This is a genomic window from Comamonas sediminis, from assembly GCF_041107495.1.
Lineage (GTDB): Bacteria > Pseudomonadota > Gammaproteobacteria > Burkholderiales > Burkholderiaceae_C > Comamonas > Comamonas sediminis.
Map to the genome: position 1 here is coordinate 113,995 of NZ_JBGBDC010000003.1, position 449,964 is coordinate 563,958.

At 64.4% G+C, this 449,964-nt stretch carries 389 protein-coding genes, 3 tRNA genes and 1 riboswitch; of the genes, 201 read left to right on the plus strand and 191 right to left on the minus strand.

The window, feature by feature from the left end; genetic code table 11:
• Positions 1-30 precede the first annotated feature (30 nt).
• A complete protein-coding gene (locus AB7A72_RS08165) occupies positions 31-1,515 on the minus strand; it encodes an AMP nucleosidase (protein WP_239809670.1) in 1,485 nt (494 codons plus the stop codon).
• 133 nt (positions 1,516-1,648) lie between these two features.
• On the opposite strand from AB7A72_RS08165, the gene dbpA reads away from it, so the two are divergent.
• The 5 genes from dbpA (at position 1,649) to AB7A72_RS08190 (ending at position 7,229) form a co-directional block, all read left to right on the plus strand.
• Positions 1,649-3,058: an ATP-dependent RNA helicase DbpA gene (gene dbpA, locus AB7A72_RS08170; RefSeq protein ID WP_239809669.1), complete on the plus strand. Its 1,410-nt coding sequence runs from the start codon at positions 1,649-1,651 to the stop codon at positions 3,056-3,058.
• Between the two features lie 18 nt (positions 3,059-3,076).
• Positions 3,077-4,030: a cation diffusion facilitator family transporter gene (locus AB7A72_RS08175; RefSeq protein ID WP_369459589.1), complete on the plus strand. Its 954-nt coding sequence runs from the start codon at positions 3,077-3,079 to the stop codon at positions 4,028-4,030.
• 59 nt (positions 4,031-4,089) lie between these two features.
• Positions 4,090-4,554 (plus strand): D-aminoacyl-tRNA deacylase, encoded by a 465-nt coding sequence (gene dtd / locus AB7A72_RS08180; protein ID WP_312411459.1) that lies wholly within the window; start codon positions 4,090-4,092, stop codon positions 4,552-4,554.
• An 85-nt stretch (positions 4,555-4,639) separates the two neighbouring features.
• Entirely contained in the window at positions 4,640-5,221 is a 582-nt protein-coding gene (locus AB7A72_RS08185; RefSeq protein WP_369459590.1) for a sugar O-acetyltransferase, read from the plus strand.
• Between the two features lie 640 nt (positions 5,222-5,861).
• Positions 5,862-7,229: a DUF7933 domain-containing protein gene (locus AB7A72_RS08190; protein ID WP_369459591.1), complete on the plus strand. Its 1,368-nt coding sequence runs from the start codon at positions 5,862-5,864 to the stop codon at positions 7,227-7,229.
• A 22-nt stretch (positions 7,230-7,251) separates the two neighbouring features.
• Here AB7A72_RS08190 and AB7A72_RS08195 read toward each other — a convergent pair whose 3' ends face one another.
• Together AB7A72_RS08195 and AB7A72_RS08200 are read right to left on the minus strand one after the other, a co-directional pair.
• Complete coding sequence (locus AB7A72_RS08195; RefSeq protein ID WP_369459592.1) at positions 7,252-8,022, minus strand: DNA alkylation repair protein; 771 nt, start codon at positions 8,020-8,022, stop codon at positions 7,252-7,254.
• Positions 8,019-8,513, minus strand: coding sequence for a MarR family winged helix-turn-helix transcriptional regulator (locus tag AB7A72_RS08200; protein WP_369459593.1), 495 nt, complete (start codon positions 8,511-8,513; stop codon positions 8,019-8,021). Before AB7A72_RS08200 ends, AB7A72_RS08195 begins: the two co-directional genes overlap by 4 nt.
• 160 nt (positions 8,514-8,673) lie before the next feature.
• Between AB7A72_RS08200 and AB7A72_RS08205 the strand changes: the two genes are divergently transcribed.
• Positions 8,674-8,898, plus strand: coding sequence for a hypothetical protein (locus tag AB7A72_RS08205; protein WP_369459594.1), 225 nt, complete (start codon positions 8,674-8,676; stop codon positions 8,896-8,898).
• 239 nt (positions 8,899-9,137) lie between these two features.
• Positions 9,138-9,677, plus strand: a complete 540-nt coding sequence (locus AB7A72_RS08210) for a hypothetical protein (protein WP_369459595.1) — start codon at positions 9,138-9,140, stop codon at positions 9,675-9,677.
• A 12-nt stretch (positions 9,678-9,689) separates the two neighbouring features.
• Here the strand turns inward: AB7A72_RS08210 and AB7A72_RS08215 are convergent, their stop codons facing one another.
• Both AB7A72_RS08215 and AB7A72_RS08220 read right to left on the minus strand, forming a co-directional pair.
• Positions 9,690-11,051, minus strand: coding sequence for a heavy metal sensor histidine kinase (locus AB7A72_RS08215; RefSeq protein ID WP_369459596.1), 1,362 nt, complete (start codon positions 11,049-11,051; stop codon positions 9,690-9,692).
• Complete coding sequence (locus tag AB7A72_RS08220; RefSeq protein ID WP_239809659.1) at positions 11,048-11,737, minus strand: heavy metal response regulator transcription factor; 690 nt, start codon at positions 11,735-11,737, stop codon at positions 11,048-11,050. Before AB7A72_RS08220 ends, AB7A72_RS08215 begins: the two co-directional genes overlap by 4 nt.
• A gap of 209 nt (positions 11,738-11,946) precedes the next feature.
• On the opposite strand from AB7A72_RS08220, the gene AB7A72_RS08225 reads away from it, so the two are divergent.
• The 4 genes from AB7A72_RS08225 to AB7A72_RS08240 all read left to right on the plus strand — a co-directional run bounded on the left by AB7A72_RS08225 (position 11,947) and on the right by AB7A72_RS08240 (position 18,380).
• Complete coding sequence (locus AB7A72_RS08225) at positions 11,947-13,275, plus strand: TolC family protein (RefSeq protein WP_369459597.1); 1,329 nt, start codon at positions 11,947-11,949, stop codon at positions 13,273-13,275.
• A 4-nt stretch (positions 13,276-13,279) separates the two neighbouring features.
• Positions 13,280-14,662: an efflux RND transporter periplasmic adaptor subunit gene (locus AB7A72_RS08230; RefSeq protein WP_369459598.1), complete on the plus strand. Its 1,383-nt coding sequence runs from the start codon at positions 13,280-13,282 to the stop codon at positions 14,660-14,662.
• A 12-nt stretch (positions 14,663-14,674) separates the two neighbouring features.
• A complete protein-coding gene (locus AB7A72_RS08235; RefSeq protein ID WP_369459599.1) occupies positions 14,675-17,854 on the plus strand; it encodes a CusA/CzcA family heavy metal efflux RND transporter in 3,180 nt (1,059 codons plus the stop codon).
• 181 nt (positions 17,855-18,035) lie between these two features.
• Positions 18,036-18,380 (plus strand): DUF4148 domain-containing protein, encoded by a 345-nt coding sequence (locus AB7A72_RS08240; RefSeq protein WP_369459600.1) that lies wholly within the window; start codon positions 18,036-18,038, stop codon positions 18,378-18,380.
• A 76-nt stretch (positions 18,381-18,456) separates the two neighbouring features.
• Here the strand turns inward: AB7A72_RS08240 and cadR are convergent, their stop codons facing one another.
• Positions 18,457-18,891 (minus strand): Cd(II)/Pb(II)-responsive transcriptional regulator, encoded by a 435-nt coding sequence (gene cadR, locus AB7A72_RS08245; protein WP_312411437.1) that lies wholly within the window; start codon positions 18,889-18,891, stop codon positions 18,457-18,459.
• Positions 18,892-19,010: 119 nt separating this feature from the next.
• Between cadR and AB7A72_RS08250 the strand changes: the two genes are divergently transcribed.
• Positions 19,011-21,398: a heavy metal translocating P-type ATPase gene (locus AB7A72_RS08250; protein WP_407064960.1), complete on the plus strand. Its 2,388-nt coding sequence runs from the start codon at positions 19,011-19,013 to the stop codon at positions 21,396-21,398.
• A gap of 61 nt (positions 21,399-21,459) precedes the next feature.
• Here AB7A72_RS08250 and AB7A72_RS08255 read toward each other — a convergent pair whose 3' ends face one another.
• Complete coding sequence (locus tag AB7A72_RS08255) at positions 21,460-21,750, minus strand: hypothetical protein (RefSeq protein ID WP_369459602.1); 291 nt, start codon at positions 21,748-21,750, stop codon at positions 21,460-21,462.
• A gap of 112 nt (positions 21,751-21,862) precedes the next feature.
• Between AB7A72_RS08255 and AB7A72_RS08260 the strand changes: the two genes are divergently transcribed.
• Positions 21,863-22,501: a DUF2625 domain-containing protein gene (locus AB7A72_RS08260; RefSeq protein WP_312835286.1), complete on the plus strand. Its 639-nt coding sequence runs from the start codon at positions 21,863-21,865 to the stop codon at positions 22,499-22,501.
• A 303-nt stretch (positions 22,502-22,804) separates the two neighbouring features.
• Here the strand turns inward: AB7A72_RS08260 and AB7A72_RS08265 are convergent, their stop codons facing one another.
• Positions 22,805-23,314, minus strand: coding sequence for a DUF1993 domain-containing protein (locus AB7A72_RS08265; protein WP_239809651.1), 510 nt, complete (start codon positions 23,312-23,314; stop codon positions 22,805-22,807).
• Positions 23,315-23,589: 275 nt separating this feature from the next.
• Between AB7A72_RS08265 and AB7A72_RS08270 the strand changes: the two genes are divergently transcribed.
• A complete protein-coding gene (locus AB7A72_RS08270; protein WP_369459604.1) occupies positions 23,590-24,036 on the plus strand; it encodes a hypothetical protein in 447 nt (148 codons plus the stop codon).
• Positions 24,037-24,157: 121 nt separating this feature from the next.
• Complete coding sequence (locus AB7A72_RS08275; protein WP_369459605.1) at positions 24,158-24,952, plus strand: class I SAM-dependent methyltransferase; 795 nt, start codon at positions 24,158-24,160, stop codon at positions 24,950-24,952.
• Between the two features lie 23 nt (positions 24,953-24,975).
• Here the strand turns inward: AB7A72_RS08275 and AB7A72_RS08280 are convergent, their stop codons facing one another.
• Together AB7A72_RS08280 and AB7A72_RS08285 are read right to left on the minus strand one after the other, a co-directional pair.
• Positions 24,976-25,446, minus strand: a complete 471-nt coding sequence (locus AB7A72_RS08280) for a hypothetical protein (protein ID WP_369459606.1) — start codon at positions 25,444-25,446, stop codon at positions 24,976-24,978.
• A gap of 111 nt (positions 25,447-25,557) precedes the next feature.
• A complete protein-coding gene (locus AB7A72_RS08285) occupies positions 25,558-26,949 on the minus strand; it encodes an RtcB family protein (RefSeq protein ID WP_369459608.1) in 1,392 nt (463 codons plus the stop codon).
• Between the two features lie 376 nt (positions 26,950-27,325).
• On the opposite strand from AB7A72_RS08285, the gene AB7A72_RS08290 reads away from it, so the two are divergent.
• Both AB7A72_RS08290 and AB7A72_RS08295 read left to right on the plus strand, forming a co-directional pair.
• Positions 27,326-27,658 carry a hypothetical protein gene (locus tag AB7A72_RS08290; protein WP_369459609.1) on the plus strand — a complete coding sequence of 111 codons (333 nt, stop codon included), beginning with the start codon at positions 27,326-27,328 and terminating at the stop codon, positions 27,656-27,658.
• 37 nt (positions 27,659-27,695) lie between these two features.
• Positions 27,696-28,160 (plus strand): hypothetical protein, encoded by a 465-nt coding sequence (locus AB7A72_RS08295; RefSeq protein ID WP_239809645.1) that lies wholly within the window; start codon positions 27,696-27,698, stop codon positions 28,158-28,160.
• A 123-nt stretch (positions 28,161-28,283) separates the two neighbouring features.
• On the opposite strand, the gene AB7A72_RS08300 is transcribed toward AB7A72_RS08295, so the two are convergent.
• Complete coding sequence (locus AB7A72_RS08300) at positions 28,284-29,555, minus strand: beta-ketoacyl-[acyl-carrier-protein] synthase II (RefSeq protein WP_369459610.1); 1,272 nt, start codon at positions 29,553-29,555, stop codon at positions 28,284-28,286.
• A gap of 106 nt (positions 29,556-29,661) precedes the next feature.
• Between AB7A72_RS08300 and AB7A72_RS08305 the strand changes: the two genes are divergently transcribed.
• Positions 29,662-30,255, plus strand: coding sequence for a TetR/AcrR family transcriptional regulator (locus AB7A72_RS08305; RefSeq protein ID WP_369459611.1), 594 nt, complete (start codon positions 29,662-29,664; stop codon positions 30,253-30,255).
• Between the two features lie 169 nt (positions 30,256-30,424).
• Here AB7A72_RS08305 and AB7A72_RS08310 read toward each other — a convergent pair whose 3' ends face one another.
• Complete coding sequence (locus AB7A72_RS08310; protein ID WP_133855114.1) at positions 30,425-30,667, minus strand: hypothetical protein; 243 nt, start codon at positions 30,665-30,667, stop codon at positions 30,425-30,427.
• Between the two features lie 149 nt (positions 30,668-30,816).
• Here AB7A72_RS08310 and AB7A72_RS08315 point away from each other — a divergent pair, with 149 nt between their 5' ends.
• Positions 30,817-31,791, plus strand: coding sequence for a LysR family transcriptional regulator (locus AB7A72_RS08315; protein ID WP_369459613.1), 975 nt, complete (start codon positions 30,817-30,819; stop codon positions 31,789-31,791).
• A 33-nt stretch (positions 31,792-31,824) separates the two neighbouring features.
• Here AB7A72_RS08315 and AB7A72_RS08320 read toward each other — a convergent pair whose 3' ends face one another.
• Positions 31,825-32,265 (minus strand): acetyltransferase, encoded by a 441-nt coding sequence (locus tag AB7A72_RS08320; RefSeq protein WP_369459615.1) that lies wholly within the window; start codon positions 32,263-32,265, stop codon positions 31,825-31,827.
• A 153-nt stretch (positions 32,266-32,418) separates the two neighbouring features.
• Here AB7A72_RS08320 and AB7A72_RS08325 point away from each other — a divergent pair, with 153 nt between their 5' ends.
• The 3 genes from AB7A72_RS08325 (at position 32,419) to AB7A72_RS08335 (ending at position 36,727) form a co-directional block, all read left to right on the plus strand.
• Positions 32,419-33,816, plus strand: coding sequence for an aminotransferase-like domain-containing protein (locus AB7A72_RS08325; RefSeq protein WP_369459616.1), 1,398 nt, complete (start codon positions 32,419-32,421; stop codon positions 33,814-33,816).
• A gap of 136 nt (positions 33,817-33,952) precedes the next feature.
• Positions 33,953-34,813, plus strand: a complete 861-nt coding sequence (locus AB7A72_RS08330) for a DMT family transporter (RefSeq protein ID WP_369459617.1) — start codon at positions 33,953-33,955, stop codon at positions 34,811-34,813.
• Between the two features lie 171 nt (positions 34,814-34,984).
• Complete coding sequence (locus AB7A72_RS08335; protein WP_369459618.1) at positions 34,985-36,727, plus strand: dipeptidase; 1,743 nt, start codon at positions 34,985-34,987, stop codon at positions 36,725-36,727.
• 203 nt (positions 36,728-36,930) lie between these two features.
• On the opposite strand, the gene AB7A72_RS08340 is transcribed toward AB7A72_RS08335, so the two are convergent.
• The 3 genes from AB7A72_RS08340 to AB7A72_RS08350 all read right to left on the minus strand — a co-directional run bounded on the left by AB7A72_RS08340 (position 36,931) and on the right by AB7A72_RS08350 (position 39,059).
• Complete coding sequence (locus AB7A72_RS08340) at positions 36,931-37,569, minus strand: 2-dehydro-3-deoxy-6-phosphogalactonate aldolase (RefSeq protein ID WP_239809637.1); 639 nt, start codon at positions 37,567-37,569, stop codon at positions 36,931-36,933.
• Positions 37,566-38,564 carry a 2-dehydro-3-deoxygalactonokinase gene (locus AB7A72_RS08345; RefSeq protein ID WP_369459619.1) on the minus strand — a complete coding sequence of 333 codons (999 nt, stop codon included), beginning with the start codon at positions 38,562-38,564 and terminating at the stop codon, positions 37,566-37,568. The genes AB7A72_RS08340 and AB7A72_RS08345 overlap by 4 nt, the downstream gene beginning before the upstream one ends.
• A gap of 108 nt (positions 38,565-38,672) precedes the next feature.
• Entirely contained in the window at positions 38,673-39,059 is a 387-nt protein-coding gene (locus AB7A72_RS08350; RefSeq protein ID WP_133855106.1) for a RidA family protein, read from the minus strand.
• Between the two features lie 131 nt (positions 39,060-39,190).
• Here AB7A72_RS08350 and AB7A72_RS08355 point away from each other — a divergent pair, with 131 nt between their 5' ends.
• From AB7A72_RS08355 to AB7A72_RS08390, 8 genes are all read left to right on the plus strand, one after another.
• Complete coding sequence (locus AB7A72_RS08355) at positions 39,191-40,765, plus strand: ABC transporter substrate-binding protein (RefSeq protein WP_312411406.1); 1,575 nt, start codon at positions 39,191-39,193, stop codon at positions 40,763-40,765.
• Positions 40,766-40,790: 25 nt separating this feature from the next.
• Positions 40,791-41,741, plus strand: a complete 951-nt coding sequence (locus AB7A72_RS08360) for an ABC transporter permease (RefSeq protein ID WP_133855104.1) — start codon at positions 40,791-40,793, stop codon at positions 41,739-41,741.
• Positions 41,741-42,634, plus strand: coding sequence for an ABC transporter permease (locus AB7A72_RS08365; protein ID WP_369459620.1), 894 nt, complete (start codon positions 41,741-41,743; stop codon positions 42,632-42,634). Before AB7A72_RS08360 ends, AB7A72_RS08365 begins: the two co-directional genes overlap by 1 nt.
• Positions 42,634-43,737, plus strand: coding sequence for an ABC transporter ATP-binding protein (locus tag AB7A72_RS08370; RefSeq protein WP_312412175.1), 1,104 nt, complete (start codon positions 42,634-42,636; stop codon positions 43,735-43,737). The genes AB7A72_RS08365 and AB7A72_RS08370 overlap by 1 nt, the downstream gene beginning before the upstream one ends.
• Before the next feature lie 2 nt (positions 43,738-43,739).
• Positions 43,740-44,756 (plus strand): ABC transporter ATP-binding protein, encoded by a 1,017-nt coding sequence (locus AB7A72_RS08375; protein ID WP_369459824.1) that lies wholly within the window; start codon positions 43,740-43,742, stop codon positions 44,754-44,756.
• An 11-nt stretch (positions 44,757-44,767) separates the two neighbouring features.
• Positions 44,768-46,039, plus strand: coding sequence for an amino acid deaminase (locus AB7A72_RS08380; RefSeq protein ID WP_369459621.1), 1,272 nt, complete (start codon positions 44,768-44,770; stop codon positions 46,037-46,039).
• A gap of 179 nt (positions 46,040-46,218) precedes the next feature.
• Complete coding sequence (locus AB7A72_RS08385; RefSeq protein WP_369459622.1) at positions 46,219-47,163, plus strand: MurR/RpiR family transcriptional regulator; 945 nt, start codon at positions 46,219-46,221, stop codon at positions 47,161-47,163.
• A 33-nt stretch (positions 47,164-47,196) separates the two neighbouring features.
• A complete protein-coding gene (locus AB7A72_RS08390) occupies positions 47,197-48,678 on the plus strand; it encodes an N-acyl-D-amino-acid deacylase family protein (RefSeq protein WP_369459623.1) in 1,482 nt (493 codons plus the stop codon).
• Here AB7A72_RS08390 and AB7A72_RS08395 read toward each other — a convergent pair.
• A complete protein-coding gene (locus AB7A72_RS08395) occupies positions 48,675-49,262 on the minus strand; it encodes a dihydrofolate reductase family protein (RefSeq protein WP_369459624.1) in 588 nt (195 codons plus the stop codon). The genes AB7A72_RS08390 and AB7A72_RS08395 overlap by 4 nt on opposite strands.
• 225 nt (positions 49,263-49,487) lie before the next feature.
• On the opposite strand from AB7A72_RS08395, the gene AB7A72_RS08400 reads away from it, so the two are divergent.
• The 4 genes from AB7A72_RS08400 to AB7A72_RS08415 all read left to right on the plus strand — a co-directional run bounded on the left by AB7A72_RS08400 (position 49,488) and on the right by AB7A72_RS08415 (position 53,120).
• Entirely contained in the window at positions 49,488-50,468 is a 981-nt protein-coding gene (locus AB7A72_RS08400; protein ID WP_369459625.1) for a Bug family tripartite tricarboxylate transporter substrate binding protein, read from the plus strand.
• A 55-nt stretch (positions 50,469-50,523) separates the two neighbouring features.
• Entirely contained in the window at positions 50,524-50,907 is a 384-nt protein-coding gene (locus AB7A72_RS08405) for a cupin domain-containing protein (protein WP_312411382.1), read from the plus strand.
• Between the two features lie 66 nt (positions 50,908-50,973).
• A complete protein-coding gene (locus AB7A72_RS08410; RefSeq protein ID WP_312450525.1) occupies positions 50,974-52,137 on the plus strand; it encodes an acyl-CoA dehydrogenase family protein in 1,164 nt (387 codons plus the stop codon).
• 80 nt (positions 52,138-52,217) lie between these two features.
• Positions 52,218-53,120, plus strand: a complete 903-nt coding sequence (locus AB7A72_RS08415) for a LysR family transcriptional regulator (RefSeq protein WP_312835304.1) — start codon at positions 52,218-52,220, stop codon at positions 53,118-53,120.
• Here the strand turns inward: AB7A72_RS08415 and AB7A72_RS08420 are convergent.
• The 3 genes from AB7A72_RS08420 to AB7A72_RS08430 all read right to left on the minus strand — a co-directional run bounded on the left by AB7A72_RS08420 (position 53,117) and on the right by AB7A72_RS08430 (position 55,504).
• On the minus strand, positions 53,117-53,869 hold the full coding sequence (locus AB7A72_RS08420) for a sulfite exporter TauE/SafE family protein (protein ID WP_369459626.1): 753 nt from the start codon (positions 53,867-53,869) through the stop codon (positions 53,117-53,119). The genes AB7A72_RS08415 and AB7A72_RS08420 overlap by 4 nt on opposite strands.
• Positions 53,870-54,050: 181 nt before the next feature.
• Complete coding sequence (ybeY, locus tag AB7A72_RS08425; RefSeq protein WP_021028529.1) at positions 54,051-54,509, minus strand: rRNA maturation RNase YbeY; 459 nt, start codon at positions 54,507-54,509, stop codon at positions 54,051-54,053.
• A 47-nt stretch (positions 54,510-54,556) separates the two neighbouring features.
• Positions 54,557-55,504: a PhoH family protein gene (locus AB7A72_RS08430; protein WP_312411371.1), complete on the minus strand. Its 948-nt coding sequence runs from the start codon at positions 55,502-55,504 to the stop codon at positions 54,557-54,559.
• Positions 55,505-55,597: 93 nt separating this feature from the next.
• Here AB7A72_RS08430 and ruvA point away from each other — a divergent pair, with 93 nt between their 5' ends.
• The 5 genes from ruvA (at position 55,598) to ruvB (ending at position 63,011) form a co-directional block, all read left to right on the plus strand.
• Positions 55,598-56,170: a Holliday junction branch migration protein RuvA gene (gene ruvA, locus AB7A72_RS08435; protein ID WP_239812782.1), complete on the plus strand. Its 573-nt coding sequence runs from the start codon at positions 55,598-55,600 to the stop codon at positions 56,168-56,170.
• A 76-nt stretch (positions 56,171-56,246) separates the two neighbouring features.
• On the plus strand, positions 56,247-57,722 hold the full coding sequence (locus AB7A72_RS08440; RefSeq protein WP_369459627.1) for a trypsin-like serine peptidase: 1,476 nt from the start codon (positions 56,247-56,249) through the stop codon (positions 57,720-57,722).
• A 459-nt stretch (positions 57,723-58,181) separates the two neighbouring features.
• Entirely contained in the window at positions 58,182-59,612 is a 1,431-nt protein-coding gene (locus tag AB7A72_RS08445) for a trypsin-like serine peptidase (protein WP_312530257.1), read from the plus strand.
• 520 nt (positions 59,613-60,132) lie between these two features.
• Entirely contained in the window at positions 60,133-61,902 is a 1,770-nt protein-coding gene (locus tag AB7A72_RS08450; protein WP_369459628.1) for a trypsin-like peptidase domain-containing protein, read from the plus strand.
• 41 nt (positions 61,903-61,943) lie between these two features.
• Positions 61,944-63,011: a Holliday junction branch migration DNA helicase RuvB gene (ruvB, locus tag AB7A72_RS08455; protein ID WP_369459629.1), complete on the plus strand. Its 1,068-nt coding sequence runs from the start codon at positions 61,944-61,946 to the stop codon at positions 63,009-63,011.
• Between the two features lie 134 nt (positions 63,012-63,145).
• Here ruvB and AB7A72_RS08460 read toward each other — a convergent pair whose 3' ends face one another.
• The 6 genes from AB7A72_RS08460 to AB7A72_RS08485 form a co-directional block, all read right to left on the minus strand.
• Positions 63,146-64,102, minus strand: coding sequence for a LysR family transcriptional regulator (locus AB7A72_RS08460; protein WP_239809619.1), 957 nt, complete (start codon positions 64,100-64,102; stop codon positions 63,146-63,148).
• A gap of 325 nt (positions 64,103-64,427) precedes the next feature.
• Positions 64,428-65,069, minus strand: coding sequence for a histidine phosphatase family protein (locus tag AB7A72_RS08465; protein WP_369459630.1), 642 nt, complete (start codon positions 65,067-65,069; stop codon positions 64,428-64,430).
• Between the two features lie 10 nt (positions 65,070-65,079).
• Positions 65,080-65,805: a hypothetical protein gene (locus AB7A72_RS08470; protein ID WP_239809617.1), complete on the minus strand. Its 726-nt coding sequence runs from the start codon at positions 65,803-65,805 to the stop codon at positions 65,080-65,082.
• Between the two features lie 133 nt (positions 65,806-65,938).
• Positions 65,939-66,934: a tRNA 2-thiocytidine(32) synthetase TtcA gene (gene ttcA / locus AB7A72_RS08475; protein WP_239809616.1), complete on the minus strand. Its 996-nt coding sequence runs from the start codon at positions 66,932-66,934 to the stop codon at positions 65,939-65,941.
• Positions 66,935-66,938: 4 nt separating this feature from the next.
• Positions 66,939-67,313, minus strand: a complete 375-nt coding sequence (locus tag AB7A72_RS08480) for a dihydroneopterin aldolase (protein WP_116926667.1) — start codon at positions 67,311-67,313, stop codon at positions 66,939-66,941.
• 26 nt (positions 67,314-67,339) lie between these two features.
• On the minus strand, positions 67,340-68,116 hold the full coding sequence (locus AB7A72_RS08485) for an SDR family oxidoreductase (protein ID WP_369459631.1): 777 nt from the start codon (positions 68,114-68,116) through the stop codon (positions 67,340-67,342).
• Positions 68,117-68,194: 78 nt separating this feature from the next.
• Here AB7A72_RS08485 and AB7A72_RS08490 point away from each other — a divergent pair, with 78 nt between their 5' ends.
• The 12 genes from AB7A72_RS08490 (at position 68,195) to AB7A72_RS08545 (ending at position 83,019) form a co-directional block, all read left to right on the plus strand.
• Positions 68,195-69,268 carry a class I SAM-dependent methyltransferase gene (locus AB7A72_RS08490; protein WP_239809614.1) on the plus strand — a complete coding sequence of 358 codons (1,074 nt, stop codon included), beginning with the start codon at positions 68,195-68,197 and terminating at the stop codon, positions 69,266-69,268.
• 331 nt (positions 69,269-69,599) lie between these two features.
• Positions 69,600-70,568: a TauD/TfdA dioxygenase family protein gene (locus AB7A72_RS08495; protein WP_369459632.1), complete on the plus strand. Its 969-nt coding sequence runs from the start codon at positions 69,600-69,602 to the stop codon at positions 70,566-70,568.
• 236 nt (positions 70,569-70,804) lie between these two features.
• Positions 70,805-71,932, plus strand: a complete 1,128-nt coding sequence (locus AB7A72_RS08500; RefSeq protein WP_312411340.1) for an ABC transporter substrate-binding protein — start codon at positions 70,805-70,807, stop codon at positions 71,930-71,932.
• Between the two features lies 1 nt (position 71,933).
• Positions 71,934-72,953, plus strand: a complete 1,020-nt coding sequence (locus tag AB7A72_RS08505; RefSeq protein ID WP_369459633.1) for an ABC transporter ATP-binding protein — start codon at positions 71,934-71,936, stop codon at positions 72,951-72,953.
• Between the two features lie 28 nt (positions 72,954-72,981).
• Positions 72,982-73,884 (plus strand): ABC transporter permease, encoded by a 903-nt coding sequence (locus AB7A72_RS08510; protein ID WP_230780819.1) that lies wholly within the window; start codon positions 72,982-72,984, stop codon positions 73,882-73,884.
• 355 nt (positions 73,885-74,239) lie between these two features.
• The gene (locus AB7A72_RS08515; RefSeq protein ID WP_369459825.1) at positions 74,240-76,234 is read left to right on the plus strand and encodes a BCCT family transporter; all 1,995 of its coding nucleotides are present in this window, start codon (positions 74,240-74,242) and stop codon (positions 76,232-76,234) included.
• Positions 76,235-76,800: 566 nt separating this feature from the next.
• Positions 76,801-78,414: an amidohydrolase gene (locus tag AB7A72_RS08520; protein WP_369459634.1), complete on the plus strand. Its 1,614-nt coding sequence runs from the start codon at positions 76,801-76,803 to the stop codon at positions 78,412-78,414.
• 37 nt (positions 78,415-78,451) lie between these two features.
• On the plus strand, positions 78,452-78,646 hold the full coding sequence (locus tag AB7A72_RS08525) for a DUF2905 family protein (protein WP_021028510.1): 195 nt from the start codon (positions 78,452-78,454) through the stop codon (positions 78,644-78,646).
• Positions 78,647-78,805: 159 nt separating this feature from the next.
• Entirely contained in the window at positions 78,806-79,831 is a 1,026-nt protein-coding gene (locus AB7A72_RS08530; protein ID WP_312411324.1) for an ABC transporter ATP-binding protein, read from the plus strand.
• Between the two features lie 87 nt (positions 79,832-79,918).
• Positions 79,919-81,205, plus strand: coding sequence for an ABC transporter substrate-binding protein (locus AB7A72_RS08535; RefSeq protein ID WP_407064966.1), 1,287 nt, complete (start codon positions 79,919-79,921; stop codon positions 81,203-81,205).
• Between the two features lie 84 nt (positions 81,206-81,289).
• A complete protein-coding gene (locus AB7A72_RS08540; protein ID WP_239809606.1) occupies positions 81,290-82,189 on the plus strand; it encodes a carbohydrate ABC transporter permease in 900 nt (299 codons plus the stop codon).
• Positions 82,186-83,019 (plus strand): carbohydrate ABC transporter permease, encoded by an 834-nt coding sequence (locus tag AB7A72_RS08545; RefSeq protein ID WP_239809605.1) that lies wholly within the window; start codon positions 82,186-82,188, stop codon positions 83,017-83,019. Before AB7A72_RS08540 ends, AB7A72_RS08545 begins: the two co-directional genes overlap by 4 nt.
• 439 nt (positions 83,020-83,458) lie before the next feature.
• On the opposite strand, the gene AB7A72_RS08550 is transcribed toward AB7A72_RS08545, so the two are convergent.
• Both AB7A72_RS08550 and AB7A72_RS08555 read right to left on the minus strand, forming a co-directional pair.
• On the minus strand, positions 83,459-83,983 hold the full coding sequence (locus AB7A72_RS08550) for an AAA family ATPase (protein ID WP_369459637.1): 525 nt from the start codon (positions 83,981-83,983) through the stop codon (positions 83,459-83,461).
• A gap of 179 nt (positions 83,984-84,162) precedes the next feature.
• The gene (locus AB7A72_RS08555) at positions 84,163-84,615 is read right to left on the minus strand and encodes a GNAT family N-acetyltransferase (RefSeq protein WP_369459638.1); all 453 of its coding nucleotides are present in this window, start codon (positions 84,613-84,615) and stop codon (positions 84,163-84,165) included.
• Positions 84,616-84,735: 120 nt separating this feature from the next.
• On the opposite strand from AB7A72_RS08555, the gene AB7A72_RS08560 reads away from it, so the two are divergent.
• Both AB7A72_RS08560 and trxC read left to right on the plus strand, forming a co-directional pair.
• Entirely contained in the window at positions 84,736-85,596 is an 861-nt protein-coding gene (locus AB7A72_RS08560) for an endonuclease/exonuclease/phosphatase family protein (protein ID WP_369459640.1), read from the plus strand.
• Positions 85,597-85,664: 68 nt separating this feature from the next.
• Positions 85,665-86,102 (plus strand): thioredoxin TrxC, encoded by a 438-nt coding sequence (trxC, locus tag AB7A72_RS08565; RefSeq protein ID WP_021028739.1) that lies wholly within the window; start codon positions 85,665-85,667, stop codon positions 86,100-86,102.
• Between the two features lie 92 nt (positions 86,103-86,194).
• On the opposite strand, the gene AB7A72_RS08570 is transcribed toward trxC, so the two are convergent.
• Positions 86,195-88,132: a PhoX family protein gene (locus AB7A72_RS08570; RefSeq protein WP_369459641.1), complete on the minus strand. Its 1,938-nt coding sequence runs from the start codon at positions 88,130-88,132 to the stop codon at positions 86,195-86,197.
• 503 nt (positions 88,133-88,635) lie between these two features.
• Between AB7A72_RS08570 and AB7A72_RS08575 the strand changes: the two genes are divergently transcribed.
• Genes AB7A72_RS08575 through AB7A72_RS08585 form a run of 3 tightly spaced genes read left to right on the plus strand, consistent with a single transcriptional unit; the run spans position 88,636 to position 93,511 of the window.
• A complete protein-coding gene (locus AB7A72_RS08575; RefSeq protein ID WP_239809599.1) occupies positions 88,636-90,558 on the plus strand; it encodes a PrkA family serine protein kinase in 1,923 nt (640 codons plus the stop codon).
• 56 nt (positions 90,559-90,614) lie between these two features.
• Entirely contained in the window at positions 90,615-91,886 is a 1,272-nt protein-coding gene (locus tag AB7A72_RS08580; RefSeq protein WP_369459642.1) for a YeaH/YhbH family protein, read from the plus strand.
• Entirely contained in the window at positions 91,883-93,511 is a 1,629-nt protein-coding gene (locus tag AB7A72_RS08585; RefSeq protein WP_312450481.1) for a SpoVR family protein, read from the plus strand. Before AB7A72_RS08580 ends, AB7A72_RS08585 begins: the two co-directional genes overlap by 4 nt.
• A 29-nt stretch (positions 93,512-93,540) precedes the next feature.
• On the opposite strand, the gene AB7A72_RS08590 is transcribed toward AB7A72_RS08585, so the two are convergent.
• Both AB7A72_RS08590 and AB7A72_RS08595 read right to left on the minus strand, forming a co-directional pair.
• Positions 93,541-94,812 (minus strand): multifunctional CCA addition/repair protein, encoded by a 1,272-nt coding sequence (locus AB7A72_RS08590; RefSeq protein ID WP_369459643.1) that lies wholly within the window; start codon positions 94,810-94,812, stop codon positions 93,541-93,543.
• A 9-nt stretch (positions 94,813-94,821) separates the two neighbouring features.
• Positions 94,822-95,688, minus strand: coding sequence for a MurR/RpiR family transcriptional regulator (locus AB7A72_RS08595; protein ID WP_239809595.1), 867 nt, complete (start codon positions 95,686-95,688; stop codon positions 94,822-94,824).
• Between the two features lie 164 nt (positions 95,689-95,852).
• Between AB7A72_RS08595 and AB7A72_RS08600 the strand changes: the two genes are divergently transcribed.
• Positions 95,853-96,740, plus strand: a complete 888-nt coding sequence (locus AB7A72_RS08600) for an amino acid ABC transporter substrate-binding protein (protein WP_373449928.1) — start codon at positions 95,853-95,855, stop codon at positions 96,738-96,740.
• A 78-nt stretch (positions 96,741-96,818) separates the two neighbouring features.
• Here the strand turns inward: AB7A72_RS08600 and AB7A72_RS08605 are convergent, their stop codons facing one another.
• Together AB7A72_RS08605 and uraD are read right to left on the minus strand one after the other, a co-directional pair.
• Positions 96,819-97,796, minus strand: a complete 978-nt coding sequence (locus tag AB7A72_RS08605) for a Bug family tripartite tricarboxylate transporter substrate binding protein (RefSeq protein ID WP_313330786.1) — start codon at positions 97,794-97,796, stop codon at positions 96,819-96,821.
• Positions 97,797-97,815: 19 nt separating this feature from the next.
• On the minus strand, positions 97,816-98,361 hold the full coding sequence (gene uraD / locus AB7A72_RS08610) for a 2-oxo-4-hydroxy-4-carboxy-5-ureidoimidazoline decarboxylase (protein WP_312530309.1): 546 nt from the start codon (positions 98,359-98,361) through the stop codon (positions 97,816-97,818).
• A gap of 101 nt (positions 98,362-98,462) precedes the next feature.
• Between uraD and AB7A72_RS08615 the strand changes: the two genes are divergently transcribed.
• Together AB7A72_RS08615 and AB7A72_RS08620 are read left to right on the plus strand one after the other, a co-directional pair.
• Complete coding sequence (locus tag AB7A72_RS08615) at positions 98,463-99,410, plus strand: LysR family transcriptional regulator (protein WP_369459644.1); 948 nt, start codon at positions 98,463-98,465, stop codon at positions 99,408-99,410.
• 231 nt (positions 99,411-99,641) lie between these two features.
• Complete coding sequence (locus tag AB7A72_RS08620) at positions 99,642-100,688, plus strand: hypothetical protein (protein ID WP_369459646.1); 1,047 nt, start codon at positions 99,642-99,644, stop codon at positions 100,686-100,688.
• Positions 100,689-100,711: 23 nt separating this feature from the next.
• On the opposite strand, the gene AB7A72_RS08625 is transcribed toward AB7A72_RS08620, so the two are convergent.
• Both AB7A72_RS08625 and AB7A72_RS08630 read right to left on the minus strand, forming a co-directional pair.
• On the minus strand, positions 100,712-101,395 hold the full coding sequence (locus AB7A72_RS08625; RefSeq protein ID WP_312411260.1) for a glutathione S-transferase family protein: 684 nt from the start codon (positions 101,393-101,395) through the stop codon (positions 100,712-100,714).
• Between the two features lie 167 nt (positions 101,396-101,562).
• Positions 101,563-102,144, minus strand: coding sequence for a 5-formyltetrahydrofolate cyclo-ligase (locus tag AB7A72_RS08630; RefSeq protein WP_239809588.1), 582 nt, complete (start codon positions 102,142-102,144; stop codon positions 101,563-101,565).
• Positions 102,145-102,548: 404 nt separating this feature from the next.
• Between AB7A72_RS08630 and AB7A72_RS08635 the strand changes: the two genes are divergently transcribed.
• A complete protein-coding gene (locus tag AB7A72_RS08635) occupies positions 102,549-104,453 on the plus strand; it encodes a lytic transglycosylase domain-containing protein (protein WP_369459827.1) in 1,905 nt (634 codons plus the stop codon).
• Positions 104,454-104,465: 12 nt separating this feature from the next.
• Here AB7A72_RS08635 and AB7A72_RS08640 read toward each other — a convergent pair whose 3' ends face one another.
• The 4 genes from AB7A72_RS08640 to eat form a co-directional block, all read right to left on the minus strand.
• On the minus strand, positions 104,466-105,389 hold the full coding sequence (locus AB7A72_RS08640; RefSeq protein WP_369459647.1) for an MBL fold metallo-hydrolase: 924 nt from the start codon (positions 105,387-105,389) through the stop codon (positions 104,466-104,468).
• Positions 105,390-105,478: 89 nt separating this feature from the next.
• Entirely contained in the window at positions 105,479-106,345 is an 867-nt protein-coding gene (eutC, locus tag AB7A72_RS08645; protein WP_369459649.1) for an ethanolamine ammonia-lyase subunit EutC, read from the minus strand.
• Between the two features lie 9 nt (positions 106,346-106,354).
• Positions 106,355-107,746 carry an ethanolamine ammonia-lyase subunit EutB gene (locus AB7A72_RS08650; RefSeq protein ID WP_369459650.1) on the minus strand — a complete coding sequence of 464 codons (1,392 nt, stop codon included), beginning with the start codon at positions 107,744-107,746 and terminating at the stop codon, positions 106,355-106,357.
• Between the two features lie 15 nt (positions 107,747-107,761).
• Complete coding sequence (gene eat / locus AB7A72_RS08655; protein ID WP_369459651.1) at positions 107,762-109,168, minus strand: ethanolamine permease; 1,407 nt, start codon at positions 109,166-109,168, stop codon at positions 107,762-107,764.
• Positions 109,169-109,325: 157 nt separating this feature from the next.
• Here eat and AB7A72_RS08660 point away from each other — a divergent pair, with 157 nt between their 5' ends.
• A complete protein-coding gene (locus AB7A72_RS08660; protein ID WP_369459652.1) occupies positions 109,326-110,342 on the plus strand; it encodes a helix-turn-helix domain-containing protein in 1,017 nt (338 codons plus the stop codon).
• A gap of 17 nt (positions 110,343-110,359) precedes the next feature.
• Here AB7A72_RS08660 and phhA read toward each other — a convergent pair whose 3' ends face one another.
• From phhA to hppD, 3 genes are all read right to left on the minus strand, one after another.
• Positions 110,360-111,187 (minus strand): phenylalanine 4-monooxygenase, encoded by an 828-nt coding sequence (phhA, locus tag AB7A72_RS08665; RefSeq protein WP_239809582.1) that lies wholly within the window; start codon positions 111,185-111,187, stop codon positions 110,360-110,362.
• Positions 111,188-111,250: 63 nt separating this feature from the next.
• The gene (locus AB7A72_RS08670) at positions 111,251-112,216 is read right to left on the minus strand and encodes a Bug family tripartite tricarboxylate transporter substrate binding protein (RefSeq protein ID WP_312411237.1); all 966 of its coding nucleotides are present in this window, start codon (positions 112,214-112,216) and stop codon (positions 111,251-111,253) included.
• A gap of 90 nt (positions 112,217-112,306) precedes the next feature.
• Positions 112,307-113,431 carry a 4-hydroxyphenylpyruvate dioxygenase gene (hppD, locus tag AB7A72_RS08675; RefSeq protein ID WP_239809581.1) on the minus strand — a complete coding sequence of 375 codons (1,125 nt, stop codon included), beginning with the start codon at positions 113,429-113,431 and terminating at the stop codon, positions 112,307-112,309.
• A gap of 218 nt (positions 113,432-113,649) precedes the next feature.
• Here hppD and AB7A72_RS08680 point away from each other — a divergent pair, with 218 nt between their 5' ends.
• From AB7A72_RS08680 to AB7A72_RS08695, 4 genes are all read left to right on the plus strand, one after another.
• Positions 113,650-114,147 carry an Lrp/AsnC family transcriptional regulator gene (locus AB7A72_RS08680; protein WP_239809580.1) on the plus strand — a complete coding sequence of 166 codons (498 nt, stop codon included), beginning with the start codon at positions 113,650-113,652 and terminating at the stop codon, positions 114,145-114,147.
• Positions 114,148-114,362: 215 nt separating this feature from the next.
• The gene (locus AB7A72_RS08685; protein ID WP_239809579.1) at positions 114,363-115,115 is read left to right on the plus strand and encodes a GNAT family N-acetyltransferase; all 753 of its coding nucleotides are present in this window, start codon (positions 114,363-114,365) and stop codon (positions 115,113-115,115) included.
• A 124-nt stretch (positions 115,116-115,239) separates the two neighbouring features.
• Positions 115,240-116,124, plus strand: coding sequence for an HlyC/CorC family transporter (locus AB7A72_RS08690; protein ID WP_021028764.1), 885 nt, complete (start codon positions 115,240-115,242; stop codon positions 116,122-116,124).
• Positions 116,125-116,283: 159 nt separating this feature from the next.
• Positions 116,284-118,431: a prolyl oligopeptidase family serine peptidase gene (locus AB7A72_RS08695; RefSeq protein ID WP_369459653.1), complete on the plus strand. Its 2,148-nt coding sequence runs from the start codon at positions 116,284-116,286 to the stop codon at positions 118,429-118,431.
• On the opposite strand, the gene AB7A72_RS08700 is transcribed toward AB7A72_RS08695, so the two are convergent.
• Both AB7A72_RS08700 and AB7A72_RS08705 read right to left on the minus strand, forming a co-directional pair.
• Complete coding sequence (locus AB7A72_RS08700) at positions 118,428-119,738, minus strand: MFS transporter (protein WP_369459654.1); 1,311 nt, start codon at positions 119,736-119,738, stop codon at positions 118,428-118,430. The genes AB7A72_RS08695 and AB7A72_RS08700 overlap by 4 nt on opposite strands.
• Positions 119,739-119,821: 83 nt before the next feature.
• On the minus strand, positions 119,822-121,918 hold the full coding sequence (locus AB7A72_RS08705) for a TonB-dependent siderophore receptor (protein WP_312530331.1): 2,097 nt from the start codon (positions 121,916-121,918) through the stop codon (positions 119,822-119,824).
• A 264-nt stretch (positions 121,919-122,182) separates the two neighbouring features.
• Here AB7A72_RS08705 and lnt point away from each other — a divergent pair, with 264 nt between their 5' ends.
• From lnt to AB7A72_RS08750, 9 genes are all read left to right on the plus strand, one after another.
• Positions 122,183-123,778 (plus strand): apolipoprotein N-acyltransferase, encoded by a 1,596-nt coding sequence (lnt, locus tag AB7A72_RS08710; RefSeq protein ID WP_407064961.1) that lies wholly within the window; start codon positions 122,183-122,185, stop codon positions 123,776-123,778.
• Between the two features lie 299 nt (positions 123,779-124,077).
• On the plus strand, positions 124,078-124,602 hold the full coding sequence (fabA, locus tag AB7A72_RS08715) for a bifunctional 3-hydroxydecanoyl-ACP dehydratase/trans-2-decenoyl-ACP isomerase (protein ID WP_133855041.1): 525 nt from the start codon (positions 124,078-124,080) through the stop codon (positions 124,600-124,602).
• Positions 124,599-125,819 carry a beta-ketoacyl-ACP synthase I gene (gene fabB / locus AB7A72_RS08720; RefSeq protein ID WP_239809575.1) on the plus strand — a complete coding sequence of 407 codons (1,221 nt, stop codon included), beginning with the start codon at positions 124,599-124,601 and terminating at the stop codon, positions 125,817-125,819. Before fabA ends, fabB begins: the two co-directional genes overlap by 4 nt.
• Before the next feature lie 339 nt (positions 125,820-126,158).
• Positions 126,159-127,067, plus strand: coding sequence for a glycine--tRNA ligase subunit alpha (gene glyQ, locus AB7A72_RS08725; protein WP_116926715.1), 909 nt, complete (start codon positions 126,159-126,161; stop codon positions 127,065-127,067).
• A 19-nt stretch (positions 127,068-127,086) separates the two neighbouring features.
• Positions 127,087-127,617, plus strand: a complete 531-nt coding sequence (locus tag AB7A72_RS08730; protein WP_239809574.1) for a metal-dependent hydrolase — start codon at positions 127,087-127,089, stop codon at positions 127,615-127,617.
• Positions 127,617-129,749 (plus strand): glycine--tRNA ligase subunit beta, encoded by a 2,133-nt coding sequence (glyS, locus tag AB7A72_RS08735; RefSeq protein WP_369459655.1) that lies wholly within the window; start codon positions 127,617-127,619, stop codon positions 129,747-129,749. Before AB7A72_RS08730 ends, glyS begins: the two co-directional genes overlap by 1 nt.
• Positions 129,750-129,834: 85 nt before the next feature.
• The gene (locus tag AB7A72_RS08740) at positions 129,835-130,395 is read left to right on the plus strand and encodes a histidinol phosphate phosphatase (protein ID WP_312411192.1); all 561 of its coding nucleotides are present in this window, start codon (positions 129,835-129,837) and stop codon (positions 130,393-130,395) included.
• Between the two features lie 227 nt (positions 130,396-130,622).
• Entirely contained in the window at positions 130,623-131,111 is a 489-nt protein-coding gene (locus tag AB7A72_RS08745) for an antitoxin VbhA family protein (RefSeq protein WP_369459656.1), read from the plus strand.
• Complete coding sequence (locus tag AB7A72_RS08750) at positions 131,101-132,003, plus strand: Fic family protein (RefSeq protein ID WP_369459657.1); 903 nt, start codon at positions 131,101-131,103, stop codon at positions 132,001-132,003. The genes AB7A72_RS08745 and AB7A72_RS08750 overlap by 11 nt, the downstream gene beginning before the upstream one ends.
• Before the next feature lie 138 nt (positions 132,004-132,141).
• Here AB7A72_RS08750 and hemE read toward each other — a convergent pair whose 3' ends face one another.
• Together hemE and AB7A72_RS08760 are read right to left on the minus strand one after the other, a co-directional pair.
• Positions 132,142-133,257, minus strand: coding sequence for a uroporphyrinogen decarboxylase (hemE, locus tag AB7A72_RS08755; protein WP_312530342.1), 1,116 nt, complete (start codon positions 133,255-133,257; stop codon positions 132,142-132,144).
• A gap of 100 nt (positions 133,258-133,357) precedes the next feature.
• The gene (locus AB7A72_RS08760; RefSeq protein WP_239809570.1) at positions 133,358-133,882 is read right to left on the minus strand and encodes a MarR family winged helix-turn-helix transcriptional regulator; all 525 of its coding nucleotides are present in this window, start codon (positions 133,880-133,882) and stop codon (positions 133,358-133,360) included.
• A 190-nt stretch (positions 133,883-134,072) separates the two neighbouring features.
• Between AB7A72_RS08760 and AB7A72_RS08765 the strand changes: the two genes are divergently transcribed.
• Together AB7A72_RS08765 and AB7A72_RS08770 are read left to right on the plus strand one after the other, a co-directional pair.
• On the plus strand, positions 134,073-135,056 hold the full coding sequence (locus tag AB7A72_RS08765; protein ID WP_407064962.1) for a Bug family tripartite tricarboxylate transporter substrate binding protein: 984 nt from the start codon (positions 134,073-134,075) through the stop codon (positions 135,054-135,056).
• 41 nt (positions 135,057-135,097) lie between these two features.
• On the plus strand, positions 135,098-136,435 hold the full coding sequence (locus AB7A72_RS08770; protein ID WP_369459658.1) for a sulfatase family protein: 1,338 nt from the start codon (positions 135,098-135,100) through the stop codon (positions 136,433-136,435).
• 6 nt (positions 136,436-136,441) lie between these two features.
• Here the strand turns inward: AB7A72_RS08770 and AB7A72_RS08775 are convergent, their stop codons facing one another.
• Complete coding sequence (locus tag AB7A72_RS08775) at positions 136,442-136,996, minus strand: hypothetical protein (protein WP_369459659.1); 555 nt, start codon at positions 136,994-136,996, stop codon at positions 136,442-136,444.
• 342 nt (positions 136,997-137,338) lie between these two features.
• Here AB7A72_RS08775 and AB7A72_RS08780 point away from each other — a divergent pair, with 342 nt between their 5' ends.
• From AB7A72_RS08780 to AB7A72_RS08800, 5 genes are all read left to right on the plus strand, one after another.
• On the plus strand, positions 137,339-137,812 hold the full coding sequence (locus AB7A72_RS08780) for a rhodanese-like domain-containing protein (RefSeq protein WP_239809567.1): 474 nt from the start codon (positions 137,339-137,341) through the stop codon (positions 137,810-137,812).
• A 48-nt stretch (positions 137,813-137,860) separates the two neighbouring features.
• Positions 137,861-138,799: a serine O-acetyltransferase EpsC gene (gene epsC, locus AB7A72_RS08785; RefSeq protein ID WP_239809566.1), complete on the plus strand. Its 939-nt coding sequence runs from the start codon at positions 137,861-137,863 to the stop codon at positions 138,797-138,799.
• Entirely contained in the window at positions 138,796-139,074 is a 279-nt protein-coding gene (locus AB7A72_RS08790) for a helix-turn-helix domain-containing protein (protein WP_021028780.1), read from the plus strand. The genes epsC and AB7A72_RS08790 overlap by 4 nt, the downstream gene beginning before the upstream one ends.
• Before the next feature lie 61 nt (positions 139,075-139,135).
• Positions 139,136-140,068, plus strand: a complete 933-nt coding sequence (locus AB7A72_RS08795; protein ID WP_239809565.1) for a family 2A encapsulin nanocompartment shell protein — start codon at positions 139,136-139,138, stop codon at positions 140,066-140,068.
• Between the two features lie 14 nt (positions 140,069-140,082).
• Positions 140,083-142,059 carry a family 2A encapsulin nanocompartment cargo protein cysteine desulfurase gene (locus AB7A72_RS08800; protein WP_369459660.1) on the plus strand — a complete coding sequence of 659 codons (1,977 nt, stop codon included), beginning with the start codon at positions 140,083-140,085 and terminating at the stop codon, positions 142,057-142,059.
• Positions 142,060-142,130: 71 nt separating this feature from the next.
• On the opposite strand, the gene AB7A72_RS08805 is transcribed toward AB7A72_RS08800, so the two are convergent.
• Both AB7A72_RS08805 and AB7A72_RS08810 read right to left on the minus strand, forming a co-directional pair.
• Entirely contained in the window at positions 142,131-144,371 is a 2,241-nt protein-coding gene (locus AB7A72_RS08805; protein WP_407064963.1) for a protein-disulfide reductase DsbD family protein, read from the minus strand.
• 211 nt (positions 144,372-144,582) lie between these two features.
• Positions 144,583-144,882, minus strand: a complete 300-nt coding sequence (locus AB7A72_RS08810) for a hypothetical protein (RefSeq protein ID WP_239809563.1) — start codon at positions 144,880-144,882, stop codon at positions 144,583-144,585.
• A 584-nt stretch (positions 144,883-145,466) separates the two neighbouring features.
• Here AB7A72_RS08810 and AB7A72_RS08815 point away from each other — a divergent pair.
• Positions 145,467-146,447, plus strand: coding sequence for a Bug family tripartite tricarboxylate transporter substrate binding protein (locus tag AB7A72_RS08815; protein ID WP_369459661.1), 981 nt, complete (start codon positions 145,467-145,469; stop codon positions 146,445-146,447).
• Positions 146,448-146,549: 102 nt separating this feature from the next.
• Here AB7A72_RS08815 and AB7A72_RS08820 read toward each other — a convergent pair whose 3' ends face one another.
• The 3 genes from AB7A72_RS08820 to AB7A72_RS08830 all read right to left on the minus strand — a co-directional run bounded on the left by AB7A72_RS08820 (position 146,550) and on the right by AB7A72_RS08830 (position 149,557).
• Positions 146,550-147,587, minus strand: a complete 1,038-nt coding sequence (locus AB7A72_RS08820; protein ID WP_239809561.1) for a DctP family TRAP transporter solute-binding subunit — start codon at positions 147,585-147,587, stop codon at positions 146,550-146,552.
• Between the two features lie 90 nt (positions 147,588-147,677).
• Positions 147,678-148,976: a TRAP transporter large permease gene (locus tag AB7A72_RS08825; protein ID WP_239809560.1), complete on the minus strand. Its 1,299-nt coding sequence runs from the start codon at positions 148,974-148,976 to the stop codon at positions 147,678-147,680.
• Positions 148,973-149,557 carry a TRAP transporter small permease gene (locus AB7A72_RS08830; protein WP_312836545.1) on the minus strand — a complete coding sequence of 195 codons (585 nt, stop codon included), beginning with the start codon at positions 149,555-149,557 and terminating at the stop codon, positions 148,973-148,975. Before AB7A72_RS08830 ends, AB7A72_RS08825 begins: the two co-directional genes overlap by 4 nt.
• A 280-nt stretch (positions 149,558-149,837) precedes the next feature.
• Here AB7A72_RS08830 and AB7A72_RS08835 point away from each other — a divergent pair, with 280 nt between their 5' ends.
• The 5 genes from AB7A72_RS08835 to AB7A72_RS08855 all read left to right on the plus strand — a co-directional run bounded on the left by AB7A72_RS08835 (position 149,838) and on the right by AB7A72_RS08855 (position 154,285).
• Positions 149,838-150,776, plus strand: a complete 939-nt coding sequence (locus AB7A72_RS08835; RefSeq protein ID WP_239809558.1) for a LysR substrate-binding domain-containing protein — start codon at positions 149,838-149,840, stop codon at positions 150,774-150,776.
• 294 nt (positions 150,777-151,070) lie between these two features.
• Entirely contained in the window at positions 151,071-151,970 is a 900-nt protein-coding gene (locus tag AB7A72_RS08840) for an amino acid ABC transporter substrate-binding protein (RefSeq protein WP_312411139.1), read from the plus strand.
• 124 nt (positions 151,971-152,094) lie between these two features.
• Positions 152,095-152,850 carry an amino acid ABC transporter permease gene (locus AB7A72_RS08845; protein WP_312836544.1) on the plus strand — a complete coding sequence of 252 codons (756 nt, stop codon included), beginning with the start codon at positions 152,095-152,097 and terminating at the stop codon, positions 152,848-152,850.
• 1 nt (position 152,851) lies between these two features.
• Positions 152,852-153,523: an amino acid ABC transporter permease gene (locus AB7A72_RS08850; protein ID WP_239809555.1), complete on the plus strand. Its 672-nt coding sequence runs from the start codon at positions 152,852-152,854 to the stop codon at positions 153,521-153,523.
• 24 nt (positions 153,524-153,547) lie between these two features.
• On the plus strand, positions 153,548-154,285 hold the full coding sequence (locus AB7A72_RS08855) for an amino acid ABC transporter ATP-binding protein (protein ID WP_230780669.1): 738 nt from the start codon (positions 153,548-153,550) through the stop codon (positions 154,283-154,285).
• Positions 154,286-154,454: 169 nt separating this feature from the next.
• On the opposite strand, the gene AB7A72_RS08860 is transcribed toward AB7A72_RS08855, so the two are convergent.
• A complete protein-coding gene (locus AB7A72_RS08860) occupies positions 154,455-155,360 on the minus strand; it encodes an amino acid ABC transporter substrate-binding protein (RefSeq protein WP_312411130.1) in 906 nt (301 codons plus the stop codon).
• A 153-nt stretch (positions 155,361-155,513) separates the two neighbouring features.
• Here AB7A72_RS08860 and pyrC point away from each other — a divergent pair, with 153 nt between their 5' ends.
• From pyrC to AB7A72_RS08880, 4 genes are all read left to right on the plus strand, one after another.
• Positions 155,514-156,557: a dihydroorotase gene (gene pyrC, locus AB7A72_RS08865; protein ID WP_312462959.1), complete on the plus strand. Its 1,044-nt coding sequence runs from the start codon at positions 155,514-155,516 to the stop codon at positions 156,555-156,557.
• 20 nt (positions 156,558-156,577) lie between these two features.
• On the plus strand, positions 156,578-157,366 hold the full coding sequence (locus AB7A72_RS08870; RefSeq protein WP_369459663.1) for a DUF3025 domain-containing protein: 789 nt from the start codon (positions 156,578-156,580) through the stop codon (positions 157,364-157,366).
• Between the two features lie 100 nt (positions 157,367-157,466).
• Positions 157,467-158,345, plus strand: a complete 879-nt coding sequence (gene htpX, locus AB7A72_RS08875; RefSeq protein WP_312411123.1) for a protease HtpX — start codon at positions 157,467-157,469, stop codon at positions 158,343-158,345.
• A gap of 334 nt (positions 158,346-158,679) precedes the next feature.
• Entirely contained in the window at positions 158,680-159,039 is a 360-nt protein-coding gene (locus AB7A72_RS08880) for a hypothetical protein (RefSeq protein WP_369459664.1), read from the plus strand.
• A 49-nt stretch (positions 159,040-159,088) separates the two neighbouring features.
• Here the strand turns inward: AB7A72_RS08880 and AB7A72_RS08885 are convergent, their stop codons facing one another.
• From AB7A72_RS08885 to AB7A72_RS08905, 5 genes are all read right to left on the minus strand, one after another.
• Positions 159,089-159,673 carry a hypothetical protein gene (locus tag AB7A72_RS08885; protein ID WP_312530363.1) on the minus strand — a complete coding sequence of 195 codons (585 nt, stop codon included), beginning with the start codon at positions 159,671-159,673 and terminating at the stop codon, positions 159,089-159,091.
• Between the two features lie 256 nt (positions 159,674-159,929).
• On the minus strand, positions 159,930-161,708 hold the full coding sequence (locus tag AB7A72_RS08890; protein WP_369459666.1) for an NAD(P)/FAD-dependent oxidoreductase: 1,779 nt from the start codon (positions 161,706-161,708) through the stop codon (positions 159,930-159,932).
• A 121-nt stretch (positions 161,709-161,829) separates the two neighbouring features.
• Positions 161,830-165,270, minus strand: coding sequence for an AAA family ATPase (locus AB7A72_RS08895; protein WP_369459667.1), 3,441 nt, complete (start codon positions 165,268-165,270; stop codon positions 161,830-161,832).
• Positions 165,267-166,505, minus strand: a complete 1,239-nt coding sequence (gene sbcD, locus AB7A72_RS08900; RefSeq protein ID WP_369459668.1) for an exonuclease subunit SbcD — start codon at positions 166,503-166,505, stop codon at positions 165,267-165,269. Before sbcD ends, AB7A72_RS08895 begins: the two co-directional genes overlap by 4 nt.
• 127 nt (positions 166,506-166,632) lie before the next feature.
• On the minus strand, positions 166,633-168,597 hold the full coding sequence (locus AB7A72_RS08905) for a cytochrome c/FTR1 family iron permease (RefSeq protein ID WP_369459669.1): 1,965 nt from the start codon (positions 168,595-168,597) through the stop codon (positions 166,633-166,635).
• A 260-nt stretch (positions 168,598-168,857) separates the two neighbouring features.
• Here AB7A72_RS08905 and AB7A72_RS08910 point away from each other — a divergent pair, with 260 nt between their 5' ends.
• The 3 genes from AB7A72_RS08910 (at position 168,858) to AB7A72_RS08920 (ending at position 170,311) form a co-directional block, all read left to right on the plus strand.
• On the plus strand, positions 168,858-169,448 hold the full coding sequence (locus tag AB7A72_RS08910; RefSeq protein WP_369459670.1) for a DUF3617 domain-containing protein: 591 nt from the start codon (positions 168,858-168,860) through the stop codon (positions 169,446-169,448).
• 174 nt (positions 169,449-169,622) lie between these two features.
• Positions 169,623-169,985, plus strand: a complete 363-nt coding sequence (locus tag AB7A72_RS08915) for a type II toxin-antitoxin system RelE/ParE family toxin (protein WP_369459671.1) — start codon at positions 169,623-169,625, stop codon at positions 169,983-169,985.
• Positions 169,982-170,311, plus strand: a complete 330-nt coding sequence (locus tag AB7A72_RS08920; RefSeq protein WP_312836536.1) for a helix-turn-helix domain-containing protein — start codon at positions 169,982-169,984, stop codon at positions 170,309-170,311. The genes AB7A72_RS08915 and AB7A72_RS08920 overlap by 4 nt, the downstream gene beginning before the upstream one ends.
• A gap of 39 nt (positions 170,312-170,350) precedes the next feature.
• Here AB7A72_RS08920 and AB7A72_RS08925 read toward each other — a convergent pair whose 3' ends face one another.
• The 8 genes from AB7A72_RS08925 to AB7A72_RS08960 all read right to left on the minus strand — a co-directional run bounded on the left by AB7A72_RS08925 (position 170,351) and on the right by AB7A72_RS08960 (position 177,630).
• The gene (locus tag AB7A72_RS08925) at positions 170,351-170,899 is read right to left on the minus strand and encodes a lipocalin family protein (RefSeq protein WP_369459672.1); all 549 of its coding nucleotides are present in this window, start codon (positions 170,897-170,899) and stop codon (positions 170,351-170,353) included.
• A gap of 134 nt (positions 170,900-171,033) precedes the next feature.
• Positions 171,034-171,825, minus strand: a complete 792-nt coding sequence (locus AB7A72_RS08930; RefSeq protein WP_312836534.1) for an SDR family NAD(P)-dependent oxidoreductase — start codon at positions 171,823-171,825, stop codon at positions 171,034-171,036.
• A complete protein-coding gene (locus AB7A72_RS08935; RefSeq protein WP_369459673.1) occupies positions 171,825-172,400 on the minus strand; it encodes a DUF3833 domain-containing protein in 576 nt (191 codons plus the stop codon). Before AB7A72_RS08935 ends, AB7A72_RS08930 begins: the two co-directional genes overlap by 1 nt.
• Positions 172,401-172,402: 2 nt before the next feature.
• The gene (locus tag AB7A72_RS08940; RefSeq protein ID WP_369459674.1) at positions 172,403-173,692 is read right to left on the minus strand and encodes an MFS transporter; all 1,290 of its coding nucleotides are present in this window, start codon (positions 173,690-173,692) and stop codon (positions 172,403-172,405) included.
• Between the two features lie 12 nt (positions 173,693-173,704).
• Positions 173,705-174,274, minus strand: coding sequence for a chalcone isomerase family protein (locus AB7A72_RS08945; RefSeq protein ID WP_369459675.1), 570 nt, complete (start codon positions 174,272-174,274; stop codon positions 173,705-173,707).
• A complete protein-coding gene (locus AB7A72_RS08950) occupies positions 174,267-175,538 on the minus strand; it encodes a class I SAM-dependent methyltransferase (RefSeq protein ID WP_369459676.1) in 1,272 nt (423 codons plus the stop codon). Before AB7A72_RS08950 ends, AB7A72_RS08945 begins: the two co-directional genes overlap by 8 nt.
• Positions 175,535-176,287 (minus strand): DUF1365 domain-containing protein, encoded by a 753-nt coding sequence (locus AB7A72_RS08955; protein ID WP_369459677.1) that lies wholly within the window; start codon positions 176,285-176,287, stop codon positions 175,535-175,537. Before AB7A72_RS08955 ends, AB7A72_RS08950 begins: the two co-directional genes overlap by 4 nt.
• On the minus strand, positions 176,284-177,630 hold the full coding sequence (locus AB7A72_RS08960; protein ID WP_369459678.1) for an NAD(P)/FAD-dependent oxidoreductase: 1,347 nt from the start codon (positions 177,628-177,630) through the stop codon (positions 176,284-176,286). Before AB7A72_RS08960 ends, AB7A72_RS08955 begins: the two co-directional genes overlap by 4 nt.
• A gap of 144 nt (positions 177,631-177,774) precedes the next feature.
• Here AB7A72_RS08960 and AB7A72_RS08965 point away from each other — a divergent pair, with 144 nt between their 5' ends.
• Positions 177,775-178,431 carry a TetR/AcrR family transcriptional regulator gene (locus tag AB7A72_RS08965; RefSeq protein WP_369459679.1) on the plus strand — a complete coding sequence of 219 codons (657 nt, stop codon included), beginning with the start codon at positions 177,775-177,777 and terminating at the stop codon, positions 178,429-178,431.
• 61 nt (positions 178,432-178,492) lie between these two features.
• Here AB7A72_RS08965 and AB7A72_RS08970 read toward each other — a convergent pair whose 3' ends face one another.
• Positions 178,493-178,984 (minus strand): nuclear transport factor 2 family protein, encoded by a 492-nt coding sequence (locus tag AB7A72_RS08970; protein ID WP_369459680.1) that lies wholly within the window; start codon positions 178,982-178,984, stop codon positions 178,493-178,495.
• A 243-nt stretch (positions 178,985-179,227) separates the two neighbouring features.
• On the opposite strand from AB7A72_RS08970, the gene AB7A72_RS08975 reads away from it, so the two are divergent.
• Genes AB7A72_RS08975 through AB7A72_RS08985 form a run of 3 tightly spaced genes read left to right on the plus strand, consistent with a single transcriptional unit; the run spans position 179,228 to position 181,547 of the window.
• Entirely contained in the window at positions 179,228-179,863 is a 636-nt protein-coding gene (locus tag AB7A72_RS08975; RefSeq protein WP_239809533.1) for a TetR/AcrR family transcriptional regulator, read from the plus strand.
• 17 nt (positions 179,864-179,880) lie between these two features.
• Entirely contained in the window at positions 179,881-180,558 is a 678-nt protein-coding gene (locus tag AB7A72_RS08980; RefSeq protein WP_312463161.1) for a type 1 glutamine amidotransferase domain-containing protein, read from the plus strand.
• Between the two features lie 11 nt (positions 180,559-180,569).
• A complete protein-coding gene (locus tag AB7A72_RS08985; protein ID WP_312463160.1) occupies positions 180,570-181,547 on the plus strand; it encodes a zinc-binding dehydrogenase in 978 nt (325 codons plus the stop codon).
• Positions 181,548-181,626: 79 nt separating this feature from the next.
• Here the strand turns inward: AB7A72_RS08985 and AB7A72_RS08990 are convergent, their stop codons facing one another.
• Positions 181,627-181,905 carry a DUF2164 domain-containing protein gene (locus tag AB7A72_RS08990; RefSeq protein ID WP_239809530.1) on the minus strand — a complete coding sequence of 93 codons (279 nt, stop codon included), beginning with the start codon at positions 181,903-181,905 and terminating at the stop codon, positions 181,627-181,629.
• 8 nt (positions 181,906-181,913) lie between these two features.
• Positions 181,914-183,758: an ABC transporter ATP-binding protein gene (locus AB7A72_RS08995; protein WP_239809529.1), complete on the minus strand. Its 1,845-nt coding sequence runs from the start codon at positions 183,756-183,758 to the stop codon at positions 181,914-181,916.
• A gap of 469 nt (positions 183,759-184,227) precedes the next feature.
• Between AB7A72_RS08995 and AB7A72_RS09000 the strand changes: the two genes are divergently transcribed.
• The 3 genes from AB7A72_RS09000 (at position 184,228) to AB7A72_RS09010 (ending at position 187,950) form a co-directional block, all read left to right on the plus strand.
• Complete coding sequence (locus tag AB7A72_RS09000; RefSeq protein ID WP_239812774.1) at positions 184,228-185,292, plus strand: type II asparaginase; 1,065 nt, start codon at positions 184,228-184,230, stop codon at positions 185,290-185,292.
• Between the two features lie 157 nt (positions 185,293-185,449).
• Complete coding sequence (locus AB7A72_RS09005; RefSeq protein ID WP_369459681.1) at positions 185,450-186,319, plus strand: D-hexose-6-phosphate mutarotase; 870 nt, start codon at positions 185,450-185,452, stop codon at positions 186,317-186,319.
• 134 nt (positions 186,320-186,453) lie between these two features.
• Complete coding sequence (locus AB7A72_RS09010) at positions 186,454-187,950, plus strand: amino acid permease (RefSeq protein ID WP_369459682.1); 1,497 nt, start codon at positions 186,454-186,456, stop codon at positions 187,948-187,950.
• Between the two features lie 87 nt (positions 187,951-188,037).
• Here AB7A72_RS09010 and AB7A72_RS09015 read toward each other — a convergent pair whose 3' ends face one another.
• The 3 genes from AB7A72_RS09015 to AB7A72_RS09025 are packed head-to-tail and all read right to left on the minus strand — an operon-like array spanning position 188,038 to position 191,917.
• Entirely contained in the window at positions 188,038-189,378 is a 1,341-nt protein-coding gene (locus tag AB7A72_RS09015) for a UDP-glucose dehydrogenase family protein (protein ID WP_369459683.1), read from the minus strand.
• On the minus strand, positions 189,375-190,385 hold the full coding sequence (locus AB7A72_RS09020) for an NAD-dependent epimerase (RefSeq protein WP_369459684.1): 1,011 nt from the start codon (positions 190,383-190,385) through the stop codon (positions 189,375-189,377). The genes AB7A72_RS09015 and AB7A72_RS09020 overlap by 4 nt, the downstream gene beginning before the upstream one ends.
• Complete coding sequence (locus AB7A72_RS09025) at positions 190,382-191,917, minus strand: ArnT family glycosyltransferase (protein WP_369459685.1); 1,536 nt, start codon at positions 191,915-191,917, stop codon at positions 190,382-190,384. The genes AB7A72_RS09020 and AB7A72_RS09025 overlap by 4 nt, the downstream gene beginning before the upstream one ends.
• A gap of 220 nt (positions 191,918-192,137) precedes the next feature.
• On the opposite strand from AB7A72_RS09025, the gene AB7A72_RS09030 reads away from it, so the two are divergent.
• A complete protein-coding gene (locus AB7A72_RS09030; protein ID WP_369459686.1) occupies positions 192,138-193,175 on the plus strand; it encodes a glycosyltransferase family 2 protein in 1,038 nt (345 codons plus the stop codon).
• A gap of 12 nt (positions 193,176-193,187) precedes the next feature.
• Positions 193,188-194,141, plus strand: coding sequence for a lysylphosphatidylglycerol synthase transmembrane domain-containing protein (locus AB7A72_RS09035; RefSeq protein WP_369459687.1), 954 nt, complete (start codon positions 193,188-193,190; stop codon positions 194,139-194,141).
• Positions 194,142-194,240: 99 nt separating this feature from the next.
• Here AB7A72_RS09035 and AB7A72_RS09040 read toward each other — a convergent pair whose 3' ends face one another.
• Positions 194,241-195,683 (minus strand): NAD-dependent succinate-semialdehyde dehydrogenase, encoded by a 1,443-nt coding sequence (locus AB7A72_RS09040; protein ID WP_407064964.1) that lies wholly within the window; start codon positions 195,681-195,683, stop codon positions 194,241-194,243.
• A gap of 295 nt (positions 195,684-195,978) precedes the next feature.
• Here AB7A72_RS09040 and AB7A72_RS09045 point away from each other — a divergent pair, with 295 nt between their 5' ends.
• The gene (locus AB7A72_RS09045; protein ID WP_239809517.1) at positions 195,979-196,410 is read left to right on the plus strand and encodes an energy transducer TonB; all 432 of its coding nucleotides are present in this window, start codon (positions 195,979-195,981) and stop codon (positions 196,408-196,410) included.
• Positions 196,411-196,517: 107 nt separating this feature from the next.
• Here the strand turns inward: AB7A72_RS09045 and AB7A72_RS09050 are convergent, their stop codons facing one another.
• The 10 genes from AB7A72_RS09050 to AB7A72_RS09095 form a co-directional block, all read right to left on the minus strand.
• Positions 196,518-197,303, minus strand: a complete 786-nt coding sequence (locus AB7A72_RS09050; protein ID WP_369459688.1) for an HAD-IIB family hydrolase — start codon at positions 197,301-197,303, stop codon at positions 196,518-196,520.
• Between the two features lie 17 nt (positions 197,304-197,320).
• Positions 197,321-199,222, minus strand: coding sequence for an acyltransferase family protein (locus tag AB7A72_RS09055; RefSeq protein ID WP_369459690.1), 1,902 nt, complete (start codon positions 199,220-199,222; stop codon positions 197,321-197,323).
• A 6-nt stretch (positions 199,223-199,228) separates the two neighbouring features.
• Positions 199,229-200,287 carry an acyltransferase family protein gene (locus tag AB7A72_RS09060; RefSeq protein WP_369459691.1) on the minus strand — a complete coding sequence of 353 codons (1,059 nt, stop codon included), beginning with the start codon at positions 200,285-200,287 and terminating at the stop codon, positions 199,229-199,231.
• Between the two features lie 26 nt (positions 200,288-200,313).
• A complete protein-coding gene (locus AB7A72_RS09065) occupies positions 200,314-200,721 on the minus strand; it encodes a GtrA family protein (RefSeq protein WP_369459692.1) in 408 nt (135 codons plus the stop codon).
• Entirely contained in the window at positions 200,721-201,713 is a 993-nt protein-coding gene (locus AB7A72_RS09070) for a glycosyltransferase family 2 protein (protein ID WP_369459693.1), read from the minus strand. The genes AB7A72_RS09065 and AB7A72_RS09070 overlap by 1 nt, the downstream gene beginning before the upstream one ends.
• Positions 201,714-201,716: 3 nt before the next feature.
• Complete coding sequence (locus AB7A72_RS09075; protein WP_369459694.1) at positions 201,717-203,435, minus strand: hypothetical protein; 1,719 nt, start codon at positions 203,433-203,435, stop codon at positions 201,717-201,719.
• Between the two features lie 122 nt (positions 203,436-203,557).
• Complete coding sequence (locus AB7A72_RS09080) at positions 203,558-205,123, minus strand: hypothetical protein (protein WP_369459695.1); 1,566 nt, start codon at positions 205,121-205,123, stop codon at positions 203,558-203,560.
• 454 nt (positions 205,124-205,577) lie between these two features.
• A complete protein-coding gene (locus AB7A72_RS09085; protein WP_369459696.1) occupies positions 205,578-207,410 on the minus strand; it encodes a GBS Bsp-like repeat-containing protein in 1,833 nt (610 codons plus the stop codon).
• 1,202 nt (positions 207,411-208,612) lie between these two features.
• On the minus strand, positions 208,613-210,238 hold the full coding sequence (locus AB7A72_RS09090; protein ID WP_230780523.1) for a peptide chain release factor 3: 1,626 nt from the start codon (positions 210,236-210,238) through the stop codon (positions 208,613-208,615).
• A 216-nt stretch (positions 210,239-210,454) separates the two neighbouring features.
• The gene (locus AB7A72_RS09095) at positions 210,455-211,453 is read right to left on the minus strand and encodes an acyltransferase family protein (RefSeq protein ID WP_369459697.1); all 999 of its coding nucleotides are present in this window, start codon (positions 211,451-211,453) and stop codon (positions 210,455-210,457) included.
• Between the two features lie 245 nt (positions 211,454-211,698).
• Here AB7A72_RS09095 and kdpF point away from each other — a divergent pair, with 245 nt between their 5' ends.
• From kdpF to AB7A72_RS09120, 5 genes are all read left to right on the plus strand, one after another.
• A complete protein-coding gene (gene kdpF, locus AB7A72_RS09100) occupies positions 211,699-211,794 on the plus strand; it encodes a K(+)-transporting ATPase subunit F (RefSeq protein ID WP_027010947.1) in 96 nt (31 codons plus the stop codon).
• A gap of 120 nt (positions 211,795-211,914) precedes the next feature.
• On the plus strand, positions 211,915-213,624 hold the full coding sequence (kdpA, locus tag AB7A72_RS09105) for a potassium-transporting ATPase subunit KdpA (protein ID WP_369459698.1): 1,710 nt from the start codon (positions 211,915-211,917) through the stop codon (positions 213,622-213,624).
• Between the two features lie 79 nt (positions 213,625-213,703).
• On the plus strand, positions 213,704-214,402 hold the full coding sequence (gene kdpC / locus AB7A72_RS09110) for a potassium-transporting ATPase subunit KdpC (protein ID WP_369459699.1): 699 nt from the start codon (positions 213,704-213,706) through the stop codon (positions 214,400-214,402).
• On the plus strand, positions 214,399-216,486 hold the full coding sequence (kdpB, locus tag AB7A72_RS09115) for a potassium-transporting ATPase subunit KdpB (RefSeq protein WP_369459700.1): 2,088 nt from the start codon (positions 214,399-214,401) through the stop codon (positions 216,484-216,486). Before kdpC ends, kdpB begins: the two co-directional genes overlap by 4 nt.
• Before the next feature lie 25 nt (positions 216,487-216,511).
• Entirely contained in the window at positions 216,512-219,202 is a 2,691-nt protein-coding gene (locus tag AB7A72_RS09120) for a DUF4118 domain-containing protein (RefSeq protein WP_369459701.1), read from the plus strand.
• Here the strand turns inward: AB7A72_RS09120 and cobF are convergent.
• The 4 genes from cobF to cbiE are packed head-to-tail and all read right to left on the minus strand — an operon-like array spanning position 219,184 to position 222,534.
• Positions 219,184-220,023, minus strand: a complete 840-nt coding sequence (gene cobF, locus AB7A72_RS09125) for a precorrin-6A synthase (deacetylating) (protein ID WP_369459702.1) — start codon at positions 220,021-220,023, stop codon at positions 219,184-219,186. The genes AB7A72_RS09120 and cobF overlap by 19 nt on opposite strands.
• Positions 220,020-220,868: a precorrin-4 C(11)-methyltransferase gene (gene cobM, locus AB7A72_RS09130; RefSeq protein ID WP_369459703.1), complete on the minus strand. Its 849-nt coding sequence runs from the start codon at positions 220,866-220,868 to the stop codon at positions 220,020-220,022. The genes cobF and cobM overlap by 4 nt, the downstream gene beginning before the upstream one ends.
• Positions 220,865-221,344, minus strand: a complete 480-nt coding sequence (locus AB7A72_RS09135; protein WP_369459704.1) for a cobalamin biosynthesis protein — start codon at positions 221,342-221,344, stop codon at positions 220,865-220,867. Before AB7A72_RS09135 ends, cobM begins: the two co-directional genes overlap by 4 nt.
• Positions 221,341-222,534: a precorrin-6y C5,15-methyltransferase (decarboxylating) subunit CbiE gene (gene cbiE / locus AB7A72_RS09140; protein WP_369459705.1), complete on the minus strand. Its 1,194-nt coding sequence runs from the start codon at positions 222,532-222,534 to the stop codon at positions 221,341-221,343. The genes AB7A72_RS09135 and cbiE overlap by 4 nt, the downstream gene beginning before the upstream one ends.
• Here cbiE and AB7A72_RS09145 point away from each other — a divergent pair.
• Entirely contained in the window at positions 222,533-223,291 is a 759-nt protein-coding gene (locus tag AB7A72_RS09145; protein WP_369459706.1) for a cobalt-precorrin-6A reductase, read from the plus strand. The two genes, cbiE and AB7A72_RS09145, sit on opposite strands and share 2 nt — an antisense overlap.
• Here AB7A72_RS09145 and cobJ read toward each other — a convergent pair.
• From cobJ to cobG, 4 genes are read right to left on the minus strand one after another with little or no spacing between them, the layout of a single operon-like run.
• Entirely contained in the window at positions 223,261-224,064 is an 804-nt protein-coding gene (gene cobJ / locus AB7A72_RS09150; RefSeq protein ID WP_369459707.1) for a precorrin-3B C(17)-methyltransferase, read from the minus strand. The genes AB7A72_RS09145 and cobJ overlap by 31 nt on opposite strands.
• Complete coding sequence (gene cobI, locus AB7A72_RS09155) at positions 224,058-224,819, minus strand: precorrin-2 C(20)-methyltransferase (protein WP_369459708.1); 762 nt, start codon at positions 224,817-224,819, stop codon at positions 224,058-224,060. The genes cobJ and cobI overlap by 7 nt, the downstream gene beginning before the upstream one ends.
• Positions 224,809-225,438 carry a precorrin-8X methylmutase gene (locus tag AB7A72_RS09160; RefSeq protein WP_239809498.1) on the minus strand — a complete coding sequence of 210 codons (630 nt, stop codon included), beginning with the start codon at positions 225,436-225,438 and terminating at the stop codon, positions 224,809-224,811. The genes cobI and AB7A72_RS09160 overlap by 11 nt, the downstream gene beginning before the upstream one ends.
• Entirely contained in the window at positions 225,438-226,700 is a 1,263-nt protein-coding gene (cobG, locus tag AB7A72_RS09165; RefSeq protein ID WP_369459709.1) for a precorrin-3B synthase, read from the minus strand. Before cobG ends, AB7A72_RS09160 begins: the two co-directional genes overlap by 1 nt.
• Before the next feature lie 112 nt (positions 226,701-226,812).
• Here cobG and AB7A72_RS09170 point away from each other — a divergent pair, with 112 nt between their 5' ends.
• The 5 genes from AB7A72_RS09170 (at position 226,813) to AB7A72_RS09190 (ending at position 232,240) form a co-directional block, all read left to right on the plus strand.
• On the plus strand, positions 226,813-227,517 hold the full coding sequence (locus AB7A72_RS09170; protein ID WP_369459710.1) for a response regulator: 705 nt from the start codon (positions 226,813-226,815) through the stop codon (positions 227,515-227,517).
• Positions 227,518-227,535: 18 nt separating this feature from the next.
• Positions 227,536-227,634: riboswitch (S-adenosyl-L-homocysteine riboswitch) on the plus strand.
• Between the two features lie 74 nt (positions 227,635-227,708).
• Complete coding sequence (gene ahcY, locus AB7A72_RS09175) at positions 227,709-229,139, plus strand: adenosylhomocysteinase (RefSeq protein WP_369459711.1); 1,431 nt, start codon at positions 227,709-227,711, stop codon at positions 229,137-229,139.
• 133 nt (positions 229,140-229,272) lie between these two features.
• A complete protein-coding gene (locus tag AB7A72_RS09180) occupies positions 229,273-230,475 on the plus strand; it encodes a TlyA family RNA methyltransferase (RefSeq protein WP_312531054.1) in 1,203 nt (400 codons plus the stop codon).
• 23 nt (positions 230,476-230,498) lie between these two features.
• Positions 230,499-231,326 (plus strand): methylenetetrahydrofolate reductase [NAD(P)H], encoded by an 828-nt coding sequence (gene metF / locus AB7A72_RS09185; RefSeq protein WP_133857436.1) that lies wholly within the window; start codon positions 230,499-230,501, stop codon positions 231,324-231,326.
• Positions 231,327-231,397: 71 nt separating this feature from the next.
• On the plus strand, positions 231,398-232,240 hold the full coding sequence (locus tag AB7A72_RS09190) for a septal ring lytic transglycosylase RlpA family protein (protein WP_369459712.1): 843 nt from the start codon (positions 231,398-231,400) through the stop codon (positions 232,238-232,240).
• Between the two features lie 86 nt (positions 232,241-232,326).
• Here the strand turns inward: AB7A72_RS09190 and AB7A72_RS09195 are convergent, their stop codons facing one another.
• Positions 232,327-233,214 carry a 23S rRNA (adenine(2030)-N(6))-methyltransferase RlmJ gene (locus AB7A72_RS09195; RefSeq protein WP_239809493.1) on the minus strand — a complete coding sequence of 296 codons (888 nt, stop codon included), beginning with the start codon at positions 233,212-233,214 and terminating at the stop codon, positions 232,327-232,329.
• Positions 233,215-233,548: 334 nt separating this feature from the next.
• Between AB7A72_RS09195 and rplM the strand changes: the two genes are divergently transcribed.
• The 4 genes from rplM (at position 233,549) to mdtD (ending at position 236,465) form a co-directional block, all read left to right on the plus strand.
• Positions 233,549-233,977 carry a 50S ribosomal protein L13 gene (rplM, locus tag AB7A72_RS09200; protein WP_230780412.1) on the plus strand — a complete coding sequence of 143 codons (429 nt, stop codon included), beginning with the start codon at positions 233,549-233,551 and terminating at the stop codon, positions 233,975-233,977.
• Positions 233,978-233,988: 11 nt separating this feature from the next.
• Positions 233,989-234,381: a 30S ribosomal protein S9 gene (rpsI, locus tag AB7A72_RS09205; RefSeq protein WP_021026900.1), complete on the plus strand. Its 393-nt coding sequence runs from the start codon at positions 233,989-233,991 to the stop codon at positions 234,379-234,381.
• A 192-nt stretch (positions 234,382-234,573) separates the two neighbouring features.
• On the plus strand, positions 234,574-234,939 hold the full coding sequence (gene erpA, locus AB7A72_RS09210) for an iron-sulfur cluster insertion protein ErpA (RefSeq protein ID WP_021026899.1): 366 nt from the start codon (positions 234,574-234,576) through the stop codon (positions 234,937-234,939).
• Between the two features lie 101 nt (positions 234,940-235,040).
• Positions 235,041-236,465, plus strand: a complete 1,425-nt coding sequence (gene mdtD, locus AB7A72_RS09215; RefSeq protein WP_369459713.1) for a multidrug transporter subunit MdtD — start codon at positions 235,041-235,043, stop codon at positions 236,463-236,465.
• 3 nt (positions 236,466-236,468) lie between these two features.
• Here the strand turns inward: mdtD and AB7A72_RS09220 are convergent, their stop codons facing one another.
• Together AB7A72_RS09220 and AB7A72_RS09225 are read right to left on the minus strand one after the other, a co-directional pair.
• On the minus strand, positions 236,469-237,590 hold the full coding sequence (locus AB7A72_RS09220; RefSeq protein ID WP_239809491.1) for an anhydro-N-acetylmuramic acid kinase: 1,122 nt from the start codon (positions 237,588-237,590) through the stop codon (positions 236,469-236,471).
• A gap of 78 nt (positions 237,591-237,668) precedes the next feature.
• On the minus strand, positions 237,669-239,033 hold the full coding sequence (locus tag AB7A72_RS09225) for a M23 family metallopeptidase (protein ID WP_239809490.1): 1,365 nt from the start codon (positions 239,031-239,033) through the stop codon (positions 237,669-237,671).
• 247 nt (positions 239,034-239,280) lie between these two features.
• Between AB7A72_RS09225 and tyrS the strand changes: the two genes are divergently transcribed.
• Positions 239,281-240,513 (plus strand): tyrosine--tRNA ligase, encoded by a 1,233-nt coding sequence (gene tyrS / locus AB7A72_RS09230; RefSeq protein ID WP_369459714.1) that lies wholly within the window; start codon positions 239,281-239,283, stop codon positions 240,511-240,513.
• A 220-nt stretch (positions 240,514-240,733) separates the two neighbouring features.
• Here the strand turns inward: tyrS and AB7A72_RS09235 are convergent, their stop codons facing one another.
• Positions 240,734-241,717: a Bug family tripartite tricarboxylate transporter substrate binding protein gene (locus AB7A72_RS09235; protein ID WP_312461539.1), complete on the minus strand. Its 984-nt coding sequence runs from the start codon at positions 241,715-241,717 to the stop codon at positions 240,734-240,736.
• 155 nt (positions 241,718-241,872) lie between these two features.
• Positions 241,873-242,847: a LysR substrate-binding domain-containing protein gene (locus tag AB7A72_RS09240; RefSeq protein WP_239809487.1), complete on the minus strand. Its 975-nt coding sequence runs from the start codon at positions 242,845-242,847 to the stop codon at positions 241,873-241,875.
• A gap of 271 nt (positions 242,848-243,118) precedes the next feature.
• On the opposite strand from AB7A72_RS09240, the gene AB7A72_RS09245 reads away from it, so the two are divergent.
• Both AB7A72_RS09245 and glmU read left to right on the plus strand, forming a co-directional pair.
• Complete coding sequence (locus AB7A72_RS09245; RefSeq protein ID WP_312410906.1) at positions 243,119-243,541, plus strand: DUF2917 domain-containing protein; 423 nt, start codon at positions 243,119-243,121, stop codon at positions 243,539-243,541.
• 157 nt (positions 243,542-243,698) lie between these two features.
• Positions 243,699-245,117 (plus strand): bifunctional UDP-N-acetylglucosamine diphosphorylase/glucosamine-1-phosphate N-acetyltransferase GlmU, encoded by a 1,419-nt coding sequence (glmU, locus tag AB7A72_RS09250; protein WP_369459715.1) that lies wholly within the window; start codon positions 243,699-243,701, stop codon positions 245,115-245,117.
• A gap of 90 nt (positions 245,118-245,207) precedes the next feature.
• Here glmU and AB7A72_RS09255 read toward each other — a convergent pair whose 3' ends face one another.
• Both AB7A72_RS09255 and AB7A72_RS09260 read right to left on the minus strand, forming a co-directional pair.
• A complete protein-coding gene (locus tag AB7A72_RS09255) occupies positions 245,208-246,311 on the minus strand; it encodes a sensor domain-containing diguanylate cyclase (protein WP_369459716.1) in 1,104 nt (367 codons plus the stop codon).
• A 287-nt stretch (positions 246,312-246,598) separates the two neighbouring features.
• Positions 246,599-247,120 carry an Lrp/AsnC family transcriptional regulator gene (locus AB7A72_RS09260; RefSeq protein WP_455423819.1) on the minus strand — a complete coding sequence of 174 codons (522 nt, stop codon included), beginning with the start codon at positions 247,118-247,120 and terminating at the stop codon, positions 246,599-246,601.
• Between the two features lie 124 nt (positions 247,121-247,244).
• Here AB7A72_RS09260 and glmS point away from each other — a divergent pair, with 124 nt between their 5' ends.
• Positions 247,245-249,134, plus strand: a complete 1,890-nt coding sequence (gene glmS / locus AB7A72_RS09265) for a glutamine--fructose-6-phosphate transaminase (isomerizing) (protein WP_312461544.1) — start codon at positions 247,245-247,247, stop codon at positions 249,132-249,134.
• A gap of 222 nt (positions 249,135-249,356) precedes the next feature.
• Here the strand turns inward: glmS and AB7A72_RS09270 are convergent, their stop codons facing one another.
• On the minus strand, positions 249,357-250,274 hold the full coding sequence (locus tag AB7A72_RS09270) for a bifunctional helix-turn-helix transcriptional regulator/GNAT family N-acetyltransferase (protein WP_369459717.1): 918 nt from the start codon (positions 250,272-250,274) through the stop codon (positions 249,357-249,359).
• A gap of 272 nt (positions 250,275-250,546) precedes the next feature.
• Here AB7A72_RS09270 and AB7A72_RS09275 point away from each other — a divergent pair, with 272 nt between their 5' ends.
• Positions 250,547-252,985 carry a membrane-bound PQQ-dependent dehydrogenase, glucose/quinate/shikimate family gene (locus AB7A72_RS09275; protein WP_369459718.1) on the plus strand — a complete coding sequence of 813 codons (2,439 nt, stop codon included), beginning with the start codon at positions 250,547-250,549 and terminating at the stop codon, positions 252,983-252,985.
• A gap of 252 nt (positions 252,986-253,237) precedes the next feature.
• Positions 253,238-253,528 (plus strand): putative quinol monooxygenase, encoded by a 291-nt coding sequence (locus AB7A72_RS09280; protein WP_369459719.1) that lies wholly within the window; start codon positions 253,238-253,240, stop codon positions 253,526-253,528.
• 151 nt (positions 253,529-253,679) lie between these two features.
• Here the strand turns inward: AB7A72_RS09280 and AB7A72_RS09285 are convergent, their stop codons facing one another.
• Positions 253,680-254,189, minus strand: a complete 510-nt coding sequence (locus AB7A72_RS09285) for a DUF6314 family protein (RefSeq protein WP_369459720.1) — start codon at positions 254,187-254,189, stop codon at positions 253,680-253,682.
• A 347-nt stretch (positions 254,190-254,536) separates the two neighbouring features.
• Here AB7A72_RS09285 and AB7A72_RS09290 point away from each other — a divergent pair, with 347 nt between their 5' ends.
• Positions 254,537-255,103 carry a hypothetical protein gene (locus AB7A72_RS09290; protein ID WP_312461549.1) on the plus strand — a complete coding sequence of 189 codons (567 nt, stop codon included), beginning with the start codon at positions 254,537-254,539 and terminating at the stop codon, positions 255,101-255,103.
• Positions 255,104-255,304: 201 nt separating this feature from the next.
• The gene (locus AB7A72_RS09295; RefSeq protein ID WP_239809476.1) at positions 255,305-255,712 is read left to right on the plus strand and encodes a BLUF domain-containing protein; all 408 of its coding nucleotides are present in this window, start codon (positions 255,305-255,307) and stop codon (positions 255,710-255,712) included.
• A gap of 87 nt (positions 255,713-255,799) precedes the next feature.
• Here the strand turns inward: AB7A72_RS09295 and AB7A72_RS09300 are convergent, their stop codons facing one another.
• From AB7A72_RS09300 to AB7A72_RS09345, 10 genes are all read right to left on the minus strand, one after another.
• The gene (locus tag AB7A72_RS09300; protein WP_369459721.1) at positions 255,800-256,360 is read right to left on the minus strand and encodes a hypothetical protein; all 561 of its coding nucleotides are present in this window, start codon (positions 256,358-256,360) and stop codon (positions 255,800-255,802) included.
• 118 nt (positions 256,361-256,478) lie between these two features.
• Entirely contained in the window at positions 256,479-256,973 is a 495-nt protein-coding gene (locus tag AB7A72_RS09305; RefSeq protein WP_369459722.1) for a DUF3224 domain-containing protein, read from the minus strand.
• Between the two features lie 67 nt (positions 256,974-257,040).
• Positions 257,041-257,253 carry a hypothetical protein gene (locus AB7A72_RS09310; protein WP_369459723.1) on the minus strand — a complete coding sequence of 71 codons (213 nt, stop codon included), beginning with the start codon at positions 257,251-257,253 and terminating at the stop codon, positions 257,041-257,043.
• The gene (locus AB7A72_RS09315; RefSeq protein WP_239809472.1) at positions 257,250-257,819 is read right to left on the minus strand and encodes a sigma-70 family RNA polymerase sigma factor; all 570 of its coding nucleotides are present in this window, start codon (positions 257,817-257,819) and stop codon (positions 257,250-257,252) included. The genes AB7A72_RS09310 and AB7A72_RS09315 overlap by 4 nt, the downstream gene beginning before the upstream one ends.
• A gap of 12 nt (positions 257,820-257,831) precedes the next feature.
• Positions 257,832-258,296 (minus strand): DoxX family protein, encoded by a 465-nt coding sequence (locus AB7A72_RS09320; RefSeq protein ID WP_369459724.1) that lies wholly within the window; start codon positions 258,294-258,296, stop codon positions 257,832-257,834.
• Positions 258,250-258,531, minus strand: a complete 282-nt coding sequence (locus AB7A72_RS09325; RefSeq protein ID WP_312461553.1) for an HvfC/BufC family peptide modification chaperone — start codon at positions 258,529-258,531, stop codon at positions 258,250-258,252. Before AB7A72_RS09325 ends, AB7A72_RS09320 begins: the two co-directional genes overlap by 47 nt.
• Positions 258,504-259,286 (minus strand): multinuclear nonheme iron-dependent oxidase, encoded by a 783-nt coding sequence (locus AB7A72_RS09330; protein ID WP_239809469.1) that lies wholly within the window; start codon positions 259,284-259,286, stop codon positions 258,504-258,506. Before AB7A72_RS09330 ends, AB7A72_RS09325 begins: the two co-directional genes overlap by 28 nt.
• Before the next feature lie 36 nt (positions 259,287-259,322).
• Positions 259,323-259,646, minus strand: coding sequence for a DUF4148 domain-containing protein (locus tag AB7A72_RS09335; RefSeq protein ID WP_239809468.1), 324 nt, complete (start codon positions 259,644-259,646; stop codon positions 259,323-259,325).
• An 83-nt stretch (positions 259,647-259,729) separates the two neighbouring features.
• On the minus strand, positions 259,730-259,957 hold the full coding sequence (locus AB7A72_RS09340) for a hypothetical protein (protein WP_239809467.1): 228 nt from the start codon (positions 259,955-259,957) through the stop codon (positions 259,730-259,732).
• Positions 259,958-260,180: 223 nt separating this feature from the next.
• Positions 260,181-260,804: a TetR/AcrR family transcriptional regulator gene (locus AB7A72_RS09345; RefSeq protein ID WP_369459725.1), complete on the minus strand. Its 624-nt coding sequence runs from the start codon at positions 260,802-260,804 to the stop codon at positions 260,181-260,183.
• Positions 260,805-261,037: 233 nt separating this feature from the next.
• On the opposite strand from AB7A72_RS09345, the gene AB7A72_RS09350 reads away from it, so the two are divergent.
• From AB7A72_RS09350 to AB7A72_RS09410, 13 genes are all read left to right on the plus strand, one after another.
• Positions 261,038-262,816 (plus strand): ABC transporter ATP-binding protein, encoded by a 1,779-nt coding sequence (locus AB7A72_RS09350; protein WP_369459726.1) that lies wholly within the window; start codon positions 261,038-261,040, stop codon positions 262,814-262,816.
• Positions 262,810-264,579, plus strand: coding sequence for an ABC transporter ATP-binding protein (locus AB7A72_RS09355; RefSeq protein WP_369459727.1), 1,770 nt, complete (start codon positions 262,810-262,812; stop codon positions 264,577-264,579). Before AB7A72_RS09350 ends, AB7A72_RS09355 begins: the two co-directional genes overlap by 7 nt.
• The gene (locus tag AB7A72_RS09360) at positions 264,579-265,529 is read left to right on the plus strand and encodes an ABC transporter permease (protein ID WP_369459728.1); all 951 of its coding nucleotides are present in this window, start codon (positions 264,579-264,581) and stop codon (positions 265,527-265,529) included. The genes AB7A72_RS09355 and AB7A72_RS09360 overlap by 1 nt, the downstream gene beginning before the upstream one ends.
• Positions 265,526-266,494, plus strand: a complete 969-nt coding sequence (locus tag AB7A72_RS09365; RefSeq protein WP_369459729.1) for an iron chelate uptake ABC transporter family permease subunit — start codon at positions 265,526-265,528, stop codon at positions 266,492-266,494. The genes AB7A72_RS09360 and AB7A72_RS09365 overlap by 4 nt, the downstream gene beginning before the upstream one ends.
• Positions 266,491-267,252 carry an iron ABC transporter ATP-binding protein gene (locus AB7A72_RS09370; protein WP_369459730.1) on the plus strand — a complete coding sequence of 254 codons (762 nt, stop codon included), beginning with the start codon at positions 266,491-266,493 and terminating at the stop codon, positions 267,250-267,252. Before AB7A72_RS09365 ends, AB7A72_RS09370 begins: the two co-directional genes overlap by 4 nt.
• A gap of 12 nt (positions 267,253-267,264) precedes the next feature.
• Positions 267,265-268,293, plus strand: coding sequence for a siderophore ABC transporter substrate-binding protein (locus tag AB7A72_RS09375; protein ID WP_369459731.1), 1,029 nt, complete (start codon positions 267,265-267,267; stop codon positions 268,291-268,293).
• Between the two features lie 187 nt (positions 268,294-268,480).
• Positions 268,481-270,751, plus strand: coding sequence for a TonB-dependent receptor (locus AB7A72_RS09380; RefSeq protein WP_369459732.1), 2,271 nt, complete (start codon positions 268,481-268,483; stop codon positions 270,749-270,751).
• A gap of 659 nt (positions 270,752-271,410) precedes the next feature.
• The gene (locus AB7A72_RS09385) at positions 271,411-271,986 is read left to right on the plus strand and encodes a hypothetical protein (protein WP_369459733.1); all 576 of its coding nucleotides are present in this window, start codon (positions 271,411-271,413) and stop codon (positions 271,984-271,986) included.
• Between the two features lie 80 nt (positions 271,987-272,066).
• A complete protein-coding gene (locus AB7A72_RS09390) occupies positions 272,067-272,429 on the plus strand; it encodes an ankyrin repeat domain-containing protein (protein ID WP_369459734.1) in 363 nt (120 codons plus the stop codon).
• 81 nt (positions 272,430-272,510) lie between these two features.
• Positions 272,511-272,834 carry a hypothetical protein gene (locus AB7A72_RS09395; RefSeq protein WP_369459735.1) on the plus strand — a complete coding sequence of 108 codons (324 nt, stop codon included), beginning with the start codon at positions 272,511-272,513 and terminating at the stop codon, positions 272,832-272,834.
• A 292-nt stretch (positions 272,835-273,126) separates the two neighbouring features.
• Positions 273,127-273,504 carry an ankyrin repeat domain-containing protein gene (locus AB7A72_RS09400; protein WP_369459736.1) on the plus strand — a complete coding sequence of 126 codons (378 nt, stop codon included), beginning with the start codon at positions 273,127-273,129 and terminating at the stop codon, positions 273,502-273,504.
• Positions 273,505-273,636: 132 nt separating this feature from the next.
• Positions 273,637-273,945 (plus strand): hypothetical protein, encoded by a 309-nt coding sequence (locus AB7A72_RS09405; protein ID WP_369459737.1) that lies wholly within the window; start codon positions 273,637-273,639, stop codon positions 273,943-273,945.
• Positions 273,946-273,997: 52 nt separating this feature from the next.
• Entirely contained in the window at positions 273,998-274,282 is a 285-nt protein-coding gene (locus AB7A72_RS09410) for a helix-turn-helix domain-containing protein (RefSeq protein WP_369459738.1), read from the plus strand.
• Positions 274,283-274,585: 303 nt separating this feature from the next.
• On the opposite strand, the gene AB7A72_RS09415 is transcribed toward AB7A72_RS09410, so the two are convergent.
• The 6 genes from AB7A72_RS09415 to AB7A72_RS09440 all read right to left on the minus strand — a co-directional run bounded on the left by AB7A72_RS09415 (position 274,586) and on the right by AB7A72_RS09440 (position 279,174).
• The gene (locus tag AB7A72_RS09415; RefSeq protein ID WP_369459739.1) at positions 274,586-275,242 is read right to left on the minus strand and encodes a hypothetical protein; all 657 of its coding nucleotides are present in this window, start codon (positions 275,240-275,242) and stop codon (positions 274,586-274,588) included.
• Between the two features lie 50 nt (positions 275,243-275,292).
• The gene (locus AB7A72_RS09420) at positions 275,293-275,997 is read right to left on the minus strand and encodes a hypothetical protein (protein ID WP_369459740.1); all 705 of its coding nucleotides are present in this window, start codon (positions 275,995-275,997) and stop codon (positions 275,293-275,295) included.
• A gap of 468 nt (positions 275,998-276,465) precedes the next feature.
• Entirely contained in the window at positions 276,466-277,404 is a 939-nt protein-coding gene (locus AB7A72_RS09425; protein WP_239812771.1) for a ZIP family metal transporter, read from the minus strand.
• 60 nt (positions 277,405-277,464) lie between these two features.
• Positions 277,465-278,091 carry a superoxide dismutase gene (locus tag AB7A72_RS09430; protein WP_369459741.1) on the minus strand — a complete coding sequence of 209 codons (627 nt, stop codon included), beginning with the start codon at positions 278,089-278,091 and terminating at the stop codon, positions 277,465-277,467.
• Between the two features lie 55 nt (positions 278,092-278,146).
• Positions 278,147-278,641: a hypothetical protein gene (locus AB7A72_RS09435; RefSeq protein WP_239809452.1), complete on the minus strand. Its 495-nt coding sequence runs from the start codon at positions 278,639-278,641 to the stop codon at positions 278,147-278,149.
• Positions 278,638-279,174 (minus strand): hypothetical protein, encoded by a 537-nt coding sequence (locus tag AB7A72_RS09440; protein WP_369459742.1) that lies wholly within the window; start codon positions 279,172-279,174, stop codon positions 278,638-278,640. The genes AB7A72_RS09435 and AB7A72_RS09440 overlap by 4 nt, the downstream gene beginning before the upstream one ends.
• Before the next feature lie 248 nt (positions 279,175-279,422).
• Here AB7A72_RS09440 and AB7A72_RS09445 point away from each other — a divergent pair, with 248 nt between their 5' ends.
• From AB7A72_RS09445 to AB7A72_RS09465, 5 genes are all read left to right on the plus strand, one after another.
• Positions 279,423-281,231 carry a VRR-NUC domain-containing protein gene (locus AB7A72_RS09445; protein ID WP_369459743.1) on the plus strand — a complete coding sequence of 603 codons (1,809 nt, stop codon included), beginning with the start codon at positions 279,423-279,425 and terminating at the stop codon, positions 281,229-281,231.
• Positions 281,228-283,546: an ATP-dependent DNA helicase gene (locus AB7A72_RS09450; protein WP_369459744.1), complete on the plus strand. Its 2,319-nt coding sequence runs from the start codon at positions 281,228-281,230 to the stop codon at positions 283,544-283,546. Before AB7A72_RS09445 ends, AB7A72_RS09450 begins: the two co-directional genes overlap by 4 nt.
• A gap of 84 nt (positions 283,547-283,630) precedes the next feature.
• A complete protein-coding gene (locus tag AB7A72_RS09455) occupies positions 283,631-285,784 on the plus strand; it encodes a TonB-dependent receptor family protein (protein WP_369459745.1) in 2,154 nt (717 codons plus the stop codon).
• A 239-nt stretch (positions 285,785-286,023) separates the two neighbouring features.
• Positions 286,024-286,698 (plus strand): DUF2760 domain-containing protein, encoded by a 675-nt coding sequence (locus AB7A72_RS09460; protein ID WP_133857494.1) that lies wholly within the window; start codon positions 286,024-286,026, stop codon positions 286,696-286,698.
• A 3-nt stretch (positions 286,699-286,701) separates the two neighbouring features.
• Positions 286,702-288,558 (plus strand): Hsp70 family protein, encoded by a 1,857-nt coding sequence (locus AB7A72_RS09465; protein ID WP_369459746.1) that lies wholly within the window; start codon positions 286,702-286,704, stop codon positions 288,556-288,558.
• 92 nt (positions 288,559-288,650) lie between these two features.
• Here AB7A72_RS09465 and AB7A72_RS09470 read toward each other — a convergent pair whose 3' ends face one another.
• The gene (locus AB7A72_RS09470; RefSeq protein ID WP_369459747.1) at positions 288,651-290,042 is read right to left on the minus strand and encodes an IPTL-CTERM sorting domain-containing protein; all 1,392 of its coding nucleotides are present in this window, start codon (positions 290,040-290,042) and stop codon (positions 288,651-288,653) included.
• A 451-nt stretch (positions 290,043-290,493) separates the two neighbouring features.
• On the opposite strand from AB7A72_RS09470, the gene AB7A72_RS09475 reads away from it, so the two are divergent.
• Complete coding sequence (locus tag AB7A72_RS09475; RefSeq protein ID WP_369459748.1) at positions 290,494-290,733, plus strand: hypothetical protein; 240 nt, start codon at positions 290,494-290,496, stop codon at positions 290,731-290,733.
• Positions 290,734-290,763: 30 nt separating this feature from the next.
• Here AB7A72_RS09475 and AB7A72_RS09480 read toward each other — a convergent pair whose 3' ends face one another.
• Genes AB7A72_RS09480 through AB7A72_RS09505 form a run of 6 tightly spaced genes read right to left on the minus strand, consistent with a single transcriptional unit; the run spans position 290,764 to position 297,079 of the window.
• Complete coding sequence (locus AB7A72_RS09480) at positions 290,764-291,990, minus strand: acyl-CoA dehydrogenase family protein (protein ID WP_369459749.1); 1,227 nt, start codon at positions 291,988-291,990, stop codon at positions 290,764-290,766.
• A 19-nt stretch (positions 291,991-292,009) separates the two neighbouring features.
• Positions 292,010-293,050 carry an aldo/keto reductase gene (locus AB7A72_RS09485; protein WP_239809444.1) on the minus strand — a complete coding sequence of 347 codons (1,041 nt, stop codon included), beginning with the start codon at positions 293,048-293,050 and terminating at the stop codon, positions 292,010-292,012.
• Positions 293,051-293,071: 21 nt separating this feature from the next.
• Complete coding sequence (locus AB7A72_RS09490) at positions 293,072-294,064, minus strand: ABC transporter ATP-binding protein (protein WP_369459750.1); 993 nt, start codon at positions 294,062-294,064, stop codon at positions 293,072-293,074.
• 7 nt (positions 294,065-294,071) lie between these two features.
• Positions 294,072-295,067, minus strand: a complete 996-nt coding sequence (locus AB7A72_RS09495; protein ID WP_230779284.1) for an ABC transporter ATP-binding protein — start codon at positions 295,065-295,067, stop codon at positions 294,072-294,074.
• On the minus strand, positions 295,068-296,093 hold the full coding sequence (locus AB7A72_RS09500) for an ABC transporter permease (RefSeq protein WP_312410768.1): 1,026 nt from the start codon (positions 296,091-296,093) through the stop codon (positions 295,068-295,070).
• Complete coding sequence (locus tag AB7A72_RS09505) at positions 296,093-297,079, minus strand: ABC transporter permease (protein ID WP_239809441.1); 987 nt, start codon at positions 297,077-297,079, stop codon at positions 296,093-296,095. Before AB7A72_RS09505 ends, AB7A72_RS09500 begins: the two co-directional genes overlap by 1 nt.
• Positions 297,080-297,519: 440 nt before the next feature.
• Between AB7A72_RS09505 and AB7A72_RS09510 the strand changes: the two genes are divergently transcribed.
• The 7 genes from AB7A72_RS09510 (at position 297,520) to AB7A72_RS09540 (ending at position 306,859) form a co-directional block, all read left to right on the plus strand.
• Positions 297,520-298,704 carry an LLM class flavin-dependent oxidoreductase gene (locus AB7A72_RS09510; RefSeq protein ID WP_239809440.1) on the plus strand — a complete coding sequence of 395 codons (1,185 nt, stop codon included), beginning with the start codon at positions 297,520-297,522 and terminating at the stop codon, positions 298,702-298,704.
• Positions 298,705-298,830: 126 nt separating this feature from the next.
• The gene (locus AB7A72_RS09515; RefSeq protein ID WP_312410756.1) at positions 298,831-300,420 is read left to right on the plus strand and encodes an ABC transporter substrate-binding protein; all 1,590 of its coding nucleotides are present in this window, start codon (positions 298,831-298,833) and stop codon (positions 300,418-300,420) included.
• Positions 300,417-301,970 (plus strand): amidase, encoded by a 1,554-nt coding sequence (locus AB7A72_RS09520; RefSeq protein WP_369459751.1) that lies wholly within the window; start codon positions 300,417-300,419, stop codon positions 301,968-301,970. The genes AB7A72_RS09515 and AB7A72_RS09520 overlap by 4 nt, the downstream gene beginning before the upstream one ends.
• A complete protein-coding gene (locus AB7A72_RS09525) occupies positions 301,967-303,196 on the plus strand; it encodes an acyl-CoA dehydrogenase family protein (RefSeq protein ID WP_369459752.1) in 1,230 nt (409 codons plus the stop codon). The genes AB7A72_RS09520 and AB7A72_RS09525 overlap by 4 nt, the downstream gene beginning before the upstream one ends.
• Positions 303,197-303,229: 33 nt before the next feature.
• Positions 303,230-304,852: an ABC transporter substrate-binding protein gene (locus AB7A72_RS09530; protein ID WP_369459753.1), complete on the plus strand. Its 1,623-nt coding sequence runs from the start codon at positions 303,230-303,232 to the stop codon at positions 304,850-304,852.
• A 22-nt stretch (positions 304,853-304,874) separates the two neighbouring features.
• Positions 304,875-305,975, plus strand: a complete 1,101-nt coding sequence (locus AB7A72_RS09535; RefSeq protein ID WP_369459754.1) for an ABC transporter substrate-binding protein — start codon at positions 304,875-304,877, stop codon at positions 305,973-305,975.
• Positions 305,972-306,859: an NAD(P)H-binding protein gene (locus AB7A72_RS09540; RefSeq protein ID WP_369459755.1), complete on the plus strand. Its 888-nt coding sequence runs from the start codon at positions 305,972-305,974 to the stop codon at positions 306,857-306,859. The genes AB7A72_RS09535 and AB7A72_RS09540 overlap by 4 nt, the downstream gene beginning before the upstream one ends.
• A 142-nt stretch (positions 306,860-307,001) precedes the next feature.
• On the opposite strand, the gene AB7A72_RS09545 is transcribed toward AB7A72_RS09540, so the two are convergent.
• Positions 307,002-307,334: a four-helix bundle copper-binding protein gene (locus AB7A72_RS09545; RefSeq protein WP_239809433.1), complete on the minus strand. Its 333-nt coding sequence runs from the start codon at positions 307,332-307,334 to the stop codon at positions 307,002-307,004.
• 357 nt (positions 307,335-307,691) lie between these two features.
• Here AB7A72_RS09545 and AB7A72_RS09550 point away from each other — a divergent pair, with 357 nt between their 5' ends.
• The 9 genes from AB7A72_RS09550 (at position 307,692) to AB7A72_RS09590 (ending at position 319,721) form a co-directional block, all read left to right on the plus strand.
• On the plus strand, positions 307,692-308,570 hold the full coding sequence (locus tag AB7A72_RS09550) for an alpha/beta hydrolase (protein ID WP_369459756.1): 879 nt from the start codon (positions 307,692-307,694) through the stop codon (positions 308,568-308,570).
• A gap of 295 nt (positions 308,571-308,865) precedes the next feature.
• Complete coding sequence (locus AB7A72_RS09555) at positions 308,866-309,651, plus strand: YqjF family protein (protein ID WP_369459757.1); 786 nt, start codon at positions 308,866-308,868, stop codon at positions 309,649-309,651.
• 107 nt (positions 309,652-309,758) lie between these two features.
• Positions 309,759-310,343, plus strand: coding sequence for a TetR/AcrR family transcriptional regulator (locus tag AB7A72_RS09560; RefSeq protein WP_369459758.1), 585 nt, complete (start codon positions 309,759-309,761; stop codon positions 310,341-310,343).
• Between the two features lie 88 nt (positions 310,344-310,431).
• Entirely contained in the window at positions 310,432-310,923 is a 492-nt protein-coding gene (locus tag AB7A72_RS09565; RefSeq protein WP_369459759.1) for a hypothetical protein, read from the plus strand.
• Between the two features lie 252 nt (positions 310,924-311,175).
• Positions 311,176-313,578 (plus strand): glucose/quinate/shikimate family membrane-bound PQQ-dependent dehydrogenase, encoded by a 2,403-nt coding sequence (locus AB7A72_RS09570; RefSeq protein ID WP_369459760.1) that lies wholly within the window; start codon positions 311,176-311,178, stop codon positions 313,576-313,578.
• A 140-nt stretch (positions 313,579-313,718) separates the two neighbouring features.
• Positions 313,719-316,592 carry an Hsp70 family protein gene (locus AB7A72_RS09575; RefSeq protein WP_369459761.1) on the plus strand — a complete coding sequence of 958 codons (2,874 nt, stop codon included), beginning with the start codon at positions 313,719-313,721 and terminating at the stop codon, positions 316,590-316,592.
• Positions 316,593-316,788: 196 nt separating this feature from the next.
• Positions 316,789-317,811 (plus strand): tripartite tricarboxylate transporter substrate binding protein, encoded by a 1,023-nt coding sequence (locus AB7A72_RS09580; protein WP_369459762.1) that lies wholly within the window; start codon positions 316,789-316,791, stop codon positions 317,809-317,811.
• Positions 317,804-318,898 (plus strand): P1 family peptidase, encoded by a 1,095-nt coding sequence (locus AB7A72_RS09585; RefSeq protein WP_369459763.1) that lies wholly within the window; start codon positions 317,804-317,806, stop codon positions 318,896-318,898. Before AB7A72_RS09580 ends, AB7A72_RS09585 begins: the two co-directional genes overlap by 8 nt.
• A gap of 4 nt (positions 318,899-318,902) precedes the next feature.
• A complete protein-coding gene (locus AB7A72_RS09590) occupies positions 318,903-319,721 on the plus strand; it encodes a M55 family metallopeptidase (RefSeq protein ID WP_312834021.1) in 819 nt (272 codons plus the stop codon).
• 1,493 nt (positions 319,722-321,214) lie between these two features.
• Here the strand turns inward: AB7A72_RS09590 and AB7A72_RS09595 are convergent.
• From AB7A72_RS09595 to AB7A72_RS09605, 3 genes are all read right to left on the minus strand, one after another.
• A complete protein-coding gene (locus AB7A72_RS09595) occupies positions 321,215-321,703 on the minus strand; it encodes a CreA family protein (protein WP_312412221.1) in 489 nt (162 codons plus the stop codon).
• Positions 321,704-321,768: 65 nt separating this feature from the next.
• On the minus strand, positions 321,769-324,351 hold the full coding sequence (gene cphA, locus AB7A72_RS09600; RefSeq protein WP_369459764.1) for a cyanophycin synthetase: 2,583 nt from the start codon (positions 324,349-324,351) through the stop codon (positions 321,769-321,771).
• Positions 324,352-324,430: 79 nt separating this feature from the next.
• A complete protein-coding gene (locus AB7A72_RS09605; protein ID WP_369459765.1) occupies positions 324,431-326,611 on the minus strand; it encodes a cyanophycin synthetase in 2,181 nt (726 codons plus the stop codon).
• Positions 326,612-326,834: 223 nt separating this feature from the next.
• Between AB7A72_RS09605 and AB7A72_RS09610 the strand changes: the two genes are divergently transcribed.
• The 4 genes from AB7A72_RS09610 (at position 326,835) to AB7A72_RS09625 (ending at position 332,657) form a co-directional block, all read left to right on the plus strand.
• Entirely contained in the window at positions 326,835-329,183 is a 2,349-nt protein-coding gene (locus AB7A72_RS09610) for a cyanophycin metabolism-associated ABC transporter (RefSeq protein ID WP_313333512.1), read from the plus strand.
• A 23-nt stretch (positions 329,184-329,206) separates the two neighbouring features.
• Positions 329,207-329,686 (plus strand): cyanophycin metabolism-associated DUF1854 family protein, encoded by a 480-nt coding sequence (locus AB7A72_RS09615; protein WP_369459766.1) that lies wholly within the window; start codon positions 329,207-329,209, stop codon positions 329,684-329,686.
• A 211-nt stretch (positions 329,687-329,897) separates the two neighbouring features.
• Positions 329,898-330,359 carry a hypothetical protein gene (locus AB7A72_RS09620; RefSeq protein ID WP_369459767.1) on the plus strand — a complete coding sequence of 154 codons (462 nt, stop codon included), beginning with the start codon at positions 329,898-329,900 and terminating at the stop codon, positions 330,357-330,359.
• Positions 330,360-330,524: 165 nt separating this feature from the next.
• Positions 330,525-332,657 carry a TonB-dependent receptor domain-containing protein gene (locus tag AB7A72_RS09625; protein ID WP_369459768.1) on the plus strand — a complete coding sequence of 711 codons (2,133 nt, stop codon included), beginning with the start codon at positions 330,525-330,527 and terminating at the stop codon, positions 332,655-332,657.
• A gap of 87 nt (positions 332,658-332,744) precedes the next feature.
• On the opposite strand, the gene AB7A72_RS09630 is transcribed toward AB7A72_RS09625, so the two are convergent.
• Together AB7A72_RS09630 and AB7A72_RS09635 are read right to left on the minus strand one after the other, a co-directional pair.
• A complete protein-coding gene (locus AB7A72_RS09630) occupies positions 332,745-333,644 on the minus strand; it encodes a 5'-nucleotidase (protein WP_369459769.1) in 900 nt (299 codons plus the stop codon).
• A 203-nt stretch (positions 333,645-333,847) separates the two neighbouring features.
• Positions 333,848-334,582, minus strand: a complete 735-nt coding sequence (locus AB7A72_RS09635) for a FadR/GntR family transcriptional regulator (protein ID WP_239809414.1) — start codon at positions 334,580-334,582, stop codon at positions 333,848-333,850.
• Positions 334,583-334,771: 189 nt separating this feature from the next.
• Here AB7A72_RS09635 and uxuA point away from each other — a divergent pair, with 189 nt between their 5' ends.
• Positions 334,772-335,848 carry a mannonate dehydratase gene (gene uxuA, locus AB7A72_RS09640; RefSeq protein WP_312461639.1) on the plus strand — a complete coding sequence of 359 codons (1,077 nt, stop codon included), beginning with the start codon at positions 334,772-334,774 and terminating at the stop codon, positions 335,846-335,848.
• A gap of 23 nt (positions 335,849-335,871) precedes the next feature.
• Positions 335,872-336,894: a Bug family tripartite tricarboxylate transporter substrate binding protein gene (locus AB7A72_RS09645; protein ID WP_312412246.1), complete on the plus strand. Its 1,023-nt coding sequence runs from the start codon at positions 335,872-335,874 to the stop codon at positions 336,892-336,894.
• Positions 336,895-336,943: 49 nt separating this feature from the next.
• Here AB7A72_RS09645 and gspF read toward each other — a convergent pair whose 3' ends face one another.
• The 6 genes from gspF to gcl all read right to left on the minus strand — a co-directional run bounded on the left by gspF (position 336,944) and on the right by gcl (position 343,362).
• The gene (gspF, locus tag AB7A72_RS09650; protein WP_312461643.1) at positions 336,944-338,161 is read right to left on the minus strand and encodes a type II secretion system inner membrane protein GspF; all 1,218 of its coding nucleotides are present in this window, start codon (positions 338,159-338,161) and stop codon (positions 336,944-336,946) included.
• A gap of 86 nt (positions 338,162-338,247) precedes the next feature.
• Entirely contained in the window at positions 338,248-338,841 is a 594-nt protein-coding gene (locus AB7A72_RS09655) for a glutathione S-transferase family protein (RefSeq protein ID WP_407064967.1), read from the minus strand.
• A 191-nt stretch (positions 338,842-339,032) separates the two neighbouring features.
• Positions 339,033-339,731, minus strand: a complete 699-nt coding sequence (locus tag AB7A72_RS09660; RefSeq protein WP_312461645.1) for a helix-turn-helix transcriptional regulator — start codon at positions 339,729-339,731, stop codon at positions 339,033-339,035.
• Positions 339,732-339,769: 38 nt separating this feature from the next.
• A complete protein-coding gene (locus tag AB7A72_RS09665) occupies positions 339,770-340,684 on the minus strand; it encodes a 2-hydroxy-3-oxopropionate reductase (protein ID WP_312461646.1) in 915 nt (304 codons plus the stop codon).
• A 51-nt stretch (positions 340,685-340,735) separates the two neighbouring features.
• Positions 340,736-341,539: a hydroxypyruvate isomerase gene (gene hyi / locus AB7A72_RS09670; RefSeq protein WP_312461647.1), complete on the minus strand. Its 804-nt coding sequence runs from the start codon at positions 341,537-341,539 to the stop codon at positions 340,736-340,738.
• 32 nt (positions 341,540-341,571) lie between these two features.
• Complete coding sequence (gene gcl, locus AB7A72_RS09675) at positions 341,572-343,362, minus strand: glyoxylate carboligase (RefSeq protein WP_312461648.1); 1,791 nt, start codon at positions 343,360-343,362, stop codon at positions 341,572-341,574.
• 212 nt (positions 343,363-343,574) lie between these two features.
• Here gcl and AB7A72_RS09680 point away from each other — a divergent pair, with 212 nt between their 5' ends.
• Positions 343,575-344,492: a LysR family transcriptional regulator gene (locus AB7A72_RS09680; RefSeq protein WP_312461649.1), complete on the plus strand. Its 918-nt coding sequence runs from the start codon at positions 343,575-343,577 to the stop codon at positions 344,490-344,492.
• Positions 344,493-344,525: 33 nt separating this feature from the next.
• On the opposite strand, the gene AB7A72_RS09685 is transcribed toward AB7A72_RS09680, so the two are convergent.
• From AB7A72_RS09685 to gspG, 14 genes are all read right to left on the minus strand, one after another.
• Positions 344,526-345,860 (minus strand): glycerate kinase type-2 family protein, encoded by a 1,335-nt coding sequence (locus tag AB7A72_RS09685; protein WP_369459771.1) that lies wholly within the window; start codon positions 345,858-345,860, stop codon positions 344,526-344,528.
• Positions 345,861-345,958: 98 nt separating this feature from the next.
• On the minus strand, positions 345,959-346,528 hold the full coding sequence (locus tag AB7A72_RS09690) for a hypothetical protein (RefSeq protein ID WP_369459772.1): 570 nt from the start codon (positions 346,526-346,528) through the stop codon (positions 345,959-345,961).
• A gap of 93 nt (positions 346,529-346,621) precedes the next feature.
• Positions 346,622-347,638 carry an LLM class flavin-dependent oxidoreductase gene (locus tag AB7A72_RS09695; protein ID WP_369459773.1) on the minus strand — a complete coding sequence of 339 codons (1,017 nt, stop codon included), beginning with the start codon at positions 347,636-347,638 and terminating at the stop codon, positions 346,622-346,624.
• Between the two features lie 111 nt (positions 347,639-347,749).
• Positions 347,750-348,031: a hypothetical protein gene (locus tag AB7A72_RS09700; protein ID WP_369459774.1), complete on the minus strand. Its 282-nt coding sequence runs from the start codon at positions 348,029-348,031 to the stop codon at positions 347,750-347,752.
• A gap of 71 nt (positions 348,032-348,102) precedes the next feature.
• Entirely contained in the window at positions 348,103-349,464 is a 1,362-nt protein-coding gene (locus AB7A72_RS09705; protein ID WP_369459775.1) for a GspE/PulE family protein, read from the minus strand.
• Positions 349,465-349,488: 24 nt separating this feature from the next.
• Positions 349,489-351,807 (minus strand): type II secretion system secretin GspD, encoded by a 2,319-nt coding sequence (gene gspD, locus AB7A72_RS09710; protein WP_407064965.1) that lies wholly within the window; start codon positions 351,805-351,807, stop codon positions 349,489-349,491.
• Positions 351,808-351,811: 4 nt separating this feature from the next.
• Positions 351,812-352,621: a type II secretion system protein N gene (gene gspN / locus AB7A72_RS09715; RefSeq protein ID WP_369459777.1), complete on the minus strand. Its 810-nt coding sequence runs from the start codon at positions 352,619-352,621 to the stop codon at positions 351,812-351,814.
• Between the two features lie 14 nt (positions 352,622-352,635).
• Positions 352,636-353,190: a type II secretion system protein GspM gene (gene gspM, locus AB7A72_RS09720; RefSeq protein ID WP_312833992.1), complete on the minus strand. Its 555-nt coding sequence runs from the start codon at positions 353,188-353,190 to the stop codon at positions 352,636-352,638.
• Complete coding sequence (gene gspL / locus AB7A72_RS09725) at positions 353,187-354,440, minus strand: type II secretion system protein GspL (RefSeq protein WP_369459778.1); 1,254 nt, start codon at positions 354,438-354,440, stop codon at positions 353,187-353,189. The genes gspM and gspL overlap by 4 nt, the downstream gene beginning before the upstream one ends.
• A 72-nt stretch (positions 354,441-354,512) precedes the next feature.
• Entirely contained in the window at positions 354,513-355,520 is a 1,008-nt protein-coding gene (gspK, locus tag AB7A72_RS09730) for a type II secretion system minor pseudopilin GspK (RefSeq protein ID WP_312412294.1), read from the minus strand.
• On the minus strand, positions 355,517-356,224 hold the full coding sequence (locus tag AB7A72_RS09735; protein ID WP_369459779.1) for a prepilin-type N-terminal cleavage/methylation domain-containing protein: 708 nt from the start codon (positions 356,222-356,224) through the stop codon (positions 355,517-355,519). The genes gspK and AB7A72_RS09735 overlap by 4 nt, the downstream gene beginning before the upstream one ends.
• Positions 356,224-356,649 (minus strand): type II secretion system minor pseudopilin GspI, encoded by a 426-nt coding sequence (gspI, locus tag AB7A72_RS09740; RefSeq protein ID WP_239809395.1) that lies wholly within the window; start codon positions 356,647-356,649, stop codon positions 356,224-356,226. The genes AB7A72_RS09735 and gspI overlap by 1 nt, the downstream gene beginning before the upstream one ends.
• Positions 356,615-357,064 (minus strand): pilus assembly FimT family protein, encoded by a 450-nt coding sequence (locus tag AB7A72_RS09745; protein WP_369459780.1) that lies wholly within the window; start codon positions 357,062-357,064, stop codon positions 356,615-356,617. The genes gspI and AB7A72_RS09745 overlap by 35 nt, the downstream gene beginning before the upstream one ends.
• A 54-nt stretch (positions 357,065-357,118) precedes the next feature.
• The gene (gene gspG, locus AB7A72_RS09750) at positions 357,119-357,577 is read right to left on the minus strand and encodes a type II secretion system major pseudopilin GspG (protein ID WP_312833986.1); all 459 of its coding nucleotides are present in this window, start codon (positions 357,575-357,577) and stop codon (positions 357,119-357,121) included.
• A gap of 61 nt (positions 357,578-357,638) precedes the next feature.
• Here gspG and AB7A72_RS09755 point away from each other — a divergent pair, with 61 nt between their 5' ends.
• A complete protein-coding gene (locus AB7A72_RS09755; protein WP_369459781.1) occupies positions 357,639-358,232 on the plus strand; it encodes a type II secretion system protein N in 594 nt (197 codons plus the stop codon).
• Positions 358,233-358,278: 46 nt separating this feature from the next.
• Here the strand turns inward: AB7A72_RS09755 and AB7A72_RS09760 are convergent, their stop codons facing one another.
• The 3 genes from AB7A72_RS09760 to ilvA are packed head-to-tail and all read right to left on the minus strand — an operon-like array spanning position 358,279 to position 361,288.
• Positions 358,279-358,863, minus strand: coding sequence for a histidine phosphatase family protein (locus AB7A72_RS09760; protein ID WP_369459782.1), 585 nt, complete (start codon positions 358,861-358,863; stop codon positions 358,279-358,281).
• Positions 358,860-359,696: an adenosylcobinamide-GDP ribazoletransferase gene (gene cobS, locus AB7A72_RS09765; protein ID WP_369459783.1), complete on the minus strand. Its 837-nt coding sequence runs from the start codon at positions 359,694-359,696 to the stop codon at positions 358,860-358,862. Before cobS ends, AB7A72_RS09760 begins: the two co-directional genes overlap by 4 nt.
• 23 nt (positions 359,697-359,719) lie before the next feature.
• Positions 359,720-361,288, minus strand: a complete 1,569-nt coding sequence (ilvA, locus tag AB7A72_RS09770) for a threonine ammonia-lyase, biosynthetic (RefSeq protein WP_239809390.1) — start codon at positions 361,286-361,288, stop codon at positions 359,720-359,722.
• A gap of 468 nt (positions 361,289-361,756) precedes the next feature.
• On the opposite strand from ilvA, the gene AB7A72_RS09775 reads away from it, so the two are divergent.
• The 3 genes from AB7A72_RS09775 (at position 361,757) to AB7A72_RS09785 (ending at position 363,311) form a co-directional block, all read left to right on the plus strand.
• Complete coding sequence (locus AB7A72_RS09775; RefSeq protein WP_369459784.1) at positions 361,757-362,206, plus strand: OsmC family protein; 450 nt, start codon at positions 361,757-361,759, stop codon at positions 362,204-362,206.
• A gap of 99 nt (positions 362,207-362,305) precedes the next feature.
• Positions 362,306-362,905 carry a MarR family transcriptional regulator gene (locus tag AB7A72_RS09780; RefSeq protein ID WP_312412328.1) on the plus strand — a complete coding sequence of 200 codons (600 nt, stop codon included), beginning with the start codon at positions 362,306-362,308 and terminating at the stop codon, positions 362,903-362,905.
• The gene (locus tag AB7A72_RS09785; RefSeq protein ID WP_239809387.1) at positions 362,871-363,311 is read left to right on the plus strand and encodes a DNA-binding protein; all 441 of its coding nucleotides are present in this window, start codon (positions 362,871-362,873) and stop codon (positions 363,309-363,311) included. The genes AB7A72_RS09780 and AB7A72_RS09785 overlap by 35 nt, the downstream gene beginning before the upstream one ends.
• Before the next feature lie 42 nt (positions 363,312-363,353).
• Here AB7A72_RS09785 and coq7 read toward each other — a convergent pair whose 3' ends face one another.
• Complete coding sequence (gene coq7, locus AB7A72_RS09790) at positions 363,354-363,974, minus strand: 2-polyprenyl-3-methyl-6-methoxy-1,4-benzoquinone monooxygenase (protein ID WP_239809386.1); 621 nt, start codon at positions 363,972-363,974, stop codon at positions 363,354-363,356.
• 324 nt (positions 363,975-364,298) lie between these two features.
• On the opposite strand from coq7, the gene AB7A72_RS09795 reads away from it, so the two are divergent.
• The 9 genes from AB7A72_RS09795 (at position 364,299) to AB7A72_RS09835 (ending at position 376,702) form a co-directional block, all read left to right on the plus strand.
• On the plus strand, positions 364,299-365,354 hold the full coding sequence (locus tag AB7A72_RS09795; protein WP_239809385.1) for a porin: 1,056 nt from the start codon (positions 364,299-364,301) through the stop codon (positions 365,352-365,354).
• A 552-nt stretch (positions 365,355-365,906) separates the two neighbouring features.
• A complete protein-coding gene (locus AB7A72_RS09800; protein WP_312527423.1) occupies positions 365,907-367,487 on the plus strand; it encodes an ABC transporter substrate-binding protein in 1,581 nt (526 codons plus the stop codon).
• A gap of 246 nt (positions 367,488-367,733) precedes the next feature.
• Positions 367,734-368,714, plus strand: a complete 981-nt coding sequence (locus AB7A72_RS09805) for an ABC transporter permease (RefSeq protein ID WP_133857713.1) — start codon at positions 367,734-367,736, stop codon at positions 368,712-368,714.
• A 1-nt stretch (position 368,715) separates the two neighbouring features.
• Entirely contained in the window at positions 368,716-369,933 is a 1,218-nt protein-coding gene (locus AB7A72_RS09810; RefSeq protein ID WP_239809383.1) for a M20 aminoacylase family protein, read from the plus strand.
• 51 nt (positions 369,934-369,984) lie between these two features.
• Positions 369,985-371,559: an ABC transporter substrate-binding protein gene (locus AB7A72_RS09815; RefSeq protein WP_369459785.1), complete on the plus strand. Its 1,575-nt coding sequence runs from the start codon at positions 369,985-369,987 to the stop codon at positions 371,557-371,559.
• Between the two features lie 52 nt (positions 371,560-371,611).
• On the plus strand, positions 371,612-372,523 hold the full coding sequence (locus AB7A72_RS09820; RefSeq protein ID WP_239809381.1) for an ABC transporter permease: 912 nt from the start codon (positions 371,612-371,614) through the stop codon (positions 372,521-372,523).
• A gap of 35 nt (positions 372,524-372,558) precedes the next feature.
• Positions 372,559-373,557, plus strand: coding sequence for an ABC transporter ATP-binding protein (locus tag AB7A72_RS09825; protein WP_369459786.1), 999 nt, complete (start codon positions 372,559-372,561; stop codon positions 373,555-373,557).
• A complete protein-coding gene (locus AB7A72_RS09830; protein WP_369459787.1) occupies positions 373,554-374,633 on the plus strand; it encodes an ABC transporter ATP-binding protein in 1,080 nt (359 codons plus the stop codon). Before AB7A72_RS09825 ends, AB7A72_RS09830 begins: the two co-directional genes overlap by 4 nt.
• A 191-nt stretch (positions 374,634-374,824) precedes the next feature.
• Positions 374,825-376,702, plus strand: coding sequence for a bifunctional metallophosphatase/5'-nucleotidase (locus AB7A72_RS09835; RefSeq protein ID WP_369459831.1), 1,878 nt, complete (start codon positions 374,825-374,827; stop codon positions 376,700-376,702).
• 71 nt (positions 376,703-376,773) lie between these two features.
• Here the strand turns inward: AB7A72_RS09835 and AB7A72_RS09840 are convergent, their stop codons facing one another.
• Together AB7A72_RS09840 and zwf are read right to left on the minus strand one after the other, a co-directional pair.
• Entirely contained in the window at positions 376,774-377,619 is an 846-nt protein-coding gene (locus AB7A72_RS09840) for a MurR/RpiR family transcriptional regulator (RefSeq protein WP_133857719.1), read from the minus strand.
• Between the two features lie 43 nt (positions 377,620-377,662).
• Positions 377,663-379,132 (minus strand): glucose-6-phosphate dehydrogenase, encoded by a 1,470-nt coding sequence (zwf, locus tag AB7A72_RS09845; RefSeq protein WP_239809379.1) that lies wholly within the window; start codon positions 379,130-379,132, stop codon positions 377,663-377,665.
• 186 nt (positions 379,133-379,318) lie between these two features.
• Between zwf and tal the strand changes: the two genes are divergently transcribed.
• The 8 genes from tal (at position 379,319) to AB7A72_RS09885 (ending at position 390,284) form a co-directional block, all read left to right on the plus strand.
• Positions 379,319-380,266, plus strand: a complete 948-nt coding sequence (tal, locus tag AB7A72_RS09850; RefSeq protein ID WP_239809378.1) for a transaldolase — start codon at positions 379,319-379,321, stop codon at positions 380,264-380,266.
• Positions 380,267-380,321: 55 nt separating this feature from the next.
• Positions 380,322-381,929 carry a glucose-6-phosphate isomerase gene (gene pgi, locus AB7A72_RS09855; protein WP_313332658.1) on the plus strand — a complete coding sequence of 536 codons (1,608 nt, stop codon included), beginning with the start codon at positions 380,322-380,324 and terminating at the stop codon, positions 381,927-381,929.
• Between the two features lie 276 nt (positions 381,930-382,205).
• Positions 382,206-383,096 (plus strand): transporter substrate-binding domain-containing protein, encoded by an 891-nt coding sequence (locus AB7A72_RS09860; protein ID WP_373450409.1) that lies wholly within the window; start codon positions 382,206-382,208, stop codon positions 383,094-383,096.
• A 289-nt stretch (positions 383,097-383,385) separates the two neighbouring features.
• Positions 383,386-384,759, plus strand: a complete 1,374-nt coding sequence (hglS, locus tag AB7A72_RS09865) for a 2-oxoadipate dioxygenase/decarboxylase HglS (RefSeq protein WP_313332661.1) — start codon at positions 383,386-383,388, stop codon at positions 384,757-384,759.
• A gap of 3 nt (positions 384,760-384,762) precedes the next feature.
• Positions 384,763-386,202: an FAD-binding oxidoreductase gene (locus AB7A72_RS09870; protein ID WP_369459788.1), complete on the plus strand. Its 1,440-nt coding sequence runs from the start codon at positions 384,763-384,765 to the stop codon at positions 386,200-386,202.
• A gap of 72 nt (positions 386,203-386,274) precedes the next feature.
• Positions 386,275-387,483, plus strand: coding sequence for an aminotransferase-like domain-containing protein (locus AB7A72_RS09875; RefSeq protein WP_369459789.1), 1,209 nt, complete (start codon positions 386,275-386,277; stop codon positions 387,481-387,483).
• 293 nt (positions 387,484-387,776) lie between these two features.
• A complete protein-coding gene (locus AB7A72_RS09880) occupies positions 387,777-388,748 on the plus strand; it encodes a Bug family tripartite tricarboxylate transporter substrate binding protein (protein ID WP_369459790.1) in 972 nt (323 codons plus the stop codon).
• A 66-nt stretch (positions 388,749-388,814) separates the two neighbouring features.
• A complete protein-coding gene (locus AB7A72_RS09885; RefSeq protein ID WP_369459791.1) occupies positions 388,815-390,284 on the plus strand; it encodes an N-acyl-D-amino-acid deacylase family protein in 1,470 nt (489 codons plus the stop codon).
• 81 nt (positions 390,285-390,365) lie between these two features.
• Here AB7A72_RS09885 and AB7A72_RS09890 read toward each other — a convergent pair whose 3' ends face one another.
• The 4 genes from AB7A72_RS09890 to AB7A72_RS09905 all read right to left on the minus strand — a co-directional run bounded on the left by AB7A72_RS09890 (position 390,366) and on the right by AB7A72_RS09905 (position 396,128).
• Complete coding sequence (locus AB7A72_RS09890) at positions 390,366-391,778, minus strand: hypothetical protein (RefSeq protein ID WP_369459792.1); 1,413 nt, start codon at positions 391,776-391,778, stop codon at positions 390,366-390,368.
• Positions 391,779-391,902: 124 nt separating this feature from the next.
• A complete protein-coding gene (locus AB7A72_RS09895; RefSeq protein WP_369459793.1) occupies positions 391,903-394,308 on the minus strand; it encodes a TonB-dependent siderophore receptor in 2,406 nt (801 codons plus the stop codon).
• Positions 394,309-394,422: 114 nt separating this feature from the next.
• Positions 394,423-395,529: a FecR family protein gene (locus tag AB7A72_RS09900; RefSeq protein ID WP_369459794.1), complete on the minus strand. Its 1,107-nt coding sequence runs from the start codon at positions 395,527-395,529 to the stop codon at positions 394,423-394,425.
• Positions 395,530-395,570: 41 nt separating this feature from the next.
• Positions 395,571-396,128 carry an RNA polymerase sigma factor gene (locus tag AB7A72_RS09905; protein ID WP_369459795.1) on the minus strand — a complete coding sequence of 186 codons (558 nt, stop codon included), beginning with the start codon at positions 396,126-396,128 and terminating at the stop codon, positions 395,571-395,573.
• A 692-nt stretch (positions 396,129-396,820) separates the two neighbouring features.
• Here AB7A72_RS09905 and AB7A72_RS09910 point away from each other — a divergent pair.
• From AB7A72_RS09910 to AB7A72_RS09930, 5 genes are all read left to right on the plus strand, one after another.
• Positions 396,821-398,182: an NAD(P)-dependent oxidoreductase gene (locus tag AB7A72_RS09910; RefSeq protein ID WP_369459796.1), complete on the plus strand. Its 1,362-nt coding sequence runs from the start codon at positions 396,821-396,823 to the stop codon at positions 398,180-398,182.
• Positions 398,183-398,225: 43 nt separating this feature from the next.
• The gene (preA, locus tag AB7A72_RS09915; RefSeq protein ID WP_239809367.1) at positions 398,226-399,548 is read left to right on the plus strand and encodes an NAD-dependent dihydropyrimidine dehydrogenase subunit PreA; all 1,323 of its coding nucleotides are present in this window, start codon (positions 398,226-398,228) and stop codon (positions 399,546-399,548) included.
• A 127-nt stretch (positions 399,549-399,675) separates the two neighbouring features.
• On the plus strand, positions 399,676-401,181 hold the full coding sequence (locus AB7A72_RS09920) for an NCS1 family nucleobase:cation symporter-1 (RefSeq protein ID WP_312412409.1): 1,506 nt from the start codon (positions 399,676-399,678) through the stop codon (positions 401,179-401,181).
• A gap of 45 nt (positions 401,182-401,226) precedes the next feature.
• Positions 401,227-402,693, plus strand: coding sequence for a dihydropyrimidinase (hydA, locus tag AB7A72_RS09925; protein ID WP_369459797.1), 1,467 nt, complete (start codon positions 401,227-401,229; stop codon positions 402,691-402,693).
• Between the two features lie 16 nt (positions 402,694-402,709).
• Entirely contained in the window at positions 402,710-403,966 is a 1,257-nt protein-coding gene (locus AB7A72_RS09930; protein ID WP_369459798.1) for a Zn-dependent hydrolase, read from the plus strand.
• 181 nt (positions 403,967-404,147) lie between these two features.
• Here the strand turns inward: AB7A72_RS09930 and groL are convergent, their stop codons facing one another.
• The 11 genes from groL to AB7A72_RS09985 form a co-directional block, all read right to left on the minus strand.
• Positions 404,148-405,791 carry a chaperonin GroEL gene (gene groL, locus AB7A72_RS09935; RefSeq protein ID WP_239809363.1) on the minus strand — a complete coding sequence of 548 codons (1,644 nt, stop codon included), beginning with the start codon at positions 405,789-405,791 and terminating at the stop codon, positions 404,148-404,150.
• 136 nt (positions 405,792-405,927) lie between these two features.
• Positions 405,928-406,218, minus strand: a complete 291-nt coding sequence (locus AB7A72_RS09940; RefSeq protein ID WP_021025779.1) for a co-chaperone GroES — start codon at positions 406,216-406,218, stop codon at positions 405,928-405,930.
• A 360-nt stretch (positions 406,219-406,578) separates the two neighbouring features.
• A complete protein-coding gene (locus tag AB7A72_RS09945) occupies positions 406,579-407,259 on the minus strand; it encodes a TetR family transcriptional regulator C-terminal domain-containing protein (protein ID WP_369459799.1) in 681 nt (226 codons plus the stop codon).
• A gap of 148 nt (positions 407,260-407,407) precedes the next feature.
• A complete protein-coding gene (locus AB7A72_RS09950; protein WP_312807528.1) occupies positions 407,408-408,319 on the minus strand; it encodes a hypothetical protein in 912 nt (303 codons plus the stop codon).
• 195 nt (positions 408,320-408,514) lie between these two features.
• Positions 408,515-409,624 carry a ribonucleotide-diphosphate reductase subunit beta gene (locus tag AB7A72_RS09955; protein WP_312452129.1) on the minus strand — a complete coding sequence of 370 codons (1,110 nt, stop codon included), beginning with the start codon at positions 409,622-409,624 and terminating at the stop codon, positions 408,515-408,517.
• A gap of 60 nt (positions 409,625-409,684) precedes the next feature.
• Positions 409,685-412,582: a ribonucleoside-diphosphate reductase subunit alpha gene (locus AB7A72_RS09960; RefSeq protein WP_369459800.1), complete on the minus strand. Its 2,898-nt coding sequence runs from the start codon at positions 412,580-412,582 to the stop codon at positions 409,685-409,687.
• 396 nt (positions 412,583-412,978) lie between these two features.
• A complete protein-coding gene (gene ampD, locus AB7A72_RS09965; protein WP_312453136.1) occupies positions 412,979-413,593 on the minus strand; it encodes a 1,6-anhydro-N-acetylmuramyl-L-alanine amidase AmpD in 615 nt (204 codons plus the stop codon).
• Positions 413,594-413,624: 31 nt separating this feature from the next.
• The gene (locus AB7A72_RS09970) at positions 413,625-415,142 is read right to left on the minus strand and encodes a sigma-54-dependent transcriptional regulator (protein ID WP_369459801.1); all 1,518 of its coding nucleotides are present in this window, start codon (positions 415,140-415,142) and stop codon (positions 413,625-413,627) included.
• On the minus strand, positions 415,139-416,836 hold the full coding sequence (locus AB7A72_RS09975) for an ATP-binding protein (RefSeq protein ID WP_369459802.1): 1,698 nt from the start codon (positions 416,834-416,836) through the stop codon (positions 415,139-415,141). Before AB7A72_RS09975 ends, AB7A72_RS09970 begins: the two co-directional genes overlap by 4 nt.
• 3 nt (positions 416,837-416,839) lie before the next feature.
• Positions 416,840-417,073 carry a PP0621 family protein gene (locus AB7A72_RS09980; protein ID WP_312412438.1) on the minus strand — a complete coding sequence of 78 codons (234 nt, stop codon included), beginning with the start codon at positions 417,071-417,073 and terminating at the stop codon, positions 416,840-416,842.
• 6 nt (positions 417,074-417,079) lie between these two features.
• Entirely contained in the window at positions 417,080-417,886 is an 807-nt protein-coding gene (locus tag AB7A72_RS09985) for a cytochrome C assembly family protein (RefSeq protein WP_239809355.1), read from the minus strand.
• On the opposite strand from AB7A72_RS09985, the gene AB7A72_RS09990 reads away from it, so the two are divergent.
• Positions 417,885-418,019, plus strand: coding sequence for a hypothetical protein (locus AB7A72_RS09990; protein ID WP_369459803.1), 135 nt, complete (start codon positions 417,885-417,887; stop codon positions 418,017-418,019). The genes AB7A72_RS09985 and AB7A72_RS09990 overlap by 2 nt on opposite strands.
• 98 nt (positions 418,020-418,117) lie before the next feature.
• Here the strand turns inward: AB7A72_RS09990 and AB7A72_RS09995 are convergent, their stop codons facing one another.
• Positions 418,118-419,044 carry a diguanylate cyclase gene (locus AB7A72_RS09995; protein WP_239809354.1) on the minus strand — a complete coding sequence of 309 codons (927 nt, stop codon included), beginning with the start codon at positions 419,042-419,044 and terminating at the stop codon, positions 418,118-418,120.
• A 47-nt stretch (positions 419,045-419,091) separates the two neighbouring features.
• Positions 419,092-422,958 carry a response regulator gene (locus AB7A72_RS10000; protein WP_369459804.1) on the minus strand — a complete coding sequence of 1,289 codons (3,867 nt, stop codon included), beginning with the start codon at positions 422,956-422,958 and terminating at the stop codon, positions 419,092-419,094.
• A gap of 388 nt (positions 422,959-423,346) precedes the next feature.
• Between AB7A72_RS10000 and ffh the strand changes: the two genes are divergently transcribed.
• A complete protein-coding gene (ffh, locus tag AB7A72_RS10005) occupies positions 423,347-424,726 on the plus strand; it encodes a signal recognition particle protein (protein WP_239809352.1) in 1,380 nt (459 codons plus the stop codon).
• A 78-nt stretch (positions 424,727-424,804) separates the two neighbouring features.
• Here the strand turns inward: ffh and selD are convergent, their stop codons facing one another.
• Positions 424,805-425,851: a selenide, water dikinase SelD gene (gene selD / locus AB7A72_RS10010; RefSeq protein ID WP_407064969.1), complete on the minus strand. Its 1,047-nt coding sequence runs from the start codon at positions 425,849-425,851 to the stop codon at positions 424,805-424,807.
• Between the two features lie 219 nt (positions 425,852-426,070).
• Here selD and AB7A72_RS10015 point away from each other — a divergent pair, with 219 nt between their 5' ends.
• Positions 426,071-427,111, plus strand: coding sequence for an acyltransferase family protein (locus AB7A72_RS10015; RefSeq protein ID WP_369459806.1), 1,041 nt, complete (start codon positions 426,071-426,073; stop codon positions 427,109-427,111).
• Between the two features lie 57 nt (positions 427,112-427,168).
• Positions 427,169-428,293: an acyltransferase family protein gene (locus AB7A72_RS10020; protein WP_369459807.1), complete on the plus strand. Its 1,125-nt coding sequence runs from the start codon at positions 427,169-427,171 to the stop codon at positions 428,291-428,293.
• A 210-nt stretch (positions 428,294-428,503) separates the two neighbouring features.
• Here the strand turns inward: AB7A72_RS10020 and AB7A72_RS10025 are convergent.
• From AB7A72_RS10025 to fdnG, 7 genes are all read right to left on the minus strand, one after another.
• Positions 428,504-428,599: transfer RNA gene (locus AB7A72_RS10025), tRNA-Sec, on the minus strand.
• Positions 428,600-428,688: 89 nt separating this feature from the next.
• The gene (gene selB / locus AB7A72_RS10030) at positions 428,689-430,614 is read right to left on the minus strand and encodes a selenocysteine-specific translation elongation factor (RefSeq protein ID WP_369459808.1); all 1,926 of its coding nucleotides are present in this window, start codon (positions 430,612-430,614) and stop codon (positions 428,689-428,691) included.
• Positions 430,611-432,038 (minus strand): L-seryl-tRNA(Sec) selenium transferase, encoded by a 1,428-nt coding sequence (gene selA / locus AB7A72_RS10035; RefSeq protein WP_369459809.1) that lies wholly within the window; start codon positions 432,036-432,038, stop codon positions 430,611-430,613. Before selA ends, selB begins: the two co-directional genes overlap by 4 nt.
• A 109-nt stretch (positions 432,039-432,147) precedes the next feature.
• Complete coding sequence (gene fdhE, locus AB7A72_RS10040) at positions 432,148-433,113, minus strand: formate dehydrogenase accessory protein FdhE (protein ID WP_369459810.1); 966 nt, start codon at positions 433,111-433,113, stop codon at positions 432,148-432,150.
• Between the two features lie 116 nt (positions 433,114-433,229).
• Positions 433,230-433,892 carry a formate dehydrogenase subunit gamma gene (locus AB7A72_RS10045; protein ID WP_239809345.1) on the minus strand — a complete coding sequence of 221 codons (663 nt, stop codon included), beginning with the start codon at positions 433,890-433,892 and terminating at the stop codon, positions 433,230-433,232.
• A complete protein-coding gene (gene fdxH, locus AB7A72_RS10050) occupies positions 433,889-434,830 on the minus strand; it encodes a formate dehydrogenase subunit beta (RefSeq protein ID WP_369459811.1) in 942 nt (313 codons plus the stop codon). The genes AB7A72_RS10045 and fdxH overlap by 4 nt, the downstream gene beginning before the upstream one ends.
• Before the next feature lie 9 nt (positions 434,831-434,839).
• Complete coding sequence (fdnG, locus tag AB7A72_RS10055) at positions 434,840-437,902, minus strand: formate dehydrogenase-N subunit alpha (protein ID WP_230778981.1); 3,063 nt, start codon at positions 437,900-437,902, stop codon at positions 434,840-434,842.
• A 238-nt stretch (positions 437,903-438,140) separates the two neighbouring features.
• Between fdnG and AB7A72_RS10060 the strand changes: the two genes are divergently transcribed.
• Positions 438,141-438,716, plus strand: coding sequence for a C40 family peptidase (locus AB7A72_RS10060; protein ID WP_369459812.1), 576 nt, complete (start codon positions 438,141-438,143; stop codon positions 438,714-438,716).
• A gap of 61 nt (positions 438,717-438,777) precedes the next feature.
• Here AB7A72_RS10060 and AB7A72_RS10065 read toward each other — a convergent pair whose 3' ends face one another.
• The 8 genes from AB7A72_RS10065 to AB7A72_RS10100 form a co-directional block, all read right to left on the minus strand.
• Positions 438,778-439,443 (minus strand): DUF1266 domain-containing protein, encoded by a 666-nt coding sequence (locus AB7A72_RS10065; RefSeq protein WP_312412472.1) that lies wholly within the window; start codon positions 439,441-439,443, stop codon positions 438,778-438,780.
• Positions 439,440-440,597, minus strand: coding sequence for a hypothetical protein (locus AB7A72_RS10070; protein WP_369459813.1), 1,158 nt, complete (start codon positions 440,595-440,597; stop codon positions 439,440-439,442). The genes AB7A72_RS10065 and AB7A72_RS10070 overlap by 4 nt, the downstream gene beginning before the upstream one ends.
• Positions 440,598-440,605: 8 nt before the next feature.
• Complete coding sequence (locus AB7A72_RS10075; protein ID WP_369459814.1) at positions 440,606-442,906, minus strand: hypothetical protein; 2,301 nt, start codon at positions 442,904-442,906, stop codon at positions 440,606-440,608.
• 166 nt (positions 442,907-443,072) lie between these two features.
• On the minus strand, positions 443,073-444,401 hold the full coding sequence (miaB, locus tag AB7A72_RS10080) for a tRNA (N6-isopentenyl adenosine(37)-C2)-methylthiotransferase MiaB (RefSeq protein WP_239809339.1): 1,329 nt from the start codon (positions 444,399-444,401) through the stop codon (positions 443,073-443,075).
• 175 nt (positions 444,402-444,576) lie between these two features.
• Positions 444,577-445,005 carry a hypothetical protein gene (locus AB7A72_RS10085; RefSeq protein ID WP_369459815.1) on the minus strand — a complete coding sequence of 143 codons (429 nt, stop codon included), beginning with the start codon at positions 445,003-445,005 and terminating at the stop codon, positions 444,577-444,579.
• An 83-nt stretch (positions 445,006-445,088) separates the two neighbouring features.
• The gene (locus AB7A72_RS10090) at positions 445,089-445,970 is read right to left on the minus strand and encodes a DMT family transporter (RefSeq protein WP_369459816.1); all 882 of its coding nucleotides are present in this window, start codon (positions 445,968-445,970) and stop codon (positions 445,089-445,091) included.
• 7 nt (positions 445,971-445,977) lie between these two features.
• The gene (locus tag AB7A72_RS10095) at positions 445,978-446,955 is read right to left on the minus strand and encodes a bifunctional helix-turn-helix transcriptional regulator/GNAT family N-acetyltransferase (protein WP_369459817.1); all 978 of its coding nucleotides are present in this window, start codon (positions 446,953-446,955) and stop codon (positions 445,978-445,980) included.
• A 96-nt stretch (positions 446,956-447,051) separates the two neighbouring features.
• Positions 447,052-447,906, minus strand: a complete 855-nt coding sequence (locus tag AB7A72_RS10100; protein ID WP_369459818.1) for a DODA-type extradiol aromatic ring-opening family dioxygenase — start codon at positions 447,904-447,906, stop codon at positions 447,052-447,054.
• An 88-nt stretch (positions 447,907-447,994) separates the two neighbouring features.
• On the opposite strand from AB7A72_RS10100, the gene AB7A72_RS10105 reads away from it, so the two are divergent.
• Positions 447,995-448,900: a LysR family transcriptional regulator gene (locus AB7A72_RS10105; RefSeq protein WP_312527478.1), complete on the plus strand. Its 906-nt coding sequence runs from the start codon at positions 447,995-447,997 to the stop codon at positions 448,898-448,900.
• Here the strand turns inward: AB7A72_RS10105 and alkB are convergent.
• From alkB to AB7A72_RS10120, 3 genes are all read right to left on the minus strand, one after another.
• Positions 448,897-449,562 (minus strand): DNA oxidative demethylase AlkB, encoded by a 666-nt coding sequence (gene alkB / locus AB7A72_RS10110; RefSeq protein WP_312452192.1) that lies wholly within the window; start codon positions 449,560-449,562, stop codon positions 448,897-448,899. The genes AB7A72_RS10105 and alkB overlap by 4 nt on opposite strands.
• A 122-nt stretch (positions 449,563-449,684) precedes the next feature.
• Positions 449,685-449,761 (minus strand) — tRNA-Met (locus tag AB7A72_RS10115).
• 126 nt (positions 449,762-449,887) lie between these two features.
• A tRNA-Met gene (locus AB7A72_RS10120) sits at positions 449,888-449,964 on the minus strand.

Sequence of the window (449,964 nt, forward strand, 5' to 3'; positions counted from 1 at the left end):
GCGGTGCAAAGCGCCGCTGGGGAGCGCAACTTACTGGAAGGCCACCTCGGCAAAGCTGCGCAGCTTGCGGCTGTGCAGCCGGTCCACACCGCCTTCGCGCAGGATGTTGACCGCCCGCATGCCGATGCGCAGATGCTGGTCCACCCGCTCGCGGTAGAAGTGGTTGGCCATGCCGGGCAGCTTGATCTCGCCGTGCAGCGGCTTGTCGCTGACGCACAGCAAGGTGCCGTAGGGCACGCGGAAGCGGAAGCCATTGGCGGCAATGGTGGCGCTCTCCATGTCCAGCGCCACGGCCCGGCTCTGGCTGAAGCGGCGCTGGGGGGTGTTGTCGGGCAGCAGCTCCCAGTTGCGGTTGTCGGTGCTGGCCACGGTGCCTGTGCGCATGAAGCGCTTGAGGTCGTCCTCGGGCACCTGGGTCACATCGGCCACCGCCTGCTGCAGCGCGACCTGGATCTCGGCCAGCGCAGGGATGGGCACCCACAGCGGCAGTTCTTCGTCCAGCACATGGTCCTCGCGCACATAGGCATGGGCCAGCACATAGTCGCCCAGCTGCTGGCTGTTGCGCAGGCCGGCGCAGTGGCCCAGCATCATCCAGGCGTGGGGGCGCAGCACGGCGATGTGGTCGGTGATGGTCTTGGCATTGGCCGGGCCCACACCGATGTTGACCATCGTGGTGCCCGACTGGTCGGCGCGCACCAGGTGGTAGGCGGGCATCTGCGGCAGGCGCGGAGGCGGGCTGCCCAGCGCATCCACGGCCTCGGGCGCCAGGCCCTGGCGGCGGGTGACGACATTGCCCGGCTCGATAAAGGCGATGTATTCGCTGTCGGGGTTGGCCATTTCGGCGCGGCCCAGGCGGATGAACTCGTCGATATAGAACTGGTAGTTGGTGAACAGCACAAAGTTCTGGAACCACTCGGGCAGGGTGCCGGTGTAGTGGCGCAGGCGCTGGAGCGAGTAATCCATGCGCGGCGCGGTGAACAGCGACAGCGGCTGCGGCTCGCCCGGCTTGGGCTCCCAGGTGCCGTTGGCGATGCCGTCGTCCATCGCATGCAGGTCGGGCAGGTCGAAGACGTCGCGCATCAGCATGCGGCGCTCGGCACTCAGCTGGCCTTCGATGTGGTCGTTGTCGGCAAACGAGAAATGGATCGGAATCGGCTGGCTGCTGGTGCCCACTTCCAGCTCCACATTGTGGTTCTCGATCAGCAGCCGGAACTGCTCGGCGTAGTAGTTGGCAAACAGGTCGGGGCGGGTCAGCGTGGTTTCGTAGTGGCCAGGGCCCTCGACAAAGCCATAAGCGAGCTTGCTGTCGGCCCGCGCCACGGTACGCGTGTGCAGGCGCACAAAGGGGTAGCAGGCGCGGTACGGGGCCGCCGGGGTCTCGCCCGCCACAAAGCGTTGCATGGCCTGGCGCAGGAATCCGATCTGTTCGGCATAGATGGCCTGCACCTGCGCCAGCGCGGATTGAGCCGTGCGGTGGCTGGTCGGTGCGGTAAAGGCAGGTTTGGTATAGGTCATGCACCATTGTGCCTCTGCTTTGGGGCGGCGGCATGACAAATCGCCTGCCTGCAGCGCTGTGGACGAGGGCGGATTTCAGGGCTTCCCGCCGGGTGGTTGGCGGCCCCTGGCCCGGGCGCGGGATAATCGCGGCATGAACGCAACCAACACCCCCGCCAACGCAGCGGACGCCGCCTCCTTTAGCCAACTGCCGCTGGGCCAGACCATGCAGGCCAATCTGCAGCAGCTGGGCTATACGCAGATGACGGCAATCCAGGCGGCCAGCCTGCCCTTTGCGCTGCAAGGCAAGGATGTCATCGCCCAGGCCAGCACCGGCAGCGGCAAGACGGCCGCCTTTGGCCTGGCCCTGCTCGCCCGCCTGAACCCGCGCTGGTTTGCGGTGCAATCGCTGGTGCTCTGCCCCACCCGTGAGCTGGCCGACCAGGTCGCCACCGAAATCCGCCGCCTGGCGCGCGCCGAAGAGAACATCAAGGTCGTCACCGTCTACGGCGGTGTGCCTTCGCGCAACCAGATTGCCAGCCTGGAGAACGGCGCCCACATCATCGTCGGCACCCCGGGCCGGGTGATGGATCTGATGGAGCGCAACGTGATCGACCTGGCCGCCCTCAACACGCTGGTGCTCGACGAGGCCGATCGCATGCTCGACATGGGCTTTTATGGCGATATCGTCACCGTTGCCAGCCAGTGCCCGGCCGAGCGCCAGACCCTGCTGTTCTCGGCCACCTACCCCGAGGGCATTGCCCAACTGGCCGAGCGTTTCATGCGCGATCCGCAGACCGTCAAGGTCGCCTCGCAGCACAGCGCACACAAGATCGAGCAGCGCTGGTACGAGGTCAAGGAATCCGAGCGCCTGCATGCCGTATCTCAGCTGCTGGCGCATTTCCGGCCCGAGTCGTCCATCGCCTTTTGCAACACCAAGCAGCAGTGCCGTGACCTGGTCGAGGTGCTGCAGGCCCAGGGCGTCAGCGCATTGGCGTTGTTTGGCGAGCTGGAGCAGCGCGAGCGTGACGAAGTGCTGGTGCAGTTTGCCAACCGCAGCTGCAGCGTGCTGGTGGCCACCGATGTGGCCGCGCGCGGGCTGGACATTGCCAACCTGGCTGCCGTCATCAATGTGGACACCACGCCCGATCCGGAAGTCCATATCCACCGCATTGGCCGCACCGGCCGGGGCGATGCCGAAGGTCTGGCGCTGAGCCTGGCCAGCATGGACGAGATGGGCTCGGTCGGCAAGATCGAAGTGCTGCAGGGGCGCGAGTCGCAATGGCATCCGCTGAGCGAGCTGACCCCCGCCTCCAGCCAGCCCATGGTGCCGGCGATGCGCACGATCCAGATCATTGGCGGGCGCAAGGAAAAGATCCGTGCCGGTGACGTGCTGGGCGCCATGACGCGCGACTTTGGCTATGCCAAGGAGCAGATTGGCAAGATCAATGTGAACGACTTCTCGACCTATGTGGCCGTCAGCCGCGACATCGCCCACAAGGCGGTGGACCGCCTCAACAGCGGCCGGGTCAAGGGCAAGACCGTCAAGGCCCGCCTGCTGTAAACCAGGCCACACCCCGCCATGAAGCCCGCTTTATCCGTCGCAGCCCATAGCCGCTGGACCACGCCCGAGAACCTGCTGCGCATCTCGGTGGTGGTGGCCATTGCCACGATTGCCCTCAAGACCAGTGCCTGGGCCGTCAGCGGCTCGGTGGGCTTGTTGTCCGATGCGCTGGAATCGCTGGTCAACCTGGTGGGCGCCCTGTTTGCGCTGGGCATGGTGACCATCGCCAAGCGCCCGGCTGACGAGGGCCACCCCTATGGCCACACCAAGGCGGAGTACTTCTCGGCCGGCTTTGAGGGCCTGCTGATCTTTGGCGCGGCGATGGCCATCGTCTGGGCCTCGGTGGACCGCCTGCTCCACCCCCAGCCGCTGGAGCAGCTGGGCTGGGGCATTGCGCTGTCGATGCTCAGCACGGCGCTCAATGGTGGGCTGGCCTGGGTCATGCTGCGCGCAGCGCGCGAGCACCAGTCCATGGCGCTGGAAGGCGATGGCCGCCACCTGATGACCGATGTCTGGACCTCGGCCGGTGTGGTCGGCGGCTTGCTGCTGGCGATGCTGACCGGCTGGCATTGGCTGGATGCGGTGCTGGGCATTGCGGTGGCCTTGCATATCTTCAAAGAGGGCGGCCGGCTGGTCTGGCGCTCGTCGCAGGGCTTGATGGACGAATCCATCGACGCGGAGACCCTTGCCAAGATCGAGCGCTGCGTGCGCGCCTTCGAGGCGCAAACCGGCGGCGCCGTGCACTGCGACAAGCTCAGCACCCGGCGCGCTGGCGCGCTGCACTTTATCGACATGCACCTGCACATGCCCGGCGGCTGGAGCCTGGCCCACGCCACCCAGCTGCGCATGCAGCTTGAAGCCGCGCTGCTGCAGGAGCTGCCGCAGGCACGCATCAGCATGGAAGTGCTGCCGCTGGGCGTGCAAACCCAGACCGAGGCTGTGCAGCGCTATGGCGATGCACCCAGTCCCTGAACCCTGAACCCCGGCTGCAGCGTTTGCGCCTGCCGCCTTTCCGGAAACAAGAATCTCCCATGATCAGCGTATTGCAACGGGTGCGCGAAGCGCGTGTCGAAGTGGATGGCCAGGTGATCGGCCAGATCGGCCATGGCCTGCTGGCCCTGGTCTGTGCCGAGCGCGGCGACAGCCAGGCAGACGCCGACAAGTGGCTGGCCAAGATGCTCAAGCTGCGCATCTTCCAGGACGAGGCTGGCAAGATGAACAAGAGCGTCGTCGATGTGGCCGGTGGCCTGCTGATCGTGAGCCAGTTCACGTTGGCGGCAGATACCAGCGGCGGCAACCGCCCCAGCTTTACCCAGGCCGCGCCCCCGGCCGATGGCGAGCGCCTGTACGACTACGTGGTGGCACAGGCCCGTGCGCTGCACCCCGAGGTGGCGACCGGCCGTTTTGGCGCGGACATGAAGGTCTACCTGATGAACGACGGCCCGGTGACGATCCCGTTGCGCATCACGCCGGCCGCTGTGGCGGCGGGCGCCTGAAGCCCATCCTCAGCGAGGTCATCTGGCGCCAGCCAAGAGGCAGCTAGACTCAGTCCCTTTGCCACCAAGAGGACGAAAGACACCGATGACCGAGATGGAAAAAGCCGCTGCCGGCCTGCTGTACGACGCCAACTACGACCCCAGCGTGCTGCAGCTGCGCGATGCCGCCAAGGAAAAGCTGTTTGCCTTCCAGCAGATTGGCGCGCACCGGCGTGCCGAGCGCGAAGCGGTCTTGCGCGGCCTGCTGGGCAAGCTGGGCCGCAACCCCGTGTTCGATGGCCCGTTTCTCTGCGACTACGGCTTCAACATCGAGATCGGCGACCACTTCTACACCAATGTGAACCTGGTCATCCTCGATGCCGCCAAGGTCCGCATCGGCAACAACGTCTTCATCGCGCCCAATGTCGGGCTCTACACCTCCGGCCACCCGCTCGATGCCGGACGGCGCAACCAGGGCCTGGAGTTTGCCCTGCCCATCACCATTGGCGACAACGTCTGGATTGGTGCCGGCGTGCAGGTGCTGCCCGGCGTCAGCATCGGCGCGGGCAGCGTGATTGCGGCCGGCGCCATTGTCACCAAGGATGTGCCCGAAGGGGTGGTCAGCGCGGGCAATCCGGCGCGGGTGCTGCGTGCTATTACGGACAAGGACAGCCAAGCTTACAGCTGAGGTTTTGCCGTGGCTTGATGCCTGCTGCAGGCTGCTTTTCTGAAAGGGAAGCAGCCTTTTTGTTGGGCGCTGGCTGTGTCAGCAATACCTGAATGGCCGGCAGCCTGGGCGCTGCAGTGGGCGCCAATGCTGTCAGCCACAGCGGCTTCACGATTATCTGTGGTGGTTACACGGCGGCTTGGTCCCGATGCAGGCTGCCAAATATGCCGCAGACCTTGTCAGTCACCAACGCCGTCTATAAGAGGTTCTTCGGTCACGTCAGCGTTTGAGGGCGGTTGTTGGCTTTTACATTTTTCGTGATTTTTAAAAGGCGGTAGTTGCGGCATGGTTGCTGTCATTTTGTAAGGTGATGACTAAAGCGAGCTTTGTAAAACACGGGGTGCTGTGTTTTTGAAGTGGGTAATGACGCAGCTGGCTTTTATTTATTCAATCGTTTAATGATCTAAGCTGTTTGGAGTATTTTTCATTTGAAATGAATGTCTGCATAGTAGTTGGCAGCCTTGGGAAATGCTGGTGATGGAAGTGGAAAGGGTAATCGAATATCGGCAATCCGGTCTTTTGACTTCGGCCCCAGGTATTTGCCAGGTCTGCATGCGGGCTACCGTGCAAGGTAGCAAATTCATTTTCAAAGGAGTTATCGATGAAAAGTGGCATATTTCTAAGCAGGCTGCTGTTGTCTGCCTTCTTGCTCGGTGGTTCTGTATCACAGGCGGTGGCGCAAAAGATTCTGTTGCTTACCACCAATGCGGCCAGTACATCCGACGAGTTAGCAGAGGTGGACGCTGCTTATGACAACCTGCAAAACGAGTTTGCATCGGTACTGGCGAATCCCGAAGAAATCACGAGGCTGTCAGTGCTAGGCCATCCCGACGCTATTTCAGCAGAGACCTTCAACACGCCAACGGGCCCCTACGATATGGTGATTGTTGCAAACGCCAATAGAATCATCGATCCATCCAACTGGCAGGTGCTGGAGCAAGCCTTGGCCAATCGTTGGGCGGAAGCCATGGTTTTCTTTGTCGATGGATGTTGTGATGAAGCCAGCCTCGAAGGCAATATAGATGTAATGATAGGCGCCTTGAATACCGGAACAATGTCAGAATTTTCGAGAGGAATCTCCGAAGTTGAAAGTGAGGTTTCCTTAAATGCTGACTCGCCCTATGCCCTTGCGTTTGAGAGCGTAGGGATTCAGCAAGGTGGCCGCTTTACCTTAATCGACTCGGTTCCTCAGCTAAATGTACTGTACAGCGGCACAATGAGTATCCCTCAAGTCGCTCAATTAGGGTCGAGCAACATGGTCTATGGCCTCACGATTCCTAAAGCGCAGTCCAATGGTGGCCTAGGTGCCTGTGTGTTTGTGATGATGGATACCTTCTTCTTTTTCGAGAATGTTTGGGCTCAATACCAAGGCAAGATCGCCCCCGCATTCCTCGACGCAGCCACTTCGGCAACCGGTGCTTGCGGTGTGCCCGAAGTCAGGGCCAGTTTTGACAAGTCTGACCTCCACTTGGGGACGGGCGACAACGGCGTGACCTTGACCATCAGCTTGCTCAACGTCACACCCCATGACTTCAACAACCTGACCCTGGCCAACAATCTGCCTGCACCATTGGTTGTCGCAGGGGGCGCCATCAGCAACACCTGTATAAAAGGCAGCCTTGGCGCTGGCGAGGGTGGCAACGTCATCGATTACACCGGCTTTACCGTGCCTCCCGGTGGCTGCGCTATCACCGTACCAGTAACCTGGCCCAATACTGATGCGGGTGTTCAGGCATGCCGCAGCAGCCCTTCGGTCACCAACACCATCACACCAGGCAGCGATTTTCTCTCGCAGACCGGACAGATCAATACGCCCGCTACCGCATCGCTGGTCTGCCACGCTCCGGATGAGCTCATCGTCAAGCAGCCAGAGCGAGTACCTGCGCTGGACAGCAGCAAGCTGGCGTTGATGGGGGCGGCATTGACGCTGCTGGGGATGTGGGCACTGCGCCGCAGGCAGCGCAGTTGATCGGGCTGGGGTTGGTCTTCCTTCAGGCCAAGCTGCGCAGCGCGCGTTGGCAGATGCGTTCGGTGCTGGGCAATGGCGCATCGCCCAGCCACTGGTTGCAGAGTTGGCGCACCCAGTCGGGCTGGTCCTTGGCCGCATCGTTGAGCCAGTTGGCGACGGAATCCTGCACATAGACAGAGGGGTCGGCACGCAGCGCCTGCAGCAGTGGCAGGGCCTGCGCAGGTGCTTTTTTGAGCGCGCTGATGTGCGCGCACCAGACGCCGCGCGGGCGCAGCGCCTCGCAGGCAAAGCGGCGCAGTTTGTCGGACGGCAATGCCGTCCACGGCATCAGCTGCGCGATGGCTTGGTCCAGATCGCTGGCCAGATGCGGGCGCAAGGCCATCCAGGCCCATTCGCGCACGCCAAAATGCCCGTCGTCCGCCAGGCTTTGGATGGCAGCCAGGCGTGCGGGCAGTGCCAGCCCCGGCTGAGCACCGACCATGAAGCAGGCCCAGCCGCGCACCGTGTCTGCCGGGTGGCCGCGGCACTGTGCGATGCCCTCGGCGCCCAGCGCATGCAGCAGCAACTCCGCCATGCGGCCCATGCGTTTGAGAATGCCCAGCGCGCAAGCGGCATCCGCCTGCTGCAAGGTCTGGGCAGAGAGATCGGGAAAGACTGTGCGCAGCAGCTGCGCCTGGTTGAGCGCCGTGCATTCAGCCAGGGTGGCCGTGGCGATCTCGCCGTTGGACAGCGCTTGCAGCACATCGGAGGGGATATCGGCGGCGCGGCTCGCGCCTTTGCGTCGGCTGCTCATGGCGCTGGCGGGCCCAGGTTGCGGGCCACTTTGTCCAGCAGCTGGGCCAGCTGCTGGCGCTCGCTGGCCGACAGACCAGCATACAACCCTGCGATCCAGCGGCTGTGCTGCGCAAACACCTGTTGCGCCACCTGCTGGCCTTTGCCGGTAAGCCGTATGCGCAGCGCGCGGCGGTCGCCGGCCTCGGCATGGCGGGCCGCCAGGCCTTCGCGCTCCAGGCCATCGAGCAGGCCGGTGACGGTGGCCCGGGTCACGCCCGCACGCTCGGCCAGGGTGTTGGGGGCCAGTCCATCGGGCGCAGCGTCGAGCAGGAACAGCAGCACAAAGCGCCCTTCCGACAAGCCGTGGGGCGCCAGCAGGCGGGCGCAGTCGCGGTCAATGCCTGCTGCCAGTGTGAGCGTCTGGAAGCAGAGGCGGATCCCTGTCACATCGGGCATGCCGCACCGCTGGGCTTCGTCCAGCAGGGCGTTGTACTTTTGGGCGAGTTGCATGGTGGTGGCTGATAGTAAGGTGGCTAATTATATGCGCAAGTCTGGATCGTCCATCCGCTGCGCGTGCCTGTACGGGTATGTCTGCCGCCGTCTGTATGCGGCATTGCTGCGGTTGCGCGGATGCCGATGCCAGGCCCATCCACGATAAAGAAATTTTCGATTGTGGGATTTTGCTATTTCTGTTTCTTTGTCACCGGAATGGGCCATGGTGCTGATAGGCTCGGTCAGAAAGTTTGCAGAAACAGGGGCCGAAAATAATGGGGATCCCTGGCGATTATTTTGCCCGGCGGGATTTAGCGTGGCGTTGGTTGCTGCTTATTTATTGGTGTTGTTAATAATAAAATTTGGATTAGATATTTTTCTTTGCGGCTTGGCAGGCGCATAGTGGGCTCTCGCAAGCAAAGCCGAAAATTATCGGCGATTTGGTACCAAGTCAGACATGTCGGTCCGCGCATAGTGACAAATTTGTCCTTGTTTTTCTTTCTCGAAACATATACCGGCCATGCGCATGCCGGTGAATGGTTCCAAACGCGGTTATCCAATATCTGTCCCGAAAATCCTGAGCTGGCATGCGCACGTCAGCATAAGGTCAGGGAATAGGCAGACCTTCTCAAGGAGAAAGCCATGAAAAGCCCACTGTTTTTTGCCAAACTGCCGGCCACGGCCATTTTTCTGTTCACAGGCATGCAGCCGGCAGCTGCGCAGCGGGTGCCGGATGGGGGCGCAGCGCATTTTTTGCCCTATGCACTGCCGTGTTTGGAGCAAGGGCGCGGGAGACCAGCAGTTTCATCCTCGGTGGTGCTGGCCATGGTTGATTGCAAAATACGCCCGGCGCTGCGTTTAAGCAGGTCTCCCATCCCTGCTGGTATGCGCTGGATGCAGGGGCGCGTTGCATATGGACCTGTATCCGGGCTCCCGGATGTGGCGGTGCTTCCCACCGGCATCGTTCCAACCACCCCGTGGAGCCACCGCGCCACCGGTTTTACAGGTACCAGCGACCAGGGCTTGCGTGGCGTATTGCCCGGCTCAAGCGCCAGAGCGGCGCCAGCTGACGGGGACCCGCCCCGCAGGCGGCCACCTTATACCGTCAAACTGGTGCTGATGGGCGCAGCGCTTGCCTTGCTGGTTTTGGGGGTGGGACACACAACAGCGCGGCGCTGGTAGCGCCAGCCGCCATCAATCCAGCGCTGCCACCGGCAGGATCAGCCCAAATGTCGTTTCCCCGCTCTGCGACTGCGCAAAGACCGAGCCGCCATGCATCGTCGCAATGGCTTTGACAATGGCCAGGCCGAGGCCGTGGTTGCGCTCCGGGTTGTGGCGCGAGGCATCGGCGCGGTAGAAGCGGTCGAACAGGTGGCGCAGGTGTTCGGGTGCGATGTCGGGCCCGGTGTTGGAGACGGTGATGACCGCATGGGCATGCTCGTGCTGCCAGCGCGTGCGTATGCCGATGCGGATGGCCGAGCCCGCCAGCGCATAGCGGGTGGCATTGCTCAGCAGGTTGGACAGCGCGCGGCGCACCAGCGGCGCATCGACCTGGGCCTGGGCATCGCCGCTCACCGCCAGCTGCAGGTCGGCATCCAGCGCAACCGCCTCGTAGAACTCGGCCACATCCTGGGCCACGGCGGCCAGGCTGACAACACCGGTCTCGCGCGCGCCCACGCCCTGGTCGGCGCGCGACAGAAACAGCATGTCGCCCACCATCGCGGCCATGCGGCCCAGGTCCTCCAGGTGCGATGCCAGGACCTCCCGCAACTCCTCGACCGAGCGCGGTTTGCGCAAGACCACCTCGGTGCTGGAGATCAACGTGGCCAGCGGGGTGTTGAGCTCATGGGCCACATCGGCGTTGAAGGCTTCGAGCTGGCGGTAGGCGTCGGCCAGGCGATCCAGCAAGGCATTGAACTGCGTGACGATGGGCTGCAACTCCTGGGGCAGACCGCTGCCGTCCAGCCGGCGCTCGAAATCGCGCGCCGACAGCAGGCTGATCTGCGAGACCAGCGACTCGATGGGCTGCAAGCTGCGCTGCACCAGCAGGCCGCCAAACAGCGCCAGCAGCAAGGAGCCCGCGACCATCGCGGCAAACAAGGTCCCGCCCAGGCCATGCAGCAAGGCTTGGTCAGGGCGCAGGTCCATCACCAAGGTGGCGGTGGCCGCGCGCGCCGGGTGGTACTGGGGTGCGGTGATGGTGACCGCAAAATTGCGGCGCAGCGTGTGGTGGCTGCTCCAGTCTGCCGGGATGCTGTCAAACAGCACATGGCCTTGGTTGTCCACGACGCGTATCGCGTAGTCGCCGTGACCGGCGAGAAAATCGGTGAGCAGGTGGTCCAGCGCCTTGTCGCGGTGGGCCGTGCTGTCATCGCGCAGCACATGCATCAGCGATTGCTGTTTTTGGTCGAGCATCTCCTTTTGGCGGGCCGTCAAGGTATTGTCGAACACCAGAAACACCACCAGGCTGACGGCGCCCAGGCCCAGCATGGACAGCAAGGCCATCCAGCGTGAGAGCCGGCGCCCCAGGTGCGGTATGGCGGGCGCTGGGCTCATGGCGGGGCCCGGCTCTCCAGCACATAGCCCATGCCGCGCACCGTGTGGATCAGCGGCGAGGCAAACGGCTGGTCGACCTTCATGCGCAGGCGCCGCACCGCGACTTCGACCACATTGGTCTCGCTGTCAAAGTTCATGTCCCAGACCTGGGAAGCCAGCTCGGTGCGCGAGAGCACCTCGCCCTGGCGGCGCAGCAGCATGGCCAGCAGGTTGAATTCCTTGGCCGTCAGATCGAGCCGCACGCCGGCGCGCACGGCCTTGCGGCGGATCAGGTCCAGCTCCAGATCGGCCTGGCGCAGCACGGTGGGCTCAGGCGACGCGGGGTGGGCCTGCGCGCGGCGCAGCAGCACCTGGATGCGGGCCACCAGCTCGGAGAACGCAAAGGGCTTGATCAGGTAGTCATCGGCCCCGCTTTGCAAGCCGCGTACCCGGTCCTGCACATCGCTGCGGGCCGTCAGCATCAGCACTGGGGTGGATTTGGACTGGCGCAGCGCTGCCAGCACCGCGAAGCCATCGATGCCGGGGAGCATGCCATCGAGCACGATCAGGTCGTAGTTCAGCTCCATGGCCAGATGCAGGCCATCGATGCCGTTGGTGGCGACATCGACGGTGTAGCTCTCCTCGGCCAGACCTTTGCGAAGGTACTCGCCGAGCTTGGCTTCGTCTTCAATCAGCAGCAGTCTCATGGCCGCCATTGTCCCTGATGGCGCACGCGGGCGCGGATTACAAATTTGTCATCTTCCTGTCGGCCTGGTGTTCGTCGCCGCTTTCTACAGTCGCTGGCATCGCATACGGATACCGCCTGCACCGGGGGCCTGCGGTGTCTGCCGCTCCCTTGCGCCGGGCGCCGCCAACGCCTGGCTGTGCGCGGCCCGCCACCATAGGAGAAGCCGCTATGACCACCCCGCAGCCAGCCCCCACCCGGGCCGGCACCCGTCCCCCACGCCCGGCATGGCCCGCCTGGTTGCTGAGCGCAGCGCTGGCCAGCAGCTGGCTGCCGCCCGCCCATGCCCAGGCCGATGCACAAAGCCAGGCAGGCGTGGCGGCGCAGACTACCCCGGCGATCACGCTGGCTGCCGCCTGGGACAAGGCGCTGGCCGCCAACCCGGGCTTGCAGGCGGCCCGCCATGGCGCCGCGGCCGCCGACGGTCTGGTGATGCAAAGCCAGGCGCGACCCAACCCGGAGCTGGCGGTCAACATCGAAGACACCCGGCCCGAGACCCGAACCAATACCGTGCAGATCAACCAGCGGATCGAGCTGGGTGGCAAGCGCGAGGCACGCATGCAGCTGGCAGACAGCGAGAAGGCAGCGGCAGAGGCGGGTGTAACGGCCGCACTGGCGGCCTTGCGCTACCAGCTGCTCATCAACTTCAACGAGCTGCTGCTGGCCCAGCAGCGGGTGGATTTTGCGAACCAGACCCATGCGCTGGCAACGCAGGCGCTGGACGCCGCCAACAAACGGGTGCAGGCGGGCAAGGTGCCACCGCTGGAAGCCAGCCGTGCCCAGGTGGCGCAGGCCAATGCCGCGATGGAGCTGGAGCAGGCCCATGCCTTGACGCGCGTGGCGCAGCACAACCTGGCCGCGCTCTGGGGCGGGCGCGGCGCCGAGCTGGGCCTGGCCAGCGGCGATTTTTTGACCACCACGGCGGCGCCGACCGCCGAGCAGCTGGACCAACGGCTGGACGAGGCACCCGCGATGGTGCTGGCCCAGCGCGCGCTGGCGCAAAGCCAGGCCGCATCGGCGGTGGAGCGCAGCAAGCGCGTGCAGGACCCGACGGTGAGCCTGGGCGTCAAGCGCGCCCGCGATGTCGGGCGCAACCAGGTGTTTGTCGGCGTCAGCATCCCGCTGCCGCTGTTTGACCGCAATGCCGGCAACCAGCTGCAGGCCCTGCGCAAGGTGGACCAGGCCGAGCAGCAGCTGCAGGACCAGCGCCTGCAACTGCAGGCCCAGGTGTTTGCCGCCCGCCAGCAGTGGATCAGCAGCAACCAGCAGGTGGCGCTGCTGCAAAGCCAGGTGATTCCCACCGCGCAGTCGGCCTATGAGCTGGCCGTGCGCGGTTTTTCGCTGGGCAAGTTCAGCTTTCTGGACGTGCTGGACGCCCAGCGCAGCCTGTTTGACAGCCGGCGCCAGCTGCTGGACCAGCTGATGGCATCGCACCGCGCCCGTGCGGAGATTGAACGCATCTTTGGCACGCCAGCGCTGGCGGCCGCTCCAGGAGTCTGAACCCATGTCCGAGAAAAACAGATTCGATAGCTCGCTGACCTCGTCCAAACAGTGGATCGCGGCGGCGGTCATCGCGGCCGCCGGCGTGGCCGGTGGCGCCTATTTGCTGCGCAGCCCCGGCAGCGCAGCCGCAGCACCGGCAGCAGGCCATGCCGATGCGCCATCCCACAAAGATGGCGAGCACCATGGTGAAGCAGCTGCCAAAACCGGTGCAAAAGCCGGCGGGCAAGCCGATGCGCACCAGGAGGCAGGCCAGCATGGCGATGGTGAACACCATGACGACAAGGCCGAGGCTGGCCGCAAGGATGCGCATGGCGCTGCGGAAGGCGGCCATGCAGAAGGCGAGGAAGCGGGCGAGGGCCTGGTCAAGCTGAGTGCCACGCAGGCCAAGGCGGCCGGTGTGGTGGTGGCCCAGGCGGGGCCGGCGTCCATCAAAAAGCAAGTGCTGCTGCCCGGCGAAATCCGCTTTGACGAAGACCGCACGGCCCATGTGGTGCCCAGGGTGGCGGGGGTGGTGGCCTCGGTCCATGCCCAGCTGGGCGAGCAGGTGGCCAAGGGGCAGCTGCTGGCGGTGATCCAGAGCCCGGCGGTGTCTGACCAGCGCAGCGAGCTGCAAACGGCGCAGCGGCGGCTGGCCTTTGCCAAGCGCAACCACGATCGCGAAAAGCAGCTGTGGCAGGAGCGCATCTCTGCCGAGCAGGATTACCAGGCGGCCCAGCAAGCGCTGCAGGAGGCCGAGATTGCGGTGGCCAATGCCGCGCAAAAGCTGTCCGCGATTGGCGCGGGCGCAGGCGCGGGCGGATCGAGCCGCTATGAGCTGCGCGCGCCGCTGGCCGGCATGGTCGTCGAGAAGCACCTGACCGTGGGCGAATCGGTGACCGACAGCACGGCCTCGTTCACCGTCTCGGACCTGCGCTCGGTCTGGGCAGAGATCAGCGTGGCCGCGCCGCAGCTGCCCGATGTGCGCATGGGCGCGCCGGTGGTCGTGCGCGCCACGGCCTTTGACTCCCAGGCAGAAGGCCGGATTGCCTATGTGGGTGCGTTGATTGGCGCGCAAACCCGCACCGCGCCAGCGCGCGTGGCGCTGGCCAACCCGCAGGGGGTGTGGCGGCCGGGCCTGTTTGTCGATGTGCAGGTGCTGGCGGGCGAGTCGCCGGTCGCCGTGGCGGTGGACGCCAAGGCCATCCAGCGGCCGGACGGCAAGGAGAGCGTGGTGTTTGTGCCGGCCGAGGGCGGCTACCAGGCGCAGGTGGTGCAGCTGGGCACGACGGACGGCAAGACCACCGAGGTGACATCGGGCCTGAAGGCGGGGCAGAGCTATGTCAAGGAGGGCTCGTTCATGCTGCGGGCCGAGCTGGGCAAGGCATCTGCCGAGCACGCGCATTGATCGGGGGTCTGCATGTTTGAGCGCATCATCCGTTTTTCCATCGAGCAGCGCTGGCTGCTCATCCTGGCGGTTTTCGCCATGGCTGCACTGGGCGTTTTCAGCTACCAGCGCCTGTCCATCGATGCGGTGCCTGACATCACCAATGTGCAGGTGCAGATCAACACCCAGGCGCCGGGCTATTCGCCGCTGGAGACCGAGCAACGCATCACCTACCCCATCGAGACCGTGATGGCCGGCCTGCCGCACCTGGAGCAGACGCGTTCGCTGTCGCGCTATGGGCTGTCGCAGGTCACGGTGATCTTCAAGGATGGCACCGACATCTACTTTGCGCGACAGCTGGTCAATGAGCGCATTCAGGAGGCGCGTGAGAAATTGCCGCCCGGGATTGCACCGAGCATCGGCCCCATCTCCACCGGCCTGGGCGAAATCTACCTGTGGACGGTGGAGGCCGAGGAGGGCGCCAAAAAGGCTGATGGCAGCCTCTACACGCCGATGGACCTGCGCGAGATCCAGGATTGGGTCATCAAACCGCAGCTGCGCAATGTGCCCGGTGTGACCGAGATCAACTCCATCGGCGGCTTTGCCAAGGAGTACCTGGTGGCACCCCGGCCGGACAAGCTCGCGTCCTATGGCATCTCGATGGACAAGCTGGTGGCGGCGCTGCAGAGCAACAACACCAATGTAGGCGCCGGCTATATCGAGCGCGAAGGCGAGCAGTACCTGATCCGCGCGCCCGGCCAGGTCCAGGGCATTGCCGATATCCAGGAGGTGATCGTGGGCAGTACCCAGGGCCAGCCGGTGCGCGTGCGCGACCTGGCCGAGGTAAGCCTGGGCCGCGAGCTGCGCACCGGCGCGGCCACTGACAACGGCCGCGATGTGGTGCTGGGCACCGTGTTCATGCTGATCGGGGAGAACAGCCGCGTGGTCTCCAAGGCGGTGGATGCGCGCATGGAGTCGATCCGCAAGACCCTGCCCGAGGGGGTGAAGATCGTGACCGTCTACGACCGCACCACCTTGGTGGAAAAAGCCATTGCCACGGTGAAGAAAAACCTGGTCGAGGGCGCGGCGCTGGTGGTGGTGGTGCTGTTTTTATTCCTGGGCAATATCCGCGCTGCGCTGATCACGGCGCTCATCATTCCGCTGTCGATGCTGTTCACCTTCAGCGGGATGGTGAAGTTCGGCATCAGCGCCAACCTGATGAGCCTGGGCGCGCTGGACTTCGGCATCATCATCGACGGGGCGGTGGTGATTGTGGAGAACTGCGTGCGGCGCCTGGCGCATGCGCAGGAGCGCAAGGGCAGCCCGCTGTCGCGCAGCGAGCGCTTCCATGAGGTGTTTGCCGCCGCCAAGGAAGCGCGCCGGCCGCTGCTGTTCGGGCAGCTGATCATCATGGTGGTCTACCTGCCGATCTTTGCGCTGACGGGGGTGGAGGGCAAGATGTTCCACCCGATGGCGCTGACGGTGGTGCTGGCGCTGGCGGGCGCGATGCTGCTGTCCATCACCTTCATCCCGGCGGCGATTGCGCTGTTCATCGGGGCGAAGGTGGGCGAGAAGGAAAACCGCCTGATGACCTGGGCGCGCAAGGCCTACGAGCCCTTGCTGGCGCGGGTGATGCGCATGCCGGTGGTGGTGCTGACGGCAGCCGTCGTCTCGGTGGCCCTGAGCCTGCTGCTGGCATCGCGCCTGGGCAGCGAGTTTGCACCGAATCTGAACGAGGGCGACTTTGCGATCCAGGCGCTGCGCGTGCCGGGCACGAGCCTGACGCAATCGCTGGAGATGCAGATGCAGATCGAGCGCGCGCTCAAGGACCAGGTGCCCGAGATCGAGCGCGTGTTTGCCCGCACCGGCACGGCCGAGATCGCCTCGGACCCGATGCCGCCCAATATCTCGGACGGCTACATCATGCTCAAGCCGCGTGCGCAGTGGCCTGACCCGCAGCGCAGCCGCGAGGACCTGCTCGCCCAGGTGCAGGAGGTGGTCGAAGCGATTCCGGGGAGCAACTACGAGTTCTCGCAGCCGATCCAGCTGCGCTTCAACGAGCTGATATCGGGAGTGCGCAGCGATGTCGCGGTGAAGGTGTTTGGTGACGATATGCAGGTGCTGGAGCGTACTGCCCAATCGATTGCCGCGATGCTGCAGAAGGTGCCCGGCGCCTCCGAGGTGAAGGTGGAGCAGACCACCGGCCTGCCGATGCTGACGGTGCTGGTGGACCGCGAGAAGGCATCGCGCTATGGCCTGAACATGGGCGACGTGCAGCAGACCATTGCCACAGCGGTAGGCGGCCAGGAGGCCGGCACGGTGTTTGAAGGCGACCGCCGCTTTGACATCCAGGTGCGCCTGCCCGAAGCGCTGCGCAGCGACCTGGCCGCGCTGGAGCGCCTGCCCATTGCGCTGCCGCAGCAGGAGGGCAGCCGTCTGGGCTTTGTGCCCTTGTCGGCGGTGGCCAGCTTTGCGCTGTCGCCCGGGCCTAACCAGGTCAGCCGGGAGGATGGCAAGCGCCGCATTGTGGTGAGCGCCAATGTGCGCGGCCGCGATATCGGCTCCTTTGTCGAGCAGGCGCAGCAGGACCTGGGTGCGATGGCCTTGCCCAGTGGCTACTGGACGCGCTGGGGCGGCACCTTTGAGAACATGCAATCCGCCCAGCAGCGGCTGCAGATTGTGGTGCCCGTCGCGCTGCTGCTGGTGTTCACGTTGCTGTTTGCGATGTTCAACAACGTGCGCGATGGCCTGATCGTCTTTACCGGCATTCCGTTTGCGCTGACCGGCGGCATTCTGGCGCTGTGGCTGTGCGGTATTCCGCTGTCGATCTCGGCAGCGATCGGCTTTATTGCGCTGTCTGGCGTGGCGGTGTTGAACGGCCTGGTGATGATCTCGTCGATCCGCGCGCTGCGCGAGGGTGGACTGGCCGTTCCCGATGCCGTGCACACCGGTGCGCTGTCGCGCCTGCGGCCGGTGTTGATGACGGCCCTGGTGGCATCGCTCGGCTTTGTGCCGATGGCCATTGCAACCGGCACGGGTGCTGAGGTGCAGCGGCCGCTGGCCACCGTCGTGATTGGCGGCATCCTGTCGTCAACCGTGCTGACCTTGCTGGTGCTGCCCTTGCTGTACCGCCTGGTGCACCGGCGCGATCCGTCGGAGGACGAGTTGGACAGCAAAGAGGACATTGACAAGCCCGCTGCGCACCTGGCTTGAGCCACTCAGCGCACTAATTTCACAGCCATGGCTTTGTTTTGTCTGCCGTTTACGCAGTCCGCGCATTGCAGCAATGTCATCTGGCTGTGGGGCTTTGGTCAGCGTGTTTTTTCAACAATGGAGCCATCTCGCATGCAGCCGCAGCGAGCGTATTTCCACCCTCATGAAAGGCAATGCAACCATGCAAAAAGCACCTACCTCCACCCTGTTGTCCCTGGCTTTCGCAGCCCTGTCGCTGGGCATGCTGAACAGCGCATCGGCCAGCGCGACCTTGCACTCGGCACCCACGGAAAAGGGCTACGAGCTCTACCCCGAGCATGCCCAGCCGGGCAAGAGCCGCGCGCAGGTGCAGGCGGAGACGGTAGAGGCGCTGCAAAAGCGCGGACCCAACGCCTTGCGCAGCAGCAACTACCCGCCTGCACCTGCTGCTTCCGGTCCCGGCAAGACGCGTCAGCAGGTGATGGACGAGTACAGCAGCGAGACGCCGGCCGAGAGAAAGGCCCGCCTGCAAATGTTCCGTGGCTGAACACCGCGTGGCTCTGGAAGGTGGCGCAGTGCGCCACCTTTTTTTGCGCCCACGGGCCTAAACAGCGAACCCGTGCCTAGCGCACATGCAGATGCTGTTTGACCGCGGGCGCCGCTGGCGTCTCGGCCAGGCCGGCGAGGATGCCGCAGTGCTCCACGTCCTGGGTGCCCCGGCAGCGGTCACGCAGGGCGATCAGCTGGGCCTCCAGTCCGCGCAGCTCCTGGATGCGCAGGGCGACATGGCCGATATGCGCTTCGATCAGCTTGTCGACGGTTTCGGCGCAGTCCTGGGCGGGCTCGTCCTTGTAGCGCAGCAGCTCGCGCACTTCGTCCAGCGACATCTGCAGCCCCCGGCAATTGCGGATGAACTGCAGGCGCTCTAGGTGTTGCGCCTCATAGACGCGGTAGTTGCTGGCGGTGCGCGTGGGCTGCGGCAGCAGGCCTTCGCGCTCGTAGTAGCGGATGGTTTCCACGGGCGTTGCCGAGGCCGTGGCCAGTTCACCGATTTTCATGTCATTGCCCTCATGTCCATACGGAGTCTAGCGATTTAGGCTTGACATTGTAGTTACTACAGGGTTTTTAATCGAAGCAACAGGGAGCACGCTCTATGACCCAAATAAATTCCAAGCCCATGACTGCCCATTCCGACACCGCGCAACGCCATTCCGATGGCCATGCTGCAGCATCCTGCTGCGCTGGCAAAGACCACCAGGCCGCCGCAGTGGCCGCCAACGGGCATGACCACAGTCACGACAACGATCACGATCACGATCACAGCCATGGTCACGACCATGCGCATTCGCATTCCCATGCCCCTGCAGCAACGGCTGCAGCGCATGCGCATACCGATTGCTGCACCCCTGATCTGGGCGCTGCCGCCACCGCCAGCTCGGCGTTGAAGGCCGATGACGGTGCCTTGCTGCTGCGCATTCCCGCGATGGACTGCCCGGTCGAAGAGGGGCAGATTCGCCAGATCCTCGAAGGCGCGGCGGGCGTCAAGCTGCTGCAGTTTGACCTGCCGGCCCGCACCTTGCGGGTGGAGGCCGACCCGCAGCAATGGGCCGCAGTGACGGAGAAGATCCAGTCCGCAGGCTTCAGCACCGAGACGCTGTCGGCACCCCCCGCTGCTGCCGATGTGCAAAAGGCGCAGCGTGTGGAGCTCTACCGCCTGATTGCGGCCTTGGTGGTGGCAGCCACCGCAGAGCTGCTGCACCTGCTGACCCCCGAGACCTCGGTCTGGCGCATGGTCGGCATGGCCGTCGCCGCGCTGGCGATTGCGTTGTCAGGCCTGGGCGTGTTCAAGAAAGGCCTGTCGGCGTTGCTGCGCGGCCAGCTGGGCATCAATGCACTGATGAGCGTGGCGGTGATTGGCGCCTTTGCGATCGGCCAGTGGCCTGAGGCGGCCATGGTGATGGCGCTGTACTCGCTGGCCGAGCTGATCGAGGCACGCTCGGTGGACCGCGCGCGCAATGCGATTGCCCAATTGTTGGCACTGTCGCCTCCGCAGATCGAGGCCCGGCAGGCCGATGGCAGCTGGCAGATCCAGGACGCCAAGACAGTGGCCGTCGGCACCCTGGCGCGGGTCAAGCCCGGTGAGCGTTTTGCGCTCGATGGCGTGGTGACCAGCGGCCAAAGCGCGGTGGACCAGTCCTCCGTCACCGGCGAGAGCATTCCGGTGGACAAGGCGCCGGGCGACCCGGTGTTTGCCGGCACTATCAACCAAAGCGGCTCGCTGGAGTTCGAGGTCAGCAAACGCTCGGCCGACACGGTGCTGGCCCGCATCATCCATGCGGTGGAGCAGGCCCAGGGCCAGCGTGCGCCCACCCAGCGTTTTGTGGACAGCTTTGCCCGCATCTACACCCCCGCCGTCTTTGTGCTGGCGGTCGCAGTCGCGGTGCTGCCCCCGCTGATGCTGGGCTGGCCCTGGCTGACGGCGATCTACAAGGCGCTGGTGCTGCTGGTCATCGCCTGCCCTTGCGCGCTGGTGATCTCCACGCCGGTGACCGTTGTCAGCGGCCTGTCGGCAGCGGCCCGCCGAGGCATTCTGGTCAAGGGCGGCGCCTATCTGGAAGAGGCGCGCAAGCTGCGCGTCGTGGCGCTGGACAAGACCGGCACCATCACCGCCGGCACCCCCCAGCTGGTGCAGACCCGCATGCTGTCGACCAGCACCGATGCCCGGCAGATAGAGCGCATTGCCAAGAGCCTGGCCGCGCGATCGGACCATCCCGTCTCCAAGGCGGTCGCCGCCGGTATCGATGGCGAGGCGCTGGAGGTAGATAACTTTGCCGCCGAGCTGGGCCGGGGCGTCAAGGGCGATATCGCCGGGCAGAGCTATGTGCTGGGCAACCACCGCTGGATCCACGAGCGCGGCCAGTGCTCTGCCGAGGTGGAGGCGCTGATGCTGGCGATGGAAGAGCAGGGGCAGACCGTCTCGGTGCTGGCCAGCGCGCAAGGCGTGCTGGGGCTGTTCGCGGTGGCCGACACCACCAAGGAATCGAGCAAGCAGGCGATTGCCGAGCTGAAGGCCCTGGGCATCCGCACGGTGATGCTGACCGGCGACAACGAAGCCACCGCCCGCGCCATTGCCGCGCAGGTGGGCATCGACGAGGTCAAGGCCAATCTGCTGCCCGAGGACAAGCTCCAGGTCATCAACGGCCTGGTGGCCCAGCAGCCGGCCGGCATGGTGGGCGATGGCGTCAACGATTCCCCCAGCCTGGCCGCCGCGTCGATCGGCTTCTCGATGGGTGGCGCCGGCACCGACATCGCCAAGGAGGCCGCCGACATCCTCATCATGAACGACGACCTGCGCCGCGTGCCGGAAACCGTGCAACTGTCCCAACGCACCTACGCCATCCTGTGGCAGAACATCATCTTCGCGCTGGGCATCAAAGTGGTGTTCTTCGCGCTGGCGGTGTTTGGCAATGCCTCGATGTGGATGGCGGTGTTTGCCGATATGGGGGCGAGCTTGCTGGTGGTGTTCAATGGGCTGCGGTTGTTGCGGGGTGGGGGCAAGACGTAAGCCTGGCCCTTTGAACAGATTCTTGGGCGCTGCTTGCCTTCGGTGGCGTCCAAGCTAGCCCTCACTGCATTGCCGAGCGATCTACTTTTCGGCCCCAGCGCTTATTCAGCAGGGGAAGGTAGACCTCGGCAATGTTCTTGTTGGCGCGGAAGGCTTCGAGCTGGCGCATCTCCAGAAAATACTGTGCCCAGAACGCATTCCACTTTCGCAGCTTTCGAGGTGAGGGAACATGCAGCTTCCAGGGGACGCACACGCACTCTTTCGCACTAATAGGGCAATAAAAGTGCGCTAAATTTTGGTCGCGCCGCTGCAATTTCCTGCAGTCCAGACAGGCGAAAGTCCGGTTGCTCATGCTCTCCTTCCGGGTCAAATAGACGATGCTAGCTACGGAGTGCTAGCCGTGCATAGCTGTGTTTGCTCTTGTTGCAGAATCACGCGAACCCTATTGATCAAGAGGAATTTATATGCGCACACTTCATGAATTGATAGACACCGAGGAGCCCGCGCTATCACTTCTGGAGCAATGGGCTGAGCAGGCAGACCTCCCAGTGGAAATATTGCCGCCAGCCGAAAATAGAGGAGACGTGCTTGTCGAGCTTCAAGTGAGCACCCATTCTGTACTTGGCGCGATGGTGTACGAGACTGGCGGCGTTTTGGTAGACGGCGGATGGCTAAGAATGCTTGGCTCCGGCCATCCAAGATTGCCTCGCAGCATCACTGCCTGGAATGCAGGCAAGACTGACCGATTTTTCTTGGTAGCCGATGACGTTGTGGGGGGATTTTTTGCGCTGAACGGAGGTGCCTTTGGCAGCGACTTAGGAAACGTGTATTACCTCGCGCCGGACACGCTTGAATGGGAAGCTCTTGAGATAGGCTACGCGGCATTCACACAATGGGCGTTTACCAAGAATCTCCATTCGTTTTATGACTCTATGCGTTGGGCTGGGTGGCAGCAAGAGGTGTGTGTTTTGCCGGGCGACCAATGCTTTAATTTTTATCCCTTCCTATATACGGAGCAGGGATCAACGCAGAGCAGCTCACGGCGTGCGATTTCGATTGCTGAGCAGTACGCATTCAACACAGGGGTGGACCGGAGTTCCTAGACAGCTGGTCTCCCGCCGTGGATATGTGATGGGTGGGGGTGAGGAGATCCGCGAACCGGCATCGACCCGTTCCTCGGATGACTCAATACAGCAGAAATTTATGCCATGGTGATGCACGAGCAGCCTGTATGAACTGGCAACGCTGCCTAGATGGCCAGCGATGCCTGTGAGCTGCGGATTCCAAAGGGTCGATGGCGGTCCTAATTCACATGCCGATCCATAAACCACTTGGCTGGAATCGCCAAGTGGAGAATGGGCAGTCATGGAGGCGCTTACCGCCATGAGCGGGTGGATCGCCCCGTGTTAATACGCACCCATATAGTCGCGCTTGCCAATCTCCACGCCGTTGTGGCGCAGGATCGCATAGGCAGTGGTCACATGGAAGAAGAACTGTGGCAGCCCATAGTGCAGGAGATACGCAGTGGCGGTCAGCTTCTTTTCCTTGGGCGTGCCGGGGCGCAATACGATGTCGCGGCTTTCGCTGTGGTCGAATTGCGCGGCTGGGAAGGATTCGAGATGGGCCAGCGCCTTGGCGATCAGGGCTTGCAGGTCGGCGAAGCTGGTCTCCGTGTCGGGCCAGGATGGCACTTCGGCACCTGCGAGGCGGGAGGAAATGCCCTTGGAGAAGTCCGAGGCGATCTGCACCTGGCGGACGAGCGGAAACATGTCGGGAAACAGCCGTGCCTGCAGCAGCGCGTTGGGATCGATGTTGCGTTGCGCCGCATGGTCTTCGGCCTTCTTCAGCACCTCTGACAGGGCACGCAACATCTGCTGCATGACGGGAATGGAGGCGGTGTACAGCGGGCTGGTCATAGAGAGTTCACTTTTCAGAAATGGCACGATGGCCGAGGTGGGGCTGGCAGAGATTCTGCCTGCCCTCGGAGGCTACCAGCAAACGGATATAACAGCGCGCATGGTGCCGTTGCCGGCTTGCTGGTCGCCAGTTGCATCCATGAATATAGGCCGACGACAATCTATGACCAGGTGGAGGGCACCGCGATGAACCAGGCCCAGATGGACCTATCGATGCCGCCGATCTGATGCAGCCCATGCTGCGCAACCCCTGTCCTGCTCCTGAAGGAGAACCGATGAAAAAATGCTTGCTGCTCTGCGCCCTGGTGTCGCCATTCGCACTCACCGGCCAGGCCATCGCCGGTGCCAATACCGCACAACTGAACTGCAGCGGCAGCCATGCCGGGCAGGCGATAAGCCTGGTGGGCGCCATTCCCGCCTCCATCGTGGAAGTCGATCTCAAGCTTACCTACGGTGCGCAAACCCTGGGCTTGGCGTCGCCACAGGCTGAGGCCACTGAGCGCACGGATTTTCGCCGAGGCATCTTCAAGTTGGATGTGGCCCTGCCGGGGGCCAACCGGCTGCAGCTCCAGGCCCAGCCCAAGAGCATCAAGTACAAGGGCAGCATGGGCGGCGGCAAGCTCAACGCCAGCTTTGTGGCCACCATCCAAGAGGCTCCGGAGCCTTTTAAAGCCGTGCTGAAAGGGGCTGAGTTGCGGTGCAGCTATGCCTATGACATTTGAGCGAGAGACCCGGTTGACGGCTGCTTGAAATGGCGGGGGCGCCGATCAACTCCAAACCGCATCAACACCAACTGCCCGTATACCCGGACCGGTTACGGAAGCCGGGCACCACAAGGACTCCATGACAGATCCCATCGATCTACTCACCCACAACCAATCCGCCTGGAACCGCCAAGCCGCGCAAGGCTGCGCCTGGTCGGCTCCAGTCAGCGCTGAAGAGATTGCAACCGCCCGCGCGGGCGACTGGAGCGCCGCACGCCTCACGCCCGGGCCATTGCCCACCGGATGGTTGGATCAGGTGCGCGATCGGCGCATTCTGTGTCTGGCAGCCGGAGGCGGGCAGCAAGCCCCCATCCTGGCGGCAGCGGGCGCGGATGTGACGGTGTTCGATTTCTCCGAAGGGCAGCTGGACCAGGACCGCAAGGTCGCCGCCAGAGAGGGCCTGGACCTGCGCTGTATGCAGGGCGATATGCGTGATCTCTCCGTCTTTGCCGACGCGAGCTTTGACATCATCTTCCACCCCATCTCCAACCTCTATATCCCCGATGTGCGCCCGGTCTGGCGCGAATGCGCGCGCGTGCTGGCGCCGCAAGGCGAGCTGCTATCGAGCTTTTGGAACCCGGTGGTCTTTGTGGCCGACCGCGACCCGGCCTTGACGGCCCAGGGGCTCGTGCGCCCCAACCGCCGGTTGCCTTATTCCGATATCGCGCACTTGTCTGCTGAAGACCTGGCCGCCAAGCGCGAGCGCGGCGAGGCCCTGGTGTTTGGCCATACGCTGGCAGACCAGATTGGCGGCCAGCTGGATGCGGGCTTGGTGCTCACCGGCTTCCATGAGGACTGGCAGCCCCATCCGCGCTTTGTGGTGGAGAACGTGATGCGGACGTTTATGGCGACCCGGGCGTTGAAGCTTGGCTGAACGCCTTGGTGATGTTGGAGTGACTAAGTCCACACCTCATCCGTAAGCCTTTTCATCTCGGTCGCCGCTGCGCGAAAAGAGGACAGAGGAAAAACCGCTTTCTGATGGGGTGTGATCCATTTCACTGAAGTCACTATGCCGTGGCGCACATCGACTGCTTGACCAAACCGCTCCCAGGCAACAGTGTCTGCATTGACCGTCTGCTCAACGACCACGACGGTGCAGTTCATGTCCATATCATCGGCACACACCAAAACCGGCACGACGGTGGCGTTACCCTCGCTCTGAGGGCCGAGCAAATGCCATGCATTGTCATAGTCTGCTTGGTCGATCAGCCATCCTTGGGCGGGAACGAGGTAGTCGGTCATATCGTCCCCGGCAACATCCTTCACGCCCTTGATCCACTGTTCAAGCGGTACACCGTCAATGCGCAGAACAGGGTGCGGACTATTGGCAGTTCGCGATTTGTGCATTCCAGCGTCAATGGTGTTCATGTGTAGACAAAAAAATCTGGGTTGATACATGCAATTGAACGTGCAGGTTAGCGTATTAGCTTGCTGCCAGGAAAGCCGCTGGCCATCAAGACCAACGGCTTTCTGTCGCCATCAAGCCTTGAACGTTAGCCAAGGCTTCAAGCGAACGCTGGCGCGGATCAAGCCTGCCTGCTCCTGGGCCTGCAAAACGGGCCCCACTGGTTTGTAGGCGCTGGGTGCTTCCTCGATGAGCCGCTCCTCACGCAAGGTGATGCATTGCCAGACCGTGTCGACCAGGGGCTGCTTCATGCGGCGGGTATCCTGGCGGCGCACCTGGCGACCAGCGCCATGGCTGCAGGAGCGCAGCCAGTCTTCGTGGCCCAGGCCTTTGACCAGGTAGGAGTGGTCGCCCATCGATCCGGGGATCAAGGCCCACTGGCCGTCATGCGCGGGCGTGGAGCCTTTGCGGTGCACATTGAATTCGCCTTCTTGCAGAACCACGTTGTGCGGCACATCCACAATCACCGCCGATGCATCTGGCGCTGCGATATCGGCCAATTGCTGGCGCACGATTTCGCCCAGGGCCATGCGGTTGAACCAGGCGTAGCGGGCGGCCACGCCCATGGCCTTCATGTACTCGGCAGCCAGATGGCCGCTCAAGCCATAGAGCCCATGGCTGGGGTGTTTGAGGCCTTGGGGCCACGCTTGCTTGGCCAGGTCCATCCAGCGGCGGCCCACATAGAAGCCGACATCGCGCGAGCCGGTATGGATCATCACGGTGATATCGCCTTTTTTAAGGCCTGCTTCGTAAGCCGCATGCCGGTCGAAGATCTCGTCGACAACATTGAACTCCAGAAAATGGTTGCCTCCGCCCAGCTCCGCTGCAGAGGGCGGACGCACGATTTCGCGGCTTTGCATCAAGGCCTCAGGCCCATAGCATGCATCGCCCTGGAAGCTGTCGAGCCCCACGCAGGCTGCCAGCTCGCGCTGAAGTTGATCGCGATCGGCGGCGCGCCACAGGCCCAGCTCGGGCAGTTGCTCCAGAAAGCTGGCCGGGCCATCGTCAAACAGCGCCTTGAAGCCGGCACTGCGCACCGGCACATCGCGGCCATTCTCCAGAATGGCTCGCTTGAGCTTGGCAATGATGTTGGTCTTGTGTGCCTCGGCCTGGGCCAGGTTGAGTCCCGTGCGCATGATCCGGATGCCACAGTTGATGTCGGTGCCTATCGCGGCGGGTATGACAAAGTCCCGCGATGTGGCGACCACGGCGCCAACCGGCGCAATGCTGCCCGGGTGGAAGTCGGGCGTTGCACAGGCCTTGCAGACAGCGCCTTGGCCCTGCGGATCGGCCACGGAGGCAAACTCAAGCAGCTGGGCCACTGCCTTTTGCTCCAGGGGCAAAGTGGCGGGCAGCAGGATCGATGCCGCTGCATGCGCGTTGTGGATGTTGTAGATACCGTCTCGGAACGAGACATGGATGCCCTGGCGAGACAGGGCTTTTTGGAGTCGGGGAAAGTTCGACATGATGCTGAAAACAGGTACGCAAACAAACACCCTCCGTGTGACGGAGGGTCTACGCACCTTCTGGCAGCAGCACCAAGAAGGATGAGGTGGCCGAGTATAGGCCACCTGGGTTTCCATGCGAAGGCCCATTTGTTGGGCGAGGCATTTGCGCAACGCGGTGTGCAGGGTTGCGCGTCATGCGCAGTAACGAAATCGCTCAGGCTGGCCGTGCATCCCATGCTGGTGTGTAAGCTGTCCAGTTCATTAAATGGGCATCACTAGCAGCTCGGTAGCTCGATGGCTTCAACAGATGTCGAACATGGCAAAGGCAGTACAGCACAATGGGCAAATTCGGATTGGCACCGGCTGTTGAAACTATGGTTCGAGAGGAGTTGGTATGCATGGCGTTGATGAGACGCTCCGATTGGAGACCAAGAACGCAGTGGTTAACACTGCCCGCGACCTTGCCCATCGCAGGACCCCATTCATCGAGGGGATTCGTCTGTTGGCTGCGCTGAGGTTCAGTGATTCACGCCTTGAAAACGATCCTGACTTTATGCTTTTCGTTGCGATAGCGAGCGAAACGGATCACCATCCTTCGCCAGAAGTTCGTAAGCATTGCTCCCAAGCTTGGCTTGAGAAGTGCGACAGCGAGGCATTGGCGCTGCACGAGGAGCATGTGAGACTTGTGCGCTTGGCATGTGACCGGCTCATTGAACGGTTTTCATAAGTGCTGCACCGTATTGGCAGAAAGGATCGCGCTACCGATGGCAGTTTGGCAATTCGACCTCCTATTCATACCTCGCGATGGCCACTTGCCGGTCAGGGCGCAAGAATGCTTTGATGCGTCAACATTTTCAAGTCACGAAGCGTCTGTTGCACAGGTTTGGTTATTGGATCGCCTCGGTGAGCCGGATGAAATGATGGACGACTGGTTTGTTTACGGAAGCACAGCAGGAAATAGAGTCGACGTGGTTCTTGATGAGGCGTCGGAAGGGGGGATCAGTGCTCGTATTGATGCGAGGTCCCGAGACTCCGAGTTCGTCAATCGGATTTGCGATCTCTGCAAGTTACTGGAGGCAAAACTTTTCTCCGTTGAACTTTGGAGGTTGGTGGAAGCCAGTCCTTCGGCCATTGAATCGGCATTCAGGTGTTCCCGCGCTGCAGCATATATACAAGATCCCGAGCGCTTTCTTCGGGATGCGGTGCGTCCAGGACTGACGCCACCCTGAGGGCTGAGGGGCATCCAATATGCCTGGCAGCGCGCTCTAGAGTGAGCAAATTTGCGCAGATGCTTGCAATGGTTCTTGAGACTGAATCTCTCAGGTATCAGGTGGCACCTGTCTCACATCACCTCAAACCCCATACCGCTTCAACACCAACGAAGCATTCACCCCCCCAAACCCAAACCCATTGAGCATCGCATGCTCGATCGCATGCGCCCGCGCACTGTCGCGAATCAGATCCAGACCGTCGGCTAAAGGGTCCGGGTTGTCCAGATTGAGCACAGGCGGCGCCATCTGGTCGCGCAACGCCAAGACGGTAAAGATGGCAGCCGCCCCGCCGGCGGCGCCCAGCATATGCCCCAGGGCCGATTTGGTGGCGGTGATGGAGGGGCCCGTGCCGGCGCGAAACACCTGGCGGATGGCAGCGAGCTCGCCGCGATCGCCGACCGGGGTGGAGGTGGCATGGGCATTGAGGTGCTGGATATCGCCCGGCTGCAGCTGCGCCTGGCGCAAGGCGGCGCGCATGGAGCGGGCGGCGCCTGATCCGTCCTCGGGGCCGGAGGTGACATGGTAGGCATCGGCCGAGGTGCCATAGCCCACCACTTCAGCCAGTGGTGTGGCGCCGCGCGCCAGCGCATGGTCCAAGGCCTCCAGCACCAGAAGGCCTGCGCCTTCGGCCATCACAAAACCTTCGCGCGCCATGTCAAAAGGCCGGGACACCTGGCCGGGATGGTCTTCGCCGCCGGTGGCGACGGCCTTGGCGGCGGCAAAGCTGCCCAGTGCCACGCGGTCAATCGTGGCCTCGCTGCCGCCGCACAGTGCCATGTCCGCCTCATGGTTGCGGATCAAGCGTGCTGCATCGCCAATCGCCTGGATGCTGGCGGCACAGGCGGTGACTGGTGCGCCCAGCGGGCCCTTGAGCTGGTGGCGGATGGAGACCTGCCCGGCGGCCAGATTGGCCAGAAAGGCCGGCACGGTGAAGGGCGAGAGGCGCTGCGGCCCTTTGCCATCGGTGGTGCGTACCGCGTCGGTGATGGTGCTGAAGCCGCCCACGCCGGAGCCGATGACAGTGGCTGCACGCTCCAACTGCTCGGCGCCGGCTGGGCCCCACTGCGCATGCGCCAGCGCCTGGTCTGCGGCGCCCAGCGCAAAGGCGATAAAGCGGTCCATGCGGCGCAGCTCTTTGGCGGCGATGATGGCCTCGGCGCTCCAGCCGGCCTGCGGGTCTTCTTGCAAGCTGGGTACGCGGCCTGCGACCGTGACGCCGGTACCTTCGCCGACCTCGGCGGCCAGCGCACGCACGCCCGATTGGCCCGCCAGCAAGCGCTGCCAGGCCAGCTCTACATGGCAACCCAGCGGTGACACCAGGCCCAGCCCGGTGATGACGACACGACGATCCATATGGCAGCTTTCGCGGTTGGGCGCCATCGTGCTAAAACGGGTGCCCAGCCTCATTGATGATGGTCATCATCATAAATGAGTTTTGATGATGGGTATCATCTAACGCATGAAAGTCAGCAAAGCACAAGCCGCCGAAAACCGCGAAGGCATCGTGGATGCCGCTGCGCGCCTCTACCGGGAAAAAGGCCTGGAGGGCGTGGGTGTGGCCGAGATCACGCGCGATGCGGGCCTGACGCACGGCGGGCTCTACCGCCACTTTGCGTCCAAGGATGCCCTCGCCAGAGAGGCCTGCCTGCGCGCCTTTGACTGGACCATCACCCCGCTCGAAGGGCTGGATGCCGCTGCTGCCGATGATGCGCCCGCCGCCCGGCTGCGCGCCTTGGTGCATGGCTACCTGTCGGCCAACCACCGCGACCATCCGGGCGAAGGCTGCCCCGCCGCCGCCTTGGCCACCGATGCGGCCCGCGCGGGGCCGGAGATGTCCGAAGCATTTGCGCAAGGGGTGGAGCGCAATATCCAGCGCTTTATGGAAGTCGTGCCGGGCGATGGGCCTGCCAAGCGCGCCCAGACCATCGTGACGCTCAGCAGCATGGTGGGTGCCCTGATGCTGGCCCGCGCTACGGCGGCGGGCAACCCGGCGTTGTCTGAGGAGATCTTGGCTACTTTGCGGGCGCAGTTGGCGCCGCCGGTTGGCGAATGACAGGTTTCAAGACGGCGTTGGGCTCTGAAAGTAAATGGCTGGCGTCGATGGCCACCACTCCATCCGCGAAAGAGGATTGCAACGGGTTTTAAATCCACGATTTCCATCCTTAAATCGGTAATTTGGAGTTAAGGACGGAGATGGTGGATTTAGTGTTCAATGCGCCACCTCACTCCGGCGCGCCAAAGGCCCCTTCGCGCGACAGCCCATAGCCGGCAATGAAGAACTCGTAGCGCAGCCCCGTAGCCACATCCGTCGCAGTCTCGATGCCGATGGTCTCCAGCGCGCCCTCCAGGATCTGCGCCTGCTTCAAGGGCTTGGCATCAATCTGCTGGGCGACGATATAGCTCCCATCCGCTGCCCGAAAAACCACATCGCCCTTGGGCGTCACTGCCTCAATCACATTCTGCATAGCTGGCTCCAAATCCATCGTGGCCGGGCCCCTTGGCCCGCTGCCTTAGATGTCACTGTACGCATGCGGCAGCCGCTGCGGTAGAGGGCGGCAGCTTGCAGAACTCGTAATCCAAATTTACGAATGGGTTTGGAGATACATTCACATTCATGACGAATCTGCGCGCTATCGACATCTTTGTCAAAGCCCTGGAAGGGGGCTCCATCGCCTCGGCTGCACGCCAGCTGGGTATCTCTCCGGCGGCGGCCAGCCAGAACATTGCGCGGCTGGAGCGCGAGCTGGGCACGCGGCTGATCACCCGCACCACGCGCTCAATGGCGCTGACCGAAGCGGGCGAGCGCTACCTGGCCCGGGTGGCGCCGGTGCTGGATGAACTGGCGCGCGCGCAGGCCGATGTATCGCTGGTGCATGGGGCCGTGCAAGGGCGGCTGCGGGTGGCCTGCATGGCCGCCTTTGGCCGCCATGTGCTGGCGCCCTTGCTGCCGGCCTTCCAGGCGCGCCATCCGCAGCTGGAGCTGGAATTGCTGGTGACCGACCGCGATGTCGATGTGCTCAAGGAGGATGTGGACGTCAGCATCCGCTACCGCGATGTGCTGGAGCCCGGCATGTCGGTGCGGCCGCTCGCCGCCATGCCGCGCTTTTTGTACGCCTCGCCCGCGTATCTGGAAAAGCATGGCCGCCCGCGGGTGGCCGAGGATCTGCCGCAGCATGCCTGTTTGCTGTACCGCCGTGAGCGGGACGGGCGCTTTATGCGCTGGCCCTTTGTGCGCGATGGCCGCCGGGTCGACCCTGGTCTGCGTGTTGCCGCCATTGGCACCGATATCGATGCGCTGGTGGAGCTGGCGGTTGCCGGTGGCGGTATCGTCTGGGCTGGCAGCTTTATCACCCAGCGCCATGTGCAGGAGGGGCGGCTGGTGCCCTTGGTGCTGCAGCCCGCGCGCAAGGGCCGCAAAGCAGTAACGGGCCCGCTGCAGCTGGAAGATGTGACCCTGGACTTTTTTGCCTGCTTCCGCGACCGGCAGTATGTGCCGGCCAAGGTGCGCAGCTTTGTGGACTATTTGCTGGAGGTGCTGCCGGGGCATCCGGCGTTGGCGCAGGCGGCAGTCAGCGAAGCGGGGCGGTAATGATGCGCGCTGGGCTGGGGCTTGCCTGCGTTATCAAGCACTGCCGTACGTCAAATGGATCAATGGATAAGGCCGCCCCTGTCCATCCACCTCCGAACGCCCGGTGCGCCGGAAGCCCATCTTTTCGTAAAAGCCCACCGCCTGCGCATTCTGCTCGTTGACATCGGTGCTCATCTGCGCATGCAGTGACAGCCCATGGCGCACCAGCGCGGCACCCAGGCCTTGGCCCCGGGCGGCGGGGTCTACAAACAGGGCTTCCATGTGCCCGTTGTCGATGAGCATGAAGGCGAGTGGGTGGTCCTGCGCATCAACGGCCAGCCAGAGCGGCGCCTGGGGCAGGAAGCTGCTGACCAGCGCATCGAGGGCTGCGCGGTCTTCTGGCAGCAGAAAGTGGTGGGTGGCGTCGACGGCCTGGCGCCAGATCTCGACGGCGCGTGGGCCATCTTCGGGGCGGGAGGGGCGAATAGTGATCATCGTGGAATTATGCACAGGCCTGCTGTGCTGGGGCCCTGAGGCGCGCATGGCGCGGGTACAAATGGGCATTGCACCGGCCATGGCTGGCATCGGCACCCAATAACAATTAAGCTCCACCGTTATGGCGTTATTAGCAGAACAGTGGAGCGGATGATGGCGCGCAACGGTACTCTTATCCAGCAGGTGATGGCGCATGTGCGTGCCGGTATCGCCTCGCGCAGCTACTTGCCGGGCACACGGCTGCCATCGGTGCGGCAGCAGGCGGGGCTGCTGGGTATGTCGGTGTCGACAGTGGTGGAAGCCTATGAGCGGCTGGCGGCCGAGGGCCTGGTGGTGGCGCGGCCGGGGGCCGGGTTTTATGTCAACGGGCCGGTGGCGCCGCTGGCGCTCCTGGAGCTGGGGCCCAAGCTGGACCGGGTCGTCGATCCGCTCTGGGTGTCGCGCCAATCGCTGGAGAGCGCGCAGACCACCTTGCGCCCGGGCTGCGGCTGGCTGCCGCCAGATTGGATGTTTGAGGAGGGCATTCGGCGGGCGTTGCGCGCACAGGCACGGGGGCCGCTGGCGGAGCTGACCGAATATGCCACGCCGCTGGGCAGCCCGGGGCTGCGCCAGCTGCTGGCCAGGCGCATGGCGGCTACCGGCATTGAGGTGTCGCCCGAGCAGGTGATGCTGACCGAGTCGGGCACGCAGGCCATCGACTTGGTGTGCCGCTTCCTGCTCAAGCCTGGCGACAAGGTGCTGGTTGATGACCCCTGCTATTTCAACTTTCATGCGCTGCTCAAGGCGCACCAGGTGAAGGCAGTGGGCGTGCCCTACACGCCGCAGGGCCCCGATGTGCAGCTGTTCGACAAGGCCCTGCAGGAGCACCAGCCCCGGCTCTACATCACCAATGCCGGCATCCACAACCCCACGGGTGCCGCGCTGTCGCCGCTGGTCGCGCACCGGCTGCTCAAGCTGGTGGAAAGCTCGGACCTGGTGATTGTGGAAGACGATATCTTTGCCGACTTCGAGAACCAGCATGCGCCCCGGCTGGCGGCGTTTGACGGGCTGGCCCGGGTGATCCAGATCGGCAGCTTCTCCAAGACCATTTCGGCATCGGTGCGCTGCGGCTACCTGGCGGCGCGGCCCGAATGGATCGAGGGCCTGGTCGATCTGAAGCTGGCCACCACCTTTGGCGTCGGGCGGCTGGCGCAGGACATCATCCTGAAAACCCTGACCGACAGTGGCTACCGCAAGCACATGGACCTGGTGCGCCAGCGCCTGGCCGAGAACATGGAGAAGGTGGCCCAGCGGCTGCGCAAGCTGCGCGTGGAGCCGGCCTTGGTGCCGCAGGCCGGCATGTTTCTGTGGTGCCGGCTGCCGCAAGGCGCCGATGCAGCGGCAGTGGCGCGCGCTTGCCTGAAGGACGGCGTGGTGCTGGCTCCTGGCAACTCGTTCAGCCAGTCGCAGTCGGCGGGGGATTATCTGCGCTTCAACGTATCGCAGTGCGCAGATGAGCGGGTGTTTGCGGTGCTGGCCCGGGCCTTGAGCCAGGCCACGGCGGGCCGCTGACGGTCGGATTTTGGGTCATCCACCCAAAAACTGTATTGCTTTTTACCGATAACAGTTTCTTTAAACTGTACTGCACTGTGTCTGGTGTGCAGCGCTGGCCCCATGGTGTACTGCTGGCTCGATCAAGGAGTCTTGCATGGAGAAAAGTACGGCAGGCTGGGTCAATGGCCTGGTGGGGGTGGCGATTTTTGCCGGTTCGCTGCCGGCCACGCGGGTGGCGGTGGCGGATTTGAACCCCAGTTTTTTGACCTGTGCCCGCGCCGTGGTGGCGGCGCTGCTGGGTGGTGGGTTTTTGCTGGCCCAGCGTGCGCGCCGGCCTGCGGCAGCCGATGTGCCGTCGCTCGCGATTGCGGCCTTGGGCGTGGTGGTGGGATTTCCGCTGCTGACGGCCTTGGCACTGCAGCACATGACCTCTGCCCATTCGATCGTCTTTGTCGGCTTGCTGCCGCTGTCCACCGCGATTTTTGCGGTGCTGCGCGGGGGGGAGCGGCCCAGGGGCCTGTTCTGGGTGTTCTCGCTCGCGGGGGCGGCGGTGGTGGCGGGCTATGCAGCCCTGGGCAGCGGGCAGGGCTCGCTCATCGGCGATCTGCTGATGCTGGGCGCCGTGCTGGTTTGCGGCATGGGCTATGCCGAGGGCGCGCGCCTGTCGCGCAAGCTGGGCGGCTGGCAGGTCATCAGCTGGGCCTTGATTTTGTCGCTGCCGCTGATGCTGCCGTTGGCGCTGTGGCTGGCCCCTGCCAGCCTGGCGCATGTGCGCAGCGCCACCTGGCTCAGCTTTGTCTATGTGGCCGTGTTCAGCCAGCTGATCGGCTTTGTGTTCTGGTACCGGGGGCTGGCACAAGGCGGCATTGCGGCAGTCGGCCAGCTGCAGCTGCTGCAGCCCTTTATGGGTCTGGCGCTGGCCGCCGTGCTGCTGCAGGAGCAGGTCAGCGGGTCCATGCTGGTCGTGACCCTGGTGGCCGTGGTCTGCGTGGCGGGGGCCAAAAAATACGCCTGATCCAGCCGCCGCACAGCGTTTAACAGCAGGTGGCCCCACGCGTTGTCTGCATCCGATACCAAGCGGGCATGTTCCGGATGCTCGGCTCCGGTTTTGCGAAGTTATCTGGCGTTCGGCAATGCGGAAAGCGGCTATTCTTTCGGCTTTCCAAAATAAGAGACGAGGTTTGCTATGAAGACCGTATTCCGCCACACCGCCATCGCCTTGGGCATTGCCTTGGCAGCCGCCGGCGCCCAGGCCCAGCTGCTGCAAAAGCCGGCGCTGGATGCGATTGCCGCCGAAGCGGTGAAGACGCCTGCGACCTTTGCACAGTTTCTGCAGAACGCCGCCAAGCAGGACACGCGCCTGGCGCCAGCGGTGCAGCGTTACACGCAAGGCGAGCAGCTGCAAGGCGATGACCTGGCCAATGTGGCCCGTCTGCTGGGCCTCTACACCCGCCTGACGCAAGAGCACCAGGTGCTCAGCAGCATCACCCAGATGGTGGCGCTGCCAACGGTGCGCGACCCCAAGGTGCCGCCGCATGAGAGCCCGGCCATCATCGACTTTGGCCGCATGGTGGAAAAGATGGCCCAGGACTTTGGCCTGCAGTACCGCAATGTGGACAACCGCATTTTTGAAGTGACCTTGCCCGGCAAGGGCACCGAAGAGTTCGGCATCCTGACCCATGCCGATGTGGTGCCGGTGGTGCCGGCCGAATGGGTGGTGGATGGCCAGCAGCTCGACCCCTTCAAGGTCACCCGCGTGGGCGACAAGCTCTACGGGCGCGGCACCATCGACGACAAGGGCTCGATCGCCACGGTGCTGTACGCGATGAAGGCCGTCAAGCAATCGCAGCTGCCTTTGCAGCGCAGCATCCGCCTGATGATCGAAACCACCGAAGAGACCGGTGGTGATGCGATGAAGTACTACCGCGACAAGACCAAGCTGCCCGACTACAACATCGTGCTCGACAGCAAGTACCCGGCCGTGGTGGCTGAAAAAGGCACGGGCGCCATCAAGGCCAGCTTTGCCGATGTGAAGACCGACCCGCAGCAACCGGCCATCACCGCGATGGCGGGCGCCGCATCGGCCAATGCGATTGCCCAGACCGCCACGGCAACGATCGAGGCGGGCAATGCCGCTGCGCTGGCCGCCGTGGCCCAGAAGCTGCAGGCTGCCAAGGATGGCTTTGTGGCCAGCAACCAGCAGTTTGGCAAGTTCAGCGTGGACCTGGTGAGCAGCGCCAACAAGATCGATATCAAGGTGACCGGCAGCTCCGCCCACGGCTCGCGCCCCGAAGAAGGCGTGAATCCCGTGCCGCGCCTGGCCTTGCTGCTGCAATCGGCGCTGATGCCCGCCCAGGGCCAGCCTCTGGTGCAGCAGAACCAGTACAGCGAAGCGGTGCGCTACATCAATGGCGTGTTTGGCATGGACTACTTTGGCAAGGGCCTGAATGTCGCCTACGCCGATGACTTCATGGGCCCGCTGACCATCTCGCCCAACCTGATCAAGCCCGGCAATGGCCAGCTGGAAGTGACCGCCAATGCCCGCATGCCGCGCGGCAAATCGCCGGAGCAGCTGAAGGCCGAAGTGGAAAAGGGCATTGCCAATTGGAGCGCTGCCACCCAGGTACCCGTCAAGATCGACTACACCCAGGGCAACTGGATGGCCCGCGACCCCAAGGGCGCCTGGCTCTCGACCCTGCTGAACATCTTTGGCGACACCACCGGCCTGGATGCCAAGCCCGTGCCGACTGCCGGCAGCACCACCGCCAAGCTGATGCCCAATGCCATCAACTTTGGCCCTGCGATGCCCGGCAAAAAGTACACCGCGCACAATGCGCTGGAGTACAAGGAAGTGCCGGATCTGCAGGCCGATATGCAGATGTTTACCGAGATGCTGGTACGCATCGGCAACCTGCAGCAGATGCAATAAGAGTCGCTAACACAACCCTTGATCCGTCGTTACCAAGCCTTGCCGTACGTCTGTACTGTCTGCGGCTTGGCGCCTCGTCTCAACCGCAAACCTTCGGTTTGCTGGGTCGTGTTAGCGACTCTAAGCACGAGGCTGTGGCCCAAGCAAAAGGCCTGCATCCCAGACGGGGTGCAGGCCTTTTTTACGGGCTAGACATCCGCGGATCAGCCGGCCTTTGAAGCGCGAAAGTTTTCTGCAAACGCCAGCGCATCCACACGCACCTGCGCGGCTGTTTTGCCGGGCTTGAACAGCGCCGAGCCAATGCCAAAACCGGCCGCGCCTGCTTGCAGCCAGGGGGCCATGTTGTCCGGCGCAATGCCGCCGACGGGGTAGATATTGCTGCCCTTGGGCAGCACGGCCAGCAGCGCCTTGACGACGGCGGGCGAGGCCAGCTCGGCCGGGAAGATCTTGAGGCCATGCGCGCCATGCTCCAGCGCCATGAAGGCCTCGGTCGGGGTGAAGACGCCCGGCAGGCTGATGAGGCCCAGCTTGACGGCCTCGTCGATCACGGCCGGGTTGCAATTGGGCGAGATGATGAGCTGGCCGCCAGCCGCATGCACATCGCGGACCTGCTGGGGCGTCAGCACCGTGCCAGCGCCCACCAGCACATGGGGGTAGGCCTCGCGCATCGCGGCAATGCTCTCGAGCGGCTCGGGGGAGTTCAGCGGCACTTCCCACAGGCCAAAACCGGCCGATTGCAAGGCGGCACCCACGGGCACAGCCTCGCCGGGGGTGAGGCCGCGCAGGATGGCGATCAGCGGCAGCTTGGCCTGCAGGGCCTGGAATGTTTGAATCAGGTTCATGGCTGGGGTGGCAGTGACTGCGGTGTGGAGAGGGTCGTCTGGGTCAGGTGGTCGTAAATCGCTTGGTGGCCGGCCCAGGTGGCCTCATCACCAAAAGCGACCGCTTCGCAGCCCACATGGCGCAGTGCCAGGCTGTAGCGCTGCACCAGGGTGCTGGAGCCGATGACGGCGACGCGGCTGCCAGCAGCCGTCGGCATGGTGCGCAGCTCCTGGCCAATCAGCAGGCCCGAGAGGTAGCTGGCCGACTGGGCCGGATCGAGCGCGCCAAACAGTGACAGCGCGCGCGTGCCAAACAGCAGGTGGCTCAGGGTATCGGGGCTCTGTGCCCGCTCCAGCCCCTGGATGAATGCGGTCTCGTCCAGCGCAGCGCTGCTGTCCAGGGTCTTGCCCAGGATGGAGTGCTGGGCCAGCAGCGCAAACAGCTCGCCGGTCATGAAGGTCTTGAAGCCGGTGATCGTGCTGTTCTGCGCCTGCACCCATTTGCTGTGCGTGCCTGGCAGCAGCAGCAGGCCGTCGCGGCTGCCCATCAACGCCAGCGCGCCGATAACCTGGATTTCCTCACCACGCATCACATCGGGCACGCCATGCACGGGATCGACCTGGCTCTGCGCCAGGCTGCTCATGCCCGGCACGATGGCCGTCGGCACGCGCTGGGGAACATCGAGCCAGAGCAGCTGCTGGCACAGCGCGGAAAAATCGGCCGGGCAGGGGCAGTAAGGCGCCTCCTGCCAGCCCTGGCGGCTGCCCACCATGCCCGACAGCAGGCACAGCTGCGGGTCCTCGGCCAGCCAGTCGCCAAAGTGCTGTGCAAACGCATCGGCAAAGCCGCCAGGCGCCACTTGCAGAATGCCTTGGGGCAGCGCGCGCCGCTCGCTGATCTGGCCCTGCGCATCGATGCGCGCGCCCCGCAGCGAGGTGGTGCCCCAGTCGATGGCAATCATGCGGGGGCGCGGGTCGCCCGGCGCGCGGGCAGTAAAGGATGGGGGCTTGGGCATGGGCGGTGAAAAGGGGCCAAAAAAAGCGCAGACGTGGTCTGCGCGGGCCATTGTAGAAGCGCCTGCAGCGGGCGGCTGTCGCGCCCGCTGCGCCTGGCGGCTATGGGCTTACAGCGGCTTGTAGGCCGTCACGTCGATCTCGACCTTCGCATCGATCATCAGGCGCGATTCCACGGTCGAGCGTGCCGGGCGGTGGTCGCCAAAGCACTCCATGTAGACGCGGTTGAAGCTGCCGAAATCACGCGGATCGTCGAGCCAGACGTTGACCTTGGCGACATCGGCCAGGGTGCAGCCGCCCAGCGCCAAGGCCTCTTCCAGGCGCTTGAACACGGCGCGGGTCTGCGCCTCGATACCGCCGGGCACGACCTGGCCCTGGTCATCGGTGGGCACGGTGCCCGAGACAAAAACAAAGTCGCCAGCGCGCACGGCGGGCGAGAGCGGACGGGCCAGACGGTCCGATGCGAGAGGGGCTTGGCCTAGGGTAATTACTGTCATGGGGTGGGTCTCCTGTATGTAAAGATATTACATCAACAACCGATAAACCTGTCAATAAATCGATCTGAAGGCGGTTTTTAGCGGTTGTGGTGTAAAAAAATTTCTTCACCCCTTCGATGAAAGCCTGCCCCATGAACGCCCTTGCCTTGCGTGTCCGCACGTCCCGTCGCCAACTGCTTGCCGCAGCCCTGTTGGCTGCCGGCTGCGCAGGCCTGCCAGCGGGCAGCGCCTGGGCCCAGGCAGCCCACAAGGGTGGTGCCGCCAATCTGGCGATGATTGGCGAGCCCCAGAGTCTGGATCCGATGGTCAGCTCCACCGACCTGGTGGGCACCATCATGCAGCATGTCTACGAGCCGCTCTTCACCTTTGATGCGCAGTGGAACCTCCAGCCCATGCTGGCCCAGGCCATGCCCGTGATCTCTGCCGATGGCCTGACCTACACCATCACGTTGCGCAAGGGCGTCAAGTTCCACAACGGCAAGGAGATGGTGGCCGATGACGTGGTCGCCTCGCTGCAGCGCTGGATGGACGTGTCGGCACGCGGCAAGGCCGTGGGCCAGGAGATTGCCAGCATGACCGCCAAGAACCCGCAGACGGTGGAGATCAAGCTCAAGGCGGTGTATGCACCGCTGCTGGCCCACCTGGCGATGCCCAGCGGCATGGCCGGCATCATGCCCAAGGAAGCGGTGGCACCGGTGCTCAAGGATTTCATCGGCACGGGCCCCTACCAACTCAAGGAACGCAAGCCCGACCAGTTCACCGTGCTGGCACGTTTTGACCAGTACGCCGCACGCAGCGAGCCCGCCAGTGGCTACGCCGGCAAGCGCGAGGCCCAGCTCGATGAGCTGCGCTTTGTGCCGGTGCCCAATGCGACGACGCGGGTCGAGGGTGTGCTCTCGGGCCAGTTCCAGTACGCCGATCTGCTGCAGGTCGAATCGGTAGGCCGCCTGGAAAAGGCTGCGCCCAACGTGGTGCCGATCGTCACGCAGAACTTTGGCTTCCCCTATATCGTCTTCAACACCAAGGAAGGTGTGCTGGCCAAGAAGGAGCTGCGCCAGGCGGTGCAGACCGCAATGGGCCCGGCCGAGATGCTGCAGGCCGGTTTTGGCGACAAGCGCTTCTTCGCCGCCGAGCCCAACTTCTTTGCCAAGGGCACGCCGTACTACTCGGATGCCGGTGCCAAGCAGTACAACCAGAAGAACCCGCAGCTGGCCAAGGACCAGGCCGCCAAGGCCGGCTACAAGTCCGAGCCGATCCGCATCATGGCCAGCCGCCAGTATGAGTTCCACTACAACATGGCGCTGGTGATGGCCGAGCACTTGAAGCGCGCCGGCTTCAAGACCGAGCTGCAGGTGGTGGACTGGGCCACCCTGGTGCAGCGCCGCAACGATGCCAAGCTCTGGGATGTCTACATGACCCACTCGGGCCTGTTCCCTGAGCCGATGCTGTCGCCCCCCCAGATGGGCAGCGGCGCGCCGGGCTGGTGGGAGACGGAGACCAAGAAGGCCGCGCTTGCCGCTTTCAATGGCGAGCCCGATGTGGCCAAGCGCGGCCCGCTATGGGGCAAGGTGCAGGCGCTGGTCTATGACGAGGTGCCCTTTGTCGAAGTGGGCAAGTTCAACGCGCTGTCGGCACGTTCATCCAAGCTGCAGGGCTACCAGCCCATGCCCTGGCCTTTCTTCTGGAACACCTCGCTGAGCCAGTAAGCCCCAGCGACTCTCGAGTTCAGCCATGCTGCATTTTTTAGTCAAGCGCCTGGGCGGCGCTGTGGTGGTGCTCGCCCTGGTGGCCGTGCTGGTGTTCCTGCTCACGCGTCTGGCGTCGGGCGATCCGGTCGCGCTGCTGCTGGGTGACCAGGCCACCGCCGCCGATATTGCTGCCGCGCGCGTGCAGTACGGGCTGGACAAGCCCCTCACCACCCAGTTTGTGCTCTGGATTGGCCAGGTGCTGCAAGGCAACCTGGGCCAGTCGTTGTTCCTGCAGATGCCGGTCACGCAGGCACTGCTCGAGCGCGCCGAGCCCACGATGTTTCTGGCGCTGTTCGCCGTGTCGATTGCCGCGTTGATCGGTGTGCCCTGTGGTATGGCCGCAGCCGTGTGGCGTGGCAGCTGGATCGACCAGGTGCTCAGCAGCATTGCGATGCTGGGCGCGAGCATTCCCAGCTTCTGGTTCGGCCTGATCCTGATCCAGGTGTTTGCGGTGCACCTGGGCTGGTTCCCTGCCTCGGGCTATGGCGATCCGGACGCCAGCTTTGGCGACCGCCTGCAGCATCTGCTGCTGCCCGCGCTGGTGCTGGGCGTGCTCAACTCTGCGCTGATCATCCGCTTCACCCGCGCCTCGGTGCTCGACATTCTGGGCGAGGACTATGTGCGCACCGCGCGGGCCAAGGGTCTGGGCGAGTCGGTGGTGCTGGTCAAGCATGTGCTGCGCAATGCGCTGGTGCCGGTCGTCACCGTGCTGGGCCTGACCCTGGCCTTGATGATTGGCGGCACGGTGGTGACCGAGACCGTGTTCAACCTGCCCGGCGTGGGCAATCTGGTGGTGCGGGCCGTGCTGCGGCGCGATTACCCGGTCATCCAGGGCACCTTGCTCGTCATTGCCGCCATCTACGTTTTCATCAACCTCGCGATCGACCTGCTCTACACGGTGGTGGATCCCCGCATTCGTCTGGAGGGCCAATGATGAACGCCTCCCCCACGGCATTGCCGCTGCCCGCACGCGGTGGCTGGGCCCAGTCCCCCTGGTTCAAAACCTTGCGCCGGCTGTTTGCGCGCAAGGTGGTGCTGCTGAGCGCCGTGGTGCTGCTGCTGATTGCAGCCACCGCGTTGCTCTACCCGCTGCTGACCGATTCCGACCCCAATGACATGAACATCAGCATGCGCCTGCATGCGCCTTCGTGGGCGCACTGGGCCGGCAACGATGAGCTGGGCCGCGATGTGATGGCGCGCATCATCTATGGTGCGCGCTACTCGCTGATGATTGGCCTGTTCACCGCGCTGGGTGCGGTGGTGCTAGGCACCTTGCTGGGCATGCTGGCCGGCTACTTCCGCCGCCTCGATGCGCCGCTGATGCGCCTGGTGGACGCGATGATGGCCTTCCCCGACATCCTGCTGGGCATTGCGCTGGTGTCGATCCTGGGTGCCTCGCTGTGGAATGTGATTTTGGCGCTGACCATTGTCTACACGCCGCGTGTAGCCCGCGTGGTGCGCGCCTCTACGCTGGTGCTGCGCGAGCTGCTGTTTGTCGATGCCGCCAAGGCGCTGGGCGTGCGCACGCCGCTGATTCTGTGGCGCCACATCCTCCCCAACCTGCTGTCGCCGGTGCTGGTGCAGGTCACCTTCATCTTTGCCTATGCCATCCTGGCTGAGGCGGGCCTGTCCTTTCTGGGCGTGGGCGTGCCGCCTGACATCCCCACCTGGGGCACGATGATTGCCGGCAGCCTTGAATATGCCGACAAGGCGTTCTGGACCATTCTGACCCCCGGCGTGGCCATTGTGCTGACGGCGCTGTCGCTGCAGCTGCTGGGCGACGGTGTGCGCGATCTGCTCGACCCCAAGCTGAAGAACAAATCATGATGAACACCGCCACCCCTGCAGCGGCAGCCAGCCTGGCCGCGCCCCGCCTGGATGTGCGCTCGCTGTCGACCTCGTTCGCCACCGAAGGCGGGCGCATCCAGAGCGTCTCCGATGTGAGCTTTCAGATTCTGCCGGGCCAGACCCTGGCCCTGGTGGGCGAGTCGGGCTCGGGCAAGTCGGTCACCAGCCTGTCGCTGATGGGCCTGCATGCCAAGACCTCGCAAGCCCAGGTGCAGGGCCAGGCCCGGTTTGTGCAGCGCGATGGCCGCACGGTGGATCTGCTGTCGCTGGATGCCAAGTCCCTGCGTGCGCTGCGCGGCAATGAGCTGGCCATGGTGTTCCAGGAGCCCATGACCAGCCTGAACCCGGTGCTGACCGTGGGCGAGCAGATTGCCGAATCGGTGCGCCTGCACAAGGGCCTGGGCAAGGCGGCAGCCTTGGCCCATGCCCAGCGCATGCTGGAGCTGGTGGAGATACCGGCTGCCGCCCAGCGCGTGCATGAGTACCCGCACCAGCTGTCTGGCGGCATGCGCCAGCGGGTGATGATTGCGCTGGCCATGGCCTGCGACCCGAGCCTGCTGATTGCCGACGAGCCCACCACCGCACTGGATGTGACCATCCAGGCGCAGATCCTGGCCCTGATGGGCCGGCTGCAAAAGGAGACGGGCATGAGCATTCTGTTTGTGACCCACAACCTGGGCGTGGTGGCGCAGTACGCCGATGCGATTGCGGTGATGTATGCCGGCCGCATTGTCGAGACCGCCAGCGTGCATGCGCTGTTTGCCGCGCCCCAGCACCCCTATACCCAGGGCCTGCTGGGCTGCCTGCCCGGCATGGCGCGCCAGCGCGAGCTGGCTGAGGCTGCCGCGCTGCGCGCCGGTGGCAAGCCCGCCTTTGTGGGGCGGCGCCGCCTGGATGCCATCCCCGGCCAAGTCTCCAGCCCCTTGAGCCCGCCGCCCGGCTGCGCCTTTGCGCCGCGCTGCAGCAAGCGCCTGAACGCCTGCGAGCAGGCCATGCCCGGCCTGGAGACATGGCGCACCGGCAACGATGCCCAGCCCAGCGAGCGCCAGGTGCGCTGCATTCGCGCAGGAGAAGCCGCATGAGCATGACCGACACCCTGGACCGCCCGGCCGCGCTGGCCACGGCAGCCACCGCAGCGGCCGAGCCGCTGGTGCGCATCCAGCATTTGAGCAAGCAGTTTGGCAGCGGCGCCCACCCGGTGCGCGCAGTGCAGGACGTCTCCTTTGACATCTACCCCGGCGAGACCCTGGGCCTGGTCGGCGAGTCCGGCTCCGGCAAAAGCACCATCGGCCGGCTGCTGACGAGGCTGATCGAGCCGACCGATGGCCAGCTGCATTTTCGCAAGCAGGGCGGCGAAACCGTGGACCTGGCGCACCTGGGCCCCAGCGCGATGCGGCCACTGCGTTCCGATATCCAGATCATCTTCCAGGACCCCTATGCCAGCCTGAACCCGCGTATGCGCATCCGCGATGTGCTGGGCGAGGCACTGTCCACCCACGGACTGGCGCCCGGTGCGGCGCGCCAGCAGCGCATTGCCGAGCTGCTGGACCAGGTGGGTTTGCGTCCCGAGCACGCCGAGCGCTTTCCGCATGAGTTCTCGGGCGGCCAGCGCCAGCGCATTGGCATTGCCCGGGCACTGGCAGTGCAGCCGCGCTTCATCGTGGCCGATGAGCCGCTGTCCGCGCTGGATGTGTCCATCCAGGCGCAGGTGGTCAATTTGCTGGGCGACCTCAAAGATCGCCTTGGATTGACGCTGCTCTTCATCTCGCACGATTTGGATGTGGTGGAATACCTCTGCGATCGCGTGGTGGTCCTGTATCTGGGCCGTGTGGTGGAGGTGGCACCGACCGAGGCCTTGTATGCCCGGCCGCGCCACCCCTATACCCAGGCCTTGCTGGCAGCCGCTCCGATTCCGGACCCGGCCCAGCGGCGCAGCATCCCGCTGCTGTCGGGTGACTTGCCCAGCCCCAAGAACCCACCGAGTGGTTGCGTCTTTCGTACCCGTTGCCCGCAGGCCGAGGCGCGTTGCGCCCAGGCTGATATGCAGCTGCGCGCCGTGGCCGATGGCCATCTGCAGGCCTGCTGGAAAGTCCAAGATTGAGAGAGTGAACCATGCAACCCGATTTTTTGATTGACGCGCGCAGCAAGAGCTACCCGCTGGCTGCTGCTCCCACCCAGGCCTCTGCATTGGCCGCACGCGGCTGGAATGTGCTGCGCGATGACCTGCCTTATCCGCTGGCCGTCATCCGCCAGTCGGCCCTGGCCCACAACGCCCGCTGGATGCAAGATTACGCGGCGCGCCGCCAGATCCAGTTTGCGCCGCATGGCAAAACCACCATGTCGCCCCAGCTGTTTGATCTGCAGCTCCAAGGTGGCGCCTGGGGGCTGACCTTTGCGACCATCTTCCAGCTGGCCGTGGGGGTGGAGGCCGGTGCGCGCCGCGCCATCATTGCCAACCAGGTGGTGGCGCCTGCCGATCTGGATGGGCTGGATGCCTTGCTGAGCCAGCACGCGGATCTGCGCGTCTGGTTCCTGGTGGACTCGATCAGCCAGCTGCGCTGCATCGAGGACTGGAGCCGCGCACGCAACAGCGCACGCCGCTTTGATGTGCTGATCGAGGTGGGCATTTCCGGCCAGCGCACCGGTGTGCGCAGCCAGGAAGAGGCGCTGGCGCTGGCCCAGGCGATCCATGCCAGCGGCAGCGCCCAACTGGGCGGTATCGAATGCTATGAAGGAGGCCTGACCCAGTGCGACAGCGCCCATGACATCCCCGCCGTTGCCGAGCTGGTGCGCCGCGTGGTCGAGATTGCCAAGGCCTGCGATGCCCAGGGCCTGTTGCCTGAGGAGGCACCGATCCTGAGCGCCGGCGGCTCGGCCATTTTTGACCTGGTGGTGCCGTTGCTGCAGGGCGCGGGCCTGTCGCGTGCCTTTACCGGCGTGCTGCGCTCGGGCTGCTACATCACCCATGACCATGGCAACTACCGCCGCTTGCTCAAGCTGGTCGAGCAGCGCGAAGGCGTGGATGAATCGCTGCAGGCCGCGCTGGAGGTCTGGGCCATGGTGCAGTCTGTCCCTGAGCCCGGTCTGGCCTTGCTGACTTGCGGCCGCCGCGATATCTCCTACGACCTGGAAATGCCATCGGTGCAGCGCCATGCGCCGCGCGGCAGCCAAGCGGCACAGCCCGCGCCTGCCGGCTGGACGATCTCGGCCCTGAACGACCAGCATGCCTATCTGCGCTTTGACCCGGCGCAGGGCGTACCGGCCGTGGGCGACCGCATTGCGCTGGGCATCTCCCACCCTTGCACCACGTTTGACAAGTGGCGCTGGATTCCGGTGGTGGACGATGCCTGGAACCTGGTCGATGCGATCGAGACAAGGTTCTGAATGCTTAGAGCACAACCCCCTGAGGCGCTCTGCGCCTTCCCCCTTCTCTCATGCTTCGCATGGGAAGAGGGACGCAGCCCTCGCTGCGGGGCGGCGCGGCCGGCTGCGGCCCTTGCTCGGCTGCCCGCGCATCGTCTCTGCTCCAACCAGTGGCTAGGCTATCAATGGGGAGCATGGTGATGAATCGCTCGGTTTTGAGCCTGCAGTTGCTGCAACAGCAGCAGGCCGCGCTGCCCCTGGCCCAGCGCCAGGTCATCGATGTGATCCTGCGCGACCCGGGCGCCGCCGTGCTGGCCACCGTCGAGCAGCTGGCGCTGCAGGCGAATGTGTCCATGCCGACGATCGTGCGCATGTGCCGCCGCTTTGGCTATGCATCGGTGCGCGAGTTCATGGTGGCGCTGGCGCAGACCTTGGCGGTGTCGGGATCGCACCTGCACCGCAGCGTGCAGCAGGACGACTCCACCGCCGAGGTGGTCAGCAAGATCGTGCATGCCGCTGCCGGTGCGATTGCCAACCTGGGCCAACGCCTGGATGCGGTGCTGATCGACGAGGTGGCCGGCAAGATGGCCAAGGCCTCGCGCATCGATTGCTATTCGGTCGGGGCGGCCTCGTCCTTCATGGCGCAGGAGCTGCAAAGCCGCTTGTTCCGCCTGGGCCTCACATCCAATGCCATCTTCGATGCGCACCAGCAGCTGGTGTCGGCCTCGACCCTGGGCAAGAACGGCGTGGCCTTTGTGATCTCGCATGTGGGGCGCATGCCCTACACCTTGGAGGCGGCGCAGTTTGCCAAGCAGCAGGGCGCCACCGTGGTGGCCCTGACCCAGCCGGACACGCCGCTGGCCGAGATGGCCGACCACGTACTGGCGGTGAACGTGCCCCAGGACGCGGTGATGCGCGTGGGCACCGAGGCCTACCTGGCCCACCTGGTGGTGATCGAAATCATGATGGTGCGCCTGGCGCAGATTCTGGGGCCGCGTGTGGTCACGGGCATGCAGCAGTACAAGCGGCTGCTGGAGACCCATGGCTTTGACAGCTATGAATACATGGGCTTTCAGCAGCCCGCGCAGCAGCGCAAAGGGGATACACCCGCCCCCACCAAACAACAAGGCCCCACCGCTGGCTGATGGCAGCCGGCAGCAGTGCCTGGAGATACAACAATGGAACGCAGAGTGTGGTTGAGCAATGGCACGGTGGTGGATGGCACCGGCCTGTCGGAGTTTGTCGGGGATGTGTGGCTGCAGGGCGGGCGCATCATTGGCGTGTTTGCCCGCGATGGTGCGGCCGGCGCCGCACAGCAGGCAGCGCTGGCCGGCTGGAAGGCGCAGGACCCGCTGCAGATCGACTGCACCGCCAAGGTGATCGCACCGGGCTTTATCGATGTACACACCCATGACGATGCGGCGGCGCTGAACAGCCCGGCCATGCTGCCCAAGCTCTCGCAAGGGGTGACCACGGTGATCGCGGGCAACTGCGGCATCTCGCTGGCACCAGTGGTGACGGCGCACCCGCCCGCACCGCTGTCGTTGCTGGGCGACCAGCAGTTCCGCTTTGGCAGCATGCAGGATTACGCAGCCGCCGTGGATGCCGCGCAACCCTCCGTCAATATCGCGGCGCTGTTGGGCCACACCTCGCTGCGCATCAAGCACATGGCCGATCTGAGCCGCCCGGCCAATGCCGCCGAGCGCGAGGCCATGGCGCAGGACATGCATGAGGCCATGCAGGCTGGCGCGCTGGGCCTGTCCAGCGGCATCTTCTACCGCGAGGCCTATGCGGCGGACATGCAGGAGCTGGTAGCGGTAGCCACTGTGGCGGCCCGGCATGGCGGCGTCTATGCCACCCATATCCGCGACGAGCTCGAAGGCATTCTGGAGGCCATGCTGGAGGCCGCTGGCACGGCCCGGCAGTCGGGCCTGCCACTGGTGCTGTCGCACCACAAATGCGCGGGCTCGGCCAACTGGGGCCGCACGCTGCAGACCTTGCCGCTGGCCGACAAACTGGCGCAGCAGCAGGAGCTGTCGATGGACGTCTATCCCTACACCGCCGGCTCCACCGTGCTGCGCGAGGACCTGGTCGATGGCGTGATCGATATCCTGATCACCCGCAGCGAACCCCATCCCGAGGTGGGCGGCCGCTACCTGCGCGATATCGCCAAGGACTGGGGCATCAGCGAGTACGACGCCTGCGTGCGCCTCAAGCCTGGCAATGCCTGCTACTTCCAGATGCGCGAAGACGATGTGGAACGCGTCATCCGCCACCCGCTGGCCATGATCGGCTCGGACGGCCTGCCCAACGACGAGCGCCCCCACCCCCGGCTCTGGGGCGCCTTCCCCCGCGTGCTGGCCATGTACTGGCGCGACAAGGGGGTGCTGAGCCTGGCCCAGGCGGTGCACAAGATGACAGGCATGTCGGCCCAGCGCTTTCGCATGGCCGACCGGGGCCTGCTGGCCGCCGGCAAGGCGGCCGATGTGGTCGTGTTCGACCCCGCCCGCATCCAGGACCAGGCCACCTTCGAAAACCCCAAGCAGCGCAGCGTGGGTGTGGAAGCCGTTTGGGTCAATGGCGTGCTTAGCTACACCGAAGAGGCGGGTGCTTTGCCTGCGCATGCTGGGCGTTTTGTGCGGCGGGCGGTGGCGGCTTAGGCGCCAGCCTGGGTCTCATCCTGTGATTGACCGGCTGCCGCATAGCGCAGCCGGTAGTCACTCTGCACAAAGCCAAAGTCATAGCTGCGCGTCTGCAGATGCTGGGCGGTCACCGAATTGGTACCCTCCGCCAAGGGCCCGAACAGTGGCAGGCCGCTGCCCAGCAGCACGGGGATGCGGGTGATGGTGATTTCGTCGAGCAGCTGCGCATTGATGAAGGACTGGATCAGCTGGCCGCCATCCACATAGGCCGCGCGCACGCCGCTGGCGGCCAGATGGCTGCTGAGGGCGGGCAGGCTGTCTTTCCACAACTGGGCAGTGGCGGGGGAGCCAACGGGCAGGGCGCTCCACTGGCGGGAGATGACATAGACCGGCTTGTCATACGGCCAGGCGCCAAAGCCCAGCACGGTCTCAAAGGTCTTGCGCCCCATCAGGATCACATCGACCCCGGCCATGTACTGCGCATAACCGCAGTCTTCCCCCTCCGGCACAGTGGCATTGGCGGCATTGAGCCAGTCCAGGCTGCCATCGGTTTTGGCGATAAAACCGTCGAGGCTGGTGGCGATAAAGCTGCTGCATTGCATGGGGGTGTCCTGGTGAAATTCATGGGCTGAGCGTTGCATTCTAGGCAGGCTGCAGCAGGCCGCTGGGGCGAAATACCTGTTTTTTTAACAGTGGTCATTTCTTCCATTCAACGATTCGATTTGCATATCAAACCATCCACATAAAACATTAGACACGAATCATTGAGAGCGGCACCATGCAAACTCGGACCCGTAGAGGCTCGACTAAAAACAGGAGACAAAAGCATGCAACGACGCCAATGGTGGGCCACGCTGGCCCTGACCGCCATCGCCACTGCAACCACGGCGGCCTCTGCCAGCGCGGCGCAGGGCAACTACCCCAATGCACCGATCACGATGATCGTGCCGTTTGCCGCAGGCAGCGGTACCGATGCGGTGGCCCGGGCCGTGGGCCAGAAGCTGGGCGAGCGCCTGCAGCAGCCGGTGATTGTGGACAACCGCGCGGGCGCCAATGCGCAGATTGCCGCAGGCCTGGTGGCGAAGGCCAAGCCCGATGGCTACACCTTGTTCATGACCACCAACACCTCGCACTCGGCCAACCCCTGGCTGGTCAAAAGCCTGAAGTATGACCCGATCAAGGATTTCACGCCGATTGCCCGCGTAGGTGAGCTGCCGTTTGCGCTGGCGGTGCACCCGTCGGTGCCGGCCGATTCGGTGCAGGCGCTGATCGACTATGCCAAGGCCAACCCGGGCAAGCTCTCGTACGCGACGCCCAACAGCACCTCCTTGGTGGCGTCGGAGACGCTGCGTTTTCTGTCCAAGACCGATATCGTTGGCGTGCCCTACAAGTCCAGCCCGCAGGCGCTGACCGACCTGATGGGCAACCAGGTGCAGGTGTATGTGGTGGACCTGGGCTCGGGCTGGAGCATGCTCAAGACCGACCGGGTGCGCACCCTGGCCGTGACCGCTGCCAAGGGCAGCAAGATCCTTCCCCATGTGCCGCCCATCGGCAAGACCTTGCCGGGCTTTGACATCACCTCCTGGAACGGCATTTTTGCGCCAGCCGGCACGCCCCCGGAGGTGGTCAACAAGATCAATGGCGCCTTGCAGGCGGTGCTGGCCGATGAGGCCGTGCAAAAACAGCTCGAACAGATTGGCTTTGAAGTCTGGCCCACGAAGACCCCGCAGGAGTTTGCCCAGTATGTGAGCGAGCAGCTGGCGTACTGGGGGCGCCTGGTCAAACAGGCCGATATCCCTGCGCAATAAGTCTGGGCTCTGTCTCCGACGCCTTTGTTAACTCTTACAGAATGACTGCCCCACGATGACTTCGCGCTACCTGATCCGTGCCTCCGAGGTGGAGGCCTATAGCCCGGCCAACCATACCGGAACCTTTAACCGCCGCCTGGTGAGCCAGGCCAACGTCGGCGCCCAGCATATGGAAGTGGTGCTGGGCGAGATTGCCAAGGGCGGCGGCGCGCTGCCCCATGCCCATCCCGGCATGGAGCAGGCCTGCTACCTGCTGGAGGGCACGGCCCATGTCGAGGTGGAGGGCGAAAGCTTTGAGATGGTGCCGGGCGATACCTGCTTTTTCCCGGCCGACAAGATGCATATCTTCCAGACCACCAGCGATACGCCAGCCAAGCTGCTGGTGATCTACAGCCCGCCCTATGGCGAGAACCCCGAGCGGGTGCGCCGGCCGGCCTGAGCTGCACTGTGACCGGCGCCGTGCAAGGCACGGCGCCACTGATTGGATATTGAGGACCGCAACACCATGGATTTCGCCCTGACCGAAGAGCAGCAACAGATCATCGATGCCATCGAGAAAGTCTGTGCGCCGTTTGATGCCGACTACTGGCATGCCCGTGACAACGATGGCGCTTTTCCGGAAGACTTTTACCGTGCGCTGGCCGATGCCGGCTGGCTGGGCATTGCGATGCCCGAGGCCTACGGCGGTGCCGGCCTGGGCATCACCGAGGCGGCCTTGATGATGCATACGATCTCGGCCACCGGCGCGGGTCTGTCGGGCGCTTCTGCGGTGCACATGAACATCTTCGGCCTGCACCCGGTAGTCGTCTATGGCACGGAGGAGCAAAAGGCGCGCATGCTGCCGCCGCTGATTGCCGGCAAGGACAAGGCCTGCTTTGGCGTGACCGAGCCCAACACGGGGCTGAACACGCTCAAGCTCAAGACCCGCGCGGTGCGCGACGGTGACCACTATGTGGTGCATGGGCAGAAGGTCTTCATCTCCACCGCGCAGCAGGCCAGCAAGATACTGCTGCTGGCGCGCACCAAGCCGGTGGAGGAATGCAAGGGCACCGAAGGCCTGTCGCTGTTCTATACCGACTTTGACCGCAGCAAGATCGAGGTGCATGAAATCGCCAAGATGGGCCGCAAATGCGTGGACACCAACCAGCTGTTCATCGATGGGTTGCGCATCCCGGTAGAGGACCGCATTGGCGAGGAGAACCGGGGCTTTGAATACATCCTGCATGGCATGAACCCCGAGCGCATTCTGATTGCCTGCGAAGCGATTGGCCTGGGCCGCGCCGCGTTGGCACGCGCCACGCAGTATGCCCGTGAGCGCGAGGTGTTCAACCGCCCGATTGGCCAGAACCAGGGCATCCAGCACCCGCTGGCCGAGCGCTGGATGGAGCTGGAAGCCGCGTTCTTGCTGGCGATGAAGGCGGCCTGGCTGTATGACCGCCACCAGCCTTGCGCGGCCGAGGCCAATGCGGCCAAGTTCCTGGGGGCGGAAGCGGGCTTCAAGGCCTGCGAGAGCGCCATCTTCACGCATGGCGGCATGGGCTACGCCAAGGAGTTCCATGTCGAGCGGCTGATGCGTGAGAGCTGGATTCCGCGCCTGGCGCCGGTGAGCCCGCAGCTGATTCTGTGCTTTATTGCAGAGAAGGTGCTGGGCCTGCCCAAGTCCTACTAGGCGGCGCCATGGGCAGCGCAGTGCCGGGCCATCCCGTGCGGCGTGCGGCCAGCCCGCACTGGCTGGGGCATGATACGCAGATGAAGACCCATTTGCTGCGTTATTTTGTGGTGCTGGCCGAGGAGCTGCATTTTGGCCGGGCCGCCCAGCGCCTGGCCATCACCCAGCCGCCGCTGTCGGTGGCCATCAAATCGCTGGAAGAAGATCTGGGCGTTCGGCTGCTGGAGCGCGATGCCAAGCAGGTGCGGCTGACCGATGCGGGCGCCGCTTTTTTGATCGAGGCGCGCCAGGTGCTCAGCCAGATCCAGCGCGCTGCCGATGTGGCGCGCAATGTGGCCCAGGGGCGCCAGGGCCAGCTGGACATTGGCGTGACCGGCTCGATGATCTACCGCGACCTGCCCCATGTGATGCAGGCCTTTGCCCAGCAGCGGCCCGATATCGACATCACCTTGCATGAGATGTCCACCACCGAGCAGCAGGCGGCCATTCTGCGCGGCCAGCTGCAGGGCGGTTTTGTCAACATCATCACGCCCGCGCCGGGGCTGGAGCTGTGGCCGCTGGCGCCGGATACCCTTGTGTGCTGCCTGCCAGAGAACCATCCCCAGGCCCAGCAGGCCAGCCTGGACCTGCGCAGCCTCGCCCATGAGCGCTTTGTGATGTTTGTGCGCGATGTCAGCCCGGCCAATTACGACAATGTGATCGCCTGCCTGCACAACGCCGGCATTCACCCGCGCACCAGCCATGCGGTGCGGCAGTGGCTGGCCGTTATTTCGCTGGTCGCCATCGGCCAGGGCGTGGCGCTGGTGCCCTCCTGCATGCAGCGGGCCGGCATGGCCGGTGTGCGCTATGTGCCGCTGCACAGCAACCATGGGCAGACGGCGCTGACGGCGGGTGCCTTTGTCTGGCACCCGCAAAGCCGCTCGGCGGCGCTGGATGCGCTGATCGATGTGATCAAGGCGCCCAGGATCGGAACCCCGGATTAAGCTTTCATGAAGAACAGCACCGCCATCACCAAGCCCGTCAGCACAATGCCGGCGCGCAGCCACTGCGGCGCAATCTTGCGCGCCACCCGGGCGCCCAGGTAGCCGCCCAAGGTGGCGGCCACCATCATCAGCAAGGCGGGCTGCCATTGCACAACGCCGCCCGCGGCATAGATGGCGACGGCAATGGCGGTCAGCAGCGCAGAGACGAGGTTCTTGGTGCCATTCATCGCATGCAGGTTGGTCTGGCCCAGCAAGCCCAGCAGCGCGAGCAGCAGGATGCCCAGGCCGCCATTGAAGTAGCCGCCATAGACAGAAACCGCCAGCATGCCCAGCGCGGCCTTGCTGCGCGATGGCGTGGCACCATGTTGCGCACCCATGGTCCATTGGCGCAGCTGCGGGCCAAAGGCAAACATGGCGGTGGCCACCAGCAGCAGCCAGGGCACGATCTTGCGGAAGGCCGCCTCAGGCGTGACCAGCAGCAAGGCAGCGCCTGCAGCGCCGCCCAGCAGCGCCAGGGCGATGACGGCGCGCATCGACAAGCCCGGCGGCGCCTGCATATCGTCTTTGAAGCCCCAGGCCCCTGCCGCGTAGCCGGGCAGCAGTGCGACGGTGCCGGTGGCATTGGCCACCACGGGGGGCACGCCGGTAAAGACCAGCGCAGGCAGGGTCAAAAAGCTGCCGCCGCCGGCGACGGCATTGAGCGCGCCGGCCACAAAGGCGGCTGCGAGCAAGATGGGGGTGTCGAGCATGTCTCCTCCTGTTATGGGCGCTGCAGCAGCGGCGTGCGCTGCCTGCATGGCCTTTGTGAGGAGGATTCTAGGTAGGAATGGCGCCGAAATACCGTTTGATTAGTCGCTCAAAAGTCAGTATTGCGTTGAGGCAGAAGCGCCCAATGCGCGATGTTCATCTTTGGATGCAGCGCTGCGCTGCTTACTTCTGGTACGGATCGGTAAAGCCCAGCTCTTGCATGATGGCCGTCTCGTAGGCTTCCATCTCTTCGGCATCCTGCTCGCTGGTTTCATGGTCCCAGCCCTGGGCGTGCAAGGTGCCATGCACCAGCAGGTGGGCATAGTGCTCCTGCAGCGACTTGTTCTGCTCCTTGGCCTCGCGCGCCACCACGGGCGCGCACAGCACCAGGTCGGCCAGCACGGTGGGCTCCTGCTGGTAGTCAAAGGTCAGCACATTGGTGGCGTAGTCCTTTTGGCGGTACTCGCGGTTCAGCGCCTGGCCTTCTTCGGTATCGACAATGCGCACGGTGATCTCGGCATCATCGGCCAGCGCATGGCGAATCCAGCGCGTGACCTGGCTCCGGGGCAGGGCGGCGCGGTGTTCGGCCACGCCATCAAAGCGGGCAAATTGCAGCGACAGGGTGAGTTGGTTCAATGCCATGTGGTTGTGGATCGGTGGGTGGCACAGGTGGGGCGTGCGGGCTGGGCTCAGTCGCCGCGGGCCGGGCGGCGCTGCTTGTCGTAGGCGTCCACGATGCGCGCGACCAGCGGATGGCGCACCACATCGGCGCTGGTAAAGCGGTTGACGGCAATGCCCTTGACCCGCTTGAGCACACGTTCGGCGTCGATCAGGCCGCTCAGCTGGCCCTTGGGCAGGTCGATCTGGCTCACATCGCCAGTCACCACGGCCTTGGCGCCAAAGCCGATGCGGGTGAGGAACATCTTCATCTGCTCGGGCGTGGTGTTCTGCGCCTCATCCAGAATGACAAAGGCGTTGTTGAGCGTGCGGCCGCGCATGAAGGCCAGCGGCGCGATCTCGATGGCGTTGCGCTCAAAGGCCTTTTGCACCTTGTCGTAGCCCATCAGGTCGTAGAGCGCGTCGTACAGCGGGCGCAGATAGGGATCGACCTTCTGCGACAGATCACCGGGCAGAAAACCCAGGCGCTCACCGGCTTCGACGGCAGGCCGGGTCAGCACAATGCGCTGCACCTGGCTGCGCTCAAGCGCATCGACGGCGCAGGCCACCGCCAGGTAGGTCTTGCCGGTGCCGGCCGGGCCAATGCCGAAGGTGATGTCGTGCGCGGCGATGTTCTCCAGGTAGCCGGCCTGGTTGGGCGTGCGGGCGCGCAGATCGGCGCGGCGCGTATTCAGCACGATCGCGTCTTCGGGCGCGGCCATCAGTTCGCTGTCACCTGCCATCATCAGCTGGATCTGGTCTTCGCTGATGGGGGTATCGGCCATCTCGTACAGCGCCTCTAGCAGCTCCAGCGCCTCGTTGGCCACAGCCTTGGGGCCGTCGATCTTGAACTGCTCATGGCGATGGGCAATCTTGACGCCCAGATGGTTCTCGATCTGGCGCAGATGCGCATCGGCAGGGCCGCAGAGATTGGCAATGCGGTTGTTGTTGTGGGGCGTAAAGGTATGGCGCAGGATCACGCGGCAAATTCCGTTGAAAAATTCAGTATGCTTGCAGGCGGGCACGCGACGCACATCGGGGTGGCCGCAGACAAGCTACAAGGAAAGATACAAATGATAGGCCGATTGAGCGGAACACTGGTGGAAAAGATGCCACCCGAGGTACTGGTGGATTGCCATGGTGTGGGCTATGAGGTGCAGGTGCCGATGAGCACCTTCTACAACCTGCCGTCCGTTGGCGAAACCATCACGCTGCTGACGCAGTTTATCGTGCGCGAGGATGCGCAGCTGCTGTACGGGTTTGGCACGGCCGAGGAGCGCCAGACTTTCCGCGAACTGATCAAGATCACCGGCGTGGGCCCGCGCACGGCGCTGTCCATCCTCAGTGGCATGGGCGTGACCGATCTGGCGCAGGCCGTGTCGCTGCAGGAGGCGGGGCGGCTGGTGAAGGTGCCCGGCATCGGCAAGAAGACCGCCGAGCGCCTGCTGCTGGAGCTCAAAGGCAAACTGGGCGCGGACATGGGGGCCCGTACTGCGGCGGTCAACGATGCACAGGCCGACATTTTGCAAGCGCTGGTCGCGCTGGGTTACAGCGACAAGGATGCGGCCGCCGCTCTGAAGTTGTTACCTGCCGACATCAGCGTAACGGACGGTATCAAGCAGGCTTTGAAAGCGCTGGCAAAATGACTCGCGCAGAGGCGACCGGGCAGCAGCGCGGTCGAGTGTCACTATCAATACCAATCAACACGGAGTGGACGATTCCATGAAATATTCCAAGTATGCAGTGCCCGGTCTGTTGTGGACCACGGGCGTGGCTGCGGCCCTGGCTTTGGCGGGCTGCGGCGGCGGCTCTGGTTCCGACGATGACGACAACGGTGGCGTGACCCAGCCCAAGGCCTATGTGCTGGACTCGGTCGTGCTGCCGGCATCGGCCATCAAATCGGCTGCGGCGGCGCCTGCATCCTTGGGTGCTGCGGTACAGACCCGCTTTGTGGTGCTGCCCGAGCTGGAAGCGGAAAAGACCGTGGCCAGCGACGACGGCCCCGCCCAGCAGATTGGCACGCAGCGTGCTGTGGCGGCCACCAGCACGGTGACCCAGACCCAGTCGGCACTGCAGTGGAGCTCGCTGGCCAATGGCCAGCAAGTCGCGGCCATCAACATCCAGTCGACCGGCGCCTATGGCCTTCGCGCCGGCGTGCTGGTGGACAGCCTGCCCGATGCAGCGCTGCTGCGCGTCTACAGCCAGGAACACCCCCATGCGATCATTGAGCGCAGCGGCGCTGAAGTGAACGCGCTGCTGGCGCAAAACCGCAAGGCAGGCGAGACGGGTGCGGCCGCCAATACCTGGTGGACGCCTGATGTTGGCGCCGGTGACACCACTGTCGAAGTGGTGCTGCCAGCCGGTACCGGCGCCGATGCGCTGCGCATCTCGATCCCCGTGGTCTCGCACATCTACCAGAACCTGTCGTTGCCGACCGAGGCCGAACTGGCAGAAACCGCCAAGGCCGATACCTCGGCCAGCTGCAACCTCGATGCTTCTTGCACCAACAGCTACCAGACCGAGCGCAATTCCGTCGCCCGCATGGTGTTCACCCGCTCTGATGGCAAGTCCTATCTGTGCACCGGTACCTTGCTGAACAACACCAAGGGTGACTTTGCGCCGTACTTCCTGACCGGCAACCACTGCATCTCGACCCAGTCCTCGGCGTCGTCGATGCAGACCAGCTGGTTCTACCGCTCCAGCAGCTGCAACTCCGGTGTGCCCGGCGCCAATGCGGCCCTGCGCAGTGCAGGTGCGACTTTGCTCTATGCAACCAGCACGACCGACTCAGCGCTGCTCAAGCTCAACGAGATGCCTCCTGTGGGCGTGACCTTGGCAGGCTGGGACGCCCGCACTGCCGGCCAGGTGGGCGACGCTGTCTACGGTCTGCACCACCCCGGTGGCAACCTGCTCAAGTACAGCGTGGGTTCTGTCGTGGGCTACATGAACTGTGTTGCAGGCAGTGGCAATGCCATCACCTGCAGTACCGGTGATGCGAACAGCGGCTTCTACAGCGTGCGCTGGAGCCAAGGTACCACCGAAGGCGGCAGCAGCGGCTCTTCGCTGTTCCGCAATGGCCGCGTCGTCGGTAACCTGTACGGTGGCGGCGCCAGCTGCCTGGCGCCCAATGCATCCGACTACTACGGTCGTTTTGACAAGGTATTCAGCGACCGCATCTGGAACTGGCTGGCGAGCTGATCGCTTCCCACCGGACCGCGGCGCTCTCGCCGCGAGTCTCTGACCGCTAAAAACCTGCCCGTGAAACGGCAGGTTTTTTTTATTGGCAATTTCTTGCGTAGATTTTTCTGATTAACAGCACCTCGGAATTGGGGTGTTCTTCATTCTGAGTGCTTTACTGGTTAATGGAGATTTTCGGCTGTGGCTAATGGAAGAACGCTCTCTGAAAGCTGGGCGTGATTTTTCTTTGTATTCAATGGGGATAATGGAAAAATAGGGGCGGTGGAAGAGTTTCTTTTTGTGGGTCGCTATTTGCTCTTGGCTAGAGTGAACGCTTGCTTCTTTGGTGGTTACCTGCCGTTGTTTAAATTACGGAGGGCGCTATTGGTTTTTAAATTCGCCTTTGAAAATAAAGAGGCAAACAGCAATTCGGCAGTTTGCAGGCGTTTTTAATAGCAGTTGATATGGAGTGGATTCACCATGAAATACTCGAAATATGCAATGTGTGGCCTGTTTTGCCTGACAGGCCTGGCGGTGGCGCAGCCTATGGGGTCTGGCGTGGATTCGATCGTGGCCCCTGAAGCGGCTGATGAATCAGCGCAAGCCGCTCCAGTGCCCTTGGGCGCCGCAGTGCGAACACGCTTTGTGGTGCTGCCTGCGTTGGATGAGGAAGAGATGCTAGCGGGCATGCAGGCCGCCGGACCGGCGTTGCAAATTGGTGCCGCGCGTCCAGTGGCCGCTACCAGCTCGGTGGCGCAAACCAGTTCAGCGCTGGACTGGGCTGCCTTGCCCGGCGGCGAGCTGGTGGCGGCCATCAACATCCAGTCGCCGGGCGCCTATGGCCTGCGTGCTGGTGTTCTGGTTGAGAGCCTGCCGGATGGGGCGCTGCTGCGCGTCTACAGCCAGGAGCATCCCGATGCCATCATCGAGCACGATGGTGCCGAGATCAATGCGCTGCTGGCGCTCAACAAGCAGGCCGGTGAGACGGGCGCTGCTGCCAATACCTGGTGGACGCCAGAGGTGGGTGCAGGTGATGCGACGGTAGAAGTGGTGCTGCCAGTGGGCACGGCCCCGGAAGCCTTGCGCATGTCGGTTCCGCTGGTCTCGCACATCTACCAGAACCTGTCGCTCCCGACCGATGCGGAATGGGCAGACATGCCCCAGCCGGGGACCGCCCAGGCCGAGAGCTGCCAACTGGATGCCACTTGCAGCACTGAGCATCCGGTCCTGCGCAACGCGGTGGCCCGTATGCTGTATACCCGACCGGACGGTTTGTCCTACCTGTGTACCGGTACCTTGCTGAACAACACCAGGAATAATTTCGTTCCTTTCTTTCTGACGGCCAACCATTGCATTTCAGAGCAATCAGCGGCCTCGTCGTTGCAGACCCGCTGGTTCTACCGCTCCACCAGTTGCGATTCCGGGGTGGCACGTCCCCATGCCACCCGGCACGGAGGCGCTACCTTGCTGCTTGCCACCGACAAGACCGATTCGACATTGCTCAGACTCAATGAGAGACCGCCTGCCGGTGTGACTTTTGCGGGCTGGGATGAAAATCTCCTTCCCATCGACGCGCCCATCCACAGCCTGCACCATCCTAGAGGCGGCTTGCTGAAGTACCACGTCGGTATGGTGGATAACTACGCCGCATGTGAGAGTGATAGCGAAACCACCTTCCAGTGCCAGGTGGGCGATGCGAACGGCGGTTATTACAGGGTGCGCATGACTGAGGGTGCCGCAGAGGGTGGAAGCAGCGGTTCAGCGCTGTTCCTCGGTGACCGCGTGGTGGGTACGCTGTGGGGCGGCTCCCATAGCTGCACCGCGCTGATTGGCTTCAATTTCTATGGACGCCTGGACCTGTTTTTTGCCGAAGGTGCATCGCGTTGGCTGGCGCCTGAAAACGCGCTGTGAAGCCTGGATGACAGAAGCCCTTCCAGTCGCTGCGGATGCTTGTTGGCGGCGCCGCTCATCAGCAAAACCTGCCTGTGATAGGGCAGGTTATTTCTGATCCATGGCTCCGATGCGGTGAACTCCCCATGCTTGATGGACGGTCGTGGATTCTTGGCGGGGCATCTGTGGGGGTGGGCCCCTCCTGACAGGTCAGTGCCCGGACAGGCCCAACTGGAGCGTCCGCCTGCAAGGCTTTTGCAAATTGCGGTTCATAAGTCAAATTTAACAAATGTTTTGTTTTTGTACTAGCCGATAGGCTTGTTTGATGTGAGTGCTTGCTCTAGATTGGCTTTCTCTGATCAGTCGTTGTGTTGGTCAGGAGCTTTGCTTGTCGCACAGCGGGGAGTCCATCATGTCCTGTCGCATTGTGTCCCGTTGGGAGGCCGCGCTTTCTTGTCATGGGCTGCGGCTCGTGTCGGCCCTGGTCATTGCGGGGGCCTGCGGTTGGGCCCAGGCCAGTTGGCAGGTGGATGCGCGCAGAATGCCAGCCAGCCCAGGCAGTGCCCTGACCAAGCAAGCCACCGCCCTCTCGGCCTCTGCTGTCGTTCCCGTTGTGTTGCCACCCTGGCAAGGCAGCAAGGCGCTGGCGCCCGATGAGGGTGGCGTGCGCCAGACAGGCGTGGCGCGTGCGCTGGACGCGATGGATTCTGATGACAAGGTAACGCATCTGCTGCAGTGGAAAGCCTTGCCGTCGAGGCAGAAAGTGGCCGCCCTTCAATGGGTGGCTGCTGATGCTTATGGCCTGCGTCTGGGACTGGAGTTTTCCGCATTGCCAGCGGTGGCTGTATTCCGGCTTTATGCATCGCCCGAGGCCGCTGTCAGTTATGAAGTGACAGGCGCTGCGCTGCTGGAGCGGCTGGTTGCGGACGCACAAACTGGCAAGCGCACCTGGTGGACCCCTGATGTGGGGCCGGCGCCGGTGCTGGAGATCCTGCTGCCGGCCGCGTTGCCGACCAGCAGCCTGCAATGGGCGATGCCCCAGCTCTCCCAGATCGTCGTGCCGCCCAGCGCCAGCGAGCTGCTGAAACTGTCCGATGCCGCCGTGCCGACGGAAAAGCGCCGTCCCAATGCCTGCCAGGGGGACGTGAATTGCCAGGATGCGCTGCTCGACCAGCGTGACGCCGTCATCCGAATCTTCTATGTGAACCAGGGCCGCACGTTCCAGTGTACCGGCACCCTCGTCAACAACCCCCGCCAGGACCTGACCCCTTATGTGCTGACGGCTGCTCACTGTGTGGGAGACCAGGCGGCCGCATCCACCGTGCAGACCTCCTGGTTTTATTACTCGCAGTCGTGCAACAGCAACCAGCTGTTTGCGGGCCACACCGAGCGCTTCAGTGCAGCGCGCTGGCTGGCATCGAGCAGCGCCAATGATATGACCTTGCTGCAGCTCAATGAGGCGCCGCCCGCCGGGGCGTTGTTTGCGGGCTGGGACGCCACCGCGCTGCCGGCAGGCACTGCTGTGGCGGGCCTGCACCACCCGCACGGGGATCTGATGATGTTGGCTGCCGGCACCTCCGAGGATGACACCGCCTGCACTGTGAACGATGCCAGCAGCCGCTTGGATTGCAGCGCCCAAACGCTGAGCAATGGCGGCTTCTACCATGTGCGCTGGAGCCAGGGTGGTATCGAAGGGGGCTCGAGCGGCTCGGCCCTGTTTGTCGGTGGCCGGCTGACGGCGACCCTGACGGGCGGTGACATCTGGTGCGCCGCCAAGGATGGGCGGGCGGTGTATGGCCGGCTGGACCAGGCGTTCGCGAGCTTTGCCGCCTGGTTGGGTGCCGGCGCGGCAGTGAACAGCGATCTGCAGCTGCCCGTGTACCGCTTCCAGGTGCTGCGCTCGGGCGGAGCGTTCTATACCGTGTCTGTGCAGGAGCGTGACTGGGTGATTGCGGTGCTCTCCGATGACGTCGTTTTCGACGGCATCGCCTTCTATGCTGCGGGCCATGCGCATGACCGTCTGGTGCCCGTCCACCGCTATTTCAATCCCGAGGTGGGCGCCCATTTCTACACGACCAGCGATGCCGAGCGGCAATTTGTGCAGACCTACCACCCCCGCTGGAACTACGACGGCATTGCCTGGTGGTCGCCCGCGCAGCCGGGAGACGGGATCGTGCCTGTCTACCGCGCCTACCAATATGTGCCAGGCGTGCACCACTACAGCATGCGGATCCAGGCCCGCGATGCCTGGCTGGCCAATGCGGGGCTGTTGTATGACGGACTGGCTTATTATGTGTGGGATGCGCCCTAGGGAACCCCTGCACACCGCCCTGGCCATGCCTGCATTGACCCATGACTATCCATACCGATTCCTTCGCCGCCGCGCCCGCTCCCCGTCCTGACAACCGCGTGATTTCCGCAAGCCAGTCCTCTTCGCAGGAGGAGGTGCTCGAGCGCGCTTTGCGCCCCAAGCAGCTCGATGAGTATGTGGGGCAGGCCAAGGCACGTGAGCAGCTGGAAATCTTCATCGGGGCAGCGAAAAAGCGCAGCGAAGCGCTGGACCATGTACTGCTGTTCGGCCCGCCTGGACTGGGCAAGACAACCTTGTCGCACATCATCGCCTCCGAGCTGGGTGTGAACCTGCGCCAGACCAGTGGCCCGGTGCTGGAAAAGCCCAAGGACCTGGCCGCGCTGCTGACCAACCTGGAGCGCAACGATGTGCTCTTTATCGACGAAATCCACCGTCTGTCGCCGGTGGTCGAGGAAATCCTCTACCCGGCACTGGAGGACTACCAGATCGACATCATGATCGGCGAAGGGCCGGCGGCGCGTTCGATCAAGCTCGACCTGCAGCCTTTCACCCTGGTGGGGGCGACCACGCGCGCAGGCATGCTGACCAATCCGCTGCGCGACCGTTTTGGTATCGTCGCACGGCTGGAGTTCTACACCACGGAAGAGCTGACCAAGATTGTGATGCGCAGTGCCGGCCTGCTGAACACGCCAATCGATGACGAGGGCGGCCTGGAGATTGCCCGCCGCTCACGCGGCACGCCACGCATCGCCAACCGCTTGCTGCGCCGGGTGCGCGATTACGCCGATGTCAAGGGCAATGGCCGCATCACCCAGGAGATGGCCAGCCGCGCGCTGGCCATGCTGGATGTGGATCCGCTGGGTTTTGACATCATGGACCGCAAGTTGCTTGAAGCGGTGGTGCACCGCTTTGACGGCGGGCCGGTGGGGCTGGACAACATCGCCGCCAGCATTGGCGAGGAGCCGGGCACGATCGAGGATGTGATCGAGCCGTACCTGATCCAGCAGGGATTTTTGCAGCGCACGCCCCGCGGCCGCATGGCGACGCAGGCGGCGTACCGCCACTTGGGCCTGGTGGGTGGTGGGCCGGGTCAGGCTGCACTGGTGTAATGCATGAAGCCCCATTGCTGGGGCTTCGGGGCGGGAGCGCCTGGCTCAGCGCCCCCGGTGGGGTGGGGCGCCGGCGCTCGGTGCGTTCCACGGATTCCGTACGCTGCGGAGGGCAAGGCCCCCGCAGAACGGGCTCAAGCGGCCTTGGCGCTGCGCTTGCTGGGCGGAGCGTCGTTGCCCATGTTCTCGCGCAGGTAATCCCAGCACTCCTGGACAATGGCGCGGCGGCTGCCGTTGGCGGCGCGCGTCATCAGGCAGATGCGGCGTGACAGCAGCGGGCCCTTGAGCGGTAGGGTCACCCAGTCATCGCCATGGTGCCCCTGTGTGTACAGGCGCGAAAGCAGGCCGATGCGCAGGCCGCTTTGCACCAGCGCGTAGAGCGATTCGGTATAGCTCAGCGTTTCGGTGTGGCTGGTGCCCACGCCCTGCTGCTCGAGTACCGAGACGATCATCTCGTAGGTGCTGCCGCGTGAGAGCACGACCAGCGGCTCGTCACTGAGGTCCGCCCAGCGCAGGTCGGTCTTTTGGGCGAGGCGGTGCTTGGCGGGGATGACCGCCATCACTTCGTCCTCGGTCACGAACTGCGTCTCGACCGAAGGCGGCACAGTGAATTCCAGGCCCAGGCCGATGTCCGAGCTGCCGTTGGCAACGGATGCGAGCAGGTCGTCATTGCGCATATCGTGCAGCTGCAGATCCACCATGGGGTGGGATTGCTGCCAGATCGCCAGCCAGGGGGCCAGCAGGTGGGTGGTGGACGGGATGCAACTGATGCGCACGGTATCGGCCTGGTATTTGAGCAATTGCTGCAGATCTTGCACACCTTGCACAAAGTTGTTGATCATCCACTCCACCTGCGGACGCACGGCTTCGCCGGCCGATGTCAGGCGGACATGGTGCGTGCTGCGGTCAAACAGCGCAGTACCCAGCAGCGTTTCCAGCTCGCGGATCGCAGAAGACAGCGCCGGCTGGCTCATCGACAGCGCCTGCGCGGCACGGCTGAAGCTGCGGTGCGTCGCCACTTCCTTGAAGCAGCTCAGCTGCCGCAGCGAGGGGGTAGGCAGGGGTTTACGGGTCAGCTCGGCGTCTGGCATATAACGGTCAATACCTTTTTAGTAATCTCATAGAAGAGTCATTGAACTCGTCTATAGATGGTCTCACTACTATTAATAATGATCAAGCAATTAGTGAATTCTAAAAGTAATTAAATGTCACTCGATCAGCAGTGTTTAGGAGTGAATGCTGACATACCTTGGTATTTTATCGACTCTATGGGGCATTGCGTTTCATTTGTTTGTGTCATTGCAGAAGGCCCAGCTTGGCAACCACGCGCAGCAGCGCCGGAATGGCGCCATCCGGCGGCTTGCAGTGATGCAAAAAAGTGACAAGAGGTTCGTCGAGGAGGCGCGCAGACAGCGGCTAGTGCGTGGCTTCGTCCAGCCCTTGGGTCTGTAGATGGCTGGTGTCTCCCCAGCCCACCAGCGTCAATCCGGTGTCGGGTGTCCAGAGCAGGCGGTTAACACTGGTATTGGCAAGCTCCCAGGTGCGGGGTGCTTGGATGCCCTGGCGGGTGGCCAGGCGGTAGAGGCTGTCAAGTACGCCGCCGTGGGCGACCAACGCGATCTGCTGCCCCAGGTGGTGGGCAGCGAGTTCGGCCACGACCTGCGCCACGCGGGCCTGCAGTGCCTGCAGCGATTCGCCTTGCGGCGGGGCGAAGACCGGGTCGCGTTTGCGCCAGCGCAGCGCGGACGGCGGGTCGGACGCCTCGATCTCGGTAAAACGTGCGCCCTCGTAGTCGCCAAAGCTGCGCTCGCGCAGGGCGGCATGGGTGCTCAGCGGCGCGCCATTGGCTTGCGCCAGCGCCTGGGCGGTGTGCAGCGCGCGCTGCAGATCACTGCTGTAGATGTGGGCCAGCGGGGTGTCGGCCAGCGCCTGAGCCAGGCGCTGCGCCTGGCGCTCGCCGGTGGCATTCAGCGGTATATCGGTATGGCCCTGGATGCGGGCGGCAAGGTTCCAATCGGTCTCCCCGTGGCGAATGGCAATGATCTGGGTGCTGTGCATGCGTTCCTTGTTATGGGGTTTTGGAGCTGGACGTTGCGGGAGCGGAGCTGGCTGCAGGGGCAGCAGGGGCGGGTGCGGGCTGTTCAGCGGAGGGCGCGCCAACCGTGGTGCTGACGCGGCGCGGCCCTTGCGGCGGCTTGGGAAAGCCATTGAGCGCCGAGTCGAACAGGATCCGGTAGATCACTTGGTCATCGACCCAGACGTCCTCGTACCGGGCCGAGGTCTCGTAGACCACCTGCTGGGTCTGGACATCGCGCAAGGTCAGCTGCACCGCACGGTAGTGCAGCGAGGGGCCGGTGTCGCGCCACATCATGCCGCCGCGCCAGCCCCATCCCCATCCCCAGCCGGGTCCCATGCCCCAACCGCCATAGGGGTTGTAGGGGCTGCCGGGCATCAGCCAGCTGTCGGGAATGTAACGCGCCTGGACATCGATCTGCGCGATCACGCTGCCCTGGCGGTCGTCGCGGCGCAGGCCCACCCCGGCCAACGAGGCTTGGGCCTGTTGCACCACGGTGTCGAATTGGGGGCCGAGGGCGATCTGGGAGGGCAGCAACTGCAGCCGGTAGGTCGGGGGCGAGGGGACTTGCTGCAGTGTCGAGTAGCTCTGCACATCGCTGTCGATGGTGCGCACGCCAGCGCATCCGGCCAGCCAGAAGCTGGCGGAAGCGGCCACCGCGACCCCTGCCAGGCGTCGCAGCGCTCGCCAATTGTCCGCGGTGTGGATGGATGGAAACATCGTGCGATCTCCCGAAAAAAAAGCGCTGCGCCATAAGGACACAGCGCAGACGCTCAACGATAAACGCTTGGAGCGGCAGCGGCTGTCAGTCAGGGGCGACAAGCAGGGCTGCATGGCTCTCAATCAATGGATATCAACCCAATTGCACCACCTGCATGCCTGCGGGCAGCGAGGGGTTGGTGGGCAGGTCGTCGTGGTCGAAGGCCTTGTCGCCGTTTTCATCGGCGATGCCGGTGGGCTTGGCGTTCTGGAAGTCGAACAGCTTGGGGTCGGCCAGGTGGGTGGGCACCACGTGTTGCAGCGCGCGGAACATGTTGTTCACACGGCCGGGGTGCTTGCGGTCCCACTCGCGCAGCATGTCGCCAATCATCTGGCGCTGCAGGTTTTCCTGGCTGCCGCAGAGGTTGCAGGGGATGATGGGGAAGTCGCGGTACTGGGCCCAGCGCTCGGTGTCCTTCTCGGGCACATAGGCCAGCGGGCGGATCACCACATGCTTGCCGTCGTCGCTCACCAGCTTGGGTGGCATGGCCTTCATGATGCCGCCGTGGAACATGTTGAGCATCAGGGTCTGCACGATGTCGTCGCGGTGGTGGCCCAGCGCCACCTTGTTGCAGCCCAGCTGGTCGGCCACCTTGTACAGAATGGCGCGGCGCAGGCGCGAGCACAGGCCGCAGGTGGTCTTGCCCTCGGGCACCACGCGCTTGACGACGCTGTAGGTGTCCTGGTTCTCGATGTGGAAGTCGACGCCCACGCTTTGGAGGTACTCGGGCAGCACGTGTTCGGGAAAGCCGGGCTGCTTCTGGTCCAGGTTCACGGCCACCAGGTCGAACTTGATCGGCGCGCGGGCGCGCAGCTTCATCAGGATGTCGAGCAGGGTGTAGCTGTCCTTGCCGCCGGACATGCAGACCATCACCTTGTCGCCGTCCTCGATCATGTTGTAGTCGCCAATGGCGCGCGCCACTTCACGGCACAGGCGCTTTTCCAGCTTGTGGTTCTCGCGCTGGATCTTCAGGCGCTTCTCGTTGGAGGCCGATGCCTGTGCATCGTCGCCAGCGGCGTCATCGAAGTCCCAAGCGTTCGCGGCGGCAGGCTGGGGCTGGAGGAGTGCGGTATCGGTGGGGGCATTCATAGGTTCACCATTGTCCGGTTTCGGTGCGGATTGCAACTTCGCAATCGTCAAAAATCTCTAGCTTGGCGATCTTCACGCGAACGCCGCGCACATTGGGCAACTGCATCAGCCGCTGGGCGACCTTGCCGATCAGGGTCTCGAGCAGGTTGACGTGCTCTGCCGTGCATTCATCGATGATGATCTGGCGCACCTTGCGGTAGTCCAGCACATGCATGATGTCGTCATCGCTGGGCGCCAGCGGCTGCTGGCCCATGTTGATCTCCGCATCCACCAAGATGGGTTGCGGCGCAGTCTTCTCGTGGGCAAGGATGCCTAAATTGGCATCAAAACGCAGGCCCGTCAAGCTCAGGGTTTGCAACCCGGTGTCAAATGTCGTCATAAAAGCAGCAAGGCAGCGAAGAGCCGCTACATCATCGAAAAATCGCGGTCGAACCGCATCAGGTGCTGGCCACCGTCCACCAGCAGGCTGGTGCCGGTGATCGAGCTGTTGTCCAGCGCAAAGCGCACGGTGGCTGCCACGTCTTCTGCGGTGGAAGAGCGCCCCAGCGGGCTCATGCGGTGCAGGGCCTCGAACTTCTCGGGGCTCAGGTAGTCGCTGGTCAGGGTCAGACCCGGGGCCACGCCCACCACGCGCAGGCGCGGCGCCAGCGCCTGGGCAAGCAAGGTGTTGGCCGCCTCCAGCGCCGCCTTGCTCAAGGTGTAGCTGACGAAGTCGGGGTTCATGTTCCAGAGCTTCTGGTCCAGCAGGTTCACGACCACGCCCTGGGCCTCATCGCCCCGCTGGCAGATATGCTGGTGCAGCAACTGGGCCAGCACGATGGGTGCGGCCGTGTTGCTGCGCAGATGGCGCTCCAGTGCGGCATAGCCAAAATCGGCGGCGCCGTCGTGCTCGAACAGCGAGGCGCTGTTGACCACCGCATCGACCTGGCCCAAATGGGCCACCACCCGGGGCAGCAAGCCGCGTACCGCGGCCTCGTCCTCGAAATCCGCATCAAAATGGCCGCTCAGGCCCGACAGCGCGGCGCAATCGGCGGCAGTCTGCGCGGCCTCGGCGGCCGAGCCCCGGTAGTGCACGGCCACCTGCCAGCCATGGCGTGCCAGCCCGAGCGCAATCACCCGTCCCAGGCGCTTGGCAGCGCCGGTGACCAGTACGGTGCGTGGGGTCGAAGAAGGCATTGGCATGGCAAGCGTGCGGCAAGCGGCGACAATAGGGGGGTGAATACAGAACCCTCTAGTTTAACAATTGTGCTGGCCAGGCGCATGGCTGAGGCTATTGCCCAGGCCGGCGGCTGGATCCCGTTTGATGACTTCATGCGCATGGCGCTGTACGAGCCCGGCCTGGGCTACTACGCCAATGACCGCAGCAAGTTTGGCGTGATGCCCGAGGAGGGCAGCGACTTTGTCACCGCCCCTGAGCTGTCGCCGGTGTTTGGCGAGCTGGTGGCCGCCCAGGTCCAGGATGCCTTTGCCCATACCCAGACCAGCGAGGTCTGGGAGTTTGGCGCCGGCACCGGCGCCTTGGCCGAGCAGCTGCTGTCCACGCTGGGTCCCGCTTGCACGCGCTACACGATTGTCGATGTCTCGGGCAGCCTGCGCCTGCGCCAGCAAGAGCGCCTGGCCCGCTTTGGCGGCCAGGTGCAGTGGGCCGACAGCCTGCCCGCGCAGATGCAGGGCGTGGTTGTGGGCAACGAGGTGCTCGATGCGATGCCGGTCAAGCTCTTGCTGCGCCAGCAGGGCGTATGGCAGGAGCGCGGCGTGGTCGTCGCCAGTGCCGATGGGGACGATATCCGCTTTGGCTGGGCAGAGCGCCCCACCAGCCTGCGCCCGCCGGTGGAGCCGGAGCTGCCGCAGGAGGCCGAGTACCTGACCGAGATCCATCCGCAGGGCGAGGCCTTTGTGGCGACCCTGGCCGACCGCATCAGCCGGGGCGCGGTGCTGCTGATCGACTACGGCTTTGGCGAATCCGAGTACTACCACCCGCAGCGCCACATGGGCACCCTGGTCTGCCACCACCTGCACCAGGTCGACAGTGACCCGCTGGTGCTGGTGGGCCTGAAGGACATCACCGCCCATGTGAACTTCACCGGCATTGCGGTGGCGGCGCAGGATGCCGGCATGGATGTGCTGGGCTATACCAGCCAGGCCCATTTCCTGATCAACTGCGGTCTGGCTGCCAAGCTGGACCAGCTCGAAGTGATTGCCCGCAGCAAGGCGGCCAAGCTGATGATGGAGCACGAGATGGGTGAGTTCTTCAAGGCCATCCTGCTGAGCAAGGGCGTGGCCCCCTGGGACCCGGCCGGTTTTGTGCAAGGCGACCGCATGCACCGGCTGTAACCACTGGCGCCAGCGCAGAGCGGGGCTGGACTGGCCCGGCAGAGGCGGGCCGCAAAAAGATGGCTGCCGGTGCCAAGCCCTGACACATAACCGCTGCCGGGCGCATCCGGTCTGGTCGCGCCCGGCACTGGGCATGCAAGGCTGGCTTGTGCTGCACCGACAGACGTCGATCATCGCTGCGCTGCGTGACAGCCTCATGACGGCGCGTAATGCGGCAGCGCCCTCCCGCCCTTCATCGGTTTTCGCATAAAGATACGCGTTTTCATTCGTTTTCTGTTCGTGGCAGGGCTTCTACATTGGGCTTATCACTGGTTCGCCAAGGAAAGCCGCCATGTCCGCGCTGTTTGATGTTCTGACTGCCCACCCCTTCTTCTTCCGCCGTCCGGTGCCCGACAGCGTCAGCCAGGCGGGGGGCGCCACTGGCAGCACCCAGGCCTTCAGCCTGCGCCCGATCCAGCAGCCCGCTGGGGCCCAGACCCGTCTGGGCGTGGAGGTCGTGGGTCTGGACCTGTCCCGCCCGCTGGGCCCGGAGGATTTTGCCCGGCTGCAGCAGGCGCACCAGGACCACAGCGTGGTGGTCTACCGCAACCAGCGCATCACACCGGCTGAGCAGATTGCCTTCAGCCGCCGCTTCGGCCCGTTGCAGCGCCATGTGCTGCGCAACTACCAGCTGGCCGACCATGACGAGATCCTGATCGTCTCCAACATCATCGAAAACGGCCAGCCGGTGGGCCTGGGCGATGCCGGCGCGTACTGGCATTCCGACCTGTCCTACAAACCCCAACCGGCGATGGGATCGCTGTTGCATGCGCAGGAGTTGCCCGATGTCGGCGGCGATACCTTGTTTGCCGACCAGGTGGCCGCCTACGAGGCACTGCCCTACACCCTCAAGCAACAGCTGGTGGGCCTGCAGGCAGAGCACAGCTATCTGCTGAAATACGAGGCACTGCGCGAGCGCAATGCCTTCCGCCCCGCGCTGAGCGCCGCGCAGATTGCCGAGGTCAAGCCTGCTGTGCACCCGGTGGTGCGTACCGATCCGCAGACCGGGCGCAAGTCGCTGTTTGTCAGCGAGCATTTCACGACCCGCATCCTGGGCCTGCCCGAAGCCCGCTCTGCCGCGCTGCTGGCCGAGCTGTTCGCCCACAGCACCCAGCCGCAGTTTGTCTACCGCCACCACTGGCGTGACCGGGACATGGTGTTCTGGGACAACCGCGCCGTGCTGCATCTGGCAACCGGTGTTCCGGCCGGCCAGCGCCGCAAGCTCTACCGCACCACGATCGAAGGGGATGTGCCGGTATGAGCGCCGCCCACACCCCACAGCGCCGCCAATCGCTGTTCCTGCTGTCGCTGGCCCTGGCTGCCGCCTGTCGCTGACCGCCAGCCCAGGCCATTGCGGCCGCGCGGCCTGCCCCACCGTCAGCGGCGATTGACGCCAGCCTCCCGCAACGGCACCGCAGCCACCTGCCTCCAGGGGTGCTGCGGTGCGGACATGCGGCCCCGATTCGGTCCTCCGATCCCCCTATTTCATTGAGCACCATGACCTTTCATCCACCCTGGGCGCGCAGCCAGCCGCCGGCCAAAGACTCCGTCACCCCCCACGCCGTGGCCAACCCCTGCGTTGCCAGCCAGCGCCGCAGCAGCCTGGGCCAGGCTGGCAAACATGCGGCCGCAGTGCTGGCCGCCACGGCGGCGCTGTGGGGTGTGGGCGCGGGCAGCGCGCAGGCCGCAGAAGGCCAGCTGCGCATTGCCCAGCAGTACGGCATCGTCTACCTGCTGCTCAATGTGGCGCAGGACCAGCAGTTCATCGAAAAGCAGGGCAAGGCCCAGGGCGTCGATATCAAGGTCAGCTACCTGCAGTTCTCCGGCGGGCCGGCGGTCAACGATGCGCTGCTCTCGGGCAATGTCGACATCGCCGGCGCCGGCGTGGCGCCGCTGTTCACGCTCTGGGACCGCACCAGGGGCAAGCAGAACGTCAAGGGGGTGGCCTCGCTGGGCAACTTCCCTTATTACCTGGTGAGCAACAATCCGCAGGTCAAGACGATTGCCGACTTCACCGACAAGGACCGCATTGCCACACCGGCGGTCGGTGTGTCGGTGCAGTCGCGGGTGCTGCAATATGCCTCGGCCAAGCTCTGGGGTGAGCAGCACTACCAGCGGCTCGACAAGCTGCAGGTGGCGCTGCCACACCCCGACGCCGCAGCGGCCATCATCAAGGGTGGCACCGAGATCACTGCCCACTTTGGCAATCCGCCGTTCCAGGAAGTGGAGCTGGCCGGCAACCCCAATGCGCGCATTGTGCTCAACAGCTACGAGGTGCTGGGCGGACCCGCATCGTCCACCGTGCTCTACGCCACCGAGAAGTTCCGCCAGGAGAGCCCCAAGACCTACCGCGCCTTTGTCGATGCCCTCGATGAATCGGCCCGCTTTGTCCAGGCTAATCCCGAGCAGGCGGCTGACATCTTTTTGAAGAGCGGTGGCGGCGGCAAGGTGGACCGCAATCTGATCCTGCAGATCATCAAGAACCCGCAGGTGCAGTTCACGATCCAGCCGCAGAACACCGTGGGCCTGGGCCAGTTCCTGCAGCGGGTGGGCGTGATCAAGACCAAGCCTGAATCGGTGCGTGATTATTTCTTCGATGACGCCCGTATCTCCGGAGGGAGCTGATATGCGCTGGCCCCACGTCTTTGCGCAGGATGGCGATGTCGCCCTCTCACGTGGCAGCTGGCTGCGCAGTGCCGCCGAGCCCTATGCCAGTCTGGCTGAGGCCGAGCTGGCCGACCGCCTGGTCAGCCGTGCACACCCTGTCCCCTCGGCAGCGCCCAGCCAGGCCTTGCCCAGCCACGCCGTACAAGCGGGCGCAGCCTTGCTGGAGGTGGACCAGGTCAGCATCGACTACGTGACGGAAGAGCGCGTGCTGCGCGCCACCCACCAGGTAAGCCTGCAGGTGCATGCCGCCGAGCGCTTTGTGCTGCTGGGGGCCTCGGGCTGCGGCAAGTCGACCTTGCTCAAGGCCATGGCGGGCTTTGTGCCGGTCAGCGAAGGGGAGATCCGCCTGGGCGGCAGTCCTGTGCAAGGCCCGGGTCCGGACCGCGTGATGGTGTTCCAGGAGTTTGACCAGCTGCCACCGTGGAAGACCGTGCGCGAGAACGTGATGTTTCCGCTGCTGGCCTCGCGCCGCACCAGCAAGGCCGAGGCGCGCGAGCGCGCCGATCTCTACCTGGACAAGGTGGGGCTGAGCCGCTTTGCCGATGTGCACCCGCACCAGCTGTCAGGCGGCATGAAGCAGCGCGTAGCCATTGCCCGTGCGCTGGCGATGCACCCGCAGGTGCTGCTGATGGACGAGCCCTTTGCCGCACTGGATGCGTTGACCAGAAGGCGCATGCAGGAGGAGCTGCTGGCGCTGTGGGACGAGTTGCGCTTTACCCTCGTGTTTGTCACCCATTCGATCGAGGAGGCGCTCGTCGTGGGCAGCCGCGTCGCCATTCTGTCGCCACACCCTGGGCGTCTGCGGGCAGAAATCAATGCCCATGCCTTTGGCCTGGCCAGCGGCGGCAGTGCCGAGTTTGAAGCCGCACACCAGCGCATCCACCGGCTGCTGTTCGATGAAGACCGCGCGGGCGGCCCGCTGGTGGAAAGCACCAGCTCCAGCAACCAACCCCCCCAGGCCTTGCGCCGCGTGGCTTGACGCGACAAGCCCCCACCAGGAGTTCCGCATGGCATCCACCCCTGTTACTGCCTGGCCTGGCGATACCAAAGCCCAGGCTCCCGTGCGGCCCGAAGCCGAATACCCGCTGCCCGATGTACCGCAGCAGCTGACGGCGCGCCGTCTGCCGCTGGCCAAGCGCCTGCTGCAGCATCCGGCCTTGCGCAAGGCCATCATCCTGGTGGTGCTGGCCATCATCTGGGAGCTGGCTGCCCGCTGGCAGGACAACGACCTGCTGCTGCCCACCTTCAGCCAGACCGCTGCGACCTTGCTGCGCGACCTGGCCAATGGCGAGTTGCTGGGCAAGGCGGCGGTGTCGCTGGGCATCCTGCTGCAGGGCTACCTGCTGGGCGTGGCCGGGGCCCTGCTGCTGACCGTGCTGGCGGTTTCCAGCCAATGGGGGCGCGATGTGCTGACCACCCTGACCAGCATGTTCAACCCCTTGCCCGCCATTGCGCTGCTGCCGTTGGCACTGCTCTGGCTGGGCCTGGGCCAGGCCAGCCTGCTGGCGGTGCTGGTGCATTCGGTGCTGTGGCCGCTGGCGCTGGCCACCTATGCGGGTTTCCAGGCCGTGCCCGAGACCTTGCGCATGGCTGGCCGCAATTACGGCCTGCGCGGCGCGCGCTATGTGTTGCAGATCCTTGTGCCTGCAGCGCTGCCGTCGATCCTGTCAGGGCTCAAGATTGGCTGGGCCTTTGCGTGGCGCACCCTGATTGCTGCCGAGCTGGTGTTCGGTGCATCCTCGGGCAAGGGCGGACTGGGCTGGTACATCTTCCAAAGCCGCAACGAGCTCTACACCGACCAGGTGTTTGCCGGGCTGGCGCTGGTGATCATCATCGGCTTGCTGGTCGAGACCCTGGGCTTCCACCAACTCGAACGGGTGACCGTCAAGCGCTGGGGTGTACAGCGCTGAGCAGGTAAGGGGGCTGCCTGGTCTGTGGCGTCATCCCAACGCCGCCCCCCGTGCCGGCAGCGCTGCCGCTGTAAGACGGTGGCGATTGTTGAAGATTGGCTGATCTGCGGCATAGTATTTGCACAATCACTTATTGCATACTGATAGGTTTTGCAGTGCCTTGCCGTGCCCATTGGGGGCCGGAAGGCTTCTGCGGCGCGCCTGCGACGGACGGGGCGTGCTCCCAACGGGTATACCTATGACCAACTCTTCTCCCGATCCGGCGGTAGCGCCTGAGGCTGGCACCCCGCCAGGCCCGGGCGCACCTGCCTCAGGGCCTGCTGCGCCGGCGCCGCAAAGCAGCCAGCACTCGACCATGTCGCTGCCGGTGGTGATACCGGCACTGCTGGTGCTTACCGCCTTGCTGCTCGTCTGCGTGCTCGCGCCCGATGCAGCGGACCGCCTGTTCTCCGGCGCGCAGCGCTGGGTGGTGGCCAGTTTTGACTGGTTCTATGTGATGGCGCTGAGCGCCTTCCTGCTGTTTTTGGTCGTGCTGGCCGCCAGCCGCTATGGCGATATCCGCCTGGGGCCCGATGATGCCAAGCCCGAGTTCAGCTTTGTCTCCTGGTCGTCGATGCTGTTTGCCGCCGGCATGGGCATTGGCCTGATGTACTTTGGCGTGGGCGAGCCGCTGCAGCATTTCCTCAATCCAGCCACTCAGGAGCCGGGCACGCCCGCCGCCGCCCGCGAGGCGATGGAGGCCACCTTCTTCCACTGGGGTTTCCATGCCTGGGCCGTCTACGGCACGATGGGCCTGGTGCTGGCCTATTTCGGCTTTCGCTACAACCTGCCGCTGACCATGCGCTCGGGCCTGTACCCGCTGCTGCGCGACCGCATCAACGGGCCCATCGGCCATGGCGTGGACGCGTTTGCCTTGGTCGGCACGATCGCCGGTATTGCGACGACGCTGGGCTATGGCGCACGCCAGATTGCTGCCGGTATCCACACCTTGACCGGCTGGGAAACGGAGAGCTCGGGCTTTCTGGTGACCATCATCGTCGTCGTGGTGACCCTCGCCAGCCTGTCGGCCCTGCTGGGCGTCGACAAAGGTGTGCGGCGCCTGAGCGAGTTCAACATGCTGTTGTCGGTGCTGCTGCTGAGCTTTGTCGTGATCGCCGGCCCCACGGCCCATATCTTCAAGGCCTTGAGTGAGAACATCGGCAACTACCTGCAGGGCCTGTTGGGCATGTCGCTGCGCACCTTTGCCTATGCGCCGTCGCGCGAAGAGGGCTGGTTTGGCGGCTGGACGATTCTGTACTGGGCCTGGTGGGTGAGCTGGTCGCCCTTTGTCGGCATGTTCATCGCCCGCATCTCGCGCGGCCGCACGGTGCGTGAGTTTGTCATCGGCGTGCTGCTGGTGCCCACCGCCTTCAACCTGCTGTGGATGACCGCGTTTGGCAACAGCGCGATCTGGACGGACACCCATGTCGCCGCCGGCGCGCTCGCGCAGACCGCGACCAATGTCGATGCCTTGCTGTTCCGCTTCTTCGAGTACCTGCCCTGGGTCAAACCGGTGTCGTGGCTGGCGGTGTTGCTGATCGGTGTGTTCTTCATCACATCGGCCGACTCGGGCGCGCTGGTGGTCAACTCCATCGCTTCGCGCGGCAACAACGAATCGCCCGTGTGGCAACGCCTGTTCTGGTGTGTGCTGCTGGGCGTTACCTCGATCGTGCTGCTGCTCGCCGGCGGCTTGGGCGCGCTGCAGGCCGTCACGCTGGTGGCCGCCTTGCCGGTGGCAGTGATCATGCTGGTGCTGTGCATCGGCCTGTGGCGCGGCATGGTCGCCGACCTGGCCCATTACTCCCCCGACCTGGCGCCTGCCACCAACTTCTGGAGCGGCCAGCACTGGCGCAAGCGCCTGGAGCAGATCGTGCACCAGCCGCTCAAGGCGGATGTGCAGCGCTTTTTGCGCGCCACCGTCCTGCCTGCGATGCATGAGGTGTCCGCCGAGATGCAAAAGCGCGGACTGCAGGCGCATGTGCATGAAAGCCTGGAGGGCGAGGGCGACAGCGAAGTGCGTCTGGTGGTGCCGGTGGAAAAGCTGCGCGACTTTGTCTACGGCGTGCGTACCGTGCGCCGCGCGATACCCACCTTCACGGTGCGCGAGAGTGCGGGCAGCAAGGAGCGGCGTTATATGTACGAGCCCATTACCTTCTTTGAAGATGGGCGGTCGGGGTATGACGTGCAGTATTTGCGCAGCGAGGAGCTTATCGCCGATATTCTCCGCCAGTACGAGCGCTATCTCTCCCTCAGCGCAGACAAGAGAACCCAACTCCTAAACCGAGCACCAGGACACACAGACCCGGTGTAAATGTTCTTCTCTGGCCACCTTTGGGTGGCCTTTTTCTTGGCTATTTGTTGTGGGGTGACTGCTCTGGCGGCGCCTTCTTTGGCGGGGGCGTAGATAGTTCTCGTTTTGGGGTGGCGATATGGGCGCGCAGGCTTTGTTGCGGGGGCTTGCCATACAGGCGTATTGTCTGCGCCCCCGGCGTCGCGCCTGCGCGCCCATCTCGCCATTGGTGGTGGTGGTTCAGGCGCTGCGCTCGCTGCCTTGTGGGGTGTTTTGAAGTCCAATCCGCTGTTGGGTGGGCTGCCCTGGCGGTGCTGTTGTTGTTTGGGGCTTTGGCAGTTTTCATTTTGGGGTGGCGATATGGGCGCGCAGGCTTTGTTGCGGGGGCTTGCCATACAGGCGTATTGTCTGCGCCTCCGACGCCGCGCCTACGCGCCCATCTCGCCATTGGTGGTGGTGGTTCGGGCGCTGCGCTCGCTGCATGGGTGGCTGTTTTGAACAGCCAACGCGTTAGGTTCTTTGGGTGGTTCCGGCAATCGCGGACAATGGCGGCTTCTTGGCCGTCTTTGCTTTTTGCAGCCCTTGTCATGTCCTCTTGCCTGTTCACCCACGCCCATGTTTTTACCGGCCGCAGCGAGAGCGATTTCGCGACGGCTTTTGTGGTGGCGGATGGGGTGGTGCGCTGGGTGGGGCATGTGGGCGATGCGGCGCAGCCGGCAGCGGATCGGCAGGTGGACTTGCAGGGGAGGACGGTGGTGCCGGGGTTTGTGGATGTGCATACGCATCCCACGTTCTTGTCGCAGATCGTCGATGCGGTGCCTTGCACGGTGCCGCTGGTCGAAGACATTCCGGGGCTGATTGCGGCGCTGAAGCAGCACCCCAAGGCGGGGCTCGGACCCAATGACTGGATTGAGGGCTGGGGCTATGACGAGTCCAAGCTGAAGGAAGGGCGCACGCCAACGCGCCATGACCTGGATCTGGTGTCGGCCACGCAGCCGGTCTACGTGGGCCGCTCCGATTGCCACTCGGGTATTTGCAACAGCCGTGCGCTGGCGCTGGCGGGCATTGGCAGGGACACGCCCGACCCCATCGGTGGCCACTTTGGCCGCGATGCCGATGGCTCGCCCAATGGCGTGCTGACCGAGCTGGCGGCCAACAGTGTGGTGCAGCGCGCCAAGGCGGTGCTGGACTATGCGCAGGCCGTGGGCAGCCTGGCGCGCACCTCGCAGCGCTTCAGCGAGCGCGGCATTGTTGCGGTGACCGACATGATGGCCTTCACCCAGCCCTTCCACCACCTCGATGTCTACCGCGATGCCGCGCAAGCCGGCTTCAAACAGCAGGCAGCGCTGTATTTTTCCTGGGAGCCTTGCAAGGGCGACCTGTTGGCAGGGCTGCAGGCCGCGCAAAAGGATGGCCGCATCAAGATCGCCGGCATCAAGCTGTTTGCCGATGGCTCCATCTCCGGCAAGACGGCCTGGTGCAGCTGTGCCTACAAGCACACGGGCAGCCTGTTTGGCATGTCCTTGCTCAGCAGCGCGGCACTGGCGCAGGCCTATGAATGGTCGGTGGCCAACGGCGCGCAGATGGCCGTGCATGCGATGGGCGATGCGGCCCTGCAGCTGGTGATCGACTTCTTTGCCGATAAAAAGCCCTGGCTGCCCGCCGGCGTGCCTTCCGTGCGGCTGGAGCATGCCACCTTGCTCAAGCCCGCGCAGATCGCGCAGATGAACGCCATGCCGATGCAGTGGGGCGTGGCCACGCAGATCATCTTCATGTTTGCCGAGTACGAGGCCTATACCGAAAACCTGGTGGCATCGGAGTTCGACCAGTCCTATGCGCTCAAGACCTTCTACGAGGAGATCGACCATATCGCGCTGTCGTCCGACGCGCCGGCCACCACCTGGGCCGATCCGGACAATGTCTTTGTCTCCATCCAGGCCGCCGTGCAGCGCCGCGCCTACAACGGCGCCCCCATTGTGGACAGCCAGGCGCTGACCGTGCCGCAGGCCCTGCTGCTCTACACTGCACGCGCGGCCAGCCTGTCGCCGTTCGAGGGCCGGCTCGGCCAGATTGCCCCCGGCTTTGAAGCCAGCTTTGCGGTGCTGGACCGCGATATCTTCACGGTGCCCGCCGCCGACATTGGCAGCCTGCGCGTGCAGGAGACCTGGATTGCCGGCGAGCAGGTGTACCGCGCCGCATGATGAGCGCTCTGGCCCTTATTCCTATGGAGGCCTTGCGATGATCCGCTGGCTGATTGTGATTTTCCTGGCGCTGCTGCTGCTCAACGGCTTTGCGGCCCTGCTGCGCAAGCTGGGGCTGGGGCGCTTGCCGGGGGATTTTGAGATCCGGCTGTTTGGCAGAACCTTGTGGCTGCCGATTGCAACCACGGTGGTGTTGAGTCTGCTGGCGGCCGGGATTGCGCGCTGGCTGTAAATAATTTCCCGTGGAGGTGCAGCGACGGTGCTGCGCCGCCGCATTGTCATGGTTGTAAGCGAATCCAGGGAGTGGATGCTTCGCTTTCGCTGGAAGCGGCTTGTCAGCTAAGGGAAAGCTTGTAAACAAATTGTCATCCCGCTTTCATACACTGGCGCGATGTCAAGCATTGAGTTACGGCAGGTTGCCAAATCCTGGGGCAGCACCACGGCGCTGCATTCGGTCGATCTGCAGATCGCGCCGGGCAGCTTTTGTGTGCTGCTCGGCCCCTCGGGCTGCGGCAAATCGACGACCCTGCGCATCATTGCCGGGCTGGAGACGGCCAGTGCCGGCCAGGTGCTGATTGGAGGGCGCGATGTGACCGAACTGCCCCCTGCGCAGCGCGGCATTGCGATGGTGTTCCAGAACTATGCGCTGTTCCCGCATCTGTCGGTGGCCGAGAACATCGGCTTTGGGTTGGCGGTGCGCAAGGTGCCCAGGGCCGAGGCTGACAAGCGCTTGAAGGATGCGGCCGGGCTGCTGGGCCTGGCGCACCTGCTGGACCGCAAGCCGGGCCAGCTCTCGGGCGGCCAGCAGCAGCGTGTGGCGCTCGGCCGGGCACTGGTGGCGCAGGCCCATGTCTGCCTGATGGATGAGCCGCTGTCGAACCTGGATGCCCAGCTGCGCCAGGAGATGCGTGCCGAGCTGCGCGAGCTGCAGCAGCGCCTGGGGCTGACCGTTGTCTATGTCACCCATGACCAGACCGAAGCGATGAGCATGGCCGACCAGGTGGTGCTGCTGCACCAGGGCCGGGTCGAGCAATGCGCGACCCCGCGCGAGATGTACGCCCGCCCCGCCAGCACCTTTGCGGCACGCTTCATCGGCACACCGGCGATGAATTTGCTGCGGCTCAGCGATGGCGCGATTGCCGGCAGCCAGGTGCAGGTGCCGGCGCCGGCCGGTGCTGCGGCACTGGGCTTGCGGCCCGAGGCGGTGCAGTGCCTGGCAGCCGAAGGCGTAGATGCGCAGGTGATCGGCCTGGAATACCTGGGCGCCGATGTGGTGCTGCGTTGCGCGATTGGCAGCGAGCAGATCACGGTGCGCGCACCCGGCCAGCAGGCAGCGGCCGTGGGGCAGGCGCTGCGCCTGGCCTGGCGTGCGGAAGACATGCATTTCTTCGATGCCGATGGCCTGCGCATGGCCTGAGGTGACCCTTTTTTTCTTTGACTGGTCTGTTTGAGCAGCGCCTGCAGGCAGGCGCTCAACCCGAGGAGTGATTCCGTGCAACGCAATATGTTTTTGAAGACCCTGGCCGCATCGGCCGCCGCCATGCTCGGCCTGGGTGCGGGCCTCGCGCATGCGGCCGATCCGCTGGAAGTGCCTTTCTACTACCCCGTGGCCGTGGGCGGGCCGATCACCAAGGTGATCGATGGCTACGCCAATGACTTCAACAAGGCGCATCCGCAGTACAAGATCACGCCGATCTACGCGGGCACCTACCAGGAAACCATTGTCAAGGCGCTCACCGCCAACAAGTCGGGCAAGGCACCGGCCACCTCGGTGCTGCTGTCGACCGACATGTTTACGCTGATCGACGACGACGCCATCGTGCCGATCGACGACTTCGCGAAGACCGATGCCGACAAGGCCTGGCTCAAGGGCTTCTACCCCGCCTTCATGGCCAACAGCCAGACGGGTGGCAAGACCTGGGGCGTGCCTTTCCAGCGCTCCACCGTGGTGATGTACTACAACAAGGACGCCTTCAAGGAGGCCGGCCTGGACCCGAACAAGGCCCCTGCCACCTGGAAGGAGCTGAGCGAGGCGGCCAGGAAGCTCACCAAGAAAGACGCCAGCGGCAATGTGACCCAGTACGGCATCCAGATCCCATCGACCGGATTTGCCTACTGGATGCTGCAAACCCTGACCACCCCCAATGATGTGTTGCTGGCCAACGAGGCGGGCACCAAGGTGACCTTTGACAACCCCAAGGTGATCGAGGCGCTGGACTACTGGGTCAACCTGACGAAGGAAGGCGTGCACCCCAAGGGCGTGATCGAGTGGGGCACGACGCCGAAGGACTTTTTGGAAAAAAAGGCCGCGATCATCGTCACCACCACCGGCAACCTGACCAATATCAAGGCCAATGCCAAGTTCGATTTCGGGGTTGGCCAGATCGCCGGCCATGTGCGCAAGGGCGGCTCGCCCACCGGTGGCGGCAACTTCTACATCTTCAAGAAGGCACCCAAGGAGCAGCAGCAGGCCGCTTTCGAATTTGCCAAGTGGGTGACCCAGCCCGAGCGCGCTGCGCAGTGGAGCATGGACAGCGGATATGTGGCCGTATCGCCTGCGGCCTATGACACGCCGGCGCTGAAGAAATACGGCCAGGAGTTCCCGCAGGCGCTGGTCGCCCGCGACCAGTTGCCCGTCTCGGTGGCCGAGTTCTCCACGCATGACAACCAGCGTGTGACCAAGGTGCTGAACGACGCGGTGCAGGCTGCGCTGAACGGCACCAAGACCTCGGCGCAGGCGATGAAGGATGCGCAGAAGGAAGCCGACCGCATCCTGCGCAGCTACCAGTAAAGCCGTACCCGGCGTGGCCCGCTTGCAGGCCATGCCGGGGCAGCGTGGGGGAACCATCCCGCCCCATTGAGAGACACCCAACGCATGAGCGCTTCTTCCTCGTCCATGGCCGGCAGCGGCCAGCGCAGCATCCACGCCTGGTTGCTGCTGCTGCCTGCGCTGGTGCTGCTGGTCGCCTTCACCCACTGGCCCGCAGTGGCGACCTTGATCGACAGCTTTTACTCCACCCCCAAGGGCGCGCGTGCCGCAGTGTGGGTGGGGGCCGAGAACTACCAGGCCATGGCCGAGGACCCGGTGTTCTGGCAGGCGGTGCGCAACAACCTCTGGTTTGCGGCGGCCACGATTCCCGCCTCCATCGGCCTGGCGCTACTGATGGCCGTCTGGGTGAACGAGCGCATCGCCGGGCGCACCTTTGTGCGCATGGCGTATTTCACGCCCACGGTGCTGCCGATGATTGCGGTGGCCAATATCTGGCTGTTCTTCTACACGCCGCAGTACGGCCTGCTGGAGCAGGTCACCGGCGCGCTGGGCCTGCCGTCGCACAACTGGCTGGGCAGCCCGTCCACCGCGCTGGGAGCGATCACCCTGGTGGCGGTGTGGAAGGAAGCCGGTTTTTTCATGATCTTCTACCTGGCAGCGCTGCAAACGCTCAACCCCAGCCTGAAGGAAGCAGCCGCGATCGAGGGTGCCTCGCGCTGGTACTTCTTCCGCCGGGTGCAGTGGCCGCTGCTGATGCCGACCACGGTGTTCGTGCTGGTCAATGCGGTGATCAATGCCTTCCGCCTGGTGGACCATGTGTTCATCCTGACGCGGGGCGGCCCGGACAATGCCACCACCTTGCTGCTCTACCACCTGTATGAGGTGGGCTTCAAGTTCTGGGACACGGCCTATGCAGCGGCCATCACCGTGGTGCTGGTGGTCGTACTGTCCAGCGTGGCGCTGTTCCAGTTTTTTGTGCTGGACAAGAAGGTGCACTACCAATGAGCCGCAGCCAAGCCCCTGCCGTTATCTACCGCCATACCTGGCTGGACACCGTTGCCGCCTGGCTGCTGGCGCTGCTGTGGATTCTGCCGCTGGCCTATGCGTTCTGGACCGCCTTCCACCCCAGCGACTACGCGATCCGCTTTGACCTGAGCGCCCCCTGGACCTTGCAGAACTTCCGCAAGGCCTGGGATGCCGCACCGTTTGCGCGCTACTTTCTGAACACGAGCTTGCTGGTGGCTCTCATCCTGGCGGCGCAGTTGCTGCTGTCCACCTTGGCGGCCTTTGCGTTTGCGCGCTACCAGTTCCGGGGCAAGAACATCGCCTTCGCGCTGGTGCTGGTGCAGCTGATGATCATGCCCGACATCCTGCTGGTGGAGAACTACCAGACCATGGCCAGGCTCGGTCTGGTCGATACCTTGTTCGCGATTGGCCTGCCGTACTTTGCCTCGGCCTTTGCAATCTTCCTGCTGCGCCAGACCTTCATGGGCATCCCCAAAGAGCTGGACGAGGCCGCGCGTGTCGAAGGGGCCAGCACCTTGCAGATTCTCTGGCGCGTCTATGTGCCGCTGGCCCGGCCGGTCTACACCGCCTTTGCGCTGGTGTCGGTGAGCTTTCACTGGAACAATTTTCTCTGGCCGCTGATCATCACCAACAGCGTGGAATCGCGCCCGCTCACCGTCGGGCTGCAGGTGTTCTCCAGCGTGGAGCAGGGCGTGGACTGGTCCACCATCACCGCGGCGACCTTGATGACCTCGGCGCCGCTGCTGATCGGCTTTATCCTGTTCCAGCGCCAGTTTGTGCAGAGCTTTATGCGGGCTGGGATCAAGTAAGGCGGCGCTCTTGGGGGAAGTCCGTTCCACAGAGCCGTCAATGTCCGCAAAGGATCGGGCTGGCGTGGTGCTGTAAGTCAGGAATATCGCGCGTGCCGCGCAGTGGGATGCGCAGCTGCCATGCCTGAAGGAGCAGACCCGTTTGCCACGGTTGCGTGGCAGCGTTTGCCGCCTTGCGGCTGGAGTTGGGTGCCATCCCGGCCGCGACCGCCGGCCGCATCCGCGTCACCACGCCGCGTCAGGGGCGCAAGAACGTGGCACTGCGTTCTTTGTCATGTGCCATCGCTGCAGGCTGCCTGCGCCCGCGCCAGCGGTCTGGGTGGAGCGATGTTCCACGTGGCCTGGACCGGCCCCGGCTACAGCGCCTGCAATGCGAATGTATTCCAGCTGCGTGGGGACGCCCGGGCGCTGGTGTAACCCCTTGCGCTGGCAGCGGTTATCAGCCGTGCAGCACCAGCTGAAAGCCCTCCTCCGCAGACGGTGCCACAAAGTGCTGGCTGATCAGGTCAAACTGCGCATCGCTGGTTTCAAACGGATGCTCGCCCGACGCATTGCGCGCCCGCAGGCGGCGCTTGCATTCGTCGTCGGGCAGCTGCAGCCAGTGCAGCGCATGTGGCGCCCCTGCTGCTTCAAAGATGCTGCGCGCCCAGGCGCGGGTGCTGGGGGTGTTGGACGGGAAATCCAGCACCACGGAGGTACCCGCTTGGAGCAGCGACACGACATGGGGCTGCATCGCACCGCGCAGCCTGGCGGACAGCAGCACATAGTCCTGGATCGAGACCAGTGCATCCGGGTAGAGCTGGGCAAGCCAGGCATCTTCGCTGACCAGCACGGTGCGCGGCTGCGCCGCCAGCTGCCGGGCCAAGGTGGATTTGCCGGACGCGATCTTTCCGCAGAGCAGGTGCAGGGTGCCGGCATCGGTGTCGCTATCGGCGAACGTGTCAGGCGCTTGGGTGCTGTTCATTCCATCTCCTTGGAGGAAACCCCAGAGACGGAAAACCCACCTCCAGGGTGGGTTGCATGCTTGCGTGGCCGCGCGCTATCCCACCGTCGGTTCGACGATGCGAATAATTCGGGGGGTGGTGCACAGAGCCATCAGCGCAATGTAGCAGAAGCCCGGCCAGCCTGCAGCGCTGTGCGGCGTCAATCACGCCGCTTGGTCAGGCGGATATCGCCATCGCCGATATCGCTCTCGTTGCCCCAGCCCAGGTGCCGGTAGAGGCGCGCGGCGCGGCTGGTTTTGGCTGTTTCCAGCCAGGCCTCTTCATGCTGCGCAAACAAGGCCTGCTCGCAGACCTGGCACAGGGCGCTGCCCATGCCCCGGCCTTCGTGGTTGCTGCGCACAAACAGCGCAAACAGGCAGGCGCTGTCCAGGTCCACCATCGCAAAGCCGGCGACTTCGCCTTCGGTCGTGGCGACCCAGGCGCAAGGCGCGCTGCGGATGGCCTCGGCAATGGAGTCGGGGGTTACGCCGACGGCGGCCAGCGCGTCACCGTTCAGGCGGTTCTCGGTGACGGCCAGCCGCACCTGGAACATGGCCGCGACATCGTCCACGGTAGCGGGGCGGATCTGAAAGGAATCTTGGTGCTTGGGCATCGTCCGACTATAGAGGCGCTCGGGTCTGGCTTGGGGCGCTGACACGAAAAACGCCTGGCCCCTGCTGCACAATGGCGGGCGATGGCGCCAGCGGGCGCGGCTGTCCACAGAGTTTTCCACATGCAAATACTGACCTGGAATGTGCAATGGTGCTGCGGCCTCGATGGCCTGGTTGATCCGGCACGCATCGTGCGCCATGCGTTGGCGATGGGCACGGGCACGGGCGGCATCGATGTGCTTTGCCTGCAGGAGGTGGCTGTGGGCCATGGCGGGCTGGCGGGCGCACCGGGCGACCAGGTGGCGCAGCTGCAGGCACTGCTGCCGGGCTGGCAGCTGTTCTTTGGCGCCACCACCGATGGGGTGGATGCCAGCGGCCAGCGCCGCCGCTTTGGCAATGTGGTGGCCAGCCGCCTGCCGGTGGCCGAAGTGGCGCAGCACCGCCTGCCCTGGCTGGCCGAGGCCGGTGTGGTCAGCATGCCCCGGGGTTGCCTGGTGGTGACGGTGCGCGACCCGGCCCTGGGCCTGGTGCGGGTGATGTGCACGCATCTGGAGTACCACAGCGCCAGCCAGCGCATGGCCCAGGTGCAGGCGCTGCGGGCAATCCATGCCGAGGCGCTGGCGCAGCTGCAGGCCCTGCCCGGTGCTGCAGCGGCGGCCACGCCTTACACCACGCCAGTGCACACCCCGCATGCGGTGTTGTGTGGCGATTTCAATATGCACGCCGGCGAGCCCGCCTATGCCGCGCTGGTTGCAGCGCAGACCGACGGATCCGCGCTGTGGCATGACAGCTGGCCGCTGCTGCATGGCAGTGCGCCGCAGCCGCCCACCTTCTGCCTGTTTGACCGCACCTGGGGGCCCACGCCGGTGGCCTGCGATTTTGCGCTGGTCAGCGGCAGCCTGTGCAGCCATCTGCAGGGCTGGCACAGCGACAGCGCCACACAGCTGTCCGACCACCAGCCGGTGCTGCTGACCCTGGCTTGAAATATGCGGCCTTGGCCTGCACCTGCGCCTTGTAGGTCTGCCTATGATGGGCAGCAGGAGAGTGCCCCATGACGGAAGACAGCTTGCACATCGTGTGCCCCCATTGCCATACCACCAACCGCGTGCAGCGCGCGCAGCTGGCCCAGCAGCCCGATTGCGGCAGCTGCCACCAGCCCTTGTTCACCGGCGAACCGGTCGCGCTGGATGCCGACAGCTTTGCCAAGCAGCTGGGGCGCAACCACATCCCTGTCGTTGTGGATTTCTGGGCGCCCTGGTGCGGCCCCTGCCTGCAGATGGCCCCCGGCTATGCACTGGCCGCCAAGCAGCTGGAGCCCCGGCTGCGCTTTGCCAAGCTCGATACCGAGGCCTATCCGCATGTGGCCCAGCCTTTCAATATCCGCAGCATTCCGACCATGGTGGTGTTCAAGGGCGGCCAGGAGGCCGCACGCATCTCCGGCGCGCTGCCGCCCGGTGAGATCGTGCGCTGGCTGCAATCGGTCTTGTAGTCGCGCAGGGCCATGAAAAATGCCATCCGTTCGGATGGCATCGTTGTCTGTAAAGCGCGTGCGCGCGTGGCCACGCGCACGCTGTGGGCAGATTACAGCTTCACGGCTTGCGGCTTGCCGGTCAGGTAGCCGACCGAGGCGCCAAACTTGTTCTTGTAGTTGGCGTTGATCAGCGGATCGAGCTGGTCCTTGATCTTGGCGTGCAGCGCGCTCCAGTCGCCCGGGTGCTGGAAGTTGCTCATGATGTAGGTCCAGCCGTTGGCCTCGTCCACGGCGTGCAGGCCGGTGGACTCGGCGCCCGCAGGGGTCGAGAGGATGCGCGACAGCTGCTTGGTGTCGGCGTTATAGGCCCACAGGAAGTTGTTCACGTGGTTGCCGCTGTCTTCGCCGATGAACAAGGTGCGCATCTTTTCGGAGAACTTCAGGTTGTCCGGGCTGGCGATCTTGTCGGGGTTGGAGGTGTTGCCCAGTGCGTCTGCGGCAATGTCCTCACCCATCATCAGCATGTGCGACTGCTGTGGCACCCATTCGCTGTTGATGGTGGCGCCCTGGCGGTCCTTGATGCCGCCGCCCAGGTTGTGGGCCAGCACGCCGCCGGCCTTCACGGTCTTGGGGAAGGTCACGTTGTGCTTGGCATTCCAGGCCTTGTCACCATTGATCATCGAGGTCTGGATGTTGGCCAGTGCCGAGTAGGCGACCTTGTCCTTGATGTTGACGGTGGTGCCTTCCATCTTGGTGAATGCCATCGAGCCGCCGACCAGGTTGGCGTAGCGGTGGGTTTCCAGGAAGGCGGCCGCCTTTTCCATACCCGGCTTGAGCTTGAGCCAGGCGGCCTTGCCGTCCAGGAACACCGCGGTGTAGCTGGGGTCCTTGGGGTCGGCCGTCAGCGACTCCATGATGTCGGTCGGCTTGAGGCTGCCCGCCAGCGCTTCGATCTCGGCGCTGGTGGCATGGCCCAGGTGGATCCACTCCATCTTGGCGGTCGAGGTGTCGGTCAGCACATCGGTGTAATGCGCGACGTACAGGTTGCCGGCGGACAGGTCTTTTTCCTTGTCGGCCACGAACATGAACAGGCCGCCATTGGTGTAGTCATCGCCCATCAGCGCGGTGCGGTTGTCGGGCATCACATGGATCAGCTCGTGCGAGATGCGGCCCAGGCAGTAGTGCTTCTTGACCGTGCCGGTGCCGTCCTTGTTGACGGTGATCTCCGGCAGGTGGCCGTAGTGGTAAGGGTTGGCCGTGGTCTCGTTGCCGTACACATGCTTGCTGAAGGCCTTGAACTGGGCCGAGCTGGCAGCGGTGAACGCATCGGGCTCGTACTCTTCGCTGGACAGGTGGGTGTTCCACGGCGAGAGGCTGGCGCCGCAGGTGATCCACAGGCCGTGGGCCTTGGACATGTCGACGTTGTGGTACTTGACCAGGCTCAGCTTGCCGGTGTCCTGGTCCTGGTCCAGGGTGAGCACGGCGATTGGCGAAGGCAGGGTGCCGTAGGCATCGGCGCCGGACTGGTCCTTGGAGGTGTACTCGAACTGCACGACGGCAAACACGGGCTTGCCCTTGACGCCGTCCACCTTGGCGTCGGCGACCTGGATGATCGACGAGCCATCGGGGCAGTCGGAGAAGAACTGGCGCTCGCTGCCCGCCACCGATTTGTCGATGATCGGCTGGTTGTTGATGTCGTAGTAGCCGCCGGCCAGGATCTTGCCGCCCTTGCCGTCCGCCACCATGTCGCCGGTGACGAAGAACGATTCGTAGGCCAGCGCCACTTCGCGCTTGCTGTCGTCGGCGTACAGGATGGTCATCACGACGCTGGTCGAGGTGGTGGCCATCGCTGCGGGGTTGGTCAGGTTGGGCGCTGCCATGTTGGAGAAGCTCACCGACTTGAACGCCGCAGTCGGGCCATGGTCGTCGCCACCCCCGCCGCAGGCGGTCAGCAGGCCTGCAGCCGACAGGGAGCTGGACAGAGGCAGCAATGGTGCGCTGCCCAGAAATTGCAAAAGACGGCGACGCGAGGTCAGCACTGCGCTCATATCGGTAACTCCGTGGGGTGTTATGTCGTATTGGATGCACCACAGAGGCCCATGAGAGATCCGGGCGAACATGCTCTGTGGTGCGCACGGAGTATCGGCGGCGCCGATGGCAGGGGTGTGACGCGGGTGTGTCGTTTTTATGACGATAGGAGCGGGCCGTCTTGCCGCCTTCAGCCGCCAAGTGCCGCTGTGGCCTGCACGCATGGCGCGAGGCGGAGCGGCGCCGCTCGAGGGGAAGTGTGCCCTTTATGGGCCAGCGCAGGCAGTGGCCCCGTAACCAGAAATATTGCCCGCATTGTGGTCATCCGTGTGTAGGAAAAGTGATCTGGTCAAAGCGCCGCTAAGGTGCTAAAACCAAGTCACGATAACGGTTGCCTAGGGAGGTTCTGCAAAACCCTCGCCAAATGGTATGGATGCATTGCGGCCATGGCAGAGAGTTTTGCAGAGGGGTCCTAACAAGTTTGCGGCACGGTCAGCCCCTTGGGTGCCGCCACGGAGGTCGTATGGATGTCATCAGCAACTCTGCCGCCCGCTACGTTCGTCTGCGGGAGGAGGAAATGTCGCTCGACGAGTTTCTTGCGCTGTGCCAGCGTGACCCGATGGTCTACGAGGGGGCTGCCCACCGCATGCTGGCGGCCATCGGGGAGCCGGAGATGATCGACACCCGCAACGATCCGCATCTCTCGCGCCTGTTTGCGAACAAGGTAATCCGCCGCTACCCTGCATTTGCCGAGTTCTACGGCATGGAAGACTCCATCGAGCAGGTCGTGAGCTTTTTCCGCCATGCCGCCCAGGGCCTGGAGGAGCGCAAGCAGATCCTGTACCTGCTGGGTCCGGTGGGGGGCGGCAAGAGCTCGATCGCCGAGCGCCTGAAATACCTGATCCAGAAGGTGCCGTTCTATTCGCTCAAGGGCTCACCGGTCAATGAATCCCCGCTGGCGCTGTTCGATCCGATCGAGGACGGACCGGTCCTTGAAGAGCAGTTTGGCATTCCACGCCGTTGCCTCAACCATGTGCTCTCGCCCTGGGCCGTCAAGCGCCTCGATGAGTACGGCGGTGATATCCGGCAGTTCCGCGTCGTCAAGCGCTACCCCAGCATCTCGCGCCAGATCGGTATTGCCAAGACCGAGCCGGGTGACGAGAACAACCAGGACATTTCGAGCCTGGTCGGCAAGGTCGACATCCGCAAGCTGGAGAACTATGCCCAGGACGATACCGATGCCTACAGCTACTCGGGCGGCCTGTGCCTGGCCAACCAGGGCCTGCTGGAGTTTGTCGAAATGTTCAAGGCACCGATCAAGGTGCTTCACCCGCTGCTGACGGCCACCCAGGAAGGCAACTACAAGGGCACTGAGGGCTTTGGCGCCATACCCTTCGATGGCATGGTGCTCGCCCACAGCAACGAGAGCGAGTGGAAGGCCTTCCGCAACAACCGCAACAACGAGGCCTTTCTCGACCGGGTCTACATCGTCAAGGTGCCGTATTGCCTGCGCGTGTCCGAGGAGGTGCGCATCTACGAAAAACTCATCCGCGAGTCGTCGCTGGCCAGCGCGGTCTGCGCGCCCGGCACACTCAAGATGATGGCGCAGTTTGCGGTGCTCACCCGCCTCAAGGAGCCCGAGAACTCCAGCATCTTCAGCAAGATGCAGGTGTATGACGGCGAAAGCCTCAAGGACACCGACCCACGCGCCAAGAGCTACCAGGAGTACCGCGACTACGCCGGCGTGGACGAGGGCATGTCCGGCATCTCCACGCGCTTTGCGTTCAAGATCCTGTCCAAGGTCTTCAATTACGACAGCACCGAGGTGGCAGCCAACCCGGTGCACCTGATGTATGTGCTGGAGCAGCAGATCGGGCGCGAGCAGTTCCCTGCCGATGTGGAGACCCGCTACACCAGCTACATCAAGGAGTACCTGTCGCCGCACTACGCCGAGTTCATCGGCAAGGAAATCCAGACCGCCTACCTGGAGAGCTACAGCGAGTACGGCCAGAACATCTTTGACCGCTATGTCACCTATGCCGACTATTGGATCCAGGACAGCGAGTACCGCGATACCGACACCGGCGAGGTGTTTGACCGCAATGCGCTCAACGCCGAGCTGGAGAAGGTTGAAAAGCCCGCCGGCATTGCCAATGCGAAGGATTTCCGCAACGAGATCGTCAACTTCGTGTTGCGTGCGCGTGCCAACAACCAGGGCAAGAACCCCAGCTGGACCAGCTACGAGAAACTGCGCCTGGTGATCGAGAAGAAGATGTTTTCCAACACCGAAGAGCTGTTGCCGGTCATCAGCTTCAATGCCAAGGCCAGCGCCGAGGATGCGCGCAAGCACGAGGACTTTGTCACCCGCATGGAAGCCAAGGGCTACACCCCCAAGCAGGTGCGCCTGCTGTGCGAGTGGTACCTGCGCGTGCGCAAGAGCAGCTGAAGCAGACCGAACGGCGCGCCGGGACCGGACGCGCCGCTTCATGGATGGGGGCACAGATGGCATTGCAAATCATCGACCGCAGGCTCTCCGGCAAGAACAAGTCGGTGGGCAACCGCGAGCGCTTCGTGCGCCGCTACAAGGCGCAGATTTCCGAGGCGGTACGCCGCGCCGTTGCCAACCGCGACATCCGCCACATCGAGCAGGCCGAGACCATCACGATCCCGCGCAAGGACATCCAGGAGCCGGTGTTCCACCACGGCCCTGGCGGTGTGCGCGACACCGTGCATCCGGGCAATACCGAGCATGTGCGGGGCGACCGCATCGCCCGGCCCCAGGGCGGGACCGGCGGTAGTGGTGGCTCGCAAGCCAGCGATGGGGGAGAGGGCGAAGACGACTTCACCTTCACATTGACCAAGGAAGAGTTCATGGAACTGTTCTTTGAAGACCTGGCGCTGCCGCGCCTGCTGCGCACCCACATTGCCAGTACCTTGCAATACAAGACGCGCCGCGCCGGCTACAGCCATGACGGCACCCCGCACAACCTGGCCGTGCTGCGCACGATGCGCGGCGCGCTGGGCCGGCGCATTGCGCTGACCAAGGCGCCCAACCGTGAGCTCAAGGCCCTGCAGGATACGTTGGCAGACCTGCTGGCGCAGGACGATGGCACGAGCGAAGTGGTGGCCGAGCTGCAGCAGCGCATTGCCGGGTTGCAGGCGCGCATGGGCAAGGTGGCCTTTCTCGACCCCCTGGACCTGCGCTTTCGCAGCCGCACCAAGGTGCCCGAGCCGAGCAGCCAGGCGGTGATGTTCTGCGTGATGGACGTGTCGGGCTCGATGGACCAATCCCGCAAGGACCTGGCCAAGCGCTTCTTCATCCTGCTCTACCTGTTTCTCACCCGCCATTACGAGAAGATCGAGATCGTCTTCATCCGCCACCACACCCAGGCGGCCGAGGTGGGCGAGGACGAGTTCTTCCATTCCACTGAAAGCGGCGGCACCGTGGTCAGCAGCGCGCTGGTGCTGCTCGACCAGGTCATCCGCGCACGCTACCCGGTGGCGGACTGGAACATCTATGTGGCCCAGGCCAGCGACGGCGACAACTTTGGCGATGATGGCGGCAACTGCCGCAACCTGCTGGCCGACAAGATCCTGCCGCTGGCGCGCTACTTTGCCTATGTACAGGTGGCTCCCGACGAGCAAAGCCTGTGGCAGGAATACAGCCAGTTGTTGCCGCTGTTCCCGCATTTTGCGATGCGCAAGGTAGCGGAGCCCGGCGATATCTACCCGGTGTTCCGTGACCTGTTCAAAAAGGAAGGGGTCACGGTATGAATCCGTCGCAATACCCCGTGCTTGCACGGCGCAAGGGCTCCCCGCATTGGAAAGTGCCATTGTCCGCTGACCGCTCGCAGCGCGATGTGCCCGCCACGCCCCGGCCGGCGGGCCAGCGGCCCCGGCAGCCGCTCCCCGACCCCAGCGATTGGACCTTCGAGCTGATCGAGCGCTACCACGCTGCCATTGCGGAGACCGCCGAGCGCTACGGGCTGGACACCTACCCCAATCAGCTCGAGGTGATCTCGGCCGAGCAGATGATGGACGCCTATGCCAGCGTCGGCATGCCGGTGGGGTACCGGCACTGGAGCTATGGCAAGGAGTTTCTGGCCACCGAGCGCCGCTACCGCCGCGGCCATATGGGCCTGGCCTACGAGATCGTCATCAACGCCAACCCCTGCATCAGCTACCTGATGGAGGAGAACACCACTGCGATGCAGGCGCTGGTGATTGCCCATGCGGCCTATGGGCACAACAGCTTTTTCAAAGGCAATTACCTATTCGGCATGTGGACCGATGCGGGCAGCATCATCGACTACCTGGTGTACGCCCGCGACTTCATCGCCCAGTGCGAGGAAAAGCACGGCTTGGATACGGTGGAGCAGTGGCTCGATTCCTGCCACGCGCTGGCCAACCTGGGGGTGGACCGCTACCGCCGCCCGTCCAAGAAAACCCTGGCGCGCGAGCGCGCCGAGCGTGAGCAGCGCGAGGCCTATGCCCAGCAGCAGGTCAACGAGCTGTGGCGCACCTTGCCTGCGCGCCCCGACAAGAACAGCCCGGTGCAGCACCATGAGCGCTTTCCGAAGGAGCCGGAAGAAAACCTGCTGTACTTCATCGAAAAGAATGCCCCGCTGTTGGAGCCCTGGCAGCGCGAGGTGGTGCGCATCGTGCGCAAGATCGCCCAGTACTTCTACCCCCAGCGCCAGACCCAGGTGATGAACGAGGGCTGGGCCACCTTCTGGCACTACACCTTGCTCAACACCTTGTACGACGAGGGCTGGCTCACCGATGGCGTGATGATCGAATGGCTGTCGTCGCACACCAATGTGATCTACCAGCCGCCTGCCGGCCACCGTGCCTACAGCGGCATCAACCCCTATGCACTGGGCTTTGCGATGTACCGCGACATCCAGCGCATCTGCGAGCACCCGACCGACGAAGACCGGCGCTGGTTCCCCGATCTGGCCGGCACGCCCTGGCTGCCGGCGCTGCACCATGCCATGCAGAACTACAAGGACGAGAGCTTTGTCGGCCAGTACCTGAGCCCCAAGCTGATGCGCGACATGCGCCTGTTCTCCATCCATGACGATGCCAGCGAACGCGAGCTGCTGGTCAGCGCGATCCACAACGAGGATGGCTACCGCAACCTGCGCCAGACCTTGTCACAGCAGTACGACCTGGGCGCACGCGAGCCCAATATCCAGGTCTGGAACGTGAACCTGCGCGGCGACCGCTGCCTGACCCTGCGCCACACCCAGTACCAGGGCCGGCCGCTGGCCGATGATGTGCAGGAAGTGCTCAAGCACGCGGCGCGGTTGTGGGGCTTCGGCGTGCAGCTGGAAAGCGTCAATGGCGATGGCAATGTGCCGGTGCTGCTGCATTCGGTGCCGGCACCGCCGGCTTGACCTGGCGATGCCTCACCCGCCTCAGTAGCTTAGGGCTGCCCGTTAGCAGCGGCTGCGGCAGCGTCGGCCGCCACCATTTGCGCCACTGCCTGGCAACGCGCCTCGTGCACCATCGCGCCAATCTCGGCGCCTTGGCGGCCGGTGCGGGCGGCGCGTTCTGCGACCTCTCTGGTGCTGACGGCTTGCGCGGCGGCCAGCAGGCGCAGCAGCTGTGCGCGTTGCGGATAGGGCTTGTCTTCCAGCCCCAGCCGCCCCTGCGCATCGCACTGGCAGGCCAGCAGCGCCTGCGCAAAGCGATCGGGTTTGCGGAACGCGTCGCAGCGCTCCAGCAGGCGCACGACGGCAGCGGCTGCAATGCCCGGGCTGCGGTGGATATTGCCGTGCTCGGCGGCGACCACCAGCGCCAGTTCGGCGCAGTCACTGGGAACGCGCAGGCGCTGTTGTACCTGGCGGGCCAGGTCGACGCTGCGCTCCTCATGGCCGATATGGCGGGGCAGCACATCGGCCGGCGTCGTGCCCTTGCCCAGGTCATGCGCCAGGCAGGCCCAGCGCACGGGCAGCGGCGCATCCAGCTGGGCGGCGCGGTCCAGCACCATCATCACGTGGATGCCGGTATCCACCTCGGGGTGGTAGTCGGCGCGCTGGGGCACGCCCCAAAGGCGGTCCAGCTCGGGCAGCAGGCGGGCGAGTGCGCCGCAATCGCGCAGCACTTCGAACATGCGGGAGGGCCGGGCCTCCATCAGGCCGCGTGCCAGCTCCTGCCAGACGCGCTCGGGCACCAGCGCATCGACCTCGCCGTCGGCGACCATCTGGCGCATCAGCGCGACGGTTTCCGGGGCGACGGAGAAGCCATGGAAGCGCGCGGCAAAGCGCGCCAGGCGCAAGATGCGCACCGGGTCTTCGCGGAAGGCCTCGGTCACATGGCGCAGCACCCGGGCCTGCAGATCGGCCTGGCCGCCATAGGGGTCGGTCACCGGGTCGCTGCCATTCCAGCCGACGGGGGCGGCCATCGCATTGATCGTCAGGTCGCGCCGGGCCAGGTCCTGCTCCAGGGTCACATCGGGCGAGGTGGCGATGCTGAAGCCCCGGTAGCCCCGGCCGGACTTGCGCTCGGTGCGGGCCAGCGCATATTCCTCATGCGAGCGGGGATGCAGAAAGACCGGGAAATCCTTGCCGACCGGCACAAAGCCCTGGGCCAGCATGGCCTCGGGCGTGGAGCCCACGACCACCCAGTCGTGGTCATTCACCGGCAGTCCCAAGAGGCGGTCCCGCACTGCGCCGCCGACCATATATGTTTTCATCGCACAAGTTTACTTGCGTACCGGCTGCACATAGACGCCGCTGTCGTGCAGCTCGCCTTCGGCTGACTCGATGCGGGCCACGGCCTGGGGACCGGCGCGGCTGACCAGCACCTCCAGCAGCGATTCGGACAGCGCCTGGGCAGCGGTGACAGAGGGAAAGAAGGAGGGGCTGTTGACGGCAAACAGCAGGGTTTCATCGGCCGCCAGTGACAGCGGCGAGGCCAGGCTGTCGGTCAGGGCCAGCACCTTGCAGCCTCGCGCACGGGCCAGTTCCACCGCATGCACGGTCTCCTGCGAGTAAGGCGCAAAGCTGATGGCGACCAGCACATCGCCCTGGTCGATCGCGCGCAGCTGCATCTCGCGCACGCCGCCCATGCCTTCGAGCAGATGCACCGAGCGGCGAAACAGGCGGTAGACATAGACCAGCGAAAAGGCCACCGGAAAGCAGGCGCGCATGCCCATCACATGCACCTGGCCGGCCTTCTCCAGCAGCTTGGCTGCGGTCACCAGGCGCGCTGCGCTGTGCTGCTCGGTCAGGTCGAGGTTGCTGCGCTGCATCGCAAACATCTCAGCGGTGAGCTGCTTGTCGCGCGCGCGGCCCATCAGGCTGCGGGCCCGCTCGCCATACTGGTTGCCCGCTTCGCTGGCCAGGCCCATATCGGCGGTCAGCGCCTGCTTGAACGGGTTCCAGCCCTCAAAGCCGCAGGTCTGGGCGAAACGCACCAAGGTGGTGGGCGGCACCTGCGCATGCTGGCCGACGGTGCGCATCGATTGGGTCACCACATCGTTGGGGTGGTCGAGCACATAGCGCGCCACTTGCTGCAGCGAAGGGCTCAGGGAGGCAAAGCGGTCTCGCAGTTGGTCGATTACGCCCATGGCGGCGGGTCTTTCTTCAGATTTAGGGAAATCACGGGTAGCTATTGTGCGATATGGAACATATGATCCAAAAAAAATAAAAAAGGAGCAAAAGTTCTGAAACGCCGCAAGGCACTGGCCGGTACCAATGGGGTGCCAGGAGGATCATGGATATGCAAGGAAAAATGGGTGTGAAGCGCGCGGTGGCACTGGCGGCGCTGGCGTGTGCGTCCGTGGCGGCGATGGCGCAAGGCAGCAGTACGCTGGACAAGATCAAAAGCTCGGGCGCCATCACGCTGGGCTACCGTGAGGCCTCGTTCGGCTTCTCCTACCTGGACGCCAACCTCAAGCCCATCGGCTACAGCATGGACATCTGCGCACACATCCTGGAGGCGGTCAAAACCAAGCTCCAACTGCCGGCGCTGAAGGTGAACTACCAAGCGGTCACGTCGGCCAACCGCATTCCGCTGGTGCAAAACGGCACGGTGGATCTGGAATGCGGCTCGACCACCAACCTGGTGGAGCGCCAAAAGCAGGTGGCCTTCTCGCCGGACATCTTCCGCTACAACGTGCGCATGCTGGTCAAGAAAAGTTCGGGCATCCAGAGCATTGCCGATCTGCAGGGCAAGTCGGTGGCCACCACCACCGGCACCACCTCGTTCCGCCTGCTGCGCCAGGCCGACCGTGCCAGCAAGCTCGACATCACCAATGTGCCAGGCAAGGACCATACCGAGTCCTTCCTGCTGGTGCAGGGCGACAAGGCTGCCGCCTTTGTGCTGGACGATATCCTGCTGGCCGGCCAGATCGCCAATGCGCGCGATCCGCAAAACTACGAGATCGTTGGCGAGAGCCTGCGCACCGAGAACCAGGCCCTGATGCTGCGCAATGACGACCCGGCCTTCAAGCAGCTGGTGGACGAGACCGTCACCGGCCTGATGCAATCGGGCGAGATGGAAAAGCTCTACAACCGCTGGTTCATGTCGCCGATTGCACCCAAGGGCATCAACATCAACTACCCGCTGAATGCCGAAACGCGTGATGCCTTTGCCAACCCCTCGTCCAAGGGAATCTGAGCGTCCGTTGGCGATTGAACACGGGCCGCGATGAAGCAAGAGATCAGGACCAGGGGCCAGGCCCCTGGTCTTTTTGCGCTATTGCGGCACCAGGCCGGCGGCCTTGACCAGCTGTGCATGCAGGCTGATCTCCTGCGCAATGGTGTGCTGGAACTGCTCCGGTGTCGTGGGCGCCACTTCCATGCCCACGTCCTGCAACTGCTGCTTGATGTCTTCGCGCAGCAAGATGGCCTGCACCTGGCGGTTGAGCGCATCGACAATCGGGCGCGGCGTGCGCGCCGGGGCCAGCAGGCCGATCCAGGTCTGCATCACCATGTCGGGAATGCCGGCCTCCGCCATCGTCGGCACCTCGGCAATCAACGGCGAGCGCTTGTCGCTCATCAGCGCCAGCGCCGTGAGCTTGCCCGATTTGAGGTGGGGCAGGGCTTCGGGCAACGGCGCAAACAGCAGGTCCACATTGCCGCCGAGCATGTCGTTGATGGCGAGGGCGCCGCCCTTGTACGGTACATGCGTCATCTGCAGCTGGCCCCGGGTCTCGAACATCAGCGCCGCCAGATGCTGGGGGCTGCCTTCGCCCGAGCTGGCATAGGTCACGACGGTGGGCTGGGCCTTGGCAGCGGCCAGCACGGCAGCGGCGTTGGGGAATTTCTTGCGGTCCCTGACCACCAGCACCATGGCCTGGTTCGCCAGTTTGGTGATGGGCGCAAAGTCGGCCTGCGGGTCGTAGGGCAGGTCCTTGAAGATGCTTTTGTTGGTGGTCAGAAAGGACGCTGGCGAGGCCATCAGGGTGTAGCCATCGGGGCTGGCCTTGGCAACGGCCGGCAGGCCGATGCGGCCTGAGGCGCCCGCGCGGTTGTCGACGATGAAAGGCTGGCCGGTGCCGGCCTGCAGCTGCTGGCCCACCAGGCGCGCGATCATGTCCACACCGCCGCCTGCGGGCAGGGCGACCACCACTTTGACGGGGTGGTTCGGATAGCTGGCAGTCTGCGCCTGCGTGCTGAAGGCCAGCAGACCCAGCGATGCGGCCAGGCTGATAAGGTGGAGACGACGATGCATGGTGAACACTCCTGAAAAGTCAATGCGTGCAGACCGGGGCGGGATCGGCTTCCTGCAGGTAACGCGCGAGCCGCAGGCGGCTGATGGCCGCAATCTCGTTCAGCGCCAGTTGCAGCTCCCTCTGCCGGGTGTGCCCCAGGCGCTGCTCGAACACAAGCAAGGCCGATGCCAGGCTGTGCTGGCGGATGCAGAGAATGAAGGGAAAGCCAAAGCGCTCACGGTAGGCGCGGTTCAGACCATCCCAACGCTGGGCCTCGGCGGCCTGCAGCTGGCCCAGGCCCAGGCTGGCCTGCTCGTCGGTGGATGCGGCATTCATCGCCCCTGTTCGGGCCAGCTCGCCGCCCAGCTCCGGGTGGCCCGCATAAAAGCGGATGCGCGCCGGTTCATCCAGACCAGCGACCACGGCCAGCATGGCGCTGTGCAAGGCATCGGCGCTGGCAAAGGGGCGCAGCGCCACGGTCTGCGCTGCCACCCAGGGCGCATGCTCCCAGATGTCGGCCATCGCTGCGCAGAAGTCGTCGGGGCTGCAATGGTTGAGGTAGTCAAGGCGTTCAGCAGGTGTCATGCAGGCCATGCTAGGGCTGCAGAGCATTGCCGTCCATCATAGGTTTGGCAATGATGCATACGCAAAATTAGTACAATCGCGGCATTCCGGAGAGACCCCTTATGCGCCATTCGCTTGTACCTACCGCGCTGCGCTATGCGGACCAGGTCGCCCGCTCGGGCTCGATCCAGAAGGCTGCCCGCGAGTTGCATGTGGCAGCCTCCGCCATCAACCGCCAGATTCTGGCGCTGGAAGAGGAGCTGGGCGTTCCGCTGTTCGAGCGCATGCCGCGCGGCATGCGGCTGACGGCCTCTGGCGATGCGCTGATCACGATGGCCCGCCGCTGGCGCCAGGATGAGACCCGCATGGTGGCCGAGGTGCGGCGCATTCAGGGCATCCACCAGGGCCATGTGTCGCTGGTGGCGATGGACAGCCATGCCACCGGCGTGTTGCCAGCGCTGGTCGAGGCGCTCAATGCCGAGCACCCGCTGGTCAGCCTGTCCGTCGAGCTGAGCACCCCCGACGATGCCGAGACCGCGCTGATGACCGGCAAGGCCGACCTGGCCGCCATCTTCAACCTGGCGCCACGCCGTGAGCTGCTGGTGCTGTGGAAAGCCCAGCTGCCGCTGGGCTGTGTCGTGGCTCCGGGCCATGCGCTGGCCGGGCGCAAGACCGTCAGTTTTCAAGAGGCCACCGCCTACCCGATCGCGCTGCAAAGCCGCGCCATCACCATCCGCCGCCTGCTGGAGGCGCAGTTCAGCTGGCTGTTCAAGGATGCGCGGGGCTTTGTCGAAAGCAATTCGCTGCAACTGGTCAAACAGCTGGCGCTGGGCGGGCAGCGCCTGATCTTTACCTCGGAGCTGGATGTGGCGCCCGAACTGGCGGCCGGTGCGCTGGTGTTCATCCCCATTCGCGACCAGGGCGCCGAGCCGCAGGACATCAGCGTGGCGGTGGACGCCACCCGGCCACCGGGCCCGGTGGTCAAGCTGGTGGCCCAGCAGCTGATCGCGGCCTTGCAGGCCAGCCTGGACCAGGCCCGCCAGCCCCGTCACTCCAGCACTTCGGTCTAGGAACCCGTTCAAAGTCTGCAGGGCGCTCAGCGCCATGCGCTGCGCTGCGCGGTTCGCTGCGCGCCGTTGTGGCCGATTCCGCCGCAGGGGGCGAGGGGCTTGCAGACGCTGCTTGAGCCATGATGTATTCACCAACCATATAAGCTCTTTGCATTAGCAGCACTTCCTCGCTATGCTGCCGGGCTGGCCTCAGAGGCCGATCCAACATATGACAAAGAGGGAGGGGGGGTTATGTGGACAACCATTGGCGTGGTGCTGGTGACCATGGCATTGACGTTTGCCGGTCTGTGGGTGCTGCTCAAGTTCGGCATGCGCTGGTATTTTTCGCGCATGCTCAGGCACCCCCAGGCGCTGGGCAGCGCCCCGCAAGGTGTGGTGGCGCGCATCACGATGCAGTTGGACAAGCTGCAGTTCAGCGACCCGCAGGTGCGCAAGGTGATAGAGGAATGCAAGGCCCTCGGTTATGCATCGGCCGGGCGCTACACGGTGGATGAAATGCCTGGTGTCAAGATATGGGCGGGCACGCATGCGCAAAACGGCAGTCTGGCCTTGGTGCTGGAGCTGGCGGACCGCTATTTCTCTGCCGATGTGATCCGGTTCTATGGGGAGGGCGCCGCGCTGGGGGCGGGCACCAACCCGGTGTTCCAGGCCGACCACTATCCCCGCCATGTCCAGTACCGCCAGTTTCCGCGCGATACGGCCATGCAGGAGCTGACGCAGTGGCTGGAGGCCCAGCCTTCGCCCTCTGCGGTGGTCGCTGCCACCCCCAAAAATCTGCGCCAGCTCAATGCCCGCATGTATGCGGAGATGATGGATTTTCAACTGGCGCAACCCATGCCCGGCCTGGAGGCCTGGAAGCGCATGGCGTTGCAGGATGCCGCTGCCGTGGGCAGTACCGTGCCGACCTTGACCGAGCAACAATGGCAGGCCGTCTACGATGCACAACGGGAGAGCCAGCAATCAGCCACCGAAGAGGCCCTGCAAGACCATGTGCTGCGCAGCGGGCAGGTATCAGCCGCGCAGTGGCAGGCGATGGCCCATGGTCTGGTCTATGTCTATGCGCACCTGCGTGCAGACGAGGTCGCAGAACGCGCATTGCGCCGCAGTGCGTGGACGGCCGATGTACCCCAGGTGCAAGCGCTGCTGCGCCAGAACCTGGCGCATGCCGAGCTGTTTGAAGCGGTCCAGCGTCTGCTGCCGGAGGACGAACGTTTTGCCTACCTCATCAGCGTCAATGCCCCGCTGAATGCGCGGGTGTACCGGCCGCAGGCTTTGTGAAACCACTGAGAGGCTGGCGGCCCTCAGCGCTCGGCGCGGTAGGGCTCGTCCACCGCGACAAAATCCTGCTCGGCCAGCGCCGCATCGATCCAGGCCTTGACGCCGGGCAATTGGTGCACGCGCTCGATATAGGCGGCGATCTCGCCGGGGACCGGCAACTGGTAAGTCTTGAGGCGCGAGCACACCGGCGCGTAGTAGGCATCGGCGATGCTGAATTGGTCAAACAGCATGGGCCCGCCATGCTGGGCCAGCAGGTGGCTCCACATGCTGCACAGGCGCTCGACGTTCTTGCGCACGGCGGCGTTGTCGCGCCAGACGATCCGGCCGACCTCGGCCAGATCGGCTTCGATGTTCATCGGGCAGGCGCTGCGCAGTGCGGTGAAGCCCCCGTGCATCTCTGCGCAGATGCTGCGGGCGCTGGCGCGGGCAGCCTTGTCCTGGGGCCAGAGCTGCTTGTCCGGGAACTGCTCGGCCGCGTACTCGGCAATCGCCAGGCTGTCCCAGACGCTGATATCGCCATCGCGCAGCAGCGGCACCGTACCGGTGGGGCTGATGGCCGTCATCGTGCGCTTGAACTCGGACTGGCTGTCAAAGCCATCAAAGCGGATCAGCTTTTCCTCGAAAGGGATGCCTGCCTGGCGCAGCAGCACCCAGGCGCGCATGGACCAGGAGGAGTAATTTTTGTTGCCGATATAAAGCTGCAGCATGATCTCAATTGATTAATGGATGAAAACGTCCGGGGCCCTGTGCAGAACTCCCGCCCTATGGAACGAGTGCGGAGCATCCGCTACCGCGCTCAGACCCCGGCAGGGGATGTGCAGAGGGTGCCAGGTTTGACACCGCAGGCACAGGCCCCCAAGGAGCGTAGCAATCCCTAGGACGCGCCCAGCGGCCACACCACGCCGTTGTCATTGAGGATGGCATCCAGCGGCAGGTCATGGGCCTCGGGCTCGAAGTCGTCGACAAAGCCGTTGGTAAAGCCCAGGCCGACGGTGAAGGGGCGTGGCTCCAGCGCGGCCAGCGTGCGGTCATAAAAACCGCCGCCGTAACCCAGGCGGTAGCCACCCGGGCCATAGCCCACGCAGGGCACAAACAGCAGGGTCGGCACCACCAGTTCGGTATTTTGCGGCTTGGGGATGTCGTAGGCGTCCATCTCCATCGGGCAGCCGGGGTACCAGGCATGGAAGCTCAAGGTCTTGTGCTGCTTGTTGACGACGGGCAGGGCGATGCGGCGCAGCTTGGGCTCGTCCATCAGCGCACCGTCTTCCTTCCAGCGGTGCAGCGCTGGCAGCGGATCAAACTCGCCTTTGATCGGCCAGTAGGCGCCGATGACGGCATCCTGGCGTTCCATCAGCCAAAAACGCAGCACTTGCTGGAGCTGTTCGGCGCGCTCCAGACGATCGGGCATATGCAGACGCTGTTCGATGAGCGCTTGGCGCACGGCTTTTTTATCCATTGCAAATATCCCTACAGAAACACGCTGGGTCAGCCATTCTGACACCCAAAACTGCTGCTCCCGGCAAATGGGTTACCGTGAAAACCAGGTATCGTGGGGACCGCTTGGGGTGGATTCGGTAAGGGCATGTAAGCGGATGCCTCGGATTGCCGACCTTGTGGCTGCCGGCGGCGGTGGCGGTGTGTATGATTTTAGGGTTCACCTGGGCGCCGCTGGATAGCGCCGCCGTCTTGCAACCTGGAGCGGCTATGCGTCGGAATGTTTTCACCCCCTTGATGGCGGCCTTGCTGGCCTGCAGCGCCTGGCCGCTGGCTGCGCAGACGATTTTGCAGGGCGCGACGGCCGCGCAGACCTCGGTGCAAACGCCTGTGCAACTGCAGTCAAGTCCGTCGGTCAGCAGCGGCATGGTCAATGACGATGTGATCGTTGACATGCAGCAGGCCTTCCGCAAACGCGAGAAGAACAAGCTCACCCAGCTGCTGCCCAATGCGCGCGGCCATGTGCTGGAGCCCTGGGCCGCCTATTGGGAGCTGCGTGCCCGCCTGAACGAGGCCACGCAGGACGAAGTGCAGGCCTTTCTGACCCGCTGGGCCGGCACCTACCAGGAAGACCGGCTGCGCAACGACTGGCTGCGCCTGTTGGGCCAGCGCCGCGACTGGAGCAATTTCGATGCGATGTACCCGGCGTTCCGCATGGGCGACGACCGTGAACTGCGCTGCTATGCGGCAGTGATCGATCTGGCCAAGGGCGGCGAGCGCGAGGCGCTGGCCAACACGGTCAAGAGCAATTGGTATGCGCAGCGCGATTCGGAGGATGGCTGCAACCTGGCGGCGTCCGAGCTGTTTTCTGCCGGCGGCCTGCAGGCCGATGACATCTGGCGCAGGGCGCGCCAGACGATGGAGGCGGGCCGCCCCCGCGCCGCCCGCGCTGCGGTGGAAGTGGTCGCCCCCATGCAACTGCCCGCGTTTGCCACGATGCTGCAATCGCCCAGCAAATTCCTGACGGCCCAGGCCAAGACGTCTTCGAAGGAGCAGCAGGAGCTGGCCACGTTGGCGCTGATCAAGCTGGCCGCGGACAACCCTGATGGCGCAGCGACCTTGATGGAGGGCCGCTGGAACGAGCTGCTGACGCAGCCGCGCCGTGACTGGGTCTGGGGAGTGATCGGCAAGACCCAGGCGACGCGGCTGTCGCCCGATGCGATGACCAGCTTCGCGAAGGTCGGCAAGGATGCCAACCTGAGCGACGACCTGCTGGCCTGGAAGACCCGCGCCGCGCTGCGGGCCGGCCAGTGGCAGCAGGTGCGCAAGAGCATCGAGGCGATGAGCGCCGAAGAGCGCGAAGACCCGACCTGGATGTACTGGCAGGCCAAGGCCATGCAGGCCGGGCGCATCAGCGAGGCGCAGACCCAGCAGTCGCGCCAACTGCTGCAAAAGATTGCCGGGACGCAAGGCTTCTACGAGCAGCTGGCGCAGGAAGAGCTGGGCCAGCCCATCGTCATCCCGGCGCAGCCGGTGCCTATCGATGCGCAGGCGCGTGAGTCGGTGCGCAGCAATGCGGGCCTGGCACGTGCGCTCTATGCGATCCAGCTGGGGCTGCGCAGCGAAGGCGTGCGCGAGTGGAACTACATGACCAATCTGCACCAGCGCGGCGGCATGGACGATGCCCAATTGCTGGCCGCTGCCGAGCTGGCCTGCCAGCGCCAGATCTGGGACCGCTGCATCAACACCAGCGAACGCACCAAGACGGTGGTCGATGTGGGCCAGCGCTACCCGATGCCGTTCAAGGAGGCCGTGGTCAGCCGCTCGCGTGAGATCGGGCTGGATCCCGCCTATGTCTACGGCCTGATCCGCCAGGAAAGCCGTTTCATCATGGATGCGCGCTCGGGCGTGGGTGCCTCGGGCCTGATGCAGATCATGCCGGCCACCGCCCGCTGGACTGCCCGCAAGATCGGCATGACCGATTTCACGCCGGCCAGCATCAATGACCGCGACACCAATATCACGTTGGGCACCGCCTACCTGAAGCTGGCGCTGGACGATTTCGACGGCTCGATGGCGCTGGCTGCCGCTGGCTACAACGCCGGCCCCGGCCGGCCGCGCAACTGGCGCAATGGCCCGGTGCTGGACGGTGCCATCTGGGCCGAGAACGTGCCCTTTGCCGAGACGCGCGACTATGTGAAAAAGGTGCTCTCCAACACGACCAGCTACGCGGCCATTCTGACCGGCCAGCCCCAGTCGCTGCGTGCGCGCCTGGGCTCGGTGGGCCCCAAGCCCGAGGGCGAGCCGGACCTGTCCAAAGAGCTGCCATGATAGCGGAGAGGCTTACTGGTTGACCAGCAGCGCGCCCTCGCGCCGTGCGGCGCCTGAGCGCTCCAGGTCGGCCACCAGCGATGCATGCCACTGCGCCAGGTCCTGGTCGGCAAAGTAGCGCTGGTGCAGCAGGCCGTAGTAGGGCGTAGCGGCCAGCCAGGCCTGTACCTGCGCCAGCGGCAGCTGCTGCCATTCCAGCAGCTTGTACTTGAGCAGCACCTTGGCGGCATAGAGCGCATGGCGCTCGGGGCTTTGCACAAAGCGCTCCAACCGCTGGCGCGCGGTCTGCAATGCGGTGGCCACATCGCTGAACGCACTGCCATGGCCGGGCAGCACCAGGCGGGGCTGCAGGTGCTCGATCACATCCAAGGTGGCAGCCACCTCGTCAAAGGCCGCGGTGCCCTCGATCTCCGGAAAGACCACGCCAAAGCCGTTTTCCCAGAGCGCGTCGGCCGAGATCAGGGTGCGCGAGGCGGGCTCGAACAAAATCACCGAATGCGGATCATGGCCGGGCGCGGCATGGATTTGCCAGCGCTGCTCGCCCAGCGGGGTATAGGTGCCGGGCTGCAGCACCTCGTCCATCCGGAAACGCGGGCAGTCCTGGCCGGTGGGGCGGTAGCTCAGCTGGTGCTCGTCCCAATCGGCGACGGCCTGCGCATGGCCGGGTGCAATGCCGGTGCGGGCCTGGGGCCAGCGCTGCTGCAAGGCGGCATTGCCGCCGCAGTGGTCGCTGTGCAAATGGGTGTTGACGATGCGCTGCAGCGGCGCCCCCTGCAGGCTGGCCTCGACCAGGCTCACGGTCTGCTCGGCATGGCTGCAGTAGCCGGTGTCGACCACCGCCGTGACGCCGCGCACAAACACGGCATTGTTGGCGGACAGCCAACCGCGCTCAAGGAACTGGAGACCGGCGGGCAGCGGCAGGGCGGAGGCGGGCATGGTGGGTCTGGCGGCGGGGGTGAACATGGTCTGACCCCCCAGCCTAGCAGACAAGCACCGGCAGCGCATGGTCGGCTGGCACCCAGGCGTCAACGGGGCCGCTGCGCAGCAGTGGGGGCCAGCACAAAGGGCTGGCCAGCCTGCTCGGGCGCGGCCAGCGTATCGGACTCGTCCTTGAGCTGCACGCCCGAGAGCTGGCGCTGGCGCGCCTGCTGCATCAGGTAGTGCAGCTTGTGCACCGCCTGCGCATAGCTCAGCCCCTGTTCGCGCACATTGGAGATGCAGTTGCGCGACTCGTCGGTCATGCCCGGGCGGGGCTGCCAGGTCATGTACAAGCCCATGCTGTCGGGAGAGCTCAGGCCCGGGCGCTCGCCGATCAGCACCACCACCAGCGAGGCGCCCAGCGCCGCCGCTATCTCATCGCCCAACGCCACCCGGGCATTACGCACCACGCTGATCGGGCCGATGCGCCAGTGCGTCGCCAGTGCCGGCAGCATCTGGCGCAGAAAGGGCCGCGCATTGCGCTCGATCGCCAGCGATGACAGGCCATCGGCGACGACGAACACCACATCGGCCGGGGCGCCCGGCAGGCCTTGGAGCAGGCTGCGCGACGCCGTGTCCAGGCGCCGGCCCAGATCCGGCCGCTGCAGGTAGGTGGGGCGGTCCTGCGCGGCGCTGTGCAGGCGCAGGACCGGCTGGCCCGGCGGTGCCAGTGTCTGCAGCTCGCCAGCGAGCAGGTCCATATCCACTTCGGTATGCACGGCCATGCGCGCCTGGGCATGGGCCAGCGCAAAGTCCAGATGCGCGCGCGTAGGCAGGCTGGTGCCGGCGCGGCCCAGCGCAATGCGGGCGCTGGTGAACTGGCGCAGGCGCTCCCAGGGGTTGGGGGTGACGGTCGCGCTGGCGGGCTCGGCGGCGGCGGGCAGCGGTGCGGGGGCGGAGGGGCGTGGGGACATGGGCAGAGGTCAGTTGAGCTGGGCCAGCGCTTGCGAGAAGGGGGCAGGCAGGCCATCGGCCAGGCGCAGGCCTGGGCCCCCGGACTGGGCAATGCCCATGGTCTGCAGCCAGGCTTCGAACTCCGGCGTGGGCCGCAGGCCCAGGGTCTTGCGCAGGTAGAGCGCGTCGTGGAAGGACGTGGTCTGGTAGTTCAGCATGATGTCGTCCGAGCCCGGAATGCCCATGATGAAGTTGATGCCGGCCACGCCGAACAAGGTCAGCAGCACGTCCATGTCGTTCTGGTCGGCCTGGGCATGGTTGGTGTAGCAGATGTCGCAGCCCATCGGCAGGCCCAGCAGCTTGCCGCAGAAATGGTCCTCCAGCCCGGCGCGGATGATCTGCTTGCCGTCGTAGAGGTACTCGGGGCCGATAAAGCCGACCACGGTGTTGACCAGCAGCGGCTGGAACTTGCGCGCCACCGCATAGGCACGCGCCTCGCAGGTCTGCTGGTCCAGCCCATGGTTGGCGCCGGCCGACAGCGCGCTGCCCTGGCCGGTTTCAAAGTACATGGCGTTGTGGCCGACCGTGCCGCGTGCGAGGCTCTGCGCCGCGTCATAGCCTTCTTGCAGCAAGGCCAGGTCAATGCCAAAGCTGCGGTTGGCATCCTGCGTACCTGCGATGGACTGGAACACCAGGTCCACCGGCACGCCCCGGCCGATGGCCTCGATGCTGGTGGTCACATGGGTGAGCACGCAGGACTGCGTGGGAATCCGGTACTGCTGGATGACCTCGTCGAGCATGAAGAGCAAGGTGCTGACGGCGGCGATGCTGTCGCTGGCCGGGTTGATCCCGATGACGGCATCGCCATTGCCATACATCAGGCCGTCGAGCAGGCTGGCGGCAATGCCCGAGGGGTCATCGGTGGGGTGGTTGGGCTGCAGGCGGGTGGACATGCGGCCGGCCAGGCCGATGGTATTGCGAAAGCGGGTGACCACGCGGCATTTCTGCGCGATCAGGATCAGGTCCTGGTTGCGGCAGAGCTTGGAGGTGGCGGCCACCATCTCCGGGGTCAGGCCCGGTGCCAGTGCGCTCAACGCGGCTTCATGGGCGGCATCGGACAGCAGCCAGTCGCGAAAGCCGCCCACCGTCAGGTGCGCCACCGGGGCAAAGGCGGCGCGGTCATGGCTGTCGATGATGAGGCGGGTGACTTCGTCGCTCTCATAGGGCACGAGTGCCTCTTGCAGGAAGTGGGCCAGCGGCAGATCGGCCAGCGCCATCTGCGCGGCGACGCGCTCGGTGTCATGCCGGGCCGCGACGCCGGCCAGGTTGTCGCCCGAGCGGGCCGGTGTGGCCTTGGCCATCAGCTCGCGCAGCGATGCAAACACATGGCGTTCGGCGCCAACGGTATGGGAATGGGGCATGGTTGCAGCGCTTCCTCAGGGGGTTGTCTCGCCGGGGGCGTCGGCCACCAGGTGGTGGCGGCTGTACAGCGCAAAGTAGGCGACGAAGACAGCGTATACGATGACGGCGCCAATGAGAACCCGGGGATCGACCAGAAAACCGGCCACCACGGCGATGCAGGCCAGCACCAGCGCGATGCCCGAGGTGAACACGCCCCCCGGGGTGCGGTAGGCGCGGGGCAGGTTCGGCTCCTTGATGCGCAGCCAGATGTGCGCGGCCATCATCATCACGTAGGAGATCGTGGCACCAAACACCGCAACGAGTATCAACAGATCGCCCTGGCCGGTCAGCGACAGCGCAAAGCCGATGGCGCCGGGCACCAGCAGCGCCAGGTAGGGCGTCTTGCGCTGGGTGGTCAACGACAAACCCCGGGGCAGGTAGCCGGCGCGGGACATCGCAAACACCAGGCGCGAGTAGCCATAGATGATCGAGAAGAAGCTGGCAATCAGCCCGGCCAGGCCGACAAAGTTGACGAAGCGGCTGATCCAGCTGGGGCCACCCAGCACCTTGCTCGATTCGAGCGCCTCGACCAGCGGGTTGCCCGAGTTCATCAAGGCCGCTGCACCGGCGCCGCCCGGTGCCAGCACCAGGATCAGGCCGCAGAACAGCACCAGCACGGCGATGGCACCGATCAGGCCCCTGGGCAGATCGCGGCGCGGGTCCTGCGCTTCTTCGGCGGCCAGCGGCACGCCTTCCACCGCCAGAAAGAACCAGATGCCATAAGGAATGCAGGCCCAGATGCCCAGGTAGCCAAACGGCAGGAAGTCGCTCGCGCCCCAGGCGTCGGTGGGGGCGATGTCGAACAGGTTGCTGACCTGGAAATGCGGCACCATCGCGGCGATGAAGACCACCAGCGCAACCACCGCCAGCGCGGTAACGGCAAAGATCAGGCGCAGGGCCTCGCCGGCGCCATAAATGTGGATGCCCAGAAAGACGGCATAGAAGCCCAGGTAGACCATCCAGCCATCGATGCCGAACAGCGACTGGCAGTAGGCGCCGATAAACGTGGCAATCGCCGCCGGGGCAATCGCGTACTCCATCAGGATTGCCACGCCGCAGAGAAAACCGCCCCAGGGCCCAAAGGCGCGCCGCGCAAAGCCATAGCCGCCGCCGGCCGTGGGGGCGATGGTGGCCAGCTCGGCCAGCGCAAAGCACATGCAGGTGTACATCGTGGCCATCAGCGCCGAGGCCACCAGCAGGCCACCCCAGCCGCCGGTCTTGAGGCCGAAGTTCCAGCCGGCATAGTCGCCCGAGATGACATAGGCCACGCCCAGGCCGACCAGCAGCAGCCAGCCGGCGGCGCCGCGCCGCAGCTGGCGCTGCTCGAAATAGTTGCTCGGGTGCGCGGCGCTGGCGCCTGCAGTGGGTGCGTTATCGGCCATGGCCTACCTCGTGAACTGTGGTGCTTCCCATGGTGGCAAGAATGCGGGCTGCGCTCTATCCGATTTCGGCAAATCTGGATCAGGGGAAGGCTGGGTTGACCTTGGTCCGCTTTTTGCATGACCATGCCGGTATGCCTCGCCACGCCACAGCGCCTCCATGTCCTTGAGCGCCCCTTGTCCATCGCCCACGCTGAGCAGCCGCCGGGCGGAGCATAGCGCCGCTGCAGGCGCGCCAGCGGCGCAGGTGGCGCAGACCTGGGATGTCGACGAGCAGGCGGCCCTGCTGCAGGGCTGGAACCAGCGCTATGAGCAGCTGTCAGCGGGCAGCTTCGAGGGCCGGGTGACCAGCCTGCATCTGGGGCCCATCCAGGCCTGGCGCGAGTTTTCCAGCCAGGCACTGCACCAGACCGGGGCATTGCGTGCCGGGCAACTGGCCATCGGGCTGCCCAGCAGCATTCCGGGCAACACCATGTTCTGCAACCGCTCCTGCAGCGAAGGGCATGCGATTGTGTTTTCGGGCGATGGCCCCTTCGAGTTTGTCTCGCCGGGTGGCCTGGAGATCATTGATTTTGTCGTGGAGCAGGGTAGCCTGGAGCCCTACCTGACCGCCAGCGAGCGCGAGCAGCTGCAGGCCCAGCTGGCGCAGCCGCATCTGCGGCCGGTGTCGGCCCATGAGCGCTGGCGCCTGCCGATTCTGCTGTCCGACATGCAGCAGTGCCTGGCGCAGACGGCGCCCGGGGCCTTGCCGCCCCAGCAGCTCGACGAGATGGCCGGCGATGTGCTGGCCGCCATTGCCGCCGTGCTGCGCGATGGGGTGGGCAGCGAGGCCGATGAGCAGCTCTCGTACCAGCGGCGTGCGCATATCGTCAGCCTGGCGCGGGAGCGGGTGGTGGCGACCGGTGCCGATGGCTCATTGACGGTGGAAGACCTGTGCCAGGCGCTGGCGGTGAGCCGCCGGGCCTTGCAGTACTCGTTCCAGGAAGTGCTGGGCATCTCGCCGCAAAGCTATCTGCGCGCGGTGCGCCTCAATGGTGCACGCCGCGCGATCAAGCAGGGCAGCAGCGTCTCCGATGCCGCACTGGCCTGGGGCTTTTGGCACTTTGGCCGCTTTGCGCAGGAGTACAAGGCGCTGTTTGCCGAGCTGCCGTCCCAGACCTGCAAGCGCTACCGCTGAGCGGCGCGCGCCTGGTATCAGCCGCGCGCGTCTGCTGCCAGCTCCGGCAGGCCGCGCAATGCGGCATACACGGGGGTGAAGTCGCCTTCGGTCATGTCAAACAGCTGCTGGAAATCGTCGATGACGAAATAGGTCTGCTGGTACGTGTCGATCTTGTAGCGGGTGCGCATCGTGCGCTCCAGCGACAGCGGCAGACGCTGGGGCAGCGGGCTGGTGACGGCATGCTGCAGCTCACCCGATGAGCTCAGGATGCCGGCGCCATAGGCGCGGATCTCCCCTTGCTCGCGGATCAGGCCGAACTCGATCGTGTACCAGTACAGGCGGCTGAGCATTTCGCAGGCTCCCAGGCGCTCGGCCTTGAGCCCGCCCTGGCCGTAGCGCTGTACATAGTCGGCAATCACCGGGTTGAACAGCAAGGGCACATGGCCGAAGAGGTCATGGAAGATATCGGGCTCGACCACATAGTCGAACTCTTCGGGCTTGCGGATCCAGTCGGTGACCGGGAACTTGCGGTTGGCCAGCAGGCTGAAGAATGGCACTTCGGGGATCAGGCCCGGTACGGCCACGATCTCCCAGCCTGTCGCCTGGCGCAGGCGCTGGTTGATGTCTTCAAAGCGGGGAATGCGGTCTTCAACGCCCAGCGAGGGCAGCGCATCGATGAAGGCCTGGCTCGCCAGCCCCGGCAGCAAAGCCTTTTGGCGCGCATACAGACGCCGGTAGGTGTCGTGGTCGGCCTCGGTGTAAGCGGCGTAATCTTGCGCGCAGGTGTAGTCCTCCTGCGCGCGGCTGTAGTCGCCGCGGGGTGGGCGGTCGGATTGTCCATAAACCACAGGTGCTTGTCCCATGCTGTGCTCCTTCATTTTTTATAGAGACCAGCCGGGCACCCGCAGTTGATGGGCTGCAGGTGCTCAGTTGGCCTTGATCTTGATCGTGTTGATCAGAAACTGAAACTTGCGTCCTTCCTGCGAAACAAAGTGCGACAGCTCCTTGAGGCGCATGTCTTCCGGGCCAATGCCCATCTTCAGATATTCGGCCTTAAAGCGCGGGTCGGTCAGCGCACCTTGGAACGCGTAGGCGTACTTCTGTGCTTCCTGGTCAGGCAGACTGGCGGGCGCAAATACCCCGAACCAGGTGGACACATCAAAGCCCGGCACCGCTTCGTTCACCGGCGGCACCTGGGGCAGGGCGACATTGCGGTCCGAGGTCGTCACCGCCAGTGCCAGCAGTTCGCCGGACTTGATCAGCGGCAGGGCCGAGGCCAGGTTGTCGAACACCACATCGATCTCGCCCCCCAGCAAGGCCTTCTGGGCCGGTGCGGCGCCGGCATAAGGCACGCTGGGCATCTGCAGGTTGGCCAGCGACTTGAGCATCTCGCCGGAGATATGGCCGATACTGCCGTTGCCGCCCGAGCCCATCTTCAACGTGCCAGGGTGGCCCTTGATGTAGGCCACCATCTCCGAGGTGGTCTTGATGCCCAGCTGGTCGGCGCGGCTCTTTTTCATCACCAGCACGTTGGGCACGCGCGCTACCAGGATCAGCGGCTTGAAGTCCTTCTGTGCGTCGTACTGGGGGGGCGTGCCCAGGTAGGGCAGCACCGCATGCGTGGCCACCGCGCCCATCAGCACCATGTTTTCCTGGGGCTTGGCATGGGCCACCAGTGCTGCGCCGGTGGCGCCGCCCGCGCCTGGCTTGTTGGCCACCGTGATGGCGCCCAACTGCTTTTCAGCACCCTGGGCCAGCAGGTGGGCCGAGGTGTCCAGCGGGCCGCCGGCGGGGTAGGGGACCACGAAGGTCAGCGGCTGGCTGGCGTTCTGCGCGCTGGCAGCCAACATGAAACCAGACAGAATGGCGGCGAAGGTGACGGAGCGTTTCACAATTGTTTCCAGATTGATAAATCGCTCCGCAGTATAGAGAGGCCGCATGGCAAATTAAGGAATATCAATGCTGCGACCGTTCAATTTTTCCTATAGCACCCCACGGCGCATCTGATCGAGCTCAATGCTCTCGAACAGCGCCTTGAAATTGCCATTGCCAAAACCGTCGTCACCCTTGCGCTGGATGAACTCGAAGAAGATGGGGCCGAGCTGGTTTTCGCTAAAGATCTGCAGCAGCAACTTCTGGCCGGTGCCATCGATCAGGATCTTGCGCTTTTTCAGCTCGGCCACGTCCTCGCCATGGTCGGGCAGGCGCTTGTCGACCAGCTCGTAGTAGGTGTCGATGGTGTCGAGCAGCTTGACGCCGCCGGCACGCAACCGGTCCACGGTTTCATAGAGGTTGTCCGAGCCCATCGCGATGTGCTGGATGCCTTCGCCGTTGTACATATCCAGGTATTCCTGGATCTGGCCGGCCTTTTCCTTGCCCTCTTCGTTGATGGGGATGCGGATCTTGCCGCAGGGGCTGGTCATGGCCTTGCTCTTGACGCCGGTGACCTGGCCTTCAATGTCGAAGTACTTGATCTCGCGGAAATTGAACAGGCGCTCGTAGAAGCCGGCCCATTCGTCCATGCGGCCACGGTGCACGTTGTGGGTCAGGTGGTCGATATAGGTCAGGCCATGGCCATGCGGGTTCAGCGCTTCCTCGGCGCTGACGCCGGGCAGCGGCTCGAAGTCCACATCGAAGAAGCCGATGTTGCCGATGTCACCGGCTTGTGCGCCGTTCTTGCCGCGCCAGCGGTCCACCAGGTAGATCAGGCTGTCGCCAATGCCCTTGATCGCGGGGATGTTCAGCTCGCCCGGGCCGGCCTGGCCGGCATAGCCCCAGGCGCCCAGGCCCAGTGCGCGTTCGTAGGCGGCCTTGGCATCCTGCACGCGGAAGGCGATGGCACAGACGCTGGGGCCGTGGAGGCGGGCAAAGCGCTGGGCAAAGCTGTCGGGCTCGGCGTTGATGATGAAGTTGATCTCGCCCTGGCGGTACAGGGTCACGTTCTTGTGGCGGTGGCGCGCGACGGGTTTGAAGCCCATCGATGTAAAGACCTTGCCCATCGCGACCGGATCGGGTGCGGCATATTCGATGAACTCGAAACCGTCGGTGCCCATGGGGTTGTCCCAGGTCGTGAACTCAATGGTCTGGTGGGGAATGGCGGCGGTCATCGCGGGTCTCCTGTGGATCGTCTCTGGTGGCGCCAGCATCGGCTGGCTGCTGTGGCTCCACTGTACCGGCCTTGGTGCGCAGCATTTTGGCGATTTATCCCAGTCTCATCGCATGTAAAGCCTGTTTTATGTGATCTTGCCGGAAATCAAGCATTAAAATTGCGTGATCCCGTTGTGTCGCGCTGCTGCGGTGCAGCAAAACCATCCGGACCGTTGCCATGACCACCACTGCCTACCCCCTGGACAAGCTTGACCGTGCCATCCTGCAGCGCCTGCAGCTCAATGGCCGCGAGACCTATGACGTCGTGGGCGAGCAGGTGGGCCTGTCGTCCAGCGCAGTGCTGCGCCGGGTCAAGCGCCTCGAAGAGGTGGGGGTCATCGAGCGCTATGTGGCGCTGGTCAAGCCCGAAGCGGTGGGGCTGTCGATGACGGCCTACCTCAATGTGCGGCTGGAGAAGTTCACCGAGGCGAGCAAGCGCAACCCGCTCGATCTCTTCCGCGCCAGCGTGCAAAGCTGGCCCGAGGTGGTGGAGTGCGTAGCGCTGACCGGCGACATGGATTATCTGCTGCGTGTGGTCGTCGCCGACATGGCGCACTACAGCCGCTTTGTGTTGGACACCTTGCTGCGCCACCCCGCCGTGCAGGATTGCAAGACCAGCTTTGTGCTGGACCGTGTCAAGCTCACCACAGCTTTGCCAGTGCTGCCCGGGGTCTGAGACCTATTACTTTTTGCGCCAGCGCAAACCGCGCTGCAATCGCCAGGCCGTTGAGCGGCCCGTTGAACTGCATGCCCCAGTGCCCGCGCTCAGCGCAAAGCCGCATGGCTACGGGCATTGAATACCCTTTGTAAGCGGGGGGTAAGCCATAGGCACGAAATATGCTGCATCGCAGCATGATTGATAATACGCGGGTTAACCCGTATATTTACCCCATGATCACGACGAAAGAATGGTTCCCTTCATCCGTTGCGAACGGCATGATGGCGTTTTTCCCCTTCTTTGGCCGGTGGGGCGAGAGCCCGCAGCAGCCCGACGGCAAGAAGCCACGACCTTCCGCCTCTATGGTTCCTATCCGCGCCCTCAGCGAGCGTCACCGCCCACGCATCCTCGCCCACCTGCTGAGCCTGGATGCGCAGGACCGCTATCTGCGTTTTGGCTACCAGGCCAGCGATGCGCAGATTGAGCGCTATGTGGACGGGCTCAACTTCGAGCGTGACGAGATCTTTGGCATATACAACCGCAGCCTCAAGCTGATTGCGATGGCCCATGTGGCCTATGCGCCGCCGTCGTCGGACATGGCCAGCTGCGCCGAGTTCGGCGTCTCCGTGCTCAAGTCCGGCCGGGGCAAGGGGCTGGGCAGCCGCCTGTTCGAGCGCGCCGCGATGGACGCCCGCACCAAGGGCGTGCAGATGCTGTTCATCCATGCACTGTCGGAGAACACCGCGATGCTGAAGATTGCCCGCAAGGCCGGCGCCACCGTGGAGCGCGATGGCTCCGAGTCCGAGGCTTATCTGAAGCTGCCGCCCGCAGGCTTTGACACGCGCATGGCCGACCTGGTCGAGGACCAGATGGGCGAGATGGACTACCAGTTCAAGAAGCAGGCGCGCCAGTTCTGGGATTTCCTGTCCACCGTGCAGGAAGTGCGCCGTGACGTGCAGCAAGGCAGGCACAAATCGGGCCAGTGAGCGCCCGCGAGGCAGTGGTGGGGGTGCTGCGGTGCTGAATAATTCGGCAGCGATTTCGGAGGAAATGCGCAATCCGTTATGCTGATCGCTTGTTTCACTACCGCACGTCCTGCATTCCAAGACAGTGTCAGACCCCCATCCCTCGCGCTTCCCTGACAAGGAAGACAAACGCACCTTTTTTCAGAAGGTCGCCGAACTGATTCACCCGGCTCCGGACTCTCCGGACGAGTTGATCGAAACCCTGGCAGAAGCCGAAAGCAACGATGTCATCAACGCCGACTCCCGCGTGATGCTGGAGCGGGTCATCCGCATGGAAGACATGACCGCAGGCGATGTGATGGTGGCCGCACCGCGCATGGACCTGGTCGACATCGAGGCCGACTACGAGTCGGTGCTGCACACCGTCATCAACACCGCGCATTCGCGATTTCCGGTGTTCCAGGGCGAGCAGGAAAACATCATTGGCATTCTGATGGCCAAGGACCTGCTCAAGCTCCAACGTTCCCCCCAACTCAATCTGCGTGCGCTGCTGCGCCCGGCGGTGTTTGTGCCCGAGAGCAAGGGCCTCAACGACCTGCTGCGCGAGTTCCGGGGCAACCGCAACCACCTGGCCATCGTCATCGATGAGTTTGGCCGTGTTGCCGGCCTGGTCACGATTGAAGACGTGCTCGAGCAGATCGTCGGCGAGATCGAGGACGAGTTCGACCTGCCCGAGGACGAGGGCGACATCTTCGCGCTGGCCGATGACACTTTCCGCATCTCGGGCGATACGCCGGTCGAGCGGGTGGCCGACGAGTTCAACGTGGTGCTGGAGAGCAGCGACCCCGATGAATCGTTTGAGACCATTGGCGGCCTGATTGCCCATGAGCTGGGCCATGTGCCCAAGCGCGGCGCCCACATCATGCTGGGCGGCCTGCACTTCGAGGTGCTGCTGACCAAGGGCGGCGCAGTGCGCTGGTTCCGCGTGCAGCGGGCCGCGCCGGTATCGGACCCGGCCGCAGACGCCTGAGCCAGCGCCGGCCAGGCGCCCATACCGCCTGCAGCCAGGCAGCCAACCATGGCAGCGAATCTCGGTTCGCTGCCATTTTTTTATGGGCGTTCGCTGGGCCTGCCCGGTGTTTGGCCTTAGGGACTGGGCTGTAGCACAGCCTCCCTAAAATGCTGCTCCATGCCCATTTCTCCACAAGCCCCCAACCTGGCGCCTGCCGCTGACCATGCCGCCACGGCAGCCCAGCCGGTTTGGCCGGCCCTGGCCGCCCCGCATGCGGCGCCTCAGGACCACTGGATTGAACAGCTGGGCCGCCGCCGCAATGATGACTTTGCCTGGCTGAAGTACATCCCCGAGACCGGCACGCGCAGCATGGACCAGCTGCCCGAGCCTTTGGGCAGCCTGCTGCAGGCCGAGCGCCAGTATGCGCAGCAGATGCTGGCGCCGCTGGCCGCATCGGCCCAGGGCTTTTACGACGCGATGGCGGCCCATGTCTGCAGCACGGAGCTGGTGCCGCCTGCCGCGCTGCAAGGCTGGGCTTACAGCAGCCGGCCAGGGGCGGGCGGCCAGCGGGTTTTTGTACGCAGCCATTCGGATGGCCGGGTGCAGACCCTGGTCGACGAGGCCGTGCAATCGCAAGGCCAGGTGTATTACCGCGCCACCGACCACCAGGCCAGCCCCGATGACCGCTACTACGCCTGGGCCGAAGACCTGATCGGCAATGACCGCCACCGCATCTGTGTGCTTGACACCCACACGGGCCAGACCCAGGTGCCGGTTGAGGGCGACGCCTTTGGCTATGGCGGGCTGACTTTTTCGCCGTCGTCGCAGGACCTGTTCTGGATCTGGCGCGATGCGCAAAGCCGGCCCTCGCGCCTGTACCGCAGTGCGCTGCAGGGCGGGCAGCCGGTGCTGGTGCATGAGGAATCAGACCCGGCGCTCTTCATGCGCGTGGCGCGCACAGCGGCCAACGGTTTTGTGGTGCTGAGCCTGTTCGGGCCGGACACCAGCGAGGTGCGCCTGATTGCTGCCGGCCAGGAGCATGCCGCGCCCCGCGTGCTGCGCCCGCGCGAGCGCGGCATCCGCTACGAGGTCAATGAATGGGATGGCAGCTTGGTCGCGCTGACCAATGCCGGGGGCGCTGCCGACCGCCAGATTCTGCGGCTGGACCCGGCGCAGCTGCAGCCGCAGCACACCTTGGCCCCGCACCGGCTGGGCGTGCCCATCACCATGATGCAGCCCTTTGCCAGCACCCTGGTGCGGCTGCAGCGCGTCGATGGCCTGCCCCAGCTGGTGCTGCTGCAGCGTGACGGGACGGAGACCACCATCGGGTTTGACGAGCCCGCCTACAGCCTCGAACTTTTGCCCGGCCAGCACTGGGACGCCAGCCATGTGCGCATCAAGCACCAGACGCCGGCCCAGCCGCCGCGCTGGCTGGACATCCGCCTGGCCGACGGCCAGATCACCGACGTGGGGCGCGAGACCTGGAGCGGGGTGGATCCGGCGAACTACCGCATCGAGCGGCTGCAGGCCCGTGCCGATGATGGCCAGTGGGTGCCGCTGACGGTGCTCTCGCGCAAGGACATCGATGCCAGCCAGCCCCAGCCGCTGCTGCTGACGGGCTATGGCGCCTATGGCATTGCGCATGAGGCCTCGTTCTCGCTGCCGGCGCTGGCCTGGGCCGATGCCGGCTACCGCTATGCGATTGCCCATGTGCGGGGCGGCTCCGAGAAAGGCCATGGCTGGTACCAGGGCGGCTGCCGGGAGCACAAGCGCAACTCGTTGACCGACTTCATCGCCTGCGCGCAGCATCTGCAGCGGCTGGGCTACAGCACGCCGCAGCAGACGGTGGCGCACGGCATATCGGCCGGCGGCCTGCTGGTCTGCGGCGCGATGAACATGCGGCCCGGGCAATGGGCTGGCGTGATTGCACAGGTGCCTTTTGTCGACATGCTCAATACCATGAGCGATGCCGGCCACCCGCTGGTACCGCTGCTGCGGCCGGATTGGGGCGATCCGCTGTCCGATCCTGCCGCCTATGACTACATCGCCGCGCTGTCACCCTACGAGAACGTGCGCGAGGCGGCGTATCCACCGCTGCTGTGCACGGCGGGCTTGAAGGATGACCGGGTGCCTTACTGGGAGCCGGCCAAGCTGATCGCCAATGTACGCCGCCGCTCCACCAGCACGGCACCGGCCTTGCTGCTGCTGAACCCGGACAGCGGCCACCAGGAAAGCGACCAGCAAGAGAGTGTGCTGGGCCAGGCGGCGCGCCTCTGGGCTTTTGCCCAGCACTGCGCATTGGCCGGCAAGCCGCCAGCCGTTTAGACCGGGTGGCCCGCCCGGGGGCGGTTGCGCTGAAACAGCGCCCAGGCGCACCAGGCGGACACCAGCAGTGCCGGCACTGCCGTGACCGAGATGGCACTGAGCAAATGCCCCTGCACCACCCAGGTGGAGATAAAGCCCGCCAGCAAGGGGCCCAGCGCGCTGAACACCGAGACCACAAAGCTCCACAGCGCAAAGATGCGGGCGCGCAATGCGGCGGGGGTGAGGTCCTGCAGCATCGTCGGCACCAGCGCATTGGCGGTGCAGGTGATGAAGAGGAAGAGCCCCACCACGACAAAGGCCTGCGGCAGCGATGCGGTGGAGAACAGCATCAGGATGGCCGGGATGGCCAGCAGCGCGCAGATCCCCATGATGAGCGGGCGCACCGCCTGGCCCAGGTTCCGGGCGAGCCAGCGGTCCAGCCCGGCCACCACCGGCAGGCAGCCCAGGGTGCTGACCAGCAGGATCGGGCCCATCACCTCGCCAATATGGGCGGGCGTGGCCGCAAAGCGCCGCTCCAGCGCCAGGGCGATCAGCTGGTTGAGGCCTTGCACGGCAATCATCAGGCTGCCGGCAATACCGACAAAGAGGCCGATGGGCTGCCAGCGCGCACGCAGGAACTGGCGCAGCGAGGCACCGCTGGCCCCATCACTGCTGGCGATGTAGCGCGGCGGATCGGCGGTGAACAGGCCTGCCAGCAGCAAGGGCAGGCCGGCCGCCGACAGCAGCAGGAAGGCCTTGCGCCAGGCGTCCAGGTCGCCTGGAATGAGTGCGACGGCCGCACTCTGGATGCCACCGGCAAAATAAAAGCCTGCGCTGGCGCCGCTGGAGACCAGGGCCGCAAAGCCCAGGTTGGCCAGCACGCGGTGGCGCTGCGGTGCCAGGTCGGGGATCATCGAGTAGACCAGCGGCACCATCGCAAACTCGGTGATACCGGCGGCCGAGCGGCCGAGAAAGAAAAGGGGGAAGTTGGGCGCCAGCGCGCTGAGCACCATCATCGCAGTGGAGGCGGCAATCAGGCAGAGCAGCACGCGCCTGCGCGAGAAACGGTCGGCAAACCGCGCCAGCGGAATCGCCAGCGCACTGCCCACCAGCACACCGGCGAGGCCCTGCAAGGCGCCAATGGCGGCATCGCTGATCGCAAAGCTTTTCTGGATGGCCGACAGCGAGATGGCCTGCAGGCCATAGTCGCTCATCTGCACCCCGGCGGTAAGGCCCAGAAAAACGACCGTCAGCAAAGCGCGAACGGACCACTGCGCGGGTCCGGTGCCGGCGGCAGAGGGGGCGGCACTGCCGGAAGAAGTCGTCATGGAGAGGGAGGCAGAGAAGAAGCCACATCCAGTGCCACGGGCGCTGCCCGCAGCACTGGCACGATGCATTCCATCTTAGTGGTTTACTTCCACTGGTACTGCAGCTGCACATCGACGGTGCGGCCACCGCCGTAGTAGCAGTAGAAGTCACAGCCGCTGACATAGGTCTTGTCGGTCAGGTTGCGGGCATTGAGTTGCAGCGCCCATTCGCGGCTCAGGTCGTAGCGCACCATCAGGTCCAGCAAGGTGTAGCCGGAGATGCGCTTGCCAGGGCTGTAGCGCTGGTCTTCGGTCTGGCCGTTGTAGCGGGCACCGGCCGCCACCGTCAGCTTCTGGCTGTTGGCCAGGCTCAGGCTGTGGCTCAGCCACAGGCTGACCTGGTTGTCCGGAATCAGCGGTGTGCGCACGGTCTGCGTGGTCGAGATGTCCTGCTTGGAGTTGTTGTGCGTGTAGGCCGCCTTGACCGCAGTCGCCGCACCCAGCTTGAAGTCGCCTTGCAGCTCGATGCCCTTGTTGGTGCGCTTGCCCGATTGCGTCTGGATGTTGGAGGCGTCCGAGATCAGCGCGTTCTTTTCCTTGATGTCAAAGTAGGCGAGGGTCAGGGTGCCATTGAGCCAGGTGGGCTCCATCTTCAGACCGATTTCGCTTTGCTTGCCTTCGTAAGGCTTATAGGTCACGCCTTGGCTGTCCACACCGGCGATGGGCTTGAAGGATTCCGAATAGCTGATGTAGGGCGAGACACCGAAGTCGGTGATGTACATCGCGCCCAGGTTGACGCTGTTCTTGCTGACGTCGTAGGCCGCATCCGAGCCGCTGACCGAGCCGGTGTTCTTGGCTTTGTCATGGCGGAAGCCGAGGTTGAAGTTCCAGTGGCTGCCGACGCGCAACTGGGTGGAGGCATAGGCGCCCCACTGCTTGGAGTGCAGGCCATAAGGCGTGCCGGTGATGTCGAAAGGCGCGCCGTAGACGGGGTTGAACATGTCCAGCCCCGGCACGAAGCCGAAGCCGTTGTTCAGGCCATCGGTATCGGACTTGAGGTAGTCGATACCGAAGGTAGGCAGCAGCTGGATGCTGTCGGACAGCTTGAGCTTGCCAGTGATGCGGTTGTCCAGGTAATGGCTCTTGGAGGTGCCGTCGGTGTAGGTGTAGCCGCGCGACAGCGTACGGTCGCCGTCCGAGCCATAGGCAAAGGTGTTGACCTGGTCCAGATCGAGGTGGGTGTACTTGTAGTTCTGCGTGAACTTCCAGTCGCTGTTGATCTGGTGGCTCAGCAGCCAGCCCAGGCTGGACTGGGTGCGCTTGAGGTGGTCCACACCGGGCTCGCCCGCGTTCAAGCGGCGGTCGATGCGGCCATAAGGCGTATCGGTGATGGTGCCGTAGGCGGGCAGGAAGCCGTTGGTGGGGCGGCCATCTTCGCGCTGCACGCTGCCCAGCAGGGTCAGCGAGGTTTGGGGCGTGAACTCCATCGTGACGCTGGGCGCCAGGTAGTAGCTCTTCATGTTGGTTTCGCGCTGCTGGCCGTCTTCGCGGCGTGCCTGCGCTACCAGGCGGTAATACACGGTGCCATCGGCATTGGCGATGTCGTTGTAGTCGATGCCGGCGCCCAGACGCTTTTGGTTGCCGACTTCGGTGTTCAGCTGCAGCGCGCGCTCCTTCTTGGGGCGCTTGGTCACCAGGTTGACGACGCCGCCGGACTCCGAGGCGCCAAAGACCAGCGAGTTGGCGCCCTTGACCACTTCGACCGTTTCGACGCCAAAGATTTCGGGCTTCCAGACAAAGTAGCCATTGGGCGACGTGGGCGTGCCATCCAGCGACACCGAGGCGTCAAAGCCACGGATCTTGAACCACTCGACCTTGTTGTCCGCGCCAAAGGGCTCGCTGACCACGCCGGCCTGGTACTGCAGCGCCTGGTCCAGCTTGCGGGCACCCAGCGCGTCGATCTGGTCCTTTTGCAGCACGGCACTGGAGTTGGGCGCATAGAAGTCCAGGCTTTGCAGATCGTTGACCGAGCCGATCACGGTCACGGTCTCCAGCGTGGTACTGGGGGCGCTGGCCTGGGCAGAGGCTGGCGCCGTTTCTGGGGTGTCTGCGGTTTGTGCCAGCGCAGGGGCGGCAAAGCCGATAGCGCCGATGGCCAGCAGAACGGCGTGGACCACCGGGGTGTAGCGTGCGTATTGCATGGTGTTCGGGAGGGGAAGGGGAACGGGAGGAGGATAAGCAGTTTGTAATTTTATATTGCAATCGATAATTATTCTCAAATGCATTCTCTTTTGTCGCTAATTCGCCGCATTTGCCTCTTTCTATCAGGTGTTGCCGCGTGGGGTGGCTGCCGCCTGCGCGGGGCCCGCTGCGGCAGGCACTACGCAGGGGGATCGCGTATAGTGCGCCCAGCGGCCGTGCCCGTAGAGCGCGCGGTGGTGTTCCCTGCCAACCCTGATCGACCTGTGCCCGCTTCCTATTCTTCCTATTCCCTGTTTGAGTCACCGCGCCGCTTTCCGTGGTGGTGGGCCTGCCTGGCCTTGATGGCCGGGGTCCTGCAAGCCTGGTCGTTGGCTTGGCCCTGGCATACCGGTGGTTTTCCGGGCCACCATGGCCAGCCGCTGTGGTGGCTGCAGTGGCTGTCGCTGGCGGTGCTGCCTGCCGCGCTGCTGCGTGTGCAGCGGCCCTGGCATGGGGTGTTGATCGGCTGGGCCTTTGCCTGCGCCTGGCTCTGCGCCACCTTCTGGTGGCTGTTCATCTCCATGCACACCTACGGCGGACTGCCGGCACCGCTGGCGGTTCTGGCGGTGCTGGGCCTGGCCGCTTTTCTGGGGCTCTACTACGCGGTGGCCTGTGGCTTGTTCGTCGCTTGGCGGGGCGAGCGGCTGGCGGGTGCGGTGCTGCTGTTTGCAGCGCTGTGGTTGCTGGCCGAGTTGGCGCGCGGCCAGTGGTGGACCGGATTTCCCTGGGGCGCGGGCGGCTATGCCCATGTCGAGGGACCGCTGGTCAGTCTGGCGCCCTGGATGGGGGTCTATGGCATTGGCGCGGTCGCATCGGCCGCTGCGATGTGGCTGGCCGGTCTGCGCGGCGCGCATATCGCCCGTTGGCCGGGCTACGTTGCGCTGCTGGCAGTGGCCGGGGTACTCTGGCTGGCCCAGCGCCTGCCCCAGGCGCCGGTGGCGGCGGCGCCCAACAAGCCGGTATCGGTGGCCTTGCTGCAAGGCAATATCTCGCAGGGCGAGAAGTTCCAGGCCAGCTCGGGCATTCCGATGGCGCTGGCCTGGTATGCCCAGCAGCTGCAGCAAAGCCAGGCGGACATGGTGATTGCGCCCGAGACCGCCATCCCGGTGCTGCTGCAGCAAACCCCGCATGGCTACTGGCAAGAGCTGCAGCAGCGCTTTGCCAGCGGCCAGCAGGCCGCGCTGATCGGTGTGCCGCTGGGCGATTTTGAGCAGGGCTATACCAACTCGATGGTCGGCCTCGTGCCCGGCCAGCCCGAGGCCTACCGCTATGACAAGCACCACCTGGTGCCGTTTGGCGAGTTCATCCCGCCGATGTTCCGCTGGTTCACCGATTTGATGCAGATTCCGCTGGGCGATTTCAACCGCGGCGGCATGAACCAGCCCTCGCTGCCCTGGGCAGGCGAGCGCTGGGCGCCCAATATCTGCTATGAGGATCTGTTTGGCGAAGAGCTGGCCAGCCGCTTTGTCGACAACGCACAATCGCCGACGATCATGGTCAATGCCAGCAATATCGCCTGGTTTGGTGATTCGATCGCGATCGACCAGCATTTGCAAATCAGCCGCATGCGGACCCTGGAGTTGGCGCGGCCCATGCTGCGTGCCACCAACACAGGCGCCACCGCCGTGATCGACCGGGCTGGCGTGGTCCAGCAGATCCTGCCGCACCAAAGCCGGGCGGTGCTGCAGGCGCAGGTGCAGGGCGTCGATGCGGGCCCTACCTGGTTTGCCCAGTGGGCGGGCCGGTGGGGGTTATGGCCGCTGTGGGGCCTGGGTGTGCTGGTGGTGTTGGCGGCCTGGCTGGGCCGGCGGCGCCGGTAAAGCACGCGGCACCGTGCAAATGCAGATGCCGTCTTAAGAAAGCACGTTACCAGCAGATGGCGGCACCTCTCCAGGAGGCTTGCCGCCCCGGCACTACCCCAAGCGGTGTCCGTTGCAAATGTAACTGCTGTTAAAAAACGCAGATAGCCGGGGTTTGGTGGACAAAGCACAGCGCACTCCACGGCTTTGTCTCGCACGTTCGGGCCCAGAAGCGGGATAATGCGTACCTGCAGGTAATGGTGCCTGGGCACCATCAGAGAAATGCGGCGGAGTGACCGCCACCAGAAGTTGGACTGACAATGGCTGAATCTTTTTCCTATGAACAACTGATCGCCTCCGGTGAGGGCAAGTTGTTTACCCCTGAAAGTGGCCGTTTGCCACTGCCGCCGATGCTGATGTTCGACCGCATCACGGAAATCAGCGAAAACGGCGGCGCGCACGGGCTGGGAAAAATTGTGGCCGAGCTCGACGTCAATCCCGACCTGTGGTTCTTCAAGTGCCACTTCCAGGGCGACCCGGTGATGCCGGGCTGCCTGGGTCTTGACGCCATGTGGCAATTGATCGGCTTTTACCTGACCTGGCTGCGCCTGCCAGGCCGTGGCCGCGCCCTGGGTGCCGGTGAGGTCAAGTTCACCGGCGAAGTCGGCCCCGACGTGAAGCTGGTAACCTACGAAATCGACATCAAGCGCGTGATCAAGCGCAAACTGAACATGGCCATTGGCGACGCACGACTGCTCGCCGACGGCAAGGAAATCTATGTCGCCAATGACCTGCGTGTGGGGTTGTTCCTGCGCGAGGGCGACGGCAAGGAAAACGCAGCATGAAGCGTCGGGTGGTTATTACAGGGGCCGGCATCGTCTCCTGTATCGGTGTGGGGCTGGAGGCCGTGGAGACTTCGCTGCGCGAAGGCCGCTCCGGCATCGATCACATGCCGGTGTTCAAGGAAATGGGCCTGCGCAGCCAGGTCGCGGGCATTCCGCGCATCAATGTTGAAGACTTCATTGATCGCAAGCAGCTGCGCTTCATGGGAGATGCTGCCGCCTACGCGCAGATCTCGCTGCAGCAAGCGATTGCCCAGGCAGGCCTGTCACCCGAACAAATCAGCCACCCGCGTACCGGATTGATCATGGGCTCGGGCGGCGGCTCGCCGGCCAACCAGATCGAGGCGGCCGATACCCTGCGTGAAAAAGGCATTCGCCGCGTCGGCCCCTACCAGGTCACGCGCTGCATGGGCTCGACCGTGTCGGCCAACCTGGCGACCAATTTCAAGATCAAGGGCATCAACTACTCGATCACCTCGGCCTGCTCGACCTCGGCGCACTGCGTGGGCGCAGCCGCCCAGCAGATTTCCTGGGGCATGCAGGATGTGATGTTTGCCGGCGGTGGCGAAGAGCTGTCCTGGGGCCTGGCCATCCTGTTCGATGGCATGGGCGCGATGTCCAGCAAATTCAACGACGACCCGACCAAGGCCTCCCGCCCCTATGACACCGACCGCGATGGTTTTGTCATTGCCGGCGGCGGCGGTGCGCTGGTACTCGAGAGCCTGGAGCATGCCCAGGCCCGTGGCGCCACCATCCTCGGTGAGATCGTCGGTTTCGGCATCTCGTCGGACGGTGAAGACATGGTGGCGCCTTCGGGCGAAGGTGCGGTCGCCGCGATGGCCCAGGCCATCGAAGGCCTGGACGCCCCGATCGACTACATCAACACCCATGGCACCTCCACCCCGGTGGGTGATGTGCCCGAGCTGCACGCGATCCGCAAGGTGTTTGGCGACCGTATTCCGCCGTTCTCGTCGACCAAGTCGCTGACCGGCCACTCGCAGGGCGCCACCGGCGTGCAGGAAGCGATCTACAGCCTCATCATGCTGATGAAGGGCTTCATCGCCGGCTCGGCCAATGTGGACCATCCCGACCCCGCCGTCGGTGATATGCCGCTGGTCACGAAGGCGCGCGTGGCGGAGTTGAAGCAGGTGCTGTCCAACAGCTTCGGCTTTGGTGGCACCAATGCCTGCCTGGTGCTCAAGCGCTGGGATGCAGCCTGACCGGCTCCCCTCCACAACCCCTCTGACCAAGCGCCTTCGGGCGCTTTTCTTTTGCGGGCGCAACAGTGCCTGGGCTGCTATCAAAATGAGATCGCTGATGCAGCGCAGGCGCGGCGCCAGCACCCGCCAACGTGGGCAGCCTGCGGCGCCCGGCGTTGCTGGCCCCTGGTGCGCTCGGCTATCGCCGCCCAGAGCGCGGCTGAAAGCACTAAAATCAAATGTTTTTGACCGCTTTGCTGGTGCAGACAGGCAGCAAGGCATGCATGCAGTCCGATCTTGCCGCTGCGCGCCCACTTCGCGGGCCGCCAGCAGCAGGCTGCGTCCACCACCAGACTCTCCATGTTGAATTTCCAACAAATCATTTTGAAGCTGCAGCAGTACTGGGCCGACCAGGGCTGCGCGCTATTGCAACCTTATGACATGGAGGTGGGTGCAGGTACCTCGCACACCGCCACCTTCCTGCGCGCCATCGGCCCCGAGCCCTGGAAAGCCGCCTATGTGCAGCCCAGCCGCCGTCCCAAGGATGGCCGCTACGGCGAGAACCCCAACCGCCTGCAGCACTACTACCAGTTCCAGGTGGTGCTCAAGCCCGCGCCGGCCAACATCCTCGACCTGTACCTGGGCTCGCTCGAAGCGCTGGGCTTTGACCTGAAGAAGAACGACATCCGCTTTGTCGAAGACGACTGGGAAAACCCGACCCTGGGTGCCTGGGGTCTGGGCTGGGAAGTCTGGCTCAACGGCATGGAAGTGACGCAGTTCACCTATTTCCAGCAAGTGGGCGGTATCGATTGCAAGCCCGCGACCGGCGAGATCACCTACGGTCTGGAGCGCCTGGCCATGTACCTGCAAGGCGTGGACAACGTCTACAACCTGCAGTGGACCGACGGCCTGACCTATGGCGATGTCTACCACCAGAACGAGGTGGAGCAGTCCACCTACAACTTCGAGCATTCCGATGCGGAGTTCCTGTTCCAGGCCTTTGGCGCCCATGAAAAGCAGGCCAAGCTGCTGATGGAGCAGCAACTGGCGCTGCCCGCCTATGAGCAGGTGCTCAAGGCCGGCCACACCTTCAACCTGCTCGATGCGCGGGGCGCCATCAGCGTGACCGAGCGGGCCGCCTACATTGGCCGCATCCGCAACCTCGCGCGCGCCGTGGCGCAGAGCTACTACGACAGCCGCGAGCGCCTGGGCTTCCCGATGGCGCCGCGCGAGTGGGTGGCGCAGATCCCGCCCAAGGCTGCCGCCTAAACCCCCTGCCGCGCTGCCCATGCCCACGATCTTCACGCATGTCGCCGTACCGGTTGCCGCAGCGCTGGCGCTGGGCAGCCGCCGTGTGCCGCCCAGCATGCTGCTGGTGGGCGCGCTGGCCGCGATTGCGCCTGATTTCGACGGCATTCCCTACCAGTTCGGCAGCGCCGGCAGTGGCATTTGGGCCCACCGTGGCATCACCCACACGGCCCTGTTTGCACTGCTGATGGGCCTGCTTGGCCTGGGGCTGGCCCGCTGGTGGAAGGTGCCGCGCCTGGCCGGCTTTGCCTGGGTGTTTTTCTGCACCTTGTCGCACCCCTTGCTGGACATGATGACCAGCGGCGGCAGCGGCATTGCCTTGTTGTGGCCGTTGAGCTCCGAACGTTTTTTCAGCCCTTGGCGACCGATTGCCGTCTCGCCCATCGCTGCAGACCGCTTTTTCTCGCAGCGCGGTGTGCAGGTCCTGGTCAGTGAACTCTACAACGTATGGTTCCCGCTGCTGACCCTGGGCCTGTCCATCTTCGCGCTGCGCCATACCCGGAAATCCTGATGACTTCCTCTCCCAATCTTCTGGTTGAACTGTTTGTTGAAGAGCTGCCCCCCAAGGCGCTCAAAAAGCTGGGCGACGCCTTTGCCCAGGTGCTGCTGCAGCAATTGCGTGCGCAGGGCCTGGCCGGTGACGGCTCGCAGCTGACGGCCTATGCCTCGCCGCGCCGCCTGGCTGCATTGATCAGCGATGTGCTGCCGCGCGCCGCAGACAAGCAGGTCTCGCAAAAGCTCATGCCGGTGGCCGTGGGCCTGTCGGCCGATGGCCAGCCCACGCCGGCCCTGCTCAAGAAGCTGGCTGCGCTGGGCGCGGATGCCTCCGTGGTGCCGCAGCTCAAGCGTGCCCAGGACGGCAAGGCCGAAGCGCTGTTCTACGACAGCACGGCCGCAGGTGTCAGCCTGGCCGAAGGTCTGCAAAAGGCGCTGAGCGAGAGCATCGCCAAGCTGCCCATTCCCAAGGTCATGACCTACCAGCTCGAAGGCAACTGTGAATTGCCTGGCTGGAGCAGCGTGCAGTTTGTGCGCCCGGCGCACGGTCTGGTGGCCTTGCACGGCACCGAAGTGCTGCTGTCGATCGAAGCGCTGGGCCTCAAGGCCGGCAACACCACGCATGGCCACCGCTTTGAAGCGCTGGTGGATCCGCTGGTGATCAGCGATGCCGACAGCTATGCCAAGACCCTGGCCGAGCAGGGCGCCGTGATTGCCAGCTTTGACGAGCGCAAGGCCGAGATCGTGCGCCAGCTGCAGGCCGCAGCCGAGCGCGTGGGCGGCGGCGTCAAGCCGATCGACGATGAAGCGCTGCTGGACGAAGTGACCGCCCTGGTCGAGCGTCCGCATGTGTTGGTCTGCGCTTTCGAGAAAGAGTTTCTCGACGTGCCGCAAGAGTGCCTGATCCTGACGATGAAGGCCAACCAGAAGTACTTCCCGCTGCTGGCTGCCGATGGCGCGCTGACCAACCAGTTTCTGGTGGTGAGCAACATCAGCCCGGCCGATGCATCGGCGGTGACCGGCGGCAACGAGCGCGTGGTGCGCCCGCGCCTGGCCGATGCCAAGTTCTTCTTTGACCAGGACCGCAAGAAAACGCTGGCCTCGCGTGTGGAAGCGCTGGACAAGGTCGTCTACCACAACAAGCTGGGCACCCAGGGTGAGCGCGTACAGCGTGTGCGCGCCATTGCCAAAAGCATTGCGCAGCAGCTGGGTGCCACCCAGCTGGGCAAGCAGGTGGACCAGGCTGCGCAACTGGCCAAGACCGACCTGATCACCGACATGGTCGGCGAGTTCCCCGAGCTGCAGGGCACGATGGGCCGCTACTACGCGCTCAACGACCAGCTCGACACGGCAGTGGCCGACGCCATCGAAGACCACTACAAGCCGCGCTTTGCCGGCGATGTGCTGCCCCGTGGCGACGTCGGCGTGATCGTCGCGCTGGCCGACAAGCTCGAAACCCTGGTCGGCATGTTCGGCATTGGCAACCTGCCCACCGGCGACCGCGACCCGTTTGCGCTGCGCCGCCATGCGCTGGGCGTCATCCGCATGCTGGTCGAGAAGGATCTGCCACTGGACCTGGACACCTTGCTGGTCAGCACCTTGCCCGCCTTTGGTGACAAGATCGAAGATGCCAGCGCCGCGCTGTCCGACTTCATCTATGACCGCCTGGCCGGCAGCCTGCGTGAGCAAGGCTTTGGCGCCCAGGAAGTGGACGCCGTGCTGGCCTACCGCCCCCAGCGCCTGGCCGACGTGCAAAAGCGCCTGGAAGCCGTGCGCGCCTTTGCCGCACTGCCCGAGGCACCGGCACTGGCCGCCGCCAACAAGCGCGTGGGCAATATCCTGAAGAAGGCCGATGGCCCGGTTCGTGCCCATGTGGGCGAAGCGCTGCTGCAAGAGCAGGCCGAGAAGGACCTGTTTGCCGCGCTGCAAACCATTGCGCCCAAGGCCGATGCCCGGTTTGCCGAAGGCGATTACACCGCCAGCCTGCAGACCCTGGCTGCGTTGCGCACGCCAGTCGATGCCTTCTTTGAGCATGTGATGGTGAATGCCGAAGACCCGGCGCTCAAGGCCAACCGCCTGGGCCTGCTGGCGACCCTGCATGAGGCCATGAACCGCATCGCCGATCTGTCGCGCCTGGCCGCCGCCTGATAAGCTCGATGGGCGCGCAGCCATCGCGCGTGGCTGCCGCCCGCCAAGGCCGAGGGCCGCAGCCTGTCTTCTGAGGGAGCCTGTGATGAAACTTGCGATTCTCGAGCGCGACGGTATTGTCGGCCAGCCCGTGCCGGGCCAGCTGAGCGGTCACCAGGACTGGCAGAGCATGCCCGATGCGGCCATCAGCATCGCCCGGCTCAACCTGTCTGGCTGGCATGTGGTGCTGGTCGCCAACCAGCCCGGTCTGGGGCGGGGCCTGTACGACTGCGCCGCGCTCAACGACTACCACCGTCAGATGTACAAGGAGCTGGCCACCGTCGGCGCCAAGGTTGATGCGGTGTTCTTCTGCCCCCATCCACCCGATGACCACTGCGACTGCCTGGACGCCCAGGCCGCGCTGCTGCGCCAGATTCTGGACCGCTTCAACATGGAAGCGGGCAAGGTCGCAGTGATCGCCCGCAGCGCCAGCCTGCTGCAGGCCGCAGCCAGCCTGGGCGCGCGCCTGCACTGGGTCTCCGTGCCCGGCGGGCCGGATACCGAGACGGCGCTCTGCCCATCGCAGGAGGCGCAGCAGCATGCCAGCATGGTCCAGTGCACCGAGCACTTGCTGCAAAGCATGGCGAATCGGCCGCCGCAGGCTTGAGCGCCTGAACAAAGCCCCGTATTGCGACAGATGCCAGACAGCCAAAATCTGACTGGCATTTTTTCCGCTCTTTGTGGAGGGCCGCAACTCTGCGTTGACCCTGTTGCTCGCTCCCTGAGTTATTGCGCAGCGCTATCCCAAGGCAAGCCGTCCCCCTATCTGTCGGTCGTAATTACAGTGTATATACAATAAAATAGTAGCCACTCACAACGCAATCTGGAGCCGCCATGACCACCACCGCCCGAGGCAGACCACTCAAGAAGGTAGCCGTCAAGACGACGGCCAAGGCCTCGGCGGCATGTGCGCCCATCGACGATCCCAAGAATGCAATGCCTGCGCGTGGCGGCGCCCAGCGTATGAAGCCAGGAAGCGGTGCGGACCAGGGCACCTTTAATTTCCGTGTCGGTGTCGAGCTCAAGGACAGCTTCATCCAATGGGCGCGTGCCAACAACCGCGATGGCAGCCTTTTGCTGCGTGATTTCATGCGAGCCTATGTTGAGCAGGCGCAGAGGCACGCCAAGAACACGAGTCCTGCGCTGAGCGCGGTGGAGCGCAGGCGCCGCCAAGCTGCCGTTGCCTACGGCATGGCGTCTGCCGGCCTTGAAGGGTTTTCTCCGTCCGAGGAAGCCCAGGCCTTTGCCGAACGCTTTATCAATGGCGAGATGAGCACGGAACAGTTTGCCCAAGCGTCATACAGCGACCTGCATGAGCGCTGACGCAAGCGCAACGCTGGAGCGCCAACGCATAGAGGGGTTTTACACCGCTCGGCGGATCACCGAGCTTTATCTGCATCCGGTGCAGGGCAAGTTCGATGCGGTCCATTTGAAAGAAATCAACCGTCGCATGTTCCAGGACTTGCCCAAGGCGGGTTACCCATCGGTGAAGCCCGGCGAGTATCGCCAAGCCGTTCCACCGCACCAGGACTGGGTGAAAGAGCGCGTGATGGAGGGTATTTCTGTGCCGTCCATCGTGGCCTACTCAGCGATGGACGACAAGACTATCGGGCAGCTCAACCAAGTGCTTGATGGCATCAACCTGAGCGCGCTCAGCACACTGAATACTGAGACATTCAGCCAAGCCATGGGCCAGCTCTACGCACAGCTGGACTACATCCATCCCTTTCCGGACGGCAACAGCCGCACGCTGCGCGAGTTCACTCGGTCCCTGGCAGAAAACTGCGGCTACGAGTTGGACTGGACCCGATTCAACATTGATAAGCACGGGCGCAATGTTCTCTGCATTGCGAGAGATTTGAGCGTGAACCTCCTCGCTCTTCCCCATTTGCGTGACCATCGCACCACGCGATCGGTCACACTGATGCTTGATCAATTTGCAGAGAATCGGAACATGCCCGACCTGCTGCGTGATGCTATCCGGCCAAGCCGGGCTTGCGCTTTTGAGCAGTGGGAAGAGGACGAAGCGATGGCCGCCTTCCCTGAGCTGAGCGGGGCCTACAACATCTTGCAGGCTGCTGGCGCTTATGGGCTGCGCAAGTTTCCAGAGGATGGGTCCCAGCAAGAGGAATTCATCGCGAGCGTCCGGATGAAGATTCAACGGAGTCTGGATGCTGGTGAGGTTCCGCAAGGCAACACCCACCGACCAGCCTAAGGCCAGGGCATGCCAGAGAGGCGGGCGATCTTTAGCCTCCCGCTGCTCTGGCTCTTGAAAGGAAAAACGGCTGACAGCAAGAGGCTTGGGCCGCCAGGCATCGCGCATTGCAGCGCTTTTGTGTAGGGCGCGCAGCGCTTATTTACGCATCGCACGCGACTGGCTGTGCACCGCTTCCACCAAGGCCGCCACGTGCTCGGGCGGGGTGAACTGGCTGATGCCGTGGCCCAGGTTGAAGATGTGCGTGGGGCCCGGGCGGCTGGTGTCGGTGTGGGGCGTGCCAAAGCTCTCCAGCACATGGCGTACCTGCTCGGCGATGCGCTCGGGCGGTGCAAACAGCACATTGGGGTCGATATTGCCTTGCAGCGCCTTGCCGGGGCCGCCGGCTTCGCCGCCGACGATCGCGCGGGCTTTGCCGAGGTTGGCCGTCCAGTCCAGGCCCAGCACCTCGCAGTCCAGATCGCGCATCTCGGGCAGCCAGATGCCGCCGCCCTTGGTGAACACGATGCGGGGCACATCGCTGCCATCGGTGCCGTGGCGCTTGAGCTGGCTCAGCACGCGCTTGGTGTAGGCCAGGCTGAATTGCTGAAATGCGCCATCGGCGAGCACGCCGCCCCAGCTGTCAAAAATCATCACGGCCTGCGCACCGGCATCGATCTGGGCGTTGAGGTAGGCGGCCACGCTGTCGGCGTTCACCGCCAGGATGCGGTGCATCAGATCGGGGCGGCTGTACATCAGCGACTTGACCTGGCGGTAGTCATCGCTGCCCTTGCCTTCGACCATGTAGCAGGCCAGGGTCCAGGGGCTGCCGGAAAAGCCGATCAGCGGCACGCGGCCATCGAGCGCACGGCGGATGCTGGTCACCGCATCGAACACATAGCGCAGCTTGTCCATGTCGGGCACGGCCAGCGCCTGCACGGCGGCTTCGTCGCGCACCACCTTGGCAAAACGCGGGCCCTCGCCTTCGGCAAACGACAGCCCCAGGCCCATCGCGTCGGGCACGGTCAGGATGTCGCTGAAGAGGATCGCGGCGTCCAGCGCAAAGCGCTCGAGCGGCTGCAAGGTCACCTCGGTGGCGTAGTCCACATTCGTCGCCAGCCCCATGAAGCTGCCGGCGCGCGCGCGCGTGGCCTTGTACTCGGGCAGGTAACGGCCCGCCTGGCGCATCAGCCACAGGGGGGTGTAGTCCGTCGCCTGGCGGCGGCAGGCGCGCAGGAAGGTGTCGTTGGTCAGCGGTGCAAATGTCGTGCTCATGGGCAGGGATTGTCGCGCAGTTGCCGATGCCTGGGCAGCGATGCCGGTTTGCCAGGGTAGGGTATGGAGCCAGGCGCGCAGATCGCGCGCCTGCGGTGGCTCAGCCCAGGGGGTTCTGGCGGTGTCCGGACTGGCGCGGCGGAAAGGCCGCGTCGCTGGCCTCGTCCTGCGCGGCCCGGCTCGCCTGCTGCTGCAGGCGGTGCAGGCTCTGGTCCAGCTGCTGCAGGGCATCGGCATCGAGCGCGGCCACCAGATCGGTGTTGATGCGCCGCACCTGGGGCAGCAGCGCATCATGCAGGCGCTGGCCGGCGGGGCTCAGTTGCAGCGCGGCGCGGCGGCGGTTGCCCGTCTCGGTGGATTTGTGCAACAGGCCCTTGGCCTGCATCGACGCAATGGCGCGCGAGATGCGGGCCCGGTCCAGTTCGAGCAGATCGGCCAGCTGCGAGGGCTGCAGACCAGGCTGGCGCGCCAGCCACATCAGCACACCCCATTCGCGCCGGGTGATGCCGTAATGCCGCTCGCACAGCCGCGTGACCAGCCGGCCCGCTGAGGCGGTGAGCTTGGCCAGGCGGTAGAGCAGCAGGTCGCTGGGCTGCTGCGGATCGGCAAGGGGGTTGGGCAGCACTGCGGGTAAATCCGGGCGATGGTTGATTAGAACAATTGTGCCCTGGTTTTCTACAGTGCAGACAGGCTGCGCGGGCGCTTGTTCTGCAGTGGAAAAAGCTTATGCCTTCAGGCTAGATCAAACGCGGCACCATAGCGGGCATGGGCCTGCTGTTGCGGGCCCCTGTTCATATGCACCGGAGACACTTCCCATGGTTCAACGTCGTCATTTTCTCGGCCAGTCCGCAGCCCTGGCTGCCTCGGTGCTGGCCACTACCTCTTCGATGTGGGCCTTGCCCGCGCAGGCCCAGGATGGTGTGCTGCGCATCATCGTTGGCTACCCGCCCGGCGGGGCAACCGACCGCGTCGCGCGCATCGTGGCCGACAAGCTCCAGGCCAGCCTGGGCAGCACCGTGATTGTCGAAAACAAGGTGGGCGCCGGCGGCCGCGTGGCTGCGCAGTTCGTGAAGAACGCGCCCGCCAGCCAGCCGGTGCTGATGCTGGCCAACCCCGCCGTCATGGTGGTGGCGCCGCTGGTGGTGAACAACCTGGGCTACGACCCCGAGCAGGATTTTGTGCCGGTCAGCGAAGTCAACCGCTATGTGTTTGGCGTGGCCGTGGCCAGCGCCGTGCCGGTCAAGGAGATGAAGCATCTGCTGGCATGGCTCAAGGCCAACCCGGCCAAGGCCAATATCGGCGTGCCTGCCACCGGCAGCCTGCCGCACTTTTTTGCGCTGATGCTTGGCCAGCAAGCTGGCGTCGAGGCCGAGGCAGTGGGCTACAAGGGCTCGGCGCCCCTGCTCACCGATCTGATGGGCGGGCAGGTGCCGGTAGCGGTCGATACGCTCGACACCCTGGTGCAGCAGCACCAGGCTGGCAAGCTGCGCCTGCTGGCTGTCAGTGGCGATGCCCGCAATGCCGTTGTGCCCGATGTGCCGACCCTGAAGGAAGCGGGTGTGAACCTGTCTGCCGCCGGCTGGAACACCTTTTTTGCGCCCCAGTCCATGCCTGCCGCCCAGGTGCAGCGCTATGCCGCCGCCCTCCACAAGGTGATGCAGGATCCGGAAGTGCACAGGCAGTTTGCGGCCAACTACCTGGACCCGGTGGCCAGCACCTCCGAGCAGACCGCCAAGGCGCTGCAGGCCTATAAGAAGCAGTGGGCCCCGGTGATCCAGACCTCGGGCTACAAGCCCTGATCCGTTTTCCCCTGAACTGCCCTGACTGTGAGCAAGACCCCGTGTTGAAACGACCGAACATCATCTTTATCGTGGCCGATGACCTGGGCTACGCCGATCTGGGCTGCTATGGCGGCCGCAACGCCAGCTTCGGCGCCGTGTCACCGCACATCGATGCGCTCGCTGCCGGGGGGCTCAAGCTCACGCAGGGCTATTCCAACTCGCCGGTCTGCTCGCCCACGCGTTTTGCGCTGATGACGGCGCGCTACCAGTACCGCCTGCGCGGTGCGGCCGAGGAGCCGATCCGCACCGCCACACGCGGCAACCCGGACCTGGGCCTGCCGCCCAGCCACCCGACTTTGCCGTCGCTGCTGCGCGCGGCGGGCTACCGCACGGCCTTGATGGGCAAATGGCACCTGGGCTACCCGCCGCATTTCAGCCCCCTCCAATCCGGCTATGAAGAGTTCTTCGGGCCCATGTCGGGCGGGGTGGACTATTTCAGCCACTGTGGTGCCAACGGCCAGCATGACCTCTGGTTTGGCGAGGCCGAGCGCGAACAGCCCGGCTACCTGACCGACCTGATCAGCGACTACGCAGTGGACTACATCGACCGCATGGCGGCTGGCGCGCAGCAGGACACGCCTTTCTTTTTGAGCGTGCACTACACGGCGCCGCACTGGCCCTGGGAAACCCGGGACGACGAGGCGCTGTCGCGCGAGCTGGTGGAGAACAAGCAGGCCATCTACCACCTGCATGGCGGCAATGTCGAGAGCTACCAGCGCATGATCCACCACATGGACGAAGGCATTGGCCGCCTGGTGGAGCGCTTGCAGACGCATGGGCTGGTAGACGACACCCTGATCGTGTTCACCAGTGACAACGGCGGCGAGCGATTCTCGGACAACTGGCCGCTGGTGGGCGGCAAGATGGACCTGACCGAAGGCGGCATCCGCGTGCCCTGGGTGGCCCATTGGCCGCGTGTGATTGCGCCTGCGGGTGAGAGCCGCCAGACCTGCATGACGATGGACTGGAGCGCAACGATGCTGGAGATTGGCGGGGCCGAGCCTGCTGCCGGCTACCCCTGGGATGGACAATCGCTGCTGCCACTGTTGCAGGACGCGGCATGGCAGGACGACCAGCCCCTGTTCTGGCGCATGAACCACCGGGGCCAGCGCGCGATGCGTGATGGCGACTGGAAATACCTGCGCGTCGATGGGGTGGACTATCTGTTCAACCTGCGCGCCGACGAACGCGAGCGCGCCAACCTGGCCAGCGTGCTGCCGGGGCGTCTGCAAGCCATGGTGGCCGCCTGGGAGGCCTGGAACGCCAGCATGCCACCGATACCGGGGGATGCGACCGTGAGCCTGTGCTACACCGACGCCGACATGCCCCAGCGTTGAGCATCATCACTGGGCCGCTTGCTGCCCGGTATCTTCTTCATCATCCTCGGGGATCGCTGCAAAGCTGATGCCGCCGAGCAAGGCCATCACCAGCGCAAACAGGTAGACGGCGTTGCTGATGCCCAGGCTCAGGCTGTAGCCCCAGGCGATGACCGAGCACCAGATGCTGTCCTTGTACTGGGCCACGCAGCCCGATTGGGCGGGCATGTGTACATACCAGATGACGGCCACCGCAGCAAAAGCCAGCGCCACGACAACGCCCAGCGCATTGCGGTGGTAGCGCAGCATGGCGATCAGCGAGAGCGGCACCAGCGCGCCCCAGACAAACATCATCAGCCAGCTGGCCATGGGGGCCTGGGCCAGCCAGCTGGAGAGAGCAGGCCAGTGCAGCTGGGTCTGGATCAGCTGCAAGCCTTCACGGACCAGCGGCAGCACCAGAGCGGCGAGGGCCACGCACAAAAGCACGATCCCCAGGCAGATCCGCTTGGCGCTGAAGTGGCGCTTGTGCGCGCCTTCGCGAGGGGCGGAATGCAATCCATGGTCATGGGTGATGACAGCCATCTTTGTCTCCTGTTGGAGGCTGTCACTGCGGGCCGCAGGCCCCTTGCCAGGACCCACAGCGGGCATTGCAGCCCTGTTTTGAGGAACCGCATGCACGATGTGGCCTGTTGCAATGCGGCAATCAAGGCGCAGAAGACGTGGGCTGATGGGTACAGCACACCCGCTACACCTTCACTTCAATATAGACCTATTCAGCCCAAGTGGCTATAGGCGCGAGCCGAGGGCTTGCGCCTGCGCATATGTGAAAACTGCATGTGCAAGCGCATTTTTATTCGTGTTCCTGCAGCGTCTGGCGGCCTAAATTGGTGGCTATCCCCATCCATTTGACCGTAGAGGCGATTTATGACGACAACCGATACCAGCCTGCCCGATGTACTGGAGGCGGCCTGGAAGACGGCACAGGACCAGGCTTTGGGCTACGCCGGCGGCGTGCCCCCCCGTGCCGCCTGGCAACTGGTGCAGCAGCAGCAGGCCGTGCTGGTCGATGTGCGCTCGGCCGAAGAGCGCCAATTTGTCGGCCATGTGCCCGGCAGCATCCATGTGCCCTGGGCGACAGGCACGGCACTGACCCGCAACCCCCGCTTTGTGCGCGAGCTGGAAGCGCGCCTGTCCGCCCATGGCGGCAAGGAGGCCGTGGCGCTGCTGCTGTGCCGCAGCGGCAAACGCTCGGTGCTGGCTGCCCAGGCGGCCGAGGCCGCCGGCTTTCGCCATGTCTTCAATGTGCAAGAGGGCTTTGAAGGCGAGCTGGATGCGTTGCAGCAGCGCGGCCATGGCGATGGCTGGCGCTTCCACCAGCTGCCCTGGGTCCAGGACTGAGATCCTGAGCCACCCAGCGCGCGCTTTGATCTCCCACGAAGGCACCCCATGACCACCCCATTCCCCATCCAAGAAGTGGCCGCACAGTTGGCCGAGCAGCGCCGCCACTGGCGTGATTCCCACCAGCGCAGCCAGGAGCCCGGCGGGCGCGAGTTCCCCTCGCGCGATGCGCTGGCACAGACCCTGGGCCTGCTCAAGGGCGTGCTGTTTCCGATGCGCCTGGGCCCGCATGATCTGCTGCAGGAGAGCGAGGACTTTTATGTCGCCCATACGCTGGATGCCGCCTTGCACCGGTTGCAGACCCAGATCGCGCTGGAGCTGCGCTACACCCAGCGCAGCCCAGCGGGCACCGAGGAGCAGGCCCAGGCGCTGACGCGCCAGTTTGCGCTGGCCTTGCCCGGCATCCGCCGCTTGCTCGACAGCGATGTGCAGGCCGCCTACGAGGGCGACCCCGCCGCCCGTACCGTTGACGAGGTGCTGCTGTGCTACCCCGGTGTGCTGGCGCTGATCCACCACCGCATCGCGCACCAGCTGTATGTGCTGCAACTGCCGCTGCTGGCCCGCATCGTGTCTGAGCTGGCGCACAGCGAGACGGGCATTGACATCCATCCCGGTGCGCAGATTGGTGAGGGCTTCTTCATCGACCATGGCACCGGGGTGGTGGTGGGGGAGACGGCGGTGATTGGCCGCAAGGTGCGCATCTACCAGGCCGTCACCTTGGGCGCCAAGCGCTTTGTGCAGACCGCGCAAGGCCATCTGCAAAAGGGCCAGCCCCGGCATCCGATTGTCGAAGACGGCGTGGTGATCTATGCCGGCGCGACCATCCTGGGCCGGGTCACCTTGGGCGCCGGCGCTGTCATTGGCGGCAATGTCTGGCTGACGCAGAGCGTGGCCGCCGGCGCCCATGTGACCCAGGCCTCGCTGCAAGCGGCGGCCCAGCGCCCCCGCAGTGAACCCACGTTGCCCGCTGAGGAGGCCGCGCTATGAATGACTTTTCCCACCATTTCGGGCTGGCCGTGCGCCGCTCGCGCGAGGCCATGGGCTGGTCGCAGGAGCAACTGGCTGCGCAGGCCGATCTGAACCGCTCCTATGTCGGCGAGGTCGAGCGCGGCCAGGTGGCGGTGTCGCTGGCCACTATCGGCAAGCTGGCCCAGGCGCTGCAGGTGCCGCAGTCCACCTTGGTGCTGCGCGGTGAAGAGCTGCACCAGCACTACCTGGTGCGGGCCCAGCACATGCGGCGCTTGGCGGCGATAGCCGGTTGAGGCAGCAGCGCTGCAGAGCGATGATTTTCCTGCTTATTCACACGCGCAACCGGAGAGAGATATGACAGCGAATGTAGGCGGCACGACCGCATTGGGTGACAGTGCTGCACGGCAGTTGGCCAACGCCACCAAGACCGTTCCCCAGCTTTCCACGATCAGCCCGCGCTGGCTGACCCACCTGCTGCAATGGGTGCCTGTCGAGGCAGGCATCTACCGGCTCAACCAGGTCAAGAACCCGGAGGAGATCCGGGTGGCCTGCACTGCCAAGACCCATGAGAACCAGCTGCCGCGCACTTTTGTCGAGTACGAATCGCAGCCGCGCGAATTTTTCCTGAACGCCGTCAGCACCGTGCTGGATGTGCATACCCGTGTCTCGGACCTCTACAGCAGCCCGCATGACCAGATCAAGGAGCAGCTGCGTCTGACCATCGAGACCATCAAGGAGAACCAGGAAAGCGAGCTGATCAACAACCCTGACTACGGCTTGCTGGCCCAGGTCACCGAAGAGCAACGCATCTTCCCGCTGACAGGCGCGCCCACACCCGATGACCTCGATGAGCTGCTGACCAAGGTCTGGAAGGAGCCGGCATTCTTCCTGGCCCATCCGCTGACCATTGCAGCCTTTGGCCGCGAGGCCACGCGCCGGGGCACCCCGCCGCCCACCACCAGCCTGTTTGGCTCGCAGTTCATCACCTGGCGCGGTGTGCCGCTGATCCCGTCGGACAAGGTGCCGGTGGCCGATGGCAAATCCAAGATCCTGCTGCTGCGCGTGGGCGACAAGCGCCAGGGCGTCGTGGGTCTGTTCCAGCCGGGCCTGCCGGGCGAGCAGGGGCCTGGCCTGTCGGTGCGCTTCATGGGCATCAACAACCATGCGATTGCCTCGTACCTGATCTCGCTGTACTGCTCGCTGGCAGTGCACACACCCGATGCGCTGGCCGTGCTCGATGACGTGGAGATCAACAAGTACCACGACTATCCCGATACCTACAAGTGAGCAAAGGAGCCGCCATGGTTTCCGCCGTATCCGGCCTGCCCGAGCCATCGGGCGCGCCCATCTCCCCCGAGCTGCTGGCGCAGATGGCCACGGCGCTCTGGGCCGATCGGCCTGCAGCGCCGGCCGGCCTGCCGCCAGGTGTGCAGGCACCGGTCAATATCGCACCACCGGGCTCGCCGTTGGCCAGCCCGGCCGGCCTGGGGCCCAGCGTGCCCGGCACCCCCTTCCCCGCTGGCGTGCTGCCGGGCAGCAATCTGTTGCCGGCATCGCCCACGCCGGTGCTGTCGCTCGCCCACCGCGTCCCGGCCTTGCTGCCCCATGCCGCCGCCGGCAATGGCGTGCCCGACACTCTGCACAGCGCGCTGCCCGCCTATGAGCCGCGCCTGGGCGGGCTGGTGCAAGGCGTGCCACTTGCGAACGCAGCGCCGGCCGCAGTGCCCGCAGTGCCCGCAGTGCCCGCAGCAACCAGTGGCTATTACTTTCTGGATGCGCCGCCAGCCGCCGCGCCCAGCGATGCACCGTTGCAGGCGCTGGCCGACCAGGCGCGCCGGGCGGCGCCGGACAGCCATCTGGACGGCATCGATCTGCGCGGGCCGCGCGCTGCGGATGCGCCCTTGCCGGGCCAAGCGCTGCAGGGGCCGGGTACTGCGCCGCAATACTACTTTGTGCATGCGGTGCAGCTGCCCAATGGCTTTGTCACGCCGGCCAAACCGCATCCGCATGCGGCCCCGGGTGCGGCGGCGGGCCATGTGGCGCAGCAGGACCGCCATCCGGGCTTTGACATCCAGGCGGTGCGGCGTGATTTTCCGATTCTGTCCGAGCGCATCAACGGCAAGCCGCTGGTCTGGCTGGACAATGCGGCCACGACGCACAAGCCGCGCCAGGTGATCGAGCGCATCAGCCATTTCTATGCGCATGAGAACTCGAACATCCACCGCGCGGCCCATACCCTGGCTGCGCGGGCGACCGATGCCTATGAGCATGCCCGTGAGGTGGTGCGGCGCTTCATCCATGCGCCCGACGCGCGCGAGGTCATCTTCGTGCGTGGCACCACCGAGGCCATCAACCTGGTGGCCAAGGCCTGGGGCGGTGCGAATGTGGGCGAAGGCGATGAGATCATCATCAGCCACCTGGAGCACCATGCCAACATCGTTCCCTGGCAGCAGCTGGCAGCGGCCAAGGGCGCGCGGCTGCGGGTGATTCCGGTCGATGACCAGGGCCAGATCCGGCTGGACGAGTACCAGAAGCTGATCAACGACCGCACCAAGATCGTCGCCATTGGCCATGTCTCCAACGTGCTGGGCACGGTGGTGCCCGTCAAGCAGGTGGTGGAGATCGCCAAGCGCCGGGGGATCACGACCTTGATCGACGGGGCGCAGTCCATTGCGCACACCCCGGTCGATGTGCTGGACCTGGGCGCGGATTTCTTTGTCTTCTCGGGCCACAAGATCTTTGCACCCACCGGCATTGGCGTGCTCTGGGGCCGGCGCGAGGTGCTCGAGGCCATGCCGCCCTGGCAGGGCGGCGGCAACATGATTGCCGATGTGACGTTCGAGAAAACCGTCTACCAGCCTTTGCCCAACACCTTTGAGGCGGGCACCGGCAACATCGCCGATGCGGTGGGCCTGGGTGCGGCGCTGGAGTATGTGGAGCGCATCGGTATCGCGCAGATCAGCCGCTACGAGCACGCACTGGTGGACTACGGCATGGCGCAGCTGGCCAGCATTGCGGGGCTGCGCCTGATCGGTACCGTGCCCGGCAAGGCCAGCGTGCTGGCCTTTACCTTGAACGGCTACAGCACCGACGAGGTGGGCCAGGCGCTCAATGCCGAGGGCATCGCCGTGCGCACCGGCCACCACTGCGCGCAGCCGATCCTGCGCCGCTTCGGGGTCGAGACGGCGGTACGGCCCTCGCTGGCCTTCTACAACACCTTTGACGAGGTGGACCAGCTGGTGCGTGAGGTGCGCAAGCTCGCGGCGCGGCGGCGCTGAGCGGCTGGTTTCAGCCTTGCAGGAACGAAAAGCGCCGGACAAAACCGGCGCTTTTCTTATGGGGATGGGGTTTAGAGCTGCGCCACCGCGTCCACCACTTCCTTGACGCTCAGCACCTCGGACAGGATCTGCGGCGCCTTGCCCGGTGCATACAGCACATAGACCGGCACGCCGCTGCGGCCCAGCTGGTTCAGTGCCTGGGTGATCGCGGGGTCCTGGCGTGTCCAGTCGGCGCGCAGCAGGTGCACCTGCTTATTGTCGAAAGCGGCGAGCACCTGGCTGTCGCTCAACGTGGTGCGCTTGTTGTACTGGCAGGTAACGCACCAGGCGGCCGTGAAATCCACAAACACCGGCTTGCCGGTTGCATTGATCTCGCTGACCTTCTGCGCCGACCAGGGCTGCCACAGCGCGCCGCTGGCCTGCTGGCCGGGTGCGGGGGCGGGCGTGGTCAGGTAGTGGCCCATGGCAGTGGCCAGGTAGAGGCCGCCTGCCAGCGACAGCACCGCAAAGCCCCAGCGCGCACGGCCCTGGAGACCCAGTGCCCAGACCAGAGCCGCCAGCAGCACCAGCAAGGCCAGCAGGGTGGCTGCGCCATCGATGCCGCTTTGCTGGCCCAGCACCCAGACCAGCCAGACCACGGTGGCGAACATCGGGAAGGCCATCGCGCGGCGGAAGGTGTCCATCCAGGCGCCAGGGCGCGGCAGCCAGCGCACCACCGCAGGGATCCAGCTGGCCAGCAGATAGGGCGCTGCCATACCCAGGCCCAGCGCGGCAAACACCAGCAGGGCCTCGGCAGCCGGCATGCTGACGGCCAAGCCCATCGACGCCCCCATGAACGGCGCCGTGCAGGGCGAGGCAATCGCCACCGCCAGCACACCGCTCAGGAAGGCATTGGTGATGGGGCTCTTGGCCTGCTTGCCCGCCACGCTGCCGGGCACAAAACTGCCAAACTCAAACATGCCCGCCAGGTTGAGGCCAATGACGGTAAACAGCGCTGCCAGCGCCGCAATCACCAGCGGCGATTGCAGCTGAAAGCCCCAGCCCAGCTGCTGGCCCGCAGAGCGCAGTGCCAGCAGCAGCGCGCCCAGCGCCAGGAACGACAGCACCACGCCCGCCGTGTAGGCCAGGCCTGCTGCACGCTGTTCACGCAGTTGGCTGCCATGGGTGGTAAAGCCCAGCACCTTGAGCGCCAGGATCGGAAACACGCAGGGCATCAGGTTCAGGATCAGGCCGCCGACAAGGGCACCCAGCAGTGCCAGCCAGAGGCTGCCGGAAGAGGCGGGTTGAGCCGGAGCGGAAGCCTGTGCATTTTTTGCCAGTGCTGCCGCCAGCTCGGGCGATACCTGGGCGATGGCAGCGGCCTTCCATTGGCCACTGACGGGCGCCACGGTGCGCCAGCCGACGGCGCCATCGACGACCGTGTGCTTGTCGGTCGTCAGCACCAGCGCAATGTCCTCGGGCGTCTGGCCCCGGTTGGCCGACAGCGGCACCACGGCGGTCCAGTCGGCGCCGTCCCATTGCTGGGTAAAGTCCTGGCCGTCCTGCATCGCATGGTGCAAGGTGTCGGGGCTCTCGCTCAGCACCTGCAGGCGCTGGCCCTGCAGCGCAGCGGGCAGGCCGGTGACATGCAATTTCAGCGTTTCACCATCGACACGGGCCTGGCTGCTGCCTTGCAGCGCTACCGGTGCCTGGGCATGGGCCTGGGCAAAGGTGCCGGCGTGCAGCGCGGTGCTGCTCTTGGTAGGAAGGGTCAGGCTGAACTGGCCTTCTTCCGGAATGCATTCGACGCGGCAGATCAGCCAGTTGGCCTGCAGTCGCACGGTCACATCGCGGGCATCGGCCGAGAAATCGCTGGGAATCTGCACGGTGACGGGCAGCAGCACCTGGCCTTCGTAGCCATAGTTCACCAGGCTGCCGACCCGGATCGGATGGGGCGTTGGCCAGGCGATCTCGCCGGCGTCCCAGCCCGGCGGCAGCTGCCACTGCAACTGGGTGGGCAGGCCCGAGTCGCCCGGGTTGGTCCAGTAGGTGTGCCACTCGGGTTGGTGGTCCAGCAGCAGGCCCAGCGCAATGCTCTTGCCGGGCTCCACCCCTTGGGGCGCCAGTGCCACCAGCTCGGCCCGCACCCGGGGGGTGGTCACGACGCTGCCAGCCGCAGCGCTGGAGGCCGTGTCCATCGCAGCGGCGCTGGCGCCGCTGCCGATCTGCAGCTTGATCTGGGCCTGGGCATGCGGCGCCATGCCGCTCAGCACCAGCACAAGCAGTGTAAAAAAAAGCGCTCCTATCGAGCGGCGCAGGAAAGCATGGGGCATATCGCGTGGTACCTGAGAGTCTGGCGGTGAGAGGACAGATACGTAGAGAGGTTCCCGCATCATAGAACCTGTGCCCCGTCCGCGCTGGCGGCCAAGCAGGCGCAAAAAAGGCCACTGCATCGCAGTGGCCTGTTCCCAGGGGGACGGGGAGTGTGTGCGCCGTCCCGTGGATGCCGTACCGGCTGGGGGCGTGCCGGCAGGGGGAGAAAGCTTATTCGCCTTCCAGGATCGAGCCGTTGGCCAGTGCCTGGCGGGCGGCCTGGGTCACTTCAGCGCGGCTCAGTTGGCCCTTGCCCAGTTCGTAGGCGTTAACGGTCGACTGGTTGCCTTGGGCAATCATCGTGTTGGTCTTGCGGGCTTCAGCCAGTTGAGCTTGCACATCAGCGCGGCTCACGGCGCTGGTCGCAGCGGCTTGAGGGGTGATGGCTTGGTCGCCTTCAAAAGGGTTGGCTTGGGCAACGGAAGCACCCAGAGCGAGGGTAGCGGCGATAGCGAGAATACGTGCGTTCATTTTTCTTTCCTTTGGTGTTGCGTCCGGCCTGGTGGTCGATTCGCGTCGTCTTGGACTGTGTCTGCCAGCGCTTGCGGCTTGCAGTGCAGCTTTTGTGTAACGATGGAATGAAGTTTATATTGGTATCTATCTTCGATAAATAGCCAAAAATCAAACGGATTGTTCCGAAATCTGGCTGAATTAGCTTGGAACTTTTACAAATATGTGACAGCTAACCCTAGTATTTACCCTAAATTAGGGTATTTACCATGGGTATAAATTGACTATGTTTATTCAGTATTAAGAAGGTAAAAACTATCGACTAGATAGTGTCTCCCGCCGCGCTGCGATCTGCAGCGCATCGGCTGCGCTTGCGGCACCCCGATGCAGCCGCTGCCTTCGCCTCTCCCTCCGCTCCACAGCACTCGCTTGCCAAGACGCCTGGGAGACAGGCGGCCACCGCTGCCGGGCAGCAGCGGGCCCGCCCTGTGCAACCATCACGCCATAGCGGCTTCGAATGGTGCGATTGCTGGCAAGTATTAGACAGCCCGGCCAGCGCTGCCCACAATGGGCCGATAACCAAAGCTAGACACAGGAGACATTGCATGGACATGACCCAGCGCCGCCATTTCCTCACCACCGTTGCCGCTGTTGCGGGAGCCGCCAGCATGCCGCAATGGGCGCAGGCGCAAACCGCCTACCCCAGCAAGCCGGTGCGTGTGATCGTGCCCTTCGCCGCAGGCGGCACTACCGATGTGGTGGCCCGGCTGGTGATGCAGAAGATGGGCGAGCTGATGAAGGCCAGCTTTGTCATCGACAACCGGGGTGGCGCCAACGGCATGATCGGCACTGGCGAAGTGGCCCGTGCCCAGGCCGATGGCTACACCCTGCTGTTCAACACCGCCGGTGCCCAGACCCTGAGCCCGGTGATCTACAAGGCGCCCTATGAGGCGGCCGCCAGCTTTGCGCCGGTGGCCAAGGTCTGCTCGGTGGGCTTCATCATCATTGCCCGCAAGGACCTGCCGGCCAACACGCTGCAAGAGCTGATCGCGCTGGCGCAGAACAAGGACAAGCCGCTGACGGCATCGTCAGGCAGCGCCATCATCAACCTGATCACCGAGCAGTTCAAGCACGTGATCAAGGCGCCGCAGATCATCAATGCACAGTACAAGGGCACCAGCCCGCAGATGCAGGCCGTCGTGTCCGGCGAGGTGGATTTCTCGTTTGACTCCTTTGCCGCCGTGGAGATGATCAAGGCCGGCAAGGTCAAGGCGCTGGCCGTGGTGCTGCCCCAGCGCGCTGCCTCCTTCCCCGATGTGCCGACCCTGGTCGAACTGGGTGTCAAGGACATGGAGTTCAGCTCCTGGGCCGGCCTGCTCGCGCCCAAGGGCACGCCCAAGGACATCGTGGCCGCCCTGTCGCAGAACATCGACAAGGTCATGCAAATGCCCGATGTGCTGGCCAAGCTCAAGCAGTACGACTACATCCCCGTGAAGACCACGCCCGACAGTTTTGCCCAGGAGATCCAGGCCGAGACCGACCGCTGGAAGCAGGTGGTCAAGTCGACGGGTTTCAAGATCGAATAAGGGCTGCGGCCCGCCGCGTTGAACGCAAGCGGCGCCTGAAGCAGCAGCTACAAAAAAACCACCGGCGTGCAGCCGGTGGTTTTGCTTTGGAGGATGCCGTTCTTACTGCTTGCGGCCCGCAATGGCCTTCTCTGCGGCGGTCACCAGGTCGGCGCCCACTTGCTGCTTCCACTTGTCATACACCGGGCGGGTGGCCTTCACAAAAGCTTCGCGCTCGGCGGCGCTCAGTTCGGTCACGGTGACGCCATTGGCGCTCAGCTCCTTGACCAGCGGCTTGTCCGCTTCGATCATGCCTTTGCGCGCAATGGCGATTTCTTCCTGGCCGGCTTCGATGGCGGCCTGGCGCACGATGTCCTGGTCGGCCTTGCTCCAGCTGGCCCAGATGTCCTTGTTGACGACAAAGATCAGCGGGTCGTTGATGTAGCCCCAGAGCGTCAGGTACTTCTGGCCCACGGTGTTGAGCTTGGCCGCCTGGTAGACGGCGACCGGGTTCTCCTGGCCGTCGACCGCGCCGCTGGCCATCGCAGGCTGGGCATCGGCCCAGCTCATCTGCGTGGGGTTGGCGCCCAGTGCGCTGAAGGTGTCGACAAACAGAGGCGAACCGACCACGCGGATCTTGAGGCCCTTCATGTCGGCAGGGGTCTTGATCGCATGCTTGGAGTTGGAGATTTCACGGTAGCCGTTCTCACCCCAAGCGAGCGGCACCACGCCGGCTTTCTCCAGGCGGGCAAACAGGCGCTTGCCAGGCTCGCCCTGGGTCAGCGCATCAGCGGCGGCATAGTCGGGCATCAGAAACGGCAGCGAGAACAGGTTCAGCTCCTTGATCTGCGGCGACCAGTTCAGGGTGGAGCCGACCGCCATGTCGATCACGCCCTGGCGCAGTGCCGAGAACTCACGCGTCTGGTCGCCTTGCACCAGCGACACGCCGGGGTAGAGCTTGATGTTGATGCGGCCCTGCGTGCGCTCGCGCACCTTGTTGGCCCAGATCTCGCCGCCCTTGCCCCAGGGGAAGGCCGTGCCCAGCACCAGCGACATGCGGTACTCGCTTTTGTAGTTGCCCTGGGCTTGTACAGCCGGCGCGGCAAAGCTCAGCGCCGCAGCAGCGGCCAAGGCGGTGGCAAGGAATTGACGGGTTTTCATGGTGTTGTCTCCGGGTGGTTCAAGGGGGAATTCTGCAAATCCAGGGGGCTGGGTGGTGGCGTTCGCGCCTGCACCCAGCCCGGGCTCCGATCAGTAGCCCAGTTGGGCGGGCAGCCACAGGGCCAGCTGCGGGAAGGCGATGACCAGCACCATCACGCAGAACATCGCAAACAGCATCCAGCCGACCCAGCGCACGGTCGATTCCATGCGCACGCCTGCAATGCGGCAGCTGACCATCAGGTTCACTGCCAGCGGCGGGGTGAACTGGCCCAGCGCTACCTTCAGGGTCAGGATCACGCCAAACCAGACGGGGTCCCAGTGGTAGTGCTGCATGATGGGCATCAGCAGCGGCACAAAGATCAGGAAGATGGAGATGCCGTCGAGGAACATGCCCACGGTGATCAGCATCAGGATCAGCAGCGCCATCACACCCCATTCACCCAGGCCCGAGTTGACGATCGCGTTGGTGATCGGGTCGATCACGCCCAGGGTCGACAGCGAGAATGCGAAGATGCCAGCGAGCGACACCACGATCAGGATCACGGCCGAGAGCTCGCCGGCCTCGCGCAGGATCGGGAACAGGTCGCGCACACCGATCGTGCGGTGCACGACCATGCCGACGAACAGACCGTAGAACACGGCGACCACGGCTGCCTCGGTGGGTGTGAACCAGCCCATGCGCATGCCGCCCAGGATCAGCACCGGCGCGGCCAGGCCCCAGGCCGCTTCGCGCAGGCTCTTCCAGAATGCGGGGCGGGGCAGGCTGGCTTCCAGCGCGCCCATCTTGTGCTTGCGCGACATCCAGACCGCCGGGATGATCAGCGCCAGGCCCGCCAGAATGCCGGGGATCATGCCGGCCGCAAACAGCGCCGGCACCGAGGCCCCGGGCACCAGCACCGAGTAGATGATGAAGGCGACCGACGGAGGAATCAGGATGTCGGTGGCTGCAGCAGCTCCCACGACGCTGGCCGAGAAGCTGCCCGGATAGCCGGCTCGGCTCATCGCCGCAATCATCACGCCGCCCACCGCCGCTGCATTGGCGGGGCCGGAGCCCGAGATGCCGCCCAGGAACATGGCCACGGCAATGGCCACCAGCGGCAGCATGCCCGGGCCGCGCCCGACGATGGCCACGGCAAAGTTGACCAGCCGCAGCGCCACGCCGGAGCGGTCAAAGATCGAGCCCACCAGCACAAACATCGGAATGGCCAGCAGCGGGTACTTGCCCAGGCCGGCATAGAAGTTCTGCGGAATGGCCAGCAGGCCAAACCATTGCGCATCGGCATTGGCCAGCGCAATGGCTACGGCGCCCGCCAGGCCCAGCGCGGCGCCAATGGGCACGCCCAGCAGCATCAGCGCAATAAAGCCGATAAAGAGCAGGGTGGCAATCATGCGTGCTCCTTGGCTGCAGCATCGCCGCCTTCGGAGTACACATGGGCAAAGCTGGCCCGGCCCTGGCGCAGGAACAGGCCCAGCGCGCGCAGGGTGATCAGCGCGGAGAACACCGGCAGCCAGATGGAGTACCACCACTGCGGCACGCCAATGCCTGGCGAGGTTTCCTCATAGCGGTAGTCGTCATACACGACGCGGATGCTGAGCACGCAGATCAGTGCAAACAGCAAGGCCACCGTCAACGCGCCAAAGCGGGCAAAGGCCTTGCGCCGGCGCGCGTCGCCGCGTTCGGCAAAGTATTCGATGCGGATGTGCAGGTTGCGCGCGACGGCTGCCGAGCCGGCCACCATGGCCAGCAGGATCATCAGGAACACCGAGATCTCTTCGGTCCAGGCAAACGAGCCATCGGTGAAGTAGCGCACGATGACATTGGCGAACGTGATGAGCGCCAGCAGCGCCATGATCACGACCGTGAGCCAGTCTTCCAGCCACAGCCCTCGGGCAGGGGCGGGCTCGCTGGGGAGGGTGCTGGAGGGGTCAGCGCTGCTGCCGCCCGAAGAATGAGGGGAGGGTGATGCCATAACAACCGGTCGCGAGAGGGCTTGGCAGAGCCAAGGGTGGATGCGGAGAACACAAACCGCCTTGTGGGCGGACCATCGGTATCGGATAGATCGGTATCAGCGGCAGCGCCGCACCTGGCTGGTGGGCCAGTGGGGCCCGATTATGGGCCTGAACGGTGGGCTTGCAAGCCATCCTTTTCCCGGGGATGGGCCCTCTCAGTCGCCTGTGTTGCCGGTGCAGGCAGCAGATCTCGGCGAGCAACTTGTCCCCAACGGTGATGGGCGTGTGGATAATGCGCGGATGGAAACCAAGTGGCTTGAAGATTTTGTGAGTCTGGCGGAAACGCGCAGTTTCAGCCGGTCGGCGCAGTTGCGCCATGTCACCCAGCCGGCATTCTCGCGGCGGATTCAGGCGCTGGAGTCCTGGGCGGGCGCGGACCTGGTGGACCGCAGCTCCTACCCGACGCGGCTGACGCCAGCGGGCAAGACGCTGTACAACCAGGCCATCGAGATCCTGCAGGCGGTGCAGAGCACGCGTGCGATGCTGCGGGTGCATTCGTCCTCGGGCAAGGACATCATCGACTTTGCCGTGCCGCACACGCTGGCCTTCACCTTTTTCCCGACTTGGGTGTCGGGCCTGCGCAATGACTTCGGCCTGTTCAAGAGCCGCTTGATCGCCCTCAACGTGCACGATGCGGTGATGCGCCTGGTCGAGGGCGGCTGTGATCTGCTGATTGCCTACCACCATGAATCCCAGCCTATCCAGCTGGACCCACAGCGCTATGAAATGGTGAGCCTGGGCCGCGAGGTGATGGCGCCTTATTGCAAGCCGGGGCTCGATGGCCTGCCGCTTTTCCTGCTGCCCGGCGCAGCCGAGGTGCCGCTGCCGTTCCTGGGCTATGCGCCGGGTGCCTATCTCAGCCGCGTGACCGACCTGGCCCTCAAGCAGGCGCCCGAGCCTGCCTATCTGGACCGCGTCTACGAAACCGACATGGCCGAAGGCCTCAAGGCCATGGCGATGGAAGGGCACGGGCTGGCGTTCCTGCCGCAAAGCGCTGCCAAGAAGGAGCTGAAGGCCAAGAAGCTGGTGCGCGCCGACTACCCCAGCTCCACCCAGTGGGAAGTCGCGATGGATGTGCGCGCCTACCGGGAAAAGCCCCAGTCCAGCGATGCCGTGAAGTCCGGCGCCCAGGCACTGTGGGACTACCTGGTGTCCCGGAACCCTGCACAGAATCCATGAGATCTATAAGAATATAGATTGTCTGAATTTGCAGGGTAATTTCTAATATGCGTTACAGAATTTCTGTGCAATGCTTGCGGATTGCTCGTGTTGCAGTTGGTTAGATGTACGCGATTTGTTCGAAAAAGCCTATGAATTGTTAGCAATTCATTGGTAATTTTCCGGATAATTGCAGCGCTCAGTCTGCTGGCATTATCTGGACGGACTGCACAATACGTTGCGTGTCAGTTGTCGCTTTGGCGTCTTCCGAGGCCCATAGTTGTCAACTTAATTGATTTATCTGGAGGTCTGATGATGAAGAAACATTTGCTGGCTTTTGCGGTCGCAGCGGTTGCGGCAGGTAGCGCGTTTGCGCAAGCGGGCGATACGCTGGCCAAGATCAAGTCGTCTGGCAGCATCACGCTGGGCGTGCGCGAGTCTTCGGGCCTGGGCTATACGCTGGGTAACGGCAAGTACGTCGGCTTCCACACCGAGATGGCTGAGCACATCGTGGGCGATCTGCAAAAGCAGTTGGGCCTGTCCAAGCTGGACATCAAGTACCAGCCCGTGACCTCGCAAAACCGCGTGCCTCTGGTGCAGAACGGTACCGTGGATCTGGAGTGCGGCTCCACCACCAACAACCAGTCGCGCCAAAAGGATGCTGCTTTCGCTTTCACCACCTATGTGGAAGAAGTGCGCATCGCGGTGAAGGCCAACTCCGGCATTACCGGCATCAAGGACCTGAACGGCAAGACCATCGTGACCACGACCGGTACCACGTCGGTGCAGACCCTGCGCAAGAACAAGCGCGCTGATGGCCTGACCTTCAAGGAAGTCATGGGCAAGGACCACGCAGACAGCTTCCTGATGCTGGAGTCCGGCCGTGCCGACGCCTTCATCATGGACGGCTCCATCCTGGCCGCCAACATCTCCAAGTCCAAGGCGCCTGCCGACTACAAGGTCGTCGGTGAAGTGCTGTCGGTCGAGCCTATCGCCTGCATGCTGCGCAAGGACGACGCTGCCTTCAAGAAGGCCGTGGACGACTCCATCGTGCGCCAGATCAAGGATGGCTCGCTCGAGAAGCTGTACGACAAGTGGTTCATGCAACCCATCCCTCCTAACAACGTGAAGGTGGGTCTGCCGCTGTCGGCGGCAACCAAGGATGCTTGGGCCAACCCGAACGACAAGCCCATGGAAGCCTACGAAGTCAAGTAAGCACACCATTTAGGTACCGCCCTTCCAGCCTGGGGTTTGGGGGGGCGTTTTTGTTGGTACTGGTTTTTGTCAGTTGCAACCAGGCACCAAACATTGCTACAAAGACAAAAAAAGAGGTAGTCCTATGAATTGGGATTGGCAAGTATTTTGTGAAGACACGATTGAGCGCCAGGTCGTGCAGGGCTGTTTCGGTAAAAACGGCGATATCACGTACCTGGACTGGTTGTTGTCTGCATGGGGATGGACTATCTCCGTTTCCTTGTGCGCGCTGGTGATCGCGCTGATCGTCGGCTCCATCATCGGTACCTTGCGTACGCTGCCGGACCGGCCCTGGACCGTGCGCCTGGGCAATGCCTGGGTGGAGTTGTTCCGCAACATCCCGCTACTGGTACAAATTTTCCTGTGGTACCACGTGGTGCCTGCGATGTTCCCTGCGCTCAAGCAAGTGCCTGGGTTCGTGCTGGTGGTGCTGGCGCTGGGCTTTTTCACGTCGGCGCGTATTGCCGAGCAGCTGCGTGCCGGTATCCTGGCGCTGCCCCGTGGCCAGCGTTATGCAGGCATGGCGCTGGGTTTCACGACCTTCCAGTACTACCGCTATGTGCTTCTGCCGATGGCCTACCGCATCATCATTCCACCGCTGACCAGCGAGTCGATGAACATCTTCAAGAACTCGTCGGTGGCCTTCGCCGTGTCGGTGGCCGAGCTGACCCTGTTCGCGATGCAGGCGCAAGAGGAAACCTCTCGCGGCATCGAGGTCTACCTGGCGGTGACCGCGCTGTACATGATCTCGGCATTCGTGATCAACCGCATCATGGCCTTCATTGAAAAGAAGAGCCGCATCCCGGGCTTTATCGCCGCTGGCGGCTCCGGAGGTCACTGAGATGAATTTGAATCTTGATTTTTCGTTCTACAACTGGGACCTGATCCAGAACTTCATCATCAAGGGGCTGGTGTTCAGCGTGATGCTGACCATCGTGGCCACCCTCGGTGGCATCCTCTTTGGCACCTTGCTGGCGCTGATGCGCCTGTCGGGCAAGAAGATCCTGGTGGTGCCTGCGACTATCTATGTCAATGGCATGCGTTCGGTGCCGCTGGTGATGGTGATTCTGTGGTTCTTCCTGCTGGTGCCTCTGCTGATCGGCAAGCCCATCGGGGCGGAGATGTCAGCGGTCATCACCTTTGTGGCGTTCGAGGCCGCCTACTTCTCCGAGATCATGCGCGCCGGTATCCAGTCCATTCCGCGGGGTCAGGTGTACGCCGGTCAGGCCGTGGGCATGACCTATGGGCAGAACATGCGTCTGGTGGTGCTGCCCCAGGCCTTCCGCAACATGCTGCCGGTGCTGCTGACGCAGACCATCATCCTGTTCCAGGACACCTCGCTGGTCTATGCCATTGGCGCCTACGACATGCTCAAGGGCTTTGAAGTAGCGGGCAAGAACTTCGGCCGTCCGGTCGAGGCCTATCTGGCTGCCGCCGTGCTTTACTTCATCATCTGCTTTACGCTGTCGTGGTTCGTCAAGCGTTTGCACAAGAAGATCGCCATCATCCGTTGATGCTGCAATACAAAGGATATCCAAATGATTGAAATGAAGAATGTCTCCAAGTGGTATGGCAGCTTCCAGGTGCTCAACGACTGCTCCACCAGCATTGCCAAGGGCGAGGTGGTGGTGGTCTGCGGCCCTTCGGGTTCGGGCAAGTCGACCTTGATCAAGACGATCAATGCGCTCGAGCCTATCCAGAAGGGTGAGATCTGGGTCAATGGCACGCCCATCCACGATCCCAAGACCGACCTGCCCAAGCTGCGCAGCACCGTGGGCATGGTGTTCCAGCATTTCGAGCTGTTCCCCCACCTGTCGGTGACCGAGAACCTGACCATCGCCCAGATCAAGGTGCTGGGCCGCAGCGCTGACGATGCCAAGGCCCGTGGCCTGAAGATGCTCGACCGTGTGGGCCTGATGGCGCACAAGGACAAGTTCCCGGGTCAGCTGTCCGGTGGTCAGCAGCAGCGCGTGGCCATTGCCCGTGCACTGTCGATGGACCCGAGCGTGATGCTGTTCGACGAGCCCACCTCCGCGCTGGACCCTGAAATGGTCGGCGAAGTGCTGGACGTGATGATCGGCCTGGCCAACGAAGGCATGACGATGATGTGCGTGACGCACGAAATGGGTTTTGCCAAGAAGGTGGCCAGCCGCGTGATCTTCATGGACGTGGGCGGAAAGATCCTGGAGGACTGCTCCAAGGAAGACTTCTTCGGCAACCCCGACGCCCGCCAGCCCCGCACCAAGGACTTCCTGGGCAAGATCCTGCAACACTGATTGCAGCGTCTCTCGCACACGACCATGGCCGCTTATGCGGCCATTTTTCATGGGCGGATGGTTGGGGGGGCGGACCGCCATCGTGGACCCTGCGCTGGGGCTGGACGGCGCGCGCTGCGGGCAGCGCTGGGCCGGCAGACAGGGGCCGCAGGATGCGGCCCCGGAGACATCAGTTGTCGAACTTGTCGCTGGGGAAGCGCAGCATGTCGGTGAGCAGGTAGGACATCGGCACATTCAGCGCAAAGCTCTTGCCCGGCAGCGGCGACTCGAACCACTTCTTGTACAGGCGCGTGATCTCGAAGTTCTGCGACAGCACGCGCATCTCGGCGTCGAAGACCTTCTTCATGCGCACATCGGTGTCGCGCATCATCAGCGACAGCGGCTCGATCGACATCAGCTTGCCGATCAGCTTGACCTGTTCGGGCTTCTCCGACTGCGCACGGTGGGCCGCCAGCAGGATGTCGTCCATCAGCCAGACATCGGCGGTGCCCGCCTGCACGGCCTTGAAGCAGGCGTCATGGGTGAGGCACTCGCTGTGCTGGATCTTGAGGCCATTGACGGCCACCCGGCGCTCGAGCACCTGCAGCGAGGTGGTGCCCTTGGTGGTGATCACGCGCTTGCCCGAGAGGTCATCCACATCGTTGATGCCGCTGTCGGACCTGACCAGCATGCGCACGCCGGCGATGTAGTAGGGCAGGCTGAAGGACACATGCTTGCTCTCGCGCCGGTCCTTGGTGTTGGTGGTGTTGCTGCAATCGACATCAATGGCACCGCTGGCCAGGTCGGTGAAACGGGTCTGGCCATTGATGGCGCGGTACTGGATATCGAGCCTGGCCAGGCCCATGCTCTGCTGGAGCTTGGCGATCAGCGCCTGGCAGATCTCGATGGCGTAGCCGACCGGCTTCTTGGTCTCTCCCATCTCGTAGGCAAAAGGCAGTCCGTCCGGGCGGTAGCCCACGGTGATGCGCTGCGACTCCTTGATCTTGTCCCAACTGTCGGGCAAAGGGGTCTGAGCCAGGCTGCTGCTGGCAAGGCACAGCAGCACAGCGCCGCGAAAAATATGGTTTAGCCACATGTTGCACAGTCCTTGATTAAGAATTCCTACAGCCATCTATGATACGCATAGAGACTGTGTACTCTATGAGCATCGACCCTTAACATTGAGTTACTTTTGCGCCATGCTCGGTCACAGCGATGACGCCCGCATGACCGGTGCGACAATGGCGGGATGAGCACCGCACCCTCCTCCATCAGCATCCTCCGACCCGACGACTGGCACATCCATCTGCGCGATGACGCCGCCCTGGCTACCACGGTGGCCCATGCGGCGCGGCAATTCGCCCGTGCCATCGTCATGCCCAACCTCAAGCCACCGGTCACGACCGCTGAGCTGGCACAGGCCTACAAGGCGCGCATCGTGGCGGCCATCCCCCAGGGCCTGAGGTTCGAGCCGCTGATGACCCTGTACCTGACGGACAAGCTCGCTCCCGAAGAGATCGTGCGTGCCAAGGCCGCCGGTGTGGTGGCCTGCAAGCTCTACCCTGCCGGCGCCACCACCAACAGTGACCACGGGGTGACCGATATCCGCAAGATCTACCCCACGTTGGAAGCGATGCAGCGCGAAGGCCTGCTGCTGCTGGTGCACGGTGAGGTGACCGGCAGTGAGGTCGATCTGTTCGACCGCGAGGCGGCCTTTATCGACCAGCACATGGTGCCGCTGCGCCGCGATTTCCCCGAACTGAAGATCGTCTTCGAGCACATCACCACACGCGAAGCGGCCCAGTACGTGACCGAGACCGACCGCTTCGTCGGCGCCACCATCACGCCCCAGCATCTGCTGTTCAACCGCAACGCCATCTTTACCGGTGGCATCCGTCCGCATTACTACTGCCTGCCGGTGCTCAAGCGCGAGGAACACCGCCTGGCGCTGGTGCAGGCCGCCACCAGCGGCAACCCCAAGTTCTTCCTGGGCACCGACAGCGCCCCGCATGCCGCCCAGCTCAAGGAGCATGCCACCGGCTGCGCGGGCTGCTACAGCGCGCATGCGGCCATCGAGATGTACGCCGAGGCTTTTGACAAGGCGGGCGCGCTGGACAAGCTCGAAGGTTTTGCCAGCCTGCATGGTGCGGACTTCTACAACCTGCCGCGCAACACCGACCGCATCACGCTGGTGCGTGAATCCTGGACCCCGCCCGAGTCCTACCCCTTTGGCCAGGCCGATCTCAAGCCGCTGCGCTCGGGCGAAGCGCTGCCTTGGAAGCTGGCAGACTGAGCATTTTTGTCATTTGATGCGTGAATAACGGCCGGGCCACTGCAGACATTCCGCCCGAGCCCGGCTGGTCATCGCTGGACTGGCAGGCGCCCTGGCTGCAGCCCTACCGGGCGCTGGGCCTGCAGGTCAGCGCGCTGGAACGGCAAGGCCTGGCCATGCCCGACTTGCTCAACCGCCTGGGCGACTGCGGCCGGCGTTTTGTGCCGCAGTCGGCGCTGCCGCCAGGTGAGGCCTACGAGCGCTTCATTGCGCGCACCGGCTGCATCCCTACCCGAGAAAATATGCACGACGGGCTCAACGGCCTGGTCTGGCAGCGCTTTGCGCGCAGCAAGGCACGGCTCAACGCCATGCAGGCCCAGGCGATCGAACAGGCGGGCGGTGTGGGTGCCTGCCGGGGCCCGTTGCGCGATGCGCTGACCCTGTTCGACGAAAACGGCGCGGTGCTGCTCGCGCCCGATGCGCTGTGGCAGGCGCTGCAGCAGCGCCAATGGCAGCGGCTCTTTGTCGAGCTGCGGCCGCTGTGGCAGCAGGCGCAGCTCATCGTCATCGGCCATGCGCTGCTGGAAAAGCTCATCACCCCCAGAAAACCAATCACTGCGCATGTTTTTTGCCCGGCGCAGCCTTGGCCGATCGTGGACAATATCGACGAGGTCATCGCCGACGCACTGGACGCTGCGCACCTGGCGGGCAAGCCCTTCACACCGTTGCCGGTGCTGGGCATTCCGGGATGGTGCCAGGGCAACCAGCATGTTTCCTTCTACGATGACCCAGACGTATTTCGCTCGGCCCGACGGCCACAACCATCATAAGCACCCGCCGTCGCCATAAAGTGGAGGTAAGGTCTTGAATTACCAAGACATTGCCCCCAGCTACCGAGCACTGTGTTCCCCTCCTTGGAGAATCGACCCCATGAAACGAATGTTCCTTTTTCTGGCGACCAACATCGCCGTCGTTGTGGTGCTTGGCATTGTTGCCAGCCTGCTCGGTGTCAACCGCTATCTGACCGCCAATGGCCTGAACCTCGGGGCGCTGCTCGGCTTTGCCTTCATCATGGGTTTTGGCGGCGCCATCATCTCGTTGCTGATGAGCAAGCCCATTGCGAAGATGAGCATGGGCGTCAAGATCATCAACCAGCCCCAAAGCGCTGACGAGGCCTGGATTGTCGAGACCGTGCGCCGCTTCTCGGACCAGGCTGGCATCCAGATGCCCGAGGTAGGTATCTATGAAGGCGAGGCCAACGCATTTGCGACAGGCGCTTTCAAGAATTCGGCACTGGTGGCCGTCTCCACCGGGCTGCTGCAAGGCATGACCCGTGAAGAGGTCGAGGCTGTCATCGGCCACGAGGTCGCCCACGTGGCCAATGGCGATATGGTGACGATGGCGCTGATCCAGGGCGTGATGAACACCTTTGTGGTGTTTCTCTCGCGCGTCATCGGCTACGCGGTCGATTCGTTCCTGCGCCGCAATGACGAGCAAAGCTCGGGCCCCGGCATTGGCTACATGATCACCACCATCGTGCTCGATATCGTCTTCGGCTTCCTGGCTGCCATCATCGTGGCCTGGTTCTCGCGCCAGCGCGAGTTCCGTGCCGATGCCGGTGCCGCCCGCCTGATGGGCCGCAAGCAGCCGATGATCAATGCCTTGCACCGCCTCGGCGGCATGCAGCCCGGCGCCCTGCCGCAAAGCATGCAGGCCATGGGCATCACCGGCGGCTTGGGCAAGCTGTTCAGCTCGCACCCTCCGATTGAAGAGCGTGTGGCCGCGCTGCAAAACAACCAGGTGCAATAAGCCTGGGCTCGCACCCTCACCAAAGCACTGCCTCGGCAGTGCTTTTTTTTGGGGGTGCCAGGCGGCGGATCGGGCTGCGCTGGCAGGGCGGCCCCGCTTTTACCGCTGATTTACGTGCCGCTCACCGGGCGTTAAGGCGGCGCTCCTTCAATGGAGTTCTTGCAATGACTGGAGATGCACCATGTCGCACACTCCCACTTCTAGGGATCCTCTGCAAAACTCCCTGCCCGGGTCTGAACGCGGTCTCGGGCGATCCGCTGCGTTGTCTTCCTTGTCAATGGCTACGGCTCGACTGCCAAAGACGCCTTGCGTCTCATCGCGCTTGGCGAGGGTTTTGCAGAGCATCCCGGGGCGTTCGGCTGCTTTGGGGGCCGGGGCCCTGGCGGTCGCCGCCCTGGTGACCGGCTGCGTTGTCGCACCCGCCGAGCCCTATGCCTATGGCAATCCTGCGGCGGTGGTCGTATCGGCGGAAGCGCCGCCACCCCTGCGTTATGAGCCCGTCCCGGTAGCGGTGGCACCGACGGCAACCCAGGTCTGGATTGGCGGCTTTTGGGATTGGAGCGGAGGCCGTTATGTCTGGCGTGAAGGCCGCTGGGCGGCACCTCCGCACCATGGTGACCGCTGGGTGCCCCGTGAATGGGTGCGCGGCCCCCATGGCTGGCAGGCCCGTGGCGGACATTGGGAGCGCCGCTGAAGTGGCCTGGCAGGCCAGGCCCTGACCAGGGTCCGGTCTGCAGCGCGGCTCAGCGCATCGTGTAGTTCAGCTGAAACATCAGTGCGGACTTGCCCAGCACATTGAGCTGGCCGCCCCAGTGCTGGTTGTAGTTCCAGCCTACAGCCGGGATGGCAGTGATGCCCCAGCCGTTGCGGTTGTTGAGCGGAATCTTGCGGTGGTAGGGGTATTTGTAGCCATGGATCACGCCGCCGGTGAGCTTGAAAAACAGCTGTGGCGTGCTGGACAGCGGCTGGAACTGCCAGCCGTAATACGCGTACTGGCTGGGCTGGCCAAAGGAATTGCTGAAATAGGCAAAGCCGGCCACCTGGTGGTCATCGAGCTTTTTCTCGGCGTTGAGCAGCCATACATATTTGTGACGCTCGTCATCGGGTTCGAAGTCACGCTCCTTCTTGGCGTTGGAGTAGTGGTAGGTGTAGGGGGAGTAACCCAAGGTCCAGCCCGACAGAACGGAGCTGTCGCTGCCATCCGGGTCATCGACGCTGGCTGCCCAGGCAGAGCCGGACAGCGCACAGAGCAGGGCCGCACACCAGCTGGCAGCACTCAGGCCAGAAGCGTTCCGGCGGGACCAGAAGGTAGAGGGGATCGCGGGCATGGGCAACCTTCAGCAACATCAGAACAATCCAAAATTCTAGGGGGCTGCGCTGGAGGTCGGGATTCGTTTGTGGCGTGCGGACCTCAAAGTTGTAAGAAGCCGTTTTTTAAGCCGTTGTTAAGCGGTACATGCCGTAAATTGTTGCCGCGCTGCGGGGCCCATGCCTGCCCGCTGCGTGCTGCGCAGGCATGGGCCCGCGCTCCGGCCCCCTCCAGCCGGCTTACACGGGCCGCAGTCAGGACGGCAGCCCCGCACGTTACAACGCGGCTCCCGAGCCGCGCGAGCCCGACGACGGCACGGGCAGCCCCAGAATGGCGCAGGCCACCGCCTCGCCCACCTTGATGCCATCGACCCCTGCGGACAGAATGCCGCCGGCATAGCTGGCGCCTTCCCCGGCCGGGTACAGGCCACGCGTGTTATCGCTCTGAAAATCAGCGCCCCGTCCGATCTTGACCGGCGACGAGGTGCGGGTCTCCACACCGGTCAGGATGGCATCGCGCATGTCATAGCCCCGGATCTTTTTGCCAAACGCAGGCAGGGCCTCGCGCATGGCCTCGATCGCGTAGGCCGGCAGGGCCTGGTGCAGGTCGCCCAGGGTGATGCCCGGCTTGTAGGAGGGCTCCACATGGCCAAAGGCCGTCGAAGGCGTGCCTGCGACAAAATCGCCCACCAGCTGGCCCGGGGCGCTGTAGTTCTGGCCACCCAGCAGATAGGCTTTCGATTCCAGCTGGCGCTGCAGCACGATGCCCGACAGCGGGTGGAAAGCGCCAGGGGCCTGCGCCTCCACGCCATAGGTCTTGCCACCAAAGGCCCAGGCAAAGCTCTCGGCATCCTGCGGGTAGTCTTCGGGGTTGATCGCGCAGACCATGCCGGCATTGGCATTGCGCTCGGCGCGGGAGTACTGGCTCATGCCATTGGTCACCACGCGCTCGGGCTCGCTGGTGGCGGCCACCACGGTGCCGCCCGGGCACATGCAAAAGCTGTAGACGGCGCGGCCATTCTTCGCATGGTGCACCAGCTTGTAGTCGGCCGCGCCCAGCAGCGGGTGGCCGGCATCCTTGCCCCAGCGTGCGCGGTCAATGACGCTTTGCGGGTGTTCGATGCGAAAGCCCACCGAGAAGGGCTTGGCCTCCATGGCCACGCCGCGTTCGTAGAACATCGCAAAGGTGTCGCGCGAGCTGTGGCCCAGTGCCATCACTGCATGCCGGGTCGGCAGGGTGTAGCGCTCGCCACTGGCCTGGTCCAGCACCTGCAGGCCCACCAGCTGGCGTGCATCGCCTTCGACCAGCACATCGGTGACCTTTTGCTCAAAGCGGATCTCACCGCCCAGGCGCACGATCTCCTCGCGGATGCCCTCGACCACCTTGACCAGCTTGAAGGTGCCGATGTGCGGGTGGGCGGTGAACAGGATCTCCGGCGGCGCGCCGTAGGTGACGAACTCCTGCATCACCTTGCGGCCCAGGTGGCGCGGGTCCTTGATCTGGCTGTAGAGCTTGCCATCCGAGAAGGTGCCTGCGCCGCCTTCACCAAACTGCACATTCGATTCCGGCGTCAACCGGCGCTTGCGCCACAGCCCCCAGGTGTCCTTGGTGCGCTGGCGCACCGTCTTGCCGCGCTCCAGCACGATGGGCTTGAAGCCCATCTGCGCCAGCACCAGCGCTGCAAAAATGCCGCAGGGCCCAAAGCCCACCACCACCGGGCGATCCTGCATGTCCGCTGGCGCCTGGCCCACCGGGTGCCAGGCCATGTCGGGCGTCGGGTTCACATGCGAGTCTGCCGCAAAGCGCTGCAGCAAGACTGCTTCCAGCGCGGGCTCTGCCAAGGTCACATCGACGATGTAGACCGCCAGCAGCTCGGACTTGCGCGCATCAAAGCTGCGTTTGTGTACCTGCAGCTGGGCAATGGCGGCGGGCTGCAGGCCCAGGCGCTGGGCGGCCAGCTGGCTGAGCGCCTCCTGGGGCGCGTATTCGGTGTGGTTGTCGGGGTGGTAGGGCACCGCCGAGAGGGGGAGTTTGAGTTCTGCAATCCGGATCATGGCTTGTACCTATCAAGCAAGGGCATGGATGGTAGCTGATATGGCCGCAGCAGGGCGGACGGGCGGGGCGCATCCCCATGGCGCAATAAGGTAAGCCCCTGGCAAACCCGCTGCCCAGCGCTCAGCGGTGGAGTTCCAGGCGCGAGTAGCCAATTCCCGCGCCCTTCTCCACCCGGATCTGCGCCGGAATGCGCTCCTTGAGCGCCTCCACATGGCTGATGATGCCGATCATCTTGCCGCTGGCGTTGAGCGTGTCCAGCGCCGTCAATGCCACTTCCAGTGTGTCGCCGTCCAGCGTACCAAAGCCCTCATCCAGGAACAGCGAATCGATCGAGGTCTTGCTGCTGACCAGGTCCGACAACGCGAGCGCCAGTGCCAGGCTGACCAGAAAGGCCTCGCCCCCCGACAAGGTGCGGGTATCGCGCGCGACATCGCCTTGCCAGCTGTCGACGATATCGAGCTCCAGCTCGCCGGTGCTCTTGCGCTGCAGCAGGTAGCGGCCATGCAGCCGCGCCAGATGGCCGTTGGCCAGGGCCAGCAAATGGTCCAGGGTCAGGCCCTGGGCAAACTTGCGGTACTTGTCGCCCTTGGCCGAGCCGATCAGCCCATCCAACCGTTGCCACAGCTCGCTGTCGCGCTCCTGCGCCGCGATCTGCGCCAGCAAGGCCTGCTGGCCGCTGCGGCGCTGGTCGTCATCGGCCAGGCGCGCGCGGTGGGCGCCCATGCGCTCAGCCGTCTGGTTGCGCTCTGCTTCCAAGGCCTGCCATTGCGCGTCCAGCGCCTCGGGTGTTTCAGCGGTCAGGGCCTGGGCCTGCAGTTGCTGGTGGTGTTGCGCCGCTTCCTCGGCCACCGTGCTGGCGCGTTGCAGCGCCAGCTGCAGGCCATCGCGCTGCTGGGTGAGCCGCTCCAGCTCGCCCGGTGGCAACAAGGCGTGCGCAAAAGCCTGTGCATCGGCAAAGGGGCTCGCCTGCAAGCCCTGGTCCCAAGCCGCCAGCGCCAGTGCTTGTGCCGACTGCAGCTGCTCGAGTTGCTGGCCCGCTTGCCGGGACTGGCCGTCAAGGCTGGCCAGCGCTTGGCGGGTCTGTTCCAGCAGTGCAGCGCAATCGGCCAGCGAGGCGGGCAGCGCGATGGCCGCGGCACCCGTCTGCGCCGGTGGCGGCGATTGCGCCAGGCGCTGCTGCCATTGCCGGGCCTCTTGCGCGCACTGGCTCGCCTGGAGCTGTTGCAGCCCCAGCTGCTGGGCGACGGTGTGCAGCTGCGTATGGTGCTGTTGCCACTGCTGCCATTCCTGCTGGCGGGCCTGTAACCAGGCATCGTGGCCGTCGGCGGGCGGCATCGCCAGGCCCAGCGGGGTGAGGCTGGATTGCAACGCGGCCTCGGCCGCATCGACCAGCGCTTGCACATCCGCTACAGCCTGGAGCAGGCGTTGCTGCTGGTTGCTGTTGTCTTGCTGGGTCTGCTGCAGGCGCGCTTGCGCATGCTGCGCCTCTTGCAGGGTTTGGACCGCTGCATGGGCGCTGTCTTTGGCGCGCTGCAGCGCTTGCTCAGCAGCTTCGGCTGCGGCCAAGCCCTGTTGCAACTGGGCGGCTTGCGCGGCACTGGCTTGCTGTGCCTCAGCGAGGATTTGCGGCTGCTGCCAAGCAGATGCGGAGATGGGCGGGACCATGGCGTTGCACAGGGTCTGCCATTGCTGTTGCCATGCATCCAGCCGTTGCTCGGCCGCCGTTAATTGGGCCTGCAGACTGGTCTGCTGATTCTGGGCCGCTGCATGCGCGGCGCTGAGCTGCTCGCCCTGGTGCTGCAGCGCTTCCAGCTCGGCCTGCGCGGTCTGCAGCGCGGCGGCGGTGGCTGATACATCGAGGGCTGCATAGGCAGCAATCGCCGGGTGTTCATGGGCGCCGCACAGGGGGCAGGCTTCGCCCGGCTGCAGGGCCTGGCGATGGGCTTCCAGGCTTTGGATGCGCTCTTCTTGCGCCAACAGGCGCTGTTTGTCACTCACCCGCTCCTTCTGCGCTTTGTACTGGCTGCGCAGTGCGGCCAACGTGGCCTGCTGCTGGGCCAGCGGTGCGGTGCAGGCCTGCAGCGCATCGCCCAGCTGCTCTGCATCCCGCGCCAGCGGTGGGCGTTGCTGCACGTGTTGCAGCAACTGCTGCCAGGCTTGCTGGTGCTGCTGGGCGGTCTGCCAGTGGCTGCGCAACTGGCCCAGGCTGCCGCCATAGGGCGCCAGGCGGCTTTGTAGTGCGGTTTGCGCCTCGTGCGCTGCGGCATCCGCCTGCTGCTGCGCGGCTTGGGCCTGTTGCAGATGGGTGGCCTGTGCCGCCATCTGCTGCTGCAGCAACTGGCCTTGTTCCCGGGCTTGCTGCAGCATGGCTTGCTCTTTCGCCAACTGGCGCTGCTGCTGCTGGCGCTGCGCCAGCTGCTCGCGCCAACCGCTCAGCTGGTCGCCCAGCGCGGCAAGGGCCTGGTGCTGCTGCAGCCAGTGCTGCAGATCGCTCTGCTGGTTTTGCAGCTGCTGGAGTGCCTGCTCAGCCTGCTGCTGGGCGTGCAGCGCCAGCGTGCTGGCATGCTGCTGCAGCTGCCACTGGCGGCTGTGGGCATCGGCCAGGCGGCCCTGCAAGGGGGCCAGGACGGCCTGGCCTGCAGCGGTGGCCGCTTGCGCCTGCTGCCAGGCTGCATGCAGTGGAGCAATCGCCTGCGCAGGCCCATGGGCCTGCAGACGCTCCAGATCGGGGGTGGCAGCCTGCAGTTCTTGCTGGGCTTGTTGCAGGCGCACCTGGGCCTGTTGCTGTGCCTGCGCCGCTTGTGCGGTTTGCTGCTGCCAGTGCTGCAGGGCTTGCAGCGCGGCATGGCGGGTTTGCAGTGTGGCCAGTGCATCCTGCAGTTGCTGTGCGTCGGCCTGCAATTGCGCGCGCTCGGCCTCGGGCAGCAGCTGCACAGCGCCCGCCTGGGCCTTGTCACGCTCCAGCGCCTGGCGGGCATCGCGGGCGCGCTCAAACACGGTTTGCGATATCTGGCTGTAGATGTCGGTGCCGGTCAGCTCCTCGAGCAGCTCGGCCCGCTCATTCGCCTTGGCCTCCAAAAAGGCAGCAAACCCGCCCTGGGCCAGCAGCATCGATTTGGTAAAGCGCTGAAAATCCAGCCCGGTGATCTCGGCCATCTGGCGCAGTTTGTCGCTGCTGTGGGTGCTCAGGATTTCGCCATCGGCCACGCGCGCCAGCTCTACCCTGGGCCCTTGCAGCGCGCCGCTGGCCTTGTCGCGGGCACGGCGCTGGCTCCAGAATGCGCGGTAGACGGTGCCCTTGACCTCAAACTCCACCTCGGCCAGGCAGTCTGCCGTGTGGCGCGTCATCAGGTCGTTGCTGCCCGCGCTGATGGTCGCCAGCCGGGGTGTCTGGTGGTAGAGCGCCAGGCAGATCGCATCGAGCAAGGTCGATTTGCCGGCACCCGTCGGGCCGGTGATCGCAAACAGGCTGTTGTCGGCAAAGGGTGCTGCGGTGAAATCGATGCGCCACTCGCCTTTGAGCGAGTTCAGGTTCTTGAGGCGCAGGCTGCGTATCTTCATAGCGGCTCCCCACTGGGGTTGACCAGCGACTGCAGCACGCTCTGGTAGCGCGTGGTCAGCGCCTGCTGCAGCTCGGCGTCCATGGTTTCCAGCGCCAGGCGGCGCTCGAACACCTGTGCAGGGCTCAGCGCATCCAGCGCCTCGACGGCCGGGCCGCTCCACTGTGCTGCTGCCCGACCGCGCAGCCTTTTGACCCGCAGCAGCTGCAGCGGCAAGCCTTCGGCGAGTGCCTGCACGCGCAGTGGCAGGTCGGCCAGGTAGTCATCTTCTTCGATCGTGATGTCCAGCCACACCTTTTTGTCGGCTTGGGCCAGCGCAGTGGCTTGCTCGAGCGCGGCGGGCAAGGCCGCCAGGCGGCTGCGCAATGCCATCATGGGCTGGAACACCGGCACAGGCAGGGCTGTCACCGACTGCAGCCCTGGTGCGCCCAGTTCCACCAGCAGCATCTGTTTGGTCTGGCGCGCCTCGTCAAAACCCAGCGCAATCGGCGAGCCGCTGTAGCGGATGTACGCCAGCCCGCCCACTGTCTGCGGCTGGTGGATATGGCCCAGCGCGATGTAATCCACCGGCGGAAAGGCCTGGGTCGGAAAGGCCTCCAGCGCGCCGACATAGATCTCGCGCACCGATTCGCTGCTGCTCGCGCCCACGGTGGTGAGGTGGCCGGTGGCGATGATGGGTAACTGCCGCCCCAGGCTGGCCTGCAGCGCCGCCTGCTGGTGCAGTGCCGCCGCATACACCTGCTGGTAGGTGGCCTGTATCGCCTGCTGCAAGGCCAGCTGTTTGTCCTGCGCGCTTTGCTCGGCCTGGCTTTGCAGCACATCGCGGGGGCGGATAAAGGGCAGCGCGCAGACGATGCAGCCAGGGGTGCCATCGCGCAGCGGCAGGATGCGCACATGCTGCTCGGCAGCGCCGGTGGCGGCAATCACCTGGGTGCCCAGCGCTTGGAGCAGTCCCTGGCTCTCTTCCAGCACCGCGACCGAGTCATGGTTGCCGCCCAGCACCAGCAGCGCGACACCGGCCTGGTGCAGGCGCGCGACCAGGCGGTTATAGAGCGCGCGGGCGTAGCTCGGTGGCGCGCCGGTGTCAAAGATATCGCCTGCGATCAGCACTGCATCGGCGGCTTGCGCCGCCACCTGTTCCAGCAGCCAGTCGATCAGCGCACTGTGCTCTGCCTGGCGGCTTTGGCCCATGAAATGCTGGCCCAGGTGCCAGTCCGAGGTGTGAATGATGCGCATGGTGGGGGGAGGGATGGAGAGATCGCGGTAACCCTGCCGATGGTAGTCGCTGCGCTGCGCCGGTCAAAGAAAAAGACCTCGCCCGGGTCTGCACCCGGGCGAGGTCTGGCAGCCGATGTGGCGGTGCTTATTTCTGGACGCGCAGCGCCTTGCGCGCCGCAGCGCGGTTGTAGGCAAAGCCAAACACCACCAGCGCAAGCACCAGGGCCTGGGCCAGCATGGTCTCCACCGTGGGGAACATGCCCAGCAGCTCGATGCGGGGCGCGGCCAGCGGCGTGGCGCCGACCCAGCCAGCCTCTTGCAGCGAGGACACACCCTTGCCCACCAGCACGACGGCCAGCACGGCCACCAGGATCGAAGTGGCCGAGAAGAAGCGGCCCACGGGCATGCGGGCACTGGTGCGCAGCAGCACCAAGGCGATCACCGCCAGGATCGCCACCGCAGCCAGGCCGCCGCCCAGCAAGGCGGCGTGGTGACCGTCCGAGGCCAGGGCCGAGAAGAACAGCACGGTCTCGAACACCTCGCGGTAAACGGAGATAAAGGCCAGCGCGAACAGGCCCCACATGGAGCCCTGGCCTATGCTGGCCGAGAGCTTCTCGCTCAAATAGCTTTGCCAGCGGCCGGCGCTGCTCTTGCTGTGCATCCACAGGCCCACGCTCAGCAGCACCAGCGCTGCCACGACCGAGCCCAGGCCCTCGGTCACCTCGCGGCTGGCGCCGCTGATCTCGACCAGATAGGTCGCCACCGCCCAGGTCAGGCCGCCTGCGACCAGGGCCGAGCTCCAGCCTGCATGCACATAGCGCAGCGCATCCTGGCGGCCGGCCTTGCGCAGCAGCGCCACCATACCGATGACGATCAGCAAGGCCTCCAGCCCTTCGCGCAGCAAGATGGTGAGCGCGCCGACAAAGGTGGCGGTGGCGTCCGACGCGCCTGCGTTCAGCTCGGCCTCGACCTGGTCAAACATGGTCTGCAACTGCCCGGCAGCGGTCTCGGCCTGCTGCAGCGTGCCGCTGGCCACCGTGGCACGGTACTGCACCATGGCCGATTCGACCTGGGTCATCAAGGTCTTGTTGCGTGCGGCAATGGTGGGCTCCAGCGGCTCAAAGCCGTCCAGGTAGGCGGACAGGGCCAGCTTCATCGCCTGGTTGCGGTCACCGGCCTTGAGGGCCACCAGGCTTTGCGCGAGGCGCTGGCGTGACAGCGCCACGCCGCTGGCCTTGCCTTCGCTGATGACCTCGGGGTTGGCGCGCAGATAGGCCAGCACCGCGCGGGCCTGTTCGATCGGCATCGCCGGAGTCAGGCTTTGCGCGGTGGTGGTGCTGAGGGCGGCCAGATCGGCAAAGCGGGCGCGCAGGCCTGCATCGCTCTGCCACAGCGCCTTGCCGGTGGCGCGCAGTTCGTCGTTGTACGACAGGCCGCCGACAAAGTAGGCCAGTGCCCAGCGGTCGTCGTCAGGCAGTGCGCCAAAGGCCACCATCGACGTGCCTTCCACGCCTTGCGAGGTCACCTGGTACAAGGCCATCAGGCTGCGGGCATTGGCGCGCTGGGCATCGCTGAACGCAATCGGCTGCGGATCCAGGCCTTGTGCCGCCGGGCCATCGCCGCCGCCGGTGGCGCCATGGCAGCTTGCACAGATTTGCTGAAAGAGTTGAGAGCCTTTTTTTATATCGGGAGCCTTCGCCGGGGCGACGGGCATCGGGTAGGCCGCCACCAGCAACTGGGCCGCCTGGTGGGCCAGCCGGGCCACCTCATCGGCAGACGCCTTGGCCTGCACGGCCGCACGCAGTTGGCCAACCAGGGCCGTCACCCGGGCCTTGTCGGCATGCGCAGGCAGGGCCCCCGCCTGCTGCAGCGCATTGGCGCTGAAGTCCAGCATCTCGGCATATTCGCCCTCGCTGGCGATCTGGCCGTTTTCGACCGCGCCACCGTAGTCCACGGCGACATAGTCCAGCAGCTGCCAGAGCTGGCGGGCGTCGGTGGCTTCGGGAGCCGTGGTGGTCGCTGCAGGCGCCGCAGCGGGCGTTTGGGCAAGGGCAGGGCCGCTGAGCAAACCGGCCAGCAGCGCCAGTGTCCAGCTGAATGAAGAACGCATGGAATGTTATGAATAAGAATTATTCGCGGTATTTTATGCTTGTTTACATTCTGTACTGCCGCAGTCGCCCAGCGGGGCGGAAGCGCCAGAACGGCTCTGCAGACCGGCTTGGCGCGCGTGGTGGGGCGCTGCTGGAAACGCAATTGGTAACCATTTCTACGCCTTGGATCGATACACTGCGGCCACGCGCTTGTGCTCATGGGGAGGGCAACGCGTCGCACGCCGCATGCCCGTGCCGTGCCGCAATGAGGAGATACAACATGGAAAAACTAACAGGAATGGCCGTCGTGGCCGTGGTCGTGTGTGCCGGACTGATCGGCTGCAGCAAGAAGGAAGAGACGCCCAGCAGCCCGCCAGCAGCCGCTCCGGCAGCGGCGCCTGCTGCAGCCCCGGCTCCGGCACCGGCTGCGGCGGCACCCAAGGTGCAGCCGGGCAAGTGGCAGGCCATCACCGAGATGAGCGGCCCCATGGGCCAGCAGGCGCTGGCCGGCATGGAGCAGGCCTTCAAGACCATGACGCCAGAGCAGAAGAAGGCCGCCAATCTGGACAATGCCAAGGTCGAAGGCGGCAAGCTGGTGCAAGAGATGTGCATCACCCCCGAGATGGCGGGCAAGACCTTGCAATCGCTGGCCGATGCGCAGCTGAAGAACATGCCAGGCTGCAGCCCCGCCGACGTCAAGAGCGATGGCAACAAGGAATCGATGCGCTTTAGCTGCGGCGACGGCAAGATGAGCATGGACCTTGAGGCCGTCTACGTCTCGCCCACCGAGAACACCGTCACCAGCAAGATGGACATGGGCGGTCACGGGATGACCACCACGGTGACCAGCAAGCGCGTGGGCGACTGCTGATAGAAAAGCTCGCGCGCCGCTGCTTGGGCGGTGGCGTGTGGGGCTTTCGCATGTGAGAACGCAGCTTCAGGCTGCGTTTTTTGGTTTTTATTCACGGGTATGGCTAGAAGGCTTGATGCATGACCGTATGAGGTACTGATTGACTCTTTATACCTTTTCATGCATATTCAGAGGATGCCCCCAGATGAAAAACCGCTTGAGTGGATTGGTAGCAGCCGCAAGGACTTGATGGCCTTGCCTGCAGATGTCCAGCGTCTGTTTGGCTTTGCGCTCTCGCTGGCGCAGGCGGGCGACAAGCATGATGCCGCCAAAGTACTCAAGGGCTTTGGCGGTGCGGGTGTGCTGGAAGTGGTGGAGAACGATGTGGGCGGCACCTATCGAGCCGTGTACACCGTCAAGTTTGCCGAGGCAGTGTTTGTCCTTCACTGCTTTCAGAAGAAAAGCAAACGCGGCATTGCTACGCCAAAGGAAGACATGGACATCATTAACGCCAGGTTGAAAATTGCCGAGGCGTATATCAAGGATTTGCGGAAATGAAAACCCAGCTTGTTGACGGCGTTGAAGTGCAACGTAGTTCCGGCAATGTGTTTGCCGACCTTGGCTTAGCCGATGCCGAAAAGCTCAAGATCAAGACTGGCTTAGTGATCGAAATCCGGAAAGCTATGAAAAGCCGGGGATTGACGCAGCAAGAGGCTGCCAAACGGATGGGCATTACCCAGCCCAAAGTCTCAGACATGATGCGCGGCGATTTCAGCAATCTGTCCGAGCGCAAATTGATGGACTGCCTGACGCGGCTGGGTTACGACATTGAAATCAAAATTCGCCCAGCCAACGCGGAAATTGGGCATTTGGTGCTTGCGTAGACTTAGACGCGGCTTCCAATGTGATCCATCTCTGCACAGCTACTGCTCCACCCTTATGACCTGATCCAGATCCACCCCCAAAGCGTGTGCTTTCTCCAGCAGCGCTTGGCGCTGGCTCTCCGGAATCGTCTTGTTGCGAGACAGAATCCACATATAGTCCAGGCTGCTGCCGATCACCAAGGCAGTTTGGTACTGGTCATCGAGGCTGACCACGTTGTAGCCGCCGTAGAAAGGGCCGAAGAACGAGACCTTCAACGCAGCCTCATCGGCCTGGCGCAGGAAGCGTGCCTTGCCTTGGGCCTCCCTCCACTGCTGCCTGGCAGGGTCATAGCCGCGGTTCAGCACGGTCACGCTGCCATCGGCATTGAGGCTGTAGGTGGCAGTCACCTGGGTCAAGCCTTTTTCAAAGCGGTGGTCAATGCGTGCCAGCTCATACCAGGTGCCCATGTATTTGCTGGCGTCAAAGTTGCTGACCGGCTGAACACCTGGGGGAACGGAAACGGCGCAACCGGGCAGCGCGACGGCAGTGCCGGTGATGACCAGCGCCATGGCCGTGGCGCGGATGAGAGCGCTTGTGCAGAAAGGCATCGTAGATTTCCTTTTGTGTCTAGGGCAGGGCCAAACGGGAGAAGTGGATGAACAGGTCTGCTGCAAGACTGGCCCACTGCGGGGCTACCGGCAACAGGCGTGCATGCCGTGCTGCTGTCGTCCCAGCCCCCGCATCAGGCCTTGGTGATGCGGCGTACGCTGGCAAAGTACCAGCGGTCGGGCAGGCAGCGCAGCAGCCGCATCCAGCGGGTAAAGCGGCGGGGGAAGTTCATCTCGAACTGACCGCGCGCCCAGCCTTGCAGAATGTGCTGCGCCGCTTCGGCGGGGCTGATCAGTGCCGGCATCCGGAAGCTGTTCTGGGCGGTCAGCGGGGTCTCGACAAAGCCGGGGTTGATGATGGACACGCCCAGCCCTTGGGGGTGCAGGTCGAGGTAGAGGTTTTCTGCCAAGTTGTTGAGCGCCGCCTTGGTGGGGCCATAGGCCAGCGACATCGGCAGCCCCCGGTAGCCTGCGACACTGCCAACCAGCGCGATATGGCCTTGCCCCGCCTGCAACAGCATCGGAAGCACGGCGTCCAGCACATGGAGCACGCCGACATAGTTGACCGCCAGGTGTTTCTGCATCTCTTCGAGGTCGAATGCGGTGGCGCGCAGTGGCCGGTAATAGCCTGCACAGTACAGCACCAGGTCGGGCGCAGCACCTAAGGCGGTATGCACGGCTTGCGCGGCTGCGGCCACTGTGCCCGGCTGGCTCACATCCAGCGCCAGTGCCAGGCAGCCAGGGCGGCTGTTGGCAAAGTCCTGCAGCGCTGCGCCGTCCCGGGCCGATACGACGACGCGTGCGCCTCGTGCCTGCAGCGCCTCCGCCGTGGCCCGGCCAATGCCGGTGGAGGCACCAATCACCCAAGCGGATCGGCCTTGCCAGTCGGGCATCGGCAGATTGAGCCTGGCTTGCAGCAGCGGCATTATCCCGGCTCCTTGGTGAATGCAATGGTCAGATCGCCCAGGTGGATGCCGAACTTGCTCATCGCGGTGCGGTTGAGCATCGTGCGCCCGTCCATCAGGTACATCCAGTCGTCCATCCGTACGTTCCAGACCCTTCCGTTCACCGGCAAGGCCAGCACGTAGTTCCAGTGCAGCGCGTTGCCGGCAGCCTGGCCCGTGGCCGGGCCGACCACATCCCCTGCCTGGCCGCTATAGCGCCCTTCACCCAGGTACTGGATGTGCCAGGTGCGCTCCTGCGTCGTGCCATCGCTGTAGACAAAGTGCTCTTCCAGCACGCCGTCATTGCCCGTCCACCTGCCGGTCATGTGCACGGTAAAGCGCTTGACCACCTTGCCCTGGCGGTCGGTGAACATGCCATGCGCCGTGAGCGGACCGTTGAAGTACTGGCGCAGGTCCAGCGCCGGGCGCTCCTGGGCGTAGTCTTCGACCGCGGGGCTGGCGCAGGCGCTCAGCACAGCGATCGTGCCGACCAAGGCCAGGCCGATTCCGGCGCGCCGCAGGGTCAGGAACCGGTGGGTGCAGGGTGGGGATGTCATCGTTACCTCCAGGAGGGTTGCAGGCGTTCAGCGCGCCAGAGTGAGGCCAGGGCCAACAACTTGAGCAGGCAGGGCAGACCGCCATAGGTCCAGGCCAGCGCCTGTAGACCGGCGGGGGCGGTGCTGCCGCTGTGGTAGCCCGCAATGGCGAGCAGCGGCAGGCACAACCCGGCGGCGAGAGCCAGGTTGAGCTTGGTGGCGCAGGCCCACCAGCCCAGGTAACGCCCGTCGCCGGATCCCCCATGGCCAGATTCGTGGATCACACCGGTCAGCAGCGCACCAGGCACCGCCAGGTCTGCGCCCAGCGCCAGGCCGCTGGCGATGCAGATGGCGGCAAACGCCCAGGCATCCCCCGCGCCCAGCAGGGACGCCGAGAAAAAGGCAATGACGCTGGCCAGCATGCCGGCGCGCCAGCTGGGCGCCAGGCCCCAGCGGGCAACGGCTTTCACCCACAGCGGCAGCCCAAGGGCTGCAGCGGCGAAGTAGCACAGCAAGAACAGCGGCAGCAGCTCGGGCGCCTGGAGCCGGTCCACGACAAAGAAGGGCAAGAGCGTGGCCGGTATGGCCGCCGCAATGCCGTTGAGCATGAAGACCGACAGCAGCCGGCGAAAGGCGGCATCGCGCCACGGCGAGGCCTGGGGCAGGCCACCGCGCGGTGCGGCCCGTGCAACCGCATCTGCATCGCCCGCGCGCGGATCGCGCAGCCGGTACAAGCCCAGCAAACCCAGGCCCAGCGCGGCCAGCAGCACCGCACTGGTGGCATCCATGCCCAGCAGGCTGGGCAAGACGCTGGCCGTGAGTACGCCCACCAACGTGGCGCCCTCGCGCCAGGCAGTCACCTGGGTGCGCCAGGCTGCCTGGCCGCCCCAGCGGGTGCCCCAGGTCTGGTGCAGGATGGCAACCGCGCTGTAAGCCAAGGTGCTCAGCAGCAGGCAGGCTGCGAGCCAGCCCAGCATCTGGACCGGGTGGCTGGCGGGCGGGTGCCATAGCGCAAAAAAACCCAGGGCCATGGCCAGACTGCCCAGTGCCGCCGCCAGCCAAGCGGCACCTCGCCCGCGCTGCAGCAGGCGGTCTGCCAGGCGGCCTAGCGCCGGGTCCAGCAGTGCATCGAAGGCCCGGGTGGCGAGCAGCACGGCCCCCAAGCCGGCCAGTGGCGCACCGGCCTCGGCCGCGTAGTAGTGGGGCAGGGTCACATACAACGGCAGCGATACAAAGGCCAGCGGTGCAGCCAGCGCACCATAGGCCAGCCCCGTGCGCCAGGAAAGCGCTTGCTGAACAGAGATGGCATGCATCGCGGACCGTCCTCAGCCCTGGCCCAGCAGCGCAGCGCGCAGTGCCGGTGCGCTGGTTTGCTCCGACAGCCAGATGCCAAAGAACAGGCGCGCGTACAGCGCATCGTCAATGGCGGCGGTCTCGCGCCCGTTGTGCAGGAAGACGACCTTGCCTGTGCCGTCGTTCAGGCCCAGCAGGCGGTCCTGCGCCGCCACATCGGGAAAGGCCTGCTTCATCATGCGCAGCCACTGGCGGGCCTGGTCCTCCGAGAAGGGCGCCACCCGGCGCATCTCGGCAATGGAGCGCTCCGCAATCGCCTCGCCCTCGAGTTTGCGGTCGTAGACCAGCTCCAGCGCAAAAGGCTGGCGTGCGTAGTCCTGCGGGTTGAAGCCGGCAGGCGCCCACAGCCGCGCCTCGTAGACCCGCAGTCCAAAAAACCGCAGCACACCGGTGCCGACCAGGCGCGCGCCGGGCAAGGCGGTGCCCAGCTCGGCAGGGATGGCAGGTGTGGCAGCGAGGAGGTTGTGGGTCATGGCAGTGGTGGAAAGAGCAACAATGCTGGCGCCCCAGCACAGGGTTTGGCGTCGGCGCAGGTCAGGCATGGTCGGGCCTGCGCAACGTGAACTGGACCACATCGGTATTGCCCATGTCGAACGATGCCTCGCAGTAGGCGAGGTAGAAGCGCCAGATACGGATGAAACGCTCGTCAAAGCCCTGGTCCCGGACGGCATCGAGCTGGCGCTCGAAAGCGTCGCGCCAGCGCCTCAGCGTCTCGGCATAGTCGCTGCCAAAATGCAGCTTGTGTTCCACGACCAGTCCGGCCCGCAGCGCCTCCTGCTCAAAGGCTTCGGTGCTGGGCAGCAGCCCCCCGGGAAAGATGTACTGCTGGATGAAGTCGGTCGAGTGCAGGTAACGTGCAAACAGGTCGTTGCGCAAGGTGATCGACTGCACGCAGGCCCGGCCGCCGGGCTTGAGGCACTGGCGCAGCGTCTGGAAGTAGCTGCCCCAGTATTCATGCCCCACGGCTTCAAACATCTCGATGGACACGATGGCATCAAAGGGTTGCGCCTGGTGCTCGGCCGCCAGGTCGCGGTAATCCTGGTAGCGCAGATCTACCAGATGCGCCAGTCCCGCATCGGCGATGCGCTGCCGTCCCCACAGCAGCTGTTCGCGCGACAGCGTCACACCGGTGACCTGCGCACCAAATGCCTCGGCTGCCATCTGCGCCAGGCCGCCCCATCCACACCCGATCTCCAGCAGGCGCTGGCCCGGCTGCAGTCCGGTTTGCCGCAGCGCCTGCCGCATCTTGGCATCCTGGGCCTGGCCCAGGTCGGCCTGGGCCCGTGCCGTGGCGTCGCGCCCGACGAACCAGGCTGCGCTGTAGCTCATGCCCGGATCGAGAAACAGGCGGTAGAAGTCATTGCCCAGGTCATAGTGGGCATGGATGTTTCTGGCACTGCCCGCTCGCGTATTGCGGCGCAGCAGGTGGCGCAGCCGAAAGCCCAGCCGCCCCCACCAGCTGCCGTACACCAGCTGCTCCAGGTGATCACGGTTGGCGATGCACAGGCGCAGCAGCGCGCTGAGGTCCGGACTGTCCCATTGGCCGTCGATATAGCCTTCGGCCAATCCGATGTCGCCCGAGCGCTGAACGCGGTCCAGCGCATCCCAGTCGTGGATGACGCAGCGTGCATCGGCCTGGGCTGTGGCCTGCTGGCGGAAGTGCCGTACCCGCCCATCGGGCAGTTGCAGGTCCAGCTGGCCGCAGGGCAGATGTTCCAGCAGCTGCAGCACCTGGCGCGCGCTGCGGGGGGTGGAGCGTCCGGCTGGGGCGGACGGGCTCGGCAGGGGTGCAGTGGTGGAGTTCATCGTGTGACGAGGCTCTTGGGCTCGGAGGGTTTGCGGTGGAAAGTCAGGCGTTTGCACCAAAGGCGCAGCGCCTGCCAGTGGATGCGGAACACGACGCCCCAGGTCATCAAGGGCATGCCCCAGAATGCGCGCCGCACGGTGGTGCGGGTCAAGGGCTGCAGCGTGCCTGCGACGCCGGTGCGCAGCAGCGGCCCGGCCTCGTCATGCAGATCGACCTGCACCAGGTTGCGGCTGTCGCTGCGCACAAAGCGGAAGCGGTACTCGCCCTGCACATTGCAAAACGGCGACACATGGAAGCACTTGGCCGCGACCTGTTCTGTTCCCCAGGCCAGATCGGGCCCGGCCAGCAGGTAGGCATGGCGTTCGCCAAAGGTGTTATTGACCTCAGCCAGCACTGCGGCCAGCGAGCCATCGGCGCGGTGCGCATACCAGAAGCTGACAGGTTTGAACGCATAGCCCAGCACACGCGGGAAGGTGTGCAGCCAGACCTCGCCGACCGCGTCCCCGATGCCTTCCTGCTGCAGCAGCTGGTCAAACCAAGCCAGGCAGTCCGCACTGCCGTCGCCATGGTCGCAGTCATGAAAGCTGATCGCCGCGCGCCGGTTGCGGCGCAGCACCGCATCGGGCTGGTCGCGCAAGCTGCGCAAAGGCAGCAGCAGGAAGTACCCGGGGTAGCGGAAGGCATGCATCACCGGGCGCAAGCGCTGGTGCCAGATGTGGCCAAAGCCGATCAGCGAGCGGTTGCTCATGCGGCCTCCTCCAGCATAGGTGCTTGCACGGCTGGCACTGCGCCGGCCAGCGACTGGCACAGGCTCTCAGCGGCCGCCAGGCCGGACCGCAGTCCGTCCTCGTGGAAGCCATAGCCGCACCAGGCACCGCAATACCAGGTGCTCAGCTGGCCCTGCAGTTGGGGCAGCTGGCGCTGGGCCAGGATGGCCGCCTGGTCAAACACCGGGTGGCTGTAGTGGATGCGGGCATGTACCTGGTCTGCGGCAATCGGGCGCGCCGGGTTGAGCGACACCAGCACCGGCTGCTGCCAAGGCAGGGGCTGGAGCTGGTTGATCAGGTAGTGCAGGCAGACGCCCGCCTGCTCCGCGCTGGAGGCGGCTGCGCGCTCGTAGTTCCATGCGGCCCAGGCCGCCCGGCGCTGGGGCAGCACGCTGCTGTCGGTATGCAGGACCGCTTCGTTGGGCTGGTAGCGGATGCTGCCGAGCACCGCGCGTTCAGCGGCGGTCGCGCCGTCGCCCAGCAGCTGCAAGGCCTGGTCGCTGTGGCAGGCCAGAACCACGGCATCAAACCATTCGGCGCCCTGGGCCATCTGCACCATGACGCCCTGTGGGTGGCGCTGCAGGCCGAGCACCGGCGTGTTCAGGCGTGCCTCGTGGCGGCCATCCTGCGTGAAGCGGGCCAGCAGGCGGCGCACATACTGGCGCGAGCCTGCGCGCACGCTGTACCACTGCGGCCGGTCCCGTACCTGGATCAGGCCGTGGTTGTGGCAGAAGCGGATCATCGTGGCGACGGGGAAGCGCAGCATCTGGTCCGTCGGGCAGGACCAGATGCAGCCCAGCATCGGCAGCAGGTAGTCGCTGCGGAACGCCGCAGAGAAGCGGTGCTGGTCCAGGAATGCAGCGATCGGTGCGGTCATCTCTGCCTCGGCCTCGCGCTCGGCGATCCCGGTGGTCAGGCGGTTGAAGCGGGCGATGTCCTGCAGCATGCCCCAGAAACGCGGGCGCAGCAGATTGCGTTTTTGGGCAAACACGCTGGCCAGGGACCGGCCGCTCCACTCCAGCGCGGATGCCCCGTTGGCACCGGGCACCTGGACGGAGAACGACATCTCCGAGGCGACCGTATCGACATCCAGGTCTTGGAAGAGCTGGGTCAGCAAGGGGTAGGTGCGGTGGTTGAACACCAGAAAGCCGGTGTCCACGCCGTGCGTGATGCCGTTCAGGCGCAGGTCCACCGTGTTGGCATGGCCGCCGAAATGGCTGCCGCCCTCCAGCAGGCAGACCCGGTGCGATGTCTGCGAGCGGGCCAGGTGGGCGGCAGCGGCCAGCCCAGAGATGCCCGATCCGATGACAGCGATGCGTTGCATGAAAGGCCCCTTGTAGATACGACAGCCAAACGTTTGAACCTCAAAGATCAATTGTTGAACTGATGAGTTCACACTATAAACCACAAATATCAAATTTGCACCATTTAGTTTTCTTCCTGACCTTCGACGTCATAAAATGGCGGCATGAATGCTCGGTCTGCCATCAAGGAACAAATACAGCGTGTGCGTGAAGAGGCCATCGTGACGGCGGTCAACCGGCTGCTCGCGACCAAGGGCTACGACGCGATGACCGTCGACGAGGTGGCGGCGGAAGCGGGCATGGCCAAGGCCAGTCTCTACAAGCTGTTCACGTCGAAGGAGGAATTGGCCGGCGCTGCGATGGTCGGGGTGCTGGACCGCGCGTTGGCCTTTGTCGATGGCTTGCGCACTGCGGCCGAAGAGGCGGCGGAGTCCGGCGAGCCCATTGGGGCACTGGAGCAGTTGAAGGCGGTGGTGCGCTGGGCCATGCGCACCCAGCTGGAAGGGCAAATGCCCTCGCTTCCGGCGCAAAACTCCAACCTCAGCGCGTCGCTGCAATCCAACGATGCCTACATGGACCGCCTCATTGCGCTGAGCAACCGGCTCAGCATCTGGATCACCGAGGCCCAGACCGGCGGCCAACTGCCAGCGGCCTTGCCTGCCGAACTGGTGCTCTATACCTTGTTTGCGCGTGCCTGCGATCCGGTGCTGGGCCTGCTCAACGAGTCGGGCCAGTACACCCATGACCAGATCATTGACTGGGTGACCGGGACCACCTTTGACGGCCTGACGGGAGCGGCCGCTGCACCTGGCCTGCGCTGAGGCGGGCGCGTCTGCGGCGCTGCCGTCCGCACCGCACTCGGCACGGCACGCCGCGCACCGGTCACGCGCCGCTCGGCGGACCGCCCGCGTTGGCCGCTGGCGCCGAGCCACTGCGGCGCAGCCAGCGCATCAGCACGCCCAGTGCCGGCAATTTCTCATACACCTCTTCGGCGGTATCCCAGTAATCGCGGTGGTGTGAGACGCGCCCCTGGGCATCCAGGCTCAGCCACGACACACCTCTTATGCACTGCGCCACTTGGGGGCGCCAGCGCTGGAAGCGAAAGTGGAATTCCCATTCCAGCGCTGCGCTGCGGTCCCGCGCCAGTGTGCGTGTGATGACAAAGCGCGGCTCCTGCAAGGCCGCAAACATATGCACAAAGATGGCGGTAATGGCGGGCACGCCGCGCACCGTATTGAATGGATCCTTGAAAAAGGCATCCGCCGCATAGTAGTCGCCCAGCCTGTCAAGATCGGAAGGCGCGAGCTGCTGATAGAACTGCGCCAGCCGCTGTACGGCTGCCTCGGGGTCGGGCATCGAAGAGAGATCGGTCATCGGGCAGGCTTTCTGTGGGGCTGGCGCGCCAAGGCAAGACTGCAAGCTTAAGACATGCCGCAGCATCTGGGGCGGGCGCTGGCGCGGATCGGCTGTCAGTGGCCGCCGGATGCGCAGGGCGGGCCGGGTGCAGGTGGCGCCTTGGTGGGGGCTGCCCGTGTGGCTGCATCTGCTGCCGCCTTTTGGCAGGTCTAGATTCACAAGAAATAGACGACTGGTCTATTTTTAACTACAATGCAGCACATGACCCTGACCAAGAAGGCGGAAGCGACCCGCCAGCACATCCTCGATACCGGTCACCAGCTCGTGCTGCGCAAAGGCTTTGCTGCCCTGGGCTTGCTGGAAATCCTGAAGACCTGCAACGTCCCCAAAGGTTCGTTCTACCACTACTTCCCGTCGAAAGAGGCTTTTGGCTGCGCGCTGCTCCAGCAGTATGTCGATGGCTATGGCCGCAAGGTCGACGGGCTGCAGGCCGCAGAAGGCACGGGCTATCAACGCCTGATGCGCTACTGGGATGCCTGGATAGAAGCACCCGGCGATGCCGGCTGCGGCTGGGCCGAGGAATGCCTGGTCGTCAAGCTGGCAGCCGAGGTGGCCGATCTGTCCGAAGACATGCGGCGGGTGCTGGACACCGGGGTGCAGCGCCTGCTGGCCCGGATTGCCGCATGGATTGACGAGGCAAGGGCCGATGGCTCCTTGCCCGCTGGTGCGCCGTCGCTGGGCCTGGCGCATGTGCTGTACCAGATGTGGCTGGGCGCAGCCTTGCTCGCCAAGCTGAGCCAGGACCGATCGTCACTGCAACAGGCGCGGCTTGCGACCGTGCACCTGCTGCGCTGCGAAGCGGCGGCCTCTGCATCCTCCTCCACCCCTGCGCATTAACCTCCAAGGAGTTCCCCATGAAAGTTCTGTTTGTACTGACCTCGCACGACCGTCTTGGCGACACGGGCCGCAAGACGGGCTTCTGGCTCGAAGAATTTGCCGCGCCCTATTACGTCTTCCAGGACGCGGGTGCCCAGATCACGCTGGCATCTCCGCTGGGCGGACAGCCGCCTCTAGACCCCAAGAGTGACGAGCCCGATGCCCAGACGCCTGCCACCGAGCGCTTCCGCAAGGATCCGCAGGCCCAGGCGGCGCTGGCCAAGACCGTGCCACTGGCACAGATCCAGCCCGATGACTTCGATGCCGTCTTCTACCCTGGCGGCCATGGCCCGCTGTGGGATCTGGCCCAGGATGCGCACTCCATCGCGCTGCTGGAATCCTTTGCGCGGGCAGGCAAGCCACTGGGTCTGGTCTGCCATGCCCCGGGTGCACTCATCAAGGTCAAGACCGCCGGTGGACAACCGCTGGTGGCGGGCCGGCGCGTGACCGGCTTTAGCAACAGCGAAGAAGAGGCGGTCGGCTTGACGGCTGTGGTGCCCTTTCTTCTGGAAGATGCGTTCAAAGGCTTGGGCGGCGATTACCGCAAAGGCGCCGATTGGCAGGTGCATGTGGAGGTGGACGGTCCCTTGGTCACCGGCCAGAACCCTGCGAGCAGCGAAGCGGTGGCCGAGGCCTTGCTCACCCAACTGGCTTGAAAGGACACACCATGCGCAGTGCGATGCATACCACCTTTGGCGAGCCTTCCGACGTGCTGAGCCTGGGCAGCCTGCCCAAGCCCGAGCCGGCTGCTGGCGAAGTCCGCATCCAGACCTTGCTGGCGCCTATCCATAACCATGACCTGTGGACCATCCGGGGCCGCTATGGCTACAAGCCCGAGTTGCCGGCGATTGGCGGCAGTGAGGCGGTCGGCATGGTCGAGGCGCTGGGGCCGGACGTCGAGGGCGTCACCGTGGGACAGCGCGTGGCCGTCGCCGGGGTTCACGGCACCTGGGCCGAGTACTTTCTGGCCCCCGCACGCCAGCTGGTGCCGGTGCCTGACGCCATCCCCGACGACGTGGCGGCACAGCTCATCGCGATGCCGCTCAGCGCGCTGATGCTGCTGGAGTTCCTGCAGGTCGCGCCGGGGCAGTGGATTGCCCAGAACACGGCCAACGGCGCGGTCGGCAAGACACTGGCGATGCTGGCGAGCGCACGCGGTGTGCAGGTACTCAACCTGGTGCGCCGCGACGCGGGTGTGCAGGAGCTGAGCGGTCTGGGGATCGCCCATGTGCTGTCGACCGCACAGGACGGCTGGCAGCAAAGCGCCAGCGCTCTGCTGGGTCCGGGCGGCGCCCATGCGGCCGTTGATTCGATCGGCGGAGCGGCCAGCGCCGCGCTGCTGGCATTGTTGGGCGAGGGCGGCACCCTGGTGTCATTCGGCACCATGGCGGGCGAGCCGATGCAGATCGACTCGGGCGCGATGATATTCAAACAGGCCACCGTCAAAGGCTTTTGGGGCAGCAAGGTGAGCGAGGCCATGTCCGCGCAGGACAAGCGGCGCCTGCTGGGCGAGCTGATGCAGCGCATCCTGGGCGGGGAGCTCAAGCTGCCGACCGAGGCCATCTATGACCTGGCCGATGCGGCCCAGGCCGCAGCGGCCAGCCTGCAGCCCGGCCGCAAAGGCAAGGTGCTGCTCAAACCCTGAGCGCCTTGCCACCGCGCCTGCCCTTCAGCGCAGCGGTAACGGGCAGCGCTGTCCGCGCAGGCGGGTGCTGCCAGGCCGCTCAGCCCCGCAATCCCCGTTTGGGCGTTGCGGGGCTTTTCCAATAGCCAAACTCGTCCTCATGCACCTCGTAGTCGAGCTCCTGCAGGCGCTCGTGCATACGGGCCTGGGCATCGGCTACGCCCTGGTTGTAGAGGCTGGGCCCGATTTCCTGCAGGAAGAAGCCGAGCAGGGCCGAGGCCGTCATGTTGCCGATGCGCTCGCCCTGGGTCTGCTCGAAGTAGCGTTCGATGGATTGGACGGCACGGTCGTGCACGTCCTTTTTCAGCTCGATGGTCATGGTGTTGCCTACAAAGGTCCATCGACCGGCTCGGCCAGGAAGCCGCCACTCTGGTGGGCCCAGAGCTTGGCATAGATGCCGCCTTGGGCCAGCAGTTGCTGGTGGCTGCCCTGCTCGATGATCTGGCCCTTGTCCATGACGATCAAGCGGTCCATCGCGGCGATGGTGGACAGGCGGTGCGCGATCGCGATGACGGTCTTGCCATGCATGAGGCTGTCCAGGCTTTCCTGGATGGCGGCTTCGACCTCGCTGTCCAACGCGCTGGTAGCCTCGTCCAGCAGCAGGATGGGCGCGTCCTTCAGCATCACGCGGGCAATGGCCACGCGCTGGCGCTGGCCGCCCGAGAGCTTGACGCCGCGCTCACCCACCTGGGCGTCGTAGCCGGTGCGGCCAAAGCGGTCGCTCAGGGTGCTGATGAAGTCCGAGGCCTCGGCCCGCTCGGTGGCGCGGCGCATGTCTTCTTCGCTGGCATCGGGGCGGCCATACAGGATGTTGTCGCGCATCGAGCGGTGCAGCAGCGAGGTGTCCTGCGTCACCATGCCGATATTGCTGCGCAGGCTGTCCTGCGTGACCTTGGCGATGTCCTGCCCATCGATGCGGATCTGCCCACCGGCCAGATCGTGGAAGCGCAGCAGCAGGTTGACCAGGGTCGACTTGCCGGCGCCCGAGCGGCCAATGAGGCCGATGCGCTCGCCGGGGTTGATGGTCAGGTTCAGCTGGTCGATGACCGGGCGTCCGGCATCCTTGTAGGCAAAGCTGACGTTGTCGAACTCGATGCGGCCTTGCTGCACCACCAGCGGCTTGGCGTCGCTGGCATCGACAATGCTGCGCGGCTTGGTCAAGGTGTTGATGCCGTCCTGGATGGTGCCGACGTTTTCAAACAGCCCCGTCATCTGCCACATTACCCAATGCGAATAGCCCATCAGGCGCAGTGCCATCGCGATCACGGCGGCCACCACGCCGGCGCTGGCCTGGCCATTGAGCCACAGGTACAGCGCGGTACCCGAGGCACCCAGCAGCAGCAGGGTGATCATCAGGTGGTTGGTGATCTCGAACAGGCTCACCAGGCGCATTTGCGCATGGCCGGTCTGCTTGAAGGCTTCCATCGCGCTGCGGGCGTACTCGGCCTCGCGCTTGGTATGGGCGAACAGCTTGACGGTGGCGATATTCGTATAGGCGTCGGTCACGCGGCCGGTCATCATCGAGCGCGCATCGGCCTGGGCCTTGCCGATCTTGCCCAGGCGCGGCACAAAGAAGAAGCAGGCGCCGATATAGGCCAGCAGCCACAGCAGGAACGGAATCATCAGCCGCCATTCAAAGCTGGCTGCGAGGACCAGGATACCGATCATGTAGACGCTCACGCCGACCAGCACATCGACAATCATGAACACCACTTCGCGCACGGACAGCGCCGTCTGCATGATCTTGGTCGTAATGCGGCCGGCAAACTCGTCGGCGTAGAAGGACATGCTCTGGCCCAGCATCAGCCGGTGGAAGACCCAGCGCAGCCGCATCGGAAAGTTGATGGCCAGCACCTGGTGCATCACCTGCGTGTGCAGCGCCAGCAGCAGCACACTGCCCAGCAGCACGCCGACGATGCCCAGCACGGTGCCGCCCTGCTCAGCCCAGAAGTTGTTGGGCGACATCGTTGCCAGCCAGTCGACCACATGGCCCATCACCGCAAACAGCATCGCTTCATAGACGGCCAGCAGCGCCGATGTGGCCGTGAGCAGGCCGATCCAGCCACGCATGCCCTGGGTACAGGCCCACATGAAAGCAAAAAACCCCTTGGGCGGAACCTGGGGCTCGGCGCTGGGATAGGGCGGCACCCGCCGCTCGAAAAACGAAAACATGCACTCTTCTCCTGCAATGGGCCTGCGGCCGTGCCTGTGCCGTGCGCAACAGGCAGGCACACCGCGCAGACCTGCGGCCTGGCTGCTGCGGCTTGCGCAACGCCAGAACCTGTTGATATTGACAGTGGTAACAACCCCGATCCGGCAAGTCTAGCGGCGCTGGCAACCCCCTTGGCCGGCGGCCAACATAGCCCTAGATATGTCTGTGTCTTTGTGTCGGCGAATCGTCGCCTGGGCGTCAATCTTGGAGCCTATGGGCTTGCAAAAAACCATAGGTGTGTTCACCAATGCGCGGCCCGCACACAGTTTCTAAGATAGCGGCTTTTGACACGAGGTGCTACTGATGCCATCCCAATCGATGACCCATTCATCCCAGAACGCCCGCTGGAGGCTTCCCGCACTGAGTGCCGTGACCCTGGCGATCAGCTTGAGCCTGGGCGCCTGCGCCAGCAGCCCGCAATCCACCAAGATGGTGGAGTCCGCTCCTGCGACTCCCGTTGCGGCTGCCGCTGCTCCCGCAGCTGCGAGCCAGCCCGCACAGCAAGGCCAGCGCAATGTCGTCGTGCTGGCCACCGGTGGCACGATTGCTGGCGCCGGTGCATCGGCGATGAACAGCGCCACCTACAGTGCCGCCAAGGTACCGGTCGACAAGCTGCTGGCAGGCCTGCCGGAGCTGTCCAAGGTGGCCCAGGTGCGCGGTGAGCAGGTCTTCCAGATTGCATCCGAGAGCTTTACCAATGACAACCTGCTGGTGCTGGCCAAGCGCGTCTCCGCGCTGGTCAAGCAGCCGGATGTCGACGGTGTGGTCATCACCCACGGTACCGACACCCTGGCCGAGACGGCCTACTTTCTGAGCCTGACGGTGCACACCAACAAGCCCATCGTCGTGGTCGGTTCGATGCGCCCAGGCACGGCGCTGTCGGCCGATGGCGCTTTGAACCTGGTCAACGCCGTCAGCGTCGCCGCCTCCAAGGATGCCGAAGGCAAGGGCGTGGTCGTGACGATGAATGACGAGATCCAGACCGCGCGGGATGTGAACAAGGATGTGAACATCAAGACCAGCGCGTTCCAAAGCCAGTGGGGTCCGCTGGGCATGGTGGTCGAGGGCAAGAACTACTGGTTCCGTGCCCCGGTCAAGCGCCACACGATGCAGTCCGAGTTCAACATCGACTCCATAACCAGCCTGCCGGCGGTGGAAGTGGTCTACAGCTACGGCAATGTGCCGCGCACCGCGATCGATGCCTTCGTCGGCACCGGCGCCAAGGCGATCGTGCATGCCGGCACCGGCAATGGCTCGGTGGCAGACCGCATCGTGCCTGCACTGCAGGAAGCGCGCAGCAAGGGCGTGCAGGTGATCCGCTCGGCACGTGTGCCTTATGGCTTTGTGCTGCGCAATGCAGAGCAGCCGGATGACAAGTACGACTGGGTAGTTGCGCATGACCTGCGTCCGGAAAAAGCCCGTCTGCTGGCCGCATTGGCACTGACCAAGACCAACGACCCCAAGGAAATCCAGCGCATTTTCTGGGAATATTGATAGCCAGCGTGCCCGGCTGCGGCGGGGCACTTGCTTCAATACCGCATCTACCAAGGACAGCTACGGCTGTCCTTTTTACTGTCCGCTGTATGGCTTGCCAGCGGCGGCCAGGGCCGCTGCCAATGTCACAATGGCTGCCTTCACAGGAGCAAAACAGATGGCGCATGCGTGGACCCGAATCAGCTACGAAGGCTTTCCCGCCTGGTGTGCCCAGTGGGCCGATGGATCGTCGGCCGTGGTGGCGGAGCAGGGCGCGCAGCTGTTGTCCTGGAAGACGGCTGATGGCCGCGAGCACCTGTACCTGAGCCCCGCCAGCCTGCGCGATGGCCAGGCCGCCATTCGCGGCGGCGTGCCGGTGTGCTTTCCACAGTTCAATGTGCGCGGGCCTTTGCCCAAGCATGGCTTTGCGCGCAACCTGCGCTGGCAGATGCTGCAGGCCGATGAGGACGGTATCGTGATGCAGCTGACGGACAGCGCGGCCACCCGGGCCTTTTGGCCGCATGCCTTTGATGCCCGGTTGCGCATCACGGTGCATGCCCGCCAGCTCACCATTGGCCTGGATGTACAGAACACCGACGAGGTACCTTGGTCGATGACCTGCGCGCTGCACAGCTACCTGCAGGTCGACGATGTGGCGCAAACGGCGCTTTCCGGTCTGCAGGGCCTGGCCTGCTGGGATGCGCTGGCCGATACCCGCTTTGTGCAGCCGCCGGGCGATGTGGGCTTTGCCGCGACCACTGAGCAGGGCTTTGACCGGGTGTTCTCCACGCCTGGCGCAGCGGGCACGGTGCTGCAGCTTGAGCAGCCCGATCTGCCCGGCGGCCGCAGGCTGGAGATTGCCCACAGCAGCACGGCCAGCGAGGTGGTGGTCTGGAACCCGGGCGTACGACTGAGCCACAGCCTGGCCGATATGCCCGATGACGGCTGGCGCCAGATGCTCTGTGTGGAGGCCGCGAGCATCGACACGCCGGTGCTGCTGGTGCCGGGCCAGCCGTGGTCGATCAGCCAGACCCTGACCTTGGCCTGAGACCTGGACCGCGAGAGGGAAACACAGGCCCTGTAGCGGAATTGTGGGCGGCCACTACCGCAGGCCAGGGGAAAACCCGATAATGGCGGCCTTGTCATTGTCGGCATGGCGCTTGCGGCCATGCTTTTTTGTTTATGCCGGGTTCTGGGTCTCCCTCTTCTTGCGCGCCAGTCAATGAACTGCGCCGTGATCTCAAGGCACGCCATTTGTCGATGATTGCCATTGGTGGCTCCATCGGTACGGGGCTGTTTGTGGCATCGGGTGCCACCATTGCGCAGGCGGGGCCCGGCGGGGCGCTGCTGGCCTATGGCATCATCGGCCTGATGGTCTACTTCCTGATGACCAGCCTGGGCGAGCTGGCGGCCTTCATGCCGGTGTCGGGCTCGTTTGCCACCTATGGCGCGCGCTACGTGGACGAGGGCTTTGGCTTCGCGCTGGGCTGGAACTACTGGTACAACTGGGCGATCACGATTGCGGTGGACCTGGTGGCCTCGCAGCTGGTGATGGCCTACTGGTTCCCCGATGTGCCGGGCTACTGGTGGAGCGCGCTGTTCCTGATGCTGATGGTGGCCCTCAATGCCATCTCGGTGCGAGGTTTTGGCGAGGCCGAGTACTGGTTCGCGGCGATCAAGGTGACGACGGTGCTGGTGTTCATTGCGCTGGGTGTGGCGATGATTTTTGGCATTCTCAAAGGCGGCCCGGCCGACGGCGTCTGGGGCGCCATCGCCAACTGGCAGGTGGCCGATGCGCCGTTTGCCGGTGGCTTTGCGGCCCTGATCGGTGTGGCGATGATCGTGGGCTTTTCCTTCCAGGGCACCGAGCTGATCGGCATTGCAGCGGCCGAGTCCGAGAACCCTGCCAAGAACATTCCGCGCGCAGTGCGCCAGGTGTTCTGGCGCATTCTGCTGTTCTACGTGCTGGCCATTGCGGTGATCGGCTCGCTGGTTGCCTATACCGACCCTCACCTGTTGCGCAACGATGTGGGCGATATCAGCGTCAGCCCCTTCACCCTGGTGTTTGAGAAGGCGGGCCTGCTGTCGGCGGCCGTCATCATGAATGCCGTGGTGCTGACCTCGGTGCTGTCGGCCGGTAACTCGGGCATGTATGCCTCCACCCGCATGCTCTACACCCTCGCCTGCCAGGGCATGGCCCCGCGCATTTTTGGCCGCCTCTCGCGCCACGGCGTGCCGGTGATGGCCTTGCTGGCGACCACGGTGATGGCCGGCCTGTGCTTTTTCAGCTTTCTGTTCAGCCCGCAGACGGTCTACCTGTGGCTGCTCAACCTGTCGGGCATGACCGGCTTCATCGCCTGGCTGGGCATTGCGATCAGCCATTACCGCTTCCGCAAGGGCTTTCTGGCGCAGGGCCATCAGGTGTCGCAGCTGCCCTATGTCTCGCCCTGGTTCCCGTTCGGCCCCATCTTTGCGTTTGTGCTGTGCCTGGTCATCACCCTGGGGCAGAACTACGAGGCCTTCCTGAAGGACCAGATCGACTGGGGCGGCGTGGTTGCCACCTATATCGGCCTGCCGGTGTTCCTGCTGATCTGGTGGGGCTACCGCCTGGCCAAAGGCAGCCGCACCGTGGCCTATGCCGACATGCGCTTTGATGGCCAGGTGGCGGGCGACAAATAAGCGGGCTGCGGGCTGCTATGACAGCCCTTCAGCCAGCAAAAAGCGAGTGCTAGGACTCGCTTTTTTTGGGGCTGACCAGCGGGCGCCTTATTCGCTGCGCGGGACTGGCTGGCGGCCGATGGACACATAGCCCAGGCCATAACCGGCTACCAAGGCCGGGTCATAGAGGTTGCGGCCATCAAAAATCATGCGGTCGCGCAGGCGCTGGGCCAGTTGGCCAAAATCGGGCGCGCGGAAGATCTGCCACTCGGTGACGATGGCCAGGCAGTCGGCGCCTTGCAAGGTGGCCTCGGGGTCGGCGGCCAGCACCAGATCGCTGCGCGCGCCATAGATGCGCTGGGCTTCCTGCATCGCGACGGGGTCGTAGGCCTGAACGCGGGCGCCTGCGGCCCACAGCGATTCCAGCAGGGTGCGGCTGGGCGCCTCGCGCATGTCATCGGTGTTGGGCTTGAAGGCCAGGCCCCAAAGCGCAACCGTCTTGCCCTGCAGCTGGCCGCCGTAGAAGGCGCTGATGCGCTCGAACAGCACATGGCGCTGGGCGGCATTGCGGGCCTCGACGGCGTTGAGCAGCAAGGGGTCGAAGCCGATTTCCTCGGCGGTGCGCACCAGGGCCTTCACATCCTTGGGGAAGCAGCTGCCGCCATAACCCACACCGGGGTAGATGAAGTGGTAGCCAATGCGCGGGTCGCTGCCGATGCCGCGGCGCACCGCTTCCACATTGGCGCCGAGGCGCTCGGCCAGGTTGGCGATCTCGTTCATGAAGCTGATCTTGGTGGCCAGCATCGCGTTGGCGGCGTACTTGGTCAGCTCGGCGCTGCGCACATCCATCACCACGATCTTGTCGTGGTTGCGGTTGAAGGGCGCATACAGCTCGCGCAGCCGTGCCTCTGACGCGGAGTTGCTGGTGCCGATGATGATGCGGTCGGGCCGCTGGCAGTCGGCCACAGCGGCGCCTTCCTTGAGGAATTCCGGGTTCGACACCACATCGAAACCGTAGCTGGCGCCCCTTGCGGCCAGGCCCTCGGCGATCACGGCGCGCACCTTGTCGGCGGTGCCGACCGGCACGGTGGATTTGTTGATGACGATGCGCGGGCCATCCATGTGCTGGGCAATGGTGCGGGCCACGGCCAGCACATACTGCAGGTCGGCGCTGCCGTCCTCATCGGGGGGCGTGCCCACGGCCAGGAAGATCACCTCGCTGTGGCTGACGCCCAGGGCCGCATCGGTGGTAAAGCGCAGCCGGCCATTGGCATGGTTGCTGGTGACGAGCTTGTCCAGGCCCGGCTCATGGATGGGGATCTGGCCGGCCTGCAACGCGGCGACCTTGGCCGCATCGACATCGACACACAGCACCTGGTGGCCAACATCGGCCAGCACGGCACCTTGAACAAGACCGACATAGCCGGTTCCAAAAACAGTGACTTTCATACGCGGTAGAACGAGCGGTACCAGTCGACAAAGCGCTGGATCCCGTCTGTGACAGTGAAAGAAGGGGCGAACTGCACCCAGGCCTGCAAGGCCTGGGTGTCGGCCGAGGTGCTGTGCATGTCGCCCGGCTGGATGGGCAGCATGCGCTTGTGGGCCTGCATGCCCAGCGCGGATTCCAGTGCTGCGATGTAGTCCATCAGCACCGTCGGCTGGCTGTTGCCGATGTTGAAGATGCGGTAGGGCGCGGTGCTGGTGCCCGGGTTGGGCTGCAGAGGGTCATAGCGGGCATCGGGCGTGGCGGGTTTGTCCAGCACACGCAGAATGCCTTCGACGATGTCGTCGATGAAGGTGAAATCGCGCACCAGCTGGCCATTGCCATAGACGTCGATGGTCTCGCCCGCCAGCATGGCCTTGGTGAACTTGAACAAGGCCATGTCCGGCCGGCCCCAGGGCCCGTAGACCGTGAAAAAGCGCAGCCCGGTGGTGGGCATCTGGTAGAGGTGCGAGTAGGTGTGCGCCATCAGCTCGTTGGCCTTCTTGGTGGCCGCGTAGTAGCTGATCGGGTGGTCGACCGCATCGCTCTCGGCATAGGGCATCTTGGCATTGCCGCCGTAGACGCTGGAGCTGCTCGCATAGACCAGGTGCGCGACCTGGTGCTTGCGGCAGCCCTGCAGCACATGGCCAAAGCCCAGCAGGTTCGAATCCGTGTAGTCGTCGGGCTGGTCGATGGAGTAGCGCACCCCTGCCTGGGCGGCCAGGTGCAGCACGCGCTGGGGCTTGATCTCGTCAAACAGCGCAGCCATGCCGGCGCGGTCGGCCAGATCGAGCTGGATGAAGCGGAAGTGGGGATGGCTTTGCAGCTGCGCGAGCCGGGCCTGCTTGAGCGCGACGTCGTAGTAGCTGTTGAGGTTGTCGATGCCGACAACGGGCAGGCCCCGCTCCAACAGGCGCAAGGCGCAGTGCATGCCGATAAAACCGGCAGCGCCGGTGACGAGAACAGGTTTCATGGTGTGATGGGTGCGGGCAGCCACACAAACTGGTAGTGCATGGGCGGCGTGCTGGCACGCATATGGGAAAACGGAAGGGTCAGATCTTGGATGGCAATGCTGGGCGCCGTGGCCAGCACCGGCTCCCACCAGGCGGGCGTGGCCTTGTCCATGCGGGCAATGTACAGCAGGCCGCTGCCGGTTTGCACGGCCTTGGCACGGGCCTGGGCCAGGCAGTCGGCCATGCGGCCAAACTCGGCCGTGCAGGCCGTGGCGTAGGCCCGGGGATTGCGCGAGCGCAGCATCGCCGCGACCATGTTGTCCGAACCGACGATGACGCCTTGGCCATCATAGCCCGCAGCCGCCAGCGCGGCGCTCAACTGCGCGACGGGGTGGTTGAGCTCGTCCGGATCCTTGCGCAGGTTGGACTGCCAGGGGCGCACGGTGGCCAGGGTCAAGAAGACCAGCGCAAACACCAGCACCGTGGTGGTGTAGCCCCGGCCCACGCCATCGGCCAGCAGGCGCGGGCGCCAGACATACAAGGCCAGCGGCGCCACAGCGGTCAGCGGCAGCACCCAGCGCTGCTTGAAGCTGCTGACATCGCCCACGAGCACCATGCCCACCAGGATGGCAAACACCAGCGCCAGGTAGCGCCACAGCAGCGGCCAGGCCCAGACACGCCATTCCGGCAGGGCCGCATCTGCAGCGGGCTCGGTTTTCCACAAACGGCTGCGGTAGCTGGCCAGGCTGACCAGCAGCCACAGCCCCAATGTCGAGAACACGGCGGCCGCCAAGGCGCCCAGGCCCTTGAGGTGGGACACCTGGGCGGAGATATCCATCTTGTGGATGGTTTCGGTCGTGGCCTCACGCCAGTGGTGCAGCAGCCAGTAGCCGTGCGGCGCAAAGATCAGCAGCCCCATCAGCGGCGCCAGCCACCAGCCCCGGCCCAGCAGTGCCCGGCGCACCTGGGGTACGCTGAAGGCGGCCACGGCAAACACGGCGATCAGCATCGCAAAGCTGTATTTGGCCAGCATGCCCACGCCGCAGAAGATGCCCAGTCCCACAAAATTGACCAGCGCCGGCGAGCGCACCTGGCGCAAGGCCATCCACCAGGCGCCAAAGGTCATCGCGGTCACCAGAATGGTGTGGGTCTGGTCGCGCACGCTGTCCCAGCCAAACGGCAGCATCAGCAGCAGGCCGCCAGCGACCCAGAAGGCGCCCTTGGCCGGCAGCAGCGCGCGGCCGGTTTGCCAGGCCAGCACATAGGTGAGCACGATCAGGCTGTGCTTGACCAGCGACAGCGACAGCACCGTGGGGCCCAGCAGCTGGCCCACCAGCCATTGCAGCCAGCTGTAGGCGGGCGGCTGGGCGCCGTAACCCAGCAGGAACTGCTGGGACCAGAGGATTTGTTCGGACTCGTCCCATTTCATGCCGTCCGAGATGGCCACGCGCGAGATGACATGCGCACAGGCCAGCAGCAGCACCCAGGCCAGCGGGTGGCGATAGAGCTGGGACTGCCAATCTTTGGCGGGGGAGGGGGACGCAGACGTCATGGCAGAAACACGAAATGCAGGTGCACACAGGGCCCGCAGCCCCAAGGCGCGGCACCAGCCTGTCGCATCAGCAGCAGAGGAAAAAGCGGATCAGGTAGTATAGGCGACCGCTGTTTTACCAATGCCAGAAGAGTCGCCCACCCCGGTTGGGCTGCGCCGCATACCGTTTCCGGTACCGGCCCAGCCGCCTGTTTGAGCGGCTTTTTGCAATGTGCCCTTTATGTTCCCTGCTGTTTCCATCGTCGTCCCCATCTACAACGAGTTCGACAATCTGATCGCCCTGGTCGACCGGATTGACGCGGCCATGCGCTCGCAGCCGCTGAGCTATGAGCTGATTGCCGTCGACGATGGCTCCAAGGACGACAGCGCCAAGCGCCTGCTGGAGCTGGCTGCCACGCGCCCCTGGCTGCGCCCGGTGATCCTCGCGCGCAACTATGGCCAGTCCAGCGCGTTGCAGGCCGGTTTTGACCGGGTGCAGGGCCGCTATGTGGTGACCCTGGACGCCGACCTGCAAAACGAGCCCGACGACATTCCTCTGCTGCTCAACCGCCTGGAGACCGACCCGAGCGTCGATATGGTCTCCGGCTGGCGCAAGGACCGCCAGGATGCGGCCATCTCGCGCAAGCTGCCGTCCAAGATTGCCAACCGCCTGATCTCCAACGCCACCGGCGTACAGCTCCACGACTACGGCTGCGCGCTCAAGGCCTACCGGCGCCACATCATCGACCGCGTGCACCTCTATGGCGAGCTGCACCGCTTCATCCCTTCGCTGGCGCGCGATGCCGGTGCCCGCATCACTGAAGTACCAGTGCGCCACCACGCCCGCACGGCCGGCGTCTCCAAGTACGGCATTGACCGCACCTTCCGCGTGATTCTGGATTTGATCCTGATGGTGTTCCTGATGCGCTACCGCCAGCGCCCGCTGCACGCCTTTGGCGGACTGGGCCTGTGGCTGGCTACGCCGGGCTTTCTGATCCTGGCCTACCTGTTCATCGTCAAGCTGATGGGCGAGAGCATTGGCGGGCGGCCCTTGCTGATCATTGGCGTGATGCTGGTGCTGATGGGCATGACCTTTGTCGCCGCCGGCCTGATCGGTGAGCTGCTGACCCGCATCTACTACGAGTCCGGCGGTGGCCGCCAGTACTATGCGGACGACTATGTGATCGACGAGACCGGCGGCCCCCCCCGCATGGTGCGCCTGGATGCCCACGCAGCGCGCGAGCAGACTGTGCAGCCCGCTGCCGCTTCGAGTCTTTAAGCGCCGCCTGGTGTGAACCGTACACAAAAAGCCTGCATCAAGGCCTTGTGTGGCGCCGCTTTGCTGGGCGCCGTGGCCTATTTTGCTGACCCTGCCGCCCTCTGGGCCCGCTTGCGTGCCGCTGACGGGCGCTGGCTGCTGGCGGGGCTGGCGGCAGCCATTGCGTCGAACGTGGTGTCTGCCTGGCGCTGGCGCGCGCTGGCGCAGTGGCTGGGCGCACCGATGCGCTGGCCCGATGCGCTGCGCTGGTATTTCCAGGCGATTGGCCTCAATGCCTTGCTGCCCGGCGCGGTGGTGGGCGGCGATGTGTACCGCGCGGTGGTGCTGCAGCGCAGTGGGCAGGGCAAGGCCGCTGCCTCGCTGTCGGTGCTGCTCGACCGCTTCAGCGGGCTATGGATGCTCTGCGCCATTGGCGCCATCGGCGCAGCGCTGTCAGCCACTGCCTTGGCGCCTGTGCTGCATATCTCTCAGCTGGCGCTGCAGGTCTTGATGGTCCTCGGCGTCATCGTCTGGATTGCGCTGCCTTGGCTGCTGCTGTGGTGGCTGGGCCAGCGCCAGGCGGCCAGCCTGCCGGGCTGGTTGCAGCCCTTGCTGCAGGCCGCTGCGCGGCCAGACTTCAACCGCCAGATGCTGGTACAGGCAGGCTCTTCTGCGCTGGTGCAGCTGCTGTCTGCCGCTGCTCTGGCGCTGGGCGGGCTGGCGCTGGGCATCCATCTGGCGCTGGCCGCCTGGGCCTTTGCGATGGCCCCCATTTTTCTGATGGCGGCCTTGCCCGTCAGCGTGGGCGGCTGGGGCACGCGTGAAGCGGCCAGTGCCGCGGCGTTGGCGCCCTTTGGCGTGCCAGCAGCCTTGGCCGTGGGCGTAGGGCTGATCTATGGCGTGTATGCGCTGGTGCAGGGGGCCTTGGGCGCGATCGCCTTTGGCCTGCCCAGCCGGCGCGAACGCGAGGCCGATGCGGCATCCTGAATCTGGCCCCACCTGAGGGTTGAGCCCCCAAAAAAAAGCAAGTCCGCAGACTTGCTTTTTTTGTAGTCAAGGCCTGCGCACAGGCCCTTGGGGCCGTTTTTACACGGCGGTGATCGACACAGCCTTGGAGTTCAGGTAAGCCTCCATGGCTTCCGGGCCGCCTTCGCTGCCGTAGCCCGAATCCTTCACGCCGCCGAAGGGGAACTCGGCCGTTGGCGTGGCAGCCTGGTTGATCCAGACCATGCCCGCTTCGATCTGGTTCGACAGCAGCTGCACGTTCTTGTACGAGCGGGTGTAGGCGTAGGCCGCCAGGCCGAAAGGCAGGCGGTTGGCTTCGGTGATCGCGTCTTCGAGCTTCGTAAAGCTGCGGATCGCGGCAATCGGGCCAAAGGGCTCGTCGTTGAACACCGAGGCGTTCATCGGCACATCCGCCAGGATGGTGGGGGCGAAGAAGTTGCCTTCGCTGCCCACGCGTGCGCCACCGGTGGCGACCTTGGCACCCTTGGCGGCGGCGTCTTCGACGACCTGGGCCATCGCAGTCAGGCGGCGGGCATTGGCCAGGGGGCCCAGGGTGGTGCCGTCGCTCAGGCCATCACCCAGCTTCAGGCTTTCGGCGTGCTTGACGAAGGCGCTGACAAAGGCGTCCTTCACATCGGCGTGCACCAGGAACCGGGTGGGCGAGATGCAGACCTGACCGGCATTGCGGAACTTGGCCGCAGCGGTGGCCTTGACGGCCAGTTCCACATCGGCGTCTTCGGCAACGATCACCGGGGCGTGGCCGCCCAGCTCCATCGTCACGCGCTTCATGTGCGAGCCAGCCAGTGCGGCCAGCTGCTTGCCCACGGCGGTGGAGCCGGTGAAGGTCACCTTGCGGATGATCGGGTGGGGGATCAGGTACTCGGAGATTTCGGCGGGCGAGCCGAACAGCAGGCCCAGCACGCCCTTGGGCAGGCCGGCATCGACAAAGCACTGCAGCAGCGCGGCAGGGGATGCGGGGGTTTCTTCAGGCGCCTTCAGCAGGAAGGAGCAACCGGTGCCCAGCGCTGCGCCGAGCTTGCGCACCACCTGGTTGACAGGGAAGTTCCAGGGCGTGAACGCAGCGATGGGGCCGACTGGCTCCTTGATCACCAGCTGCTGCACATTGGGCACGCGGGCGGGCACGATGCGGCCGTAGACGCGCAGGCCTTCATCGGCAAACCATTCGATGATGCCGGCGCCAGCGAGCACTTCGCCCTTGGCTTCGGCAAAAGGCTTGCCTTGCTCCTGGGTCAGCAGGCGGCCAATTTGCTCGGCACGTTCACGCAGCAGCGCAGCAGCACGGCGCATGGTGTTGGCGCGCTCGATGGCAGGGGTTGCACGCCAGACCAGGAAACCCGCCTGAGCGGCTTCCAATGCACGGTCCATGTCTTTCTTGGTGGCATGAGCGACCTTGCCGATGGGCTTGCCGGTGGCCGGGTTCAGCACATCGATGGTCTTGCCATCGGAGGCATCTTGCCATTCGTTGTTGATCAGCAGTCGGGTATCCGGATATGCAGTGGTCATTGCCATTTTTCCTTGCGTGTCTTGGAGGTATCCAGTGGTCGGGCCGTCGCCGGCAGCCCGGAGGATGGCTGCAGGCGATCAGCTTCAAATCCTAACCGCTAGTGCCAATGCGCGTAGTCACCCACGGCAATTTCGACATGCGGGAGCGGGCATGTACCGGATTTCTCCACAATGGGGCCGCAGGCCCGTGGTAAAACATGGGGTTTGCTGCGCGGGCAGCGTTGTTGTACCGCGCCCTGTGCACGCCAGGTTGGCCTGGGCCGCACCACCACGAGACTTTTGGAAGCTTCAGACCATGTCATTGATCCGTACCAGTTCTGCCGTTGTCACCGTTCTTGCCGCACTGCTGGCGGGCTGCGCCACCAACCAGTCGGCTCCCACCCCTGATGCTGCCGCTGCTGCGGCCACCGCCCCTGCGGCCAATGCAGCCCCTGTGGCGGCCGGCTGTGCCGACAACGCTTGCGACACCGCGCCCCAGCTGCTGACTGGTGCCTCTCCCCGTTTCCCTTACCCGGCTGGTGCCCAGCCCCAACCGGCCAGCGTGCGCGTGCAGTTCGTCGTCAACACCGATGGCGCCGTCAGCGATGTGAAGACCCTGACTACCACCTCCCGCGATATGGCGACCGAGGTGGAGCGCGCAGTGCGCCAGTGGAAGTACCGCCCTGCGATGAAGAACAACCAGCCGATGAAGGTCATCCTGCAGCAGCAGTTCGACTTCAAGCCCTGATGCAGACATAGCGCTTCCACGCGTTCCGCATGACAAAACGCCCGTTGCACCTCAGGTGCCGCGGGCGTTTTTGCCGTGCAGGGGCGGCCGGTTCGGCGCCCCAGCGCTTACTTCAGCGCGCAGATGCGTTCGGCCAGCTCGATAAAGCCAGCGCCGCGCTCGCCGCGCGTCACATAGCGCGGCAGGTGCTGCAGCTGGGGCACAAAGCGCTCGATATTGGCCACGCCAAAACTGTTGTCGAAATGCTGGAACATCAGCTGGTCATTGGTGGAGTCGCCGATATAGCACCACTGGCCGATTTCCGCGTCCAGATCGCGACCGAACAAGGTTTTGACGATCCAGCGCGCGCCTTCGAGCTTGTTGTGCCCGCCAAACCAGCCATTGATATGGATGGAGCTGACGGTGGCATTCATGCCGGCCGCCTGCATCAGCGCCACACAGCGGTCGATATCGGCCTGCGGCATCTGCGTGAACTCGCTGTGGTCCACGGCAATATCGCATTCGCGCCCGGCCGAATCGGTGGCGCGCTGCGCACCCGGCACCGTCTGCTCGATCTGCGCGAGCACCGCCTGCATCTTCGCAAAGTTGGCGACGCGCGTGGCTTCGTCCTGCTGGTAGAGCTTGTCCAGCCCGCCGCTGGCATTGCGGCGCAGCGCCACGGCACCGTTCTCGGCCACGATGGCATCCACCGGCCAGGCAGCGGCAAAGGGCTCGCTCCAGCCCACCGGCCGGCCGGTGATGGGGATCACGGCCAGGCCCTTGGCCTTGAGGGCAGCGATGGCCTGCACCACGTTGTCAGGGACGCTGCCCTCTGTGGTCAGGGTGTCGTCGATATCGGTCAGCAGGCCGAGGATGGGCAGAGAGGACGGATTCCAGGTATCAAGAGCTAGCATTGCGGAGGCGAGAGAGACTAATCAAAGATGTGGGGGGCTATTTTTTCGGCCAGATACAGCGATCCGGCCTTGGTCAGGTGCCCCCAGTCGACCGCGGTCATGCCCGCAATGGTGCCATCAACGGAGGTCAGGCACCCGGCGGGCGTGCAGAACACGTCCAGCGCGGACAGGTAAGTGGTTTTGGTTTTCTGCAAATGGCGGCTGAAATAGGCGTCCCATTGCGCTTCATTGGCAGACAGTCCCTGCTGCATGTAACGCGGAAAGGCATCCTGGTCGTTGATGAAGTCCATCAAGCTCTTCTGCAGCGAGACCGACCAGTGGGGGACGGGGCCGATGACGACAATGTGGCTGTGAGGACTGACGGCCTGCAAGCGGGCAATGGTTGCTTGCAAAGCGGCCAGCTCCTTGTGTGGCTCATCGCTGCTGTTTTTGCCATTCATCATCCAGTTGATGACGATCTTCTGGGGTTGCAAGGCCGCAATGGCCTGCAGCTTGGCTTCGTTGATATTCCGAAGTGGTGCCCCTCCATCGATCTGCCCCTCCTGAAAAAAAGGTGGAGCATTGCCATCTGTCAATTGGATGATGCCGTAGTCCGTGTATTTGCTGTCGCGCTCGTGCCGCAAGCCTTCATACAGCGTCGCCGCGTAGGAATCGCCGAACAACACCATATTCTTGCTGCGTGTTTTCAGGCAGCCGTTGCGCTCGCGGTCTGCCATCGACACCGAATGGCAGACCTGATGGCGGATGTTCTTCTGAAACTCAAAGTGGTCGTAGAGGTTTTCGATGCGGGCCAACTGCTGCAAGGCCTCATTGGCACGGTGGCTGAGGAACCAGGTTTGCGGAACCAGCGCGGTGGCGAGCACTATCACTGCTGCAGCGCCGTACCAGGCAAAGCGCTGGTGAGAGGTCCGCTTAGCGCTTCTGGCGGGGTTTTCGATGAATCGCCAGGACAGGTAAGCCAATACCAAGGTCGCCACGATCAGGGCGAAGGCATAGTGCTCAAAGGAGGGCTTGCCAAAGCGGTAGATCCAGAAAGCAAACAGGGGCTGGTGCCACAAATAGCCGCTGTAGCTGATCTGACCGAGCCAGACCATCGGCGGCAACTGCAGCAAGCGGGTAGCCACGCCGCCAGGGCTTTGTGCGACCAGCACCAAGGCCGTGCCCAGCGTCGGGATCAAGGTATAGGCGCCGGGATGGGGCAAGTGTGCACTCAGCCCCAACAGCGCAACCAGGATCAATGCCAGACCCAGCACCGACATGGCGACCCGCGTTTTGGCCGCCAGCGTGTACTGCGCAACCCAGAGTGCCCCCAGTGCTCCGATCAACAGTTCCCAGGCCCGTGCAGGCAGCAAATAGAACGCGGCATTGGGGTAGGCAGATACGGTGGCGACCGCCCAAATGAAGCTCGCTGAAGCACACAGTGCGATCGCTGCCCAACGCCAGCGTGAGTTGCGCAGCGCAAACGCCAGCAGAGGAAAGAGGATGTAGTACTGCTCTTCCACCCCCAGGCTCCAGGTGTGGAGCAGGGGCTTGAGCTCGCTGGCGGGTTCGAAATAGCTGCTGTGCAGCCAGAAATAGATGTTGGACGCAAAGCCCAAGGTGGCAAACAAGCTGTTGCGGAAATCGGCAAACGCGAGCGGCGTCAGCAGCAGGCGTGCGAAGCCGTAGCTCAGCAGCAAGACAAAAAACAGCGCTGGAAGAATGCGCCGCGCCCGTCTCTCGTAGAAACGCAACAGGCTGTAGCGGCCTTCGGCAATTTCGCTGAACAGAATGCGGCCAATCAAAAAGCCGCTGATGACAAAAAAGATGTCGACACCGAAAAATCCTCCTGGCAGTTGCCGGGATAAACCAGCATGGAAGAGGATGACGGAGCCTACGGCGATGGCGCGTAAGCCATCAATATCTTTTCTGTACTGCATGCCAACTTATTGCCAACGGGTTTTGAGCCGCAGTGCTGGCTGTTCCACCAAACGCCAGGACAGCCAGCCGGCCACCAAAGTCAGCATTACCACGATGGCCAGGCTGCTGGTGAAACCCAGATCGGGCGCCAGCAAGCGTACCGTCTGCTGGATAGGAAACGCATACAGATAAGTACCATAGGAGACATCGCCAAACCTGCCTGCCTGAGACAACACAGGCCAGGAGGCGGTACCCACAGCCAGCAGTACTGCCGGCAGAAACAGCAAGATCGCCGAGTAGGAAAATCCGCACGCATAGGCAGTCAGCGCACAAGCACAGGCAATAGCCGCAAACAGCGCACGGCGCTGCAAAAACTGCTGGTGGAAGCTGGCAATCAACGAGCCAAACGCAAAGTACGCCGGAAACTCCCACCAGTGGGTCATCACTCCCGTCAAATCCACAGTCTTATGGGTAAGAAACCACAGCAGATATGCAGCGCAGATGGCTGCCCACAGCCAACGAAAGCGCAGCAGCCCGCATGCTCCCGCTGCTGCCAGTACGGCATAGCAGCTCACCTCGATGGGAATGGTCCATAAAGAGCCATTGACCGTATCCGGGAAGGTATTGCCTGCAAATACCCCCGGCAGACCGAAGCGCGTCTGCAGCAACAGGTTGTGCAGATAGTCCCAGGTCATAGGGTGTCGGAAGTAATCGGGAAGCGGCAAGGTTGTAACGCTGGAGCCCAATACCAAGGTGGCTAGCAATACCACCGTCAGTAACGCAGGCCAGATGCGCAGCGCACGTTTCGCACAAAAGGCCCACAGGCGTGGTTGGTAGAACCAGCTGAGAGTGACCAGATATCCGCTGATCACAAAGAAAGCCATCACAGCCACTCCACCGACCATTGCCACATTCATCCAGGCTGGGGGCGTTGTGCCGGTGATCGGGTACTGGTGGCTGTACAGCACGGCCAAAGCGGCGGCCAAGCGCAGGGCGTCAAAATTATTGACGGGGTGCAGGCGTAGCGGTTCCATGCGGTTCATATTCTCTTGCGTTCTTGTCTTGTCCATACCCGCATGGCGCACGCGTTAGCATTCTTGTCCGACCAGTATCAATGCTCTTGGCGCTGGCGGTACAGCAGCCGGGTCATGCTGAGGTAGTTCACCGTCATCGCGACGAGGGTACCCGCTGCTACATACAGCATCAGCCACAGTGGGCCTTGGGGAAAGATCCAGGCCAGCAACGAGTACACCGCCAAGTTGACTGCGCCCCCGCCCAGCATCAAGCCCAGATAGTGCAGGTACTCGGTCAGCAGGCTCCCGGAAGCGCTGCGGCCCGCAAAGGAAATATTGCGATTGATCAGCCAAGTGGTGGTAGCGGCCAGCCAGAATGATACGGCTCTTGCGGCATACACCCCCAGCGTATCCCGCAGCAAGGTCAGCACCACGACATCAACAACAAAAGCGAGCGAACCGGCGATCAGAAACCAGAGCACCGAGCGCTTGATCTTGAAATCCATCACTTGCTCGGTGTATTGGCCACGGATGCCAGGTATGCAAACTGCTTGATCTCGCGCCGCGTCAAGGTAATGGCTTGCAGGATCAGGCCGGTGACAAAGGATACGCCTCCGCAAACCATCATGGCGGTTACCAAACCTAAGGTGGGAAAGCGCCGCACCATGCCCGTGTGGCTGTACTCCACCAATATGGGAATGGCCAGTGCAATGGCGATCAGTGCCAGCGCAGCGCCCAGCCAGCCGAAGAACTGCAGGGGCTTCTCGCTGACTACCAGGCGGCCAATGGTCTTGAGGATGCGCCAGCCGTCGCGGTAGGTGGACAGCTTGCTGGCGGAGCCCTCAGGCCGGGCGCCGTAAGGCGTATCGACCTCGGTACAAGGCATGCGCAGCTCCAGCGCATGGACATTCAGCTCGGTCTCGATCTCGAAGCCATGCGAATGCGCAGGGAAGGATTTGACATAGCGCCGCGAGAACACCCGGTAGCCTGAGAGCATGTCACGGAAACTGCCGCCAAAAATCTGCTGCACTGTACCCGTCAACAGCTTGTTGCCCCAGCGATGGCCGGGACGGTAGGTGATGCCTGTGTCGCCCGGTGAGGGTTCGACCTCCACGCGCGCGCCCACCACCATGTCCAGCTGCTGGTCAATCAACATGTCGATGAGCTTGCGTGCTGAAGGCGCGTGGTAGGTCGCGTCGCCATCGGCCATCACATAGATATCGGCATCCACATCGGCAAACATGCGGCGCACCACATTGCCTTTGCCCTTCAGATTGACATTGCGCAGATGCGCGCCTACTTCAAGGGCGATCTCGGCGGTGCGGTCCGTCGAGAGGTTGTTGAAAATGTAGATCTCCGCCTCTGGCAACGCCTGCCGAAAGCCTTCCACCACGGGGCGTACGGTCAGCTCTTCGTTGTGGCACGGGAGGATGACGGCGATGCGCTGGTTGCGGGAGAGGCTGGGTGGATTCACGGTCATGTCAGAGTTATTTTTCATCATTCAAGCGGCTGCCGCATTGTGCCTGACTCTCGGAGTTAGCCAGCGCAACACGCCCCAGAGCATGACTGGAAGCATGACAAGAGAGAAGGGTACTAAGGGGAAAAGGTAGAGCATGTTATTGCTGGGGATGGACGTTGCCTCCAGAAAACCCAGCAGAAGTACGCGAGTGATAATTCCACCCGCAATGGCAGATGCTACCCACCAAGCTTGAGGCGGTAAAGTTCTGCGCCGAACCGATTGAAGTACGCTCAATACTGACCAGATTAGCCAAATGACGAATGCCAAAGGCAGCGCAAAGGTTGAGAATTTGGAAATCCATGTACTCAAGCGCTCAGCCCATTGCAGTCTCAAGCTGTCTCGTGGCGATTTCAATGTGTGCTCACCCCATAGACCCTTCGAGTCTGCTGGCGGTGCCAATGGACCGTTAGTAACTGAGTCGAATAATGCCAATTGTTTGGGATCGCCCAGGCTTGCTTCTATGCGAGGGAATCCATTTCCCAGAGTGGCGAGTGTGTTAAATACTGCCCATGATGCTTGAAGCGTATCGGCGGCATACCCTTCATGCCAAGGTGGAAGAAGAGTTTTGCGCATTGGCAAGCATTCACCAGGGCGCTTTTGGCAGCCTGTTTCAATCTCAGTGGAGAGACGGCGGTAAAAGGCCCTGGCGTCGTATGCACTGTTGTAATGCCCAGCCTGAGCAACTGCATCACGAAGTGCCCACATGAACCACCCGGACAGAATTTCCGGGCAGGGCGAAGTCTGCGTTTGGTTACAGCCAGCATCGCGCCAGCTCTGACCACCAGCACCTTCAAAATATGGCTTAAGTTCCCGTGCGGCAGCGCTCATCTCATAGGCACGTTCGCGCGCATCTTTGGGGAACAGCACGTAGCGCTGCCAGTTGTCATGCCGAATGCGAGTCAATGCACCATACCCGGCTTGAAAATCGCTGGATCGGAAATCGTTGTTGCGGAAAGTGCCATAGACGGCGTAGTTCACAGTATTGATGGTGAGAACTACCAGCGATGCCGCCAGCAAGGGCACTGCCAAAAAAGCGAGTGTGGCACGCCACTGGTTGCGCCATTGTGTTTGGCGCAACAGCCAATAGGCCATCAGCAAGAGCATAGAAGGAACGAGCCAAACTCCTTCTTCACGAGTGATCCAGAACCAACCTCCTACCAGGCCCATTGCAACCAAAGCGCGCCAACGCACGCGCAACTGAAGCGCAACCGATTCAGCTTCGGGTAATACCCAGCATCGGATGGCCAAGGTCAGCAGCAGCAGCGATTGAGAGATGTACAGGCCTTCTCGAACTACACGTCCGCCCGCACCCGATACCCACGCGGTAGGCATAAAGGCGAGCAGAAAAAAGCAGACCAAGGCTGCAGGGCGTGAACGATAGAGCTGGGCAACAGTTAGCGAGAAGTACAAGGATGTGGCTAGGTAGAGTGCGTGTTCGCTGAACTTGAGCGGTAGACCTGTAGCATGGTTCGCTAGCATGAACAAGGAGTAGCCGATTCCCTTGGAGAGCGTGAGATTGCTGTAATTACCGAGCCAATTTCCCATTCCAATCTCTGCCGCCTGTCGTACGAACAAGAGGTCGTCGTACGATGCCCAACCTAGTCCGTATATCGGAAATGCCATTCGTAGCCACAGCGAGAGCAAACAAATAACGGCCATGCAAGGCCAAAAAATGGTTGCGGGAAGGAGTCGATGATTCATAAATCTAATTGTGTTTTTCAATTGTGCTATTTCTTGTGCGAATGGCAATCGCAAAACATTCCAACGTTTGGACTTTGAAAAATGGCGGAGGCCGTTTCGATGGATGACTGGTCGATCATCGCTCAAAATCTCGGTCTCAAACGATACAGCCTGACCTCACCATCAACCAGCACTAATTCAAAATATTGCAAAAACTCAGGCTGTTTTGCCACAGTCGGCGCCCGGCCAGTGTGGATCACCAGAGCGGTAAAGCCTTTGGTTCCCAGTTTGTGGTGCAGCCGCTGCGCAGCCAGGTTTTGGTAGTCGCGGTAGCGCCATGGGCCGAAGATATCTCCCCATGTGGCACGCGGCGCATAGTACAGGCTGTCTTCCAGGCCCATCTGGTACAGCTTGGTCTCTGGGTGTTCTTGCAGGTATCGCCAAATTTGGTGACCAGCAACTTGCTGCTGCAGCACGGCATCGCGTGCGGCATCCGTGGGCGCAATCAGCGGCCAGGATTTGGCGATACTGCGTGCACCGATAAATCCCAGTGTCAGCACCAGTAAAGCCACCAACACGGCTGCCAGGCGTTGGCCTGGCTTGGCAGGCAGTTGGTGCAAGAGTTGCACGCAAACAGCTGCCGACAGCCAGCTTATGAGTGGATAGGCCGGCAGCAGGTAGCGCGGATAGCGGGAACTCAGCAGCCAGACCAAGGCCATATAGGCGGCCACCAGCCAGGCCGCGCGCAGCGCTGGAATGCGTCGCAGAGACGGCAGCAGGGGGGCGGCCAACGCGGGCCACAGTGCCCAATGCGGCCAAGCGGCATGGTTGCGCAGGTCCTGCAGCTGCCAGAGGTAGTCGTCCAGATTCCAGTCCGTGAAGCCCAGCAGGCGCCCGCCCAGCGGGTTGACGGGATCTCCCGTGAGCAGGGCATTGCGGGCATACCAGTAAATGCATGGCAGCGCAAAGGCCAGGGCGGCACCGATCCAGCTGGGCCATTCGCTGCGGATGCGCCAGCCCGGGCCTTGCAAGCGGTGGCGCCACAGCAGCGCAGCACCCAACAGCGGCAGCAGCCCCAGCACCTGGTACTTGCTGCCAGCGGCTACGCCCAGCAGAAATGCCGCCAGCCACACTGCACGTCGGCCTGCGGGCCGTGTGCTGACCAGCATAACGGTAAAAGCGGCGGTCAGAAACATGGCCACGGCCATGTCCACATAAGCGGCGCTGTAGTGGCTGCGGCTGGTGACCAGCCAGATCACGGTGGCCAGAGCAGCTGCAGTGCCAGCAGGCGCAGGCAGGTATTGCATGGCCAGCCGGTAGAGCAACCAGGCTGTTACCCAGCCGGTGCTTGCATGGATCAGTTGCGGCAGCACATCGTTGCCCAACACCAGAGCGGCTGCAAAAAGCAGGTCAAAGTTGTAGGGGAACCAGGGGTAGCGCAGCCATTCGTGCACGCCCAGATGTCCGGTCAACGCCCACTCCCGCGCATGGGGCAGGTGGTACATCAGCGCATCCCAGGCCAGGGGCGGGCGCAGCGGGGCGAACAAGGTCGGCAACGTGGCCAGCAGCAAGAGCAGCAGCGGCCATCCCAGCGCAAACCGGGGCCAGGTCAGCTGACGGATTTGCAGCCCAGCAGCCACCAGCCCGCAGCCGATGACAAGCAGCACCGATGTGCTGTTGAGCAAGCCGGCAATGGCGATCACTTGCAAAGCGCAAATAACCAAGCCCATGCCCAGCGCGATGCGCAAAGGCTGCCGTGTGGGCAGATCGGAACAGGGCCAGAGCGTAGTGCCCAGGCCCCAGCAGGCTATGGTGAATAGCACCAGCTGTGTATATTGAAAGAGTACAAAGCTGAGCATGTTCATCGCGTAATTTGAGAAAGCCTCATGCTATCGATGTCGTTATGCACCCTTTTCAGGTGTTGGAAAATTGAAGTGTGGTCTCGTAGAAAGCTGGCTAATTAAGGAGAGCTGTTATTCACCTGTAGTCAAAAAAGTCTCCCTCCCTCTAGAGAGACATGTTTTTTAGCAGATGGATCTTAATCTAGGGCTGATTCAGTCGTTGCAAATAAGACGCATGGTGAAATCCATTTTATGGGCAAAGTGAACACAGCGGTATGTAGATTGAATAAATCGTTTTGTGAGCCGGCTTTCTGGATGGGAGTTAGTTGCTGAATAAATCTTTAAATTTAGGAATCATATTTTCCGGTGGGTCTCCAAAAGGCTGACGCATTGTATCCGACCAGTTGTAAACGATAATGCCCGCTGGTGGTGGAGTTCCTTCTCCGCCATTGATGGAAGCAAGGGCGGTTATAGGGTCCGCTTCAGTAATAGTCCATGGCTTCTGTTTTCTTTCTATATTTATGCGTGCGAAATCGAAAGTTAAAACACCCGCACAAAAACAAGAAACACCAAAATTTGTATTTGAGATTGAAGCTGCGTTATATGGTCTTCTGATGATCGAGTTTATTGCATCTTGATCTGGGTGTGGGATGAGATTAGCTATGATATGGGTGAATAACATGGATTTTGGGAAATTTCTATTTTTATATTCGCTGGCCACAAATGATATGAAGTCTCTGGATATATCACCTAGGATACTATGGAAATTTTCTTGCAGTGGCGGATTGCTTGGGCCGTACTTTAAACCATTTAATGGATTTATGCGATTCGACAAAGCTGCATAACCAATATATGTTGGGCTGACGGGTAAAAAAGATGGTCCTACTTCAGTTTCCCATCCAAAATCAATACCCATAAATAAGCTCTTTGCTAACGGATCGTTGAATATATGGGATTTTATGAAGTCAGTGATGAATCGTATATCTGACTTTATCTTGCTTCTAACAATGACACTTTCAAAATTAGGCTTCAATCCCACCTGTACGTAGCCATTGTCCTCGGTCCGCCCCCAGCCATTGCTGTAGACAGTCAGTGGTGTTCCCCAGTCGGTATATTCGGCCCAGTCAAGCACATCAGCCTGAAATGGATTGCCATCCACGGGAAGAACCCATTCATGGTTTGCATGAATATAGAAATAAAAATTATTAACTTTTGCACTTTTTACTAAGGCTTGAAGCTCCAGCAACGCTTGCGCTTCTCTCGCAGCAGGATCGTTTTGCATCAGGTCTAAGGTGTACTGCAAGCCAATTCTATACCGTGCGTTTGGACATTCCGGATCGCAAAACGCATTTTTAATGTCCTCAGCCATAGCCAATTGTCCATTAGGAAGAATATCGGCATCTCGCCATCCATTAATGGGGTTGCCCGTTGCAAATGCTACAATTTGTGGGCGATGCCACTGTGTGCCGCAGTGGGTGGTCTCTCCTGAGGATGAGTGTGCATAGACATGTGTATTAAATGTCCCATATTCAGGATTTCCTGGTTTATGACTCGCCAAGTCAATGTCGGCGTACCAAGTTCCCGAGCCGGCATCAATTCCCTCGTACCAAGTTAAGTCATCCTGCCCGTTCATCTCTCCCCATGTGGGGAATTGAACCCTTTGAGCATTTACAACGTCTCGCGCATATATCCTCAATACGCCTTCATGCGCGACGGTTGTTCTTGAACTGGGCTCGATCGCCCCACAGCTTGGCTGGTTGGAAACCCTCGTCCATGTAGCTCCTCCGCAAACACTTTCCCCCTCAGAGGCAGTTTTAACATAAACATGGGTATCGAATCTGCCGTATTCTGGATAGTTGGGTTTGTGGCGTGACATGTCAATGTCTGCATACCAAGTGCCGTTGCCTTGGTTTATGCCCTCATACCAAACCAGGTCATCTTGTCCATCAACTTCTCCCCATGTGGGGAATCTGGTGCTTGCTGTTTCGGCTGAAATACCATGTGCATAGATTCTAAATGTACCTGATGTTTTAGATGTTTGTGAATCCTCCGGAAAGACATTGCAGGTTTGAGATAAAGCGGATAGAGGAACTAAAAGAAATAAATAAATGAGAACATTTTTGACATGGTTTGACATTTGGTTGAATTCTTTCAAGATTGGTTGATTTGAAGGGGTGTAGGGTGTGCCGCATGCTCGTGATTAATGAATTTCTGAAAGTGATTTGATTGAGGTGATTTAATAAAATATATTGAGTTTGCATATGGAGGATGATGGGATTTCTATTGTCAACTTTGATTTTTGAATTTGGATGCGGGAAAGTGCTTGATTGACTAAGTCGCTTTTGAATGCTTATTTAATTTATGACATTGTCATGAGTAAATTTTATAATTGCAGGGTATTTCTATATGAGAGATCATGAATCTTGATATAGATTTGTATGTCATTGCATAATATTGTTCCAGTAAGTGAGTGTTGATGGGCTTCTGCGAAATCAGTGATATTTTTTATGTGGTTGAGGGTGTTTGTGTTTCATTGAAGGGAAAAGGAGTGAGGACATGCCAAGCGAGAATGGCATCAATAAAAGCGGTCATCTAGGTCATGCCTTGCAGCAGGTGGATGGGGAAGAGGTACGAACAGCTGCTAACACGACAGCAGCGTATTAATCCAAGCTGATTTGCAACCCCACGAAACTCAGTTGAGCGGGGCTGCTTTAAGCCACAACAGAAGGGATGTGCAGAAATCCCATTGGCGTTGTAAAAAACCTTCACGTACACCGAAAATGACGGTGGTCAATCATGAATGAGGTTGAGATCGAGGTCATGGGCTAGGCACGGCCCGGCGCATGAGCAAATCGCGCCAGCCTCAAGTCAGATGGGTGGAGCACGCAATAGAGAGATGCAGTTGAAGAGCACGTGTGAAGCAGCAATACCGTGCCAGCAGCCATTGCCAGGTAAAGCACCTGCATGGAATGCGATTCGTTCTATGAAAGGATGCTGTTGTGAAACGGGCTCGTTGGACTGAGCCCCGTCCCTATGGCTGCATCTCGCCCACTGCCCGGGATAAATGCGCACCGTAAGCAAGCCGCCGGCACTGATTGCACGAGTCGAGATATTTGGACGATAGCGCTGCTTGAGGACTGCGCAGGTCATTGACGGCAGTCCATGCGCAAGACGGTATACATGGCCCGGATATACAACAGCAGCAGGCGATCTACCCGCACAAACGCAAACGCCCGATGCATTGCATCGGGCGTTATCCGCTGGGTTAAGTTTGCCCGGCAGGGCGGTGAGCCGGGCAAGAGGTGTTGCGGCCAGCGAGTCAGCCTCTACAAAGGCTGCTTTGTGCAGAGAGGGATTTCAGCTCGTCTGCAATTCCAACCCCGCATGCTCGCGCAGCGGATGGAAGTGGATCTTCGGAAATCGCTCCTGCGCCAGGCGCACGTCATACGGGCTGGTGCACAGATACGCCAGGGTATTCGCCGCATCATGCGCCAGGCGCAGCGGGTAGGCGTGTTCGAACTCGCGCAGTTCGGCGGGGGTGTCGGCGGTGATCCAGCGGGCGCCGGTGTACTGGCAGCCTTCCAGGCGCACTTCGCAGTCGTACTCGGTCTTCAGGCGGTGCTGCACCACTTCAAACTGCAGCTGGCCCACGGCGCCCAGCAGCATGTTGCCGCCGGCATCGGGCTTGAAGACCTGGATGGCGCCTTCTTCGCCCAGCTGCATCAGGCCCTGCTGCAGCTGCTTGGTGCGCAGCGGGTTCTTCAGCACCACGGTCATGAACATTTCTGGCGCGAAGAACGGCAGGCCGGTGAACTGCAGGTTGGGCCCATCGGTGATGGTGTCGCCCAGCTGCACGCCGCCGTGCGTGGTAAAGCCGATGATGTCGCCGGCATAGGCCTCGTCCACCGCTTCGCGGCGCTGGCTCATGAAGGTCACCACGCTGGTGGGGCGCAGTTCCTTGGCGGTGCGCTGCACCTTCATCTTCATGCCGGGGGTGTACTTGCCCGAAGCCACTCGCACAAAGGCGATGCGGTCGCGGTGGTTGCTGTCCATATTAGCCTGCACCTTGAACACCACGCCCGAGAAGCTGCTGTCTTCCGGATGGATGGTTTTCTCTTCGCGGTTGCGGTTGACCTCGGTGTAGGCGATGCGGGGGCCAGGCGGTGGCGACATGTCCACGACCGCGTCGAGCACTTCCATCACCCCAAAGTTGTTCACACCGGAGCCGAAGAACACGGGGGTCAGCTTGCCGGCCAGAAAGTCGGCATGGTTCCATTCGGCAGAGGCGCCCTGGGCCAGCTCCATCGAGTCGAGCGCATCGTCAAAGGCCTGGCCAAAGCGGCTGCGCAGCTTGTCGCTCTCGCTCAGCGGGATGACTTCAAAATCCTTGGGGCCGCGGTCGCTGCCTGGCGCAAACACGGTCATGCTTTGGGTCAGCAGGTTGATGATGCCACCAAAGCTCTTGCCCTGGCCGACGGGCCAGGTGATGGGGCAGCAGGGCATGCCCAGCTCGCGCTCGACCTCGTCCATGATGTCCAGCGGATCGCGCACTTCGCGGTCCATCTTGTTGACGAAGGTGATGATGGGCGTATCGCGCTGGCGGCAGACCTCGATCAGGCGGCGGGTCTGCGATTCCACACCGTTGGCCGCATCGATCACCATCAGCGCCGAGTCCACGGCCGTCAGCACCCGGTAGGTGTCTTCCGAGAAGTCCTTGTGGCCGGGGGTGTCGAGCAGGTTGATGACATGGTCGCGGTAGCTCATCTGCATCACCGACGAGGCCACCGAAATTCCACGCTGCTTTTCAATCTCCATCCAGTCCGAGGTCGCGTGGCGCGAGGCCTTGCGGCCCTTCACCGCTCCTGCGATCTGGATCGCACCGGAGAACAGCAGCAGCTTTTCGGTCAGGGTGGTCTTACCCGCGTCCGGGTGGGAGATGATCGCAAAGGTGCGGCGGCGTTGGGTTTCGGGAGCGTAGGACACAGTACGGAAGAGCAAAGAGCGCAGACCCGGGACCGGGCTGCCAAAAAACAAAGCCAGCAGGTGCTGGCTGGGACTGCAGGCATTTTAACGGAAAGCGTTTATCCGGGCATGCGGGGGTGCGGCTTGGGATCCTCTGCAGAACCCTCGCCAACCGGTAGGGGCGCGGATCGCCCGGGACCGCGTTCAGACCATGGCAGGGAGTTTTGCAGCGGGTCCCTAGCGCAGATAGCGCTTCAAGCGCAAGGCAGGTGATTCAATCGAATGCCACAGCGCATAGCCCAGCAGCATCGACAGCAGCATCGACAGTCCCATGCTGGCATAGAAGTTCATGCCCGGCCACAAGGCAAACACCGCCTGGGCGATGGGGCAGCCCGACAGGTAGACGCCATAGGAGGGGTCACCCAGGCGGCTGACCGCGCCAGAGAAAGCCGAACTGCAGCTGCCCAGAAAGATCAGCAAGGCCGGCAGTACCACCAAGCCCGACGTATGTTGCAAGCCCGTCAGCCAGAAAAACAAGGCCACGGGAATCAGCCCGAACGTGATGGCGGCGCCATGGGCCAGGAAACGGTCCCGGTGCAGCGCGATCAGCGCGCCGCAGGCAAAGTAGGCCGGGTACTCCCACCAATGCATCATCGTGCCGGTGAAGTCGGCGTTGTAGCGCACAATGAACAGCAGGATGTAGGCCACCAGCACCAGGCTGGCCAGCCAGCGGTAGCGAAAAACGCCCACCACGCCGGCTACGGCCAACGCGGCATAGCACATGGTCTCGATCGGAATGGTCCACAGCGGCCCGTTCATCAAGTTGTTCAGCGGGTTGCTGGAAAACACCTCGGGCAGGTTGACGTAGGCGCGGTAGAGCAGCAGGTTCTTGAAGTACTCCAAGGTCTGGGCATGGGTCAAAAATGTGCGTGCGGGCAGATCGGTAAATACCACGCCAAACACGTAGATGTTCAGCAGCACCGCCGCAATCATGCCGGGCCACAGGCGCAGCAGGCGCTTGGCGCAGAACTTGAACACCTGCGGCTCACGCAGCCAGCTGGTGGTCACCAGGTAGCCGCTGATCGTGAAAAACGTCATCACCGACACGCCGCCAATCATGCCCACATTCATCCAGGCAGGGCCCTCGCGGCCGCTGATGTAGTAGTGGTGGCAAAAGATCACGCCCAGCGCCGCGCAGATGCGAAGAATGTCAAAAGAGTTGCTGCGATGGGGCATGGACGGGGGCGTAGGCATAAGGGGGTGGGGTCAAGCGCGGCACCACTATACATGGCCTGGGCGGCTGCCGATCACCTCTGGGCGTCGCCATCTTGATGCCATCTTGATATCCCCCCGCGCATTCTCAGCGCCTGCTTGATGCGCCCAAACCTACATTGGCTCCACTGCAGGCGTTTTGCCTGTGCAACACCACGCCGCGCCGGGCCGCATTGGGTGGCCTGGCATCGGCGTATGAGGAGAAAACCATGTGGATCCATGGAGTTGAGGTGCTGGCCGCGCTGGTCAGTGCTGCGCTGTTTGTCTATCTGGGTTACGCGCTGTTGCGGCCCGAAAAATTCTGAAAAAGGGAGAGGGCCATGTACATGCTGCAAGACCTCGTATTCGTCGGCCTCACGCTGGCCTGCTTTGTGGGCCTGCTGGGCTTTGTTCGCGCCTTGGTGCGCATCTGAGCGGGGGCTGACATGGGTTTAGTCTGGATCGAATATGCCGCCTTCGTGGCGGTGCTGGTGCTGCTCACCATCCCTACGGGGTGGTGGTTGGCACGCTGCTTTACCAGTGCGCACGACAGCCGGCTGGAGCGCTGGACCTACGCCGCCATGGGCGTGGATCCGCAAGAGCGCATGGGCTGGCAGCGCTACGGCGCGGTGCTGGTGCTCAGCAACGGCCTGCTGATGCTGCTGGGCTACCTGCTGCTGCGGCTGCAGGGCAGCCTGCCGCTCAACCCGCTGCAGAACGCCGCGCAGACGCCGGACCTGGCGTTCAACACCGCCGCGTCCTTCATCACCAACACCAACTGGCAGGCGTATGCGGGCGAGAACAGCCTGAGCAATGCCACGCAGATGGTCGTGATCACCGGGCTGATGTTTGCGGGCTCCGCTGCCGGCCTGGCAGCGGCTGCCGGTTTTGTGCGCGGGCTGGCCCGTGCAGGCAGCCGGGACATCGGCAACTACTGGGTGGATTTTGTGCGCATGCTCTGGCGCGTGCTGCTGCCGCTGTCGCTGCTGCTGGCGCTGGTCTATGTCTGGCAGGGCGTGCCGCAAACCCTGGGCACCGAGGTGCTGGCCCACACCATCGATGGTGGCCGCACCCAGCAGCTGCTGATGGGCCCGGTCGCGAGCCTCGAGAGCATCAAGCACCTGGGCACGAATGGCGGCGGGTTCTTCGGCATGAATGCGGCCCATCCGTTCGAAAACCCCACGCCACTGACCAATATGCTGCACATCCTGGCGATGCTGCTGATCCCTGCCGGCATGACCTATGCGCTGGGCGGGATGCTGCTCAAGCGCCGCCAGGGCTGGGTATTCTTTGGCGCCAGCCTCGTCATCTTCGTGGGCTTTCTGGCGCTGGTCTGGGTGGGCGAGCAAAACGGCAGCAGCCTGCTGGCCCGCGCCGGTGCCGACCAACAATGGAGCGCCACCCAATCGGGCGGCAATATGGAAGGCAAGGAGTTGCGCTTTGGTATCACCGATACCGCCCTGTTCGTGACGGCCACGACGGCGGCCACCACCGGCTCAGTCAATGCCATGCATGACTCGCTCACGCCGCTGGGCAGCATCACGCCCCTAGCGCTGATGATGCTCAACTGTGTGTTTGGCGGCGATGGTGTGGGCCTTATCAACCTGCTGCAGTACGCCATCCTGACGGTGTTCCTGGCCGGGATGATGATCGGGCGCACGCCCGAGTTCCTGGGCAAGAAGATCGAGGTGCGCGAGATCAAGCTGGTGATGCTGTCGGTGCTGGCCCACCCCGCCTGCATTCTGGGCTGGACGGCGCTGGCCATGCTCTGGCCGGGCGCTGCCGACAGCCTGAACAACCGGGGCCCGCATGGCTTCTCGGAAATTCTCTACGCCTATGCCTCGGCCACCGCCAACAACGGCTCGGCCTTTGCGGGCCTCAATGCCAACACCCCCTTCTTCAACACCACGGTGGGCCTGGCGATGCTGATGGGACGCTACCTGACCCTGCTGCCGCTGCTGGCGGTGGCCGGCAGCATGGCCAGCAAGGCCAGCGTGCCCGCCGGTGCCGGCACCTTCCCCACCGCCACGCCGCTGTTCACCGGATTGCTGGTGTTTGTGGTGCTGATCGTCGGTGGCCTCACCTTTTTGCCAGCGCTGGCGCTGGGGCCAGTCGTCGAGCACCTGCAGATGCTGGCTGGGCAGCTCTACCCCTGAGCCCCCGCCTTTGACCCGAACTTGCAACTGATGTGAAGCGAACCGGGGCATGGCCAGGCCGTGCCCGCAGGAGAAAAACATGACAAGCCTTGATTCCGATAAACGCCTGCCAGCGCCCGGCGCGCAGCAGGCCGCTGTCCCCGCCGCCGCAGGCTGGGGCCGCACCCTGGGCAGCAGTGCCCGCGCCGCCGTGCTGGTGCTGCTGCTGTGCGGCGTCGCCTACCCTCTGGCCACCACCGGCGTGGCCCAGGCGCTGCTGCCCCATGCGGCCAATGGCTCGCTGGTGCTGCGCGACGGCCAGATCGTGGGCTCGGCCCTGATTGGCCAGCAGTTTGACAGCGCCCGCTATTTCCATGGCCGGCCCAGCGCCACGACGGCGCCCGATCCCAAGCAGGAAGGGGCCAGCATCGCTGCGCCCTACAACGCCGGACTGTCCGGCGCCAGCAACCAGGGCGTCAGCAGCCAGGGGCTGGCCGATAGTGTGGCCGAACGTGTGGCGCAGTACCGCAGCACCAACGGCCTGGCTGCCGATGCGGCCGTGCCGGTCGATGCGGTCACCGCATCGGCTTCGGGCCTGGATCCGCATATCTCGGTTGCCAATGCCCAGTTGCAGCTGCCCCGCGTGGCACGCGAGCGCCAATTGCCCCCCGCCCAGGTGCAGCAGTTGCTGGACCAGGCTACGCAGCAGCGCACCGGCTACCTGCTCGGTGAGCCGCGCGTGAACGTGCTGGCGCTCAACATGGCGCTGGACGCATTGCCAACCCGGAGCCAACCATGAACACGAAAAAAATGACGGCATCCGCTGGCCTCGGCGATCTGGCACTGCTGCAGGCCGCTGCCTGGGATGCGCTGCGCAAACTCTCGCCCCGCCTGCAATGGACCAACCCGGTCATGTTTGTGGTCTACCTGGGCGCCTGGCTCACCAGCCTGCTGTGGCTGCAGAATCTGCTGACGGCACAGGGCAGCAGCGGGTTTACGTTGGCCATTGCCGGTTGGCTGTGGTTCACCGTGCTGTTTGCCAACTTTGCCGAGGCCCTGGCCGAAGGGCGCAGCCGCGCCCAGGCCGCCAGCCTGCGCGGCATGAAGCGCGATACGGTCGCCAAGGTGCTGCAGCAGGCGCAGCATGGCGCCGCCTGGACGGCCCAGCCCGCCAGCAGCCTGACCAAGGGCACGTTCCTGCTGGTGGAAGCCGGCGATGTGATTGCGCTCGACGGCACCGTGGTCGAAGGCGTGGCCTCGGTCGATGAGAGCGCCATCACCGGTGAGTCGGCCCCCGTGGTGCGCGAGGCCGGCGGCGATTTCTCGTCGGTGACCGGCGGCACGCGCGTGCTGTCCGACTGGCTGGTGGTCGAGGTCACGGTGAACCCGGGCGAGTCGTTTCTGGACCGCATGATCTCCATGGTCGAATCGGCCAAGCGCCAGAAGACCCCCAACGAGCTGGCACTGGGCATTCTGCTGGTGGGGCTCACCTTGGTGTTTCTGATGGTCATCGTCACGCTCTGGCCGTTCTCGGTCTTTGCGGTGGCGCAATCGGGCAGCGGTAGTGCAGTCGGCGTGGCTGTGCTGGTGGCGCTGCTGGTCTGCCTGATCCCGACCACCATCGGTGGCCTGTTGTCGGCCATTGGCGTGGCCGGCATGGGCCGCATGATGCAGGCCAATGTGATTGCCACCTCGGGCCGCGCGGTCGAGGCCGCAGGCGATGTGGACGTGCTGCTGCTGGACAAGACCGGCACTATCACCCTGGGCAACCGCCAGGCCAGCGAATTCTTGCCAGCGCCTGGCGTGAGCGCTGCGCTGCTGGCCGAGGCCGCGCTGCTGTCGTCGATGGCCGATGACACTCCGGAAGGCCGCAGCGTGGTGGCCCTGGCCCATGAGCGCCATGGACTGAGCGCTGCTGCGCTTGACCCCACCCAGGCACAGCCGGTGCCCTTTACCGCCCAGACCCGCATGAGCGGACTGGACCTGGCCGGCCCCGCTGGCCTGCGCAGCCTGCGCAAAGGCGCGGCCGATGCGCTGCGCCGCCATGTCGAGTCGCTGGGCGGGCAGTTTCCGCAGGCCGTGCAGCTGGCGGTGGAGAGCGTCTCGCGCAAGGGCAGCACGCCGCTGGTGGTGGCCGAGGGCGCCCAGGTGCTGGGCGTCATCGAGCTCAAGGACGTTGTCAAACCCGGCATGCGCGAGCGCTTTGCGCAGCTGCGCCGCATGGGCATCCAGACCGTGATGGTGACCGGCGACAACCCCCTGACGGCCGCCGCCATCGCCGCCGAGGCCGGCGTGGACGACTACCTGGCCGAGGCTCGGCCTGAGGACAAGCTGCAGCTGATCCGCAGCCACCAGGCCGCTGGCCGCCTAGTGGCCATGACCGGCGACGGCACCAACGATGCACCGGCACTGGCCCAGGCCGATGTCGCGGTCGCGATGAACAGTGGCACCCAGGCCGCCAAGGAAGCGGCCAACATGGTCGACCTGGACAGCAACCCCACCAAGCTCATCGAGGTGGTGGAGACCGGCAAGCAGATGCTGATGACGCGCGGCGCGCTCACCACCTTCAGCATTGCCAACGATGTGGCCAAGTACTTTGCCATCATCCCGGCCGCCTTTGTTGCCACCTACCCGCAGCTGGCATCGCTCAACATCATGGGTTTGCACAGTGCCGATTCGGCCATTCTGAGCGCGGTCATCTTCAATGCGCTGATCATCATCGCGCTGGTGCCGCTGGCCTTGCGTGGCGTGCGCTACCGGGCCGTGGGAGCGGCTGCCTTGCTGCGCCGCAATCTGCTGATCTACGGTCTGGGAGGCTTGCTGGTGCCGTTTGCCGGCATCAAGCTGATCGACATGCTGCTGACCGCCACTGGCTTGGTCTAAGGGCTTGCCCCACAATAGCGCCACCATGCCCAACCCCAGCAACTCCCCCAGCACCGCCGCCGCACGGCCCGACCCGGACGCGCTGGTCGCCCAGCTCAAGGCCGACCAGCAGCAAGCGGCGCGGGGCAAGCTGCGCATCTACTTTGGCTCCAATGCCGGTGTGGGCAAGACCTATGCGATGCTGGCGGCCGCGCAGCGCGAGCGCCAGGCGGGCCGCCAGGTGCTGGTGGGGCTGGTGGAGACCCATGGCCGGGCCGAGACCGTGCAGCAGCTGCACGGCCTGGAGCTGCTGCCCCGCCGCATGCTGGCCCACCAGGGCCGCCAGCGCGAGGCCTTTGACCTGGATGCCGCATTGGCACGCCACCCGCAGGTGCTGCTGCTCGACGAGCTGGCCCACAGCAATGCGCCTGGGTCGCGCCATCCCAAGCGCTGGCAGGATGTGCAGGAGCTGCTCGATGCCGGCATCGACGTCTGGACGACGCTCAATGTGCAGCACCTGGAGAGCCTCAACGATGTGGTCAGCGGCATTGTCGGCATCCAGGTCCATGAGACCGTGCCCGACCATATCTTTGACGACGCCAGCGAGGTCATCGTCGTCGACCTGCCTCCCGAGGAGCTGCTCAAGCGCCTCAAGGCTGGCAAGATCTACCCGCTGGAGCAGGCCGAGCGGGCCTCGCACCATTTCTTCCGCGTGGGCAACCTGCTGGCCTTGCGCGAACTCGCACTGCGCCGCACCGCTGACCGGGTCGATGAGGACATGCGCGACTACCGGCGCGAGCGCGCCATCGGCGATGTCTGGCCGACGCGTGAGCGCCTGCTGGTTGCCGTCAGCGGCCAGGCTGGGGACGACGCGCTGGTGCGCCAGGTGGCACGGCTGGCCCGGCGGCTGGAGGCCGACTGGATGGTGGTGTATGTCGATGCACCGGCGCGCCAGCACCGCTCAGCGCAGTCACAGCAGGCCGTGCTCAAAACGCTGGCGCTGGCCGGCCGCCTGGGGGCGGATACCGCGACGATTCCGGGTGCGCAGGTCGCTGCGGCCCTGGTCGATTTTGCGCGTGAGCGCAATGCCAGCCACCTGGTGCTGGCACGCGTGCCGCCAGCGGCGCGGCGCTGGTGGCCCTGGGCCTCATCGCGCCTGCCCGAGCAGATTGCCCGGCTGGACCCGGGCCTGGATGTGCTGCTGCTGTCCGTGCCCCGGCCGCGCAACCGGCCCGAGCCCGCGCCGGTGCGGGAGGCGCCCTGGCCCTGGCGCGGCTACCTGGGAGCCAGCCTGGCCTGCGGCGCGGCCGCGCTGCTGGCGCAGGCACTGCTGCAGGTGTTTGACCCCGCCAATGTGGTGATGCTGTTTTTGCTGGTCGTGGTGCTGTCGGCCTTGCGCTGGGGCCGGGGGCCGGGCGCCTGGGCGGCGCTGTTGTCGGTGCTGCTGTTTGATTTTTGCTTTGTGCCACCGCGCAACTCCTTCGGCGTCAATGACACGCAGTACATCTTCACCTTCTGCCTGATGCTGGGCGTCGCGCTGGTTTGCGGCCAGCTGATGGCGCGGCTGCGGCATGAGGCCCGGGTGGCGGCAGAGCGCGAGCGCCGCGCCGGCGCGCTGGCGCGCCTGGCCCGTGATCTGTCGGGCGCACTGACGCAGGCGCAGGTCGTGCAGACGGCGCTGACGACGGTATCGGGGGTGTTCGATGCGCGCACGGGCCTGCTGCTGCCCGATGCGCAAGAGCAGTTGCAGGTAGCGCCTGGCAGCGAGGCGGCGATAGACAGCAGTGTCGGCCGCTGGAGCATGGAGCACAGCCAGATGGCCGGCCGGGGCACGGACACCTTGGCGGCATCGGACGCGCTCTACGTGCCGCTGATGGCGCCGGTGCGGGCGCGCGGCGTGCTGGTGCTGCAGCTGCGCACGCCCGATCGCCTCAAGGTGCCCGAGGAACGCCGCCTGCTGGACGCCTGTGCCAGCCAGATCGCGCTGGCGCTGGAGCGTGTGCACTTTGTCGAGGTGGCCCAGCAGACCCAGGTGGCGATGGAGGGCGAGCGTATGCGCAATACCTTGCTGTCATCGGTATCGCATGATTTGCGCACACCCCTCACCAGCATCCTGGGTGCCGCCCAGGCCGGGCTGCCGCATGCGCCGCCTGGCCCCGCGCAGGACATGCTGGTGCAGATCCGCAACCAGGCCCAGGCCTTGCAGCAGCTGGTGGACAACCTGCTGGCCATGGCCCGGCTGCAGCAGGATGGCGTGCACCTGCAGCGCGCCTGGATCCCCGTCGATGAGCTGGTCGGCAGCGCGTTGCGCCAGCTGGGCGGGCGCCTGGCCGAGCACCCGGTGCAGCTGCAGCTGCCGGCCGGTTTGCCGCTGCTGTGGATAGATGCCGGGATGATGGAGCGGGTGCTGGTCAACCTGCTGGACAACGCCAGCAAGTACACACCGGCAGGCACTGCCGTGCTGGTGACGGCGCAGGCCGAGCACGACCAATTGCTCCTGCGGGTGCAGGACCGTGGGCCGGGCCTGCCCGCGCACCTGGCGCCCGACCAACTGTTTGCGCCTTTCAGCCGGGGCCATGCCGAGTCCAGCATCTCCGGCATCGGCCTGGGGCTGGCGCTGGCGCAGCGCATTGTGCAGGCCCATGGGGGCAGTTTGCATGCCGCTGCGGCCGACCCCGGGCCGGGGGCCGTGTTCAGCCTGGCGCTGCCGGTGCTGCCTCAGCCGGCGCTGGATTGACCGGAGGGTGCAGCGCCGGGCAGGCGGCGCAGCAGGTAGATATCCATGATCCAGCCATGCCGGGCACGCGCTGCGGCGCGCATGGCCACAATGCGCTCGGCCGCTTCGGCCAGCGGGCCATGCGCCAGGCACTGCTGGGCCATGCCCAGGTAGGCACCCCACCAGATGTAGACATCGCGGGCCTGCGCCGCCGGCAGGCTGTTGAAGCTGCACTGGCCGTCGAGCATCACCACCAGCGTGTCCACCCCGGCCGGCCAGCCTTGCTCGCGCAGCTGGCGGCCGGTGGTGACGGTGAAGGGCTGGCCAATGTCATTGACGGCGATTGCATGTGCTGCCGTGAGCGCCTGCATCGAGGTGATGCCGGCGATGACCGTGACCTGCAGCGGCGCGGGCTGCATGCGCGCGGCAATGCGCAGGGTGCTGTCGTACAGCGATGGATCGCCCCAGACCAGCAGCGCCACCTGCAGCACGCCGTTACCCGCACGCGGCACCAAGCCGCTCTCCAGCGCCTGCGCAATCGCGGCCTGCCAGCGCAGGGTGATCGCGGCATGCCATTCATCGACCTGGTTCAGGTAGTCATCGCCCTGGCTGCGGCGCTCGGGCATGTCAAAGCCGGCCGTCTGCGGCGCGGGCTGCTGTAGCACGGCGTCGCACAGCGATTGGCGCAGCGCAGCCAGCTCGGCCTTGTCCTCGCCCTTGTGGGGCAGCAGCAGCAGGTCGGCTGCATTCATCGCCGCGATGGCCTGGCGGGTCAGGTGGTTGGGGTTGCCGGTGCCGATGCCGATCAGGCTCAGCGCGACCGGCGGCAAGCTGCTGCTCATGCCTGGCCTTCGCTGTTCGCGGGCGCCGCTGCGAGTGGCCGGTCGGTGGCGGTATCCACCGCCGCCTGCGGTGCCGGAAAGCGCGGCTCGGTGCCCTGGGGCCGGTAGCGGCGGTCGTAGTCGGTGGCGTAGAGGCGGCTCTCGCCAAAGTCCTCGGCGCTGATGCTGCGGCCCACCAGGATGATGGCGGTGCGCTCCATGCTGGCCGCAACAGCCTGGGCCAGTTGGCCGACAGTGGTGCGCACAACGGTTTCATCGGGCCAGCTGGCGCGCCAGACGATGGCAGCCGGGCAGTCCGCGCCATAGTGCGGCAGCAGCTCGCTTTGCACCTTCTCGGCCACATGGATGGACAGGTGGATCGCCAGCACCGCGCCGGTGGCGGCAAAGGCGGCCAGCTGCTCGCCCTCGGGCATGGCGGTGGCGCGGCCCGAGGTGCGCGTCAGCACCACCGATTGGCACAAACCAGGCAGGGTCAGCTCGGCGCCCAGGGTGGCGGCTGCCGCGGCAAACGAGGGCACGCCCGGCGTCACGCTGTAGGCAACGCCCAGCGCGCGCAGCCGGCGCAGCTGCTCGCCCATGGCCGACCAGACCGACAGATCGCCCGAGTGCAGGCGTGCCACATCCTGGCCCTGCGCATCGGCCGCGCGGATCTCTTCGATGATCTCGTCCAGACTCATTGACGCGGTGTTGACGATGCGCGCGCCGGGCGGGCAATGGGCCAGCAGCTCGCGCGGGATCAGCGAGCCCGCATAGAGGCACACGGGGCAGCGGGCCATCAGGTCGCGGCCGCGCACGGTGATCAGGTCGGCAGCGCCGGGGCCGGCGCCGATGAAATGCACGGTCATGCCGTAACTCCTTGGGTTTGTGGATCAGCCGGGCGCATGCCCGCTGCCAGACAACAATAGGGGGTGGTGCCGCGCTCGCGCAGTGCGGCGGCCAGGGTGGCGCTGCCGTCGCCGGCCACCAGGCGGGCCAGCAGCAAGCGGGGCGCGGGTGCAGCCGCAGACATGGCCACGGCCTCGGCCACGCTGCCGGTGCCGTAACGCGCCAGCAGGCGGGGCGACTGCGTCACCACCGCTTGCGCGGGCAGGGCCTGCTCGGCCACCGCGACTATCGCCACCGCAAACGGCAGCTGCGCGGCCCACTGCTGCAGCGCCGGCCGCTGCTCCTTGCCTTGCAGCACCGCCACCGCGCAAAACTCGGCCAGCGCGGGCTGGTCCTGCCGGGCCTGCAGCCACAGCGCCTGCAGGTCGGCGGCCTGGGCCTGGGCACGCAAACCCATGCCCAGCACCACGCAGCGGTGCGGCGCTGATGCCGTCATGCCTGCCAGCTCCACTGCACCAGCGTGCGTGCGGCCTTCCAGCTGCGCATGCGGCCCAGCGCGGCGGCGCTGGACAGCTCCAGCTGCAGCAGCTCGCCGCCCAGCTCGCCATGCAGCTGCACCAAGAGCGCCTGGGTCTCCAAGGTCACGGCATTCACCACCAGGCGGCAGCCTGTGGGCATGTGGGTCCGCAGCGCGGCAAACAGTGCGGTGTCAAAACCGCCGCCAACAAAGATGGCCTGGGGCGCGGGCAGGTCTTGCAAAGCCTCTGGCGCCAGGCCGTGCACCACCTGCATGCGGGCCTGCAGGCCAAAGCGCTCGGCATTGCGGCGGATGTTGTCCACGCGCGCGGCATGCTGCTCAATGCTGATGGCCAGGCCTCCGGCCAGGCACCATTCCACAGCCACCGAGCCCGAGCCGCCGCCAATGTCCCAGAGCCGCTCGCCCGGCCGGGGGGCCAAGGTGGCTAGGGTCAGCGCACGCGCCGGTGCCTTGGTGATCTGGCCATCGTGGGCATACCAGCCGTCCGGCCTGCCGGGCACGGCCGGCAAGGCAGGGCCGCCCTGGGCGATAAAGGCCACGGTCACCGGCGCCTGCGCCGGGTCGGTCTTCAGCGCAGCGGCGGCCTCATCGGCGCGCAGCATGCGGCAGCGCTCGCGCGGGCCGCCCACGGCTTCCATCACCCACAAGGGGCTCTGGCCCCAGCCTTCCTCGTGCAGCCAATCGCCCAGCTGCCGCACGGCGTCGCCATCGCGCAGCAGGGTGATCAGCTGCCGGCCAGGCGCCAGGCGGGGCAGCAACTGTGCGATGGGGCTGGCATGCAGGCCCAGGCAGTCGCAGGCTTCCAGCCGCCAGCCCAGGCGGGCGGCAACCAGTGAAAAAGTCGAGGGCTGGGCATGGCAGCGCCACTCATCAGGCTGCAGGTGCGCGGCCAGGCTGCCGCCCACGCCATGCCAGAAGGGGTCGCCCGAGGCCAGCACCACCACCCGCCGGCCCCGCGCGGCCAGCACCGGGGCCACATCAAAAGGCTGGGGCCAGGGGCGGCCACGCGCATCGATGGCGGCCAGCTGCAGATGGCGCGGGCCGCCAAATACCAGCTCAGCCTGGTCCAATGCCAGCTGGGCCGCAGCGCCCAGGCCTGACAATCCATCCTCGTTCAAACCTATCAACGTCAACCAGGGATCAGTCATGACGCATGTTCTCCTGCTGGGCGGCACCAGCGGCGCCAGCGAGTTGGCCCAGGCCCTGCACCAGGCGGGTGTGCGGGCCTGCTTCTCGTATGCCGGGGTTACCCAGCAACCGCTGGCCCAGCCGCTGCCCACGCGCAGCGGCGGCTTTGGCGGGGCCCAGGGCCTGGCGGACTTTATCCGCGCCCAGGGCATCAGCCATGTGGTGGATGCCACCCATCCCTTTGCCGCGCAGATGAGCCGCCATGCCTGCGTGGCCTGCGAAGCCACCGGCACGCCCTTGCTGGCGCTGGAGCGCGCGCCCTGGCAGGCGCAGCCCGGCGACCGCTGGACCGATGTCGCCAGCATGGCCGATGCCGCCAGCGCGCTGCCCGAGGCGCCCAGCCGGGTGTTTCTGGCCGTGGGGCGCAAACAGCTCGATGCCTTTGCCGCCTGCCCGCAGCACCATTACCTGTTGCGCCTGGTCGATGCACCCCAGGCCGGCAGCTTGCCGCTGCCCCGGCATACGGCGGTGCTGGGCCGGGGCCCTTTCAGCATGGCAGACGACCTGGCCTTGCTGCAGCAGCACGGCATCGCCTGGCTGGTGGCCAAGAATGCCGGCGGCTCCGCCACGCAGGGCAAGATCGACGCTGCCCGTGCGCTGGGCCTGCCGGTCGTGATGGTGCAGCGCCCGGCACTGCCGCTGCGGCCGCGCACCGACAGCGTGGCGGCGGTCATGCATTGGCTCCGTCATGGCGCCTTGCCGTCCACATCACCGTAATAGCGCGGCGTGTAGGTGTAGCGCCCCACGCGGCGGGTGAGGCGGTTGCCTACGAGCACGACGGTGCGCATATCGGCCATCTCGGGCTGGGCCTCGGCCAGGCTGCAGACCTGCAGCGATTCCTCGGGCGTGGAGACGGCGCGGGCAAACACCAGCAGCCGCTCTGGCTCGCAATGCGCGCGCAGCAGGGCCAGCAGGCGGTTGAAGCCCTCGGGCCGGCTGTGCGAGCGCGGGTTGTAGAAGGCCATCGCAAAATCGGCCTCGGCCGCCAGTGCCACGCGGCGGGCAATCACCGGCCAGGGCTTGAGGTTGTCCGACAGATTGATGCAGCAAAAATCATGGCCCAGCGGCGCGCCTGCGCGGGCGGCGGCGGCCAGCATCGCGGTAACGCCGGGCAGTACCTGCACATCCAGCGCCAGCCAGCGCTCGGCCTGCGCACCTGGCGCGCGCTCCAAGGCTTCAAACACCGCCGATGCCATCGCGAACACGCCCGGATCACCGGACGAGACCACGACGACCTGGCGGCCCTGGGCTGCCAGTTCCAGCGCCTGCTGGGCGCGTTCCAGCTCCACCCGGTTGTCCGACGCGAGCCACTGCGGCTGGCGGCTGCCCGTCGGCGCGCTTTGCGCCACCAGGGCCTGCGCACGCGCCACATAGGGGAAGTAGCCCACGACCGCGTCGGCCGCCAGCAAGGCCTGCAGCACGGCGGGCGTGATCTGCTCCAGGCCGCCGGGGCCCAGGCCGGCAATCGTCAGCTGGCCGCGGCCTACCATGCGGCCTCCGGGCGGCGGCCCTGGCCATGCACCAGCACGATCGCAAAGTAGGGGCAGACCTCGTCGCCCACGTCTGAGAGGCGCGCCACCTGCTGCTGCTCGGTGGTGCCGTTTTGCACCAGCCAGGCGGCATCGGCCCGGCCTGCGCGCGCCAGCGCGCGGCGGATGCGCGGCAGGTTGCGGCCCACCTTCATCACCACCAGCGCATCGGCCGTGTCCATGCGGCGCACCAGCTCGTCTTCGGACAGGGTGCCCGTCATCACGCTCAGCACATCGTCACCCCAGGTGATGGGCTCGCCGGTGGCATGCCAGCAGCCCACCATGCCGGGGATGCCCGGCACCACCTGCAGGTCCACATCGCCGCGCGCGCGCAGCCGGGTGTAGAGGTGCATGAAGGAGCCGTAGAGAAAGGGGTCGCCCTCGCAGAGCACCACCACCTGCTCCTGCTTGGCCAGCGCGGCCAGGCGCAGGCACCAGTCCTCATAGAACTGGGCCAGCTGCTGCACATAGGCGGGGCTGTCCACCGGGATCTCGGTGGTCACCGGGTACTCCATCGGGTACTCGGCGGCCTGGGGGTTGAGCATGCCCTCGACCAGCTGGCGGGCCTTGCCGGGCCGGCCTTTTTTGCGGAAAAAGGCCACATGGCGGGCGCCACGCACCAGGCGGTCGGCCTTGATGCTCATCAGCTCGGGGTCGCCCGGGCCCAGGCCCACGCAGATGAGGCCCGGCGCGGCCAGGCTGCTCTTATTCAACATGGCTGGCCATGGCATTGACGGCAGCCACGGTCATCGCCGAGCCGCCCAGGCGGCCGCGCACGATCATCGCGGGCACCGGCAGGTCCTGCATCAGCGCCTGCTTGGATTCGGCCGCGCCAATAAAGCCCACCGGGCAGCCGATGATGGCCGCTGGGCGGGGGCAGCCCGGGTCCTGCAGCATGTTGAGCAGGTGGAAGAGGGCGGTCGGCGCATTGCCGATCGCCACGACAGCGCCGGCCAGGTGCGGGCGCCACAGCTCCAGCGCCGCGGCGCTGCGGGTGTTGTTCATCTTCTGCGCCAGCTCGGCCACACCGGGTTCATGCAGGGTGCAGATCACAGGGTTGCCTGCGGGCAGGCGCGAGCGGGTAATGCCTTCGCTGACCATGCGCACATCGCATAGCACGGGAGCGCCCGCCTCCAGCGCGCGCTGGCCGGCGGCCACGACACCGGCGGAGAACTGCACATGCGCGGCCAGCTCGACCATGCCGGCAGCATGGATCATGCGTACCGTTACGCGCTCCTCACCGGGGGTGAAGCGCTGCAGATCGGCCTCGCGGCGGATGGTGGCGAAAGACTGCCGATAGATCTCGGCGCCATTGGTTTCGTAGGTATGAACCATCAGATTTCTTCAAACATCAGCCCGGGATTGTCGCGCAGACTGCGCGCGCTCCAGCGGGAATCGGGGGCGGCCTGGGCCGTCGCACCGCGGGCGTAGCCAAACACGGGCCCATCCGGGCCCGCTTGCGCCACCAAGGTCACGGTCGACGGCAGCTGGCGTGCACAGCCCTTGGCGCAGCCCGAGACATGCAGGTGCGCGCCATCAGGCACATGGGGGGCCAGCGCCAGCGCCAGATCCTGCGTGGGCGCCAGCGCCTGGCGGCAGCCGGGCGCGCCACTGCAGGCCGACACGCGCAGGCGGGCATCTTGCGGATCGCGGATCCAGTGCGCGGGGTCGTCCAGGCCTGCCGCTGCCAGCACCGCGCTGCCGGAAGGCGCCAGGCCTTCGACCAGCAGCATGCGCCAGGGGGTCAGCCGCAGGCTGCGGATGCCGCTGCGGGCCAGGCGCGCCAGTGCGCCGGCAGTGACCCGGCCCAGCGGCGCGGCCACCAGGAGGCCCAGGCCGCGCTGCCAGCCCGGGTTTGGGCTGCCATCGGCAGGCAGATAAGGGGGTACTTGGCGCAGGCCTGTGGGCAGGACCAGTGGCGGTAACTCGCCTGGCTGGCGCAGTAGCTGGGGCAAGCGGTCCGGGTGCTCGCCCACCGCGCGCCGTGCGCGTGCCTGGGCGGCGCACCAGCGGGCCAGTACCAGCGCGGCTTGCACGGTGAGTGAGGGACTGTCGGCCTGCCAGGCGATGGGCTGGCCGGGCACCTGCAGCCGCCAGCCCTGGGTGCCATCGCGCACTAGCTGCACATCGGCGGCCACATCGGCCAGGCCACCATGGCGGCCACTGGCCAGCGAGAAGCCAAACTTGGCGGGCAGGCCATCCAGCGCCGCATCGGCCACCAGCGCCTGCTGCAAGGCCTCGGCCAGTGCCAGCACGCCGTCAGCGGGCTGGCACAGCGGGTCGATGACCAGGTTGCGCAGCTGCTCCTGGCGCGCGTCAGGGTCCAGCAGGCCCTGGGCGGCCAGCGCATCGAGCAGGCTGCTGTGCTGATCGGGGGCCACGCCGCGCAGCTGGATATTGGCGCGGCTGGTGAGCTCCAGCAGGCCGGCGCCATGCGCCTCTGCCAGCTCGGCCAGACGCTGTGCCTGCGCGGCCGACAGCTGGCCCAGCGGCGGCCGCACCCGCACCACCAGCCCATCGCCGGAGGCCATGGGCTGCCAGGCGCCAGGGCACCAGCCTTGGGTCTGTGGAGGGGAAGAAGGTGGGCTTGCAAACATGGGGCAGGCGGCAGTGCAGCGGCAGTGCCAGGGTGCTGAAGTGTAGCGAAGTGCCCGCTTCCTCTCGGTACACAGGCGCAAACCACCCCGGTTTTTTGTCACAATCGGGCGCATGACGCTTGCAGCCCCCCGCATCCTCCTGGTGGACGACGATCCCAATATCCGCCGCTTTGTGCGTCTGGCCATGGAGGACGAAGGCTGGCAGGTCTTTGAAGCCGACAGCGCCCGGCGCGGTCTGATCGAGGCGGCCAGCCGGCAGCCCGATGTGCTGGTGCTGGACCTGGGCCTGCCCGATGCCGATGGCAAGACCTTGATCACCGAGCTGCGCGGCTGGAGTGGGCTGCCGGTGCTGGTGCTCTCGGCCCGCGACCAGGAAGAGGAAAAGGTGGCCGCACTGGATGCCGGTGCCGACGACTACCTGAGCAAGCCCTTTGGCGTGCCCGAGTTGCTGGCGCGGCTGCGCGTGATGCTGCGCCGGGGCCAGCGCAGCGGGGGCGACAAGCCCGGCAGCACGGTGCGTTTTGGCGATGTGGAGGTGGACCTGGCCACGCATGAGGTGCGCCAGGCGGGCGTGGCCGTGCACCTGACCCCTATCGAGTTCCGGCTGCTGGCGGCGCTGATTGCCGGCCAGGGCCGGGTGCTGACGCACCGCCAGCTGCTGCTGCAGGTCTGGGGGCCGGAGTACCTGGACCGGCCGCATTACCTGCGCGTGCACATGGCCAACCTGCGCCAGAAGATCGAGGCCGAGCCGGCCCAGCCCCGGCATCTGCTCACCGAGCTGCAAGTGGGCTACCGCCTGGTGGGGTTACAGGGCTGATGCCCTTATAATCGCACTCCATCCGAGGAGCGTTGCAGCGTTTCCCAGTCTGGCAAGGCGCCAGACCACCACGGGGCGTGAGGCTCGGATTTCATCTCGCAACGACGCTCACCCACGCTTTCTGTGCGGTGAGATGGTCTTTCCCCTTCTTCCGCGGAACGTGGTTTTTCATTCAATTTTTGGAGAAAACCATGAACGCTGCTGTTCGCTTCAATCCCGCTGACTCTGCGATTACCGATATTTCCCTGGCCGCTTGGGGCCGCAAGGAAATCAAGATCGCAGAAACCGAAATGCCTGGCCTGATGGCCGTGCGTGAAGAGTTCGCTGCTGCCCAGCCCTTGAAGGGCGCGCGCATCACCGGCTCGCTGCACATGACCATCCAGACCGCCGTGCTGATCGAGACGCTGACGGCCCTGGGCGCCCAAGTGCGCTGGGCCTCGTGCAACATCTTCTCGACCCAGGACCACGCCGCTGCCGCCATCGCCGAAACCGGCGTGCCCGTGTACGCGATCAAGGGCGAGTCGCTGAAGGACTACTGGGATTACACCCACGCGATCTTTGAATTCGGCGCCAAGGGCACCGAAGGCGAAGGCCCGAACATGATCCTGGACGACGGTGGCGATGCGACGATGCTGATGCACCTGGGCAAGAAGGCCGAGAAGGACCTCTCCGTGCTGGCCAACCCCGGCAGCGAAGAAGAGAAGATCGTGTTTGCTGCGATCAAGGCCAAGCTGGCCGTCGATCCAACCTGGTACAGCCGCAAGTCGGCCCATATTCTGGGCGTGACCGAAGAGACCACCACCGGCGTGCACCGCCTGAACGAAATGTCGGCCAACGGCTCGCTGCTGTTCCGCGCGATCAACGTCAACGACTCGGTGACCAAGTCCAAGTTCGACAACCTCTACGGCTGCCGCGAATCGCTGGTGGACGGCATCAAGCGCGCAACCGATGTGATGATCGCCGGCAAGGTGGCCGTGGTCGCTGGCTACGGTGACGTGGGCAAGGGCTGCGCCCAGGCGCTGACTGCGCTGCGCGCCCAGGTCTGGGTGACCGAGATCGACCCGATCAACGCCCTGCAGGCCGCGATGGAAGGCTACAAGGTCGTGACCATGGAGTACGCCGCTGACAAGTGCGACATCTTCGTGACCACCACCGGCAACAAGGACATCATCCGCCACGAGCACATGGTCGCGATGAAGGACGAGGCCATCGTCTGCAACATCGGTCACTTCGACAACGAAATCGATGTCGCATCGATCGAGAAGTACGAGTGGGAAGAGATCAAGCCGCAAGTCGACCACATCACCTTCCCCGATGGCAAGAAGATCATCCTGCTGGCCAAGGGCCGCCTGGTGAACCTGGGTTGCGCCACCGGCCACCCCAGCTTTGTGATGTCCAACTCCTTTGCCAACCAGACCCTGGCGCAGATCGAGCTGTTCACCCGCCCCGACGCCTACGAAGTGGGCAAGGTCTATGTGCTGCCCAAGGTGCTGGACGAGAAGGTCGCACGCCTGCACCTGAAGAAGGTCGGCGCCCAACTGACCGAACTGACCCAGGCGCAAGCGGACTACATCGGCGTGAAGAAGGAAGGCCCTTACAAGCCTGAAACCTACCGTTATTAAGCTGAGCGGAAATCCCAGCGCCAGGTGACACTCTTCGGTGCCGCCTGGCGCTGCAGCCCGGTAGGGCATTTGTTGTGAAGACTGGCTGCTCCGCCTGGCGGGCCGGCCGGTCGTTTTGATTGAAGGAACGCGCATGCGCGCAGATGTGTTTTTGGTGGAAACGGGCCTGGCGTCGACCCGCTCGCAGGCGCAGCGCCTGATTGCTGCGGGTGTGCAGTGGCGCACCACCTCGCTGGCCCCCTGGATCAAGGTGGCCAAGAACGGTGACGAGATTCCAGCAGGCGCCGATGTGGAGCTGCTCGATGACTCGGAAGCCAAGTACATCTCGCGCGGCGGCCTCAAGCTGGAAGGCGCGTTGGCGGCGACCGGCCTGGTGGTCAAGGATCTGCGCTGCCTGGACGTGGGCCAGAGCACCGGGGGTTTTACCGACTGCCTGCTGCAGGCGGGTGCCCGGCAGGTGATCGGTGTCGATGTGGGCACGGGCCAACTGCATGAGCGCCTGCGCGCCGATGAGCGCGTGGTCTGTGTCGAGGGCTTCAATGCCCGCGCGCTGACGCCTGAATCCCTGGAAGCGGCCTGCGATCTGGCCTTGACCGAGATCGTGCTGGAAGAAGAGGACAACGACACCCAGCCGGTGGCCCCTTATGCCTGGATGCGCAATGGCGGCCAGGTCGATGACGAATACGACGACAGCCAGGACGCCAAAGAGCAGGAGATCGAGGACTTCAAGGCTGAGCGCAGTGCCAAGCAGCGCGCCAAAGCGGAGGGCACGGCCCCCGTCGAGCGCCGCCGCCGACCCGGTACCGAGAACATCGATATCCGCCCCGAGTTTGACTTTGTCACCGGCGATCTGTCCTTCATCTCGCTGACCTTGGTGCTGCCAGCGGTGGTGAGCGTGCTCAAGCCTGGCGGCCAGCTGCTGATGCTGGTCAAGCCCCAGTTCGAGCTGCAGCCCGGCCAGATTGGCAAGGGCGGCATTGTGCGCGACAAGGCCTTGTATGCCGAGGTGGAACAGCGCATCCGCGCCTGCCTCGCCGAGCTGGGCCTGGAGGTCAAGCAATGGATGGATTCGGCCATTGATGGCGGCGACGGCAACCATGAGTTCTTTGTGCATGCCCAGCAAGGCGCGGTCGTCAAGGCGCCCGTGCCTGCAGCTGCCGATGCCAGTGCGGATGCCCCGGCAGCGCCCGCGAAAAAGGCCGCTGCCAAGCGCCCCTCGCGTGCCGATATGCGTGCCAAGCGTGATCTGCAGGAGCTGTACGTGGACCCCGAAGCGGCCAGTTTTGGACAGCCGGGGCCCGCGCGCTCGAAGCAGAAAAAGCGCAACGAACGTTAAGTGTTGAGGACCTGGAGACGCCGATGTCTTTTCCGATCAGTTTTGAATTTTTCCCGCCCAAGACGCCCGAAGGCGCTGAGAAGCTGCGCGTCGTGCGCCAGGCGCTGTATGCGCGCAAGCCCCAGTTCTGCTCGGTCACTTATGGCGCGGGCGGCTCCACGCAAGAGGGCACCTTTGGCGTGGTCAAGGCCATCCTCGATGAAGGTGTGGATGCGGCATCGCATTTCTCTTGTGTGGGCGCCACCAAGCAGACCGTGCGTGCGCAGCTGCAGCAGCTCAAGGACATGGGCGTCAAGCGCCTGGTGGCCTTGCGCGGCGACCTGCCCAGTGGCTACGGCCTGGGCGGTGAGTTCCACTACGCCAGCGATTTGGTGACGTTTATCCGCGACGAATTCGGCCAGGATTTCCACATCGAAGTGGCCGCCTATCCGGAGATGCATCCGCAAGCGCGCAGCCCGGAAGCGGACCTGCAAGCCTTTCTGGCCAAGGTGAAAGCCGGGGCAGATTCGGCCATCACGCAGTACTTCTTCAACGCCGATGCCTTTTGCAGATTTCAAGAAGATTTACAAAAACGCGGTGTGGACCTGCCGGTCATCCCGGGTATTATGCCGATCACCGGATCGACGCAGCTGATGCGCTTTTCGGATGCCTGCGGTGCCGAGATCCCGCGCTGGATTCGTCTGCGACTGCAAGGCTATGGAGATGATGTTGCCAGCATCCGTGCCTTTGGCCTGGATGTAGTGACCCAGATGTGCGAGGACCTGCGCCGCCGTGGTGCCGTCGGTCTGCACTTCTACACCATGAACCAAAGCGCAGCCACACTGGCGATCTGCGACCGGCTGGGGCTGTAGCCAACAGCGCTGTGGTCTTGCAGCGTGGTGGCCCCGAATGTGCCCAAGCGCGGAAAGACCAGGAGTTGCTGTTGCCCTCATCCACACGATCGCGATGCCGAGGCTGGCTGGCCGCTGTCAGCCTGGCCGCGCTGGCGGGTGGCTGCGTGCATGTGCCCAGCGATGTCGATGGCACGCCGCCGGCGCAGCCAGACAGCACCGCGCCCGGCCCTGTGCATCCCGAAGCCGCATTTACCCCGCCGGAGCGTTCCGCCACAGAGGCGGCCATCACCTCGACCGCTCCAGAGGAACTGGCACTGGCCGGTGAGCGCCGGGGCCTGGGCCTGGTGCTGCCGCCGTCGGCACCGCTCAGCAGCATCGATGGGCTGTCCCGCCCCTGGGATGTGCCCGACATTCCTCCCGCCCTCAAGCAAGACCCTTACCGATCAGCCGACCAGCAAGGCATGGCCTCTTGGTATGGCGGCCAGTTCCATGGCCGCAAGACGGCCAATGGCGAGCGCTTTGACAAAGAAGGCCTGACAGCAGCACACAAGACCCTGCCTTTTGGCACCCAGGTCTGTGTGCGCAGCATGGTCACCGGCAAGGCGGTGGTGGTGCGCATCAATGACCGGGGCCCTTATGCCGGCGACCGCATCATCGACCTGAGCCAGGGCGCTGCCCAGGAGCTGGGCATGCTGGGCCTGGGCATCAAGCCGGTGGAGCTGTGGACCCTGGATGACGATGACGACGATTGCCCATCGTTTGTGCTGGCCGGGCGGCGCGGCAGCGGTGCGTTGGCCGGTAATGGTGCGCGCGGCCAGCCGGCAGCGAAGGCGGCGGTGCAACACCGTGGCCGTGTGCGGGCCGTGGTGCCGGCCACCAAGGCACAGGCCAAGCCTGGCAAGGCAGCGGCTGCAGCACGGCGCAAAAGGTAAAGCCTCAGCGCACAAAAGCAAAAAACGCAGGCCCATCGGATGGATGGCCTGCGTTTTGCGATGGCGGGTGGCCGGGCTGGCAGTGCTTACTTGCCGCCACTCTCCAGCACATAGCCGGCATTGCTGTCTTGCTGCAGCAGCTCGGCCATTTGGGGCAGGGCGGTCTTGAGCTGGTCCTTCAGGGTGAAGGGCGGGTTGATCAGGAACATGCCACTGGCAGGCAGGCCGGGGCGCTTTTCCTCACCCTGGCGCATGGCCGTGGTGATCTTGCTGTTCTTGACCGTCAGCTCGGCATTGAGCCAGCTCTTGCCAAACTTGTTGGCCAGGGTCTTGAGGCGGCGCGGCAGGTCATGGGCTTCCTGGCGCGGGATGATCGGGTACCAGACCGCATAGGTGCCGGTGGGGAAGCGCTGCATGCTGTCGGCCACCATGTCGAGCACGCGGCCATAGTCGGTCTTCATCTCGTAGCTCGGGTCGCACAGCAGGAACGCGCGGCGCGATGGCGGGGGCAGGAACTTCTTCACGCCCTCGAAACCATCTTCCAGCAGCACCTGGACCTGGCGGCCGGCCTTCAACTGCGCGATGTTGCCGGTCAACGAACGGCAGTCGGTGGGGTGCAGCTCAAACAGCTTGAGCTTGTCGCGGTCACCCAGCAGGCGCTGCGCGATAAAGGGCGAGCCCGGGTAGACCTTGTAGGTGCTGCTGGTGTTGAAGGCTTTGACCATGTCCACATAGTCTTGCAGCATGGGGCACAGGTCCTTGACGCCTTCGAGGCGGCGAATGCCTTCATCGGCCTCGGCACTGGTCGTGGCGTAGTCGCCGTCCAGGCGGTACAGGCCCGCCCCGGCATGGGTGTCCAGCGCAACCAATGCCGCCTCTTTTTGCGTCATGTATTGCAGGGATGCAATCAGGATGGTGTGCTTGAGCACATCGGCGTGATTGCCGGCATGGAAGGCGTGGCGGTAACTGAACATAGGGCGCCAATGGTAGCGATATGCGCCGTGCTACGGCGCCAAAGGGGCATGCGGCAGCGGTTATGGACGCCAAAAAACCCCGGAGTACACCCGAACCCGGCCTTTTGGGGGATGTGAGGAGGCACTTTACGCTTTGCGCAAAAGCTTTTATAATGGAGAGCTTCGCAGCGATTTTTATGAATCCCGCGGCGAAGACTGGTTGCAGTGGGCCCGCAAGGTTACGCGGCAACCGGGTATCCCGCCTAAGAGGCTTCCTGCGCAAGTTCCTTGCGTCTAGAAGAAGCACCGACCGCGGAAAAGGATTCGCCAAACCCTCTATTGAAAGAGAAAACTCATGTCTACATTCAGCGCAAAACCCGCTGAGGTGCAACACGAGTGGTTTGTGATTGACGCCACCGATAAGGTGCTCGGACGTGTCGCCAGCGAAGTGGCACTCCGTCTGCGCGGCAAGCACAAGGCCATTTACACACCTCACGTTGACACCGGTGACTACATCGTCATCATCAACGCCTCCAAGCTCAAGGTCACTGGTACCAAGAACACGGACAAGGTGTACTACCGTCATTCGGGCTTCCCCGGCGGCATCACTGCCACCAACTTCCGCGACCTGCAAGCCAAGTTCCCTGGCCGTGCGCTCGAGAAGGCTGTCAAGGGCATGCTGCCCAAGGGTCCTCTGGGCTACGCCATGATCAAGAAGCTGAAGGTCTACGGTGGTGATGAGCATCCTCACACCGCCCAACAGCCTAAAGTGCTGGAAATCTAAGGAGTCCCGAGATGATTGGTGATTGGAACAATGGCACCGGCCGTCGCAAATCCAGCGTCGCCCGTGTGTTTCTGAAGAAGGGCTCCGGCAAGATTGTTGTGAATGGCAAGGACATTCAACAATATTTCGGCCGCGAAACCTCGATCATGATTGCAAAGCAGCCTCTGGTGCTGACCGGCAATGTCGAAACCTTCGACATCCAGGTCAACGTGCACGGCGGCGGTGAATCCGGCCAGGCCGGTGCCACCCGCCACGGCATCACCCGCGCTCTGATCGATTACGACGCAGCACTGAAGTCGCAACTGAGCCAAGCTGGCTTCGTGACCCGTGACGCACGTGAAGTCGAGCGTAAGAAGGTCGGTCTGCACTCTGCACGCCGCGCAAAGCAGTTCTCCAAGCGTTAATTGCTGGCTACTTGCCAAGAACCGCCCCTCGGGGCGGTTTTTTTATGGCTGTTGAGACCGTCAACACGTTCTCGGAACCGATCGGGGTATTCCCACACTGCAATTGGCGTCACCCGGCGGGCGGGCTGCGTGAAGGTGGCGATTGGAGTACCATTCTTTGCAGTACATCAAATAAGACAGGAGTCGTCTCCCATGAGCGAAGTTGCAGAAAACACCATGACGGAAATGCCCACCCCGATTGTCTTTACCGACAGCGCAGCGGCCAAGGTGGCCGATCTGATTGCCGAGGAAGGCAATCCGGACCTGAAGCTGCGCGTGTTCGTGCAAGGCGGCGGCTGCTCGGGCTTCCAGTACGGTTTCACCTTTGACGAGATCGCCAACGATGACGACACGACCATGACCAAGAACGGCGTGTCGCTGCTGATCGATGCGATGAGCTACCAGTACCTGCTGGGGGCCGAGATCGATTACAAAGAAGACCTGCAGGGCGCACAGTTCGTGATCAAGAACCCGAACGCCACGACCACCTGCGGTTGCGGATCGAGCTTCTCGGTATAAGCCGCGCAGCACGTGATGGAAGGCATGGTGGCTCTGCTGCTTGCCTTCTGGTCCACCACCTTGCCTCAAGCCGCTGTTGACCAGCGGCTTTTGTTTTGCCCATGTCCGCTGAACTGACCCCACGCACCGTCGCGCCCCACAAGGAGCGCCTGCTCTGGCTGGTGGCGATTGCCTTTTTTCTGCAGTCGCTCGATGCCACGATCCTGAACATTGCGCTGCCGGCGATGGCCCATTCGCTGGGCCAAAGCCCGCTGAAGATGCAGTCGGTCATCGTGGCCTACTCGCTCACCACGGCCATGCTGATTCCGGCATCGGGCTGGATTGCCGACCGCTTTGGCACGCGCCGCGTCTTCATGTGGGCGATTGCGCTGTTTGTGCTGGGCTCGGTGCTGTGCGCGCTCTCGCCCAGCCTGGGCTTCTTGATTGCTGCACGCGTGGTGCAGGGCGTGGGTGGGGCGATGATGCTGCCGGTGGGGCGCCTGGCGGTGTTGCGCAGCCACCCGAAAGGGGATTTCATCCGCGCGATGAGCTTCATCGCCATTCCCGGCCAGATCGGACCCTTGCTGGGCCCGACCCTGGGCGGCTGGCTGGTGGAGGTCGCCACCTGGAACTGGATCTTCTGGATCAATGTGCCGGTCGGCCTGTTCGGCGTCTGGGCCGCGCGCCGCTGGATGCCCGAGACGACATGGTCGGTGCCGCGCAAGTTCGACGGCCTGGGCTATGCGCTGCTGTCGTTCGGCATGGTGGCTATCTCGGTGGCGCTCGATGGCATGTCCGGCATGGGCCTGGGCATGGCCTTGGTGGTGGTGCTGATGGTGTTTGGCCTGGCCAGCCTGGCCAGCTACTGGATGCATGCGATGCGCGTGCCCGAACCCTTGTTTCCTCCAATGCTGTTTCGTGTGCGCTCGCTGCGCGTGGGCTTGCTGGGCAATCTGTTTGCCCGCTTTGGCACGGGGGCTGCGCCGTTTCTGATCCCGCTGCTGCTGCAGGTGGGCCTGGGCATGGCACCGATGAACGCCGGCATGATGATGCTGGCCACCGTGCTGGGCAGCATGCTGGTCAAGCGCTTTGCAGTGCAGACGGTGCAGTACTTCGGCTACCGCCGCGTGCTGCAGGTCAACTCGGTGATGGTCGCGCTCATGCTGGCCAGCTTTGCCTGGGCCAGCGCCAGCCAGCCGCCGTGGTTGCTGCTGCTGCAGCTGTTTGTGTTCGGCGGCTTCAACTCCATGCAGTTCTCGGCGATGAACTCGGTCACGCTGAAGGACCTGGATGGCGAGTTTGCCAGCAGTGGCAACAGCCTCTTGTCGATGGTGCAGATGCTGGCCATGGGCATTGGCGTGGCCCTGGCCGGCGCGCTGCTGTCGGGCTACGCCGACCGCTGGATCACTGACCCGGACAAGTCGCTGCGCGCCATCCACGCGACCTTTCTGACCGTGGCCTTGATGACCTTGGCTGCCACCTTGGTGTTCAGCCAGCTCGACAAGGATGAGCCGGTCAAGCCGGCGCCCGATGGCGGGGATGCCTGACCGCTAGCGCGGGTAGATCGCGCCCAGCACGCGGGGGCCGCGCGCCCCAGTGACCGCCGGCAGGTTGCCGGGCAGGCTCTGCCAGCACTGGCGGGCCAGCCAGGCAAAGGCGCTGGCCTCGACCTGCACCGGAGGCAGGCCATGCTCGGCCGAGCTGTCCACGGCGATGCCGGGCAGCAGATCGGCCAGGCGCTGCAACAGATGCTGGTTGAGCGCCCCGCCGCCGCAGACGATCAAGGTCTGGCCCTCGGCTGCGCCGTGGCGCTGCATGTCCTGCGCAATCGCCAGCGCGGTGAAGGCGGCCAGGCTGGCCTGCACATCGGCAGGTGCCGCGCCGGGCGCATGGCGCTCGAGCAACGGCGCCAGCCAGGCGGGGTTGAACAGGTCGCGCCCGGTGCTCTTGGGCGGCGGCAGCTGGAAAAAGGGCTCTTCCATGAAGGCCGCCAGCAGGGCCGGAATGACCTGGCCGCTGGCCGCCCAGCGGCCGCCGTCGTCATAAGGTTCGCCGGTGTTCAGCTGGCACCAGTGGTCCATCAGCGCATTGCCGGGGCCGCAGTCCCAACCCCGGATGTCGTCGCCTTCAAGGCGGCTGATATTGGAGATGCCCCCGATGTTGAGCACCCAGCGTGGGCTGCCCAGCGCGCCGGCACCGCCAAACACACTGTGGTGGAAGGCAGGCACCAGCGGCGCACCCTGGCCGCCTGCAGCCACATCGCGGCTGCGGAAATCGGCCACCACGGTGATGCCGCTCAGCTCCGCCAGCAGCGCAGGGCTGTTCAGCTGCAAGGTATAGCCGGTGCCATCCCACAAGCCTGGCTGGTGGCGCACGGTCTGGCCATGGGCGCCGATGGCGGTGATATCACCGGGCTGCAGCTGGCTGCGCGCCAGCAGCCGATCGACCACCTGCGCATAGCTGCGTGCCAGTGCATTGCCGGCCAGCGCCGCGCGGTGCAGCTCATGCTCGCCAGCGCTGTTGAGCGCCAGCAGCTCGGCCCGCAGCTCGGGGGCAAAGCCGGTGCTGGCGTACTGCAGCACCTCCATGCGGCCGTCCTGCCATTGGGCAATCACACCATCCACACCATCCAGCGAGGTGCCGGACATCAGGCCAATAAAGCGTTCAGTCATCGTTGTTAAGCCTGCAAAAGCAAAGGCCCCAACAATACCAAGATTGTGGGGGCCTGGGGGCGGGGGCGCCTTACCGGTTTACTGGTTGGCGTTGGTCTCGAGCATCAGCATCTGGTCGTTCAGGGCCAGGCGCATGCTGTTGGCGAGGTTGTCGAACTTGGCGCGGGCCTGGCGGCTGATGGGCTTGCTGGTTTCGCTCTCGGCCACCATCGCCAGCGGGTCACGCTGCTCGCCGGCGACGCGGAACTCAAAATGCAGATGGGGGCCCGTGGCCCAGCCGGTCTGGCCGACGGCGCCGATTTCATCACCCTTGCCCACGCGCGCGCCTTGCTTGACGGCGATGCGGCTCAGGTGGGCATAGACGGTTTCGTGCTTGTTGCCATGGTCGATGTAGATCACATTGCCGTAACCGTTTTGCACGCCGGCAAAGGTCACCAGGCCATCGCCGACAGTGCGCACCGGCGTGCCTTGGGGGGCTGCCAGGTCGGTGCCTTTGTGGGCGGACCAGGTCTTGTGGATGGGGTGCACGCGCATCGCGAATGCGCTGGAGACGCGGGTGTACTTGACGGGCGAGCCGATGTAGCTGCGCTCGCCGCTTTCGCCGGCAAAGTTGTAGTAGGCGCCCTTGTCCTTGGGGGAGTCCTGGAACCACAGCGCCTCATGGGTCTTGCCGTTGTTGCGGAACTCGGCGCTCAGCAGGCGGCCGGTGCCCAGCACTTCGCCATCGGCTTCGAGCGTTTCGTAGACCAGCGAGAAGCGGTCACCGGCGCGCAGCGCACGGCGGAAATCGATCTTGTCGGCAAACACTTCGACCATCTGGTTCGAGACGTTGTCGGGCAGGCTGGCGGCATCGGTGGCTGCATACAGCGAGCTGCGGATGATGCCGCCCGACAGGCGCGTGCCACGGGTCAGCGGCAGGAATTCGGTCAAGGTGTCGAACTTGCCGTCGGCCTTGCGGATGCTGAAGCGCTGGAACACATCGCTGTTCTCGCCCGCCCAACGCACCGTGAGGGTCGTCAGTTCGTGGCTTGGCGTGGTCTCGGCAGTAATCTGGCGGCCAGCCTTGCCAATGATGGCGCTGCGGGCCTTGGCGTTGCTGCGGATGAAGGCCGCGGCAGCTGGGTCAGCCACGCCCAGGCGGCGCAGCAGGGACTCTGGCGTGTCGTTGCTGCGCACCTCATCGGTGCGGTACAAAGAAAAACCCGGTCCGTCGACCAGGTCTGCAATCGAAATGTCCGAAGCCAGCGATTCGACCGGGTATTCCACGGTCTGCACGGGCATGTCGGACGGATTGGGGCCCAGCTCTGCCACAGCGAAAGCGGCGCCGCCACCGGTCATCAACATGACGGCCAGTGCTGCAGCGAGACGCTTGGGGTGTGCTTGGGCGGTATTGACCAACTGGCGAATGACGAGGCTGCCAGCGGTGATGAATCCGTTGTTCAATGTTCCATCCCGGTTATGGAAGGCCTCTTGCCGGCTGCGTTTACGGAGCCAAAACAAACCGCGTCTGTAGGCGCGGTGGGTGGTTTTTTAACAAGAAGGCACAAAAAAAACTTCATGTGCAGCGTTCGCGGGCCTGGATGAAGTCCCCTTGGGACATCGTCTGACAGACGCGGCTAGAATAAAACGCTGCAACGCAAGGGACGCAGTATAACGCCCTCGGCTTTGCTGGCAACCTGAGAAACCCCATATGAATCAATCGACTGTTACAACTTACCCTGTTACCGAACGTGTGCAAGAGGCTTTGCAGGTAAGTCTGCGTGGGGTGGATGAGCTGCTGCCACAGGAGGAATGGGTCAAAAAACTGGCCAAATCCGAGGCGACGGGCGTGCCGCTGCGTATCAAGCTGGGCCTGGACCCTACGGCCCCGGATATCCACATTGGCCACACCGTGGTGCTCAACAAGATGCGCCAGCTGCAGGACCTGGGCCATACCGTGATCTTCCTGATCGGCGATTTCACCACCTTGATTGGCGACCCCTCGGGCCGCAACAGCACCCGGCCGCCGCTGACCGCTGCGCAGATCCAGGTGAATGCCGAGACCTATAAGGAGCAGGCCTACAAGGTGCTCGACCCAAGCAAGACCGAACTGCGCTACAACAGCGAGTGGTGCGACAAGCTGGGCGCACGCGGCATGATCGAGCTGTCGGCCAAGTACACCGTGGCGCGCATGATGGAGCGCAACGACTTCCACACCCGTTTCCACGAAGGCAGCTCCATCAGCCTGCACGAGTTCCTGTACCCGCTGCTGCAGGGCTATGATTCGGTCGCGCTCAAGAGCGACCTGGAGCTGGGCGGTACCGACCAGAAGTTCAACCTGATGATGGGCCGCCATCTGCAGGCCGAGTACGGCCAGGAATCCCAGTGCGTGCTGACCATGCCGCTGTTGGTGGGCCTGGACGGCGTGCACAAGATGTCCAAGTCCAAGAACAACTACATCGGCATCACCGAAGACGCCAACACCATGTTTGCCAAGGTGCTGTCAATCTCGGACGATCTGATGTGGGACTGGTTCACCTTGCTGTCCTTCATGAGCCTGCCGGAAATCGCTGCGCTCAAGCTGGAGATCGAAGGCGGCCGCAACCCCAAGGACGCCAAGGTGCTGCTGGCCAAGGAAATCACTGCACGCTTCCACAGCGCCGCAGCGGCCGATGCGGCCGAGCAGGATTTCATCAACCGCAGCAAGGGCGGCATTCCGGACGACATCCCCGACTTCGCGCTGAGCGGTGCGCCGCTGGGCATTGGCGCGCTGCTCAAGCAGGCCAACCTGGCCCCTTCCACCAGTGAAGCCAACCGCCTGATCGACGGCGGCGGTGTGCGGGTGGATGGCGTGGTCATCGAGGACAAGGGCCTGAAGCTGCCCGCCGGCACCTTTGTCGTGCAAGTGGGCAAGCGCAAGTTTGCCCGGGTCACCTTGGCGTAAAGCTGGGTTGCCAAGCCGGGCTTGCCGGGCTGGCTGTTCGATCAAAGAGCCGCTCCCTTTTGTTGGGGAGCGGCTCTTTTTTCTGAATAGCTCTTTTTGACTGCGGCTGGCATGCGCCAGCCCGCAAGGATGGCCTCGGGCCTGTGAGCCTGACTTCCAGCCCCAGCCGCTGAGCAGCCGGGTTCCCGGGCCGCGCCTCTAGGCCAGGCGGCCTGCAGTTCTACTGCAGCTCGATCTTGGCCTGGGTCGCAATGCGCTTCCACAGCGCAATCTCATCGGCCTGGAACTGGCGCATCTGCGCCGGGCCGCCGCTCATCGCGGTGGCGCCGAGGTTGGCATAGAACTGCTGGGTTTCGGGCTCGGCCGCAATCTGCATGAACCAACCCGCCAGCCTGGCGCTGATGTCCTCCGGCGTCTTGCTGCTGACCATCGCCCCCACCCAGGTGTAGGCCTCGATGCCAGGCAGCCCCGCTTCGCGGGCCGTGGGCACGTTGGGCAGCGCGGCCACGCGGCTGTCGGATGCGACGGCCAGGCCCGTCAGGCGCCCGGCCTTGATCAGCTCCTGCACCGAGGTGGCCTCGGCAAAGGCGTAATCCACCGTATGGCCGGCCACGGCGGTGGCGACTTCGCCCGCACCCTTGAAAGGCACATGCACGGTCTGCACCTTGGCCACATCGTTGAACAGCTCACCCATCAGCTGGTAGCCGGCCGAGCCCGCGCCAAAGTTGATCTTGCCGGGGCTGGCCTGGGCCTTGGCCACCAGATCCTTGAGCTGCTTGGTATCGGCATCGCCCGGCGCCACGACGATGGCCGGCGCGCGCATCATCATCGTCAGCGGCGCAAAGTCCTTTTGCGGGTCATAGGGCAGCGCTTTGAACAGCGCCGTGTTCACCGCCAGGGTGGAGTTGCTGCCGATAAATACCGTGTAGCCATCCGCCGGGGCCGACAAGGCCTGCTTGACCGCTATGAAGCCATTGCCACCCGGCCTGTTTTCCACCACCACCGGCTGGCCGCTGAGCTGCTGCAGCTTTTTGGCGTAGTAGCGCGCTGACGTATCGGTGCCGCTGCCCGGCCCGAAGGGCACGATGAATTTGATGGGCTTGCTGGGAAAGTCCTGGGCCTGCAGTGCCGGGCTGGCCGCGCCAGCGAGCAGCGCCGCACACAGCGCCAGCGCCCGCCGGCGGCCAAAGCGAGGGTGGAACATGGCAGTCTCCTTGTGTCGTTATAGGTGGCTGCCTGCGGGTATGGAACGCGCAGGCAGCCGCTTTGACTGTAGGGAGGGTGCTCTGGCTTGTCTAATAGTGAATTGGCCGGTGCTGAGAGGGTGGGCGTATCAGCGTTGGCTTTCCCCAGCCCCCATCAGTTGCCGGAGGTATCGCCAATGGCCGTGCGCGTGGCGGCGGCCTGCAACTGCAGCCAGGCGCAAAAGGCGGTCACTTCGGGGCGCTGCTGACTGCGCGGGCCAATGATCAGCCAGTAGGCGAGGGGGGAATCCATGCGGAACTCGGGCAGCACCTCGACCAGGTCGCCATTGGCCAGCGCATCGGCGACCAGCGGCATGCGCGCCAGCGCCAGGCCCTGGCCGGTCAGGGCGGCCTGCGCAATCTGGTGGGCATAGTTGAGGAACAGCCAGCGTTTGGGCTGCAGATTGCCGCAGCCATGCAGCTCCAGCCAGCGCTCCCAGGTCAGCCAGTCCAGGTGCTGCAGCCGGTGGGCGTCGCCTGCTTCGATGAGGGTATGGCGGGCCACATCGGCGGGCTGGCTGATGCGCGGGTGGCTTTGCAGCAGCCAGGGGCTGGCGACGACGGCCAACTGCTCGCCAAACAGGCGCTGCGCGTTGGCAGTGGCGTGCTGGGGCAGGCTGTAGCGCAGCGCCAGGTCCACATCGGAGGTTTCCAGGTCGAGCACATTGTCGGTGGCATCGATGCGGATGTCGATTTCGGGGTTGTCGCGCTGGAAGGCCTCCATGCGCGGAATCAGCCACATCGACGCAAAGCTGGCCCAGGTGGTGATGGCCACACTCTTGCGGCCGCTGGTCTGGCGGATCAGGCGCACGGCCGAGTCGATACGCTCGATGGCGGGGGATACCGCGCGTTGGAGCTGGGCGCCGGCGCTGGTCAGCTCCACCGCGCGGGTATGGCGCAGAAACAGCGCAATACCGACCTCATCCTCCAGCGCCTGGATCTGGCGGCTGACGGCCGACTGGGTCAGCGCCAGCTCCTCGGCGGCGGCGCGAAAGTTCAGGTAGCGGGCCACCGCCAGAAAGGCGCGCAGATGGCCCACGGCAATGGGCCGGGTGCGGAGCAGGGAAGGCGGCAGAGGCAGGTCTGGCATGGTGGAGGCACTGTAGCAAGAAGTACACACTGCGCCAGGGTGTATCCCCGGGGCAGGCGTCCATCATGCTCCTGCTTCGATAGCTGCCGCTGGCTTGGCGCGGCCCGGTGGCCGCAGAAACTCCAAAACCTAGGGTAAACCATTAATGCCGTGGCTGCATTGATCGGCCCTCTTTTATTCATTGGACGCCGGCGTGGCCAAGGCGCAAGATACGCATATCGGGTAAACCCTAGGATCGCTTCGATACCAGGGCCCTGCAAAGGAAACCACCATGGCTATGTCTGCATCTCATGTTCTGTCCGCTGGCACCATCGCTGCGCGCCCCGCGCGTGCCAGCCGCGCTGCGTCGGCTGCCGCCGAGATGCGCATTCTGCCCACTGGCAAGGCCATCAGCTTTGTGCCCCAGCGTGACGTCGTGCTGCGCATCTCCGAAGGCACCGCCTGGATTACGCTGGGCCTGGGTCTGAGCAACGAAGCCAGCCTGCAGGCCGGTGATCTGGTACTGCACGCCGGTCACACCGTGGTTCTCAAGGCGGGCCAATCGGTCGTCATCGAGAGCAAGCGCCAGGATCCGCTGGTCTACCACTTCCCCAAGAACCAGGGTGGACAGCCCAACCTGGATGAGCAGCCAGCCCGCTGGTTCACCCGCTTCCAATGGGGTAAGACCGACGGCAGCATGCTCTACAACCTCTAAGCTCTGCGCGATACCAATCAACAGCCTGCCCCGTGCAGGCTGTTTTTTTGCCTGACAGCGCTTGCGCCGGTGCAGGCCCGCAGCCATTGGAGCGCGCGATAATCGCAGGGTTTTGTCTTTTAAGAGGTGGCGCCCGGCGCCGCCTCGCTGATTCACCATGAACGCTCCACTCGACATCATCATCATGGCCGCTGGCAAGGGTACGCGCATGAAAAGCCGCCACCCCAAGGTATTGCAGAAGCTGGCCGGGCGTGCGTTGCTGCAGCATGTGCTCGATACCGCTGCACAGCTGCAGGCCCGCTCAGCGGTGGTGATCACCGGCCACGGCGCCGAGCAGGTGGAGGCGGCGATCGGCCAGAGCAGCGCAGGCAGCACGCAGTTGGCCTTTGCGCGCCAGGAGCCGCAACTGGGCACGGGCCACGCCGTGCAGCAGGCGGTGCCGCTGCTGGCCGACGATGGCATGGCGATTGTGCTGTCCGGCGATGTGCCGCTGACGCAGGCAGACACCTTGCAGGGCCTGCTTGATGCGGCGGGCAGCGACCGCATGGCCTTGCTCACCGTCAACATGCCCGATCCCACCGGTTACGGCCGCATCGTGCGCAATGCCGAAGGCACGGTGCAGCGCATCGTCGAGCAAAAGGATGCGAATGCGCAGGAGCGCGCGATCACCGAGATCTACAGCGGCATCATGGCTGTGCCGGCACGCTGGCTCAAGCCCTGGCTGGCCCGGCTGAACAACCAGAATGCCCAGGGTGAGTACTACCTGACCGACATCGTGGCGATGGCCGTTGCCGATGGCGTGGCCGTCGAAGGCCATTGCATCGCCGATGTGCTGCAGGTGGCCGGCATCAACAGCCCCCAGCAACTGGCCGAGCTGGAGCGTGCCCACCAGATGCGCCAGGCCCAGGCGCTGATGGCCCAGGGCGTGCGCATGGCCGACCCGGCCCGTTTTGACCTGCGCGACGATGCGCGCGGCGGCAAGGCGCAGTTGCTTTGCGGCCAGGATGTGGAGATCGACGTGGGCTGCATCTTTGGCGGCCAGGTGCGCATTGGCGATGGCGCGCGCATTGGCGCCTACTGCCATATCAGCAATGCCGAGATTGCCGCCGATGCGGTGATCCACCCGTTTACCCATATCGATGGCGAGGCCGCAGGTGCCCAGGTGGGTGAGGGCGCGCTGGTGGGGCCGTTTGCCCGCCTGCGCCCTGGTGCCCAGCTGGGCAGGCAGGTACACATCGGCAATTTTGTCGAGGTCAAGAACTCGCGGCTGGCCGATGGCGCCAAGGCCAACCACCTGGCCTACCTGGGCGATGCGGAGGTCGGCGAACGGGTCAACTACGGCGCGGGCAGCATCACCGCCAACTACGACGGCGCCAACAAGCACCGCACCATCATCGAAGCCGATGTGCATGTGGGCAGCAACTGCGTGCTGGTGGCCCCGGTGACCATTGGTGCAGGCGGCACCGTGGGCGGCGGCTCCACCATCACCAAGAGCACGCCGCCGGGCGCCTTGAGCGTGGCGCGCGGCAAGCAGGTCAGCATTGCGAACTGGCAACGGCCGCAGAAGAAGTCTTGAGCGACAGAGCGCCTGGGCATATCGGCACAGGCGCCTGGCGTCGGGAGAAGAGCCACCACACCCCGGCGCCTGAGGGGATGAAGGCTGTGGTCAGGCGCCTGCGGGGGCTCCGGGGCCTGGCATGCTGGCCAGCTCCGCCAGGTGGGCGGCTGAGATGGGTTCCAGCGTGGCATGGCTGCCGTAGCTGCGGGGCGCGCCCCGGGCCTGCTCCAGCGCGGCTTCCGCCTGGTGGATCCAGTCGTCCACCGACTGGTGGTATTTGGCCAGGCTGGCGATGCCGATGCTGACGCTGATCTGCACATCGGGCCAATCGCGCAGGCGGCGGTTGAGCGCCTGGCTGTGGATGCGGTCGGCGATCTGGTTGGCGATGTCCAGGTTCACCCCGGACAGCAGCACCGCAAAGGAGTCGCCGCCAAAGCGGCAGGTGGCATCACCCGGCCGCACGCAGGTGCGCAAGGTGTTGGCCACCGCGATGATGACCTCGTCGCCGGCGGTATCACCATGGCGGCTGTTGAGCTCGCGGAAGTTATCCACATCCACGACGATGAGGAAGGCAGGGATGTCCTTTTGCTTGGCATAGGCGAACAGGCGCGTCGCAAGGTCCTGCCAGTACATGCGGCCAAAGAAGCCGGTCATCGCATCGACGCGGCGCATCACCATCAGCATCTGCTCCTTGTGGGCCAGGCTGCGCAGCAGGTGGCCAGTGGCAATGCCTTGCATCGCCAGGTAGAGGGCGACTGCCAGCAGGCTTCCGACGATTGTGAAGCTGCTCGTGCTGTGCTGGACGTCAAACGAGGTGAGCAGCCCGGCAACGGCGACGCCTGCGATGGCCCCCGCAATGGCCAGCACGGCATGGCGCACGCTTTGCATCGCGTAGGCGCAGTGGACCAGCACCATCAGCATGATCGCGCTGGTCAGCAGGTGGAAATGCACCAGCGCGACCCAGACGCCGATCACCAGACCGTCGACAAAGGACAGGATCACGTCGTTGATGTCGGAGCCGCCTGTGCGGCGCGTACGCCAGCGGGCCAGCAATGGCCAGGCCACCAGTGGCAGCACGATCGCCAGCCACACCGGCCAGGAGGCATTGCGCTGCCACAGGGCCCCCGCAGCGGCCAGCACACAGGACGCCAGAAAAACAATGCGGCCCCAGTCGCTGCGTTGCTGGGTGCTGTCCATTTTGATATGCACCATGGTTAGCCTCTCTTGCCCGATGAGTCATTTCGCCCATGCATCGAAGGACCCGCCTCACGATGTTACTGTTTGATACTCATGGCGCCAGTATGAGGCCGGACTATCGCCGCGACAAGCTTGTAGGCTCCGCTGACATTTGTTGAAGATTTATGTCATTCACGCCCGCTGCAAAGTGGTCACGCACATCGCCGTGGCCGTTGTCGGGGCCGGTCTTCCCGGTGAAACCGCTGCAGCCAATGCCCGTTGTCTCAATCGGGTAATACACTTCCGAGACGGGAGTCCTGCCCTCAGCTGTGCAGCGACAGGTGTGGCCCTTTGGGCAGCGGAATGCGGGTGACGAATTTGCTGCGTTTGGTGGCGAAGTAGGTTTTCACATTGCGCACATTGCTCTGCGAAGTGAACAGCTTTTGCGTCAATGCCAGATAACCGGGCATGTCATGGGCGTAGACCACCAGCACAAAATCCGGCCCGGGGCTGACCCGCCAGCACTGCTGCACCTGGTCGTTCTGCACGACGAAGGCCTCAAAGGCATCCAGCTCTTCAGCGCCCTGCCTGTCCAGGCTGACCTCCACCAGCGCAAACAGTCCAAAGCCCTGCACCTGGGCCAGCACATCGTGCGAGAGCAGGGCCACCTCGGCGGCGATCAGCCCCATCTCGCGCAGCCGCTTGGTGCGGCGCAGGCACGTGGGGGGCGAGACATGCACCTTGTCGGCCAGCGCCTGGTTGCTGACGGAGGCATCCTTTTGCAACGCGTCCAGCAGCTGCAAATCGATGATGTCCAAGGTGAAATCATTCATTTCATCGTTCATTTTGAAATTTTATTTCAATGAATATATTTGTTGAAATTTTATTTCATCTGTCATGAAAAATGGAAAGAAAATAATACAACCACCTGTCTACACTGCTGCCATTGTTGATCAAGGAGTGAAAGCTATGTGCGGCATTGTTGGTGCAGTTTCTACGCGCAATATCGTCCCGGTGCTGGTGCAAGGCCTGCAGCGGCTGGAGTACCGTGGCTATGACTCCTGCGGCGTAGCCGTGCATGAGGCCAGCCTGGACGGCCGGCAGCCCGGCGGCCTGCGCCGCGCCCGCAGTACGGCCCGTGTGGCCGAGCTGATGGAGCAGGTGGCCAGCGAACAGGTGCAGGGCGCCACCGGCATCGCCCATACGCGCTGGGCCACGCATGGCGCACCCGCCGTGCACAATGCCCACCCGCATTTCAGCGCCGGCCCGGGCGTGGCCGATGTGCAGGCAGTGGGCCGTGTGGCCCTGGTGCACAACGGGATCATCGAGAACCATGAGGCGCTGCGCGCCGAGTTGCAGGCTAAGGGCTACCAGTTTTTGAGCCAGACCGATACCGAGGTGATTGCCCACCTGGTGGACAGCCATTACGACGGCGACCTGTTCAGCGCGTTGCAGCAGGCCATCAAGGCGCTGCGTGGCGCCTATGCGATTGCCGTCATGCACAAGGACGAACCCCACCGCGTGGTTGGCGCGCGCGCAGGCTCGCCGCTGATCCTGGGCGTGGGCAACAACGAGAACTTCCTGGCCAGCGACGCGATGGCACTGGCCGGCGTGACCGACCAGATCGTCTACCTGGCAGAAGGCGATATGGTCGATCTGCAGATTGGCCGCTATTGGGTGGTGGACCACCACGGCAAAACGCTGGACTCTGCCGAGCGCCCGGTCAAGACCGTGCATGCCCACAGCGGTGCTGTGGAGCTGGGCCCCTACCGCCACTACATGCAAAAGGAGATCTTCGAGCAGCCACGCGCGATTGCGGAAACCCTGGAGGGCGTGCAAAGCGTTGTGCCCGAACTGTTCGATGGCCCGGATGGCACCGCCGCCTGGCGTATCTTCAAAGAGATTGACGAGGTGTTGATCCTCGCCTGTGGCACCAGCTACTACAGCGGCTGCGCCGCCAAATACTGGATGGAGGGTCTGGCAGGCATCCGCTGCAATGTCGAAGTGGCCAGCGAGTACCGCTACCGCAAGAGCGTGCCCAACCCCCGGGCGCTGGTGGTCACGATCAGCCAATCGGGCGAGACGGCCGACACCCTGGCGGCGCTGCGCCATGCGCAGAGCCTGGGCATGACCAACACCCTGACCATCTGCAATGTGGCCACCAGCGCGATGGTGCGCGAGTGCAAGCTGAGCTACATCACCCGCGCCGGCATGGAAATCGGTGTGGCCTCCACCAAGGCCTTCACCACGCAGCTGGCAGGCCTGTTCCTGCTGACCCTGGCGCTGGGCCAGAGCAAGGGCCAGATCACCGAGGCGCAGTCCGATACCTACCTGGAAAAAATGCGCCACCTGCCCGTCGCCTTGCAGGCCGTGCTGGCGCTGGAGCCCCAGGTGGTCAGCTGGGCCGAGGATTTTGCGCGCAAGCAAAACGCGCTCTTCCTGGGCCGGGGCATCCACTACCCGATCGCACTGGAAGGCGCGCTCAAGCTCAAGGAGATCAGCTACATCCACGCCGAAGCCTACCCAGCCGGCGAGCTGAAACACGGCCCGCTGGCGCTGGTGGACAGCGAGATGCCGGTCGTCACCGTGGCCCCCAATGACGAACTGCTGGAAAAGCTCAAGAGCAATATGCAGGAAGTGCGGGCGCGTGGCGGCGTGCTCTATGTGCTGGCCGATGCCAACACCAACATCGAGAACGCCGAAGGCATGCATGTGATCCGCATGCCCGAGCACTATGGCGTGCTCAGCCCCATCCTGCATGTGGTCCCGCTGCAGCTGCTGTCGTACCACACGGCCGTGGCGCGCGGCACCGATGTGGACAAGCCGCGCAACCTGGCCAAATCGGTCACGGTGGAGTAAGCGCTGCCGGCCTCGTTGCCCCATGGTGCTGGGTCACTCAGGCCGCGAAGCCGCATGACGCGCGCATGCGGCTTCTCCTCACAGCCGTAGCGTGGCAAAGGCGAGGGGCGCGATGGGCGCTTGGGCTTCCTGAAGAAGCACGGGCGGACCTGGCGGGTTGGCGTCAGGGGCCCGTCCTCCGGTGCGTTGCGCTCGATGCCCGTCCTCTACCGCAGAGGCGGATTAGGCCTTGTTCTGCAGTCCTGCTCGCGCATTCCGCAAGCGAAGAAAGCGCCTTTCGGTGGTTTCCACTCCCCAGCGCGTCACGGGCCGCGCGGACACCAGCGCAAACCCCTGAGAACCGTAGAGGGCAGTTGTGGCGCTGGACTCGCCCAGGTCCGCCAGATGGATTTCGTCGAAATGCAGGTCCGCCTGGGCCAGTGCTTTTACCAGAAGGCGCTTGCCAATGCCCAGGCCACGCAGACTGCTGTCCACAATGAACCAGCGCAGCCGCCCCACGCGCGTGAGCGGATTGCCCTCCAGCGCGATGCAGCCCAGCACACGCGTGTCTTCCCGGTAAAGCCACATGCCGTTCCCCTCGTCCAGCGGCGACTGCAGAAAGGCCGAAAGCTCCATCGCGGTGTGGCATTCGCAGGCCTTCGCATCCATGCCTTGCGCAGCGAAATGCCGCGCCAGCATGGCAGACACATCGCCCAGCATGCCGGGCGTATATCCGGACGACAGCTGGCGCTCGATCTGGGCCGGCCGGTCCACATGGGCGTTGTCGCGTGACAGCGCAGACGCGTACAGGGACAGCAGCCGGTTCAGCGCATTGTGTTCATGAGGCTCCAGTTGTTGCAGCACGCGCGTGACCTGTGCGGTGCCAAAGTGGTCGATTCGAACCTGCAAGTCCCGTCCCTCGTCCGTGAGAAACAAGCGGGAAGAACGGGCGTCGTCGGCGGCCGATTCTCTGCGGACCAAACCCATGCTCTCCAGCTTGGCCAGCTGCCGGCTGGTGTTGGATTTGTCCAGCCGCAGCAGCGCAGCCAGATCGCGGGCCTGGAGACCCGGCTGCGCGCCGATCTCGATGATGGCGTGGACGGCAGACGGAGCCAGCTCACTGCCGCCGAACGGTGACCGCAGATAGCCCAGCTCACGCACCAGCTGGCGAGAAAACCCCCGCAGCTGATGGACGACGTCGAGGGGGATGGAAGGGGCAGAGCGGGGGCTTGTCATTGTTTTAGTTGCGTTTCGCAATTTGCTTATGGCCAATATGGGGATGGTCTCACTGAAACACAGACATTAAATTACAATAAAAGTTGCGCATCGCAACAAATGACGGAGCGGTAAACCATGAACGCCTGCCGCGGTGCGCCATCCAGACCGGAGCATGGGGCTCGGGTCTGGTGCACATATCTTCGGAGATCTTCTGTATGTCAGCCAGTCAGCCCGCACGGGCTCCGCGCGCCGCCCGGGTGTTCGCGGCCATCTTGGGCGTCATCGCTATCGCGTTGGGCGCCTATCTTGCCTATGGTGGCCTTCAACTCTTGCAGCTTGGGGGCTCTTTTTATTATCTGCCGGTGGGACTGCTGGTTCTGGTGGCCGGTGTCTTTCTGGTCCGGGCGGACGTACGTGGCGCCTGGCTCTATGCCGCCTGCTTTGCCATTACCGTCGTCTGGGCCTTGTGGGAGGCGGGATGGCATTTCTGGCCGCTTGCGGCACGCATCGGCCTGCCCGCCGTGCTCGGTATGTTGATTGCGCTGGTGGTGCCCTACCTGCGCGGTAGCGAGCGTTGTGCCCATATCAAAGGCGCGTCTCGCGGCACGGCTGCGTTACTTGCGCTGGGGATTGTTGGGGCCTTCATCGCCGCCTTCCAGCCCATCTGGACGGTGAAACCCGGGGCCGAGCCCGAGATCGCACAGGGCTACCAGCCCGGCGATGACCATGCCAACTGGACCAACTACGGCCGCACGCCGGATGGCACGCAGTTTGCCACCGCTGACCAAATCACGCCCGGCAACGTCAAGGGCTTGCAAGTGGCCTGGACCTTCCGCACCGGAGACTTCGCCTTCGGCGGCAAAGAAAACCAAAATACCCCGCTGCAGATCGGCAATGTGCTGTATGCCTGCACGCCCTCCAACCAGGTCTTCGCGATCGAGGCGGACACGGGCAAGCAGCTGTGGACGTTCGACCCCAAGGTGAACTCGGGCTTCAGCCCCACCTGGCAGCGCTGCCGCTCACTGGCGTATTACGAATTGCCCCAGGCTGCTGAATCGGTCCCAGCCCAGAAGACTCCGGCTGCGTCGGCCCCCGTTACCCCGCCCGGCGGCGCATGCGCGCGTCGCATCTACCTGACCACGGCTGACATGCGCCTGATCGCGCTGGATGCCGCCAGCGGCCAGTTCTGCAGTGGCTTCGGCAAGAACGGCCAGGTGTCGTTGGCCACCGGCATGGGCGACATCGTGCCCGGCTTCTACAACCCCACAGCAGGCCCTGTGCTTGCCGGCGACCGCCTGCTGGTGGGCGGCTGGGTGATGGACAACCAATCGGTCGATGAACCTTCTGGCGCGGTGCGCGCATTCGACGCCGTGACCGGTGACCTGGCATGGGCATGGGATGTGGGCCGTCCCGGCGTGACCACGGCGCCGGGCCCCGGCGAGCACTACACCCGCGGCACACCCAATACCTGGGCCGCCCCTACGTACGACGCCGAGCTGGGCCTGGTCTACCTGCCCACGGGCAACGGCACGCCAGACATGTATGGCGGCCACCGCACCCCGGAAACCGACCGTGTCAGCTCCTCGGTAGTGGCATTGGATGCGCGGACTGGCGCCGAACGCTGGGTGTTCCAGACCACGCACCATGATGTGTGGGATTACGACCTGCCTTCCAAGCCCGTCCTCTACGACGTGCCTGGCGACAACGGCGAGCGGATTCCCGCGCTGATTCAGACGACCAAGCGTGGCGAGATCTTCGTGATCGACCGCCGCTCTGGCAAGCCGATCGCAGAAGTGCAGGAAAAGCCGGTGTCCACCGAGGGCTTGCCAGGCGAGAAGCTCGCTGCCACGCAACCCTACTCGGTAGGCATGCCGCAGATTCGCCAAGGGGTGCTGACCGAAGCGCAGATGTGGGGCATTACCCCCATCGACCAGTTGGCATGCCGCATAGCGTTCAAGCAGTTGGAATACAAGGGCGACTTCACGCCACCGAGCACCAACTGGTACATCCCCCACCCTTCACCGTTCGGCACGATGAACTGGGGCGGTATCTCCATCGACAAGGTCCACGACTACCTCATCGTGAACGATATGCGGATCATGATGAAGGCCCGGCTTCTGCCACGCGCGGAAGCCGACAAGGCCATCATCGCCTCCGGCAAGACCACGCCGAGCGTCGCTGGTGTGGTGCCGATGGAAGGTACCCCTTACGGTGTAAACCGTGTGATGGTCACCTCGCAGATTGGCGTGCCTTGTACCGATCCGCCTTTCGGCATGATGACCGCTATCGACCTGAAGACGCGCAAGATCGCCTGGCAGCGTTCATTGGGCACGGTAGAGCAGATGGGCCCCATGGGCATCAAGACCGGTTTGCCCATCCCCATCGGAATGCCCTCGCTGGGCGGCCCGGTGGCGACCGCATCCGGTCTGATCTTCTACACCGGCACGGCTGATTACTATCTGCGTGCCATGGATGTGAAGACCGGCGAAGAGATCTGGAAGTCGCCCCTGCCCGTGGGTGCGCAGTCCACACCGCTGGTGTTCAAGTCCCCCAGCTCCGGAAAGCAGTATGTGGTGGTGACGGCAGGCGGTGGACGCACGGCCCCCGATCGCGGTGACTACATCATTGCCTACGCATTGCCGGACGCGAAGTGACCGGCCTGCGTACAGGCTGCAACTGAGCATGGCCCGTCGCCATGGAAGTTGCTAGTTGGGACGGATAAAAATGCCGGAGCCATCCGGCCCATGACGCCCGGTGCACTGCATCGGGCGTTTGCATTTTTAGCCGCTGCACGGTTGCGGTCGATCGGCGTTGACTGCCCTCGCTGCGCCTGTATGCGCATCAATGCTAGGCTTGTATTGACGACTCTGTTGATCCACAACGCCATCTCATCCAAGGAGCCAGAATTGACTGCACCGCTGAACCTGATCGTCACCTTGCAACCCCTGCCCGGCCATTTGCCGGACGTCGTCTCAACGCTAACCACCTTGGCGCAGGCCAGCCGGCAGGAGGCTGGCTGCCTGCGCTACGACCTTGCAGTGGGCCAAGAGCAGGTCTATCTCTTCGAGGTATGGGCCGACCGCCAGGCGTTGGCGGCGCATGAGAAGGAGCCGCACTTTGTGCAGGGCGTGGCAGCGCTGAACCGCTTGTGCGCATCCCAGAAGATGGAATTTGTCGAATGGCAGGCGCAGGGCTAACGGGCTCTGATGCGCATCGCGCTCGCTACAGAACCGGCTGCGTTGGACTGGGGCTGGCTGTGCAAGGCGAGGGTGGAGCGCAGTGGCAGCAGCAAGCGGTTGCCTGCATTGCCGGTATTTTCCGGCAAGGCAGCTTGCAGTTACCGAGCCATCAGCCCTGGTTGTCTGTACGGCCCGGCCGCTCATACAGCGTATAGCTGCGGTACGATTTGTGCGGTCCGCGCACCTGGTGCTCAATGACAAAACTGCCGTTGCTTAAAAACGCGTAGTGGCTGTCATAGCGGTCCGCGATGCACAGGTGCGAGCTGCTGGCGCTCAGCTGCCCCTGCGGGTCCAGCGCAGGGCGCAGTTGGTGAAAAAGGCGCTGCTGCTGCGCATCAAAGTAGATACACAGGTCAGCCCCTTGCTGGCTGAAAAAATAGCGGCCGCTGGCGCGAAAGGATTGGCCGTTGTGCAGCACCATCTGGCCGTTCTCTGCATAGTGGGCCGTGCTGGCGCTCTCGGGTGTGAAGTGCGCCTGGCCTTGCACGGTGCCAATGGGGTGGTGGCTGACGAGGTCCTGCAGGCTGCGGGTAAAGCGCCATTCGCCTTGCAGCGCAGCCAGCAGTTGTTCAGCCACCCAGGGTGGCTGGCGCTCGTGGGTCATGGCGGTGTGTTCCATAGGCGGTGGTTGTCTGGCGCGGGCCGCTCTGCGCGTGGCGCAAGGGCTGCAACATGCAGTGGGGCGGCCCTGAATTTTGCCAGCGTTTGAGACACTGCCGAAGGGCGCTTTTCCGAGTCGTAACGGGGCGTTGCCCCGGTAGGTGAAATCTGACCATGGGTCCGTCCTGCCACCCACAGCATGCCTGCCAGTGGCTGCTGATAATTCATTCACGCCATTGAGGCCAGCAACGCAGCCATTGTGGCGGTATTGCATGAATGACATGCCAGGAGATTATTTTTTGCGCTTCATTGATGGGTGCAAAAAATAGTCAGATCTTTCACCATAACGATCCAAGGAAAAAAACCATGAAGCTCCAACCCACTATCGCCGCTCTGTGTGCCGCCGCTTTCTTCTCCGGTGGTGTCTTTGCCATGACCTCGGCCGAGCAAAAAACGGAAAAGGATCGCATCGAGGCCGAGTACAAGGCTGCCAGCGACCAGTGCAAGCCCATGAAGGGCAATGCCAAGGATGTCTGCAAGAAGCAGGCTGATGGCCAGAAGAAGATTGCGCTGGCCGATCTGAAGCACCGCGCCGAGCCTACCGAAGGCCACCGCCACGATTTGGCCAAGGCCAAGGCGGATGCGGAATACGATGTTGCCAAGGAAAAGTGCGATGACGCCACCGGCAACACCAAGGATGTCTGCCAGAAGGAAGCCAAGGCTGCCCACGTGAAGGCTCTGGAAGCGGCCAAGGTTGCCGAAGTCAGCGCCAAGCCTTCGTCCAACACGGCTGACGTGGCTGATGCCCGCAAGGACGCTGCCGAGAAGAGCCGTGAAGCCGACTACAAGGCCGCCAAGGAGCGTTGCGATGCGATGGCCGGTGATGCCAAGGACGCCTGCGTTGCCGATGCCAAGCGCAAGTTCGGCCAGTAATTGCCGCTGATTGAGCGCCAACTGTAGCGCTTGCCGCTTGCCCCTGGTCAGCCGTGTCTGCACGGCTGCCAGGGGCAAGCCGTGTCTGGGCACGGGCCCGTTCACCCACCGTCCTGGCGACCTACAAAAACGCCCCTCCTTGGGTGCTGGTTGCTAAGGGAACAAGTACATTGAATGTTCATTGACAGCGAAAGCGCATCCATGCCTACCAGCCTCCGGTCCCTTCTCTACATCAGCAGGCTGGCGGCCGGCTACAGCTCCACCGAGGTGGGGCGCATCGTCAAACAGGCCCGTGAAATGAATGCCATCCATGGCATCACGGGCGTGCTGGTGTTTGACGGCGACTGGTTTGCACAGTATGTGGAAGGCGCTCCTGAGGCGATGGCTTTGCTGGAGGCCCATCTGCGCGCCGATCCCCGGCATTCGGATTTCACCGTGGTCGATGCAGGCCTGTCTGGCCCTGAGCGCCGCTTCCCCGGCTGGGTGATGGGGTATGCGGACAGCGATCTCGGCAGCAGCGGTCTGGATATCCCGTCGTTGGCCCAGACCCAACCCTGCGGCGCGCTGGAGCGCTTTGCGGGCGCCATCAGGACACTCGATATTTTTTGAAGGGCAGGGTCAGGTGCAGCGCTGCCGGTCTGCCGCCAGAACGGCACAGGGCTCGTCTTCCAGGCCATTCGGCCCTGCGGCTGGTCTTCAACGCGTTTGGGGGTCTGCGTGCGCGCCATCCGACCCTGGCGTGGGTGCCATCGGTGTCGGCAGGGGTTGCTGGTGCTGCAGATGGTCAGCAATGCGCTGGCACCAGTCCTGGGCCTCTGCCTGCCACCCAAAACTGCCCAGATGCATCGCACGCTCGCCTCGAACGGCTAGACGCACAACATAGTGTGGCCCGTCCTCGGAGCTGCGCTCCAGCACGCTGGGCGGATCGATCTTCGCATAGGGTACGGCCTCGGGGTGCCGTGGCCAGGGAAAACGCCGGTGGCGAAGCATGCAGCGCTGGCGGTTGTCAAAATGCAGCCGCAGACAGCGCCCCCCGGCCAGGCTCAGAAAAAACAGCCCCATCATTGCTGGCACGGCCACGCAGGCTGCCAGCAGCAGCCACTGCCACCAGCGCAGGCCCCCGTGGGCATGGTGCACAAAGGGGACCGGAATCAGGAACATCGCCAGGCCAATGGTCGCGACAAACAGCCGCATCGGCCCGCTGATGGACTCCGCGTAGCGCAGGCCGTCCGGTGCATCGCGGAAGCCATGGGTCATGTCATGCCTTTTTGCGCGGTGTGCGGTGGTCGCGCAGAGGTGGGAACGCCCTGGGCATGTGGGCCAGGGAAGGGTGCAGGGTTCGCTCTGCATTCTACGGAGCAGCGGCGCACCCTGCCTACCGTGAAAACGCCGCGTCCTGCAAAAAGTCCCGGTCCTGCATGTCGTCGCAGCGCCGGGACAGGTTCGCCACCGGCGGCGCGCAGCGTGGCTCAGGTCTGCGGCAGCTGGTACGCAAAGCGGTAGGAAGCTGGCCGTTGTCGATGGTGATCTGCATCGTACCGCGCAGGCCTTGCAGTGCATCGGTGGCCGAGTCGGGCACGACGGTGATGTGTTGGCTAGCCTCGCCCTGGGCCATGCTGGCGCTGTGCTGCAGCACAAAACTGCCATGGCGGCCATGCAGATGGCCTTGCACCCGCTCCATGGCCACATAGCCGGCTGAGCCGGCGGTGCTGCTGCGGAAGGACAGCATCTCGCTCTGGCTCGTTGCCTGCAGATCGCCGCTGAACTGCTTGTTCAGCGAGAGCCGGCCCAGGCCGGTGGCCTCGGCGACGGGGCTGAGGGCTTCTGGCTGCAGCGTGATGTCAAAGGATCCGGTGGCGATGTGGTCCATGGGCATGTCCAGGCAAAAATGGCATTCTGGCACGGGGCTGTATTTATGTGCAGTATCTCACTGTTGCCTAGTTGTCGGAGGGCTCGGCAGGTGGGGTCTGCGGGGTCTGGAGATGGTCACCATAGCCCTTGAGCATGTCTTGCAGCGCCGCATCATTGCGGGTGAACGCGCGGCAGCGCCAGCAAATCATGCGATGCTGCCAGGCAGCGATCTGGGTGACCGTGCCCGCGTCCTCCAGTTGACCGGAGGTCAGTTGAAAAATGTAGTCGCGGCACTTCATGGCGCCCTTTCTTGCTCAAACCAGTTGTGGTGCAGGCAGAGCTGCAGCTGCTTGCGCGCGCGGCTCATGCACTGCCAGTAATCGGCCTTGGTGATGCCCAAGGTGCTGCAGATCTCGTCGGCTTCACAGTCGAGGAACTCCTTCATTGAAAACACCCGTGCCGGCTTGGCGGGCAGCTTGTGCACACACAGATCCACAACGAGGAAGAACTGGTCGTTCTGCAACTGCTGCTGGGGATTGACCCAGGTGGCCGGTGCCACGCCATCGACCCAGTGGCCGCGTTTGTCGAAGAGGACCTGGTCGAGGTCATCGTTGAAGGCCTCGGCGTAGTTCAGCGGTGCGCGGTATTTCTGGCGCAGCCTGTCATTGATCTTGTTGCGCAGGATGCCGAACAGGTAACTCTTGGCCTGGGTGGCGTCAAAGCTGGCGCGGTCCAGCAGCAGCAGGGCGGTCAAGGTGTCCTGAACGGCGTCCTCGGCCTCTTCACGCGAAGGCAGGTGCAGCATCGCAAAGCGCAGCATGGCTTGGCGCCATTGGACGGTGATATCTGCTGCGATAGTGTGCATTCCTGCCCTTGGTTATGGCCTGCGCCAGCTGTCGAACGACCAGCGGCCCGGTCCCTGGGTAACGATGGCCACCAGCATGAGGGCCAGCATCAGCGGCACCTTGAATCCCAGGCCATCATCGCTGTCGATCTGGTTCCACCCGGCCCAGCCGAGGTCGAAGTGAACACTGTACACAGCCACATAGGTGATGAACAACAGGCCCAGTGACGAGGTGCGCGAGGCAATACCCAGCACCAGTGCAATGCCCAGTAGCAGTTCGGCAACACCGGCTATGCCCCAGTTGACGCTCGCGGGCAGCCAGCCCACAAAAATGGGGAAGTCGAGGCCCGCAAACCAGCTGGGTGCTGTCCAGCCTGACGAGAGCTTGCGGAACCCTGCCAGCGCGAACTCCTGCCCCACCCACAGGCGCAGCAGCAGCAGGCCCAGGCCGTCAATCTTCTCGCGTGCTCTCGATGGCAATGAATTCGAGGAATGCATCTTTCATATCTCCATAGTAGGCCGAGCTCCAGCGCGAATCGCGTACAAAGGCTGCGATCAGTTCGCGCCATGCGTCCTCGCCCAGTTGCTCGCGCAGTTCGGGAAAATGGGCCTCCACCATCTGGCTGGCCCCGACATAGACCAGGTGCCGGTAGGCGCGCATGCCGTTGGGGCTGTAGCCCAGCGGAACCTGGTCCGAAATGCCTCTCACGTAGTCATAGAAGTTCGCAGACATGACAATTCCTCGTTGATCACATCGATGCCGGGAACATCGTTGTCCCACTCCAGCAGCACCGGCGTGCCGTGGCGCTCTGCCAGGCGGGTGGCCAGCTGCTGGGTGTGTGCTTCGACCGGCTGACTGTGGGTGTCCATGAACAGGTCAAAGCGTGGATCGAACTCATGGCCCGCCACATGCATGTAGCTCACCCGCCCCATGCCCAGGCGCTGCACGAATTCGCTGGGGCTGAGCCCGCCATGGTTCTTGTGGTTGACTGACAGGTTGTTGAGATCCAGCAGCAGTTGGCAGTCGGCACGCTCGAGCACCATGCCCAGGAAATCGGCCTCCGGCATCGTGCCGATATTGGTGTACCAGGTGGTGTTCTCGATCGCGATGCGCATGCCCAGGGCATCCTGCACGGCGCAGATGCGATCGGCAACGCGGCGTGCCTGTGGCGCGGTAAAGGGCACGGCGAACAGGTCGTACAGCTGGTGGCTGTCCCCGCTGGCGGCCAGATGGTCGGAGTACAGCGGGCGGCCCAGTGCATTGATCAGCTTGCGCAGATCGCGCAGGAACGACTGGTCCAGTGCGGCAGTGCCACCCAGGTTCAGTGCCACGCCATGCAGATGCACCGGGCGGCCTGACTCGATCAGCGCATGCAGCGGCGCCAGATCCCGGTATATCCAATTCTCGGGTGCGACTTCAAAGAAGTCGGCCTGGACGGCAGACATGTCCCAGTCCAGCATCTCACGTCGAAAACCAAGGCCAATCATCATGTCTCCCTCGGGTGGGTGCAGCAGCAGCAGTTGTTACTCGCCAAAACCATCGCCGTGCGGCAAGGTGCCATCCATGCGGGCCTGGGTGGCTGCACGGATCACCTCTGCGCGGCTCAGCGGCATGCCTTGTGGCGTCATGGTGGTCTGGAACTCGTCGCCCTTGAGCAGCAGCATGCCGCTGTTGCGGGCCTCGGTGAACTCGGCCCGGACCTGGGCACGCGTCAGCTGGCTGGGCTCTTCCAGGTAGGGGGGGTAGTCCGAGCCATTGCCGACGGGGGCGGTGCTCATGGCATGGGCGCCACCGGCCAAGGCCAGGCTGGCTGCGACGATGGTGCGGGTGCGGATGAGATTGAACATGGTAGGGGTGCTTTCTTGTAGGAGAGGCGGGTGAGGGAGTGGAGCTCACCCGGTGCCTCGGTAGTGGATGTCGTGGGACGGGGTCAGTGGGCTTTTTCGCCATCCTTCTTGGAGCAGCCACCATCCTTTTTGGAGCAACCTGCGTCCTTCTTGGAGCAGCCGCCGTCTTTCTTGGAGCAGGCGGCGTCCTTGGTGCTGCTTTCTTTCTTGCCGCAGGTGCCGGCGCCGCATTTGCTGTCCTGGCTGCCAGCAGCCCAGGCGGAGGTGGCGAGTACAGCGGCGGCCAAAGTGGTGAGGGTCTTGAGCTTCATGGGTATTTCCTGTTGATGAAAGGTTGAACGTGCACAGCACAGCGCTGCCACGTGGAGGGAGTCGTTCGACCCCATCCCTTCCTGACATCTTTTTGAAAATATTTTTTGGCGCCCGGGAGCAACTTGGGCGGCAGAGGCGCCGCAAGCGCTGAGGGCGGTGTGCCCCTGATGAAGGGGCAGCGTGGCGCAGAGGGCTCAGCGCCGCTTCAGGAGTCTGTCGCTATCAGGGCTTCAGCGCAGGGTCCAGCTGCAGCTGGAGCAGCGCGCCGGCAATCAGCGCATGCATGCCCTGGGCCAGGTCACCTTCCATTTCGGCAGTCTCAGCCTCGTAGCTGGCCTGCACCACGGTCTCCTGGCGCGCGGCGGAGTAGACCGAATCGGCAGCGGCCAGGCCATGGAAGGCGATGGTGGCCAGCAGCTGGCGCGACTGGTCCTTGTCGATGCGGTAGGCCTGCGCGACTTCTTGCTGGTGCGCATCGATCTTCTCCAGCATGGCCGGAGTGGCGACCAGCCTGCGGATCACATAGGGCGTTACGCCCGGGTAGGTTTTGGCGAACTCGCGCACCGAGTCGCTGAAGCGGACCAGGTAGTCCTGCAGACCCTCCTGCACGCCCACCTTGGGCAGAGAAAACTCCCAGCGGCTGAAGATCTCCTCGGCCACCATGTGCTTGAGCTCGGCCAGGCTCGGCACATGCTTGTACAGCGCCATATGCGTAACGCCCAGCGCGCTGGCCACGCCCACAAAGGTGATGTGGGGCAAGCCGATCTCAATGCCTGCATCGGCAATGCGCTCTTGCGTAATCAGGCGCGGTCGCCCGCGCGGGGCTGCTTTTTTCTCGGGGTCCATGGTCTCTCCGGGTGCTGGCCAATTGTCTGTCAAACCGCATTGGCGATAGCTGTAAAAGATGTACGGTAATTTATTAGTTTAGTATGATGCAACTAATTATTATTCCTGTTGCGTTTCGCGTTGCTCTTGCCTGTCATTTGGAGAACTGGCACATGAATCACGCAGTGCCCGCGCCTTGATGGCAGCGGCGCATGCACGGGGCGTTGCTATGTTTCTCTCCAGGTCTTGCTCCCATGCATGCTCATGACGCGGCCGCTGCCGCAGCCCCAGGGCCCGGCCCCATCCGCCGGGTGCTCCACCCGATTCGCGCGCGTTTGGCGCTGGCCGCGCTGCTGTCAGGCCTGGGGGCCATGCTCAGCCTAGTGCCGCTGGCGGCGATGGTGCGTATCGCGCAGCTCGCGTTGGCTGAGCCCGCAGATACCGCTGGCATCTGGGCTTTGTTGTGGCCAGCGCTGGGCAGCTTGTTTACTGCCGCTTTGCTGATGCTGGCGGGCGAGGTGCTGGCCCATATGGCAGACAACCGGCTCACCCATGGCCTGCGCAAGGCCGCCGTGCTGCGGCTGGGCCAGGTGCCGCTGGGCTGGTTCAGCAGCCGCTCGTCGGGCGAGGTCAAGCAGGTGCTGCAAGACGACATCGCCACCTTGCACAGCCTGAGCGCGCATTTCTACACCTCGGTGGCACGCGCAGGCGGCGCGATTGTGGTCGCAGTGGCCTATCTGCTGGCGCAGGACTGGCGCATGGCCTTGATCGCGTTGTTGCCGTTCCCCGGCTATGTCTGGTTTCTGCGCCGCGCGCTGCAGTCCAGTGGCGCGCAAATGGGCGTGTTCGCCGGCCATATGGGCCGCATCCAATCGGCGGCCGTGGCCTTTGTCGCCGGCATGCCGGTCATTAAGGCCTATGGCAACAGCGGCCAAGGCCAGGCCAGCTACCAGGGCGCGGTCGATGCGTTTGCGCAGGCGTTCAGAGATTTTGTGCGCCCCCTCGTCGGCGCGATGGCCCATGCCCATGGCATGGCCGCCCCGGTCACCGTGCTGGGCTTTGTGCTGGCGGGGGGCTGCCTGCTGGGCAGCCTGGGTGCGCTGGCGCCGCTGGATCTGCTGCCCTTTGTGCTGGTCGCCCCCGGCATCTGCGCGCCGGTGCTGCTGCTGCACACCTTGCTGCATGACCTGCAGGGCGCCACCGCTGCAGCGGAGCGTGTATTGACATTGCTCGACATCCGTGTGTTGCCACAACCCGCACCCAACGAGCAGCAGCAACCGCTAAACAACGGCATTAATTTTGAGCAGGTGGGCTATGCCTATGCGCCGGGCCAGCAGGTGCTGGCGGGCATCAGCTTCGAGCTGGCGCCGGGCACGGTTACGGCCATCGTTGGCCCCTCGGGCGCCGGCAAAACCACTATCGCGCGTTTGCTGCTGCGCTTTTTTGATCCGACCGAAGGCCGCATCACGCTGGGCGGCGCCGATCTGCGCGCCATCGGCAGCGCCGAGCTTTACCAGCGCATCGGCTTTGTGCTGCAGGATGTGCGCCTGATCCATGCCAGCCTGCGCGACAACATTGCGCTGGGCCGGCCCGGTGCCAGCCAGGCCGAGGTGGAAGCCGCCGCACGCGCTGCAGATGTGCATGACTGCATAGCAGCGCTGCCACGCGGCTATGACGCGGTGCTGGGCGAGGACGCACAGCTCTCCGGTGGCGAGCGCCAACGCATCAGCATAGCCCGCGCCGTGCTGATGGATGCGCCCATCCTGGTGCTGGACGAGGCCACCGCCGCTGCGGATGCCGACAGCGAGGCCGCTATTCAGCACGCGCTGTCGCGCTTTGCGCAAGGCCGCACGGTGCTGGTGATTGCCCACCGGCTGGACACCGTCATGCAGGCCGACCAGATCCTCGTGATTGACGAAGGGCGCCTGGTGGAGCAGGGTCGCCATGCCGATCTACTGGCCCAGGATGGGCGCTACGCCCGCCTGTGGCGAGAAGGTGGCTATGCCGCTGCGCAGGAGACCAATCGATGCTGAAAACCTTGAACCTGCTGCTGGGCGAGCAAGCCCCTTTGCTGCGCCGTTACGCCTGGATGGCGGCGCTGTATGGCGTGCTCTGCGGCCTTTGCACTGCGTTGCTGCTGCCGCTGATGGCGCAACTGTTGCAAGCCCAGTGGCGCGGCGCTGGCGCCTGGCTGCTGGCCTTGTTGGCCGCCGTGGTGCTGGCCTGGTGGTGGCGCGGCCGGGTGGAGCAGGCCGGGGTGGGTGTAGGCGTGGCGGTATTGCAAACCGGCCGCCACCGGCTGGGCGCCCATGTGGCGCGCTTGCCGATGGGCTGGTTCAACGCGCAGAACACCGCCAAGGTCAGCCACCTGGTCACCCAGGGGATGATGGCCGTGGCGCAGCTGCCCGCCCATGTGTTCACCCCCGTCATCAGCGGCGTGGTGGCGCCCCTGGTGGTGCTGGCGCTGCTGTTTGTGCAGGACTGGCGCCTGGGCCTGGTGGGGCTGCTGGCCTTGCCCTTGCTGCTGGGCGTGCTGCTGTTGACCGCCCGCATGGGCCGCTGGGCCGATGCCGCGTTTCAGCGCGACTTTGCCCAGACCGGCCAGCGCATGGTGGAGTTTGCGCAGGCCCAGTCGGTATTGCGCGCTTTCCAGGGCGGCGGCCAGAGCACCCGCTTTGTCGCGCAGGCGATCGACCAGCAGCGCCAGTCAGCCGGGCACTTGATTGCGGTGTCGGCGTTGTCGTCGGTGCTCAATGTCTGGGCCGTGCAAGCGGTGTTTGCGGCCTTGCTGGTTGCGGTCGTCATCGGCATTGATCAGCACAGCGCCCAGGTCCTGGCGCCTGGCCAGGTCATCGGCACCGTGCTGTCCATGCTGCTGATCAGCCGCTTTGTCGAGCCGCTGCTGGAGCTGGTCGGCTATGCCGAGGCACTGCGCACGGCGCGCGGCCAGCTCGATGCGATGGATGCACTTTTTGCGCAGCAACCCCTGCCGCAGCCGCAGCAGCCGCCGCACCCCCAACTGCCGCGCGATGCATCGATCACCCTGCGCGATGTGCATTTCTCCTATGGCGCAGGCCAGCCCGCCGTGCTGCGCGGCATCAACCTGCATGTGCCGCCTGGCAGCATGACGGCCTTGGTGGGGGCATCGGGCTCCGGCAAAAGCACCCTGGTGCGGCTGATGGCGCGCTTTTGGGATGTGGACCAGGGCGGCGTATTGATTGGCGGCAGCGATGTGCGGCAGATGGACGAGGCACAGCTGGCCGCGCAGATCAGCCAGATCTTTCAGGACAGCTATTTGTTTGCCGGCAGCATCGCCGACAACATCCGCATCGGCCGGCCTGGTGCCAGTGATGCCGAACTGTGGGAGGCTGCGCGCCAGGCAGGGGTGGACAGCATCGCCCAGCGCCTGCCCGGCGGCTTGGACAGCCCCGTGGGCGAGGGCGGCGCCCAGCTCTCGGGTGGCGAACGCCAACGCATTGCGATTGCGCGCGCGCTGATCAAGGACGCGCCTATCCTGCTGGTGGACGAGGCCACGGCCGCGCTCGATACCGAGAACCAGGCGCTGATTGCCCAGACCCTGGAGCGGCTGCGCGGCCAGCGCACCGTGGTGGTGATCGCGCACCAGCTGTCGACCATTGCGATGGCCGACCAGGTGCTGGTGCTGGAGGGCGGCCAGGTGGTGGAGCAGGGCACACCTGCGCAGCTGGCGGCGCGTGCGGGCCGCTATGCGCAGTGGTTGGCCCAGCGCGCGCAGGCCCAAGGCTGGCGCATGGCGGCAGGCGGGGAGCCGGTGTGATGCGGCTGCGCTGGTGGTTGGGGTTTGCGCTGCTGTGCCTGGCGTCCTTGTTGGTGGGGGCGCGCCAGATCGCCTGGCCGCAGCTCTGGGCCTTCTCGGGCGGTTCCGGTGATGCCTGGCTCACGTTGACAGCCAGCCGGCTGCCGCGCCTGGCCGCGCTGGTGTTGACCGGCGCAGGCCTGGCCGTCTGCGGCGTGATCCTGCAGCACATTGTGCGCAACAAATTCGTGGAGCCTGGTACTTCGGGCGGGCTCGATGCCGCCAAGCTCGGCATCCTGATCGCGATGACCCTGGTGCCGTCTGCCGGCGCCCCGGGACGTATGGCGCTGGCGCTGCTGTTCTGCTTTGCATCCAGCCTGCTCTATGTCGCCATCATCGCGCGCATCCGCTTCAAGAACACGGTCCTGGTGCCCGTGATCGGGCTGATGTATGGCAGCGTGCTCAGCGCCGTGGCCGAGTTCTATGCCTACCGCAACAACATCCTGCAAAGCATGCAGGGCTGGCTGCTGGGCGATTTTTCGCGCATCGTCCAAGGCCACTACGAGATGCTCTACATCATCCTGCCGGTGGTGGCGCTCGCCTATCTGTATGCGCAGCGTTTTACCGTGCTGGGCATGGGCGAGGAGATGGCGACTAGCCTGGGCATGGGCTATGCCGCTACCGCCACCTTGGGCCTGGTGCTGGTGGCCGTTACCGTCTCGGCCACCGTCATTGCCGTCGGCGCCATCCCCTTTGTCGGGCTGGTTGTGCCGCAGCTGGTGGCCTTGTACAAGGGGGACCATCTGGCCCGCACCCTGCCGCTGGTGGCGCTGGGCGGTGCCAGCCTGCTGCTGGTTTGCGATATCGCCGGCCGCCTGCTGATCTATCCGTTTGAGGTGCCCATTGGCCTGACGGCAGGGGCCTTGGGCGGCATGGTGTTCCTGGTGCTGATTCTGCGGGGACGGCGATGAAGCGCACGATCACGATGAAGGCCGTGAGCACCAGCCATGCGCTGTGGCTGGGCATCGCCGTGCTGGCCCTGGGCTTTGTGCTGCTTGGCTCGGGCATGGATCTGGGCTATGTCATCCCCCGGCGTTTGCTGCGCCTGGCCGCCATTGCGCTGGGTGGCATCTGCGTGGCGGTGTCGGCCATCGTGTTCCAAACCCTGATGGGCAACCGCATCCTGACCCCCGCCATCATGGGCTATGAGGCGGTGTTCTTGCTGTGGCAGGTGTTGCTGCTGCTGGTACTGGGCGCGCAGGGCATGGGCATGCTGGGCGAGAGGGGCAATTTCCTGGTGTCAGTGGCGCTGATGCTGGGCTACTCCTGGGCGCTGCAGCGCTGGCTGCTGCGCCGGGGGCAGGGCGATATCTATGTGCTGCTGCTCGTTGGTCTGGTGCTGACCATGGTGATCGGCACCTTCACCCAGTTTGTGCAGCTGCGCATCAGCCCGGGCGAGTTTGCGGTCTTCCAGGGCATGAGCTATGCATCCTTCAACCGCGCCCGGCCCGATACCCTGGCCTATGCGGCGCTGGCCGTGGGGGCGGTATGCCTGGTGCTGCACAAAACCCTGGCGGTGCTCGATGTGATGGCGCTGGGCCGCGAGCAGGCCATATCGCTGGGCGTGCCCCATGCCCGCTGTATGCGCCTCTACCTGGCCCTGGTGGCGGTGCTGGTGGCGGTGTCCACCAGCCTCATCGGGCCCACGGCCTTTATGGGCATCTTTGTGGCCAACATCGTCTATGCGCTGGCACCGCAATGGCGCCACCGCAGCACCTTGCCGATGGGCTGCGGGGTCGCCATCGCCATCTTCCTGGTAGCGCAGCTGCTGGTGGAGCATGTTTTCAACTACAAGACCACCGTCAGCATCCTGGTCAATTTGGTCTGTGGTGCTTACTTTCTGGCGCTGACGGTGCGCGGCCGAGCTCTCTCATGATCATTGTCAGCAACCTCCATAAATCCTATGGCAGCCGCGCCGTGCTGTCGGGCGTCAGCACCGCATTTCCGGCCGGGCGCATCACCTCGCTGATCGGCCCCAATGGCGCTGGCAAATCCACCTTGCTGATGATGATTGCCCGCCTGCTGGCGCCCAGCAGTGGCGAGATCCAGCTCGATGGCCGCAGCATTGCCACCATCTCGGTGGCGCACTATGCGCTGCGCATCGCCACCCTGCGCCAGTCGCCCGGTTTTCAGATGCGCTTGACGGTGGAAGAGCTGGTCGGCTTTGGCCGCTTTCCGCACCACCGGGGCACGTTGACGAGCCAAGACCAGCAAGCCGTCGATGAGGCCATCGCGTTCCTGTCGCTGGAGCCTCTGCGCCATGCCTATATCGACGAGATCAGTGGCGGCCAGCGGCAGATGGCCTTTTTGGCGATGACGATTGCCCAGCAGACCGATGTGCTGCTGCTCGACGAGCCGCTGAACAACCTGGACATGAAGCATGCCGTGCAGATCATGCGCGCGCTGCGCAGGCTTTGCGACGAGGCCGGCCGCACGGTGATTCTGGTTATCCACGACATCAACTTTGCCGCCAATTACTCGGACCACATCGTCGCGCTCAAAGGCGGAATGCTGTGCTTCAGCGGGCCCAGCGACGACGTCATCTCCGAAGCCAATCTGTCGCAGCTGTTCGAGCTGCGGTTTGACATCAGCCGCACCGCGCAGGGATGCCTGTGCAACTACTTCAAGACCTAGGAAACCTTTGCCATGCAACGCAACCGCACCTGCACCCGCAACTTTCTGCAGCCCCTGTCTACGGCCATTACCGCAGCCGCCGCTGTCACCATCGCCCTGGCCTTGAGCGGCTGCGACCGCGCATCCAGCTCGGCCGCTGATGCGCCATCGGCCAGCACTGCAGCCAGCAGCGCACCGGCCGCCGCGCCCATCACCGTGCAGCATCAGCTGGGCAGCACCGTCATCCCGCGCACCCCGCAGAGGGTGGCGGCGTTGGAGATGAACGAGGCTGATTTCCTCGACCAGCTCGGCGTGCCAATCGCCGGCATGGTCAAGGACTATGTGCCGCATTTTCTGGCCAAGTACAAAGCCGATGAGGCCGTGCAAGACCTGGGCGCCATCGTGCAACCCAACCTGGAGCGGGTGCATGCGCTCAAGCCCGACCTGATCCTGATCACCCCCTTGCAGTCCAACCACTACCAGGCGCTGAGCGAGATCGCGCCCACCATCCATTTGGATGTGGATTTCAAGGACAGCCATGTCCGGCATTTCGCGGTCGTCAACGCGCATCTGCTGACCCTGGGCCGCATCTTTGACAAAGAGGCGCTGGCCGCAGAAAAGGTGGCCGCATTGGATGCCAAGCTGGCGCAGGCCCGCCAGCGCATCGAGGGCAGCAAGGACAAGGCCTTGATCGTGCTGCACAACAACGGCGCCTTCAGCTCCTTCGGACCGCAGTCGCGCTACGGCTTTGTGTTCAGCGATCTGGGCGTCAAGCCCGCCAGCACCGATGCCGAGGGCAGCCTGCATGGCCAGCCCATCTCCAGCGAGTTCATCCAGCAGGCCAACCCCGACATCCTCTATGTGGTGGACCGCAGCGCCGTGATGGAGCGCCACGCGGTGATGACCGCCGACCAGCTGGCTAACCCCTTGTTGCGCGAAACCAAGGCCTGGAAGAGCGGCCGCGTCGTCTTTGTCGATGCCGACGCCTGGTACACCACCGGCGCCAGTCCCACGTCGCTCAGCCTGCTGATTGACGACGTGCTGCGCGGCTACCCAGGCTGATCGCTAGCCAGCCGTCAGCCAGCCACCAGACCCAGCTTCGCTTTTCCCCTCCCGTTGTAGCCAGGTTCCGACCCAGCCAAAAAACCTCCAGGCGCATTGCGCTGGGCACCGCCGTGCGCCAAGCACCGGCGCCCGCCAGCGCGCCACCCTTGCTTTTTCTGTAGTCATAACATCTAAGGAACCAGGCATGTCTCAACGCCTTCAACCCCAGCACCGTGCTGCCAGCGCCCTGCGCCGCGCACGGCCCGCCGCCCAGCATGCGGCCCCGTTTGCACTGCGCCGCAGCGCGCTCAACCCCCTCAGCCCCCAGGTGCTGCTGGGCCTGACCATTGGCGCCATGCTGGTCGCAGCGCCGCTGGCCAACGCGCAAACCAGCAGCGCGGCAGAGCCCGCAGCAGCGGCAGACAATGCCGTCACCCTGGCACCCATAACGGTGCAAGAAAAAGCCGCCCAGGTCGCAGCGCCCTACGCCGGCGGCCAGGTCACCACCGGCGGCCGCGTGGGCCTGCTGGGCGACAAGGACTTCATGGAGACGCCGTTCAGCACCATCGGCTACACCGAGAAGTACATCGAAGACCGCCAGGCGCAGAACATCACCGATGTGATTGCCGCGACCGACCCGACCGTGTTCAGCAACGGCGTATCCGGCGCCTGGGCCGAGAACTATTCGATCCGGGGCTTCTCATCCAGCTCCACCGACATGACCTTTGGCGGCCTCTACGGCATGGCGCCGTACTACCGCACCTCGCCCGAGATGTTTGAGCGCATTGAAGTGCTCAAGGGCCCATCGGCGCTGCTCAACGGCATGCCGCCGGGCGGCTCGGTGGGCGGTGCCGTCAACCTGGTGCCCAAGCGCGCCGGCAACGATCCGCTGACCCGCTTTACCACCACCTACATGTCCGATTCGCAGTTTGGCGGCCACCTGGACATGGGCCGCCGCTTTGGCGACCGCCAGCAGCTGGGTGTGCGCTTTAATGGCGTCTACCGCGATGGCGATGGCTCCATCCAGGACCAGCAAAAGAAGGTGCAGCTTGCATCCTTGGCGCTGGATTGGCGTGGCGACCGCGCCCGCCTGTCGGCCGACTTCTATGCCAGCGACGACCGGGTCAACGGCGTCAACCGGGGCATCAGTCTGTCGCCCGGCTTGCCCATCCCCAAGGTGCCCAAGAGCGATACCTTGCTGAACCCCGATTGGTCCACCGTGCGCACCAAGGACAAGGCTGCCATCCTGCGCGGCGAGTACGACCTGAACGACCAGGTCATGGCCTATGCCGCCTTTGGCATGAGCAAGACCGATTACCAGTACAACGGCGCCATGTCGGCCCTGGTGCTGAACACCGCAGGCGACTTCCGCACCACGATGGGCCAGCTGGCTTTTGATGTCAAAAAGCAGTCGGGCGAAGTCGGCATCAAGGGCCGTACCCAGACTGGCGCCGTGGGCCACCAGTGGGCCATCAATGCCACGCATTACGCGCACAAGCAAAACGACTACGGCCGCCGCAGCGTGCCCGGCGCCGACTGGACCACCAACCTCTACAACCCGGTATGGGGCCCTGCGGCCGACTTTGTCGCCCCCCACATCTCACACACCGAGGTGCGCCTGGCCAGCTATGGCATCGCCGATACCTTGTCGATGGCACAAGACCGCGTGCAGCTGACCCTCGGCGTGCGCCGCCAGCAGGTGATCAGCGACACCTACAGCATCACCTCGGGCGCGCGCACCTCGCGCTATGACGAAAGCGCCACCTCGCCCGCCGCTGCGCTGCTGGTCAAGGCCACGGACAACCTCTCGCTTTACGCCAACTACATCGAAGGCCTGAGCCAGGGCGCCACCGCACCGATGACCGCCGCCAACGCCGGTGAAGTGTTTGCGCCGTACAAGAGCAAGCAAAAGGAAATGGGCCTCAAGCTCGACCTGGGCGACTTCGCCCACACCGTCAGCCTGTTTGAGATCACCCGGCCCAGCAGCTATACGGACCCCGTCACCAACGTCTACTCGTTCGGCGGCGAGCAACGCAACCGTGGCATTGAGTGGAGCTTCTTCGGCAACGCCATGCACGGCCTGCGCCTGATGGGCGGCGTGGCCTACACCGCGCCAAAGCTGACGCAAACCGCTGGCGGCGTCAACCAAGGCAAGCTCGCCACCGGCACGCCCAAGTGGCAGGGCAAGCTGGGTGCGGAGTGGGATGTCCCCGGCGTGCAAGGCCTGGCCCTCAACGCCAACGCCACCGCCGTATCCCGCCAGTACATCAGCGCCGACAACAGCCTCTGGGCCGCCGGCCGCACCACCTACGACCTGGGCGCCCGCTACAGCACCAAGGTGGCCGACAAGCCTGTTACCCTGCGGGCGTCTGTTCTGAACGCCACCAACAAGTCCTACTGGGGCATGCCCCAGCTGTCCAGCCTGGCGCTGGGCGCGCCGCGTACGTTTGCGCTGTCGGCATCGGTGGATTTTTAATTGAGTCAGTAGCTAGCCTGCTGAAGCGCTTGCCGCTGCGGTGGGTGTGGTGAGTAGGCCCAGATTGCTGCTGCCGTTGGCAGGGGTGATCTGGGCTTTTTTGTTGGTTTGGGAGGTGTGAAGCGCTTAGATGCGGTCAACGCGAAGCACTGTACAGACGCAAAAAACATGCCCTTGGCATGTGTGTAGATAGAGATCAGGGGAGGGTGGACAGAAGGCCTGTGGAGCTTGCTTGCCAACAATAGGCAGGGCAGAGGCGCTGTCAGAGACTGGATCGCTGCGCTGCAATGGCGCTATCGAAGCCGGTGTTCATCGCAAAAAAATGCGTGGCTAGTGTGAACCATTGGCTGGCAAAAACGACTTCCGGACAGTTCCGGTAAGTCGCCCCACGATGAACCTTGGAGTAGCCGCAATTGCTACGCCATGGGTGCAGTATACGCTCAATTGAGAATCATTCGCAAATAAGCTTTGGGGTTGTGGGGGATTGGGCCTGTGGTCAGTGCATGGACTTAGGGCTGTCTGTAGATCCATGGCGGCTATTGCGGCGCAGATGGCAGTGTTGCATTTGCCAAACTATGCGTCAGCTTGGTGTAAGCACTGCTATCTCCAATGCGAGCCATGACCATAAATCACCACTTAAATTTCCTTTACCTCAATAGATGACAAAAGAGATCTTATGTTTTGACTTTAGAGTGCCACTTGGCGCGGTAGCCACGACGGATGTCAATATTTGGAAGTGTTCCGACGGGGCAGTCAAAGACTTGGATAAAAGATTTGGTGGCCTGTCTCAGCTTTTGGATTGGCATGTTGCTGTTGGTTTTTATGAAACTATCCCGATTGACTGGATCTTGAGTCCAGCTGTGGATCAATACCACATCAATGCCTACGTTGTGGATGCTGCAGATTTGAAAAATCTGATTCAAATGTATGGTGGGTTCACTCCGACGAGCGATGGGAATAATTCGCACGCAAAAGAGCATGTGTTAAGTAATTGGAGCTCTTTAGGCTTTGATATTTGTACGCCTGATCTTGCTGTGTCTGCCATTCATTCAGTTAAAGATCTAAACACGTGCTTCTCGGCGGATGCCTATAAATTCAACTCGCGCGGACTTTTGTTGAATAGAAGTGAATGTATGAAAATCATACGTAATAATAGTTTTTCATTGCATGATGGGCCAGGTTTTATTCCCGTCGAAATATTTACAAATCAAATGGAAATTGAAATACGTGATTGACTTTTTTTATTGGAATTTTAAAGATTAATTTGGTTTGGTAATTGGGTTTTCGTAAGTAATTATGAAATAAGGAGGGTGTAATGGTGGTCCCAGTTTCATTGGCGGAGTTCTTCAATACGATGCAAGAAGAGCCATGGTTTGGCAGAGCGGCTGTAGACGAATTTTCCGTTGATAGTATGGGTGGGAATATGATTGACTATGCCATCATTTATGGCAATGCAGAGATCATTAAGCACCTAATTGAGGTGGGGGTAAATGTCAACCAGCCTGGGGAGTGGGGAGATACGCCTTTGCATACAGCTATTTCCTTTGAGAAATATGATTTGGCATGTTATCTGTTAACCGCAGGAGCCGATGGCAACAAGCAAAATGAGTATGGCCTTACGGCATTTGAGTTGCTAAAGCACAAGATTTTTACTAGATCTGACTATGATGCAAAGTAGTGGGTCATTCTGTAGCTTGTTGAGAATTCAATTTTATTGATTAACTTGTGGTATAGATCATTGGGTAGTGATAAGGCATATGTGAATATTGATGATTTATTCTTTCATGATGGAATTTTTGAGAAGCTAAGTATTGAAGGCTCAGCTAAATGTGTCTTTTCACTGATAGTTTATGAAAATATTAATTCCTCCAAGAAGAATAGAGTTATTTTCACCATCAAAAATATGAAGAAGATAATTCTGGCTGGGGAATTTGATGAGGTATACATAAACTCTTTGAGTTCAACCATTCAGGATGGTCGAATTGTGGAGTCTTTTGCAGGGAAAAAAATTTCCCTGCAACTCATAGGTGGTTATTTTGAGTGTGTAGGTAATATAACTTTTGTGCTTGAATCCTTAGAATAGGTGGGAACATGCTGATGTTTTTTATGCCCGGAATTTCTTAGGTGAAGTTCTAAAGTTTCTGATGTTTGCTTGATCGCAAAAACATGAGATTTTTAGATCTAGAAAATGGAAGTCATAACTGTGTGAAGTGATACTTTTTAAATTACCACGACTGGCAAAAGTTAATATCTAAGTTGCTAATCGCTCAGAATACTGGTGAAAATTAAATGCATGTGATTCGATGGGTAGGCTTTCCTTGTTGAAGATAATGACATTATCAGATTCCTATTTTTAGTAGGGTGAGGAAAATAATATGGTGTCATTAGATGAAGTTTTTTCTGATTTTAAAGACTATGCGGGGTTTGATGAGGAATATGAGGTAAGTGTTAACTCAAAAGCGGCAGATGGGAAGACACCATTGCATTGGATGGCCGTCCTGGGTGATCATCATGGCGTTGCGCTCTTACTCACGGCCGGAGCCGGTATTAACAAATCTGATCATGAGGGTGCTACACCACTGCATGATGCAGTATTGAGTCGTCAAACTTTAGTGGTGGAAATTTTGGTATTGGCAGGTGCTGATTTAAATATTCAGAATTTTGCTGGCCTAACTCCCATGGAGTTGGCGCTCAATGATGGATTTCAACCATGTGTTGAATTTCTCACTAAATTTCTAATTAATCTGAAATGATGGTGAATATTTAATTGTTTTTGAATGTGGTTGAGCGTTAGCTAAGGAGCGTATCGCTGAGTGTGTTAATTTAATTTTATAAATTAAGAGTTGAAAATTGGGGTTTTGAATATAATTTTTTGTGAGGGTTGCATGATTAAGATTCTGATTGTTTGTTTAATTTCTTTGACTATGCTTGGATGTGTAATAACTCAGCAGTGCGTTGATTCATGTGATCCTGTAAAGCTAGATAGGCATATGGCATTGGATATTTTAAATAAATATAATAAAAGTCGTGGGCTGTCTACGGAAATATCGGAGGATAAGGTCAATGTTGATATAATGCGAGATGGATGCGGATTCGTAGTTGCATATAATTTAATCCCAGCGCAGCCAGGAGGCGATTCAACTTTTCTTCTTAATAGTAAGTTGGAAGTTGTGCATGTTTATCGTGGTGTCTGATATCGGTGTTCATCCTCACCAACTGGGCTGAGGGCTTCGTCGTTTACGCACCATGTATCGCTCCAGCCACAATCCCAACTACCAGCTCTTACTTTCCGTTCTCACTTCCACGCGTAAGCGCATGGGCGTGTCGCAAGTGGAGCTGGCACAGCGACTTGGCAATACGCAGACGTTTGTGTCCAAGTGCGAACGCGGCGAGCGGCGCATTGATGCGGTGGAATTGGTGGAGTTCGCTGAGGCGCTTGGAGTGGCACCGTTGGAGGTCGTGGCGGAATACCTCGAAAGACGGGATAGCAACCTATTCGCAGCTAGCAAGAAGACGAGAAGCCGAAGCTAAAAGGAGCATGCAAATGCCTGCTTGGTTGTGGAGGCCTGCGTGCGGGAGCGACGTGTGGAGCAAGATGGATTGATTGGGCGGTAGCAGGTGTCGACCTACTCCTACTTCTAAAAAGTGGAGATGGCGGCTCTGCTCAATGAGGTCGCTGAAAGATCTGAGCAGAGTTCTCGATTCTCGGTGGCTATGAGATATGGAACAGGCCAGCAAGACCCGATATCGGTTGAATTCACAGTCAAGAGCAGCCGGTGCACTTCAGACAAAGCGTACGCTCAACGCCGCCAAACGCGGGCGGATGCACGCTTATCATGCACCACGGTAAAACTCATCTTCGGTCAATTCGATGATTCGTTCACGGCCACCGATGTGCCACTTGAGATCGACAGCAGCTTTGAAGCGTTCATGCAACGGGGACCTTGGCATCCGGCGTAAATCACGGATGTAACTGTCAAAGTGGGCTTCAATTCCGTCTACGAATCTCTGTGGATTTATTACTGCAGATTGCAGTTTTCCTTTGGGATCCAACTCTCCAGCTTTCTTCGGCCAAGTGATAAGGAATGCTTCTGGGCGTGTTTTGCTGAAGTAGATCCCATCCCGAAATATTCCTTCATGTGCGAAACCACACCGCATGAGCTCGTATAGAGCGGATGCGAGTGCATCATGCATGAAATCTGGTCCGGTATTTCTAGCGAAAACTGCCTTGAAACCGCGAACAAAAAACTCGCGCGATCTCCCCTTGCTGTCGAGTCCTGACAAATAAATCTCAATGGCCTCCATATATGAAGTTGCCAGTGCAATCGCTGCGACCTCACCATGGCAAGTCTTCAGAAGCTCTTTTGCAGGCAGGATTAGCCAATGAAGCATTCGATCTTCAAAGACATCCACAATGTCTTTGAAGAATGGCGGTTCAAGCTTATCGTATGTAAAGTTTGGACTAATGAAGTGCAGCGTTCTATGTTGCATAACTGGTAAGGTTAGCTGGCAGTCTTGGGCAGTTCATCTTGATCGAACAATTAGGTGATGCCGCGACCAAGATGTACCTCCTGGATTGCTTGAGCGATCGCCTGCGACATCGGCGAGAACTCATAGTTGAGCGCCATTGCAACGTGTTTCGAGAAGTCCTCGAGAATCTCGATCGGTTCCCCTGTCTGCACCTGTTCCGAGCTTCTTGCAACGCGTAGTGCGGCAAAACGGTTACTGCTCAAGAAAACCGTAGCATCCTCCTCAGTCACCTGAGCATCAAGATTGTGAGCCAACCGATTGCGAATTTTGTTTAGGCGCTTGATCCCCGGCAGTATGAGCGCAATTTCGTTGTTAGATGCATCAAGCAAAGCAACCTTCTGAGCGAATGAGACCTTGGCCTCACCAAGTGCTCCCAAGCGAGGATTTGCTTTGGCAAGATATTCACCGATGTAATGCTCAACAAACAGGTGTGCTCGCAAGATACGACCTATGATTTCGACATTCTGTTTCCATCGGCCATTGGTATCTGCAAGCTCACGATCAGCCTCCGCGAAGAACTTCTGCTTGCCGCCCAAAAGCTCAATAGCCCTGCGAACGATCGCATCGTGATCATGCTCTGGAATGTTCATTAAGAAACCTAACGTAATGTATCTCGCAAAACCTGCGGGGAAAACTGTAGCATGCGGCGTGTTCTGGACATTAGTTCCTCCAGGGAGTCGTTTGCCGCTAGAGCTTGAGGTCAATGCGCTGTTCAAAAGCACATATCTAAATTTCAATTCAATCCAATAAGCAGCAATCCAGCAAACCATAGCTAACTAGGACATACGCACTGGACACTCAGACAACGCGGTTTGCACTGCAAGCCATGGGGTAGTGAATAGGCGGCAGCTTTGGAATAACGTTGGCCAACGGCTTCGGATCGGTCGCGCGTGCTCAGGCGTTGCGATATTGGACTTTTATTAGTCAAGTTATTGCCGTCTGCTTACCTCAAGCCCTTCGTGAGGAAGCCTCCGACTTCGATGCGCGATTGAATTCTAGCTGGCAGTGGCCAATAGGTCTCGAGGCAGCCATGAGCAGCAGCGTCGCAGTGTAAAGCAGCCGTCGATACCAGTCTGTTAGGCCTGCTAATACACCACGTGCAGGACCCGCGTGCATCCCAACACGTCCGTTTACCTCACCCCTCACCCCTCACCCCTCACCCCTCACCCCTCACCCCTCACCCCTCACCCCAACGCCGTATCCAACACCATCATCAAAACAAACCCCACCATCAACCCCGTAGTCGCAAAAAATTCATGCCCCTTGCGGTGCGATTCCGGGATGATTTCGTGGCTGATGACGAAGAGCATGGCGCCGGCGGCGAAGCCCAGGCCCCAGGGGAGGAGCAGGGCGGAGCTGCCGATGATGGCGGCGCCGGCAACGGCGCCCAGGGGTTCGACCAGGCCGGAGGCGATGCCCAGCAGGACGGAGAAGCCCCGGCTGTAGCCGACGGCCAGCAGCGCGGCGGCAACGACAAAGCCTTCGGGGACATCCTGGATGGAGATGCCGATAGCGAGCGCATTGGCGCGCATGCCTTCATTGCCGGCGTAGCCCACGCCAATGGCCAGGCCTTCGGGGAGATTGTGCAGGATGATCGCGAATACAAAGAGCCAGGTACGGCGCAGCTGCTGGGCGCTGGCACCTTCGCGGCCTTTGATGAAATGTTCGTGGGGCAGCAGGCGGTCCATCACCAACAGGGCCATGCCGCCCAGCAGGATGGAGGTGCCGACGACACCGCCAGCAGCCCAGGCGCTGCCGCCAAAGATATTCGAGGCGCGTGCAGCATCCAGCGCGGGGATGACCAGCGAGAACGCGCAGGCGGCCAGCATCACGCCGGCGCCAAATCCAAACAGGGTGTCCCGTGTGCGTTCAGACGGGCGTTGGGCCAGCAGCACCGGTAAAGTGCCCAGCGCAGTGGCCAGCGCGGCCATGCAGCCGCCCAGCAGTGCGTTGCGCACCGATGGCTCGTTTTTAAGGCCATCCCAGATGAGCGCGCCGAGTGCAAATACCCCCAAACCACAGATCAGCAGACCGATACGCGTTCGCAGCTTGAGCGCCGGTTTCGGCGCAGCGCTGGCGGTGCTGCGCGATGCGTCATCGCGCGGATCGGGCTGGTTGTCCATTTCCATCGGTTGGTGGCCTGGGGTCATGTGCGTGCTCGCGTGCTCAGTGGGGGAAATAACTTATTGGCCCAGCGCTGCGGCGTACTTGCGGGCAACGGTGCCCCAGTCCACCACATTGTAGAAAACGGCAATGTATTCAGGGCGGCGGTTTTGGTACTTCAGGTAGTAAGCGTGCTCCCACACATCCAGGCCCAGGATCGGGGTGTTGCCCGAGCCAATGCCCTTCATCAGTGGCGAATCCTGGTTGGCGCTGCTCTCCACCGCCAGCTTGCCTTCAGGTGTCACCGTCAGCCAGGCCCAGCCGCTGCCAAAACGGCTCAGTGCCGCCTTGGTGAAGGCATCCTTGAATGCGTCGAAGCCACCCAGATCCGCATCGATGGCCTTGGCCACATCGCCTTGGGGCAGGCCGCCGCCGCTGGGCGACATCACTTCCCAGAACAGGCTGTGGTTGGCGTGGCCGCCGCCGTTGTTGCGCACGGGCAAGCGCAGCTTCTCGGGCAGCGATTCCACCTGGGCCACCAGCGCTTCGATGGGCAGGTTGGCGAACTCGGTGCCTTCAACCGCCGCATTGAGGTTGTTCACATAGGTCTGGTGGTGCTTGCTGTAGTGGATCTCCATCGTCTGGGCGTCAATATTGGGCTCCAGGGCATCGTAGGCATAGGCCAGCTTGGGGAGGGTATAGGGCATATCGTGTGTCAGTCGTTGGGTGGAGAGCAGTGGGTCAATGCCGGTGCGGCGGCTGTCAGTGCAGCAGCGTGCCCGGCGGCGGGTTGCCCGAAGGCATGGAAACGCTGTGGGCCTGCCGCTCCATCGCATCCTCGCGCTCGCGGGCGGCGCAGCGGTTGTGGTGCTCGTTCAAGGCGGCAAAGGTGTGGTGCAGGTGCTTGCAGGCGGCCGATCGCAGATCGGCGCTGGCATGGTCGTCGCGCGTCAAGGCCAGCAGCTGGTGGTGCGCGCAGTGGATGCACTCGCCGGCCGATACCGGCTGGCTCAAGGTGTTGAAGCAGTCGGCCAGGTTCAGGTGCGCGACCACAAAGGCGGCCAGACGGTCATCGGCGCAGACGCCGGCCGGTGCATCGTGGAACAGCTGGTGCGCCACGCGCAGCGCATGCTCATGCCAGGCCAAAGCTTGCTCGGGGCGGTTGTCGCGGCTGGCTTCCACGCCGGTCTGGGTCAGGCGTTCCCATTCGCGCAGCAGCAGCGGGCCCGATACGGAGGACGGAAAACGTGAACTCATCGCTGCTCCTTGGCGGGCCCGCTGGCCGCCGTCATCACCCAGGCGTGCGATGCCTTGGCGGTTTCTGTGGGGACAAAGGCCTGGGGGTCTTCCAGCAGGCAGGTGGTGCCCAGGCGCTTGCACTGGTCGTGGTCGCGCCAGTAGCCGCCGTGGCTGATGCAGCCGGTCTGGCAGATCACCAGGTTGGCGGCATGCTGGCCCAGCTCCTGCAGATAGGCATCGGGTGGCGGCTGGGGCACGGCGGCCACTTCCATCGTCGCGGCCGGGTCCACACAGCGGCGCACGGCGGTGACGGCCGCGCGGTTGGCGATGGCCGACAGGTGGCGCAGCCGGTCTTCGCGCTCCCAGATGAGGGCGCTGTCGCGCATGATGACCTGGGCCCGCAGCCGGGTGACCTGGGCGCGCAGCGCCTTCACTTCAGCACGCAGGGCATCGACCTGGGCCGTGCAGCGCGCTTGCAGTGCAGCATAGTGGCGCAGCATCACACCGTGCTCCTGCACCAACGGATGGATGTCACTGTCTGGGTTTGGCACGGTGGGCTCGCCTCCACGGAATCAACGGAAAACACTTTGCTCGGCATCAAGGCAGCATCAAATGAAACCATAATAAATGAGAATCGTTTCTATTCGCAAACTCATTTGTGTATGGCCTGCCAGTTAGCAGTGGAATAGCGCTATCGGTTGAGCGAGCCACACGGCCAGAAGGGGAGATGGCTGCAAAGTTAAAATAGCTGTATAAAAATACAGATAAGCTATCACTAACAACCGTCGTGTCCATCCCCATGCTGGCCCCCCATCGCTACTACTACCTGCACAACTTCGAGCGCGCGCTGCAGTGGTTGGGGCAGCGCTATGGCGATGTGCTGGATGCGCAGGAGCAGCAGTTTCTGGCGGACTTTGCGCAAGCCCCGATGCAGTCGCAGGCGCTGATGGTGCGCATGCTGATGCGGCGCGGGCCCTGGTTCCGCGCGGACAAGCTGGTGTACGACGAGATCCCCGATGTGCATGCCGCCGCGCAGCCCTTGCTGGCGCTGGGATGGATCGATGCCGATGCCGACATGGCCCTGGCCGAGCTGTTTGCGCTGCACACCAAGCCCGAGCTGCTGCAGATCTTTGCCCACGCCGGCTTGGCGCGATCACTGCGCAAGGCAGACATGCTGGCCCAGCTTGCGCAATGGGCGCAGCCGTCAGACCCAAGTACCGAGCAAGCAGCCGAAGAGCTGCTGCAGCCTTACCACCGCTGGCACCCCCAGGCCGAGCATGCCGCCTGGCGCGTCACCATCGCTGAGCTGGCCGAGGGCCTGCGCCTGATGTTCTTTGGCAATCTGCACCAGGACTGGTCAGAGTTTGTACTGGCCGACCTGGGCATCTTCAAGTACGAGACGGTGGCCTTTGATGCGCAGTCGCGCGCGTTTCAGACCCGTGCCGATGTGCAGGGCTACCGCCAGCTGCAGCAGTGGCGCCAGGCGGTGGATGAGGCCGAAGACCGCCAGGCCTTGATGGATGCGATGGCCGACTGGCGAAGCGCCAACCCCTGGCTGCAGCAGCGCCATGCCAAGGTGCTGCTGCGCCTGGGCCAGGCCTGCGAGCGCAGCCAAAGCTGGGCACTGGCCGAGCAGGCCTATGCCGCCAGCCCCTACCCGGGCGCGCGCCACCGCCGCATGCGCGTGCTGGAGCGCATGGAGCGTTTTGACGAAGCCCTGGCCCTGGCCAGCGCCGCCGCGCAGCAGCCCGAGAGCGATGAAGAAAGCCAGCGCCTGGCCCGCATGCTGCCGCGCCTGCGCCGCCACCTGGGCCAGCGCAGCGCCAGCCGCCGCGCGCTCAAACCCGAGGTGGCACAGCTGCGCGAGGATGTGGCGCTGGACCGGGTGCTGCGCATGCCACGCATGGCGCAGGGTGGGGCGGCGATGGATGCGCTGAGCGATGCGGCTGCCCTGGAAGCCGCCTTGCGCGCTGGCGAAGCGCTGGACGCCACCGAGGCCCCCGAAGGCCTGCGCCTGATGCCGGTGGAATACGCGTTGCGCGACCACTGGCACCGCGACGATGCGCCGGTGTTTTATGTCGAGAACGCGCTGGTCAACTCGCTGTTTGGGCTGCTGTGCTGGCCGGCGATTTTTGCGCCTTTGCCGGGGGCGTTTTTTCATCCGTTTCAGGCGGGGCCGGCCGATGTGTATGCGCCCGATTTTGTCGCGCGGCGTGCGGCGCTGTTTGGCGCTTGCCTGGCCATGCTCGATGACGGCAGCTATGCCGATGTGATCCGCCAGCGCTTTGCCGACAAGGCCGGCCTGCAGTCGCCCTTTGTGTTTTGGGGCACGTTGACCGAGGCACTGCTGGCGCATGCGCTGGCCTGCATACCGGCGGCCCACCTCAAGCTGTTGTTCCAGCGCCTGCTCGGCAATCTGCAGGCCAACCGCACGGGCTTTCCCGACCTGGTGCGGTTCTGGCCGGCGGAGCGGCGCTACCAGCTGGTGGAAGTCAAAGGCCCGGGCGACAAGCTGCAGGACAACCAGATCCGCTGGCTGGAGTACTGCGCCGCCCATGGCATACCCGTGGGCGTCTGCCATGTGCAGTGGCGCGAGGCGGGCGCATGAGCTACACCGTGGCGGTGCGCGCCTTGTGCGAGTTCACTGCCCGCGCGGGCGACCTGGATTTGCGCTTTACGCCCGCGCCATCGGCGCTGGAAGGCATAGAAGGCCATGGCCTGGTGCGTGCCCGCCGGGGTGCGGGCTATGAGGCGGAACTGCGCCTGGCAGGCAGCTTTGAAGACCTGCAGGTGCGCGGCCGTGCCGATGGCTTTGACCCAGGCCTGGGTCAGCTGGAAGAAATCAAAACCTACCGGGGCCAGATCGACAGCGTGCGCGACAACCACCGCGCCTTGCACTGGGCGCAGGCCAAGGTCTACGGCCATTTGCTGTGCCTGGAGCGGGGCCTGCCCAGCCTGAAGGTGGCGCTGGTCTACTTCAACGTTGGCACGCAGCAAGAGACCGTGCTGGCCGAGCCCTACAGCGCCGCCGAGCTGCAGGCGTTTTTTGAGCAGCAGTGCCGCCTGTTTTTGGACTGGGCGCGCAGCGAGGCAGCGCACCGCAGCGCGCGCGATGCGGCGCTCACGGCGCTGCGCTTTCCGTTTGCGCAGTTCCGCAGCGGGCAGCGGGCGCTGTCGGTGGCGGTGTACCGCACCGCGCAGGCAGGCTTGCAGGCGGGCGGCGGCAGCTGTTTGATGGCGCAGGCACCCACCGGCATTGGCAAGACCGTGGCCACGATCTTCCCCATGCTCAAGGCCAGTGCGGAGCAGGGGCTGGACAAGCTGTTTTTTCTGACCGCCAAGACCACCGGCCACCGGCTGGCCTTGCATGCGCTGGGCTTGTTGCAGACAGCGCTGCAGGGCCAGACGGGCGCGGTGCCGCTGCGCGTGGTCGATTTGCAGGCGCGCGACAAAAGCTGCGAGCACCCGGACAAGGCCTGCCATGGCGATTCCTGCCCGCTGGCCCGGGGCTTTTACGACCGCCTGCCCGCCGCCCGCGCGCAGGCCCTGGCGCAGGAGCCGATGCTGACGCCCGACAAGGTGCGCAGCCTGGCGCTGCAGCACCAGGTCTGCCCCTATTACCTGACCCAGGAGCTGGCGCGCTGGAGCGATGTGGTCGTCGGCGACTACCACTACTTTTACGACAGCGCCGCGATGCTGTATGCGCTGACCCAGGCCCACCAGTGGAAGGTGGGCGTGCTGGTGGACGAGGCCCACAACCTGCTCGAACGCGCCCGCCGCATGTACACGGCCGAGCTGCCGCAGCACACGCTGGCTGCGGCGCGCAAGGCGGCTACCGGCCCGGTCAAAAAATCGCTGGATGCCTTGAACCGCCAATGGACTGCGCTGAACAAGGCCCAGCAAGAGGGCGGGCAGGACTACCAGGTCTACCCCGAACTGCCGCCCGGCCTGCTGGGCGCCGTGCAGCGCGCCGTGGCCGCCATTGCCCAGGCCCAGGGCGACAGCCCCATGCTGCCCGGCGATGCGGTACTGGGCTTTTACCTGGAAGCGCTGTCCTGGCTGAACCTGGCCGAGCAGCTGGGGCCGCATGCGCTGTTTGATACCAGTTTGTGGAGCAGCGCTGCGTCCGGCCGGCGGGGGCCGATGTCCACGCTTTGCATCCGCAATGTCGTGCCCGCGCCGCATCTGGCCGCGCGCCATACCGCCGCCTGCGCCACGGTGCTGTTCTCCGGCACCCTGGGGCCGCAGGCCTTCTACCAGGATCTGTTGGGCCTGCCGCCCGCCACGCAGTGGGTGGATGTGCCCTCGCCCTTCCAGGCCGCGCAGCTGCAGGTGCAGATTGCCGGGCATATCTCCACCCGCTACCAGGACCGGGCGCAATCGCTGGCGCCTATTGCCGAGCTGGTCGCGGCGCAGTTTGCCCGCCAGCCGGGCAACTACCTCTGCTTTTTCAGCAGCTTTGATTACCTGCAGCGCGCGGCCGAATGCATGCAGCGCCTGCACCCGCAGCTGCCGCTGTTTTGCCAGACCTCGGCGATGGACGATGCCGGGCGCGCCGCCTTTTTGGCGCGCTTTGACGAGGCCGGGCAGGGCATTGGCCTGGCGGTGCTGGGCGGGGCGTTTTCAGAAGGGGTGGACTTGCCGGGCAACCGGCTGATTGGCGCCTTTATCGCCACCCTGGGTCTGCCCCAGATCAACCCCATCAACACGCATATGCAGCAGGCCATGGCCCAGCGCTTTGGCGCCGCCAAGGCCTATGACTACACCTACCTCTACCCGGGGCTGCGCAAGGTGGTGCAGGCCGCCGGGCGGGTGATTCGCAGTGAGGACGACCGGGGCGTGGTGGTGTTGATCGACGACCGCTTTCACCGCGCCCAGGTGCGCGCGCTGCTGCCAGGCTGGTGGGCGCCGCAAAAGCTGTAGCGCAGCGTTTGTCTCAGAGGGTGTTAGGGGTTTCTGTACCAAATTTCCCATCACTTGAGGCGCTGTAAGAAAATACGGGCCTCTATGCCGATCCACGCCTTTTCTTTCTCGCCCCTGCGCCCTGTGGCCGGGGCCGCTGCGCTGCTGTGCGCCTTGTCCGCCGCTGCACAAACGGCACCAGCAACACCTTCCACCCCTGAAGCCACGCAGGCACCCGCTGCCGAAGCCACGTTGCCGACCGTGTCGGTGCGCTCGGCCGTCGGCACGGCCGATTTGCTGCGCCTGCCGGCCTCGGCCAATGTGGTGGAAGGCCGCGAGCTGCAGGATCGGCAGATGCAGGTCAACCTGTCCGAAGCGCTGGGCAGCGTGCCCGGCCTGACCCTGAACAACCGCAACAACTACGCCCAGGATCTGCAGCTGAGCGTGCGTGGCTATGGCGCGCGCTCCACCTTTGGTGTGCGCGGCGTGCGCCTGTATGTCGATGGCATACCCGCCACCATGCCCGATGGCCAGGGCCAGACCTCGAATGTCGATATCTCCAGCCTGGAGCGGGTGGAGGTGCTGCGCGGCCCGTATTCGGCGCTGTACGGCAATGCCTCGGGGGGAGTGCTGAGCTTTTACACCGAAGACCCGCAAGGCCCCCTGAAGCTGGAAACCGGCGTGAGCGTGGGCAGCGATGGCCAGCAGCGCTACAGCCTGAAAGCCAGCGGCCAGACCGATGGCGGCATGGGCTATGTGCTGAGCACCAGCCGCTTCATGACCGATGGCTACCGCGAGCACAGCGCTGCCGACCGCAACCTGCTCAATGCCAAGCTGGTGATTCCGCTGGCGCATGACGACAAGCTGACCCTGGTGGCCAACCACACCCGGGGCGATGCGCAGGACCCGCAGGGCCTGACCATGGCGCAGTGGCAGGCCGATCCGCGCCAGGCCAGCAGCGTGGCCAACCAGTACAACACGCGCAAATCGCTGGAGCAGCAGCAGCTGGGCGCCACCTATGACCTGCGCATCAACGCCCGGCAAAGCCTGAGCCTGTCGGCCTACTACGGCCACCGCAGCATGCTGCAGTACCAGTCCATCCCCAAAGCGCCGCAGCTGGCGCCGGGCCACGCCGGCGGCGTGATCGACATGGCGCGTGACTATGCCGGTGCCCGCCTGGTCTGGGTGGGTGAGTTCGACACCATCGTGCCGCTGCAGCTGAGCGCGGGGCTCGACCTGCAGCAGATGACCGAAGACCGCCAGGGCTACGAGAACTTTGTCGGCAACACCTTGGGCGTGCGCGGCCAGCTGCGCCGGGATGAGAAAAACAAGGTCAGCAGCACCGACCCCTTTGTGCAGGCGCGCTGGCAGCTGTCCCCCCGCTGGAGCCTGGACACCGGCCTGCGCTACAGCCGCGTGCGCTTCAGCTCGGACGACTACTACATCACCCCCGGCAATGGCGACGACAGCGGCAGCAGCCGCCACAGCAAGCTGCTGCCGGTGGCCTCGCTCTCCTACCAGCTCAGCCCGCAGCAAACCATTTACGCCAGCGTAGGGCGCGGCTTTGAGACGCCCAGCATCACCGAGATGTCTTACCGCAACAGCGGCTCGGGCCTGAACACCGATCTGCGGCCGACCAGCAGCACGCAGTGGGAGCTGGGCTACCGCCAGCAGCTGCGTGGCGATGCGCTGCGCGGGCTCTGGAGCGCGGCACTGTTCCAGTCGCACAGCAGTGACGAGATCGTGACCGACCAAAGCGCTGGCGGCCGCACCACCTACCGCAATGCCGGCAAAACCCGCCGCCAGGGCCTGGAGCTGTCGGCCCAGCTGGACCTCATGCGCGACTGGCAACTGCGCGCCGCCTATACCTGGCTGGATGCGCGCTTCCGCGAGGATTCGGGCAGCGGCATCGCCGGCCAGCGCCTGCCCGGCCTGGCCCGCCACAACGCCTACCTGGGTGCCGACTGGCAATTTGCGCCGGCCTGGACGGTCGGCATGGGCGTGCAGGCCAGCTCCAATGTGCAGGCCAACGATGCCAACACCCAGGCCGCCCCCGGCTATGCCACCACGGCCCTGAGCCTCGGCTACCGCGCACAGATCGCCCCGCGCTGGACCTTGGCCGCGTTTGCGCGGGTCAACAATGTGTTTGACAAGCACTACATCGGCTCGGTCATCGTCAACGACGGCAACCAGCGCTATTTTGAAAGCGCCATGGGACGCAACTGGGCCAGTGGCGTCAACGTCAGTTACCAGTTTTAAGCCGTTCCCGTCGCTATTGCCCTCCGGGATGCTTATCCACCGCTTGCTGGTGCATGGCGCGGGGGCATAGGGCCAGCCGGTAAAATCCCCGGTTTTGCGGGCTGGCCGCCGGCTGTAGAGCCCAGGCCCTGCGCTTGCCGCAAACCCCGTTTTTAAAACCACCCGCCTGCGCTGCGCAGCTGCCCCGGCCCTGACCGCGCAGCGCCGCAGCGCCCTGGCGGGTGTCTGTTGGTGCCTCCATGAACAACACCCCCCCATCTTTTTTCAGCCGCATCGCCATTGCGATCGGCAGCTTCTTCGCCATTCTGGGCAATGGCCGCCTGGCGGCCGATGTGCAGCGCGTGCGTGGCGGTGAGCGCCTGGCAGCCGATGTGCCACCGCAGGAAGTGCGTGTCGAAGTCCCGGTCGAGAAGATCGTCGAAGTCCGCATTGAAGTGCCGGTCGAGAAAATCGTCGAGAAGACGGTAGAGAAGCGGGTCGAAGTGCCCGTGGAAAAGCTGGTCGAGAAGCTCGTTGAAAAAACCGTGCAGCTGCCCACCGAGACCGCTGCACTGCAGCTGCTGGGCCTGCTCCAGCGCGAGGCCCGCTTTGTCGACTTTATCCAGGAAGACGTGGCGCCCTACACCGATGCCGAAATTGGCGCCGCCGCCCGCGTGGTGCACGAAGGCTGCCGCAAAGTACTGCGCGAGCACTTCGCGCTGGCCCCTGTGCGTGCCGAGGCCGAAGGCAGCCGCATCACCCTGCAGGCCGGCTTTGATGCCGCTGCCGTGCGCCTGACCGGCAATGTCGTGGGCCAGGCCCCGTTCACCGGCACGCTGGGCCACCGGGGCTGGCAGGTGACCGAGGTCAAGCTGCCCCAACTGACCGACACCGCCGCCGCCAAGGTGCTGGCCCAGGCCGAAGTGGAGCTCTAAACCATGCAAGCACCAGCCCAATTCAGCATCGGTATCGACCTGGGGACCACGCACTGCGCGCTGTCCTATGTGGACAAGAGCGCCAGCGATGGCGACCACCTGGTCCAGCATGTGCTGGCCATCCCCCAACTCACGGCGCCCGCCAGCATCGAGGCGCGGCCGCTGCTGCCGTCGTTTTTGTACCTGCCCCATGAGAGCGAGCTGAGCGCCGCCGACATGGCGCTGCCCTGGGGCGCGCAGCAGGATTTTGTCGTGGGCGAGTTTGCCCGCTCGCGCGGCGCGGCCACGCCGATACGCCTGGTCTCCAGCGCCAAGAGCTGGCTGTGCCACCCCGGTGTGGACCGCCGCAGCCCGCTGCTGCCGGCCGATGCCCCGGCCGAGGTGCACCGCGTATCGCCGCTGACCGCCTCGATCCGCTACCTGTCGCACCTGCGCTGGGCCTGGGAGCAGGCCCACCCCGATGCACCGTTCGATGCGCAGGACATCACCGTCACCATACCCGCATCCTTTGACCCGGCCGCGCGCGAGCTGACGGCCGAGGCCTGCAAGGCGGCCGGCTTTCAAAAGCTCAGCCTGCTCGAAGAGCCGCAAGCCGCGCTCTACAGCTGGATCCAGGCCAGCGGTGGCGGCTGGCGCAAGCAAGTGCAAAGCGGCGATGTGATCCTCGTCGTGGACGTGGGCGGTGGCACCACCGACCTGTCGCTGATCGCTGTGCTGGAGCGCGATGGCAACCTGGCCTTGCAGCGCGTGGCCGTGGGCGAGCACATCCTGCTGGGTGGCGACAACATGGATCTGGCGCTGGCCTATGCCGTGGCGCGCAAGCTGGCGCAAGAGGGCAAGCAGCTCGACGCCTGGCAAACCCGCGCACTGGCCCATGGCTGCCGCGCCGCCAAGGAGCAACTGCTGTCCGATGAGGCGCTGCAGTCGGTGCCCGTGGTGGTGCCCAGCCGGGGCAGCAAGCTGATCGGCGGCAGCATCCGCACCGAGGTGACGCGCAGCGAAGTGCTGGCCACCCTGGTCGAAGGCTTCTTCCCCCCAGTCGCTGTCAGCGACAAGCCCATCAGCCGCGCGCGTGGCGCGCTGACCCAGCTGGGTCTGCCCTATGCGCAAGATGCTGCGGTGACCCGCCACCTGGCCGCCTTCCTGTCGCGCCAGGCCGGCGTGACCGAGCAGATCGACGGCCTGCAGGGCACGCAGCCCGAAGGCGCCAGCTTTCTGCACCCCACCGCGATCCTGTTCAACGGCGGCGTGCTCAAGGCGCCGCAGATTGAGCAGCGCATCACCGAAGTGCTGAACAGCTGGCTGGCCGCCGAAGGCGCTGCCCCCGCACGCCTGCTGGACGGTGCCAACCTGGACCTGGCTGTGGCCCGTGGCGCTGCCTACTACGGCCATGTGCGCGAAGGCCGGGGTGTGCGCATCCGTGGCGGCACCGCGCAGTCCTACTACGTCGGCGTCGAGTCCAACATGCCGGCAATCCCCGGCATGGAGCCTCCCCTGTCTGCGCTGTGCCTGGCACCGTTTGGCATGGAAGAGGGCAGCGAGGCGGCGCTCGATACGCAGGAGTTCGGCCTGGTTGTGGGCGAGCCGGTGCGCATGCGCTTCTTCGGCTCCAGCGTGCGCCGCAGCGACACCGTTGGCACGATGCTCGATTTCTGGGGCCCCGAGGAGCTGCTGGAACTGCAGGAGATCGAGCTGAACCTGCCCGCCGCAGGCCGCGCCAATGGCGAGGTCGTCCCCGTCACCCTGCAGGCCCGCGTGACCGACATCGGCACTCTGGAGCTCAATGCCGTGCCCGTGGGCGGCAGCGAGCGCTGGAAGGTGGAGTTTGATGTGCGGGCGCAGACGGCGGCGGAGCAGTAAGCGGCAGGCCGTTGCAATGCAGCGGCCACTTTGCCTATAAAAAATGGCCCCTCAGTGTTGCGCTGACGGGCCATTTTTCGTTGTGGGTGGGATCAGCGCTGGCGCCTGCGGAGCTGGACCATGCCGAACAGAGCTGCCAAGGACGACAGCAGCATCAGCGCCCATCGGCCCAAGGTAGGCACCCTTGCCAGATTGGTGGCGGTATCCGGCACCTGGGGCACTTCCGGAATCTGCGGGGTACCCGGGTCGGTCACGACGGCGGCCTTGGCCTGCAGGTACCAGTTGCTGCCCACCTGGGCCAGCTGGTAGCGGAAGCCACCTGCGTCGATATAGCCGGGCGCTGGCAGCGTGAAGGCATTGGTGGCAGAGCTGCCAGCCACTTGCACCAGCAAAATGCCATTGCCGCTGGTGGCAGCACCTGTGCCGCCGAGGTTGCTGATGGCCAAGGTGGTGGGCGTTGCATCGGTATTGCCCTGCACCACCAGATGGTCTGCTGCCGAGCTGCTGTCGCCCAAAACGACATCCAGCGCCAGGCCGCCACCACCGGCGTAGTTGCCGGTGACGGTCAACACATCGCCTGCCTGGCTGTTGGACAGCGCCACCTGGCCCTGGTTGCCCAGATCACCATGGACCGAGAACGCCGCATCCTGGAAGCGCAGCGTATTGCCTGCGTTGACGACCAGGCCCATCGCCTCACCCGCCAGCGCGCCGCTGCCAGTGGCCAGGCTGCTGCCGGTCAACGTCAGGTCGCTGTTGCCTTCCAGACTGATGCGTTCCCAGTTCAGGAACTTGGCGGCCGGCTGCGGGCCGTTGATGGCCGCCAGGGTCAGGCGGTCCACATAGCCGTCTGCGGTGGACACGTCATCGCCGCCATCGATCAAGGTGATCTGGCTGATGTCGGTGCCATGGATCGTCAGGCTGTCCGAGCCATCGCCCAGCACGATGCTGCCGCTGACCTGGGCAGCGCTGTCCAAAGTCACGCTCGTATCGCCATTGCCGGGACCATCAAAGATCGCGCGGCCTGCGCTGGCAGTCAGCTGGCCGGCCTGGATGTGGATGCTGTTCGCCGCATCCGGGGCATTCACCGCGATCGCATCGCCCGTGGTGGCGGCCACGCTACCGCCTTGCATCTGCACGGTGTTGCCACCCGTGGCGCTGGCCTGGATGCCGTTGGCACCCTGTACCGTCACGGCTTGGGTGCCGATGCTGACCAGGCTGGTGCCCGCTGCGGGTGTGGCCGATGTATGTGCGCTGTTGCCCAATGCCACCTGCCCACCGCTGGCGAGAATGGCCGTGCCTGTGGCGCTGGTGATAGTGGCCGGCACAGGCATATCGACCGTGCCGGCCGAAATATTGATAGCCGTGCCGACGGTGCTGTTGATGTTGGCGGCGGAGCCTTGCACCTGTACCAGGCCGGCAGTGTTGAGGATGCCGTTGGACGTAGAGTAGATAGTCAGCCCGCTGCGGAACAGGGTGCTACCCACGCTCCTGCTGCTGCCACCATTGCGTATGCCGTCAGATGGGGCGGGGGTGGTAGAAGTTGCATCTGCTCCCATGCGCGTGCTTCCCAGCACTTCAACCACACCACCTGCGTTTTGGAGTGCGGCGCCGCCCGAGCCGCTAGCGCGCAGCGTTACCAGGTTCCCATCGATCAGTAACTTCGAGCGCTCGTTGGCTGCGTTTGCGCCGTCGTAGATAAAAATGGCGCGACTGCTGTTTCCTCGGGAAGTGATAGCCAGGTCTCCGAGTGCATGCACCAAGGCTGCACCGTCTCTTGCACCAATGTTGCCATTGTTGACGCCGCCCGAGCTCAAGGTATATGTGCTTCCGCCTGTGGTCGTCAGACTGGTGCCTGGCAACAGGTTCAACACAGATCCTTCGTCGTAGGCTCCTGCAACGTTGTTGCCACTGTAGTCCGTGCGGCTGGCGCTGCAGATGCTGCCCGCAGAGGCCGTCAGTGCGGCGTTGCCGGAAGGCGTATCCAAGCAGGCGGCCCAACTGCCAGATGCAAAGCCGGCAACCAAGGCTGCAAACAAAACACGGTGCGGGGTGACGGGTGTACGGGACTGGTTTCTGCAGATCATGGTGTTCCTGGGAAATCTTTCACTGACCTGCGCGACTTTAGTTGATTTAGTTAAACATGCCACATTTTGTAAATTTATTTGCAAAAATTAACCATCTCTGCAACACCTAGGCCATATCCGCTCAAAACACCCGCCCCTCCTCCAGATGCGTGCGCGTGCCATTGAGCACATAGTCCCCCACCACCCGGGTCTTATGCAGCAAAGGGTTGTGGCTGAAGATGGTGCGCAGGTTGCGCCAGTGGCGGTCCAGGTTCAGCTGGCGCGAGGTGGCGGAGGCGCCGCCTACTTCAAACAGGCGCTCGCCGGCATTCAGCGCCAGACGGCTGACGACCAGCTGGGTCTGGGCGGTGGCCAGCGCGCCTTGCAGCACGGCGTCGTCCGCACTCTGCGGGGCGTGCACGATGGCATAGGCGCCCTGGTCCAGCTGGCGGGCGTTGGCGCTGATGAGCGCATCGATCGCATAGCTGGCGGCGGCCAGCTCGCCGACGACGGCCTGCACAAAATGGTCGTCGCGTGAGCGCTCTGCCGGGCTGTGCATCGCAGGCCTGCCCAGCTGCAGCACATAGTGGCGCGCATCGGCCAGGATATTGCGCACAATGCCGGCAGCAGTCGCCACCAGGATCAGCTGGCGCAGCGCAGACGCATGGCGGCCGGCCAGGTTGTTGCGGGCGCCTGGACTGATTTCGTCGTCATAGACCAGCACGTTGTTCAGCTCCAGGCTGCCGCTGGCCGTCAGCCGCTGGCCCATGCCATCCCAGTCGTCGAGCACCCGCACGCCTTCGCGCTGCACGGGGATCACGGCATTGACGCCCTGGCCCTCGTCATTGACGGCAAAGACATTGAAGTAATCCGCATAGGCCGTGCCGGTGGCGTAGTACTTCTTGCCATTCAACCGGTGATGCAGACCCTCGCGCAGCAGGGTCGAGGTGCTGATGCCGGCGCGGGCCGTGCCCAGCTCGGTAAAGGCGCCGCCAAATAGCTTGCCCTGCAAGGCCCAGGCGTTCTGGCGCTGGGCCAGCGGGGAGGGCTTGGTGTCCAGCCGCAGCAGCTCGGTGGTGTTGAAGTGGGTGCGCAGCGCATGCGCCACGTTGGAATCGGCAGCGGCCAGGGTGCTGACCACCTCGACCACATCGGCCACCGATCCGCCCGGTCCGCCCTGTTCACGGCCAATGCGCAGGCCGCCCAGGCCCGATGCGCGAAGCAGGTCAAACGCCGCCCAGGGCGGCTCGCGCAGCAGCTCGCGCTGTGCAGCACCTTGGCCGATATCGGCCGCCAGCTGGGGCAGGCGGGCCAGCAGGTCATCGCGGCTGGGGCGGCTGGAGCGCAGGGGGGGAACAGAGGCATTCATGGCGGTGGACCTGGTGGGTTTAAGCGGCCGCTGGTGTGGGGGCCGGGGCAGCCGCGACATAGGGCACACGGCCTTCGACCGGGTGGCCGGGGTCGGTAAAGCCCAGGGTGGAAGGGTGGCCGGCGGCCACCAGGCGGTTGACCAGGGCCTCGTCATCAGCGGTGAACTGGTAATCGAGCGCGCGGATATAGCCGTCCCATTGCTCGGGCGTGCGCGGGCCGGCGATGGCGGCAGTCACCAGGCGGTTGTTCAGCACCCAGGCCAGCGCAAAGTCCACCGGGCTGATGCCGCGCTCGTCGGTATGCCGCTTGATCTCGGCGGCAATGTCGATGGACTCGGGGCGCCATTCGGTCTCCAGCATGCGCTTGTCCAGCCGCGCGGCGCGCGAGCCGGGCTCGGCCGCTTCCACACTCGGGTACTTGGCGGTCAGCACGCCCCGGGCCAGCGGGCTGTACGAGACCACGCCCAGCCCATAGGCGGCGGCAGCGGGCAGCTGCTCGGCCTCGGCCGTGCGGTTGACGATGTTGTAGAGCGGCTGGCTGGCGATGGGGCGGTCGATGCCTTCGGCGTCGGCCAGGTGCGCCACCTCGGCAATGCGCCAACCGCGAAAGTTGGACAGCCCGAAATAGCGCAGCTTGCCCGCGCGCACCAGGTCGCCAATGGCGCGCACTGCCTCGCCCAGCGGCGCATCGAAATCGGCGCGGTGAAAGTACAGCAGGTCGATGTAGTCGGTACCCAGGCGGCGCAGGCTGTTGTCGACCGACTCGATGATCCATTTGCGCGAGGTGCCGCGCCGGTTCGGGCCCTCGCCCAGCGGGTTGCCGAACTTGGTGGCCAGCACCCAGTCATGGCGGTCCTTGGCCAGCGCGCGGCCCACCACCTGCTCGGTCACGCCCTTTTGGTAGACGTCGGCCGTGTCGATGAAGTTGATGCCTTGGGACTTGGCCGTGGCGATGATGGCGTGCGCGGTCTGCTCATCGGTCGGGCCGCCGAACATCATGGTGCCCAGGGCGAGGCGAGAAACCTTGAGGCCGCTGCGGCCGAGATAACGGTAGGTCATGGCAATGGAGAAAACAAAGGGTTAGTGGACAAAAGAGATGACGGAGGTCTGCGTGTCAGCGGTCTGCGGAGCCTGCGGAGCCTGCGGATGGTGGCAGGCCACCAGGTGGCCTTTGCCGCTGTCGCTGAGCAGCGGCTCCTGCGTGGTGCACAGCGCGGTGGCGCGCGGGCAGCGCGGATGAAAGCGGCAGCCGCTGGGCAGGTTCTGCGGGCTGGGCAGGTCGCCGCCCAACGGGGCAGCCTGGCGGTGCCGGCTCGGGTCCGGTACCGCATCGAGCAGCGCCTGGGTGTAGGGGTGGCGCGGAGCGCTCCACAGGCTGCGGCGGTCGGCACTCTCGACGATGCGGCCCAGGTACATCACCAGCACCCGGTCGGCAAAGTACTGCACGACCGACAGGTCATGCGAGATGAACAAATAGGACAGGCCGAACTCGCGCTTCATCTCGACCAGCAGGTTCAGGATCTGCGCCTGGATCGACAGGTCCAGCGCCGAGACCGGCTCGTCGCAGACCACCAGATCGGGCTGCAGCATCAGCGCGCGGGCAATGCCCAGGCGCTGGCGCTGGCCGCCCGAAAACTCATGCGGGTAACGGCCCAGCGCACTGCGCGGCAGGCCCACGCGGTCGAGCAGGCGTTCCACCTGGCGGCGGCGCTGGGCACGGTCGCCCAGGCCATGCACCTGCAGCGGCGTCTCCAGAATGCTGCCGATGCTGTGGCGCGGGTTGAGCGACGCGAACGGGTCCTGAAAGATCATCTGCATGCGCTTGCGCAGGCTGCGCAAGCGCGCGCCTTGCAGCGGCAGAATGTCCTCGCCGTCCAGCGCCACCTGGCCGGCCGTCGGTGTCTCCAGCCGCAGCAGGCTGCGGCCCAAGGTGGATTTGCCGCAGCCCGATTCGCCGACCAGGCCGACGGTCTCGCCCTTGGCAATGCTGAACGACACACCATCGACGGCGCGCAGCACGCCCTTGGGCAGTTTGAAATGGGTCTGAAGATCGCTGACAGTCAGCAGGCTCATGGCAGTCCTAGGCAAGGTGGGCGCTCCGTGCAGACGCAGGCAGGGTGATGGGGCAGGCGCTGAGGCGTTGCGGGCCTGCTGCTTGCAGGGGCGGCACAACGCTGTGGCAATAGGCCTGGGCGCGCGGGCAGCGCGGTGCAAAGGCGCAGCCGGCCTGGCCTATGGCCGAGGTGATGCTGCCGCGAATCTCGGTCAGCGGGCCATCGAGGTAGTGCGCGCCGGGCTGCAGCCGGGGCGATGCCGCCAGCAGGCCCTGGGTGTAGGGGTGCAGGGGCTCGTCAAACAGCGGGCCGGGGCGGGCCTGCTCCACCTCGCGGCCGGCATACATCACCACCACGCGGTCGGCCCATTGCGACACGACGCCCAGGTCGTGGGTGATCAGGATCAGGCCCATCGATAGCTCCTTGCGCAGCCGGTCGAGCAGGTCCAGCACCTGGGCCTGGATGGTCACATCCAGCGCGGTGGTGGGCTCGTCGGCGATCAGCAGGCGCGGGCGGCAGGCAATGGCCATGGCAATCATCACGCGCTGGCGCATGCCGCCCGAGAGCTGGTGCGGAAAGTCATCGACCCGGCGCTGCGGATCGGGGATGCGCACGGTATCGAGCAGCTCGATGGCGCGCAGCCGTGCCGCCTTGGCACTCAAGCCCTCGTGCTGGCGCAGCACCTCGGCGATCTGCCAACCGATGGTGTAGACCGGGTTCAGCGAGGTCATCGGCTCCTGGAAGATCATGCCGATCTCGCGCCCGCGCAACTGGCGCATCGCGCGCTCATCGAGCGCCAGCAGGTCCTGGCCGTTGAAGCGGATCTCGCCCTGCGCAATGCGGGCCGCGCGCGGCAGCAGGCGCATCAGCGCGAGGGCGGTGAGTGATTTGCCCGAGCCCGATTCACCGACGATCGCCAAGGTCTCGCCCGCCTGCACGCTGAAGCTCAGCCCACGCACCGGATCGAGTTGCGGAAAACGGATGCTCAGCCCGCGCACATCCAGCAAAGAGGTTTCGGACATTCAGCGCTCCTGCGACAGACGGGGGTTGAGGGCATCGTTCAAGCCATCACCAATCAGGTTGAAGGCCAGCACGGCAAACACGATGGCCAGGCCCGGTGCGGCCGTCAGGTACCAGGCGGTGCGCAGCAGGTCGCGCCCCATGCCGATCATGCTGCCCCAGCTGACGACGTTCGGGTCGCCCATGCCCATGAAGGACAGCGCCGATTCCAGCAGGATGGCCGAGGCCACCATCACCGACGAGGTAACGATGATGGGCGGCAGCGCATTGGGCAGCATCTCGCGCAGGATGATGCGGCTGTGCGAGTAACCCAGCGCGCGGGCGGCCAGCACAAACTCCTTGTGGCGCAGCGCGCGGAACTCGGCCCGCACCAGGCGCGCCACCGTGGGCCAGGTCACCAGGCCAATCGCCACGACGATGGTGCTGATCGCCGGCTGGGCAATCGCCACCAGCACCACCAGCAAGATAAAGCTGGGAATCGTCTGGAACAGCACCACCACGCGCTGCAGCAGGTCATCGACCCAGCCGCCAAAGTAGCCGCTGACGGCGCCAATGCCAATGCCCAGGCTCAGCCCGATCAACGTGGCCGACACGCCCACCAGCAGCGACACGCGCGCGCCATGGGCAATGCCGGCAGCCACATCACGGCCCATCGAGTCGGTGCCCAGCAGGTAGGCGGCATCCTGGCCGGGCCAGAGAAAGGGCTGGGCCACCATGTCCAGCGGATCACCGGGAAAGAGCCAGGGCGCCGTCAGCGCCAGCAGCAGCACGGCCAGCAAGAAGCCGCAGCCCAGCATGGCCGTGGGATTGCGCAGGAACACGCGCAGCGCGCGGTAGCCCTGGCTGCCACTGCCGGCGTTGGCAGCACTGGTGCTGGTGCGCACCGCGTCGGGCGCATGCAGATTGGGCCAGGGCGCGGCATCGGGCTCGGCGTTGCTGGTGCTGCTGTGCGCCGCCTGTGCGGCCGCCAGCGGGTGGGTGGCGGCCGGGGGGATCGGCAGCGCCTGGGAAGAGGAAGACAAAGACATCAGCGCACCTCGATTCGGGGATCCAGCCAGGCATGCAGCAGATCGACCAGCACATTGGCGGCGATCACCAGCAGGGAAGAGAGAAACAGCACACCCATCAGCACGCTGAAATCGCGGCTCAGCACGGCCTCGAAGGCCAGGCGCCCCAGGCCCGGCCAGCTGTAGACGGTCTCGACCACCACCGCGCCGCCGAGCATGCCGCCCAGGTGCATGCCGGCCATCGTGGTCACCGGCAGCAGCGCATTGCGCAGCACATGGCGCACGGTGATACGCCAGGGCGAGAGGCCCTTGGCCGCGGCGGTGCGCACAAAGTCCTGCGACTGCACCTCCAGCATCGCTGCGCGGGTCAGGCGCGCATAGATCGCTACATAGAAGAGGGCGAGCGAGGTGGCCGGCAGCACCATGTAGCGCAGCTGATCGAGCACGGCGGCCACGCCACTCAGCTGCGAGCCGATGCTGGCCGAGCCGCCGCTGGGCAGCCAGCCGAGCTTGACCGAGAACAGCACGATCAGCATCAGCCCGGTCCAGAAGCCCGGCACCGAATAGAACAGCAGCGACAGCACCGACAGCAGGCGGTCCGGCAGGCGGCCGGCAAAGTAGGCCATCGCCGTGCCCAGCGCAATGCCCAGGCTCAGGGCAATCGCCAGCGCCAGGCCCATCAGCAGCAAGGTGCTGGGCAGGCGCTGGCCGATCAGCTCCATCACCGGCATGTTGTAGCGCGGCGAAAAACCCAGGCTGAAATGCGCCAGGTTGCCCAGGTAGGCCTGCAGCTGCTCCAGCACGCTCAGATCCAGCCCAAAGCGTGAGCGCAGCGCCGCCAGGGTCTCGGCGGTGGCCGCGCCGGATTCGCCGGCCATCACATCGGCCGCATCACCGGGTGTGAGCTGCAGCAGCAGAAAGTTCAAAATCGCTACGCCCAGCACCGTGGGTACTGCATATTTGGCATTGAACCAGAGCGATCGCAATAAACGGGGGAGGGTATTCATGCGCATTATTGATCGGGGGTGACCCTGTGCATGATAGGAGCGTTCCTGCCTTATCTCCGGTATTTGCAGCATGCCATTTCATATATCAAAAGGTGCAAACTAAATAACAAATATCGGTATCTGATTTTTATTGGTTGGTGGCTGCTCGCCAAAGTTTTTCGAGCGGATGTGAACCCAAAACCGCATATTTTGTTTGCTTGGCAGCACATACTTGAAAGCTATAAGCGGTGGCAAGGGGCTGCGCTGTACGTTTGCACTGTGCTTTGGTGGGGATTTGCATGCCAGCGTTGATGGCTGATTTTTAAATATGCAAATGCAAAATCGGCGCAAGAACACGCTGCTGATTCATGGGATTATTCAAGCCAATGCGGACGGTGAAATCCCCGGTTTACCTCTATGCCGGTTTACCGTCCTTTGTCGTGAAACCCCCTGGCCGCTCCATGAACTCTGCAATACCCCTGGATACGCTCGCTGATCGAGAGACATTCGCCTCGCCGCTGGATTTTCCGGACAGCCCCCTGTCGCAGGCTTTTGCGCAGCCCATTCTGCTGGGCCTGTTTCTGCCGATCCAGGCGGGCGGCTGGAGTGCCTCGACCCTGCCGCGCAGCACCGACTGGCGCTTTGACTACAACAAGGACCTGGTGCTGAAGGCGGAAGACCTGGGGTTCGATCTGGTGTTTGCGCTGTCGCAGTGGCTGCCCAAGGGCGGCTACGGCGGGGTGTTCAATGGCGATGCGCTGGATTCGTTTGCCACCACGGCGGCGCTGACCTCGGTCACCCGGCGCATCATGCTGATCTCGACCATCCATGTGCTCTACGGCCCGCTGCACCCGCTGCACCTGGCCAAGTGGGGTGCCACCTTGGACCATATCTCGGGCGGGCGCTGGGGCATCAATATCGTCACCGGCCACCGCGAGGTGGAGCACAAGATGTTTGGCTGGGACCAGATCGAGCATGACCGGCGCTATGACCTGGCCTCGGAGTTCATCGAGGTCGTGCAGCGCCTGTGGTCCTATGACGAGAACTACTCGTTCGAAGGGATCTCGCCGTGGAAGCTGGGGGGCGGTTTTGTCAGCCCCAAGCCGCGCTTTGGCCGGCCCGCTCTGGTCAATGCCACCGGCTCGGACGCCGGAATTGCCTTTGCGGCCCGGCATTCGGACCTGGTCTTCATCACCAGCCCCGGCGCATCGGACTTTGCCCGTGCCATCGAGGTGCTGCCCGCCCATGCGGCCCGCGTCAAGCAAGAGGCGCGCAATGCCGGCCGCAACGTGCGCACCTTGCTCAACCCGATGGTCATCAGCCGCGGCACCGAGGCGGAGACCTGGGCCTACCACGATGCCATCGTGGCCCACCAGGACCAGCGCACCCCGGACGGCTTCAGCAGCTTAAAGAGCGATGCCCATGCCTGGCGCGGCCGCACCGCCCTCGATGCCCCCAAGCGCCGCGCCATCGGCGGCAACATCGAAGTGATCGGTACGCCCGAGCAGGTGGTCGAGCAGTTTGTCCAACTCAAGCGCGCCGGCATCGATGGGCTGCAGCTGAGCTTTTTTGACTTCAAGCCCGATCTGGAATTTTTTGGCGACCGCATCTTGCCGCTGATGAAGCAGGCCGGCTTGCGTTTCTAGCGGCAGCACCTGCGCTGCACTGCGCACAGCTTTATCCACAGACTTTCGCCGTCTCTCCCGTTTTTCTTTGCGCTTTTTGCGTGTTATCTGCGCTTTGGCTGCGCCTTCTCTCCTGGACCATTGCCCATGCGAACTCTCTACAAAAACCTGGCCTGGGGCCTGCTGACCGCCAGCACATTCGGCGCGGCCTATGCCCAGGCACCCGCCACGCCCGTCAAGGGCGGCACCATCACCTCGGTGGTCGCGCAGGAGCCGACCTCGCTGGTGTCCTTTCTCGATACCAAGACCGACAACCGCGATGTCAGCGCCAAGATCACCGAAGGCCTGCTGCGCTATGACGCCAAGTTCCAGCCCCAGCCGCTGCTGGCCACGTCCTGGACGGTCAGCCCCGATGGTCTGCAGTACCGCTTCAAGCTGCGCGAGGGCGTCAAGTTCCATGATGGGCGCGACTTCAGCTCGGCCGATGTGCGCTACTCGTTCCTGACCCAGAAAAAGCTGGGCCCGCGTGGCCGCATCACCTTGCAGAACCTGGAGCGGGTCGATACGCCCGACGCACACACGGCGGTGCTGGTGCTGTCCAAGCCTGCGCCGTTTCTGCTCAAGTCGCTGTCGTCGGCAGAGCTGCCGATTGTGCCGGCGCACCGCTATGGCGATGGCGACCCGCTGGGCAGCCCCAACGCCAATGCGCCGGTCGGTACAGGCCCGTTCATTTTTGAGCAATGGGTGCGCGGCAGCCATGTGATCCTCAAGCGCAACCCGAACTACTGGCGCCCCGGTGTGCCCCATGTGGACCGGGTGGTGATCCGCTTTGTGCGTGACCCGGCGGCGATCTCGGCGGCCATCGAAACGGGTGAGGCCGATGTGGCGCAGAACCTGGCCCTGGCCGACCTGGGCCGCTTGCTGCAAAAGCCCAACCTCAAGCTCGATGCCAGCTATGACGCGTTCCTGAACAACGCGTCGTTCCTGGAGTTCAACGTCGAGAACCCGGTGCTGGCCAAGCCCGAGGTGCGCCATGCGATTGCCCATGCGGTCGACCGCAACTTCATCGTCAACAACGTCTACTACAAGCAGGCCGAGCTGGTGAACTCGCCCGTCCCCAAGGTGCTGGGCGCCTATTACGACGACAGCCAGTTCAACTACGGCTTTGATGTGGCCCGCGCCAACCAGCTGCTCGATGCTGCCGGCTACCCGCGCCAGGCCAACGGCCAGCGCTTTGCGCTCAAGCTCACCTACATCCCCGGCGCGCAGTTCAAGCAGACGTCCGAGTACCTGCGCTCGGCGCTGAACCGTGTGGGCATCAAGGTGGACATTCTGGATGGTGACCTGCCCACCTTCCTCAAGCGTGCCTATACCGCGCGCGAGTTTGACCTGAACCTCAACGGCCTGGGCCGGCTGTTTGATCCATCGGTGGGCGTGCAGCGCATCTACTGGTCCGACGGCATCAAGAACCCGCTGATCTGGATCAATGCCTCGCACTACAACAACCCGCAGGTGGACAACCTGTTCCGCCAGGCTGCTGTCGAGGTGGACGAAGCCAAGCGTGCCGCGCAGTTCCGCGAGATCCAGCAGATTGTGGGCCGTGATCTGCCGGTCTACCCGATCGCGACCGTGCCGTCTGCGCTGCGGGTACACAGCACGCGGGTGCATGGGCTCAACAACAGCATTGACCTGACGTCTGGAGACTTTTCTGACCTGTGGCTGGAGGCTAGCAAATGACGACGACCATCGACTTTCCCAACGAAACCACCCTCAGTGAGAGCGCGGCAGCGGCCCAGGGCATTGCCGCCAGCCTGGCCTTTGCCAGCGCCCGTGAGCAGCTACAGGCACTGGCCGATGGCCGCGTCAGCGCGGTGGAGCTGCTGGAGCAGGCGCTGGCCCGCATCGAGCGCCATGATGGCGAGCTCAATGCGATCCCGGTGCGGGCGATCGAACAAGCCCGGCGCGATGCCCAGGCGGCCGATGCCGCCTTGCAGCGGGGCGAGCGCAAGCCGCTGCTGGGCCTGCCGATCACCGTGAAGGAGAACTTTGATGTTGCGGGCCTGCCCACCACCGTGGGCAACCCGGACTACCGCAGCAATATCGCCCGGCAGGATGCGCCTGCGGTGGCGGCGTTGCGGGCGGCCGGCGCGGTGCTGATCGGCAAGAGCAATGTGCCGCTGGCGCTGAGCGATCTGCAAAGCTACAACGCGGTCTACGGCAGCAGCAACAACCCCTGGGATCTGCAGCGCACGCCCGGTGGCTCATCCGGCGGCAGCGCAGCGGCCGTGGCGGCCGGCTTTGTGGCGCTGGAGCTGGGCACGGACATTGGCGGCTCGGTGCGCATCCCCGCCCACTTCAACGGCGTGTTTGGCCACAAGACCAGCTATGGGCTGATCTCGATGCGCGGCACCGGCGCGCCGCAAGGGCGCTTTGCCGCGCGCGACCTGTCGGTGGCTGGGCCACTGGCGCGCACGGCGCTGGATCTGGAGCTGGCGCTGGCGCAGCTGCTCAACCTCGATCCGCTGCAGGCCAAGGGCTGGCAGGCCAGCCTGCCGCCGCCGCGCCACCAGCGGCTGCAGGATTTTCGGGTGCTGGTGCTGGGCGCCTGGCCGGGCCAGGAGGCGAGCCTGTCCGAGCAGCTGGTGATTGCCAGGGTGGTTAGCGCCTTGCAAGCGCAAGGCGTGCAGACCACGCAATGGCGCGATCTGCCTCCTGCGCAGCGCCCCGACCTGAGCGAGCAGCACCGCACCTACCGCAGCCTGCTGGGCTCGTCCGTCGCCCATGGGGCGCCGCTGACCGAAGCGCAGCAGCAGCGCCTGGCCGAGCTGGAGCCCGATGACCGCAGCGCCGAGGCCGCGTTGCTGCGCGCGCCCAGCCTGCCCCATGCCACCTGGCTGCAGGACAACGAGCACCGCCATGCGCTGAGCCACCAGTGGGAGCAGCTGTTCAAGGACTATGACGTGGTGCTGACCCCTGTGGCGCCCACCCCGGCCTTTGCGCACCAGCAGCAAGGCCACAAGGAAGAGCGCCGCTTTCCGGTGGCCTATGCCGATGGGGTGCGCCACATCGGCTTTCGCGAGCTGTTTTACTGGGCCGGCTTGCCAGTGCTGCCGGGCCTGCCTGCGACCAGTTTCCCGGTCGGGCTCGATGATGACGGGCTGCCCATCAGCGCCCAGGTGGTCGGCCCCTACCTGGAAGACCGCACGACCATTGCCTTTGCCCATGCCTGGGAGCAGGCCCAGGGCGGCTTTGTGGTGCCGCCCCGCTATGCGCAGGGGGATGCATGAGCGCCGTGCTGCAAGCGCTGCAGCAGCCCCTGGATACGGCCAGCCCGGGCCCGGCCTTGGACGAGGCCCGCTTGCTGGCCCGCGCGCAGGCGCTGATCGGCGAGCTGGCCGCACTGGCGGAGGCGCATGACGCCAGCGGCGCGGCGCCAGCCCCCCAATTTGCGCTGCTGCACCAGGCCGACTTGCTGCGGCTGACCATTGCCCGCGAGGCCGGTGGCCATGGCGCAGGCCTGGCCAGCGCCCGTGCGGTGGTCGGGGCCATTGCCCAGGGCGACCCGGCGGTGGCCTTGATTTTGGCGATGCACTACAGCAACCATGCGGCGATTGCCCGCTCGCAGCGCGCAGCGCAGGGCGAGTGGCCGGCAGCGCTGGCGGACGAGCTGATAGCGGCCAGCCTGCAAGGCCCGGCATTGCTCAACGCCGCCCAGGTGGAGCCGGAGCTGGGCTCGCCCTCGCACGGCGGCCTGCCGGCGGCGCGGGCCAGGCGCGTGGCCGGTGGCTGGCAGCTGAGCGGCCACAAGGTCTATGTGACCGGCGGGCCGCTGTTGGCCTGGATCAGCGTGCTGGCCGTGACCGACGAGCCCGAGCCGCGCCTGGGCAGCTTTGTGCTGCCCCGAGATACTGCCGGTGCCCGCCTGCTGGACACCTGGAACCCCATGGGCATGCGCGCCACCGTCAGCCAGGACCTGGTGCTCGACGGCGCCTGGGTGCCCGACCACCATGCGGTAGGCCTGCGCCCGGCCAGCCTGGGCCTGCAGCGTGAGGCCCATGGCATTGCCTGGTACTTCAGCCTGGTGGCCACCGTCTATGACGGCGCGGCGCGCTCGGCGCGCGATTGGCTGGGTGCGTTTTTGAACCAGCGCCGCCCCAGCGCACTGGGCGGTGCCAACCTGGCATCGCTCACCACCGTGCAGGAAAAGTTTGGCGAGATCGAGGTGCTGCTGCAGACCAGCGACTGGCTGCTGGACAGCCATGCCCGCGCCTACGACAGCGGCACCGCGCCCGATGGCCTGGTGGCCGTGGCCAAGCATGTGGCGGTGGACAACGCGCTGCGCGTGGCACAGCTGGCGCTGGAGCTGGCCGGCAACCACGGCCTGGCGCGGCGCAATCCGCTGGAGCGCCATCTGCGCAATGTGCTGTGCAGCCAGATCCATTCGCCGTCCAACAGCCTGATCCGCAGCAACACCGGCCGTGCGGCCTTGCAAAAGCGCCAGGCCGCTGCCTGAGCACAGCCCCTGTTTTTACCCTTGGTACCTCGCATGTCTACTGATCCCGATTTCTCGCTCGCCACGCGCCGCCACTTCATGCTGGCCGCTGCGGCCTCCGGCCTGGGCACGGCAGTCCCCAGCCTGGCCTGGGCGCAGGACAAGCCGCAAAAAGGCGGCACCTTGAACCTGTTGCTCTTCCCCGAGCCGCCGACCTTGACGACGATTGCGCACACGGCGGGCTCGTCGGTGACGATCTCGGGCAAGGTCACCGAGGGGCTGCTGACCTATGACTTCAACCTCAATCCGCAGCCGCAGCTGGCTGTGGCCTGGACCATCAGCCCCGATGGCCTGGTCTACCGCTTCCAGCTGCGCCAGGGCGTCAAATGGCATGACGGCAAGCCCTTCACTTCGGCCGATGTGGTGCATTCGATTGGCCTGCTTAAAGAGTTCCACCCCCGGGGCCGCGCCACCTTTGCCGGCGTGGCCGAGGTGCAGGCCCCCGACGCGCACACGGTGGTACTGCAGCTGAGCCGCCCCATCCCGTACCTGATCACGGCACTGGCGGCCTCGGAGTCGCCGATCGTGCCCAAGCACCTCTATGCCAGCGGCCGGGCCGATACCAACCCGGCCAACAATGCGCCGGTGGGCACGGGCCCCTTTGTATTCAAGGAATGGGTGCGCGGCAGCCATGTGATCTACGAGCGCAACCCGCATTACTGGGATGGCGACAAGCCCTATATCGACCGGTTGGTGGTGCGCTTTATCCCCGACGCCGCCGCGCGCACGGCAGCCATCGAGAGCGGCCAGGTGCAGATTGCACCCAGCTCGCCAGTGCCCTTTGCCGAGGTGGAGCGCCTGCGCGCCAAGCCCGGCCTGCAGTTCGAGACCCGGGGCTATGAATACATCAACAGTGTCTACCGCCTGGAGTTCAACCTGGAGAGCGAGCCGCTCAAGGACCTGCGCGTGCGCCAGGCTATTGCCCATGCGCTGCAGCGCGAGAACCTGCTCAAGGTCGCCTGGTACGGCCAGGGCAGGCTGACCACCGGGCCGGTGCACCCGGCGCTGAAGAAGTTCTATGTGCCCGATCTGCCGGTGTTGCCCTATGACCTGAAACGTGCCGAGAAGCTGCTGGATGATGCGGGCCTGACGCGCGGCAAGGCCGGCGGCCAGTGGCGTGCGCGGCTGAACCTGACCCCCATCCCCAACGAGGGCGGCCAGCGCACTGGCGACTTCCTCAAGCAGGCGCTGGGCCGCATCGGCATCGACGTGCAGATCAACAGCCAGGACTTTGCCACCTACATCAAGCGCATCTACACCGACCGCGCCTTTGACCTGCATGTGAGCGCGATGAGCAACACCTTTGACCCGACGGTGGGCATCCAGCGGCTGTACTGGTCCAAGAGCTTTCAGCGCGGGCTGCCGTTCTCCAACGGCGCGCACTACGCCAGCCCCGAGGTGGACCGCCTGCTGGAATCCGCCGCCGTCGAGATGAACGAGGCCCAGCGCATCCGCGAGGTGGCGGAGTTCCAGAAGCACATCGCCACCGACCTGCCCGACATCACCTTGGTCGCCCCCGACATCTACACGATTGCCGACAAGCGCGTGCGCAACCACACCGTGGGTGCGGATGGCGTGGCCGGCAACCTGGCCGGCGTCTGGCTGGCCGCGTCCTGATCCATCTGCCTAGGAGAAACCGATGACAAGCCCTTCCGAAACATCGAACGTACCAGGTCAGCAACCCAGCTCCCTCTGGTACACCCGCTGCCCGGTGCCATCGCCACTGGGCATTGCCGCGCAGCAAGGCTGGCTGCAAGAGGCCTTTGCGGCGCTGGGCATTGGGGTGGAGTCCATCTTTGACTCCCAGGACCGCAAGGTGCGTGAGAGCCATTTCGACCACAGCCTGCCCTGGTCCTTCCGCCAGGGCGGCAATATCCCGCCGATCTGGGCGCGGGCCAAGGGCCGCGATACGCGCCTGGTCGCCATCACCTGGACGGACGAGTTCCAGGCGCTGGTGACCCTGCCGGGCCGGGGCATCGACAAGCCCGAGGACCTGGCCGGCAAGCGCTTTGGCGTGCCCAGCCGGGTCAATGACCTGATCGACTTCCACCGCGCGACTGCCCTCAAGGGCCTGGTCTCGGGCCTGTCGCTGGTGGGCCTGCAGCACAGCGATGTGCAGCTGGTCGATCTGGTGATCGAGGAATCGGTGATCCAGCAGCATGGCACGCCCAGCCTGTTTGGCCTGCGCCGCCGCCATCCGTATTTCCGCGAGGCCGATGCCCTCGTGCGTGGCGAGGTCGATGCGATCTTTGTCAAAGGCGCCGAGGGCCTCTTGGTGGCCAACCTGATTGGCGCGCAGCTGGTCAGCGAGTTTGGCCGCCACCCCGATCCGCGCGTGCGCATCAACAATGGCACACCACGCACCCTGACGGTGGACGCCGCGCTGGCCGAGCAGCGCCCGGACCTGGTTCTGGAGTTGCTGCGTGTGGTGCAGCGCGCCGGCCGTTGGGCCGAGGCCCATCCCGACGAGACCTTGCGCTTTGTCGCCCGCGAAATCGCCACCAGCGAAGAGGCCATCCTGGCCTCCAACGGCGCAGACCTGCACCATCACCTGGGCATCAGCCTGGAGCCGGAGCTGGTCGATGCGATCGGCTACTTCAAGGACTTTTTGCTGGAATGGGGCTTTTTGCCGGCCGACTTCTCGGTCGCCGACTGGGTGGATGCCCGGCCGCTGAACCGCCTGCTGGCCGAGGGTGCGGCGCCGCAAACCGCCGCCGAGCCCGAGGCGCTGCGGGCATGAGTGCGAACCCGCATCCCCGCGTGCTGGTCTGCGGCGCCAGCGGGCGCCTGGGCCAGCTGCTGGTGCCGCGCCTGCTGGCCCGGCAGGCACGGCCAAGAGTATTCGTGCGCCAAGCCGCCACTGCGCAGGCGCTGTGGGGCGATACCGTCGAGATAGCGCAGGGCAGTTTTGAGGATGCTGCGGCCTTGGGCCAGGCCCTGGTTGGCATAGACCGGCTGTTCCTGCTCTCTCCGATCAGCCCGGCGCTGGCCGAGCAGCAACTACGTGTGATCGAAGCTGCGCGCGCCGCCGGTGTGCAGCACATCGTCAAACTCTCCGGCTCGGACTGGACCATTGACCCGCCTGACCATTCGCTGTCCGGCGATGCCCATAGGCGCATCGAGGAGGGCCTGCAGGCCAGCGGCATCTCCCACACGGTGCTGCGCCCCAATGCCTGGATGCAGGTGGGCCTGTCGCGCATCGCGGCTGATCTGCGCAGTGGCGATGTGCTCCGCTCCCAGCACCTGGGTGCAGGTGTCTCCTACCTTGATGCCCGCGACATCGCCGATGTGGCTGTTGAAGCGCTGCTGAACCCTGAAGCTGCCCAGCAACGCCTGGGCGCATCCGGCCCCTGGGTGCTGACCGGCAGCCAGGCACTGCGCCCGCAAAAACTGGCCGAGATCGCATCGCGCTTGCTGGGCCGGCCCATCACCGCCGCCGCGCCTGTGGCCGCCCCCGTCACCGACCCCTTTATCACGCAAGTGCATGGCGAGTTTTTTACGCTGATGGGCGCGGGCCATGCGGCTGCGGTGACGGCCACGGTGCGGCAGGTGCTGGGGCGCGAGCCACGGACGGTGGAGGGGTTTTTGGCGGAAGAGCTCGGGGCTTTGGCGGTGGCGGCTTGAGAGGTCAGGCAGCGGGCCAGCAGTGCCTGGTGATCCTGAAAGCCCGGCCATCGGTTGGAGGGATGCCCATTGTTGGGGCGCAGCTCCGTCAGCGGTCGTCTTCACCGGTGGTGCAGACATGCGTGGCTTTGGCGCGGCCTGGTCAGTTGACCATCGCCAAGCAGGCCTTCGAGCAAGCCCTGCAAGCCTCTGCGCATCGCACGCAATGGTCATGCGGGTGATGGGCGCACTCGTTCGCGCAAGCGAGGCAGACCTCGCTGCATAGCCTGCAGAAGTGTTTCGCCATTTCGCTGTTGCGCGCCATGGCACCCACAGCGAGCGAGCAGATGGCTGCGCAATCGGCATCCAGCGCAATGCAGCGTGCCATCATTTTGGGATCGTCCTCTTGGAGGCAGCCTGCAAAGCATTCGTTGCACGCAATCACGCAGGCGTTGCATGCGTCAATACAGGCCTGATAAGGGTTGGTGGTGGTCATCAGCGTCTCCTGTTGCAAAACCTTGTTTTACGCCTTGCGCGCGGCTGAGGCTGTAGGAATGACGCGTTCATTCCTCTGCATTCAGGGTGGCCTGCGGCTGTCCAGCAGTGGACCGTTGTAGGACGCGGGATCGACGGCCATGGGTCCTTAGCACCCCTGTACCCGATTCCAGGCGGTCATTCGGCCTACGTCAGTTTCCGGTCGCAACTGAGAGGCCTAGCACCTGGCTTGCCCGCAGACTGGTGGCAATCATTGCTCGAAGCTGGCAGGAGGTTCCGTACTTTCAACGGAATGAATCCAAAACGCTTTCAGCGGCGTATAGCGCACATGCCCATTTCTTCCAAACTCTCCACCCCTATGAGCCGCCGCCTAGGCCTTATCAGCATTGGTTCCGCCATCGCAGCCCTGGTCTCCGGCTGTTCGGGTGCCCAGGTTCTGGACCACCTGGTGGCCCATGACACCTACCACGGCCCCACGGGCGTGCGCTATGGGCCCGATCCGCGTCATCTGCTGGATGTGTACCAGCCACAGGCCAGCACGGTCCCTGGCCATGCACCGGTGGTGCTGTTTTTTTATGGTGGCAACTGGACCAGCGGCGAACGGGCCGAGTACCGGTTCGTCGGCGAGGCGCTGGCTGCGAACGGCATCATCGCGGTGGTGGCCGACTACCGGCTGAGCCCCCAGGTGCAGTACGACGGCTTTCTGGGCGATTGCGCGTTGGCGCTGCAGTGGACCTTGGCCCAGGCCGCCAGCCTGGGGGGCGACCCGGCGCGGGTGATGGTGATGGGCCATTCGGCTGGGGCCTACAACGCAGCGATGCTGGCCCTGGACCCGCGCTGGCTGGCGCCTTTGGGCCTGGCACCCAGTCGCCTTGCGGGCTGGATTGGGTTGGCCGGGCCCTACGACTTTTTGCCGATTGTGGACCCCCAGGTTCAGGTCGCTTTTAACTGGCCGCACACCCCGGCCGATTCCCAGCCGATCTTCTATGCCGAGGCCAAGGCCCCCCGCACCTTGCTGCTGGCCGCACGCAACGACAAGATCGTTGATACGCAGCGCAACACCGTCGGCCTGGCGAACCGGTTGCGGGCGGCCGGTACCAATGTGGATATGCGGATCTTTGACCGGCTCAGCCACGTGACGACGGTTGCCGCGCTGGCCCGGCCGCTGGACTGGCTGGCGCCGGTTCTGCCGACGGTGGTCGACTTTGTACGCGGGGATCCGAAACCGGCGCCATGACCTCTTAGGGGAGCGCCGCCGTGACCGGATGGGCCTCGGCGTCAAGCCTGCTTTGCAGCCGGTGCCCAGGTGGTTCCCTTGTGGCGGGAGTCGCATGGCGACAGGCTGGCGGCGCTAAGATCGTGGTTTTGGCCAGAACCGGCCCACCGCCACCACCGCGCAACGGTGCCAGCCAGCGCTGCTGCCAACCGCTTCCATGCATCACCTCTACACCCACCCGCACCAGGGCGCGTTTGGCAACGTCCTTGCCAAGTTGTTCAATTCGCGCCGCTTTGCCACGTGCCGGCGAGCGGCGATGTCTCGCTTGCCCTTCATGACCTTGGACAGCGATGTGGTGGATGTGGTCTACATGAACTGGCTGGTGGACGAAGCCCTGGCAGCACCCTTTGCCCCGCCGGGCGCGCGGCTCTGGTCTCACCAGGGCCGCACGCCGCTCACGGTACTGACCTATCGGCATGGCCATTTTGGTCCCCGTTGGATGGGGCCCTTGAGGCGCTTGATGCCTTCGCCGCTGCAGAGCAACTGGCGCCTGTACCTCGCAGAGCCGCTGTCTGATGCGCCGCCCATTCCCACGGTCGCCTTTGTCTACAACACGATGGACAGCCTCGCCTACGTGGCCGGGACGCGCCTGTTCAGTGATGCCTTGCCCTCCCATTGGCCAGCCCGTTTCGATTTCCGCGTGACTCCCGATGAGGCGATCGTCGGCATCGCGCCTGGCGACGGCAGCGCGCCAAGATTGGCGGCCAGAGCGGTCAGGGCGGCCGGAGCGGGGGACGCCGTTTTGCCGCCCCCCTGGTCCGGGATGTTCAACGGCTGGCCGGATGCGATCGTGCGCCTGGCCTCCCAGGATGCCGCTGTGGTGGAGGTGCCGAAGGCGGAGGGCGCCCCTGCCAGGTCGGCCTTGGCGACGATTGCATTGCCGGTGGATGTCGCCTCGGTGGAGCCCTTGCTGCTGGACACCCAAACCCTGGACTGTCCTTTGCTGCAGAGGCTGGATGCGGACCCGGAGGCCCTCTGTTTTCTGCTGCCCAGCGTGCGCTTCTCTGCCTTGTCCGAACGGCTGTTGCGTGCTCCTGCCTGAGGCGGGCCCGCTGCAACAGCGTTGTTAGCCCATCAAAAATGGGGGCTTGACGCAAACCAACCAACTAGTAGAATGGCTCATCTTTGAATGTGCTAGCTGCCCACCCGATGACTGTTGAACTCTCCCCCCGCGCCACTGAATTGGCAGAACACGCCCGGCAACTGCTGGCCGCCGGCGGCTACAACGGTTTCAGCTATGCGGATCTCTCTGAAAAGGTGGGCATCGGCAAGGCCAGCATCCACCACCATTTTCCCAGCAAGGCGGACTTGGTGTTGACAGTGGTTCAGCGCCACCGGCAGCAATCCGCTGCGGGCTTGGCAGCGATGCAGCAGCATATCGGCGACGATCCACAGGCCCAATTGAGCGCTTATGTGGATTACTGGGCGCGCTGCATACGCGATGGTTCATCGACGATGTGCATCTGCGCGATGCTGGCCGCTGAGGCGCCGATGATTCCGCCGGAAATAACAGCGGAAGTGCGTGGCTATTTCCAGGATCTGAGCGAGTGGCTGGCAGCGGTGATCTCGCAAGGCCAGGCCAAAGCGCAGTTCAAGCCGGAAGCGGCTGCGCCGGTAGAAGCGCTCACATTGATGTCCACCGTGCATGGCGCGATGCTGACGGCGCGCGCCTTGGGTGACCCCGAAGCTTTCCAGACGATTGTGCGCGCTGCGATACATCGGCTGGCTGTGTGAAGGATGGCCCGCTCAGCCAGGAGCCGGGCCTCTATTTTTTGCCCTGCAAACCAATCAACTAGTCGGTTGTTTTAAGAAAGTCCACCCCATGCCACATCCCATCTCGACCCTTGGCGCGGTACATACCGCCATCAGTGTGCTGCCGCTCGCTGCCGGCTTGTACAGCTTTGTCCGCTACCGCGCGATTGAGCCGGCCAGGCGCTCGGGTCAGCTGTACCTGGTCAGCATGCTGCTGTCCGTGCTCACGGCGTTCGGCCTGTCCAGCACCGGAGGCTTCAATGCCGGCCATGCCCTGGGCATTCTGGCGCTGCTGGTGATCGGCGGGTCATTGCTCATCCGGCAGCTGCCGCTGTTCCCGCGCCTGGTTCCCTATCTGTCGCAGTTCGGCTTTTCGTTCAGCTTCTTTCTGCTGTTGGTACCGGCCATTGGCGAGACCTTGACGCGTCTGCCAGTTGCCCATCCGTTGGCCACCGGCCCTGAGTCGCCTTTGGTGCGCGGCACCTTGCTCGCCTGGTTGGCGATTTTTGTGGTCGGCTCCGCATTGCAAATGTGGTGGCTGCGCTCGCAGCGCAAGCGCTGAATAGGCAAAACCGGTTGTCTTCCGGCGGACAAGAGGTGGTGCAGAGGGTCCGCAACAGTGCTTTTGGAATAACCGCGCTTCTTGGGTACCAGCCGGTAAACACCGCCTTTGGCTGACAGACAACGCCCCCGCCTGGTGCTGCAATAGTTGCCGACTCATCCAATTCAGCGGCCCTAAGAACGTTCAGCGACTGCTCCAATGGGTAGAAGTCTTCCGTTCAACCTGGGGCCCGAGGGCCTGAAAGTGGAAGCAATGACGCAATCGCATGGCAAACCCCTCGCTAGAAACATAACGGTAGCGATCCTGGTCCTGGTGACCTTGTTTTTGGTGGGGGGCGGGGGATGGCTGATCGCGCTCGGTGGCTCGGCCTACTACTTGGTGGCAGGCGTGGTGCTGGCCGTCATCACCTGGTTGTATGCGCGTGACCGCGTCGCAAGCCTGTGGCTGTATGCCGTGCTGCTGTTCGCGACGATCGCATGGGGCATCTGGGAGTCGGGGACCGATTTCTGGGCGCTGACGCCGCGGCTGGATATCTGGTTTGTGCTGGGCCTGTGGCTGGTGCTGCCCTGGGCGAGCCGGCGGCTGCTGCCCAGCGCGGGTGCGAAATCGCTGCTGTCTGTGGGACTGGTGGTGGTGCTTGCGGTGCTGGGCCTGAGCTGGTTCAACGATCCGCAAGAAGTCAATGGCAGCCTGGCGCGCGCGCCGTCGGCCCAGAAAACGCCGGTGGCGGGCGTGGCCGATGCCGACTGGCCGGCCTATGGACGCACCCAGGCAGGGGTGCGCTACTCGCCGCTGGCGCAGATCAACGACAGCAACGTGAACAAGCTCCAGCTGGCCTGGAAGTACCAGACGGGTGACTTCAAGGGCGAAGACGACTCGGGCGAAACCACGGCAGAGCTGACGCCGATCAAGGTGGGCAACCGCATGTTCATCTGCACGACGCACCAGTTCCTCGATGCCCTGGACCCGGCAACCGGCAAGCGCCTGTGGCGTTTCGATCCGCAGCTGAAGGCCGACCGCACCTTCCAGCATCTGACTTGCCGAGGCGTGTCCTACTACGACAGCGCCAACGTCGAGGCCAACAGCGCCAGCGTGCAGAAGAACCTGACCCAGGCCTCTGCCGAGTGCCCCCGCAAGGTGATCCTGCCGGTGAACGATGGGCGCCTGTTCGCGGTGAACCCGGACACCGGCAAGCCTTGCAGCGACTTTGGCAACCAGGGCCAGGTGGATCTGCAGGCCAATATGCCCTTTCCTTACCGGGGCGGCTACAACCCCACATCGCCCCCGGTGGTGACGGGCTCGACGATCGTGATTGGCGGCTCGATCACCGACAACCTGTCCAACGCGGAACCTTCTGGCGTGATTCGCGGTTATGACGTCAATACCGGCGCGCTGCGCTGGGTGTTCGATACCGGTGCTGAGGACCCGAACCAGATGCCCGGCGAGAAAGGCGAGTTCGTGCACAACTCCCCCAATGCCTGGGCGCCGCTGGCCTATGACGCCCAGACTGACATCGTCTACGTGCCGACTGGCGTCGGGACGCCCGATATTTGGGGCGGCGACCGGACCCCATTGAAGGAGCGCTATGCCAATTCGATGCTGGCCCTGGATGCCAGCACCGGCAAGCTGGTCTGGCACTTCCAGACCACCCACCATGATCTCTGGGACATGGATGTGCCAGCGCAGCCCTCGCTGGTCGACCTCAAGCGCCCGGACGGTACGACGGTGCCTGCCATTTATGTGTTGACCAAGACCGGGCAGCTGTTTGTGCTCAATCGGACGAATGGCGAAGCGATCCTGCCGGTGACTGAAAAACCGGTGCCGCAAAGCGTCAAGCGCGGCCCGCAAGCCAATGGAGAGCACTATGCGCCGACGCAGCCGTTCTCGCCGTTGAACATGGGGCCGCATGAGAATCTGACGGATCGGAACATGTGGGGCGCCACGATGTTCGACCAGCTGATGTGCCGCGTGATCTTCCACCGCCTCAATTACGAAGGTATCTATACGCCGCCGTCGGAAAATGGCACCTTGGTGTTTCCGGGCAACCTTGGCGTATTCGAGTGGGGAGGCATGGCGGTGGACAGCGACCGCCAGATCGCGTTCATGAACCCGCTGGGTCTGCCCTTTGTATCGCGCCTGATCCCGGCGGACCCGAACCGTCCGCGCACCGAAAAGGGCGCTGGCACCGAGCAGGGCGTACAGCCCATGTATGGCACGCCGTATGGGGTGGAGCTCAATGCCTTCTTGTCGCCGCTGGGCCTGCCCTGCAAGGAGCCGGCATGGATGACGGTCGCGGGTGTGGATCTGGCGACGCATGAAGTCGTGTGGCGCAAGCGCGTGGGCACCATCCGCGACAGCCTGCCCAAGCTGATGGAGCTGCCGCCGATCAAGGCCGGTGTGCCGGGTTTGGGTGGCCTGATCTCCACCGGCGGCAATCTGATGTTCATCGGTGCGACCCAGGACAACTACCTGCGCGCGTTCAACGCCAGCAATGGCGAACTGCTCTGGCAGGCACGCCTGCCCGCCGGGGGCCAGGCGACGCCGATGACCTACGACATCGGCGGCAAGCAGTATGTGGTCATCATGGCCGGCGGGCATGGCTCGTTCGGCACCAAGCTGGGTGACTCGCTGATGGCCTATGCGTTGCCGGATTGAGTGGAAGACGAAGGGATAGCGGGCGCTGCTGCACCAGCGGCACCGCTTTCGCAGAGGCAACCTGGGTCTTTGCAAGAATTGTTACGATTCGCCTACCCGGCCATCCTTGGCCGGGTTTTTGCCGTCTCGCTTGGCCGTTTATGAATTCCTCGTCTCCCTCCTATGTCATTGGTATCGATCTGGGCACCAGCCACACGGTAGTGGCCTATGCACCACTGACGGGGGCGGGGGACGAGATTGCGCTGCTGACCATTCCCCAGCGCAGCAGTGCGGGCGAGGTACAGGCGCAGACCCTGCTGCCCTCGGTGCGCTACCAGGCGGCTGCGGGGGAGCTGGGCGATGCCTGGCAACAGCCCTGGCCGCCGCAAGGCGCGAGCGATGAAGCACCGGCGGTAGTGGGACGCTGGGCCCGTGACCTGGGCACTGCTGTGCCCAGCCGCCTGGTGGCCAGCGCCAAAAGCTGGCTGTCGCACCCGGGGGTGGACCGCAGCGCGGCCATCCTGCCCTGGGGCGCCGGTGACGAGGTCGCCAAGATATCGCCGCTGTCGGCATCGGCCTCCTACCTGGCGCATGTGAAGGCTGCCTGGGAGCAGGCCCATCCGCAGGCGTCACTGAGCGCGCAGATCGTTGTGCTGACGGTGCCCGCCTCGTTTGATGAGGGCGCGCGCGCGCTGACTGTGGAGGCCGCTCAACGGGCCGGCCTGCCGCAGGTGCATTTGCTCGAAGAGCCCAAGGCCGCTTTCCACGACTGGCTGGTGCTGCAGGGCGAGCAGCTGGCTGCGCGGCTCGCAGACAGCCGGTTGGTGCTGGTGGTGGATGTGGGCGGAGGCACCACCGACCTGACCCTGATCCAGGTCGAGCCCGCCGCCGATGGCGGCCTGCCGAGCCTGACACGCACTGCCGTGGGCGAGCACCTGATGCTGGGCGGCGACAACATGGATCTGGCGCTGGCCCACCAGCTGGAGCCCCAGTTTGCGCCCGAGGGCCAGCGCCTGCCGGCGGCCCGTTTTGCGCAGCTGGTGCAGCGCTGCCGCATGGCCAAGGAGCAGTTGCTGGCGGCTGATGCGCCCGAGCAGGTCGCCGTGACCCTGCTGGGCGGCGGCAGCCGCCTGCTGGCCCAAAGCAAGACCGCCAGCCTGAGCCGCGTCCAGGTGCAGCAATGGGTGGTTGAAGGCTTCTTGCCGCTGGCCGAGCGCAGCGCGGTGCCCAGCAAACGCCAGGGCGCCTTGCGCGGCTTTGGCTTGCCCTACCCGGCCGATGCGGCCATCACCCGGCATCTGGCGCAGTTTCTGGCGCAGCATGCGGGCAACGGGGGGGCGCAGGCGCTGCCCGATACCGTCTTGCTCAATGGCGGCGTGTTCCATGCGCATGCGGTGGTGGAGCGGCTGACGCAGCAGCTCAGCGCCTGGCGCGGCACGCCGGTGCGCGTGCTGCACAACCCGCACCCCGACTGGGCCGTGGCCCGGGGCGCGGCCGCCTATGGCCTGACCCGTTTTGCGCCCGAGGCTGAGCCCGCCGCAGCGCTACCCGCAACCACCGATGCAGCAGCACCCCCTGTGGCCAGCCTGCGCAGCCGCTTGCCGCAGATTGGGGGCGGATCGGCGCGCAGCTACTGGCTGCTGCTGCCTGGCGCCAAGGGCGCAGCACCCCAGGGCCTGTGCCTGCTGCCGCGCGGCACGCAGGAAGGGGTGCGCATGGTTTTATCCGGCCGGCGCTTTGCGCTCAAGCTGGGCCAGGCGGTGCGCTTTGACCTGCTGGCCAACAGCTTGCCCAGCCAGCCGGCCCAGGCCGGGCAGCTGGCGCCGTTGCAGGGGGATGGTTGGGTGGAACTGCCACCACTGGCCACCGTGTTGCCCGCGCCCGAGGGCCAGCACCAGGCCCAGATCGAGGTGCAGCTGCAGGCCAGCATGACCGAAGTCGGCACCCTGGAGGTGCGCTGCGTGGCGGTCGATGACCCGAGCCAATCCTGGCTGCTGCCGCTCAGCCTGCGCGGCACGGTGCAGGCAGCGGATGACAGCGCGGCCACCGCTGACAGCGCCGGCGAGGCGCATGCCAGCGCACGCCGGGAGCAGGCGATTGCGCAGATCGACCGTATTTTTGGCAACCAGGCGCAGGCGGTGGACGCCAAGGAGGTACGCCAGCTGCGCCAGGTGCTGGAGCGGCTGCTGGGCCCGCGCAACAGCTGGGATCTGGCACTGCTGCGCGCGATGTTTGATGCGCTGCTGGCGCGTGCCAAGCGCCGCCGCCGCACGCCCGAGCATGAGCGCGCCTGGCTGAACCTGGCCGGCTGGTGCCTGCGCCCGGGCCTGGGTGCGCAGTTGGATGCCTGGCGGGTGGAGCAGGTCTGGGCGCTGTACCCCCAAGGCCTGGGCCATGGCAAGGAGCCGGGCAACTGGACCGAGTGGTGGGTGTTCTGGCGCCGTGTGGCGGCTGGCTTGAATGAAGCGCAGCAGATGGAGCTGCTCGAAGATGTGGCCGGCCACATGCAAAAGGCGGTGCAGCAGACTGCCCGCAAGCGCGCCGATGGCAGTGGCGGCAAAAGCAGCCATGGCAGCTATGACGACATGCTGCGCCTGTTTGCCGCGATGGAGGCCGTGCCTTGGCAGTACCGCCAGGAGATGGGCCAGTGGATGCTGCAGCGCCTGAAGCGCGACGGCGAAACCGTGCAGACCTGGTGGGCCATTGGCCGCCTGGCCGCCCGCCAGCCGATGGCCGCCAATGCCCACCTCGTCATGCCCCCCAACGCCGCCCAGGAGTTTGTGCAGGCCACGCTGGCCCAGGACTGGCGCCGCAACGAGACCGCCATGTTTGCCGCGCTGCAGATGGCGCGCATGACCGGCGACCGCGCCCGCGACCTGCCCGATGCGCTGCGCAGCGCGGTGCTGGACAAGATGCGCAGCAGCGGCGCGCCCGAGCGCTGGATCGCGATGGTGAGCCAGGTGGTGGAGATGGATGCCGAAGACCAGCAGCGCAGCCTGGGCGACAGTCTGCCGCCGGGTCTGGCGTTGCTATAAGCGCCTTTTCAAGCGTTCCTCACGCCGCGGCCGTGGCTTGGAACAGGCCTTTCGCCCCGTGTTTGGGCGCTGGCCTCTGCTGCAATCGCGACGGGTGGCTGCGCCCGTCGCGGCATTGTGGCCACCGGCCAGTGCAACAATGGCGGCTGCGCCGCGCGGAACTGCGGGCGCGGTGCCACTTTCAGGAGATATTGCAATGATGTTTGACACGACCCCCTCTTCAGCTTGCTTGCCGCGCCGTGCTGTGCTGGCTGCGGCACTGGCCGCCGTGCTGGCGGGCGGCGTGCTACCCCAGGCCTGGGCACAAGGGAGTACTGCCAGCAGTACGGCCAACTGGCCGAACAAGCCCATCACCTTTGTCGTGCCCCAGGCCCCCGGTGGTGCCAATGATGTGATTGCCCGCGCCGTCGCACAGGGCCTGGGCCAGTCGCTCGGGCAGCCGGTGATTGTGGAGAACCGGGCAGGGGCCAATGGCAATGTGGGCACCAGCCAGGTGGCGCGCAGCGCGGCCGATGGCTACACCTTTCTGGTGACGGCGCAGAGCGCCTACACGATCAACCCGGCGCTCTACAGCTCGGTGCCTTTTGACCCGATCAAGGACTTCACGCCGGTGATGCAGCTGGCCGTGGCGCCTTACCTGCTGGTGGTGAACCCGAACTTCCCGGCCAAGAACCTGGACGAGCTGGTGGCCTATGCCAAGCAGCACCCTGGCAAGGTCGAGTACGCATCGGCCGGCAATGGCACCTTGAACCATCTGCTGGGCGAGATGCTGAAAAAGCAAAAGGGCGTGGACTTGCTGCATGTGCCTTACAAGGGCGCCTCGGCTGCCGCGACCGATGTGGTGGCCGGCCAGCTGCCGATGACCTTTGGCAGCTTTCCCGGTGTGATGCCCTTTGTCAGCAGCGGCAAGCTGCGCGTTTTGGGCGTGGCCTCGGACAAGCCGACCCAGCTGGCGCCTGAGATCCCGCCGCTGGGCAAGGGCCTGGCCGTCACCAGCTGGTACGGCCTGTTTGCACCAGCCGGCACGCCCGATACCGTCGTCGTGCGCCTGCATGCCGCGATCACCAAGGTGCTGGCCACGCCGGTGATGGCCGAGCGCCTGAAGACCCTGGGCGCGGAGTCTGTGGTGTCGACCCCGCAAAGCTTCAAGGCCAGCCTGCCGGCCGAGCTGGCCTACTGGAAGCAGGTGGTGCAGGACTCGGGAGCGCACATTGACTGAGCCCCAAGATGCCGCACTGCTGGACGCCTGCAGGCAATTGCCCGTCGTCGGCCTGCTGCCTGCGGGCCCGCGCAATGCCATCACCGATGTGGCTGGCCTGCGCCTGGGGCATTGCACCTTGGCCGATGGCGATCTGCAGACCGGGGTCACGGTGCTGATCCCGCCGCAAGACAACCCCTTTATGCACAAGCTGCCCGCCGGCCTGGCGGTGATCAACGGCTTTGGCAAGAGTGCCGGCCTGGTGCAACTGGCCGAGCTGGGCCAGATCGAAACCCCGATTGCGCTGACCAATACCTTTGGCGTCTCGGCCGTGGTGCAGGCGCAGATTGCGCAGTGCATTGCGGCCAACCCCGAATGCGGCCGCAGCCTGCCCACCGTGAATGCGCTGGTGCTGGAATGCAATGATGGCTACCTGAGCGATATCCAGCGCATGGCCATGGGCCCGGCGCACTACCAGGCGGCGCTGGACAGCGCTTCGCCCGACGTGGTGCAGGGCGCGGTGGGTGCGGGCCGGGGCATGTCGGCCTTCCAGCTCAAGGGCGGCATCGGCAGCGCATCGCGCCAGGTCGTTGTGGGCGAGCAGCGCTATACCGTGGGTGCGCTGGTGCTGGCCAATATGGGCAAGCTGGCCGATCTGCGCTGGGGCGGCCAGGCGCCGGGCGCAGCGCTGGAGCGGCGGCTGCAGGCCAAGCTGGCCGCGGGCGCAGTGGCAGGTGCCACAGTAGGCGATGGTGTGGACAAGGGCAGCATCATCATGCTGCTGGCCACCGATGCGCCACTGGACAGCCGCCAGCTCAGCCGCCTGGCGCGGCGTGCCGCCGCCGGCCTGGCCAACACCGGCTCCTGTTACGGCCATGGCAGCGGCGATATCGCGCTGGCGTTCTCGACGGCCTACACCCTGCCGGCCGATGCGGCCACGCCGATGCCGGCGCTGGCGATGCTGCATGAGGCGCAGCTGGACCCGCTGTTCCGCGCGGCGGCCGACGCGGTGGAGCAATCGATTTTGAATGCGCTGTGGCATGCCCAGAGCGTGCAAGGGCGCGGCGGCCACCAGCGCTGGGGGCTGCAAGAACTCTGCAAGGACTGAAGCGATGAAAGTACTGATTTCTGTCGATATCGAAGGCGTGGCCGGTGTCTACCACCCCGAGCAGGTGCGCGCAGGCAACCCGGAGTACGAGCGCGCGCGCCGCCTGATGGCCCAGGAGGCCAATGCTGCTGTCGAAGGCGCTTTTGCCGCTGGCGCGGAGGAGGTCTATGTCAACGACTCGCACGGCGGCTTTCGCAACATGCCGCCCGATCTGCTCGATGCGCGCGCCCAGGTCATCCAGGGCAAGCCGCGCTACCTGAGCATGGTGGCGGGCGTGGAGCTGGGGGTAGATGCGGTCTGCATGGTCGGCTACCACTCGCGCGCACAGGGCCGGGGCATCCTGGCCCACACCATCAACAGCTTTGCGTTTGCCAGCATCCATATCAACGGGCAGGAGGCCAGCGAGGCCAGCATTTACGGCGCTTTGGCAGGCGCCTATGGCGCGCCGGTGGTGATGCTGGCCGGCGACGATGTGCTGCGCGAGGAGAACCAGGCGATCTTCCCGCATGCGGTGTTTGTGCAGACCAAGCGCGCCACGGGCCAGGGCAGCGGCATCAGCCTCTCGCCCGAGCAGGCGCAGCAGGCGATCCGCGCCGGGGTGGAGCAGGGCCTGGCCGGCCGCGCGCGCTGCCAGCCGCTGCGAACGGCCAGCCCGGTGCAGGTGCAGATTGCCGCGACCTCGCCGGGCATGGCCGATCTGTTCTGCCAGTGGCCGACCCTGGAGCGGGTCGATGGCCGCACGGTGCGCTTCAGCGCGCCGGACATCGAATCGGCCGTGCGCATGACCAATTGCCTGTCAGCCATGTCCAGCATGCTGCGCTGAGCGGCTGGGGCGGCGCCCTGGCTGGCATCGCCTGCTGTCTGCGAGAGAGCGGCGCCGGGCGGTCATGAGGCCACTTCTGCAGCGCCTCTGTTCACGGTTTTTCTCGCACCAAAGCATGGCAGTCTGCCGGTGGCGGGCTGGGGCCCTGCACCAAGGCGGGCAGGCTGTCGGTCGCGGAGCGCTGGTAGCTCCCGTTTTGGCAGGACGGCTACGCGTTGGAACTGGCATGGAATATGCATCTACCCTGGTAGCAGGCCGAGGGCGGTCTGTTTTCTGTAATCGCGAGTTACTTCTATAACGGCGTCTCTTGGTTGGTGGTGTCATGCCTCAGCTAAGGGATGCTTTTTTTGTGGTCTGGGCTGGGCGGTGTGCTTTGTTGGGTTCTGTTTACTACTGGCGTAGGGCGGCTGGCCGGGTCTCGCCCCGGCGGGCGAGGTACTTTTCTTGCGCGGCCCCGGATCGCCGGCCGAAGAAAAGTACCCAAAAGAAGGCCGCCCCTGCTGCGTGCGACCCTTCGCATTGCGAAGGGCAACCCGTGTCGTGGCGTTTGCGGGGTGTGCCGCGAAACTCACTACGCGCCGAAAGCGCTCCGTTCGGACAGACGCGGCAAGCTAGTTGACGATGCACTGGCACTCTTCGGTGCCAGTGCCACCCCGCAAACGTCACACCCCAGGCGCATGCAAAAGGGGGGATTCGGGATAGCTTCTTTGGGTGTTTTGGGGCTAGGCCTTTGGCGTGGGGTTGGTTGGCTGGCAGTTGTGCTTGTATATTGGTTTTGTTTACTACTGCGTAGGGCGGCTGGCCGGGTCTCGCCCCGGCGGGCGAGGTACTTTTCTTGGCGACCAAGAAAAGTACCCAAAAGAAGGTCGCCCTGCTGACTGCGTCCCTCCGCTTCGCTGCGGGCAACCTGTGGTGCTCGGGTATGGGCTGCACCGCGAAACTCACTACGCGCCAAGGCGCTCCGTTCAAACAGACGCGGTGAGTCAGTTCACGAAGCAGTTGCACTCTGCGGTGCAACTGCCCCGCCCATACCCTGTGCTCCTCGGCGCATTCAGAAGGGAAACTGAGCATACGCGGGCCATCGCTACGCTCGGCACCCAAAACAGACCGAGCGCAGCGATGGCCTGAAGGCTGCTGGCTGTTTCAGCATCCCCCCTTTTGCATGCGCCTGGGGCGTGGTGTTTGTGGGGTGGCGCTGGCACCGCAGAGTGCCAGCGCTTCGTGAACTAGCTTGCCGCGTCTGTTCGAACGAAGCGCCTTGGCGCGTAGTGAGTTTCGCGGCACACCCCACAAACACCACGACACAGGTTGCCCTTCGCAACGCGAAGGGTCGCAAGCAGCAGGGGCGCCTTTGCTTTGGTTACTTTCATTTGGCGCCAAATGAAAGTGACTGCGCCGCCGGGCGCACATCCCGGCCAGCAGCCCTACGCCAGTAGTAAAAACGCAAATTAAAAAGCGCAACCATAGCGGCGATCAGCGCTAAAGAAGAGCAATCACTTGACCGGAATAACCGTAGAAGCAGGCACCGCCACCGCCGTCACACTGTTCTGCGGGGAGCCCTCAATCACCTTGTCCGAATACGTCATATAGACCAAAGTATTGCGCGCCGCATCCACCATCCGCACCACCCGCAAACGCTTGAACAGCAGCGAGGTCCGCTCGCTGAACACCTCTTCCTGCTGCTTCAAAGGCTTCTCGATGCTGATCGCGCCCGCCTGCACACAGGCAATCGAGGCCTCGGAGCGGTCCTCGGCCAAGCCCAGCGCACCTTTGACGCCACCGGTGCGGGCGCGCGAGACATAGCAGGTCACGCCTTTGACCAGCGGGTCGTCATAGGCCTCGACAACGATCTTGTGGTCGGGGCCGATGAACTTGAACACGGTGTCCACCGAGCCGATGGTGTCCGGTTGGGCCGAGGCGGCCGTGGCGGCCAGGCAGGCTGCGGCGGCGACGGCGTGGCGCCAGGAAGAAGGGGTCAGCATGGAGGGCAGTCCGAAAAAGGAGAGGGGGCTGCACCGGCGCGGTGGCCGGTGCATGCAGGAGGCGGTCAGGCCTGGGCGGCGGCTTGGGCCACGTGGCGCTGCAGATGCGCGAGCGCCTCTTCGACCTGGTCGACCAGCACCAGGCACAGATCGCCGGGTTGCAGGCGTTCCAGTGCGTGGTCGATGGCGACGAACTCGCCGTGGATATCGGTCACGTAGCTGGTGCGGCTGGCGCCTTGCAGGCCTTGGCGCAGCAGCGCGATGACTTCGCCGTCGGCGCGGCCGCGCTGGGCGGCATCCTGGTAGAGGATGACGTCGTCGAAGGCCTCGCCCAGCATTTCGGTCTGCACGCGGATGTCTTCGTCGCGGCGGTCGCCGGCGCCGCTGATGACCACACTGCGCTTGTTGGCGGGCATGGCTTCCACGGCCTGGATCAGCGCGCGGATGGCATCGGGGTTGTGGCCGTAGTCAGCGATGATCGTCGCACCCCGGTAGTCCATCACGTTGAAGCGGCCAGGGGCGTTGTCGCTGTCGTTGACAAAGCCTGCCAGGCCACGGCGGATCGTCTGCCAGGGCAGGCCAGCGGCCCAGGCGGCGCCGATCGAGGCCATGACGTTCTCGACCTGGAACGTGATCGCGCCATTGCGGGTGATCGGGATCTCGCGCAGCGGGATCGATTCGCGCCAGGAGCCTTCGGCGGCCACGATGCTGTCGCCATCGACATAGACGACGCGGCTGCCCTGGGCGCGGTGCGTGGCCATCAGCGGGTGGTGGCGGTCGGCGGCAAAGAAGATCACCTTGCCGGGGCAGACATGGGCCATTGCGGCGACCAGCGGGTCGGCGGCGTTCAGCACCGCGTAGCCGGTGGGTGCCACGTTCTGCACGATCACGCGCTTCAACACACCCACGTCTTCCTTGGTGGTGATGAAGTTCAGGCCTAGGTGGTCGCCTTCGCCGACATTGGTGACCACGGCAACCTGGCAGCGGTCAAAACCCAGGCCTTCGCGCAGAATGCCGCCGCGTGCACATTCGAGCACGGCGGCATCGGTCTCGGGATGGGCCAGCGCGTTGCGTGCGCTGCGCGGGCCCGAGCAGTCGCCGCTGTCGATCTGGCGGCCGTTGACGTAGACGCCATCGGTGTTGGTCATCGCCGTGCGCCAGCCGTGCGAGGTGAACAGATGGGCGATGACACGGGTGGTCGTGGTCTTGCCATTGGTGCCGGTCACGGCGACCAGCGGGATGCGGCCGTCGTTGCCGGCGCTGAACATCTCATCGACCATCGGCACCCCGACATGGCGGGGCTTGCCGAACGAGGGCGCCAGGTGCATGCGCAGGCCGGGGGCGGCGTTGACTTCGACAATGCCGCCGCTTTGCTCTTCCAGGGGCTTGAGCATGGTCTCGCAGACCACGTCCACGCCGCAGATGTGCAGGCCGATGGTCTGGGCCGCTTCGATCGCACGGGCGGCGATTTCGGGGTGCACGTCATCGGTCACATCGGTGGCACTGCCGCCGGTGGACAGGTTGGCATTGTTGCGCAGCACCACGCGCTGGCCCTGGCCGGGCACGCTGTCGGGGGTCATGCCTTCGCTGGCGATGCGGGCGATGGCGATGTCGTCCAGGCGGATCTTGGTCAGCGCCGTGCCGTGGCCGGTGCCGCGGCGCGGGTCCTGGTTGACCAGGTTCACCAGCTCGCGGATGGTGTGCTGGCCATCACCCAGCACCTGGGGCGGCTCGCGGCGGGCAGCGGCGACCAGTTGGCCGCCCACCACCAGCAGGCGGAAGTCGTGGCCGGGCAGGAAGCGCTCGACCATGATCTCGTCGCCAAATTCGCTGGCGGTCTTGTACGCGGCCTCCAGGCCTTCGCGGGTGGTGATGTTGACCACCACGCCCTTGCCCTGGTTGCCATCCTGCGGTTTGACGACGACGGGCAGGCCCACTTCCTGCGCCACTTGCCAGGCTTCTTCGACATCGGCCACCGGGCGGCCCATCGGCACAGGCACGCCAGCGGCATGCAGCAGGCGCTTGGTCAAATCCTTGTCCTGCGCAATGGATTCCGCCACCGCGCTGGTCGAATCAATCTCTGCTGCCTGGAAGCGGCGGGCCTTGGAGCCCCAGCCCAGCTGCACCAGCGAGCCGCTGGTCAGGCGGCGGAACGGAATGCCCCGGGCGACAGCGGCATCGACGATGGCGCCAGTCGAGGGGCCGATGCGCTCGTCTTCATCGAGCTCGCGCAGTGCGGCAATGGCGGCGTCGGCATCAAACGGCGTGTCGTTCAGTGTGGCCTGGATCAGCGCTTCAGCCTTTTCCATCGCCAGCTTGCCCACGGCTTCTTCGGTGTACTCGACGACGACCTGGTAGGTGCCGGGCTCGGTCGTGACATGGGTGCGGCTGAAGGTGACCGGGCAGCCGGCCTGTGCCTGCAGCGACAGCGCGGCAACCTCGAGCACATGGGCCAGCGACAGCGCCTGGTCGGCGCCATGGGGCTGCAGGGGGGCGATATTGGGGAAGCGCGCACGCAGTTTTTCTTCAAAACCGGGGATGGTGCTGTAGCGCTGTTCGCTGTCTTCACAGCGCACGATGGTCTCGATGGCGGTGCTGCGGGTCCAGAGGTTGGGGCCACGCAAGGCACGGGTGCGGGAGAGCTGCATAGTGTTTCTTTCAGATGGAGGGCCCGCTGAATCAGCGGGCCGTGCATGCTTGTCGTCGTGGGGAGCCGTGTCCGGCGTGTCAGGCGTTGTACTCGAAGGTCTTGATACCGGCACCGATCAGATCGGGGGTGATATCCAGCGCCCAGGCCGTGGCGATGGCGGCAAGCAGGGCCGAGGTGTCGGGCTTCTTGCCGCCCGGCAGGCTCAGCGCATCGAGGGTGCCCAGCACGCGCTCTTGCGCGCCGGTGGCCAGTACCACGTTGTTGCCCTTGATGACGACGGCGCGGCCGCCTTCGTGCTGGGCTTCGGTGTTGGCACGGTGGGCGGCCACCGCTTCGTTGTCCGCCTGGGCCGAGTACAGGACCACTTCGCCATCGCAGAGCTCGGCCAGATCGGCCACCTCGGGCAGGTCGGCATTGAGCACCCCGGCGCCTTCGTCCAACACCACATCGATCTGGGTGCGCATCACGCGGCGCATCTGGCCAGGTTCGAGCACGTCATGGTCCGCCAGGCTCTCAAAGCCTTGCATGTCGGTCACCACACCGACCAGGCAGCGGTCGTAGGCCAGGCCTTCTTCCAGGATGGAGCGGGCGGTCGTCTGGATCACCGCAGCCTGCGCCAGGCGGTTGGTCAGCAGGCGGTGGGCACCTGCCCAGTTGGCGGTATTGGTCTTCTGGGTCTGGCGGTTCGACAGGTACATGCCCTCGTCGCTGGCCACACCGGTGAGCTTGCCCGACAGCTGCAGCAACCAGCCCACCAGGCGTGCGATGAAGGCATTGTTCTGCGTGCCGACAATGCCCACCACGGGGATGCGGCCTGCGCCGGCACCGTCTTCGCGGGGGAAGAGGTGGTCTGCAATGGCCATGCCGACCGGGCGCGGCGCGCCGCTGGTGGGCTTGAGGTGCATCAGCAGGCCGGGGCCGGCATTGACTTCCAGGATGGCGCCCTGGCCCTGCATCGGCTGGGAGACATCCTTGAGGATCATGTCCATGCCGGCGATATCCAGGCCGACGATCTTGGCCGCCAGCACGGCGTAGTAGGCGACGTCGGGGTGCACGTCATCGAGGCAGTCGATCGCCATGTTGCCATTGCGTTGCAGCAGCACACCCTGGCCCTGGGCGATCACGCTGTCGGGCGTGACGTTCTGGCGGTTGAGTTCGAGCCTGACCGCACCGGCTTCCAGATTGATCCAGTCGAGCGGATACTCCTGCTCGGGGCCACGGCGCGGGTCTTCATTGAGCACGGCCACCAGCTCGCGCAACGTGGACTTGCCATTGCCGTAGACGCTGACGGTCTCGCCCTTCGTGGCCGCAACCACCTTGTCGCCCACCACCAGCAGGCGGTGTTCGACGCCGTCGATGAACTTCTCGACGATGACGTCGGAGCCTTCGGGCTGGGCCAGTGCGAACGCGGCCTTGATGTCGGCCTCCTGCGACAGCTCCAGCGTCACGCCACGGGCATGGTTGCCGTCGGAGGGCTTGACGGTGACGGGGAAGCCGATCTCTTGCGCCACTTCCCAGGCTTCTTCAGGGCTGGCCACGATCTGGCCTTCGGGCACCGGCACGCCGCAGGCGGCCAGCAGGCGCTTGGTGAAGTCCTTGTCCTGGGCAATGCCCTCGGCAATCGCGCTGGTCTGGTCGGACTCGGCCGTCCAGATGCGGCGCTGCGCGGCGCCATAGCCGAGCTGGACCAGGTTGCCGTCATTGAGGCGGATATGGGGAATGCGGCGCTCGCTGGCGGCATCGACGATGCAGCCGGTCGAGGGGCCCAGGTAGCGGTCGTTGATTGCCGTCTTGATCGCATGGACCGCCGGCTTGATGTCGTAGGGCTCGTCGTTGATCGCGGCCATCAGCAGCTGGTGGCCGTGTTCCAGGGCGACGCGGGCGACGGCCTCTTCGGGGCAGCGGAACACCATGCGGTAGACACCGCGCTTGGAGATCTCGCGCGTCTGGCCGAACTCGGCCGGCATGCCCGCCAGGTTCAGCAGCTCGATGATCACGTGTTCCATCACATGGCCCATCCAGGTGCCGCCTTCGAGGCGCTGGATGAAGCCGCCGCGCTCACCGACGCCGCAGGTGTGCTCGATCAGGTCGGGCAGCCAGGTGGTGAGGCGTTCGTTCAGCCCGGGGATCTTGTTCGAGGGATAGTCCTCCAACTCTCCCAGGTCCAGCCAGACCTCCAGAACAGGGCGGTAGGTCCAGACGCTGGGGCCGCGCAAAAACGTGGTGCGCAAGAGTTGGATGGTATTGAATTTCGCCATATCGATCAACGGATAAACATAAGTAACAATTCCGGGGGGAATCGCCGTAGATGGGAAAGCATTGTGCGCCCAAATGAGGCAGATTAATCGCTGTCAGCCTATCGGCCATGTCAGACGTTAAAGACAGATGACGGCAGGGCGGCCCAGGCCGCCGTTCGCCACAATAATATGCGGTTGTTCACCGGACCACTGCCACCGCCCCGTGCGGAGAGAAAAACGCCATATGCAACATCAACATTCCGCGGACGCGTCAGCATTCTTTGCGGGTCCGCTAGGAACCCAATTGCGAGCCAAGCTCAATACTCTGGAAAACGTGCTTGCCGCCACTCCCGTTGACCTGACCTCCGATTTGCGCTTTGGCAGCGGCCAGGTGGTGCTGACCTCCGAGCGCCTGCTGGCCTTTGATCCTGCTGCCCAGCAGTGGAGTGAGTGGGTACTAGCGCCGGATCTTTCGCTGCGTTTTTTCGACCATGGAGGCGTGGGCAGCCTGGAGTTGCATGACAGCACCCGGCGTTTGGGCCTGTGGCGCATCACACTGAGCCACCAGACGGCAGTGCTGGGCCTGATGCAGCAGTTCGAGCGCCAACGTGAGCGCTTGCTGCGCAACGAGGCCTACCAGGTGGTGGAGGACGAGCGCGCGCTCTGCCCGGTCTGTGGCAGCGTGCTGCCCCCGGACAGCGAGGAATGCCCGGCCTGTGCCCGCCAGCAGAATGCACCGACATCCAGCTGGGTGCTGCTGCGGCTGTGGCGCTTTGCCAAACCCTACAAAATGCAATTGTTGTTGGGTTTCGCATTGACCTTGTGCACCACGGCCGCCCAACTGGTCGCGCCGTACCTGACGATTCCGCTGATGGACAAGATCCTGATCCCGTTCCAGAACGGCGAGAAGATCGATGCCGGCCTGGTGCGGTTCTACCTGGGCGCGCTGCTGATCTCGGCGCTGATTGCCTGGCTGCTGGGCTGGGCGCGCACCTTTGTGCTGGCGCGGGTATCGGAGCGCATTGGTGCCAACCTGCGCACGACGACCTACAACCACCTGCTGAAACTCTCGCTCGATTTTTACGGCAGCAAGCGCACCGGTGACCTGATGGCCCGTATCGGCGCTGAAACGGATCGCATCAACCTATTTCTGTCGCTCAACGCGCTGGACTTTGCGACCGATGTGCTGATGATCGTGATGACCTCGGCGATCCTGTTCTCGATCAACCCCTGGCTTGCGCTGGTCACCCTGGTGCCGCTGCCGTTCATCGCCTGGATGATCCACACGGTGCGCGACAAGCTGCGCACCGGTTTCGAGAAGATCGACCGCGTCTGGTCCGAGGTGACCAATGTCCTGGCCGATACGATTCCCGGTATCCGCGTCGTCAAGGCCTTTGCGCAGGAGCAGCGCGAAGCCGACCGCTTTGCGGCCGCCAACCAGGTCAACCTGGAAGCCAATGACCGGGTCAACAAGACCTGGTCGCTGTTCACCCCCACGGTCACCTTGCTGACCGAAGTGGGGCTGCTGATCGTCTGGGCCTTTGGTATCTACCTGGTCGCGGGCGGCTCGATCACCGTGGGTGTGCTGACCGCGTTCATCGCCTACATCGGCCGCTTCTACACGCGCCTCGATTCGATGAGCCGCATCGTCTCGGTAACGCAAAAGGCGGCCGCCGGCGCCAAGCGTATCTTCGACATCCTCGACCATGTGAGCAACGTGCCTGACCCGGTCAACCCGGTCAAGCTGGGCAAGGTGCAGGGCGCCATCACGATGGAAAACGTCGGTTTCCGCTATGGCAGCCGCACCGTCATCAAGGACCTGAACCTGCAGATCCGCCCCGGCGAGATGATCGGCCTGGTGGGCCACAGCGGCTCGGGCAAGAGTACCCTGGTCAACCTGATCAGCCGTTTCTACGATGTGACCGATGGCTCGATCCAGCTCGATGGCGTCGATGTGCGCCGCATTGCGGTGTCCGACTACCGCCGCAACATCGGCCTGGTGCTGCAGGAACCCTTCCTGTTCTTCGGCACGATTGCCGAGAACATTGCCTACGGCAAGCCCGATGCGACGCGTGAAGAGATTGTTGCTGCTGCCCGCGCTGCCCATGCGCATGAGTTCATCCTGCGCCTGCCCCACGGCTATGACTCGCTGGTGGGCGAGCGCGGCCAGGGCCTGTCCGGCGGTGAACGCCAGCGCATCTCGATTGCGCGCGCACTGCTGATCGACCCGCGCATCCTGATCCTGGACGAGGCGACCTCGGCCGTCGATACCGAGACCGAAAAGGAAATCCAGCGTGCGCTGGACAACCTGGTGCAAGGCCGCACGACGATTGCGATTGCCCACCGCCTGTCGACGCTGCGCAAGGCCGACCGCCTGGTGGTGATGGACCGCGGCGAGATTGTCGAGGTCGGATCGCACGACGCGCTGATGGCCCAGGAAGGCGCCTACTGGCGGCTGTACATGGCGCAGGCGCGCCGGGCCGAAGAGGATGCCGAAGCCGCTGGCGTGGTCACTGCGCGTGCTGCGGGCGTGACCTATGACATCCAGCCCCTGCCCAAGTCCCATGTGGACGGGTCCGATGACAACCGCTGATCTGCAGCCAGGAAAGCCTTCCCATGACTTCGACTCACTCTCCCGCTTCGCTGCCGCTCAGCCGCAACGCCTTTGGCCGCCTGGTGTTTTTCAAGGATGGCGTAGCGCACCAGGTCAACCCGGTGCGTGCCTTTCCGCTGTCGGCCCCGCTGCTCGGCATCTCTTTGATCGGTGAAGACGGCAAGGAAGTGCTGTGGATCGCCGATATGGCGGCCGTGGACCCGGCTGCCCGTGCGCTGCTCGACGAAGACCTGGCTGCGCGGGAGTTCCAACCGCTGATTGAGCGCATTGTCAGCGTCTCGACGTTCTCGGTGCCGAGCATCTGGACTTTGGAAACCGACCGGGGGCCGGTCCAGATGACCCTGAAGGCCGAAGAGGACATCCGCAAGCTGCAGGGCCGCCAGAACCTGCTGATCACCTCGGCCGATGGCGTGCACTACCGCCTGCCCGATACCACCCGGCTGGACAAGGCCTCGCGCAAGCTGCTGGAGCGCTTTCTGTAAGCGGCTTATCCACAGCCCTACACCCCACGCCCCACACCCCAGGCCCGGTTTTCCGGGCCTTGGTTTTTAGGGGCCTTGGAGTGTTGTTCCTGTCCCCCATGCTTTAGTCGGTCTGTCATTTGCAGGCATAATGCAATTCATTTGCAATAGTGGTGCGTCTGCCCCGGCTCTCGGGGGAGTGCGCCACTTGGTTTGATCGTCTGCCTCGCTCGTGTCCTCCCTGCGCTTCTTCCATCCCCTGTCTGTCTCGGCGCATGCGCCCAGGCCGCTGCGTGGCTGGGCGGTGGCGCTGCTGTGCTGGCTGTGTTTTGCGCAGCTGTGCATGCCGCTGCTGGGCAAGCTGCATGACATCAACCACCTTTATGCCCGGGCACTGCAAGCCGCTGTTGTAGCGACCTCGTCGGCCACGGCTGGCGAGCGCGACGGCAGCGATAGCGTGGTCAGCCCCGGCCACGGTGTGCATGACCTGTTTGGCAAACACTCCGAGGCCGATTGCCAGGGCTTCTCGCACATGGCCTTGGGCGCCGGTCTGCTCTGCGAGGGGCTGCATGCGCCGTTGCTGCGGGCGGTGCAGGAAGCAGCAGCGACCGTGCTGGCCATCTTGCTGCGGCAAAGCCCGGCGCTGTTCTTTGCGCGTGGCCCTCCCTCTCTCACTCCCTCCTTGTTTCATTGACACGGCCGTTGACCCCTACCTTTGACGGTGCAGGGCAGCGCAGGCCGGTCTGTCTTGTTTTTTCCGCGCAGCTGCCGGGCGTTATGGCGCCTGGCCGGTTCAGCCCGCAGGGCGGGGCTGCGCCTGCACATGCTGGGGATGCATGTGCTTTTCGAGGGGTAGACCATGGGTTTCCATGCACAACAGGCGCAGCCGCTGATGGCGCGCACAGCAATTTTCAAGCCACAGGCGCGTGATCTGCGCCCGGTGGCAGCAGCGGTGATCGGCCTGCTGCTGAGCAGCGCCGCGCTGGCGCAGAACGCTGAAGACAGCACGCCAGCAACGGCCACCGCGACCACCACCTTGCCCGAGGTGACGGTGTCGGCCAGCGGCACCAACCGCACGGTCGATGACATGACCACGCCGGTGAGCGTGCTGCAAGGCGATGAGCTGGTGCAAAAGCGCGGTGCCAGCCTGGGCGAGACCCTGGCCAATGAACCCGGCATCCAGGCCACACACTTTGGTGCAGGTGCCAGCCGCCCGGTGATTCGCGGCATGGACGGTGCGCGCGTCAAGGTGCTGAACGATGGCGCAGTGATCCAGGATGCCTCCACCATCAGCCCCGACCATGCCGTGGTGAGCGAGCCCATGCTGGCCACCCAGATCGAGGTGCTGCGTGGCCCGTCGGCCTTGATCTATGGCGCCGGTGCGATTGGCGGTGTGGTCAATGTGCTGGACAACAAGATCCCCACCAAGGTGCCGGAGAAGGGCTATGAAGGCCAGGTCGAAGTGCGCGCCGGCACGGGCGCCAACGATGCAGCAACGGCCCTGTCGCTGACCGCAGGTTCGGGCCCTTTTGCGTTGCATGTGGAGGGCATGGCCCGCAATGCCGATGACTACCGCGTGGGCAGCGGCTGGGGCCTGGGCAACAAGGTGGACGGCAGCCGTGCGCGCAATGCGGGCGGTAGCGTAGGTCTGTCCTGGATCGGCGACAGTGGCTATGTGGGCCTGGCCTACACCCGCACCCAGGCACGCTACGGCCTGCCTGGCCACAACCACAGCTTTGAAGGCTGCCACACCCATGGCCTGCAACTGCACTGCGGTGGCCATGACGACCACGACCATGGCGAGGAAGGCCATGACCACGACCACGAGGAAGAGGGCGTGCCGGTGGTGGACATGCACAGCGAGCGCTATGACCTGCGCTCCGAGTGGCGCCAGCCCTTTGCCGGCGTCTCGGCCATCCGCCTGCGCGGTGGCGTGACGCGCTACCACCACGACGAGATCGAGGGCGGCGAGATTTCCACCAGCTTCAAGAACCGCGCGCATGACATGCGTGTCGATGTGCTGCATGAACCGATTGCCGGCTGGACCGGTCTGGTCGGCTTTGAGGCCGCGCAGCGCCGCTTCAGCGCCACCGGTGAAGAAGCCTATGTGCAGCCGACCCGCACGCAAAGCCAGGGCGTCTACCTGCTCGAAGAGCGCCGCTTTGGCGATTTTGGGGTGGAAGCCGCGCTGCGCCACGACTGGCAAAGCGTTTATGCGAATGACGACGGTCTGGTGCGCAAGCACAAGGGCAACTCGGTGTCGCTGGGTGGCAGCTGGCGCTTTATGCCGGGTTACCGCCTGAGCGCCCATGTCACCTCGGCCAGCCGCCTGCCCACCGCCGAGGAGCTGTATGCGAGAGGCCTGCACATGGCCACCTCGACCTATGAGCTGGGCAACCCCGACCTGCGCAAGGAGCGCTCGGGCAATATCGACATTGGCATTGCACGCACCGCGGGCGACACGACCTATTCGGTCAATGTCTACCGCAACCGGGTGAACAACTACATCTACGGCCGCACCGTCGATGAGCATGACGGCCTGCAGCTGCTGCAGTATGCGCAGCAGACCGCCACCTTCACCGGTCTGGAAGGCCAGATCCAGCACCGCATCGATGCGAACTGGACGGTAGGCGCCACCGGTGACCTGGTGCATGCCAAGCTCGAAGACGGCAGCAAGATCCCGCGCCTGGCCCCTGCCCGCGTCGGCTTGCGCGTGGCCGGCAAATGGGCCAATTGGCGCAGCGAGGCGCAGTGGCAGCTGGTCAAGCGCCAGAACAAGGTGGCGGACTATGAAACCGAGACCCCGGGCTACGGCATGCTGAACTGGCGCGTGAGCTACCACCAGACCTCCAGCGATGGCACGCCATGGCAGATCTACCTGAAGCTGGACAACCTGACCAACAAGCTGGCCTACGTGCACACCTCGTTCATCAAGAACGCGGCGCCGCTGCAGGGCCGTGCGGTCTCGCTGGGCTTTATCAAGCAGTTCTAAGCAGCAGGCTGTAGAAGCCTGAACGCCAAAGCCGCTGTCTCCACCAGGAGTCAGCGGCTTTTTTGTGCCTGGGTGGGGCGCAGCCGATCAGAGGTTGGAGATGCCGCTGCTCACATGCCCGGCCGGCACATGGGCCGCTGCGCTGGTCACATGGCCGGTCTGGTCGTCAAAGAAGAAATCGGGCTCGAACTCGCGCAGGAACTCACCCTTGGCCAGGCCGCCGAGGAACATGGTTTCATCGACGCCGATGTTCCAGTCCATCAGGGTGCGGATGGCGCGCTCATGCGCGGGGGCGCTGCGGGCGGTGACCAGCGCGGTGCGGATGCGCATCTGGCTTTGCGTGTCTTGCTGCAGCCGGTGCAGCGCAGCCAGCAGCGGTTTGAAGGGTCCATCGGGCAGCGGCCGGGTGGCATGTTCGATCTCATGGCGCTGGAACGCATCCAGCCCCTGGGCCTGGAAGACCCGCTCAGCCTCATCGGAGAACAGCACGGCATCGCCGTCAAAGGCAATGCGCACTTCATCGGGGTGGCTGTCCTGTGCCTGGGCCGATTCGGTCAGCACCCGCGCGGCTGGAAAGCCCAGCTGCAGCGCCTGCTGCACATCGGTGGCATTGGCCGACAGGAACAAATGCGCGCCCAGCGGCTTGAGGTAGCGGAAAGGGTCGCGCCCCTGGGTGAACACCCCGCGCTGGATCGAATGCAGCCCATGGGCCTTGCAGCTGCGGAACACCCGCATGCCGCTCACCGGGTCATTGCGCGACAGCAGCACCACCTCGACCTTTTGCACCGTGCCGCTGTTGAAGGCCAGCAGCTTGCGCACCAAGGAGAATGCCACCCCCGGCGGCGCCGGAATATCCAGCCGCTGCAGCTGCAGCCGGGCATAGGCCTGGTCCTTGTCCTGCTCGAAAACCCGGTTTTCTTCTTCAAAGTTGAACAGCGCCCGCGACGAGATCGCGACCACCAGCTTGTTGTCGAGAGTGGCAGCCATTGCCGTCCTTGTTGCTGAACTGGGGCCAATATAGCGCAGTCTTCCCAATCAACAGAGGTACTTTCTCCAGGGGCTAATACGGCCCAGCCAACCAAAGGTTGGCGGTTGAGACGAGGCGTGAAGCCGCAGGCAGTACTGAAAGTACGACAAGGCTTGGCGCGGCCGGCCAGGCAACGGCGTATCAAGGGCTGTATTAGTCCCTCTCAATACCAGGCTTGGGAGAATTGGGAGATGACCCTTCCCAGATGCTGCTGCATCGCCTGGCGCGCCTGCTCGGGCTGGCGCTCGGCAATCGCGGCGAAGATGGCCTGGTGGTCCTTGAGGCTGGCCTCGCGCAGCTGCTCGGAGTGGAAATGCTGCTCGATCTTGTCCCAGCGCGGGTCCTGGCGGGCGTTGTCCCACATCGCTTCCACCATGTGCTGCAGCACGCGGTTGCCGGTGGCCTCGGCAATGGCGAGGTGAAAACGCCGGTCGGCCGCGTCGTAGGCGTCCTTGTCGGCCAGTTGCAGGCGCATGGTGGCGAGGGCGTCGAGCATGCGGTCCAGGTCGGCATCGCGCCGTTCGCTGGCAGCGGCGGCGGCAATCTCGGCCTCGACCAGCACGCGGGCACGCAGGGTTTCCAGCGGGCCGGGGCCGGTGGGCACATCAAAGGCGGGCAGGCGGCTGGGGCCGCTGGCACCCGGGGGTTGCAGGTAGATGCCCGAGCCCAGGCGCACCTCGACGAGGCCTTGCACCTCCAGCGCAATGATGGCCTCGCGCACGGCAGTGCGGCTGACGCCAAACATGTCGGCCAGGGTGCGCTCCGACGGCAGGCGCTGGTCGGCTGCCGCGCTGCCTGCGGCGGTTTCTTCGAGGATTTTTCTGGCGAGGTCCTGGTAGGACCTGACACCGGTGGTGCGGCTGTCGTCGTCAACCGGAGGGACCAGCTTGTGGGGCATCTTGCGCGTATTCCGTATTCCGTTCATCGGCCGGTCCGCCAAAACCGGAAGGGCCAGCAGCAGTGTAAGCCGCCGTCCGGCCCCAACGCGGCAAATACCGGACATAGTGGTAAACCATCAATCAAAATGGTCTAGCCAGTTTGTAGAATTGGTCTAACCAGATTTTTGATTGCAGGAAAAGGTGCATCCATGAAGATGTCGTTTCGTTGGTTTGGCAGCTCGGACCCGGTGTCCCTGGCCTATATCCGCCAGATCCCCGGGGTCACCCATATCGTCTCGGCGATCTATGACGAGCCGGTGGGCGCCGTCTGGCCGCTGGCCAAGATCGAGGCGCTCAAGCAGCAGATTGAAGACGCCGGCCTGGCTTTTGAACTGGTGGAATCGGTGCCGGTGCACGAGGACATCAAGCTGGGCCGCGACAGCCGCGACCAGCTGATCGCCAACTACCAGCAAACCCTGCGCCATCTGGCTGCCGCCGGTGTGCAGGTGGTGTGCTACAACTTCATGCCGGTGTTTGACTGGACGCGCACCGAGCTGGCCAAGCAATTGCCCGATGGCTCCACCTGCCTGGCCTTTGACAGCCGCATGGCCGACAGCATCGATGCGGAAAAAGGCATCTCGCTGCCCGGCTGGGACAGCAGCTACCGCAGCGATGAGCTGCAAGGACTGCTGCAGGCCTACCGCCAGGTCGATGCCGAGCAGCTCTGGCAGAACCTGGCCTATTTTCTGCAGGCCGTCATCCCGGTGGCCGAGGAGTGCGGCATCAAGATGGCCATCCACCCCGATGACCCGCCGCGCCCGATCTTTGGCCTGCCACGCATCGTGAAGAACCGCGACGACCTGGCCCGTATCGTTGACCTGATCGACAGCCCCGCCAATGGCCTGACCCTGTGCTCGGGCTCGCTGGGCGCCGGCCCGCAGAACAATGTCGAGGCGCTGGTGCGCGAGTTTGGCGGCCGTGGCCGCATCCACTTTGCGCATATCCGCAATGTCAAGGTCTCGCCCGACGGCGATTTCGAAGAGACCGCCCACCTCTCGACCTGCGGCTCGCTCGATATCGCGGCCATCGTCAAGGCCTACCACGATGTGGGCTTTGAAGGCTATGTGCGCCCGGACCACGGCCGCATGATCTGGGGCGAAACCGGCAAGCCCGGCTATGGCCTCTACGACCGGGCACTGGGCGCCGTCTACATCAACGGCCTGTGGGAAGCGGTGGACAAGTTCTCACCCGGGCAGCAAGACAGCGCAGCGCCTGCTGCAGTCTGATTTCAAACCAAGGAGACATAACAATGAAGACCAAGACCACACCGCACGCGATGCTGCGCCGCAAGATCACCCAGGGTCTGACCCTGGGCCTGGCGCTGGGTGCCGGCTGGGCCAGCGCGCCAGCGCTGGCGCAAGGTGCCTATCCGACCAAGCCGGTCACGTTGATGGTGGGCTTTCCGCCGGGGGGGCAGACCGATTTTGCCGCCCGTGTGATCAGCAACAGCCTCGCGGCCAACCTGGGCCAGGGCGTGGTCATCGAGAACAAGGCCGGCGTCAACGGCAACCTGGGCTCGGCCGACATCATGCGCTCGGCCCCCGATGGCTACCGCATGCTGGTGGGCAACGGCTCGATGACCGTGACCCCGCATGTCTTCCCGACCTTGGGCATTGTCGACCCGACCAAGTTTGTGCCCGTCGGCATTCTGCTGCAGTCGCCGCTGGTGCTGGTGGTGCCGGCTGCATCGCCGGTGAAGGACTTTGCGCAGTTTGCCGCCCTCGTCAAGGAGCGCGCCAAGGCCGGCAAGGGTGTGGACTATGGCACCCCCGGTGCCGGCTCGCTGGTGCATGTGACCACCGAGCTGATGCGCGAGCGCCTGGGCAGCCCGGCGATGAACCATGTGCCCTACAAGGGCAGCGGCCCGGCGGTGATCGATCTGATGGCCGGCCGTATCGAGGCGATGTTCGATGCCACCTCGGTGTTTGATCCGTACATCAAGTCCGGCAAGGTGCGCCCCATCCTGGTGACCAGCAGCAGCCGCGTGGCATCGCTGCCCGATGTGCCGACCCCCGCCGAAGTGGGCCTGAAGGATTTCGAGATCATCTCGTTCATCGGCATGTACGGCCCGCCCGGCACCCGCCCCGAGGTGGTGCAAAAGCTCAATGCCGCCATCAACACGGTGCTGAAGGAGCCTGCGGTGATCCGCAGCTTTCAGGAGCGCGGCGACCAGCCGGGCGGCGGCACGCCCGAGCAGCTCGATGCGATGACGCGCGCGCAGTACAAGCTCTGGGGCGATGTGGTCAAGGCCAACAAGATCCACGCGGAGTGAAACTGGGCCCCGCTAGTCTGGCCGGGCCAGGCGGGGTCCAACCGGTTGCTTAGCGCACAAACTGGTTGAGCTGGATGATGGGCATCAGCACCGCCATCACGATGATGCCGACGATGATGCCCATGCCGACGATCAGCAGCGGCTCCAGGATGGTGGCCAGGCGCATCGCGCGGCGCTTCACATCGCCGGCCAGCTGGTTGGCCACGCGCTGCAGCATCTGCGGCAGCTCGCCGGTCTGCTCGCCCAGGCGGGCAAACATCGACAGCAGCGCGGGGTAGCGCTTTTTCTGGGCCAGTGCCGAGGCGAGCGGTGCGCCCTCGCGCACCATGTCCAGCGCATCGATGGCATCCTGGCGCATGGCCTGGTTGGAGACTGTTTGCGCAGCGGCCTGCAGCGCCTTCAAGATGGGCACGCCGGCGTTGCTGAGCATCGCCAGGGTCGAGGCAAAACGGGCGGCATTGTAGTTGCGCGAGAGCTTGCCGATGACCGGCAGCTGCAGCCAGCCGGCATCAAAGCGCTGGCGAAAGGCCGGCTGGCGCAGCGACAGGCGCAGCATCACGGTGCTGGCAATCACCAGGCCCGCGCCCAGCCACCACCAGTGGCGGATCAGGTCGCTGAAGCCCAGCATGATGCGGGTGAGCAGCGGCAGCGCATGCTTGGTGCCGGAAAACACCTCCGCCACCTGCGGCACCACATAGCTCATCAGCACCATCACCACGACAAACGCAAAGCAGGTGACGATGGCCGGGTAGAGCGAGGCACCGATGAGGCTGTTCTTGAGCTGGTCGCGCTCTTCGAGGTCGTCGGCCAGCCGCGACAGCACCTGGTCCAGGTGCCCGCTGTGCTCGCCCGCATCGATCACGGCGCGGTAGATCTGCGAAAAATCACGGGGATAGAGGGCCAGCGACTTGGCAAAAGTGGAGCCGCCATTGACCTCGGCGCGCAGGCTGGCGACCAGCTGGCGCTGGGGCTCGCTGTCGATCTCTTCGATCAGCGCGGTCAGCGCGCGCTCCAGCGGCAGGCCGGAGCTGATGAGGCCGGCGAGCTGGCGCGTCCAGACTGCCAGGCTCGTGGCATTGAAGACCGCGCGCCGGCTGCGCACCGTGCTGGCACCGCTGTCGTCGACATCGCCCAGCGGCTCGACCGCCAGCGGCACCATGGCCTGGGCACGCAGCAGGCTGCGTGCCGCCTTGGCGCTGTCGGCTTCGATCATGCCCTTGCGGGTCTGGCCCTGGGCGTCAAGAACTTCGTACGAAAAAGCGGGCATGGACTGGTGGATATAACAAGGTGGCGCCACGGCCACCCCGGGCTATTGTGCCTGATCCACATGGCATGCCGATGGCAGCGGCCCGATCAGGCAGCGGCTGCGCCGGGCATCTGCACGGGGCCGTCGAGCGCATCGGCACGCTGGGCAGCCGGGCGCTGCAGCAGCGGCAGCGCGTAGTCCTGGAAGGCGGGCAGGCTTGGCAGGGTGCCTTCCTGCATGCTCCAGCCGATGTAGCTGGCCAGGTACAGATCGGCCGCGGTGAAGTGGTCGCCACAGGCATAGCGCTTGCCGGTCACCGCCAGCTGCAGGCTGCGCAGCACATCGTCAAACCGGCCATAGCCGGCCGACAGCGCCTGGCGCTCGGTCTGGTTCTGCAGCCAGCCCTCCGCCTTGGCAGTGGACACGGCCTCGACCGGTCCGGCGACAAAGAACAGCCAGCGGTAGTAGCTGCCGCGCTCGGGGCTGTCCAGCGCCGGTGCCAACTTTTTTTCGGGGTAGAGGTCGGCCAGGTAGGCCAGGATCGCGCCGGTCTCGCTCACCACCGTGCTGCCATGCTGCAGCGCCGGCACCTTGCCCATGGGGTTGAGCGCCAGGTAGCCGGGCGCCTTCATCGTGCCGCCAAACTCCAGCCGCACCGGTTCATAGACGGCGCCGCACTCTTCCAGCATCCAGCGCACGATACGGGCGCGGGACTAGGGGTGGTAGAAAAAGCGCAGCGGGGCGTTGTGGGGGGTCATGTCGTGTTCCTTTCAGGGCTTGGCAAGATCGCCATGCCCTGCAGGTTAGACAGGGGGGCTGACAGAAACTGTCAGCAGCTGACATGGGGCGCAGGTCCGTGCCGGGCACCTGTTTCCGCTCCGGGCGCAGGCGCTCAGGACCAGCCTTCCAACGTGTAGCCCGTCTCCGCCAGCCAGCGCTGGATGAGGCGGTGCCGGCTTTGCGGGTAGCGCTCCTGCAGCTCCTGCATCGCATGCACCCGGTCGGCCCGAAAGTGGCGAAAGCCCTGGCGCAGCTCGCACCAGGCAGAGACCACCCGGCTGCGGTCGAAATAGGCCATGGCAAACGGCCAGACCAGGCGCTCGGTCAGGCAGCCGTGCTGGTCCTCGTAGTGCAGCACCACCTTGTGCTCGGCGCGGATCGCGCGGCGCAGCGCGGTCTGCCAGGGCTCGGGCTGGGGGTTGGGCTGCATGTTGGGCACCATCAGGCCGCTGGTATCGACTGCGATGCGCAGCTCCAGCGGCAAGGCGCTGCGGATGCGGTCCATCGCGGCGCTGGCGGCACTGGCCAGTTGCGGGTCGGCCTGCAGGCTGGCCCAGCGCGCGCCCAGCAGCAAGGCTTCGAGCTCATCGGCATTGAACATCAGCGGCGGCAGCAAAAAGCCGGGCCGCATTTCAAAGCCAATGCCCGGATCGCCCTCAATGGCCGCGCCTTGCTCGCGCAGGCTGGCGATGTCGCGGTAGAGGGTGCGCAGGCTTACCTCCAGGGTCTGGGCCAGCGCCGGGCCGGTTTGGGGCTGGCGGGCGCGGCGCAACAGATCGAGCAGGCGGAGCAGGCGGGCAGGGCGGGACATCGCGCAAGCATAGCCGGTCTGCCGGGCCTGCGGCTGGCTCAGCCCGGCGCTTTTTGCCCGATCTCGAAATTGGCCTGGATCTCCAGCGCACGCACCAGGCCGGAATGGTCCCAGCCCGCACCGCCATGGGCCACGCAGCTGTTGAACAGCTCCTGCGCCTGGGCGGTGTTGGGCAGTGACACGCCGAGCTGGCGCGCGCTGGACAGCGCCAGGTTCAGGTCCTTTTGGTGCAGCGCGATGCGAAAGCCCGGATCAAACGTGCGCTGGATCATGCGCTCGGCATGCACTTCCAGGATCTTGGACGATGCAAAGCCGCCCAGCAGCGCCTGGCGCACCCGGGCCGGATCGGCACCGGCACGCGATGCAAACAGCAGGGCCTCGGCCACCGCCTCGATGTTCAGCGCCACGATGATCTGGTTGGCCACCTTGGCGGTCTGGCCGTCGCCATGGCCTCCTACCAGGGTGATGTTCTTGCCCAGGGTCTCGAACAGCGGCTTGACCCGCTCGAAGGCCGCCTCCGGGCCTCCGACCATGATGGACAGGGTGGCATTCCTGGCCCCGACCTCGCCGCCCGATACCGGCGCATCCAGGTACTGCGCGCCCAGCGCCGTGATGCGCTTGGAAAAGTCCTTGGTCGCTACCGGCGAGATGGACGACATATCGACCACAATCTTGCCGCTGCTGCCCTTGAGGCCGGCGGCCAGGCCATCAGCCGCAAACAGCACTTGCTCGACGTCGGGCGTGTCGGGCACCATCACAAAGACGATGTCGGCCCGCTCGGCCACACCGCGCACCGATGTGCATTGGGTGGCGCTGCTCTCGGCGATGGCGGCGGGCACCTTGCCGCGCGTGTTGATGAACAGCTGGTGGCCGGCGGCGATCAGGTGGCTGCACATGGGCGCGCCCATGATGCCCAGGCCGATAAAGCCCAGTTTGAGTGGCGTTGCATGCATGCGGAAATCTCCTTGGTTTTTATCGATGTGTGGGTGTCGGTACCGGGGCGGTCAAGCGGTGGCCGCCGCGCGCTTCTGGCCCGCCACGGTCTGCAGCCAGTGCAGGCCCGCCTCGGTGCTTTGCGCGGGCTTGTATTCGCAACCCACCCAGCCGCTGTAGCCGATGCGGTCCAGGTGTGCGAACAGGTAGGGGTAGTGGATCTCGCCCGTGCCCGGCTCGTGGCGGCCCGGGTTGTCGGCCAGCTGCACATGGCCGATGCGGGCCAGGTGTTTTTGCAAGGTGGCAGCCAGCTCGCCTTCGCTGCGCTGGGCATGGTAGATGTCGTACTGCACAAAGGCGTTGGCGGCGCCTACTTCGTCCAAAATGGCCAGCGCCTGGTCCGTACGGCCCAGGTAAAAGCCGGGAATGTCGAAGGCATTGATGGGCTCGACCAGCAGGCGCAGGTTGGCCATCTTCAGCGCCGCTGCGGCAAAGCGCAGGTTGTCGACCAGGGTGCGGCGCAGGGTGGCGGCATCCACACCGGCGGGCGCCTTGCCGGCCAGGCAGTTGAGCTGGGGCACGCCCAGCGCATGGGCATAGGTGACGGCCTTGGCAACGCCGGCGCGGAATTCATCCACCCGCCGGGGATCGCAGGCAATGCCGCGCTCGCCGGCCTCCCAATCGCCCGCAGGCAGGTTGTGCAACACAATCTGCAGGCCCGTGGCATCGAGCCGCTGCTGGATCTCTTCGACGCTATGGGCATAGGGAAACAGAAACTCCACGGCCTCAAAGCCGGCCTGGGCGGCGCGCTCGAAGCGGTCGAGAAAGGGCACTTCGGTAAACAGCATGCTGAGGTTGGCAGCAAAACGGGGCATGGCAAAACTCCGGTTAAAAAACGAGGGGCTCTTCAATCCAGCATCGCGAGGGCGCTGGGGACATCGGCCTTGCCGGTGGCCAGGCCTTCGAACTCGACGACGTTGTCGATCTCGGTGCCCATCGCGATATTGGTCACCCGCTCCAGAATGCATTCGATGACGACCGGCGTGCGGTGCTCGGCCATCCATGCCTCGGCCTGCTCCATCGCGGGTGCAAAGTCTTCGGGGCGGTGCACGCGGATGGCCTTGCAGCCCAGGCCTTCGACCACCTTGATGTGGTCCACGCCATAGCCGCGCGCGGCCTCGCCGGCGTCCATGTTGATGTTGTCAAAGGCGAGCTGCACGCAGTAGTCGATGCTGAAGGCGCGTTGCGCCTGGCGGATCAGGCCCAGGTAGCTGTTGTTGACCAGCACATGGATGTAGGGCAGCTTGAACTGCGCGCCCACAGCCAGCTCCTCGATCATGAACTGGAAGTCGTAGTCGCCCGACAGCGCGACGATTTTGCGCTGCGGATCGGCCACACGCACGCCCAGCGCGGCCGGCGTGGTCCAGCCCAAGGGGCCGGCCTGGCCGCAGTTGATCCAGTGGCGCGGCTTGTAGACATGCAGAAACTGCGCCCCGGCAATCTGCGACAGGCCGATGGTGGAGACATAGGTGGTGTCGCGGTCCAGGGTCTGGTTCATGCACTGGTAGACGCGCTGGGGCTTCATCGGCACGTTGTCAAAGTGGGTCTTGCGCAGGTAGTCGATGCTGTTCTTGCGGCCCTGGCAGTCGGCCACCCAGGCGCTGCGGTCGCGCAGCCTGCCGGCGGCCTTCCAGTCCTTGGCGACAGCAACGAACTGCTCCAGCGCGGCCTTGGCATCCGAGACGATGCCGAAGTCGGGCGCAAACACGCGGCCGATCTGGGTAGGCTCGATATCGACATGGATGAACTTGCGGCCCTTGGTATAGACATCGACCGAGCCGGTATGGCGGTTGGCCCAGCGGTTGCCGATGCCCAGCACAAAATCCGAGGCCAGCATGCTGGCGTTGCCATAGCGGTGGCTGGTCTGCAGGCCGCACATGCCGGCCATCAACGGGTGGTCATCGGGGATGCTGCCCCAGCCCATCAACGTGGGGATCACCGGCAGATCGAGGGTCTCCGCCAGTTCCACCAGCAGGTCTGCGGCATCGGCATTGATGACGCCGCCGCCGCTGACGATCAACGGGCGCTCGGCGGCATTGAGCATCGCGATGGCCTTCTCTGCCTGCTTGCGCGTGGCGGCGGGCTTGTAGACGGGCAGGGGCTCGTAGGTGTCGATGTCGAACTCGATCTCGGCCAGTTGCACATCGATGGGCAGGTCAATCAGCACCGGGCCGGGGCGGCCGGAGCGCATCAGGTGGAAGGCCTGCTGGAAGGCGCCGGGCACCTGGGCGGGCTCCAGCACGGTGGCCGCCCACTTGGTCACGGTCTTGGCGATGGAGGCAATGTCCACGGCCTGGAAGTCTTCCTTGTGCAACCGGGCGCGCGGCGCCTGGCCGGTGATGCACAGGATCGGGATCGAATCGGCGCTGGCCGAGTACAGCCCGGTGATCATGTCGGTGCCGGCCGGCCCGCTGGTGCCAATGCAGACGCCGATATGGCCTGCCACAGCGCGGGTATAACCCTCGGCCATGTGGCTGGCGCCTTCAACATGGCGGGCGAGGATATGGCCGATGCCGCCATGCTCCTTCATCGCCGCGTACAGCGGGTTGATGGCAGCGCCGGGAACGCCGAATGTGACGCTCACACCTTCTTTTTCCAGCACGCGGACGGCGGCTTCGATCGCTTTCATTTTGGCCATGGGGTCTCCTTTACAGCTGGGATCGACTGTAGGGAAGGCGGGCGTTTGCCGGAAGGCGCAGGCGGACCATAAAATTTATTCCAGCCAGGAATGGACGGCGGTGCGCTGCATGCCGCATCATCGGGCGCAGAGGTGCTATGAACCTGTTCAAAAAAGCGCCCAGCATGTGACATGCGGCCTGCGAGGCCGCAGCTATCCCAGGAGACACAACCATGGACCGACTCGATGCCATGCACATGTTCGTGCGCGTGGTGGAAACGGGCAGCTTCACCAAGGTGGCGCAGGAGTTTTCATCGACCCAGCCCACGGTGACCAAGCAGGTCGCAGCGATGGAGGCGCGGCTGAAGGTGCGCCTGCTCAACCGCAATACGCGCGGCGTGAGCCTGACCGAAGCGGGCGCGCTGTACTACGAGAAATGCAAGCGCATCGTCAGCGATGTGGCCGATGCCGACAATGTGGTGCAGGTGCGGCAGACGCAGGTGCAGGGCCAGCTGCGCATTGGCAGCTCGGTGGCGTTTGGGCGGCGCGTGCTGATTCCGCTGGCGATGGAGTTCATGCAGCACAACCCGCAGGTGCAGGTGGACCTGAGCTTTGAAGACCGCTACACCGACCTGGTGGCCCAGGGCATCGATGTGGCGCTGCGCCTGGGCAAGCTGGCCGATTCATCGCTGGGCGCGCGCATGCTGGGGGTCAATCCCTGGGTGCTGGTGGCCTCGCCCGCCTACCTGCGCAAGCAGGGTACGCCGCGCCGGCCTTCAGACCTGAAAGAGCATTCGGCGCTGATCTACAGCAGTGTGCAGGGCAATGACGTCTGGCGGCTGCGCAATGCCAGTGGCGAGTCCGTCTCCGTGCCGGTCACCGGGCGGCTGCGCTCCAACAACCTCTCGGCCTTGCTGGCTGCGGCGCGCTCGCACATGGGCGTGGCCGCGCTGCCGCGCTATGTGGCGCATGAATCGCTGAAGGCGGGCCGCGTGGTCGAGGTGCTCAAGACCTGCCGCCTGCCGGAGCAGGAGATCCACGCGGTCTACCCCTCGCCGCGCCTGGTGCCGCAAAAGGTGCAGTCCTTTATCGCGTTCTTGCAGGGCAGCTTTGATGCCGCCTGGTGGGAGAACCTGCCCCAAGGCGGCTAGGCGCGGAGCGTCCGCCCAGCCTGGCAGCCCGGATCACAGAATCAGAATGGCGCGGAAATCGTTGACGTTGGTGTGCGTCGGCCCGGTCACCACCAGGTCGCCCAGCGCTTCGAAAAAGCCATAGGCATCGTTGCGGTCCAGGTGGTCGCTCAGGCGCAACTGCAGCGCCGCAGCGCGCTGCAATGTGTCGGGCGCCACGCGCGCGCCGGCATTGTCTTCGACGCCATCGATGCCGTCGGTATCGGCCGCCAGCGCCCAGACACCGCCCTGGCCTTGCAAGGCCTGCGCCAGGCCCATGCAGAACTCGCCAGCGCGGCCACCGCGCCCCTTGGCCGCGCCGGGCTGGCGCGGTCGGATGGTGACCGTGGTCTCGCCGCCCGAGAGGATGACGCAAGGTTTGGCAAACGGGCTGCCGTGGCGGGCCACGGCGCGTGCCAACGCTGCATGCATCTTGCCGATCTCGCGCGATTCGCCCTCGATCTCATCGGACAGCACATGGGCGGCGATACCGGCGGCAACGGCGGCTTGGGCCGCCGCATCCAGCGATTGCTGGGGCGTGGCGATCAAATGCACCTCGTGGCCGGCAAAGCGTGGATCGCAGGGCTTGGGGGTTTCCAGCGCGCCATCTTCCAGCGCGGCGCGCAGACTGTCGGGCAGCGGGATCTGGTAGCGGTTCAGAATCGCCAGTGCCTCGGCGCAGGTCGAGGCATCGGGCACCGTGGGGCCGCTGGCGATGACCGAGGGGTCGTCGCCAGGCACATCGCTGATGGTCAGGGTCACCACCTTGGCGGGGTAGCACGCAGCAGCCAGGCGCCCGCCCTTGATGCGCGAGAGGTGCTTGCGCACGCAGTTCATCTCGCCAATGGCGGCACCGCTCTCCAGCAAAGCCTGGTTGATGCGCTGCTTGTCCTGCAGGTCCATGCCATCGGCGGGCAAGGTCAGCAGGGCGGAGCCGCCGCCCGAGACCAGGCAGAGCACCAGGTCATCGGCGGTCAGGCCTTGGGTCAGCGCCAGGATGCGTTCAGCCGCGGCCAAGCCGGCGGCATCGGGTACCGGATGTGCGGCTTCGACTACTTCCAGGCGCTGGGCCAGCCCAGGCGGGCGGGGCGGAATATGCCCGTAGCGGGTGACGACCAGGCCCGACAGCGGGGCATCCTGGGGCCACAGGGCTTCGAGCGCCTGCGCCATCGAGCCGCCCGCCTTGCCGGCGCCCAGCACCACGGTGCGGCCTTTGGGCGGTGGCGGCAGGTATTGCGCCATGCTGTGCAGCGGTTGGGCGCGCTGCACCGCGCGCTGGTACAGGTCCAGAAGAAACTGCTGGGGATCGCGCCGGGGATCGGCCAGCGCTGGGGATGGGGTGTGGCTCATGCGGTAGGTCTCCGCTGGCCATTATGAAAGCAGGCGGCGCGCGCCGGTGGAATAGACGTTATTCCTGGCCACGCGCTGTACAGCCGCGATGGCCGCCATCAGCCCGGTGGCGTGCGGTTGCCCCAGTCGGTGTAGAACACGCCCGCCGTGTCCTTGCGGATGTAGACATAGGCCGGGCCGGCATGGGTGTCGCCATGGGCATGGGCCTTGTCGGGAATGCGCCAGTAATAGACGGTGCCGTCCAGCTCGGCAAAGTGGCCGATGTACTGCAAATCCTCAGCCAGCACCGGGTCGGCGCTGGCCAGCGACTGGCCCAGTTCCATGCGCACATAGCGGGGCACGGAGCGCTCCTGGGCCTCCGTCAACCCGGTGCTGCCTAGCCATGGAGCCTTCTCCTGAACGTCGGCCTCGGTCTGCAATTGCTCTTGCTTGGTGCGGTATTCGCGGCGGAACTCGGGCGTTTGCATGTGCGCCGCCAGCGCGGGGTCTTCGTTGCCGGCGCTGGTTGGGGGCTGGCCGGCCGCTGCAGCCGGGGCCATGGCCGGCGCAGCCTCCTGTGCCTGCGGCGTGGGTGGCGGTGGATCGTCGGGGGGCTGCTGCAGGCAGCCGGCCAGCAGGGTGCAGGCCGTCAGTGCCACTGGCAGGGTGGTTCTAGAGGGAGCAGACATGGCGCAAGCATAGCCTGGGTGAGGCGGGAGCGGCGCCGCTTTTGCTGAAAAAAGGGCGCTTATCAGGGCGAAAGGCGCAGGTTAAGCCGCTGCTTAGGCGGGGTAGCCTGCACGCAAGGCCTGCGTGGCAATATCGAGCGAGCGCAGACGCAAATCGCCATCATAGACATCGCAAACCAGCATCAGCTCGTCGGCCCCGGTGTGCTGAGCCAGCACCTTCAGACGCTGCTGCACCCGCTCGGGCCCGCCAATGGAGGCTACGGCCAAAAAGCCTTCGATCGCCTGGCGCTCGGCCATGTTCAGGCTGTCCATAAAGCCTTCAACCGGTGGCGGCAGCAGGCCGCGCTTGCCGGTCACAATGCCCAGCACACGCTGGTAGGTGCTGCTGGCGAGGAACTCGGCCTCGCTGTCGGTAGGCGCTGCAATCACCGGCGCGCCGACGATCACATAGGGCTTGTCCAGCGTAGCCGAGGGCTTGAACAGGTCGCGGTACAGCTGCACGGCCTGCTGCAGCATGCGCGGCGCAAAGTGCGAGGCAAAGGCATAGGGCAGGCCCAGGTGCGCGGCCAACTGGGCCGAGAACAGGCTCGAACCCAGCAACCACAGCGGCACATTAGTGCCAGCACCCGGCGTGGCCACCAGCTTTTGCCCAGGCTGGGCGGGGCCCAGCAAGCGCTGCAGCTCCATCACATCGCGGGGGAAATCCTCTTCGGTCTCGACCCGGTCTCGGCGCAGTGCCCGCATCGTCATGCCATCGGTGCCCGGCGCGCGGCCCAGGCCCAGGTCAATACGGCCCGGGTAGAGCTCGGCCAGGGTGCCAAAGGCCTCAGCCACCACCAGCGGTGCATGGTTGGGCAGCATGATGCCGCCCGAGCCCACGCGGATGTGCTGGGTCGCCCCCGCCACATGGCCGATCAGCACGGCCGTGGACGAGCTGGCAATGCCCGGCATGTTGTGGTGTTCGGCCATCCAGTAGCGCGTAAAGCCGAGCGACTCGACATGCTGCGCCGTGCGCACGGCCAGTTGCAAAGCCTGGGCAACGGTGCCGCCTTCGCGCACAGCCACCAGGTCCAACATCGAAAGCGCGGGGGGTGTTTTTGTCTCAGTCATGGGGACATTCTTGCCTAGGCAAATATCCTTTGCTGACTGTGGGTATGGGGGAAATGCGTAGGCCGGAGCCTTGTTTTAGTCAGACCGAGGCAGCGCAAAAGCTGCCTGAATTCAACGCTGCCGAATCGCCCGCGCGCAGCTGATCCCCACCAGAATCCCCCAGAGCAGCACCAGCAGCGCCGTCGCCAGGTAGCGCTCGCCTTGCTGCATCGCAAACCAGGAGATCACCAGCGCCATCAGGCCCGCGATGCGCATCAGCCGGCGCAGCTGCGCGGTGGACATGCGCGGCTGAAAATGGCGCAGCGCTGCCAGGCTGGCGATGGCCAGCACGTTGAGCCAGAGAAACAACATGCCGCCGTAGGGCGCGACGAGGGTATTGAGCGATTCCAACATGGGGCGATTGTGTCAAATCGCCAATACCCGTTGGCGCGGGCGGCGCCTACGGGATATTCGGTTAATCGCGGTTAATCGCGCGTGACGCGCACGACTTCCTCCGCGCTGGTGATACCTTCGCGCACCAGGCGCTCGCCGTCCTCACGCATCAGGTGCATGCCGTTGGCCATCGCCTGGTTGCGGATCTCGGACTCGGGCGCCTGGGCGTGGATCTGGGCGCGGATGGCCTCGTCCACCACCAGCAGCTCAAAGATGCCGGTGCGGCCCCGGTAGCCGCTGGGGTCGCTGTCGTCGATGCGGCGCACCAGGCGCTGGGCCAGCACGCCCAGCAGCGAGGAGGACAGCAGAAACGGCTCGACGCCCATGTCGGTCAGGCGGGTGATGGCACTGGTCGCATCGTTGGTGTGCAAAGTGGCCAATACCAAGTGACCGGTCAGCGAGGCCTGGATGGCGATCTGCGCGGTTTCGAAATCGCGGATTTCACCAATCATGATGATGTCCGGGTCCTGGCGCAGGATGGCGCGCAGCGCCTTGGCAAAGGTCAGGTCGATCTTGGGGTTGACCTGGGTCTGGCCGATGCCCGAGAGCTCGTACTCGATCGGGTCTTCCACCGTCATGATGTTGCCCTGGCTGGCATCGAGCCCGCTGAGCGCCGCATACAAGGTGGTGGTCTTGCCCGAGCCGGTGGGGCCGGTCACCAGCACGATGCCGTGCGGCTGGGTCACCAGTTTTTCAAAGCGCGCCAGCGTTTCGCCCTGCATGCCGACCGAGCCCAGGCTGAGCTTGGATTCGCTCTTGTCGAGCAAACGCAGCACGGCGCGCTCGCCATGGGCGCTGGGCAGGGTGGAGACCCGCACATCGATGGCGCGGGTGCCCAGGCGCAGGCTGATGCGGCCGTCCTGGGGCAGGCGTTTTTCCGAGATGTCCAGATCGGCCATGATCTTGAGGCGCGAGATCAGCGCCGCATGCAGCGCGCGGTGGGGTTGCACCACTTCGCGCAGCGAGCCATCGATGCGAAAGCGCACGCTGGAATGGCGCTCATAGGGCTCGATGTGGATGTCCGAGGCGCCGTCGCGCGCAGCTTGCGTGAGCAGCGCGTTGAGCATGCGGATGATGGGTGCATCGCCAGCCGATTCGAGCAAGTCCTCGACGGCGGGGATGTCCTGCATCATGCGCGAGAGGTCGGTGCCTTCTTCCACCTCGCTGATCACGGTGGCGGCATTGGATTCGCTGTGTGAATAGGCGGCGCTGATGCGCTGGGCCAGTTCGGCATCGTCCAGCTGGGCCAGGTGCTGCACGGGGTACTTGCGCAGCACCTCGGACAGCGCGGAGCCCTGGGGCTGCGCGCCGTGCCACAGCAGGTGCTGGCCGGCATCTTCTTCCAGCAGCAACTGGCTGCTGCGCGCAAAGGCATAGGGCAGGGGGTGGCGCATGGGTTCGGCTCTCTGTGCGCGCTATCAGGGCTCGAAGCGCATGCCTTGCGGCGTCACGGTCAGCGGGCGGGACTCGATCACCGGTGTTTCCGAGTAGCCCAGTGGCGTGCCCGAGGTCTGCTGGCCCATCGGCGTGATGATGGACGAATCGTTGATCGGCACGCGCGTGCTTTGCTCGGGCTGGGCGGCAATCTGCGCGCCTCGCATCAGCTCGTAGCGGTCCATGCTGACCTGCTGGGTGGCGGCGGCATCGCGCATCACCACGGGGCGCAAGAAGACCATCAGGTTGGTCTTCTTGCGCGAGCGGGTGTCACTGCGGAACAGCGCGCCAATGCCGGGGATATCGCCCAGGTAAGGCACCTTCTGCACCGAGCCGGAGTACTGGTCTTGCAGCAGGCCGCCGATCACGATCACCGAGCCGTCGTCCACCAGCACGGTCGATTCGATCGAGCGCTTGTTGGTGGTGGGGCCATTGGCATTGGTGGTCGTGCCGTCAAGCACGTTGGAGGTTTCCTGGTAAATGGTCAGCTTGACGGTGCCGTTGGCATTGATCTGCGGGCGCACGCGCAGGGTCAGGCCCACGTCCTTGCGCTCCACCGTGGTGAAGGGGTTGACGGTGCTGCTGCCCGTGCTGTTGGCGTAGGAGCCGGTGACGAAGGGCACGTTCTGGCCGACCAGGATCTGCGCTTCCTGGTTGTCCAGGGTCAGCAGGTTGGGGGTGGCCAGCACATTGCCATCGGCATTGGTCTGCAGCAGATTGGCCAGCGCGCCCAGCACATACTCGCCGTTGTGCTTGAAGGCGATACCGGCGTTCATGCCGGCGCTGGGCAGGGTGTTGTAGGTGCCATTGGCAATGCCGGCGGCCAGGTTGAACAGGTTGGCCCCGCCCACGGTGAAGTTGTTGCCGATGACGCCGACGACGTTGTTGCCCTGGCCCAGCAGGCTTTGCCACTGCACGCCAAACTGCGCAGCCTTCTCGGCGCTGACTTCGACGATCAGGCTCTCGACCAGCACCTGGGCGCGGCGGCTGTCGAGCTGGTCGATGACCGAACGGATCTGGCGGTACAGCGGCTCCGGTGCAGTGATGATCAGCGAGTTGGTGGCCGTGTCGGCCTGGATGATGCCGCCGGTGGCGCTGCCGCTGTCGCCCGAGGTACCCAACGAGGTGCCGGTGCCCAGGCGCGCGCCCGAGCCCAGGCCACCAGCGCTGCTGTTGCTGGCGCTGTTGCCCAGCGTGCCGCTGGTGCTGCCACCGAGCGAGGTAAGGCCGCTGCGCGTGTTGGTGCTGAGCCCACCGCTGCTGCCGCTGCTCGACAGGTTGGTGGAGGGGCTTGCACTGTTGCCGTCCTGGCCGGCCAGCGCCGCGCGCAAGGTCGTCGCCAGCGCGGTGGCATCGGCATTGCGCAGGTAGACCACATGGATGTTGCCCGAGGCGTTGGCGCCCCGGCTGGGGCTGTCCAGCTTGCCGATCAGCATCTTGGCCTGAGACAGGCGTGCCGGGTTGGCCGCGCGCAGCAGGATGCTGTTGGTGCGCGGGTCGGCCAGCACCGAGGTGCGGTAGGCGTTGTCGGTCTGCGCGGCGCCCGGGGCTGCGCCGGCAGTGGCCGTGCCGCTGGCGGACACGGTCTGGCCGCCTTCCAGCAGGCGCTGCAGCATGGGCACGATGTCGGTGGCCACCGCATGCTCGAGCGGCACCACTTCCACATCGCTGGCGTTGGCCACATCCATCGACGCGATGATGCGCGAGAGGCGCTGCAGGTTGTCGGCGTAGTCGGTGATGACCAGGGAGTTGTTGCCCGGGTTCACATTGATGGTGTTGTTGGGGCTGATCAGCGGACGCAGCACTGGCACCAGGTTGTTGGCGCTCTCGAAGTTGAGCTTGAAGATCTGGGTGACGATCTGGCCGCCACCGGGCACCTGCCCGCCGGCGCCGCCCTGGGTGATGCGCACCGTACCGCCCTGGAGCTTGGCATCGGCCTCGGGCACCACCTTGTAGAGGCCTGCGGCCTCGACCACGGTGTAGTTCTGCAGCCGCAAGGCGGCGAGGAACTGCTCGAACGCAGCCTGGGGCGAGACGGGTTTGTCGGTCACCAGGTTCATCGTGCCCTTGATGCGCGGGTCCACCACCACGCTCTTGCCGGTGATGGTGGCCATCGTGCGCGCGATGGACTCGATGTCGGCATTGGCAAAGTTCAGGGTCACCGGCTCGCCGGGGCGAATGCTGGCAGTGCCGGCGTTGACAGCCGTCTGCGCAAGCGCCGCGCCATTGCCGCCCATTAGAAGGACGCTCGCCGCAATGGAGTGCAGCGCAAATCGATAAATGGGAGAGTGGTAATGCATCATATGTTCAACCAACCGAGAGCAGCACGCGGCTTCCGCTGCGCTGCCCGATCATAGTCAATAGATTTGCGAGAGCCGCCTCGCGCCCTTCGGCGGCCCAGGCTTCCCCCTGAAAACGCAGGCGCTGGCCCACCCATTGGCCCTGGCCTTTGAGCTGGAGCGCGCCATCCAGGGTGGCCAGCTGCAAGCTGGTGCTGTCACCGCCTTGCAGTTGCAGGCGGTAGCTGCCCAGCGGCTGTATCGTCGACAGGCGGGAGGTCACCGCCATCACATCGAGATCGGCGCCGCCTTCGACCTGCAGGCGCCCGGCATTGAGTGCCAGCGACAGATCATGGGTCTTGAGCAGCAGCTGGCCCTGGGGCTGGAGGGTGTTCCAGGGCGTACCCAGACCCACCAGCAGCGATGCCGGCCAGCGGCTTTCATGCGCGCCCAGTTGTACCTTGGCACCGCCCCAATGGGGCTGGATGCGGATGGGCAGGGGCGCGGCCATGCAGCAGCTGGCATTCCAGCGCATGTTCAAGCCCCGCAGGCCGGGGCGCAATGCCCAGTCCACCCGGCCGGGCAGGGCCATCTGGTCGCGGCTGGCCTGTCCGCCGGTCAACACCCACTGGGCGGAACCGTTCCAGACCGTGCCACGCGGCTCGCGCAGCTGCAGCTGGCCCTGGCTGGCCCAGGCCAGGCCTTGCGCCAACCAGTGTGCGGGCGCAAACAGCACCAGCGCGGCCAGGCCGCCCGTGCAGGCGCCCACTGCTGCCCAGCGCCAGGGCGCACGGGCGCTGCCGTGGGGCAGGGTGGGGTTCAGGCGTTGCCGGGCCATGCGCTGTGTGCCGCTTACTGGGCCGGCAATTGCAAGACGATGTTGCCCGACCAGGTGGGCGCGGCAGCGGGGCCTGCGCCCTTGGCCGGCTCGTCGCGGGTCAGGCGCAGCTCGGTGGCAATCGCATGCGCATTGGCCCGCACCTGGCCCAGCCAGCGCTGGGTGGAGGCGGCCGAGGCGCGGCTCAACGTGACCGTCACGCGCTCGCCGAGCACCGTCAGTTTGGCGCTGGTGCCCAGCTGCTGCGTGAGCGAGGCTTCGAGCTGCTGGCGTGCCTGCGTGGCGGTGATCGTAGTGGCCGATTGCAGCTGGCGCGCTTCGGCCTGCAAGGCCTGCATGCGGGCGAGCTGCTGGTCCAGCTGCGCATGTGCGGCGGGCGCGCTGCGCCAGGTCTGCAGCACCGGCGCAATGGCCAGCCACCACAGGAGCGCAATCAGCACCACGCCAGCGGCCAGGCTGACGCCCCGGCGCTCACGCGCATCCAGCGCGCGCCAGCGTTGGCGCAGCAGTTGGGCTGCGGAGGACGAGGCCGCTGCAGATGCCGGCGGGCGGGAGGAGTGTTTCTTCATGGCTGGGCCTGCGCGCGGATGACCCACTGGTCGTTTTGCATCTGGGCCTGCAGGCCCTGGGCTTGCAGTTTCTGGCGGAAGGCATCAAAGCCATCGGTGGGCAGGCCGCGCAGGCGCAGCTCGCCGCCGCTGTATTCGACCGTGCTCGGCACCGTACCTGCGGGCAGGCTGGACAGCGCCTGGCCGGCAGCGGCCAGCAGCGGTTCGGCGTCTGACGGCGACAAGCCGCCCGAGGCCTGGCGCAGGTTGGCGACTTCGCGTGCCATCTGCACGGGCGCATCGACCACGACTTGCACGTTGGGGAAGGCCTGGGTCAAGGTGCTGCGCACCAGTGCGGCCTTGGCCTGCAGCTGCTGGCGCTCTTGCCAGGCCCAGATATTGGCGCCCACCAGGCTGAGCACCACCAGCGCCAGCACGGCCCAGCGCGCCGGGCGCCATGCTGGGGCATGGAGCACATCATTGAGGCCACTGCCCAGGCGCCGTTGCAGGCGGTTGCGCCCACTGTTGGCAAATTCGAGCTGCGCCAGGTCCCAGTCGCTGCGTGCAGCATCGCGCATGGTCTGTGCAGGGCTGTAGAGCTGCACCGGGCGCTGCAGCCAGTGTTCGGCGGTGCTGACCACGGCCGGTTCGGCATGCACGATGCTGTCGGGGCCGAGCGAGGGCAGCAGTGCTGCGCTCTCGCGCGAGACGGGCAGCACCAGCACCGCATCGGCGCTGCCGGTGCCATAGACCACGGCCTGCGCCAGCTCAGGGCTGCCGGTGACCAGGATCTGCGCGCCATCGGGCGACGGCTCGCCCGGCGCATGGCTGGGCACCACGCGGGCTACGGCGCGGCCTGCGGCTTCGAGCACCTGCAGATGCTCGCGCAGCCACTGGCGTGGGCAGCAGGCAACCCAGATCGGTTCGCCCTGGCCGGTGGCACGGGTATCGGGTTGCAACGCGAAGTGCAATTGGGCCGGGTCGTCCAGCAGGCGCTCTTCGAGCAGGCCCTCGAGTACGGCACGCAGCCGGGGCGAGCCCGGGCCCACGCCTTGGGGCAGGCTGACCCGTTGCCACGACAGCAGGGCCGCCGGTACCACGGCCACCACCTCACCGGCGCGGCCAGGTTGGGGCAGCAGGCCGGCGGTGGTGCTGCCTTGCTGGCTGATGGCCACGCCATCCGGAGACAGGGCGTAGCTATAGCTTCCGGCTGCGCTGGGCGCCGTGTCCGGCCCAGCGGCCAGCGGCAGTGAAATCAGTAAGGTACTCATGAGCGTGTTGTGCGCTGCATTGTAGAGGGCTCGGCTTCACCAAACTGCAATACGTTTGTCATCATGTTTCTGTTAGCGCGCCGCTACCGGGTTGCCGCTGCCATCGCCCATCAGGCTGGTGGCCAGCGCGGCACCGCGCTCGCGCACCACCGTCGTTACATTCAGCCCCTGGCGGTAGACCAGGGATTTCTCCTGCACCACCAGGTCGTCAAAGCGCAGGCGTGCCCAGACTTCGAAATACACCGATTTGACATCGAGCAGTGCGTTGGCATTGGTGAGCGCGGTGTTGCTGCTGAAGCGCTGCTGTAGTTCGGCGGTGCTCTCGAAAGCCTTGTTCAGCCGCATCTGGGTGATTTGCTGGGCCGTTGCAAAATCCAGGCCCTCCACGGCGGCCCAGATGACGGTGGCCGAGGCGGTATTGACGTTGACCCTGCTCTCCTGGGGCAGCAGCACCACATAGGGCTCCAGCTGGGTCAGGGTGGACGGCGACAGGCCCCACCAGGCCAGCTCCTTGTAGGTGCGGGGCAGCAGCGGCGCATTGGCGGCCTTGCCCTCGCTGCGCAGCGCGGCCAGCGCCTGCTGGCTGAGGACGGTCAGCTCGGCACCGGGCAGGCCCAGGCGCTCGAACAGGCGCTGGAACTGGCGCAGCGCAACGGTATTGATCTGGTTGTTGGAGACCAGGTTGCGGATGTTGAGGCGCGCCTGGGCATCGACAATCGCGCCCGACAGAAAGGCCTGCGCGGCATCGATGCTGCTGTCATCGGCATTGCTCTGGTTGTTGGAGGCCTGCAAAAAGGTGGACAGGCGCGCTTCGGCCAGCGGCACCGACCAGGGCTCGGACAGCGAATCGGGACCGCCCACGCGCGCATCCTGGCGCAGCACCTGGCGAGAAAAATCCAGACCGCCCAGCAGCAACCAGGCGGCCTGCACGCGGGTGCGCTCGGCGCCCTCGACCTCCAGATTGCGCCATTGCTGCCAGACGGCGCTGGCGGCAATGGTGGCCACCAGGGTGACGGTGAGCATGGCGGCCAGCAGTGCTGCACCGCGCTGGCCGCGAGCGGGGATGCGGAGCGGCTTCATGATTTGTTGCCCGACACGATGGGGTTGACCCAGTCGTTGGTGATGACGCCCGACAGCGCGCCCGGTGCAGGCAGCTCCAGGCGCAGGCGGATGCCATCGGGCAGCGCCACCGTCGTGGGGTTGTTGGCATCGGTCTGGGGATTGGCGCCCTGGCTGGACAGCGGGTTGCTCCAGCTGTTGCCCCGGAAATACAGCAGCTGCCAGCCGCTGATGGGCATCAGCACGGTTTGCTGCGGGCCGCCGTCGCCGGAATTGTTGGTGATGGCGCTGTTGGTGACGGCATGGGCGGCCATGTCCCAGGCCTGCTGCCATTGCTGCAGATCACGCACTGGCGAGGATTGCCAGCGCACCCAGTAGTCGCGGTTGCCCAGGCGGCGCTGGGCCCAGCTGACGACGCGCAGGCCTTGCTCGTTGATGTCGCTGCTGCGGCGCGTGAGCCGCAGCACGCGGCCATCCCAGTCCAATGGGGTGGTGCTGGAGACGCGCTCGATGCCATGGAGGTCGGTGTTCCACTGCGACAGTGCAGCCTGCACCACCATCACCTCTTCGCTGTAATCGCGGGCCTGCTGCTGGGCGCGCACCATGCCATCGATGCCGCGCCAGCTGGCAATGGTCATCACCGCCAGGATGGAGATGGCGATCAGCAGCTCGATCAGGGTAAAGCCCTGGCTGCGCTGCTGACTGAAACGGGGGGAGCGCTGCATCAGTACCTCCCCACGATGGTGCTGAGGCGCAGCAAAGGTGCGCCACCGGAGAACACATGGGCATCGATGCGGCGGAAATCCGGGTTCGGCGTGGCAAACACGCCCACGCGCACATCAAACAGGCGGCCGGCCTGCTCGCAGGCCACGCTGGTGGTGCCCAGCCCGGGCAGTTGCTGGGAGAGGCGCGCGGCGATCAGCTGGTTTTCGGCGCAGATCTGCGCGAGCATCACATCGCTTTGGCGCCCTGCGGTCTGGGTCAGCGCGTTCATCGCCTTGCCGCCGGCGAGCAAGGCGATCGCGACAATGGCGAGCGCGACCAGCACCTCGATCAGGGTGAAGCCGGAGTGGGGCGAGGACTTGCTGCGCACGCGGTGCTTGTCGGGAAAGGGTTCAGGGGGCCTGCAGCGCAAAGGGGCGCACACCATCGGTGGCCACGGCAATGCTGCCCGCGCTGCGGTTGGGGTAGGCCAGCACCACCGTCTGGGGGCCGATCAGTGCCTCAGGCCCCAGGATGATATCGCCACTGCTGCGCACTGCCACCGGCGGATGCAGCCAGGCGCCCTGGCGGGTGCCGCCTTGCAGGCCTTCGATCACAAAGCCCTGGCTGTCAGCCCGCCAGCGCACCGGCTGGCCGCTGGCGCGGGACTGGGCCCGGGCGGCCTCCAGCTGCGCGGCCAGGCGCTGGCCTTCGCGCTGAAGCTGGTCCTGGCTGTTGTCGCCCATCGCAAACACCACGCCGGCGCTGGCCAGCGCCATCAACGTGATGACGACCAGCAGCTCCATCAAGGTAAAGCCGCGCTGGCGGCGCGGCTGGAGGGGGTATGCAAGGGGGCGGGGCATGGAGGCCGGAGAGCGGGGCAGCGGGAAAAGGCAGAAAGCAGGGATCAGGCGGGCTTATTGCCAGCTGCCGATGTCGGCATTGTTGCCTTCACCGCCCGCCTGGCCATCGGCGCCAAAGCTCATCACATCGACCTCGCCTTTGACGCCAGGGTTCAGGTACTGGTAGGGGTGGCCCCAGGGGTCATTGGGCAGCTTTTCCAGATAGGGCTTCCAGTTCATCGGCGCGGGGCCGGAGGTGGGGCGGTTGATCAGCGCAGCCAGGCCTTGCTCGGCGGTGGGGTAGCGCTGGTTGTCCAGCCGGTAGCGCTTGAGCGCGCCGCTGATGTTGGTGATATCGGTGCGTGCGGCGGTCACGCGGGCCTCGTCGGCAGCGCCAATCACGTTGGGCACGATCAGCGCAGCCAGCACGCCGATGATGACCAGCACCACCATCAGCTCGATCAGGGTAAAGCCGCGCTGGAGGTTGGCTTGGATGCGGCGTGCAGCAGACTGCGGGCGTAAGGAAAACATCATGCTCTCAGGTCTCAGGGGGCAAAGTGGTGAAACTGACATCTGGGTGCATCATAATCTGCGAATGGTGACACTATCACGCAACCCCTGGTCTCCTCGGTTGGCGGCCGGCCTTTTGTGGGCTGGCGCTGCGGCATTGGCGGTGTTCTGGGGGCTCAAGCTGTCGGCGCCGCGCCAGGTGCTGTCGGCCCCCCAGGCCGGTGGACCTGCCCCGGTGCAGGTCGATGGCGCCGCGATGGCGCGCCTCTTGGGCGTGCAGGATGGCGCGCCCGTTGCGGCGCCCGCTGCCCCCACCCGCTGGCGCCTGCTGGGCGTGATGGTGGGCAAGGACAGTGGCGGAGGCGCTGCCGTCATCGCCGTCGATGACCAGCAAGCCAAGGTGTTCCGTGTGGGCGCGACCGTTGCCGATGGCCTGGTGCTGCAGGCGCTGCGCAGCGATGCACCGCGTGCGGTGAGCCTGGGCGCTGGTGTCGATGGCCCGGCCGCTGTCACCATCAACCTGCCTGCGTTGCGCCCGGTGGATGCCGTGGCTGCGCCGGTCCCGGCTACCGCACCCAATACCGTGGCTGCGGCCCCGCAAGCGGCTGCTTCTGTGCCAGCGCCTGTGCCGGCCACAGCGGCGAATGTGGACCGCAGCACGGGTTCGCTGCGCGACTGATCGCAGGCGCTTTACGTAAAAGTTTGTTGGGCGCTGGCAGTAGCGGTCAAAGATCGCCGAACAGCGGCAATCGGAGCCATTCCCCATAAGCGAGTTTGACCGAGGGCCAGTCCTTGGCCAGCGGCAGCCGTTGGCCCCTGGTCAGCAGCCAATGCGCGCATTGCGCGACACCCGCGTGGCTGATCCAGAGAACGGGCTGGCCGGTTTCCCGCGCATGCTGGCGCGCGGCATCCAACGCACGCGTGATGCGCGCCATCATCGTGGCCAGCGATTCGCCGCCGCCTGGCGCATAGGCCATGAAGTCGGCCGTCCAGGCCTGCATCTCCTCGCGGGCAATGCCATCCCAGCGCTGGCCTTCCCAGGCGCCAAAGTCCATTTCTGCCAGATCGTTGCAGGCGCGCAGCTGGAATGCCGGTGCCTGCGTCTGCAAGGCGGCGGCCAGCTGCGTGCAGCGCTGCAGCGGGGAGTGCCAGACGGTGCCGGCCGGCAGCGCCTCGGCCGTCCAGGCGCTTTGCAGCGCTTGTGCGGCGGCGGCGGTGGCCTTGTCGTCGGCAGCCATGTCCGTGCGGCCGTAGCAGACGCCCGGCGCCACCAGCGGCTGGGCATGGCGCTGCAGCCACAGCGCGCTCATGCCAGCGCCTGGGCCAGCCAACTGCCGGCAGGGCCCAGCGACAGCGCTGCACCCAGGTAGAACGCGATTTCGCTGACCTGTTCAGCAGCGCCCAGGCCATCGCCGGTAAAGCCTTGCAGGCGGCGCTGCAGCCACTGGCGCATCCACAGCGCAGCGGCGGCGCTGAGCACCAGCGCCAGCAGCAGCACCACCCAGCCTTGGGCCAGGCCCAGCAGCAACGCGGCAGGCAAGGACCAGGCTACGCAGCAAGCCAGGCCTTTGCGGCTGATAAAGGCCGCCAGCGGCTTGCTTTTGGACGAGGCGCTGTCGCCCACATGGGGCAGGCTGCGCACCACAAACATGGGCCAGAGGCGGGCGATGACATGGGCGGCCACCAGGCTTGCCATGGCCAGCGCCAGGCTGTGGCTGGCGAGCAGCGCGATCAGGGCCGTCTTGCCGAGCACGGCCAGCACCATGGCCATTGCGCCATAGGCACCGATGCGCGAGTCTTTCATGATCTCCAGCGCGCGCTCACGCTGGTGGCTGCCGCCCAGGCCATCGACCACATCGCTCAAACCATCCTCATGGAAGCAGCCGGTGAGCAGCACGGTGGCCAAGGTGCTGAGCACCGCAGCGGCCAGTGGGCTGTAGCCGTTGCCAGACGGCAGCAGCAGGCTGCTGGCGGCCAGCACACCGGCGGCCACCAGGCCCACGATCCAGCCCACACCGGGGAAATGGCCGGCGCTGGCGCGCAGCATCTCGGGGCTGTAACCCACCCAGTCGCCCAGCTTGCCGGTGATCGGAATGCGGGTGAAAAACTGCACCGCCAACAGAAAATGGCGCAAGGCTTGCATGCTGCGGGTGGGGTGGTTGGGCTTTAAGCCTGCAGGAACAAGCGGTAGGCCGGGTTCTGGGTCTCTTCGATCCAGGGGTAGCCCAGGTTGTTCAGGAACTGCTCAAAGCTGTGCGAATCTTCCTTGGGCACCTGCATGCCGACAAGGATGCGCCCATAGTCTGCGCCCTGGTTGCGGTAGTGGAACAGCGAGATGTTCCAGTTCGGGGCCATCAGGCTCAGGAACTTGAACAGTGCGCCGGGCCGCTCGGGGAAGATGAAGCGCAGCAGGCGCTCGTCCTGCGCGAGCTGCGAGCGCCCGCCGACCATATGGCGCACATGCTCCTTGGCCAGCTCGTCAAAGGTCAGGTCCAGCGCTTCAAAGCCGTTTTTCTGGAAGTTGCGGCAGATCTTTTCCGACTCGCCCTTGCTGTTGGTTGAAATGCCAACAAAGACATGGGCGCGCCGGTCATCGCTGATGCGGTAGTTGAATTCGGTCACGCTGCGTGCGCCACCGGGCAGGTTGCCAATGACTTCGCAGAAACGCTTGAAGCTGCCGCGCTCCTCCGGAATGGTGACGGCAAACAGCGCTTCCTTTTCCTCGCCCACATCGGCGCGCTCGGCGACGAAGCGCAGGCGGTCGAAATTCATGTTGGCGCCGCTCAGGATCGCGGCATAGGTCTCGCCCTTGGTCTTGTTCCTGGCCACATACTGCTTGATGCCGGCCACGGCCAGTGCGCCCGAGGGCTCGACGATGGAGCGGGTGTCGACAAAGATGTCCTTGATCGCAGCGCAGACGGCATCGGTGTCGACCGTGATGTATTCATCGACCAGGCCATGGGCAACGCGGAAGGTTTCCTCGCCCACCAGCTTGACGGCGGTGCCATCGGCAAACAGGCCCACATCGTTCAGTGCCACGCGCTTGCCTTCGCGGGCCGACTGGATCATCGCGTCCGAATCGTTCATCTGCACGCCGATGACCTTGATCTCGGGCCGTACGGCCTTGATGTAGTTGGCCACCCCGGCGATCAGGCCGCCGCCGCCAATCGCGACAAAGACCGCATTGAGCGGCGAGGAGCCGATTTTCTGCACCTGGCGCATGATCTCCATCGCGATCGTGCCCTGGCCGGCGATCACATCAGGGTCATCGAAAGGATGGACAAAAGTCAGGCCTTGTTCCTTTTGCAGCGTCAACGAGTGCTCGTAGGCATCGCTGAAGCTCTCACCCATCAGCACCACCTCACCCCCCAGGCCCTTGACGGCATCGACCTTGACCTGCGGCGTCGTGGTCGGCATCACAATGACGGCACGGGTGCCCATGCGGCTGGCCGACAGCGCCACACCCTGGGCATGGTTGCCTGCCGAGGCGCAAATGACACCCGCCTTGAGCTGTTCGGCCGTCAGATGGGCCATCTTGTTATAGGCACCCCGCAGCTTGAAGCTGAATACCGGCTGCTGGTCTTCGCGCTTGAGCAGCACCTTGTTGTGCAGGCGGCGGCTGAGGTTCTTGGCCGAGTCCAGGCTGGATTCAATGGCCACGTCATAGACACGCGCAGTGAGAATTTTCTTCAGGTAATCGGCCGGCGTCAGCGCGGCAGCAGTCTTGGTGGGCATAGGGATGCACGCTAGAGAAATGAGGCAACGAGAAGGTAGCGCATGCGGATGGCGCGCCTGGTTGATGCGCCAGCCCGCAAGACATGCGCGGGTGGCGGCATGGGCGGGGGTGGCGGGCATCAGGTGATCGAAAGACCGATGCACTATAACCGCTGGCGTTCACTGGAGCGGACCGGCAGTGGATTTGCGCCAGCGACGGGCAGAAAAAAAGCCCCTGATGTGAATCAGGGGCTTGAAACCACCATTTGAGAGGTGGAGGAGACAACTTGCAAGCTACATCCAGCAGTTTTGGCATCGCCTGGCTGTGGAGCAGCAGATGGGTCCAAGTATAGCGATGTTTCTGCTGCGATGCAGCAAAATAATGCCCGCAACCATTTTTTTCTCCAATGCTGTTGATAGACAGCAACAAATAGCAGGGGTGAGGGCAGATCTGCCACACTTGTGGCGTCTGATTTTTGGAGAGATGCAATGGAATGCACGGTGACGTGGACGGGTGCGAGCGGCGCCCGCTCGGGAATGGGCTTTGTGGCAGAGACCGGCAGCGGCCATGTGGTGGCCATGGATGGCGCGCCCGACGCGGCCAACCCGGCCAACGGCGGCCAGAACTTCGCGGCCCGCCCGATGGAGCTGCTGCTGGCCGGCACCGGCGGCTGCACGGCCTATGACGTGGTGCTGATCCTCAAGCGCGGCCGCCACGATGTGAAAAACTGCACCGTGGCCCTGAAGGCCGAGCGCGCCGACACCGAGCCCAAGGTGTTCACCAAGATCCATATGCAGTTCACCGTCACCGGCAAGGGCATTCCGCCAGCGGCCGTGGAACGCGCGATCGCGATGAGCCACGAGAAATACTGCTCGGCCAGCATCATGCTGGGCAAGACGGCCGAGATCACCACGGGGTTTGACATGGTGGAAGGCTAAGCAGGGGTGTTGACATTCCGCAATGCCCCTGGGGCAGCTGTGCAGGATGTCAACTGGCCTTGTAGTTCGATGTAAAAAAGGCGACAATTGACGCCTTATATGAATCAATCTCTGATTGCCTTGCTGTTGCCGGAGTACCGGCGACGTGTCCTGGGGCTGTTGCTGCTGCACCCTGATACGCAGCTGCACGGGCGAGAAATTGCCAGACGCACGGGGCTTCCGGCGGGCACCATCACCCGAGAACTTGGCAAGCTCACGTCGGTGGGCTTGTTGCAACGAGAAAAACGGGGCAACCAACAGCTGTACCGCGCAGACAAGGGCTGCCCTGTTTTTACAGAGCTGGCCAGTATCTTGCGCAAGACATCAGGCGTGGCCGATGTGTTGGCAACCGCCCTGGCGCCTGTTGCAGACAAGATCGATGTGGCCTTTATCTATGGTTCTGTGGCGCGCGGAAAAGAGACTGCGGGCAGCGACATTGACCTGATGCTGGTCGGTCAACTAGGATTTGACGAGGCGGTGCAGTTGCTGTGGCCGCTTCAAGCCGAGTTGGGCAGAGAGATCAATCCGCACGTGCTGGACCAGCAAGAGTTCGCAGCGCGCTCCCAAGAGGCGTTCATGCGCGATGTGCTGTCCAAACCCAAGATCTTTGTGATGGGGAGCGACGATGAGCTTGCAAAACTTGGTCGGCATCAGTCTTGAGACCGTCGAGCCCAATGCGCAGCAAGTGCGGTCTTTGCTCGCTGCGGCCGACCGCAACATTGCCGACGCACACCTCACCGGCTTAAGCGAAGAAAACCAGTTTGATGCTGCCTATAAGGCTATCATGCAGTTGGCCATGCTGGGCCTGATTGCCAATGGCTACCGCCCACTGACCAGCAAACCCGGCCACCACCAGACCGCCATCCAGACGCTCGCGCTTACTGTGCAGTGGCCCAGTCAGAAGATCTGGCCGCTGGACGCCTTGCGCAAGCAGCGCAATTTGACGGACTACTCAGGAGACTTGGTGACCCAGGCAGCGGTAGACAGCTGTCTGACCAATGCCATGGCCTTGCGGGGCCATGTGCATGCCTGGCTGCTGGCGCAGCGGCCTGACTGGTTGGCTTAAGAATGCTTGCCGGCCGCCTCAGAGGCGGCCTTCCATCCTTCTCTATATATGGTGCGCCGTCACCGTCATCACCTTGGAGGCGATCTTCATCAGCATCCGGGCGGGCAGGGGCACGGGCAGGGCGCCGGCGTCCACCGCCGCGGCGGCATGGCGCTCTTCGTCGGCTTTCATCTGGCTGACGACGGCGCGCGAAGGTGCGTCGTGTGCGGGCAACAGCTCCAGGTGCGATTGCAGGTGCAAGGACACCTGGTTCTCGGTCTCTTCGACAAAACCCAGGCTGGCGCGGTCGCTGACCGTGGCGGCCACGGTGCCAATCACGAAAGCGCCGGCAAACCACAGCGGGTTGAGCAGGCTGGGGCGCTCGCCCAGATCCTGCAGGCGCTGGTGGGTCCAGGCTAGGTGGTCCATTTCTTCCTGGGCGGCGTCCAGCAGGTGTTCGCGCAGATGCGCGTCGCGGGTGACCATGGCCTGGGCGGTGTAGAGCGCCTGTGCGCAGACCTCGCCCACATGGTTGACACGCATATAGGAAGCGGAGAGCTTCTTCTCCTCAGGACTGAGATCGGGCTCGTCCATGCCCGTGGCAGGCGAAGGGGTGGCCGCACGGGGTGTTGCAAACAGGGTGCGCAGCGCAGTATCTGCTGCGCAAAGGAGTCGTTCTTGCATAGGGTGTCATGCTAACCAGTAGAATACACCCCGCTGCAAACATGGCGAATCTCCTCTGAAACGGCTTGTTTTGCAGCAAATTTTTTGTCGAAAAATTGGACGGCGGCTGACATTCGTTAAACGTTGCACTCAAGCAACGATTTACAGCGAATAGGTCCTCAAGTGGGGGAATTTGTTTGCGCAACCGCCTGCGGTCTGTTGAAATAGAGAGAACTTCCACACTAGGAGGTTGGCGCGGGAGCAGGTAGAAGTTGTGCAGAACCGTGAGGCTGACATCAACCCCCCCGTACCAGCGCCGTCTGTTAAACCTTGGAGTAACTCGCAATGAAAAAATCTCTTGTTGCCTTGGCAGTGCTGGCCGCTTCCGGCGCCGCAATGGCTCAATCTTCCGTGACCCTGTTCGGTATCGTTGATGCTGGCGTGACCTACGCTAAGACCAGCGGTGGCGAAAGCAACTACGGTCTGACCAACTCCGGTAACGCCACCAGCCGTCTGGGCTTCCGCGGCGTGGAAGATCTGGGTGGCGGTCTGAAGGCTGGTTTCTGGCTGGAAGGCGCAATCCAGAACGACAGCGGTACCGCTTCCGGCGGCGGCGCTGCAGGTCCTGGCTTCGAGTTCAAGCGTCGTTCCACCGTGTCCCTGATGGGCAACTTCGGTGAAGTGCGTCTGGGTCGTGAACTGACCGCAGCTTACAACACCGTGTCTGGCTACGACGTGTTCGGCCAAGTTGGTATCGGCCAAAACTTCAGCTTCGGCAACGGCACCTACGGCTTCGGCGACCCAGTTCGCGTGGGCAACATGGTTTCGTACTACACCCCTAACATGTCCGGCTTCACCGCTGGCGTGAACTACGGCTTCGGCGAAACCGCTGGCGACAGCTCCGCTAAGCGTTACATCGGCGTGTCCGCTGGTTACAACAACGGCCCTCTGAGCGCCGGTATTGCTTACGACCAGCAAAACGATCCAACGACCAGCTTCGAAAAGGCTCAAGGTCTGGGTCTGGGCGCTGCTTACAACTTCGGCGCTTTCAAGCTGTCGGGTCTGATCCGTCAAGTGCAAAGCACCCCAGTGGGTGGTGGCAGCAAGGCTAAGTTCCAGTCCGCTGGTCTGGGCGCAACGGCTGCTGTCGGCGCTGCTGGCGAAGCACGTCTGGCTTACAACTACTACGACAACAAGGAAATCGAAGGCAAGGCTCACCAGCTGTCGCTGGGCTATGTCCACAACCTGTCGAAGCGCACCGCTCTGTACGGCACCTACGCTTTCCTGAAGAACCAGAAGAGCGAAACCATGAGCCTGTCGGCTAACGGCCTGGGCATCGACCCAGCCCGCGCTGGCAAGAACCAAAACGCTATCACCGTTGGTGTGCGTCACGCTTTCTAATGAATGGCTAGGGTTTCCTAGCTACTCAACCTGAAAAGCAAAAAGCCCGTCGAAAGACGGGCTTTTTTTATGCCTGCGCGAGCCACGCGCACCGCACTGGCCAAGGCCGCGCACCGCCATCGTTGCGGGAGCACCAATGGTGCTCGCCGCTGCAGCTTGAATGCCCCCGCAGCGCGCTGGGGCTGGGCGCAAGGCGTCAGATTGGCGCTTGATCCTGGGCTTTGTTCCTTTCTGCCAACGTTGAGAAGGTACTGCCAGGTACCTTGTTGCAGCCTTCCTACAGGCCGCACGCTGTATCGCTGTTGATAGCCCCCAAGATGCCGCTGTACCGCGTTCCACCAGCAGCCTGCGTTGGCGTCGCTCATCGCCCTGCTGTGCAGGCATTTTCAGTTTTGCCAGAAGAAGCCGTGTTTTGCCCGACAAAACACCTGCTTTTGCCGGTCACCTAGCAGAAATAAGCCGGACTCGGGAATATCCCCTGCTTGGGGGAAGCACCATGCGGAAGATCGGTTCCTTGCGGCATAGTGGGGCACTACTATTCTGCGAGGACTTATGAAACAGCCTTCTCTTGCTCTGGTTGCGATAGCGGTAGCCACCGTTTTGTCAGCTGGCGTGGCCCAGGCCAAGCCCTTCAAATGGGCCAGCCAGGCCGACGTCGCCAGCTGGGATATCCATGCGCAAAACAATGGCCTGCACAACGCCATTCACCCTTACGTCTACGAGACCCTGGTCACCTATAACAGCAAGACCTTCCAGGTCGAGCCGCTGCTGGCTACCTCGTGGAAAGAAATCACCCCCAAGCAGATGCGCTTTGCATTGCGCCAGGGCGTGAAGTTCCAGGACGGATCGAGCTTCACCGCCGATGATGCGGTGTTCTCGATCACGCGTGCGATGGCCAAGACCTCGAACTATGGCCCCTTTGTGCAGGGCATCGAGAAGGTCGTCAAGGTCGATGACGCGACCATCGACGTCTTCATGGTGGACCCCAACCCGGTGCTGCTGCGCCAGATGACCGAGCTGCGCATGATGAGCAAGGCCTGGTCCGAGAAGAACAAGTCCACTGAACCAATGGACATCAAGAAGTCCGACGAGAATTTTGCCCACCGCAATGCGATGGGCACGGGGCCTTTCATCCTCGAATCCTGGCAGCCCGATGTACGCATGGTGCTCAAGAAGAACCCCAACTGGTGGGGACAGATGCCGGGCAATGTGACCTCGATCACCTATACCCCGATCAAGTCGGCGCCTACCCGCATGGCGGCGCTGCTGTCGGGTGAAGTGGACATGGTGCTCGATCCCACACCCCAGGACCTGAACCGCCTGCGCGCCAGCCCGGATCTGAAGATCCTCGAAGGCCTGGAGAACCGTACGATTTTCTTCGGCATGGACCAGTTCCGCGACGAGCTGCCCGGGTCGAACGTCAAAGGCAAGAACCCGCTCAAGGACCAGAAGGTGCGCCAGGCGCTGTACCAGTCCATCGATATCCAGGCGATCACCAAGACCATCCTGCGTGGCCTGGGCAAACCCACCGGCACCCTGGTGGCACCTCAGGTCAACGGCTGGACCGAGGCAGTCGGTCAGCGTCTGCCCTATGACCAGGAGGCCGCCAAGAAGCTGCTGGTCCAAGCGGGTTACCCCGATGGTTTTGAGGTGGACTTTGCCTGCCCCAACAACCGCTATATCAGCGACGAGGCGATCTGCCAGGCGGTCACCGCGATGTGGGCCAAGGTGGGGGTCAAGGCCAAGCTGCGCACCTTGCCGATGGTCACCTACTTCCCGATGATCCAGCGCAACGAAGCGAGCATCTACATGCTGGGTTGGGGCGTGCCTACCTTCGACTCGCTCTACAGCCTGCAGTCGCTGGTGCGCACCGTCGGCAAGGGCGGCGACGGAAACTACAATGTCGGCCGCTACAGCAATGAGCGCATGGACTACCTGGTCGATCGCGTCAAAACGGAAACCGACCAGCCCGTGCGCACCCGCATGCTGACCGAGGGCTTGCAGCTGTCCAACGACACGGTCTCCCACCTGCCGCTGTATGACCAGGTGATCCCCTGGGCGATGAAGAAGAACATCGACCTGGTGCACCGTGCTGACAACCGGGTCGACATCAAGCTGGTGACGGTCCGCTGACCAGCGGCGAGCCGTTTGCAGGCCTGCCGCCCGAAGGGGTGGCAGGCTGTTCCATAAAAAGCGAAAGAAGAATAGGCAGACAACACGGGTGCTGGGGATCCTCTGCAGAGCCCTCGCCAAAATGGGATGGACACGGATCGGGACGAGACGCCAGCGGCTCGCCCGGGCTTGCGTTCAGACCATGGCGGAGCGTTTTGCAAAGGGTCCTGGGCACCTTCCCTCTGTTTGTCACGATGAGAGTCAGCCATGTTTGCATTCATATTGCGCCGATTGATACAGGCGGTGATCGTGATGATCGCCGTGGCGTTCATCTCCTTCATGTTGTTCCAGTATGTCGGTGACCCGGTCACCTTCCTGCTGGGCCAGGATGCCACCCCCCAGCAAATTGCCGAGTTGCGCAGCGCACTGGGGCTGGACAAACCCTTTTTCGTGCAGTTCTGGCACTTTCTAGTGAATGCCGCCCAGGGCGAGTTCGGCATCAGCCTGCGCCAGGGTGCCAAGGTCTCCTCACTGATTGCCGAGCGCTTCCCGGCGACCTTTGAACTGGCCATGGTCGCCGCGTTGCTGGCCCTGGTCATCGGCGTGCCGATGGGCGTGTATGCGGCGCTGCGCCGTGGCAGCTTCATGAGCCAGGTGTTCATGACCTTGTCCCTGCTGGGCGTGTCCTTGCCCACCTTCCTGATCGGCATCTTGCTGATCCTGATCTTCTCGGTGCACCTGGGCTGGTTCCCGAGCTTTGGCCGTGGCACGACGATGCAGCTGGGCTTTTGGAGCACCGGCCTGCTGAGCGCCAAGGGCTGGCACCACATCATCCTGCCGGCCATCACGTTGGCGGTGTTCCAGCTCACGTTGATCATGCGCCTGGTGCGTGCCGAGATGCTGGAGGTGCTGCGCACCGACTACATCAAGTTTGCCAAGGCCCGGGGTCTGAGCAACCGCACCATCTACTTTGGCCACGCACTGAAGAACACGCTGGTGCCGGTGATGACCATCACCGGTCTGCAGCTGGGCGGCCTGATTGCCTTCGCGATCATCACCGAGACCGTGTTCCAGTGGCCCGGTATGGGGCTGCTGTTCATCCAGGCGGTCACCTTTGCCGATATCCCCGTCATGGCCGCCTACCTGTGCCTGATTGCGCTGATTTTTGTCGTGATCAACCTCGTGGTCGATCTGTTGTATTTCGCTGTCGACCCGCGCCTGCGCGTCGAGAAATCGGGAGGGCACTGAGATGCCACGTCTGCCTTACAGCGCGAGCTCGCGCGCCTTTTCTCACCTGGCCCAGATCCATCCGGAGCTGACGGCCTTCCGCCGTGACCTGCATGCCAACCCGGAGCTGGGTTTCGAAGAAAAATACACCGCCGCCCGCGTGAGTGAGGCCTTGCGCCTCTGCGGAGTGGACGAGATCCACCAAGGCATCGGCAAGACCGGCGTGGTCGGTGTGATCCGTGGCCACAAGCACGGCAGCGGCCGCATGATCGGCCTGCGGGCCGACATGGATGCGCTGCCGATCACCGAGCAGGGCAACTGCAGCTGGCGTTCGGGCAAGCAGGGGCTGATGCATGCCTGCGGCCATGACGGCCACACGGCGATGCTGGTGGGCGCGGCCCGCTATCTGGCCGAGACCCGCAACTTTGACGGCACCGCCGTGCTGATCTTCCAACCGGGCGAGGAAGGTTATGCCGGTGCGCGCGAAATGATCCAGGACGGCCTGTTCGAGCGCTTTCCGGTCGATTCGGTCTATGCGATGCACAACTGGCCGGCGATGCGCCAGGGCATGATCGGCATCAACCCGGGCGCGATGATGGCGGCGGCCGACCGCATCCAGATCAATATCACCGGCAAGGGCGGGCATGGCGCGCACCCCTACCAGACCAACGATGTGGTGCTGGCGTCGGCCCACCTGATCACCGCGATCCAGTCCATCGTCTCGCGCAATGTGCGCGCGATCGATTCCGCCGTCATCAGCATCTGTGCAGTGCAATCCGGTGACCTGGCTGCGTTCAGCGTGACGCCGGGCTCCTCGACCCTGGTGGGCACGGTGCGCACTTTCAACCCCGATGTGCAGAACATGGTCGAGCGCCGGCTGGGCGAGCTGTGCCAGGCGCTGGGCCTAGCCTTTGGCGTGAACGCGCAGCTGCAGTACGAGCGCTCGTACCCCGCCACCATCAATACGCCCGAAGAGGCCCTCTTTGCCGGTGATGTCGCCTCCGAGCTGGTCGGCGAAGCGCTGGTGGTGCGCGACATGGATCCGAGCATGGGCGCCGAGGACTTCTCCTTCATGCTGCAGCAAAAGCCGGGGGCCTATCTGCGCCTGGGACAGGCCGTCGGTGACGACATCATCCCACTGCACAACAACCGCTATGACTTCAATGACGATGTGCTGCCGCTGGGGGCAGCGCTGCATGCCGGCATCGTCGAGCGTGGCATGCCACTTGCATTGGGCTGAGGCCTCGGCACCCGGCTCCTCCAGAGCCGGATTTCACAAAAAGGGGAAAACATGAAGCACACGATGAGCAAGACCTTGTGGGTATCGATGTTGGCTGCCGCCTATGTTTCCGCCGGCGCGCAGACCGTGCGCATCGGTTCCCAGGGCGATGCGCTGTCCATGGACCCGCATTCCTTCAACGAGACGGTACAGCTGAGCGTGACCGGCAATGTCTACGAGCCGCTGGCCGGCCGCAACAAGGATCTGAGCCTGCGCCCGGTCCTGGCCACCCAATGGGAGCAGACCTCGCCCACGGTCTGGCGCTTTACCTTGCGCAAGGGTGTGCAGTTCCATGATGGCACGCCGTTCACGGCCGATGATGTGGTGTTCTCGATGATGCGCACGCAGCTCGAGGGCTCGGACATGAAGTCCTACACCAACCCGATCAAGGAGACCCGCAAGGTCGACGACTACACGGTCGATATCGAGACCAAGGATCCGGCCCCGATCCTGCCGAGCATGATCTCGCAGGTCTACATCATGAGCAAGGCCTGGTCCGAGGCCAACAATGCCGTCAACCCGGTGGACCGCCGCAAGGGCATCGAGAACACGGCATCGTTCAAGGCCAATGGCACCGGGCCGTACCGCGTGCGCGAGCGCCAACCCAATGTGCGCACCGTCTTCAACCGCAGCGCCAACTACTGGGACAAGATCGACGGCAATGTGCAGGAGGTGGTCTACACGCCAGTCGCCAACGACGCCACCCGCGTGGCGGCGCTGCTGTCGGGCCAGGTCGATGTGATCGATCCGGTGCCGGTGCAGGATCTGGACCGCGTGGCCAACACGGGCAGCACCCGCGTGGTGTCCGGGCCAGAGCTGCGCGCCATCTTCATGGGCATGGACCAGAAGCGCGATGAGCTGCTGAACGCCAGCGTCAAGGGCAAGAACCCGTTCAAGGACAAGCGCGTGCGCCAGGCCTTCTACCAAGCCATCGATATCGAAGGCCTGCACAAGCAGGTGATGCGCGGGGCATCGAGCAATCTGGCCACCTTGATCGGCAAGGGCGTCAATGGCTACGCCGAAGACATCAAGCGCCTGCCCTACGATCCTGCCGCCGCCAAGAAGCTGCTGACCGAGGCGGGCTACCCGGATGGCTTTTCGCTGACCTTGAACTGCTCGAACGACCGCTACATCAACGACAGCCGCATCTGCCAGGCCGTGTCTGCCAACCTGGCCAAGATCGGCATCAAGGTGCAGCTCAATGCCGAGACCAAGGGCACCTATTTCCCGCGCATCATGCGCCATGAAACCGCCTTCTACATTCTCGGCTGGACGCCATCGACCTACGACGCACACAACCCGCTGCTGGCCCTGATGAACTGCAATGACGGCAAGGGTGCGGGCGCGTTCAACTACGGCAACTACTGCAACCCCAAGGTCGATGCGCTGACCCGCCAGGTGCAGTCCGAGACCGATACGGCCAAGCGCAACCAGGCGATCCACGAAGCGCTGCAGACCGTAGCCGAAGACGTGGGCTACCTGCCGCTGCACCAGCAGTTCATGAACTGGGGTGTCAGCAAGAACGTGGAGCTGGTGCAGATGGCCGATGGCTTCATGCCCTTCAAGTGGATGACGGTGAAGAAGTAAATGCCCGGGCCGCTGCGCTGCAGCGGCCAGCGATTAGAGAGAGAAGATGACGATGAAAAACCGAATCAGGCGCTGGATGGACAGCGATGTGGGCTACAGCTTTCGCAACTCGCCCACGGCCATCGTGGCGGCCCTCATTGCGGCGGTATGCGTGTTCTGCGCGCTGTTTGCCGGCTGGGTGGCGCCCCACAACCCCTTTGACCTGACCACCCTGGAGCTGAGCGATGCGCGCATTCCGCCGGTCTGGAGCGAAGAGGGCGGCTGGAAGTACATCCTGGGCACCGACGACCAGGGCCGCGACATTCTGTCGGCGCTGATGTATGGCGCGCGCATTTCGCTGATCGTCGGCCTGGCCTCGGTGGCCTTGTCCGTGGTGGTCGGTGTGGGCCTGGGCCTGCTTGCCGGCTTCAAGGGCGGCTGGATCGATTCGGTGCTGATGCGCCTGTGCGATGTGATGCTGTCCTTCCCGGCCATTCTGGTGGCCTTGCTGATCGCAGGTGTCGGCCGCGCGGTGTTTCCCAATGCCAACGAATCGCTGGCCTTTGGCGTGCTGATCCTCTCGATCTCGCTGACAGGCTGGGTGCAGTATGCGCGCACGGTGCGCGGCTCCACGATGGTGGAGCGCAACAAGGAATATGTGCAGGCCGCCCGCGTTACCGGCGTGGCGCCGCTGCGCATCATGGTCAAGCATGTGCTGCCCAATGTGCTGGGCCCCGTCATGGTGCTGGCCACTATCCAGGTGGCGACGGCCATCATCACCGAGGCGACCCTGTCCTTCCTGGGCGTGGGCGCACCGCCCACCTCGCCATCGCTGGGCACTCTGATCCGCGTGGGCAATGACTACCTGTTCTCCGGTGAGTGGTGGATCACGATCTTCCCGGGCCTGATGCTGGTGCTGATCGCGCTGTCGGTCAACCTGCTGGGCGACTGGCTGCGCGATGCGCTCAACCCGCGCCTGCGTTGATGGTGCGGACACAAGACGAACAAGGAACAACCACGATGTCATTGTTGGAAGTTAAAAATCTGGTGGTCGAGTTTCCCAATCGCCATGGTGTGCTGCGGGCGCTGGACAACATCTCCTTTTCCATCGCCCCCGGCGAGATCCTGGGCGTGGTCGGCGAATCGGGCGCGGGCAAGTCGCTGACCGGCGCGTCCATCATCGGCCTGCTGGAGCCGCCAGGTCATGTGGCCTCGGGCGAGATCGTGCTCGAAGGCGAGCGCATCGACAACCTGTCTGCCGACAAGATGTGCCACATCCGGGGGCGCCGCATCGGCGCGATCTTCCAGGATCCGCTCACGTCGCTGAACCCGCTCTACACCGTGGGCCGCCAGCTGATCGAGACCATCCAGACCCACCTCCAGCTTTCGGCGGCGGAGGCGCGCCAGCGCGCGATCCAGCTGCTCAAGGACACCGGCATTCCGGCAGCCGAAGAGCGGATTGACCACTTTCCGCACCAGTTCTCCGGCGGCATGCGCCAGCGCGTGGTGATTGCGCTGGCGCTGGCGGCCGAGCCCAAGCTGATCGTCGCCGATGAGCCCACGACGGCGCTGGACGTATCGATCCAGGCGCAGATCATCAGCCTGCTCAAAAACATCTGCCGCACCCGCGGTGCTGCGGTGATGCTGATCACCCATGACATGGGCGTGATCGCAGAGACCTGTGACCGGGTTGCGGTGATGTATGCCGGCCGTGTTGCGGAAATCGGCCCGGTGCATGAGGTGATCAACCACCCGGCGCACCCCTATACCCGGGGCCTGATGGCGTCCATCCCCGATATGGACGCCGACCGCGAACGCCTCAACCAGATCGACGGCGCCATGCCCCGGCTCAATGCCATTCCCAAGGGCTGCGCGTTCAACCCGCGCTGCCCCCAGGTGTTTGACCGCTGCATGGAGCAGCGCCCCGAGCTGATGGCCGCTGGCGCCACCCAGGCCGCCTGCTGGCTGCATGCAGCCGATAACCAGCCCCAAGTGGCTGCCACCGAGGACACGGTATGAGCGAGATGGCAACCATGACGAACAACGATGCAGCGCCGCTGCAGAGTGCACAAGACCACGCAGGCGCAGGCGACAAGCAGCCGCTGGTGCAGGCCCGTGACCTGGCCAAGACCTTTGATGTGTCCGCACCGTGGCTCAACCGGGTGCTGGAGCGCAAGCCGCGCAGCCTGCTGCGCGCCGTCGATGGCGTGAGCTTTGACATTGAAAAGGGCAAGACCCTGGCCCTGGTGGGCGAGTCCGGCTGCGGCAAGAGCACGGTGGCGCGCCTGCTGGTGGGTTTGTACGGCCCCACGCGTGGCACCTTCACCTTTGATGGCCAGGATGCGCATGCCGCCTTCCGCGACCCGAACGCGCGCGCGATGCGCCGCCGCGTGCAGATGATCTTCCAGGACCCCTATGCCAGCCTGAACCCGCGCTGGTCGGTCGAGCAGATCATCGGCGAGCCGCTCAAGGAGCATGGCCTGATCACCAATACCGAGCAACTCAAGGCCCGTGTGGCCGAGCTGCTGGTGCAGGTGGGGCTGGCGCCGATGGACATGCTCAAGTACCCGCACCAGTTCTCGGGCGGGCAGCGCCAGCGCATCTCCATCGCCCGCGCACTGGCGACCGAGCCGGAGTTTCTGGTCTGCGACGAGCCCACCTCGGCGCTCGACGTCTCGGTGCAGGCCCAGGTGCTCAACATCATGAAGGACCTGCAGAAAAAGCGCGGTCTGACCTATCTGTTCATCTCGCACAACCTGGCCGTGGTGCGCCATGTCAGCGACCAGGTGGGTGTCATGTATTTGGGCAGGCTGGTCGAACTGGCCGATAAGCAAACCCTGTTTGCCAAGCCGCGCCACCCCTATACGCGCATGCTGCTCGATGCCATCCCGAAGATGCATGACACCGGCAAGGCGCGTACGCCCGTGCAGGGCGAGGTGCCCAATCCGCTGAACCCTCCGACCGGTTGCGCTTTCAACCCGCGCTGCCCGCTGGCCAATGAGCGATGCCGCAGCGAGCGCCCACAGCTGATCGATGATGCCGGCGTGAAGGTGGCCTGCCATGCGGTCGAGGAAGGGCGCATTCCGGTGCTGTAAAACACCGGTCTTTTGCAAAACCGGCGTCTCAGGCGCCGGTTTTGCTGTGGGGCGCACCCGCTGGCTAAGCCCCTTTGCTATTACAGAAAGTCACACCTACGTCATCTGGCGGACAAACCATAGAGCCCTTTGTTCATACGGAGAGCGCAGAAATGGTTGCATTGTCAGTGCGAGAGGGTGCACGTCAGGTGATGGTATGGGCGGTGTGCGGTGTGACTGCCGCCGTGCTGGTGGCTTGCGGGGGCGGCTCCAGCGACAACGACAGCGACAAAGACGATGTGCTGACGATCCTGCACATCAACGACCACCACTCCACGTTGGCCAGCAAGACGGCCACCTTGCAATTGCCGGTGGACGGCAAGACCACGGCAGTGACCGTGGACGCCGCAGGTTTCCCCCGCGTGACGGCCGCCATCGACGCGATCGCTGCCCAGTCGACCCATGTGCTGAAGCTGCACGCGGGCGATGCGGTGACCGGTACCCTGTACTTCAACCGCGCAGGTGCCGATGGCGAGGCCGACATGGCCATGCTCAACACCGTGTGCTTTGATGCCTACACCCTGGGCAACCACGAATTCGACAAGGGCGACACGGGCCTCAAGGGCATCCTGGACCGCCTCAAGACGGGCCGATGCACCACGCCGGTGCTGAGCGCGAACGTGCAGTTCGGCGCCAACTCGGCGCTGAACCCCAGCCGCGCACCGAACATGGTCTCGCCCTCCACCGTGGTGGAGCGGGGCGGCCAGAAGATCGGTATCGTCGGCCTGACCATTGCGCAAAAGACCAAGGCCTCGTCCAGCCCCGACAAGGACACCTTGTTCGAAGACGAAGCCGTGGCGGCCCAGCGCGAAATCGACAAGCTGCAGGCCCAGGGCGTCAAGCGCATCGTGCTGCTGAGCCACATCGGCTACGACAACGACCGCAGCATCGCCAAAAAGCTGCGCGGTGTGGACGTGATCGTCGGCGGTGACTCGCACACCTTGCTGGGCCCGGACGCGATGAAGACCATCGGCGTGGGCACGCCAGGTGGCGCCTACCCCACCAACACCACCGACCTCGACGGCAAGCCCGTCTGCATCGTGCAGGCCTGGGAGTACTCGCAGGTCGTGGGCGAGCTGAAGGTGAAGTTCGACAAGGACGGCGTGGTCCGCCAGTGCGAAGGCACGCCCCATGTGCTGATCGGCGATGACTTCAAGATCGCCGGCACTGCCGCGACCCAAACCCAGCGCGCGTCCATCATCAGCAGCGTGAATGCCGCCGGCTTCCTGCGCATCACGGCGCCTTCTGCGCAGGCCGCCGCCGTGCTCAAGCCTTTCAGCGACAAGGTCGCCAGCTTCAACGTGACCAAGGTCGCCTATGCCCCACAGGAGCTGTGCTCGCGCCGGGTGCCCGGTGGCGAAGGCAGCTCCGACTACAGCCGCTCCAGCGCAGCCTGCAATGCCGAAGGCAGTGTCAGCCTGCGCGGCGGTGACATCCAGCAGCTGGTGGCCCAGTCCTATCTGGAAGTGGCCAATGCACACTACGGCGGTGCCGACATCTCGCTGCAAAGCGGCGGTGGCGTGCGCATTCCGCTCAATGGTGAAGTGACCGCTGCCAATGCGATCCAGGTGCTGCCGTTTGGCAACATGCTGTTCCGCCTGGATGTCACCGGCACGGAAGTCAAGGGCATGCTGGAAGACGGCCTGGAAGCCGTGTACGGCGCTGGCGGCTCGACCGGTCCTTACCCTTATACCGGTGGCATGCGCTTTGACGTGAATGCCAAGGCCACCTTGGGCAGCCGTGTTTCGGGTATCGAGGTGCGCGACACCACGACCGGCCAATGGGCTGCGCTGGACCCGGGCAAGACCTACCGCCTGTTCGTGCTGAGCTTCAACGCCAACGGCGGTGACGGCTACAAGACCCTGGCCTCGGTGCCTGCAGCGCGCCGCCTCGATATCGGCGTGCTCGATGCCGATGTGTTCTTCAACTACATCGAATCACAGCCCAAGGATGCCAGCACCGGTCTGCCCGCACTCAAGCGCCTGTCCACCGACCTGTACAGCACCAAGAGCTTTGTTGATGCGCGTTAAACGCTGACGCCGCATGACGAAGGGGCAGTCTAGGCTGCCCCTCTTTTCGTTCTGGCCAGGTAAATGCGCCGTCAGGTATAGCGCTTGGCGTGCAGGTTGTCCTTCATCTGCTGCAGCACCGGCTGCAGTGGCTCGCCAATGCGCAGTGCCACGCTGGTGGCCAGCACATCCAGAATCAGCAGGTGCAGCAGGCGCGAAACCATGGGGCTGTAGCGGTCGTAGCCCTCAGGGTGGTCGGCGGCCAGGTGGATATTGGCCGCACGGGCCAGTGGCGAGCCGCTGGCGGTGATGGCAATCGTCGTGGCGCCATTGCGCTTGGCAATGTCGGTGGCATCCATCAGGTCGCGCGTGCGGCCGGAGTTGGAGATGACGATGGCGCAGTCGCCCGCGCCCAGCATCGTCGCACTCATCACCTGCATATGGCCATCGCTGGTCGCCAGGCTGGTGACACCCAGGCGGAAGAACTTGTGCTGCCCATCCTGCGCGACGATACCGGAGTTGCCCACGCCATAGAACTCGATGCGCTTGCCTGCCTGCCAGGTCGCCACGATGGCGCTGGATGCGGCCTCCAGCGCCGTGGTGCTGGCGGCATTGCGGTAAGCCAGGAAGGCGGCGACCGAGTTGTCCACCACCTTGACCAGCACATCGCTGGTCTTGTCATCGGCATCGACACTGCGGTGGATGAAGGGCACCCCCTCGCTGACGCTGCCGGCCAGCTTGAGCTTGAAATCGGCCAGGCCGTCATAGCCCATGCTGCGGCAAAAGCGCACCACCGTGGGTTTGCTGACATGGGCCAGTTCGGCCAGCTCGCGCACCGGGCGCGAGGCAAAGGCACGCGGATCGGCCAGCACCAGGCGCGCCACGCGCTGCTCGGCCGGTGCCAGCGAGGGGAGGGAGGCGGTGATGCGGTCTAGCATGGCGTTACCTTGAAGCGGGTGAAGCGGTAGTGGGCGGTGGCGGTCAAAACTCTTCCATCCAGCTGTGTCCGTCGCGTGCCACCAGCGCGCTGGCGGCGCCCGGGCCCCAATGGCCGGCCACATAGGGGCGGGGGCCTTCGCCGCGGGCATTGGCCTGTTGCCAGGCCTCCAGAATCGGCTCCACCCATTGCCAGGCGGCCTCTTGCTCGTCGGCGCGCACAAACAGGTTCAGGCGCCCGGCGATCACATCGAGCAGCAGGCGTTCGTAGGCGCCCACGCGCTCGGTGCCAAAGCGCTGGTCAAAGTCCAGGTCCAGCGCAGCGGGCGACAAGGTCTGCACACCACCGGTATCGGCCTGGCTCTGCGCGGCGGCCATCAGCTGCAGGGTCAGCCCATCCTTGGGCTGCAGGTGGATGGTCAGGCGGTTGGCCGCACCCAGCGGCGTGCGGTAGATGGCATGCGGCACCTGGCGGAAATGCACAACGATCGAGGCCTCGCGCCCCGCCAGGCGTTTGCCGGTGCGGATGAAAAACGGCACGCCGGCCCAGCGCCAGTTGCTGATCTCGGTGCGCAGCGCCACAAAGGTTTCGGTCTGGCTATTGGGCGAGACGCCGTCTTCCTGGCGGTAGCCCGGCACCGGCTTGCCGGCAATCTGGCCGGCCGCGTACTGGCCGCGCACCACGTCGCGGCTCACCGTCTCCGGCGTCCAGCGCTTGAGCGATTGCAGCACCTTGAGCTTTTCATTGCGAATGGCATCGGCATCGGCGCTGATGGGCGGCTCCATGCCAATCGCGCACAGCAGCTGCAGCGCATGGTTTTGCACCATGTCGCGCAGCGCACCGGTGCTTTCGTAGAACTCGCCACGCTTTTCCACGCCCAGCTGCTCGGCCATCGTGATCTCGATGCTGGCGATGTTCTCGCGCCGCCACAGTGGCTCGAAGATGGCATTGCCAAAGCGCAGCGCCAGCAGGTTCTGTACCGATGGCTTGCCCAGGTAGTGGTCGATGCGGAAGATCTGGGTTTCGGAAAACACCTCGCGCACGGCGGCGTTGATGGCGCGGTTTGAGGGCAGGTCATGGCCCAGCGGCTTTTCCAGCACCACGCGGGTGCGCTCGGTGGCCAGGCCCGCCGCGCCCAGCTGCTCGCAGACCGTGGTGAACAGCGACGGTGCCGTGGCCAGGTACATCACGACGGTGTCGGCATCGCGCGCCTGCAGCAGCTCGCGCAGCGCAGCATAGTCGGCCGGCTGGGACAGGTCCATGCGCAGGTAGTGCAGGTGCTGGGCAAAGCGGGCAAATTCCGCATCGCTGGGCCGCTTGTCGGCCTCGACCTCGGCCAGCCGCTGGGCGATCAGCGCGCGGTACGCGTCGTCGCTCATCGCACCACGGCCTACGCCGATGATGCGCCCGTCGGCAGGCAGGCTGCCATGGCGGAAAGATTGAAACAGCGCGGGCAGCAATTTGCGCCAGGCCAGATCGCCGGTGCCGCCAAATAAAACCAGATCAAAACGCATGAAACTTCCTGAACATCAAGGCAGGGATTAATGTAACTCAGTTTCATAGTGATGGGAGAAGCCGTAGAATGCAGACAGCCTCAAACCGCGCAAAAGTTCGGTTAAGCTTGAGCGCCCCCCGTGTTGGCCGCCATGCGCAGGAGGGCAGACAAGCACGTCAGACCGGATATTGACCAAGAGCAGACCATGAACCAACTCGATGCACTCAAAGCGCTGACCACGGTGGTGGCAGACACCGGTGACTTTCACCAGCTGGCCCAGTTCCAGCCGCAAGACGCGACGACCAACCCGTCCCTGATCCTCAAGGCCGTGCAGAAGGCCGATTACGCGCCGCTGCTGGCCGAGACCGTGCAAAAGTTCCGCGGCAAGCCGCTGGACGAGGTGATGGACCGCCTGCTGGTACGTTTTGGCGCCGAGATCCTGTCCATCATTCCGGGCCGTGTGTCCACCGAGGTCGATGCCCGCCTGTCGTTCGACACCGATGCGACGGTGGCCCGTGCCCAGCGCCTCATCGCGCTGTATGAGGCCGAGGGCATTCACATCGACCGCGTGCTGATCAAGATCGCCTCGACCTGGGAAGGCATCCAGGCCGCCAAGGCGCTGGAGGCGCAGGGCATCCACACCAACCTGACCCTGCTGTTTGCGCAGTGCCAGGCCATTGCCTGCGGCCAGGCCCAGGTGCAGCTGATCTCGCCTTTTGTGGGCCGTATCTACGACTGGTACAAGAAGCAGGCCGGCAGCAACTGGGACGAGGCCGCAATGGCCGGCGCCAACGACCCGGGTGTGAAGTCGGTCAAGGCCATCTTTGACTACTACAAGCATTTCGGCATCCCCACCGAGGTGATGGGCGCGAGCTTCCGCAATACCGGCCAGGTCACTGCGCTGGCCGGCTGCGATCTGCTGACCATCTCGCCCGAGCTGCTGGCCCAGCTGGCCGCGGCCGATGCACCATTGCAGCCCGCGTTGAATGCCGAAGCCGCCAAGGCACTGTCGCTGGAGCGCGTGCAGTACGACGAAGCGGGCTTTCGCTTTGCACTGAACGAGGACGCGATGGCCACCGAAAAGCTGGCCGAAGGCATCCGCGCCTTTGTCGCCGATGCCATCAAGCTCGACAAGTTGTTGCAATCCGCCTGAGCTGGCCGCTGCCGGCGAGGTCTGGCAGCGCTGGTGAGCACTTTACACTGCCCGTATGAACCGAGAATGTGCGACACAGCGCAAGCGCTGCGATGAAACGCCCGCATGGCAAGAACTGCAAAAGTACTACGACGCTGAGGGCCGGGGCCTGGATCTGCGCGCAGCCTTTGCCGGTGACGCAACGCGCCTGGACGCGTTCAGCCAGCAGGCGCCCCATCTGTTTGCCGACCTGTCCAAGAACCTGATCGACCACCCAAGCCAGCAGATCTTGCTGCAGCTGGCCCGCGAATGCGGTCTGGCGCAGGCACGCGATGCGATGTTTGCCGGCGCGCAGGTCAATGGCTCCGAAGGCCGGGCGGCCATGCACTGGCTGCTGCGCCAGCCCGCCGAGGGCCTGGAGGACTGGTTGCCAGATAGCCCCGCTTTCGTGCGCGAGGCCCTGGTGGATGTGCACGACAGCCTGGCCCAGATGCTGGCGCTGGCCGAGCAGGTGCGCGCCAATCCGCAGATCACCGACATCGTCAACATCGGCATTGGCGGCTCCGACCTGGGCCCGGCCATGGTGGTCAATGCGCTGGAGGACTGGCGCATTGCCGGCAAGCGCTTCCACTTTGTGTCGAACGTGGACGGGCATGAGCTGGGCCATGTGCTGGCGCAGACCCGGCCTGAGAGCACCTTGTTCCTGGTCGCGTCCAAGTCCTTCACGACGTTGGAGACCATGGTCAACGCCCATTCGGCGCGCGACTGGTTCATCGCGCAAGGCGGCAGCGAGGACCGCAGCGCCGCGCTGTCCATCTCCAAGCATTTCTGGGCGCTGACCACCAATACCGAGGCGGCCGCAGCCTTTGGCATCGACACCACCCTGGGGTTCTGGGACTGGGTCGGCGGCCGCTACTCGCTGTGGTCGGTGATCGGCCTGCCGATTGCGATTGCGGTGGGGGCCGAGTCCTTCCGGGCGATGCTGCAAGGCGCGCATGACATGGATGTGCACTTCAAGACCGCGCCGCTGGCGCAGAACCTGCCGGTGCGCCTGGGCCTGCTCGACGTCTGGTACCGCAACTTCCACGGCTTTGCGACGCGCTGTGTCGCGCCTTACAGCCATGGCCTGCGCCGGCTGTCGGCCTACCTGCAGCAGCTGGAGATGGAGAGCAACGGCAAGGGCCGGGACGTGCAGAACCAGCCGCTGCCCTATGCCACGTCGCCGGTGGTCTGGGGCGAGCCGGGTACCAATGGCCAGCATGCCTTTTTCCAGATGATCCACCAGGGCCGCGATGTGATCCCGGTGGAGTTCATCGCCGCACGCGAGGGCGGCAAGAACCTCGCCAGCCACCAGAACAACCTGGTCATCAATGCCATTGCGCAGGCGCAGGCGCTGCTGGTGGGCCGCACCGAAGAGCAGGGCCCCAAGTACTGCCCGGGCAACCGGCCCAGCACGTTCTTGCTGATGGACAAGCTCACCCCCACCTCGCTGGGCGCGCTGATCGCGCTGTATGAGCACCGCGTGTTCGTCAGCGGTGCGCTTTGGGGCATCAACAGCTTCGACCAGTGGGGCGTGGAGCTGGGCAAGCAACTGGCCAAGGACCTGTTTGCGCGCCGCGACCAGGGCGACTGGCAGGGCGTGGACCCATCGACCGTGGCGCTGGTGAGCCGGCTGGCTCCCTGAAGCCGCTCGCCAGGCACTGCCGTCTGCTGCTACCGCAGATACGGCAGTGCAGCACGGTGTTTCCAAAACAGCAACACATGCTTCGGAATCCGCGCTAGGGATTGGCGCGACTCTCTGGAATACTTGGAGGCTGGATGCGCTGGCGCAAAGCCAGTGCATCCAGTTTGCTCTCAAGCGCGCATGCGCAGCGCACCAAGACCAGCGCAACCACAAAGCTGGTGGAGCAGCTTCGGTCCCACGCCTGGCTGCCAATTCATCATTTCCAAGGAGTACACAATGACATTCAGCATCAAGATGCTTGCTGCAGCGGTGGCTTTTGCCGCAGGCGGCGCGGCGTTTGCGCAAAGCACCTTCGACAAGATCAACAGCAGCGGCAAGGTGGTGGTAGGCGTGCGCGAAAGCTCGGCCCCGATGGCCTACGCCATCGGCTCCAACCAGACCTTCGGCGGCTACCACGTCGAGCTGTGCGAGCGCGTGCTCAAGGACATCGCGCCCAAGGCCAAGATCGAATACATGGCGCTGACGGCCCAGAACACGATGCCACTGGTGCAAAACGGCACCGTGGACATCGGCTGCGGCCCCACCACCAACAACCTCAGCCGCCAAAAGCAGGTGGCCTTTGCGGTGACCACCTATGTGAGCCAGGTGCGCGCAGCGGTACGTGCCGATTCCAACATCACCAGCGTCAAGCAGCTCGATGGCAAGACGGTGGCAGCCTCGGCCGGTACCACCGCCGTGCAGCTGCTGCGCAAGTTTGCCAAGGACAACAGCATCAACCTGCCCACCACCCTGGGCAAGGACCACTTCGAGAGCTTCATGCTGCTGGAATCGGGCCGTGCCGATGCCTTTGTGCTGGATGACAACCTGCTGGCCGGCGTGATTGCCAACTCGGCCAATCCGGCGGGCTACAAGATTGTCGGCGAGGCGCTGGGATCGGAGCCGATTGCGCTGCTGTTCCGCAAGGACGACCCCGCCTTCAAGAAGGCGGTGGACGACAGCCTGACCAAGATGATGAAGTCCGGCGAGCTGGCCAAGGTCTATGACAAGTGGTTCATGCAACCGATCCCGCCCAAGGGCCAGGCACTGAACCTGCCGATGAGCGATACGCTGAAGAAGCTGCTGCAAGAGCCTAACGACAAGCCCCTGGAAGCCTACGCGGACCAGTAAGCGACGCGCTTGCACCTTGCATCCACCCAGCCCCGGCTGGGTTTTTTTATGCCTGCAGGCCGCGTACACCGGCCATGCAGGGGCGCAGCCAGCATCGCATCGCGCATCGCAGCCACCGCTTCGGCCATGTTGTGCGTAATTGGAATAATGTGCCGCGCTATTGTCGTTTGACCTGGCACAACGCTCTGCCTAGCATGACGCGCAGTGCTGACCTGGTGCGCCCGCTGTCTGTGGTGGCTGGCACCAGGCCCGTTTCCCCGTTTTATTAGCTATTGATCTGGTACCCACGATGACCCAATTTGTGCACCCCGATGAGGTTCGTTCGCGCTTCTCCCGCGCCATGTCCGATATGTACCGCGACGAAGTGCCGCAATACGGCAACCTGATGGCCCTGGTGGCCCAGGTCAATGGCGAAGTGCTGAAGGCCCAGCCCGCGCTGGCGCAGGCGATGGCGCAGGCCGACGAGCTGGACCGCCTGGATGTGGAGCGCCATGGTGCGATCCGGGTGGGCACCAAGGAGGAGCTGTCCACCCTGCGCCGCCTGTTTGCCGTGATGGGCATGGAAGCCGTGGGCTACTACGACCTGTCGGTGGCCGGCGTGCCGGTGCACTCCACCGCGTTCCGCCCTGTGCTGGGCAGCTCGCTCAACCGCAATCCGTTCCGCGTGTTCACGTCGCTGCTGCGCCTGGATCTGCTGGCCGATGCAGCGCTGCGGCAGGAGGCTGCCGCCATCCTCGCCCGCCGCCAGATCTTTACCGAGCGCGCGCTGGCGCTGATCGCCCAGTGCGAAGCCGCCGGTGGCCTGACCGATGCAGAGGCTGATGAGTTTGTGCGCGAAGCGCTGGAGACCTTCCGCTGGCACAGCGAGGCGACCGTGGACGCTGCTACCTATGACAAGCTGCACAAGGCACACCGCCTGGTGGCCGATGTGGTCTGCTTCAAGGGCCCGCATATCAACCACCTGACGCCGCGCACCCTCGATATCGATGCTGCCCAGCAGCGCATGCCCGCCCATGGCATGGATGCCAAGGATGTGGTCGAAGGCCCACCCCGCCGCGCCTGCCCGATCCTGCTGCGCCAGACCAGCTTCAAGGCGCTGCAGGAGCGCGTGAACTTCCCCGGCAGCGATGACCAGGGCACGCACACCGCCCGTTTTGGCGAGATCGAGCAGCGCGGCGTGGCGCTGACCCGCAAGGGCCGTGCGTTGTACGACAGCCTGCTGGCCAATGTGCGCAGCATGGGCAATGCCGGCAGCGCCAGCGCCAACTACCAGGACCGCCTGGAGTCGTCGTTCGCGGCCTTCCCCGACAGCCATGACGCCATGCGCCAGCAGGGCCTGGCCTTCTACCGCTATGTGCTGCAGCAGCCCGTAGGCGATGCATCGGCTGATATCGAGACCTTGATTGCCGATGGTGTGGTGCGCGCCGAGCCGATCGTGTACGAGGACTTTCTGCCGGTGAGCGCGGCCGGTATCTTCCAGTCCAACCTGGGCGGTGAAGAGCAAAAGCACTATGAAGCCAACCAGGCGCAGCAGGCGTTCGAGGCCGACCTGGGCGCCCAGGTGCATGACGAGATCGCGCTGTACCAGGCGATGCAGGATGCGTCGTTGCAAGCAGTGCGTGAGGCCCTGGCGCAAGCCGCTGTGGCAGAAAGCGTGGCCTGAGCGATGGCCGCCTCTGATCTGGACAACCGCGAGTTGCTGGGCGCGCTGCACGCCATTGTGGGCGAAGCCGGGGTGCTGCAAGGCGCCGACATGGCCGCCTACGAAGAAGGCGCGCGCTACGGCCAGGGCCGTGCGCGCCTGGTGGTGCGCCCTGCCGATGTGGCGCAGGTGCAGGCGGTGGTGCGGCTCTGCGCCGAACGCGGCCTGGCGCTGCTGCCCCAAGGCGCCAACACCGGCATGGTGGGCGCCAGCACGCCGGACATGAGCGGCACCCAGCTGGTGCTGAGCCTGTCGCGCCTGCGCAGCCGCTGCGAGGTGGATGTGGCCAACCGCAGCGTGGTGGTGGACGCTGGCGTGACCCTGCAGGAGCTCAATGACCAGCTCGAACCCCATGGCCTGTGGTTCCCGATCGATCTGGGGGCCAACCCCTCGATCGGCGGCATGGTGGCCACCAACACCGGTGGCACGCGCCTGATCCGCTACGGCGATGTGCGCTCCAACCTGATGGCGCTGCAAGTGGTGCTGATGGACCCGCCCGGCGAGGTGGTGGAGCTGGGCCGCGCGCTGCGCAAGAACAATACCGGGGTGGACTGGAAGCAGTTGTTTGTCGGCGGCTCCGGCGCAGGCGCCATCGTGACGCAGGCCACCATCCAGGTGCATGCCCGCCCGGCGCAACGCGCCACGGCGCTGGTGGTGCCAGCCTCGGACGAGGCGGTGATGGAGCTGCTGCAGGCCTTTGAGCGCGACCTGGGTGACTGGCTGGCCGCGTTCGAAGGCATCTCGGGCAATGCGATGCAGGCGGCCATTGACCATGTGCCCAACCTGCGCAACCCCTTTGCACCGGATGATGCGCCTGCGTTCGCCATCCTGGTCGAGCTGGAAGCGAATGCCTCGCCCAAGTACAGCCAGCTGGATCTGCAAGAAGCACTCAACAGCTTCCTGGAAGACCAGTTTGAGTCGACCATCGTCAACGCGGCCTTGGGCAATGCCACCGAGCTGTGGCACCTGCGCCATAGCATCAGCGAAGGCGCGCGTGCGCTGGGCAAGCCCATTGCGTTTGATGTGTCGGTGCCGCGCTCGCGCATCATGGAGTTCTGCCGCAAAGGACGCGAGCTGGTGGCACGCGACTACCCCTTCCTCACGGTGGTGGACTTTGGCCATATCGCCGACGGCGGTGTGCACTTCAACGTCATCTGGCGCAAGGATGCGCCCGAGCAGTACGACCCGGCCGTGGTGCAGCGCCTGCGCGATGCCATCTACGGCATGGTGGTGCAGGACTTTGGCGGCAGCTACAGCGCCGAGCATGGCGTGGGCCCGCACAACCTGACCTACTACCAGCGCTTTACGCCGCCGCTGCTGCAGCAATGGGCCGATGGCTGGCGCGACCGGCTCGATCCCCGGCACCTGTGCGGCATCGTGGATCTGGGCACTGCCAAAAACTGAGACCCTGGCCATGCCCGCGTTGGCAGGCATGGCCCATAACCACCACCAGAGACAAACCAGCGAGACAAGGCCATGTCCTTTTTTCAATTCACTCCCGCCTTTGCCAACCCCCAGGGCTCGCCCATACGCGAGCTGTTCCCCTACCTGAGCCGGCCGGGCATGATCTCGCTGGCGGGCGGCTACCCCTCGCCCAGCTTGTTCGACCAGGAAGGCCTGGCCGCTGCCGCCGCGCAGGCGATGACCACGGGCGCCACGGCGCTGCAGTATGGAGCCACCGAAGGCTCGCCCGCATTGCGCGAGCAGCTGGCCGCGCAGTGCCAGGCCCGGGGTATCCGCTGCAGCGCTGGCGACGTGCTGGTGACGACCGGCTCACAGCAGGGCTTTGACCTGCTGCTGCGCGTGCTGATCCAGCCCGGTGATGCCGTCTGTGTAGAGACCCCTGCTTACCCTGCCACCATTGCGGCGCTGCGCCAGGCGGGCGCCAAGATCCTGAGCACGCCGGTGGATGGCGATGGCCTGGATGTGGAGGCGCTGGCCACCATGCTGGCGGCGCTGCCGGCGGCCGAGCGTCCCAAGCTGCTCTACACCGTGCCCAACTTCTCCAACCCCTGCGGCACCTTGCTGGTGCAGCAGCGCCGCGAGCGCCTGGTGCAGCTGGCGCTGCAGTATGGCTTTGTCGTCGTCGAAGACGATCCCTATGGCGAGCTGGCCTTCACCGATGCCCGCCCCGCACCGGTCTATGCCGCAGCCCAGCAGCGCGTGGGCGAGGGTGAGAACCCCGTGGTCTACCTGTCGAGCCTGTCCAAGACCGTGGCCCCCGGCCTGCGCGTGGGCTGGATGGTGGCCGACCCGGCCGTGCTGCGCCGCTGCACCGTGGCCAAGCAGACCAATGACCTGTGCACCTCCCCACTGGCGCAAGCCGTGGCCGCCAGCTACCTGCAGTCGGGCCGCTATGGCCAGGCAGTGGCCAAGGCCTGTGCCGAGTACCAGCGCCGCATGCTCGCCCTCACCCAGGGCCTGAAGGCGCGTCTGGGTGGGCTGGTGCAGTTTGTGCAGCCCGCTGGCGGCATGTTTGTCTGGATGACCTTTGATGCCCGCATTGAACCGCAAAAGCTGTTTGATGCCGCAGTGGCGGCCCATGTGATCTTTGTGCCCGGCAAGGCCTTCTATGCCGACAATGCGAACCTGCATTCGATGCGCCTGTCGTTTGCGGCGCCCGATGTGGCCCAGATTGAGCAGGCGGTCGATAGGCTGACAGAAGCATTTCATAAAGCCAGTTAAGCGCTATCCAAGCCATAGCAACCTAGCCCGTCGGGGTGTAAGCCGGCGGGCTTTTTTCTTGTTTGGCTGGGTGGGGTACTGCCGCCATTTACGCGGTATTGCCGCTTCTGCAAGTTGTTGCTTGGGTAGGTTGTTGTTATTTGAGAGGATTTTCGCAAACCAGCCGAACACAATGGGTCTGTCCTGAACGCGATGCCGTGCAGGATCTCAGGTTCAACCGGAGAAGCCCGAGGGGCGCGGTCTGCTGGCGCGGCGCTCCCCCTGGGCTGCACTCCGATCTTCTGGAGAAACCCATGGCTGCTGCACCCTTCTCACGTCGCTGGCTGATCGCCGCTGCCGGCTTGCTGGCCTGTTCGGCCCATTCCGCCTACCCGGACAAACCCATCAAGATCATTGTGCCCAGCGTGGCTGGCAGCAGCCCTGATGTGCTGGTGCGCCTGGTCGGCCATGCGCTGGCGCTGCAGCTGGGCAAGCCGGTCGTCATCGAGAACCGGGGTGGGGCGGGCGGCAACATCGGCATGCAAGCCTTGATGGCCGCGGCGCCCGATGGTTATACCCTGGGCTATGGCAACAACGCCACGTTGACGACCAACGAGTTTCTGTTCAGCAAACTGCCCTATGACCCGCGCAGTTTGTTGCCGGTGGGCGGTATTGCGACGACCAGCAGCTTCTTGCTGGTCAACCCCGAGGTACCCGTCCATTCGGTGGAAGAATTGGTCACCTATATCCGCAGCTCCGATGCGCCGGTGCACTATGGATCGGGCGGCATTGGAACCACCAGCCACCTGGGCGCGGAGTTGTTCAAAACCAGGATGGGGCTGTCGTCGGCGGTACATGTTCCCTACAAGGGTTCCCCGCAGGCGCTGAACGATCTGGTCAGTGGCAGCTTGCAGTTCTATTTTGAAAACATCGTCACTGCCGCGCCGCAACTGAAAGCGGGCAAGGTGCGCGCCTTGGCCGTGACCAGCGCCCAGCGTTCGCCCCAATACCCGGAGATACCGACCATGCAGGAGGCGGGCGTGCAGGGCTTTGTGATGAACGCCTGGGGTGGTCTGCTGGTGCCGCCCGGTACAGCACGCGATGTGCTGATGCGCCTGAACTCGGCCTTGAACCAGGGGCTGCGCTCGCCTGGCATCCAGGCGCAACTGGAGAAAATGGCCTATATCCCGCTGGCGGGCACGCCTGAGGATTTCAAAGCGCTTGCCGATTCGGAGCGTGTGCATTGGGGAGCCGTCGTGAAAGCCAGTGGGGCCCGGATCGAATGAGCGCGCGGGCGCATCGCAGCGCTTGGACGCAGCGCGTTTATCCATCCTTTTGGGGAGGTCGGCCCGATGAAGACAGAGACCTTTGATGTGCTGATTCAAGGCGGTGAGGTGATCGATGGCACCAGGCGTCCCCGCTACCGCGCCGATGTCGGCATTCGCGGCACCCGGATCGTCGCCTTGGGCGACCTGGCTGGCGCGGTGGCGGACCGCGTGGTCGATGCCAGCGGCAAGATCGTCGCGCCCGGATTTATCGATGCGCACTCGCATGATGACCAGGCGCTGCTGCTGCAGCCGCAGATGCCGTTCAAGCTCTCGCAGGGCGTGACGGCGGTGGTCACCGGTAACTGCGGCATCAGCGCGGCGCCGCTCCATCCCGGCACGCCGGTGCCCGCACCGCTGAATCTGCTCAGCGATGCCGCCACGCGCTTTGCCAGCTTCGGGGCCTATCTGCAAGCGCTGCGCGCCGCACCGCCGGCGGTGCATGTGATCCCGCTGGTAGGGCATACCACCTTGCGGGTCGTGGCGATGGCCGATCTGAGCCGGGCCGCCAACCCGGACGAGATCGCCCAGATGCAGGCCTTGCTGCGCGAAGCCCTGGAGGCCGGGGCCGTCGGGCTGTCTTCCGGTACTTACTACCCCCCGGCAGCAGCGGCCAGCACCCAGGAGCTGTGCCAGGTGGCCCAGCCGCTGGCCGAATACGGTGCGCTGTATGTGAGCCATCTGCGCAACGAGGGAGCGCACAGCCAGCAAGCCATCGACGAGACCTTGCAGATCGGCTTGTTTGCGCGGTCAGCAGTGCTCATCTCCCACCACAAGCTGCAAGGTCCGGCGAACTGGGGGAGGTCGGTACAAACCTTGCCGCAGATCGCCGCAGCGATGCAGCACCAATGTGTGTCACTCGACTGCTATCCCTACCATGCCAGCTCCACCATCCTGCACCTGGAAGAGGAGCGCCTGGCGGGCAAAATCGTCATTGCCGACAGCAAGTCCCATCCGGAGCTGCAGGGCCAGGAGCTGGGCGAGATTGCCCGGCGCTGGCAGGTCTCGCGCGCCGAGGCCTCAGCGCGTCTGCAGCCGGCCAGCGCCATCTATTTCAATATGGAGGAAAGCGATGTGCGGCGCATCCTGGCCTTTGGCCCGACGATGATTGGTTCTGATGGCGTTCCCTCCAACGAACGCCCGCATCCGCGCCTTTGGGGCACCTTCCCCCGCGTGCTGGGCCACTACAGCCGTGAGCTTGGTCTGTTCCCGCTGGAGACCGCTGTCTGGAAAATGACGGGCCTGACCGCCCAGGTCTTTGGCATCGAAAAGCGTGGAGTCCTGGCTGAAGACCACTATGCCGATCTGTGCATATTTGACCCGCAGACCGTGCGCGATACTGCCACCTTTGATGACCCCCAGCAGCCCGCTACGGGCATCGACTGCGTCATCGTCAATGGAGCCATGGCCTACGCGCAGGGGGCGTACCTGGGTAGCCGGACCGGTACGGTGCTGCGGCGCACGGTGCCTGCGAAGCTGAGCCCGGGTTTGCGGTGATGCGTTGATGAGACTACCCGGGTGAAGTGCTTGGGCGGTGATCAATCCCAAGCACCCGTGTTTCGAAGCTCAGAACCTCGCTCAGGGCGCTGCTTGAGGCAAAGCAATTCGGTAGGTTGCCGATCCTTCAAGATTTTGCCGCTGCGGCTCTTTGCCGTCAAAGGCGAGACTATGCGTGGCAGCATCCCACTGCATGGCTTGCAAGGTATAGGGGTTGCGCAGCTCGGCAGGCGATGCCTGCAACCACGCTTCCATATCTTGGGCGCGAACGCTTTCGGCCATCGCGAGGTGCTGCAGCATGACCAAGCGACGGTATCCATCCATGTCATGAATGCGTTGAAAGTAGCTTTGGTAGTGGGCAGCGTTCATGGCAACCATGCATGTGCCAACGGGGTTGCGCAGTCGAATGGGAAGATCGCAGCGATAGCGATCAGCCAATACTTTATTGTGTCTATTGAATGCTGCCTCCAGTGCATTGGCATGCAGGTGTGCCATGGCTTGGATTTGGGCCAAGTTCTCCAGGGATGCGTTCATGGTGGCAATGGGCAGGCTGACGAAACCGGAGAGGTCTCTATAGCGATTTGCTCGCCAAGTGTTGTGTTCCCACTTTTTTGACATGAAGGGGAGCATTCCCGCAATGAATTGCTGCTCCCCTCGTAGCGCAGAATGTAAATCCGGACCGGGCTGTAGGATGAGCTGCCTGATTCTGGCAGAAGTGGGGGAAGACGCACGGGTACGCTCCATCGCTTGGCTGATCCAGCGTAACTCCGCGCTTTGCATCTCCAGCACCACCATGGCTTCTAACAAACTGTTGGCACTCTTGCCCATGCGCGCACGCAGTTTGCTTGTGATCTCCATGGTATCCAACGCCTCACTCGGAGAAAGCGGCCACTGCAGTGCTGCTTTTGCCAACAGCAGTGCATGCACGCTGATTAGCTGCGGGTAGGAAGGCAGAGGATTAAAAAAATCGTAGGGAAGGCTGATGAATTGTGGTGCGTTTGCTGCAGCCTTGTAGCGAACGAGCAATGGGCTATGTGTTTGAAGCAACGTATGGACCTGATCCTTGTGTGTCTGCGTCTCACTGAAACAGCCGTCATGGGATCGACGAGGACAGCGAAAAGTGAAGATGGGAACTTCGCTTTTCTCGTTATAGGTTGCCGATGCCTCGATTGCATCAAAATTTTGCGGATCCTTTCGGGCTTTGTCGCGCGCCTCAATTATGTTAGCCACGTATTGGCGTCCGAGCGCTTCGGCGCTGCTCACGGGGTCGCCGCTGTCAACAGGTGCAGTTAAACCCACGATGATCAGGTAACCGTTAGTTTTGAGCATGGCGTCAGTGGGTACCAAGTCCTGTAGCGTCTGCCGAGCTATGTCGCTGGGCGGGTCATCCGTCCAATTTGCAGCGGCAAGCGCAACCAATGTGATGACTACCAATACGGAGAGCGAGAGGGCCATGTAGCCCAATGCCTTGAATGATTGGCGCATGAATTTCATGAGAATTCGATGGTGGTGTGAGACTCTATTTAATTCCTCAATTTAACACGGTTGATTCATCCGTCTAGGGCTTGATCCGCGGTGTGGGTAGGCGCCCGCGAGCTGTCGCCTACCCCCGCTCCCATCAAAAGTCGTAACGCATCCCCACATTCACGCTGCGCGGTGCGCCCCAGGTGTAGTACAGGCCGATGGCGCTGAAGTTGTTCACGCCGGCCTTGTAGTGCTTGTCCAACGCGTTATTGATGTTCAGGCTGAAGGACAGCTGCTTGTCGACCTGGTAGCGGGCCATCAGGTCCAGCAGCGCGTAGCTGCCTTGCGCCAGGGTGGCGGCGCTGTTGCTCACCGAGGTCTTGTCCTGCCAGCGGGTCGAGGCGCCGACGGTCAGGCCGCGCAGGGCGCCTCCGTCAAAGCGGTAGGTGCTGCCCAGCTTGAACTGGTACTCGGGGTACTGGCTGGTGTTGCTCAGCGAGCTGTTCTGCCGCACCAGGCTGCCTTGGGCCTGCCAGCCCCTTGCCAACTCGCCCGACAGCTCCAGCTCCCAGCCGTGGCGGGTGGCAGAGGCGACGGAGCGGTAGGCGGTATCGCCGCCAGGGGTGAGGCCGCCCGTCTCCTCGGCGGTGTTCTTGGTCTTGATCCAGTAGTGGCTGATGCTGGCGTTCAGGCGCTTGTCCAAGAACTCGCCCTTGATGCCGATTTCATAGGTGTTGCCTTCTTCGGGCTTGAGGGTGCGGCCCTGCTCATCCTGCGAGGTTTGCGGCTGGAAGATGCTGGCGTAGCTGGCGTAGGCGGACATGTTGGGGTGGAAGTCATAGACCAGACCGGCGTAGGGCGTGTAGACCGCGCTCTCGTTCATGTCGTAGTTCCACCAGTAGGGGGTGGTGTCGCGCTCTTCGAACTTGGTCACGCGCAAGCCGGCAATCAGCTGCAGCGGATCGCTGAGTTGAAAGCGGCCTGCCGCATAGGCATAGCGCTGCTTCTGGCTGAAGCGGTTATCGCCATAGATCCAGCTGCTGGTGTCTGGCTCGGGCAGGTAGGCGCCGCCCTGGTCGTAGCTGGTGCCCAGGCCAGCGAGCGGTAGCAGGGCCTGCGCGTTCAGCGGCAGTTTGACGCTGCTCTGGAAGCGCGAGATACCGATGCCGGCGAGCAGCTCATGCTCGCGTCCCAGCAGGCTGAAAGGGCCCTTGATGTCCAGGTTCACGGTCCAGTTGTTATTGCGCATGTCGGTCCAGCGGCCGTAGTTGACCCGGTCCTGGTCGTAAAGGTAGCCGGCAAACATGTCGTCCATGCGCACCTGCTGGTGCGAGAACTTGAGGCTGCTCGTCCAGCCATTGCCCAGGCGCTGCTCCAGGCTGCCGAAGACGGTGGTCGCGTTCTGGTCATAGCCGCCCCAGGGCGCGCCGGTGTTGAACGAACGCGGCCGGTCGGGCGTTTGGACGCCAGCGCGGGTGTAGCCCTGGATGGGTTGGGTGGTGCCGATGCCGTTGGCCGCACGCTGGCGGTAGGTGAAGCCGACATTCAGCAAGGTGTCCGGGCTCAGATCGGCCTCCAGCGTGCCGAACAGCATCTTGCCTCTGCTGTCTTCATGGTCGCGAAAGCTGCCGGCATCGGTGGCCGATGCCACCAGGCGGCCGCGCAGGGTGCCCGCTTCATTGAGCGGCCCGCCAATATCGGCCTGTGCGCGGTAGCTGTCCCAGCTGCCGGCGCTGGCCTGTACGCTGGCCTGGAAGCTCCGGGTGGGGCGCTTGCGAACCATGTTGACGGTGGCGCCGTACTCACCCTTGCCTACCACCAGGCCTGACGAGCCCTTGAGCACATCGATGTGGTCGATCTCGGCCATGTCGTCGAGCGAGAACAAGGTGCTGGTCAGGTAGTACCAGCCGCTGCGCACCTGGCTCATGCCATCGGTCTGCAGATTGACCGAGGTGCCACGCGCCTGGAAATCGGTGGCATTGCCTTGGCGGTAGGTGCCGATGCCCGGGGTCTGTTCCATCACATCGGTCAAGGTGTCCAGCTTGAAGTCATCCATGCGCTGGCGCGTCATCACGCTGACGGATTGCGGGGTTTCGCGCAGGCTCAGGTTCAAGCCGGTGGCCGTGGCGCTGGGGCCGCGCTGCGTATAGCTGCCGGTGCCTTCGGTGGCGCCGTCGCGCTGGGCACCCGCTGTCACGGTGACGGTGGCCAGGGTCGCGCCTTCCTCGCCCACCGATGCGGCCTTGATGACCACGGCCTGGCCCTCCACCGTGGCCACCAGGCCGGTGCCGGCCAGCAGGCGGTCCAGCGCCTGGTTGGGCGTTAACGTGCCGACGATGGCGGGGGCCTGCTTGCCGGCGACCAGGGATTGCTGGGCTATCAGCTGGATGCGCGTTTGCCGCGCCCAGTCATTGAGCGCCTCGGCCAGCGGCTGGGCCTGGATGCGGAAGGCCAGCGGCGCCGCCGGCAGTGCGGCGCTTTGCGCATGGGCGGCCACCGAGCCCAGAGCCAGGGCAATGGCCAATGCCAGTGGAGCAGGACGCAAAAGGGGGTACGACATGGAGGTCCTCAAGTAGTCAATGCAAATGATTCCTACTGAGGTAGACGCACGGGATGCGAGAAATACGGTAGTGGCAGCGAAAATTTATTAAAAAATGTCTGGAGCGTGGCGAGCTCAACGCAGCGCGCCTATTTCCAGTCCGCCCGCCACGGGCTGCAGCCGCACCGGCAGTGCATGGGGCAGCAGCTTGCGCAGGGTCGGTGTGTCGCTGGGGTCAAAGGTGCCGCTCAGGCGCAGTGCGGCTACGGCCGGGTCGCTGATCGTGAGGCCGGTGCTGCCATAGCGCTCAAACTCCGCCAATGCCTGGGACAGCGGCGTGTTGACGAAGCTGATGCGGTGCTCGCGCCAGGGGGCAATGCCTTCGGCGGCGACGGGTTGCAGCGAGCCCAGGCGGCCCTGGCCGTCAGCGTTGATCTGCTGACCAGCGCCCAGGGTCTGGGCGCTGGCGATCTGTGCGAGCGCGGGGCCGGGCGCGCCATCGCGGCGTACCACGCGGACCTGGCCCTCTTCCACCGCCACGCGCACGCCATCGCTGCCGGCCAGCCCCGGCGTGTAGCGCACCGAGAACCGCGTGCCCACCACGGTGATACCGACCGGGCCGCTCAGCACATGGAAGGGGCGCTGCGCACTGGCCTGCACGCTGAACACCGCCTGGCCCTCGAGCAGCAGCACTTCGCGGCGGTCACGGTAATAGACGACCTCCAGCCGGGTGGCGGTGTCCAGGCGCAGCTGGCTGCCATCGGGCAGCTGCACTTCCAGCTGCTGGCCGCGCTGCGAGGCATAGGCCTGCCGGAACACAGGTTGTGCCTGCCAATGCTGCCAGGCCAGCAGGCCGGTGCCGCTGGTCACCACGACCGCAGCGGCCATGCCCAGCGAGGGCAGCAGCCAGCGGCGGCGCAGGCCTGTGATGGCTCCCGCAGGCGCTGCAGGTGCGGTAGCCGCGCGCGGCGGCGTCTGTTGGACAGCGCTCAGCTGCGCCTTGTCATGCGCCAGGTTGCGGCGCAGCTGGGCGATGGCGTCGGCGGGCATGGCATCGATGGCGCTCCAGTGCTGCTCCCACTGTGCATAGGCGCTGCCGTGCGTGGCGTCGGCCTGCAGCCAATGCTGGAAGGCCTGCTCGTCCGCCGCGCCCCAGCCCGCGCGCTGGCGCCGGACAAACCAGTCCAGCACCTGCTGGCGCAGGCCGGCGGTGTCGTCTGGTGGCAGGGGCGGTGCGTTCATCTCGTGGTCAATGCTGGATTCTGGGGGACAGTCTGGACCGCTCATGGCAGCGCGCGTTTGCTGCGGGGCCGCCGATGCGTGGCAGGCGGTGCCACACCCTCGAGCCGGTCCTGGCAACGCCAGCAGGCCTGCATCGCGATCTGCAACTGCATCTCGACCGTGCGCGGGGAGATGCCCATCTGCTCTGCGATCTGGGCATAGCTCAGGCCGTCGAACTTGTAGAGCATAAAGGCTTCGCGGCAGCGCGGAGGCAATTGGTCGATGGTCGCAACCAGCGCCGCCAGGCCTTCGCGGGAGGCCAGGATGGTCTCGGGCTCCAGGCTGCGCGGGCCCGGCAGGTGCTCCACTGCGGGTTCATCGCCTGCCGATGGGGGTGCCGTCTCCAGCTCCGCCCGAATGCTGCTGCGCCGGTGCTGGTCGATCACCAGATTGCGGGCGGTGCGGTAGAGCAGCGCGCGGGGGTCCTGCACGGCCTGCCCGGTCTGCTGGGCCGCCAGCACGCGGGCATAGCTCTCCTGGGCCAGATCGGCTGCCGTATCGCGGTCATGCACGGATCGGGACAGAAAGTTCAGCAGTTCGCGGTAGTAGCGCTCAAACACCAGGCAGCCAAAAAGAGAGAGGGGGTCTTCGCAACCGGTGGAGGCTGTCGTTGCATTGGGGAACGCAAGCCTGCTACACACGCAAATGGGAATTGTTATCATTATCGCTGATTGCGCGGCCACAGTGGGCAATGCCGTTGATGGGTCGATGCTGTGGCCCGCCGTCCTGGGCCAGGCATTGAATGCCATCGCGCCTGCAATCCGCGTCGATCGGCGCGAACCGCGTCCTGGCCAATGCCAGCCCAGCAGGCGTGGCTTTCAGGCGCGTGACCGCTGGCGCGAAATCTCCTCACCCCTCCACCGCATGCGGCCTGCGACGCCAGCGAGGGCGGTTTCCTCCCTCCCTTTGGATGGCCCGGAAACCGCATCTCCGACGCGTGCCGGGTCGCCGTCTCGCACAGGGTTATGCCTATCCACTGATTGTCATAGCCTAGTGTTTTTACCAGTGCGTAAAATTTTATTCGGGCATTTAATAGTTCATAAGCGCTGCGAACACAGTGGCGCAGGACAGATAAAACACCCACGATGAGGGCCTGATGAACCCTCCCTGGTTGGTGCAGCTTTGGCGGTGAATGGGTTGCGCAGCAATGCCATTTGCCGGACCCGTTGTAGATGCAGTGGCGCGGTCGCAGGCGGCATGGTGATGGAGCCGCCCGCACTCGCGCTGGTAACCCAGTCGAGGAGGATGAGCCATGAATGGACCCACGGGATGCGGTGTGCGCGCAGCAAGGCTTGGCGCGGACCAATACGCTGAAAATTTCTCGGATGCGCATCCGCCGCTGACATGGGCGCAGGCATCGATCGAAGCCGAGCGCTGTTATTACTGCTACGACGCGCCCTGCGCGACGGCCTGCCCGACCAGCATCGATGTCCCCAGCTTCATTGCCCGCATTGCGCAGGACAACATCCGGGGCGCGGCCAGGACCATTCTCGAATCGAATCCGCTGGGCGGCATGTGTGCCAGGGTGTGCCCGACCGAGGTGCTCTGCGAGCAGGCCTGCGTGCGCAACACCAACGAGGACAAGCCGGTGGAAATCGGCGCGCTGCAGCGCTATGCCACCGACCGCTTCATGGCCGCAGGCGGCGCGCCGCTGTTCAAGCGCGCCGAGCCTACGGGCAAGAAAGTGGCAGTTGTCGGTGCAGGCCCGGCCGGGCTGGCCTGTGCCCACCTGCTGGCCTTGCAGGGCCATGATGTCAGTCTGCTCGATGCCAAACCCAAACTGGGCGGCCTGAACGAGTACGGCCTGGCCAGCTACAAGACCACCGACGATTTTGCGCAGAAGGAAATCGACTGGCTGCTGTCGGTGGGCGGCATTGCCCCGCGCAACAACCAGCGGCTGGGCCGCGACTTCACATTGGACAGCCTGCTGGCCAGCCATGATGCGGTGTTTCTGGGGCTGGGCCTGGCCGGAGTCAATGACCTGGGCATTGCCGAGCCCCGCGCGCAGGGCCTGCGCAATGCGGTCGATTTCATCGCCGATATCCGCCAGGCTTCGGACAAATCCACAGTGCCGGTCGGCCGGCGCGTGGTTGTGATCGGCGGCGGCATGACGGCCGTCGATGCTGCCGTGCAGGCGCGCTTGCTGGGCGCTGAAGAGGTCAGTATCGTGTACCGGCGTGGGCAGGATGCGATGTCGGCTTCCACGGTGGAGCAGCAATGGGCGCAGACCCATGGTGTGACGATCCGGCTGTGGGCGGCGCCGCAGGAGGTGCTGGTGGAGAACGGGTCGGTCACCGGCATCCGCCTGGCCAGCACCCAGCAGGTGGATGGCAAGCTGCAAACCACCGGCGAGACCACGGTGCTGGCGGCCGACATGGTGCTCAAGGCCATCGGTCAGAGCTACATCGCCGAGCCAGCCGGTGCGCGCATTGCCCTGAAGGCGGGGCGGATCGCCACGGACGAAGACGGCCAGACCAGCCTGGAGCGGGTGTGGGCGGGCGGTGACTGCCGCTGGGGCGGGCGTGACCTGACGGTGGAAGCTGTGGAGCACGGCAAACGCGCCGCAGCCGCGATGCACCGCATGTTGATGCGCGAAGTGGGCGTCAGCGCCTGACGGCACAGCCCCCGCCCTCCATTCACCGAACCAAGGAATCGCCATGGCCGATATTCGCAGCAATTTTCTGGGCATCCGCAGTCCCAACCCCTTCTGGCTGGCCTCTGCGCCGCCGACCGACAAGGAAATCAATGTCACCCGCGCCTTCGAAGCAGGCTGGGGCGGTGTGGTCTGGAAGACCCTGGGCGAGGACCCGCATGTGGTCAATGTCAACGGGCCGCGCTACTCCACCTTGATGTCGCAGGACCGGCGCGTCATGGGCCTGAACAACATCGAGCTGATCACCGACCGGCCCCTGCAGATCAACCTGGACGAGATGACCCGCGTAAAGCGGGCCTGGCCGGACCGCGCGCTGATTGCCTCGCTGATGGTGCCCTGTGTGGAGGAGAGCTGGAAGCGCATCCTGCCGATGGTGGAAGACACCGGCGCCGATGGCATTGAGCTGAACTTTGGCTGCCCGCACGGCATGAGCGAGCGCGGCATGGGCGCGGCCGTGGGCCAGGTCCCCGAGTACATCCAGATGGTCACCGAATGGTGCAAGCACTACAGCCGCCTGCCGGTGATCGTCAAGCTCACGCCCAACATCACCGATGTGCGCTTTCCGGCGCGTGCCGCCAAGGCCGGTGGCGCCGATGCGGTGTCGCTGATCAACACGATCAACTCCGTCATGGGCGTGAACCTGGACACCCTGGTGATGCACCCCAGCACCGATGGACAAGGCTCGCATGGCGGTTACTGCGGGCCGGCGGTCAAGCCGATCGCCCAGAACATGGTGGCCGAGATCGCGCGCGATCCGCAGACTGCGGGCCTGCCGATTTCGGGCATTGGCGGTATCACCACCTGGAGGGATGCCGCCGAATACATGGCGCTGGGCTGCGGCACGGTGCAGGTCTGCACCGCCGCGATGGTGTATGGCTTCAAGATCGTGCAAGACATGTGCGACGGCCTGTCGAACTACATGGATGCCCATGGTTTCAAGACCATCGAAGACTTTCAGGGCCGTGCCGTGCCCACCGTCAAGGACTGGAAGGATCTGAACCTTAACCATATCGACAAGGCGGTGATCAACCAGGACAGTTGCATCCAGTGCGGCCGCTGCCATGTGGTCTGTGAAGACACCTCGCACCAGGCCATCTTCTACCAGAAGGGCGATGCCGGCGAGCGCCGCTTTGAGGTCAACGAGGCCGAATGCGTGGGCTGCAACCTCTGCGTATCGATCTGCCCGGTGCCCGACACGATTGTGATGCGCAGCCTGCAGCCCGGCGAGGTGGATGCGCGCACCGGCAAGGTCGTCACCGGCGAGTATGCCAACTGGACCACCCACCCCAACAATCCGGCACGGGTGGCCGCGCAGATGGCACCTTGAACGGCAGGCGCACCACCAGCAATGGTGGCGCGCTTTTTGCATGGTGGTGTGGAGCGGCAGGATGGATCGCAAGGCTTTGGATTTGGATGCTTAGAACGTATTGATAACACCTCTCAAGGAGTGAGCAATGTCCCATGACGCGCAAGCAGGGGGTGCCACTGGCAGTGATGCCGGCGGCCTTTGGAACCACGACCTCGCACCCACGCAAGCTTCGCAGCGAACGTGGACGTGGTACCACTTCACGGCGTTGTGGATCGGCATGGTGATGTGCATTCCTGCCTACACCTTGGCAGCGAGCCTCGTAGAGGGCGGCATGTCGGCGTTCCAGGCGGTGATGACCGTGTTTCTGGCCAATGTGATCGTGCTGGTGCCGATGCTGCTGATCGGGCATGCGGGCGCCAAATACGGCATCCCCTATGCGGTGCTGGCCCGCGCCTCGTTCGGCACCCAGGGCGCCAAGCTGCCTGCGGTGCTGCGCGCGCTGGTGGCCTGCGGCTGGTATGGCATCCAGACCTGGTTCGGCGGCCTGATGATCTACACCTTGCTCGGGGTGATCCTGGGCCATCCGCTGGAGAGCGAGAAGATCTCGTGGCTGGGCATCAACATTGCGCAGCTCGTCTGCTTTCTGGTGTTCTGGGCCATCCAGTTCTATTTTGTGGTGCATGGCATCGAGTCCATCCGCAAGCTCGAGACCTATACCGCGCCTGCCAAGATCGTGATCTGCTTTGTGCTGCTGTGGTGGGTGTATGACAAGGCGGGCGGTTTTGGCCCGATCCTGAGCAAACCGTCGGCCTTTGCGCCTGGCGAAGCCAAGGCGGGCCAGTTCTGGAGCACCTTCTGGCCGTCGCTCACGGCCATGATTGGCTTCTGGGCCACGTTGGCGCTGAACATTCCGGACTTCACCCGCTTTGCCCGTTCGCAGCGGGACCAGGTGGTGGGCCAGGCGATTGGCCTGCCGGTGCCCATGGGTCTGCTCGCGGCCTTGGCGGTGATCGTCACGTCGGCCACCGTGGTCATCTATGGCAAGGCCTTGTGGGATCCGGTGGACGTGGCCGCGCGCATGACGGGCGCTGCAGTGCTGATCGCCCTCATCGTGCTGCTGGTGGATACGGTGAGTGTCAACCTCGCCGCCAATCTGGTGGGGCCTGCCTATGACTTTTCGGCGCTGAACCCCAAGCGCATCAGCTACCGCACCGGCGGCTACATCACCGTGGCGATTGCGATTTTGATGATGCCCTGGAAGATTCTGGAATCCACCCAGGGCTACATCTTCACCTGGCTGATCGGCTACTCCGCGCTGCTGGGCCCGATCGCCGGGATCCTGATGGTCGACTATTTCCTGATCCGCCGCACCCAGCTGGATGTGGAAGAGCTCTACCGCGAGGGCGGTAAATACAGTTACTCCGGCGGCTGGAACTGGGTGGCCGTTGCCGCCTTTGCCTGCGGCGTGGCGCCCAATATTCCGGGCTTTCTCAACGCCGCGTTTCCTGCCAGCTTCCCGAATGTGGGGGCTCTGTTCAAAGACCTGTACGCCTATGCCTGGTTCATAGGCCTGTTCATCGCCGCCGTGGTGTACCGCGTCGGCATGGCCAGCCATGTGGCGGCTTCACAGGCCCTGCTGCGGCGCGCTTGAGCAGCAGCTGCCCTTTCTGTGACCTGAATACCAAGGAGAGACATGATGAGCACAGCCAGCCTCCCCCTTCTGATCCGAGGTGGTACCGTCGTGAATGCGGACCGCGAAGAGCGCGCCGATGTGCTGCTGGTGGACGGCAGGATTGCGGCCGTTGGTGAAGGGGCTGCGGCCCAGGCGCCGGCCGGCACGGAAACGCTGGATGCCAGCGGCCAGTATGTGATGCCCGGCGGCATCGATCCGCACACGCATATGCAATTGCCCTTCATGGGCACGGTGACGGCCGATGACTTTTTCACCGGAACCGCTGCGGGACTGGCCGGCGGCACCACCAGCATCATCGACTTTGTGATTCCCGCGCCCCAGGAGCCACTGATGGAGGCCTACCGCAGATGGCGCGGCTGGGCCGAGAAGTCGGCGGCCGACTACTCCTTCCATGTGGCGGTGACCTGGTGGAGCGACCAGGTGCGCGAGGACATGGGCGTGCTGGTGCGCGACGAGGGCATCAACAGTTTCAAGCACTTCATGGCCTACAAGAACGCCATCATGTGTGACGACGAAACGCTGGTGAACAGCTTCCGGCGCGCGCTGGAGCTGGGCGCGATGCCCACGGTGCATGCCGAAAACGGCGAGCTGGTGTACCTGCTGCAGCAGGAGGTGGCGCGCATGGGCATCACCGGCCCGGAAGGCCATCCGCTGTCGCGCCCGCCCATGGTGGAAGCCGAGGCCGCCAACCGGGCCATTGCGATTGCCGATGTGCTGGGCGTGCCCATCTATGTGGTGCATGTGAGCTGCATTGAGGCGGCAGATGCGATTGCCCGCGCCCGCGCGCGCGGCCAGCGCGTCTACGGCGAGGTGCTGGCTGGCCATTTGACGATTGACGACAGCGTCTACCGCCATCCCGACTACGCCACTGCCGCCGCCTATGTGATGAGCCCGCCGTTCCGCCCCAAGGAGCACCAGGAAGCGCTGTGGCGTGGCCTGCAGGCCGGGCATCTGCACACCACGGCGACGGACCACTGCACCTTCTGCGCCGAGCAAAAGGCGGTGGGCCGGGACAATTTTGCCAAGACGCCCAATGGCACCGGCGGCGTAGAAGAGCGCATGGCCGTGGTCTGGGATGCGGGGGTGAACACCGGGCGTCTGACGCCCAGCGAGTTTGTGGCGGTCACCTCGGCCAATACGGCCAAGCTCTTCAACGTCTATCCGCGCAAGGGCTTTATCGGCGTGGGCGCCGATGCCGATGTGGTGCTCTGGGACCCCAAGGCCACGAAGACCTTGTCGGCCAAGACCCAGCATTCCAAGGGCGATTTCAACATCTTTGAAGGCCGGCAGGTGACGGGCTTGCCCAGCCACACCATCAGCCGAGGCCGGGTGGTGTATGCCAACGGCGACCTGCGGGCCGAGAAGGGCGCGGGCCAGTATTTCAAGCGCCCGGCTTTTGGCCCCAACTTCCAGGCGGTGCAAAAGCGTGCGCAAGAGACGGCGCCGACGGCCGTGGCGCGTGCGCAATGAAACAAGGAGATCGAGCATGGACACGAAAGTGAAGACCGATACCAGCCAGCTGCGCATCAATGGCGACCGGCTCTGGGCATCGCTGATGGAGCTGGCCCAGATTGGTGCGACGGCCAAAGGAGGCGTGTGCCGCCTTGCCTTGACCGACCTGGACCGTCAGGGGCGCGACCTGGTGACACGCTGGGCCAAGGAAGCGGGGATGACCGTCACCATCGACAAGATCGGCAATGGCTTCATGCGCCGCCCGGGCCGCAACAACAGCCTGCCGCCGATCATGACGGGCAGCCATATCGATACGCAGCCCACCGGCGGCAAGTTTGATGGCAACTATGGCGTGCTTGCCGGCATCGAGGTGGTGCGCACGCTCAACGACCATGGCATCGAGACCGAGGCGCCCATCGAGGTGGCCTTCTGGACCAACGAGGAGGGCTCGCGCTTTGTGCCGGTGATGATGGGCTCGGGCGTGTTTGCCAAGGCCTTCAGCCTGGAGCATGCCTATGCCGCCAAGGATACCGATGGCAAAAGCGTCAAGGACGAGCTGGAGCGCATCGGCTACATCGGCCCGCAGGAGCCGGGTGACCACCCGATTGGCTACTACTTTGAAACCCATATCGAGCAAGGCCCGGTGCTGGAGGACCATGACAAGACGATTGGTGTCGTAACCGGCGTGCTCGGCATCCGCTGGTATGACTGCACCGTCACCGGCATGGAGGCGCATGCCGGCCCCACGCCGATGGCGCTGCGCAAGGATGCGTTGCAGGTCGCCACCCAGGTGATGCAGGAAGTGGTGGCCTGCGCGCACCGCCACCCGCCGCACGGGCGCGGCACGGTCGGCATGGTGCATGTGCACCCCAACAGCCGCAACGTGATTCCGGGCGAGGTGAAATTCAGCATCGACCTGCGCAATGCCACCGATGCCGATTGCGAGTCCATGGACCAGGACATCCGCGCGGTGGCCCAGCGCATCAGCCAGGAGACCGGTCTGCCGATCAGGATCGATCTGGTCTCCAGCTACACCGCGCAGCCCTTCAACCCCGATTGCATCGATGCCGTGCGGCGCGGCGCGCAGATGCTGGGTTATTCCCATATGGATGCCGTCTCGGGCGCGGGCCATGATGCCGTCTACATGGCGCGCCTGGCGCCCGCGGGCATGATCTTCATCCCCTGCAAGGATGGCATATCGCACAACGAGATCGAAGACGCCAAGCCCGAGCACATCACCGCAGGTTGCAATGTGCTGCTGCATGCGATGCTGGAGCGCGCCTGCTGCTGAGTCGGTGCAGAGGCGATAGCTGCAGTCGCCCCTTCACGCGGCGCTGCAGCTGTCCAAGGGCATCCTGGCCCTAGACGATAAAAAACCCGGCCACCTTGACGGTGCCGGGTTTTTGGGTGTCTCGCACCCAGCCCGCAAGAGGTCTTGCAGGCTTGGCGGTGCGCTATGACAGCCGGGGCAATTACATGCCCATGCCGCCCATGCCACCCATGCCGCCCATGTCGGGCATCGCAGGAGCGGATTCAGCCTTGGGGGCTTCAGCGATCATGCACTCGGTGGTCAGCAGCAGCGAAGCCACGGACGCAGCGTTTTGCAGCGCGGTGCGGGTCACCTTGGTGGGGTCCAGGATACCCATTTCCAGCATGTCGCCGTAGGTGTCGTTGGCAGCGTTGAAGCCGAAGTTGCCATTGCCCTTGAGCACGGCATCGACCACCACCGATGGCTCGCCACCAGCGTTGGACACGATTTCGCGCAGAGGCGCTTCGATGGCCTTGAGCACCAGCTTGATACCGGCGTCCTGCTCGGCATTGCCGGTAGCCAGAGCGCCCACCGCTTGCTTGGCGCGCAGCAACGCCACGCCACCGCCGGCCACGATGCCTTCTTCCACAGCAGCGCGGGTCGCGTGCAGCGCGTCTTCCACGCGGGCCTTCTTTTCCTTCATTTCGACTTCGGTGGCAGCGCCCACCTTGATCACGGCAACACCGCCGGCCAGCTTGGCCACGCGCTCTTGCAGCTTTTCACGGTCGTAGTCGGAGGTGGCTTCTTCGATCTGAGCGCGGATTTGCTTCACGCGGGCTTCGATTTCAGCAGCTTGGCCAGCACCGTCGATGATGGTGGTGTTTTCCTTGCCGATTTCGACGCGTTGGGCCTGGCCCAGGTCTTCCAGGGTCACCTTTTCCAGCGACAGGCCCACTTCTTCAGCGATCACCTTGCCGCCGGTCAGGATGGCGATGTCCTCCAGCATGGCCTTGCGGCGGTCGCCGAAGCCAGGAGCCTTCACAGCCACAACCTTCAGGATGCCACGGATGGTGTTGACCACCAGGGTTGCCAGTGCTTCGCCTTCGACGTCTTCTGCAATGATCAGCAGAGGACGGCCGGCCTTTGCCACGGCTTCCAGCGTAGGCAGCAGGTCACGGATGTTGCTGATCTTCTTGTCGAACAGCAGCACGAAGGGGTTGTCCAGGATCGCGGCTTGCTTTTCTGGGTTGTTGATGAAGTAGGGCGACAGGTAGCCACGGTCGAACTGCATGCCTTCAACGACGTCGAGTTCGTTGTCCAGCGACTTGCCTTCTTCGACGGTGATCACGCCTTCCTTGCCGACCTTGTCCATCGCGTCAGCAATGATCTTGCCCACGGATTCGTCGGAGTTGGCGGAGATCGAACCGACTTGGGCGATTTCCTTGGAGGTGGTGGTGGCCTTGGATTGCTTCTTCAGCTCTTCCACCAGCGCAGCGACAGCCTTGTCGATACCGCGCTTGAGGTCCATCGGGTTCAGGCCGGCGGCCACGTACTTGGAGCCTTCGCGCACGATGGCTTGGGCCAGCACGGTAGCGGTCGTGGTGCCGTCACCAGCGATGTCGTTGGTCTTGGAAGCCACTTCCTTCACGAGCTGGGCGCCCATGTTCTGCAGCTTGTCCTTGAGTTCCACTTCCTTGGCCACGGACACACCGTCCTTGGTCACGGTGGGGGCGCCGAACGAACGCTCGAGCACCACGTTGCGGCCCTTGGGGCCCAGGGTCACTTTGACGGCGTTAGCCAGAATGTTCACGCCTTCAACCATGCGTGCACGTGCTTCACCGCCGAATACTACGTCTTTTGCTGCCATTTTTGGCTCCTAAAATCTGAATCAATGGGGCTGCTGGAGCGCGTCTTGCGCAAGGGTCAGCAGCTATGAAAACTGGGAGATTTTGCCCGGTCAGGGCATCGAGCGCGCTGTTGCCATTCGCAGCAGCGCCACTGCATTACTTCTCTACGACAGCGAACAGGTCTTCTTCCTTCATGACCAGCAGTTCATTGCCGTCCACCTTGACCGATTGGCCGGAGTACTTGCCGAACAGCACGCGGTCGCCGACCTTCACGCCCAAGGTGATGGACTCGCCCTTGTCGTTCTTCTTGCCTGGGCCAACCGCCAGCACTTCGCCTTGGTCTGGCTTTTCAGCAGCGTTGTCGGGGATGTAGATGCCCGAAGCGGTCTTGGTTTCGTTTTCCAGACGCTTAACGATCACGCGATCGTGCAGAGGACGCAGGTTCATAACAACTCCTTCAATTTCAATACCAGGTTGGATGAAAGATGGCCCGGCAGCCGCCGCGCCAAATACGCAAAAATTTTTGAGAAGCGGTGGTTTTAGCACTCTACCCCTTCGAGTGCTAATAATAAGGTCATTTGATGACAGTTCAAGACTGCGGGGGTGAAAAATTCGTGGCGGACGCGTTGCCTGTTCACGAACCCTCACTGCGGAAATGACGCAAGCGGCGATAGATGCTTGGCGTCTTGCTATCAAAATGGATGCAGCGCAGGCGGTGGGCCGATGCAGCGCAGCGCCCCCGGGGCCGCGATATCTGCGCGGTGCCGAGCCTCTTGGTGGCACAGCCTGCGAGCTGCCAGCAGCGGCTCAGCCGGGCAGGTCAATCTTGAGCGTGGCCGACAGCATCTGCACCAGCAGGGTCTCGGCCTGGGCGAAATCACCAGCATCGAGCGCTGCCTTGTCCTGCAGCAATGCAAACTGGGTTTGCTGGTCGACATAGCCTTGGGTGATGGCCCAGATGCTGAACATCAGGTGCTGGAAGTTGACCGGCGCGATCAGGCCTAGGCATGCCCAATGCGTGAACGCCGCCACATTGGCCGCCAGCAATGGTGCGATGCGTTCGCGCACTGCGGAGGCGGCAAATGGCGCACCGGCAATCATCTCCTTGGTGAACAACTGGCTGCCGAAAGGGCGGGTACGCGCGAACTCGAACTTCTCACGGATGTACTGGCGGATCTGCTGCGCCGGGTCTCCATCCTTGGACAGGCCCGTCATATGGCCCAGCCAGTCATCGATCACCGATACCAGCACGGCCTGGTACAGCGCCTCTTTGCTGGGGTAGTAGTACAGCAGGTTGTGGCGGCTGAAGCCGGCGTCCTGTGCGATCTGCTCCAGCGGTGCACCTTCAAAACCCAGCAACGCGAAATGCCGCTCTGCCGAGCCCAGGATCATGTCAATCTTGCGCAGGCGGGCTGCACTGGGTTTGCGCGCCATCGCTGCAGTGGCAACTTGCGCGTGGGCTTGCGGTGTCGGAAGGGCATCATTCATGAGCCCGTATTGTCTGGCATTTGGGAGGCCTTGCAGCCAGACATGAATAGCGCTGCACCGCAGACAAGAAAAAAGGCAACGCATCGCGTTGCCTTGCTGACCAAGCAGTGCCTTGCGGCACCCGGGCATATTGCCCGGCTTGGTTTTCTTATTGTGGGCGGCTGTTGGTCGGGAAAGGCCATGCAGCATTGGTGCTGAGCACGGTCTTGACGGGCTCTGCAGCAGCAGGCGCAGCAGCAGCTGGGGCCTTGGCAGGAGCGGCAGCCTTCTTGGCGGGAGCGGCCTTCTTGGCAGGTGCTGGAGCCTTGGCAGGAGCAGCAGCCTTCTTGGCGGGTGCGGGAGCCTTGGCAGGAGCAGCGGCCTTCTTCGCAGGAGCAGCAGCCTTCTTGGCGGGAGCAGCGGCCTTCTTCGCAGGAGCAGCAGCCTTCTTCGCAGGAGCAGCGGCCTTCTTTGCAGGAGCGGCAGCCTTCTTCGCAGGAGCAGCGGCCTTCTTGGCTGGAGCGGCAGCCTTCTTGGCTGGAGCAGCGGCCTTCTTGGCTGGAGCGGCAGCCTTCTTCGCAGGAGCAGCGGCCTTCTTGGCAGGAGCAGCGGCCTTCTTGGCAGGAGCCGCAGCCTTCTTCGCAGGAGCAGCGGCCTTCTTCGCAGGAGCTGCAGCCTTCTTGGCTGGAGCCGCAGCCTTCTTCGCAGGAGCCGCAGCCTTCTTCGCAGGAGCAGCGGCCTTCTTCGCAGGAGCGGCAGCCTTCTTGGCTGGAGCTGCGGCCTTCTTTGCCGGAGCAGCAGCCTTCTTCGCAGGAGCGGCAGCCTTCTTCACGGCAGTCTTGGCGGCTGCGGTAGATTTGGTTGCGGGCTTGGCGGCGGTCTTCTTTGCGGCGGCTGGCTTAGCAGCTGCCTTTTTGGCAACGGCCTTGGCAGCAGGCTTTGCAGCTGCCTTGGTGGCGGCTGGCTTGGCAGCGGCCTTTGGCTTTGCAGCAGCCTTGGGGGCGGCTGCCTTGGTTGCGACTGCCTTCTTGGCAGTTGCCTTGGTGTCAGCAGTTTTCTTGCTTGCTTTGGACGTTGCCATGCTCTTCTCCTTCGGGTCAATTTAGAAAGCAGACTTCATGCCTGATTGAATTCGACACGAAGTTTTGATAGCAAACTGAATTGTGCATCAGCTGCTAGCAACTGGCATAGTGCAAACCTCAATAAAGACGCCAAATTTCACAGTTTTCTCTCAGGAAAACCACATTCTGACGGGGTTTGCACATCAAGGTCGGCGTCAATCCCAGGAAAGCGCGCCGCCGGACTGGTATTCGATGACGCGGGTCTCAAAGAAATTTCTCTCTTTTTTCAGGTCGATCATCTCGCTCATCCACGGGAACGGATTGTCCTCGTTGGGGTACAACGCATCGAGGCCGATCTGCGTTGCGCGGCGGTTGGCGATGTAGCGCAGGTAGCCTTTGAACATCGCTGCGTTCATGCCCAGCACACCTCTGGGCATCGTGTCTTCTGCGTATTGATATTCAAGTTCGACTGCTTGAATAAACAAGCCCTTGATCTCGTCCTTGAATGCAGTAGTCCAGAGGTCAGGGTTCTCCAGCTTGAGCTGGTTGATCAGGTCGATGCCGAAGTTGCAGTGCATCGACTCGTCGCGCAGGATGTACTGGTACTGCTCGGCCGCGCCGGTCATCTTGTTCTGCCGGCCCAGCGCCAGGATCTGCGTGAAGCCCACATAGAAGAACAGGCCCTCCATCAGACAGGCAAACACGATCAGGCTTTTGAGCAAGGTCTGGTCCGTCTGCGAGGTGCCGGTCTGGAAGTTGGGGTCCATGATCGCGTCGATGAACGGGATCAGGAAAGCATCCTTGTTGCGGATCGAGGGGACCTCGTTGTAGGCGTTGAAGATCTCGGATTCATCCAGCCCGAGCGACTCCACGATGTACTGGTAGGCATGGGTGTGGATGGCTTCCTCGAATGCCTGGCGCAGCAGAAACTGGCGGCACTCGGGCGCGGTGATATGGCGGTAGGTGCCCAGCACGATGTTGTTGGCGGCCAGCGAATCGGCCGTGACGAAAAAGCCCAGGTTGCGCTTGACGATGCGGCGCTCGTCCTCGGTCAGGCCATTCGGGGATTTCCACAGCGCGATGTCGCGCGTCATGTTGACCTCTTGTGGCATCCAGTGGTTGGCACAGGTAGCCAGGTATTTCTCCCAGGCCCATTTGTATTTGAACGGCACCAGCTGGTTGACATCGGTCTTGGCGTTGATGATGCGCTTGTCGGCGGCGTTGACCCGCTTGAACATCGCTGCAGGTGGTGGTGCAGCGGGCAGCGCAGCAGTGGCTGCGAGCGGTGCCAACGCGTCGATGGAATCTTCTTCAAAGCTCAGCATGGGTGGTGCGCTCCTGGTGGGGGCCGGTGTGGTGGTTCAGGTTCGGACGATGTGCGGGAGTCACTGGCAGGCTTCGCAGCCGGGGTCATCCATGGCGCAGAAGCGGATGTCGGTGCCGGGCGCGGCGGGCTGGGCAGCGGCGGCGGCTGCCACCGCTTGGGCTGCGGGCGCGGCATGGCTGCTGGGCACGGCATTGAGCACGCGGCTTTGGATGGTGGACTTTTCAGCCTGCGTGGCGCTGGTGGTGCGCAGGTAGTACGTGGTCTTGAGGCCGCGCACCCAGGCGAGCTTGTAGGCATCGTCGAGTTTCTTGCCCGATGCCCCTGCCATATAGATATTGAGGCTCTGCGCCTGGTCTATCCATTTCTGCCGCCGCGAGGCCGCTTCCACCAGCCAGACGGGATCGACTTCAAAGGCCGTGGCATACAGAGCCTTGAGCGCATGGGGCACGCGGTCGATGGGGCGCAGCGAGCCCTCAAAATGCTTGAGGTCCATCACCATCACGTCGTCCCACAGGCCCAGCTTCTTGAGGTCGCGCACCAGGAACTGGTTGATCACGGTGAACTCACCCGAGAGGTTGGACTTGACCGACAGGTTGCCAAACGAGGGTTCGATGGAGGCATCGACACCGACGATGTTGGAGATCGTGGCGGTGGGTGCGATGGCGACGCAGTTGGAATTGCGCATGCCGTCCTGCGCGATCTTGCGGCGCAGTGCTTCCCAGTCCAGCTGCATGCTGCGGTCCACCTGGACATAGTCGGCATGGCCTCGGGCCTGGGCGAGCAGGTCCAGCGTGTCCAGCGGCAGAATGCCCTGGCTCCACAGCGAGCCGGGGTAGCTGCTGTAGACACCGCGCTCGCGCGCCAGCTCGGTCGATGCCCAATAGGCGTAGTAGCAAACCGCCTCCATCGAGGTGTCGGCAAACTGCACCGCCGCATCGCTGGCGTAGGGGATGTGCAATTGGTAGAGGCTGTCCTGGAAGGCCATGATGCCCAGACCCACCGGGCGGTGGCGCAGGTTGGAGTCGCGCGCCTTGTCCACCGCGTAGTAGTTGATGTCGATGACGTTGTCGAGCATGCGCATGGCCGTGGCGACGGTGCGCTTGAGCTTGTCATGGTCCAGTGCCAGGCCGCCTTGCCCGTCATCTTTCAGGTGGCGCGCCAGGTTGACCGAGCCCAGGTTGCAGACGGCGGTTTCCGTGTCGCTGGTGTTGAGCGTGATCTCGGTGCAGAGGTTGGAGGAGTGCACGACGCCCGCATGCTGCTGTGGCGAGCGCAGGTTGCAGGCATCCTTGAAGGTGATCCAGGGGTGGCCGGTCTCGAACAGCATGGACAGCATCTTGCGCCACAGATCGACCGCCGGCAGCGTCTTGCTCAGCGCCAGTTCGCCGGTCGCCGCCTGGGCCTCGTAAGCGGTGTAGGCCCGCTCGAAATCCTTGCCAAAGCGGTCGTGCAGGTCAGGAACGTCCGAGGGTGAGAACAGGGTCCAGGTCCCTTTTTCCATGACCCGTTGCATGAACAGGTCGGGGATCCAGTTGGCGGTGTTCATGTCATGGGTGCGGCGGCGGTCATCACCGGTGTTCTTGCGCAGCTCCAGAAACTCCTCGATGTCCAGGTGCCAGGTCTCCAGGTAGGCGCAGACGGCGCCTTTGCGCTTGCCGCCCTGGTTGACGGCGACGGCCGTGTCGTTGACCACCTTGAGAAAAGGCACCACGCCCTGCGACTCGCCATTGGTGCCCTTGATGCGGGCACCCATCGCACGCACGGGGGTCCAGTCATTGCCCAGGCCCCCGGCAAACTTGGACAGCAGCGCGTTTTCGCGGATCGCATCGTAGATGCCGCCCAGGTCATCGGCCACGGTGGTCAGATAGCAGGACGACAGCTGCGAGCGCAAGGTGCCGCTGTTGAACAGGGTGGGGGTGGACGACATGAAGTCGAACGACGAGAGCAGGTCATAGAACGCAATGGCCCTGGCATTGCGGTCGTCCTCCTTCAGCGCCAGGCCCATGGCCACGCGCATGAAGAAGGCCTGGGGCAGCTCAATGCGCTGCTTGCGCACATGCAGGAAATAGCGGTCGTACAGAGTCTGCAACCCCAGGTAGTCAAACTGCAGATCGCGCTCGGGCTGGAGGGCTGCGGCCAGGCGCGGCAGGTCGAAGTCCAGCATCTCGGGCGCGAGCAGTTCATGCGCGACACCTTGCGCGACAAAGCCGGGGAAGTAGCTGCGGTAGGCCGCGCCCATGTCGGCACTGCTGACATCCTGGCCGATCACTTCGCGCGTGATGGTGTGCAGCAGCAGGCGCGCGGTGACAAAGCTGTAGTCGGGGTCTTTTTCAATCAAGGTGCGCGCTGCCAGGATCGATGCCTTGAACACCTCGTCCATCGGAACGCCGTCGTAGAGATTGCGCAGGGTCTCGCTGAGGATCGGTGCTGGGTCGACGTCCTGGCCCAACCCCTGGCATGCGGCCGCAATGCGGTCATGGAGTTTTTTGACGTCGAGCAGCACCGGCTGGCCCCGGTCCTGCACATGCAGGCTGGCATGGGCGGGTGTGTGCTGGGCCTGCAACTGCGCGCGCTCCTGGTTGCGGCGCTCGCGGTACAGCACGTAGGCCCGCGCGACCTCGTGGTTGCCGCCACGCATCAGACCCAGCTCCACCTGGTCCTGCACATCTTCGATGTGAAAAGTGCCGCCGCTGGGGCGCGAGCGCATCAGGGCGCGTACCACCGTGTGGGTCAGGTTCTCGACCACTTCGCGAACGCTGGCCGATGCCGAGCCCTGGCTGCCATGGACGGCCAGGAAGGCCTTCATGATGGCGGTGGTGATCTTTGCAGGCTCGAAGGGGACAACTGCGCCGTTGCGCCGCATGATCTGGTAGTCCGGCAGTACGGTGAATCCATCCAGGGTGCGCGAGCTGGTGGCCGGTGCGGCCTGTAGCTCGGAAAGCGAAGCAGCGCTCATGATGTCCTCTCAGTGGGTGCAAAAAACCGGAGAAACAGCGCTGTGGTATGCCGGTATCACCAAGCCTCTGGAAACCGCATCACACTACATGTAGTGTTTTCTTGAGCGCTGGACACTACCTGTAGTGTATGGGGCATTGCGCATTTTGTGTGTAGGGGCTGTCGCCATGCTGCGCAGCAAAACAGCGGCAACTGCGCATGGCGTCGTCATTTGGGCATGCAAACCACCGCTGTGCGTGTGTTGCGGGGCGATCCCCATTGCGAGCCTGCGCAAAACGGGGCCAGCGCACAGAAAAAATAATTTTTCAAACAGGAGAAAATCCCACATTTCGCAGGCGTCCGGGCCTGCAAAAATGCCAACGCGCGGCGAAAAAGGGCCTCTGCACCGATGGCAGATCTACAGCCCGATAGAAGGTGGAAACATCGCGGCAGGCCAGTCCAGCTCCTGCTGCAGGCGGGGCCAGGAAAAGCCGGGGCCGGGATCGTTCTTGCGGCCGGGCGCGATGTGCTCGTGGCCGGCGATATAGGCAATCGCATACTGCGCGCGGATCTGCTGGCACAGCTGCACCAGGCTCTGGTATTGCGCCGGCTCGAAGGTCTCGCCCTCCAGGCCTTCGAGTTCGATGCCGATGGAGTCGTCATTGCAGCGCGGCCGCCCGCGCCAGAACGACTGGCCGGCATGCCAGGCGCGGTCGTCGGCACTGACAAATTGCCACACGGCCCCTTCGCGGGTGATGAAGAAATGCGAGGAGACCTGCAGCCCGCGGATGGTCTGGAAGTACGGGTGCGCATCCCAGTCGAGCTGGTTGGTGAACAGGCGCTGGACATCGCCCGTGCCGTAGATGCCCGGTGGCAGGCTGATCGAGTGGACGACGATCAGATCGGTGCAGGCGCAATGGGGGCGGGGCCCGAAGTTGGGCGAGGGGCACAGCGTGGCCGTGCGCAGCCAACCCTGGTGCCAGAGCGCGGCATGCGCCGCCGCCGGGGGGCGGGCGTCCGCGCCGGGCGGCATCTCGGGCAGGTCTTGGGGCATGGCGTCAGTCCTAGGGCTGTACCCCATCGCTGGGATCGTGGATCTGCAGCCGTTCCATGCGGTAGCGGATCTGGCGCAGGCTGATGCCCAGCCGGTTGGCGGCGGCTGTGCGGTTGAAGCCGAACTCCTGCAGCGCGCGCACGAGGATATCGCGCTCGATGGCATCGAGCCAGGCCTGCAGATCCTGCGGAAGGGGAAAGCGCTCGCCGTGGGCCGGTAGCGCAGAGGGGAGGGGCGGTTCTGCGGCCACCCGTGGCGCGGCGGGCGCCAGGTAGGCAGGGGTTTGCTCGGCAGCGATGCTCTGAACTGCAGCGTTCGCAGGCCCCCCGGAGCGCGCAGGCTCGATATGCAGAAACGGCCCGTCACTCAGCGCGACAGAGCGCAGCAGCAGGTTCTCCAGTTCGCGCACGTTGCCCGGCAGTGCGTGGCCGGCAAGCGCTTGCAAGGCCTCCGGGCCGAGCTGGGGCACCGGCTGGCCGCTTTCGTGGGCAATGCGCTCAAGCAGCACCTCGCACAGCGCCGGCAGATCCTCGCGGCGTTCGCGCAGCGGCGGGATGAAGATATCGATGACGTTGAGGCGGTAGTACAGGTCCTGGCGGAACCGCCCTGCCTGCACATCGGCGGCCAGGTCGCGGTGGGTGGCGCTGACGATGCGCACATCGACGGCTTCCTCCTGCTGGGCACCCAGCGGCCGCACCTTGCGCTCCTGGATCGCCCGCAGGAGCTTGGCCTGCATCGCCAGCGGCAGCTCGCCGATTTCGTCGAGGAAGAGCGTGCCACCATGGGCGGCCTGGAAAAAGCCGTCCCGGTCCTGGTTGGCGCCCGTATAGGCCCCTTTGCGGGCTCCAAAGAATTCGGCTTCGAGCAGGTTTTCAGGGATGGCGCCGCAGTTGACCGCCACCATCGGGCCACTGGCGCGCTGGCTGCGGCGGTGCAGCGACTGGGCCACCAGCTCCTTGCCGGTGCCCGACTCGCCGCGCACCAGAATGGGTGCCATGCTGCCGGCCACCTTGGCAATGCGCTCGCGCACCTGCTGCATGACCAGCGAGGGGCCAATCAGTTCGCGCTGCGAAGCGTCTTGCGGCAATGGGGGCGTGCCCGGCTGCGCCGGCGCTTGAAAAGCGGCCGGCGATGGAGCTTGCGCAGGCGCATCCTGCAGCCCCTGGCTGGCCGATGCCACCACCTGGCGGAACTGCTTGAGATCGACCGGCTTGGTCAGGTAGTCAAATGCCCCCTCGCGCAACGCCGCGACCGCGTTGTCGGCCGAGCCGTAAGCGGTCATCACGATGGCGCGCTCGCTGCGGCTTTGGCGGCGCAGGTCCTGCAGCAGCTCCATGCCCAGGCCGTCGGGCAGGCGCATGTCGGTGATCAGAATCTCGAAGCGGCGCTGTTGCAGCTGGGCGCGCGCTTCCTGCACCGAGCCCGCCGTAAATACCCGGTAGCCTTCACGCAGCAGGGTCAGCTCGTAAAGCGTTCGGAGGTCGGGCTCGTCGTCCACGACCAGAACAGTGGTGTTTTCAAAACTCATGCCTGGTGGATCAATTCAGTCTGCAGGGGGTGCGCAGGGCTGGCGGCGCGGCGAAACTGCACGATGAAGGCATTGCCCTGTGCCAGCTCGGGCAGCGCTGCGCTCTGCCTTTCATAGCGGATCATAGCGCCATGGCGGGTGCACAGTTCGCGGCAGATGTAGAGGCCCAGGCCGCTGGAGCGGCTCTCGGAGGAGAAGAAGGGCTCGAACAGGTGTTTCTCGATCGTCGGCTCGATCGGCGCGCCATCGCTCCAGACCACCAAGGTGGTGGTGCCCGTCAGGCTGCTGTGGGTGCCCACGCGCAGCGAGCCCGCATGCGCGCTGCGATAGCGCTGGCCGTTGTTGAGCAGGTTGTAGAGCAGCTGGCGCAGGTGACCGGTATCAAAGGCCACCAGGCTGTCATCGGCGTCCAGCGCCAGCGCCAAGGTATGCGCAGCAGGGGCCAGCGACATCCAGTCGTGGCAGATCTGCAGCACGGTCTCGTTGAGGGCGACGGATTCTCCGTCGCCTGGCTGGATCTGGTTGTGCACGCGCGCGATGTCCAGAATGTCTTCGGCAATGCGGCCCAGGCGCTGGGCATTTTGCTCGACCATGTAGGTCAGGCGTTTCTGGCCCGGGTCGGTCAGCTCCTCGTCCAGCAGTGCATTGGCCTGGGTGATGGCGGTCAGCGGGTTGCGGATTTCATGGGCGACAGCGGCCGACATCCGGCCCATGGCCGCCATTTTTTCGGTTCGCAGACGCGCTTCAATTTCGCGCAGGTCATGCAGAAACACCAGGCACAGGGGGTCGTTGTCATGGCTGCCGATGCTGCCGAAGGTCGGCAGCGGGTGCGTCAACCATGTGCGCACATGCAGGCCGATCGGCGCGGTCTGCGGCGCCGTGAGCGCCAGATCCTGTGACAGAGGTTTTTGCCCGGCAAAGGTCTGGGTGACCTGTTCCACCACTGCCCGCCAGGCTGGCAACTGGGCCAGTTCCAGCGGCAGATGGGGATGGCCGAGCAAGGCCATCGCGGCGGGGTTGGCAATACGCACCTGCAGGGCCTGGTCGGCCACCAGCACGCCATCGGGCAGGTTCTGCAGGATCAGTGCATTGATCTGCTCTTGCTGGTTGGCCGCAGCGGCATTGCGCAGGCCGTGCAAGGTTTCGCGCTCCACCCGCGAGGCGAGCAGACGCACAAGAATGCCCACCAGAAAATAGGCAGCGCCTGCCAGCCCGGCCTGCACGGTGTTCTGTGTCGCATCGAGTTCAAACACCGAGGTGCGGAAGCTCAGGGATTCGACAATCAGGAAGATCGTGATGTAGGCGCAGCTGCCCAAGGTCACCAGCCAGCCGCCCAAGGTGCCGGCAAACAGCACGGCCAGGCCAAACATCGGCGTCAGCGTGTAGGTGCCGGTCTTCGTCACTTCGAGCAGCGAGATCAGCAGCAGGTCCATGCCCACCGTCGGCAGCCAGGCATAGACGCGGCGCTGCGGAGGTGGTTTGTGGCTGAGCGCGGCGTACAGCATCGCCGAGACGCCGTAGGTACCCAGCAGCGCCAGTTGCGACAGCAGCGGGCCCGCTAGCACTGGCGTGATGGCCATCGCCCCAAGCGCCAGCAGCAGCGCGACAAATACGCGGGCCACCAGATAGCCGCGCCACAGGCGCTTGAATGGGGTTTCCATCAACTCCAGCGCTGCCATGGTGGAAGCGCCCAACGCTCAGCGCCGGCCAGGCGGCACGGCCTGGGCAAGATGGGCTTGTGAGCAGTAATGCGCGCCCTGGTAGCTGATCGCATCGGACTGGGGCAGGTGCACGCCGCAGTGGGCGCAGTGCACCATGGGTTCGGGCTTGGCCAGCCCTTTCTTGGGCGGCGGGGGCATGTTCTTGACCCGTTGGCTGCGCCACATGTGCCAGCCCACGGCCAGCACCAGCAATACCAGCAAATACTTCATGGTGGCTCAGTGTTTCAAGATGACTTCAAGGACAAAGCGCGAGCCCACATAGGCCAGCAGCAGCAAGGTGGCGCCCACATAGAGCATGTTGACAGCGCGCTGTCCGCGCCAGCCAAAGCGCTTGCGGCCCACCAGCAGCACGGCAAAGGTCAGCCAGGCCAGCAGCGAAAATACCGACTTGTGGTTCCATACCCAGGCCTTGCCGTACAGCGCTTCGCCAAACCACCAGCCCGCGAGCAGGGTCGCCGACAGCAGGATGAAACCCGCTGTGACAAAGCGGAATGTCAGCCGCTCCAATGCCAGCAGCGGCAGCCCGCCATCGTGGCTGCCATCCTGGCGCATCTGGCGCTCGGCCCGGGTCATCAGTGCGGCGTGGACCACGGCGGCAGCAAACAGGCCATAGGAGGCGATGCCCAGTGCCAGGTGCAGCGGCAGCCACGGCGAGGCATTGACATGCAAGGGGCTGCCGGGGAACACGCCGGCCAGCAGCACGGCGATGCAGCCCATCGCCGACAGCGGCCAGCGCGAGCGCAGCTGGGGGTAGAGCTGCTGCTCGACTACGTAGACCGTGAGCACCAGCCAGGCAGTCACCGACAGGGCCGGCGCAAAGCCGAAGTGGGGCGTGTCGCCCATCAGGCTCCAGGCAATCGCTGCCAGATGCAGCGCCCAGGCCGCGCGCAAGCCCAGCCGTGCGCTGGACTCCTGCAGGCGTCGGGCCGCAAGTGCGGGAATGGCGTAGGCAATGGCTGCTGCAATGGCCAGCGCCCAGCCGATGGGGCTGGTGCTGGCTGCGGCAATGGCGGGAGAGAGCATGCCCGCTATCATAGCGGCGGCAGAAACCCTGTGCGGCCTGCGCCTGCGGCAGCGCCTGTCAATCTACCGGCTATTGCAGGCAGTGGCAGGCAGTGGCAGGCAGTGGCTGGCGATGGCCGGTGATCACGAGTGATGGCCGCTGCCGGCGCCGCCCGCGCACAGCACGCGCCACAGACAGTCGCAGCGGCGTCACTCTCCCCGCCGGCGTCGCGTGAGTGCCGCCACGGGCTGCTAGAGGCCGATACTGGTCGCGCAGACGCGGTTGCGGCCATGGGTTTTGGCGTCGTACAGCAGCTCATCGGCGCGCCGCAGGCAGTCTTCCATGCTGTCGGCAGGGCCGCAGTGCACGGTCAGCACACCGCAGCTGACGGTCAGCGCCGGCGCGGTCGTCGACGCTGCATGGGCAATGGCCATGGCCTGCACCTCCTGGCGAAAGCGCTCCACCACCTCCAACGCATCGGCGTGGCCGGGCAGGATCAGCGCAAACTCTTCGCCGCCGAAGCGGGCGGCCAGATCATAGGGTCGGCGGGCATGGCGTGCCAAGGTGCCCGCCACCTGCTTGAGCGCCTCATCGCCCTGCACGTGGCCGTAGTGGTCGTTGTACAGCTTGAAGTGATCAATATCGATCAGTGCCAGGCCCAGCGGGTCATTTCTGCGCAGGCACATGCGGTGGCAGCGCTGCAGCATGTCGTCAAAATGCCGGCGGTTGGCCAGATTGGTGAGTCCGTCGACCTGGGCCAGACGCTGCAGCGCCTGGCGTTGCAGCGCCAGATCGATCTGGTTGCGCACCCGCACGCTGACGACGGCCGGGCGAATCGGCTTGGAGACGTAGTCGGCCGCGCCCAGGCGCAGTCCATACTCCTCGGCAGCGGCATCGCTTTGGCCGGTGATGAAGATGATGGCGATACCGGCAGTCGCTTCCTGTTTGCGCAGCTGCGTCAACACCTCGTAACCATTCATGCCGGGCATGCTCACATCCAGCAGCACCAGCAGCAGGCGGTGTGACTCGCGGGCGGCAATTGTCAACGCGCTGGGGCCGTCCTTGGCCAGCAGCACGCGGTACTGCTGGCCCAGCAGCTCCGCGAGCATGGAGCGGTTGACGCGCTCGTCATCCACAATCAGGATGGTGGGTTGGTCGTTATCGGGCTCGGCTTGCATGGTGCGTGATCCAAAAACTCAAATCTCAATAGCGCAGACGAAGGCGCTCAGGGCAAAATCTGTTCCAGGCGCTCGATCGCGGCGAGCGCAGCATCGGCATCGAGGTCCTCGACATGCTGCAGGATTTGCTGCAGCAAAGGCGTCCAGCGGGCGGCAGGGCTGGCGCCGAGCATGCGCTCGAGTTCGCTGACTGCCGCGTAATCCCCATCGGCCACCAGGCGTTTGAGGTGCTGGAGATCCTGGCGCAAAGTGGTGGCCGGAGCAGGGTGGGGAGCTGGGGCCTCCGCCGCCGGCGCAGGCGCGGAGGCTGGACTGTGGCGGGTGGCCAGGCCCTGCAGCAAGGTCTGCAGCTGCGCCGCAAACTCCGTGGTCTCGGCGTGCAGCCGAGGATCGGGTGGGGCAGAGGAGGGTGGCTGTTGTGCCTGCTCCCGGGCCTGGTTTTCAATGGACTCGGCCGCTTGCACCAGTGCTGCTGCATCGAGGTAGCCGAGCGCGCCCTTGAGCGAGTGGGCCAGCATCGACAGCGGCTGCCATGCCGACTGCTGCGCATGCAGCACCAGGGTGTGGGGGGCGTCCGCAAAATCGCGGTAAAAGCCCGCCAGCACCCGTTCTACCCGCTCGGCATTGCCTTGAAAGCGCTGCAGCATCTTGGCATGGTTGGGCCCCGAGGGGGCGACGAAGCGGGCTTCATCGCGCAGGAACTCGGACTCTGGCGCATCCAGGTCGCCGCCCTGGCTGCCGGGGCCTGCGATCCATTCGGTCAGCGTTTCGTACAGCTTGCGCTCATCGATGGGCTTGGTCAGGTGCGCGTTCATGCCCGCCTCTTCGATCGCGCTGCGGTCTTCGACCCGGGCCTGCGCGGTCAGCGCAATCACGGGCAGCTGCTGCAGATGGGGGAGCTGGCGCAGTGCGCGCGTAGCGTCCAGCCCGTCCATCTGGGGCATGTGCACGTCCATCAGCACGGCATCGTAGCGGTGGTGTTCCAGCATGCTGAGTGCCTCGGCACCGTTGGTGGCCAGGCTCACCTGCACGCCCACCAGGCTGAGAAAATCGGCCGCAACCTCGCGGTTCAGCGCATTGTCATCCACGACCAGCACGTTTTTACCGCGCAGGTTCGGATACAGCTGGGAGAGGTCGGCATGCAGGCTCTGAGGATGGGCCGCCGGCTCGGACAGTGCGCGCCGCGAGACGCCGCCGCCTTGCGACTGCAAGGCTTCCAGGATGGCATTGAACAGTACCGATTGCGTGACGGGCTTGATCAGCAGACCTTGCAGGCGCAAGGCCTCGGCCTTGCGCATCACCTCGTCGCGGCCGTAGGCCGTCACCATCAGCACCGCAGGGGTGGCGGACAGGTGCTCTTCCTCGCGAATGCGGCGGGCGACCTCCAGTCCGTCCATGCCCGGCATGCGCCAGTCCATCAGTACCAGGCCATAGGGGGTGCCGACGCGAGAGGCGAGCTGCAGATCGGACAGCGCCTGCTCGCCCGAGTCCACCGTATCGGCCCGCATGCCGAAGCCGCGCACCATCTCGGCCAGAATGTCACGTGCGCTGGCATTGTCGTCAACGATCAGCACGCGGTCCACCGGCGTGCCGTGGTAGCGGGCCGGCTTGGGGGCTTGCTGGGCCTGTGCGGTCTGCAGCTGCACCGAGAAGTAAAAGGTGCTGCCCAGACCCGGGCTGCTCTCGACCTTGAGCTCGCCGCCCATCTGGCCGACCAGGCGCTGGCAGATCGCCAGCCCCAGACCCGATCCGCCATAGCGCCGCGTGGTCTGGCTGTCGGCCTGTGAAAACGGGCGGAAAAGCTGGCTCATCTGCGCGGCGCTCATGCCGATACCGGTGTCCTTGACGGTCACCTCCAGGCCGATCTTGCCCGGTGCCAGCGGCCGGTTGCCGGCAGCCGCGGTGGTGCGGATGCTGATCACCACCTCGCCCAGGTGCGTGAATTTGATGGCGTTGCTCACCAGGTTGTTGAGCACCTGGCTCAGGCGCAGCGGGTCACCGCTCAGCTGCCGGGGCACATCGGGAGCGACCGAATACACCACCTCGATGCCTTTTTCCTCGGCGCGCAATGTGGTGACCGCCGACACGGTCTCCAGTACATCGTCGAGCGCAAACTCCACATTCTCCAAGGTGAGCATGCCCGCTTCGATCTTGGAAAAATCCAGGATGTCATTGATGACCGACAGCAGCGCATTGGCCGACAGTTCGACCTTTTCCAGGTAGTTGCGCTGCTTGGGCAGCAGCGGGGTCTGCTGGATCAGGCGCGTCATGCCGATGACCGTGTTCATCGGGGTGCGGATCTCATGGCTCATCGTGGCCAGGAACTCGGACTTGGCGCGTTCGGCGGCCTCGGCCATCTCCTTGGCCTTTTGCAGCGCCAGCTCGGCCTCACGCTCGCGCGTGATGTCGAGCATGATGCCGTCCCAGACCGTGCCGGACTCTTGGCGGCTGGGCGCCGAGCGGCAGCGCAGCCAACGCAGGCCGCCATCGGGCCGGATGATGCGGAAGCTGCAATCAAACAGGCTCAGGCGCTCCAGCGCCTCGCGCTGCTGCTGCCGGTACATGGCCAGATCGGCCGGGTGGATGGTTCGGGTATAGGCGGCGTTGTCGGCCATGATCGCCTGGGCACTGACGCCGATCAGCTTTTCAATGCCGGCGCTGATATAGCTCATGCGCAGGCTGGCGGACGTTGCCTCGACCCGGTAGATCGCCCCGCTGGGCAGGTTGTCGGCCAGCGCTTCAAGCCGCTGGCGCGCCTGCTCGCGCTCCGACAGATCCTGCAAGGTGCCGCTGAGGCTGACGATGCGGCCGCTGCCGTCATAGTCGGCCTGGCCCAGAATGCTGGCGGGGAACTGGCCGCCGTCGGGGGTGTAATGCGTCACGTCGAGCCGGTACGGCTGGCCGGTCTGGGCGCACTGGGCAATGGCCGCCATGACCTTGGCATAGTCCTGCGGCGGCATCATCTGCGCAATGTTGTCCTGTGTCAGCTTGGGCCCCTGCGGGTCCAGGCCATTCATCTCGTACATCATCTCCGAGGCTTCAATCTCACCGCTGGCCAGGTCCAGGGTCCAGCTGCCGATGCGAGAGAGCCGCTCTGCGCGGCGCAGCGAGTCATAGCTCTTGCGCAGCTGGCTTTCGGACTCGCGCATCTGCGTCATGTCGCGCGATATGCCCAGCAGCCCGATCACCTCGCCATGCTCATTGCGGTACTGGCTTTTGATGGACTGGAAGCTGAGCTTGCGGCCTTCTATCAGCGCATGTGACTCCGAGACCAACGGCGTGGTGGTGCGGTACACCGCGGCATCGTCCTCCGCGAAGTTGTTGCGGCCCCCCAGGATTTCGGCATCGGTCTTGCCGATGAGGCCGCCGGGCGGCACCTGGGCAATAGCTTCGGCGGCCGGATTGGCGAACACATAGCGGCCCTGCCGATCCTTGACAAAGACGATATCCGAGGTGCCACGCATCACCGCGTCGAGCAGGTCTGTCGACTGACGCCATTGCTGCGTGCTTTTTTCGACCTGCTGCTCCAGCGCGGCATGGAGCAATTGAATTTCCTGGTCGCGGCGTACCCGCTCGGTGATGTCGTGCGCGATCGTGAAAAAGCGCTTCTCGCCATCGACCAGCTGGCAGGTAATGTGCACTTCGACCGGAAAGCAGGAACCGTCCTTGCGTTGGTGGGTGTTGGTGACGACCTTGCGTGCGCCCGGCTCCATCTTTTGCCACCGCGCCTGCAACTCCGACGCCGAGGCGTCAAGGGCAAAATCGGCCACGTTCATCGCCATCAACTCGGCCATGCTGTAGCCCATCTCCCGGTAGGCTTGGGCATTGACATCCAGGATCCGGCCTTGCACATCGGTCACGAAGAAGGCGTCCGAAAAATGGTCTAGCAAGTGGCGATACGGCGTATCTGGCATCGGTGGTCCTGGTCAAAGAAAGCGCCACCTGGGGGTGGCGGGCAGGGCATGGGGCATGGCGGGCCACCCTGCAACGGCCATGTGGGCAAGCGGCGGCTCGTCAAACATTGTCGTGGCTGCAGGCAGGCCTGGGCGCAAGCTCAGAGCCTAAATTCGTTTGGCACTTCCCGGGCAAAGATTTGGCTATGGTCGGGGACGGGTCATAGTTTCTTGCGCTGCCCAGCAGCCCGGGAGCCCCGCCACCGGGCCTGCCGGGGGCAAGCGGGTAGAATCAAAGGTTTGCAGGGCTGTGGGTTACAGCCCCTGGCGCCAGCCCTCTGCGCCCGGCCACCGGGTATCTGCATGACTGCGGCGCCGCCTTTGCCACGATTACTCAAGACTCCACCCTATGGCTTCCGCACTGACCGATAAACTCTCGCGCCTCGTCAAGGAAATGCGTGGCCAGGCCCGTATCACCGAATCCAACGTCCAGGACATGTTGCGCGAAGTGCGCATGGCCCTGCTGGAGGCGGATGTGGCCTTGCCCGTGGTGCGCGATTTCATTGCCCGCGTCAAGGAAAAAGCGCTGGGCCAGGAAGTGCTGGGCAGCCTCAAGCCAGGCCAGACCCTGGTGTCGATCGTCAACAAGGAGCTCGCCGCCACAATGGGCGAAGGCGTGGCCGACATCAACCTGCAGGCCCAGCCGCCTGCGGTGATCCTGATGGCCGGCCTGCAAGGCGCTGGCAAGACGACCACCACGGCCAAGCTGGCCAAGCACCTGATCGAGCGGCGCAAGAAGAAGGTGCTCACCGTCTCCGGTGACGTGTACCGCCCTGCGGCGATCGAGCAGCTCAAGACCGTGACCCAGCAAGCCGGTGCCGAATGGTTCCCCAGCACCCCCGACCAAAAGCCGTTGGATATTGCCAACGCTGCGCTGGATTACGCCAAGAAGCATTACTTCGATGTACTGCTGGTCGATACGGCCGGCCGGCTGGCGATCGATGAAGTGCTGATGACCGAAATCCAGCAGTTGCACAGCGCCCTCAAGCCGGTCGAGACCTTGTTCGTCGTCGATGCCATGCAGGGCCAGGATGCGATCAATACCGCCAAGGCCTTCAAGGAAGCCTTGCCGCTGACCGGCATTGTGCTGACCAAGCTTGACGGTGACTCGCGCGGCGGTGCAGCGCTGTCGGTGCGCCAGATCACCGGTGCGCCGATCAAGTTCGCCGGCGTGTCCGAGAAGATCGACGGCCTGGAAGTGTTCGATGCCGAGCGCCATGCACAGCGCGTGCTGGGCATGGGCGACATCGTCGCGCTGGTCGAGCAGGTCTCCAAGGGCGTGGACCTGCAGGCGGCCCAGAAGATGGCCGAGAAGATCAAGTCCGGCGACGGCTTCGACCTGAACGACTTCCTCGGCCAGCTCCAGCAGATGAAGCAGATGGGCGGTCTGTCGACGTTGATGGACAAGCTCCCTTCCGAGCTGGCTGGCAAGGCCGGTCAGGTCGACATGGACAAGGCCGAGCGCGAGGTGCGCCGCAAGGAAGGCATCATCTGCTCGATGACGCCCTTTGAACGCTCCAAGCCCGAACTCATCAAGGCCACGCGCAAGAAGCGCATTGCAGCGGGCGCTGGCGTGCAGGTGCAGGAGGTCAACCGCCTGCTCAACGAGTTTGGCCAGATGCAGCAGATGATGAAGAAGATGAAGGGTGGCGGCCTGATGAAGATGATGAAGAAGATGGGCGGCATGAAAGGCATGATGGGCGGCGGCATGCCCAAGCTGCCGTTCTAAGCGCACCTGGGCTTCCAGCGCTGCTCCCACAACAACGCCTGCGCACCGCAGGCGTTGTTGTATCCAGGGGGCGCGGAGTTAGGACACCACGACCTGGGCCTCGCCCGCCTGCATATGGCCGACCACGCAGGCGTCGCCAAAGCCCTGGGTTTTGAAGATGTCCAGCACCTGGCCAACAGCATCCGGGGTGCAGGAAACCAGCAGGCCACCGGAGGTTTGCGGATCGGTCAGCAGGCTGCGCATCGCGTCGGTCACCTGCGCATCCAGCGCCACATGGCTGCCGTAGGACGCCCAATTGCGGCCCGATGCGCCGGTCACCACGCCTTGCTGGGCCAGGTCCAGCACGCCGGGCAGCAGCGGCAGCGCCTGGCTGTCGATCACGGCCGTCAGCTGCGCGCCCCGTGCCAGCTCCAGCGTATGGCCCAGCAAACCAAAGCCGGTGACGTCCGTCAGCGCATGCACATCGGCCAGCTGCGCCAGCGCCGCACCGGGCCGGTTGAGCTGGGTGGTGGTGCGCACCATGCTGGCGTAGGCACTGTCGCTGAGCAGGCCTTTTTTCAGCGCGGCCGATTGGATGCCGACGCCGATGGCCTTGCCCAGGATCAGCACATCGCCCGCCTGGGCATCGCGGTTGCGCTTGAGCTGCGCGGGGTTGACGATGCCGATGCCCACCAGGCCATAGATGGGCTCGACCGAGTCGATGGAGTGGCCGCCGGCCAGCGGGATGCCGGCATCGCGGCAGACCGATTCGCCGCCTTCGAGAATCTTGGCGATGACTTCATGGGGCAGCACATTGATCGGCATGCCGACAATGGCCAGCGCCATCAGCGGCGTGCCGCCCATCGCGTAGATATCCGACAGTGCATTGGTCGCAGCAATGCGGCCAAAGTCATAGGGGTCGTCCACGATGGGCATGAAGAAGTCGGTGGTCGCGACAATCGCCTGCGTGTCGTTGATCTGGTAGACCGCCGCGTCGTCTGCCGTCTCGGTGCCCACCAGCAAAGGTGCATAGAACTGTTTGGGTACCGCGCTGCGGCTCATCAGATCAGCCAGCACCCCGGGTGCAATCTTGCAGCCGCAGCCACCGCCATGCGACAGCGAGGTCAGGCGCGGCGACGCGGACAGGGGCGTGGTGGGGGCATTCATACAGACATCCTCAAGGGTTACAGACTAGCGGGCAAAGCGGCGCCGCCGAGGGCGGCCCACCATTATCGGCGCGTTGGCGGGCGGGCGTGCGCTGTGCTGATTTGCCGGAAACGAGGCGCGAGTCGCCCGGGGATCCTGAATTCCATATTTCATCGCGTATGCTTTCCGTATTTTCTGCGAGTCCCTGTAAAAGCTGGAATGAGACAAAACAATTTCGATGTATTGCGACTTGGCGCAGCGCTGGGCGTTTTTATGGCCCATGGCTCACTCTTCTATGATTTACAGATTTCATCGTTTTTCAACGGTGTCTACAGCATTGGATCGCTTTCTGTATATGTCTTCTTCTTCGTCAGTGGCTACCTGAATTTCCAGAGCTGGAACCGAGGCCCGCAATGGGCTTCGTTCGGGACCAAGCGTGCGCTACGGATCTTTCCCGGGCTACTGGTGGCGGCCTTCGTATCGGTGTTTGTCATCGGTGGGTTGATGACAACGCTGGACCTGACGGACTTTCTCGCGTCTGAGCAAACCTGGGTGTTATTCCTCAACTATGCCAGCGCTCTCGCCACGCAGAATGACCTGCCTGGCGTGTTTGCAAACAACCCGATCCCCCATGCGGTCAACGGTTCGTTGTGGACCATCAAGTACGAGGTCATGATGTATGTGCTGCTCGTCGTGTTTGGCATGGCGTTTGGGCTGTCCCGCCGGCTTTTGGTGGCGGCAGTGGTCGTGTCGGCTGCTGCCTTTTTGCTGGTCAAGGATCCCAGCCTGGACGAAGGGGCGGTGACTTGGCGAGATTTCTGGCAATTCGCAGCCATTTTCTTCGCCGGGGCTGCGTTCAACTACCTCCCTGTGAACCAGCGGCATTGGGTGATCCCGCCCATGCTGGTTGGCTTTGTCATTGCCTGCACGGGCACCAACTTGGCCGTCGTACAGGGCGGTGTCTTTCTTTGCTTGCCCTGTGCTGTTTTTCTGCTGGCCTATTGGAGGCCCCTGACCCGCATCCGCCTGCGCCATGATCTGTCCTACGGCATCTACATCTATGCCTTTCCGGTTCAGCAGGCGATCGCCGAGATCAGTCTTCGGCATGGCATCTCAAAGCCCAGCTACATGGCGATGGCCTTGGGCCTGGTGTTGTTGCTGGCGCTGGCTTCCTGGATCTTCATCGAACGGCCGGCCATCGCGTGGTCTCGGTCATTGGTTACATCTTTTCATAGACACCTGGTCACGCGTCCTTCTTGAGAGGCTTGGGACACTTAGAATGCGCATAGCCTTGTGAGCCACTCACAAATCTATGAAATGATTAAGCATATACAGATACTTCGATTTTTGGCGGCGATGTGGGTCGCCGTTTTTCATGGAGCCGTGCTCGGGATTTTTACTGATTTTCCCCATTGGCTGGGTTTTATTATCAACATGGGTTATGCAGGTGTTGATATATTTTTTGTCATCAGTGGCGTGATCATGGCCCACTCCACAAAAAATACAGCCCACGGGGTGCGTGCCGCTGGGGCATTTGTGCTGACCCGTTTTTCAAGAATTTACATGGGTTGGTGGCCTGCACTGCTGTTGTATCTCGTCTTTTTCAAAGTGACGCAGCAGCTTGACCCGCACATAAATTTCCAAGGATCATTTTATCTGTATTTCACCGACTTGACCGGTTTGATCAATATTGTGATTTGGTCGCTGATGTTCGAGTTGTATTTTTACATTTTGATGGCAGCAGCGCTGCTTTTCTCTCGTGATCAGCGCCAGAATTTTCTGAAGATCATGTTGGGGGTGCTGGTTGTCATCAATGTCTATTTTTTCCTTGACCGCACGGGTGCAGACGCTGGATTGCAGAGGGATTGGATCAAGCTGTTTTATGTGGCTCCAATCGTGGCGGAGTTTTTCATGGGGTACTTTTTATACCATTATCTCCAAAGCCACTCTTCATCGCCATGGAAGCTGTGGGGCTTGCTAGCAGCAGCATCCCTGGGGTTGCTGGTGTACATGGCGCCTCACTTTGAAGACCATCCCTATGGTCTGGCGAATTTTCATTACTGGCCGGAGCGCACCTTGCTGATGGGGGGCGCTGCTTTGGCTATCGCCGGTTTGGCATTGACGCTACCCTCTCCGCGAAGCCCCATTGCACGGATAATGGCAAAGCTTGGCGATTATTCTTATGCCATATATGTGCTGCACATATTGGTGTTCAATATGGCGCTTGTGCTATTGCCTTGGAAGAGTCTGGATGGCCTGCCTCGTATCGCCATCGCGATTTTCGTCCTGCTGGCTTTGCTATCCGCGTCGGCTGTCTACTACCACGCCGTAGAGCGTCCTCTGTACATGTTCTGCCGCGAGAAGATCAATCGCTGGCTCCAGCCTCTGTCCAGCGACCGATCTTCGCTCGGTACGATCCACAAGAATCAACAGCTGCGATGAGGCGTGCGCTGGTTCCTGGACAAAAGCACATACGGAAAAAAGGAACGTGGACTGCTACCTGTGCCGCTGTGGCCCGGCTGCACATCGATCGGAGTCCACTAAAACAGGCGGCATGCAGGCACCGCCAGAACCTTGCGTGGGCGGGGGGAACCCTGTGAGGATGGGTGGGTGCATGTCCCGCGCGGCCCGCATCGCTGGATGGCGGCCAAATGGCGGAAGGCAGCTGGAGTCGAACCAACCCAGGAGTGGCTGACACCCCTCACCGGGTTTGAAGCCCGGCCGCACCACCGGGCACGATTGCCTTCCCTGTAACACGGGCGTGTTGGGCAAGATGGCCGATTGTAGCGGCTCTGCGCGGCGCCTGCGGCTGGCGCTGCCGCAGACCCTTGGGTGGCTTACGAGGTGGTGCCTGCCTGCCAGCGCACACCGGGGCGCAGCACATGCGTATCGCGCACGCGGCGGGTGTAGCCCACGCGGTCGAAGAACTCCAGGATCTGGATGGCGCGCTTGCGGCCCAGGGCCGTGGCGTCGCGGAAGGCATGGGCCTGCACTTCACCGCGCTCGGCCTGCTGGGCCAATTCTGCGGTGAGCGCCGCCAGCGCATCCATGCAGGGCGCGGCATAGAACAAGTCCTTGACCACCTGGAACACCAAACCCTGGCGCGAGAGCTTTTTGAGCAGCTGGCGCACCAGCTCCTCTCCGGCGCCATGGTCGCGGGCCAGGTCGCGCACCCAGGGCGGGTCAAAGCGGCCTGCGGTGATGGCCGGCAGCAGCCGCTGGGCCAGGGCTTGTTCGGCCTCGCTCAGTTGCATGGTGTGGCCGGGCAGGTGCAGCCAGGCGCCGCTGCTGGCGATCTGGCCGGCGGCGATCAGCGCATCGAGCAGGCCGTGGTAGAGGGCATCGTGGGGGCCATGCTGCAGCGCAGGCAGGGCCATGCGGCGCAGCCGGGCTGCGTTGATGCCGGGCTCGTCGGGGGCCACTTCGTGGAAGCGTCGCAGTGCTTGCAGCAGTTGGTCTTGCAGTGCCTGCCAGGCAGCGCTGTCTACCAGCAGCGCATCGCCGTCGGGCAGTGGCAGGCTTTGGCAGTTGTCGGCAATGGCGGGTGTCGCGCTGCCGGTTAGCCGCACCAGCTGCGAGCGTGCCAGGCCCAGCGGGGCCTCGGCCAGCAGCGGGCCGGTGTCGGCCGTGTCAATCCAGTGCGCCAAGGCAGCCAGGTAGGCCATGCGGCTTTCGCTGCGGCGCTTGCGGGCGGGAGCATAGGGGTCAAGCACCATGGCACCGGCAATGGTGCGGTTGGCCTGGGCGTTGCGCACGATGACACGGTCACCCGGCAGCACCAGGGCCGGTGCGTCCAGCACCAGCTGGGCCAGTGCTTCGGTGCCGGGAGGCAGGTCGCCATCCTGCAGCAAGGCAACGTGGCCCGTGCAGCGCATCGTGCCCAGGTGGATGTGCACGGCCGACCATTGGGCCAGCGGTGGCGCATCGGCGAGCAGGTGCAGGCGCACATCCATGCGCTGGGTGGTCTGGCGCAGGCGGGCGTCCATGATCCAGTCGCCGCGCGTGATGGCTTCCTTGGTAATGCCTGCCAGGTTCAACGCGCAGCGCTGGCCGGCCAGGCCCTGCGCGCTGGCCTGGTTTTGGGCATGGATGCTGCGCACGCGCACGGGCGCGCCGCTGGCCGAATGCACAAGGCTGTCGCCCACAGCCACCTGGCCATTGAAGACGGTGCCCGTCACCACCGTGCCTTGGCCGGGTAGGCTGAAGACCCGGTCCACCGCCAAGCGGAACAGCCCGCCCTGGGTGCGTGGGGGCATGGCCTGGGCCTGCTGGTGCAGGTGCTGGCGCAGCGCCCAGACGCCCGGATCATCGGGCAGCGCGGCTGCGGTTTCAAAGATGGGTGCTTCGGCCAGGTTGCTGCGGGCCAGGATGGCGGTGATCTCGTCCCGCACCTCATCGATGCGGGCGCGGGGCACGCGGTCCACCTTGGTAAGGGCCACTGTGCTCTGGCGGATGCCCAACAGCTGCAAAATTTCCAGATGCTCCAGGGTCTGGGGCATCACGCCGTCATCGGCGGCCACCACCAGCAAGGCATGGTCAATGCCCACGGCCCCGGCGGCCATGGTATGCACAAATTTTTCATGGCCGGGCACATCGATGATGCCCAGCACATCGCCATTGGCCAGCGGGGTGTAGGCGTAGCCCAGCTCGATCGAGATGCCGCGTGCCTTTTCTTCCTTCAGGCGGTCGGTCTCCACGCCGGTGAGCGCGCGCACCAAGGTCGTCTTGCCATGGTCGATATGGCCTGCGGTGCCGATGATCATGCCTGGCCGTCCTTGCCGCCGCTGTCCAGGGCCAGCTGCTGCAGGTTGGCGGCAAAGGCGGCCTGGTCGGCGGCTTCCAGGCAGCGCAGGTCCAGCCAGAGCGCATCGTCGCGCAGACGGCCGATCACCGGGCGCGGCAACTGGCGCAGCGCGGCTTCCAGCTGCTGCAACAGGCGCCCGGCGCGTTTGCGCTCTTGGGGGCGTACCACCAGGCCATGGCTGGGCAGGCTTTCGACGGGCAATGCGCCGCTGCCGATCTGGCTGGTCATCGCGGCATGTTCCACCCGATAGTCCGGCCCCAGCAGGCTTTGCAGCGGTGCCTGCAGCGCAATCGCCTGCTGCTCCATGGCGGCAGCCGGGCGGGTGAAGAGACGCAAGGTGGTCAGGCGTTCGGCCAGTTTCTCGGGGTGCAGGTAGAGGCGCAACGTAGGTTCAAGCGCGGCCAGGGTGAGCTTGCCCACGCGCAGCGCACGCTTGAGCGGGTTCTTCTTGATCTGGGCGATCAAGGCCTTGCTGCCAACGATGATGCCGGCCTGCGGGCCGCCCAGCAGCTTGTCGCCGCTGAAAGTGACGATGTCGGCACCGGCCTCGATGGTCTCGCGCACAGTCACCTCATAGGGCAGGCCCCAGTCGCGCATGTCGATCAGGGTACCGCTGCCCAGGTCCACGATCAAGGGCAGCTGGCGCGCATGGGCGATGCGCGCCACATCGGCCTCGGCCACTGACTTGGTGAAGCCGCTGATCGCGTAGTTGCTGCAGTGGACCTTCATCAGCGCGGCGCTGTGCTCGCCCAGCGCCGCTTCGTAGTCTTTCTCATGGGTGCGGTTGGTGGTGCCCACCTCGACCAGGCGGGCGCCGGCGCGCGTCATCACATCCGGGATGCGGAAGGCGCCGCCAATCTCGACCAGCTCGCCGCGCGAGACCACCACCTCCTTGTCGCGCGCCAACGTGGACAGCACCAGCAGCACGGCGGCCGCATTGTTGTTGACGATGGTGGCCGCTTCGGCGCCGGTCAGGCGGCAGACCAGGTCTTCGACCAGGTCATCGCGGTCGCCGCGGCCGCCGTCGGCCAGGTCGTACTCCAGATTGCTGGGGGTCGCCAGCGCCTGCACCACGGCGTCGATGGCCTCCTGGGGCAGCAGCGCCCGGCCCAGGTTGGTGTGCAGCACCGTGCCGGTCAGGTTGTAGACCGCTTTCAGACGCGGCGCAAACAGCTGTTGGAGCTTTTGTTCGGCGGCGTCCAGCAAGGCATCGGCACCGTCTGCGCTGCTGCCCGCCTGTGCCAGCCAGCGGCTGCGGGCCTCGCCCAGCGCTACGCGGATGGCCTGCGTGCACTGGGTCTTGCCGTAGCCTTCCAGCAGCGCAGCGGTGCGCGGGTGCTGCAGCAGCTTGTCAACAGAGGGCAGGTGGGAAGGTGCGTTCATGGGCAAACCAGCTCAAACAGGGGCAGAAATAAAAAAACGATGGGCTGCGGCAGCAGCGCCATCGTCCAGTATGGCATGGTGCCAAAACGTTCAGGGTGCCGGCACGCCCTTAATGCAGGTCGGGCACGCTGCCATCGGCATCGGCCGCCTGCGGCTCGGCCACGGCCACGAACAGCAGCGGGTTGCCGCTGGCGCGCGAGAACGAGGTCTGCTCGCTCATCAGCAGGTCCAGCATCAGGCTGGCCAGGTCATCGGCCAGCGGCTCGGCCAGCGGGTCTTTTTCCTGGTTGACCAGCTTGCGGTAGCTGCCGCATTCGGTACAGGTTTCCGCCAGCACTACATCCTTGCCGCCATCCAGGCCCTGGTAGCGGATGCCCTTGGTCGATTCGCAGTGGCTGCATTTGACGCGCACCATATGCCATTCGGTCGCGCAGCAGCCGCAGTGCAGGTAACGGTGGCCGGCCATCTTGCCGCCAATGCGCACCACGCCGGCAACAGGCTCGCTGGCGCAGACCGGGCAAATGGTAGCCGGATCGGTAAAGGGGATGTCGGCCAGCCTGAGCTGGCTGGCGCGGGTGGCAAATACCACTTGCAACGCCGCCATGACAAATGGTGCCAGGCCCACATCGCGCGCAGCCAGCTCCTTGGTCAGCAGGCGTTTGGCCAGCGCATTGCGGTCCTCGGTGCTGCAGCGTTGCAGCTCGGCAATCAGCGGCTGCAGGGCTGGGGGCAGGCCATCGGCACTGCCCAGCTGGCCCAGCATGCTGTCCAGCACCTGGTGCCAGGCGGGGTCCAGATGGTCAGCGGCAGGCAGCAGCGGCGACGAGAACTGCTGGGCCTGCGCAATGGCGGCAGCTTCAGGCGCCGCGACCTGCAGGCCCTGGGCGGCCTGGTGCTGGGCATCCACCAGTTTGGCGATGAACAGCAGGTAGTCCGCAATCGGGTTGCCGTCGGCCAGCTGGCGAATGCGCTGGGCTCGGTCAAGGAACAGACTGCTGGTGTTGGGCAGCAGCACGCGCGGGAAACTGGTGTGGTCGAGCGACTCGATCTCACCGGGCTGAAGAATGCGTTGCATACGGGGATTTTCTCAAAAATCAACGCCGATAGTCCTGGCGGGGCTATCGGCGTTGGGGAGCGGGGCGGGGCCGACCCGGGGCAGGGCCGCTTGCCGGGGCATGCCCGGCAAGCGCATCAGGCACCGCGCTTGTGGCTCGTCTGCTTGTCCATGTCGGTGCTGTCGCCCGTCATGCGGCGGTACCACAGCGGATGGTGGTAGCGCGCCCAGGCGCGGGTCACCGTGCCGCGCGTCATCGCGCGGATCGTGCCCTTGGTCCAGATGGCGGCGTAGATGTGGGCAATGATCAGACCGATCAGGCCGAAGGCCGACAGTGCATGCAGCAGCGCCGCAGCGCGCACCACATTCACCGGCAGGTTCCACCAGGCGCGCCACATCAGCACGCCGGTCACCAGCAGGCCCGCCATGCACAGCACCAGCATCCAGAACAGCGCCTTCTGGCCGCCGTTGTACTTGTCCACCGGCGGCATCTTTTCGTGCTCACCGTTGACCAGGGCCGGCACGTTCTTGAGCCACTCCACATCGTTCTTGCGAATGATGTTGAGCTGCCAGAAGCGGAAGAACATCAGCACGAAGCCGACGGTCATCACCAGGCCGATGTAGGGGTGCAGGATGCGGGTCCAGGGTCCGCCACCGAACAGGTTCGTCATGAAGAAGAACGAGGGATGGAAGAACGCCAGACCCGACAGGGCCAGCAGCACAAAGCTGATCGCGACCACCCAGTGGTTGACGCGTTCGCCAGCGGTGTAGCGTTGAATATCACGGGTCTTGCTTTTCATCGTCCAGACTCCTCGTGGTGGTCAATGCCCTTTTCCGCACGTGCCCTGGCGGCTTCTTCCTCTTCCAGCTCCTCAGGCACTTCGATCGGGCCCTTGGTGATGTAGTGGAAGAAGCTGCCGACGGCCGCAACGCCCAAGGCTGCCAGCGCCAGTGGCTTGGCCACACCCTTCCACAGGCTCACCATCGGGCTGATCGATGGATCATCGGGCAGGCCGTGGTAGAGCGAGGGCTTATCGCCATGGTGCAACACATACATCACGTGGGTGCCGCCCACGCCTTGCGGATCGTAGAGGCCGGCCTTGTCAAAGCCGCGCTCTTTCAGATCGACAATGCGCTCCTCGGCGCGCTCCTGCATGGCGGTCTTGGTGCCAAACATGATCGCGCCGGTCGGGCAGGTCTTGACACAGGCAGGCTCCTGGCCGACGGCCACGCGGTCCGAGCACAAGGTGCACTTGTAGGCCTTGTGGTCCTTTTTGGAGATGCGCGGAATGTTGAACGGGCAGCCGGTCACGCAGTAGCCGCAGCCCACGCAGTTTTCCTCCTGGAAATCCACGATGCCGTTGGTGTACTGCAAGATGGCACCGGGAGAGGGGCAGGCCTTGAGGCAGCCCGGGTCTTCGCAGTGCATGCAGCCGTCCTTGCGGATCAGCCATTCCAGGTTGCCGGTGGCTTCGTTTTCGTATTCGGAAAACCGCATCACCGTCCAGGAGTTGGCCGTCAGGTCGGTCGGGTTGTCGTAGACCCCGGCTGCTGCCGTGCCCACATCGTCACGCAGATCGTTCCACTCCATGCAGGCGGTCTGGCAGGCCTTGCAGCCGATGCACTTGGAGACATCGATCAGCTTGGCCACCTCGCCGCCATGCGGGCTGCGCACGCTGGGCGATGGGGTGGTGGTGGCGGAGCGGCGCTTGATATCCAATGATTGAAGAGATGACATCGCTGCTCCTTAGATCTTCTCAACCTTCACGAGGAAGGTCTTGAACTCTGGCGTGTTGCTGTTGCCGTCACCCACAAACGGGGTGAGGGTGTTGGCGAGGAAGCCAGGCTTGGTCAGGCCCTTGAAGCCCCAGTGGATAGGAATACCCACGTGGTGCACCGTCTTGCCTTCGATCTGCATGGGCTTGATGCGCTTGGTCACCACCGCAGCGGCCTTGATGTAGCCACGCTTGGAGCTGACCTTCACCATCGCGCCCGTCGCAATGCCGATCTCCTTGGCCAGCGCCTCTCCGATCTCGACGAACTGCTCGGGCTGGATGATGGAGTTGAGCAACGCGTGCTTGGTCCAGTAGTGGAAATGCTCCGTCAAACGGTAGGTCGTACCCACATGCGGGAATTCGTCCGCCTTGCCGAAGGTCTCCCAGATGGCCGGGAAGACGCGAGCCGCCGGGTTGCTGACGGCCTTGTCGTTCTTCGGGTACATCGGGTTGTAGCCCAGCGGGTTGTCGAATGCCTCGTAGTGCGTCGGGAACGGACCTTCGTTCATGCCCTTGCGGGCAAAGAAGCGTGCCACCCCTTCCGGGTTCATGATGAACGGACCGGTGCCGGTCTCGGGCGCGATGGTCGGGCCGTAGTCCGGCACATCAGCGCCGCCCCAGGTCTTGCCGTTCCACTTGACCAAGGTGCGGTTCGGGTTGAACGGTTTGCCTTCCAGGTCCGCCGATGCGCGGTTGTACAGCACGCGGCGGTTGGCCGGCCAGGCCCAGGCCCAGTTCAGCGTATTGCCGATGCCGGTCGGGTCGCTGTTGTCGCGGCGGCCCATCTGGTTGCCCGCCTCGGTCCAGCTGCCTGTCCAGATCCAGCAGCCACTCATCGTGGAGCCATCGTCACGCAACTCGCCAAAGCCGGACAGCTGCTGGCCGGCAGGGCGCAGCACCTTGCCATCGGGCGCGGTCAGGTCGGTCAATGCCCGGCCGTTGTACTCCTTGGCGATTTCCTCGGACGAAGGGTGCGCAGGCTGTGCATAGGGCCACCACAGGTTCTGGATCGGATCCGGGAACTTGCCGCCGTCCTTCTGGTAGGCCGCCTTCATGCGCAGGTGCAGGGCCGACATGATCGCAATGTCGGTCTTGGCTTCACCCGGCGGCTCGGAGGCCTTCCAGTGCCACTGCAGCACACGCGACGAACTCACGACTGCGCCATCCTCTTCTGCAAAGCAGGTGGTGGGCAGGCGGAACACTTCGGTCTGCACCGATGCGGTGTCGATGTCGTTGTGCTCGCCGTAGTTCTTCCAGAACTCCGAGGTCTCGGTGGCCAGCGGGTCCATCACGACCAGGAACTTGAGCTTGGCCAGACCGTCGCGCACGCGGCTCTTGTTGGACAACGCCGCCAGGGGGTTGAAGCCCTGCGCGATGTAGCCGTTGACCTTGCCTTCGTTCATCAGCTCGAAAATCTGCAGCATGTCGTACTGCTTGTCGAGCTTGGGCAGGTAGTCATAGGCCCAGTTGTTGTCCTTGGTGGCCGCCGGTCCCCAGAAAGCCTTCATCAGGCTCACATGGAACTTGGGATAGTTCTGCCAGTAGCTCATCTGGTTGGCACGCAAAGGCTTTTGCGTGCGCGCGTCGATGTACTTCTGGTAGTCCTGCTCGCCCTGGTTGGCCAGGGTCAGGTAGCCCGGCAGTGCGTTGGACAGCAGGCCCAGGTCGGTCAGGCCCTGGATGTTGGAGTGTCCACGCAACGCGTTCATGCCGCCACCGGCGACACCGATATTGCCCAGCAGCAGCTGCACCATGGCGCCGGTACGCAGGATCTGCGCGCCGATCGAGTGCTGGGTCCAGCCCAGTGCGTAGAGGATGGTTGCGGCGCGGCCAGCCTGTGCCGTCGATGCGAGCTTTTCGCAGACATGCAGGAACTTGGCCTGGGGCGTGCCGCAGACGCTCTCGACCTTCTCAGGCGTGTAGCTGGCGTAGTGGCGCTTGAGCCATTGGTAGACGCAACGCGGGTGCTGCAGGCTCGGGTCAGTCTTGACGTAACCGTCCTCGCCCAGCTCGTAGTCCCAGCTGGCCTTGTCGTAGGTGCGCTTTTCGGGGTTGTAGCCCGAGAAGATGCCTTCGTCGAACGCAAAGTCTTCCCGCACGATGAACGTGAAATCGGTGTAGTTGCGCACATACTCGTGGTGGATCTTGTCGTTCGTCAGCAGGTAGTTGATCACACCGCCGAGGAAAACAATGTCCGAACCGGAGCGGATAGGGGCGTAGAAATCCGCCACCGAAGCCGACCGGTTGAAGCGCGGGTCGACCACCATGAAGTGAGCCTTGTTGTGCTCCTTCGCCTCGGTCACCCATTTGAAGCCGCAAGGGTGGGCTTCAGCGGCATTGCCGCCCATGATCAAAATAACGTCCGCGTTCTTGATGTCGACCCAATGGTTCGTCATCGCTCCACGGCCAAACGTCGGGGCAAGACCTGCCACCGTCGGGCCGTGTCAGACACGGGCTTGGTTATCGAACGCCAACATGCCCCAAGAGCGGGCCACTTTGTAGGTGATGTAACCGGCTTCGTTGCTGGAGGCCGAGGCGGCCAGCATGCCGGTCGAGGTCCAACGGTTCACCGTCAGGCCATCATCGGTCTTCTCGAGGAAGTTCGCATCGCGATCGTCCTTGAGCAGCTTGGTGATGCGGGTCAGCGCCTCATCCCAGGACAGGCGCTTCCACTCGTTGGAGCCGGGCGCGCGGTATTCGGGGTAGAGCAGGCGGTTGGGGCTGTGGACGATGTCCAGCAGCGATGCGCCCTTGGGGCACAAGGTGCCACGGTTGACGGGATGGTCGGGGTCGCCTTCGACGTGGATCACAGAGAGCTTGGCGTTCTTGCCGCCATCGCCCAGCGAGTACATCAAAATGCCGCAGCCAACAGAGCAATACGTGCAGGTTTGCCGTGTCACTGTGCTGCCGACCAGCTTGTACTGGCGAACTCCGGCAAGTGCGGTGGCGGGCGAGAAGCCCATCACCGCCAGGCTGGAACCCGCCAGAGTCGAACCAGTCACTTTCATGAACTGGCGTCTGGAGAATTGCACCATGGGGTGTCCTTTCAACGAAGGATGCTTGTTTTCTATGCTTACGACACAAATTGTAGTCTTCTCCCTCTGAAAGCAGAATAGTTGGGCTTTCCGGGTATTCTGCGGGTTTGACAAATTGGTAAAAATGCGCGGACGGTCCAGTCGCGGCGAGAAATACCAATACAATTCACAAACTTGCATGGAATTGTGAATAATATGCTTCATGAATTTCTTGCCGCCTGAATCCAAGGGGGAGACCATGGACCACCACAACCGGGCGGCGCGCCGTCCCTTTTTGCTCTGGGCGCTGTCGGCATCGGCTCTGCTGGCGGGTTGCGGCACGTCGCCATCGCGCACCGCGCGGCCAGCGGCGGGCCGGCGCTCCGCCACGGAGGTGGCCACCTCGCCGCGCGTTGACACCGGTGTCGTGCCCGTCAATCTGGGGCTGAGCGGCGAGTTGCGGGAGGCGCTGTATGCGCGGGTCATGCTCGTCGTCAACACGCCCTACACCTATGGCGGCAACACGCCTGAAGGCGGCTTTGACTGCAGCGGACTGATCCAGTATGCGATCCAGGGCATCACCACGCGCCGCCTGCCGCGTACCACGGCCCAGTGGGCAGGGGTGAGCGCCGAGATCGACCGGCGTGACCTGCAGCGCGGCGATTTTGTGTTCTTCAACACCATGGGCGGGCGCTACTCGCACATGGGCATTTATGCCGGAAACAACCAGTTTGTACATGCGCCGTCGAGCGGCGGCGTGGTCAAGACGGTGAGCCTGGACAATCCCTATTTCTCACGCCGCTTCACCGAGGCACGCACGATTTTTGACGCATGAGAATATTCATCGGCTGAATAAAACAAGAGGCAGCGCGCCCAAAACGGCGGCAAAGGCGGGGTCAGCGCCAGGCATAGGCACCCCAGGGGTGCGAGGCATCCTGCAGCCAGTGCTGCAACTCCTCCGGGTCCAGGCTGCGGCCCAGTGCGTCCGAACGGCCTTTGGCCACCCATTGTGCGCGGCCCTGGATATAGGCGCTGCCCAGCTCCTGCCAGTTGCCAAAGCAATCGCGGGCACGCGCGGCATTGAGCTGCAGCAGCTGCCACTGCTGCTCGGCGCTGAGCCAGCCGAGCATGGCTGCGGTGCGCACAAAAAAGGCAGTCCGGACGCAGGCAAAGGCCATCGCGGCACGCGCGTCATCCCCCGCCTGCAGCCGCTCCACATCCAGGCACCACCAGCGCGTGCGCATGCGCTCTGGCAATTGCGCGCGCACCTGCGCATCGTCCAGATCGGTGCGCAGGCCGAAGGCATGCAGGGCCATGGGCCGCAACGATGCTGCCAGGCCGGCGGTGGGCGAGGGCATCGCGCTGTCGGCAAAGCCATCCTTGAGCGCATGGAAGGCCATCGGGTGCGCCAGCGCCAACGCCCAGTTTTGCTCGGGCGTGAGCAGGTAATGCCCCAGCGGTCCTGACCGCGCCGGCGCCTGGCTGCCCCATTGCCGGCGAAAGGCGCGCACGCATTGCCATACCAGCCACAGCCCGATGGCAGCCACCAGGACCTGGATCATCGCTGCGCCTCCGGCCGGGGATGGGCCTGCATCCTGGGAGGTGCTTTGCCGGCCTGTTCCAACGTGTAGGCCAGCGCAGGCGGCAGGTGCTGGCCGGCCAGCAGGCTGCAGTCATGCGCTGCAGCCAGCCATTGCACCAGCGGGGAGGTGTGCTGCAGATGGGGCAGCAGCCTGGGCTGGCGCTGCCACAACTGCAGTTGTTCGGCCTCGCTGTGCAGGTTCTCGACGGCGTGCCAGCCCGGCTGCGCGCCGCTGGTACGCAGCAGGCGCATGCCCAGCGCATCGTCGGGCGTGTCGTCGCTGGTGTTCAGCTGGTTCAGAAAGGCGATGACATCGGCGCGGTAGCGGTCGACCGGCGGGCGGTTCTGTTTGCCCTTGATCTGGTCGATGCGCAGGCGGCCATCGGCCTGCAGCCAGGCATTGATGGTGATGCGCGGCTGGGCCTGGCCGGTGCGGTAGCTGAAGATGCGCATGCGGCCTTGCTCGCAGCATTCGGCATAGTGCTCGCCGTAGCCGCCCGTCAGCTGGTGGCGGTTGGCAAACTGGCCCAGGCAGTGGCGCATCATCTGGCTCTCGTAGGCCATCTCTTCGCGCAGCACGCCGCTGCTGGGCAGCAGTTCGACAAAGGCTCCCTGGCTGCCTTGCCACACCATCTGTACCGCATGGGGCTGGTGCTGGCGCCAGCCGGCCAATTGCTGTGCCTCGAAAGCCTGGTGCTCCTGCGCCCAGCGTTCCAGCGCCTGCGGGCAGTTGATGCGGGCGAGCTTGCCTTCCAGCGAGGTGCCCTTGCGTGACTGCAAAAACTCCAGCAGCTGGCGCTCCAGCGCCAGCACGCTGTCGTGGTCGGGGTCGATCCACCACAGCGCGGGTGCCGCTGGCGCTGTCTCGGGACCGGTCTTGCGGGCCAGCAGCGCCAGTGCCCATGCCGGCGCGCCGGCGGCATAGCGCTGTTGCAACGCTGCGGTGGTGGTGATGGCCTGTACCGCATCGGCCGGTGCGTTGAGGTTACCGACCAGATAGCGGTAGAAATGGTTCTGCAGCCAGGCGGCAATGTCGGGCGCATCGCTGCGCGCGCGGCTGCGCGCGATGATGCGGGCCTTGAGCTCGGGCGCGTTGACCACATTGCGCGCCAGGTACACCGTGCTTGTGCGCATGGAGGGGCTTACCAGAACTTCCACCAGGGCTTGCCGCCACCGGCAGCCGGTGCAGCGGTGATCAGCTGGGCGTTGAGCTGGTCGATCGTGGTCTGCAGCTTCTCGCGCTCGGCCGGGTCGTCGGCCCGCGCGCAGGCCAGCGCCTGCTGGTAGATCTGCATCGCTTGCTGGTCCGTGCCCGAGGTCTGCATCGCATCGCCTGCGCGGCGCAGCAGGTAGGCATTCTGGCGCTGCGCCAGCTCGGGCAGCAGCGCCTGCAGGCGTGGCAGCACCTCGGCGCCATGCGTGGCCGAGTAGTAGTCCAGCTGGTTCAGCAGACTGCGCAGATAGTCATAGCGCTCGCTGCGCTGCTCGTCCTCGTCGAGCTGGCTCCACCATTCGTCCAGGCGCTCCAGCCAGATGCTGTTTTCCACATTGCGGTCTTGCTTGTAGAGCGCATAGGCCACCTTGGGGAAATAGTCGCAAGGGCTGTGGCGGCTGTAGCCGTTGTCCTGGCTGTAGTGCCACAGCTGCTCGGCCGCCGGGATGAGCTGCGCGTAGTTGTCGCTGTCGATGTGGGTGGAGACGATGCCGTTGTAGTGCTCGGCAAACGGGCTGGTGGCAATGCCTTTGGCATGCAGCGCGAGCGCGCCGTCGTAGTTCTCGTCGTTGTAGCGGTACTTGATGGCCAGGTTGTTGCACAGCATCGAGTAGTCATGCAGGTTGCCGTCCTTGTAGCTGCCCTGGCCGGTGGCAAACCAGTGCTCGAAGCGGGCCTGTCCGGTCTCGTAGTAGTGCTTGATCCAGCGCAGCAGCTCGTCGTAAGGCCAGTCGGCGGGCAGCTCCTCGCCCTCGCCGCCAATGGCTTGCATCAGCGCCTCGTCGTCATCGAGTTGCACGCCCATCGCATAGCACCAGCTGCCGCCATCGCAGCGGATATAGGGCGACTGCAGCGCGCTGGCCAGGCCCGCCACGCGGGCGCGGCAGACAAACAGGCGGTAGGCGAGTTCGCCATTGGCGTACTGGGGGCGCTCGGCCAGCGTCTCCAGCAGCGGCAAGGCCTGCGCATAGTCCTGCTGTTCAAACAGATGGTTGCCCTGCAGCAGGCGCCACATCGGGTGGTTGAGCGACTGCTGCTGCACCAGCGCGCTGTAGTGGGCAAAGGCCTGCTCGGCGTCCATGTCGGCAGGCAGGAATTCGGCCAGGTCCTCGTCCTGGGCGGCGGCCATCAGGGTCAGCGCCCAGTACGGCGCACCGCCCGGCTCACCCAGGTGGGCCAGTGCCTGGCGGCAGGCAGCTTCGCGCGATCCAGGGCGGCTGTGCAGGGTGCTTTCGAAACACACATGGGCGGCCTCGGGCAGGCGGGCGGCCTGCACCAGCCAATCGATCAGCCGGGCGCTGGTGCTGTCATCGCTGTCACGCACCAGCGCAAAGCGGCCTTCCTGGCCCTTGCTGATCGCGGCATCCAGCGCGCCTTGCTGGTGCAGGCTGGCGGCGGCCAGGCGTGCGAGCTGGGCCCGGGTATCGCGCCAGGCGGCGGGCGATGCGTTGCTGGGCAGGCTGGCCAGGGTCAGTTCGCTGTGCTGGACCAGCGCGTCGGGCGCCAGCGCAATGATGTCCTCGCCCAGCAGCAGCCAGTCATCGGTGTCGATGTCCTGGCCCGCTTCTGCGCGCTGGAGTTTTTGCAGCGCATAGTGGCCCAGGTCGCGGGCCGCCGCGCTGTTTCCCTTGGCCGCTTCGATGCGGCCCAGGCGCGTGGCCAGCATGGCATCGTCCCAGGCGCGCAGCTGGGCGCGGTCGGCCTGCTGGCTTTTGTACTGGTGTTGTTTGCGGTAGATCTGCTCTTGCAGGTCCAGTGCCTGGGCCTGGTGGGCGTGGCGCGCCAGGTGGCGCCAGGCGCGGTCGGGATCGCCCAGCGCTCCGGCCTGGTCCACGGCCGCCATCGCCTGCGCGATCACGTCGCGGTACTGCTCGCGCGGCAGGCCGGGCACATCCTCGGCGGCATCGGCTTGCAGCATCGCCATGGTGACCGCTGCGTCGCGCTGGGCGTCGGCGGTCAGCTCCTGCAGCAGGCGGGCCTGGTGCTGCTGCACGGCGGCCAGGGCCTGGGCCGGCTGGCCCGCCATGCTCCACAGCCGGTAGACGCGGCGCAGCTGGTCCAGGTCCTCGGGCTCGAGCGCGCGCGATGCGAGCTGCTGGGCCGCTGCCGCCTGGCGGGCAGGCCATTCCTGCGTCTCGTCCTCGGTGTTGAACAGGGTATCCACATGGTCCAGAAAGGCATCAAGCGCTTCGCTGCGCAGTGCGGTGGACGGGTCGGACACGGGTGCCATGGTGATGATGCCTTTCTGGTTTTGGCGCATCCCTCATGCGCCCCTGCATGCTAACGGGCTCCAGCACGGGTGTGGCCTTTGCGGGCCACCAACGCTGGAAAGTGGGCTATTTTCACCGTGTTTCGTGTGGCTGACCAGCGCGGTGCCGGCAGGCCAGCGATGCGCCTCAATCGGTGATCAGCACTTCGCCGCGCAGCGTATAGGTCATCGTCTCGGTGATGCGCACATCGACCATCTGGCCGATCAGGCGCTCCTGGCCGGGGAAGTTGACCACGCGGTTGCACTCGGTGCGGCCCATCAGCTCGCCGTTGTCGCGCTTGGATTTGCCTTCCACCAGCAGGCGCTGCACGGTGCCCAGGCGCTCATCGCTGATGGTCTTGATATTGTGGTTGATGACGGCCTGGAGCTCCTGCAGGCGGCGCAGCTTGACCTCGTAAGGCGTGTCATCGGGCAGGTTGGCGGCAGGGGTGCCAGGGCGGGGGCTGAAGATGAAGCTGAACGAGTTGTCAAAGCGCACATCGTCGATGAGCTTCATCATTTTCTGGAAGTCTTCCTCCGTCTCGCCGGGGAAGCCGACGATGAAGTCGCTGCTCATCGCCAGATCGGGGCGGATGGCGCGCAGCTTGCGCACCGTGCTCTTGTACTCCATGGCGGTGTAGCCGCGCTTCATCGCCATCAGGATCTTGTCGCTGCCGTGCTGCACCGGCAGGTGCAGGTGCGAGACGAGCTGGGGGATCTTGGCATAGGCCTCGATCAGGCGCGGCGTGAACTCATTGGGGTGGCTGGTGGTGTAGCGGATGCGCTCGATGCCGGGGATCTCGGCCACGTATTCCAGCAGCAGCGCGAAGTCGGCGATCTCGGCCGTATCACCCATCTTGCCCAGGTAGGCATTCACGTTCTGGCCCAGCAAGGTGATTTCCTTGACGCCTTGCGCAGCCAGGCCCGCGACCTCGACCAGCACGTCCTCGAACGGGCGGCTCACCTCTTCACCGCGGGTGTAGGGCACCACGCAGTAGCTGCAGTACTTGGAGCAACCTTCCATGATGGACACAAAGGCCGACGCGCCTTCAACACGGGCGGGCGGCAGGTGGTCGAACTTCTCGATCTCGGGGAAGGAGATGTCGACCTGCGGCTTGGCCTTGGCCGCGCGGGCATTGAGCAGCTCGGGCAGGCGGTGCAGGGTCTGGGGGCCAAACACCACATCAACATAGGGCGCGCGCTTGATGATCTCGGCGCCTTCCTGGCTGGCCACGCAGCCGCCCACGCCAATCAGCACGCCCTTTTCCTTCAGGTGCTTGATGCGGCCCAGGTCGGAGAACACCTTCTCCTGCGCCTTCTCGCGCACCGAGCAGGTATTGAACAGGATCAGGTCGGCCTCGTCCATGTCCTGCGTGGGCTCATAGCCCTGCGCGGCGCCCAGCACATCCGCCATCTTGTCCGAGTCATACTCGTTCATCTGGCAGCCGAAGGTTTTGATAAATACTTTTTTGGACATGGTGCAAATCTCGTGGGGACCCCCGGGGCTGCGGTTGCAGGCCTGAAGGAATACCGTCATACGGCAGAAAACCAGGCGCCAGATGGGCGCCCTGCTGCTCAGGGGGGTGGGTGCAAGGGCCGCCCCGCCAGGCTTTGACCGCAGCGGTCAGCCCATGCGGCGGCGCCAGGGCGCTTTATTTAAAGAGTCCGCTCCAGAAGCCGTTGTCGGCGCGGTCGCGTTTGAGGGCGGCTTCTTCGCTGTTCAAGATCCAGGCGGCATGCACGCGGCCGCTGGTTTTCTCGATCACATAGTTGACCGTCAGCTTCTGGCCCAGCACCGTGTTGGGGCGCACCGTCGTGTTTTGCGGGTTGTAGAGCTTGAAGGCCGGTGCCAGCAGCAACGCCTGGTTGTCGATCGTGGCCTCGGTCGGGCTGGTGACCACCAGGTAGCCGCGCAGCGCCTGGGGCGGGAAGGCGCGCACCGGGCCCTGGAACGGAGCAAAGGTGGCGGTCTGCGCCAGGCTGGGCAGGGCACTGATGCCGGCCAGTGCCAGCGCGAGTGCAGCGAGGCTGGCGCGCCGCAGGCGGTGGTGGGTGGTGGGGAGTGTTGTGCAGCGGTTCATGGTGTATATCCAGGGGCTGGAGGCCGCATTCTACAAACAGCGGCGGTGCCACAGTCCGCCACTGGGGCAAGCGGTGGCGTGGGCTAGGCTGCCGGCGCCCGGGTGCTGACGACGAGGCCGGCCAGCACCAGCGCGATGGCTGCCAGCAGCGCCGGTGACGGCAGGCGCTGGTGCAAGACCAGCTCCAGCAGCGCGGCAGTCACCGGCCCCAGGGCTTGGAAGGCAATCACCAGCGATGCCTCAAGGCGGCCCAGCGCCCACAGCAGGCAAAAATAGCCCAGCCCGCTCGACAGGCCGATGAACAGCATGTGGCCCCATTGCAGCCCCGAAAACACCGGCCACAGCGGCTGTCCCTGCCAGCTGCAGTACAGCGCCAGGAACAGCACTGCAGCGGCCATCGCCAGGCTGCTGGTGGGCAGCGCCGGGTAGCGCCGCATATAGGGGCCGTAGAGGATGCTGGTGGCCGCGCCGACCAGGGTGGCCGCCAGCAAAGCGGCCATGCCGGAGCCGGCCCGCAGGTCCAGGCCGCCCGCTGCGCCCGCGCCCCCCGTCAGCAGCACCGCGACGCCGCCCACCGCCAGTGCCAGGCCTGCCAGCCTGCGGGTGCTGAAGGCCTCGCGCCTTGACAGCGCTGCCAGGCACCAGGTGAACAAGGGCATCGTCGCAAACACCAGTGCGCAAGTGGAGGCGGGCAGGCGCGCCAGCGCATGGTTGAGCAGCAGGATCAGCACAGCAAACTGCGCCACGCCCAGCAACGCAATGGCCAGCGCATCGCCGGCGCGGTAGCGCGGCCAGGTGACGAACAGCGCCGGGCCGGCGAGAATGGCCAGCCCGATCGCATAGCGCAAGAATGCCAGGCTGGCTGGCGATGCGGCGGGCGATAGCACGCTGGTGGAGACCATGGCCGCGCCCACCAGCATGCCCGTGGTGGCGGCCGCCCACAGCGCGGGATGGCGGGCCTGCATCGCCCGCCTAGGCGCCGTGCAGGCGGCGGCTGAACTGCTGCTCCACCACGGTCGAGCCCCATTGCTGGCCGGCTTCTTCATGCACCAGCACAAAACCCAGCGATTCGTAGAGCCTGCGCGCCGCGTCCAGCCCCTGGAAGGTCCACAGTTCGGTGCTGGCAAAGCCGCGCTGATCGCAAAAGGCGAGCGCCTGCGTCAGCAGCTGGCGGCCTACGCCGCCGCCGCGGCAGCCGTCATCGAGAATGAACCAGCGCAGATGCGCCTGGTTGTTGCCCAGGTCCTGGCCGTCAATGGCGACCGAGCCGACGATGCGTTCGTTCTGCACGGCGGTCCAGATCTGGTTGCAGGGCTCGCCCAGGCGGCCGCTGAATTCGGCAAGGCCCGAGGCCACCTTGCTTTCGAAGAAAGCGCCAAAGCCCCAGTGCCGGGCATAGAAAACCGCATGCATCTCCGCAATGCGGCCGATCGCACCGGCGCGGTAGCCGCTGTGGATCTGGATGCTGTGGGTGGCTGCGCTGGCGGAGCTGGCCTGGCCTGCCGCACTGCCCAGCCGGTGCGCCTGCAAGGCCTGGGCATAGGCGGTCAGGCCCTGCGCCACCGCCTGCTGCAGCGAGGGGTTGAGCTGCGCCAGCGCGCTGCGCACCTGCATTTGCCCGTAGGCGTGTATGCCCGCTACCGTGCGTTGGCCTTGCGCTGACAGCTGCAATTGCTTGGCGCGTGCATCGTCAGTGCAGGGCTGCTCCTGCAGTTCGCCGTTGGCGATGAGCTTGGCCACCATACGGCTGACGCTGGATTTGTCCAGCCCCAGGAAATCCGCCAATTGGGCGGCGGTGACAGTGCCATGCGCATCGATTTCCAGCAACGCATGGACCGCAGACGCCGAGTAGGGCGTGGCCGCCAAGGTGTTGGCCATAAAGCCCAGCTCCCGCACCATCGTGCGGGAGGCGCTGCGGATGTCGTTGACCAGGGGGGGGTCGGCTGTCATGCGGCTCTCCAATAGTTGGTTGCAATATACATCCATATGGTTGTATGGTGCAACTTTTTTGGAGGGTGTGTCTACCGCACCCCGCATCTACAGCGCTCAGGCTGCATCCAGCCGGTAGCTGGACACGGCCAGCCCACCCATGAAGGCATCCTCATGGTAGATGCGCACGGCGCGGTCAGCCTCGGCGGCACCGACGGCGACCATCAGCGGCAGCAGATGCTCCTCGCGCGGGTGGGCAATGCGGGCTGCCGGGGCATCCTCCCAATCCAGCAGGCGCTGGCTGCGGCTGGCGCTGTCCACCTGCAGCATGGTCTCGGCCAGCCAGTCGTCAAAGGCCTTGGAGGGCACGCTGGCCTGCGGGCCAAAGGCGCGCAGGTTGTGGTACGACAGGCCGCTGCCGATGATCAGCACCTCCTCATCGCGCAAGGCAGCCAGCGCGCGGCCCAGCGCCAGGTGTTCAGCGGGGTCCAGGCCCCGGCGCAGCGACAGCTGCACCACCGGCACCTGGGCCTCGGGGTAGATCGCGGCCATCGGCGAGAACATGCCGTGGTCATAGCCGCGCTCGGCGTCCTGCTCCACGGCAATGCCGGCCTGGGCCAACAGGCCCGCCACCCGCTCGGCCAATGCAGGCGATCCTGGTGAACGGTAGTGGATCTGGTAGGTGTGGGCCGGGAAACCGCCGTAGTCATAGATCATGCCGGGCTGGGGCGTGGACTGCACGGTAAAGCTATCGGCCTCCCAGTGGGCGGACACCATCAGGATGGCGCGCGGTGTGCGGCCGATCTGGCGCGGGATATCGGCCAGTGAGGCGGCCAGTTGCGCATAGTAGTCATGCATCTGGGGCATCCAGGGCCAAGGGCCGCCGCCGTGCGAGATGAAGTACACGGGCAGGCGGCTGCCGCTGGTGGTGATATTGGTGCTGGCGGGGGCGGTGTGGGTGGTCATGGTCATATGGAAAACTCCTTGACTCCACTGTAGTAGCTGCCCAAAAGGAAACCAAGTAGCTAAAATGCAGTGGTTGATTTCCTGTTGAGAAACTATGGACCAGCTCACCAGCATGCAGGTGTTCCAGGCGGTCGTGGACAACGGCAGCTTTGCCCAGGCCGGCGAGCGGCTGGGCATTTCGGCGCCGATGGTGAGCAAGCATGTGGCCCAGCTGGAGCAGCGCCTCGGTGCGCGCCTGCTCAACCGCAGCAGCCGCCATGTCAGCCTGACCGAAGCGGGCCAGCGCTGGTATGCGCAAAGCCGCCTGGCTTTGGAGATGCTCGATGCCGCCGCCCAGGAGATCGGCCAGCACAACCAGGCCCCCAGCGGCCAGCTCAAGATCAGCGCGCCGGTCTGGTGTGCCACGCCGCAGATGGCGCGCATCCTGGCACGCTACCGCGCCCGTTATCCGCAGGTGCTGGTCGACATCCACCTGGACAACCACAAGATCGACCTGGCCACTGCCGGCTACGACATGGCCTTGCGGGCCTCGTCGGACCCCGCGCCGCATCTGATTGCCCGCCCGCTGTGCCAGGTGCCCTTCTACCTGGTGGCCAGCCCCGCTTACCTGGCGCAGGCCGGCTCGCCCCAGCAGCCTGCCGACCTGGCCCAGCATGCTGCGGTGCTGCCCAGTTATGTGTCGCTCAGCCCCCTGCAGTTGACCCAGCCCGGTGGCCGCAGCGCGCCGCTGCATGTGCTACCAGCCCTGCTGTCCGACGATTCCAACCTCAGCCTGCATGCGGTGCGCGCCGGCATGGGCCTGGGTTTCCTGCCCTCGTGGCTGGTGGAGGACGATCTGCGCAGCGGCCAGCTCCAGCGGGTACTGCCGCAGTGGGATGCGTTGACCGTGACCCTGTATGCGATCTACACCAGCCGGCGCTACCTGGCGCCCAAGGTACGCAGCTTCATCGATTGCCTGTCGCAGGCGTTGGGTGGTGCGGGCAGCGGCGCAGCCGACTAGCTGGCGCGCCGGAAAGTGAGGTTGATTCTTTGCCCGTCCAGCAGCGGATGGGCCACGGGGCTGGCCCCCTCCTTGACTGGCATCACCCCGTGGTAGCGCATGCGGTCCACGCCGCCCCAGACCACCACATCGCCATGCTGCAGCGGCAGCTTTTGCGTGGCATCGGCGCGCTGGTCGCCGCCCCACAGAAAGATGGCGGGCAAGCCCAGTGACACCGACACGATGGGGTGGCGGGCATCACCTTCGTCCTGGTGCAGGGTCAGGCGGGTGCCGACGGTGTAACGGTTGATCAGGCAGGCATTGGGCGCAAAAGGGGGCAGGTCGGCAGCTTCTGCCGCCTGCGCAGCCAGTGCTGCAAAAGCCGGTGGCATCGGCGGCCAGGGTTGGCCGCTCAACGGATCGGTGGCAGTGTAGCGGTAGCCGCGCTGGTCGCTGTACCAGCCGAAATCACCGCAGTTGGTCATCGCCACCTGCATCTGGCGGCCGCCCGGCGTGCGCAAATGCCGAAACGGGGCCCGCTGCACGAGTTCCTGCACCTGGCCGAGCAGGTCACTCTCCCAGCGCAGTGCAAAGCCGCGCAGCACGCAGGCCTGGTGACCAATGGCAATGCGCTCCCAAGGCATCTGGCCTTCGTCGGCAGGGGGACTGAACAGGTCTTGCATGCCGCCTATTGTGCCCCGCTGCCCTGTGCTGCAGGGTCGGACGGGACGCTGGCCTGGGGCTGGGCGCATCTGTGCACCCCCAAAAAAACCGCAGCGCCTGTGGCAGGCGCTGCGGTGGGATGTGGTGGTCGTAGTGGGACTTGAACCTACGACATCAGCATTATGAATGCTGCGCTCTAACCAACTGAGCTATACGACCGACGGGCTCCATTGTAGAGGCGGATGGGCGGCCTGCCGGGCACCTGCTGCGAGTTTTTCAGCCATCAAAGCAGATGCGGCAAAGAGAAAAGCCGCAGTGATTGTGCAATCACTGCGGCTTGTAACCTGGTGGTCGTAGTGGGACTTGAACCTACGACATCAGCATTATGAATGCTGCGCTCTAACCAACTGAGCTATACGACC

Excerpts from the sequence above, each read along its gene's own strand:
- AB7A72_RS08165 (WP_239809670.1), bottom strand. The coding sequence starts at position 1,515 with ATGACCTATACCAAACCTGCCTTTACCGCACCGACCAGCCACCGCACG.
- dbpA (WP_239809669.1), top strand. The coding sequence starts at position 1,649 with ATGAACGCAACCAACACCCCCGCCAACGCAGCGGACGCCGCCTCCTTT.
- AB7A72_RS08175 (WP_369459589.1), top strand. The coding sequence starts at position 3,077 with ATGAAGCCCGCTTTATCCGTCGCAGCCCATAGCCGCTGGACCACGCCC.
- dtd (WP_312411459.1), top strand. The coding sequence starts at position 4,090 with ATGATCAGCGTATTGCAACGGGTGCGCGAAGCGCGTGTCGAAGTGGAT.
- AB7A72_RS08185 (WP_369459590.1), top strand. The coding sequence starts at position 4,640 with ATGACCGAGATGGAAAAAGCCGCTGCCGGCCTGCTGTACGACGCCAAC.
- AB7A72_RS08190 (WP_369459591.1), top strand. The coding sequence starts at position 5,862 with ATGAAAAGTGGCATATTTCTAAGCAGGCTGCTGTTGTCTGCCTTCTTG.
- AB7A72_RS08195 (WP_369459592.1), bottom strand. The coding sequence starts at position 8,022 with ATGAGCAGCCGACGCAAAGGCGCGAGCCGCGCCGCCGATATCCCCTCC.
- AB7A72_RS08200 (WP_369459593.1), bottom strand. The coding sequence starts at position 8,513 with ATGCAACTCGCCCAAAAGTACAACGCCCTGCTGGACGAAGCCCAGCGG.
- AB7A72_RS08210 (WP_369459595.1), top strand. The coding sequence starts at position 9,138 with ATGAAAAGCCCACTGTTTTTTGCCAAACTGCCGGCCACGGCCATTTTT.
- AB7A72_RS08215 (WP_369459596.1), bottom strand. The coding sequence starts at position 11,051 with ATGAGCCCAGCGCCCGCCATACCGCACCTGGGGCGCCGGCTCTCACGC.
- AB7A72_RS08220 (WP_239809659.1), bottom strand. The coding sequence starts at position 11,737 with ATGAGACTGCTGCTGATTGAAGACGAAGCCAAGCTCGGCGAGTACCTT.
- AB7A72_RS08225 (WP_369459597.1), top strand. The coding sequence starts at position 11,947 with ATGACCACCCCGCAGCCAGCCCCCACCCGGGCCGGCACCCGTCCCCCA.
- AB7A72_RS08230 (WP_369459598.1), top strand. The coding sequence starts at position 13,280 with ATGTCCGAGAAAAACAGATTCGATAGCTCGCTGACCTCGTCCAAACAG.
- AB7A72_RS08235 (WP_369459599.1), top strand. The coding sequence starts at position 14,675 with ATGTTTGAGCGCATCATCCGTTTTTCCATCGAGCAGCGCTGGCTGCTC.
- AB7A72_RS08240 (WP_369459600.1), top strand. The coding sequence starts at position 18,036 with ATGCAAAAAGCACCTACCTCCACCCTGTTGTCCCTGGCTTTCGCAGCC.
- cadR (WP_312411437.1), bottom strand. The coding sequence starts at position 18,891 with ATGAAAATCGGTGAACTGGCCACGGCCTCGGCAACGCCCGTGGAAACC.
- AB7A72_RS08250 (WP_407064960.1), top strand. The coding sequence starts at position 19,011 with ATGACTGCCCATTCCGACACCGCGCAACGCCATTCCGATGGCCATGCT.
- AB7A72_RS08255 (WP_369459602.1), bottom strand. The coding sequence starts at position 21,750 with ATGAGCAACCGGACTTTCGCCTGTCTGGACTGCAGGAAATTGCAGCGG.
- AB7A72_RS08260 (WP_312835286.1), top strand. The coding sequence starts at position 21,863 with ATGCGCACACTTCATGAATTGATAGACACCGAGGAGCCCGCGCTATCA.
- AB7A72_RS08265 (WP_239809651.1), bottom strand. The coding sequence starts at position 23,314 with ATGACCAGCCCGCTGTACACCGCCTCCATTCCCGTCATGCAGCAGATG.
- AB7A72_RS08270 (WP_369459604.1), top strand. The coding sequence starts at position 23,590 with ATGAAAAAATGCTTGCTGCTCTGCGCCCTGGTGTCGCCATTCGCACTC.
- AB7A72_RS08275 (WP_369459605.1), top strand. The coding sequence starts at position 24,158 with ATGACAGATCCCATCGATCTACTCACCCACAACCAATCCGCCTGGAAC.
- AB7A72_RS08280 (WP_369459606.1), bottom strand. The coding sequence starts at position 25,446 with ATGAACACCATTGACGCTGGAATGCACAAATCGCGAACTGCCAATAGT.
- AB7A72_RS08285 (WP_369459608.1), bottom strand. The coding sequence starts at position 26,949 with ATGTCGAACTTTCCCCGACTCCAAAAAGCCCTGTCTCGCCAGGGCATC.
- AB7A72_RS08290 (WP_369459609.1), top strand. The coding sequence starts at position 27,326 with ATGCATGGCGTTGATGAGACGCTCCGATTGGAGACCAAGAACGCAGTG.
- AB7A72_RS08295 (WP_239809645.1), top strand. The coding sequence starts at position 27,696 with ATGGCAGTTTGGCAATTCGACCTCCTATTCATACCTCGCGATGGCCAC.
- AB7A72_RS08300 (WP_369459610.1), bottom strand. The coding sequence starts at position 29,555 with ATGGATCGTCGTGTCGTCATCACCGGGCTGGGCCTGGTGTCACCGCTG.
- AB7A72_RS08305 (WP_369459611.1), top strand. The coding sequence starts at position 29,662 with ATGAAAGTCAGCAAAGCACAAGCCGCCGAAAACCGCGAAGGCATCGTG.
- AB7A72_RS08310 (WP_133855114.1), bottom strand. The coding sequence starts at position 30,667 with ATGCAGAATGTGATTGAGGCAGTGACGCCCAAGGGCGATGTGGTTTTT.
- AB7A72_RS08315 (WP_369459613.1), top strand. The coding sequence starts at position 30,817 with ATGACGAATCTGCGCGCTATCGACATCTTTGTCAAAGCCCTGGAAGGG.
- AB7A72_RS08320 (WP_369459615.1), bottom strand. The coding sequence starts at position 32,265 with ATGATCACTATTCGCCCCTCCCGCCCCGAAGATGGCCCACGCGCCGTC.
- AB7A72_RS08325 (WP_369459616.1), top strand. The coding sequence starts at position 32,419 with ATGGCGCGCAACGGTACTCTTATCCAGCAGGTGATGGCGCATGTGCGT.
- AB7A72_RS08330 (WP_369459617.1), top strand. The coding sequence starts at position 33,953 with ATGGAGAAAAGTACGGCAGGCTGGGTCAATGGCCTGGTGGGGGTGGCG.
- AB7A72_RS08335 (WP_369459618.1), top strand. The coding sequence starts at position 34,985 with ATGAAGACCGTATTCCGCCACACCGCCATCGCCTTGGGCATTGCCTTG.
- AB7A72_RS08340 (WP_239809637.1), bottom strand. The coding sequence starts at position 37,569 with ATGAACCTGATTCAAACATTCCAGGCCCTGCAGGCCAAGCTGCCGCTG.
- AB7A72_RS08345 (WP_369459619.1), bottom strand. The coding sequence starts at position 38,564 with ATGCCCAAGCCCCCATCCTTTACTGCCCGCGCGCCGGGCGACCCGCGC.
- AB7A72_RS08350 (WP_133855106.1), bottom strand. The coding sequence starts at position 39,059 with ATGACAGTAATTACCCTAGGCCAAGCCCCTCTCGCATCGGACCGTCTG.
- AB7A72_RS08355 (WP_312411406.1), top strand. The coding sequence starts at position 39,191 with ATGAACGCCCTTGCCTTGCGTGTCCGCACGTCCCGTCGCCAACTGCTT.
- AB7A72_RS08360 (WP_133855104.1), top strand. The coding sequence starts at position 40,791 with ATGCTGCATTTTTTAGTCAAGCGCCTGGGCGGCGCTGTGGTGGTGCTC.
- AB7A72_RS08365 (WP_369459620.1), top strand. The coding sequence starts at position 41,741 with ATGAACGCCTCCCCCACGGCATTGCCGCTGCCCGCACGCGGTGGCTGG.
- AB7A72_RS08370 (WP_312412175.1), top strand. The coding sequence starts at position 42,634 with ATGAACACCGCCACCCCTGCAGCGGCAGCCAGCCTGGCCGCGCCCCGC.
- AB7A72_RS08375 (WP_369459824.1), top strand. The coding sequence starts at position 43,740 with ATGACCGACACCCTGGACCGCCCGGCCGCGCTGGCCACGGCAGCCACC.
- AB7A72_RS08380 (WP_369459621.1), top strand. The coding sequence starts at position 44,768 with ATGCAACCCGATTTTTTGATTGACGCGCGCAGCAAGAGCTACCCGCTG.
- AB7A72_RS08385 (WP_369459622.1), top strand. The coding sequence starts at position 46,219 with ATGAATCGCTCGGTTTTGAGCCTGCAGTTGCTGCAACAGCAGCAGGCC.
- AB7A72_RS08390 (WP_369459623.1), top strand. The coding sequence starts at position 47,197 with ATGGAACGCAGAGTGTGGTTGAGCAATGGCACGGTGGTGGATGGCACC.
- AB7A72_RS08395 (WP_369459624.1), bottom strand. The coding sequence starts at position 49,262 with ATGCAATGCAGCAGCTTTATCGCCACCAGCCTCGACGGTTTTATCGCC.
- AB7A72_RS08400 (WP_369459625.1), top strand. The coding sequence starts at position 49,488 with ATGCAACGACGCCAATGGTGGGCCACGCTGGCCCTGACCGCCATCGCC.
- AB7A72_RS08405 (WP_312411382.1), top strand. The coding sequence starts at position 50,524 with ATGACTTCGCGCTACCTGATCCGTGCCTCCGAGGTGGAGGCCTATAGC.
- AB7A72_RS08410 (WP_312450525.1), top strand. The coding sequence starts at position 50,974 with ATGGATTTCGCCCTGACCGAAGAGCAGCAACAGATCATCGATGCCATC.
- AB7A72_RS08415 (WP_312835304.1), top strand. The coding sequence starts at position 52,218 with ATGAAGACCCATTTGCTGCGTTATTTTGTGGTGCTGGCCGAGGAGCTG.
- AB7A72_RS08420 (WP_369459626.1), bottom strand. The coding sequence starts at position 53,869 with ATGCTCGACACCCCCATCTTGCTCGCAGCCGCCTTTGTGGCCGGCGCG.
- ybeY (WP_021028529.1), bottom strand. The coding sequence starts at position 54,509 with ATGGCATTGAACCAACTCACCCTGTCGCTGCAATTTGCCCGCTTTGAT.
- ruvA (WP_239812782.1), top strand. The coding sequence starts at position 55,598 with ATGATAGGCCGATTGAGCGGAACACTGGTGGAAAAGATGCCACCCGAG.
- AB7A72_RS08440 (WP_369459627.1), top strand. The coding sequence starts at position 56,247 with ATGAAATATTCCAAGTATGCAGTGCCCGGTCTGTTGTGGACCACGGGC.
- AB7A72_RS08445 (WP_312530257.1), top strand. The coding sequence starts at position 58,182 with ATGAAATACTCGAAATATGCAATGTGTGGCCTGTTTTGCCTGACAGGC.
- AB7A72_RS08450 (WP_369459628.1), top strand. The coding sequence starts at position 60,133 with ATGCCAGCCAGCCCAGGCAGTGCCCTGACCAAGCAAGCCACCGCCCTC.
- ruvB (WP_369459629.1), top strand. The coding sequence starts at position 61,944 with ATGACTATCCATACCGATTCCTTCGCCGCCGCGCCCGCTCCCCGTCCT.
- AB7A72_RS08460 (WP_239809619.1), bottom strand. The coding sequence starts at position 64,102 with ATGCCAGACGCCGAGCTGACCCGTAAACCCCTGCCTACCCCCTCGCTG.
- AB7A72_RS08465 (WP_369459630.1), bottom strand. The coding sequence starts at position 65,069 with ATGCACAGCACCCAGATCATTGCCATTCGCCACGGGGAGACCGATTGG.
- AB7A72_RS08470 (WP_239809617.1), bottom strand. The coding sequence starts at position 65,805 with ATGTTTCCATCCATCCACACCGCGGACAATTGGCGAGCGCTGCGACGC.
- ttcA (WP_239809616.1), bottom strand. The coding sequence starts at position 66,934 with ATGAATGCCCCCACCGATACCGCACTCCTCCAGCCCCAGCCTGCCGCC.
- AB7A72_RS08480 (WP_116926667.1), bottom strand. The coding sequence starts at position 67,313 with ATGACGACATTTGACACCGGGTTGCAAACCCTGAGCTTGACGGGCCTG.
- AB7A72_RS08485 (WP_369459631.1), bottom strand. The coding sequence starts at position 68,116 with ATGCCAATGCCTTCTTCGACCCCACGCACCGTACTGGTCACCGGCGCT.
- AB7A72_RS08490 (WP_239809614.1), top strand. The coding sequence starts at position 68,195 with ATGGCTGAGGCTATTGCCCAGGCCGGCGGCTGGATCCCGTTTGATGAC.
- AB7A72_RS08495 (WP_369459632.1), top strand. The coding sequence starts at position 69,600 with ATGTCCGCGCTGTTTGATGTTCTGACTGCCCACCCCTTCTTCTTCCGC.
- AB7A72_RS08500 (WP_312411340.1), top strand. The coding sequence starts at position 70,805 with ATGACCTTTCATCCACCCTGGGCGCGCAGCCAGCCGCCGGCCAAAGAC.
- AB7A72_RS08505 (WP_369459633.1), top strand. The coding sequence starts at position 71,934 with ATGCGCTGGCCCCACGTCTTTGCGCAGGATGGCGATGTCGCCCTCTCA.
- AB7A72_RS08510 (WP_230780819.1), top strand. The coding sequence starts at position 72,982 with ATGGCATCCACCCCTGTTACTGCCTGGCCTGGCGATACCAAAGCCCAG.
- AB7A72_RS08515 (WP_369459825.1), top strand. The coding sequence starts at position 74,240 with ATGTCGCTGCCGGTGGTGATACCGGCACTGCTGGTGCTTACCGCCTTG.
- AB7A72_RS08520 (WP_369459634.1), top strand. The coding sequence starts at position 76,801 with ATGTCCTCTTGCCTGTTCACCCACGCCCATGTTTTTACCGGCCGCAGC.
- AB7A72_RS08525 (WP_021028510.1), top strand. The coding sequence starts at position 78,452 with ATGATCCGCTGGCTGATTGTGATTTTCCTGGCGCTGCTGCTGCTCAAC.
- AB7A72_RS08530 (WP_312411324.1), top strand. The coding sequence starts at position 78,806 with ATGTCAAGCATTGAGTTACGGCAGGTTGCCAAATCCTGGGGCAGCACC.
- AB7A72_RS08535 (WP_407064966.1), top strand. The coding sequence starts at position 79,919 with ATGTTTTTGAAGACCCTGGCCGCATCGGCCGCCGCCATGCTCGGCCTG.
- AB7A72_RS08540 (WP_239809606.1), top strand. The coding sequence starts at position 81,290 with ATGAGCGCTTCTTCCTCGTCCATGGCCGGCAGCGGCCAGCGCAGCATC.
- AB7A72_RS08545 (WP_239809605.1), top strand. The coding sequence starts at position 82,186 with ATGAGCCGCAGCCAAGCCCCTGCCGTTATCTACCGCCATACCTGGCTG.
- AB7A72_RS08550 (WP_369459637.1), bottom strand. The coding sequence starts at position 83,983 with ATGAACAGCACCCAAGCGCCTGACACGTTCGCCGATAGCGACACCGAT.
- AB7A72_RS08555 (WP_369459638.1), bottom strand. The coding sequence starts at position 84,615 with ATGCCCAAGCACCAAGATTCCTTTCAGATCCGCCCCGCTACCGTGGAC.
- AB7A72_RS08560 (WP_369459640.1), top strand. The coding sequence starts at position 84,736 with ATGCAAATACTGACCTGGAATGTGCAATGGTGCTGCGGCCTCGATGGC.
- trxC (WP_021028739.1), top strand. The coding sequence starts at position 85,665 with ATGACGGAAGACAGCTTGCACATCGTGTGCCCCCATTGCCATACCACC.
- AB7A72_RS08570 (WP_369459641.1), bottom strand. The coding sequence starts at position 88,132 with ATGAGCGCAGTGCTGACCTCGCGTCGCCGTCTTTTGCAATTTCTGGGC.
- AB7A72_RS08575 (WP_239809599.1), top strand. The coding sequence starts at position 88,636 with ATGGATGTCATCAGCAACTCTGCCGCCCGCTACGTTCGTCTGCGGGAG.
- AB7A72_RS08580 (WP_369459642.1), top strand. The coding sequence starts at position 90,615 with ATGGCATTGCAAATCATCGACCGCAGGCTCTCCGGCAAGAACAAGTCG.
- AB7A72_RS08585 (WP_312450481.1), top strand. The coding sequence starts at position 91,883 with ATGAATCCGTCGCAATACCCCGTGCTTGCACGGCGCAAGGGCTCCCCG.
- AB7A72_RS08590 (WP_369459643.1), bottom strand. The coding sequence starts at position 94,812 with ATGAAAACATATATGGTCGGCGGCGCAGTGCGGGACCGCCTCTTGGGA.
- AB7A72_RS08595 (WP_239809595.1), bottom strand. The coding sequence starts at position 95,688 with ATGGGCGTAATCGACCAACTGCGAGACCGCTTTGCCTCCCTGAGCCCT.
- AB7A72_RS08600 (WP_373449928.1), top strand. The coding sequence starts at position 95,853 with ATGGGTGTGAAGCGCGCGGTGGCACTGGCGGCGCTGGCGTGTGCGTCC.
- AB7A72_RS08605 (WP_313330786.1), bottom strand. The coding sequence starts at position 97,796 with ATGCATCGTCGTCTCCACCTTATCAGCCTGGCCGCATCGCTGGGTCTG.
- uraD (WP_312530309.1), bottom strand. The coding sequence starts at position 98,361 with ATGACACCTGCTGAACGCCTTGACTACCTCAACCATTGCAGCCCCGAC.
- AB7A72_RS08615 (WP_369459644.1), top strand. The coding sequence starts at position 98,463 with ATGCGCCATTCGCTTGTACCTACCGCGCTGCGCTATGCGGACCAGGTC.
- AB7A72_RS08620 (WP_369459646.1), top strand. The coding sequence starts at position 99,642 with ATGTGGACAACCATTGGCGTGGTGCTGGTGACCATGGCATTGACGTTT.
- AB7A72_RS08625 (WP_312411260.1), bottom strand. The coding sequence starts at position 101,395 with ATGCTGCAGCTTTATATCGGCAACAAAAATTACTCCTCCTGGTCCATG.
- AB7A72_RS08630 (WP_239809588.1), bottom strand. The coding sequence starts at position 102,144 with ATGGATAAAAAAGCCGTGCGCCAAGCGCTCATCGAACAGCGTCTGCAT.
- AB7A72_RS08635 (WP_369459827.1), top strand. The coding sequence starts at position 102,549 with ATGGTCAATGACGATGTGATCGTTGACATGCAGCAGGCCTTCCGCAAA.
- AB7A72_RS08640 (WP_369459647.1), bottom strand. The coding sequence starts at position 105,389 with ATGCCCGCCTCCGCCCTGCCGCTGCCCGCCGGTCTCCAGTTCCTTGAG.
- eutC (WP_369459649.1), bottom strand. The coding sequence starts at position 106,345 with ATGTCCCCACGCCCCTCCGCCCCCGCACCGCTGCCCGCCGCCGCCGAG.
- AB7A72_RS08650 (WP_369459650.1), bottom strand. The coding sequence starts at position 107,746 with ATGCCCCATTCCCATACCGTTGGCGCCGAACGCCATGTGTTTGCATCG.
- eat (WP_369459651.1), bottom strand. The coding sequence starts at position 109,168 with ATGGCCGATAACGCACCCACTGCAGGCGCCAGCGCCGCGCACCCGAGC.
- AB7A72_RS08660 (WP_369459652.1), top strand. The coding sequence starts at position 109,326 with ATGTCCTTGAGCGCCCCTTGTCCATCGCCCACGCTGAGCAGCCGCCGG.
- phhA (WP_239809582.1), bottom strand. The coding sequence starts at position 111,187 with ATGGGACAAGCACCTGTGGTTTATGGACAATCCGACCGCCCACCCCGC.
- hppD (WP_239809581.1), bottom strand. The coding sequence starts at position 113,431 with ATGACCGCCGCCATTCCCCACCAGACCATTGAGTTCACGACCTGGGAC.
- AB7A72_RS08680 (WP_239809580.1), top strand. The coding sequence starts at position 113,650 with ATGACCACCACTGCCTACCCCCTGGACAAGCTTGACCGTGCCATCCTG.
- AB7A72_RS08685 (WP_239809579.1), top strand. The coding sequence starts at position 114,363 with ATGATCACGACGAAAGAATGGTTCCCTTCATCCGTTGCGAACGGCATG.
- AB7A72_RS08695 (WP_369459653.1), top strand. The coding sequence starts at position 116,284 with ATGCCCATTTCTCCACAAGCCCCCAACCTGGCGCCTGCCGCTGACCAT.
- AB7A72_RS08700 (WP_369459654.1), bottom strand. The coding sequence starts at position 119,738 with ATGACGACTTCTTCCGGCAGTGCCGCCCCCTCTGCCGCCGGCACCGGA.
- AB7A72_RS08705 (WP_312530331.1), bottom strand. The coding sequence starts at position 121,918 with ATGCAATACGCACGCTACACCCCGGTGGTCCACGCCGTTCTGCTGGCC.
- fabA (WP_133855041.1), top strand. The coding sequence starts at position 124,078 with ATGGCTGAATCTTTTTCCTATGAACAACTGATCGCCTCCGGTGAGGGC.
- fabB (WP_239809575.1), top strand. The coding sequence starts at position 124,599 with ATGAAGCGTCGGGTGGTTATTACAGGGGCCGGCATCGTCTCCTGTATC.
- glyQ (WP_116926715.1), top strand. The coding sequence starts at position 126,159 with ATGTTGAATTTCCAACAAATCATTTTGAAGCTGCAGCAGTACTGGGCC.
- AB7A72_RS08730 (WP_239809574.1), top strand. The coding sequence starts at position 127,087 with ATGCCCACGATCTTCACGCATGTCGCCGTACCGGTTGCCGCAGCGCTG.
- glyS (WP_369459655.1), top strand. The coding sequence starts at position 127,617 with ATGACTTCCTCTCCCAATCTTCTGGTTGAACTGTTTGTTGAAGAGCTG.
- AB7A72_RS08740 (WP_312411192.1), top strand. The coding sequence starts at position 129,835 with ATGAAACTTGCGATTCTCGAGCGCGACGGTATTGTCGGCCAGCCCGTG.
- AB7A72_RS08745 (WP_369459656.1), top strand. The coding sequence starts at position 130,623 with ATGACCACCACCGCCCGAGGCAGACCACTCAAGAAGGTAGCCGTCAAG.
- AB7A72_RS08750 (WP_369459657.1), top strand. The coding sequence starts at position 131,101 with ATGAGCGCTGACGCAAGCGCAACGCTGGAGCGCCAACGCATAGAGGGG.
- hemE (WP_312530342.1), bottom strand. The coding sequence starts at position 133,257 with ATGAGCACGACATTTGCACCGCTGACCAACGACACCTTCCTGCGCGCC.
- AB7A72_RS08765 (WP_407064962.1), top strand. The coding sequence starts at position 134,073 with ATGGTTCAACGTCGTCATTTTCTCGGCCAGTCCGCAGCCCTGGCTGCC.
- AB7A72_RS08775 (WP_369459659.1), bottom strand. The coding sequence starts at position 136,996 with ATGGCTGTCATCACCCATGACCATGGATTGCATTCCGCCCCTCGCGAA.
- AB7A72_RS08780 (WP_239809567.1), top strand. The coding sequence starts at position 137,339 with ATGACGACAACCGATACCAGCCTGCCCGATGTACTGGAGGCGGCCTGG.
- epsC (WP_239809566.1), top strand. The coding sequence starts at position 137,861 with ATGACCACCCCATTCCCCATCCAAGAAGTGGCCGCACAGTTGGCCGAG.
- AB7A72_RS08790 (WP_021028780.1), top strand. The coding sequence starts at position 138,796 with ATGAATGACTTTTCCCACCATTTCGGGCTGGCCGTGCGCCGCTCGCGC.
- AB7A72_RS08795 (WP_239809565.1), top strand. The coding sequence starts at position 139,136 with ATGACAGCGAATGTAGGCGGCACGACCGCATTGGGTGACAGTGCTGCA.
- AB7A72_RS08800 (WP_369459660.1), top strand. The coding sequence starts at position 140,083 with ATGGTTTCCGCCGTATCCGGCCTGCCCGAGCCATCGGGCGCGCCCATC.
- AB7A72_RS08805 (WP_407064963.1), bottom strand. The coding sequence starts at position 144,371 with ATGCCCCATGCTTTCCTGCGCCGCTCGATAGGAGCGCTTTTTTTTACA.
- AB7A72_RS08810 (WP_239809563.1), bottom strand. The coding sequence starts at position 144,882 with ATGAACGCACGTATTCTCGCTATCGCCGCTACCCTCGCTCTGGGTGCT.
- AB7A72_RS08815 (WP_369459661.1), top strand. The coding sequence starts at position 145,467 with ATGGACATGACCCAGCGCCGCCATTTCCTCACCACCGTTGCCGCTGTT.
- AB7A72_RS08820 (WP_239809561.1), bottom strand. The coding sequence starts at position 147,587 with ATGAAAACCCGTCAATTCCTTGCCACCGCCTTGGCCGCTGCTGCGGCG.
- AB7A72_RS08825 (WP_239809560.1), bottom strand. The coding sequence starts at position 148,976 with ATGATTGCCACCCTGCTCTTTATCGGCTTTATTGCGCTGATGCTGCTG.
- AB7A72_RS08830 (WP_312836545.1), bottom strand. The coding sequence starts at position 149,557 with ATGGCATCACCCTCCCCTCATTCTTCGGGCGGCAGCAGCGCTGACCCC.
- AB7A72_RS08835 (WP_239809558.1), top strand. The coding sequence starts at position 149,838 with ATGGAAACCAAGTGGCTTGAAGATTTTGTGAGTCTGGCGGAAACGCGC.
- AB7A72_RS08840 (WP_312411139.1), top strand. The coding sequence starts at position 151,071 with ATGAAGAAACATTTGCTGGCTTTTGCGGTCGCAGCGGTTGCGGCAGGT.
- AB7A72_RS08845 (WP_312836544.1), top strand. The coding sequence starts at position 152,095 with ATGAATTGGGATTGGCAAGTATTTTGTGAAGACACGATTGAGCGCCAG.
- AB7A72_RS08850 (WP_239809555.1), top strand. The coding sequence starts at position 152,852 with ATGAATTTGAATCTTGATTTTTCGTTCTACAACTGGGACCTGATCCAG.
- AB7A72_RS08855 (WP_230780669.1), top strand. The coding sequence starts at position 153,548 with ATGATTGAAATGAAGAATGTCTCCAAGTGGTATGGCAGCTTCCAGGTG.
- AB7A72_RS08860 (WP_312411130.1), bottom strand. The coding sequence starts at position 155,360 with ATGTGGCTAAACCATATTTTTCGCGGCGCTGTGCTGCTGTGCCTTGCC.
- pyrC (WP_312462959.1), top strand. The coding sequence starts at position 155,514 with ATGAGCACCGCACCCTCCTCCATCAGCATCCTCCGACCCGACGACTGG.
- htpX (WP_312411123.1), top strand. The coding sequence starts at position 157,467 with ATGAAACGAATGTTCCTTTTTCTGGCGACCAACATCGCCGTCGTTGTG.
- AB7A72_RS08885 (WP_312530363.1), bottom strand. The coding sequence starts at position 159,673 with ATGCCCGCGATCCCCTCTACCTTCTGGTCCCGCCGGAACGCTTCTGGC.
- AB7A72_RS08890 (WP_369459666.1), bottom strand. The coding sequence starts at position 161,708 with ATGATCCGGATTGCAGAACTCAAACTCCCCCTCTCGGCGGTGCCCTAC.
- AB7A72_RS08895 (WP_369459667.1), bottom strand. The coding sequence starts at position 165,270 with ATGAAGATACGCAGCCTGCGCCTCAAGAACCTGAACTCGCTCAAAGGC.
- sbcD (WP_369459668.1), bottom strand. The coding sequence starts at position 166,505 with ATGCGCATCATTCACACCTCGGACTGGCACCTGGGCCAGCATTTCATG.
- AB7A72_RS08905 (WP_369459669.1), bottom strand. The coding sequence starts at position 168,597 with ATGCGTTCTTCATTCAGCTGGACACTGGCGCTGCTGGCCGGTTTGCTC.
- AB7A72_RS08910 (WP_369459670.1), top strand. The coding sequence starts at position 168,858 with ATGGAAAAACTAACAGGAATGGCCGTCGTGGCCGTGGTCGTGTGTGCC.
- AB7A72_RS08915 (WP_369459671.1), top strand. The coding sequence starts at position 169,623 with ATGCCCCCAGATGAAAAACCGCTTGAGTGGATTGGTAGCAGCCGCAAG.
- AB7A72_RS08920 (WP_312836536.1), top strand. The coding sequence starts at position 169,982 with ATGAAAACCCAGCTTGTTGACGGCGTTGAAGTGCAACGTAGTTCCGGC.
- AB7A72_RS08925 (WP_369459672.1), bottom strand. The coding sequence starts at position 170,899 with ATGCCTTTCTGCACAAGCGCTCTCATCCGCGCCACGGCCATGGCGCTG.
- AB7A72_RS08930 (WP_312836534.1), bottom strand. The coding sequence starts at position 171,825 with ATGCCGCTGCTGCAAGCCAGGCTCAATCTGCCGATGCCCGACTGGCAA.
- AB7A72_RS08935 (WP_369459673.1), bottom strand. The coding sequence starts at position 172,400 with ATGACATCCCCACCCTGCACCCACCGGTTCCTGACCCTGCGGCGCGCC.
- AB7A72_RS08940 (WP_369459674.1), bottom strand. The coding sequence starts at position 173,692 with ATGCATGCCATCTCTGTTCAGCAAGCGCTTTCCTGGCGCACGGGGCTG.
- AB7A72_RS08945 (WP_369459675.1), bottom strand. The coding sequence starts at position 174,274 with ATGCCTGACCTGCGCCGACGCCAAACCCTGTGCTGGGGCGCCAGCATT.
- AB7A72_RS08950 (WP_369459676.1), bottom strand. The coding sequence starts at position 175,538 with ATGAACTCCACCACTGCACCCCTGCCGAGCCCGTCCGCCCCAGCCGGA.
- AB7A72_RS08955 (WP_369459677.1), bottom strand. The coding sequence starts at position 176,287 with ATGAGCAACCGCTCGCTGATCGGCTTTGGCCACATCTGGCACCAGCGC.
- AB7A72_RS08960 (WP_369459678.1), bottom strand. The coding sequence starts at position 177,630 with ATGCAACGCATCGCTGTCATCGGATCGGGCATCTCTGGGCTGGCCGCT.
- AB7A72_RS08965 (WP_369459679.1), top strand. The coding sequence starts at position 177,775 with ATGAATGCTCGGTCTGCCATCAAGGAACAAATACAGCGTGTGCGTGAA.
- AB7A72_RS08970 (WP_369459680.1), bottom strand. The coding sequence starts at position 178,984 with ATGACCGATCTCTCTTCGATGCCCGACCCCGAGGCAGCCGTACAGCGG.
- AB7A72_RS08975 (WP_239809533.1), top strand. The coding sequence starts at position 179,228 with ATGACCCTGACCAAGAAGGCGGAAGCGACCCGCCAGCACATCCTCGAT.
- AB7A72_RS08980 (WP_312463161.1), top strand. The coding sequence starts at position 179,881 with ATGAAAGTTCTGTTTGTACTGACCTCGCACGACCGTCTTGGCGACACG.
- AB7A72_RS08985 (WP_312463160.1), top strand. The coding sequence starts at position 180,570 with ATGCGCAGTGCGATGCATACCACCTTTGGCGAGCCTTCCGACGTGCTG.
- AB7A72_RS08990 (WP_239809530.1), bottom strand. The coding sequence starts at position 181,905 with ATGACCATCGAGCTGAAAAAGGACGTGCACGACCGTGCCGTCCAATCC.
- AB7A72_RS08995 (WP_239809529.1), bottom strand. The coding sequence starts at position 183,758 with ATGTTTTCGTTTTTCGAGCGGCGGGTGCCGCCCTATCCCAGCGCCGAG.
- AB7A72_RS09000 (WP_239812774.1), top strand. The coding sequence starts at position 184,228 with ATGGTGGAGTCCGCTCCTGCGACTCCCGTTGCGGCTGCCGCTGCTCCC.
- AB7A72_RS09005 (WP_369459681.1), top strand. The coding sequence starts at position 185,450 with ATGGCGCATGCGTGGACCCGAATCAGCTACGAAGGCTTTCCCGCCTGG.
- AB7A72_RS09010 (WP_369459682.1), top strand. The coding sequence starts at position 186,454 with ATGCCGGGTTCTGGGTCTCCCTCTTCTTGCGCGCCAGTCAATGAACTG.
- AB7A72_RS09015 (WP_369459683.1), bottom strand. The coding sequence starts at position 189,378 with ATGAAAGTCACTGTTTTTGGAACCGGCTATGTCGGTCTTGTTCAAGGT.
- AB7A72_RS09020 (WP_369459684.1), bottom strand. The coding sequence starts at position 190,385 with ATGAAACCTGTTCTCGTCACCGGCGCTGCCGGTTTTATCGGCATGCAC.
- AB7A72_RS09025 (WP_369459685.1), bottom strand. The coding sequence starts at position 191,917 with ATGACGTCTGCGTCCCCCTCCCCCGCCAAAGATTGGCAGTCCCAGCTC.
- AB7A72_RS09030 (WP_369459686.1), top strand. The coding sequence starts at position 192,138 with ATGTTCCCTGCTGTTTCCATCGTCGTCCCCATCTACAACGAGTTCGAC.
- AB7A72_RS09040 (WP_407064964.1), bottom strand. The coding sequence starts at position 195,683 with ATGACCACTGCATATCCGGATACCCGACTGCTGATCAACAACGAATGG.
- AB7A72_RS09045 (WP_239809517.1), top strand. The coding sequence starts at position 195,979 with ATGTCATTGATCCGTACCAGTTCTGCCGTTGTCACCGTTCTTGCCGCA.
- AB7A72_RS09050 (WP_369459688.1), bottom strand. The coding sequence starts at position 197,303 with ATGCTAGCTCTTGATACCTGGAATCCGTCCTCTCTGCCCATCCTCGGC.
- AB7A72_RS09055 (WP_369459690.1), bottom strand. The coding sequence starts at position 199,222 with ATGCAGTACAGAAAAGATATTGATGGCTTACGCGCCATCGCCGTAGGC.
- AB7A72_RS09065 (WP_369459692.1), bottom strand. The coding sequence starts at position 200,721 with ATGGATTTCAAGATCAAGCGCTCGGTGCTCTGGTTTCTGATCGCCGGT.
- AB7A72_RS09070 (WP_369459693.1), bottom strand. The coding sequence starts at position 201,713 with ATGAAAAATAACTCTGACATGACCGTGAATCCACCCAGCCTCTCCCGC.
- AB7A72_RS09075 (WP_369459694.1), bottom strand. The coding sequence starts at position 203,435 with ATGAATCATCGACTCCTTCCCGCAACCATTTTTTGGCCTTGCATGGCC.
- AB7A72_RS09095 (WP_369459697.1), bottom strand. The coding sequence starts at position 211,453 with ATGCCCCATCGCAGCAACTCTTTTGACATTCTTCGCATCTGCGCGGCG.
- kdpF (WP_027010947.1), top strand. The coding sequence starts at position 211,699 with ATGTGGATCCATGGAGTTGAGGTGCTGGCCGCGCTGGTCAGTGCTGCG.
- kdpA (WP_369459698.1), top strand. The coding sequence starts at position 211,915 with ATGGGTTTAGTCTGGATCGAATATGCCGCCTTCGTGGCGGTGCTGGTG.
- kdpC (WP_369459699.1), top strand. The coding sequence starts at position 213,704 with ATGACAAGCCTTGATTCCGATAAACGCCTGCCAGCGCCCGGCGCGCAG.
- kdpB (WP_369459700.1), top strand. The coding sequence starts at position 214,399 with ATGAACACGAAAAAAATGACGGCATCCGCTGGCCTCGGCGATCTGGCA.
- AB7A72_RS09120 (WP_369459701.1), top strand. The coding sequence starts at position 216,512 with ATGCCCAACCCCAGCAACTCCCCCAGCACCGCCGCCGCACGGCCCGAC.
- cobF (WP_369459702.1), bottom strand. The coding sequence starts at position 220,023 with ATGAGCAGCAGCTTGCCGCCGGTCGCGCTGAGCCTGATCGGCATCGGC.
- cobM (WP_369459703.1), bottom strand. The coding sequence starts at position 220,868 with ATGACCGTGCATTTCATCGGCGCCGGCCCCGGCGCTGCCGACCTGATC.
- AB7A72_RS09135 (WP_369459704.1), bottom strand. The coding sequence starts at position 221,344 with ATGACGGCATCAGCGCCGCACCGCTGCGTGGTGCTGGGCATGGGTTTG.
- AB7A72_RS09145 (WP_369459706.1), top strand. The coding sequence starts at position 222,533 with ATGACGCATGTTCTCCTGCTGGGCGGCACCAGCGGCGCCAGCGAGTTG.
- cbiE (WP_369459705.1), bottom strand. The coding sequence starts at position 222,534 with ATGACTGATCCCTGGTTGACGTTGATAGGTTTGAACGAGGATGGATTG.
- cobJ (WP_369459707.1), bottom strand. The coding sequence starts at position 224,064 with ATGGTAGGCCGCGGCCAGCTGACGATTGCCGGCCTGGGCCCCGGCGGC.
- cobI (WP_369459708.1), bottom strand. The coding sequence starts at position 224,819 with ATGTTGAATAAGAGCAGCCTGGCCGCGCCGGGCCTCATCTGCGTGGGC.
- AB7A72_RS09160 (WP_239809498.1), bottom strand. The coding sequence starts at position 225,438 with ATGGTTCATACCTACGAAACCAATGGCGCCGAGATCTATCGGCAGTCT.
- cobG (WP_369459709.1), bottom strand. The coding sequence starts at position 226,700 with ATGTTTGCAAGCCCACCTTCTTCCCCTCCACAGACCCAAGGCTGGTGC.
- AB7A72_RS09170 (WP_369459710.1), top strand. The coding sequence starts at position 226,813 with ATGACGCTTGCAGCCCCCCGCATCCTCCTGGTGGACGACGATCCCAAT.
- ahcY (WP_369459711.1), top strand. The coding sequence starts at position 227,709 with ATGAACGCTGCTGTTCGCTTCAATCCCGCTGACTCTGCGATTACCGAT.
- AB7A72_RS09180 (WP_312531054.1), top strand. The coding sequence starts at position 229,273 with ATGCGCGCAGATGTGTTTTTGGTGGAAACGGGCCTGGCGTCGACCCGC.
- metF (WP_133857436.1), top strand. The coding sequence starts at position 230,499 with ATGTCTTTTCCGATCAGTTTTGAATTTTTCCCGCCCAAGACGCCCGAA.
- AB7A72_RS09195 (WP_239809493.1), bottom strand. The coding sequence starts at position 233,214 with ATGTTCAGTTACCGCCACGCCTTCCATGCCGGCAATCACGCCGATGTG.
- rplM (WP_230780412.1), top strand. The coding sequence starts at position 233,549 with ATGTCTACATTCAGCGCAAAACCCGCTGAGGTGCAACACGAGTGGTTT.
- rpsI (WP_021026900.1), top strand. The coding sequence starts at position 233,989 with ATGATTGGTGATTGGAACAATGGCACCGGCCGTCGCAAATCCAGCGTC.
- erpA (WP_021026899.1), top strand. The coding sequence starts at position 234,574 with ATGAGCGAAGTTGCAGAAAACACCATGACGGAAATGCCCACCCCGATT.
- mdtD (WP_369459713.1), top strand. The coding sequence starts at position 235,041 with ATGTCCGCTGAACTGACCCCACGCACCGTCGCGCCCCACAAGGAGCGC.
- AB7A72_RS09220 (WP_239809491.1), bottom strand. The coding sequence starts at position 237,590 with ATGACTGAACGCTTTATTGGCCTGATGTCCGGCACCTCGCTGGATGGT.
- tyrS (WP_369459714.1), top strand. The coding sequence starts at position 239,281 with ATGAATCAATCGACTGTTACAACTTACCCTGTTACCGAACGTGTGCAA.
- AB7A72_RS09235 (WP_312461539.1), bottom strand. The coding sequence starts at position 241,717 with ATGTTCCACCCTCGCTTTGGCCGCCGGCGGGCGCTGGCGCTGTGTGCG.
- AB7A72_RS09240 (WP_239809487.1), bottom strand. The coding sequence starts at position 242,847 with ATGCCAGACCTGCCTCTGCCGCCTTCCCTGCTCCGCACCCGGCCCATT.
- AB7A72_RS09245 (WP_312410906.1), top strand. The coding sequence starts at position 243,119 with ATGGCTATGTCTGCATCTCATGTTCTGTCCGCTGGCACCATCGCTGCG.
- glmU (WP_369459715.1), top strand. The coding sequence starts at position 243,699 with ATGAACGCTCCACTCGACATCATCATCATGGCCGCTGGCAAGGGTACG.
- AB7A72_RS09255 (WP_369459716.1), bottom strand. The coding sequence starts at position 246,311 with ATGGTGCATATCAAAATGGACAGCACCCAGCAACGCAGCGACTGGGGC.
- AB7A72_RS09260 (WP_455423819.1), bottom strand. The coding sequence starts at position 247,120 with ATGAACGATGAAATGAATGATTTCACCTTGGACATCATCGATTTGCAG.
- glmS (WP_312461544.1), top strand. The coding sequence starts at position 247,245 with ATGTGCGGCATTGTTGGTGCAGTTTCTACGCGCAATATCGTCCCGGTG.
- AB7A72_RS09275 (WP_369459718.1), top strand. The coding sequence starts at position 250,547 with ATGTCAGCCAGTCAGCCCGCACGGGCTCCGCGCGCCGCCCGGGTGTTC.
- AB7A72_RS09285 (WP_369459720.1), bottom strand. The coding sequence starts at position 254,189 with ATGGAACACACCGCCATGACCCACGAGCGCCAGCCACCCTGGGTGGCT.
- AB7A72_RS09290 (WP_312461549.1), top strand. The coding sequence starts at position 254,537 with ATGAAGCTCCAACCCACTATCGCCGCTCTGTGTGCCGCCGCTTTCTTC.
- AB7A72_RS09295 (WP_239809476.1), top strand. The coding sequence starts at position 255,305 with ATGCCTACCAGCCTCCGGTCCCTTCTCTACATCAGCAGGCTGGCGGCC.
- AB7A72_RS09300 (WP_369459721.1), bottom strand. The coding sequence starts at position 256,360 with ATGACCCATGGCTTCCGCGATGCACCGGACGGCCTGCGCTACGCGGAG.
- AB7A72_RS09305 (WP_369459722.1), bottom strand. The coding sequence starts at position 256,973 with ATGGACCACATCGCCACCGGATCCTTTGACATCACGCTGCAGCCAGAA.
- AB7A72_RS09310 (WP_369459723.1), bottom strand. The coding sequence starts at position 257,253 with ATGAAGTGCCGCGACTACATTTTTCAACTGACCTCCGGTCAACTGGAG.
- AB7A72_RS09315 (WP_239809472.1), bottom strand. The coding sequence starts at position 257,819 with ATGCACACTATCGCAGCAGATATCACCGTCCAATGGCGCCAAGCCATG.
- AB7A72_RS09320 (WP_369459724.1), bottom strand. The coding sequence starts at position 258,296 with ATGCATTCCTCGAATTCATTGCCATCGAGAGCACGCGAGAAGATTGAC.
- AB7A72_RS09325 (WP_312461553.1), bottom strand. The coding sequence starts at position 258,531 with ATGTCTGCGAACTTCTATGACTACGTGAGAGGCATTTCGGACCAGGTT.
- AB7A72_RS09330 (WP_239809469.1), bottom strand. The coding sequence starts at position 259,286 with ATGATTGGCCTTGGTTTTCGACGTGAGATGCTGGACTGGGACATGTCT.
- AB7A72_RS09335 (WP_239809468.1), bottom strand. The coding sequence starts at position 259,646 with ATGTTCAATCTCATCCGCACCCGCACCATCGTCGCAGCCAGCCTGGCC.
- AB7A72_RS09340 (WP_239809467.1), bottom strand. The coding sequence starts at position 259,957 with ATGAAGCTCAAGACCCTCACCACTTTGGCCGCCGCTGTACTCGCCACC.
- AB7A72_RS09345 (WP_369459725.1), bottom strand. The coding sequence starts at position 260,804 with ATGGACCCCGAGAAAAAAGCAGCCCCGCGCGGGCGACCGCGCCTGATT.
- AB7A72_RS09350 (WP_369459726.1), top strand. The coding sequence starts at position 261,038 with ATGCATGCTCATGACGCGGCCGCTGCCGCAGCCCCAGGGCCCGGCCCC.
- AB7A72_RS09355 (WP_369459727.1), top strand. The coding sequence starts at position 262,810 with ATGCTGAAAACCTTGAACCTGCTGCTGGGCGAGCAAGCCCCTTTGCTG.
- AB7A72_RS09360 (WP_369459728.1), top strand. The coding sequence starts at position 264,579 with ATGCGGCTGCGCTGGTGGTTGGGGTTTGCGCTGCTGTGCCTGGCGTCC.
- AB7A72_RS09365 (WP_369459729.1), top strand. The coding sequence starts at position 265,526 with ATGAAGCGCACGATCACGATGAAGGCCGTGAGCACCAGCCATGCGCTG.
- AB7A72_RS09370 (WP_369459730.1), top strand. The coding sequence starts at position 266,491 with ATGATCATTGTCAGCAACCTCCATAAATCCTATGGCAGCCGCGCCGTG.
- AB7A72_RS09375 (WP_369459731.1), top strand. The coding sequence starts at position 267,265 with ATGCAACGCAACCGCACCTGCACCCGCAACTTTCTGCAGCCCCTGTCT.
- AB7A72_RS09380 (WP_369459732.1), top strand. The coding sequence starts at position 268,481 with ATGTCTCAACGCCTTCAACCCCAGCACCGTGCTGCCAGCGCCCTGCGC.
- AB7A72_RS09385 (WP_369459733.1), top strand. The coding sequence starts at position 271,411 with ATGACAAAAGAGATCTTATGTTTTGACTTTAGAGTGCCACTTGGCGCG.
- AB7A72_RS09390 (WP_369459734.1), top strand. The coding sequence starts at position 272,067 with ATGGTGGTCCCAGTTTCATTGGCGGAGTTCTTCAATACGATGCAAGAA.
- AB7A72_RS09400 (WP_369459736.1), top strand. The coding sequence starts at position 273,127 with ATGGTGTCATTAGATGAAGTTTTTTCTGATTTTAAAGACTATGCGGGG.
- AB7A72_RS09405 (WP_369459737.1), top strand. The coding sequence starts at position 273,637 with ATGATTAAGATTCTGATTGTTTGTTTAATTTCTTTGACTATGCTTGGA.
- AB7A72_RS09410 (WP_369459738.1), top strand. The coding sequence starts at position 273,998 with ATGTATCGCTCCAGCCACAATCCCAACTACCAGCTCTTACTTTCCGTT.
- AB7A72_RS09415 (WP_369459739.1), bottom strand. The coding sequence starts at position 275,242 with ATGCAACATAGAACGCTGCACTTCATTAGTCCAAACTTTACATACGAT.
- AB7A72_RS09425 (WP_239812771.1), bottom strand. The coding sequence starts at position 277,404 with ATGGACAACCAGCCCGATCCGCGCGATGACGCATCGCGCAGCACCGCC.
- AB7A72_RS09430 (WP_369459741.1), bottom strand. The coding sequence starts at position 278,091 with ATGCCCTATACCCTCCCCAAGCTGGCCTATGCCTACGATGCCCTGGAG.
- AB7A72_RS09435 (WP_239809452.1), bottom strand. The coding sequence starts at position 278,641 with ATGAGTTCACGTTTTCCGTCCTCCGTATCGGGCCCGCTGCTGCTGCGC.
- AB7A72_RS09445 (WP_369459743.1), top strand. The coding sequence starts at position 279,423 with ATGCTGGCCCCCCATCGCTACTACTACCTGCACAACTTCGAGCGCGCG.
- AB7A72_RS09450 (WP_369459744.1), top strand. The coding sequence starts at position 281,228 with ATGAGCTACACCGTGGCGGTGCGCGCCTTGTGCGAGTTCACTGCCCGC.
- AB7A72_RS09455 (WP_369459745.1), top strand. The coding sequence starts at position 283,631 with ATGCCGATCCACGCCTTTTCTTTCTCGCCCCTGCGCCCTGTGGCCGGG.
- AB7A72_RS09460 (WP_133857494.1), top strand. The coding sequence starts at position 286,024 with ATGAACAACACCCCCCCATCTTTTTTCAGCCGCATCGCCATTGCGATC.
- AB7A72_RS09465 (WP_369459746.1), top strand. The coding sequence starts at position 286,702 with ATGCAAGCACCAGCCCAATTCAGCATCGGTATCGACCTGGGGACCACG.
- AB7A72_RS09475 (WP_369459748.1), top strand. The coding sequence starts at position 290,494 with ATGCTGCCCGCAGAGGCCGTCAGTGCGGCGTTGCCGGAAGGCGTATCC.
- AB7A72_RS09480 (WP_369459749.1), bottom strand. The coding sequence starts at position 291,990 with ATGAATGCCTCTGTTCCCCCCCTGCGCTCCAGCCGCCCCAGCCGCGAT.
- AB7A72_RS09485 (WP_239809444.1), bottom strand. The coding sequence starts at position 293,050 with ATGACCTACCGTTATCTCGGCCGCAGCGGCCTCAAGGTTTCTCGCCTC.
- AB7A72_RS09490 (WP_369459750.1), bottom strand. The coding sequence starts at position 294,064 with ATGAGCCTGCTGACTGTCAGCGATCTTCAGACCCATTTCAAACTGCCC.
- AB7A72_RS09495 (WP_230779284.1), bottom strand. The coding sequence starts at position 295,067 with ATGTCCGAAACCTCTTTGCTGGATGTGCGCGGGCTGAGCATCCGTTTT.
- AB7A72_RS09500 (WP_312410768.1), bottom strand. The coding sequence starts at position 296,093 with ATGTCTTTGTCTTCCTCTTCCCAGGCGCTGCCGATCCCCCCGGCCGCC.
- AB7A72_RS09505 (WP_239809441.1), bottom strand. The coding sequence starts at position 297,079 with ATGAATACCCTCCCCCGTTTATTGCGATCGCTCTGGTTCAATGCCAAA.
- AB7A72_RS09510 (WP_239809440.1), top strand. The coding sequence starts at position 297,520 with ATGAACTCTGCAATACCCCTGGATACGCTCGCTGATCGAGAGACATTC.
- AB7A72_RS09515 (WP_312410756.1), top strand. The coding sequence starts at position 298,831 with ATGCGAACTCTCTACAAAAACCTGGCCTGGGGCCTGCTGACCGCCAGC.
- AB7A72_RS09520 (WP_369459751.1), top strand. The coding sequence starts at position 300,417 with ATGACGACGACCATCGACTTTCCCAACGAAACCACCCTCAGTGAGAGC.
- AB7A72_RS09525 (WP_369459752.1), top strand. The coding sequence starts at position 301,967 with ATGAGCGCCGTGCTGCAAGCGCTGCAGCAGCCCCTGGATACGGCCAGC.
- AB7A72_RS09530 (WP_369459753.1), top strand. The coding sequence starts at position 303,230 with ATGTCTACTGATCCCGATTTCTCGCTCGCCACGCGCCGCCACTTCATG.
- AB7A72_RS09535 (WP_369459754.1), top strand. The coding sequence starts at position 304,875 with ATGACAAGCCCTTCCGAAACATCGAACGTACCAGGTCAGCAACCCAGC.
- AB7A72_RS09540 (WP_369459755.1), top strand. The coding sequence starts at position 305,972 with ATGAGTGCGAACCCGCATCCCCGCGTGCTGGTCTGCGGCGCCAGCGGG.
- AB7A72_RS09545 (WP_239809433.1), bottom strand. The coding sequence starts at position 307,334 with ATGACCACCACCAACCCTTATCAGGCCTGTATTGACGCATGCAACGCC.
- AB7A72_RS09550 (WP_369459756.1), top strand. The coding sequence starts at position 307,692 with ATGAGCCGCCGCCTAGGCCTTATCAGCATTGGTTCCGCCATCGCAGCC.
- AB7A72_RS09555 (WP_369459757.1), top strand. The coding sequence starts at position 308,866 with ATGTCTCGCTTGCCCTTCATGACCTTGGACAGCGATGTGGTGGATGTG.
- AB7A72_RS09560 (WP_369459758.1), top strand. The coding sequence starts at position 309,759 with ATGACTGTTGAACTCTCCCCCCGCGCCACTGAATTGGCAGAACACGCC.
- AB7A72_RS09565 (WP_369459759.1), top strand. The coding sequence starts at position 310,432 with ATGCCACATCCCATCTCGACCCTTGGCGCGGTACATACCGCCATCAGT.
- AB7A72_RS09570 (WP_369459760.1), top strand. The coding sequence starts at position 311,176 with ATGACGCAATCGCATGGCAAACCCCTCGCTAGAAACATAACGGTAGCG.
- AB7A72_RS09575 (WP_369459761.1), top strand. The coding sequence starts at position 313,719 with ATGAATTCCTCGTCTCCCTCCTATGTCATTGGTATCGATCTGGGCACC.
- AB7A72_RS09580 (WP_369459762.1), top strand. The coding sequence starts at position 316,789 with ATGATGTTTGACACGACCCCCTCTTCAGCTTGCTTGCCGCGCCGTGCT.
- AB7A72_RS09590 (WP_312834021.1), top strand. The coding sequence starts at position 318,903 with ATGAAAGTACTGATTTCTGTCGATATCGAAGGCGTGGCCGGTGTCTAC.
- AB7A72_RS09595 (WP_312412221.1), bottom strand. The coding sequence starts at position 321,703 with ATGCTGACCCCTTCTTCCTGGCGCCACGCCGTCGCCGCCGCAGCCTGC.
- cphA (WP_369459764.1), bottom strand. The coding sequence starts at position 324,351 with ATGCAGCTCTCCCGCACCCGTGCCTTGCGTGGCCCCAACCTCTGGACC.
- AB7A72_RS09605 (WP_369459765.1), bottom strand. The coding sequence starts at position 326,611 with ATGGCGAAATTCAATACCATCCAACTCTTGCGCACCACGTTTTTGCGC.
- AB7A72_RS09610 (WP_313333512.1), top strand. The coding sequence starts at position 326,835 with ATGCAACATCAACATTCCGCGGACGCGTCAGCATTCTTTGCGGGTCCG.
- AB7A72_RS09615 (WP_369459766.1), top strand. The coding sequence starts at position 329,207 with ATGACTTCGACTCACTCTCCCGCTTCGCTGCCGCTCAGCCGCAACGCC.
- AB7A72_RS09625 (WP_369459768.1), top strand. The coding sequence starts at position 330,525 with ATGGGTTTCCATGCACAACAGGCGCAGCCGCTGATGGCGCGCACAGCA.
- AB7A72_RS09630 (WP_369459769.1), bottom strand. The coding sequence starts at position 333,644 with ATGGCTGCCACTCTCGACAACAAGCTGGTGGTCGCGATCTCGTCGCGG.
- AB7A72_RS09635 (WP_239809414.1), bottom strand. The coding sequence starts at position 334,582 with ATGCCCCACAAGCTGGTCCCTCCGGTTGACGACGACAGCCGCACCACC.
- uxuA (WP_312461639.1), top strand. The coding sequence starts at position 334,772 with ATGAAGATGTCGTTTCGTTGGTTTGGCAGCTCGGACCCGGTGTCCCTG.
- AB7A72_RS09645 (WP_312412246.1), top strand. The coding sequence starts at position 335,872 with ATGAAGACCAAGACCACACCGCACGCGATGCTGCGCCGCAAGATCACC.
- gspF (WP_312461643.1), bottom strand. The coding sequence starts at position 338,161 with ATGCCCGCTTTTTCGTACGAAGTTCTTGACGCCCAGGGCCAGACCCGC.
- AB7A72_RS09660 (WP_312461645.1), bottom strand. The coding sequence starts at position 339,731 with ATGTCCCGCCCTGCCCGCCTGCTCCGCCTGCTCGATCTGTTGCGCCGC.
- AB7A72_RS09665 (WP_312461646.1), bottom strand. The coding sequence starts at position 340,684 with ATGCATGCAACGCCACTCAAACTGGGCTTTATCGGCCTGGGCATCATG.
- hyi (WP_312461647.1), bottom strand. The coding sequence starts at position 341,539 with ATGCCCCGTTTTGCTGCCAACCTCAGCATGCTGTTTACCGAAGTGCCC.
- gcl (WP_312461648.1), bottom strand. The coding sequence starts at position 343,362 with ATGGCCAAAATGAAAGCGATCGAAGCCGCCGTCCGCGTGCTGGAAAAA.
- AB7A72_RS09680 (WP_312461649.1), top strand. The coding sequence starts at position 343,575 with ATGGACCGACTCGATGCCATGCACATGTTCGTGCGCGTGGTGGAAACG.
- AB7A72_RS09685 (WP_369459771.1), bottom strand. The coding sequence starts at position 345,860 with ATGAGCCACACCCCATCCCCAGCGCTGGCCGATCCCCGGCGCGATCCC.
- AB7A72_RS09690 (WP_369459772.1), bottom strand. The coding sequence starts at position 346,528 with ATGTCTGCTCCCTCTAGAACCACCCTGCCAGTGGCACTGACGGCCTGC.
- AB7A72_RS09695 (WP_369459773.1), bottom strand. The coding sequence starts at position 347,638 with ATGACTGAGACAAAAACACCCCCCGCGCTTTCGATGTTGGACCTGGTG.
- AB7A72_RS09700 (WP_369459774.1), bottom strand. The coding sequence starts at position 348,031 with ATGTTGGAATCGCTCAATACCCTCGTCGCGCCCTACGGCGGCATGTTG.
- AB7A72_RS09705 (WP_369459775.1), bottom strand. The coding sequence starts at position 349,464 with ATGCGCCACCCCCTGCCCTATGCCTTTGCGCGCAGCAGCCAGTTGCTG.
- gspD (WP_407064965.1), bottom strand. The coding sequence starts at position 351,807 with ATGATGCATTACCACTCTCCCATTTATCGATTTGCGCTGCACTCCATT.
- gspN (WP_369459777.1), bottom strand. The coding sequence starts at position 352,621 with ATGGCCCGGCAACGCCTGAACCCCACCCTGCCCCACGGCAGCGCCCGT.
- gspM (WP_312833992.1), bottom strand. The coding sequence starts at position 353,190 with ATGAAGAAACACTCCTCCCGCCCGCCGGCATCTGCAGCGGCCTCGTCC.
- gspL (WP_369459778.1), bottom strand. The coding sequence starts at position 354,440 with ATGAGTACCTTACTGATTTCACTGCCGCTGGCCGCTGGGCCGGACACG.
- gspK (WP_312412294.1), bottom strand. The coding sequence starts at position 355,520 with ATGAAGCCGCTCCGCATCCCCGCTCGCGGCCAGCGCGGTGCAGCACTG.
- AB7A72_RS09735 (WP_369459779.1), bottom strand. The coding sequence starts at position 356,224 with ATGCAGCGCTCCCCCCGTTTCAGTCAGCAGCGCAGCCAGGGCTTTACC.
- gspI (WP_239809395.1), bottom strand. The coding sequence starts at position 356,649 with ATGGTGTGCGCCCCTTTGCGCTGCAGGCCCCCTGAACCCTTTCCCGAC.
- AB7A72_RS09745 (WP_369459780.1), bottom strand. The coding sequence starts at position 357,064 with ATGCCCCGCCCCCTTGCATACCCCCTCCAGCCGCGCCGCCAGCGCGGC.
- gspG (WP_312833986.1), bottom strand. The coding sequence starts at position 357,577 with ATGATGTTTTCCTTACGCCCGCAGTCTGCTGCACGCCGCATCCAAGCC.
- AB7A72_RS09755 (WP_369459781.1), top strand. The coding sequence starts at position 357,639 with ATGGTGACACTATCACGCAACCCCTGGTCTCCTCGGTTGGCGGCCGGC.
- AB7A72_RS09760 (WP_369459782.1), bottom strand. The coding sequence starts at position 358,863 with ATGAGCGCGCTGTGGCTGCAGCGCCATGCCCAGCCGCTGGTGGCGCCG.
- cobS (WP_369459783.1), bottom strand. The coding sequence starts at position 359,696 with ATGCAAGCCTTGCGCCATTTTCTGTTGGCGGTGCAGTTTTTCACCCGC.
- ilvA (WP_239809390.1), bottom strand. The coding sequence starts at position 361,288 with ATGCCCACCAAGACTGCTGCCGCGCTGACGCCGGCCGATTACCTGAAG.
- AB7A72_RS09775 (WP_369459784.1), top strand. The coding sequence starts at position 361,757 with ATGGAATGCACGGTGACGTGGACGGGTGCGAGCGGCGCCCGCTCGGGA.
- AB7A72_RS09780 (WP_312412328.1), top strand. The coding sequence starts at position 362,306 with ATGAATCAATCTCTGATTGCCTTGCTGTTGCCGGAGTACCGGCGACGT.
- AB7A72_RS09785 (WP_239809387.1), top strand. The coding sequence starts at position 362,871 with ATGAGCTTGCAAAACTTGGTCGGCATCAGTCTTGAGACCGTCGAGCCC.
- coq7 (WP_239809386.1), bottom strand. The coding sequence starts at position 363,974 with ATGCAAGAACGACTCCTTTGCGCAGCAGATACTGCGCTGCGCACCCTG.
- AB7A72_RS09795 (WP_239809385.1), top strand. The coding sequence starts at position 364,299 with ATGAAAAAATCTCTTGTTGCCTTGGCAGTGCTGGCCGCTTCCGGCGCC.
- AB7A72_RS09800 (WP_312527423.1), top strand. The coding sequence starts at position 365,907 with ATGAAACAGCCTTCTCTTGCTCTGGTTGCGATAGCGGTAGCCACCGTT.
- AB7A72_RS09805 (WP_133857713.1), top strand. The coding sequence starts at position 367,734 with ATGTTTGCATTCATATTGCGCCGATTGATACAGGCGGTGATCGTGATG.
- AB7A72_RS09810 (WP_239809383.1), top strand. The coding sequence starts at position 368,716 with ATGCCACGTCTGCCTTACAGCGCGAGCTCGCGCGCCTTTTCTCACCTG.
- AB7A72_RS09815 (WP_369459785.1), top strand. The coding sequence starts at position 369,985 with ATGAAGCACACGATGAGCAAGACCTTGTGGGTATCGATGTTGGCTGCC.
- AB7A72_RS09820 (WP_239809381.1), top strand. The coding sequence starts at position 371,612 with ATGAAAAACCGAATCAGGCGCTGGATGGACAGCGATGTGGGCTACAGC.
- AB7A72_RS09825 (WP_369459786.1), top strand. The coding sequence starts at position 372,559 with ATGTCATTGTTGGAAGTTAAAAATCTGGTGGTCGAGTTTCCCAATCGC.
- AB7A72_RS09830 (WP_369459787.1), top strand. The coding sequence starts at position 373,554 with ATGAGCGAGATGGCAACCATGACGAACAACGATGCAGCGCCGCTGCAG.
- AB7A72_RS09835 (WP_369459831.1), top strand. The coding sequence starts at position 374,825 with ATGGTATGGGCGGTGTGCGGTGTGACTGCCGCCGTGCTGGTGGCTTGC.
- AB7A72_RS09840 (WP_133857719.1), bottom strand. The coding sequence starts at position 377,619 with ATGCTAGACCGCATCACCGCCTCCCTCCCCTCGCTGGCACCGGCCGAG.
- zwf (WP_239809379.1), bottom strand. The coding sequence starts at position 379,132 with ATGCGTTTTGATCTGGTTTTATTTGGCGGCACCGGCGATCTGGCCTGG.
- tal (WP_239809378.1), top strand. The coding sequence starts at position 379,319 with ATGAACCAACTCGATGCACTCAAAGCGCTGACCACGGTGGTGGCAGAC.
- pgi (WP_313332658.1), top strand. The coding sequence starts at position 380,322 with ATGAACCGAGAATGTGCGACACAGCGCAAGCGCTGCGATGAAACGCCC.
- AB7A72_RS09860 (WP_373450409.1), top strand. The coding sequence starts at position 382,206 with ATGACATTCAGCATCAAGATGCTTGCTGCAGCGGTGGCTTTTGCCGCA.
- hglS (WP_313332661.1), top strand. The coding sequence starts at position 383,386 with ATGACCCAATTTGTGCACCCCGATGAGGTTCGTTCGCGCTTCTCCCGC.
- AB7A72_RS09870 (WP_369459788.1), top strand. The coding sequence starts at position 384,763 with ATGGCCGCCTCTGATCTGGACAACCGCGAGTTGCTGGGCGCGCTGCAC.
- AB7A72_RS09875 (WP_369459789.1), top strand. The coding sequence starts at position 386,275 with ATGTCCTTTTTTCAATTCACTCCCGCCTTTGCCAACCCCCAGGGCTCG.
- AB7A72_RS09880 (WP_369459790.1), top strand. The coding sequence starts at position 387,777 with ATGGCTGCTGCACCCTTCTCACGTCGCTGGCTGATCGCCGCTGCCGGC.
- AB7A72_RS09885 (WP_369459791.1), top strand. The coding sequence starts at position 388,815 with ATGAAGACAGAGACCTTTGATGTGCTGATTCAAGGCGGTGAGGTGATC.
- AB7A72_RS09890 (WP_369459792.1), bottom strand. The coding sequence starts at position 391,778 with ATGAAATTCATGCGCCAATCATTCAAGGCATTGGGCTACATGGCCCTC.
- AB7A72_RS09895 (WP_369459793.1), bottom strand. The coding sequence starts at position 394,308 with ATGTCGTACCCCCTTTTGCGTCCTGCTCCACTGGCATTGGCCATTGCC.
- AB7A72_RS09900 (WP_369459794.1), bottom strand. The coding sequence starts at position 395,529 with ATGAACGCACCGCCCCTGCCACCAGACGACACCGCCGGCCTGCGCCAG.
- AB7A72_RS09910 (WP_369459796.1), top strand. The coding sequence starts at position 396,821 with ATGAATGGACCCACGGGATGCGGTGTGCGCGCAGCAAGGCTTGGCGCG.
- preA (WP_239809367.1), top strand. The coding sequence starts at position 398,226 with ATGGCCGATATTCGCAGCAATTTTCTGGGCATCCGCAGTCCCAACCCC.
- AB7A72_RS09920 (WP_312412409.1), top strand. The coding sequence starts at position 399,676 with ATGTCCCATGACGCGCAAGCAGGGGGTGCCACTGGCAGTGATGCCGGC.
- hydA (WP_369459797.1), top strand. The coding sequence starts at position 401,227 with ATGAGCACAGCCAGCCTCCCCCTTCTGATCCGAGGTGGTACCGTCGTG.
- AB7A72_RS09930 (WP_369459798.1), top strand. The coding sequence starts at position 402,710 with ATGGACACGAAAGTGAAGACCGATACCAGCCAGCTGCGCATCAATGGC.
- groL (WP_239809363.1), bottom strand. The coding sequence starts at position 405,791 with ATGGCAGCAAAAGACGTAGTATTCGGCGGTGAAGCACGTGCACGCATG.
- AB7A72_RS09940 (WP_021025779.1), bottom strand. The coding sequence starts at position 406,218 with ATGAACCTGCGTCCTCTGCACGATCGCGTGATCGTTAAGCGTCTGGAA.
- AB7A72_RS09945 (WP_369459799.1), bottom strand. The coding sequence starts at position 407,259 with ATGAATGATGCCCTTCCGACACCGCAAGCCCACGCGCAAGTTGCCACT.
- AB7A72_RS09950 (WP_312807528.1), bottom strand. The coding sequence starts at position 408,319 with ATGGCAACGTCCAAAGCAAGCAAGAAAACTGCTGACACCAAGGCAACT.
- AB7A72_RS09955 (WP_312452129.1), bottom strand. The coding sequence starts at position 409,624 with ATGCTGAGCTTTGAAGAAGATTCCATCGACGCGTTGGCACCGCTCGCA.
- AB7A72_RS09960 (WP_369459800.1), bottom strand. The coding sequence starts at position 412,582 with ATGAGCGCTGCTTCGCTTTCCGAGCTACAGGCCGCACCGGCCACCAGC.
- ampD (WP_312453136.1), bottom strand. The coding sequence starts at position 413,593 with ATGCCGCCCGGCGCGGACGCCCGCCCCCCGGCGGCGGCGCATGCCGCG.
- AB7A72_RS09970 (WP_369459801.1), bottom strand. The coding sequence starts at position 415,142 with ATGAGTTTTGAAAACACCACTGTTCTGGTCGTGGACGACGAGCCCGAC.
- AB7A72_RS09980 (WP_312412438.1), bottom strand. The coding sequence starts at position 417,073 with ATGAAGTATTTGCTGGTATTGCTGGTGCTGGCCGTGGGCTGGCACATG.
- AB7A72_RS09990 (WP_369459803.1), top strand. The coding sequence starts at position 417,885 with ATGCCCGCTATCATAGCGGCGGCAGAAACCCTGTGCGGCCTGCGCCTG.
- AB7A72_RS09985 (WP_239809355.1), bottom strand. The coding sequence starts at position 417,886 with ATGCTCTCTCCCGCCATTGCCGCAGCCAGCACCAGCCCCATCGGCTGG.
- AB7A72_RS09995 (WP_239809354.1), bottom strand. The coding sequence starts at position 419,044 with ATGCAAGCCGAGCCCGATAACGACCAACCCACCATCCTGATTGTGGAT.
- AB7A72_RS10000 (WP_369459804.1), bottom strand. The coding sequence starts at position 422,958 with ATGCCAGATACGCCGTATCGCCACTTGCTAGACCATTTTTCGGACGCC.
- ffh (WP_239809352.1), top strand. The coding sequence starts at position 423,347 with ATGGCTTCCGCACTGACCGATAAACTCTCGCGCCTCGTCAAGGAAATG.
- AB7A72_RS10015 (WP_369459806.1), top strand. The coding sequence starts at position 426,071 with ATGAGACAAAACAATTTCGATGTATTGCGACTTGGCGCAGCGCTGGGC.
- AB7A72_RS10020 (WP_369459807.1), top strand. The coding sequence starts at position 427,169 with ATGATTAAGCATATACAGATACTTCGATTTTTGGCGGCGATGTGGGTC.
- selB (WP_369459808.1), bottom strand. The coding sequence starts at position 430,614 with ATGATCATCGGCACCGCAGGCCATATCGACCATGGCAAGACGACCTTG.
- selA (WP_369459809.1), bottom strand. The coding sequence starts at position 432,038 with ATGAACGCACCTTCCCACCTGCCCTCTGTTGACAAGCTGCTGCAGCAC.
- fdhE (WP_369459810.1), bottom strand. The coding sequence starts at position 433,113 with ATGCAACGCATTCTTCAGCCCGGTGAGATCGAGTCGCTCGACCACACC.
- AB7A72_RS10045 (WP_239809345.1), bottom strand. The coding sequence starts at position 433,892 with ATGAAAAGCAAGACCCGTGATATTCAACGCTACACCGCTGGCGAACGC.
- fdxH (WP_369459811.1), bottom strand. The coding sequence starts at position 434,830 with ATGTCATCTCTTCAATCATTGGATATCAAGCGCCGCTCCGCCACCACC.
- AB7A72_RS10060 (WP_369459812.1), top strand. The coding sequence starts at position 438,141 with ATGGACCACCACAACCGGGCGGCGCGCCGTCCCTTTTTGCTCTGGGCG.
- AB7A72_RS10065 (WP_312412472.1), bottom strand. The coding sequence starts at position 439,443 with ATGATCCAGGTCCTGGTGGCTGCCATCGGGCTGTGGCTGGTATGGCAA.
- AB7A72_RS10070 (WP_369459813.1), bottom strand. The coding sequence starts at position 440,597 with ATGCGCACAAGCACGGTGTACCTGGCGCGCAATGTGGTCAACGCGCCC.
- AB7A72_RS10075 (WP_369459814.1), bottom strand. The coding sequence starts at position 442,906 with ATGGCACCCGTGTCCGACCCGTCCACCGCACTGCGCAGCGAAGCGCTT.
- miaB (WP_239809339.1), bottom strand. The coding sequence starts at position 444,401 with ATGTCCAAAAAAGTATTTATCAAAACCTTCGGCTGCCAGATGAACGAG.
- AB7A72_RS10085 (WP_369459815.1), bottom strand. The coding sequence starts at position 445,005 with ATGAACCGCTGCACAACACTCCCCACCACCCACCACCGCCTGCGGCGC.
- AB7A72_RS10090 (WP_369459816.1), bottom strand. The coding sequence starts at position 445,970 with ATGCAGGCCCGCCATCCCGCGCTGTGGGCGGCCGCCACCACGGGCATG.
- AB7A72_RS10095 (WP_369459817.1), bottom strand. The coding sequence starts at position 446,955 with ATGACAGCCGACCCCCCCCTGGTCAACGACATCCGCAGCGCCTCCCGC.
- AB7A72_RS10100 (WP_369459818.1), bottom strand. The coding sequence starts at position 447,906 with ATGACCATGACCACCCACACCGCCCCCGCCAGCACCAATATCACCACC.
- AB7A72_RS10105 (WP_312527478.1), top strand. The coding sequence starts at position 447,995 with ATGGACCAGCTCACCAGCATGCAGGTGTTCCAGGCGGTCGTGGACAAC.
- alkB (WP_312452192.1), bottom strand. The coding sequence starts at position 449,562 with ATGCAAGACCTGTTCAGTCCCCCTGCCGACGAAGGCCAGATGCCTTGG.